The organism is Photorhabdus machadonis (assembly GCF_052657765.1).
Map to the genome: position 1 here is coordinate 115,343 of NZ_CP199761.1, position 461,373 is coordinate 576,715.

General features: G+C 44.6%; 404 protein-coding genes, 4 tRNA genes, 3 rRNA genes, 24 pseudogenes and 1 riboswitch (1 of these 436 running past the window's edge). Of the genes and pseudogenes, 235 read left to right on the forward strand and 200 right to left on the reverse strand.

The features are described from left to right. Genes ACUN2T_RS00610 through ACUN2T_RS00620 form a run of 3 tightly spaced genes read left to right on the forward strand, consistent with a single transcriptional unit; the run spans position 1 to position 5,493 of the window. Positions 1–909, forward strand: coding sequence for a DUF4194 domain-containing protein (locus tag ACUN2T_RS00610; protein ID WP_445495762.1), 909 nt, complete (start codon positions 1–3; stop codon positions 907–909). Beyond that, positions 902–4,300: an ATP-binding protein gene (locus ACUN2T_RS00615; RefSeq protein WP_445495763.1), complete on the forward strand. Its 3,399-nt coding sequence runs from the start codon at positions 902–904 to the stop codon at positions 4,298–4,300. Before ACUN2T_RS00610 ends, ACUN2T_RS00615 begins: the two co-directional genes overlap by 8 nt. Then, positions 4,297–5,493, forward strand: coding sequence for a DUF3322 domain-containing protein (locus ACUN2T_RS00620; protein WP_445495764.1), 1,197 nt, complete (start codon positions 4,297–4,299; stop codon positions 5,491–5,493). The genes ACUN2T_RS00615 and ACUN2T_RS00620 overlap by 4 nt, the downstream gene beginning before the upstream one ends. 36 nt (positions 5,494–5,529) lie before the next feature. On the opposite strand, the gene cynR is transcribed toward ACUN2T_RS00620, so the two are convergent. Then, complete coding sequence (gene cynR, locus ACUN2T_RS00625; protein WP_445495765.1) at positions 5,530–6,432, reverse strand: transcriptional regulator CynR; 903 nt, start codon at positions 6,430–6,432, stop codon at positions 5,530–5,532. Between the two features lie 291 nt (positions 6,433–6,723). Between cynR and cynS the strand changes: the two genes are divergently transcribed. Next, entirely contained in the window at positions 6,724–7,194 is a 471-nt protein-coding gene (gene cynS, locus ACUN2T_RS00630) for a cyanase (protein WP_445495766.1), read from the forward strand. Positions 7,195–7,275: 81 nt separating this feature from the next. Here the strand turns inward: cynS and ACUN2T_RS00635 are convergent, their stop codons facing one another. Then, entirely contained in the window at positions 7,276–7,668 is a 393-nt protein-coding gene (locus ACUN2T_RS00635; protein WP_445495767.1) for a hypothetical protein, read from the reverse strand. A gap of 9 nt (positions 7,669–7,677) precedes the next feature. Beyond that, the gene (locus tag ACUN2T_RS00640; RefSeq protein ID WP_445495768.1) at positions 7,678–7,878 is read right to left on the reverse strand and encodes a hypothetical protein; all 201 of its coding nucleotides are present in this window, start codon (positions 7,876–7,878) and stop codon (positions 7,678–7,680) included. Between the two features lie 45 nt (positions 7,879–7,923). Between ACUN2T_RS00640 and ACUN2T_RS00645 the strand changes: the two are divergent. The 6 genes and pseudogenes from ACUN2T_RS00645 to ACUN2T_RS00670 form a co-directional block, all read left to right on the forward strand. Then, positions 7,924–8,097: pseudogene (locus ACUN2T_RS00645) on the forward strand (IS982 family transposase); the annotation flags it as partial. Between the two features lie 501 nt (positions 8,098–8,598). After that, positions 8,599–9,768 carry an MFS transporter gene (locus ACUN2T_RS00650; RefSeq protein WP_445495769.1) on the forward strand — a complete coding sequence of 390 codons (1,170 nt, stop codon included), beginning with the start codon at positions 8,599–8,601 and terminating at the stop codon, positions 9,766–9,768. A 247-nt stretch (positions 9,769–10,015) separates the two neighbouring features. After that, positions 10,016–10,255: a hypothetical protein gene (locus ACUN2T_RS00655; RefSeq protein ID WP_445495770.1), complete on the forward strand. Its 240-nt coding sequence runs from the start codon at positions 10,016–10,018 to the stop codon at positions 10,253–10,255. Positions 10,256–10,488: 233 nt separating this feature from the next. Beyond that, a complete protein-coding gene (locus tag ACUN2T_RS00660; RefSeq protein WP_445495772.1) occupies positions 10,489–10,635 on the forward strand; it encodes a cupin domain-containing protein in 147 nt (48 codons plus the stop codon). A 37-nt stretch (positions 10,636–10,672) separates the two neighbouring features. Continuing rightward, positions 10,673–11,542, forward strand: coding sequence for a Gfo/Idh/MocA family protein (locus ACUN2T_RS00665; protein ID WP_445495773.1), 870 nt, complete (start codon positions 10,673–10,675; stop codon positions 11,540–11,542). A gap of 185 nt (positions 11,543–11,727) precedes the next feature. Then, positions 11,728–12,612, forward strand: a complete 885-nt coding sequence (locus ACUN2T_RS00670; RefSeq protein WP_445495774.1) for a sterol desaturase family protein — start codon at positions 11,728–11,730, stop codon at positions 12,610–12,612. 66 nt (positions 12,613–12,678) lie between these two features. Here ACUN2T_RS00670 and ACUN2T_RS00675 read toward each other — a convergent pair whose 3' ends face one another. After that, positions 12,679–12,921 carry a hypothetical protein gene (locus ACUN2T_RS00675; RefSeq protein ID WP_445495775.1) on the reverse strand — a complete coding sequence of 81 codons (243 nt, stop codon included), beginning with the start codon at positions 12,919–12,921 and terminating at the stop codon, positions 12,679–12,681. 247 nt (positions 12,922–13,168) lie between these two features. Here ACUN2T_RS00675 and ACUN2T_RS00680 point away from each other — a divergent pair, with 247 nt between their 5' ends. The 3 genes from ACUN2T_RS00680 (at position 13,169) to ACUN2T_RS00690 (ending at position 14,687) form a co-directional block, all read left to right on the forward strand. Further along, a complete protein-coding gene (locus ACUN2T_RS00680) occupies positions 13,169–13,495 on the forward strand; it encodes an AAA family ATPase (RefSeq protein ID WP_445495776.1) in 327 nt (108 codons plus the stop codon). 188 nt (positions 13,496–13,683) lie between these two features. After that, positions 13,684–14,412, forward strand: coding sequence for an ATP-binding protein (locus ACUN2T_RS00685; RefSeq protein ID WP_445495777.1), 729 nt, complete (start codon positions 13,684–13,686; stop codon positions 14,410–14,412). Between the two features lie 191 nt (positions 14,413–14,603). Continuing rightward, positions 14,604–14,687 carry a hypothetical protein gene (locus ACUN2T_RS00690; RefSeq protein WP_445497770.1) on the forward strand — a complete coding sequence of 28 codons (84 nt, stop codon included), beginning with the start codon at positions 14,604–14,606 and terminating at the stop codon, positions 14,685–14,687. A 331-nt stretch (positions 14,688–15,018) separates the two neighbouring features. Here the strand turns inward: ACUN2T_RS00690 and ACUN2T_RS00695 are convergent, their stop codons facing one another. Continuing rightward, positions 15,019–16,203, reverse strand: a complete 1,185-nt coding sequence (locus tag ACUN2T_RS00695) for an NAD(P)/FAD-dependent oxidoreductase (protein WP_445495778.1) — start codon at positions 16,201–16,203, stop codon at positions 15,019–15,021. A 299-nt stretch (positions 16,204–16,502) separates the two neighbouring features. On the opposite strand from ACUN2T_RS00695, the gene pitA reads away from it, so the two are divergent. Continuing rightward, positions 16,503–17,993 (forward strand): inorganic phosphate transporter PitA, encoded by a 1,491-nt coding sequence (gene pitA, locus ACUN2T_RS00700; protein ID WP_445495779.1) that lies wholly within the window; start codon positions 16,503–16,505, stop codon positions 17,991–17,993. 54 nt (positions 17,994–18,047) lie between these two features. Here pitA and uspB read toward each other — a convergent pair whose 3' ends face one another. Beyond that, positions 18,048–18,383, reverse strand: a complete 336-nt coding sequence (gene uspB, locus ACUN2T_RS00705; protein ID WP_350305834.1) for a universal stress protein UspB — start codon at positions 18,381–18,383, stop codon at positions 18,048–18,050. Between the two features lie 384 nt (positions 18,384–18,767). After that, positions 18,768–18,998 (reverse strand): annotated as a pseudogene (locus ACUN2T_RS00710) (IS1634 family transposase); the annotation flags it as partial. A 503-nt stretch (positions 18,999–19,501) separates the two neighbouring features. Here ACUN2T_RS00710 and uspA point away from each other — a divergent pair. Further along, complete coding sequence (gene uspA / locus ACUN2T_RS00715; RefSeq protein WP_445495780.1) at positions 19,502–19,933, forward strand: universal stress protein UspA; 432 nt, start codon at positions 19,502–19,504, stop codon at positions 19,931–19,933. A 259-nt stretch (positions 19,934–20,192) separates the two neighbouring features. Further along, a complete protein-coding gene (gdhA, locus tag ACUN2T_RS00720; protein WP_445495781.1) occupies positions 20,193–21,536 on the forward strand; it encodes an NADP-specific glutamate dehydrogenase in 1,344 nt (447 codons plus the stop codon). Between the two features lie 35 nt (positions 21,537–21,571). Here gdhA and rsmJ read toward each other — a convergent pair whose 3' ends face one another. Both rsmJ and prlC read right to left on the reverse strand, forming a co-directional pair. Beyond that, positions 21,572–22,324: a 16S rRNA (guanine(1516)-N(2))-methyltransferase RsmJ gene (gene rsmJ / locus ACUN2T_RS00725; protein WP_445497771.1), complete on the reverse strand. Its 753-nt coding sequence runs from the start codon at positions 22,322–22,324 to the stop codon at positions 21,572–21,574. Then, entirely contained in the window at positions 22,321–24,363 is a 2,043-nt protein-coding gene (gene prlC / locus ACUN2T_RS00730) for an oligopeptidase A (RefSeq protein ID WP_445495782.1), read from the reverse strand. Before prlC ends, rsmJ begins: the two co-directional genes overlap by 4 nt. Before the next feature lie 232 nt (positions 24,364–24,595). On the opposite strand from prlC, the gene ACUN2T_RS00735 reads away from it, so the two are divergent. The 6 genes from ACUN2T_RS00735 (at position 24,596) to ycaC (ending at position 27,619) form a co-directional block, all read left to right on the forward strand. Further along, positions 24,596–24,690, forward strand: a tRNA-Sec gene (locus tag ACUN2T_RS00735). A gap of 420 nt (positions 24,691–25,110) precedes the next feature. Continuing rightward, positions 25,111–26,148, forward strand: coding sequence for a hypothetical protein (locus tag ACUN2T_RS00740; protein WP_445495783.1), 1,038 nt, complete (start codon positions 25,111–25,113; stop codon positions 26,146–26,148). A 23-nt stretch (positions 26,149–26,171) separates the two neighbouring features. Beyond that, the gene (locus ACUN2T_RS00745; RefSeq protein WP_445495784.1) at positions 26,172–26,519 is read left to right on the forward strand and encodes a hypothetical protein; all 348 of its coding nucleotides are present in this window, start codon (positions 26,172–26,174) and stop codon (positions 26,517–26,519) included. 73 nt (positions 26,520–26,592) lie between these two features. Then, entirely contained in the window at positions 26,593–26,715 is a 123-nt protein-coding gene (locus ACUN2T_RS00750) for a hypothetical protein (RefSeq protein WP_445495785.1), read from the forward strand. A gap of 58 nt (positions 26,716–26,773) precedes the next feature. Further along, positions 26,774–26,911 (forward strand): TA system toxin CbtA family protein, encoded by a 138-nt coding sequence (locus ACUN2T_RS00755; protein ID WP_445495786.1) that lies wholly within the window; start codon positions 26,774–26,776, stop codon positions 26,909–26,911. Positions 26,912–27,013: 102 nt separating this feature from the next. Next, complete coding sequence (ycaC, locus tag ACUN2T_RS00760) at positions 27,014–27,619, forward strand: isochorismate family cysteine hydrolase YcaC (RefSeq protein ID WP_445495787.1); 606 nt, start codon at positions 27,014–27,016, stop codon at positions 27,617–27,619. A gap of 136 nt (positions 27,620–27,755) precedes the next feature. On the opposite strand, the gene ACUN2T_RS00765 is transcribed toward ycaC, so the two are convergent. Continuing rightward, positions 27,756–28,781, reverse strand: coding sequence for an IS630-like element ISPlu3 family transposase (locus tag ACUN2T_RS00765; protein ID WP_445493927.1), 1,026 nt, complete (start codon positions 28,779–28,781; stop codon positions 27,756–27,758). Positions 28,782–29,297: 516 nt separating this feature from the next. Between ACUN2T_RS00765 and ACUN2T_RS00770 the strand changes: the two genes are divergently transcribed. From ACUN2T_RS00770 to ACUN2T_RS00780, 3 genes and pseudogenes are all read left to right on the forward strand, one after another. Next, complete coding sequence (locus ACUN2T_RS00770) at positions 29,298–31,157, forward strand: DEAD/DEAH box helicase (protein WP_445495788.1); 1,860 nt, start codon at positions 29,298–29,300, stop codon at positions 31,155–31,157. Continuing rightward, on the forward strand, positions 31,154–31,579 hold the full coding sequence (locus tag ACUN2T_RS00775; RefSeq protein ID WP_445495789.1) for a hypothetical protein: 426 nt from the start codon (positions 31,154–31,156) through the stop codon (positions 31,577–31,579). Before ACUN2T_RS00770 ends, ACUN2T_RS00775 begins: the two co-directional genes overlap by 4 nt. 590 nt (positions 31,580–32,169) lie before the next feature. Next, positions 32,170–32,865 (forward strand): annotated as a pseudogene (locus ACUN2T_RS00780) (IS5 family transposase); the annotation flags it as partial. A gap of 172 nt (positions 32,866–33,037) precedes the next feature. Here the strand turns inward: ACUN2T_RS00780 and ACUN2T_RS00785 are convergent. From ACUN2T_RS00785 to ACUN2T_RS00805, 5 genes are all read right to left on the reverse strand, one after another. Next, positions 33,038–33,754, reverse strand: coding sequence for a M48 family metallopeptidase (locus tag ACUN2T_RS00785; RefSeq protein ID WP_445495790.1), 717 nt, complete (start codon positions 33,752–33,754; stop codon positions 33,038–33,040). Further along, complete coding sequence (locus ACUN2T_RS00790; protein WP_445495791.1) at positions 33,754–36,849, reverse strand: type I restriction endonuclease subunit R; 3,096 nt, start codon at positions 36,847–36,849, stop codon at positions 33,754–33,756. The genes ACUN2T_RS00785 and ACUN2T_RS00790 overlap by 1 nt, the downstream gene beginning before the upstream one ends. A gap of 178 nt (positions 36,850–37,027) precedes the next feature. After that, positions 37,028–38,392, reverse strand: coding sequence for a restriction endonuclease subunit S (locus ACUN2T_RS00795; protein ID WP_445495792.1), 1,365 nt, complete (start codon positions 38,390–38,392; stop codon positions 37,028–37,030). Continuing rightward, positions 38,389–40,803 (reverse strand): type I restriction-modification system subunit M, encoded by a 2,415-nt coding sequence (locus ACUN2T_RS00800; RefSeq protein WP_445495793.1) that lies wholly within the window; start codon positions 40,801–40,803, stop codon positions 38,389–38,391. The genes ACUN2T_RS00795 and ACUN2T_RS00800 overlap by 4 nt, the downstream gene beginning before the upstream one ends. A 416-nt stretch (positions 40,804–41,219) precedes the next feature. After that, on the reverse strand, positions 41,220–41,408 hold the full coding sequence (locus ACUN2T_RS00805; protein WP_350305989.1) for a hypothetical protein: 189 nt from the start codon (positions 41,406–41,408) through the stop codon (positions 41,220–41,222). A 72-nt stretch (positions 41,409–41,480) separates the two neighbouring features. Here ACUN2T_RS00805 and ACUN2T_RS00810 point away from each other — a divergent pair, with 72 nt between their 5' ends. The 9 genes from ACUN2T_RS00810 (at position 41,481) to ACUN2T_RS00850 (ending at position 52,841) form a co-directional block, all read left to right on the forward strand. Next, complete coding sequence (locus ACUN2T_RS00810) at positions 41,481–42,413, forward strand: alpha/beta hydrolase family protein (RefSeq protein WP_445495794.1); 933 nt, start codon at positions 41,481–41,483, stop codon at positions 42,411–42,413. A gap of 845 nt (positions 42,414–43,258) precedes the next feature. Beyond that, positions 43,259–43,561 carry a Cro/Cl family transcriptional regulator gene (locus ACUN2T_RS00815; protein WP_207627318.1) on the forward strand — a complete coding sequence of 101 codons (303 nt, stop codon included), beginning with the start codon at positions 43,259–43,261 and terminating at the stop codon, positions 43,559–43,561. A 700-nt stretch (positions 43,562–44,261) separates the two neighbouring features. Next, on the forward strand, positions 44,262–45,362 hold the full coding sequence (locus ACUN2T_RS00820; protein WP_445495795.1) for an amidinotransferase: 1,101 nt from the start codon (positions 44,262–44,264) through the stop codon (positions 45,360–45,362). A 10-nt stretch (positions 45,363–45,372) separates the two neighbouring features. Continuing rightward, the gene (locus ACUN2T_RS00825) at positions 45,373–46,329 is read left to right on the forward strand and encodes a fatty acid desaturase family protein (protein ID WP_445495796.1); all 957 of its coding nucleotides are present in this window, start codon (positions 45,373–45,375) and stop codon (positions 46,327–46,329) included. A 62-nt stretch (positions 46,330–46,391) separates the two neighbouring features. Beyond that, complete coding sequence (locus tag ACUN2T_RS00830; RefSeq protein WP_445495797.1) at positions 46,392–47,258, forward strand: 2OG-Fe(II)-dependent halogenase WelO5 family protein; 867 nt, start codon at positions 46,392–46,394, stop codon at positions 47,256–47,258. Positions 47,259–47,592: 334 nt separating this feature from the next. After that, entirely contained in the window at positions 47,593–48,474 is an 882-nt protein-coding gene (locus ACUN2T_RS00835) for a DMT family transporter (RefSeq protein ID WP_445495798.1), read from the forward strand. A 258-nt stretch (positions 48,475–48,732) separates the two neighbouring features. Further along, positions 48,733–50,328, forward strand: a complete 1,596-nt coding sequence (locus ACUN2T_RS00840) for a serine hydrolase domain-containing protein (RefSeq protein ID WP_445495799.1) — start codon at positions 48,733–48,735, stop codon at positions 50,326–50,328. A gap of 128 nt (positions 50,329–50,456) precedes the next feature. Then, a complete protein-coding gene (locus ACUN2T_RS00845) occupies positions 50,457–52,052 on the forward strand; it encodes a serine hydrolase domain-containing protein (protein WP_445497772.1) in 1,596 nt (531 codons plus the stop codon). A 609-nt stretch (positions 52,053–52,661) separates the two neighbouring features. Further along, positions 52,662–52,841 carry a hypothetical protein gene (locus tag ACUN2T_RS00850; RefSeq protein ID WP_445495800.1) on the forward strand — a complete coding sequence of 60 codons (180 nt, stop codon included), beginning with the start codon at positions 52,662–52,664 and terminating at the stop codon, positions 52,839–52,841. A 186-nt stretch (positions 52,842–53,027) separates the two neighbouring features. On the opposite strand, the gene uxuA is transcribed toward ACUN2T_RS00850, so the two are convergent. The 3 genes from uxuA to ACUN2T_RS00865 all read right to left on the reverse strand — a co-directional run bounded on the left by uxuA (position 53,028) and on the right by ACUN2T_RS00865 (position 56,162). Continuing rightward, on the reverse strand, positions 53,028–54,215 hold the full coding sequence (gene uxuA / locus ACUN2T_RS00855) for a mannonate dehydratase (RefSeq protein WP_445495801.1): 1,188 nt from the start codon (positions 54,213–54,215) through the stop codon (positions 53,028–53,030). A gap of 88 nt (positions 54,216–54,303) precedes the next feature. Then, positions 54,304–55,062, reverse strand: a complete 759-nt coding sequence (locus ACUN2T_RS00860; RefSeq protein WP_445497773.1) for an FCD domain-containing protein — start codon at positions 55,060–55,062, stop codon at positions 54,304–54,306. Between the two features lie 119 nt (positions 55,063–55,181). Then, the gene (locus ACUN2T_RS00865) at positions 55,182–56,162 is read right to left on the reverse strand and encodes a TRAP transporter substrate-binding protein (RefSeq protein ID WP_445495802.1); all 981 of its coding nucleotides are present in this window, start codon (positions 56,160–56,162) and stop codon (positions 55,182–55,184) included. Positions 56,163–56,460: 298 nt separating this feature from the next. Between ACUN2T_RS00865 and ACUN2T_RS00870 the strand changes: the two genes are divergently transcribed. From ACUN2T_RS00870 to ACUN2T_RS00905, 8 genes are all read left to right on the forward strand, one after another. Then, the gene (locus ACUN2T_RS00870) at positions 56,461–56,967 is read left to right on the forward strand and encodes a TRAP transporter small permease (RefSeq protein WP_445495803.1); all 507 of its coding nucleotides are present in this window, start codon (positions 56,461–56,463) and stop codon (positions 56,965–56,967) included. A gap of 27 nt (positions 56,968–56,994) precedes the next feature. Further along, positions 56,995–58,296, forward strand: a complete 1,302-nt coding sequence (locus ACUN2T_RS00875; RefSeq protein ID WP_445495804.1) for a TRAP transporter large permease — start codon at positions 56,995–56,997, stop codon at positions 58,294–58,296. A gap of 37 nt (positions 58,297–58,333) precedes the next feature. Beyond that, positions 58,334–59,791, forward strand: a complete 1,458-nt coding sequence (locus ACUN2T_RS00880; RefSeq protein ID WP_445495805.1) for a fructuronate reductase — start codon at positions 58,334–58,336, stop codon at positions 59,789–59,791. Between the two features lie 20 nt (positions 59,792–59,811). Continuing rightward, positions 59,812–61,236 (forward strand): glucuronate isomerase, encoded by a 1,425-nt coding sequence (gene uxaC / locus ACUN2T_RS00885; RefSeq protein WP_445495806.1) that lies wholly within the window; start codon positions 59,812–59,814, stop codon positions 61,234–61,236. Next, positions 61,233–62,177, forward strand: a complete 945-nt coding sequence (locus tag ACUN2T_RS00890; RefSeq protein ID WP_445495807.1) for a sugar kinase — start codon at positions 61,233–61,235, stop codon at positions 62,175–62,177. The genes uxaC and ACUN2T_RS00890 overlap by 4 nt, the downstream gene beginning before the upstream one ends. A gap of 17 nt (positions 62,178–62,194) precedes the next feature. Beyond that, positions 62,195–62,824 carry a bifunctional 4-hydroxy-2-oxoglutarate aldolase/2-dehydro-3-deoxy-phosphogluconate aldolase gene (locus ACUN2T_RS00895; protein ID WP_445495808.1) on the forward strand — a complete coding sequence of 210 codons (630 nt, stop codon included), beginning with the start codon at positions 62,195–62,197 and terminating at the stop codon, positions 62,822–62,824. Positions 62,825–62,937: 113 nt separating this feature from the next. Further along, positions 62,938–63,225: an AlbA family DNA-binding domain-containing protein gene (locus tag ACUN2T_RS00900; protein ID WP_445495809.1), complete on the forward strand. Its 288-nt coding sequence runs from the start codon at positions 62,938–62,940 to the stop codon at positions 63,223–63,225. Between the two features lie 23 nt (positions 63,226–63,248). Beyond that, complete coding sequence (locus ACUN2T_RS00905; RefSeq protein ID WP_445495810.1) at positions 63,249–64,355, forward strand: hypothetical protein; 1,107 nt, start codon at positions 63,249–63,251, stop codon at positions 64,353–64,355. A 444-nt stretch (positions 64,356–64,799) separates the two neighbouring features. Here ACUN2T_RS00905 and glpD read toward each other — a convergent pair whose 3' ends face one another. From glpD to gntX, 6 genes are all read right to left on the reverse strand, one after another. Further along, positions 64,800–66,293, reverse strand: a complete 1,494-nt coding sequence (gene glpD, locus ACUN2T_RS00910; protein ID WP_445495811.1) for a glycerol-3-phosphate dehydrogenase — start codon at positions 66,291–66,293, stop codon at positions 64,800–64,802. 241 nt (positions 66,294–66,534) lie between these two features. Continuing rightward, positions 66,535–67,293, reverse strand: coding sequence for a DeoR/GlpR family transcriptional regulator (locus tag ACUN2T_RS00915; RefSeq protein WP_445495812.1), 759 nt, complete (start codon positions 67,291–67,293; stop codon positions 66,535–66,537). Between the two features lie 18 nt (positions 67,294–67,311). After that, positions 67,312–68,166, reverse strand: coding sequence for a rhomboid family intramembrane serine protease GlpG (gene glpG / locus ACUN2T_RS00920; RefSeq protein WP_445495813.1), 855 nt, complete (start codon positions 68,164–68,166; stop codon positions 67,312–67,314). 9 nt (positions 68,167–68,175) lie between these two features. Beyond that, positions 68,176–68,514: a thiosulfate sulfurtransferase GlpE gene (gene glpE / locus ACUN2T_RS00925; protein ID WP_445495814.1), complete on the reverse strand. Its 339-nt coding sequence runs from the start codon at positions 68,512–68,514 to the stop codon at positions 68,176–68,178. 97 nt (positions 68,515–68,611) lie between these two features. After that, positions 68,612–69,187, reverse strand: coding sequence for a Fe-S biogenesis protein NfuA (gene nfuA / locus ACUN2T_RS00930; RefSeq protein WP_445495815.1), 576 nt, complete (start codon positions 69,185–69,187; stop codon positions 68,612–68,614). A 59-nt stretch (positions 69,188–69,246) separates the two neighbouring features. Next, entirely contained in the window at positions 69,247–69,930 is a 684-nt protein-coding gene (gene gntX / locus ACUN2T_RS00935; protein WP_445495816.1) for a DNA utilization protein GntX, read from the reverse strand. 39 nt (positions 69,931–69,969) lie between these two features. Here gntX and bioH point away from each other — a divergent pair, with 39 nt between their 5' ends. Continuing rightward, complete coding sequence (bioH, locus tag ACUN2T_RS00940) at positions 69,970–70,752, forward strand: pimeloyl-ACP methyl ester esterase BioH (RefSeq protein WP_445495817.1); 783 nt, start codon at positions 69,970–69,972, stop codon at positions 70,750–70,752. A 97-nt stretch (positions 70,753–70,849) separates the two neighbouring features. Here bioH and ACUN2T_RS00945 read toward each other — a convergent pair whose 3' ends face one another. Then, a complete protein-coding gene (locus tag ACUN2T_RS00945) occupies positions 70,850–71,155 on the reverse strand; it encodes a type II toxin-antitoxin system RelE/ParE family toxin (protein WP_445495818.1) in 306 nt (101 codons plus the stop codon). An 11-nt stretch (positions 71,156–71,166) separates the two neighbouring features. Then, a complete protein-coding gene (locus tag ACUN2T_RS00950) occupies positions 71,167–71,583 on the reverse strand; it encodes a hypothetical protein (RefSeq protein WP_445495819.1) in 417 nt (138 codons plus the stop codon). Between the two features lie 193 nt (positions 71,584–71,776). Between ACUN2T_RS00950 and ACUN2T_RS00955 the strand changes: the two genes are divergently transcribed. Continuing rightward, positions 71,777–72,061 carry a type II toxin-antitoxin system RelB/DinJ family antitoxin gene (locus tag ACUN2T_RS00955; protein ID WP_445495820.1) on the forward strand — a complete coding sequence of 95 codons (285 nt, stop codon included), beginning with the start codon at positions 71,777–71,779 and terminating at the stop codon, positions 72,059–72,061. A 58-nt stretch (positions 72,062–72,119) separates the two neighbouring features. Here the strand turns inward: ACUN2T_RS00955 and ACUN2T_RS00960 are convergent, their stop codons facing one another. From ACUN2T_RS00960 to ACUN2T_RS00975, 4 genes are all read right to left on the reverse strand, one after another. Then, complete coding sequence (locus ACUN2T_RS00960) at positions 72,120–72,359, reverse strand: FeoC-like transcriptional regulator (RefSeq protein ID WP_445495821.1); 240 nt, start codon at positions 72,357–72,359, stop codon at positions 72,120–72,122. Between the two features lie 9 nt (positions 72,360–72,368). Then, positions 72,369–74,681 (reverse strand): Fe(2+) transporter permease subunit FeoB, encoded by a 2,313-nt coding sequence (feoB, locus tag ACUN2T_RS00965; protein WP_445495823.1) that lies wholly within the window; start codon positions 74,679–74,681, stop codon positions 72,369–72,371. A 47-nt stretch (positions 74,682–74,728) separates the two neighbouring features. Continuing rightward, positions 74,729–74,962, reverse strand: coding sequence for a ferrous iron transporter A (gene feoA / locus ACUN2T_RS00970; protein WP_350305812.1), 234 nt, complete (start codon positions 74,960–74,962; stop codon positions 74,729–74,731). A gap of 269 nt (positions 74,963–75,231) precedes the next feature. After that, the gene (locus tag ACUN2T_RS00975; protein ID WP_445495824.1) at positions 75,232–77,556 is read right to left on the reverse strand and encodes a Tex family protein; all 2,325 of its coding nucleotides are present in this window, start codon (positions 77,554–77,556) and stop codon (positions 75,232–75,234) included. 251 nt (positions 77,557–77,807) lie between these two features. Between ACUN2T_RS00975 and ACUN2T_RS00980 the strand changes: the two genes are divergently transcribed. Beyond that, positions 77,808–77,978: a hypothetical protein gene (locus tag ACUN2T_RS00980; RefSeq protein WP_445495825.1), complete on the forward strand. Its 171-nt coding sequence runs from the start codon at positions 77,808–77,810 to the stop codon at positions 77,976–77,978. A gap of 499 nt (positions 77,979–78,477) precedes the next feature. On the opposite strand, the gene ACUN2T_RS00985 is transcribed toward ACUN2T_RS00980, so the two are convergent. The 4 genes from ACUN2T_RS00985 to ACUN2T_RS01000 all read right to left on the reverse strand — a co-directional run bounded on the left by ACUN2T_RS00985 (position 78,478) and on the right by ACUN2T_RS01000 (position 89,056). Continuing rightward, on the reverse strand, positions 78,478–79,527 hold the full coding sequence (locus tag ACUN2T_RS00985; RefSeq protein ID WP_445495826.1) for a 3-oxoacyl-[acyl-carrier-protein] synthase III C-terminal domain-containing protein: 1,050 nt from the start codon (positions 79,525–79,527) through the stop codon (positions 78,478–78,480). 383 nt (positions 79,528–79,910) lie between these two features. Continuing rightward, positions 79,911–80,384, reverse strand: a complete 474-nt coding sequence (gene greB / locus ACUN2T_RS00990; RefSeq protein WP_445495828.1) for a transcription elongation factor GreB — start codon at positions 80,382–80,384, stop codon at positions 79,911–79,913. Positions 80,385–80,672: 288 nt separating this feature from the next. Further along, entirely contained in the window at positions 80,673–81,833 is a 1,161-nt protein-coding gene (locus ACUN2T_RS00995; protein ID WP_445495829.1) for an FAD-dependent monooxygenase, read from the reverse strand. After that, positions 81,830–89,056, reverse strand: a complete 7,227-nt coding sequence (locus tag ACUN2T_RS01000; protein ID WP_445495831.1) for an amino acid adenylation domain-containing protein — start codon at positions 89,054–89,056, stop codon at positions 81,830–81,832. Before ACUN2T_RS01000 ends, ACUN2T_RS00995 begins: the two co-directional genes overlap by 4 nt. A 738-nt stretch (positions 89,057–89,794) precedes the next feature. Here ACUN2T_RS01000 and ACUN2T_RS01005 point away from each other — a divergent pair. The 12 genes from ACUN2T_RS01005 to ACUN2T_RS01060 all read left to right on the forward strand — a co-directional run bounded on the left by ACUN2T_RS01005 (position 89,795) and on the right by ACUN2T_RS01060 (position 99,566). Beyond that, positions 89,795–89,893, forward strand: coding sequence for a hypothetical protein (locus tag ACUN2T_RS01005; RefSeq protein WP_445495833.1), 99 nt, complete (start codon positions 89,795–89,797; stop codon positions 89,891–89,893). A gap of 140 nt (positions 89,894–90,033) precedes the next feature. Then, positions 90,034–90,753 carry an osmolarity response regulator transcription factor OmpR gene (gene ompR / locus ACUN2T_RS01010; protein WP_021323367.1) on the forward strand — a complete coding sequence of 240 codons (720 nt, stop codon included), beginning with the start codon at positions 90,034–90,036 and terminating at the stop codon, positions 90,751–90,753. Continuing rightward, positions 90,750–92,081 (forward strand): two-component system sensor histidine kinase EnvZ, encoded by a 1,332-nt coding sequence (gene envZ / locus ACUN2T_RS01015; protein WP_445495834.1) that lies wholly within the window; start codon positions 90,750–90,752, stop codon positions 92,079–92,081. The genes ompR and envZ overlap by 4 nt, the downstream gene beginning before the upstream one ends. A gap of 212 nt (positions 92,082–92,293) precedes the next feature. Continuing rightward, positions 92,294–93,334 carry a phosphate ABC transporter substrate-binding protein PstS gene (gene pstS / locus ACUN2T_RS01020; RefSeq protein WP_445495835.1) on the forward strand — a complete coding sequence of 347 codons (1,041 nt, stop codon included), beginning with the start codon at positions 92,294–92,296 and terminating at the stop codon, positions 93,332–93,334. Between the two features lie 97 nt (positions 93,335–93,431). Continuing rightward, entirely contained in the window at positions 93,432–94,388 is a 957-nt protein-coding gene (gene pstC / locus ACUN2T_RS01025; protein ID WP_445497774.1) for a phosphate ABC transporter permease PstC, read from the forward strand. Position 94,389: 1 nt separating this feature from the next. Beyond that, positions 94,390–95,274 carry a phosphate ABC transporter permease PstA gene (pstA, locus tag ACUN2T_RS01030; RefSeq protein ID WP_445495837.1) on the forward strand — a complete coding sequence of 295 codons (885 nt, stop codon included), beginning with the start codon at positions 94,390–94,392 and terminating at the stop codon, positions 95,272–95,274. Positions 95,275–95,306: 32 nt separating this feature from the next. Beyond that, the gene (gene pstB, locus ACUN2T_RS01035) at positions 95,307–96,077 is read left to right on the forward strand and encodes a phosphate ABC transporter ATP-binding protein PstB (RefSeq protein WP_445495839.1); all 771 of its coding nucleotides are present in this window, start codon (positions 95,307–95,309) and stop codon (positions 96,075–96,077) included. A gap of 14 nt (positions 96,078–96,091) precedes the next feature. Continuing rightward, positions 96,092–96,811: a phosphate signaling complex protein PhoU gene (gene phoU, locus ACUN2T_RS01040; RefSeq protein ID WP_445495840.1), complete on the forward strand. Its 720-nt coding sequence runs from the start codon at positions 96,092–96,094 to the stop codon at positions 96,809–96,811. 153 nt (positions 96,812–96,964) lie between these two features. After that, a complete protein-coding gene (locus ACUN2T_RS01045) occupies positions 96,965–97,801 on the forward strand; it encodes an ABC transporter substrate-binding protein (RefSeq protein ID WP_445495841.1) in 837 nt (278 codons plus the stop codon). 80 nt (positions 97,802–97,881) lie between these two features. Then, complete coding sequence (locus ACUN2T_RS01050; RefSeq protein WP_445495842.1) at positions 97,882–98,619, forward strand: amino acid ABC transporter permease; 738 nt, start codon at positions 97,882–97,884, stop codon at positions 98,617–98,619. Between the two features lies 1 nt (position 98,620). After that, entirely contained in the window at positions 98,621–99,364 is a 744-nt protein-coding gene (locus ACUN2T_RS01055) for an amino acid ABC transporter permease (RefSeq protein WP_445495843.1), read from the forward strand. Between the two features lie 67 nt (positions 99,365–99,431). After that, on the forward strand, positions 99,432–99,566 hold the full coding sequence (locus tag ACUN2T_RS01060) for a hypothetical protein (protein ID WP_445495845.1): 135 nt from the start codon (positions 99,432–99,434) through the stop codon (positions 99,564–99,566). A gap of 22 nt (positions 99,567–99,588) precedes the next feature. Here ACUN2T_RS01060 and ACUN2T_RS01065 read toward each other — a convergent pair. Both ACUN2T_RS01065 and ACUN2T_RS01070 read right to left on the reverse strand, forming a co-directional pair. Beyond that, positions 99,589–100,621, reverse strand: a pseudogene (locus ACUN2T_RS01065) (IS630 family transposase). After that, the gene (locus ACUN2T_RS01070; RefSeq protein ID WP_445495846.1) at positions 100,599–101,243 is read right to left on the reverse strand and encodes a hypothetical protein; all 645 of its coding nucleotides are present in this window, start codon (positions 101,241–101,243) and stop codon (positions 100,599–100,601) included. Before ACUN2T_RS01070 ends, ACUN2T_RS01065 begins: the two are co-directional and overlap by 23 nt. 307 nt (positions 101,244–101,550) lie before the next feature. Between ACUN2T_RS01070 and ACUN2T_RS01075 the strand changes: the two genes are divergently transcribed. Further along, positions 101,551–101,703: a hypothetical protein gene (locus ACUN2T_RS01075; RefSeq protein WP_445495848.1), complete on the forward strand. Its 153-nt coding sequence runs from the start codon at positions 101,551–101,553 to the stop codon at positions 101,701–101,703. 32 nt (positions 101,704–101,735) lie between these two features. Here ACUN2T_RS01075 and glnG read toward each other — a convergent pair whose 3' ends face one another. From glnG to glnA, 3 genes are all read right to left on the reverse strand, one after another. Next, positions 101,736–103,160 (reverse strand): nitrogen regulation protein NR(I), encoded by a 1,425-nt coding sequence (glnG, locus tag ACUN2T_RS01080; RefSeq protein ID WP_445495850.1) that lies wholly within the window; start codon positions 103,158–103,160, stop codon positions 101,736–101,738. A 9-nt stretch (positions 103,161–103,169) separates the two neighbouring features. Beyond that, a complete protein-coding gene (gene glnL, locus ACUN2T_RS01085) occupies positions 103,170–104,219 on the reverse strand; it encodes a nitrogen regulation protein NR(II) (RefSeq protein ID WP_445495851.1) in 1,050 nt (349 codons plus the stop codon). Positions 104,220–104,372: 153 nt separating this feature from the next. Then, entirely contained in the window at positions 104,373–105,782 is a 1,410-nt protein-coding gene (glnA, locus tag ACUN2T_RS01090; protein ID WP_445495852.1) for a glutamate--ammonia ligase, read from the reverse strand. Positions 105,783–106,208: 426 nt separating this feature from the next. Between glnA and typA the strand changes: the two genes are divergently transcribed. Then, a complete protein-coding gene (gene typA, locus ACUN2T_RS01095) occupies positions 106,209–108,047 on the forward strand; it encodes a ribosome-dependent GTPase TypA (RefSeq protein ID WP_445495853.1) in 1,839 nt (612 codons plus the stop codon). Between the two features lie 84 nt (positions 108,048–108,131). Here the strand turns inward: typA and ACUN2T_RS01100 are convergent, their stop codons facing one another. The 4 genes and pseudogenes from ACUN2T_RS01100 to ACUN2T_RS01115 form a co-directional block, all read right to left on the reverse strand. Next, positions 108,132–108,701, reverse strand: coding sequence for a disulfide bond formation protein B (locus ACUN2T_RS01100; RefSeq protein ID WP_445495854.1), 570 nt, complete (start codon positions 108,699–108,701; stop codon positions 108,132–108,134). A 14-nt stretch (positions 108,702–108,715) separates the two neighbouring features. Further along, positions 108,716–108,874: a DUF5993 family protein gene (locus ACUN2T_RS01105; RefSeq protein WP_445495855.1), complete on the reverse strand. Its 159-nt coding sequence runs from the start codon at positions 108,872–108,874 to the stop codon at positions 108,716–108,718. A 510-nt stretch (positions 108,875–109,384) separates the two neighbouring features. Then, a pseudogene (locus tag ACUN2T_RS01110) lies at positions 109,385–109,525 on the reverse strand (VapC toxin family PIN domain ribonuclease); the annotation flags it as partial. Positions 109,526–109,649: 124 nt separating this feature from the next. Beyond that, positions 109,650–111,104 (reverse strand): carbon starvation CstA family protein, encoded by a 1,455-nt coding sequence (locus ACUN2T_RS01115; protein ID WP_445495857.1) that lies wholly within the window; start codon positions 111,102–111,104, stop codon positions 109,650–109,652. A 155-nt stretch (positions 111,105–111,259) separates the two neighbouring features. Between ACUN2T_RS01115 and yihX the strand changes: the two genes are divergently transcribed. The 4 genes from yihX to ACUN2T_RS01135 all read left to right on the forward strand — a co-directional run bounded on the left by yihX (position 111,260) and on the right by ACUN2T_RS01135 (position 113,636). After that, a complete protein-coding gene (gene yihX / locus ACUN2T_RS01120; RefSeq protein WP_445495858.1) occupies positions 111,260–111,865 on the forward strand; it encodes a glucose-1-phosphatase in 606 nt (201 codons plus the stop codon). An 8-nt stretch (positions 111,866–111,873) separates the two neighbouring features. Next, positions 111,874–112,311: a D-aminoacyl-tRNA deacylase gene (gene dtd / locus ACUN2T_RS01125; protein WP_445495859.1), complete on the forward strand. Its 438-nt coding sequence runs from the start codon at positions 111,874–111,876 to the stop codon at positions 112,309–112,311. A gap of 72 nt (positions 112,312–112,383) precedes the next feature. Further along, positions 112,384–113,301 carry a fatty acid biosynthesis protein FabY gene (fabY, locus tag ACUN2T_RS01130; protein ID WP_445495860.1) on the forward strand — a complete coding sequence of 306 codons (918 nt, stop codon included), beginning with the start codon at positions 112,384–112,386 and terminating at the stop codon, positions 113,299–113,301. Positions 113,302–113,444: 143 nt separating this feature from the next. Next, positions 113,445–113,636, forward strand: coding sequence for a hypothetical protein (locus ACUN2T_RS01135; protein WP_445495861.1), 192 nt, complete (start codon positions 113,445–113,447; stop codon positions 113,634–113,636). 139 nt (positions 113,637–113,775) lie between these two features. Here ACUN2T_RS01135 and ACUN2T_RS01140 read toward each other — a convergent pair whose 3' ends face one another. Next, complete coding sequence (locus ACUN2T_RS01140) at positions 113,776–115,488, reverse strand: AsmA family protein (protein ID WP_445495862.1); 1,713 nt, start codon at positions 115,486–115,488, stop codon at positions 113,776–113,778. A gap of 574 nt (positions 115,489–116,062) precedes the next feature. Here ACUN2T_RS01140 and ACUN2T_RS01145 point away from each other — a divergent pair. After that, the gene (locus ACUN2T_RS01145) at positions 116,063–117,604 is read left to right on the forward strand and encodes a 4-hydroxyphenylacetate 3-hydroxylase family protein (RefSeq protein WP_445497775.1); all 1,542 of its coding nucleotides are present in this window, start codon (positions 116,063–116,065) and stop codon (positions 117,602–117,604) included. A gap of 89 nt (positions 117,605–117,693) precedes the next feature. Here the strand turns inward: ACUN2T_RS01145 and ACUN2T_RS01150 are convergent. Continuing rightward, a pseudogene (locus ACUN2T_RS01150) lies at positions 117,694–117,822 on the reverse strand (solute carrier family 23 protein); the annotation flags it as partial. 246 nt (positions 117,823–118,068) lie between these two features. On the opposite strand from ACUN2T_RS01150, the gene gltS reads away from it, so the two are divergent. The 4 genes from gltS (at position 118,069) to ACUN2T_RS01170 (ending at position 120,328) form a co-directional block, all read left to right on the forward strand. Continuing rightward, complete coding sequence (gltS, locus tag ACUN2T_RS01155) at positions 118,069–119,277, forward strand: sodium/glutamate symporter (RefSeq protein ID WP_445495863.1); 1,209 nt, start codon at positions 118,069–118,071, stop codon at positions 119,275–119,277. Between the two features lie 177 nt (positions 119,278–119,454). Then, entirely contained in the window at positions 119,455–119,733 is a 279-nt protein-coding gene (locus tag ACUN2T_RS01160) for a type II toxin-antitoxin system RelE/ParE family toxin (RefSeq protein ID WP_046974745.1), read from the forward strand. After that, on the forward strand, positions 119,733–120,032 hold the full coding sequence (locus tag ACUN2T_RS01165) for a HigA family addiction module antitoxin (protein ID WP_046974746.1): 300 nt from the start codon (positions 119,733–119,735) through the stop codon (positions 120,030–120,032). The genes ACUN2T_RS01160 and ACUN2T_RS01165 overlap by 1 nt, the downstream gene beginning before the upstream one ends. Before the next feature lie 38 nt (positions 120,033–120,070). Beyond that, on the forward strand, positions 120,071–120,328 hold the full coding sequence (locus tag ACUN2T_RS01170) for a hypothetical protein (RefSeq protein ID WP_445498001.1): 258 nt from the start codon (positions 120,071–120,073) through the stop codon (positions 120,326–120,328). Positions 120,329–120,355: 27 nt separating this feature from the next. On the opposite strand, the gene ACUN2T_RS01175 is transcribed toward ACUN2T_RS01170, so the two are convergent. Further along, positions 120,356–120,673: a HigA family addiction module antitoxin gene (locus ACUN2T_RS01175; protein ID WP_445495864.1), complete on the reverse strand. Its 318-nt coding sequence runs from the start codon at positions 120,671–120,673 to the stop codon at positions 120,356–120,358. A gap of 4 nt (positions 120,674–120,677) precedes the next feature. Further along, positions 120,678–120,974 (reverse strand): type II toxin-antitoxin system RelE/ParE family toxin, encoded by a 297-nt coding sequence (locus ACUN2T_RS01180; protein ID WP_445495865.1) that lies wholly within the window; start codon positions 120,972–120,974, stop codon positions 120,678–120,680. 201 nt (positions 120,975–121,175) lie between these two features. Here ACUN2T_RS01180 and ACUN2T_RS01185 point away from each other — a divergent pair, with 201 nt between their 5' ends. From ACUN2T_RS01185 to ACUN2T_RS01195, 3 genes are all read left to right on the forward strand, one after another. Next, positions 121,176–122,345, forward strand: coding sequence for an RNA-guided endonuclease InsQ/TnpB family protein (locus tag ACUN2T_RS01185; protein ID WP_445495866.1), 1,170 nt, complete (start codon positions 121,176–121,178; stop codon positions 122,343–122,345). A 338-nt stretch (positions 122,346–122,683) separates the two neighbouring features. Further along, complete coding sequence (locus ACUN2T_RS01190; RefSeq protein ID WP_118985207.1) at positions 122,684–122,938, forward strand: type II toxin-antitoxin system RelB/DinJ family antitoxin; 255 nt, start codon at positions 122,684–122,686, stop codon at positions 122,936–122,938. Continuing rightward, positions 122,928–123,209, forward strand: coding sequence for a type II toxin-antitoxin system RelE family toxin (locus ACUN2T_RS01195; protein ID WP_445495868.1), 282 nt, complete (start codon positions 122,928–122,930; stop codon positions 123,207–123,209). The genes ACUN2T_RS01190 and ACUN2T_RS01195 overlap by 11 nt, the downstream gene beginning before the upstream one ends. A gap of 18 nt (positions 123,210–123,227) precedes the next feature. Here the strand turns inward: ACUN2T_RS01195 and ACUN2T_RS01200 are convergent. The 7 genes and pseudogenes from ACUN2T_RS01200 to ACUN2T_RS01230 all read right to left on the reverse strand — a co-directional run. Continuing rightward, positions 123,228–123,447, reverse strand: a pseudogene (locus ACUN2T_RS01200) (ISAs1 family transposase); the annotation flags it as partial. A 158-nt stretch (positions 123,448–123,605) separates the two neighbouring features. After that, complete coding sequence (locus ACUN2T_RS01205; RefSeq protein WP_445497776.1) at positions 123,606–123,899, reverse strand: type II toxin-antitoxin system RelE/ParE family toxin; 294 nt, start codon at positions 123,897–123,899, stop codon at positions 123,606–123,608. A 2-nt stretch (positions 123,900–123,901) separates the two neighbouring features. Next, complete coding sequence (locus ACUN2T_RS01210; RefSeq protein ID WP_445495869.1) at positions 123,902–124,162, reverse strand: type II toxin-antitoxin system prevent-host-death family antitoxin; 261 nt, start codon at positions 124,160–124,162, stop codon at positions 123,902–123,904. Between the two features lie 115 nt (positions 124,163–124,277). Beyond that, positions 124,278–124,409, reverse strand: a complete 132-nt coding sequence (locus tag ACUN2T_RS01215) for a hypothetical protein (protein WP_445495870.1) — start codon at positions 124,407–124,409, stop codon at positions 124,278–124,280. A gap of 687 nt (positions 124,410–125,096) precedes the next feature. Then, positions 125,097–125,357 carry a hypothetical protein gene (locus tag ACUN2T_RS01220; protein WP_445495872.1) on the reverse strand — a complete coding sequence of 87 codons (261 nt, stop codon included), beginning with the start codon at positions 125,355–125,357 and terminating at the stop codon, positions 125,097–125,099. A gap of 199 nt (positions 125,358–125,556) precedes the next feature. Then, entirely contained in the window at positions 125,557–125,835 is a 279-nt protein-coding gene (locus ACUN2T_RS01225; protein ID WP_445495874.1) for a hypothetical protein, read from the reverse strand. A 689-nt stretch (positions 125,836–126,524) separates the two neighbouring features. Continuing rightward, positions 126,525–126,818 (reverse strand): annotated as a pseudogene (locus tag ACUN2T_RS01230) (ATP-dependent DNA helicase RecG); the annotation flags it as partial. On the opposite strand from ACUN2T_RS01230, the pseudogene ACUN2T_RS01235 reads away from it, so the two are divergent. The 3 genes and pseudogenes from ACUN2T_RS01235 to ACUN2T_RS01245 form a co-directional block, all read left to right on the forward strand. Beyond that, positions 126,819–127,052, forward strand: a pseudogene (locus tag ACUN2T_RS01235) (transposase); the annotation flags it as partial. It abuts the pseudogene before it with no gap. A 293-nt stretch (positions 127,053–127,345) separates the two neighbouring features. Further along, the gene (locus ACUN2T_RS01240; RefSeq protein ID WP_445495876.1) at positions 127,346–129,658 is read left to right on the forward strand and encodes an S-type pyocin domain-containing protein; all 2,313 of its coding nucleotides are present in this window, start codon (positions 127,346–127,348) and stop codon (positions 129,656–129,658) included. Between the two features lie 50 nt (positions 129,659–129,708). Continuing rightward, positions 129,709–130,221, forward strand: a complete 513-nt coding sequence (locus ACUN2T_RS01245) for a DUF6392 family protein (RefSeq protein WP_445495878.1) — start codon at positions 129,709–129,711, stop codon at positions 130,219–130,221. 214 nt (positions 130,222–130,435) lie between these two features. On the opposite strand, the gene recG is transcribed toward ACUN2T_RS01245, so the two are convergent. Continuing rightward, positions 130,436–132,517, reverse strand: coding sequence for an ATP-dependent DNA helicase RecG (gene recG / locus ACUN2T_RS01250; protein ID WP_445495880.1), 2,082 nt, complete (start codon positions 132,515–132,517; stop codon positions 130,436–130,438). Between the two features lie 441 nt (positions 132,518–132,958). Between recG and ACUN2T_RS01255 the strand changes: the two genes are divergently transcribed. From ACUN2T_RS01255 to ACUN2T_RS01310, 12 genes are all read left to right on the forward strand, one after another. Beyond that, on the forward strand, positions 132,959–133,525 hold the full coding sequence (locus ACUN2T_RS01255; protein WP_445495882.1) for a tyrosine-type DNA invertase: 567 nt from the start codon (positions 132,959–132,961) through the stop codon (positions 133,523–133,525). 427 nt (positions 133,526–133,952) lie between these two features. Further along, entirely contained in the window at positions 133,953–134,555 is a 603-nt protein-coding gene (locus ACUN2T_RS01260; protein ID WP_445495884.1) for a fimbrial protein, read from the forward strand. 125 nt (positions 134,556–134,680) lie between these two features. Then, positions 134,681–135,424, forward strand: a complete 744-nt coding sequence (locus tag ACUN2T_RS01265) for a fimbrial biogenesis chaperone (protein ID WP_445495885.1) — start codon at positions 134,681–134,683, stop codon at positions 135,422–135,424. After that, positions 135,408–136,034: a fimbrial protein gene (locus tag ACUN2T_RS01270; protein WP_445495886.1), complete on the forward strand. Its 627-nt coding sequence runs from the start codon at positions 135,408–135,410 to the stop codon at positions 136,032–136,034. Before ACUN2T_RS01265 ends, ACUN2T_RS01270 begins: the two co-directional genes overlap by 17 nt. A 67-nt stretch (positions 136,035–136,101) precedes the next feature. Continuing rightward, the gene (locus ACUN2T_RS01275; protein WP_445495888.1) at positions 136,102–136,776 is read left to right on the forward strand and encodes a fimbrial protein; all 675 of its coding nucleotides are present in this window, start codon (positions 136,102–136,104) and stop codon (positions 136,774–136,776) included. Positions 136,777–136,830: 54 nt separating this feature from the next. Beyond that, positions 136,831–137,505, forward strand: coding sequence for a hypothetical protein (locus ACUN2T_RS01280; protein WP_445495890.1), 675 nt, complete (start codon positions 136,831–136,833; stop codon positions 137,503–137,505). A 52-nt stretch (positions 137,506–137,557) separates the two neighbouring features. Continuing rightward, positions 137,558–138,292 carry a fimbrial biogenesis chaperone gene (locus ACUN2T_RS01285; protein WP_445495892.1) on the forward strand — a complete coding sequence of 245 codons (735 nt, stop codon included), beginning with the start codon at positions 137,558–137,560 and terminating at the stop codon, positions 138,290–138,292. A 67-nt stretch (positions 138,293–138,359) separates the two neighbouring features. Then, positions 138,360–139,121 (forward strand): fimbrial biogenesis chaperone, encoded by a 762-nt coding sequence (locus ACUN2T_RS01290; protein WP_445495894.1) that lies wholly within the window; start codon positions 138,360–138,362, stop codon positions 139,119–139,121. A gap of 84 nt (positions 139,122–139,205) precedes the next feature. Next, complete coding sequence (locus ACUN2T_RS01295) at positions 139,206–141,938, forward strand: fimbria/pilus outer membrane usher protein (protein WP_445495895.1); 2,733 nt, start codon at positions 139,206–139,208, stop codon at positions 141,936–141,938. Between the two features lie 167 nt (positions 141,939–142,105). Further along, positions 142,106–143,524, forward strand: coding sequence for a hypothetical protein (locus tag ACUN2T_RS01300; protein WP_445495897.1), 1,419 nt, complete (start codon positions 142,106–142,108; stop codon positions 143,522–143,524). A gap of 143 nt (positions 143,525–143,667) precedes the next feature. Next, a complete protein-coding gene (locus ACUN2T_RS01305) occupies positions 143,668–144,159 on the forward strand; it encodes a CaiF/GrlA family transcriptional regulator (RefSeq protein WP_054480509.1) in 492 nt (163 codons plus the stop codon). A gap of 32 nt (positions 144,160–144,191) precedes the next feature. Then, the gene (locus ACUN2T_RS01310; protein ID WP_445495898.1) at positions 144,192–144,665 is read left to right on the forward strand and encodes a hypothetical protein; all 474 of its coding nucleotides are present in this window, start codon (positions 144,192–144,194) and stop codon (positions 144,663–144,665) included. On the opposite strand, the gene spoT is transcribed toward ACUN2T_RS01310, so the two are convergent. The 6 genes from spoT to ACUN2T_RS01340 all read right to left on the reverse strand — a co-directional run bounded on the left by spoT (position 144,597) and on the right by ACUN2T_RS01340 (position 151,666). Then, complete coding sequence (gene spoT / locus ACUN2T_RS01315; RefSeq protein WP_445495899.1) at positions 144,597–146,714, reverse strand: bifunctional GTP diphosphokinase/guanosine-3',5'-bis pyrophosphate 3'-pyrophosphohydrolase; 2,118 nt, start codon at positions 146,712–146,714, stop codon at positions 144,597–144,599. The two genes, ACUN2T_RS01310 and spoT, sit on opposite strands and share 69 nt — an antisense overlap. Before the next feature lie 17 nt (positions 146,715–146,731). Further along, a complete protein-coding gene (gene rpoZ, locus ACUN2T_RS01320) occupies positions 146,732–147,007 on the reverse strand; it encodes a DNA-directed RNA polymerase subunit omega (RefSeq protein WP_011144672.1) in 276 nt (91 codons plus the stop codon). Between the two features lie 54 nt (positions 147,008–147,061). Then, the gene (gmk, locus tag ACUN2T_RS01325; protein ID WP_021326362.1) at positions 147,062–147,685 is read right to left on the reverse strand and encodes a guanylate kinase; all 624 of its coding nucleotides are present in this window, start codon (positions 147,683–147,685) and stop codon (positions 147,062–147,064) included. Positions 147,686–148,047: 362 nt separating this feature from the next. After that, complete coding sequence (locus ACUN2T_RS01330) at positions 148,048–148,842, reverse strand: hypothetical protein (RefSeq protein ID WP_445495900.1); 795 nt, start codon at positions 148,840–148,842, stop codon at positions 148,048–148,050. A gap of 1,497 nt (positions 148,843–150,339) precedes the next feature. Next, entirely contained in the window at positions 150,340–151,137 is a 798-nt protein-coding gene (locus ACUN2T_RS01335) for a hypothetical protein (protein ID WP_445495901.1), read from the reverse strand. 397 nt (positions 151,138–151,534) lie between these two features. Next, on the reverse strand, positions 151,535–151,666 hold the full coding sequence (locus tag ACUN2T_RS01340) for a hypothetical protein (RefSeq protein ID WP_445495903.1): 132 nt from the start codon (positions 151,664–151,666) through the stop codon (positions 151,535–151,537). 586 nt (positions 151,667–152,252) lie between these two features. Here ACUN2T_RS01340 and ACUN2T_RS01345 point away from each other — a divergent pair. Continuing rightward, on the forward strand, positions 152,253–153,191 hold the full coding sequence (locus ACUN2T_RS01345; protein ID WP_445495904.1) for an Rpn family recombination-promoting nuclease/putative transposase: 939 nt from the start codon (positions 152,253–152,255) through the stop codon (positions 153,189–153,191). A gap of 638 nt (positions 153,192–153,829) precedes the next feature. Here ACUN2T_RS01345 and ACUN2T_RS01350 read toward each other — a convergent pair. The 7 genes from ACUN2T_RS01350 to ACUN2T_RS01380 form a co-directional block, all read right to left on the reverse strand. Beyond that, complete coding sequence (locus ACUN2T_RS01350) at positions 153,830–153,994, reverse strand: hypothetical protein (RefSeq protein WP_445495906.1); 165 nt, start codon at positions 153,992–153,994, stop codon at positions 153,830–153,832. Between the two features lie 817 nt (positions 153,995–154,811). Then, the gene (locus ACUN2T_RS01355) at positions 154,812–155,090 is read right to left on the reverse strand and encodes a helix-turn-helix domain-containing protein (protein ID WP_214085184.1); all 279 of its coding nucleotides are present in this window, start codon (positions 155,088–155,090) and stop codon (positions 154,812–154,814) included. After that, entirely contained in the window at positions 155,087–155,407 is a 321-nt protein-coding gene (locus ACUN2T_RS01360) for a type II toxin-antitoxin system RelE/ParE family toxin (RefSeq protein WP_162120309.1), read from the reverse strand. Before ACUN2T_RS01360 ends, ACUN2T_RS01355 begins: the two co-directional genes overlap by 4 nt. Positions 155,408–156,037: 630 nt before the next feature. Beyond that, positions 156,038–156,310, reverse strand: a complete 273-nt coding sequence (locus tag ACUN2T_RS01365) for a type II toxin-antitoxin system RelE/ParE family toxin (protein ID WP_350306470.1) — start codon at positions 156,308–156,310, stop codon at positions 156,038–156,040. Continuing rightward, positions 156,310–156,750 (reverse strand): type II toxin-antitoxin system RelB family antitoxin, encoded by a 441-nt coding sequence (gene relB / locus ACUN2T_RS01370; RefSeq protein WP_054479526.1) that lies wholly within the window; start codon positions 156,748–156,750, stop codon positions 156,310–156,312. Before relB ends, ACUN2T_RS01365 begins: the two co-directional genes overlap by 1 nt. A gap of 551 nt (positions 156,751–157,301) precedes the next feature. Next, positions 157,302–157,625, reverse strand: a complete 324-nt coding sequence (locus ACUN2T_RS01375) for a CcdB family protein (protein WP_445495907.1) — start codon at positions 157,623–157,625, stop codon at positions 157,302–157,304. Next, positions 157,625–157,873, reverse strand: coding sequence for a type II toxin-antitoxin system CcdA family antitoxin (locus tag ACUN2T_RS01380; RefSeq protein WP_445495909.1), 249 nt, complete (start codon positions 157,871–157,873; stop codon positions 157,625–157,627). The genes ACUN2T_RS01375 and ACUN2T_RS01380 overlap by 1 nt, the downstream gene beginning before the upstream one ends. A 300-nt stretch (positions 157,874–158,173) precedes the next feature. Between ACUN2T_RS01380 and ligB the strand changes: the two genes are divergently transcribed. Then, entirely contained in the window at positions 158,174–159,910 is a 1,737-nt protein-coding gene (ligB, locus tag ACUN2T_RS01385) for an NAD-dependent DNA ligase LigB (RefSeq protein ID WP_445495911.1), read from the forward strand. On the opposite strand, the gene ACUN2T_RS01390 is transcribed toward ligB, so the two are convergent. Further along, positions 159,904–160,521, reverse strand: coding sequence for a trimeric intracellular cation channel family protein (locus ACUN2T_RS01390; protein WP_445495912.1), 618 nt, complete (start codon positions 160,519–160,521; stop codon positions 159,904–159,906). The two genes, ligB and ACUN2T_RS01390, sit on opposite strands and share 7 nt — an antisense overlap. Before the next feature lie 134 nt (positions 160,522–160,655). Between ACUN2T_RS01390 and ACUN2T_RS01395 the strand changes: the two genes are divergently transcribed. After that, complete coding sequence (locus ACUN2T_RS01395; RefSeq protein ID WP_445495913.1) at positions 160,656–161,945, forward strand: DUF3748 domain-containing protein; 1,290 nt, start codon at positions 160,656–160,658, stop codon at positions 161,943–161,945. A gap of 58 nt (positions 161,946–162,003) precedes the next feature. Here ACUN2T_RS01395 and ACUN2T_RS01400 read toward each other — a convergent pair whose 3' ends face one another. Continuing rightward, positions 162,004–162,324, reverse strand: a complete 321-nt coding sequence (locus tag ACUN2T_RS01400; protein WP_445495914.1) for a YceK/YidQ family lipoprotein — start codon at positions 162,322–162,324, stop codon at positions 162,004–162,006. A 654-nt stretch (positions 162,325–162,978) separates the two neighbouring features. On the opposite strand from ACUN2T_RS01400, the gene ACUN2T_RS01405 reads away from it, so the two are divergent. Further along, complete coding sequence (locus ACUN2T_RS01405) at positions 162,979–163,281, forward strand: type II toxin-antitoxin system HigB family toxin (protein WP_350306476.1); 303 nt, start codon at positions 162,979–162,981, stop codon at positions 163,279–163,281. A gap of 3 nt (positions 163,282–163,284) precedes the next feature. Further along, the gene (locus ACUN2T_RS01410) at positions 163,285–163,644 is read left to right on the forward strand and encodes a helix-turn-helix domain-containing protein (RefSeq protein WP_350306477.1); all 360 of its coding nucleotides are present in this window, start codon (positions 163,285–163,287) and stop codon (positions 163,642–163,644) included. A gap of 232 nt (positions 163,645–163,876) precedes the next feature. Here ACUN2T_RS01410 and ACUN2T_RS01415 read toward each other — a convergent pair whose 3' ends face one another. Together ACUN2T_RS01415 and ACUN2T_RS01420 are read right to left on the reverse strand one after the other, a co-directional pair. Beyond that, entirely contained in the window at positions 163,877–165,130 is a 1,254-nt protein-coding gene (locus tag ACUN2T_RS01415; protein ID WP_445495915.1) for a valine--pyruvate transaminase, read from the reverse strand. A 205-nt stretch (positions 165,131–165,335) separates the two neighbouring features. Continuing rightward, on the reverse strand, positions 165,336–165,893 hold the full coding sequence (locus ACUN2T_RS01420) for a DNA-3-methyladenine glycosylase I (RefSeq protein ID WP_445495916.1): 558 nt from the start codon (positions 165,891–165,893) through the stop codon (positions 165,336–165,338). A 195-nt stretch (positions 165,894–166,088) separates the two neighbouring features. Between ACUN2T_RS01420 and glyQ the strand changes: the two genes are divergently transcribed. The 3 genes from glyQ (at position 166,089) to ACUN2T_RS01435 (ending at position 169,605) form a co-directional block, all read left to right on the forward strand. Continuing rightward, positions 166,089–167,003, forward strand: coding sequence for a glycine--tRNA ligase subunit alpha (gene glyQ / locus ACUN2T_RS01425; protein WP_445495918.1), 915 nt, complete (start codon positions 166,089–166,091; stop codon positions 167,001–167,003). Positions 167,004–167,012: 9 nt separating this feature from the next. Beyond that, positions 167,013–169,082, forward strand: coding sequence for a glycine--tRNA ligase subunit beta (gene glyS, locus ACUN2T_RS01430; protein WP_445495919.1), 2,070 nt, complete (start codon positions 167,013–167,015; stop codon positions 169,080–169,082). Positions 169,083–169,528: 446 nt separating this feature from the next. Continuing rightward, a tRNA-Pro gene (locus ACUN2T_RS01435) sits at positions 169,529–169,605 on the forward strand. Between the two features lie 102 nt (positions 169,606–169,707). Here ACUN2T_RS01435 and ACUN2T_RS01440 read toward each other — a convergent pair. Genes ACUN2T_RS01440 through ACUN2T_RS01455 form a run of 4 tightly spaced genes read right to left on the reverse strand, consistent with a single transcriptional unit; the run spans position 169,708 to position 172,282 of the window. Next, a complete protein-coding gene (locus ACUN2T_RS01440) occupies positions 169,708–170,784 on the reverse strand; it encodes a methyltransferase domain-containing protein (protein ID WP_445495920.1) in 1,077 nt (358 codons plus the stop codon). Between the two features lie 16 nt (positions 170,785–170,800). Beyond that, positions 170,801–170,986 carry a hypothetical protein gene (locus ACUN2T_RS01445; RefSeq protein WP_445495921.1) on the reverse strand — a complete coding sequence of 62 codons (186 nt, stop codon included), beginning with the start codon at positions 170,984–170,986 and terminating at the stop codon, positions 170,801–170,803. 12 nt (positions 170,987–170,998) lie between these two features. Further along, complete coding sequence (locus ACUN2T_RS01450) at positions 170,999–171,892, reverse strand: permease (RefSeq protein ID WP_445495922.1); 894 nt, start codon at positions 171,890–171,892, stop codon at positions 170,999–171,001. Positions 171,893–171,949: 57 nt separating this feature from the next. Next, entirely contained in the window at positions 171,950–172,282 is a 333-nt protein-coding gene (locus ACUN2T_RS01455) for a PadR family transcriptional regulator (protein WP_350306485.1), read from the reverse strand. Positions 172,283–172,388: 106 nt separating this feature from the next. Between ACUN2T_RS01455 and ACUN2T_RS01460 the strand changes: the two are divergent. Continuing rightward, a pseudogene (locus ACUN2T_RS01460) lies at positions 172,389–172,703 on the forward strand (transposase); the annotation flags it as partial. On the opposite strand, the gene ACUN2T_RS01465 reads toward ACUN2T_RS01460, so the two are convergent. Next, positions 172,692–173,027: a tRNA-dependent cyclodipeptide synthase gene (locus ACUN2T_RS01465; protein WP_445495923.1), complete on the reverse strand. Its 336-nt coding sequence runs from the start codon at positions 173,025–173,027 to the stop codon at positions 172,692–172,694. The pseudogene ACUN2T_RS01460 and the gene ACUN2T_RS01465 overlap by 12 nt on opposite strands. Positions 173,028–173,279: 252 nt before the next feature. Here ACUN2T_RS01465 and ACUN2T_RS01470 point away from each other — a divergent pair, with 252 nt between their 5' ends. From ACUN2T_RS01470 to ACUN2T_RS01520, 11 genes are all read left to right on the forward strand, one after another. Next, on the forward strand, positions 173,280–174,221 hold the full coding sequence (locus ACUN2T_RS01470) for a cysteine synthase family protein (protein ID WP_445495925.1): 942 nt from the start codon (positions 173,280–173,282) through the stop codon (positions 174,219–174,221). 2 nt (positions 174,222–174,223) lie between these two features. Continuing rightward, the gene (locus ACUN2T_RS01475) at positions 174,224–174,787 is read left to right on the forward strand and encodes a phosphoribosyltransferase family protein (protein ID WP_445495926.1); all 564 of its coding nucleotides are present in this window, start codon (positions 174,224–174,226) and stop codon (positions 174,785–174,787) included. 102 nt (positions 174,788–174,889) lie between these two features. Beyond that, on the forward strand, positions 174,890–175,819 hold the full coding sequence (locus ACUN2T_RS01480; RefSeq protein WP_445495927.1) for an EamA family transporter: 930 nt from the start codon (positions 174,890–174,892) through the stop codon (positions 175,817–175,819). A gap of 1 nt (position 175,820) precedes the next feature. Beyond that, positions 175,821–177,068, forward strand: coding sequence for an ATP-grasp domain-containing protein (locus tag ACUN2T_RS01485; RefSeq protein WP_445495928.1), 1,248 nt, complete (start codon positions 175,821–175,823; stop codon positions 177,066–177,068). Positions 177,069–177,541: 473 nt separating this feature from the next. Next, complete coding sequence (gene dppA, locus ACUN2T_RS01490) at positions 177,542–179,152, forward strand: dipeptide ABC transporter periplasmic-binding protein DppA (protein ID WP_445495929.1); 1,611 nt, start codon at positions 177,542–177,544, stop codon at positions 179,150–179,152. 212 nt (positions 179,153–179,364) lie between these two features. Next, complete coding sequence (dppB, locus tag ACUN2T_RS01495; protein ID WP_445495930.1) at positions 179,365–180,384, forward strand: dipeptide ABC transporter permease DppB; 1,020 nt, start codon at positions 179,365–179,367, stop codon at positions 180,382–180,384. A gap of 10 nt (positions 180,385–180,394) precedes the next feature. Next, a complete protein-coding gene (dppC, locus tag ACUN2T_RS01500; protein ID WP_445495931.1) occupies positions 180,395–181,294 on the forward strand; it encodes a dipeptide ABC transporter permease DppC in 900 nt (299 codons plus the stop codon). 12 nt (positions 181,295–181,306) lie between these two features. Then, the gene (dppD, locus tag ACUN2T_RS01505) at positions 181,307–182,287 is read left to right on the forward strand and encodes a dipeptide ABC transporter ATP-binding protein (protein WP_445495932.1); all 981 of its coding nucleotides are present in this window, start codon (positions 181,307–181,309) and stop codon (positions 182,285–182,287) included. After that, positions 182,284–183,303 (forward strand): dipeptide ABC transporter ATP-binding subunit DppF, encoded by a 1,020-nt coding sequence (gene dppF / locus ACUN2T_RS01510; RefSeq protein ID WP_445495933.1) that lies wholly within the window; start codon positions 182,284–182,286, stop codon positions 183,301–183,303. Before dppD ends, dppF begins: the two co-directional genes overlap by 4 nt. A 235-nt stretch (positions 183,304–183,538) precedes the next feature. Further along, entirely contained in the window at positions 183,539–184,246 is a 708-nt protein-coding gene (locus tag ACUN2T_RS01515; RefSeq protein ID WP_445495934.1) for a HAMP domain-containing protein, read from the forward strand. A gap of 178 nt (positions 184,247–184,424) precedes the next feature. Next, positions 184,425–185,915: an insulinase family protein gene (locus ACUN2T_RS01520; protein ID WP_445495935.1), complete on the forward strand. Its 1,491-nt coding sequence runs from the start codon at positions 184,425–184,427 to the stop codon at positions 185,913–185,915. A gap of 191 nt (positions 185,916–186,106) precedes the next feature. On the opposite strand, the gene ACUN2T_RS01525 is transcribed toward ACUN2T_RS01520, so the two are convergent. From ACUN2T_RS01525 to ACUN2T_RS01625, 21 genes and pseudogenes are all read right to left on the reverse strand, one after another. After that, positions 186,107–186,997, reverse strand: coding sequence for a lysine exporter LysO family protein (locus tag ACUN2T_RS01525; RefSeq protein ID WP_445495936.1), 891 nt, complete (start codon positions 186,995–186,997; stop codon positions 186,107–186,109). 604 nt (positions 186,998–187,601) lie between these two features. Next, on the reverse strand, positions 187,602–187,808 hold the full coding sequence (locus ACUN2T_RS01530) for a 2-hydroxymuconate tautomerase family protein (protein ID WP_445495937.1): 207 nt from the start codon (positions 187,806–187,808) through the stop codon (positions 187,602–187,604). 54 nt (positions 187,809–187,862) lie between these two features. Then, positions 187,863–188,861: an inner membrane protein YhjD gene (gene yhjD, locus ACUN2T_RS01535; protein WP_445495938.1), complete on the reverse strand. Its 999-nt coding sequence runs from the start codon at positions 188,859–188,861 to the stop codon at positions 187,863–187,865. Between the two features lie 221 nt (positions 188,862–189,082). After that, positions 189,083–190,144: an NAD(P)/FAD-dependent oxidoreductase gene (locus ACUN2T_RS01540; protein WP_445495939.1), complete on the reverse strand. Its 1,062-nt coding sequence runs from the start codon at positions 190,142–190,144 to the stop codon at positions 189,083–189,085. 3 nt (positions 190,145–190,147) lie between these two features. Then, the gene (locus ACUN2T_RS01545; RefSeq protein ID WP_445495940.1) at positions 190,148–190,519 is read right to left on the reverse strand and encodes a cupin domain-containing protein; all 372 of its coding nucleotides are present in this window, start codon (positions 190,517–190,519) and stop codon (positions 190,148–190,150) included. After that, positions 190,516–191,556 carry an ABC transporter substrate-binding protein gene (locus tag ACUN2T_RS01550; protein ID WP_445495941.1) on the reverse strand — a complete coding sequence of 347 codons (1,041 nt, stop codon included), beginning with the start codon at positions 191,554–191,556 and terminating at the stop codon, positions 190,516–190,518. Before ACUN2T_RS01550 ends, ACUN2T_RS01545 begins: the two co-directional genes overlap by 4 nt. Beyond that, positions 191,537–191,941, reverse strand: coding sequence for a DUF3291 domain-containing protein (locus tag ACUN2T_RS01555; RefSeq protein ID WP_445495942.1), 405 nt, complete (start codon positions 191,939–191,941; stop codon positions 191,537–191,539). The genes ACUN2T_RS01550 and ACUN2T_RS01555 overlap by 20 nt, the downstream gene beginning before the upstream one ends. Next, a complete protein-coding gene (locus ACUN2T_RS01560) occupies positions 191,938–193,503 on the reverse strand; it encodes a class I tRNA ligase family protein (RefSeq protein WP_445495943.1) in 1,566 nt (521 codons plus the stop codon). The genes ACUN2T_RS01555 and ACUN2T_RS01560 overlap by 4 nt, the downstream gene beginning before the upstream one ends. 26 nt (positions 193,504–193,529) lie before the next feature. Continuing rightward, positions 193,530–193,928, reverse strand: coding sequence for a cupin domain-containing protein (locus ACUN2T_RS01565; RefSeq protein WP_445495944.1), 399 nt, complete (start codon positions 193,926–193,928; stop codon positions 193,530–193,532). Position 193,929: 1 nt separating this feature from the next. After that, entirely contained in the window at positions 193,930–195,243 is a 1,314-nt protein-coding gene (locus ACUN2T_RS01570) for a SidA/IucD/PvdA family monooxygenase (RefSeq protein WP_445495945.1), read from the reverse strand. Next, entirely contained in the window at positions 195,240–196,544 is a 1,305-nt protein-coding gene (gene ectB / locus ACUN2T_RS01575) for a diaminobutyrate--2-oxoglutarate transaminase (protein ID WP_036837733.1), read from the reverse strand. Before ectB ends, ACUN2T_RS01570 begins: the two co-directional genes overlap by 4 nt. 44 nt (positions 196,545–196,588) lie before the next feature. Next, positions 196,589–197,071 carry a GNAT family N-acetyltransferase gene (locus tag ACUN2T_RS01580; RefSeq protein ID WP_445495946.1) on the reverse strand — a complete coding sequence of 161 codons (483 nt, stop codon included), beginning with the start codon at positions 197,069–197,071 and terminating at the stop codon, positions 196,589–196,591. Between the two features lie 3 nt (positions 197,072–197,074). Then, positions 197,075–197,572, reverse strand: coding sequence for a hypothetical protein (locus ACUN2T_RS01585; protein ID WP_445495947.1), 498 nt, complete (start codon positions 197,570–197,572; stop codon positions 197,075–197,077). A 451-nt stretch (positions 197,573–198,023) separates the two neighbouring features. After that, positions 198,024–198,749 carry a hemagglutinin repeat-containing protein gene (locus ACUN2T_RS01590; protein ID WP_445497777.1) on the reverse strand — a complete coding sequence of 242 codons (726 nt, stop codon included), beginning with the start codon at positions 198,747–198,749 and terminating at the stop codon, positions 198,024–198,026. A 54-nt stretch (positions 198,750–198,803) separates the two neighbouring features. Next, a pseudogene (locus ACUN2T_RS01595) lies at positions 198,804–199,072 on the reverse strand (hemagglutinin repeat-containing protein); the annotation flags it as partial. Then, entirely contained in the window at positions 199,006–199,782 is a 777-nt protein-coding gene (locus ACUN2T_RS01600; RefSeq protein WP_445495948.1) for a ShlB/FhaC/HecB family hemolysin secretion/activation protein, read from the reverse strand. The gene ACUN2T_RS01600 and the pseudogene ACUN2T_RS01595, both read right to left, overlap by 67 nt. Beyond that, positions 199,749–200,282, reverse strand: coding sequence for a POTRA domain-containing protein (locus ACUN2T_RS01605; protein WP_445495949.1), 534 nt, complete (start codon positions 200,280–200,282; stop codon positions 199,749–199,751). Before ACUN2T_RS01605 ends, ACUN2T_RS01600 begins: the two co-directional genes overlap by 34 nt. Before the next feature lie 682 nt (positions 200,283–200,964). Then, positions 200,965–201,540 carry an AidA/PixA family protein gene (locus tag ACUN2T_RS01610; protein ID WP_445495950.1) on the reverse strand — a complete coding sequence of 192 codons (576 nt, stop codon included), beginning with the start codon at positions 201,538–201,540 and terminating at the stop codon, positions 200,965–200,967. Between the two features lie 36 nt (positions 201,541–201,576). Further along, positions 201,577–202,098 (reverse strand): AidA/PixA family protein, encoded by a 522-nt coding sequence (locus ACUN2T_RS01615; protein WP_445495951.1) that lies wholly within the window; start codon positions 202,096–202,098, stop codon positions 201,577–201,579. A 471-nt stretch (positions 202,099–202,569) separates the two neighbouring features. Continuing rightward, a complete protein-coding gene (locus ACUN2T_RS01620; RefSeq protein WP_445495952.1) occupies positions 202,570–203,190 on the reverse strand; it encodes an AidA/PixA family protein in 621 nt (206 codons plus the stop codon). A gap of 16 nt (positions 203,191–203,206) precedes the next feature. Beyond that, positions 203,207–203,728: an AidA/PixA family protein gene (locus ACUN2T_RS01625; protein ID WP_445495953.1), complete on the reverse strand. Its 522-nt coding sequence runs from the start codon at positions 203,726–203,728 to the stop codon at positions 203,207–203,209. A gap of 485 nt (positions 203,729–204,213) precedes the next feature. On the opposite strand from ACUN2T_RS01625, the gene ACUN2T_RS01630 reads away from it, so the two are divergent. After that, a complete protein-coding gene (locus ACUN2T_RS01630) occupies positions 204,214–204,702 on the forward strand; it encodes an autoinducer binding domain-containing protein (protein WP_445495954.1) in 489 nt (162 codons plus the stop codon). An 805-nt stretch (positions 204,703–205,507) separates the two neighbouring features. On the opposite strand, the gene ACUN2T_RS01635 is transcribed toward ACUN2T_RS01630, so the two are convergent. After that, on the reverse strand, positions 205,508–206,098 hold the full coding sequence (locus ACUN2T_RS01635) for an inclusion body family protein (protein WP_445495955.1): 591 nt from the start codon (positions 206,096–206,098) through the stop codon (positions 205,508–205,510). A 641-nt stretch (positions 206,099–206,739) separates the two neighbouring features. On the opposite strand from ACUN2T_RS01635, the gene ACUN2T_RS01640 reads away from it, so the two are divergent. Further along, entirely contained in the window at positions 206,740–207,468 is a 729-nt protein-coding gene (locus tag ACUN2T_RS01640; RefSeq protein ID WP_445495956.1) for a LuxR family transcriptional regulator, read from the forward strand. 463 nt (positions 207,469–207,931) lie between these two features. On the opposite strand, the pseudogene ACUN2T_RS01645 reads toward ACUN2T_RS01640, so the two are convergent. The 5 genes and pseudogenes from ACUN2T_RS01645 to yihI all read right to left on the reverse strand — a co-directional run bounded on the left by ACUN2T_RS01645 (position 207,932) and on the right by yihI (position 211,776). Then, a pseudogene (locus tag ACUN2T_RS01645) lies at positions 207,932–208,365 on the reverse strand (transposase). Between the two features lie 178 nt (positions 208,366–208,543). Continuing rightward, positions 208,544–209,602, reverse strand: a complete 1,059-nt coding sequence (ltaE, locus tag ACUN2T_RS01650; protein ID WP_445495957.1) for a low-specificity L-threonine aldolase — start codon at positions 209,600–209,602, stop codon at positions 208,544–208,546. Between the two features lie 94 nt (positions 209,603–209,696). Next, positions 209,697–211,070, reverse strand: coding sequence for an oxygen-independent coproporphyrinogen III oxidase (hemN, locus tag ACUN2T_RS01655; protein WP_445495958.1), 1,374 nt, complete (start codon positions 211,068–211,070; stop codon positions 209,697–209,699). Between the two features lie 2 nt (positions 211,071–211,072). Further along, the gene (locus ACUN2T_RS01660) at positions 211,073–211,252 is read right to left on the reverse strand and encodes a high mobility group protein Z (protein WP_445495960.1); all 180 of its coding nucleotides are present in this window, start codon (positions 211,250–211,252) and stop codon (positions 211,073–211,075) included. Between the two features lie 11 nt (positions 211,253–211,263). Beyond that, a complete protein-coding gene (yihI, locus tag ACUN2T_RS01665) occupies positions 211,264–211,776 on the reverse strand; it encodes a Der GTPase-activating protein YihI (protein ID WP_445495961.1) in 513 nt (170 codons plus the stop codon). 371 nt (positions 211,777–212,147) lie between these two features. On the opposite strand from yihI, the gene ACUN2T_RS01670 reads away from it, so the two are divergent. Beyond that, positions 212,148–213,611: an ArnT family glycosyltransferase gene (locus tag ACUN2T_RS01670; RefSeq protein ID WP_445495962.1), complete on the forward strand. Its 1,464-nt coding sequence runs from the start codon at positions 212,148–212,150 to the stop codon at positions 213,609–213,611. Between the two features lie 226 nt (positions 213,612–213,837). Continuing rightward, positions 213,838–214,870 (forward strand): annotated as a pseudogene (locus ACUN2T_RS01675) (IS630 family transposase). On the opposite strand, the gene ACUN2T_RS01680 reads toward ACUN2T_RS01675, so the two are convergent. The 12 genes and pseudogenes from ACUN2T_RS01680 to ACUN2T_RS01735 all read right to left on the reverse strand — a co-directional run bounded on the left by ACUN2T_RS01680 (position 214,867) and on the right by ACUN2T_RS01735 (position 226,801). Then, entirely contained in the window at positions 214,867–215,850 is a 984-nt protein-coding gene (locus ACUN2T_RS01680) for a baseplate J/gp47 family protein (protein ID WP_445497778.1), read from the reverse strand. The pseudogene ACUN2T_RS01675 and the gene ACUN2T_RS01680 overlap by 4 nt on opposite strands. Then, entirely contained in the window at positions 215,802–216,092 is a 291-nt protein-coding gene (locus ACUN2T_RS01685) for a hypothetical protein (RefSeq protein WP_445495963.1), read from the reverse strand. Before ACUN2T_RS01685 ends, ACUN2T_RS01680 begins: the two co-directional genes overlap by 49 nt. Next, entirely contained in the window at positions 216,092–216,448 is a 357-nt protein-coding gene (locus tag ACUN2T_RS01690; protein ID WP_445495964.1) for a hypothetical protein, read from the reverse strand. The genes ACUN2T_RS01685 and ACUN2T_RS01690 overlap by 1 nt, the downstream gene beginning before the upstream one ends. A gap of 71 nt (positions 216,449–216,519) precedes the next feature. Further along, positions 216,520–216,957, reverse strand: a complete 438-nt coding sequence (locus ACUN2T_RS01695) for a type II toxin-antitoxin system YafO family toxin (protein WP_445495965.1) — start codon at positions 216,955–216,957, stop codon at positions 216,520–216,522. 3 nt (positions 216,958–216,960) lie between these two features. Further along, a complete protein-coding gene (locus ACUN2T_RS01700; protein ID WP_445495966.1) occupies positions 216,961–217,521 on the reverse strand; it encodes a hypothetical protein in 561 nt (186 codons plus the stop codon). Between the two features lie 314 nt (positions 217,522–217,835). Next, positions 217,836–218,009, reverse strand: a complete 174-nt coding sequence (locus ACUN2T_RS01705) for a hypothetical protein (protein WP_445495967.1) — start codon at positions 218,007–218,009, stop codon at positions 217,836–217,838. Positions 218,010–219,263: 1,254 nt separating this feature from the next. Then, positions 219,264–219,749 (reverse strand): immunity 42 family protein, encoded by a 486-nt coding sequence (locus tag ACUN2T_RS01710; RefSeq protein ID WP_445495968.1) that lies wholly within the window; start codon positions 219,747–219,749, stop codon positions 219,264–219,266. Beyond that, positions 219,746–224,185: pseudogene (locus ACUN2T_RS01715) on the reverse strand (DUF637 domain-containing protein); the annotation flags it as partial. The gene ACUN2T_RS01710 and the pseudogene ACUN2T_RS01715, both read right to left, overlap by 4 nt. Before the next feature lie 3 nt (positions 224,186–224,188). Further along, positions 224,189–225,359, reverse strand: a protein-coding gene (locus ACUN2T_RS01720; protein WP_445495969.1) for an IS3 family transposase whose coding sequence is annotated in 2 segments (ribosomal slippage) — positions 224,189–225,098 and positions 225,097–225,359 — 1,173 coding nt in all. Because the reading frame shifts where the segments join, the coding sequence is not laid out codon by codon here. A gap of 155 nt (positions 225,360–225,514) precedes the next feature. Beyond that, positions 225,515–226,042: an SMI1/KNR4 family protein gene (locus ACUN2T_RS01725; RefSeq protein ID WP_445495970.1), complete on the reverse strand. Its 528-nt coding sequence runs from the start codon at positions 226,040–226,042 to the stop codon at positions 225,515–225,517. Between the two features lie 3 nt (positions 226,043–226,045). After that, the gene (locus ACUN2T_RS01730) at positions 226,046–226,222 is read right to left on the reverse strand and encodes a hypothetical protein (protein WP_445495971.1); all 177 of its coding nucleotides are present in this window, start codon (positions 226,220–226,222) and stop codon (positions 226,046–226,048) included. 105 nt (positions 226,223–226,327) lie between these two features. Next, positions 226,328–226,801 carry an SMI1/KNR4 family protein gene (locus ACUN2T_RS01735; RefSeq protein ID WP_445495972.1) on the reverse strand — a complete coding sequence of 158 codons (474 nt, stop codon included), beginning with the start codon at positions 226,799–226,801 and terminating at the stop codon, positions 226,328–226,330. A gap of 71 nt (positions 226,802–226,872) precedes the next feature. Here ACUN2T_RS01735 and ACUN2T_RS01740 point away from each other — a divergent pair. Then, a protein-coding gene (locus ACUN2T_RS01740) for an IS5 family transposase (protein WP_445497779.1) occupies positions 226,873–227,714 on the forward strand; the annotation gives its coding sequence in 2 pieces (ribosomal slippage) (positions 226,873–227,215 and positions 227,215–227,714; 843 coding nt in all). Here ACUN2T_RS01740 and ACUN2T_RS01745 read toward each other — a convergent pair. The 4 genes from ACUN2T_RS01745 to tnpA (ACUN2T_RS01760) all read right to left on the reverse strand — a co-directional run bounded on the left by ACUN2T_RS01745 (position 227,711) and on the right by tnpA (ACUN2T_RS01760) (position 230,595). Beyond that, positions 227,711–228,280, reverse strand: coding sequence for an RHS repeat-associated core domain-containing protein (locus tag ACUN2T_RS01745; RefSeq protein WP_445495973.1), 570 nt, complete (start codon positions 228,278–228,280; stop codon positions 227,711–227,713). The genes ACUN2T_RS01740 and ACUN2T_RS01745 overlap by 4 nt on opposite strands. Positions 228,281–228,394: 114 nt before the next feature. Continuing rightward, on the reverse strand, positions 228,395–229,900 hold the full coding sequence (tnpC, locus tag ACUN2T_RS01750; RefSeq protein ID WP_445495974.1) for an IS66 family transposase: 1,506 nt from the start codon (positions 229,898–229,900) through the stop codon (positions 228,395–228,397). 63 nt (positions 229,901–229,963) lie between these two features. Beyond that, on the reverse strand, positions 229,964–230,299 hold the full coding sequence (gene tnpB, locus ACUN2T_RS01755; protein ID WP_214089177.1) for an IS66 family insertion sequence element accessory protein TnpB: 336 nt from the start codon (positions 230,297–230,299) through the stop codon (positions 229,964–229,966). Continuing rightward, positions 230,293–230,595, reverse strand: coding sequence for an IS66 family insertion sequence element accessory protein TnpA (gene tnpA / locus ACUN2T_RS01760; protein WP_445495975.1), 303 nt, complete (start codon positions 230,593–230,595; stop codon positions 230,293–230,295). The genes tnpB (ACUN2T_RS01755) and tnpA (ACUN2T_RS01760) overlap by 7 nt, the downstream gene beginning before the upstream one ends. 352 nt (positions 230,596–230,947) lie before the next feature. Between tnpA (ACUN2T_RS01760) and ACUN2T_RS01765 the strand changes: the two genes are divergently transcribed. Continuing rightward, complete coding sequence (locus ACUN2T_RS01765; RefSeq protein ID WP_445497780.1) at positions 230,948–231,064, forward strand: DUF7706 family protein; 117 nt, start codon at positions 230,948–230,950, stop codon at positions 231,062–231,064. Between the two features lie 271 nt (positions 231,065–231,335). Here the strand turns inward: ACUN2T_RS01765 and ACUN2T_RS01770 are convergent, their stop codons facing one another. The 4 genes from ACUN2T_RS01770 to ACUN2T_RS01785 form a co-directional block, all read right to left on the reverse strand. Further along, a complete protein-coding gene (locus ACUN2T_RS01770; protein WP_011144744.1) occupies positions 231,336–231,656 on the reverse strand; it encodes a hypothetical protein in 321 nt (106 codons plus the stop codon). Then, a complete protein-coding gene (locus ACUN2T_RS01775; RefSeq protein ID WP_445495976.1) occupies positions 231,656–232,084 on the reverse strand; it encodes a hypothetical protein in 429 nt (142 codons plus the stop codon). The genes ACUN2T_RS01770 and ACUN2T_RS01775 overlap by 1 nt, the downstream gene beginning before the upstream one ends. Before the next feature lie 963 nt (positions 232,085–233,047). Beyond that, on the reverse strand, positions 233,048–234,082 hold the full coding sequence (gene xerC, locus ACUN2T_RS01780) for a site-specific tyrosine recombinase XerC (RefSeq protein ID WP_445497781.1): 1,035 nt from the start codon (positions 234,080–234,082) through the stop codon (positions 233,048–233,050). Positions 234,083–234,927: 845 nt separating this feature from the next. Beyond that, complete coding sequence (locus ACUN2T_RS01785; RefSeq protein WP_445494466.1) at positions 234,928–237,705, reverse strand: CHC2 zinc finger domain-containing protein; 2,778 nt, start codon at positions 237,703–237,705, stop codon at positions 234,928–234,930. Positions 237,706–237,826: 121 nt separating this feature from the next. Here ACUN2T_RS01785 and ACUN2T_RS01790 point away from each other — a divergent pair, with 121 nt between their 5' ends. From ACUN2T_RS01790 to ACUN2T_RS01800, 3 genes are all read left to right on the forward strand, one after another. Beyond that, positions 237,827–238,231 carry a helix-turn-helix domain-containing protein gene (locus tag ACUN2T_RS01790; RefSeq protein WP_242685670.1) on the forward strand — a complete coding sequence of 135 codons (405 nt, stop codon included), beginning with the start codon at positions 237,827–237,829 and terminating at the stop codon, positions 238,229–238,231. Between the two features lie 73 nt (positions 238,232–238,304). Next, on the forward strand, positions 238,305–238,625 hold the full coding sequence (locus ACUN2T_RS01795; RefSeq protein WP_445497782.1) for a SymE family type I addiction module toxin: 321 nt from the start codon (positions 238,305–238,307) through the stop codon (positions 238,623–238,625). Positions 238,626–238,639: 14 nt separating this feature from the next. Beyond that, entirely contained in the window at positions 238,640–238,837 is a 198-nt protein-coding gene (locus ACUN2T_RS01800; RefSeq protein ID WP_166291727.1) for a DUF7706 family protein, read from the forward strand. Positions 238,838–238,891: 54 nt separating this feature from the next. On the opposite strand, the gene ACUN2T_RS01805 is transcribed toward ACUN2T_RS01800, so the two are convergent. From ACUN2T_RS01805 to tnpA (ACUN2T_RS01825), 5 genes are all read right to left on the reverse strand, one after another. Then, positions 238,892–239,212, reverse strand: coding sequence for a DUF7716 domain-containing protein (locus ACUN2T_RS01805; protein WP_214086574.1), 321 nt, complete (start codon positions 239,210–239,212; stop codon positions 238,892–238,894). A 15-nt stretch (positions 239,213–239,227) separates the two neighbouring features. Further along, positions 239,228–241,102: an RHS repeat domain-containing protein gene (locus ACUN2T_RS01810; protein WP_445495977.1), complete on the reverse strand. Its 1,875-nt coding sequence runs from the start codon at positions 241,100–241,102 to the stop codon at positions 239,228–239,230. Between the two features lie 393 nt (positions 241,103–241,495). Then, positions 241,496–243,001, reverse strand: a complete 1,506-nt coding sequence (gene tnpC, locus ACUN2T_RS01815; protein ID WP_445495978.1) for an IS66 family transposase — start codon at positions 242,999–243,001, stop codon at positions 241,496–241,498. Positions 243,002–243,064: 63 nt separating this feature from the next. Continuing rightward, a complete protein-coding gene (gene tnpB, locus ACUN2T_RS01820; RefSeq protein WP_214089177.1) occupies positions 243,065–243,400 on the reverse strand; it encodes an IS66 family insertion sequence element accessory protein TnpB in 336 nt (111 codons plus the stop codon). Next, positions 243,394–243,696 (reverse strand): IS66 family insertion sequence element accessory protein TnpA, encoded by a 303-nt coding sequence (gene tnpA, locus ACUN2T_RS01825; RefSeq protein ID WP_445495975.1) that lies wholly within the window; start codon positions 243,694–243,696, stop codon positions 243,394–243,396. Before tnpA (ACUN2T_RS01825) ends, tnpB (ACUN2T_RS01820) begins: the two co-directional genes overlap by 7 nt. Before the next feature lie 226 nt (positions 243,697–243,922). Here tnpA (ACUN2T_RS01825) and ACUN2T_RS01830 point away from each other — a divergent pair, with 226 nt between their 5' ends. Both ACUN2T_RS01830 and ACUN2T_RS01835 read left to right on the forward strand, forming a co-directional pair. Further along, positions 243,923–244,246 carry a SymE family type I addiction module toxin gene (locus ACUN2T_RS01830; RefSeq protein ID WP_228940538.1) on the forward strand — a complete coding sequence of 108 codons (324 nt, stop codon included), beginning with the start codon at positions 243,923–243,925 and terminating at the stop codon, positions 244,244–244,246. Positions 244,247–244,259: 13 nt separating this feature from the next. Then, positions 244,260–244,457, forward strand: coding sequence for a DUF7706 family protein (locus ACUN2T_RS01835; RefSeq protein ID WP_445495979.1), 198 nt, complete (start codon positions 244,260–244,262; stop codon positions 244,455–244,457). Positions 244,458–244,504: 47 nt separating this feature from the next. Here ACUN2T_RS01835 and ACUN2T_RS01840 read toward each other — a convergent pair whose 3' ends face one another. The 6 genes and pseudogenes from ACUN2T_RS01840 to ACUN2T_RS01865 form a co-directional block, all read right to left on the reverse strand. Then, the gene (locus ACUN2T_RS01840; protein ID WP_445495980.1) at positions 244,505–245,170 is read right to left on the reverse strand and encodes a pentapeptide repeat-containing protein; all 666 of its coding nucleotides are present in this window, start codon (positions 245,168–245,170) and stop codon (positions 244,505–244,507) included. Positions 245,171–245,176: 6 nt separating this feature from the next. Continuing rightward, positions 245,177–249,619 (reverse strand): RHS repeat-associated core domain-containing protein, encoded by a 4,443-nt coding sequence (locus ACUN2T_RS01845; RefSeq protein WP_445495981.1) that lies wholly within the window; start codon positions 249,617–249,619, stop codon positions 245,177–245,179. 18 nt (positions 249,620–249,637) lie between these two features. Next, positions 249,638–250,060, reverse strand: a complete 423-nt coding sequence (locus ACUN2T_RS01850; RefSeq protein ID WP_445495983.1) for a DUF1795 domain-containing protein — start codon at positions 250,058–250,060, stop codon at positions 249,638–249,640. Between the two features lie 67 nt (positions 250,061–250,127). Next, positions 250,128–251,975 carry a type VI secretion system tip protein TssI/VgrG gene (tssI, locus tag ACUN2T_RS01855; RefSeq protein WP_445497783.1) on the reverse strand — a complete coding sequence of 616 codons (1,848 nt, stop codon included), beginning with the start codon at positions 251,973–251,975 and terminating at the stop codon, positions 250,128–250,130. A 61-nt stretch (positions 251,976–252,036) separates the two neighbouring features. Beyond that, positions 252,037–253,374: a VasL domain-containing protein gene (locus ACUN2T_RS01860; RefSeq protein WP_445495984.1), complete on the reverse strand. Its 1,338-nt coding sequence runs from the start codon at positions 253,372–253,374 to the stop codon at positions 252,037–252,039. Between the two features lie 48 nt (positions 253,375–253,422). Next, positions 253,423–254,322, reverse strand: a pseudogene (locus tag ACUN2T_RS01865) (type VI secretion IcmF C-terminal domain-containing protein); the annotation flags it as partial. A gap of 481 nt (positions 254,323–254,803) precedes the next feature. Here ACUN2T_RS01865 and ACUN2T_RS01870 point away from each other — a divergent pair. The 4 genes from ACUN2T_RS01870 (at position 254,804) to ACUN2T_RS01885 (ending at position 258,510) form a co-directional block, all read left to right on the forward strand. Next, positions 254,804–256,240 (forward strand): DNA cytosine methyltransferase, encoded by a 1,437-nt coding sequence (locus tag ACUN2T_RS01870; RefSeq protein WP_445495985.1) that lies wholly within the window; start codon positions 254,804–254,806, stop codon positions 256,238–256,240. 7 nt (positions 256,241–256,247) lie between these two features. Beyond that, positions 256,248–256,733: a very short patch repair endonuclease gene (locus ACUN2T_RS01875; protein WP_445495986.1), complete on the forward strand. Its 486-nt coding sequence runs from the start codon at positions 256,248–256,250 to the stop codon at positions 256,731–256,733. Between the two features lie 184 nt (positions 256,734–256,917). Continuing rightward, positions 256,918–258,237, forward strand: a complete 1,320-nt coding sequence (locus tag ACUN2T_RS01880; protein WP_445495987.1) for an MvaI/BcnI family restriction endonuclease — start codon at positions 256,918–256,920, stop codon at positions 258,235–258,237. Between the two features lie 156 nt (positions 258,238–258,393). Next, a complete protein-coding gene (locus ACUN2T_RS01885) occupies positions 258,394–258,510 on the forward strand; it encodes a DUF7706 family protein (RefSeq protein WP_445497780.1) in 117 nt (38 codons plus the stop codon). 475 nt (positions 258,511–258,985) lie between these two features. On the opposite strand, the gene ACUN2T_RS01890 is transcribed toward ACUN2T_RS01885, so the two are convergent. After that, on the reverse strand, positions 258,986–259,366 hold the full coding sequence (locus ACUN2T_RS01890; RefSeq protein WP_054481687.1) for an SMI1/KNR4 family protein: 381 nt from the start codon (positions 259,364–259,366) through the stop codon (positions 258,986–258,988). 21 nt (positions 259,367–259,387) lie between these two features. After that, on the reverse strand, positions 259,388–261,202 hold the full coding sequence (locus tag ACUN2T_RS01895) for an RHS repeat-associated core domain-containing protein (protein ID WP_445495988.1): 1,815 nt from the start codon (positions 261,200–261,202) through the stop codon (positions 259,388–259,390). A 133-nt stretch (positions 261,203–261,335) separates the two neighbouring features. Here ACUN2T_RS01895 and tnpA (ACUN2T_RS01900) point away from each other — a divergent pair, with 133 nt between their 5' ends. The 3 genes from tnpA (ACUN2T_RS01900) (at position 261,336) to tnpC (ACUN2T_RS01910) (ending at position 263,536) form a co-directional block, all read left to right on the forward strand. Continuing rightward, positions 261,336–261,638: an IS66 family insertion sequence element accessory protein TnpA gene (gene tnpA / locus ACUN2T_RS01900; RefSeq protein ID WP_445495989.1), complete on the forward strand. Its 303-nt coding sequence runs from the start codon at positions 261,336–261,338 to the stop codon at positions 261,636–261,638. Continuing rightward, complete coding sequence (gene tnpB / locus ACUN2T_RS01905; RefSeq protein ID WP_214089177.1) at positions 261,632–261,967, forward strand: IS66 family insertion sequence element accessory protein TnpB; 336 nt, start codon at positions 261,632–261,634, stop codon at positions 261,965–261,967. Before tnpA (ACUN2T_RS01900) ends, tnpB (ACUN2T_RS01905) begins: the two co-directional genes overlap by 7 nt. Positions 261,968–262,030: 63 nt before the next feature. Then, positions 262,031–263,536: an IS66 family transposase gene (gene tnpC / locus ACUN2T_RS01910; protein ID WP_445495990.1), complete on the forward strand. Its 1,506-nt coding sequence runs from the start codon at positions 262,031–262,033 to the stop codon at positions 263,534–263,536. A 209-nt stretch (positions 263,537–263,745) separates the two neighbouring features. Here tnpC (ACUN2T_RS01910) and ACUN2T_RS01915 read toward each other — a convergent pair whose 3' ends face one another. After that, positions 263,746–264,351: a hypothetical protein gene (locus ACUN2T_RS01915; protein ID WP_445495991.1), complete on the reverse strand. Its 606-nt coding sequence runs from the start codon at positions 264,349–264,351 to the stop codon at positions 263,746–263,748. A gap of 334 nt (positions 264,352–264,685) precedes the next feature. After that, positions 264,686–265,168 (reverse strand): annotated as a pseudogene (locus ACUN2T_RS01920) (RHS repeat-associated core domain-containing protein); the annotation flags it as partial. A 284-nt stretch (positions 265,169–265,452) separates the two neighbouring features. On the opposite strand from ACUN2T_RS01920, the gene ACUN2T_RS01925 reads away from it, so the two are divergent. Beyond that, positions 265,453–265,650, forward strand: a complete 198-nt coding sequence (locus ACUN2T_RS01925) for a DUF7706 family protein (protein WP_445495992.1) — start codon at positions 265,453–265,455, stop codon at positions 265,648–265,650. Positions 265,651–265,707: 57 nt separating this feature from the next. Here ACUN2T_RS01925 and ACUN2T_RS01930 read toward each other — a convergent pair whose 3' ends face one another. From ACUN2T_RS01930 to tssB, 21 genes and pseudogenes are all read right to left on the reverse strand, one after another. Further along, positions 265,708–265,992, reverse strand: coding sequence for an Imm53 family immunity protein (locus ACUN2T_RS01930; RefSeq protein ID WP_133814652.1), 285 nt, complete (start codon positions 265,990–265,992; stop codon positions 265,708–265,710). Then, positions 265,989–267,035: pseudogene (locus ACUN2T_RS01935) on the reverse strand (RHS repeat domain-containing protein); the annotation flags it as partial. The pseudogene ACUN2T_RS01935 and the gene ACUN2T_RS01930, both read right to left, overlap by 4 nt. Positions 267,036–267,137: 102 nt before the next feature. Beyond that, positions 267,138–267,368, reverse strand: a complete 231-nt coding sequence (locus tag ACUN2T_RS01940; protein WP_445495993.1) for a hypothetical protein — start codon at positions 267,366–267,368, stop codon at positions 267,138–267,140. A gap of 28 nt (positions 267,369–267,396) precedes the next feature. After that, a complete protein-coding gene (locus ACUN2T_RS01945) occupies positions 267,397–271,920 on the reverse strand; it encodes an RHS repeat-associated core domain-containing protein (protein WP_445495994.1) in 4,524 nt (1,507 codons plus the stop codon). Between the two features lie 15 nt (positions 271,921–271,935). Next, positions 271,936–272,385, reverse strand: a complete 450-nt coding sequence (locus ACUN2T_RS01950; RefSeq protein ID WP_445495995.1) for a DcrB-related protein — start codon at positions 272,383–272,385, stop codon at positions 271,936–271,938. A 48-nt stretch (positions 272,386–272,433) separates the two neighbouring features. Further along, positions 272,434–274,302, reverse strand: coding sequence for a type VI secretion system Vgr family protein (locus ACUN2T_RS01955; RefSeq protein ID WP_445497784.1), 1,869 nt, complete (start codon positions 274,300–274,302; stop codon positions 272,434–272,436). A 61-nt stretch (positions 274,303–274,363) separates the two neighbouring features. Then, entirely contained in the window at positions 274,364–275,701 is a 1,338-nt protein-coding gene (locus ACUN2T_RS01960; protein ID WP_445495984.1) for a VasL domain-containing protein, read from the reverse strand. Positions 275,702–275,749: 48 nt separating this feature from the next. After that, positions 275,750–279,295: a type VI secretion system membrane subunit TssM gene (tssM, locus tag ACUN2T_RS01965; RefSeq protein ID WP_445495996.1), complete on the reverse strand. Its 3,546-nt coding sequence runs from the start codon at positions 279,293–279,295 to the stop codon at positions 275,750–275,752. Beyond that, on the reverse strand, positions 279,292–280,719 hold the full coding sequence (tssA, locus tag ACUN2T_RS01970) for a type VI secretion system protein TssA (protein WP_445495997.1): 1,428 nt from the start codon (positions 280,717–280,719) through the stop codon (positions 279,292–279,294). Before tssA ends, tssM begins: the two co-directional genes overlap by 4 nt. 4 nt (positions 280,720–280,723) lie before the next feature. Beyond that, complete coding sequence (gene vasI / locus ACUN2T_RS01975; RefSeq protein ID WP_445495998.1) at positions 280,724–281,371, reverse strand: type VI secretion system-associated protein VasI; 648 nt, start codon at positions 281,369–281,371, stop codon at positions 280,724–280,726. Then, positions 281,368–282,168 carry a helix-turn-helix domain-containing protein gene (locus tag ACUN2T_RS01980; RefSeq protein WP_445495999.1) on the reverse strand — a complete coding sequence of 267 codons (801 nt, stop codon included), beginning with the start codon at positions 282,166–282,168 and terminating at the stop codon, positions 281,368–281,370. Before ACUN2T_RS01980 ends, vasI begins: the two co-directional genes overlap by 4 nt. Next, complete coding sequence (gene tssH, locus ACUN2T_RS01985; RefSeq protein WP_445496000.1) at positions 282,165–284,804, reverse strand: type VI secretion system ATPase TssH; 2,640 nt, start codon at positions 284,802–284,804, stop codon at positions 282,165–282,167. Before tssH ends, ACUN2T_RS01980 begins: the two co-directional genes overlap by 4 nt. A 10-nt stretch (positions 284,805–284,814) precedes the next feature. Next, positions 284,815–285,585, reverse strand: a complete 771-nt coding sequence (gene icmH / locus ACUN2T_RS01990) for a type IVB secretion system protein IcmH/DotU (RefSeq protein ID WP_445496001.1) — start codon at positions 285,583–285,585, stop codon at positions 284,815–284,817. Continuing rightward, positions 285,585–286,937 (reverse strand): type VI secretion system baseplate subunit TssK, encoded by a 1,353-nt coding sequence (gene tssK / locus ACUN2T_RS01995; RefSeq protein ID WP_445496002.1) that lies wholly within the window; start codon positions 286,935–286,937, stop codon positions 285,585–285,587. Before tssK ends, icmH begins: the two co-directional genes overlap by 1 nt. A gap of 2 nt (positions 286,938–286,939) precedes the next feature. Beyond that, complete coding sequence (gene tssJ, locus ACUN2T_RS02000) at positions 286,940–287,506, reverse strand: type VI secretion system lipoprotein TssJ (RefSeq protein WP_445496003.1); 567 nt, start codon at positions 287,504–287,506, stop codon at positions 286,940–286,942. Then, positions 287,506–288,792, reverse strand: a complete 1,287-nt coding sequence (gene tagH, locus ACUN2T_RS02005) for a type VI secretion system-associated FHA domain protein TagH (protein ID WP_445496004.1) — start codon at positions 288,790–288,792, stop codon at positions 287,506–287,508. The genes tssJ and tagH overlap by 1 nt, the downstream gene beginning before the upstream one ends. Positions 288,793–288,797: 5 nt before the next feature. Then, a complete protein-coding gene (tssG, locus tag ACUN2T_RS02010) occupies positions 288,798–289,847 on the reverse strand; it encodes a type VI secretion system baseplate subunit TssG (protein ID WP_445496005.1) in 1,050 nt (349 codons plus the stop codon). Beyond that, entirely contained in the window at positions 289,811–291,661 is a 1,851-nt protein-coding gene (tssF, locus tag ACUN2T_RS02015; protein WP_445496006.1) for a type VI secretion system baseplate subunit TssF, read from the reverse strand. Before tssF ends, tssG begins: the two co-directional genes overlap by 37 nt. Position 291,662: 1 nt before the next feature. Beyond that, positions 291,663–292,103 carry a type VI secretion system baseplate subunit TssE gene (gene tssE, locus ACUN2T_RS02020; protein WP_445496007.1) on the reverse strand — a complete coding sequence of 147 codons (441 nt, stop codon included), beginning with the start codon at positions 292,101–292,103 and terminating at the stop codon, positions 291,663–291,665. A gap of 6 nt (positions 292,104–292,109) precedes the next feature. Continuing rightward, positions 292,110–293,588 carry a type VI secretion system contractile sheath large subunit gene (gene tssC / locus ACUN2T_RS02025; RefSeq protein ID WP_445496008.1) on the reverse strand — a complete coding sequence of 493 codons (1,479 nt, stop codon included), beginning with the start codon at positions 293,586–293,588 and terminating at the stop codon, positions 292,110–292,112. Positions 293,589–293,611: 23 nt separating this feature from the next. Then, positions 293,612–294,109 carry a type VI secretion system contractile sheath small subunit gene (gene tssB / locus ACUN2T_RS02030; RefSeq protein ID WP_133814287.1) on the reverse strand — a complete coding sequence of 166 codons (498 nt, stop codon included), beginning with the start codon at positions 294,107–294,109 and terminating at the stop codon, positions 293,612–293,614. A gap of 924 nt (positions 294,110–295,033) precedes the next feature. On the opposite strand from tssB, the gene ACUN2T_RS02035 reads away from it, so the two are divergent. From ACUN2T_RS02035 to ACUN2T_RS02055, 5 genes are all read left to right on the forward strand, one after another. After that, on the forward strand, positions 295,034–295,552 hold the full coding sequence (locus tag ACUN2T_RS02035; protein ID WP_021323277.1) for an Hcp family type VI secretion system effector: 519 nt from the start codon (positions 295,034–295,036) through the stop codon (positions 295,550–295,552). Positions 295,553–296,195: 643 nt separating this feature from the next. Then, positions 296,196–297,038 carry a 23S rRNA (adenine(2030)-N(6))-methyltransferase RlmJ gene (locus tag ACUN2T_RS02040; protein WP_445496009.1) on the forward strand — a complete coding sequence of 281 codons (843 nt, stop codon included), beginning with the start codon at positions 296,196–296,198 and terminating at the stop codon, positions 297,036–297,038. A 111-nt stretch (positions 297,039–297,149) separates the two neighbouring features. Beyond that, positions 297,150–298,502 (forward strand): glutathione-disulfide reductase, encoded by a 1,353-nt coding sequence (gene gorA / locus ACUN2T_RS02045; protein ID WP_445496010.1) that lies wholly within the window; start codon positions 297,150–297,152, stop codon positions 298,500–298,502. Between the two features lie 482 nt (positions 298,503–298,984). Beyond that, complete coding sequence (locus ACUN2T_RS02050) at positions 298,985–300,376, forward strand: amidohydrolase family protein (protein WP_445496011.1); 1,392 nt, start codon at positions 298,985–298,987, stop codon at positions 300,374–300,376. Between the two features lie 252 nt (positions 300,377–300,628). Next, positions 300,629–301,603 (forward strand): Rpn family recombination-promoting nuclease/putative transposase, encoded by a 975-nt coding sequence (locus ACUN2T_RS02055; protein ID WP_445496012.1) that lies wholly within the window; start codon positions 300,629–300,631, stop codon positions 301,601–301,603. A 512-nt stretch (positions 301,604–302,115) separates the two neighbouring features. Here the strand turns inward: ACUN2T_RS02055 and mobB are convergent. Both mobB and mobA read right to left on the reverse strand, forming a co-directional pair. Beyond that, a complete protein-coding gene (gene mobB, locus ACUN2T_RS02060; protein ID WP_445496013.1) occupies positions 302,116–302,649 on the reverse strand; it encodes a molybdopterin-guanine dinucleotide biosynthesis protein MobB in 534 nt (177 codons plus the stop codon). Then, on the reverse strand, positions 302,646–303,236 hold the full coding sequence (mobA, locus tag ACUN2T_RS02065) for a molybdenum cofactor guanylyltransferase MobA (RefSeq protein WP_445496014.1): 591 nt from the start codon (positions 303,234–303,236) through the stop codon (positions 302,646–302,648). The genes mobB and mobA overlap by 4 nt, the downstream gene beginning before the upstream one ends. Positions 303,237–303,464: 228 nt before the next feature. Between mobA and ACUN2T_RS02070 the strand changes: the two are divergent. The 5 genes and pseudogenes from ACUN2T_RS02070 to ACUN2T_RS02090 form a co-directional block, all read left to right on the forward strand. Next, positions 303,465–303,656, forward strand: a pseudogene (locus ACUN2T_RS02070) (DUF1040 family protein); the annotation flags it as partial. Positions 303,657–303,725: 69 nt separating this feature from the next. Beyond that, positions 303,726–304,664: a serine/threonine protein kinase gene (locus ACUN2T_RS02075; protein WP_445497785.1), complete on the forward strand. Its 939-nt coding sequence runs from the start codon at positions 303,726–303,728 to the stop codon at positions 304,662–304,664. A 20-nt stretch (positions 304,665–304,684) separates the two neighbouring features. Then, entirely contained in the window at positions 304,685–305,308 is a 624-nt protein-coding gene (gene dsbA, locus ACUN2T_RS02080; protein WP_445496015.1) for a thiol:disulfide interchange protein DsbA, read from the forward strand. A gap of 378 nt (positions 305,309–305,686) precedes the next feature. After that, the gene (gene polA, locus ACUN2T_RS02085) at positions 305,687–308,476 is read left to right on the forward strand and encodes a DNA polymerase I (RefSeq protein ID WP_445496016.1); all 2,790 of its coding nucleotides are present in this window, start codon (positions 305,687–305,689) and stop codon (positions 308,474–308,476) included. Positions 308,477–309,100: 624 nt separating this feature from the next. Further along, positions 309,101–309,148: a hypothetical protein gene (locus ACUN2T_RS02090; protein WP_438361642.1), complete on the forward strand. Its 48-nt coding sequence runs from the start codon at positions 309,101–309,103 to the stop codon at positions 309,146–309,148. Positions 309,149–309,226: 78 nt separating this feature from the next. On the opposite strand, the gene yihA is transcribed toward ACUN2T_RS02090, so the two are convergent. Next, positions 309,227–309,859, reverse strand: a complete 633-nt coding sequence (yihA, locus tag ACUN2T_RS02095; RefSeq protein ID WP_445496017.1) for a ribosome biogenesis GTP-binding protein YihA/YsxC — start codon at positions 309,857–309,859, stop codon at positions 309,227–309,229. A gap of 306 nt (positions 309,860–310,165) precedes the next feature. Here yihA and ppiA point away from each other — a divergent pair, with 306 nt between their 5' ends. Then, positions 310,166–310,735 carry a peptidylprolyl isomerase A gene (ppiA, locus tag ACUN2T_RS02100; RefSeq protein WP_445496018.1) on the forward strand — a complete coding sequence of 190 codons (570 nt, stop codon included), beginning with the start codon at positions 310,166–310,168 and terminating at the stop codon, positions 310,733–310,735. A 22-nt stretch (positions 310,736–310,757) separates the two neighbouring features. Here ppiA and ACUN2T_RS02105 read toward each other — a convergent pair whose 3' ends face one another. After that, entirely contained in the window at positions 310,758–311,198 is a 441-nt protein-coding gene (locus ACUN2T_RS02105; protein ID WP_445496019.1) for a YcgJ family protein, read from the reverse strand. 245 nt (positions 311,199–311,443) lie between these two features. On the opposite strand from ACUN2T_RS02105, the gene ACUN2T_RS02110 reads away from it, so the two are divergent. Both ACUN2T_RS02110 and argD read left to right on the forward strand, forming a co-directional pair. Then, a complete protein-coding gene (locus tag ACUN2T_RS02110; RefSeq protein WP_445496020.1) occupies positions 311,444–312,019 on the forward strand; it encodes an aminodeoxychorismate synthase component II in 576 nt (191 codons plus the stop codon). 123 nt (positions 312,020–312,142) lie between these two features. Next, entirely contained in the window at positions 312,143–313,354 is a 1,212-nt protein-coding gene (gene argD, locus ACUN2T_RS02115; protein ID WP_445496021.1) for a bifunctional acetylornithine/succinyldiaminopimelate transaminase, read from the forward strand. Positions 313,355–313,402: 48 nt separating this feature from the next. On the opposite strand, the gene crp is transcribed toward argD, so the two are convergent. Beyond that, positions 313,403–314,035 (reverse strand): cAMP-activated global transcriptional regulator CRP, encoded by a 633-nt coding sequence (gene crp / locus ACUN2T_RS02120; protein WP_004240730.1) that lies wholly within the window; start codon positions 314,033–314,035, stop codon positions 313,403–313,405. A 321-nt stretch (positions 314,036–314,356) separates the two neighbouring features. Here crp and ACUN2T_RS02125 point away from each other — a divergent pair, with 321 nt between their 5' ends. After that, positions 314,357–314,764, forward strand: coding sequence for an OsmC family protein (locus ACUN2T_RS02125; protein WP_445496022.1), 408 nt, complete (start codon positions 314,357–314,359; stop codon positions 314,762–314,764). Between the two features lie 122 nt (positions 314,765–314,886). On the opposite strand, the gene ACUN2T_RS02130 is transcribed toward ACUN2T_RS02125, so the two are convergent. The 3 genes from ACUN2T_RS02130 to ACUN2T_RS02140 are packed head-to-tail and all read right to left on the reverse strand — an operon-like array spanning position 314,887 to position 316,972. Next, positions 314,887–315,756: a phosphoribulokinase gene (locus ACUN2T_RS02130; protein WP_445496023.1), complete on the reverse strand. Its 870-nt coding sequence runs from the start codon at positions 315,754–315,756 to the stop codon at positions 314,887–314,889. A 20-nt stretch (positions 315,757–315,776) separates the two neighbouring features. After that, positions 315,777–315,995 carry a YheU family protein gene (locus ACUN2T_RS02135; protein WP_445496024.1) on the reverse strand — a complete coding sequence of 73 codons (219 nt, stop codon included), beginning with the start codon at positions 315,993–315,995 and terminating at the stop codon, positions 315,777–315,779. Then, the gene (locus ACUN2T_RS02140) at positions 315,992–316,972 is read right to left on the reverse strand and encodes a hydrolase (RefSeq protein ID WP_445496025.1); all 981 of its coding nucleotides are present in this window, start codon (positions 316,970–316,972) and stop codon (positions 315,992–315,994) included. The genes ACUN2T_RS02135 and ACUN2T_RS02140 overlap by 4 nt, the downstream gene beginning before the upstream one ends. Before the next feature lie 103 nt (positions 316,973–317,075). On the opposite strand from ACUN2T_RS02140, the gene ACUN2T_RS02145 reads away from it, so the two are divergent. Both ACUN2T_RS02145 and tauA read left to right on the forward strand, forming a co-directional pair. After that, positions 317,076–317,684 (forward strand): LysE family translocator, encoded by a 609-nt coding sequence (locus ACUN2T_RS02145; protein WP_445496026.1) that lies wholly within the window; start codon positions 317,076–317,078, stop codon positions 317,682–317,684. Between the two features lie 52 nt (positions 317,685–317,736). Beyond that, positions 317,737–317,893 (forward strand): annotated as a pseudogene (tauA, locus tag ACUN2T_RS02150) (taurine ABC transporter substrate-binding protein); the annotation flags it as partial. Here the strand turns inward: tauA and murP are convergent. From murP to ACUN2T_RS02165, 3 genes are all read right to left on the reverse strand, one after another. After that, the gene (gene murP, locus ACUN2T_RS02155) at positions 317,892–319,343 is read right to left on the reverse strand and encodes a PTS N-acetylmuramic acid transporter subunit IIBC (RefSeq protein WP_445496027.1); all 1,452 of its coding nucleotides are present in this window, start codon (positions 319,341–319,343) and stop codon (positions 317,892–317,894) included. The pseudogene tauA and the gene murP overlap by 2 nt on opposite strands. Positions 319,344–319,374: 31 nt before the next feature. Beyond that, entirely contained in the window at positions 319,375–320,280 is a 906-nt protein-coding gene (gene murQ / locus ACUN2T_RS02160) for an N-acetylmuramic acid 6-phosphate etherase (protein ID WP_350306046.1), read from the reverse strand. 238 nt (positions 320,281–320,518) lie between these two features. Then, entirely contained in the window at positions 320,519–320,998 is a 480-nt protein-coding gene (locus tag ACUN2T_RS02165; protein WP_445496028.1) for an Hcp family type VI secretion system effector, read from the reverse strand. A gap of 267 nt (positions 320,999–321,265) precedes the next feature. On the opposite strand from ACUN2T_RS02165, the gene ACUN2T_RS02170 reads away from it, so the two are divergent. The 9 genes from ACUN2T_RS02170 (at position 321,266) to ACUN2T_RS02210 (ending at position 327,100) form a co-directional block, all read left to right on the forward strand. Continuing rightward, positions 321,266–321,472 carry a hypothetical protein gene (locus ACUN2T_RS02170; protein WP_445496029.1) on the forward strand — a complete coding sequence of 69 codons (207 nt, stop codon included), beginning with the start codon at positions 321,266–321,268 and terminating at the stop codon, positions 321,470–321,472. A 43-nt stretch (positions 321,473–321,515) separates the two neighbouring features. Further along, positions 321,516–322,385 (forward strand): hypothetical protein, encoded by an 870-nt coding sequence (locus ACUN2T_RS02175; protein WP_445496030.1) that lies wholly within the window; start codon positions 321,516–321,518, stop codon positions 322,383–322,385. Then, the gene (locus tag ACUN2T_RS02180; protein ID WP_445496032.1) at positions 322,375–322,776 is read left to right on the forward strand and encodes a DUF1240 domain-containing protein; all 402 of its coding nucleotides are present in this window, start codon (positions 322,375–322,377) and stop codon (positions 322,774–322,776) included. The genes ACUN2T_RS02175 and ACUN2T_RS02180 overlap by 11 nt, the downstream gene beginning before the upstream one ends. Positions 322,777–322,909: 133 nt before the next feature. Beyond that, the gene (locus tag ACUN2T_RS02185) at positions 322,910–323,194 is read left to right on the forward strand and encodes a DUF1240 domain-containing protein (protein WP_445497786.1); all 285 of its coding nucleotides are present in this window, start codon (positions 322,910–322,912) and stop codon (positions 323,192–323,194) included. A gap of 23 nt (positions 323,195–323,217) precedes the next feature. Next, on the forward strand, positions 323,218–323,427 hold the full coding sequence (locus ACUN2T_RS02190; RefSeq protein ID WP_445496033.1) for a hypothetical protein: 210 nt from the start codon (positions 323,218–323,220) through the stop codon (positions 323,425–323,427). A 271-nt stretch (positions 323,428–323,698) separates the two neighbouring features. Beyond that, positions 323,699–323,827, forward strand: coding sequence for a hypothetical protein (locus tag ACUN2T_RS02195; RefSeq protein ID WP_445496034.1), 129 nt, complete (start codon positions 323,699–323,701; stop codon positions 323,825–323,827). Between the two features lie 160 nt (positions 323,828–323,987). Further along, positions 323,988–324,707, forward strand: coding sequence for a hypothetical protein (locus ACUN2T_RS02200; protein ID WP_445496035.1), 720 nt, complete (start codon positions 323,988–323,990; stop codon positions 324,705–324,707). Between the two features lie 157 nt (positions 324,708–324,864). Then, positions 324,865–325,314 carry a DUF1240 domain-containing protein gene (locus ACUN2T_RS02205; RefSeq protein WP_445496036.1) on the forward strand — a complete coding sequence of 150 codons (450 nt, stop codon included), beginning with the start codon at positions 324,865–324,867 and terminating at the stop codon, positions 325,312–325,314. Between the two features lie 892 nt (positions 325,315–326,206). Beyond that, a complete protein-coding gene (locus ACUN2T_RS02210) occupies positions 326,207–327,100 on the forward strand; it encodes a LysR family transcriptional regulator (protein ID WP_445496038.1) in 894 nt (297 codons plus the stop codon). Positions 327,101–327,409: 309 nt separating this feature from the next. On the opposite strand, the gene ACUN2T_RS02215 is transcribed toward ACUN2T_RS02210, so the two are convergent. Then, a complete protein-coding gene (locus ACUN2T_RS02215) occupies positions 327,410–329,335 on the reverse strand; it encodes an ABC transporter ATP-binding protein (protein ID WP_445496039.1) in 1,926 nt (641 codons plus the stop codon). Positions 329,336–329,461: 126 nt separating this feature from the next. On the opposite strand from ACUN2T_RS02215, the gene kefG reads away from it, so the two are divergent. The 4 genes from kefG to slyD all read left to right on the forward strand — a co-directional run bounded on the left by kefG (position 329,462) and on the right by slyD (position 332,711). Beyond that, positions 329,462–330,013 (forward strand): glutathione-regulated potassium-efflux system ancillary protein KefG, encoded by a 552-nt coding sequence (gene kefG / locus ACUN2T_RS02220; protein WP_445496040.1) that lies wholly within the window; start codon positions 329,462–329,464, stop codon positions 330,011–330,013. Positions 330,014–330,015: 2 nt separating this feature from the next. Continuing rightward, entirely contained in the window at positions 330,016–331,860 is a 1,845-nt protein-coding gene (gene kefB / locus ACUN2T_RS02225; RefSeq protein ID WP_445496041.1) for a glutathione-regulated potassium-efflux system protein KefB, read from the forward strand. Continuing rightward, positions 331,844–332,047 (forward strand): YheV family putative zinc ribbon protein, encoded by a 204-nt coding sequence (locus ACUN2T_RS02230; protein ID WP_021322897.1) that lies wholly within the window; start codon positions 331,844–331,846, stop codon positions 332,045–332,047. The genes kefB and ACUN2T_RS02230 overlap by 17 nt, the downstream gene beginning before the upstream one ends. Positions 332,048–332,135: 88 nt before the next feature. Next, on the forward strand, positions 332,136–332,711 hold the full coding sequence (slyD, locus tag ACUN2T_RS02235) for a peptidylprolyl isomerase (RefSeq protein WP_445496042.1): 576 nt from the start codon (positions 332,136–332,138) through the stop codon (positions 332,709–332,711). A gap of 116 nt (positions 332,712–332,827) precedes the next feature. Here the strand turns inward: slyD and ACUN2T_RS02240 are convergent, their stop codons facing one another. Next, positions 332,828–333,046, reverse strand: a complete 219-nt coding sequence (locus ACUN2T_RS02240; protein ID WP_445496043.1) for a protein SlyX — start codon at positions 333,044–333,046, stop codon at positions 332,828–332,830. A 251-nt stretch (positions 333,047–333,297) separates the two neighbouring features. On the opposite strand from ACUN2T_RS02240, the gene fkpA reads away from it, so the two are divergent. The 21 genes from fkpA (at position 333,298) to ACUN2T_RS02345 (ending at position 356,120) form a co-directional block, all read left to right on the forward strand. Then, positions 333,298–334,062, forward strand: a complete 765-nt coding sequence (fkpA, locus tag ACUN2T_RS02245; protein WP_445496044.1) for an FKBP-type peptidyl-prolyl cis-trans isomerase — start codon at positions 333,298–333,300, stop codon at positions 334,060–334,062. Between the two features lie 285 nt (positions 334,063–334,347). Next, positions 334,348–335,073: a helix-turn-helix transcriptional regulator gene (locus ACUN2T_RS02250; protein WP_445496045.1), complete on the forward strand. Its 726-nt coding sequence runs from the start codon at positions 334,348–334,350 to the stop codon at positions 335,071–335,073. Then, positions 335,073–335,468, forward strand: coding sequence for a sulfurtransferase complex subunit TusD (gene tusD, locus ACUN2T_RS02255; protein WP_445496046.1), 396 nt, complete (start codon positions 335,073–335,075; stop codon positions 335,466–335,468). The genes ACUN2T_RS02250 and tusD overlap by 1 nt, the downstream gene beginning before the upstream one ends. 17 nt (positions 335,469–335,485) lie before the next feature. Further along, complete coding sequence (tusC, locus tag ACUN2T_RS02260; RefSeq protein WP_445496047.1) at positions 335,486–335,845, forward strand: sulfurtransferase complex subunit TusC; 360 nt, start codon at positions 335,486–335,488, stop codon at positions 335,843–335,845. Positions 335,846–335,865: 20 nt separating this feature from the next. Then, positions 335,866–336,153: a sulfurtransferase complex subunit TusB gene (gene tusB, locus ACUN2T_RS02265; protein ID WP_445496048.1), complete on the forward strand. Its 288-nt coding sequence runs from the start codon at positions 335,866–335,868 to the stop codon at positions 336,151–336,153. Positions 336,154–336,288: 135 nt separating this feature from the next. After that, entirely contained in the window at positions 336,289–336,663 is a 375-nt protein-coding gene (gene rpsL / locus ACUN2T_RS02270; protein WP_011144815.1) for a 30S ribosomal protein S12, read from the forward strand. 96 nt (positions 336,664–336,759) lie between these two features. Beyond that, positions 336,760–337,230, forward strand: a complete 471-nt coding sequence (gene rpsG / locus ACUN2T_RS02275) for a 30S ribosomal protein S7 (RefSeq protein ID WP_023044363.1) — start codon at positions 336,760–336,762, stop codon at positions 337,228–337,230. Positions 337,231–337,310: 80 nt separating this feature from the next. Next, on the forward strand, positions 337,311–339,419 hold the full coding sequence (gene fusA, locus ACUN2T_RS02280; protein ID WP_445496049.1) for an elongation factor G: 2,109 nt from the start codon (positions 337,311–337,313) through the stop codon (positions 339,417–339,419). A gap of 72 nt (positions 339,420–339,491) precedes the next feature. Further along, complete coding sequence (gene tuf / locus ACUN2T_RS02285) at positions 339,492–340,676, forward strand: elongation factor Tu (RefSeq protein WP_445495501.1); 1,185 nt, start codon at positions 339,492–339,494, stop codon at positions 340,674–340,676. A gap of 273 nt (positions 340,677–340,949) precedes the next feature. Next, positions 340,950–341,333 (forward strand): preprotein translocase subunit SecE, encoded by a 384-nt coding sequence (gene secE, locus ACUN2T_RS02290; RefSeq protein WP_445496050.1) that lies wholly within the window; start codon positions 340,950–340,952, stop codon positions 341,331–341,333. Between the two features lies 1 nt (position 341,334). Further along, positions 341,335–341,880 (forward strand): transcription termination/antitermination protein NusG, encoded by a 546-nt coding sequence (nusG, locus tag ACUN2T_RS02295; protein WP_011144820.1) that lies wholly within the window; start codon positions 341,335–341,337, stop codon positions 341,878–341,880. A 155-nt stretch (positions 341,881–342,035) separates the two neighbouring features. Next, entirely contained in the window at positions 342,036–342,464 is a 429-nt protein-coding gene (rplK, locus tag ACUN2T_RS02300; RefSeq protein ID WP_445496051.1) for a 50S ribosomal protein L11, read from the forward strand. Between the two features lie 3 nt (positions 342,465–342,467). After that, entirely contained in the window at positions 342,468–343,169 is a 702-nt protein-coding gene (gene rplA / locus ACUN2T_RS02305) for a 50S ribosomal protein L1 (protein WP_445496052.1), read from the forward strand. Positions 343,170–343,478: 309 nt separating this feature from the next. Then, positions 343,479–343,976: a 50S ribosomal protein L10 gene (gene rplJ / locus ACUN2T_RS02310; RefSeq protein ID WP_046974279.1), complete on the forward strand. Its 498-nt coding sequence runs from the start codon at positions 343,479–343,481 to the stop codon at positions 343,974–343,976. A 63-nt stretch (positions 343,977–344,039) separates the two neighbouring features. Beyond that, entirely contained in the window at positions 344,040–344,405 is a 366-nt protein-coding gene (gene rplL, locus ACUN2T_RS02315) for a 50S ribosomal protein L7/L12 (RefSeq protein ID WP_445496053.1), read from the forward strand. A gap of 339 nt (positions 344,406–344,744) precedes the next feature. Further along, positions 344,745–348,773, forward strand: coding sequence for a DNA-directed RNA polymerase subunit beta (gene rpoB, locus ACUN2T_RS02320; protein WP_445496054.1), 4,029 nt, complete (start codon positions 344,745–344,747; stop codon positions 348,771–348,773). A 132-nt stretch (positions 348,774–348,905) separates the two neighbouring features. Beyond that, positions 348,906–353,126: a DNA-directed RNA polymerase subunit beta' gene (gene rpoC, locus ACUN2T_RS02325; RefSeq protein WP_445496055.1), complete on the forward strand. Its 4,221-nt coding sequence runs from the start codon at positions 348,906–348,908 to the stop codon at positions 353,124–353,126. 431 nt (positions 353,127–353,557) lie between these two features. Further along, the gene (locus ACUN2T_RS02330; protein ID WP_445496056.1) at positions 353,558–353,899 is read left to right on the forward strand and encodes a type II toxin-antitoxin system RelE/ParE family toxin; all 342 of its coding nucleotides are present in this window, start codon (positions 353,558–353,560) and stop codon (positions 353,897–353,899) included. A gap of 189 nt (positions 353,900–354,088) precedes the next feature. Next, positions 354,089–354,388, forward strand: coding sequence for a helix-turn-helix domain-containing protein (locus ACUN2T_RS02335; protein ID WP_023043883.1), 300 nt, complete (start codon positions 354,089–354,091; stop codon positions 354,386–354,388). A 1,007-nt stretch (positions 354,389–355,395) separates the two neighbouring features. Continuing rightward, positions 355,396–355,689 carry a hypothetical protein gene (locus ACUN2T_RS02340; RefSeq protein WP_445496057.1) on the forward strand — a complete coding sequence of 98 codons (294 nt, stop codon included), beginning with the start codon at positions 355,396–355,398 and terminating at the stop codon, positions 355,687–355,689. 116 nt (positions 355,690–355,805) lie between these two features. Then, positions 355,806–356,120: a glycosyltransferase gene (locus tag ACUN2T_RS02345; protein WP_445496058.1), complete on the forward strand. Its 315-nt coding sequence runs from the start codon at positions 355,806–355,808 to the stop codon at positions 356,118–356,120. On the opposite strand, the gene ACUN2T_RS02350 is transcribed toward ACUN2T_RS02345, so the two are convergent. The 4 genes from ACUN2T_RS02350 to malK all read right to left on the reverse strand — a co-directional run bounded on the left by ACUN2T_RS02350 (position 356,094) and on the right by malK (position 361,546). Next, entirely contained in the window at positions 356,094–357,710 is a 1,617-nt protein-coding gene (locus ACUN2T_RS02350) for an IS1634-like element ISPlu4 family transposase (RefSeq protein WP_445496059.1), read from the reverse strand. The genes ACUN2T_RS02345 and ACUN2T_RS02350 overlap by 27 nt on opposite strands. Before the next feature lie 364 nt (positions 357,711–358,074). Beyond that, a complete protein-coding gene (gene malM, locus ACUN2T_RS02355) occupies positions 358,075–358,992 on the reverse strand; it encodes a maltose operon protein MalM (RefSeq protein WP_445496060.1) in 918 nt (305 codons plus the stop codon). 121 nt (positions 358,993–359,113) lie between these two features. After that, entirely contained in the window at positions 359,114–360,400 is a 1,287-nt protein-coding gene (locus ACUN2T_RS02360; RefSeq protein ID WP_445496061.1) for a maltoporin, read from the reverse strand. Positions 360,401–360,436: 36 nt separating this feature from the next. Further along, positions 360,437–361,546, reverse strand: a complete 1,110-nt coding sequence (gene malK / locus ACUN2T_RS02365; protein WP_445496062.1) for a maltose/maltodextrin ABC transporter ATP-binding protein MalK — start codon at positions 361,544–361,546, stop codon at positions 360,437–360,439. Positions 361,547–361,928: 382 nt separating this feature from the next. Here malK and malE point away from each other — a divergent pair, with 382 nt between their 5' ends. From malE to map, 4 genes are all read left to right on the forward strand, one after another. Continuing rightward, a complete protein-coding gene (gene malE, locus ACUN2T_RS02370; protein ID WP_445497787.1) occupies positions 361,929–363,128 on the forward strand; it encodes a maltose/maltodextrin ABC transporter substrate-binding protein MalE in 1,200 nt (399 codons plus the stop codon). Positions 363,129–363,252: 124 nt separating this feature from the next. Continuing rightward, a complete protein-coding gene (gene malF / locus ACUN2T_RS02375; protein ID WP_445496063.1) occupies positions 363,253–364,809 on the forward strand; it encodes a maltose ABC transporter permease MalF in 1,557 nt (518 codons plus the stop codon). Between the two features lie 12 nt (positions 364,810–364,821). Then, complete coding sequence (malG, locus tag ACUN2T_RS02380; protein WP_445496064.1) at positions 364,822–365,712, forward strand: maltose ABC transporter permease MalG; 891 nt, start codon at positions 364,822–364,824, stop codon at positions 365,710–365,712. Positions 365,713–366,008: 296 nt separating this feature from the next. Beyond that, positions 366,009–366,818: a type I methionyl aminopeptidase gene (gene map, locus ACUN2T_RS02385; protein ID WP_445496065.1), complete on the forward strand. Its 810-nt coding sequence runs from the start codon at positions 366,009–366,011 to the stop codon at positions 366,816–366,818. Between the two features lie 46 nt (positions 366,819–366,864). On the opposite strand, the gene ACUN2T_RS02390 is transcribed toward map, so the two are convergent. After that, entirely contained in the window at positions 366,865–368,880 is a 2,016-nt protein-coding gene (locus tag ACUN2T_RS02390) for an LTA synthase family protein (RefSeq protein ID WP_445496066.1), read from the reverse strand. Between the two features lie 1,120 nt (positions 368,881–370,000). On the opposite strand from ACUN2T_RS02390, the gene ACUN2T_RS02395 reads away from it, so the two are divergent. Both ACUN2T_RS02395 and ACUN2T_RS02400 read left to right on the forward strand, forming a co-directional pair. After that, positions 370,001–370,255 carry a type II toxin-antitoxin system Phd/YefM family antitoxin gene (locus tag ACUN2T_RS02395; protein WP_445496068.1) on the forward strand — a complete coding sequence of 85 codons (255 nt, stop codon included), beginning with the start codon at positions 370,001–370,003 and terminating at the stop codon, positions 370,253–370,255. Continuing rightward, positions 370,252–370,486: pseudogene (locus ACUN2T_RS02400) on the forward strand (Txe/YoeB family addiction module toxin). The gene ACUN2T_RS02395 and the pseudogene ACUN2T_RS02400 overlap by 4 nt, the downstream one beginning before the upstream one ends. Positions 370,487–370,714: 228 nt before the next feature. On the opposite strand, the gene malQ reads toward ACUN2T_RS02400, so the two are convergent. After that, a complete protein-coding gene (gene malQ / locus ACUN2T_RS02405; RefSeq protein ID WP_445496069.1) occupies positions 370,715–372,802 on the reverse strand; it encodes a 4-alpha-glucanotransferase in 2,088 nt (695 codons plus the stop codon). Between the two features lie 9 nt (positions 372,803–372,811). Further along, on the reverse strand, positions 372,812–375,217 hold the full coding sequence (malP, locus tag ACUN2T_RS02410; protein WP_445496070.1) for a maltodextrin phosphorylase: 2,406 nt from the start codon (positions 375,215–375,217) through the stop codon (positions 372,812–372,814). Between the two features lie 422 nt (positions 375,218–375,639). On the opposite strand from malP, the gene malT reads away from it, so the two are divergent. Then, complete coding sequence (gene malT / locus ACUN2T_RS02415; RefSeq protein ID WP_445496071.1) at positions 375,640–378,354, forward strand: HTH-type transcriptional regulator MalT; 2,715 nt, start codon at positions 375,640–375,642, stop codon at positions 378,352–378,354. A 64-nt stretch (positions 378,355–378,418) separates the two neighbouring features. Here the strand turns inward: malT and ACUN2T_RS02420 are convergent, their stop codons facing one another. After that, on the reverse strand, positions 378,419–379,615 hold the full coding sequence (locus ACUN2T_RS02420; RefSeq protein ID WP_445496072.1) for a multidrug effflux MFS transporter: 1,197 nt from the start codon (positions 379,613–379,615) through the stop codon (positions 378,419–378,421). Positions 379,616–380,532: 917 nt separating this feature from the next. Between ACUN2T_RS02420 and ACUN2T_RS02425 the strand changes: the two genes are divergently transcribed. Genes ACUN2T_RS02425 through ACUN2T_RS02445 form a run of 5 tightly spaced genes read left to right on the forward strand, consistent with a single transcriptional unit; the run spans position 380,533 to position 385,298 of the window. Continuing rightward, positions 380,533–381,783 (forward strand): class-III pyridoxal-phosphate-dependent aminotransferase, encoded by a 1,251-nt coding sequence (locus ACUN2T_RS02425; RefSeq protein ID WP_445497788.1) that lies wholly within the window; start codon positions 380,533–380,535, stop codon positions 381,781–381,783. Further along, positions 381,783–382,844 (forward strand): zinc-dependent alcohol dehydrogenase, encoded by a 1,062-nt coding sequence (locus ACUN2T_RS02430; RefSeq protein WP_445496073.1) that lies wholly within the window; start codon positions 381,783–381,785, stop codon positions 382,842–382,844. The genes ACUN2T_RS02425 and ACUN2T_RS02430 overlap by 1 nt, the downstream gene beginning before the upstream one ends. 13 nt (positions 382,845–382,857) lie before the next feature. Further along, complete coding sequence (locus ACUN2T_RS02435; protein WP_445496075.1) at positions 382,858–383,490, forward strand: HAD family hydrolase; 633 nt, start codon at positions 382,858–382,860, stop codon at positions 383,488–383,490. Positions 383,491–383,550: 60 nt separating this feature from the next. Further along, complete coding sequence (locus ACUN2T_RS02440; protein WP_445496076.1) at positions 383,551–384,702, forward strand: MFS transporter; 1,152 nt, start codon at positions 383,551–383,553, stop codon at positions 384,700–384,702. A gap of 14 nt (positions 384,703–384,716) precedes the next feature. Then, entirely contained in the window at positions 384,717–385,298 is a 582-nt protein-coding gene (locus tag ACUN2T_RS02445) for a DUF1349 domain-containing protein (RefSeq protein ID WP_445496077.1), read from the forward strand. Positions 385,299–385,391: 93 nt separating this feature from the next. On the opposite strand, the gene ACUN2T_RS02450 is transcribed toward ACUN2T_RS02445, so the two are convergent. The 8 genes and pseudogenes from ACUN2T_RS02450 to ACUN2T_RS02485 all read right to left on the reverse strand — a co-directional run bounded on the left by ACUN2T_RS02450 (position 385,392) and on the right by ACUN2T_RS02485 (position 392,984). Continuing rightward, entirely contained in the window at positions 385,392–385,868 is a 477-nt protein-coding gene (locus tag ACUN2T_RS02450) for a carbohydrate binding domain-containing protein (RefSeq protein WP_445496078.1), read from the reverse strand. A gap of 731 nt (positions 385,869–386,599) precedes the next feature. Beyond that, positions 386,600–387,739, reverse strand: coding sequence for a 2-iminoacetate synthase ThiH (gene thiH / locus ACUN2T_RS02455; protein ID WP_445496079.1), 1,140 nt, complete (start codon positions 387,737–387,739; stop codon positions 386,600–386,602). Beyond that, a complete protein-coding gene (locus ACUN2T_RS02460) occupies positions 387,739–388,506 on the reverse strand; it encodes a thiazole synthase (RefSeq protein ID WP_445496080.1) in 768 nt (255 codons plus the stop codon). Before ACUN2T_RS02460 ends, thiH begins: the two co-directional genes overlap by 1 nt. Before the next feature lies 1 nt (position 388,507). Continuing rightward, on the reverse strand, positions 388,508–388,708 hold the full coding sequence (thiS, locus tag ACUN2T_RS02465; RefSeq protein ID WP_445496081.1) for a sulfur carrier protein ThiS: 201 nt from the start codon (positions 388,706–388,708) through the stop codon (positions 388,508–388,510). Continuing rightward, positions 388,705–389,454 (reverse strand): HesA/MoeB/ThiF family protein, encoded by a 750-nt coding sequence (locus tag ACUN2T_RS02470; RefSeq protein WP_445496082.1) that lies wholly within the window; start codon positions 389,452–389,454, stop codon positions 388,705–388,707. Before ACUN2T_RS02470 ends, thiS begins: the two co-directional genes overlap by 4 nt. A gap of 22 nt (positions 389,455–389,476) precedes the next feature. Beyond that, the gene (gene thiE / locus ACUN2T_RS02475) at positions 389,477–390,115 is read right to left on the reverse strand and encodes a thiamine phosphate synthase (RefSeq protein WP_445496083.1); all 639 of its coding nucleotides are present in this window, start codon (positions 390,113–390,115) and stop codon (positions 389,477–389,479) included. Continuing rightward, positions 390,108–392,036 (reverse strand): phosphomethylpyrimidine synthase ThiC, encoded by a 1,929-nt coding sequence (thiC, locus tag ACUN2T_RS02480; RefSeq protein WP_445496084.1) that lies wholly within the window; start codon positions 392,034–392,036, stop codon positions 390,108–390,110. Before thiC ends, thiE begins: the two co-directional genes overlap by 8 nt. A gap of 108 nt (positions 392,037–392,144) precedes the next feature. Next, positions 392,145–392,270: riboswitch (TPP riboswitch) on the reverse strand. Between the two features lie 55 nt (positions 392,271–392,325). Beyond that, positions 392,326–392,984: pseudogene (locus tag ACUN2T_RS02485) on the reverse strand (HAD family hydrolase). A gap of 105 nt (positions 392,985–393,089) precedes the next feature. Here ACUN2T_RS02485 and nudC point away from each other — a divergent pair. The 6 genes from nudC (at position 393,090) to ACUN2T_RS02515 (ending at position 397,536) form a co-directional block, all read left to right on the forward strand. Beyond that, the gene (gene nudC / locus ACUN2T_RS02490) at positions 393,090–393,857 is read left to right on the forward strand and encodes an NAD(+) diphosphatase (protein ID WP_445497789.1); all 768 of its coding nucleotides are present in this window, start codon (positions 393,090–393,092) and stop codon (positions 393,855–393,857) included. Between the two features lie 107 nt (positions 393,858–393,964). Continuing rightward, positions 393,965–395,029, forward strand: coding sequence for a uroporphyrinogen decarboxylase (hemE, locus tag ACUN2T_RS02495; protein ID WP_445496085.1), 1,065 nt, complete (start codon positions 393,965–393,967; stop codon positions 395,027–395,029). A gap of 4 nt (positions 395,030–395,033) precedes the next feature. Next, entirely contained in the window at positions 395,034–395,702 is a 669-nt protein-coding gene (gene nfi / locus ACUN2T_RS02500; protein ID WP_445496086.1) for a deoxyribonuclease V, read from the forward strand. 77 nt (positions 395,703–395,779) lie between these two features. After that, a complete protein-coding gene (locus ACUN2T_RS02505) occupies positions 395,780–396,370 on the forward strand; it encodes a YjaG family protein (RefSeq protein WP_445496087.1) in 591 nt (196 codons plus the stop codon). Between the two features lie 186 nt (positions 396,371–396,556). Further along, positions 396,557–396,829: a nucleoid-associated protein HU-alpha gene (hupA, locus tag ACUN2T_RS02510; RefSeq protein ID WP_021322843.1), complete on the forward strand. Its 273-nt coding sequence runs from the start codon at positions 396,557–396,559 to the stop codon at positions 396,827–396,829. A gap of 65 nt (positions 396,830–396,894) precedes the next feature. Then, on the forward strand, positions 396,895–397,536 hold the full coding sequence (locus ACUN2T_RS02515; protein ID WP_445496088.1) for a DUF1481 domain-containing protein: 642 nt from the start codon (positions 396,895–396,897) through the stop codon (positions 397,534–397,536). An 18-nt stretch (positions 397,537–397,554) separates the two neighbouring features. On the opposite strand, the gene purD is transcribed toward ACUN2T_RS02515, so the two are convergent. Further along, on the reverse strand, positions 397,555–398,838 hold the full coding sequence (gene purD / locus ACUN2T_RS02520) for a phosphoribosylamine--glycine ligase (RefSeq protein ID WP_445496089.1): 1,284 nt from the start codon (positions 398,836–398,838) through the stop codon (positions 397,555–397,557). Positions 398,839–398,859: 21 nt separating this feature from the next. Beyond that, the gene (gene purH, locus ACUN2T_RS02525; protein WP_445496090.1) at positions 398,860–400,449 is read right to left on the reverse strand and encodes a bifunctional phosphoribosylaminoimidazolecarboxamide formyltransferase/IMP cyclohydrolase; all 1,590 of its coding nucleotides are present in this window, start codon (positions 400,447–400,449) and stop codon (positions 398,860–398,862) included. A gap of 584 nt (positions 400,450–401,033) precedes the next feature. Here purH and ACUN2T_RS02530 point away from each other — a divergent pair. From ACUN2T_RS02530 to ACUN2T_RS02575, 10 genes are all read left to right on the forward strand, one after another. Then, positions 401,034–402,578 (forward strand): 16S ribosomal RNA (locus ACUN2T_RS02530). Positions 402,579–402,647: 69 nt separating this feature from the next. Beyond that, positions 402,648–402,724: transfer RNA gene (locus ACUN2T_RS02535), tRNA-Ile, on the forward strand. Between the two features lie 103 nt (positions 402,725–402,827). Next, positions 402,828–402,903, forward strand: a tRNA-Ala gene (locus ACUN2T_RS02540). A gap of 165 nt (positions 402,904–403,068) precedes the next feature. Then, positions 403,069–405,979 (forward strand): 23S ribosomal RNA (locus ACUN2T_RS02545). Between the two features lie 121 nt (positions 405,980–406,100). Continuing rightward, positions 406,101–406,216 (forward strand): 5S ribosomal RNA (gene rrf / locus ACUN2T_RS02550). The 16S, 23S and 5S rRNA genes sit together here with 2 tRNA genes alongside, the layout of an rRNA operon. Before the next feature lie 1,105 nt (positions 406,217–407,321). Beyond that, positions 407,322–408,251: a homoserine O-succinyltransferase MetA gene (gene metA / locus ACUN2T_RS02555; RefSeq protein WP_445496091.1), complete on the forward strand. Its 930-nt coding sequence runs from the start codon at positions 407,322–407,324 to the stop codon at positions 408,249–408,251. Between the two features lie 285 nt (positions 408,252–408,536). Then, entirely contained in the window at positions 408,537–410,135 is a 1,599-nt protein-coding gene (gene aceB / locus ACUN2T_RS02560; protein ID WP_445496092.1) for a malate synthase A, read from the forward strand. 63 nt (positions 410,136–410,198) lie between these two features. Beyond that, positions 410,199–411,506 carry an isocitrate lyase gene (aceA, locus tag ACUN2T_RS02565; RefSeq protein ID WP_445496093.1) on the forward strand — a complete coding sequence of 436 codons (1,308 nt, stop codon included), beginning with the start codon at positions 410,199–410,201 and terminating at the stop codon, positions 411,504–411,506. Between the two features lie 62 nt (positions 411,507–411,568). Beyond that, the gene (aceK, locus tag ACUN2T_RS02570) at positions 411,569–413,341 is read left to right on the forward strand and encodes a bifunctional isocitrate dehydrogenase kinase/phosphatase (RefSeq protein ID WP_445496094.1); all 1,773 of its coding nucleotides are present in this window, start codon (positions 411,569–411,571) and stop codon (positions 413,339–413,341) included. Between the two features lie 434 nt (positions 413,342–413,775). Further along, entirely contained in the window at positions 413,776–414,333 is a 558-nt protein-coding gene (locus ACUN2T_RS02575) for a hypothetical protein (RefSeq protein ID WP_445496095.1), read from the forward strand. Positions 414,334–414,583: 250 nt separating this feature from the next. Here ACUN2T_RS02575 and iclR read toward each other — a convergent pair whose 3' ends face one another. Then, positions 414,584–415,414 carry a glyoxylate bypass operon transcriptional repressor IclR gene (gene iclR / locus ACUN2T_RS02580; protein WP_445496096.1) on the reverse strand — a complete coding sequence of 277 codons (831 nt, stop codon included), beginning with the start codon at positions 415,412–415,414 and terminating at the stop codon, positions 414,584–414,586. Between the two features lie 860 nt (positions 415,415–416,274). Between iclR and ACUN2T_RS02585 the strand changes: the two genes are divergently transcribed. From ACUN2T_RS02585 to ACUN2T_RS02610, 6 genes are all read left to right on the forward strand, one after another. Beyond that, entirely contained in the window at positions 416,275–417,111 is an 837-nt protein-coding gene (locus ACUN2T_RS02585; RefSeq protein WP_445496097.1) for an alpha/beta fold hydrolase, read from the forward strand. After that, positions 417,104–417,487: a hypothetical protein gene (locus tag ACUN2T_RS02590; RefSeq protein ID WP_445496098.1), complete on the forward strand. Its 384-nt coding sequence runs from the start codon at positions 417,104–417,106 to the stop codon at positions 417,485–417,487. The genes ACUN2T_RS02585 and ACUN2T_RS02590 overlap by 8 nt, the downstream gene beginning before the upstream one ends. Before the next feature lie 170 nt (positions 417,488–417,657). Then, the gene (locus ACUN2T_RS02595) at positions 417,658–418,554 is read left to right on the forward strand and encodes a hypothetical protein (protein WP_445496099.1); all 897 of its coding nucleotides are present in this window, start codon (positions 417,658–417,660) and stop codon (positions 418,552–418,554) included. Between the two features lie 50 nt (positions 418,555–418,604). After that, entirely contained in the window at positions 418,605–419,651 is a 1,047-nt protein-coding gene (locus ACUN2T_RS02600; protein ID WP_445496101.1) for an acyl-CoA dehydrogenase, read from the forward strand. A 92-nt stretch (positions 419,652–419,743) separates the two neighbouring features. Next, positions 419,744–422,311 (forward strand): aminotransferase class III-fold pyridoxal phosphate-dependent enzyme, encoded by a 2,568-nt coding sequence (locus ACUN2T_RS02605; RefSeq protein ID WP_445496103.1) that lies wholly within the window; start codon positions 419,744–419,746, stop codon positions 422,309–422,311. Beyond that, positions 422,295–423,332: a bifunctional lysylphosphatidylglycerol flippase/synthetase MprF gene (locus tag ACUN2T_RS02610; protein WP_445496104.1), complete on the forward strand. Its 1,038-nt coding sequence runs from the start codon at positions 422,295–422,297 to the stop codon at positions 423,330–423,332. Before ACUN2T_RS02605 ends, ACUN2T_RS02610 begins: the two co-directional genes overlap by 17 nt. A gap of 112 nt (positions 423,333–423,444) precedes the next feature. Here the strand turns inward: ACUN2T_RS02610 and ACUN2T_RS02615 are convergent, their stop codons facing one another. Together ACUN2T_RS02615 and lysC are read right to left on the reverse strand one after the other, a co-directional pair. After that, entirely contained in the window at positions 423,445–423,744 is a 300-nt protein-coding gene (locus ACUN2T_RS02615) for a hypothetical protein (protein WP_445496105.1), read from the reverse strand. Positions 423,745–424,117: 373 nt separating this feature from the next. Continuing rightward, positions 424,118–425,497 (reverse strand): lysine-sensitive aspartokinase 3, encoded by a 1,380-nt coding sequence (lysC, locus tag ACUN2T_RS02620; RefSeq protein ID WP_445496106.1) that lies wholly within the window; start codon positions 425,495–425,497, stop codon positions 424,118–424,120. A gap of 299 nt (positions 425,498–425,796) precedes the next feature. Between lysC and pgi the strand changes: the two genes are divergently transcribed. The 3 genes from pgi to ubiA all read left to right on the forward strand — a co-directional run bounded on the left by pgi (position 425,797) and on the right by ubiA (position 429,030). Continuing rightward, a complete protein-coding gene (pgi, locus tag ACUN2T_RS02625) occupies positions 425,797–427,443 on the forward strand; it encodes a glucose-6-phosphate isomerase (RefSeq protein ID WP_445496107.1) in 1,647 nt (548 codons plus the stop codon). Positions 427,444–427,632: 189 nt separating this feature from the next. After that, entirely contained in the window at positions 427,633–428,139 is a 507-nt protein-coding gene (gene ubiC, locus ACUN2T_RS02630; RefSeq protein ID WP_445496108.1) for a chorismate lyase, read from the forward strand. Between the two features lie 36 nt (positions 428,140–428,175). Next, positions 428,176–429,030, forward strand: a complete 855-nt coding sequence (gene ubiA / locus ACUN2T_RS02635) for a 4-hydroxybenzoate octaprenyltransferase (RefSeq protein ID WP_445496109.1) — start codon at positions 428,176–428,178, stop codon at positions 429,028–429,030. Positions 429,031–429,079: 49 nt separating this feature from the next. Here the strand turns inward: ubiA and plsB are convergent, their stop codons facing one another. After that, positions 429,080–431,536, reverse strand: a complete 2,457-nt coding sequence (plsB, locus tag ACUN2T_RS02640) for a glycerol-3-phosphate 1-O-acyltransferase PlsB (protein WP_445496110.1) — start codon at positions 431,534–431,536, stop codon at positions 429,080–429,082. A 129-nt stretch (positions 431,537–431,665) separates the two neighbouring features. On the opposite strand from plsB, the gene ACUN2T_RS02645 reads away from it, so the two are divergent. Together ACUN2T_RS02645 and lexA are read left to right on the forward strand one after the other, a co-directional pair. Continuing rightward, complete coding sequence (locus ACUN2T_RS02645; protein ID WP_445496111.1) at positions 431,666–432,037, forward strand: diacylglycerol kinase; 372 nt, start codon at positions 431,666–431,668, stop codon at positions 432,035–432,037. Between the two features lie 119 nt (positions 432,038–432,156). Then, on the forward strand, positions 432,157–432,762 hold the full coding sequence (gene lexA / locus ACUN2T_RS02650) for a transcriptional repressor LexA (protein ID WP_445496112.1): 606 nt from the start codon (positions 432,157–432,159) through the stop codon (positions 432,760–432,762). 136 nt (positions 432,763–432,898) lie between these two features. Here lexA and zur read toward each other — a convergent pair whose 3' ends face one another. Further along, complete coding sequence (gene zur, locus ACUN2T_RS02655; protein WP_445496113.1) at positions 432,899–433,408, reverse strand: zinc uptake transcriptional repressor Zur; 510 nt, start codon at positions 433,406–433,408, stop codon at positions 432,899–432,901. A 219-nt stretch (positions 433,409–433,627) separates the two neighbouring features. Between zur and ACUN2T_RS02660 the strand changes: the two genes are divergently transcribed. Next, a complete protein-coding gene (locus ACUN2T_RS02660; protein ID WP_445496114.1) occupies positions 433,628–434,770 on the forward strand; it encodes a DUF1266 domain-containing protein in 1,143 nt (380 codons plus the stop codon). 168 nt (positions 434,771–434,938) lie between these two features. On the opposite strand, the gene ACUN2T_RS02665 is transcribed toward ACUN2T_RS02660, so the two are convergent. Continuing rightward, a complete protein-coding gene (locus ACUN2T_RS02665) occupies positions 434,939–436,129 on the reverse strand; it encodes a lactate oxidase (protein WP_445496115.1) in 1,191 nt (396 codons plus the stop codon). Positions 436,130–436,530: 401 nt separating this feature from the next. Here ACUN2T_RS02665 and ACUN2T_RS02670 point away from each other — a divergent pair, with 401 nt between their 5' ends. The 3 genes and pseudogenes from ACUN2T_RS02670 (at position 436,531) to dusA (ending at position 440,121) form a co-directional block, all read left to right on the forward strand. Further along, positions 436,531–437,367, forward strand: coding sequence for a gp53-like domain-containing protein (locus tag ACUN2T_RS02670; RefSeq protein ID WP_445496116.1), 837 nt, complete (start codon positions 436,531–436,533; stop codon positions 437,365–437,367). Positions 437,368–437,471: 104 nt separating this feature from the next. Next, positions 437,472–438,065, forward strand: a pseudogene (locus ACUN2T_RS02675) (phage major capsid protein); the annotation flags it as partial. A 1,018-nt stretch (positions 438,066–439,083) separates the two neighbouring features. Then, a complete protein-coding gene (dusA, locus tag ACUN2T_RS02680) occupies positions 439,084–440,121 on the forward strand; it encodes a tRNA dihydrouridine(20/20a) synthase DusA (protein ID WP_445496117.1) in 1,038 nt (345 codons plus the stop codon). Between the two features lie 278 nt (positions 440,122–440,399). Here the strand turns inward: dusA and ACUN2T_RS02685 are convergent. Then, a pseudogene (locus ACUN2T_RS02685) lies at positions 440,400–441,242 on the reverse strand (serine-type D-Ala-D-Ala carboxypeptidase); the annotation flags it as partial. Here ACUN2T_RS02685 and ACUN2T_RS02690 point away from each other — a divergent pair. After that, positions 441,235–441,312, forward strand: a pseudogene (locus ACUN2T_RS02690) (winged helix-turn-helix domain-containing protein); the annotation flags it as partial. The pseudogenes ACUN2T_RS02685 and ACUN2T_RS02690 overlap by 8 nt on opposite strands. 275 nt (positions 441,313–441,587) lie before the next feature. On the opposite strand, the gene ACUN2T_RS02695 reads toward ACUN2T_RS02690, so the two are convergent. Then, positions 441,588–442,571: a quinone oxidoreductase gene (locus ACUN2T_RS02695; protein WP_445496118.1), complete on the reverse strand. Its 984-nt coding sequence runs from the start codon at positions 442,569–442,571 to the stop codon at positions 441,588–441,590. A gap of 158 nt (positions 442,572–442,729) precedes the next feature. Here ACUN2T_RS02695 and dnaB point away from each other — a divergent pair, with 158 nt between their 5' ends. The 8 genes from dnaB (at position 442,730) to ACUN2T_RS02735 (ending at position 451,583) form a co-directional block, all read left to right on the forward strand. Further along, positions 442,730–444,139, forward strand: coding sequence for a replicative DNA helicase (dnaB, locus tag ACUN2T_RS02700; RefSeq protein ID WP_445496119.1), 1,410 nt, complete (start codon positions 442,730–442,732; stop codon positions 444,137–444,139). Between the two features lie 37 nt (positions 444,140–444,176). Continuing rightward, positions 444,177–445,256: an alanine racemase gene (gene alr, locus ACUN2T_RS02705; protein WP_445496120.1), complete on the forward strand. Its 1,080-nt coding sequence runs from the start codon at positions 444,177–444,179 to the stop codon at positions 445,254–445,256. 53 nt (positions 445,257–445,309) lie between these two features. Further along, the gene (locus tag ACUN2T_RS02710) at positions 445,310–446,506 is read left to right on the forward strand and encodes an amino acid aminotransferase (RefSeq protein ID WP_445496121.1); all 1,197 of its coding nucleotides are present in this window, start codon (positions 445,310–445,312) and stop codon (positions 446,504–446,506) included. 202 nt (positions 446,507–446,708) lie between these two features. Continuing rightward, a complete protein-coding gene (locus tag ACUN2T_RS02715) occupies positions 446,709–447,809 on the forward strand; it encodes a colicin-like bacteriocin tRNase domain-containing protein (RefSeq protein ID WP_445496122.1) in 1,101 nt (366 codons plus the stop codon). Further along, entirely contained in the window at positions 447,794–448,375 is a 582-nt protein-coding gene (locus ACUN2T_RS02720; protein ID WP_445496123.1) for a colicin E5-related ribonuclease, read from the forward strand. The genes ACUN2T_RS02715 and ACUN2T_RS02720 overlap by 16 nt, the downstream gene beginning before the upstream one ends. 1 nt (position 448,376) lies before the next feature. Continuing rightward, the gene (locus ACUN2T_RS02725; protein ID WP_445496124.1) at positions 448,377–448,718 is read left to right on the forward strand and encodes a colicin immunity protein; all 342 of its coding nucleotides are present in this window, start codon (positions 448,377–448,379) and stop codon (positions 448,716–448,718) included. An 838-nt stretch (positions 448,719–449,556) separates the two neighbouring features. Continuing rightward, on the forward strand, positions 449,557–450,648 hold the full coding sequence (locus ACUN2T_RS02730; protein WP_445496125.1) for a PfkB family carbohydrate kinase: 1,092 nt from the start codon (positions 449,557–449,559) through the stop codon (positions 450,646–450,648). Beyond that, entirely contained in the window at positions 450,645–451,583 is a 939-nt protein-coding gene (locus tag ACUN2T_RS02735) for a pseudouridine-5'-phosphate glycosidase (protein WP_445496126.1), read from the forward strand. Before ACUN2T_RS02730 ends, ACUN2T_RS02735 begins: the two co-directional genes overlap by 4 nt. 62 nt (positions 451,584–451,645) lie before the next feature. Here ACUN2T_RS02735 and uvrA read toward each other — a convergent pair whose 3' ends face one another. After that, complete coding sequence (gene uvrA / locus ACUN2T_RS02740) at positions 451,646–454,480, reverse strand: excinuclease ABC subunit UvrA (RefSeq protein WP_445496128.1); 2,835 nt, start codon at positions 454,478–454,480, stop codon at positions 451,646–451,648. Between the two features lie 234 nt (positions 454,481–454,714). Here uvrA and ACUN2T_RS02745 point away from each other — a divergent pair, with 234 nt between their 5' ends. The 8 genes from ACUN2T_RS02745 to ACUN2T_RS02780 all read left to right on the forward strand — a co-directional run. After that, on the forward strand, positions 454,715–455,245 hold the full coding sequence (locus ACUN2T_RS02745) for a single-stranded DNA-binding protein (RefSeq protein WP_445496129.1): 531 nt from the start codon (positions 454,715–454,717) through the stop codon (positions 455,243–455,245). A gap of 594 nt (positions 455,246–455,839) precedes the next feature. Then, entirely contained in the window at positions 455,840–456,202 is a 363-nt protein-coding gene (locus tag ACUN2T_RS02750; RefSeq protein ID WP_445496130.1) for a hypothetical protein, read from the forward strand. Then, positions 456,195–457,028, forward strand: a complete 834-nt coding sequence (locus tag ACUN2T_RS02755; RefSeq protein ID WP_445496131.1) for a reverse transcriptase domain-containing protein — start codon at positions 456,195–456,197, stop codon at positions 457,026–457,028. The genes ACUN2T_RS02750 and ACUN2T_RS02755 overlap by 8 nt, the downstream gene beginning before the upstream one ends. Positions 457,029–457,201: 173 nt before the next feature. Then, positions 457,202–458,215: a tyrosine-type recombinase/integrase gene (locus ACUN2T_RS02760; protein ID WP_445496132.1), complete on the forward strand. Its 1,014-nt coding sequence runs from the start codon at positions 457,202–457,204 to the stop codon at positions 458,213–458,215. A gap of 91 nt (positions 458,216–458,306) precedes the next feature. After that, positions 458,307–458,435 (forward strand): integrase, encoded by a 129-nt coding sequence (locus ACUN2T_RS02765; RefSeq protein WP_445496133.1) that lies wholly within the window; start codon positions 458,307–458,309, stop codon positions 458,433–458,435. Further along, on the forward strand, positions 458,428–459,498 hold the full coding sequence (locus ACUN2T_RS02770) for a hypothetical protein (protein ID WP_445496134.1): 1,071 nt from the start codon (positions 458,428–458,430) through the stop codon (positions 459,496–459,498). Before ACUN2T_RS02765 ends, ACUN2T_RS02770 begins: the two co-directional genes overlap by 8 nt. After that, complete coding sequence (locus ACUN2T_RS02775) at positions 459,476–459,883, forward strand: hypothetical protein (RefSeq protein WP_445496135.1); 408 nt, start codon at positions 459,476–459,478, stop codon at positions 459,881–459,883. The genes ACUN2T_RS02770 and ACUN2T_RS02775 overlap by 23 nt, the downstream gene beginning before the upstream one ends. Positions 459,884–459,956: 73 nt before the next feature. Continuing rightward, positions 459,957–461,373, forward strand: the 5' portion of a protein-coding gene (locus ACUN2T_RS02780) for an integrase (RefSeq protein ID WP_445496136.1). 575 nt of this gene lie beyond the right edge of the window; the window shows 1,417 of its 1,992 coding nt (coding positions 1–1,417); the start codon lies at positions 459,957–459,959; the stop codon falls past the right edge of the window.

The following is a 461,373-nucleotide window of genomic DNA, read 5'->3' on the forward strand; positions in this document are numbered from 1 at the left end:
ATGCGTAAAGATAAAAAGTTGAATAAAGATAATGGTACCCCTGCAACCCTCGGGAAGTCTGATTCAGATCCTCAGAAAGAGCAGCAAACAGGGTTCTTCGATCAGTTGATAAAACATCATACTCAATCAGGGTATAACCCGCTTACAGGCACATCTGCTGTTGAATCTGATGTCGCCACCAATAAAAGCTCATCCGTTGAAGTTGATGATGTGTTAGTCAGTGATCACTCTGAAAGTTCAAATAGTGGTATGCCACCGGATGCGCGTCGGGTGCTGGTTAGCTTGCTGCGTCAGGGCGTTATCTTATCTTCGCAGAAAGCTAAGTTGTTTGAATCGCTTTGTCGATACCAATGTGCTGTACGCAAACATCTGTCAGAAGTCTATTTGAAGCTGGTTTTAGATGAGAAAGCGGGTGTCGCCTTTATAGCCGGTTTTCAAAATGCGGAAGATACCGAATCATTGGGTATAGATGATGAAGAGGTTGTCTCTCTGATTAGCCGAAGGACGCTCTCTTTATACGATACGCTGCTGCTGTTAGTGCTGCGCAAACACTACCAGGATCGGGAAACGTCAGGTGAGCAAAAGATTATCATTGATATCGAGCGTATAGAATCCCATCTGACACCGTTTTTACCGCTGACAAACAGTACTAAATCTGACCGAAGAAAACTCAAGGGGGCTCTTGAGAAAATGGTGACGAAAAAAATATTGAGTTCGGTGCGGGGAAGTGAGGATCGCTTCGAGATTACACCGGTGATCCGCTACGTAGTCAGTGCTGAATTTCTCGAAAGTATGCTGAATGAATACCTGAAAATGGCGGATGAGAAGGGTATTGAGCTAAATAAAAACGGCAGCAACGCTGTTGATTATCAAGACGAAGAGGAGGAAACAGGAGATGAACATGACTGATCACACTCTTTCGGCTGATTCATTATTTCATGTTGGTCAAATCAGATTAGCTGAACTTTCAGTTTATAACTGGGGGTCATTTAACGGCTTGCATACCGCATTGATCGATCCTATGGGAACTTTGGTCACTGGGGATAACGGCGCGGGAAAATCGACGTTTATTGATGGCCTTATGGCTTTGCTCCTTCCTGCCGGAAAGGCAACCTTTAATGTGGCTGCGGCGCAGGGTGATCGTTCTGACCGAACTTTACTTTCTTATATGCGTGGCAGTTTTGGATCTGCCCATGATGGCGCGGGTACGAGAGTCAGAAGTAAGCGTGAATCTGGGGTGGTCACTGGGCTTAGAGCGTTATATCAGGGTGATGATGGCTCAAAAATCACTCTTGCGGCACTTTTCTGGATCACTAAATCGACGAATGTGTTGGCGGATGTGACACGAGTTTATGTTGTTGCTAAAAGAGATCTGACTCTTAAGGAAATGCTTAATGCCTTTGGGGAAGGTAATGCCCGGGCATTCAAGCAATGGCTTCGTGATGACCCGGCGATTACGTGCTGTGATGATAATTTTTCCGATTATCAGGAGTTGTACCGAAAGCTTCTGTATATGGACAATAAAAACGCGCCTGCACTGTTGTCGCGGGCGTTGGGCCTGAAAAAAATTGATGATTTAACTGGGTTGATTCGTGAGTTGGTACTTGAACCGAGTACAGTCAAAGATGATGCCAAAAAGGTAGTGGAAGAGTTTGCTGATCTGGTGGCAATTCATAGTCAATTAGTGGATGCAAGAGCGCAACAGGTGCACTTATCTAGGTTACCTGAACTCAGCGCAATTATCGAAAAAACGACGAAAGAATTTGAGGAATTAACGGCCGAAAAAAACAGTCTCCCGGTCTACTTTGGGGAAATCTTCGCACAATTGTGGAGTGAGAAAATTGCCGATATTGAGGCTGAACTTGAAGCACTATCCCTCAAAATTAAGCAAGCGGAAGGGCAGAAAGTCGATGCGGATAAGCTGGTTGAACGAAGACATGAGGAATATCTTCAGTTTGGCGGGGATAAAATAGAGTCGCTTCGAAAGGAAATGGGTCATACCCAAGATCAATTGAATCGGGTGGTTCGTATTTCATCGCAATATCAAACTCATGCCAAAGATCTGGCTCTCCCTGTTGTCTTAGAGGAGCCTGTATTTCTCAAAAATCAATCCGAAGCATCAGCCAGGCTTGCCAGTATTCAGCGTGACGAAGAAGAGTATCAGGATAGGTTTGCCACCATCAGTGCCAAATTCAGTGAGTTGCAAGCAAATATCCATGATATCTCTCAGGAAATTCAGGAAATCGAGGCAAGGCCGGATTCTAATATTGATGTGAAATATCAGCAACTGCGGGATGAACTGGTTAACTCCTTAGAATTAAGTAAAGACCAATGTGTATTTATCGGTGAGCTGATCGACGTCGAAGATCATGAAAAGATATGGCAAGGCGCGATAGAGAGGGCGTTGGGCGGGTTACGAACAACACTGGCTGTGCCACACCATTGTTATTCGATGGTGACTCGTTGGTTAAACGCCCGGCATACGGGTTTACATGTACGCGTTCAAGTTGTGAATGATGCTGCGACTCACCTGGGTCAATCGGTGGAGTTTAAGCCTGATGGTTATCTAAGGAAATTGGTATGGCGCACTCACCCTTATCGGGAGTGGCTCAAGCATCACTTGCAGAGATTTGACCTGCAATGTGTTTCGAATACGGAAGAATTGGATCAAACCCCGTTTTCGATGACACAGCAGGGATTAATGCACATGGATAAGGGTCGCTTTGAGAAAAAAGATCAGCACCGGATAGATGATAGAAGACGCTGGTGTCTGGGCTTTTCAAACAAATCACGTTTAGCCATTCTTAATAACGATAAAAAAGATTTAGGCTTGAAACTGGAGGAAACCGGAAAAAAGGTGAGCCAGGCCCGTCAGGATTTGAATTCTGTTTCTGATCGTAAAATACTTTGGGAGAAGCTCCAAAGTTATCGCTGGGATGATATTAATGCTCCTTACTGGCATGAAAAGCTTTCTGATTTGCAGGCTGACCTTAAGGTGTTAGAACAGTCAGGCGGTGATCTTGATAAAGCCAGAGAACGTTGGGAATCGGCTAAAGAGCAATTGGCTCAAATTCAATCGGCATTAAATCAACTCAACTCTGATTCTGGTGGCGTTAAAAATACGCTGAGAAATGCACAAGAAGAGTGGAACAAAGCGCGGGCAAAAGCGGAGAAGGGATTACCTGATTCAGCCAGACAGTTACTTGCGATTCGGGTTGGCGTGCTTAATACAAACGATTTAAGCCGGATGGCTGAATTGGTGTCGAAAGTTGAAGAAGATTTGGATCGCCTATTAGATTCTAGCCGGAACAATAAAGACAGAGCGGAAAGATCAGCCATCAGCATTATGGTTTCGTTTAGGTCTAACGATAAATGGCAAGTCTTCACGGTTGACTGGCAAAGTGATATTGGCAGCTTACCTGATTATCTTAATCATTTACAGCAACTGGAAGAGGAAGGGCTTCCCAACCTTGTGGAGCAGTTTATTGAACGTTTGAATAAGCATGCAACGCAGTCGCTGGCGCGGATTAAAACTAAGCTTGAATCTGAACGGGAAGATATCCTTGAGCGGATTGACATTATTAACCGGGTCCTCAAGCGTACAGAGTTTCGATCAGGTACACATTTAAAGCTGGGTTCAAAGAGGGAGAAATTCCCGCATGTTAATGAGTTTGAACAGCATCTGCGTAAGGTGCTCAGTCAGGTAACCAGTGATGACCATGAAGCACGGTTTCGTCAGTTGGCTAAGGTAGTTGAGATCCTTGGGAAAGCGAGTGCGCCAGGCTCCTCAAATACATTGGAAAGTTTAAGGCTGCTTGATCCCCGTTATCAGATGTCATTTTATGCCGAAGAGCTGGATATCAATACGGGTGAGATCCGTGATGTATTGGAGTCATCCAGTGGAAAGTCTGGAGGAGAAAAGGAGTCATTCGCGGCGACTATTGTCGCGGCAAGTTTGGCCTACGTTTTAACGCCGGTTGGCTATGATCGGCCTGTTTACTGTACTGTTTTTCTGGATGAAGCATTCTCTAATACGGCCGAAACAGTCAGCCGGCGTGTGCTCCGGGTGTTTAGGGAATTGCATATTCACGTTAATTTGATTACGCCTTATAAAAACCTGAATTTGGCGAGAGAATCGGCCCGCTCGTTGCTCATTGCAGAAAGAGACCAGGAAAACCACGATAGCCATTTATGTGAAGTCACTTGGGAAGAAATTGACCGAAGAATAGGGGAAGAGAAGGAGAAAACGTTAGCTGCCGAGGCTTCTGGTTTAGGTATCGAACTTGAGAAACTGGTATGAAAAGAGAGCAGAATGGGGTGCGTTGGGGGTTATTACCGGCGCAGGTTAACAGCCTCATTAGGCAACGTGAGTGGGATAATCTTTCCTCACTAAAGGCCCGGTTACTGGGCATCAAAGCATTCCCTGTCCGTATTGGCTTAAAACCCCCCAGAGGCAGTTCTGCCATATCAGATGTGGTTCATTTTCAGCGGTTTGTTGATGCGTGGAAATCATTTCCTTATCAAGATCATGTGGAGTGGTCTTCCAAAAATTTCCGGGCGTTGTCTGAGCAGCGAATCCCGACTTTTGTTGTCATTGAATCGATGCAACATTTGATTCAATTTTTAGGGAATGATGCCCTTTCCCGCAGTAAGTTGTGGGAAAGAAATATGAAGCCATTCTTGCGGATTGATAAAGATCTCTATCCTGCATTGGTTAAATGTATAGATATTGTGGAAAAACTCTCTCTGAGAGATGCGGAATTATTGGCAAAGCTGCTCCCACAATTAAAGCAAGGCTTGGGGGAAGGGCAATATTTAAGAGCATTACCCCTCATTGGTATTGATACTAAGTTTCTTGAGAACCACCAAATCCTGATCGAAGAGCTGACCGATGTGATGCACAAAGGTGCCATTTCAGCATTTGGTGGTTTGACTGCTTGGTTGGGTTGTTTAACAAATCCCAAGGGCTGGTTAACCATCAGACCGCTTTGTCATACTGCGATGGCGGCGTTTGGTGGAATTCCGATACTTCAAATACCGGGTGAATTACTTAAACAGTACGAACTGCCAGCATCGAATATATTAGTCGTCGAAAACTTACAGTCTGGTTTGGCGTTACCCGACATGCCTGACACCGTAGCGGTAATAGGAGGAGGGAAAAACGTTGCCTGGATGGATGCGGCATGGTTGAGAGGCAAGTGTGTAGGGTATTGGGGAGATATTGATACCTGGGGCTTGTCTATTCTCAGTGACGCCAGAGACAAGTTTGTGGATATTAAATCCCTAATGATGGATGTTGAAACCGTTAAAGTTCATGAAGATAGAATGGTTCCTGAACCAAATCCAGTTGAATCCAATCCTTCATTGCTAAATGAAGATGAAGCAAGGTTGTTTAATGATCTCATCTCTGGCCGGTTCCAGTCTTCACGTTTAGAGCAGGAACGTCTTTCATCTGATTACATTAGAAACAAACTTATAGATTGGCTGTCCTAATTCGGAAGCCACCAAGCGCACGGTGTTTTCTGTTTATCAGAAATTATCACTTTCTTGGTGTACATCGAAACGGTGCGTGATCAGATTGGCAAACGCCTGACTTGCAGCGCTTCGATATGCGCCGCTGCGCCACAATAGCACCGCATTGCGCTGCGGCAATGGAGGTTGAATGGCAATGGAATAGAGCCCGGCCTGCTCGTGGGCTATGACATCAGGTAACAAAGTCGCGAGCCGTCCCCGGCGGACAATCTCTACGATTGCGCTGATTGAGTTAGCCTCAATTGCGATGCGCGGCGTGATCCCCTGTTTCTGGCAGTACAAATCAATATGGCTTCGCGTTGCAAAGTCTTTGCTTAATAGCACTAATCCTTCATGTTCCAGCATCTTCGCTGTCAATGATGTTTGTTGACCGATGAATCGATGCGATTGACCAATGATCAGGCTGAGTGTTTCGATGAACAATGGCTCGCTATCAATGTCAGGGGATCGTACCTCAGAGAACGCGATGCCGAGATCGAGCTGGTTCTCTGCTAAAGCTGCTTCTATCTGATCTTGCGTCATTTCCTTGATATTCAACGCAATTCCCGGATGGCATGCGTTGAAACGCTCTACCCAATGGCCGATGAAGTAAGTCGTGAAGGTGGGTGTCATTGCCAGCCTGAGCAACCCACGGCTTAAATCCTGTACATCGTGAATTGCACGCTGCCCAGCATCCAGATCTTGCAATGCACGGCGGGCATAACTTGTGTATACCTCGCCTGCGTCGGTGAGTCGTACACTCCTTCCCGATCGGTCGAATAACTGCACATGCAGTGATTCCTCAAGTTGCCTGATTTGTTGCGATAGGGTCGGCTGAGAGACGTGAAGTTCCTCTGCGGCGCGAGTGAAGTTCTGATGTTCGGCAACTGCCAGCAGATAACGAATGTGTCGTAGCAGCATGTTAATTAACTATTTGAAAGTAATATGGAAATAATGACAGGCCGATCGTTGAAACTATAGAAAAATTTGCTCATTTGTCACCTGTCAGCTGTCTTATCGGCCACGATGGAGTGAAGATTATAAGGGCTTCTCGAGCGTGTCAACTATTGGTAAATACTATAGAGATGATAGTAATCCGATCTTTGACGCTATAGATAAATTCGTTCATTCTTCATCCATCAGTATGTTTCTGCAACGCAATTCATGTTTCACCACGGCATTTAATAGCCGATTAATCCAAAGGAAATCATTATGACACAATCTCAATATTCCCAAACACCCCGCCAGATCCTTACCGATGCTATCATCGACGCCAAAACACGCAAGAATTTGACGTTTGAGGATATCGCACAAGGAACGGGCCTGAGTCTGGCATTCGTCACTGCTGCACTGCTCGGCCAGCATCCATTGCCTGCCGACGCGGCGAGAATAGTGGTTGACCGGCTTGAACTTGATGAGAATGCTTTCCTTCTGCTGCAAACTATCCCTGTGCGCGGTAGTATCCCCGGAGGTGTACCGACTGATCCGACTATTTATCGATTCTACGAAATGGTGCAAGTTTACGGTTCAACGTTAAAGGCGCTGGTCCATGAGCAGTTTGGTGATGGCATTATCAGTGCGATAGACTTCAAACTTGATATCAAAAAGGTTGATGACCCTAATGGCGGTTCCCGTGCTGTGATTACCCTCGACGGGAAGTATTTGCCGACCAAACCATTCTAAAGCGATTGTTGGCATCGGCAAGGGAGATAAGCTCTCTCCCTTGCCGTCTCACAGAATGAATATCCAATTGCTGCTTAAAGCTTATGGATTAGTAATTTCGGTTGTCGTATGAGATAGATAAGGAGCAGGATCAAATTTGCTATTGTGCTGTCTGAAGGTGTGAGCAAAATCAGGCCATATCAGTGTTAAACGCTTATTTCTTGAATCACGGTACCCGCTTGTACAATTATCTCCAACCCATACTGTGCCATTAATCTGCTCTTGTAATTCGGTTACATAACGATGTTGAGCTTCGGGAGAAACCTCAAGTACGCAGTTGTTATTTTTCTTGCTGTATTCAATAGCACCGAGAATATACTCTATTTGAGACTCAATCATATAAATCATTGAGTTATGAGTAAGCGTCGCATTCGGTCCGTTGATAATAAATAGGTTTGGAAAACCTGTAACAGTGGTTGATGCGAAAGCTTCCATACCCTGGGCCTAGTGATCAGCAAGGCTGAGGCCATCACGGCCATGAACCAGGTGGGAATAAAGTGGCTGGGTGGTTTGAAAACCAGTACAGAAGATCAACACATCAAGTGGATAACTGTTGCCGGCCGCTGAAACTGCATTTTGCCCATTGGCGGGCAGGAATGACAGGCGTGTTTGTTTGATGGGAGCGGTATGAGTCGAGAGGCTCACGTACCGTTCTGCGAGAGGCTGCGGGGGCAGTTCCCGCGGCCTACTCAACCGATTAATGGGCAATTAAAAACCGTTTCTCAAATAGAGCATTCTCGCCATCGAAGTATAAAAGGATTTATGTTGACCGTTTTAGGCGGTTTGATTGCTTATTGTCTTAAATGGAAGAAGCCATCACTGAAAGTTTTCTATTCGGAAGACGATTTTTCAGTGACGGCTTAAACAGAATTCGGGTTAATGTAGTAACTTTATGTTACTATTAATTAACTATATTAAATAAAAGCAAAAAAATTAATATAGGATATATCAAATACAGAAAATATGAGTATTATTGATTAATGTGTTGATATGTAATGCATTTATTAATTCTGAATGTAAATAAATGTGTACAATGAGATTAATGCGAGAAAAATCATTCAATATTTCATGTGGTATATGCATGTATTTAAATGGTTTTTCAAATATAAGAATAAGGAATATTGCGAAGTTAGAAAAACATGAGTTGGCTCACAATAATAAAATTTTTACTTTAACAGATAATTTACATGAAGGTATATTTTTTCTTATATTTAACCTCCCTCGCGGGAAATAGTTTAATGTCAACCTAAACTTTGAAATGAGTAATTATGGATTACCAACCATTGGCTGGATAATATATTTTTTTACAAGCTAAGGGTAGGTGTAAATATATGTTTATACCTATCCTAATCTGGGTGATAACCGATGAAAAAGTACATTAGTATAGGTGTAAATGAACTTGATACTTATCTTGATTATGCTATTTTAAGCATCATAGCTATATATAGTCTGCATTCTACGCCATCCGAAATGGGAATATTAGGTGCTTGCTTCGCTATTCCATTTCTGGTGGCAAGTGGATTATTTGGCAAGCTGTTTGACAACGGGAGTATATTAAAATGGAGGATGCTGCTGTTCTTTATTAATGGCATTGTCATGCCTTTTTTATCTGTAGCTGATCCAATTATATTTCTTTATGTAATTACATTAATCAAGACAACCTGTCGGTGTGGTATTAGAATATCAAATACAAAATTGAATGTAGATGATAATGAATCTCAAAGATTTTATGAAATTTATGGATATATTACTAACTTTAGCAGGATAGCCATTCCATTATTTGTTGTTTATTTAAACACGTACTATGGGTTATGGCTTGTCCTGTCATTATCAATGATATTTAACTTAGTCGGCATGCTGACATCATACTTTGATAATACTTTTCGGTCTGATGCAAATAAAGGTATAAATTCTACTGCCGTAGAACGTTTCTCACTTATACAGCAATTGAAAAGTAAACCGGACTTATATTTACTTGTTTCGGCCTATACTTTGTCAAACTTAGCCTTTTTTCTTAGCAATGATATGCTTGGTATCTTCTTCGAGAAGATTGGACAAAGTGAAAGTAGCATAGGCTACATAATTTCACTTCTCGGGATCGGTGGCATAGTAGGAACGAAAATTTCTGGTTGGTTACTTAAAAGATTGTCAGCCAAGAATCTCCTGTTATTTTCCATTATGGTTAACTTTGTGGTCTTTTGGGGGTTTGGTTTTTTAGACGCAAAAACAAATCATTATGCTACATACTATTTATTAATTTTCCTGGTTGGTACGGCTTCTGGTGTGACATTTTTCGCAATCAGATACGGCGTAAGAAATATTATTGGTTTTGAACATGTAGGGAAAGCTACAGGAGGTATACAGAAAATTTCATCTGTAGTAGCAATTTTGATGCCAATTATTGGGGGGTATACTGCAAAACTTATTTCTATAGAATTTACTTTCAAATTAACAAGTATCCTGCTTGCAGTGATATTCCTGTATTTTTTATTTAAAAAGTATAAATTAACTGAGAAGAGGAATATGTATGTATAATTCAAATAAGCTTAGCGATATAGATTTTATCAATGCAAAACATTATGATTTGTACCCAGGGCGGGATTCTACTTTGCGCAAAAATCATCCAGTTAGCAGATATTGATAATTTCTCACATTCAATACGATTTTATTGATAGGTTTTGATATCCTGGCTGTGTGTTTATTGAGCTTGTAGAGAATTGTTTTTATCCATAATAACCATATAAAAAATGTGAGATCCTGCCCTGCCCTGCCCTGCAATGCAATGCAGGATGAAGCAAGGCATGTTCAAATGGGAATTACATATTTCCGGGAGCTTATCAAGGCATCTTCGGCTAAAAAAGAAATGGTTAGAGATCATCTGACCACTTTTCAGAAAATACTGCATGTTAATAAAGATGGGATTAACTGGCTGTCAGATATCAGCTGCATCCCGGCTGATGAAATTGAAACCAGGATTAGAAACCGACATGATAACTTCATTAATAAAATAATGGAGGGATGATTCATGTTCAATGGCATTCACGTCATCGAAAATGCAATAACAGAACGAGAAATAGATATTATTTACAGATATTTAGCCATCTCGGAAAATCTGGGGCATTTAAAAGGGAATAATGACTCAACCAGCGCTCATATGTATTATGCCACGCCTTATTTTGAAGCCATGTTGAGTTATTATTGCGATTTAGTATCAGACATTGTAAATGAAGAAGTATATCCGAGTTATTCTTTTTTATGGAAAAAGGTGAATATCGCTGGCTGGCGGAAACCACTGAGCATTTCAGGATTTATAGTGGAAAAGCCACTTTTACCATTGAAGGTAAAAGGACGTTAGTACAACTTGGTGGTGAGATTATTGTTCCTAAAGGTTTAACTTTTTAAATCGAAGTAGCAGAACATTTAGATTACAGGTGCTTTTATGATTAATTTAGGAATCATTGGTACAGGATTAATGGCAAGAGTCATAGCCAAGAGTTGTGCTGATGTTGGTGTCAAAGTTTATTCTGTATTATCAAGAAGTAAAAATAATGCAGAATCATTTTATGAAGAATTTTGTAGCAGCAGGGGAAAAGGCTACACTGTGCCTGAGGCTTTTTTCGAAGATCCGGGATTGGATGCAGTCTATATTGCAACTCCTAGCTCAACAAAAGAGTTTTATATGAGACTATGTCTCAAATATAAAAAACATATTTTAATTGAAAAGACTTTGTCTTCATCCATATTTCTCTCGGAGTTTCTTGAGCTATCAAAAGAGAGAAATATTGTTTGGATGGATGCAACACACTTTGTGCATAATGAGTTATATAATTCATTACCGAAAGTAATAGATGAACATGTGGGCAAAATTGTCAGAATCGACTCAAGTTTTTTTTGGCCGAGCACTGATTATTCGCATATAAAATTTAATCCTCATCTTGAGGATAAAGGTGCCCTTGGTGATCTCGGCTGGTACCCTGTTCGTATGATTTTGTCGCTTATTGAAATAAAAGAGATATCTAAATTAGATTCATTTGTTTTGAAGAAAGAGACAGGAACCATTCTCGAATTTAACGCGATAGGTTTAACAAACTCGAATGTAACCTTCAGTATGGCTGCATCCTATCGCGGTTCTACATCCCGTCAGGAAGTAACAATATCTGGTGAAAAGGGCGAGATTAGCATTCAGGATTTTGTTATGCCATATTGTGGCTCCTTTGTCTATTGTAAGATGTTGCCGTTTTTGAGGGTAAAAATTGTATCGGGATTAAAGCCATTGGTTGATAAGGAATATAAAAAGATTATTCTTTAAAGAGTTACAACATCACAGAATGGTATATAACTTTGTTGATTTCATCAAAGGAAGTAAAGAAAAGTATAAACTTGATGAACTTCAGAAAAAGTCTTTAGACACTATAAGATTGATTGAAACCATCCAATGTCAATCAAGTTCGCTGCAAATTTAACTCTATAACTATTAAAATAAAAGGAAAAAGTATGGAGCATATCAGTAGTTATTTTGATTTTATATATCAGGATATTGCTAGCCCTTTCTTTAAAAGATTAACTGTATTCTTTGCACCGAGTCATGGACTGTTTATTGGTTATTTGTTTATGGCTTTTTTGATTGCTGTTTTGTTTTATGCCTATAAACATAAAACGGTAAATCCGTTAAAAGCTAGTAAAATGGTAATCAAAGCACACAAATTGACATCTAAATCATCAAAGGATGATTTTATTTTCTATTTTGTCGACAAGATAGTGTTTGGGTTTACATATTCCCTTATTTTATCGTCAGCTGTATTTTTTAAAGAAGGTACCATAAATCTCCTATCATTTATCGGTATTCCTTATTCTCATACTACTCCTAGTATAGCTCTCAGTCTGGTTTTAACTCTTGGAGCAATTATTGTTTTTGATTTTGCAGTTTTTTTTGAACATTTCCTTTCTCATAAGATCAGAATATTATGGGAATTTCATAAGATTCATCATATTGCTGAAAATCTGAACCCTTTGACTGCCTACAGATCGCACCTTGTGAATCAGGGATCTTTTATCTTAATAGCAAGTTTATTGACAGGAATATATGCAGGTGGAATATCTTATTTTTTTGATGCTCAACACGCGTATATTCTTTTTGCGGGACAAAACGTATTTATGTTTTTACTTCTTATGTTTGGTTTGAATTTGCAACATTCTATGGTTTACTTAAGATATCCTCCTTTTATCAGAGATATTTTTGTTAGCCCTGCATATCACCAGTTACATCATAGTAGTTCTGTTAAATACCACGACAAAAATTTTGGTTTCATTTTTTCATTTTTTCATTTTGGGATCGCTTATTCAAAACACAAACTATGCCTCCGGCAGATGAAGTGCTGACTTTTGGTATAACAGGTGAAAAATATGATAATTATTCTGGTGTGAAAAACATGTATGTAACTCCTTTTAAACGCGTTGCAGAACGACTGAAAAAAATGATTGCAGGTCTCCGGTATCAGTAAGACCCTGTTGCAGACACAGGATGTGTTGCAAACGGGGTAGAACTGGCAGATACGCACTTTTGTCAGGTTCGCTTGCAGAGATCATCAGAGGTTTGAGAGTCGTGTATTCTGTAAATATGATCTGTCGTGAGTCCCTAGGGTAAGTTTCATCAGCTCTTCCATGACGTTCACAATGCGATTGCTTCATACCATCAAACTCGGCCCGGTTTTTGCTACCGAATCTCAGGTGCCATTTTCTCAATATTGGTTGTTCAGAGGCTTCTCCTGATGCTCAGACGAGGGGCGATAAACACTCGAAAAGTTTTGATTGTTGTATAAGAACGTCATAAACCCACAAATAGACGGAGATTAAACCAGCAAATAGACGGTAGCATAACTAACAAATAGACGGGCCAATTTAAGCTTCATTCTCCACATTGCACAAAAAAACAGCTTTGAATAACACACTACACCCAAGATATATAGCACCACAGCTCAAGGTAACATTGGCTGATACGCTAGTGGTGTGCCTGCTCGGTCCTCGCCAGGTCGGCAAAACAACGTTGGCGAAAGCGCTAGAGCCTGGGCGGGCTTACCTAACTTTTGATGACAGCACTTTGCTTAACGCGGTTAAAGCTGATCCTACGGGATTTGTACAAAGCTTGCCAGAACGTGTCACACTGGATGAAGTACAGCGTGTGCCGGAAATCCTGCCTGCCTTAAAAGCAGCTATAGACATTCATCGCCAGCCGGGGCGATTCATACTAACCGGGTTCAGCTAATTTACTGTTGCTGCCTGGAGTACAGGAATCACTGGCAGGTCGTGTCGAGGTGACCTTTTTACAGCCACTTTCCGAACAAGAAAAGCAGCACAGTCTAACATCGTTACTCGAGCAGCTGATCACCAACAAAATTTCGCCTTCAATTAAAGGGGGAACAAAGTCTCATTGAAGGCGTTGCAGAAGCTGTGGTGCAAGGTGGTTATCCAGAGCCGAATACGCGCAGTGAAGTGCGGGTTCGTCAGTGGCATAAGCAGTACCTCAACGCTATTATCCAACGTGATGTGAAAGACATTGCAGTGATTCGAGATGAAGACGAATTACTGAAACTCATCAAGATCCTCGCATTGCGTACTGGTAATCTGTTGAACATCAGTGGACTAGCGAAAGATATAGGTCTTCAGCGAGAAACCGTTGACAAATACATCACCATTCTAGAGCGCTTGTTCTTGGTGAGATATTTACCGGCTTGGCATAAAAACCAAGCCAAACGTTTAATAAAAGCCCCTAAAGTTCATATTGTGGACTCGGGTCTGGCTTGTGCTTTAAACAATCTGAGAGTCGATGATTGGTATAACCTTAGTAATGACTTTGGTGCAGTACTTGAAAGCTTTGTGGTGCAACAATTGATTTGCCAATCAGGTTGGAGCGAACATGAACTGCACTTCTCCCACTATCGTGATAAAGATCAGGTTGAAGTTGATCTGGTTATTGAAGAGGGTCGAAGAATTTGGGGGGTTGAAGTTAAAAAAGCGGCCAGCATACAGCCGAAAGACGGAATAGGATTGACCAGATTAGCTTCATTGGCTGGCAGAGATTGGCAGGGGGGCATTTTACTTTACACAGGTAACAATTGCTTGCCAATTAGCCATATACCGAACACATTTGCAGTACCAATGAACGCGCTTTGGGGACGTTGATATCCGCTATGTCCTAAAAGACGCGTAACCTTACAGGTTTCATATCGTAGCTTCTGTTTCAACGGACGGCTTGACGGCCTCTTCCTCCACTGAAAGATAAACATCCTTCCTAAAGAGTGTCTTAATTCAGCTCAAACTCACTTCAAACCAGATGTCATTTATCCTGCACCCAAAAAGAATTAGCCGGTCAACTGGGTGTATCCCCCAGCCAGATCACTAAATGGAAAAAAGGTGAACATATGTCTCTGGATATGGAAAAAAACTCCGGGATGTAGCAATGATATGTGAACTGGATCCATCTGCTTTTCGTATAGGATGGTTATGTTATTAAACATAAACACCTAGTTCATCTGGCAGACTCCTAAAGCCGGGATGTTTTGCCAGATGTATAACGAGCGTATAAGACAGAATTTTAACTGAAGTAACAATCATTCTTAAGCGCACCTTTCGTTATGAAAGCATACTGAAAAATGATTTCGAAGAGAGCTATCCGGCTGCTATTCCCCTGATACTAAACCAGCATTGATATTGTTATGGATTCATCAATAGTTGATGAAAGACAAACTTTATGGTCTATGTACAAACTTTTTGGTTTCTGCACAAAAGTCACAATGCTTGCGCACATGCCCAGGCGGAACTCCATGCCCACTGGAAATTATAGCCACCAAGCCAGCCGGTGACGTCTACCACTTCACCGATAAAATAGAGTCCTTTTACCTGATTAGCTTCCATTGTTTTGGATGAAAGCTGATGAGTATCCACGCCGCCCATAGTCACCTCAGCAGTACGATAGCCTTCAGTCCCGTTGGGTTGTACTTGCCATGATTGGAGGTTTGTCATCAATTGTTCTTGCTGAACTGAGTTCAATTGCTTAAGAGAAACATCCGGGAGTTGACCGAGTGTTTGTAGACATTCTGTCAGCCTTTTCGGTAATAATTTTGCCAAGGTATTCTTTACGCTTTGGTTTGGGTGAGCACTCCGTTCTTGCTCCAGAAACGTTTCCAGATCACTATCTGGAAGTAAGTTAATACTCACAAACTCTCCCGGCTGCCAATAACTGGAAATTTGTAAGATTGCCGGGCCAGAAAGTCCCCGGTGGGTAAACAGGATATTTTCTTTGAATAGCGTGCCATTTTCAGCGGTGACAATGGCGGGAACGGACACACCGGAAAGCACATGAAGTTGCTCCAGTAGTGGTTTATGCAGAGTAAAAGGGACGAGAGCGGCGCGGGTTGGTAAGACTTTTAGACCAAACTGTTCTGCAATCCGATAACCAAAAGGGGTGGCACCAAGACCCGGCATAGATAACCCACCGGAAGCGATGATAAGTGAGCGTGTACTTACTTCCTTTCCGTTAACGGTGATAACGAAACCCAGCTCCTTTTTTTCTACGTGGTTAATTTCGCTGCGCAGACGAATAGTGACCTGACCGGTTTCACACTCTTTCAGTAACATATCAACTATCTGTTGGGCGGAACCATCACAGAAAAGCTGCCCCAGGGTTTTTTCGTGGTAAGCCATGCCATGGCGCTGAACCAGCTCAATAAAATCCCACTGTGTATAGCGGGCCAGGGCAGATTTGCAGAAATGGGGATTAGCGGAAAGATAAGTTGATGGCTCTGTGTACATATTAGTGAAGTTACAACGCCCCCCGCCGGACATCAAAATCTTACGCCCAGCTTTTTTACCATTGTCCAAAACCAGCACCCGTAAACCGCGTTGCCCGGCTTGAGCTGCGCAAAACAGACCGGCTGCACCGGCACCAACAATAACTACATCAAATCTTTCCACTGTCTCTCTCTTTATAACCGAATAATTTAGCGGGAACTTCCCTTAAAGTGTTGCATTTTTGATAATTTTGCGGAAAAAAGTCCCCGTATGACCTGAATTTGTCAGGTAAACTTATTTTTTGTCTTAAAATTGTCATTTTTTTAAAAGATGTGCAATTTTATGATATATAAGGAATATTCTTATTTCTTATTGTTATCTGGTTGTCATGAAATCAAAAAAAGTTCATATTTCACTTTCCCCGCTAGCATTTGTCACTGATAATGCGCCGCGTTCATGTCCAACTAACTGGCTTAACGTTTATGCTACATCTTTTTACTGGCCTGGATTTTCACACCAGCCTAATGTTAGTACTGGCACTGCTGTTTGTGCTGTTTTATGAAGCCATTAATGGCTTTCATGATACCGCGAATGCGGTAGCAACAGTTATTTATACCCGTGCTATGCGAGCACAGTTCGCAGTCGTCATGGCTGGGGTATTTAACTTTTTCGGTGTTCTTCTTGGTGGATTAAGTGTCGCCTACGCGATTGTACATTTACTCCCTACCGATCTTCTACTCAATGTCAGTTCTGCTCATGGTCTTGCCATGGTGTTTTCCATGCTGCTGGCTGCCATTGTTTGGAATCTTGGCACTTGGTATTTCGGCTTACCTGCATCCAGTTCTCATACCCTGATTGGTTCCATTATTGGTATCGGTTTAACCAATGCCATCGTGACTAATTCTTCTGTGGTTAATGCGCTGAATGTGCCGAAGATGATACAGATTTTTCTGTCGTTGATCCTCTCTCCTTTCATCGGGTTGATCATCTCTGGGGCAATCGTGTTTCTGCTGCGCCGTTACTGGAGTAGCACCAAGAAACGCAAACGTATTCATCTGACACCCGTTGAACGTGAAAAGAAAGATGGTAAGCGTAAGCCACCTTTCTGGACGCGTACTGCGCTGATTTTGTCTGCGGTAGGCGTCAGCTTCTCTCATGGGGCGAATGATGGTCAGAAAGGCATCGGTTTAATTATGCTGGTGCTGATCGGCGTAGCTCCGGCGGGATTTGTCGTAAACATGAATGCGAATGGTTATGACATTGCCCGTACTTACGATGCCGTTACTCACCTGCAACAATATTATCAGCAGCATGGTACCGCATTATCTCATGCTATTGAACTGACGCCACTGGTCGCTGTTGCTGAAGATGAACCGGAAGGGCGATTCCATTGTGATAGCACTCGCGCTGTGGTTGTTCTTAATCAGACAGAAAGCATATTGAAGGGCATTCAGAGCTACAGTGGGCTGAATCCTGAACAACGTAACAATATGCGTCGTATGTTGATGTGTATTGCCGATACTGCGGAATCTGTGGCGAAATTGCCAGAAACCAGTGCTGAAGATACCCGTTTCCTGAATAAATTGCGCAAAGACTTACTGCACACGGTTGAATATGCACCTGTCTGGATCATCATTGCGGTGGCACTGGCACTGTCTTTGGGAACTATGGTTGGCTGGCAACGCGTTGCAGTGACTATCGGTGAGAAGATTGGTAAGAAAGGTATGACTTACGCACAGGGTGTTTCAGCTCAGATGACTGCGGCTGTTTCAATCGGGGTGGCGAGTTATACCGGGATGCCGGTTTCGACTACACAAGTTCTTTCCTCTGCGGTAGCGGGGACGATGTTGGTTGATGGTGGTGGTGTTCAGGGTAAAACAATCAAGAACATCATGTTGGCCTGGATACTGACGTTACCGGTTTCAATCGGGTTATCCGGTATTTTCTACTGGTTCGCTTTGAAACTGATTTAATTGTTTTGACGAATAATTTGAAGGCGGTATGGGTTAACTATACCGCCTTTTGTTTTAATACCAAATCAACATAGAAATCAGACAAACAACAACTAATCCACTCAACGCGCTCGTCAGAATAAATTGCCTTCTCAGCCGCTCACAGCGAAGCACCACTGCTGGATCATGATGATCCAGGTAACGTTGCGAATTGATATAGTGCACAAGCCTTATCTGCTTATTAAGCTGTCCATGAGCAGTAAAAAAACCGTTACCGTCTACTGATTGATAAAGCAAGGGATCGGACTGGCGAAGAATAGACAACAATGCCCGCAGTGAAGAGAAGTAGCGCATCATATTCATAATGCAGACAAGACACAGCGCCCAAAACAGTGCAATTGAACTGAACATAATCCCCTCCTTAGAATGGTTAGCCAAAGCTGTCACAAAAGGAAAAAAATCAAGATTGCAGGCGGTGACGCCTTATATTTATTGTAGGAAAGATAGTCAGATAGTACAAAAAACCCTTCTTTGGAGCAAAGTTATTGTCTTTCTTTAGAGTGGCGGTTAAGTCGTAGTGATTGTAGTAATACCGACATTCCGCCCCTCATTCAGGAATAAACCGCTTTATATTGTGAGCCTAATAAACTCAAAAGCTCATGGTGGTAAGATTGCATTCCTGTCACCATTTTATGTTCCAGCGCCGCATAAACCATGAGACAACATGTCATCACCATTAAGAGGGCTTCTATCCGTTCCGGTTTTTCAGGAATTGAAAACCCTGCTCCACCTTTTGTTTTTCCTGAACGTCTGGTGCTCACGTTTTTCCGCCGCCGTGCTGTTCACCAATAGCCAGCGCTGAGGAACACCACCATATGATGATGTCACCCAGCAGCCTGAATAGCCCTCATTGATGGGACTGAATTGCTCATCGGTCACGTTCAGGAGATGCTGTTTAGCTTCTTTGATCGTCAAGGGAACCCGCGTAATAACTCGTTGTTTTTGCCGATGAAGTGACGCGATCGCCGTCAATCCAGCCCAATGCAATAACGCCTAAAATATGAGCAAGATCACCCTATTTTTAAATCAGGAATGCGGTGCAGAATGGCGGGTAATAGCCAGAAGCTTTAATCCTTTCATGCTCTCACCCTGCTTGTTGAAGGGGGAAAAATTAACACTATCATATAAGGATTTAATTAATTTTTTTAAAATTAGTAAAATCAGATGGATAAGTAATCATTTAGTGAATAAACACAGACTAATTGGAGATGTCCTGTTCCTGTTTGCGGGCCGTATCAGCGATACCTACCTCAGATTATTGGGATTCTACGTAAAAAACTCGATTTAAGCATGGAAGAACATGGATTGGGCAAGAAAGACCATAAACCGAGTCTGATTTTGTTCTCTATCAAGTGGAAGGAATAGCGATTGTGGTATATGTTGTTTGGTGAATGTTCTAGTAATAAACACAGGATAGTGGCAATTTGCCCTGCCAACTCATTAATCATCATTATGGAAGGAGTTCGCTTATGGCTTATAAACATATTCTTGTTGCAGTTGATTTATCTCCGGAAAGTCAGGTATTGGTACAAAAAGCTATTTCTATGGCAAAGCCGTACAGTGCCAAAGTTTCCTTGATTCATGTTGATGTTAACTATTCCGATCTCTACACCGGTTTAATTGATGTTAATCTCGGTGATATGCAGGAACGTATTACTGACGAGACGCGCAATGCGTTGAAAGAGCTCTCCGTAGGTACCGATTATGACGTTCAGGAAACCCTGAGTGGGAGCGGTGATCTGGCTCAGGTATTGGTTGATGCGATTAAGAAATATGACATAGATCTGGTTGTTTGTGGTCATCATCAGGATTTTTGGAGCAAACTGATGTCCTCTGCGCGTCAGCTGATTAATACTGTTCATGTTGATATGCTGATTGTTCCTCTGCGTGACAATGAATAACCATAAACTGAAAATTTATTCGATAAAATCGCCTGCTTATGCAGGCGTTTTTTTTGATGAAATGAGGTGTTGTTTGGTTTATTCCCGATGCAATCAAGAAATTTTTTTTACCTTTCTGCAAAAAAACTTCTTGAAAGATGAATATAGAACAGTGATATATTCAAAGGGCAAACACAACTTACCTCACATTTTCGACAAAAATAATAATTAGGAAATTGCTGAGGAGACATTACAACCAAAGTAGAAATAAGGAATAACTATGAGCTGTTTACTATCTTTGTCTTCATTTCTTGGATCGATTCAACTCAGGGATGAATATCAACCAGAATATCTTCAGGCTGTCCGGGAAGTATTCACCTCTCTTTGGCCGTTCCTTGAACAAAACCCGAAATACCGTGAACAAAGCTTGCTGGAGCGTATGGTAGAGCCGGAAAGGGTTATTCAGTTTCGAGTTTGCTGGGTAGATGATCAAGGTAAGGTTCAGGTGAACCGTGCATGGCGGGTGCAGTTTAATTCAGCCATTGGTCCGTATAAAGGTGGTATGCGTTTTCATCCATCGGTGAATCTCTCTATTCTGAAATTCCTTGGCTTTGAACAAACGTTGAAAAATGCGCTGACAACTTTACCGATGGGTGGCGGCAAAGGGGGCTCAGATTTTGATCCCAAAGGAAAAAGTCAGGGCGAAGTGATGCGTTTCTGTCAGGCGTTAATGACAGAATTGTATCGCCATCTGGGACCTGATACTGACGTTCCTGCGGGGGATATTGGTGTGGGTGGCCGTGAAGTGGCTTTTATGTCAGGTATGATGAAAAAGCTCTCTAATAACACGGCTTGTGTATTTACTGGCAAAGGTCTCTCTTTCGGCGGTAGTTTGATTCGCCCGGAAGCGACCGGTTATGGTCTGGTTTATTTCACCAATGCCATGTTGAAACGTCATGGTATGAGCTTTGATGGTATGCGGGTGTCGGTTTCCGGTGCCGGTAATGTTGCACAGTATACTATTGAGAAATGCATGGCACTGGGGGCGAAAGTGGTTACCGCTTCTGATTCCGGTGGCACAGTGGTTGATGAAGACGGTTTCACGCTGGAGAAACTGGCTCACCTTGAAGAGATTAAAAACCGGCACTATGGCCGGGTGGAAGGATATGCCAAAGAGCGGGGGCTGACTTTCCTGAAAGGGTTACAGCCCTGGTCTGTGCCGGTTGATATTGCTTTACCCTGTGCGACCCAGAACGAGTTGGATTTGGATGCGGCTAAGGTCCTTATCAAGAATGGTGTTAAAGCCGTGGCTGAAGGCGCTAATATGCCAGCAACCATTTCAGCGACTGAAGCCTTTATTGAAGCAGGCGTGTTATTCGCACCAGGTAAAGCAGCTAACGCGGGTGGCGTGGCAACATCTGGTTTGGAAATGGCGCAAAACGCAGCACGTTTGGGCTGGAAGGCTGAGAAAGTGGATGCACGTTTGCATCACATCATGCTGGATATTCATCACGCCTGTGTTGAGTATGGTGGCGAGAGCAAACAGACCAATTATGTTCAGGGTGCGAATATTGCCGGGTTTGTAAAAGTTGCTGACGCTATGCTCTCTCAGGGGATCCTGTAAATTAACGTGATCAGCCGCAATATGCGGCTGATGTTTTAACAAGGATAGATATCAAAACGGTGGTTTTTTGTGGTGATAGCCGCTGATGCAGCTACTCCAGCTAAAGGTTCTGCATAATCAGGTCGCTTTACCACGACACGGCGTTTTGCCAGAGCTCGTGCAGGGGATAGCAAATTATCAGCATCTTCATCAGCACCAACCAGAGATTGAAACACCCGCATCTCTTTCTTCACCAGTGCACTTTTTTGCTTATGTGGATACATAGGATCAAGATAAATCACATCGGGCTGCGGTGTCATATCGGTCAGCGCTGTGATGCTGGAGGCATGGAGCAATGTCATGCGTTCTCTTAGCCAGCCGCCGATTTCTTCATCCTGATAACCACGTTGAAGCCCATCATCCAGCAATGCTGCGACCACAGGATGGCGTTCCAGCATGCTTACATGACAACCCAGTGATGCCAGTACAAAGGCGTCACGTCCCAGACCTGCGGTAGCATCCACGATGGTGGGCAGATAATCTTTTTTGATCCCTACAGCTTTAGCAACCGCTTCACCTCGCCCGCCACCAAAGCGGCGGCGATGTGCCATTGTGCCTGATACAAAATCTACATAGATGCCGTCCAGTTTGGGCTCATCCCTTTTGCGGAGTTCGAGGTGTTGAGGCGTAAGAACCAATGCCATGACAGCGCTTTCGTCATGCACCAGTTGCCAGCGCTCTGCCAGTTGAGATAAGGCGCTGCGATCAGCGCCTTGTTCACAGATTAAACAGATACTCACCCTGATTATCCCTTGATACCAGAACTACGTAGCATGGCATCCAGTTTGGGTTCACGGCCACGGAAACGTTTGAACAGTTCCATGGGATCTTCGGAACCACCACGGGACAGAAGATTATCAAGGAAAGATTGCCCGGTTTCGCGGTTGAAAATGCCTTCTTCTTCGAAGCGTGAGAAGGCATCAGCTGCCAGCACTTCAGCCCACAGATAGCTATAGTAACCTGCGGCATAACCACCGGAGAAGATATGACTGAATGAGTGTGGGAAACGGCCCCATTTAGGTGAAGGTACTACGGAAACCAATTTCCTCACTTTCTTCAAGGTTTGCATGATCTGAGCACCTTTTGCCGGATCATATTCAACATGCAGGCGGAAATCGAACTGACCAAACTCAAGCTGACGTAGCATAGCCATTGCAGCTTGATAGTTTTTCGCTGCTAAAAGATTATCCAGCATAGATTGTGGCAGGGGCTCTTTAGTTTCATAGTGACCAGAAATAAATGCCAGTGCTTCTGGTTTCCAGCACCAATTTTCCATGAACTGGCTTGGCATCTCAACTGCATCCCATGGCACGCCATTAATACCGGAAACAGCAGCAGTGTCAATTTGGGTCAGCATCAGGTGCAGGCAGTGACCGAACTCGTGGAACAGCGTATTGACTTCACTGTGGGTGAACAGAGCTGGTTTACCACCAACAGGTTTGTTGAAGTTGCAGTTCAGATAAGCGACTGGCTTTTGCAACTCGCCGTTGGAATGGCGCATCTTGCTGATACATTCATCCATCCAGGCACCGCCCCGTTTATGTTCGCGCGCATAGAGATCCATATAGAAACTGCCGTGCAGCTCATTTTTGTCATCATATAGATCGAAGAAACGAACATCTGGGTGCCAGGTTTCGACATCATGACGCTCTTTGGCTGTAATGCCATAGATACGGCGAACAACTTCAAATAGCCCTTCAACAGCCCGTTGTTCAGGGAAATAAGGACGTAACTGTTCGTCATTAATAGAAAACTTATGCTGTTTTTGTTTCTCGGCATAATAAGCCATATCCCAAGCTTCCAGCTCGTGGGCGCAATGATGCCATTTCGCAAAACGTTTTAACTCATCTACTTCTTCTTCACCTTGTGGATGAGCGCGTTTTGTCAAATCGTTCAGAAAATCCAAAACTTCCTTAGGGGTTTTTGCCATTTTGGTTGCAAGGGATTGTTCAGCATAATTATTGAAGCCAAGCAATTGGGCCTGCTCATGACGTAATGCAAGGAGTTCAGCCATCACTCCGCTGTTATCCCATTTACCGGCATTTGGGCCTTGATCAGAAGCACGAGTTTGATAAGCGTGATAAATTTCCCGACGCAATTCACGGTCTTCTGCATAGGTAATAACCGGCTGATAACTTGGCGCTTCCAACGTCAGCAGCCAGCCTTTTTTTCCTCTCGCTTCTGCCTGAGCCTTAGCTGCGGCAATCGCACTTTCAGGCAGACCAGACAGATCTTCCACATCAGTCATTAACTTGGTCCAGCCCATAGTGGCATCAAGCACGTTATTGCTGAATTGAGAACTTAAATCTGACAAACGTGCACTAATCTCGCCATAACGTTTCTGTTTCGCCTCAGGCAGACCGATACCTGACAGTTTAAAATCGCGCAGTGAATTTTCGACAGCTTTGCGTTGAGGTTGAGAGAGTTTCTCAAACTCAGCACTCTCACGTAATGATTTATACGCTTGATACAGGCCCTTGTGTTGACCTAACCAGGTACTGAATTCAGACAGCAATGGCAAACTTTCTTCGTAGACTGCACGCAGCTCCGGACTGTTTTTAACCGAATTCAGATGATTGACTGGTGACCATGCACGTGACTGTTTATCATTTGCCTCAGCCAGTGGCTGACACAGATTGTCCCAGGTAAAAACGGTATGCTTGGCTAGGATTTTTTCGACAGTTTGGCGGTAATTTGCAATGACTTCTTTTACAGCAGGAACAACATGTTCTGGTTTAATAGAAGAAAATTTTGGTAAACCTGATGGAACGAGTAACGGATTAGTCATATAGGGTCCTGTTTGTGTTTGGGATACATGGCTGAATGAGCAGTGTATCGTAATAGGTATCGGCTAATAAGATGTAGGTAAAATTCGGCAAACTCAACGCGAATATCGAGTTTTTTAACAACAAAATTTAATACTTTTTAGGAAATTGATGAATTGTTTCCACGGATCGATTCAGAAGCCTTACAGCACGCGCTATAATCGGCATGTTTTCATAATTCTTTCGTATTGATATGGAAGATCATCGTCCCCGGTGGGGTGGCTGGACTTCAAATCCAGATGAGGCCGCCAGCGGTCTCTGGCAGGTTCGACTCCTGTGATCTTCCGCCAAGTTAAGCCCTTCGAAACTCCACAAATCCCTTATACTCTCTGATATTGCAACAGGTTATGCTCGCTCTATGTTAACGAATGCCGCCCGGAATCAACGCCAATCTGGGGGCATAAAATCTATGGTCACCCTCGTTTTTGCAATACTCATTTTGTGGCACAACAACTACTATAAGGCCAGTATCTGGGAAATGTAGATTGGATATCGTTAGATAATGACTGGATAGAATGTAATCATAGCGAACTGTAGTTTCTCTCATGGATAAATAGTCCTTCAGAGCTGGCAGCCGGAAGCCTCCAAAGGGAGCGGCTTTCTTTCCCGACTTTACATTGGGTAACGGTGCGCATTATTCACCGGATCACCGCTTGCACCTTTCCCTCACTGCCTTAAACTTTCCCCGTCTTTAGTACAAGGAAAATCACATGTCGCATTACTGGTGGAAGGATCTTCTCGATAGGAACAACATTTGGCAGGGGCTGGAACTGCATAGTCAGCTGGCTCCAGCTGACTATGCAGCGGTGGAAATGCGCAGCGGCCATCATGGCCGCATGGCACTGTATATTCGCGAGACGCCGCTATTCTGGGCCTCGATGTTAAACGATCATTCCGGCGTCTGGCTGGTGTTTAACGCAGATCATTTGAACCAGCACGCACTGTTGCCACCCGTGACTTCGCAAGAGGTGGAGTCGATTCAACGTACCGGGCCGCAAGCGTGGACCAGTGAATGGTGCCGCTATTTTGCCCGTCATCTACTGGCATCCTCCGTTCCGCTGTTGTCTGGCCACCGATGGTTGTTGCGTCCCATGTTACCCGTCGTGCCCGCTGCACCTTATTCCCTTGAACGACAGCTACTGGTTGAGCGCTGGTGTTTTCACGCGCCTGCCAGCGCTGGGAATATCGGCTGCGGCTGGGCACTGTACGGCGAAGATTTCCCCGATCTGATAACCCCTGAGCGCGTCTCGCTAGTGGACTGGTGGTGGGGCGGCAATCGGCTGCTCGGGCGATATTCTCTTCAACCGGAGACGGGGCGTCTGAAATGGTGGCGTAAAAAATGCCGGGAAGGCACGTTGCCGCCTGTTCTGCTCTGGTACATCGCCGGGCTAGCATCGTTTATCATCCTCGATGGTCACTACCGTTTGCAGGCGGCCATCGAAGAAGGGATCCCGCCGCAGTTCCTAGTGCTCAGCGAACTCAGTGAACGGACTTTCGTGCCGGATCCAGAGCATCAGGCTCGGGTGCTGCGGGCGTTAGAAGTGCAGCAGCACAATAACCCCGGCTGTAATATTGATGGCGTCAACCAGACGCTGATCAATTTGTATGACTCGCGCTATCTCTATGCCTCTGCCCATAGCCGCGCCGTGCTGGGCGATGGCGAATCTTGGGCGAGGGAAGTGAAGGACTATCTTTACAGACATCAGGCCGAGGACTTTCTGGAGAAGATCCTGCATCGGATCGCGTAATTCAGGGTAAGGAGGTAACGTTTATGCGTCATTTTTTCAGCGAGTACCGAGACACTATCCTCGCTTTTGTCGGCATCATTATCGCCAGCATTTCACTCGGTTTTGCTATCAGGCAGGGGAAGGCGGAGATCAGACATCATCATGTCTCTGTTGAGCCGCGAATAAATGCTTATTTCTCCAATGATGGTCGGAAAAAACAGTGGGGAATTTACGCCATCAACAATGGTATGGGAACGGCGTTTGTCACGAGGATTACCGTAACGGTAGACGGCAAACCGGTTGACGCTGTTGAGGATAATATCTTTGTCGGGGCAGTACAGGCGTTAGGGCTTAGTGCTAACTATTTTGTGATCGGTGCCGCGACCCAATGATTCTTTCAAAGTTGGGGAAGAGATCTTTCTGATCGAAGCGAGAGGCACGGAGACAAGCTGCGCGGATGATTTAATGCGCCTGCGACAGGCTGCACTGTACCCACACCGGCTGAACTTTGTGCTGGATACGGAATCCATCTACGGCGATAAGTTTCGTTATACCTATTCGCAGAATCGGCAAATACGGCGGGAGTAGCCCACACTATCAACGAGAACATTGACTCAGGAGAGACGCTTATTGATGCAATAAACTTTTGTTCAAGTACTACAACCTTGTATGGATTGATCGAAGGGGTTTCTCTGGGCAAGATCAGGGGCCTTGGTTAACTCCATTAGATGTATACAGAGCAAGTCCAGCCTTGGGACGAAACGTTCATAATCCAACCAATTAGCCTGCAAGGAAAAACATGCGGGGCATAATTGGGGGCACATATCAAAATCGCATAGAGAAATAATCAATAAATTCAAATAGAGTACTATTCACATGCGATCCTGTGATTGATAAAAATGATGCGGCTGTTCTGCTGGCTGACCACCAGACTGGATTACTTTCTCTGGTACGTGATATTGAGCCTGACAAGTTTAAGAATAACATTCTGGCATTAAGCGCTCTTGCTAAGTATTTCCACCTTCCTACAATTCTTACTACCAGCTTTGAAACCGGACCTAATGGCCCACTGATCCCTGAGCTAAAGGATCAGTTCCCTGATGCGCCTTACATTGCCAGACCTGGTCACATTAATGCTTGGGACAATAATGACTTTGTTAAGGCTGTAAAAACAACGAGTAAAAAGCAGCTTCTCATTGCAGGTGTTGTCACCGAAGTGTGTGTGGCATTTCCGGCATTGTCAGCTATTGATGAAGGATTTGAGGTTTTTGTCGTAACCGATGCATCAGGTACATTTAGTGAAATGACACGAAACGCAGCATGGCAGCGCATGTTACGAGCGAGGGCTCAACTGATGACTTGGTTTGCAGTTGCGTACGAGCTGCACCGTGACTGGCGAAATGATATTGAAGGATTAGGGAATCTTTTCTCCAATCATATCCCAGATTACTGTAACCTGATGATCAGTTTCAATCTTCTGGCAAAGGGGTAACAGCTGTGTCATGCAACAGGGAGGGTTAATCATATTGATGGATAATGTTCTATCCGGTTACAGCAATAATCCTGCCTTGCAGAGTCTCCGAGGAGATTACTGATTCTAATAACTAACAGAATATACCCAAGAAACTTCAAGATGCAGTTTTTAGCACCTGAAAATGGTCATTAATTCTAGACATCAGCGAGTCCGCTATATCCGGTAGCGTTGTGGTGAAAAATTTGAAGACTTTGTCTCGAAATTCATGTTTATCAGCGAAATAACGGTTATTTCGAACATGTTCATTCATGACCTTCCATAATCGCTCTATCGGGTTTAAATTTGGGCTATAGGGAGGAAGATAATGTAACTCAATATTGCTAACATAAGCCCACTCCTTCACAAGATGAGCTTTGTTGTAACCCGCCCCATCCACAATAAGATGAATTTTTTGATGATAGTCAGGATAAGACTTCCTTATTTCGTTGAAAAAACAGCAAATGTTGTAGTCATTGATGGTTTGATATTCCTGGAACACCGTACGACCAATGGCATTCAGGTTGAGCGCGCCCAATATATTCAGGCGAGTTCGGCTTCCTGTTGTCTTGACGGTTTTTTTCTCGCCTTTTCGCATCCAGCCATAACCGAGTTTGGTGCCTTGAGTCGGGTGAACAGCGTCAAGAAAAAGGATGGGTTCATCTTTCGCTGTGATTTTAAGATTTTCATAATATTCAATAAATTGTATCTGTTTTTCTGCCTCGAATTTATGAGGGACACCACAAGGTTTTTTATAAGAAAAACCCTGACGGTGTAGCCATTTATTCATGCCGGGAATGCTAAAGGTAATATTCCAGAGCTGAGCAACATAGGCCACGATTTCATGGGTGTGATGGAAAAGATGTTGAGATAAGTGGTTGATTAAAAAATCAGTTTGCTCTCGAGAAAGCAAACTATCAGACCCCCCATTATCAGATTTAAGTTTACCTTGATTAAGATAATCACTGATATGGCGGTCAACAGTGGTCTGATGGAGTCGCAATGCCTGGGCTATCATCACAGAACTCCACCCTTCAGAAGCCAGAAGGATCGCTTTTATTCTGTCTCGTACTTGGCCATCACGAGTGGTGTCGTGAAGACGTTCAAGTTTGATTTTTTGTTCTGATGTAATAAATATTTTCATAGCGAGGATAATGATCTCCATTTCGGATAAAATCAAGCATCTTCAATGATTACGGGTATATAGCTAAAGGACTTCTGTATAGTGGTCCTTTTTTGTTTTAAAGAGGAAGAGTGTGAATATGTAATGTCCTTATAATTACACTTTCACCTTATTAAATAATATACCCTTCATTTTTCAAGTTGCTGCTTTGTTGGCTGCTTTCACTTACCCCAATCACATAGTTATCTATGCTCCTGGGAATGCGCTCATTTGCCGCCGCGCTGCAACTTGAAATCTATTGGGTATAGAATTATTCAGAAAATTATATACTGTAAGATATTATTATGTTTTCATTGAAATATATAACGTAAATGAGATAATTAGAAAAAAAGATGAAAATTAATTTATTGAGCTGCTAAGTTATAATGTTTGTGATATTAATCACGATTTTTTCCATACTACATAGACTATTTTAAATGAATGTGTATTTAATAGTGGTTATATTTAAACGTAATTGTTGGAATAAAAGGAATATGTATGTCTTATTTTTTCGACACAGCGGTTAATATTGAGGGAAATAGGAAGTTGAGAATACCTCAAATTGAAGCATATATCAAAATTAGAGACTATTTTAGTCAGCCATATAATAAAGAAGCGTTAGTAGTGCTACCTACAGGTACAGGAAAAAGCGGTTTAATTTCTATTGCACCATATGGAGTATCAAATAAAAGAGTTCTTATCATAACTCCTGGGCTTGTTACTAAAGATAGTATACGAAAAACGCAAGAAGTGTTAGAGAATAATTTCTGGATAAATTGTGATGTTATATTTAGTAGTAAAGATATTCCTGTGGTGAATGAATATCTTCAAGATATAAGTGATGAGCATTTGTTTGCTAGTCATATTGTTTACTCTAATATACATCGAGTGTCAAGTAATCGTGAGACAAGTTTAATAAGCAGAGTTCCGCAGGATTTTTTTGATTTTATTATTATTGATGAAGCTCACCATGCCCCTGCACAGAGTTGGCGTGAGGTTTTAGGATATTTCCGCGAAGCTAAAATACTTCATGTTACAGGAACACCATATCGAGGTGATAATCAAGAAATTCCTGGAGAAAAAATACATGAAACTCCTCTTTCAGAAGTTATGAAAAATAAGTATGTAAAATGGTTAAGAAAAGAGACGGTTAATGCTCATGAGCTGTATTTTTCTATAAAAGAAAACGAGGAAGTTAAATTATCAAAGGAAGAAGTGTTAGCATTCAAAGATAAAGAGTGGATAGAGAAAAGTGTTGCTCTATCGGAGGAATGCTCAAAAGATGTTATTGAATATAGCATATCAAAATTAAATGAATTAAAAAAATTATCTAGCAAAGTACCACATAAAATATTAGCTGTAGGTTGTAGTATTTCTCACGCAGAAGACTTATATCATTGGTATAAAGAAAATGGATTAAATTCTATTATTGTTCATAGTGAAATGGCTTCTGATGAATTGCGTAGAGCTTTTAGAAATATTGAAAATCATCAATGTGATGTTGTAATCTCAGTTAATATGCTGATGGAGGGGTATGATCATAAATATTTAAGTATTCTGGCTATATTCAGACCATATAGAAGTCTTAATGCATTTGCACAAGTGGTTGGTAGAATATTACGTGCAATACCTGATGATGAAATAAAGGCCTTTGAAATTGATAATAATGGATTAGTAATATTCCACGAAGAAATTGGACTGAACACAATGTGGAATGCATTTCAAAAGGAAGTTGATAGAGCTAAAAGAAGAAGTATCCGAGAATATACATTCAGTGATAGGGAATATATTGAGAGAGAAAATTCATTAGCTAGTGTGAATAGTGAGGGTGTTTTTGTTAGTGATAAAGATTCGTATCTTGATGATATAGATTTTAATGAATTATTTGAGAGGAAGAGAGCAGAGATAAATGAGTCAGTATCTGAAAATATAAATAAAATTATTCAATCAGGAGTGAAAATACCTCCCGATGTACTTGAAAAATTGAAAGATTCTCTTGCGGAAGAAGAAACTCGGAAAGCTGCTAAAGTGATAGACCCTGAGTTGATAGGAAAGCGGCCTGCACAAGCAAGAAAAATGATGCGACAAATCTTAATGACTCGGGTACAGGATGAGGTTGCTAATCTTCTGGTTGAAAATGGTATTGATGAAAAAAATTCTGAACTCTATCATATTTTTAATCGCTATATTCCTAATCTGAAGACAACAGATGCTAATGATGGTATTGTTGTTCGCTTCATTAATAGCAAATTATCTAAGATATATGGGGTTGTTAGGGATCGAGATAATAAAACATTGCTAAAATCAATAGATGCAATATCGGGGATACTTGAAGAAGTTAAGAGGATGATACGATGAGCGACTCATTAAAAATAAACGAGATTATAGAAAGAATGGTAGCCTTTTGTTTAGTGAGAGGTGTTCAACCTGATGAGCTCATAACTGCTATTTTTGAGAGTGAATACGATAGTATTGAAACCATTAAGAAATTTAATGATATTCATATGATTATCACCTATAAAGAAAATATAGATAACGAAATGAATATTATTAAAATGAAATATGTATATAAAGAAAATAAACAATTACAGAGGGTAGAGCAAAAGATAAATTCGGGAGCTTATAAAGTTCAATGGGATAGAACGGAGAAACTAGAATCTATTATTAATGAGCTTATAGAGGCTATCGGGGCAGACAAGAGAATATTAGCAGATATTAAAGAAACAATTCCGGTTGAGTTCCTAAGTATTGTTTACCCTAAGCTAAAACTTGTTTGTTAAATATGCGCTAATGAGGATGGAAGGAGGATCCAAAAATTGTAATAAAAATGAAAGAAAACCCATTAATCGAGGGCAAAATATACTATTTATTTTCTTTTGCCAATGAGCGGCAGGTTTATAGGAACCTTTCATCATTCCGAAAACCACCATGATACCTTTATGTTAAAAAAACGCATTGTAACATCCGGTGATATTATCGGGTTTACTGAATAACGCCTTAAAATGGTAGACGGCTCAATCATCAAAAATCACCAAATAGGCTGAATTATACCAATCATAATATACTATTCATCTTTCAAGTTGCTGCTTTGTTGGCTGTTTTCACTTACCCAGTCACATCGTTATCTATGCTCCTGGGGATGCGTTCACTTGCCGCTACGCTGCAACTTGAAATCTATTGGGTATATATTGCCTCTGTTGTTATGGCGCACTGATGTAGAATTTGTCCATAGCTGCTTCTTAGATTGGGCAGAAATAGATCGCTGGTAATATTAAGTTGTAATACCTTAGGGAACCTCTAAAACTTTTCACCGCCACAAAACTGAGTAAAATGTAGGCACGGTACATCTCTGTAAGGTAGCGCCATCATGATACCGATTCGTTCCGCGTTAAAAAAAGACAAGCTGGCCGCTGAATATCACCGTCGAAAAATTGATGAATTAGGTGATCCGCTCCTTGTTCTTGATAAGTATGTTGATTTCTCTGCACTGGCAGATACCGTAGACCGTGTCGCGCCACGAACTATTTCTCCCAAAGGCGGGCGCCCACCCTTCCCGACTGAGGTGATGGTTTGCATCATTATCCTGAAACATTTCCATAATCTTTCCGATGAAAAGGTGGAATATCAATTACTTGACCGAATGCGCTGGCAACGTTTTTGTCGTCTGACCGATGTCATTAATATTCCAGACCGTAACACGATTTGGTGTTTTGAAAAACGGATTGGGCAAGCCAGTGCCAGTGCATTGTTTGAAGAAGCGAAGCATCAACTTTCGGCACAGGGATTCATTCCCAGAGGGGGACAAATCATTGATGCCACGTTGCTCCCCGTGCCTAAGCAGCACAATAAGAAGGAAGAGAATGAACAAATCCGTTAGGGTAAAACCCCGGATAACTGGACGGCAAACAAGCGATGTCAGAAAGATACCGACGCAACCTGGACGAAAAAGCACGGTAAAAGCTATTTTGGCTATAAACTCACCATTAATATCGATGCAAAATATAAAGTGATCCGTCACATCGCGACAGGAACGGCGGCTATCCATGATAGCCAATTTTGTGATGACGCTAAAGGCAACCTGCTATGATTTACAGCGTTTAACTTATTTTGGAAAATCCGGCATTCATGCCTTTTAATCCTTGAAAAAGTCAGAATGCATCACGTTCAATAAGGTCAATTTTATTACGGATGGGGAAAAAATTGATTTTGTTTTTTTGAGGGGTTTTTAGAGGTTCCCCTTAATATTCCCAACGATCAAAAGCCAGTGGCATATTATTGAGCAAATCCCGATGTTCACGCCAATTAGGTATTAGCCGATTCATATGAGCACGGAAATGATCGTTATGATGTCGCTCCAGAAGGTGTACTAGCTCATGCACCAAGATGTATTCAAGACACTCAGGCGGTTTCTTGGCCAACTCAAGGTTAAGCCAAATACGCTTGGTTTCTGTGTTACAGGTTCCCCATTTTGTTTTCATTTTTTTTACTCCCCAATTGGGAAGTGGAACCCCTACTCGTGGCACCCATTGTATTAACAGCTTTTCTATCCGAGTTTTGATTTCTCGACGGTAGAATTCAGACAACACTAACGTCTTTTTTTCTAAAGTGGTTCCTGGATTCACGTACATTAACATTTTGTTATTTCCAGCCATGTTAATTTCATGGCGGCCAATACGTTCCTGTACATTCAACCTGTATCGACGTCCCCAGAGATAGTGAGATTCACCGCTAACCATTTCCCGCTCGGATTGTCGGGGCTGGTTAAGAAAATGGCGTTGTTGCTTTTTAATCCAGGGTATCCGTGAAATCACCGCCATACGTATGGCGGTTTCTGTCATATGTTCAGGCGCGGATACGCGTACCCGTCCATCAGGAGGTAATACACTGATATGCAGATTTTTAATCGCTTTGCGATTTAACTGTAAATTGAACGGTCCAATCTGCATGGTTGGCATTAATGGTAATCCTTTTGTGCTTTAGCCAGCTCCATGATGCTAGGTATATCAACATCATAGCTGGCTGTTTCTTCGCGGACGGCATTGGCGATCTCGCGCTCTTTAAAACGATCCCCTACCCAATCTGCTTTTTTGGTGTAACGAATTGTGCTGTCGATTTTGGTTGCCAGAACTTCATCCTGACCAAAGTTATCGTAAAAGGTTCGCTTTGCTTGTGTATCCATTGAGGGAGGATAAGAAGCCCTGTTGCTCTGCCCCGGGCGAGCCACTTGTTGTGCAAGCTCTATGATGTATTGGAGGTATACTTTGTAATCAATGGCTTGTTGCCGACGTAGCGTGATCAGCTCGTTCAGCAATACCGACATTCTGTCGTAGTATTTGGGGTTAATCGCGTTTTCATCAACGATGGTTCTGCGCACGTTGTTCTCGATGGTTTCGGCCATCGACTCTTGATTGTGACGAATATCCTCAGGCAGCTCATCTAACGCATCAGCGCCTTTCTCAACAATAAGCTCAATCAGACTCAATTCTTCAAAGTCCATCAGTACCTTACTGTCATCTGCGCGAATATACATATCAAGCAGATGGCGCATAGCAGGTTCAAAGCGCTTCATATCTAGCAGATCACCACTGGCCAGTTTCACCTCACCACGCACTTTTTCGTAATGTGTCACCTCTGCCCGTATTTTCTCAATATCTGCGGCAGAGTAGCCGGCATCGGGCATTTCATTGGCAATATTGGCAAAGGCCCGAAGCAATCTGGCGACATTTTGGTACAGTGTCAGTCGTAATGCTTCCTTCTCGGTTAATTCGTCCTGATTAAGGACCGATTCACCGCAGAAATAATGGGTATAGTCTTGCGTATGGCGTGGCGCTTTCACCGGTTCGCACAGGCTTCGGACCATTTCCAGGGCATTTTCCAGATCAAGCCTTGCTTGCTCCAGTCGGTCCTTGAGCAATCCGGCCACATCCTCTTTATCATAGCCGTCAAAAGCCCCGGCGGTATAATCGGTGATAGCTTTATCCAGTGAGCGGAACAGGTCTTTGTAGTCGATGATATAGCCGTATTCTTTATCATCACCATCCAGACGGTTAACGCGACATATCGCCTGGAACAGGTTGTGATCGGTCATTTTTTTGTCAATATACAAATAAGTGGCTGGAGGTGCATCAAAACCGGTGAGCAGTTTATCCACCACGATCAGCAAACGCATTTGGCCGGGTTCATCAATAAAACGTTTTTTAACTTCCTTTTCAAACTCTTCAACCCGGCTGGCAGCTTCGTTCTCGCTTTGCTCGAAATAGTCAGCCAACATTTTGCGATAGATATCGTATTTAAAGAGTTTTTCTGTCAGGCCTGCGCCAGTTTCTTCGCCCTTGATACTGGATGGTGTCGGTTGAAAACTGGTGACAATGGCAACTTTCCCAGATAGATCGCTTCTGTTGAACATCTCATAAGCTTTGCAAGCTTGATAAACACTGGAACATACCAACAGGGCATTACCCCGGCCATCCATCAGTCTGGGACGCGTATCCATGTCCAGCAGAATATCGTTAACGATTTGCTCTAAGCGTGATTTGCTGGACAGAAGTTTCTGCATTGAACCCCATTTCTGCTTCAGTTGGGTTTTCGCCAGATTCGACAAACCACTGGTTTTGGCTTCGAACCAGTCATCGACTTTTTTCTGCGAGGTGATGTGCTGGTCGATATCCCGCGCTTCATAGCGCAGATCTAAAACCACTCCGTCGGCAACTGCCTCATCGAATTTATAGGTATGAATATAAGGTCCAAATACTTCCACTGACTTTTTTTTATCTTTTTTCATCAGTGGCGTACCGGTAAAACCGATAAACATGGAATCCGGAAGAATGGATTTCATCGCCTCGTGTAATTTGCCCGATTGGGTACGATGACATTCATCTACAAAAACAAATAGGTCACTCTTCGGGCGAAATTCTTTAGTGAGAGATTGTTTTAACTCGGCAATAAATGCTTCTGTTGCTGCATTATCTTCAGACTCACTGCTGCGGCCAAATTTATGCACCAGTGAGCAAACCAGCCAGGGATTAGGATGATTCAATGTAGCAATCAAGTCAGCGCCACTTTTGGTGCGATAGATCTCTTCTTCAACGCCGGTAAATACTTTTTCGATTTGTTCATCCAGCTCAGTACGATCGGTGATGATCAGTACCCTGGAGTCTTGCACGTTTTCCCGGATCCATTTAGCCAGCCAGACCATCGTCAGGCTTTTGCCTGATCCCTGGGTATGCCAGATAATGCCTCCTTCGCGCCGGGCAATGTGCTGTTTTGCTGACTGAATACCAAAATATTGATTGTGCCGGCAGGTTTTCTTCACCCCGGCATCAAACACAATAAAGTCGTGAATAATTTGCAGGAAACGTGATTTATTGCAGATACGACTTAAATGAAAATCCAACTTGGATGGGTAGGGATTTTCTATATCCTCTTTCCATTCAAGATAGTATTTCTCTGGTGTTTCAATGGTGCCGTAACGTAATCCCTGAGTGTCATTACCCGCCATAACGAGCTGCATAGTGGTAAAGAAATTGCGGATAAAATCTTTTTTCTGATTATCCAGGTTTTGGTGAATGCCCTCACTCAGATTTACCGAGGCACGCTTTAGCTCCAGCACACTCAGTGCGATACCGTTGACGTAAATCACGATATCCGGACGTTTTTTATTCTCTCCTTTGACGGAAACTTCTTCTGCAATGGCAAAATCATTGGCTTGCGGATTTTTCCAGTCAATAAGCCAGACAGTTTGATTTTGCTCTCCGGCACCTTCTTTATCTTTTACACCGTAACGCAGTAAGTGATGGACATCCTTATTGGCGTAATAAAGCTTCTTACCTTCGCCTAGGGCAGCAGCGATATCCAACTGACGGATGGTTTTGGTGATTAACGCATTACTGACACCACGTTTTTTTAGCCATTTGGTCAGCAGGCCAATATCAATATTTTTATTGTCATCTCTGTCCTGCCAATTCCCCAAATAGCGGTAACCAAGATCGCGCTGGAAAAAACCTATAAGCCGATCCTGTGTTGCCTTTTCACGCTGGCCTACCACTGACATACCGCTCTCCTTTACTTGTGTGTTTAATCCTTCATTAACTTGAAACTAACCTAGTAACGATAAAAATCAATGTTATTCGCCACGTTTAATGCGCGGTATAGGCGTATATCATCCTCCAGTGCAATGATCACGCCTTTTACTTGCTGATCGGCCTCTACCAGTTCATCTTTGACATAGCTTAATTCCTTTGTTGCGTTGGATTAACCAGACGTGTTTTACCCGTCAGCAGTTCCTGCATCATCCCCTGTTTAATCTGGCGGGTTTTGTCCAGACGTTGCCGCAAGGATTGAATTTCCTCGTCCATATCGGAAAGGGTGGTGGCGATGGCGGTTTGTTCTGTTTTATTAGGTAGTAAAAAGAGAATTGATTTGAGATCTGCTAATGAAAGACCTTTAACAGTGCTTCCACTTCCAAGCTCATCAATTAGATGTGAATTTATCTCAAACCAGAAATAAAGATATTTCGTTAATAGCTTTGAGGATGGAAAAATAGCCTTCAGATCCTGATTTATAGCTACATTTACTTCATATATAACGGTTTTACCTAAAGCCATTCTTGTAGAGGTAATTAATGTACCTTTTGGTATCAAATTTGACGAACTATTTTTTAATCCCTCGTTTGTAATTGACTCTTGGGCAGATAATGGATTGAAGGTAGAAAAATCCTTGACTGTCACCCAAGGAATACTATTTCCCCAGTAAGATGGGTTATTACGCCTCGGTGTACCACCACCTATTATTTTTTCTACTAAGTCACCTAATTGAACAGACTCCCAATCTTCAGGGATTTTTCCCAATTCACTGGTTTTATAGCTTTTAGCCGTACCATCTTCGCGCAAAGCAAATTGTGGCAAACGTGTTTTGCCGGTCAGCAATTGCTGCATAGTGGCGGTTTTGATGGCTTGTTTTTTGGCGATCAGTTTTTCCAGTTCATTGAGCAGGGTATCGACATCGGATAGCGCGTTGGCGATAGCGGTTTGTTCTTCTTTAGTCAGTGGACAAGGTATTTTATAGGCATGAATTGCAGAAAGAGGAACTCTGCGATGGCCGGCACTCCCTATCATTTCAGATTGTAAATCAAATCTAAATTTATTTTTAGTTGTAATATAATAGATAAATTTAGAATCAGACTTTTCATGAGCCCTTAAAACATGAAATTCCGTACTCCCATATCCTATTTCTTCCGTTATTTTATCAGAAATACACCCTTTTCCATTTTCGAAACATGGAGTAATTTTCGCGACAAGTACATCCCCTCGTTCAAAATAGGTGAGTCCAGTTTTTAATTGGGAATATGGAACAGTCCAATAATTAATTAACTGCGCATTTTCACTGACGTCTTGCATTCCTACAAATGATACAAGTTCATTTGCTTTGATTTCCTTTTTAGAAAATTGGGTTTCAAATAAATCTCCGAAATCAATGACTTTCCAATCCTCAGGAATCATCCCTATTTCTGTTTGTTTATAACCAACAGGAACACCCTGCTTCGGTGCGTTTTGCTCATTCATTTCCACAACCTGATCTTTATCTACCACTATCACCACGTCAGCCCCATTGTTTTGAGATGCTTGGCGACTTTACTACTTAGCGTCTCAATAGATTGTGTTAACTCTGGCAGCGGTTCGACATAGCGCTCTTCCAACTCTTTAACCCGGTTAGCCAACTGTTGGATAATATGCTCAATTTCGGCTTTGATATTGGTTTGCAGAGTTGACAGCCATTTATCTTGTACGACTAACATCTTGATTTCGTCGTCTGTCAGAGTGGGGTAACGCTTAACCACGGCAATATCAAGCTTGTCCTGTGCTTCTTTGAGCGCTTTTTTGGCATCGGCTTCCTGTTCAAACAGAGATTTAGCCTGTTTAAGCACCGCTTTTTCTTCTTGATCGTTGGTCACCTTCAAGCGAGTGGCAACGCTGGCTTTTGTCACTTTATCTTTCTCGTTCAGAGCATCATTCAGTAAGCCGTCATCACCGGAGTGCTCTTCGATAAAGCTTTCTAGTTCTTGTGCAGCGGTATCTATATCCGCTTGAAGTTGGTTGATGTGGTCTTGTTGTTGCTGGAAATAATGCGTGACGATCAACTCTGGTGGGATAAGCTCTGCTTTATATTTAATTTTATTGATAACCAAATCTGGGGTTTCCTTCAGCTTTTCACCTTTCTTCGTTATCAGTTCACGCAGCACTTTACCTGCACGCCAGCCATCCTGTATCAGCACATAGATATCGTCTTGCATGGTATCTGCCCAGTAGTCCATCAGAATCTGATAGACATTGTATTTGTCCAGCAGATCGGTATTGGCGTACTTTTCCAGCAGCACTTCAGAGGTTTCATCAATCAACTGCTTGGGATTATCGCCCTTGTGGATCTCCTGCAATGCAACTTGAGCGATCCAGGATTTGAAAGGCAGCAGGCTGCGGGCAGCGAAATCTTTAAACTCCTGATGTTCCAGAATGGTCGATTTGATCTTATTGGCCGCGATCAGCGCCTGACTATAGCCTTCGCGGGCATCACTAAACAAAGTAGCACGGATGCTTGGGAATACCTGCCAGTAGCGCTGTAGCGCATCAATATCACGGTTTGGTATTCCACCTTGCAGATGAGCACTGAGATCGTGCAAATCTTCTGGTTCGCTGGAGTCGATATAGCGTGGAATATTCAGGTTATAATCGTTATCAGCGATCTCGCTCAACGACACCATGCGGCTAAAACGTGGCAGTTCTCGCTGGTGATTGAAGACATCCACAATTTTGTGAATGTCCTGACTACGCAGACGGTTTTTGTTGCCATCCTTCATAAAGCCTTTGCTGGCATCAATCATAAAAATGCTTTTGCGACTGTGTGCATGCTCTTTATCAATCACGATGATACAAGCTGGGATGCCGGTACCGTAGAACAGATTGGCAGGCAGGCCAATAATGCCTTTGATATAGCCCTGTTTAAGCAGATTTTCACGGATACGCGCTTCCGCATTACCACGGAACAGCACGCCATGAGGCAGAATAACCGCGCCCTTACCAGTGCTTTTCAGACTTTTAATGATATGCAGTAAAAAGGTGTAGTCGCCGTTCTTCTCCGGTGGAATTCCCCAAGTAAAACGGTCAAATTCATCTTCCTTTGGGTTAATCCCACTGGTCCAATTTTTGTTGGAGAAAGGTGGATTAGCTACTGCAAAGTCAAAGGTCTTAAGTTTACCGTTGGCGTCTTTCCATTGTGGATCACTGATGGTGTTGCCCTTCCAGATTGTTGCGGTGGCATTGTCATGTAGAATCATGTTCATGCGCGCCAAAGCACTGGTCGCATTATCCATCTCCTGACCGAAGATCGACAATCCGCGGGGGGCTTCATCGCTGGCTTTTAACAATAGAGAACCGGAACCACAGGTGGGATCGTAGACCGTTGCATCTTGGGGCGTGTTGGCATTGATGCCAAGAACTTTGGCCAGAATACGCGAGACTTCTGCCGGAGTGTAAAATTGTCCTTTGCTTTTCCCTGATTCTGTCGCGAAGTGGCGCATCAGATATTCATAGGCATCGCCCAGTAGATCGTCGCCATCTGCGCGATTGGCTGAAAGGTCGAGACCTTCAAAAATCCCGATCAGCTTAGACAGGCGATCGATTATTTCCTTATCTTTGCCAAGCCGGTCTTCATCGTTGAAGTCCGCAACATCAATAACACCTTTCAGAGCATTTTCTTCGGCGAGTGCATTGATAATTTTATTAATCTTTTCGCCGATCTCTTTGTCGCCCTTCAGTGCCACCATATCGTCAAAGGAGGCTCCCTTAGGCACCACGATCATGCCATAGGGATTGCCTTTGTATTTGTCTGAGACATATTTCATGAACAAAAGGGTGAGCACATAGTCTTTGTACTGGCTGGCGTCCATACCACCACGCAGCTCGTCGCAGGAGGCCCAAAGGGAGGAATAGAGTTCAGACTTTTTGATTGCCATTGTTGTGTCCGTTAAATTCTTTTCGTTGCAGCTAGTTTGTATGCTTACAGTAACTCAGTTTTGAGGAATATAGTTTTTAAACACAAGGTTAAATTTCATATCTTACTGAATTATTTACCAAAGCTTTTGCAAAGGTCTACTCCTTTGCAAAAGCTTTGGTAGTAACATGCTTAAGCTCATTGGTGTATTAGCATTTGTAAGTGTATTTCTACGGTGTGTTGATTGCGAGGAGATTCTGCAAGGGGGAGTTTTGATGCCGTTATAGATTCCTTGTTCGCTCGTCTTGCACCTGATAACACAGGATTGACATCCTCCTGTCGCCATCATACTTTGCAGGCTGTGTGGACGGTGCTCCTCTTGAAGTTGTTAAGCAATATATTGAGCAGCAGAGCGAAATTTGCCAGCCATTTTTCTGCTTATTCCGCGGAAACCTTCTCATTTCGCTTGATTAGCCTCTGGATATTACGTCTTACTGCGACATCACCATGTAATGAACCGTTCAGGTAATTAAATCCTCGCAATAGGGCATAATTAATGGTCCACATATCAATACCTTTTATCGCCAGCAAATTGTGTGTTAATTGTTGAATATTCTGTTCACTCATTTTAAAAATTTTTCTGACAGGAACAATATTGCCAGTTTGTGGTCTTTAATATGTCAGCTAAAGGAGGTATTAATGAAAGCATATGGTTTTAATTTACGACAGAGAGTTCTGGCGTCTGTGCTGGTTTTTTTATGTTGTATAAGTTCTGTTTACTCAGATACGCATAAACGGTTTTTCCGCCATGATGGTAGTGAAATAACTTACTATCTCAAGCAACGAGGGGGAAAAAACTTATTGGTGCTGATACAAGGTTCTGATTGTAATAGTATCGCTAATAATAAATTTGTGAATGAGACATTCAGTGATATTTATCCGAATACTGATGTTTTAACTGTAGAGAAATATGGCATTAATGCCTCTCTCCCTTGGTCTGATGCGGTGGAGCGTTCGGATTGTCCTAAGGCTTATATAAGATCAGATACGCCAGAACAGCGGGTAAAAGATTATATTCAGATTATTGGTTATCTGAAGAATCAAGGTAAGTATAATAAAATCATTATCTTAGGTGGGAGTGAAGGGGCTATAGTCGCCAACTTAATTACATCACAAGTTAATTATATTGATAGAACGATTGCGCTGAATGGGGGGGGCCGATATTTCGCTGATGATGTTATTCATAGTATGAAGAGTGAGGTCCCACCAGAGCATATCAATGAGGCTATTAAGGGATTTAGAGAGTTCCAGAAAAAAATACGTACCGGTAATTATGTTGGTGAGTTGGAAATGAGTAATCATGGCGTTAATTGGTGGAAAGTCTCGCTCGGTATTAATCAATATAAAGTATTAAGTCAGACGAAAAGACCGATTTTGATTATTCAAACACTGAATGATCATTCTGTCAGTGTGAATGCAGCTATAGAAATGGAAGATCAATTAAAGAAAAATAATATTACCTTCTATCAATACCCGGGACTAAGCCATCGATTTAAAGATAGAGAGGATGTTTTGCAAGTTACGCCTATTGTTGAAGACATCAGAAGTTGGTTATCCAGAGCTTCTGGATAAGCGTTTTTGAGTTAAATGGCGTTAGTCATGCCGTTTTCCATGTTCGGGAAGCCAAACTAAGCTCAGTAATAAAGCGTGGTATAATTGATATTGATACCACGTTTTAATAATATTATCTTGGGATTGTATTCGTTGTTAATTCCATGTTTATTTTGAGTCAAAAAAACCATCTTACGACAGACAATTATATTTAATGAGGAAATTAAAATAGATATAAATAACAAAATAATAATTAATAGGCTGCAATCAATTTAATAATATAACAATCGCATGATCTTTATTTTATCTTCTTGTTATAATCACAGAATGAGATGTGGTATATAATATTGCCAATGAAACATCACATAATTAATTGGCCGCTTGTAATTTCCATAAAATATAATACTGAAATGTTATGAGCTATTTGTTGTTTTTGAGATGAATTTATCGACTTTCCCTTTTATATAGTAGGGGTAAATGTCGGTGTTATTTCTCATTGTTATTGATATCTGTCATTATGTTAGGTAGAGAAAATTACTGAAATAGTATATTCATTTCATAGTGAAATATATTTTTTATTTGTTTTTGGTAATAAAATGTTGATTTTAAATAATTAAATTTATTTTTGTATTTTATTGACAATACATTAATGGCATCTATAGTTATATGTATTAGATAAAGTGTTAATATGGCATCAAAAATGCTGTGTATATTATCTAAATGCTGGATAAATTCCTGATGGGCACTTATTTTCTAGTGAAAATGGTCACAATATTATGTTGCAAAAATGAATAGCTTATTGTCTGTATTCTAGAGTGATATAAGTTATTTATCAATTAGTTACATTAAATTTCGGAGTTTATATCATGATTAAGAAAGATATTCTGTTACATGAAGAATTACTTGTAGATGATGAACTTAAAGTGGGTAAAGTAGAGAAGGTCTGGATTGATATTCTGTCACCCAGTTCAGTTATCGTTAGCCTGAATATTTTAGGCGTGGTTGAAGATTTTCATCTATTACTGGTTGATGGTGAAAAAGATAAAGAGAAGGTTGTGTTGCTCTATTTGTCTCTTTTACGTGTTCTTCATGAAAAATTAGATGTAAAAGTAAAAATCGCAAAAAGTAAGCTGATGAAGCTGAAATATATAGTAGGTGTAGAGATTTAATAAGTATTGATTAAATATTTTAATGAGTGCGTGGAATCACAGGTTCTGTAGAATAATTTAATCTGGTTTGAAAGATATAATCAGATAGCGCTGGTTTTATCCAAATCATCAATATATTTTCTACTAAATGCACTTAGTCAAAGGCAGAATGGTAATATTATCGTTCTGCCTTTTTCTATTGGAATTCATCATTAGGGAATAAAATGATAATATCTCATAAAAGAATTTCACTTTATTTACCTATGGTAATATTTTATAATTAAATAATAATGTGGCAAACAATAGCATGTGCTCTATTTCACAGTGCTTAAATCTAATGCCTTTACAAATTTAAATGTCTATATATTATTGTTGGCAGGTAAATTTATGGCGTCATTTTGGGTTTATAAAAGCACGGTGGAACTATAATGTTGTTATCGTATATTATTACAGTGATTTAATATTTTATGATGAAAAATAAAATTTTTAACTGTACATTACCGTCTTTAATAAAAACATTATAATTTACTTCTGGGTTTATTAAACCTGAAAAAATTATAGTCATTTAATTTTTCAAACTGTAGGGATGCGTAGAGCCATCATATTACTCATATTTAAACTGAATTCTTTCTGAGAAGTCACCATTGATGGCGATAGGGTCGCAATTAATACAGTTGTTACAGTTTTAAGGCGACATAGTATTAAAATATCAGGAGACGACATGCTTGATTCAAATTTAATAGATCGTGATAGTGAAACTTCTTCCCCAGTTAATTCGTTTAACGAGTGGGATCCTCTTGAAGAGGTGATCGTCGGTGTTGTTGATGGCGCCAGATTCCCTTCCTGGCATATGTCTCTGGAGTCTGTACTACCAGAAAATCAAGTTGCTACTTTTCAACGACATGCTGGCCGGTCATTTCCACAAGAGCAAATTGAAGCGGCTTCTAGGGAATTAGAAGCGTTTGTTCATATTCTTGAAAGCGAAGGGGTAACAGTACGTCGGCCAGAACCTCAAGATCAATCTCTGGTGTTTGGTGCACCGGGCTGGAGCAGCACAGGGCTATATTGTGCCATGCCGCGTGATGTATTGTTGGTTATTGGTGATGATATTATTGAATGCCCGCTGGCGTGGCGTTCCCGTTATTTTGAAACGGCAGCATATAAAACCTTGCTTAAAGATTATTTTAAACGGGGCGCGAAATGGAGTTCTGGGCCAAAGCCACAGTTGATCGATGAACAATATAATTTCGAATGGGATCAGCCTAATGGCAAAGATCGTGTTCCCCTTGCGGTGACCGAGTTTGAACCTACATTTGATGCTGCGGATTTTATCCGGTGTGGGCGCGATATCATTGCGCAAAAAAGCCATGTTACGAATGAATTTGGTATTGAGTGGCTTCGTCGTCATTTAGGTGATGATTATCGTATTCATGTTTTTGAATTTAATGATGATAGTCCTATGCACATTGATGCCACATTTGTTCCTATGGCACCAGGGAAACTATTAATTAACCCGAAAAAGGTGTTAAAAGTTCCTGAGCTGTTTAAAGGATGGGATGTGCTGCATGCGCCTGAACCGGTTATTCCTGACAACCATCCTCTGTATATGACCAGTAAATGGATCAACATGAATATTCTGATGTTGGATGAGAAACGGGTGATTGTTGAAAAGCAGGATGAACCGATGATCGCGGCGATGAAACGTTGGGGCTTTACTCCGATTCCATGTAATTTCAGAAATTTTAACTCCTTCGGCGGTTCCTTCCATTGTGCAACAGTGGATGTAAGGCGGCGCGGAAGTTTACAGTCTTATCTTGACTAGGAGAGTAATTATGGCTATCTGGAAATATTCCGCTTGGGATGCAGTCATGTTTATATTAAGCATTTTGCATACGGTAGCCACGGTTACACTGGTCATGTATTGGGATCATTTCACTATTATGGGATGGTTGGTCAACATTGTGCTTCTTACATTGATGACAACTTACAACATAATAGTGATATCACATTTTTTCACCCATACTCCCTGGTTCGTTTCTCGTGTAATGAATATGTTGGTGTCGATACTGAATTCAATGAATATAGGGCAGTCTGTACAGTCTTATCACCTGTCCCATGTTCGTAATCACCACAAATATAATAACGATCGGGGAGTAAGTGAAAGCGGGCCTCTGGATACCTCTTCTACCTTTATAAATGGCAAAGAAATTGGGGAGCATACTACTCTTTGGAACTATTCTATCCTTGGCGCAGTATCTACCTTTTATAATAGTTTTGTTCGTATGTGCTGGTCTCTATTTATCTGGCACAAACCACTTAGTAAAGCTGATAATGGGTATGAAAAACTTCTTTCTAACGCCAGAACCAATAGAGTTAAAGAGTTATGGCAATTGAGGTTAGATAGATTGTTCCAGGCGGCGTGGATTATTATCTTATTCACTCTGTCTTGGAAATGGGCTTTATTTTGTTATTTACCCTCTCTCTATTTTGCCTTTGTTTTGGTTAATATTCAAAACTACTACGAACATTATGGTGCTCAGCCGGAGAACAGATTTGCAAACTCAGTGAGCTATTATGGGCGTATCTATAATTTATTCATGTTTAATGATGGCTATCATCAAGAGCATCATATCTCAGGCGGCACCCACTGGAAGCTGTTACCTAATTTACGCAGGAAATATTCAACCCAGCTTGCTGCGCAGAAGAGGATTATTAGTCCGGTACCTGCGATAGTAGGTTTTTTACATAGGCGTAGATCTCTGCTGCACAGATCTATAAAGCAAAAATAATCCCAGTTAATCACGATAGGTTTGATAGATAGCCCGACGAATTTACTATTGGGGAGTCTGTTATGATGCAAGAAAGAGCCGGTATTAGAGGAACAAAGCTGGCAGAATCAGAATTTATTGTATACGAAACGTCGAACGATATATCAATGGATGCAGTTTCTGACCTTTTGGATGGTCACCTTGCGGCTTGTCGAGTTCGTCATTTTCTTCCACCAGAACAAAGAAAGAGAATAATTGAAAATTTTTGGCGTTCTCCAGCTCGCACTCCCCGTTACGGCGAGGGTATTGATGGTGTCGAGGGGTATTTTATTGGGGCATCTCATATCGAAAAAGAGACCCGTCAATATATAGAAGAAGCAGAAAATTTTCGCCCGGCAATTAATGAGATGTTTCAGGATACGATCAATCCAATGGATCATTTCATTGAGCAAGTAACTCATTTTAGTGGTAATAACTCACAGGTAATGCGTCCTGCCACGTATCATGGTGCTGCTGCGGGAAATGCAAAAATTGTGTATTGGAATAACTTCGGTGAATTCCTTTTATTACCTCATGATGATCTTGCACAGTTGAGTGATCCACGCCAGAGTGATTTTGAGATCCAACAAATTAATCGTGTCATGGCGGTAAATTTTTACGCTGACGTTCCCCAAAATGGGGGACAATTAAAAGTATGGAATATTCAACCTGATGGTCAATCACGTCGTGCCCTTGGTTTAACTTACAGTGGTTTTCCATATCCATCGGAATTATTGGAAGATCATGCAAGTATGGTGATTAATATTGATGCGGGGGATTTGGTATTGCTGAATGGGAACTTAGTCCATGCGGTACTGAATGGTAATGCAGCCTCTTCACCGGAACGGCGTTTACTGGTGACCTGTTTTATGGGGTTACAGCAAAATGGTGATCTTATTTGGTGGACATAGACGTGTGCATAATGTTGAAAATTGTTCACAAATATTTGACCATAGCGGAATATGCATCTACATTTAAAAATGACTAATGTAATAATGTAAATGTTAGAAGATGAAGACTATGCCATTACTCGCATGCACACTGATGACGCTTACCAGGTTAGTATTAGCCGAAGCAAATGTGTGCATGCGTTTTACTTTCATTTCTCCTGCTGCTCCACCTCCTTTATTATCCATAACTGTGTAATATGTCGTCTCTGAGGGATGGTTAACATTCAACGTGTTGTCAGATTTTGCTGGCTGCGTTGGCTTGGGTACGTTAAATGTAAAACAGGTATGAATTCCTATGATTTCTAAAACTCAATGGATCTCTTATAGCTCGACCTTGCTTTTCGTCTTATTGTGGAGCAGTGGTGCGATTTTTTCTCGATGGGGACTTGATCACAGTACCGCATTTGCCATTTTGACGATGCGTTTTGCTATTGCGCTTATTTTCTTAATATTTTTGGGATTATTATTCAGACGTAATGCTCATTGTCTGCCTGTACAGGGGACACGTAAACAGATAGCTGGCACCGGTGTTTTGTTAATTGGCGGCTATTCTATTTGTTACTTTTTTGCTTTGGATCATGGGATCACGCCTGGTGTTCTGGCGACAGTGATGGGAATTCAGCCGATTATCACGCTGCTGGTAATTGAACGCCATTTTTCGGCTGTACGTTTAGCCGGTTTATTATTAGCGTTATTGGGCTTGATATTAGTGGTGTATCAAAGCCTGGTACTGTCCCGGTTTTCTTTTGCGGGTATTACTTTTGCCTTAGCCGCATTGGCTTGTATGAGTTCTGGCGCGATTTTACAGAAACGAATTCATCAAGATCCTTCCGTGGTTTTACCTCTGCAATATAGTGTTAGCCTGCTGCTTTGCTTACTGTTTGTTCCTTTCCAGCCTTTTGAATTTCAATTGGTGCCTGGCTTTATTATTTCATTATTATGGCTTGGGTTAGTGATTTCAGTTGTCGCTCAACTATTACTTTACCGGCTTATTCAGCGTGGTAATTTGGTGAATGTAACAAGTTTGTTTTATCTTGTTCCTGGTGTTACCGCCGTAATGGACTATTTATTTTTGGGTAATTCATTACCGGTGTTAAGTCTATTGGGTATGGCTGCTATCTTGTCAGGACTTATATTGGTCTTTCGTACAAAGAAAATATCTCTTTCTACTGAATAAAGTGGTGTCGCCGGGTTGCAATTAGCCCGGCAACAGCCATCTTCTTGACGCTATTATCAGTTCCAAAAATAATTGTCAGTATGAGTTTACTAATCTGGATGAGTGCCCGCCGTCACTTTGTATTGCTCCTTATATATTAAATGTTAATCATTGTCACTTGGATATTGCCTATTTCCGTCTTACAGTACTGCCCGCAGACGTAATCTAACAGACTGCATATATATGCTCTGTTTTTATAACCTTAAAATAAGGAGATTAATGATGAAACCGACTATGTCTACAGATAATATTAAGTTGTTTCTCAATAAAATAAATGAACTGGTTGATATTGAAAATAAAAAAAAGGGTGGTGCCCTCGCGGTTGCTGTTACCCACGGAAATGAAACAATTTATCAGCGCTATATTGGGCAAGCTGATATTGAACATGCAGTTGCTGCACATTCCAGAACTCAATTCTATTTGGCAAGCGCTTCAAAACAATTTACGGCTTTTTGCATTGTGTTGTTGGAAAAAGCGGGAAAGCTCTGTGTCAATGATAAGGTTAGACAATATTTGAGTTATTTACCCACAGATTTCTCTGACATTACCATTGCACAGCTTATCCACCATATCAGTGGATTACGGGATGAGCTTTTGCTTTATAATCTGGCGGGTAAAAATACAAACTTTGACCATCGGAGTATTGATTTAGCGAGGAAGCTAATTCAACGGCAACAAGTGCTTAACTTTACTCCGGGGGAATACCATCTGTATTGCAACACTGGCTATAATCTGCTGGGGGAAATAATCAAAGTGGTTTCAGGTAAATCACTGAGAGAATATGCCGAAGAAAATGTTTTTGCCCCATTAAAGATGGAAGATACCCGTATCTGTGATGATGCCTCTGAAATTATCTTTGATCGGGCGATGGGTTATGCCTATAAAGAAGAGTCGAACCAGTGGATAAGAGATGACCTCAACGATTCAGTGGCCGGTGCAGGAGCAGTTTATTCTACAGTGAATGATTTATGTCGCTGGATGAGAGCGTTTTATTCGCCATCTATTGTTCAGGATCTATTGCCTCAGTTATCCCGTACGCCACATTTAGCCAATGGCAATATTAGCAATTATGCTTACGGTCTTGTTATTGACCAACGTGAAGGACACAAGATAATACAACATAGTGGTAACTACGTTGGCTTCAGAGTTAATATTTACATGTTGCCTGATGCCAAATTGGGTATTGCTATCACTACCGCAACGAGTATTGATGTTGTTAAACTGGCTGATCAATGTCTTGATGTATTGTTTAATCCTGACGGGGCTAAACCAGAAAAACAACCTTGCCGGACCAGTAATGTTGATATTACCGGTATTTTTAGAGGGGTGAAACCCTATCCTTATATTATTACCAAAGAAGATTCATATTTATTGGATGATTTATTGAAAAAAAGCAACCCGATTATCTTTAACCATGATGGGACATTCCAAGAGGAAGGCGGTAAAGACCGATTCAGACCCATCATTAAAAATGATCGTGTGATAGCACTGGAACAGACTGATGAAGATAGAAATACTTTTTATTTAGAGAAGAAAATTGATGAAGGTGGTATCGATATTCAGCAGTTATTAGGGCGCTATTATAGCCACGAAACAGAGGCGATTCTTACTATCGCAGCTTCTGGCGATCAAATTTATATTGATGGAATTATCTATCCTGGGGAAAAAGAAGTCTTACAGCGAGTTTACGGGAATAATTATTTCTCTCCCCGCACTGAATTCGTTATTGATTTTGAATTAGATTCTAACACGAACAAATATCACCTTTTTATCAGTAATTCACGTTGCTGGAAGATAGAGTTTGTCCCGGTTTAATTAGTATTGTGAAAAATGAAATAGGAAATGAGAATGGTATTTTTATGGCAGGATAGTGTCGATATATTATCTACCAGACTGCATCTATATACCTTGGTTTGTATAACCTTAAAATAATGAAATTAATAATGGAATCGAATATATCTACAAATAATATTAAATTGCTTATCAATAAAATAAACGAACTAGTTGATATTGAAAATAAGAAAAAGGGTGGGGCCCTTGCTGTCGCTGTTACCCATGGAAATAAAACCATTTATGAACGCTATATTGGGAAAGCCAGCATTGAATATTCGGTTGCTGTACATCCCAGAACTAAATTCTATTTGGCGAGTACTTCAAAACAATTCACGGCTTTTTGTATTGCCTTGTTGGAAAAGGAAGGAAAGCTCTGTGTCAATGATAAAGTAGGACAATATTTAGATTATTTCCCTGCTGGTTTCTCTAATATTACCATCGCGCATCTTATTCATCATACCAGCGGGTTACGGGATGAGTTTTTGCTTTATAGTTTGGCAGGTAAAAACACAGATTTTGATCACCGCCGTATTGAGTTAGTGAGGAAACTAGCTCAACGGCAACAAGCGCTTAATTTTACTCCTGGGGAATATTTTCTATATAGTAACACTGGCTATAATTTGCTGGCGGAAATAGTCCGAGTGGTTTCAGGTAAATCGCTGAGAGAATATGCCGAAGAAAATATTTTCATCCCATTAAAGATGAAAGATACCTTTTTCTATGATGATATTACCGGGATTATCGTTGATCGGGCAATGGGCTACACTTATGACGAGAATTTGCATCAGTGGAAAAGAGATGATCTTAATGATGCAGTGGTAGGGGGTTCAGGACTTCATTCTACGGTGAATGATTTATGTCATTGGATGAGAGCGTTTTATTCTCCATCCATTGTTCAGGATCTATTACCTCGGTTATCCCGTATGCCAGATTTAATCAATGGTAACGGTAATAATTATGCTTACGGTTTTATTATTGACCAACGTGAGGGGCAAAATATAATACGACACGGTGGTAGTTATAGTGGTTTCAAATCAGAAGTTGGTATTTTGCTTGAAGCTAAATTAGGTATTATTGTGACCTCTGCAACGAATACTAATGCCTTTCAATTTATGCAACAGTGTATTGATGTATTGTTTAACTCTAATATGACGGAACCAGAAAAACAGCCTTGTTATACCGGTGATATTGATATCACCGGTATGTTCAAAGGGGTAGATCCCTATCCCTATATTATTACCAAGGAGGATTGCTATTTATTAGGTAATTTATTCGAAAAAGGTAATCCGATTATCTTCAATTCTGATGGCACATTCCAAGAGAAGAGGGGCGAATTTCGGTTCAGACCCATCATTGAAAATAATGATGTTATCGCATTGGAACAGATTGATGAAAATGGCAATTTTTTTTATTTGAAAAAGATGATTGGTAAAGGTGATATTGATATTCAGCGATTGTCAGGCCGCTATTATAGTCAAGAAACAGAAGCTATACTCACTATTGAAGCCTCCGGTGACAAGCTCTATATTGATGCGGTTGTTTTGCCGGGAAAAAAAGAAGTCTTACGATGGGTTTATGGGAATAGTTATTTTTCTCAGGCTACAGAGTTGATTATTGATTTTGAATTGGACTCTGATACGGATGAACCTCATCTTTATGTCAATAATTCACGTTGTTGGAAAATAGAATTTATCCGAGTTAAGTGATAGATATTTTTGTAAATAAAAAATAGGAGTTAAGTAAAGCGTTTGTCTGGCAGAACTGTAATATTTATGTTCTGCCTTTTTTACATGGCTACGATATTTTTGTTCCCGTCAGGTTGGTGCTGTATTAACGAAAGAGAAAAACATAATTTCAACTGGGGCTAATGATGTACCACAATTTGGCGGAGGATTATATTAGCCTGATTATGTAGAGGATTCAATTGAAGGTGTTGAAATTGTACTACATTTCCTTGTCATAACTGCGCAAAACATATCGTTGCCTGTGGCATAAAACGTGTTGTATATATTGAGCCTTATCCTAAAAGTAAAGCTTTTGATTTTCATCCTGATTCTATTGAGACTTCTGAAGAAGAGGTTTCTGATAATAAAGTGATTTTTGAGCTATTCGTAGAAGTTGGGCCTCGCTGTTTCTTTAACTTGTTCTCAATAAATCTAGGGATATAAAATAAAAAGAAAAGATAAGAATGGTAAGGTTGTTAAATGGCATAGAAAAGATGGAATGCTTAGAATGAGGATGCTATCATTATCTTATATAGAAAAAGAGACCGAATCAGCAGCTAACGTGGATAACTTAATGAAGGAGTTAAAAAAATGACTAATAGAGAAGAATTCTTTTCTTATTTAAGCGAAGCGAGTAAAATAGTTGAACAATGGCCAGAATGGAAGAAGGGTGGATTGAGAACTACTCGTAACCAGTATATATCCCGTAAAGATCATACTGCGTTGAAAACTAGAGGCTATGCGATTTTTGCTAAAAATAAATTGGGATAACTTATTCTTACTTATTGAAAAACAGAGAACTTGCCGAGAGTTTTTTGTTTGCCGCCGTTAGTAAATTAATTAAAATAATAAAGTAAAGTCTTATTCCAATAACCTGATAATAATCTTGATGTGAATAAATATAAAAAGTAACCCTTTTTAGGGTTACTAATAAATATAGTTAATTACTCAATCTTATTATTTTTCCTCAAAAAACGCCCGTTTTAAACCTAATTCCAGCCCGCGAAATTCGGCCAAACCTTTTAATCGGCCAATACAGGAATAACCGGGATTCGTCTGTTTTTTCAGGTCATCAATTATTTGGTGGCCGTGATCAGGACGCATTGGAATTAAACGGTTATCGCCGGCTGCTTTGCGGCGATATTCTTCACGCAGGATTTCCATAACCACATTATACATATCTACATCACCTGCCAGATGAACGGCTTCATGAAAAGTTTTACTGTTTTCTTCCCGTTGGGTAGAACGCAGGTGAGTAAAATAGATTCGATTGCCGTAGCGCTGAATTATCTCAACCAGATCATTATCACCACGAACACCGTAAGAGCCGGTGCACATTGTGATGCCGTTAGCCGGGCTTGGTTCAATGGTTGTCAGCCATTCAATATCTTCAATAGTGGACATGATACGTGGTAAGCCCAGAATAGGGCGAGGTGGGTCATCCGGGTGAATTGCCAGACGTAAACCCTGTGCTTCGCACACAGGAATAATCTGGTGCAGGAAATAAGCCAGATGCTCACGCAGTTTATCGCGGCTAATATCTTTGTAGCGATCCAATTGCGCCTGAAATTCTTCCAGTGTGTAGCCCTCTTCGGCACCCGGCAGGCCGGCAATGATATTAGCAGTGAGTTTATCAATATCAGCACCAGACATATTGTCGTAATAGATTTTTGCCTGAGCTTGTTCTTCAACAGTGTAATCAACTTCCGCGCCAGAGCGTTTGAGGATATGGATCTCAAATGCGGCAAAGGCAATTTGATCAAAACGCAGGGCTTTAGAACCATTAGGGAGGAGATACTCAAGATCGGTACGTGTCCAGTCCAACACTGGCATAAAATTATAACAGATGGTATTTATGCCGCATTCAGCCAGATTTTTCAGCGAAGTTTTGTAGTGATCAATCCATTGCTGATAGTGACCTGTCTGAGTTTTAATTTCTTCATGAATCGGTACACTTTCAACCACTGACCAGATAAGCCCTTTATTTTCGATTAGCGTTTTACGGGCCAAGATTTCATCTTTGTGCCAAACTTGTCCGTTAGGAATATGGTGTAATGCGGTGACGATACCCGTTGCACCAGCCTGACAAATATCATCTAAGGAAACAGGATCATTTGGGCCGAACCAACGCCAGGTTTGTTCCATTATTATTTACCTTTGCACAAATTCAGAATGAAAAATAGCCACCGGAATAACTGGATATAAAAACTTATTTATAAATTATCTTGCTGAATTAATTACGCTTCTTTGCTATTTGATAGGGATATGAATTAAACAGATAACCATCGAAATAGGGATCATCAATATCAGATAATTCCAGCAAACGTAATTTCACATTTTCTAGGTGTTGCCACATTGCCTGTTTGGCTGCCATCGGATCTTTCTTGATCATGGCGGCCAAAATGATCTGATGATCATGCAGCCATTCTTTACGGTAATCTTTGTCGGTGATTCGGCTATGGAGTTTCAGCCACATGGGATTATTTTCCCGCCATGCCCAGGATTGTTTAAGCAGCTCAACTAACATGCTGTTATGTGTCGCTTCCGCAATTGCCAGATGAAATTCTCTGTCACCGGATTCGTCTTCACCGGAAGCCAAATCTTCCGACTCTCTTTTCAATGCCTGGCGCATATTCGCAATGTCGTTGGGTGTGACTTGCATTGCGGCGAATTCAGCAATATTACTTTCCAGCAATTGGCGAGCCTGTAATAGTTCAAAAGGTCCTGCCGCGTTGACTGAGCATGAAGACAACGACCAGTGAGGGAGGTTGATAATATAAACCCCGGAACCTTTGCGAACTTCAATTAGGTTTTCCAGTTCGAGCATGATTAAGGCTTCACGTACAACTGTTCTGGAAACCCCTAATAAATCAGCAAGCTCTCGCTCTGGTGGTAAACGATCCCCGATACGATATTGCTGGTTGGCAATCATCTGCCTTAATGAAACGCCAACTTTCTGGTAAGGGCGTTTTGGCTCAAGTAAATGCTTCATTACATCACGACCATTAAGATAATTATTATTGTATTGCATAGATCATAGTCAAAAATAGGAATTGGTCAACCAAAAATGCCGCTTAAGGGTGAAGGCCATTTGACCTTCACCAAGGATGTTTATCTTACTGCACGAATGCGTTCTACCATACGGTAAAGCATTGGATCAGTTTTCTTGATGTCGTCGTACATAGGTTTGACGGCTTCTTCAAACGATTTTTTATCAACATCAACAAACTTGACCCCCATTTTTTCTGCGTTCTGCCGCTCCTTCGCTTCTGATTTTTCCCATAGCTTCGTCATGTATTCCGAAGAGTTGGCTGCCGCATCCATGAGAATTCTTTGTTGTGCTGATGACAGTTTATTTAGCGATTTATTAGAAATCACCAAGACATCAGGCACCATAGTGTGCTTATCCAGTGAGAAATACTTTGTAACTTCACTGTGACGGCTCAGGTTGAAAGAGGGAATATTGTTCTCTGCGGCATCCACGACACCCTGTTGCAGGGCGGTATACAGTTCGCCGTAAGCCAGCGGTGTTGGGTTTCCGCCCAGGTTTTTCACCATTGAAATGGCGGTTGGGCTAGGTTGTACCCGGATTTTCATGCCTTTTAAATCCGCGGGAGTGCGAATCGGTTTTTTGGCGTAAAAGCTGCGTGCACCAGCTTCATAATAGGTTATACCGACAAACCCGCTGTTTTTGCTGGAAGCGAGGATCTCTTTACCAATCTCTCCGTTTTTGATTTTTTCGTAGTGTGCTTTATCACGGAACAGATAAGGTAAATTAAAAGCAGAATAGGCCGGCGTAAAGGCTTCCAGTTCCGCAGCGTTAGATTTAACTAAATCCAGTGCCCCATTTTGCATCAGCTCCATCGATTCCCTCTGGCTGCCTAATTGTGCATCGGGATAGATCCGAATACGAACATCGCCATTCGTTTTTTGGCGAACTTCATCAGCAAACTGAGTCATTGCCCTGTGTACTGCGTGATCGCGGTTATGGTTATGACTGAGTTTTAATGTTGTCACTGCCATGACTTGTGATGCCCCCAAGGCGAACATCGCGCCGATGACAGTACATAAAACACGCTTAGAATTGTTCATTGTTCGTTCTCCAATTGCTGTAAATAGGTTACGGGCACAACTGAACTGACGGTCAAACCATAAGCACTACTTTGGTTTTCGTCAAAAAGTAAAAACCATTTGGTTGACCAAGATCTCAAAATAATCCGGTTTTTTGGTCAACCAATCAGTTTGTGATCCCGCTCACTGGATGTTTTTTTGACCTGGATCTTATAATCCGGGTGACGTAAAGTTCCTTTTACTTATTTTGGTCAGGCAGTTCTTCCCTATCTGGTCAACCAAACATGGCATCCGTAAAGGCTAATAAGGATAAAGCCCCATGAAAAACCTTGTGGATTGCATCAATAAAGGTTTGGCATTTTTTACCATCTGCCTTTCCACTTTTTTGGTGTTTTGTATCACATGGCAGGTAGTTTCCCGCTATGTGCTTGGTACGCCGAGTACGGTAACGGATGAGCTCGCCCGTTATCTGTTTATGTGGGTTGCCATGATTGGCGCGGCATATACCACAGGTCAACACCGTCACTTAGCTATCGACCTGTTAATGATGAAACTTAAGGGGACAGGTAAAAATATTGTGGGTTTGGTGATACAGGCGGCGATAGCGTTGTTTGCTGCGGTCGTACTGGTGTATGGCGGATCGGTATTGGCTATCTCAACGCTTGAAACCGGGCAAATTACACCGGCGTTAGGCCTACAGATGGGGTATGTCTACTTATGTCTGCCAATCAGCGGGGTGTTGATGATCTTCTATGTGTTGGCAGATATCGTTTCTCTGATTCAGAATTTTTCAGGTAAAGACTCCGGGGTTTCTGAAAGTCATTAACATCACCAGACAGAAGAGGTTGAGCTTATGGATTGGCAAGTGGTTTTAGCTTTGTTTGGTAGCTTTGCCGTGCTGTTAGCGCTTGGTATACCAGTATCCTTTGCGATTAGTTTGTCGTCATTACTGGCAATTATGATGACTCTGCCAATGGAAGCGGCAATTACCGTTGTCGCTCAGCGTATGGCTGTGGGTGTTGATAATTTCTCTTTACTGGCTATCCCGTTTTTTATTCTGGCGGGAAATATTATGAATCAGGGCGGTATCGCTGCCCGGTTGATTAATCTGGCAAAGGTCATTGGTGGTCGTTTGCCTGGCTCTCTGGTTCACGTCAATATTATGGCGAATATGTTTTTCGGGGCGATTTCCGGTTCAGCGGTGGCATCGGCTGCGGCAGTCGGCGGTACGATGGCGCCAATGCAGAAAAAAGAGGGTTATGAGCCGGAATATTCTGCTGCTGTCAACATTGCTTCTTGCCCTGCTGGTTTGTTGATCCCACCCAGTAATACCTTGATCGTTTACTCACTGGTTTCTGGTGGCACATCCATTGCCGCTCTGTTTTTAGCCGGTTATATTCCCGGTATTTTGATGGGGGTAACCCTGATGATTGTGGCGGCGATTATTGCCAGGCGGCGTAATTATCCAATATCGCCAAAGCCGACATGGAACGAGTTTTTTACCACCCTGGTTCGCGCCTTGCCTTCCCTGATGTTGGTTGTGGTCATTATGGGCGGTATCATTGCCGGTATTTTTACCGCGACAGAGGCTTCGGCGATTGCTGTGTTGTACAGCTTTGTGTTGGCTGTACTGATTTATCGTGAAGTCAGTATCACTAAACTGCCAAAAATCATTCTCGATTCTGCTGTGACCACTTCGATTGTTCTGCTGTTGATTGGAGCATCAATGGGAATGTCTTGGGCAATGGCGAATGCTGATCTGCCCTATCTGATCGCTAATGCATTGATGGCGATTTCTGAAAACCCGCTGGTTATTCTGCTAGTCATTAATATCATTCTGTTGTTGGTCGGGACCTTTATGGATATGACTCCGGCGATTCTGATTTTTACCCCGATTTTCCTGCCAGTGGCACAGAATATGGGGGTTGATCCGGTACACTTCGGTATCATTATGACGTTCAACTTGGCTATTGGTATCTGCACGCCGCCGGTAGGTAGTGCGCTGTTTGTTGGCTGCTCTATCGGTGAGGTCAGTATTAATAAGGTACTGAAACCGTTGGTGCCCATGTACTGCGCTTTGATTATTGCTCTGATGCTGGTGACCTTTATGCCACAACTGAGCTTGTGGTTGCCCCAGATGTTACTGAATTACTGATTATTCAGATAATCTGCGTCGTTAAAGGAATTATTCCATGATCCATAATATAGCCAACGGTGAAATCAGCCCTGTTGTTTCTTTTCCTGCCTATAATCGCCAGAAACTGGTTACCCGCATTGTTCATCTGGGATGTGGCGCTTTTCACCGGGCGCATCAGGCGGTTTTTACTCACCACATGCTGGAAAAAACCGGCAGTGATTGGGGGATTTGTGAAGTCAGTTTGTTCTCTGGTCAGACGCTGATTCAGCAACTTAAAGATCAAGATTGCTTGTGTACCATTGCGGAAACAGGGGCAGAACAAACTGAGCTGAAAATTATCGGCTCAATGATTGATGCTTTACACCCTGAGTTGGTTGGTCAGCAAGGTATTCTGGAAACTATGGCACAGCCGCAGGTGGCGATTATCTCGCTGACAATTACCGAGAAAGGCTATTGTACCGATGCCGCCAGTGGCAAATTGGATGTGAATAATGCGCTGATTCAACAGGATTTAGTTAATCCAACCGCGCCAAAATCGGCTATTGGATATATTGTTGAAGCGCTTCGCTTGCGTTATGAACGCGGCTTATCGCCGTTGGCAGTGATGTCCTGCGATAATGTCAGAGAGAATGGCAGAGTGACCCGTGAAGCGGTGATCGGTTTTGCTCGTTTACGAGATGAAAAACTGGCGCAGTGGATTGATCGGAATGTGACGTTCCCATGCACTATGGTTGACCGCATTGTTCCGGCGGCTACGCCAGAATTGCGGGAGGAAATAGCTGAACAATTGGGTGTTTATGACCCATGCGCAATTGCCTGTGAGCCTTTCCGCCAGTGGGTGATTGAAGATAATTTTGTGAGTGGCCGCCCAAATTGGGATGTGGCAGGAGCACAATTTGTTGAAGATGTGGCACCTTTTGAAACCATGAAATTGCGAATGCTCAACGGCAGCCACTCATTTTTGGCTTATCTGGGTTCTTTGGGAGGATATGCGCATATTGCTGACACAATGGTAGATCCTGATTACAGGCAAGCCGTTTTGGATCTGATGTTGAAGGAGCAGGCTCCAACTCTGACGATGCCGGCAGGAACGGATCTTTTCCAATATGCACACCTCCTTATTGAGCGTTTCAGTAACGCCAGACTTAAGCACCAGACCTGGCAGATAGCAATGGATGGCAGCCAAAAATTACCCCAACGTATGCTTGATTCTGTCACTTATCATCTGGCGAATGGCAGCGATTATTGGCATCTGGCCTTGGGTATTGCTGGCTGGATGCGTTATATCAGCGGTAAAGATGAGCAAGGCGAATGGATTGATGTACGTGATCCGTTGGTTGACCAATTTGACGCTATTTATCGGCAACATGGATTATCTGTTGGTGTGGTTCCCGCATTGTTGGCTGTTTTTGGTGGCTCATTGTCAGACAACCTGCATTTTGTTCGGGTAGTGAGTGACGCTTACCAACAATTATTAGACTACGGCGCACGTCGCGTTGTGGCGACACGCTGATCTGGGCGCAGGGACAAGACATGAAAAATTTTATGTGTGAAGATTTTCTTCTGAACAATGAAACCGCCCGTCAGCTATATCATGAATATGCCGCCGCTATGCCGATTTATGATTATCATTGCCATCTTAATCCGCGTGAAATTGCCGAAAATCGCCGGTTTGATAACCTCGGTCAGATTTGGCTGGAAGGGGATCACTATAAATGGCGGGCAATGCGTTCCGCAGGGGTTGATGAATCACTGATTACTGGCAAACAAACCCGTGATTATGAAAAATATCAGGCGTGGGTGAAAACGGTACCACTGACGTTGGGAAATCCGCTTTATCACTGGACGCATCTGGAATTACGCCGTCCGTTTGGTATCGCCGGGAAAGTGTTCGGGCCGGAAACTGCTGATGAAATCTGGCATCAATGCAATGAAAAGCTGGCGACATCGGAATTTTCAACTCGTGGCATTATGCGGCAAATGAATGTGCGTATGGTTGGAACGACGGATGATCCGGTGGATTCTCTGGAATATCACCGTCAAATTGCCGCAGATGACAATTTCGATATCGAAGTATTACCCAGTTGGCGTCCTGACCGCGTATTTAAAATCGAGTTGGCGGGTTTCACGGATTACATCAAACAGTTGGAGGCGGTGGCTGATGTGTCGATCTCTGCCTTTGCTGATGTGTTACACGCGCTGGAGCATCGTCTCGATCACTTTGCTGCGCAGGGTTGCCGGGCTGCTGATCACGGCATAGAGAATCTGCGCTATACAGCGGTTCCTGATGAAGCTGTATTGGATAGGATCCTGCAAAAACGGCTGACAGGCGATATGCTCTCTGAACTCGAAATTGTGCAGTACACAACGGCGGTTCTGGTGTGGCTTGGGCGTCAATATGCGGCCCGTGGTTGGGTGATGCAGATGCATATCGGCGCTATTCGTAACAACAATACCCGCATGTTTCGTCTGCTTGGTGTGGATAGTGGCTTTGATTCCATTGGTGATAGCAATATCGCCTGGCCGTTATCCCGCTTGCTGGATAGCATGGATGTGACAGGTGAATTGCCGAAAACAATTCTCTACTGCCTGAACCCTCGGGATAATGAAGTGATTGCCACGATGGCAGGTAACTTTCAGGGGGGCGGTATTGCCGGTAAAGTGCAGTTTGGTTCGGGCTGGTGGTTCAATGATCAGAAAGATGGCATGTTGCGCCAGCTTGAACAACTTTCCCAACTTGGGTTGCTGAGTCAGTTTGTCGGTATGTTGACCGATTCCCGTAGTTTTCTTTCATACACACGACATGAATACTTTCGTCGAATTCTTTGTAACTTGTTGGGGCAATGGGCAGAAAACGGAGAAATTCCTCATAACAGAGCAATGTTAGGGCAGATGGTCGAGAATATTTGCTTTAATAATGCCCGCCGTTATTTTGCCTTGCCGGGAGAAAACCAATGAAGCGGATTGCATTTCTTGGTGAATGTATGATTGAGCTTAATGGTGCGTCTTTCGGCACTATGCATCAGACTTTTGGTGGTGATGCGCTGAATAGTGCGGTTTACTTAGCACGGGCAAGTCAGCAAAAGATTGCTGTGAATTTTGTTACTGCGCTGGGAATGGACTCACTCAGCGAAGGTATGATCAAATGTTGGCAAAATGAGGGCATCCATACGCATCTGGTGTTGCGTGATCCTGCTCGTCAGCCAGGGTTGTATCTGATTCAGCTTGATGAGCAGGGAGAACGCACTTTTCTGTATTGGCGTAATGATTCCGCTGCTCGTTATATGGTTCGCCACCCTGATTTCTTTTCTGTTATTCAATCGTTGCAACAGATGGATGCTATTTATCTCAGTGGCATCAGCTTGGCTATCTTGCCTGCTGATGATCGTGAAATATTACTGAATCAATTGGCTGCACTGGCTGCGCAAGGAAAAACGGTGGTTTTCGACAGTAATTACCGTCCAGTATTATGGGAAAATGTGGCAGAAACCCAAGCCTGTTATCAGAAATTACTCTCTTTTACCTCATTAACATTGGTGACAGATGACGATGAAAGCAATTTGTGGGGGGATAAATCAGTGACAGAAATTATGATTCGCCTTAAACGGGCAGGGGTTAAAGAAGCGATTGTTAAAGTGGGTGCAGATGGTTGCTATTATCAGAATTTGGTGCAGGGTACGGCGATTGAGCCGATCCCAACCGAGCTGGTTGGCAACGTGGTCGATACCACGGCGGCGGGAGATGCGTTTAACGCCGGGTTTTTGGCTGGCTATCTGACAGATTACTCAGTGCAACAAGCGATAAAAATGGGGCATTGTCTTGCGGGTATCGTTATTCAGTATAAAGGGGCGATTATTCCAATCAGCGCCACTAAAACGATAACTGACAGTTTCTTTTAAGCGCAGGAGAAAAAACGATGAAACAAATGATTGAGCAGTTATGCCAGCTAAAAATTGTTCCTGTGATTGCGGTTGATCGTGCGGAAGATATTATTCCGCTGGGTAATGCACTGGTTGACAATGGTTTGCCGGTAGCTGAAATTACTTTTCGTTCCGTAGCGGCGGCAGAAGCGATTCGTCTGCTGAAAGAAGCTCGGCCGGATATGCTGATTGGTGCAGGAACTGTTCTGAATCGTGAGCAAGTGGTTGCTGCCAAGGAAGCGGGGGCGACTTTTATTGTTTCTCCGGGTTTTAATCCAAATACCGTTAAAGCCTGTCAGGAATTGAATATTCCGATTATTCCGGGTGTGAATAACCCAAGTGCGATTGAAGGTGCTATGGAGTTGGGGCTGAAACTGCTGAAATTCTTCCCAGCAGAACCTTCTGGTGGTTTGCCGATGATTAAAGCGATATTAGCCCCTTATACTGAACTCCAGGTTATGCCTACCGGAGGTATTGGGCTGAAAAATATCCGTGATTATCTTGCAGTACCGCGTATTGTGGCGTGTGGTGGTTCATGGATGGTCAGTAAAGCGCTGGTGGATAGCCAGAATTGGCAAGAAATTGGTCGTTTGACCCGTGAAGCGGTGGATTGGGTTAATGTTTAGTCACTAGGCGAGTGGCTAAACTGCCAACGATCTGCACCTCGGTTTTTTTCTCAGCTATTTGGTAAGCTTGGTAGATTAGAAACAGAATAGACGGGCAGTAAGGAAATAATTCGATGGGCGTAACCCTACAGGAAATACTCGATCTCCAGACATTGGTTGAAACCAGCGAAGTTGAATTCAAATTAGCCAATGGCAGAGATGGCAAAGGCGAATTGCCCCGCGATTTTTGGCCAAGTTATAGTGCTATGGCGAATAGCGGTGGAGGTTGGGTTATTTTTGGGGTGAAAGAAAAAAAAGGTAAATTCACGCCAGTTGGTGTTGAAAACGTAGAGAAAATAAAATCCGATTTATTTAATACCGTTAATAATCCATCCATGGTCAGCGTCAAGATGACACACTAATCCATATTGCGTTACGTGAAGCATTGGTTAATACATTAGTGCATGCAGATTTTACCGGCAGGGTGTCCATATTGGTTGTGAAACGACCTGATATGTTTGGCTTTCGTAATCCCGGATTAATGAGAGTACCGATTGAATTTGCAATTAAAGGTGGAGATAGCGACTGCCGGAACAGGATCATGCATCAAATGTTTTTGCTAATTGGTTTAGGAGAACGGGCCGGATCAGGGTTACCTAAAATATATAGTGGATGGTCTTCTGCCGACTGGCGTCGACCCAATTTACATGAGCGCCAGATACCAGAGCAAACCTTGTTGGAGTTACCTACTGCTAGCTTGATCCCTGAAAATATTTTAATGCAGTTGAGACTCAGGTTTGGAAGCGAATTTGAACAATTAGAAAATCTTGATCGAGTGATTTTAGCTACAGTTGCTGTAGAAGGGTGGATTAATCATCAACGGGCTTGTGAGCTAACAACTCTACACTCCCGGGAGGTTACTTTGTCTTTTCCTCGCCTTGAACGTAAGGGGCTTCTGGTTTCGTCTGGTGAAAAGCGCAACAAATCCTACACATTACCGGGTATGTCGTTACCAAATCCAGAAGAGATTTTTTCCTCTGGAACAATAAATAGTGTTAACAATGGATTGGACTTATCTCAAAAGGAGACTAGTTTGCCTCATAAGGAGCCCAACTTGCCTCATAAGGAGTCCAACTTGCCTCATAAGGAACCCAGCTTGCCTCATAAGGAGCCCAGCTTGTCTCATGCGGTTTCAAGTATTCAAATCACCCGGGACGAGTTAGGGCGCCTCATTCCTACTGCGTTTAGCCTGCCATTTATTGATAACTTAGAGCACATGACATCAGATTTAAGAGAAAAATTGCAAAAAATTGCAAAACCGGCCTATGAAAACCGACGATTAGAACCGGAACAAATGCAACTGATTATTACGGAACTTTGTTATTCTCACTATATTCGTATTGATGTGCTAAGTGTGCTACTTAATCGCTCCGCGAAAAATCTTAGACAACGACATATAAAGCCACTGCTTGATAAACAATATTTACTTATGGCATTTCCACAAACACCAAATCATCCTAATCAAGGGTACACCGCCAGAACGTCATCATAGAGGTAACACTTTTTGCTGAATTAGGTGGAGATTCTGTAAGGTACAGTCCTGCCTAAATAATATATACCCGTCATCTTTCAAGTTGCCTCTTTGTTGGCTGCACTCACTCACCCCGGTCACATCGTTATCTATGCTCCCGGGGATTCGCTCCCTTCCCGTCTGATGTCGGCGGGAGTACCCTTTGGAGGTAAAGATGGAGTGGAAATTCTTTTTTCAATAGATTATTAGTCTATCTTTGTTAATTTAATTATTACTATGAATTTTAATATTTAATAATAGAATTTCTATATTTTTTGTATTAATGGTTACTGGAATAATAAGTAATAAAATTATATTTATCCATCTGAGATATTTTTAGTTGCAATTTGGGTGAGCATAAATAGAGAACAAGAACAGGCGCAGTATATATTTTGCGCCTGAAGTTTACGTCAATTTAATTTTTGTTCACAATAGCTTCGCATTCTCTGCTAGCCATACTGCAATGTGCTGTTTCTGTTCTTCATTCAGCCACATACCCAATTTGGTACGGCGCCAAATTGCATCATCCAGTTCAACAACCCACTCATTGTTAACCAAATAACAAAGTTCTGCTTCATATAGACCTTGGCCGAAGAATTCACCCAGATCAGCTAGACTGTTGGCACCTTGCAGAATCAGTTCACTATTGCTGCCGTAAGTACGGGCATAGCGCACGGCAACGCCTTCCGGTAACCAGTTATAGCGTTTACGCAGTAAGCGGGCGTAACCGTCGCGATCGCAGCCTTCCAAGTCACCACCCGGTAATTGACCATTTTTGCTCCAGGCTTTTCCGGCATTTGGATAGTATTGCATCATCTTCTCCATTGCGTGTTCCGCCAGCTTACGGTAAGTGGTCAATTTACCGCCGAATATAGACAGCAATGGCGCTTTGCCCTGCTCATCATGAATATCGAGTGTGTAGTCACGGGTAATTGCCTGAGGTGAATCAGATTCGTCATCACACAGTGGGCGTACGCCGGAATAGGTCCAGACGATATCTTCACGGCTAATTTGCTTCTTAAAGTGATTGTTATAGACTTCCAACAGATAGTTTATCTCTTGATCGTCAATCTTCACCTCTTTTGGATCGCCGTTATATTCCACATCGGTTGTTCCGATAATGGAGAATTCATCCATCCAGGGAATCACAAATACAATACGATTATCTTCGTTTTGCAGAATATAAGCTTGCGGCTCATCATGCACTCTTGGTACTACAATATGGCTGCCTTTGATCAGACGAATACCATAAGGTGATTTCAGTTTCAGACCATCGTCAAAGAATTCTTTAACCCAAGGACCGGTGGCGTTAACCAGACCTTTTGCATGCCAGGTATGCGTTTTACCTGTTCGCAGATCTTCGGCTTCAACCATCCAGCCATCTTGTTCACGCCATGCACGGGTAACTTTTGTTCGGGTACGGACTTCTCCACCGTGTTTTTTGACTTCCTGAGCGTTAAGGACAACTAAACGGGCGTCATCAACCCAGCAGTCGGAATATTCAAAGCCGCGGACTAATTCTGGTTTTAGAACGGAATTAGCACCGAATTTTAGCCCTTTACTGCTCGGCAGGCTGACGCGTTTGCCTAAATTGTCATAAAGGAATAGACCAATGCGGATCATCCATGCCGGGCGTAGGTGTGGCTGGTGCGGCAGACGAAAACGCATCGGGAAAGCGATGTGTGGTGCGAGATTCAATAAAACTTCACGTTCTGCCAGCGCTTCGCTGACCAGACGGAATTCATAATGTTCCAGATAGCGCAGGCCACCGTGGATCAGTTTTGAACTGGCGGATGAAGTGGCTTTAGCTAAGTCTTGCGCTTCCAGCAGCAGAACAGAGAGTCCCCGGCCAGCGGCATCTGCCGCGATACCGGCGCCGTTGATCCCGCCGCCGATCACAATCAAGTCTTTGGTTTCCATGCATCCCCCTAAAATGTTCGAAACAGTTCTTTAATGTTCGTTTTCGCTCACAATTGTAATCAGAAATCCATAAATAGCCAACTATTTACGTAGAAAAAACATGTTCGCGTGATATAGGTAACAAATATTATCATTACCATATAATTCACATGGTATTAATTTGAATGCGATAAAGATGGGATGACGTGGAACGGGGAGGGGATGTTGGGGATAGCGTTATCCCCAAATAGAGAGAAAATTATCAGCAGATCTCAAGCTGAACGTTATGTTGTTCAATGACTTTCTGGATACTTGGAGGGGGGGAGTGGTCAGTAAATAAGTAATCAATGAGATTCATGTTACCCAGATTGACCATAGCGTTGCGACCAAATTTAGAATGGTCAGTCACCAGCATGACGCAACGGGAATTTTCGATAATCGCGCGTTTAATGCGTACTTCATGGTAATCAAACTCCAGCAGAGAGCCATCCATATCGATACCACTGATGCCGAGAATGCCGTAATCGAGCCGAAACTGGGAGATAAAATCCAGTGTAGCTTCACCGATAATCCCCCCGTCACGGGTACGAATCTCCCCACCCGCCAGGATTAAACGGAAGTCTTCCTTTGTCATCAAGAGGGTAGCTACATTGAGGTTGTTAGTGACAATCCGTAGATTTTTATGATTTAGCAGTGCGTGGGCGACGGCTTCGGGTGTCGTGCCAATATCAATAAACAGCGTTGCGCCATCCGGGATATGGCTGGCAACACGTTGGGCAATACGTGCTTTCTCTTCTGACCACATGATTTTGCGGTCATGATAAGCGGTATTGACTGAACTGGATGGCAATGCGGCACCGCCGTGATGTCGCTGTATTTTGTTTTTGTCTGCCAGGTCGTTCAAATCACGGCGGATAGTCTGGGGGCTGACATTAAAGTGTTCAACCAACTCTTCAGTACTGACATAGCCCTGAAGACGTACCAGCTCAACTATTGCATCATGCCGTTGAGTTTGTTTCACGATAGTCCCCTAATGTGCTTAAAAATGCCGGTTGTGAGTGTTATTTTTGAAGGTATGACGGTTATCCCACAGCGCCATCAGTAAGCCGATAATTAAACCGGAAAAATGGGCCGCGTTGGCAATAGCGAGTCCAAACGTGTCGAAGTAGCCAATCATCAGCCAGAGGATCGAAAAAGCCATCAAGCCGCGGGGAATGCCAATGCCGCGCTCAGGTGCACGTTCACCGGTAAACCAGACATAACTAATTAACGCGTAAACAACACCGGAAAGACCGCCAAAATGAGAGCCACTGAATAAGGATTGTCCCCAGCCACTGAAAACCGCAGAAACGATAGTGATAACAAACAGCTTGCTTGTACCAAGGCGCTTCTCTGTTTGTCCGCCAAGATACCACCACCACATTAGATTAAAGATGATATGCAATAGTGAGAAATGCAGTAAACCGTGAGTAACCCAACGCCATAGCTCCAGATGTTGACTGTTGTCAGGCCAGGCTAGCCAGGACATAACCTGATAATCCCCGGCGAATTGCATCCAGAGATAAACGGCGATATTCAGGATCAGAACTGTCATTGTTAATGGGCCAGCCTGACGACTCAAATATTGCCAATTCAGATTGTTATGGTATTTCAATGAGTGATTCACATTGCCGGATTGCCAACTGGCCGCCTGATAACGTTCGTTCAGTGGGTCACAAGTAAATTGTTCCAGCTCTTGTTGAACGATGGCGAGTTTAGTGTCATCTTCCAGCCACAGTTCTACGTGCTGCCCATCGTGACTCGGACGCATAGTCAGATGTACTTGATGGGTTGCCATATAATCAATAAAAGCTTGCGCCAGACGCGGGTTTGAAATAGCGATTACGTGGATCATGAGGTGTTGTTATGCCAGATTATGTAATAAGGAATCAACAGCTTGAGGATAGTCTCTCTGCCAGGCTTCAAAGCCGCCATTAATACTGTAAACCGCTTCAAAACCCATGTTCAGTAAATATTGAGCGGCGCTCTGGCTGCTGTGACCGTGGTAACACATGACCATGACCGGTTGCTCGAAATGGGTCTGCAACATAAATTCATTTAATGTGTCATTGGTTAAATGAAAGGCCCCAGAGGCATGACCGGCCCGGAAGCTCTGTGGATCGCGGATATCCACCATAATGGCGGATTTATCTTGCCAATGTTGATAAGCCTGCTCAGGGCTGATTGTTTGAAAATGTTCCATATATATTCTGAATTGCCCTTAGAACTTAGAGATTATTCCATTAGGTTATTTTGTAGTGACATTTTCCCGACGGTTACCCGAACGGGAAAGTCAGTTGTCAGTAATAAGAGTGTTCACCGCGTTGGTGTTCAGTCAAGTCTCTGACACCTTTTAATTCCGGGAACATGTTCAGCAACTCTTTTTCAATTCCTTCTTTCAGGGTGACATCGACCATTGAACAACCATTGCAGCCACCGCCGAACTGAAGGATAGCGAAGCCCTCATCAGTGATTTCCATCAGGCTGACGCGACCACCGTGACCCGCTAATTGTGGGTTAATTTGTGATTGTAAGACATATTCCACCCGTTCGATCAGGGGAGAATCATCAGAAACTTTACGCATTTTGGCGTTAGGGGCTTTTAATGTTAGCTGAGAACCAAGCTGATCGGTGACAAAATCAATTTCTGCTTCTTCAAGGAAGGGAGCGCTTAGTTCGTCAATGTAAGCTGACAGTTTATCAAATTTCAGTTCAGTATCTGTCGCTTCAACGGCATCCGGCGGGCAGTAAGACACGCCGCACTCAGCGGTAGGTGTTCCTGGATTGATGACAAATACGCGAATTTGTGTACCCGGTTCTTGGTTTGCCAGTAATTTGGCAAAATGAGCTTGCGCTGCTTCAGTAATATTAATCATATCATTTGCTCAATAGTTGACTGCTATAGTTGGTTATAATACGCCCATTCTCATCTTGACTACAAGGTTCGGCAAATTGCCCAGACCTGCACTGAGCGGGCGCCAGCACGAATTAACAAACGAGAAATTTCGGTCATCGTCGCACCGGTGGTAATCACATCATCAATTATGGCTATGTGTTGTCCTGTGACGGGGCCACAAAGCCGGAACGCTTTCCTGAGATTAGTTTTACGACGTGCCGCTGATAAATTTCTTTGTGGTAGTGTAGCACGCGTCCGTTGCAGAATGCTTTGCTGATAATCGCATTGTAGCCATTCTGATAGTTGCTTTGCGATTAATCCACCTTGATCAAATCCCCGTTTCCAGCGCCTGTGCCGATGCAGTGGCACACTGAGCAGCATATTGGGTTTATACCATCGTCCATCACGATAGCCTTGTTGCCAGTGCAGCAGAAACAGACGCGCCAGAACTGACGCGAGTTGTGGCGTGCTGTGATATTTATAGCGGCGAATCAGGCTGCTCAATGGTGGGCGATAATCGGTAATCGCGATCATTTGTTCCCAGAGCGGGGGGGTCTTGATACAGCGCCCACAAGGCAGTGAAGTTAATTCTGAAGGCAGTGCACAACGAGGGCACATATTTGTCAGACGTTTCAGCCGTTTGTTGCAAAAGCTGCATATTCCATGATGTGGAAACCAAAGAGGCTGACGGCATAGCCAACAGTACCCAACCATTGTTAGCATAGGTTTCTTCCTTGATGGCAAATAAAGTTGAGAATAACAATGGCTGATCTGTTTTGGCAGACTTCTGCGGGAGATTCGCGTGATCTTGTGTTGCTGCACGGATGGGGGCTGAATGCGGAAGTTTGGCGTTCCATTGAAATGCGATGTGTTCCGCATTTTCGTTTACATCTGGTGGATTTACCGGGTTATGGTCGCAGCCAGAAATACGGCCCGATGAGCCTTGATGAGATGGCGGATGAAGTCTGGCAGTATGCGCCTGAAAATGCGTTGTGGCTGGGTTGGTCGTTGGGTGGGTTGGTTGCCAGCCAGATTGCGCTTAACCATCAGCATAAGGTTGCCGGATTAATTACTGTGGCGTCTTCACCACATTTCAGTGCAGAAGGTGACTGGCCGGGGATTAAACCTGAGGTTTTGAGCGGTTTCGAACATCAGCTTAGTGAAGATTTCCAGCGCACAGTGGAGCGTTTTCTTGCTTTGCAGACATTGGGTACAGCCAGCGCCCGTCAGGATGCGCGGTTACTGAAATCCGTTGTATTGGCGCAGCCGATGCCTTCGGTTGAAGTGCTTAATGTTGGTTTGGAAATTTTGCGTACCGAAGATTTAAGAGAACCTTTGGCTGAACTTTCCATACCGTTCCTGCGTATTTACGGTTATCTGGATGGTTTGGTGCCAAGAAAAATGATCAGTATTCTTGATGAGAAATGGCCGCGTTCAGTGTCAGCGATGATGCGTCATGCCGCCCATGCGCCTTTTATTTCTCATCCTGATGAATTTGTTGAATTATTGATTGATTTTGTCAGAAAAGAATCGTTTTTAGGCTGATAATGTAACAAACTTATTATCGGCGTGGTTTGGAAGAGTAAAACGTCCGCCGCATGGATGCGGCGGTTCGATTTTACGGGTTGAGATTAACAGAGCGTTAATAAGAAGCAGCTAATTTTGGAAACTGCTGTTTCTGGTGTAGAACACGAAGTATTCTGATTACCCTTCCATCGAAATCGTAATAGATGTTAAAGGGAACGGATGTGAGTATGAAACATCTTCCCTGAATCCCTTCCTTACAGACGCCTGCAAGAGGGCTTGATATCAAAATATCCTCTACGGACTCAATAATTTCATCAGTTCTATCTGCTGAAATCGGGCTAAATTCATATAGATACTCAAAAATATCTTCCCGATCATTTAGAACATTAAGTTCCCAGACCAGAGATATATCATCTTCCATGGAGCATCTCCTTACATTTTTTCGTCTTCAATAACCAACTTAAAAATGACTCCTCCATCTTCATACAAGAGACTGTCTTCATCACACTCACGTTTGATTGGAAGAAGTGTTTGATCTTCTGTGAATCTCGCATGTCCTTTCTTAAGTGTGTAACGAACCAATCCAGTAGCTGCTCCTTTTTTTCCTGATATGGAAAATCCATTATCTCCATAAGGATTAATCATCCATAAATCTTCTTCTTGATCGTATAGAACATCGACTTTTCCGCCAATTGTTGTTTCAATTTTATCTAGAATGTCTGACGAAATCCTCACGGATAATTCTTGAGAATTTGTAGATTGTTTGTAGGTTTGTGAGACTACGATAGATGCGGATGATCCTCTTCGCGATGAGGCTTTGCTTTTTTGCAATTGACTTTTGAATGCCATAAATCCTCCATTTTGAGTATAAATTTTATCATAAAATTCTCTAATTACGATCTATATTTGTATATTAATTGATCTTATAATTTTGTGTGCTAACACGCTATAGAATCCAAATGTAATCTCCTGGAAATAGAAAAATAACTTTTTGTCATCACAATTGTGCTAACATCAGTGCATTCTTAGAAGGAGTTTTTTTATGGAATCCCGCATCCAATTCCGCATTAGCAATGAAACCAAAAGGCTGGCTCAACAATCAGCAGAGAGGAAAGGTGTAACACTCAGCGATGTCTGTAGGACATTTGTTGAAAGTCTTGCGGAAGGGCAACGCAAATTAGGTGAACATGAGCAGTGGTTAAAGGCAGAAGTAGATGCTGCTTTTGAAAAATTAGCGGCAGGCGAATCACAATTTTTGTCCCGTCAAGAAGCAAAATTGCGAATGGAAAAAAAGAAAGCCGCGATCAGAGCCAAACGAAACTCGTAAAATAGTGCATTTAAAACTGTCCTCAATCAATGCCGCAGGCAATTGCTATTACCAGTATCTAACGTACCTTGGCGATCCGATAAACCGCCGTATCACATTTCTGGGTTTCAGGGCATTGTTTGCAACTGCCACTCAGGCAAGCAGTTGCATCAACCTTTTCCAGTTTGCCCATCACGGTAAGCTGTTCAAGCATAGCGGCAATCATCTGTACGGACGCACAAAGCTGGCGGCTCAACAGCGTGGCATCTGCCCGTCCATTTAGAGCGACTGCGTTCCTTACTTGTAACAGGCTAATCATTTTTAATTCCTAGTGACAGTTTCCACTGGAGCAGTGGCAGCTATTTCCCGGGTTGTTGATTAACTTCATGGTCACGCGGCTGCGCGCCCGACGCAGGAAGCAGAACACCAGTGCGTTAAAGAGAACGACGGTCAGAATGATGATCAGGCTGCTTTGTGGATGCTGTGAGAAAGTCACCATCTGGTAGAACAGGGCTGAAATTGAATAAGCCACATTCAGTCCCCACAGAATGGAGAATGTCATCCAACCACGGCTTGTTTCACGCGCGATCGCGCCCATCACAGAAACACAAGGCACATATAACAGAACAAAGATCAGATAACTGTAAGCTGAAATAGCGGAGCCAAATTTTGTACTCATGATTCCCATAGAACCGCTATCCATCTCTCCGTCGCCTTTACTGGCTTCAATTGGGTTGGAGAGTACGCTCAAAGTGAAGGTGTCTTTCAGGCTTTCCCAGGTCTCACCAGCAGCATCTTTCAGTTCACCAAGCAGGCTGAACCCATCTGCATCAAATGGCTTATTTGTAATGCTTTCTGCGGTGTACAAGGTATTCAGTGTCCCGACAACCACTTCTTTTGCCATCGCACCGGTTATCAGTCCCACGGCGGCCTGCCAGTTATCTTCATGAACGCCAATTGGCTGTAGCAGTGGTGTAATAACTTTGCTGACCGAAGCCAGTGCTGATTCGTTGATGCTATCCACGGCTTTACCGGAGAAGGAGAAGCTGTTGAGTGCACCGATAAACATACTGGCGATAACAATGACTTTACCTGCACGGATAACAAAACCTTTCAGGCGTTGCCATGTTTGCAACAGCAGGGTTTTCAGATGTGGAATATGGTAAACCGGTAGCTCCATCACAAATGGTGAGGCTTCACCACGCATAATGGTGTATTTCAGCATCAGGCCAGTCAGGATAGCCACCACAATACCCAATATATAAAGGGAAAAAACTACGGTTGCACCATTTTTGCCAAAGAATGCAGCGGCAAAAACGGCAAAGATGGCCAGCCGTGCACCACAAGACATAAAGGGTGCCATCATAATCGTGATCAGGCGCTCACGCGGTGCATCCAGGGTTCTCGCACCCATAATTGAGGGTACGTTACAACCGAAGCCAACGATCAATGGGACAAAAGATTTGCCCGGTAGCCCCAGAACCTGCATCAGACGATCCATAACAAATGCCGCTCGTGCCATATAACCGGAGTCCTCAAGGAAAGAGAGGAACAAATACATCATACCGATTTGTGGTACCAGTGGCAGAACCGTGTTGATACCGCCGCCAATACCTTGCGCGAGAAAAATAGTCAGCCCTTCAGGAAAATGTAATGTATGACCAAGCCATTGAACGCCATGAATGAAAACAGCGATAGAACCTGCGTCGAAAATAGGCTGCAATGCACCACCGATATTAATCGCGAGTACGAACATTAAATACATCACAGCCAGAAAAATGGGCACACCCAACCAGCGATTGAGGATGATGTTATCAATTGCTTGGGTGAGTTTGTTTGGCATGGCTTTTTGGCTGTCGATCACGACCATGCATAATGTGTTGATGCTTTGATAGCGTGCATCGGCAATAACCAGTTCCGGTTCTTCGTATTGTTGTTGTTGCAGGCGTTCCTTGGATTCGGCCAGCGTTAATGTCGTAAGGCCGGAACGCTCCAGGCTGTAAATGTCCCCTTCAAGTATCTGAAGGGCTAACCAGCGGCGTTGTTGAGCATTAAAATCGTCTGAAATTGTACCAGATAGCTGATCAACTTCTTGCAACAAGCAATCAGGGTAGCGAATCAGTGACTGCGCAGAATTCTGTTTATGGCGGTCAATTGCTTGTTTTAGTTCATTGAGTCCGGTTGCGCGGGTTGAAACCATTGGAATGACTGGACAGCCAAGGTGCTTCTCCAATTCCGCAATATTGATTTGAATATGCTGGCTTTTAGCGATATCCAGCATATTCAGCGCAACAATGCATGGAATGCCTAATTCCAACAGTTGTAATGTTAGATAGAGATTTCGCTCAAGGTTAGAAGCGTCTACGACGTTAATTAGCATGTCAGCATCACCGCTCAGGATGTAGTGGCAGGCTATCTGCTCATCGAGTGATGTTTGTTCAGAAATCGTAGTCAGAGAGTAGGTTCCCGGCAGGTCAACCAGCTCAATTTTATGGTCTTCAGTGGTAAAACGGCCAACTTTGCGTTCTACCGTGACGCCTGCCCAGTTGCCTACACGTTGACGGGCACCAGTAAGTTGGTTAAATAATGTCGTTTTGCCGGCATTGGGGTTGCCGATTAAGCCAATAGTGAGTGCTTTCATGTTCTTGGTGCCAGATTAGGAGTAACAGTTTTATTGCTTGCAGTGGATTATGCATTGCATTGGACGTTGTCTAATGTGAGAAATTCCAAGTCTTTTTTTCTCAGAATCAGGTTAACTCTACGGGTCTCAATTTGTATCGGATCGCCTAAAGGCGCTAAACGGACAACATGAAAAGAGGAACCGGGCAACATGCCTAATGACAGCAATTTTTGCCGGTAAGCTGGGCTGATCTTGGGAGAAAAGCCAATAATCTTGTAACTGTGGTCTGGAAGAAGTTGCATATAACCTTCCGGGATGCGTGATAAGTAAAATAATCTCGAGAACCAGAGTCGTACTTAATATTATGTAAAGTACGATTTTTATCCTATGCATGTTAATTGCAAATAAGAATAATAACCAACATTAATTTCAATGTTGATCGTATTTTCAATAATTAATGTTCAATAAGTAACCGAGGTTGACAGGGGCAAGTGCATTTGGATTTTGTCTGACAGCCGAGATGAGATATGCACTGCCAGAGCAGTGCATATTGTTTGCGATGATAAGATTATCAGCGTTTTTTTCCGAATGCGGCGGCCAGTGCGTCACTCATGGCACTGTTTCCGGCTGGCGTTGAAGCGCGCGGAGGAGTTCGGTTTTTGTCATTGCGTTCAGGGCGGCGCTCAGTTTGAGGATGACTACTGCGGCGTGAGTGGGCTTCTCCCGGTTGTTCATCAAGCCGCATGGTCAGAGCGATACGCTTACGGTTCAGGTCAACTTCCAGCACTTTGATTTTGACGATATCGCCTGCTTTTACCACGGTGTGAGGATCTTCCACAAAGCGATCTGACAGCGAAGAGATATGCACCAGGCCATCTTGATGAACACCGATGTCGACAAATGCGCCGAAGTTAGTCACGTTAGTGACCGCACCTTCCAGTACCATCCCCGGACTCAGGTCATTCATCGTTTCCACCCCGTCAGCGAAGGTCGCGGTTTTAAACTCTGGGCGTGGGTCACGGCCAGGTTTTTCCAGCTCTTTCAGAATATCGGTGACGGTTGGAACACCAAATTGTTCGGTGGTGAAATCCTGAGGTTGCAATCCACGCAGTGAAGCAGGATTACCCATCAATTCCTGGAGTTTCTGTTCAGTGGCCGCCAAAATTTTTTCAACTACTGGATAAGCTTCCGGGTGAACAGTCGATGCATCCAGCGGGTTATCACCGTGATTGATACGCAGGAAGCCGGCACACTGTTCAAACGCTTTTGGCCCAAGGCGGCTGACTTTCAGTAATTGTGCGCGGTTATTGAAGCGGCCATTCTCATCGCGCCAATTTATGATGTTCTGGGCAATCATACGGGTCAGCCCGGCAACTCGGGTCAATAGAGGAACAGACGCGGTATTCAGATCCACGCCTACGGCGTTTACACAATCCTCAACTACTGCGTCCAGTTTTTTGGCAAGTTGGGTCTGGCTGACATCATGTTGATATTGACCTACGCCGATAGATTTCGGATCGATTTTCACTAATTCAGCCAGTGGATCTTGCAGGCGGCGAGCGATAGAGACTGCACCGCGCAGTGAAACGTCCAGGCCAGGAAATTCCTGTGCTGCCAGTTCTGATGCAGAATAAACAGATGCGCCCGCCTCGCTGACAATCACTTTTTGGCCTTTTATCTCCGGGAACTGTTTCTGGACATCGGCGAAGAAACGTTCTGTTTCGCGGGAAGCGGTACCGTTACCGATAGCGACCAGTTCCACCTGATGTTTGATACACAACGCGGCCACGCTTGCGGCGGCTTTGGCGGTTTGCCCGGTGTGCGGATAGATAGTGTCTGTGGCGATCAGTTTGCCAGTTGCATCAATGACGGCAACTTTAACACCGGTACGCAGACCGGGATCGAGCCCCATTGTTGCGCGCATACCTGCTGGTGCGGCCATCAACAGATCTTGCAGGTTACGGGCGAATACCTTGATAGCTTCATCTTCTGCTTTTTCACGTAACGTGCTCATCAATTCTGTTTCAAGATGCAGCAATACTTTGACACGCCAGGTCCAGTTTACGACGGCTTTGCGCCAGCTATCCGCCGGTGCATTGTTCAGGCGCAGATTAAGATGTTGGGTAATAATCTGTTCGCAGTAGCTCTCTTTGGGGGATTCATCAAACTGGGGATCAGCATTCAGAGAAAGTTGCAGCATGCCTTCATTACGACCACGGAACATGGCTAATGCGCGGTGAGAGGGGACCTGTGCGATAGGTTCATGGTAATCAAAATAGTCGCGGAATTTAGCACCTGCTTCTTCTTTTCCTGTGGCGACTTTGGCGACCAGATGGGCATTTTTCCATAAATAGTCACGAACTTTTGCCAATAATGCCGCATCTTCAGCGAAACGCTCCATCAGGATATAACGAGCGCCATCCAGAGCGGCTTTAGTATCGGCTATACCTTTATCGACATTAACAAAGATGGCGGCAACCTGCTCCGGTTCCTGTTGTGGATCTTGCCACAGAGAGCTTGCCAGAGGTTCAAGACCTGCTTCAATAGCGATTTGCCCACGGGTACGACGTTTCGGCTTGTATGGCAGATAAAGATCTTCTAGTTCTGTTTTGCTCTGGGTGCCATTAATTGCTTCGGCCAGTTCTGGTGTCAGCTTGCCTTGCTCGTCAATGGATTTAAGAATGGTTTGTCGGCGGTCTGACAGTTCACGCAGATAACCAAGGCGACTCTCAAGTTGGCGAAGTTGGGTGTCATCCAGACCGCCGGTGGCTTCTTTACGATATCGTGCAATAAAGGGGACAGTATTCCCTTCATCAAGCAGACTCATGGCTGAAAGGACTTGTTGTGGCTGGGCCTGTAGCTCACTGGCAATAATTCGGCTTAAAGATTCATTCATGTTGTGTTTTCTTCTGGTGGATAGGCTTCAAATATTCACAAAAACCCCTTTATACGTTCTGAGAGGAACAATTTCCAGTTCATGTCTGATCTTATTCTGACGGGTTACGATATAATTCAATGAATTTATTGTCGGCTACACTATAGCAACTGCGATTAAATCAAATTTTTTCATTAGATTTTTCGTGTAAAAAATTAGCTACATTCCCTGCGAAAGTGAGTTTGCTCCGGGCTTTTAAAACAGGAATATTGATGGAAAAGGCCGTGCTGGTATGTGAATCAGGCTGTTACCTCAACTGTAGCGCAATGGAACCGATTATTGTTACTTGCCCCGTTTCTGGCATTGGTGAGCATTTAGGGGGAAATAGTAAAGTTGCGGAATTTCTATATGCTGTTAATATAAAAATGGTTATTATATTTTAAATATGAAAGATGATATTGGTATATAATCAGAATAATTAACTGTTATTATTGAAAATAATGATTTATGAGACGTTTTCTGGATTTCTTTAATACTTTTGAATATATAGTTTTCTGTCGAAATTGGATTTTTTTAGAAGTTGGGTATAAATGACAAAGGATTTAAGGTTGATAAAATTAAACTGACTAAATAAATTTAAAATAATTCTGTGTTCAAAGTAATGTGATTGTTAATTAAGGTCAGAAGACTGCGTGGTCTTCTGACCTTATTAATGATATCCAGGCGAATAGCTACCCCAGGACAATGTAGACAGGAGTTTACTTATTGTATCTTTAATCTGATAGGTTTGTTTTTTTGCCATAAATGGCTCAGGATTTAACCTATCGTGCTAATGTTTCACTATGAATCAAACTGGAGTCATAATATCAATTAGTTTAAGTGGTATATTTCCGATTTCATGTACCTTGCTATTTGCTTTGGTCGGCGCAGTAGCGATACGTATTAAAATTTAAATGACATTGCCGCAAAAACCATTCCACCACTTCCTGCCCATCCCATACAGAATTGCTCTTTTTCCAATACACCTTGGTGAACAGCATCAATGATTCCAAAAGGAATAGATGCAGTAACAATGTTACCTGTTTTATGTCCAACATGATGCATTTTGTTATCAACATCGATCGACTGTCCAAATTCGTGCCACATTTTTGGTGAACCCGTGTGAATAAAGATCTTGTGAATATCATTCTTGGAAACTTGGTGCTTATTAAATACCCCTATTGTTCCTTCCCGGCCATATTCATGTAGTAGAGCTGCATATGAATTAAACCGACATTGTCCACCAAGAGGTGAAATGCGTTCAACATCAGAATCGTTACAGAACAGTTCCCAGTTTGGCAAGGAAATGGTAGATAGATCACCTAAATCTGGTCTGTTGATATAAGAAAACTTGAAATTATCCGGTGATTCATTACTCAATATGGTAACAGTTGTTGCTTCGCCTATCGTAAAACTTGGAAATTTATAAGCTAACTCGGATGAAGAAGACAAAGAAAAGTTCTCTGGGAAGATAGGCCCACCATCGGACATACCAAACTCCATATTAACAATAGCAGCATGGCGTATTTCACCCGCCTTCATTTTACTATTGATAATATCCATCGCTGTCACCCAGCCGTTACAGGCGTCTATGACATCGTAATTCCTGCAATTGAGTCCCAGCGCTTTTGCGATAAAAGTACTATTGGCCGGCTCAGTGAAGCCACGAGTGACACTGGGATAGATCAACAAATCGATTTCTGCTTTGCTTATATTAGCTTGTGCTAAAGCGCGATCGAATGTTGCTTCCATGAGTTGCATGGGTTTTTCACCCTCAGCTAGCCAATATCGGGTTTCTATACCACTTTTATTGAGTAATTTTCCGATTGATTTTAAGGTCTTGGATAAATCTCCTTGAAAGGTTTCTTTTGAATGTTGCTCAACTAAATTAACAATTTCCTCATTTGTAACAAGCCGTGATGGAAGTGATCCTGCTATGCCTGCTATTTTCATTACCGCATCCTCTAGATAAATATCTTAAAAATTCTGTTTTGCTAGTATTTTAGTAAAAAATGAAATTTAGTTTCTACTCTGTACAATACAGAGTTATATTAAAAATAATTAGAAATTATATTTTCACGAAATATAAACAAAGGGGTTACATATCAGTAAAGTTTATTGTGAATTTAATTTTTCTCCGTTGAGATAATTTGATTGCTTATATTTCTAACATAAGTCCGGCTCAAATCAAGGGTCGAATATTATTTTTTATTTCTTTATGTTCAGACTGTGTAAACTTTAAAATACATTCCGTATTTGTGATTTTTTATTTATATGCGTGATTATTATCGAGACTAAATAAAGTCTAATTGTGTCATGTTGAAACAGTATACAGACTATTTCATATATTCTATCTCATTCACGTACCATAAGACTTTTCCTGTTGGCGTATGAACGATTGCACTGTCTCCGACTTCTTTCTTCAATAAAGCCCGAGCCATTGGAGAATCGATCGATATGTAGTCTTTGCGACCAAAAATCTCATCGTACCCAACAATACGGAAGCGTTTACTCTCACCTTGATCATTTTCGATTTCTACCCATGCACCAAAGAACACACGGCCATCTTGTTGAGGGGAGTAATCAACACACCGTAGTTCTTCCAGACTCTTGGTCAGGTATCTGACTCTTCGATCAATTTCCCGTAGTCTCTTCTTGTTATATTGATAATCTGCGTTTTCGCTCCTGTCTCCGAGGCTTGCCGCCCAAGTGACTTTTTTAGTGACTTCCGGGCGTTCTTCACGCCATAGATAATCCAATTCTTCCTTTAGTTTGTTGTAGCCTTCGCGGGTTATAAGCTTAGTCTTCATTTTATGTTGTAGAGATAGTGAGTTTCATTGATAAATATCATTATAAGTTATTGTGGCAATTCTTATAAGGTAGGCTTTAAGAGTTGCAACCACCTACTCGTTCAGGTCATTTTCGACGATGAAAAGCTGGAAGTGAAGCGTCGCAGATTTACCGGCAACGCTTCCTCTAAAAGCACGATGACATCGGAATGTGTTTGATGATCCGGTAGGCATCTCAATAGTGGTCTGAATCTGTATCAGTATGCACTGGATTCGGTGACGTAGATTGAATTGCCATTTTATACTGTCTCAACTATCCAGGGTAAATATCAGGGAGCTTTTTATATTCTGTTTTAATGCGGACTCAGGTGCCAAGCGCAAGGCCAGATTTCGTTTCAGTCGAGGGAAAAAACGATCCTCCTGCTCAATATCACTCATCGATCTTGAGGCATTGACCATCGTTTCTGTTCTTGGGATACGTGTTTTTTCATAAAAACGCAATGCAGTTATAGGATCCGCTTTCTGCATGATAGCGTGCGCCAGAACAGCAGCATCCTCCATTGCCATTCCGGCACCTTGTCCTAAGCTAGCCAGCATCGGATGCGCGGCATCGCCTAATAATGTGATACGACCTTTTCCCCAATGTGGAGAAAAAGGACGATCCTGAGCGGGAACGGCGATAATGTCTGTCGAAGGCGTTTTTAAGATGATATCTGAGACAATATTTGGCCAGCCTTGGTAGAAACCTGCAATGTCTTGGTTGGAACCTTGCCATGCTCGCGCCTGTTTGTCTTTCATATTGGCTGTTCCCCACCAATAGACTTCTCCCCCGCCAATGTCAATTAAACCAATCCGTTTACCGGCCCCCCAATAATGCACGATATAACCTGGCGTAATTTGCTGATGCTGGTAACGAGTGATAGCCAGCCAGCAAATATAATCAGCAGTGCGAATAGGTTCTGAACCATGCATTAGAGTCCGCACAGTAGAATAAATGCCATCGGCACCGATGAGTATGTCTCCCTGGGCTTCACGGCCATCAGCAAACTTCACAGACACTCCAGTGGCAGATTGATTAATCTCAACCGCCTTGGCGGATACTTTGACTTCAATATCCGGCAACTGTTGCAGCAGGGCTTGCTGTAATGCTTGACGCGAAATACACACACTGGCAGCGCCATTTTCTGCGGAAACCTCTGCCAGAGGTAGTCGCCTTAATAAACGATCGCCCGCCGTACGTATTTCAAAGGTGTTGGCCGGGGTACCGAAGTGCTCCAAATTAAGATTGATGCCCAGGGCGTTAAGCGCAACTGAGGCATTAGACATCACTGATAACCCAGAACCACTGGTCCTCAGCTCCGGTGCTTGTTCATAGATCTCAACGGTGCAACCGATGTGTTGCAGAGCGACGGCAGTCGTCAACCCACCAATTCCTGCACCGATGATAATGACTTTCAAAGGTTCGTTCATTTTATGCTCTTAATTGATGTTGCGGTTAGAGAGGAGGAGATACGCATTTCATGCAAAATCACGTTTGCTACCTCGGCAACGTAGGGTTCTTCCATTATTGCCAGATGATCGCCAGGGACATCAATGACATTTAACTTACCTGTAGTTTTATTGCCCCAGCCATTTTTGGGATCACGATATTCACTGCGAACAGAGTCATGCATTGAACGTAATACGTTTGGTAAAGGCTGGGTCGCATGCAACAATGTCATATCAACATCGGCAATATTTTGAGTTGAATAATCCGCCGCCGCCTGCCAATTAGTCTTGTAGACTTCAAACAGTCGCTGCACCACAGCTCTTGAACTCGCTTGTGGAATGGCTCCGGTAGCGATGGCATGTTCGGTAATATGTTCAAAACGCCCCTGTAAGGTGGTGATGTTTTCAGGAACAATCTGTTCAGGTAACTCTGCCCCTTGGTTAAGCCATAGCAGTTCCCAGAAGAACCAATTCAACAAGGCATTATCATCTGTTTTCCTGCGTGATTGTGCATTCAGCGTCATCGTATCCAGTACAAATAGGTTAGCTGTCTTTTCGCCTGACTCTTTCAGTTGCCGGGCCATTTCAAAAGCGACAAAGCCGCCATATGACCAGCCGCCGAGTGAATAGGGTCCTTGTGGCTGTACCTGGCGAATAGCTTGAATATAATTAGCTGCCTGCTGCTGTACCGTGGCGAGAGGTGTTGATCCGGCGTCAACGCCATGAGCCTGCAATGCATAAAATGGCTGGTCAGCGGGAAAGTGCTGAACTAAACGCAGGTAAGACAGAACGTTACCACCCATAGGATGGACAAAGAATAGCGGGTGGCGTTTACCGGTGGTACGCATCGGCACCAGTGGGCTAAAGTGTGCTTGTGCATCACTGTGGCGAACCCGCAGCGCCAACTGAGCCATTGTTGGATCACTGACAAATACCGATAGCGGAATATTGACGCCAAAATGTTTTTCAACCAGTACCACCAAACGCATGGCTGTCAGAGAGGTTCCTCCCATATCAAACAGATTCTGATGTACAGAAATCGATGGGATCTTTAATAAATCGGCGGCCAGTTCGCATAATATGCGCTCATAACTATCGTCAGGTTTCTCATCATGACTGTCGATATGTTGCCGGGTGATAACGGTTTGGCTTAATTGACTGTCATCCCTTTTGCCACTCGGTGTTTTAGGCAGGGAATCCAACCATTCGATATGGCTGGGGATCATATATTGCGGCAGAGTGGCAAGCAGATGCTCAGATACCTTATCAACTATATTGTCACTCTTTTCTCCCACCAGAAATGCCACCAGAAAACGGTCATTGGTGTTAGGTTGCTGAACAACAACGGCAACGTCTTTAATGAATTTATCTGCACCTGGTGTACTGGCAATAGCGAGTTCCACTTCGGCCAGTTCGACCCGGTAGCCACGTACCTTAACTTGGGCGTCTTTACGTCCCAGGCACAATGTCACACCATGATTCAATTTGATGCCCAGATCGCCGGTACGATACCATTTCCCCGGAGAGTTTATGAGTGTAATAAAACGTTCAGCGCTCAATTCCGGTTGATTGTAATATCCCAAGGCTAATGAGGGGCCACTGACATAAATCTCACCACGTACTCCAGGTAAAACTTCCTGTAGCTTATCATTCAGGATCAATATGTTAGCATTGTTAATCGCGGTGCCGATAGGCGGCAATGCCGGGAAGGTTTCAGTATTACCGCTCATGGTAAATGAGGTAATAACGTGTGTTTCCGTTGGTCCGTACTGGTTTTCAAGGAGCCCATCTTCGAGTTTGCCAATGAACTTCCTGATTTCATCCGTAACGCGTAATTGCTCTCCTGATGAAATCACTACTTTTAGCTTTTCAGGGTAAATATTCAATGTATCCGCTGTTTCTGCCAATTGTTGCAGGGCAACATAAGGCAGATAAATACGCTCGATTTGGTGCTGATGAAGCAATCGGAGCAGGTTAGCTGGATCTTTGCGCTGCTCATCACTGACAAGATGTAATGTTCCGCCTGAAGCTAATGTGGAGAAAATTTCCTGGAACGAAACATCAAAACTCAGGGGTGCATATTGCAGTGTCGATGATGCCCGGATTCCACTGGCTGTTGTGTTTTGCCATTTCACTAAATTAGCCAGACTTCGATGCGGCATGGCAACGCCTTTTGGTATACCGGTAGAGCCGGAAGTGAAGAGTAAATAGGCTATCTGCTCAGGCGCAATAGTAACGGCAGTAGGTTGTATTAATGAGTCTGGCCCTTGAAGCAGCTCATTCACATCAATGAATAGAGTAGAGGAAAGTCGAGGGCTTGCTGGCTGCTGTTCTGTATTGGTAATAATGATCAATGGCTTTACTTGCTCAATCATCGCTTCAATACGTTGGGCTGGATAACTTAAATCCAACGGCAAACAGATCCCCCCTGCACGTAATACACCGATCAATGTTGCAATCAATTCCGGTGAACGCGCCAGAGCAATCCCGATTGACGTTTCTGCGCGAACGCCCCGCTTTACTAAAGCATTAGCGATAAGTGCCGATTTATGCCAAAGTTCATCAAATTGCCATTTTTCATTACCATATTTTAGCGCGATTGCCGACTTATGCTGGCTGACAGCCCAACTGATCGCATCAATAACCGATGTGAAAGTTGAAGAAGGGGTAATAGTCTGAGTGGGTATTTTGGGTATGGTGCTAAGTGCGGCTTTTTCGTCACTCCGGTTGACAATATTTCTGAGAATAGTTAAGTAGGCATCAATAAACATATCCGCCTGAACCGATGAGAACACTGTACCATCAAAGTCACAGCGTAATACGTTACGGCCGGTAGCAAAATCCGTCATAACGTTGACCAGGATTTCAAAGTTGGTTTCTTCCCAAGGCGTGAATGAAATCAAACGCAAATCGGGGGAATTAAAGACTTCTGCTAGCGCATGGAAATAGACATAGTTAAAAGCCGTGCTGATTTTTGCTCCATCACCCGCAGCTTGCTGGATAGCATTCAGAGGGTATTTTCTATGTGGTGAATGACGTTGCTCTGTGATAAAGACGTCATTGACACATTCTATCCAGGTTTTACCTGTTGCTGAAAAACGAACCGGTAATGTATTAAGGAATAACCCCAATAAATATTCTGAGTTTTGTACCTCAGGCCGACTATGAGTGATTAAGCCTGTTGCAATTTCATCCTGTTCGGCAAATAAGGCAATTGTGGCGCAATGCGCCGCGAAAAATACGGATTTAGTTGATACACATTTTTGTTGTACCCAGTCTTTTAGTCGTTCTTCTATATCATCCGGTATTGATACTGATTTCGATATCAAAACTTCATCAGATGGAACATCATAGAGTCTATAACCTGTGACCTGTGTTCGAGATAATTCGGAAAGTTCATGCTGCCAATAGATTTTGTCCTCCACGGATGTCAATGATAGTAACTCATTCCGCACAGACAATGCGGGTGACGGCAGATGGATATCAGTAATACCCTTTCCATCACTATCAATATAGTGATGCAGTAATTCGCGTATCAGATTAGCCACACTGCTGCCATCTAGGATTGCATGGTGAAAACTCAGAATGAGTTCAAGCGCTTCTGCTGTTTTAAATAATCTGATGCTAAATAGTGGTGCACGATTGAAGAGATAATGATGGCGTGTCTGCTGATACATATATTGGATAATTTGATATTCAGCGCGGACAATATCAATAGTACTGAGATCAGTAATTGCAACGACTGAATCAATATCAATAGATTCATATTCATTCACAATTTGCAGAGGTTCTTTAAAGTCAGCCAGATTAAAGTGTGAACGTAGGGCTGGGTGCCTTTGAATCAATATCGCCGCACTTTTCCGGAAGTGGTTGGGTTCCCACTTAGCTTGAAGGGTATAGCGGAAAACATCTTTGTACTTTGCTGAATCATTAGCCTGCTGGCTATGATAGATCAAACCCAATTGTAGCTGTGTCGTCGGATAGGCATCCACAAAACCAGATAATCTGGCCTTTTCAGCTTCATCAATCAGGGCAAATGGCAACAGATCCAACGTGTCTGCGATAGGTTGTGAGAGTTCAACTTGATGGCTCAACTCAGAAATGGTCAGGTATTGCGTCAATTGCGACAGAGTGACTTTGATGCCTGCTTTTTCAGCTTCGGAACGGATTTTCAGCATCAGGATTGAGTCACCACCGATAGCGTAAAAACTATCCTTGATGCCAACATTGCTGATGTTCAGAACGCTTTGCCATATTTTAACCAGGGTTTTTTCAAGTTCGGTTGAGGGCATATGTGCCGCCTCAAGAACGTTATCCTGCATTAGCTGACTCAGCGCATTGCGATCCGCTTTACCATTCGGTGTCAGGGGAATAAAGGGTACAGCAATAAATTTTGCGGGTACCATAAATTCAGGTAAGGAGTCTAACAGGCGGTCACGTAGCGTATCCGCAGTATAATTTTTACTGGCGACATAATAGGCGCAAAGATAGGTGCCACGTTGTTCATCATGCTCAGCAAGGACTTCTACACTGGTCATGCCCGACATTCTCTCCAGCGTGTTCTGGATTTCGCCCAGCTCGATCCTGTTTCCACGGATTTTCACCTGATTATCAATACGTCCAAGATATTCGATGCTGCCATCAGGCAGCCATCTGGTCAGGTCCCCGGTGCGGTACCAACGCTCAGTTGTTAAACCGGGTATGTCACGGATAAACTTCTCATCAGTTAATTCAGGCTTGTTAAGATATCCACGAGCCAGGCCTACGCCACCAATTTGTAATTCCCCTGCTACACCCATCGGTTGCCGGGTGTTGTGGAGCGACATAATACGCAGCGCGGTATTATTGATAGGATAACCAATTGGCACTCGGGTAATGTCTTCTGTTGAATCAGGACAGATCTCATAATAGGAAACATCAACTGTTGCTTCGGTGGGCCCGTATAGATTAACTAATAGCGGCGCGTCGTTGCCAAACTGTGTAAAGATCTTCTTAAATTGATTTACCCGGGCGGGGGATAATGTTTCGCCGCTGGTGAAAATTCTGCGTAGGCTGCCGATTTGGCGGATCAACTCAGGTTGCATTTCCAGTACATTAAGGAAAGGAAGCAGCATCGAAGGAACAAAGTGCACTGTCGTTACATTGTGTTCTTTAATCGCTTTAATGATCTCTAGAGGATCTTTTTGTGCTCCGGGTGGCAGCAAAGCGACAGCGGCACCAGTCATTGACCACCAGAAGAGTTCCCATATGGAAACGTCAAATGAGATGGGGGTTTTTTGCAAAATAACATCGGTTTCATTTAACGGATATTTTTCCTGCATCCATTCCAGCCGGTTAACAACGGATCTGTGTTCAATCATCACACCTTTCGGCCACCCGGTGGAACCTGAGGTATAAATGATATAAGCCAATGAATTGGGGGCAGAACGGTTAAGTAACGGTAATGTTGCGGTATCAGATGTATACCGGCTGTTTAGCACTCGATAGTGTTCAGCAAGTGTTTCATTGATTGGGTGTTCTGTCAGAATGACGGAAACGCCGCTGTCTTGCAGAATATACTCTATTCTTTCAGCGGGATAAGAAATATCAATGGGCAGGTAAGTTGCCCCCACTTTCAGAGTGGCAAAAATGGAAGCCAGCATTTCCTCGCTACGTTCCATCATAACGGCAACAACATCACCGGATTGCACTCCATGCCCGACCAGCATGGATGCGATATTATCGGTATGAGCCTGTAATTGTTGATAGCTCCAGGATTGTGACGTGTGTTGTGCCGACTTAATGGCAATGGCCCCAGGATGTAAAGCAGCCTGTTTTTCAAATAAGGTAGAAATGGTTTCGCGATCAGAGAAAGGGACATTCGGTCCCTGTTCAAAGGCTTGCAGTTGTTGTTGCTCCGCTGTCGGAGAGATATCAATATGTGAAACGCAACTGTCCGGTGCAGTGATGATTTGTAAAATTATCTGTGAGAGTGATGCGGTAAACTGTTCAAATGAATAGTCAGTATTGAAAACATCAGTGGCACCCCAAAAATTGATAGCGACATCATTGTTATCACCATAGGTAATCATATGAATGGCTAAAACATCTGCTTCATGACCATTGGCATAAGCATTTGAATAATATTCGATTTTTTCGAGCGCAGGAATTTTCTGTAACTGAAGATAGGAAACCGTGACATCAAATAGCTGGCGGGAAATATTACCGGCCCTATTGCGTGTTTTTATCAGTTGGCTCAGAGGAACATGTTCATATCGTTTCAGAAATTTAATTTTTTTCTTAATTTGCTGTGCTAATTCCCGCAAACTCATCGCGGAGTCAACGGTCACGGAAATTGGCAGCGTATTGGCCCATTCACCAATAATACGGATATTACGTTGCTGACGGTTAAATAGCGGGATGCCGATAGTGATATGAGAATTGTTATGTATCCGTGCTAATAAAAGAGCAAGTGCTGTGGTCATAACAATAAGAGGGGACATTCCAGTTGCTAATGTACTTTCAACCTGAGAACGGGTTAATGTCATCTGTTGTTTTATAAATTGGATATTTTCGGTTGACTTCTTACGGGTAAATAAAATGGGTTCAACCTCCTCAATAGTTTTCGCCAGCGCAGAGACTTCATTCACTATGGAATGGTGTTTTAGATGTTCTAGCGACTGGGTAATAGCTGCCAGATACTCTTTTTGAGTGTTAACATATTCTGGGACAGGTTCCGAACTTTGATATTGCTGGAGGATTTTTGTGCTGAATAAATTCATCCCCCAGCCATCGCAAACAATATGATGGGTACGTAATAAAAGGGCAACATAATTAGCTTGGTTCGGGGTAACAATGGCGACTTCTAACAGAGGAACACCGGTTAAACTGAATACTTTAGCCGGCCATGCCGAAATAAACTCTTCAGCAGTTTGAGATTGTGATTGTAAATATTCGTTGTTGATTATCTCGACTTTAACCTCAGCCATACAATGATTGATACGCTGGGTTAATAACTCATTTTCTTCTAAAATTTGTATTTTGCCGATGATTTCCTGATTAAGAACATTATTTGCCGCCATAACGAGCTTATCAAGATTAATATCCCCGGAAAAGTACCGTATTTGTGCCAAAGTGTATTGAGCGCTTTGTGGGTTGCGCTGATTTTCAAAAAAGATATCTTGTTGATATGGAGTAAGAGATATTACTTTTTGTAATTGTTTCATATCGTAACCCTTGAAGACGAAAAGGAACACTCTATGTCATTGCGATTATGTCGACTTTTCATTGTCAAGCAAAAAAATGACATAACTAGTTGATTTATTATAAAAATAATCATATTTTTGATTCTAATTGTGTGATCCCTGTATTATTTTCCATATTTATTGGTAATAGACATAATTTATCATCTACGACATAAAGTATAAATTATATTTAAGTTTTTTAACCATTAAAGAGTAAAGTTTTCGCTGCGAAAATTGTGAGTTAATAAATCCTGCCCATTTTGCAAGGTTAGTGCATGAACTACATTGGGGGACAAGATCATCGTTGTTCCTTTAGCCATTGCCGACGAAAAAGTGAGTAGCCATTCAGTTGTCTGGGTTAATTTATTTGTATCAGCGTTGAAGAAGTGTATTGGTTGCATGACAGAAAATGTGACGCACTTCCTGCTTTACTGATAATGAAAAACAGGTCAGAGGGTTCAATCGGAGAAAAAGCGAACTAAATTGTTTATTATAGTCAGAAAAGATTAAAAGAAACTTATCCGGGTAGTTTTTTGTCCAAACATTGGGATGTATTGAAAATGGTCGATCTAGAGCTTCGTCGGGAAGGAAAGGTTCATGCTGGCGCGTGGATCTGATGGGAAGATGATATGAAGCGGAAAGTATTGTTCGTTTAGCCTGTCTGATGAATTTGATGCAGTTAGCGGGTGGATTTCGGTTAATTCCCCGGTAGCCAGGATATTGATGAGTAAACCAGCCGGTGACGAAATTATCATAAAAAATCGATGTATAACAGCTAGTTATAAGATTTTGGCACTCAGTGGCTTACCATTGAATTAATCATTCAGATTAATAACGTATGAAAATAAGTCCCATAAGAAATTATCTTAAAATATATATATCTGGTTTCTATCTTTGGTTTAATCTTCTTCATAATGATAAATTTAGCAAAGCATGTAGTATTTATTTGGAGTTCAATAATGCAAGAAGGTAACAAAATCCTTGTGGTGGATGATGACATGCGTTTACGAACGTTATTAGAGCGTTATCTGACAGAGCAAGGTTTTCAGGTACGTAGTGCTGCTAATGCGGAGCAGATGGACCGCTTATTGACACGGGAATCCGTTAGCTTAATTGTATTGGATTTAATGTTACCTGGAGAAGATGGGCTTTCTGTTTGCCAAAGACTGAGAAAACAAAATAATCCGGTGCCGATTATTATGGTGACAGCCAGAGGGGAAGAAGTAGACCGCATTGTTGGGTTGGAGATTGGCGCTGATGATTATATTCCTAAGCCATTTAATCCTCGTGAGTTATTGGCACGTATCCGGGCGGTATTACGTCGTCAGGCAAATAAATTACTGGGCATACCCGCTGAGGATGATGCAATTATTAATTTTGGTAAATTCAGTCTTAATCTGAGTACCCGGGAAATGTTTCAGGGAGACGAACATATGGTACTGACCAGTGGTGAGTTTGCCATATTGAAAGTGCTGGTTTCTTATCCTGGTGTACCGCTGTCCCGTAATAAGCTGATGGGTTTAGCCCTCGGCCGGGAATACAGCACTATGAAGCGATCTATTGATGTTTTGGTTTCACGTCTGCGCCGTGTGATTGAAGAAGATCCTGCACACCCGCGCTATATCCAGACCATCTGGGGGCTGGGTTATGTCTTTGTGCCTGATGGAAGCCGTGTATGAAGCGATTACGATTTTCCCCTCGCAGCACTTTTACCCGTACTTTATTCCTGGTCATGGCTATGCTGTTTATCAGTCTGGTAACCAGTTACCTGGTTGTTGTGAATTTCGTTATCATGCCAAGCTTACAGCAGTTCAATAAAGTGTTAGCGTATGAAGTTCGGACTTTAATGGCTGAAAGATTGAAGCTGGAGGACGGATCTTTTCTGGTGATCTCACCGGTAGTGCGCCGGGAGATTTATCAGGAATTGGGTATGACGCTGTATTCTGAGTCTGACGCGGAGATACAAGGTTTACGCTGGGCCAGGCATTATGATTTCCTAAGTGAGAAGATGAGTCAATACCTGGGTGGCAAAGCGGATCTGCGTCTGGAGATAAACAAAGAGAGCCCTATACTTTGGCTTAATTCTTATTTGGCCCCCGATATTTGGGTCAGGGTTCCTCTGACTGAGATCGAACAAAATCAATTCTCACCCATTTTCCGTTATACACTGGCCATTTTATTACTGACGTTTGGTTGTATCTGGCTTTATATCCGTTTTCAGAATCGGCCCTTGCTGGAAATGGAGTATGCTGCCAGACAGACAGGTAAAGGTATTATGATGCCCACAGTGCGGGAAGCGGGGTCGCAGGAAGTTCGCGCTTCTATTCGTGCATTTAACCAAATGTCCGCAGGAATAAAGTTATTGGAAAGTGACCGGACGATATTAATTGCCGGGGTAAGTCATGATTTGCGTACTCCACTGACACGTATCCGCTTGGCAACAGAAATGATGAGCAAGGAAGATGCTTATTTGTCTGAATCTATCAATAAAGATATTGAAGAATGTAATGCCATTATTGCGCAATTTATTGATTATCTCCGTACCGGGCAGGAAATGCCAATGGAATTCTGTGAGCTTAATTCTATTCTTAAAGAGGTTATTTCCGCAGAGAATGGCTATGAGCAGGACATTGAAAATAATCTGTCTCTTCCCCCAATAACCGTTAACGCGAACCCGATTTCCATTAAACGGGCATTGGCTAATATGCTGGTTAATGCCAATCGTTATGGTAATGGCTGGATTAAAGTCAGTAGTGGTCAGACTGATGAGTTTGCCTGGTTTCAGGTAGAGGACGATGGCGCAGGAATTAAGCCGGAAGATTTGCCGCAGTTATTTCAGCCATTTGTTCGGGGTGAAAGGGCACGCAGTAACAGTGGGACGGGGTTAGGTCTGGCGATTGTTCAGCGGATTATTGATGCTCATGACGGGAAAATTGAAATTGGTACCAGCGCCAGAGGGGGGCTATCTATTCGTGCCTGTATTCCTGTTGTGGAAGATAATTTTTAATGGCCTGATGATAATCTCCAGCTTTAATTTCATGGACTGTGGAGATGACAGTTTTATGTCAGCATCAGGCTGAGTTTGCATTGTACTGTCATAAAAGTGTCATAATTAAGACATTTTGCTGTAACTAAATTGACCTATTTTCCCTTCTGCACCTTTTTTAATCTGACGAACACATTTCTTTGTTGATTTTCAATATCCCGTTAGGAGGGGTTATGAAACTGATGCGTATCACCGTAGCCGGCATAATGGCAGCGACATTTTCTGTGACAACCTTGTCTGTATTCGCTGCTTCCAGCTTGACGGGGGCGGGTGCGACATTTCCCGCCCCGGTGTATGCCAAGTGGGCAGATTCTTATCAAAAAGAGACTGGTAATAAAGTCAATTATCAAGGCATCGGTTCTTCCGGTGGTGTAAAACAAATTCTGGCAAATACCGTTGATTTCGGTGCTTCCGATGCGCCCTTATCTGATGAAAAATTAGCGGCTGATGGCTTGTTCCAATTCCCGACGGTCATCGGTGGAGTCGTACTGGCGGTGAATATTCCTGGCATTAAATCCGGTGAACTCACACTGGATGGTAAAACGTTGGGTGATATTTATTTAGGTAAAGTGAAAAAGTGGAATGATCCGGCGATTACTAAATTGAATCCGGGGGTAATACTGCCGGAACAGGATATTGCGGTCGTGCGTCGTGCGGATGGCTCCGGCACCTCTTTTGTGTTTACCCGTTATCTCTCTAAAGTGAATAGCGAGTGGAAAGCAAAAGTTGGTGCAGGTTCCACGGTAAGTTGGCCTGCTGGGCTAGGGGGTAAAGGCAATGATGGCATTGCCGCATTCGTTCAGCGTCTGACGGGTTCCATTGGTTATGTTGAATATGCCTACGCTAAACAGAATCATTTGGCTTATACCAAACTGGTCTCTGCTGATGGCAATGTTGTCAGCCCGACAGAAGAGAGTTTCAGTGCCGCAGCGAAGAATGCGGAATGGCACCAAACGTTTGCGCAGGATTTGACACACCAGCAAGGTGAAAATGCATGGCCGATTACTTCCACCACCTTTATTCTGGTTCACAAACAGCAAAAAGACGCCGCCAAAGGGGCAGAAATACTGAAATTCTTTGACTGGGCTTACGAGAAAGGCAGTAAACAAGCGAATGATCTGGATTATGCAACCCTGCCAAAAGAAGTGGTTGAGCAAGTTCGTGCAGCCTGGAAAACCCATGTGAGGGATAGCAGTGGTAAAATTCTGTATTAAATCGTGTTGATGGCAACGGTTTGAAGTATCGATTAAATTTGTAGTTTTGATTTCTCCCCCGCTAAAGGGGGAGTTAACCCGGATGAGAATAAGCTCTATGGCCGAACAGAAAACGGCAATAAAAGCACCCAGTAAAAACGGCGATATTATTTTCAGCGCATTGGTTCGGCTAGCGGCGCTGATGACTTTGTTTTTGCTGGGGGGCATCATTATCTCGTTGATTATTGCCTCCTGGCCCAGTATCCAGCAGTTCGGCATCTCTTTCCTCTGGCATAAAGAGTGGGATGCCCCGGCAGAACAATTTGGTGCATTGGTGCCTATTTACGGTACATTGGTCACTTCGTTAATTGCTTTGATCATTGCGGTGCCTGTCAGTTTCGGGGTTGCACTGTTCCTGACGGAACTGGCGCCTAACTGGCTGAAACGCCCGCTTGGTGTCGCAATTGAGTTGCTGGCTGCAATTCCAAGTATTGTCTATGGCATGTGGGGGTTGTTTGTGTTTGCCCCTCTGTTTGCTACCTATTTTCAGCAGCCGGTCGGCAATGTCCTTTCCGGTATGCCAATTGTGGGTGAACTGTTCTCCGGTCCTGCCTTTGGCATCGGCATTCTGGCGGCAGGTGTCATTCTCGCTATCATGATTATCCCTTATATCGCCTCGGTTATGCGTGATGTGTTCGAACAAACACCGGTCATGATGAAAGAATCCGCTTATGGTATCGGTTGTACTACTTGGGAAGTTATCTGGCACATTGTATTGCCTTACACCCGCAATGGCGTGATTGGTGGTGTCATGCTGGGCCTTGGCCGTGCGCTGGGGGAGACAATGGCAGTGACTTTTATCATCGGTAATACTTACCAGCTCGACAGTTTCTCACTGTTTATGCCGGGCAACAGTATTACTTCTGCGCTGGCGAACGAATTCGCTGAAGCTGAATCTGGCTTACATACCTCAGCATTGATGGAGCTTGGCCTGGTTCTGTTTGTGATCACCTTTATTGTGCTGGCATTGTCAAAATTAATGATCATGCGTCTGGCGAAGAATGAGGGGCGTTGATATGGCAACAATGGATGGGCAAAAGCCTATTAATGCAAATGCACGCAGCCGTAAGCAGGCATGGCGCCGTCAGAAAAACCGCCTCGCTCTGCTGTTATCAATGGCAACCATGTTGTTTGGTTTGTTCTGGCTGGTGTGGATTCTGTTCTCCACCGTCACCAAAGGCCTCGATGGTATGTCGCTGGCGTTGTTCACAGAAATGACACCGCCACCGAATACGGAAGGTGGTGGTCTGGCAAATGCCATTGTGGGTAGTGGGTTGTTGATTTTATGGGCGACGATTACCGGCACTCCGTTGGGGATCATGGCGGGTATCTATCTGGCCGAATATGGCCGCCGTTCATGGTTGGCCGAGGTGATCCGCTTTATCAACGATATCTTGCTGTCAGCGCCTTCTATTGTCGTCGGCTTGTTTGTTTACACTGTCGTTGTAACGAAAATGCAGCACTTTTCCGGTTGGGCAGGGGTGATTGCCTTAGCGTTGTTGCAAGTGCCGATTGTCATCAGAACCACTGAGAACATGCTGAAACTGGTTCCTGATAGCTTACGTGAAGCAGCCTATGCCTTGGGAACGCCTAAATGGAAGATGATTTCGGCCATCACGCTGAAAGCCTCGGTATCCGGCATTATCACCGGTGTATTGTTGGCAATTGCCCGAATTGCTGGGGAAACAGCGCCGTTGCTGTTCACCTCTCTTTCAAATCAGTTTTGGAGTACTGATTTGAGTCAGCCAATTGCCAACTTGCCGGTCACTATTTTTAAATTTGCGATGAGTCCATTTTCTGAATGGCAGCAACTGGCGTGGGCAGGCGTATTATTGATAACCCTGTGTGTATTGCTGATTAACATTGTAGCGCGTGTGCTGTTTGCCAAGAAAAAGCACTGACTGATATTTTCAACAGAGAGAAGTAAATGAACATGGCTAATGATATCGCTGGCAGTAAAATTCAGGTCCGTGATCTGAACTTTTATTACGGCAAATTTCACGCGCTGAAAAACATTACGTTGAATATTGCAAAGAACAAAGTAACGGCTTTTATCGGTCCGTCTGGCTGTGGTAAGTCTACGTTATTACGGACTTTCAATAAAATGTATGAATTGTATGGTGACCAGCGGGCAGAGGGAGAAATTTTGCTGGATGGCAATAATATCCTGACTGACAAACAGGATGTGGCGTTGCTGCGTGCCAAAGTGGGAATGGTATTCCAGAAACCGACCCCCTTTCCGATGTCTATTTATGACAATATTGCTTTTGGTGTCCGCCTGTTTGAGAAACTCTCAAGAGCAGAAATGGATGAACGCGTTCAGTGGGCTTTGACCAAAGCCGCATTGTGGAATGAAACCAGGGATAAATTGCATCAGAGTGGATACAGTTTATCTGGTGGTCAGCAGCAGCGTTTATGTATTGCCCGCGGAATTGCGATCCGCCCGGACGTTCTATTATTGGATGAGCCTTGCTCCGCACTTGACCCGATTTCTACCGGTCGTATTGAGGAACTGATTAGCGAATTGAAATCTGAATATACCGTGGTGATTGTGACTCACAATATGCAGCAGGCCGCGCGTTGTTCAGATCATACTGCGTTTATGTACCTTGGTGAATTGATTGAATTCAGTGACACAGACACATTGTTTACCACACCAAAAATGAAACAAACTGAAGACTATATTACCGGTCGTTATGGTTGATTACGGGGCATAACATGGACAATCTGAATCTCAATAAACATATTTCTGGTCAGTTTAATGCTGAACTGGAACATATCCGTACTGAACTGATGGTGATGGGCGGGCTGGTGGAGGAACAGCTCTCCAAAGCGATTACCTCGATGCATAATCAGGATGCGGAGCTGGCGCGTGAAGTGATTAAGGATGATCATAAAGTCAATATGATGGAAGTCGCTATTGATGAAGCATGTGTTCGCATTATTGCCAAGCGCCAGCCGACGGCCAGTGATCTGCGGCTGATTATGTCAATCTCGAAAACCATTGCTGAACTGGAAAGAATCGGAGATGTGGCAAAGAAAATTTGCCAGACGGCACTTGAGAAATTTTCACATCAGCATCAGCCACTGTTGGTGAGTCTGGAATCGCTTGGCCACCATACCATCCAGATGCTGCATGATGTTTTAGATGCTTTTGCCCGCATGGATCTGGAAGACGCTATTCGTATCTATCACGAAGATAAAAAGGTGGATAAAGAGTATGAAAGCATTGTCCGCCAACTAATGACTTATATGATGGAAGATCCCAGAACCATCCCAAGTGTGCTGACAGTTCTGCTCTGCGCGCGTTCGATTGAACGGATTGGTGACCGTTGCCAAAACATCTGTGAATTTATTTTCTACTATGTCAAAGGACAGGATTTTCGGCATGTAGGTGGTGATGAATTGGAAAAGTTGCTGACTAAAGATAACAAGTAACTCGCTGACAATGCTGGCATTTTCCGCCAGCATTGTTTTAGCTTATAATTCTTAATAGTTATAAATATAGTTTTTTATATTATTTCCTGCACTATAGTGAAATTGATAGCTTGTGATGATTAATCAACATTTAATTACCGTCAGGAGTTTTCAATGAAATCCCGCATTCTCGTCACGGCGTTGCTGGCTGGGTTAGCACTGGTTACTGGTGTTGCGAAGGCCGATAAACTGGATGATATTAAAAAAGCCGGCACAGTGCGGATCGCTGTTTTTGACAGTAACCCCCCGTTTGGTTTTATTGACCCGCAAACCAAAAAACTGGCGGGTTATGATGTGGATATCGCAAACGCGATTGCAAATGACCTTGGTGTTAAACTGGAACTGCGTCCGACTAACCCGGCAAACCGTTTACCCCTGTTGGCATCAAAGAAAATTGATCTGATTGCCGCCAACTTTACAGTAACGGATGAGCGTGCTAAACAAGTCGATTTTTCAATCCCTTATTTTGCCACTGGGCAAAAATTTATTGCCCGTAAAGGCGTTCTGAAATCCCCTGATGACATTAAAAACTTACGTATCGGTGCTGATAAGGGAACAGTACAGGAAATCACTCTGCGTGAACATTATCCGACAGCAAAAGTGATCTCTTATGACGATACGCCTCTGGCATTTGCTGCGCTGCGTAACGGCAATGTACAAGCAATCACTCAGGATGACGCTAAATTGGTCGGTCTGCTGGCTAACGTACCAGCGGCACAAAAAGCGGAGTTTGAGATCTCTCCTTTCAGCATCACCCGTGAATATCAGGCTGTGGCGGCGGCAAAAGGGGAAGAACGCTTAGTTGAAGCGGTGAACCAAACGCTGCTGAAATTGGAAAAAGAGGGTGAAGCAGAGAAAATTTATAACCGTTGGTTTGGCCCGGAGACTAAATCGTCTCAGCCGCGAGGTGACTTTAAGTTTGCGCCTTTGGAGCAGCAAGCTAAGTCCTGATGAGTGACAAACCTTGGTAATCAGCCCCGCGCCTTGTGTTGCGGGGTTTTATTATTGGTAATGTTTGGTAATCGTAAGATATGTTTGAGTTATTTGTTACAGAACACGTGCTTGCTCCCCAATACCTGGCGTGGCTTTGGCAGGGTTTCCTGATGACGTTATGGATATCTGCCTGTACCGTTGCGGCTTCCACGTTGCTGGGTTTTTTACTGGCTGCTGCTCGTGACAGCCAACTAAAAATTCTCCGTTGGCCGGTAACGGCTTACACCACCTTGTTTCGCAATACGCCTCTGCTGGTGCAACTGTTTTTCTGGTACTTTGCATCAGGACAAATACTGCCGCAAGAGGTGATGTTCTGGCTGAATACACCTCATGAAATCAGTCTGTTAGGTCTATCATTGGCGTGGCCTTCGTTCGAATTTCTGGCTGGATTTATCGGTTTGACCCTCTATTCGGCCCCATTTGTTGCGGAAGAATTACGGGCAGGTATTCAGGGTGTAGGACGTGGGCAGAAATATGCGGCTCATGCACTGGGGCTGACCGGTTGGCAAGCAATGCGTTATATCGTACTGCCGCAGGCGTTGAAGATAGCAATGCCGCCATTACTGGGACAGTATATGAATATTGTGAAAAACTCGTCGCTGACAATGGCGATTGGTGTGGCTGAACTGTCATATGCTTCCCGTCAGGTGGAGACTGAAACACTGAGAACGTTTGAAGCATTCGGTGTTGCGACGGTGTTGTATATCGCCACGATTGCGGTCATGGAAGGCTGGGGACAATGGCGTCAACAACAAGCTATCGCAAGAGGACATTAAAATGGATTTTTCAGTCATTGCAGAAAACTGGCGCTACCTACTGTTAGGAACCTTCCCTGATGGCCCCCTTGAAGGGGCGGTGTTGACATTGGCTATCAGCCTGATGGCTGGTGTGATTTCTATTGTATTGGGTACAGTTGCAGGTGTTGCTTTGGCAATGCTGAAAGGCTTTTGGGTTAACCTGTTAGCCGCAGTATTGGGCTTTTTCCGTGCAATTCCCGTCATTATGCTGATTTTCTGGACTTACTTCCTGTTGCCTGTGATGCTTGGCATGGAAATTCCTGAAATCACTACAGTGGTTTGTGCTCTGGCGTTGATCACCTCTGCTTATCTGGCTCATGGGGTGAAAGCGGGAATTATTGCGATTGGTGCGGGCCAGTGGCAGGCAGGGTTATCATTAGGTTTCAACCGTTGGCAGGTACTTTGGTACATTGTTTTGCCACAGGCATTACGCATGATGGTACCTTCCTTTATTAATCAGTGGATCGCTCTGATAAAAGACACTTCTCTGGCCTATATTGTTGGCGTGGCAGAACTTTCATTCCTGGCAACTCAGGTGAATAACCGCAGTATGGTTTATCCGACAGAGGTCTTTTTATTTGTCGCGTTGATTTATTTTGTGATGTGTCTGACGCTGGAATTGACAGCAAACTATATTGTTCGCCGTTTTTCTCTGCAACGCAGGAAAATATCTGTTTTCCGTTTTTGGCGGAAAGAAAAATTAATTTTGGCTCCCCAATATTAATTCTTTCTTTATTCAATGAGTTGTATTTTTGGCATAATCTCCCTATTTTAATTATAGGGGGATTTTAATGTTAATTTATTTTTCTGGTTTTATACCCGTTATCTTTCAAGTTGCCTCTTTATTGGCTGCACTCACTCACCCCGGCCACATCGTTATCTATGCTCCCGGGGATTCGCTCCCTTGCCGCCGCGCTGCATCTTGAAATCCATAGGGTATATACCCGCTTAACTTGAAGATGCAGGATTCAGAACCTGGAAATTGTCATTAATACGGCACGACAGGTTCCCGGCAAGTTCCGGTAATATTTCCGTAAAAAAGCGATGTATTGCCTGCCTGAACAAGGCCGTCGAGGCGAAATAAGGGTTATTTCTGACCTGTTCATTCATCACCTTCCACAGCCTTTCTATCGGGTTCAGATCCGGGCTGTATGGCGGTAAGTAATGAAGGTCGATATTCATCACATAAGCCCAGTCTTTCACCAGCTTACTCCGGTGGTAACCGGCTCCGTCAAGGATAATATGAACCTTCTGACTGACCGGATAGGTTTCACGCAGGGCAATGAAGAACTCGGCGATGTGATAACTGTCGATACGGTCATACTCGCGTACCCCTGTTTTACTGATATCGGCCAGATTCAGGGCGCCCATCAGGTTCAGACGGGTACGACTTCCCGTGGTTTTCACCGCCGTTTTCTAGCCTTTACGCATCCAGCCATAAGCCAGTTTCGTTCCCTGCGTGGGATGGACGCCATCAATGAACAGGATGGGCTCATGGTCTCCGGCTTCCTGCTTCAGTTTCCCGTAGGCTTCCATAAAGGCCCGTTGCTGTTCCGCGTTGAACTTGTGTGGCACGCCGGTCGGTTTTTTATAACTGAAGCCATTGTGGTGCAGCCATTTATTCATGCCGGGAATGGTGTAACGGATATCCCACTCTTCTTTGACAAGGCGGATAGCAGCCTGTGTGGTGGGCAGAAGATTCGCGGTCAGATAAGCCGATAAATGCCTGAGTCTGGGTTTCGCTGAGAGGGCTCTGAGAGCCGCCATTTTTGGGCTTGAGTTTGCGGTGATTAAGGTAATCGCTGATATGACGATTAACGGTCGTTTCATGAAGACGCAGGGCCTGAGCGATCATCACTGAACTCCAGCCCTCAGAGGCCAGCAGAACCGCTTTGATGCGATCACATTCCCTCTTATCACGGCAGGTGTGATGGAGGTGTTCAAGTTCGGCTTTTTGTTCATCGGTAATGAATATTTTCATGATTGATACCCTGAGTCTCATTTGGGGGAAAATCAAGCAGTTTCAATGAGCACGGGTATATACGAGTACCATCACTGATTGGCCTCGTACCATCACCAACCCAAATTTTACCCAACCGATCAGCTTCTTCACGACTTCCATTTCCTATACTAAAGTTAACCTTGCCATTGTCCCCTTTAATCGCTGCTGCTAGCCTTGAATCCTGCGAAGCAATATTGTGCAAATTTTGTTTTGCCAAGTCATGTTTCAATTTTGGATAAGTTGCCGAGTTATATGCAGAGATTTCATCACTGACTTTATTAATCAGTTTAGACGCTTTTCCGACATCCCCGTTCTTCAGTGCTTTCTCAGCCGTTTTGATAGTCTTCCCAGCGGTGTCACCTGCACCAGGAATAATAGCTATCGCGGCGACCAGATAATCTAATGCACTCTCAGCCTCGACAAAGCCTTTAATATCCCCGATAACCGGCACGAAGTCAGTACCAACGCTGATAATTTCCCCGGCTTGTTTACACGCCTCCGGTGACTGCTGACAAAAGGCTTTCTTTTTCTCCTCATAAGCTTTGATTGTTGAAGTAAAAATATCACCTTTATTACGGTGACCAAAATTACTGTGCCACATCAATAGCCGGATGAAGGGGATAGACGGCGGTCAGGTAAATTAAAAGATAACTCGTGGCCCTGACCACCGGGTTGTTGCGTTGATCCATCGTACTTTCTCTTTCCTCTTAAGTTAATCTGGCTTCGGTGATGAAACGGTCATCTTTCCATAGGAAATATTGATAACTTTATAGTGACATAAAAAAACTATTCTAGTGTAGTATTAATTTCCCGTCTGAATGGATGGTGCAAAATATGATCATGGTAGGGTTGTTTAAGCCTGATAATGGGGAATGCGATATATTAAATGCTGGAAAGTGGTGATAGGGATGGAAATATTCTATTCAACCTATGCGGTCGATTTGGTGATCGACGCTTTGATCTCCGATACGCGAAAAGCTTTAACAACTGAGAACCTATTAGCCGATTTTGGGCATGGGTCAGCAAATGCTCGTGAATTTATAGCCCTGTCTCAACCATAAAATCCGGATGTCCATCAAAAGCTACTCTCTCCTTACTCCAACCCCAATTCTTTTAGTTTCCGTGTAATGGTATTTCGTCCCCAACCCAACAGGCGTGCAGCATCCTGCTTATGTCCTTGGGTATGTTTAAGCGCACAGTTAAGTAAAGTACGTTCCAGCAATGGTAAGGCGTCAGATAGCAGATCCTGCTGACCCTTTTCCAACGCATTTGTTGCCCAGTGAGCGAGTAGCTGCGGCCAGTTTTCCGGTATTGTTGTTGCCAATGTTGTCATGCTGGTTTCAGGGTGATGGGCTTCAAATAGTTCAGGCGGCAAATCTTGTACCAATACTTCCTGACTTGCCGCCATCACCGTCAGCCAGCGGCAGATGTTTTCCAACTGGCGAACATTGCCCGGCCAAGGTAAGCGCATTAAAGCAATTTCTGCGTCAGGGTGGAGAATTTTTGCTTCTACGCCCAGCTCTTTGGCCGTTTGTTGCAGGAAATGGCGGGTCAGGCGAGGGAGATCCTCCACTCGGTCGCGCAGGGGAGGTAACTGCATACGAATAACATTCAGGCGATGATACAGATCTTCACGGAATTGGCCTTTTTCTACCAGTCGTTCAAGATCCTGGTGGGTTGCAGCTATAATCCGTACATCCACTTTCACGGGGGCATAGCCGCCAACCCGGTAAAACTGGCCTTCAGCCAATACCCGTAACAGGCGGGTCTGAATGTCCAATGGCATATCGCCAATTTCATCAAGAAATAGCGAACCGCGATTGGCCTGTTCAAATCGTCCATGACGTACTTGATTGGCACCGGTAAACGCCCCTTTCTCATGACCAAACAGCTCTGATTCAATCAGATCTTTGGGAATCGCTGCCATGTTAAGTGCAATAAATGGCTCATTGGCTCTTGGGCTGTGGCGGTGCAGGGCATGGGCCACCAGCTCTTTCCCGGTACCGGATTCGCCATTAATCAACACACTGATCGAAGAGCGGGAAAGGCGGCCAATAATGCGGTAAACATCTTGCATAGCAGGCGCTTCACCTATCATGTCGGAAACCGATGTAACGACCTGTGGATTTTTAGCGGGTTGATTCTGTTCGCGGGAGTGGCTAAGTGCGCGTTCCAGCAGTGCAACAGCTTCATCAATATCAAAGGGTTTTGGTAAATAATCAAAAGCGCCTTGTTGATAGGCACTGACTGCGGCATCCAGATCAGAATGGGCTGTCATGATAATAACCGGCAGCAACGGATGACTCTGCTTGATATTGTTCAGCAGGTGCAAGCCGTTCATTCCCGGCATACGAATATCAGAAATCAGGACATCCGGTGTGTTTTGGGTCAGCGCGGTTAGTACACTGTCAGCGTCTGCGAAACTGATGCATTCCATCCCCGCGCTACTGAGCGCCCGTTCAAGTACCCAGCGGATTGAGTTGTCATCATCAACGATCCAGATTTTTCCTCGTTGCATAGCTATCCTCTATTTCTTGATCGGTAAGTAGATAGAAAATTCTGTGTGCCCCGGCCAACTGGTAAATTCTATTTTACCGGAATGCTGATCTATTAAATTGCGGGCAATGGATAGACCAAGACCGGTTCCGCCTTCATGGGCACTGACCATCGGGTAAAATAGTGTGTCCTGAATTTGTGGCGGGATACCTGGCCCGTTATCTTCCACATCTATTCTGGCAGCCAGACGATAGCGCTTACCATGCAGGGTGATTTGGAATGCGGTCCGGGTACGCAGGGTAATGGTGCCACCCTGTGTGCCCAGAGCCTGCAAGGCGTTACGGGTGATGTTCAGCAGCACCTGCTCAATCTGATCCGGGTAGTGGGCCAGTTCTGGCAGGCTGGGATCGTAATCCTTTGTTAGTGTGACGTTATCCGGCATCTCCAGCGAGACTAATTGATAGACCCGTTCAGCAACATAATGAATGCTTTGTTGAATTTGTTCGCCCGGATGTTGTGGGCCAAGTAATCTGTCTACCAGATGACGCAACCGGTCCGCCTGTTCAATAATCACTTGGGTGTATTCCTGCAAAGCAGGATCAGGCAGGGCTCTTGAAAGTAATTGTGCGGCTCCCCTCAGCCCGCCGAGGGGATTTTTGATTTCATGTGCCAGCCCCCGAACCAATTCCCGTGCCGCTATCTGCTGAGCTTGTTGTACCTGCTCTTGGCTTAACCGGCGTTGACTATCCATAGGCGCCAGTTCCAGCAAAATGAACTGCCCGGAAATGGGTTGGGCACTGAGCGACATAATATGAGAGCGGTTATTAACCACTAACGTCACTTCGTTGTCAGTAAAACTCTGACCGCTGACTAAACTGGCGTGCATCAGTTCTGTATCCAGTGAAAAGTAACTGAACAGCACTGGAAGAGGTGTACCTAATAGTTTACGGGCACTCTGAGCTAATAGTTGCAGCGCTGCATGGTTGGCATAGCGGATCACGAGATCGGTATCCAGCACCAGTACGCTGTTAATCAACGAGTTTAATATTTGTCCGGTATCGGGTAGATTTTCCGTTTTCATCCACACTTCCTGCACCTTTTTGGTGCACTGTATCATATTCGAGCGTAAAACCCAGTCAAAGCCTGAGCTCAGGGAGCAGGAAAAAGGCCCATCCGAAGATGGGCTAAAGGTTTCACGGCAACAAAAAATGATCAGCAGGAATGGCGCTGCTCATTACACACTGTAATACAGTTCAAACTCCAGTGGATGTGGTGTCAGGCGGACACGCTCCATTTCACTGTTTTTCAATTCAATATAAGCATCAATGGCGTCATCGGTGAATACGCCACCACGGGTCAGGAATTCGCGGTCAGTATCTAATGCTGCCAGTGCTTCATCCAGAGAAGAAGCGACAGTTGGGATCTCTTTGGCTTCTTCCGGTGGCAGGTCATACAGATTTTTATCCATCGCATCACCCGGATGGATTTTGTTGATGATACCGTCAAGGCCAGCCATCAACTGAGCGGCAAATGCCAAATAAGGGTTAGCTGCCGGGTCAGGGAAGCGGACTTCAATACGGCGGGCTTTGGTGCTGGCGACAACCGGAATACGGATGGATGCGGAACGGTTACGGGCAGAATAGGCCAGCATAACCGGTGCTTCATAGCCCGGAACCAGACGTTTATAAGAGTTGGTTGTCGGGTTGGTAAATGCGTTCAGTGCTCGGGCATGTTTGATAATGCCGCCAATGTAGAACAGCGCCAGTTCGGACAACCCCCCGTACTTGTCACCGGCAAACAGGTTGGTTCCGTTTTTAGACAGGGACATATGACAGTGCATACCGGAGCCATTATCACCAACCAGTGGTTTTGGCATAAAAGTGGCGGTTTTGCCAAAATTGTGCGCCACATTATGTACGACGTATTTGTAAATCTGGGTTTCGTCAGCCTTTTTGGTCATCGTGTTGAAACGAGTCGCTATTTCATTTTGACCGGCAGTGCCAACTTCATGATGGTGAGCTTCCACAACCAGTCCCATTGCTTCCATCGTTAGGCACATGGCTGAGCGTAAATCTTGAGAAGAATCAACCGGAGGTAGCGGGGCGTAACCGCCTTTTGCCGCAGGTCGGTGGCCTTTGTTACCGCCTTCGTATTGAGTTCCAGAGTTCCATGCTGCTTCAATATCATCAATATGGTAGTAGGAACCGGACATAGAACTGCCGAAGCGTATGTCGTCAAACAGGAAAAACTCAGGTTCAGGCCCACACAGGACGGTATCTGCAATGCCGCTTGAGCGCAAAAAATCTTCAGCGCGTTTGCAGATGGAGCGTGGATCACGTTCATAGCCTTGCATCGTGCCGGGTTCCAGAATGTCACAACGGAGGATCAGAGTGGCATCATCAAAGAATGGATCAAGCATCGCTGTACTTGAGTCTGGCATCAGCACCATGTCGGATTCGTTAATACCTTTCCAACCGTGAATTGAAGAACCGTCGAACATTTTGCCATCTTCAAAGAAGTCTGCATTAACCTGATGAGCAGGAATGGTCATATGTTGTTCTTTGCCTTTGGTATCAGTGAAACGCAAATCAATAAACTTCACCTGATGCTCTTCAATCATGGTTAAAACATGTTCAGCGGACATACTCGGTTTCTCCTGGTTTGTGTCGGTCTTGGTAAAATGGTTTTAGATTAAGACGTAAAGAAAACACCGTTACATTGTTTTACCTTAACAAGGCTATTTACGCGTTTGCAAACTTGTCGTTGTAAAAAAACAATCTTATTAGATGAAAAAACAATTGCGAAAAGCGTGCCAACTTTCTGACACCTTGCAATATACTGTGTTATGGATATCCCTATGATGGGATGCCTTAATATTCAGGAAAATTGCACTGTATTGGTGCGATTATGTTACTATCCTGCACCTTGTCGGTGCATTTTTATCAATAGTGCATCTTTTATAGGCGTGAAAGGGATCACAATTCCATTGGTATCAAGTTGTTAAGAACAGATTCTTGTGATCCTGTTTAGTCCCTCGACCAATGTGTGTACAATAGCGCGCTATTTCTAAATGCCTGAGGCAAAGTTTGTGATCGAAAAATTGCGTAATATCGCCATTATCGCGCATGTTGACCATGGTAAAACGACCTTGGTTGACAAGCTGCTGCAACAATCCGGTACTTTCGGTGACCGTGCGACAGCGACAGAACGTGTGATGGACTCCAATGATCTGGAGAAAGAGCGTGGAATTACTATCCTCGCAAAAAATACCGCCATTAAATGGAATGACTACCGGATTAATATCGTAGACACTCCGGGACATGCCGATTTCGGCGGTGAAGTAGAACGTGTTATGTCTATGGTTGACAGTGTACTGTTGCTGGTCGATGCCATGGATGGGCCTATGCCTCAGACCCGTTTTGTAACGCAGAAAGCGTTCGCTCATGGTTTAAAACCTATTGTCGTTATCAACAAAGTTGACCGTCCTGGCGCACGTCCTGATTGGGTTGTTGATCAGGTGTTTGATCTGTTTGTAAATCTGGGTGCGACTGACGAACAGCTGGATTTCCCAATTATCTATGCATCTGCACTGATGGGCATTGCCGGTACTGAGCATACTGATATGGCCGAAGATATGACTCCGTTGTATCAGGCGATTGTCGATCATGTAGAGCCACCGAAAGTTGACCTTAATGGTTCATTCCAGATGCAGATTTCTCAGCTGGACTACAACAACTATGTTGGTGTTATCGGTATTGGTCGTATCAAGCGCGGTACGGTTAAACCAAACCAGAACGTCACTATTATTGATAGTGAAGGTAAAACCCGGAACGGCAAAGTTGGTAAAGTTCTGGGCCACCTGGGTCTGGAGCGTATTGAGAGTGAGCAAGCGGAAGCGGGTGACATCGTTGCGATTACCGGTTTGGGTGAACTGAATATTTCCGATACCCTGTGTGACATCAGTGTTGTTGAAGCTCTGCCACCATTGGCTGTTGATGAGCCGACGGTAAGCATGTTCTTCTGTGTTAATACCTCTCCTTTCTGTGGCCGTGAAGGCAAATATGTCACTTCACGTCAGATCCTTGAGCGTCTGAAGAAAGAGCTGGTTCACAACGTCGCATTGCGTGTAGACGAAACCGAAGATCCAGATGCATTCTGTGTTTCTGGCCGTGGTGAACTGCACTTATCTGTTCTGATTGAGAACATGCGCCGTGAAGGTTTTGAACTGGCGGTATCCCGTCCGAAAGTTATCTTCCGTGAGATCGATGGCCGCAAACAAGAGCCATTCGAGCAGGTGACTCTGGATATTGAAGAGCAGCATCAGGGTAATGTGATGCAGGCGTTGGGTGAGCGTAAAGCTGATCTGCGTGATATGTTGCCAGACGGTAAAGGCCGTGTGCGCCTTGATTACATCATTCCAAGCCGTGGTTTGATTGGTTTCCGGACTGAGTTCCTGACTATGACCTCGGGTACTGGCCTGTTGTATGCAACATTTAGCCACTATGATGATATTCGTGCGGGTGAAATCGGTCGCCGTCAGAACGGTGTGATGATTTCTAATGGTCAGGGTAAAGCGGTTGCTTATGCGCTTTACAGCTTGCAGGATCGTGGTAAGTTGTTCCTCGGTCATGGTGCGGAAGTGTATGAAGGCCAGGTGATCGGCATTCACTCCCGTTCTAATGACTTGACAGTGAACTGCCTGACAGGTAAGAAACTGACAAACGTCCGTGCGTCTGGTACTGACGAAGCGACAACCTTGTCTCCACATATTAAGAAAACCTTGGAGCAGGCTCTGGAGTTTATTGATGATGATGAGCTGGTAGAAGTGACTCCTGTGTCAATTCGCCTGCGTAAACGCCATCTGACAGAAAACGACCGTCGTCGTGCACATCGCAGTAAAGAGGCGTAATCTTTCCTGCCATGCAAATGCTTAGGGCACCAATGGTGCCCTGAGTTTTTTTGGATTTATTTATTCAGTTAAATATATCTGAGATTATTTACCCAGCAATTGATAATACGTTGGGTTGTCATCACATTGCCCGCCGCCACACTCCAAAATGGTAGAGATCAAATTTGCTGTAATTAATACGACAAATATTCCAATAATAATCTGACCGAAAACAGACTGGCTTTCCTTTTCTTCGGTCGTTTTTTCCAGACTTTTCAATATCAGCATGACTGATATGGCGATAATAGCGATAACTGAGGAGATGAGAGCCCAAGTATAAAAATGTATACCAAAAAGTGCAGAACCATAACCGATATCGCCGGGTGTTATGTGTAAAAACACTTGTCGGATTGCAATAATTCCGGTCACGATACTGCCGATAAGCGCGATGCCATAGTGTGCGCTTTTTATACCAAAACGGAGATTAAACAGGAAACCAAATCCTATCATGATCATGCCTGTTCGCTGTAGCAAACATAATGGGCAAGGGAGTTCGGAAAGGACCAGTTGATAATAGAAGGCAACAGTAAGTGCGGCACTAATACCAAATAACCCAATGATGTTGAATATCATGCCGTAGTTGATCGTCTGTTTTGTTGCTAATACCTGATTCATCAAATTGTCTCCTGTTAAAAAGATAGATTCAGCGAATCAGTCGCATGATGAAGAAACCAGGCTATGGTTGTCACCAAGAGGAGACCCCATAGGGCATAGCTAGTTTTATTCTTTCCAACCACGGTGGTTATGACCGCAAATAATGCGAGTAAAAATGGTAAAAACATGTACATGGTTCACTCTCCTATAATTCTAAAAACATTCAAAACCTTGACCTGAGTAGTATCGCCTTCTTCAGGGAAGGAATTCATAATTCAAGCTTGATGTTGCTTGCTTCGATATAAGCGATCAATCATCCAAAGAGCTGTTGACCATAAAAAAACACTATTGGTGCCATTATTGAAGTCAACTATCTGTAACAACCTGTATTTGAAAATGCATAAACCTACATTTATCGCATTTTTCGACATGGATGCGGCTAAAGCGAAGTGCTGGTATTCGAATGGTGTATGGCTCAACCCCTATTCATACCGTGCTGCAAATAATAATTGTAGTCAATTTTTATTATATTTGCCATCACCCAGAATAATGTGTGTAATTTCATTTGGCGGAGCCATTTCTGCTTTAAGTTTAGCTGTTTTTATTTAACAGTTAAACAGGCAATGATTATGGGAGGTGAATTGCATCCCGCTTTAAGATTCGCCCATTTATTCTCATTACTGATGGGTTTGTCTTTAAACGGTTCAATCTATCCAATTTTCTACAATTAACCCATCTACGCAGTTGAATTCCTTTTCATTGGTAGTGACTACAATGAGTCCTGAACTTCTGGCGTGGCTTGCAATATGTAAGTCATTAATACCTATTGGAGTGCCTTTTTTCTCTTGAGAAGGCTGAAATACGAGGGGGAGGTTGGCTTTTAATATACCTTGTGGCGAATACTTGATAACGGGAATGAAAACCCCTCAACGTTTTACCGCGAGGGGCTGCTATTACTATTTAATATTTTTACTCATTTAATGCTTCGGTTTCTATATCATCAGAAGCTGATTTAGCGCGGACTTTCGCAAAGAAGACAAGCGTGACAATCACCATTGCCGCTAGGCCGATAATGACGGAGATATTCCAATCCAGGGCAAAACCTTCTGGCGCGAATGCCAGATAGGTGAAGCATACTGCGGTCATAAACATAGCCGGCAGGGTGGTGATCCAGTGGAATTTATCGCGGCGCAGCAGCCACGCTGATGCAGCCCACAACATAACCATTGCTGTCGTTTGGTTCGCCCAACCAAAGTAGCGCCAGATGATATTAAAATCGGTTTTGGTAATTAGATAACCGACAACAAACATGGGCACACTTAATAACAGGCGCTTGGTCATTTCTTGCTGAGAAATATTCAGGAATTCAGCAATGATCAGGCGGGCAGACCGGAATGCCGTATCGCCGGAAGTAATTGGCAGAATCACCACACCAAGGATAGCCAGAATACCGCCAACAGTGCCTAACAGCGAAGTAGAAACTTCATGAACCACCAGCGATGCAGTACCCTGATCAATCACCGCCTGTAGTGCGTCAGTGTCTTCATAGAAGCTCAGACCCAGCGTACACCAGATCAGCGCGATAATACCTTCACCAATCATTGCACCATAGAACACAAAGCGGCCATTTTTCTCATTCTGCATGCAACGCGCCATCAGCGGGGACTGAGTAGCGTGGAAACCAGAAATCGCGCCACAGGCAATCGTGACGAACAACAATGGCCAAACCGGCAGGTCTTTCGGGTTAAAGTTAGTGGTGAAATCTAATCCTTGTGAGTAGAAAGGTTTATCGCTCATAGCCAAACCAACCATGAGTGCGACAGACATAAACAGCAATAACGCGCCAAATAGCGGGTAGAGGCGACCGATGATTTTATCAATAGGGACCAGTGTCGCGAGAATATAGTAAGCAAAGATAACGCCAACCCAGATAGCAATGCTGTCCCAGCCGATAGCCTCTTTTAGTAAGTTGTTCAGTAAGCCTGCCGGACTCAGAACAAATACCACACCCACCAGCATCAGCAGAATGACAGCAAAGATATTCATGAAATGCTTCATGGCCTTGCCCAGTTCATTACCGACGATGACGGGTACTGATGCTCCCTGTGCGCGAACACTGAGCATACCGGAGAAATAATCGTGTACTGCGCCGGCAAAGATACAACCGAATACAATCCACAGCATGGCAAGTGGGCCATAGAGGGCACCAAGAATCGGGCCGAAAATAGGGCCGACACCGGCAATATTAAGTAACTGAATTAACCAAACTTTTGGTGTGGACATTGCAACATAGTCAACACCATCTGCCATAGAAAGCGCGGGGGTTTTTCTTTCTGGTCGAATGGTGAATATCTTTTCAACAATCTTGCCGTATATGAAATACCCTGCCAGAAGAAGCCCAATACAAAGAAGGAACCACAACATAAAATAACACCTTACTCTACTTTTTTGATCTGGAGACTACTTTATCGTTTCATAAGAAAAATACCGTGAAGTAATTCGCTTTTTACTTTCCCGTACTGTTTTCTAATTAGAAATACGATTAAAGTAAAAAGTCATTAATTAACCAGGAGGTGGTCATGCTATATATCTTCGATATGGGTAATGTGATTATTGATATTGATTTTAAAAGAGTTTTAGCTGTCTGGAGTAATTTGAGCGGCACACCTCTTGCGACGTTGACGAAAAGTTTCTCTATGGGAGAAACGTTTGAAAAACATGAGCGTGGTCAAATTACTGATCTGGAGTTCGCTGATACTTTATGTCAGGAAATGAATATTTCACTCAGTTTTGAGCAGTTTGCTGCCGGGTGGCATGCTATTTTTATTGATATTCGGCCGGAAGTCATTCAGATAATGAATAAATTACGTGAAGCAGGGCATCGGGTTGTGGTGTTATCCAATACAAACCGTCTGCACCTGGATTATTGGCCGCATAATTACCCGGAAATTGCGGCATCGGCTGATGACCTCTATCTGTCCCAAGATTTGTCAATGCGTAAACCTGAACCTGATATTTTCAAATATGTTCTTAAGAAAGAAGGTTTTTCACCGGTTCAGGCAGTATTTTTTGATGATGTGTTGGAAAATGTGGCGGCAGCCGGTACGTTAGGAATAGAGAGTGTTCATGTTATTGACCGGCAGACAGTCCCCGATTATTTCAAGACAATCGGTTTTAATATTTAAGGAAAAATATGATTGCGTTAATCCAGCGGGTAACACAGGCAAGTGTTGTTGTTGAGGACGAAACTGTTGGGGCGATTGGTCACGGTTTGCTGGTATTGCTGGGTGTTGAAAAAGACGATGATCAACAAAAAACAAAACGGTTATGTGAGAAAGTGATAGGGTATCGGATATTCAGTGATGAGCAGGACAAAATGAATCTGAATGTCCAACAGGTTGGTGGCAGTTTACTGGTTGTTTCCCAGTTTACCTTGGCTGCTGATACTCAAAAGGGAATGCGCCCTGGTTTTTCTGGCGGCGCAAGTCCGGATAAGGCTGATGAATTATATCGCTATTTTGTTGAACGATGCCGCCAAAGTGGTGTAAAAACAGAAATCGGGCGGTTTGCTGCCGATATGAAAGTCAGTCTGACAAACGATGGCCCCGTCACTTTCTGGTTGCAGGTATAGCCACGAAAAGCAGCCAGTAACGCGCAATTACCCCCGATTACATATCATGATCAAAAGAAAGGGGCAGTTTCTATGTATCATCTGCGAGTACCTGAAACAGAACAAGAACTGGAAGCATATTATCGATTTCGTTGGGAAATGTTGCGTAAGCCATTGCATCTGCCTGTAGGCTCTGAGAAAGATGGTTATGACACCATAGCTCATCACCAGATGGTTGTGGATGAGAAAGGTAACCCGGTGGCGGTAGGGCGTTTATATATCAACGCGGATAGTGAAGGCGCCATCCGTTTTCTAGCAGTACATCCCCATGTGCAGGGCAAAGGATTGGGAAAACTGATCGCAATGGCCTTGGAATCCGTTGCCCGTCAGGAAGGTGTGAAACGGGTGGTATGCAGCGCCCGTGAGTACGCGGTAGATTTTTTCAGTAAACTGGGTTTTGAAAATCGCGGGCCAATTACCAGCCCGCAAACAACACCAGTTCGCCATTTTCTGATGATCAAACCTGTTGCGACACTTGATGATATTCTTCACCGGCCGGATTGGTGTAATGAATTGCAAAAAGCCTGGTACAGACATATTCCCCTCAGTGAGAAAATGGGGGTGCGGATTTCTCAATATACCGGTCAGAGCTTTATTACCACGATGCCGGAAGCAGGGAATCAAAATCCTCACCAAACTCTCTTTGCAGGTAGTTTGTTCTCACTGGCAACACTGACTGGCTGGGGATTGATTTGGTTGTTGTTACAAGAACGCCAATTGGGGGGCGATATTATTCTGGCTGATGCTGATATCCGTTACAAAAAGCCTGTTATTGGCAGGCCAAAATCTGTTGCGGATCTTAAAAATATGAGTGGCGATTTGGCTCGCCTTGCTCAGGGCAGCAAAGCGAGAGTGAAGCTGGAAGTGACTGTTAGCGGTGATCATGGGCTAGGTGCCGTGTTTACCGGCACCTATATGGTGCTGCCAAATGCTTACACGGCGATAGCTTAGGTTTACAGTGGCATCAAATATGCCACTGGTGGTATTTAGCACTATAGGATACAGATTTTGTGTGTTTATTAATCTGACAATCTTGGTTTGTGTCCACAATAGTCCTACGATAAGGGAGCAAACAGTCATAAGAGGGGGATATTATGAATGCGGCCATATTAAAAGTTCGTGTTCCTGAAGAACTAAAAAATGCGGTAGCGAGAGCTGCTCAGGATAACAGTTTGGATATGTCTAGTTTTGTCCGTCTGGTATTAACCAGAACGACAAAGGAACGCTACATTCCTAATGCCACAACGCAGGCGGCGATCCATATCATGGAAAGCCGGATCTTCTGATCTTCTATTGATTTATAAGAGAACTGAGCAAGAGGTTTTCTTATATCGGGTTGGAAGTCATGCAAAACTATTTAAGCTGTGATCGTATCCCAAATAGCCCAATTTTTGGGCTATTTGGTGTTGTTGGGTGTTGACACGGCTATTGCTTAATAACTGAACAGGTTTCACAGTTTATTGTAGATATCTGTCCTTTATCGATGGTTTGAGTTTCTTTGCCTGATTGTTTATCGGTAGCATCAAGTATGCCACTGAGGGAATTTTTTACGTTGTCAGCAGAAAGATCTCCTTGTATCCGCAAAGTGAAATTGCCTTTGCCCTGTAATTTCAATGGAACCCAGCCCCATTGATGCAAAATAGCTAAATCTGCATCCATGCCCTGAAAATTTAAAGTGAATGACTTCTGTGTTTGTTGATCTACTGTGCCTTTAATTTTCAGTAACCCATCATCAACAGAGGCATCTAATTGGTCGAGGATGAGTTTATTTCCCTCTGTGTGTAATTTAAGATAAGGGCGGTTTAATTCAACTTTGTTGAATGTTGCGCTGGTGGCGTTCAGATTTGAAGATCCGCTCCAAATCCCCCATCTTCCTTCTTTCAGTAATTCCACATTATGGACATAACCATTAAGAGCGGTGAGTTGGAATGGAAAATCGGGATTGATATCAATCAACAGGCTGTTATTAATCGTCATCTCGTTAATGGAAAATCCAGATATCCATTTAGGCAATGATTCTTTCAGTAACTGATGCCAGTTTTGTGGCAAGGTATAAGTTAAACCAGCCACCGTTGCATTTGCGATTTTGAACTGCTTTGTTTGGTGGTTCCATTGCGCTTTGATGTGGAATAATCCCTTTTCCCAGCGGGCGGTAAGATTGGCAATATTAAGCTCATTTTGAGCAATAAGAAGGTGACCAATTGTGTCGGTGACATGAAGATCATTAAGCGTAGTGTCCATGACGTTGAAATCAATCATGCCTTCTTTCCCTTGCCAATTCCCGTTAACCAAACCGATATTTTTTACTGTGGCATCCAGATAGTTAGCAGACCATTCTTTACCTTCCAACTTGGCATTAGTGAGACTCAGATTGTTAATGTTCACTGCGGGTAATTTACTGACTTTCCGCAATAATTCTTCAAGTGTCATTGAAGTCTGCCAGCGAATATCACTGATAAGTAAATTATCCCACTGCCAGCTCCCATCGGGTAGACGTTGCCCGTTACCAGATACCGAACCGTGTGCCAATGTTGCACCAAATGAATTGATAATCAGTGTATTCTGTTGGCTATTCCCTTGCATAATGACCTTTTCAAGAGAAATATCATTTAAGTTCAGCTTATCGGCACTGAACTGAAATTTCCCACTCCCTGCCAATTCATCTGATTGAGGGGTCCAGGGAGTGATGCCACCTGTAATATTTTTCCCTTGGATCTGCCCGTTTGCATTTTCTGACTGAATAGACATTTGATTGAGTTGCAGGATATTGGCGCTAAAAGGTAAGGATTTTTGCTGGCCTTTTAGCGCTAATTGGCCTTGTTGCAATAACAGACGGTGGAAATGACGCGGAGAAGTGAGTTGCTGCCAACTGAAATCGAATGCCGCAACCTGAGCCTTTAAGGTGAAGGAGTGTTGTTTATTATCGCTAAGGGCGATATTGGTGAATGTCAGAGTGCCGGGTTGTGACCAGTGATGTTCGATATTGCCAATCTGAACCTGATAATCACTGTGATTACTGAGCCATTGACTCAATTGGTGAGTGCCCCAGTTTGTCTGAATAACGACGTAAAGAGTGACTACTGTCAGTATTAACAGCAATAACAGAGTAACCAGCAATTTTCCTAACCATCTCATCATCAGGCTCCAATTTAATCAGCTTATAACTTCCTTTTATGCCGTAATTTTTGTGTTCACTCAAGAGGTGGTGAATAAAAGTTATGAACGAGGAGAAATTATTATTTGTAACGCTTGCATAATTGAACGATAAAACCAAAATACCAATAAATAACTATATTAGTTGTAAATTCTAATAATTTCATGTGATGAGATAAGTAAAAAATAAAGAGTGATTAGTGCTGCTTTATTGTTTTAGAATAACTTTTAGATATTGATCTTTGCTTGTTTTTATTTGTGCCTTTCATGATAAGTTATTTTTTATTAAGGTGTTGTGGACCTTGCATGAATTTGTTAATAATTATATTGTGTAATTAATGCAATTATTAAATCTATATTTTATCTCATGGAATATAGCCAATAACATCAGAATGAATTAATGTGTTAATGGATGGTTATAAGTGGAATAATGATTTTTTTTCGTAATTACTTCTATTCCTTTCTCAGTTTGACTGATGATTGAAATAAGACTTCATCGTTTACTTTCACCCATCTTCCAGCAAATAAATAACGTAAGGAATCTATTATGTCAGAAAGCATGAAACAAAAATCGTCGAATGCAAGCAGTATCCGCATGACCAGCCCACTTACTGGAAAGGAATTTCTGGATGGGCTAAACGATGGTCGGGAAGTCTGGGCTTATGGTGAACGTATCCACGATGTTGCTCGCCATCCTGCTTTTCAAAATCCAGCCCGCGCTGTTGCGAAACTCTACGACGCTTTGCATGATCCCGTTCATCGTGACGTACTGACTACGGCTACAGATACGGGTAGTTGTGGTGTAACCCATCCCTTTTTCCGTGTACCGCACTCACAGCAGGATCTCATTGCGGATCGTGATGCTATCGCCGCGTGGGCTCGTATGAATTATGGTTGGTTGGGTAGAAGCCCTGACTATAAGGCGGCGTTTCTTACCTCACTAGGCGTAAACCCAGAATTTTATGGTGAGTTTGCTGATAATGCAAAAAGCTGGTATGCCCGCTCACAGGAAAAAGTGTTTTACTGGAATCACTCAATTATTAACCCGCCGATAGATCGCCATCTACCTCCTGATGAAATTGGTGATGTTTGTATTCATGTTGAAAAAGAGTGCGATGATGGATTAATTGTCAGCGGCGCTAAAGTCGTTGCCACGGGGTCGGCGATTAGTCACTACAACTTTATTGGTCATTATGGCTTACCGATAAAGAAACGGGAATTTGCGTTGGTTTGTACCTTACCGATGAATGCGCCAGGACTGAAATTAATTTGTCGTCCCTCTTACGCACTGGCGGCTGATAAAATAGGCAGCCCTTTTGATTACCCGCTCTCTTCCCGATTTGATGAGAACGATACGATTATTATTATGGATAAAGTAAAGGTTCCTTGGGAGAACGTATTTATCTATGGCGATGTAGATAGAGTCTCGTTATTTTTTGCTGAATCCGGTTATTTCCATCGGGCTATGCTGCATGGTGTGACCCGGTTGGCGGTTAAACTTGATTTTCTTTGTGGATTAATTATTAAGGGGGTTGAAGCCACGGGTACGAAGGATTTTCGTGGCGTACAAACACGGGTTGGTGAGGTCTTGGCATGGCGTAATATGTTTTGGGCGCTCAGTGATGCGATGATTAAATCTCCGGAGTCCTGGGGTAAGGATGCCCTATTACCTCGATACGAGTATGGAATGGCGTATCGTTGGTTTATGACGCTGGGTTACCCGCGGGTAAAAGAAATTATTGAACAGGATTTAGGGAGTGCCTTAATTTATGTTAACTCTCATGCCAGCGATTTTTCCAACCCAGAGCTGTCTCCCTATCTTGATAAATACGTGCGTGGTTCTAATGGTTACAGCGCAGTTGAGCGGGTCAAGCTCATGAAACTGATTTGGGACTCGATCGGTACCGAATTCGCTGGCAGGCATGAATTATACGAGCGCAATTACTCTGGCAACCATGAGACCGTCAGAATAGATGTGTTATTGGCCGCCCAATCGTCGGGTTTAGTGGATCAATGTAAGGGATTTGCTGAACAGTGTATGAGTGAATACGGTCTTGATGGTTGGATCGGTGACGATTTTATTTGGCCTTCCAGCCGCTAGGCTAAACCATAATCACGCACAACTTTGATTTTATGTGCGTGATTATTAAGTTGATTATCTGCTCTGGAATTTTTCAGTGTCAGACCATCCATAATCCGCTGTGTATCGTGAGCAGGTAGCTTCAGCGCCTGACAGATTAAAATTGCTGGCGTGATGACCGCGACAAACATTGCCAATAAATGCTGACAAGCAGCAAACAGAGTTTGTGGCAGTGGTGGGCATGATGTGAAATTCCGGGCCGACAAAAAACGCATTTTAATCATCTACTGTGCAAAAGCAATCGTTTGCGTAAAAATTCTGTTCGTTGCTATGATTCGCTCTGGTCACATTTTTATATGTTTTAACTTGTGTTTGTTGCAGATTTTTTTTCTAATCCAGCGTTGCCTGCTTTTGGCGTTTTCTAAAGGATGAGTATAACGTCGTAATAACTTACATAATTTTAACAATATAGCTGGGGTACATAGATGTATCATCTTGATGTTTATGGCACGCTCGTTGCGTCCGCATTAGTACTATTACTTGGGCGTAAACTTGTACAATCAGTTCCATTTCTTGAAAAATACACCATTCCTGAGCCGGTCGCCGGTGGCCTGTTAGTGGCTCTGATTCTTTTAGTTGTTAAACAAACAATAGGTTGGGAAATCAGCTTTGATTTGTCTCTTAAAGACCCTTTGATGTTAACTTTCTTCGCCACTATCGGTTTGAATGCCAATCTTGCCAGCCTGAGAGCAGGTGGTAAGGTCCTTTTAACGTTTGTCTTCATCGTTGTTGGCTTGTTGCTGGTTCAGAACACGGTGGGTATCGCCTTGGCTAAACTGTTAGGTTTGGACCCATTAATGGGCTTATTGGCGGGGTCTGTTACGTTATCTGGTGGTCATGGTACGGGGGCCGCTTGGGGTAAACTGTTTAGTGAGCGTTACGGTTTTGAAAATGCAACAGAAGTGGCAATGGCCTGTGCGACTTTCGGTTTGGTGCTGGGTGGCTTGATTGGTGGTCCGGTTGCCCGTTTTCTGGTGAGAAATACCGCAACTCCAGGCTTGAGGTCAGATGATACGGAAGTGCCAACCGCATTTGAGAAGCCTTATACCGGTCGGATGATCACTGCGTTGGTCATGTTGGAAACAATCGCATTGATCGCTATCTGTTTGATGGCAGGTAATTTTATTTCTGAGCTTATGCAAGGTACATGGTTTGAATTACCGACATTCGTCTGTGTGTTGTTTATCGGGGTTATCCTCAGTAACAGCTTGTCGGCGTTAGGTTTTTACCGGGTATTTGACCGGGCGGTTTCTGTCTTAGGTAACGTGAGTCTTTCGTTGTTTCTGGCAATGGCGTTGATGAGCCTGAAATTGTGGCAGATGGCATCTCTGGCATTGCCGATGCTGATCATTCTCACCATCCAAGCCATCGTCATGGCGTTGTATGCAATTTTTGTCACCTATCGTGTGATGGGGAAAAACTATGACGCTGCGGTTTTGGCGGCGGGTCACTGTGGTTTCGGCTTAGGGGCGACACCGACTGCTATTGCGAACATGCAGGCGATTACCGATCGCTTCGGCCCATCTCATGTGGCGTTTCTGGTGGTACCGATGGTCGGCGCGTTCTTTATCGATATCGTTAACGCGATTGTGATTAAACTCTATCTGCTGTTACCGATGTTCCCGGCGGTGTAGGGGTAAATTACAAGATACTGCGCCAGCTATTCAGTTGGTGCAGTATTGTGATTGTGTTTCAGCCTTTCCAATTCCTTATCTATGATGTACCTGAATTGGTTTACTCTGACATGGAGTTGTTCCGTAAGGAACACTTTGTTACATTGTTCCTTGTGGCGCAACGAGGAGCGGTAAGGAATGATAAAGAGTTTCAGACATAAGGGGCTGCGCCAGTTTTTTGAAAAAGGTGTTTCTGTTGGAATTAACCCTCAGCATGTAAACAAACTCCGTCAACGACTTGCTGTTATTAACGATGCAGAAGATGTAGGGGAAATCAATTTTCCTGGATACAACTTACATCCTTTGACGGGAGATAGGAGAGGGCAGTGGGCAATTACTGTTTCTGGGAACTGGCGTATTACATTCGAATTTATCGACGGTGATGCGTATATCGTTAACTATGAGGATTATCACTAATGAAAATGTTCAATCCCCCTCACCCAGGCGAAATTATTGCTGATTCTTTGGAAGAGCTAGGCTTGGGAATTCGTGATCTTGCGCGGGCATTAAATGTTGCTCCGTCTACGGCTCAACGTTTAGTTTCGTGTAAAGCGGCAGTCACGCCAGAAATGGCGGTAAAGTTATCTAAAGTACTTGGTAGTTCTCCACGGTTGTGGTTGAAACTGCAAGAATCTTATAGCCTTGATAAAGCAGAAAAGACGGTTGATATTTCTAAATTGACCCCGTTATTTAAACCGCATGTGTCTCATGTCTAATATTTAGACATATATATGCAGGGGTTATTACCTAATCGATGGTCGGCGCGTTCTTTATCGATATCGTTGACGCGATTGTGATTAAGCTCTATCTGCTGTTACCGATCTGCTGTTACCGATCTGCTGTTACCGATGTTCCCGGCGGTGTAGGGGTAAATTACAAGATACTGCGCCAGCTATTCAGTTGGTGCAGTAGTATTGTGATTGTGTCGCGTCTGTTTCCAGAAGAGGAATCGCTACCAAGCCGTGGGCAATTTTCGCTACATTGGCAGGTAGGATTGCTACACCAAGGTTAGCGGAAACAAAGCAAATCATATTCGCAACTAGGCGGCCACCAAGGGCCGCGCATGTTGCAGCTTGTCAGCCAAAACCTCATTATGCTGAGCCAGCCACATGTCATTGATGAACTGGAGGTTAAGCCAAAACTCCGGTGTGGTTCCCAAAACCTTTGCCAGTAAAAAGGCAGTTTCCGCAGTCACTCCACGGCGACCACCGCACAGCTCATTGACAGTCTTCCGGCCTACGCCCATAGCTTTTGCCAGTTCGCCTTGGGTGATACCCAAGGGTTCTAGAAATTCTTCTTTGAGCATAGCGCCTACACTGGTAGGTTGATGAGCGGGAATTTTTAGTGTTTCAATCATAGTTTCACCTCTTACCTGTATGTATGGGGTCCAGATAGAGCCCGTTAGCTTCGCCTGTATCCCATTGGAATATCAGGCGATATTGCTTGTTAACGCGGATCGAACACCAGTCCTTTCGATTGCCTTCCAGATGTTCAAACCTGTTACCCGGTGGCACCCTTAAATCTTTTTCGCCTTTAGCGACATGGATAATATCGAGTTTACGCTTTAAAGCACTTTCAATTGTGCTGGGTATGTTGGGTGACTTTTCACCGCGAAAGTAATAATCATCCAACCACTGATCCCTGAACGTCTTAATCATGGTTAATGGTATCCTGCATCGATACATGTTACAATTGATTTTTAGCAAAAACCGCCGTAAACCCTTGCCCAGTGCGGGCGGGGATATAAGGCGAAAAGCCCAAAGGGCTTTAGGTCTGGCTACTCCAACGTATCCTGACTGAATTGATATCTGCCTGTAAAACAGGCTAAAATGAATGCACTTTATCAATGAGCGCTGAATATGTTAAGAGCGACCAAAGTCCGCATCTACCCCACACCCGAACAGGCCGGGTATCTTAATGGCCAGTTCGGTGCGGTCCGTTTTGCGTACAACAAGGCGCTGCACATCAAAAAGCATGCTTACAAACGTCACGGTGTGAGTTTAAATCCACGCAAAGACCTCAAGCCGCTCCTGGCGGTCGCGAAGAAATCCCGCAAGTACGCGTGGCTCAAGGCATATGACGCTATCGCGTTACAGCAGGCGGTGCTCAATCTGCATACTGCGTTTGATAATTTCTTCAATCCGAAGTTGCGCGCCCAATTTCCCACGTTCAAACGCAAACAGGGCAAGCAATCCAGCTATCACTGTGTTGGGATGAAAGTGCTGGAGGGTGCGGTGAAGATCCCGAAATTGTCGCCGATAAAGGCGCGCATACACCGAGAAATTGAAGGGGAAGTGAAGAGCATTACGCTATCCCGAACCCCTACGGGAAAATATTACGCCGCTATCCTGTGTGACGATGGCAAAGATGCGCCGGAAAAACCGGGCGTTATCACCCGCGTGACCGGTTGCGATATGGGTTTGTCCCACTATCTTATCGAGTCGACCGGGGAGAAGGTCGATAACCCCCGTCACCTTATCAACGCCACCCGTAACCTGCGTCGTAAACAGAAATCGCTGTCCCGCAAACAAAAGGGCAGCGCTAACCGCGGCAAGGCCCGATTACGTCTGGCGGCAGTCCATGAGCGGGTAGCCCATGCCCGCGCCGATTTTCAACACAAACTCTCTCGAACAATGGTTGACGAAAACCAAGCGATCATTGTTGAGACGCTAAAATCGGCCAACATGATGAAGAATCACCGCATTGCCCGCGCTATCGGGGATGCGGGCTGGCATGGTTTCATCAAGAAACTGGAATACAAAGCCGTAGCGGCGGGCGTCCATCTGGTCAAACTGGATCAGTGGTTCGCCAGCTCGAAAACCTGTCATTGCTGCGGTCACAAAATGCCGGATATGCCGCTGCATAAGCGGATCTGGCAATGCCCTTTCTGTCGAGTCGAACATGACCGCGATATCAATGCGGCGATCAACATCCAGGGCAAGGGCATAACAGTATTACAGGCGGCGGGACTCGTCGTTTCTGCCCACGGAGGCCTGCGTAAATCCGTTGCACCAACGGTTGCGGCCTGAGAAGTGGGAAGCCTCGCCGTTTTTTACGGCGGGGAGCAGTCACCGATCACTGCGCTTGGCCTGTTTGGGATTCGTCCCGATATGTTTTCAATCATGCATTACCATAATGTGTGCGTTCAGGTAACCAATGTTCAATTTATGTTCTTTCCCAACGCTTATTTTCGCTCTCAAAATGGTCTCTGGTATGAGCCTATGGCGGGATTCCACTTTGTTTACCCTGCCATGTGGTAATTCATCTACCAGCGATTCTATACTCCACTTATAGCAAAAAATTTTTATTGCATTACAAATGTCATGCAATAGAATGCAATACAAATGTCATTACAGGAGATAACGTTATGAGTACTATTCAGATCAGAGTTGATGAAGAACTTAAAAAAAGTGCGTATCAGACATTTGAGAAACTGAACTTATCGCCATCCGATGCGCTGCGTCTCTTTCTGCGCTATGTTGTAGAGAATGAAAAGCTGCCGTTCGCTGAAGTTTCCGTTATGGTGGCAGATCATGATGAAGATGCAGACATCTTAGCAGTGGTACGTGACCGTCTTAAAAATCCCGCTAGACGTATCAGGGTAAACCTTGATGATATTTAATATCGACTTCGACGAACGAGCCCTGAAAGAGTGGTACAAACTGGATCAAAGCATACGCGACCAGTTTAAAAAGAAGTTACGGAAGTTACAGAACAATCCCTATATTGAGTCAGCTAGATTACATGGTGATCTGGCTGGTTGCTTTAAAATTAAGCTCCGCTCTTCAGGCTTTCGTCTAGTTTACCAAGTGATAGAAGAAGAGATCGTAATATGGGTGATCGCTGTTGGTAAACGGGAAGATGCGAAAACTTATGAGATAGCTTGTAAATGAATTATATAATAAATATACCACAATGAAATTGTTCCAACGCTGGGTGATAAGATTGAGGGTTTCTGTCTGACAATGCAGAGCATCCAGCGTGATGGTATTCAAATAAAGTAAAACAATTCAATGAGTTGCCTAGTTTCTGGCTCTTCTTTACCTTTGCTTTTGTCGCCTGTTGGTATAACGCGATCCCCGAACTGGCATCATAGGTACTGATGACATGAAGTGCTTGAGTCAGCGTACCTGCGGCGAAAATACATGAGTTCAACGAAAAGGTGATGCGCTTCTACTTGAGCAAAGATGCTTCTGAGATGATGGCGTTCCTTCAAGCATCTGATAAAAAAGTTTAGCAGCTTATTTTATTGCGAATTAAATAAAGTGCCCCATGTTTTATGCTCTTCATTATAGAAGGTTATGTGGATCTTGCGTCTGATGCAACACCGCCAATACTTCAATACCCGTCGGAACTTCCCAGTAGTAAATGATGTGGCTCTCTACGGGGAAACTCAGCACACTAAAATAAAGATCCTCACTGCGATCACGACCGGGGGATGGGTGACGATCAAGAATTTTCGTCATAGTCACACGTAACGAAGTTGAATAAGCTTCCGCAACATTCGCCCCCCATCGGCGTATGGAATAGAGTTTTATTGCACGAATATGCTCTCTGGCTTTCTTCGTAAACTGGACACTTATCCCTAAGCCTTACCCTCAAGTTCATCAACCGTCAACGGTGCAAATACATTATCAATACTATGCAATTCGCCACGATCAGCTTGTGTAATAGATTCAGCCAGAACGGCTTTTAAATTCTGTAACTTGAGTTGTACGAACTGATCATACTCTTCAGGAGAGATAACCACGGCCACATGCTTACTAATTTCCACAGGCTCACGCTGAACTTTCATAATCAGATCACCAAACTGGTTCTTAGCCAGTTGTGCGGGAATAATTTCCATACATTACCTACCGTCTAAAATGGTTCGAATAGCTATTATGGTTAAAAGTGCATGGAGCTACCAGTAATCAAAATAGCCAACCGCCAACCTTTTGGATGGTCCAGGTTTACAACCCCTACACTGAAACCTTATTTTGAAATTGATCTAAAGCACGGGCTTCATCTACCACCTCAGCGGTCAAATACACATTTGTACTACGTTTACCGGATTGTTTTCGTTCTACGGTTGAGACGCATTGTCTTTTCATCAGATACCTCATTTATGCGCATAAAACTATAGCAGATAGTGAGCATCATCAAGGGGTGCTAAGCTGAAACCGCATAGTAAATATGATTAGTTAATCTATTAAGTATTATTTTGTTATTGCCAGTCATTAACCAATAGCCGAGAAAAATATAATAATTCAACCTATAAAAAATCAAAATAACTCACTTTTTTATAAATAGAAAATATATTGTGCGCCTTTTGGTGATTTTTATTCTTTGCTTTACGATTAATGCTTAGTAAATGAATTTACATGTTTACGTATTAATAAGAATAGCCATAAAGATGTACATCTTTATTAAATTATTCTGCTCAAACCTCATAATTTTAATTTTTACTATTTATCGATAAAAATAATATAAAACTAACTACCAAAAAATCAATTTAGTATTAACCTAAAGTTATAAGTCGATAACTTTTTTCTATTATCTGACACATCAAATATTGGAACTAAACACCTGGTCTGGAAACGCTGACAGAAGAAGTTGATAAAACAACTGATTAATTATAAAGAGGCTGTAAATATCTTTATCAATCAAGAAGAAAAAAGCATTAGGGGCGAAAGTAGCAGACCGTTGAATATAAATAGTTCAGGAATGGAGATTCCATTCCTGATTATGGTGATTTAATTTTGTCTAACACTCAATTAAATCGGATGACAAATTCTCATTTATTTCTCTTGATGATATATATTAGTGCCGCTATCTTGTACATAATCATCAAAGATAATAATAAAACTGTTATGAGAAGCAGAATATGATTTTTCAATACCTCTCTGTATTACTGACAATATAAAACCATGCGTATCGGATAGATCCCACACCTTGACATCTTCACAATCAAGAGCTAAATATTCCTCTCTACCATCATCTCCATATTTATTAACCGAAACTTTAACCGGTTCAGTTGAGAGATTTTTAACATAAATCATAAATTCTCCACTATGTCAATAATTGATATTTGCATTTGATTCAATGGCATACGAACGTAAATTAAATTAAGAAAACTAAATAAGGTTTCATAATTCCGCTACACATGGTTTTATTCAACTCATTGTTATACATAGGGTTGTTGGTGGATAAGGTGTAGCGCCATTTTGGAAAGTTATTTAGTGCAATAATAAAATTTTTTTAGATAGATGGTATAAAATATAAATAACTTATCTGTTCGCCGTTATTTTCAACCTTGTCACTATAAATAATTATGTAGCCATTTGATCTTATTGAATATAACAATTTATCATTATCCTTGAATACTACTGACATTAAAAAACCGCGCTCATCTGATCTACTCCATTGAACCACCTCCCCTGGATGAATATCAACATATTCGTCATTGCCTTCTTCACTACTCCATTTACTCATTGCAACTTTAACTACGTCATCTGAAATATTTTTGGCATAAATCATATTAAGCTCTCCATTATATCAATGTAGATTTATTTAGCTTTAATTTAAAAACACCCTAATATGTACCATAATGAAATATAAGTATAGATGAAGAAAAACCAACAAAACTACTATTTGCGTGACCTCCATCAAAGTTTTATACTTCGAAAAGAAAATATTTAAAATTACATTCATTGGTGAAATAGCAATATTTACTATCTAAACTTGGCAACTCAATATTACATTGATGTAAATATAATAATTGTCATTATATATATTAATGACAATTTCATATCATAGATTTACATCTATTCCCATTTTAACCTTTGAGTATAATGTTGCGCTAATACCGCACACGCCATCAACTGAATTTGATGAAAAATAGCGGAACCGCCTGTTACCCTAGTTAGCAGATAAAAGACTTCGGATAGTGACACGTCGTATCAATTAATCCGAGGTATTAGATTCGATTTTTTTAAGAAAATAATAAAAAACCATTTATATTTTCTGGGGATATATTTTAACGCTGGTACTAATTCAGGAATAATTGTAGTGGTGTTTTCCATTCCTTTGGCAATAATACATTATCAATTTAATAGAATAATTAAAAGAAAGCTCTATAGCAGAGCATCTTAATTATTGCCTAAAACCAGATATCCGTATTTTTAGCAGCGCTGAGAAGCGAAAAGCCCGCTCCGATATATTCTCAATCACGCATTACTATAATGTGCCCGTTCCGGTAACCAGCGTTCAATTAAGGCGCGAGCATGTTCAGGATAGTGCTGGTGGATATGCCGGGCAATACGCTGTACTTCCGGCAACATTCCCTGATCTCTCAACAAATCAGCCACCTTAAATTCCGCATTCCCTGTTTGACGCGTCCCCAACAATTCACCGGGGCCACGAATTTCCAGATCTTTCTGTGCGATAACAAACCCGTCATTACTGTCCCAGAGCACTTGCAGGCGTATTCTGGCGGTACTGCTTAGCGGCGTTTTGTAAAGAAAACCCAAATTGACTTTGCTCACTCTTACTCGCCTTGGGAAAGAGGGATAAATGAGAATATCAATGGATTAATCAGACAATACTTTCCAAAAGAAACTGATTTTAATGAAGTCTCTGATCAGGGAATAAATTTTGTGGTAAACCGATCAAATCATTGTCCCCGAAAAACACGGGGTGGGAAAACACCGTGTGAATTATTTAAGGGAATACGAACATGTTTACTTCTAGATTAACGATGTTGCACTTATTAAGTGAATATACCAATTACATTAATCAATGATTCAGCTCAATCACCACATCCACAAAGTCAAAATAATAATATAATTGTATTAAATACAATACATTATTAATTAGTTATTAATTTCAAATAAAACAATTAAAATCATAAATAAGAACGGTAATTATTAATTTATCTATTTAATTCTGGCCGTTTCTAACACGTAGAAAACGTTTTTTGTTAACACAGCTAAGTATATGAATACGTTTTTGTAACTATTTTTATCAATAAAAACAATGGAATAGAAAAATGGAAGATAGCATGACAGTCACAGCAAATGGCGGTGGTTGGAATTATGGAGGACCAGAAGGTAATGGAAACCAACGTGATGGTGGTGGAAATAGCAGACATGTTGATCCACGTGCGCAGGTTTTAGTATCACCATATTCTGTTCATCCTCTGACACTTGAGTTAATTAACAACAAGTGGGGATTTACGTTTAATACCACAGAAGTGCAGAACGAAGTCAGGGAGGCATTAAGGAAAGCGATTGAGAGTCTCAATGATACTAAAACTAAAACGCTTGATACCCTCAATGATATCAGAACTAAAGCAGCTCCTTATACAACGAGTGTCAGCAATTTTGCAGTTAGGGCTGCGCCTTATTTAGGAAGATTGGCAACTACATTTGGCGCATTGTATCCGACGACAATGGGGGATGCCACACTCTCTACTCATGACCCAGATGGCTGGGCCGCTGCGATAGCACAAAGTCGTTTTGAAAAGAACCAACGTTCGGCATTGATGGTGATGAAAGCTACAATGGTTACTAAATCTCCGTTGAACACAACTGCCTTAGCTTCTATAACGAACGTGCCGGTCGAAGTTCAGGTTAAAGATATTATTAATAACGATCAAAAACGACAGCTGGCAATTACTAGGACCATTAATAAAACAGTTAATGTTCCGGTTGTTAAGGCGGAAAAAGTTTCAAACTTTAGTCACGGCATTTATACAGCAAAAATTATTCCTGATGCACCACCTGTCCATATCAAAATGGACACATCAAAAATAAAACAACCCCGTGATAGAGGGTTTGGTGGATTCGGTAAAAAAAATAAAGTTAATGAAAATGCTCCTATAGAAAGTTATTTGCCCGTATCTGGGTTAAACACGCATGACGCGATTGTTTATTTTGAGGATGGAAAGCATGAGCCGATTTATGTCTCCATGACCAAAATTCTGACAAAACAACAAGAACGAAAGCAGATTGAAGAAACTTTAAAACGTGAGCAAGAATGGAAAGCAAAGCACCCTGCTGAAACCGCTATTGCTGAATATTTCGAAGCTGGTCAAGAGCTAGACGTTATTAATATTGATTATCAGGAAAAACAAAAACCGCTTAATCAGCTTTTAAATTCACCAGAAGGTAGGACATTAAGCGATCCTGTAAAATATCCGTTGGTATATGAGCAAACGAAAAAACAATTAGAGTTTACGAAAGGTGAGATAAAAGTTAATGATAAGGATTTAATTAATATTTTATTACAACAAGGGAAGAAAGCTTATTTTAACGAAATAGTAAGAAGAGAACGTGAAAAGTCTCATCCTGGACTTGGTATCCTTATGATATCAGCTCTTTATGAGCGACTAGGAATACGTTTATATGATGCACATCAAAAAATCGAACAAACCAAACAAGAACTAACCCCCATAGTGGAAAGCCGCAATAAGGCGGAAAATAAGAAAAAAAGTGCTGAACAAAAACTTTATAATTCCGGATTGCTAACTCGAAAAGGACTGGAAAATATTGCCGATAAAAATGGCACAATATCGGTTCCTGTACGTTACCGTTTTGTGAATGATCCTGCATCGGGTGAATTAACACATGGGGCGTATCATACTACAAAGGAAAATGGTCTGGATCAGGTTCCTGTGCGTTACATGCATTATAACGCTCAGTTAAACCGCTATGAATTCTCGATTGATGACGATGCAAACAAACCGTCAATTCTATGGACGCCAGCTGATCCAGGTTTTCGGTTTCCGAATCATACGGGATATCATATTCCGCTGGATATTCCAAGTACGCCTCTGGTTACGCCAATTCCAGAACCGATAGGAATAAATATTGAAATTTATCCGATGCCAGAACCAAGGGGCCTGAAAGATTATATCTTGGTAACTCCAATTCCAGGCATTCCTGCGATTTATGTTTATTTCAAGAGACCTGCTGTAAAATTCTTGGAAGTGGAATCGTATGATGATTTTCAGGGCAGACCTAGGGACGGATATCATGCCGATCATATACCTTCGGCAGCAGCGGTGAAATTGCATTTAAAACGCAAAAATCCTGATATGGACTTGAATGAATTAGAAAAACGTTCTAAACAAGTGGCCGCTATTATCATTCCTACTGATGTTCATCGTAAAATAAGTGAAACTTATGGAGGAAGAAACAAAGCTAAAATGGAAGAAGATTCACTGGATTTGGAAAAAGCAGTGGATAGGAATTTTGATGTTATAAAAGGTGATCTCAAAAAATACGGCGCGACAGAAGAGAAATTGGAGGCCGCCCGTAATAAAATTCATGAAATTAATAGAAAATTTGGATTATATTAAAATAATGCCGTGTTAAAATAAAGCTACGTTAGAGTGGAGGTTATATAAAAATGTGCACAAAAAAAGATATAGAACCATTGCTGTTCGATTTAAGAAATGTTGATTATAAACCAGTAAATTACGAATATTTGGTTAAAAATGGACAATTGTCTCGCGATATAGAGCCAAGTAGTCTCTCGGATGATGATTACGTTTCATATCATCTGGTTGATGAAGGTATTTACCTAGCTTTTCGGCAAGAAGACATGGCTTTTTTTCATATGGCATTATTTATTATTGATGACGATAATACCCTCCATTCTTTCGAATGCTCATCTGGAGATATTATTTTTAAACCTGGAATGTCCCGAAAAGATATGCATGAGGAATATGGACAACCAAAAAAATCTATACCACCTAAAATAATCATGAATGAATATTATGGATGGATGGACTGTTATGATATTTCGCAGACTGAAATGAAATTTCGTTATGATTCAAGTGAAAAACTTAAAACAGTAAGTTTTACAAGGTTAGTATATGATAAATATTCCGGTAAAACAGAATGGTCAATGTTTGTGTAATAAATTAATTTTGTTTTAGTTGTCGGTTTAAAAAGCAATTTTTATAGTGGGATCGCGGTCCCACTTTTTAGCTTGTCCATAAATAATATATTGCCAATTCAATAGAATAATTAAGAAAGCTCTATAGCAGAGCATCTTAATAATTGGATAAAACCAGATATCCGTATTTTTAGCAGCGCTGAGAAGCGAAAAGCCCGCTCCGATATATTCTCAATCACGCATTACTATAATGTGCCCGTTCCGGTAACCAGCGTTCAATTAAGGCGCGAGCATGTTCAGGATAGTGCTGGTGGATATGCCGGGCAATACGCTGTACTTCCGGCAACATTCCCTGATCTCTCAACAAATCAGCCACCTTAAATTCCGCATTCCCTGTTTGACGCGTCCCCAACAATTCACCGGGGCCACGAATTTCCAGATCTTTCTGTGCGATAACAAACCCATCATTACTGTCTCTAAGCACTTGCAGGCGTATTCTGGCGGTACTGCTCAGCGGCGTTTTGTAAAGTAGAACACAATGAGAGGCGATAGCCCCGCGGCCAACTCGTCCGCGCAATTGATGAAGTTGCGCCAAGCCGAGCCGTTCCGGGTTATCAATGATCATCAAACTGGCATTCGGCACATCCACACCCACTTCAATAACCGTTGTTGCAACCAGAAGCTGTAGTTCTCCACGCTTAAAAGCTTCCATCACTTGCTGCTTTTCTGCGGCTTTCATTCGGCCATGTACCAACCCAACTTTTAATTCCGGCAAGGCGAGCGTTAATTCTTCACTGGTGACTTGCGCAGCCTGAGCTTCCAGCACATCGGAATCTTCAATCAGTGTACAGACCCAATAGGCTTGCCTGTTTTCATCAAGGCAGGCATTTTTGATCCGTTTGATAATCTCTTCACGGCGTGTATCCGGGATCGCAACCGTTGTGACCGGTGTTCTCCCCGGTGGCAGTTCATCAATAACAGAAGTATCGAGATCCGCGTAGGCGGTCATTGCCAGAGTCCGGGGAATCGGTGTTGCCGTCATAATCAATTGGTGCGGATGAAAACCCTGTTCGCGCCCCTTTTCCCACAAAGCCAGACGTTGATGCACCCCAAATCGATGTTGCTCATCAATAATCACCAGCGCCAGACCGGAAAATTTCACCTGTTCCTGAAACATGGCATGTGTACCAACAATCATGGCGACCTGCCCGCTGGCAATGGCTTCCTGTTGTTTCTGACGTGCTTTCCCCTTTTGCTTGCCAGCCAGCCAGCCGACCTGAATACCCAACGGTTCCAGCCATTGCCGAAATGTATTTGCGTGTTGTTCTGCCAGTAGCTCAGTTGGCGCCATTAAGGCGACCTGCTTACCATGCGCAATAACCCGCAATGCAGCCAATGCGGCAACCAGCGTTTTTCCTGAACCAACATCTCCCTGAATCAGCCGCATCATGGGAACATTTTTTGCTAGATCTTGCTCAATTTCCGCTGCAACCCGTTGTTGCGCGTTAGTTGGAGAAAATGGCAGGCGGTTGAGGAACTGCTGTTTTAACTTGTTTTCAGTCGGCAGCGATTGAGCGTGATGGCGTTGTGCACCCGCTCTAACTGCTAACATACTCAAATGATGCGCCAGAAGTTCTTCTAGGATCAGACGGCGCTGGGCTGGATGTTTGCCGGTTTCTAGATCAGCCAGCGCAATATCTGGCGGTGGACGGTGCAGGGTATGTAATGCTTGTGGCAGGCTGATCATCGAACGGCTAAGCTCTTCCGGCAGGAGTTCGTTGATCGCACAGGTATCAAGCAATTCCAGCACCTGATCAATCAGCTTGCGGAGAGCTGCCTGACGAACACCTTCTGTTGTCGGATAAATAGGCGTTAATGTTTCTTGAAGTTGCACATTCCCGGCATAATTCTGGATTTTATACTCAGGATGGATAATTTCCGCGCCATGACTCCCTTTTCTGATTTCACCGTAGGCAACAACTTGTTTCCCTTTGACCAGATTATTTTTCATTGCCGCAGAGAAGTGAAAAAAGCGCAGTGTAAGCACCCCGGTGCCATCACTGATTTGGCAGGTCATCATCCGGCGGCGGCCAAAAACAACATTGGTATGGAGGATTTCACCGGTGACTGTGGCATGGATACCCGGCAAAAGATCATTAATCGTATAAAGGCGTGTTTGGTCTTCATAACGAAGCGGGAAGTGCAATAGCAGATCCTGCAAATTAATCAGCCCCATTTTTGCCAGTTTAGCTGCCTGACTTGCCCCGACGCCATGCAGGGATGTTAAAGGGATAGCATCAAGCAGTTGGCCTTTCATACGATTTTTTTCTCCATTGATTGTGTGGCAGTCCATCCTGTTTTACCGGGCACGATTGGGCCTGATTCATTATCCATAATAATACAGACGGGTTTAACGTAATCAACGGAATATTCCCCCCAATAACGGGTTGAAAATTATACTGATATGCCGTGGTGAGCTCCTGTAACAGTCAAGGTCATATATTCTTGTATATCAACTAAATTCAACAGCGTGATCTCATAGTGATAAAAAAATAATCAAAAAAAGGTGTTTAAATTCTACCTCTCATCTGTATAACCCTCTGTAGCCCCAGTGAACAATATGCCATTTGGGCAAATTAATGGTGTGTATTTTATCCCCGGGTCTTGTCTGTTCTTGGTTTGCCTCTCGGCATTGGGGACGGGCCTGTCAGGGGATAATAGCTGGGTTGTGCTATCAATATATTTGGGAGAAATAATCATGGGCCAAAGAAAATATCTGACGCAGTCAGAAGTGGAAAGCCTGTTGGAAATGGCGAAAGTCGGCGCTAATCCAGAGCGGAACTACTGTTTGGTGTACATGAGTTTTATCCACGGCTTTCGCGTTAGCGAAGCCAGACATTTACGGTTATCTGATATGGAGTTGAAAGAGCGATGCCTGTATATCCGGCGGCTAAAAGGAGGGTTTTGTACTAACCATCCTCTGTTGCTCCGTGAGGTCCGGGCGATTAAGGCATGGCTCAAAGTGCGCAAAACTTTTTTGGGGGCAGATAGTGATTGGTTGTTCTTGTCACGTTCTGGGAAGCCGCTTACGCGTCAGCGGATTTACCAGATTGTTAGTCGATTAGGGCAATTGGCGAATATTGCTGTCGTTCCGCATCCGCATATGTTGCGCCATGCTTGCGGCTTTGCCCTTGCAGACCGGGGAGTGGATACCCGGCTGATACAAGATTACCTTGGACATAAGAACATTCGTCATACTGTACGTTATACAGCGAGTAATGCTGAACGTTTTCAAGGAGTTTGGGGTGTGAAAGCTAAACGTTGATCGTTACATTTAGGACCATTTTGACAATTGAGACACACTAGCCATAGAACTATACTGAAAATTTTCTAATAAAAAAAGATACAGAATTGTATATCTTTGTAAAGCATTATGTATCTACCACAATTGCACCAAAATAACTCAACTTGTCTGCTTTTAACACACGCCAATCCCAATCTCTCAGGTCCCTTGCTTGAAATTGTTGATCTTATTTTTCGGTCTAAGCAACAAAATATCCTTAAATTTTTATTATTGCCGTTAAGTTGTTTCGGTAATGCTGTATTTTCACACTAAAATACCAAAGTGTGTCTCAATTGTCAAAATGGTCCTAAATGACAATTTTATGTACAGCTGAGTGTTGCTGATAATCAGCAAATGGCATGTAAAGTTAAGTTTGATTTTTGTTCGATAATTAAGTGGAATTAATGAAATGAAAAAGATATCAAAGATAAGCGTCGTGGCGGCGTTGGTTTTGGGGGCAGCTTCGGCTGCTAATGCGGCGAATAATACCATAGTAAATGTTACCGGTATGATTGTGGCTGCAACATGTGATGTTACCAACCCTGGTTCAAATGGGTCGGTGGATACGGGGAACCATAAAAACACAGATTTTGACGCCGCAGGTACGAAATTTCCAGGCACAGGAATTTTAAAATTTATAAAGGACAGTGAAAGGCATTTCACTATTGGTCTTAGTAACTGCTCTAAAGAAAATACAGATACAGGTAAAGTTAAGTTGTATGTGACAGGTCAAACCTTGCAGAAATCAGGGGGTTATCTCTTTAACAAAGAGACTAATGAATCGGCAGGTATAGTACTACTAAATTCTCTAGAAAATAATGTATTCACGCCTATTAAAAGTGAAAGCACGGTTCCTATGATCGTTTCTACTGTGAAAAAAGACAACAAAGAGGAACCTGATATGACGAATAGTCATGCAGAATTTGTTGTATATATAGCCACAACGGGCGAAGGTGTTCCTGAACACCAGAAGATTAATGCCCCCATCACCTTCTCCTATGCGTATAACTGACTTTTATGTGGCTTTAGCCTGAGGAGCATCTCCTCGGGCTTCTTTGGTGAAAAGTCTCAGATGACTAATGATGCCTTTATTAGGCAACTATTGGCTGACCGAGCCAAAAATATGAGAAAGAAAAAATGATCAGTAAACTCCGACTTTCCAACATCATAGTAAAAGGCTTGGTATTGAGCGCGTTTTTGTACGCGTCACAGAGTCTGGCTGAAGGCGGGTTTGGCATCAATGCTACACGTATTATTTTCTTACAAGATAAAACCGAAACAACAGTCTCAGTACGCAATACAACAACCAATATCCCTTACCTAGTGACAACTAAAATTACTCGCACCGTTGATGGCAACGGTAAAGCACCCTTTTACGTCTCTCCTCCTTTATTCCGTTTGGACCCTAAGGGAACCAATGTCCTGCGCATCTTAGGTGATACCAGCAAATTGCCAACCGACCGGGAAAGTGTCTTTTATTTTAATGCTTCTGCTATTCCCGGTAGTAATAATCCTCCGGGCCAGCGTTTTGAAAGCGCCAAGATTGGCGGCGGGATAACTTATGCCATCGGCAACACCATCAAACTATTTTATCGGCCAACGGGGTTAGTGGGTACGCCAGAGCAGGCATACAAAGCGCTGCGCTTTACCCATGCTGCCGGGGGCATTCAAGTCAGTAACAATTCGCCTTATCACATCAGCTTTACCCAGATCAAAGTTGATGGGGCGCCAGTGAAGTTTTCTGAAAGTCATCCGCAGATGCTGGCGCCTTTTAGTACCCACGTTTATCCCGCTCAGAATAGTCAGAATAAAAAGAAAGTGGAATGGGCAGTGATCAACGATCTCGGTGGAGGAGATAATTTCGATGGCACAATCCAATAAAACCGGTATCTCAATGGTTCTGTATGTACGCAGGTACCTGAGTTACATCGGCATGGCGGGGGTTTTGTGGCTTTTTTCTGCTCCTTTGTGGGCGAAGAATTCTGTCTCTGCCAAGTTTAAGGCCACAATTACCCAAGGGACGTGTGATATCTCTGCGAGCGACAGCAATATCGAACTAGGTACTGTGCAATTTAAAGACGTGGTATCAGGCAAAATCAACAAGGAAGCCTATCTGACGTTGAAAAATTGCACTGCTGTGGTCAATAAAGACAGTATTACTCCCACAATCACCGTTACCGGCGATCACGTTGATACGGATGAAACACTGTTTCGTAATCGTGGTACAGAAAGTACAGCTTCAACGGCGGAAATGGGCATTACTGTGCAATTGAAGACGCTCAATGGCGGGGAGTGGTCCTCGTATTTGAAGAATGGTGTCCCATTTCACTTGGCTAATAAAGGCACAATCATAAATGACCACGCCCCTTCTGTTTCTGTGCCGGTCAAGTTTTCACTGATGTGTGCTCAAGTCGCCGGTGAACTGGCAGCTGATTGCAAAAAGACAGGCAAAATCAGCGCAACGATGACATTTACGTTTGATTATCGCTGATGTTATCGGCATTGCAGTGCGATATCCGTTAACAGAAAAGTCATAGAATTAATTTGAGGCAAGTACGATGTTTGGGACAGTGACAGGACAAGAAAAAAATAGGCTGAATGACCCGTTGGCCTGTCTGACCAAGGGCAGATATGCGGTAATGCGCTGCTTCTGCTGTTCTATATTGGTTCTATTGTTTCTGGCGGTCAGTGGGGCGGCTGAGGGGCGGCGTCTCCCCACACAAACGAGTGGAGTGGATGTGGAGCTTCATGCTGAGATTATTCCAGATCCTTGTGATATGGAGATAAGCAGCGGAGGTACGTTGGATTTCGGTTCGTTGTCGGCAGCAAGCTTTGCAAAGCCAGGGGATATATTAAGCCCTCATAAGCTTCAATTGAAGTTGACTAATTGTGGCTATCCGAATGCCAATACTTTCAGTGATCCCGAGATATCTGTGGAAGGTACTACCATCAACAACGAACCCAAAATGTTCCGTGATTCTGATAGTTCTGAGGGATTTGGATTTGTTCTCATGTATTCAGTGTCGGATGATGGAGACGACGAGATTGATTGGGATGATTTAATAACCGCTGGCAGGAGTGCATCGCTAAACAATGATCTTAGTATTGAAATTGAAGACCAGCAGGCGGAAGTTCCTATAGTGGTAGCGATCGCTAGGGAGCGGCAGGGTGATGGTGTTATTCGACCGGGTCAATTACATGCGAGTGTCACTTTTACATTTACCTATCGGTGAGGGCAGTTTGTCACGGAGGATATAAAGTGGGAAACGAGTGAGAAGGGGAGTTGGATGAAAATGAATAATAAAAAACGTATGAACAGTTGTTTAATAGGCTATCGCAATCGGACAAAGTCTTTGTTACTCGTCATGATAATGGTCGGGTTGAGTGCCAATCTGGTTCTGCCGGTGCAAGCTCAAACTGGACCTTACGAGACAACTGCTAATTTTTCATTGACCGGTTTTCTGTTGCCCCCGACTTGTGTGCTGTCAGTGAATGGCATGTCCGGTGGCACATATTCTATAAATTACGAAAAACCTTACAGGGCCAGTCAGTTCAAGGATGGTGCATCTCTGGAAGAAACGAGAAGAACGTTAAAATTCACTCTGTCGGGTTGTAATCATGCCCCTCTCAAAGGGGACGGTTCTCAAATTAGAAAGCAACCGACTCTGTTCGTATCGGGTGAGAAGGACACTGATAGTAACAATCCTTACCTTTTTTGGTCGTCAGTTTCTGACGCTAAGTGGGTGGGAATGTTGCTGAGCAAAGAGGGGGGCGTTAACCCGGGATTAGTCGAGGTGAAGTCTGGCATGGAGGAACCGGTACGCTTCGATTTTGAACCGAACCTTGATAATAACGATGGTCAATCCATGACATTTTCGGTGGTTATGGCCGGTGATAAAGGGCATAGAGTGGTCGGAGGAGGTCTATATGTCTCTATACATTTTGAGTTTGAGTATTCGTGATAACTAAATTCAGGTACGCCTGATAAATGTTGCCGGAAGTGAAGTGGAAGGTATGAATATAAAAGCGTGGATAATGGGATTATTGGGGCTATGGGCAATGATGGCGTTACCGGTTCATGCCGGTCTGATGTTAGGACAGACACGGCTGGTTTATCATCAAAGTGACAAAGTACAAAGTATCTCGTTGCAGAATTCGGGTGATAGCGCGTATCTGATACAAGCGGCAGTGACCTCTTGGGATGATATCAAGGCTCGGTCATCGGCGTTTACTGTGCTGCCCCCCTTATTTCGTCTAGAGGGTAACAGCGCGAATGTGATGCGCGTTATCCGTACCGGTGGTGATTTCCCGGCTGATCGTGAGTCACTGTTTCGTCTTCGCATCAATGCGATTCCTGCGGGGGTAGCTCCCCGTGAGTCTGATGGGCAACAGGATAAGGTTGATGCATCCTTGTCTATCTCGCTAGGTATGAACATTAAATTTATTTACCGGCCAGATAATCTACCGATGACACCGAAACAGGCGTATTCCCGGCTGACGTTTAGGCGAACCAGCAATACCGTCGTGGTGGTTAATCCGACGCCGTATTACCAAACATTTTCCTGGCTGAACCTGGCTGGTGAAAGCATAAACCTGAATAAAGCGCCATCCATGTTAGCGCCTTTTGGTCAGGTGACTTATTCCCTGACCGGCTTGGCAGGTAAAGCGGCTGATAAGGTGACGTGGGCGATGATGACCGATTTCGGGGGAGAAAGTAAGCCGCAGAACGGTGTATTGCAGAGCCACTAAGCAATGTTTTGGACTGAGTAATATTTTGGGGATGAAGAACACTACATGGCATGAATGGGATACTTCAATGAAACAGATATATACAGCTGTGTTGTGTACTTTGTTAACGATCTTGCCTGTATCGCGACTGAAAGCAGAACCGCAGGGGATGTTTATCGATGAGCCGCGTGTGATCTATCTTGGGTCATCCAGCAACGGTGTTATGTCGACTTTCAGTAATAACAGTGACGACAACTACCTTATTCAGTCAATGGTACGGGAAATGGACCCAAAGAGTGGTTTACCGACAGCGGTTAATGCGCCGTTTATCGTGATTCCTCCTCTGGGCAAGGTGAATGCGCACAGTAGTCAAGTACTGAAAATCCTTCGTACTGGTGGGGACTTTCCAAAAGATCGCGAGTCGGTGTTCTTTCTGAATGTGCGTCTGTTGCCTTCCGAGAAGGAAAATTCTGTGCCAAATAACCTTGTCCAGATGAAAGTGATCATGACTCTGGCAGTGAAGTTGTTCTATCGTCCGAAAGGATTACCAAAAGAGGGGGTTGCTGGAGCAGTGAAGCAGTTACAGGTATCGGTCAAGGAAGATACTGTGACTCTAACGAATCCGTCGCCGTTCTGGGTAACGTTGCAGGCTCTGAAGGTGAATTCGTTTGCTGTGCCTGCTGGGAGTTTGTTCAGTATGGTGCCGCCATTGAGTCAGCAGAGCTGGTCACTGCCATCGGGTAAAGCACTACCGGGTAGTCATGTCACAGTATTGTGGCGAGCTATCGATGAATTTGGTTTAAATACCGATGAAGAGAGCCGGTCCGTTGTTGTCTCTGGCCGCCGCTAGCTAATAGTGAGTGGCGTTGCAGATATCAACAGAAGATAGGTGAGCAACGGACCTAGTATTAAATAATAGAGATGGCAATTAAGAATGAAAGTAATAATTCCGGCAATAAGCCGTCGTTCAGAACGTCCGTCTATTTGTCGTATAAGTCCGGGCATTTCCACCGCTATGTCCTTGTCAAAATGCGGAATAGAATTGTGCCTTTCACCGGTTTTTTACCGGATGATGTTGGTATTACTGGCGGGTTGGCATACTCAGGTAACAGCGCGTGACTATTTTGATCCTTCTTTATTGGAGTTTGGTCAAAGTTCAGGGCAGACGGTGGATTTATCACAGTTTGAAACTGCTGGTGGTCAGGCGCCGGGAACTTACCGAGTTGACATCTACATTAATAGTACTTTCTTTGATTCACGTGATGTTACGTTCCAGCATAATGGGGCTGATAGTAACGCGCTGGTTCCTGTACTTACCCCAAATTTATTGGAGGCTGCGGGTGTCAATGTGGGTAGTATACCGGCATTAAAAGCATTGCCGCCGGATAAACCAATGGGTAGTCCATTAAGCAAATTCATTCCTCAGGCCACGGCTCATCTGAATTTTTCTCAGATGAAGTTGAGCTTGAGTGTTCCCCAGATAGCGATGAAACCTTTGGAGAATGGTTTGGTTGATCCAAAGTTGTGGCAAGAGGGGATTCCGGCTTTTTTATTGAATTACAATATTAATGGCAATCAGAACCGACGCTCACAATCTGGCAATAAACAGACGAGTCAGAGTCTGTTCGGTAGCTTTAATTCTGGGTTGAATTTGGGGGCCTGGCGTCTGCGTAATACTGCCACCTATTCTTATAGTACTCAGACTTATAATTGGTATGACTCATTTAATGGTCCAGCGAAGAAAACGACGCAATCCCAACAAAGTTGGAATTTTTTACAAACCTATTTGCAGCGTGATGTAGTGATGTTACGCAGTGATCTGACGATAGGGGATACCTCGACTGGCAACGTAGCGGGTCAGGTATTTGATGGTTTTCCTTATCGGGGTATTGGGCTTGCCTCCAGTGACGCAATGATGCCTGGCAGGCAGAGTGGTTTTGCACCGATTATCAGCGGGATAGCTAAATCCAATGCACAGATTACGGTGACGCAGAATGGAAGCGTGATTTACCAAACCAACGTCGCGCCAGGCCCATTTCGTATCACAGATCTGGTCGGCAGCAGTACCGCAGGCGACTTACAGGTAACGATAACTGAGGCGGATGGTACCCACCATGGGTTCAGTCAAGCCTATTCTAGTTTGCCCATGATGCTGCGGCAGGGGCAATTTAAGTACGAAGTGGCAGCCGGGCGCTATCGTGCGGGGGGATACAACAATCGTAAGCCGGTGTTTGGCATGGCCTCGATGATTTACGGTTTGCCTGGCAACGTCACATTATACGGTGGGGGGTTGGTGGCGCAATCGTACCAGTCTGCGGCGCTGGGGGCTGGGTTTTCCCTTGGTATGATGGGGGCGTTATCTGCGGATGTCACGACGGCTCGAACTCGGTTGCAAAATGCGACTAACTTCCTGCGCGGGGAGTCTTACCGTGCTAAATATTCGAAAAGTATGCTGACCACTGGCACGACAGTGGATTTAACCGCGTACCGCTATTCCACCCGTAATTATCTGAGTTTCTCGGATGCGAATATCCAAGGCTACAGTGTTTGGGGAGAACTTCCCTATTGGATGTCTGAACGGCGGCGTAGCAGTTGGCAAACGAGACTAAGCCAGTCATTGCCCGGTAATTATTCCTTGTGGCTCAGTGGTCGGCGGGATAACTACTGGGGCAGCTCTAAAACCAATACCACGCTGTCGATGGGGTTGAATGGTTCTTTCTACCGTGTGGGTTGGGGGCTTAATTACAGCATTGATCGCATGCGAGGTAATGGTGATTGGCCTGAGAACCGGCAAATTTCGTTGAACGTGAATGTTCCTCTGAGCTTATTTGGTTCCTATGCGGCCCTGAATAATGCGTATGCTAATTATAATTTTTTCCGTGATAGTTCTGGGCGTAGCAATAGCCAGCTAGGGTTAGGTGGTTCCGTACTGGATGACAATAGTCTGTCCTGGAGCGTATCACAAAGCCAGGCTAATCAAGGGCAAGGAAACAGTGGCTCCGTGTCGATGGGATACAATGGCGCTTTCGGGCAGGCGAACTTGGGATACAACTACGATTCACAGGGGGGGCGTAGTGTGAACTATGGGTTTAACGGAGGATTGGTTGCTCATCAGCATGGCGTCACCTTGGCATCGCGTATTGGTGATGCTGCTGTGTTAGTGCGAACCGCGGGGGTTGAAGGTGTGCGTGTGATGAACTCCAGCTCGGTTACTACTGATCGCTGGGGGTATGCGGTTATGCCATATGCCAGGACATACAGCCGTAACAGTATTAGCTTAGACCCGTCATCGTTGCCTGAAGGGGCGAATATGGAGCAAGGCAGCAAGAACGTATTTCCGACGAAGGGGGCTGTTGTGATAGTGGATTACCCCATACGTATTGGGCAGCAATTGCTGATGAATCTCACCTATCACGGTAAACCTGTACCGTTTGGGGCAATGGCGGGGCTGAAAGGGGAGGCAGATACAAATCTGGCGGCGATAGTGGGAGATGGTGGGCAAGTGTACCTGAGTGGTATGCCGTCTAAGGGGGTACTGAAAGTGAAGTGGAGTAATACACCGGATAGCCAGTGCGAGGTGGCATTTGACTTGGGAGCGCCTCCGATAAAGAAGAAAGGCGATAAGAGTTGGAGTCCAATGAGGCAACTGAACGAAACCTGCCGTTAAAAAGGGATGCTGTATGTGGTGACAATCTGCACGGGCAATCCAATGCAGAAAACCAAAAGAAGAGGAATCCCCTGAGAGGTGGACGTATTTCGGCTGAGACGGGGTGATGGCAACGAATGAGAAGTTCTAACAGGACAATTGGGGAGTAATCCTTGGTTGGGTATCGCATGAATATGAATAAAATGTTTATTAACAGGATAATGCAGGCTGTTGGTCGGATGGTAGCTTATCGTTGCCAGCGGCCGACATGGGCAGGCGTAATATGCCTATCTGTGGGCATCTTTTCTTCCTCCTCGGTACTTGCTACACAAGTAGAATACTGGAACGCAGCGGCAGTTAGTGATGCGCTTGGGCCTAGGCAAGCAGTGCCGTGGAATCGCTCTGTCATCACTTATCCAGCATCGGGGAAAGCAAACTTAGGCGCAAATATTGTGTTTCCCAATGTATCATCAATGTTGTGGCAAGGAGATGACCCCAAAATAACGATGGAGAACGCTAAGTTTCGGCTCGTATCTAAGGGGAAAATCTTTGACGCTTTGCAAGTTAGCTCGGGTACATACAACTGTAAAATTAAAGCTAGCTTTAAGGATAATCGTCCGGGAACAGCGGAAAAGCGCTTTTCGCTGGATATGATGAATAATTCGGGTCTTAATCAAACTGAATACGAATCTCTTGAGGTAAACAATGGCGATACCAAGATTGATGAAGATGTAAAAAATGCGGCGTTGCAAGATTTCAAATTCGATGCTTCTTGTAGCGGGGACAACTTTTCATGGCAGCGACATCCCGACCAGAAGATCAAATTCGACACGAGTCCTAATGGTGATCTTGTAGGATTTCAGGTTAAGACCTCACGTGAGAACGATTTTGTGGTTTGGCAACGACCACTAGGTAGTCTCCCTGAGATTAAAGACCCTACAGTAATATTGCAGCCGCCAGAGTGTGTTATTCCGGCGGACTATAATTATGGCTACACATTTGACTTTGGTGAGGTTCAGCCAGTAGACGACCCCCCGGGAAGCGGTCACTTCAACCCCGTCAAACTCAAGGATATGAGCTGGCGTATAATGAAAGTTTCCTGCACTGTCACCGAAGGAGAAAATACAGGCGGCACGGTAATTGTGGTGGCATCTTCCCAATATATAATGCCAGGTACTCAGAATCAAATGTTGCGGGTGATACATAATGCAGAGGAGGATAATAAAGAGATTAATAATGAAGCGTTGGGGGTAAAGCTTGCGCTGTCTAGCGTAGCAGTCCAGGGACCTTCTCAGAGTGGTCCGGTTAGTTTCAGTGCTGATCCTAAATTTAGTTGTGGGGGGAATATTGTTGTGGGTAAAGGTAATACAACGCAGTCAATGAATAAGCAAATAACATTTGCCGACGGTAATAATAGTAAAGATGCAGGAACGGGTGGTTTTGTGTGCCTTCAAGTAGAGAACCCTGCACCATCTACACCACCTACACAACAGACTACGACTTTTCGCTTCTCTTTCACTGGAAGCGTCTGGCAACTCCGGAGATTGAAGCGTTCGGATTATGGTGCTTTCCAGACGAATTTTGACATGACGGTGGTAAGGCCATAGCGCCTGCGACGAGCGTTATTTTTACACAAATCATTAAATATGGTGGGCGGATTAGCCTATAGGTATTTCATTTCAGATAAATCACAGTATTTCATTTCTCATGTGGTAACAGGAAAACCAGTTAGTCACCGGGGGAGAGTAAAATGACAATCAATGTTAATGATTCAATGCTGCTTCAGATAAGCGGCAGTCAGACCGATTTGCTTGGAAGTCAGACTATTACGGGTAAACAAAGTAATCATGGGGATTTTCGTCTGCCTGCCTGCTTGTCTCATTTGAATGATACACCGTTGTACATGGCGGTCGCGTATTGGGGATTATTGAAGGGACGCGGATTTACCAAAAGTGAAATCAGCCAGGTGTTCCGAGTGACGGAACGCCGGGCAACAGATGTAATGAATTATATCTACAATGAGCGACGTGATGTGATTGCCTGTGAAAAAGTCTTCTTTCGTGAGAAGCAGGGAAGCCGTCGGCTGATGCTGATTGTTACGGCAGTCGTTGAACCTATGCCCCAGAAGGGTCAGGCGCCGGTAACGAAAACGGTGAAATCGACGCGCTCCCGGACATCATCACAAGCTAATCACATGCGCACTTGGTTTTTGCAGCGGGCTTGTGTTCCGTTTATCTCCTGAGTCGTATCACACATGTGGCTGTTTGGTGGGACATGATGGAAGATGAGCTTTTATCGATTGCGTGTGTGATGCCTTATGGGATGCTGATAAGTCGGGTAGTACTGGTTATCGGTATTGTATTGCTGATTGTCTGTGGATTTTTATTGGGCAACAAAATTCGCTACTCGCTGTATCCCCGTCTGCTGTTAGCGTATTGGTGCCGAACATGGATTTTGCCACTGTTGTTTATCGCTATCGGGTTGGTATTGATGTTTGGTGTGGGGGAAGAGGGTTGGTTAGATCGCATACTGGATGAGGTTGATTCAGCATTGATTGGTCTGTTCTTTGATAACCGGGATGACGTGCGGCTGGTGCCGTCATTGCCGGTAGTGTCTTGTGGGTCGGCTGTGGATAGCGCGGTTGGCTGTTCACCTGCTGATTTGCACGGGCTATCCGGTTTAGTTTCTGTTACGGCTGACTCGCATCACATCCGGCATAATTCGGATTTTGCGCATAATATTCGCTAACTGAATACGATCTTTGGTGGTCAGCCGGATAAAAGCGCAGTAAACACGACCATCTTTCTCTTCTGTATTCATACCTTGAATACTGGAATTGGCGGCGTTAATGGCGGCAGTCAGATTCGCCAAAGCCCCTTGGTGGTTAAACATATCCACTTTTATTTCGGCGGTGAAATCGTTATTGATCTCTTTATCCCATTCAACGGCCATAAATTTTTCGGGCTCTTTCTGATAGCCTCGAATATTACGGCAGGATTCATGGTGGATAACCAACCCTTTGCCGGGGCTGATATGGGCGATAATTGGGTCTCCGGGAATGGGGCGGCAGCATTTGGCGAAAGTAATAAGCACACCGTCAGCGCCTTTGATGGGCAATTTACGTGCTCTGTTGTTATGGCTACTGGTGCTTGTGGTATTTTCCTGTGCGCCTAACAGGTTGCGGGCGACGACGATACTCATGGTATTGCCAAGCCCGATTTCAGCCAGTAGATCATCTATTGTTGAGAGTTTCATTCTCGTCAACTCTTTAGTGATATTTTCCTGTGGAATATCAACAAGTTTTTTCCCATTACCTAACGCGTGATTTAACAGGCGGCGGCCCAGCCCAATGGAGTCTTCCCGCTTAAGGTTTTTCAGCAACTGGCGGATTTTAGCGCGGGCTTTTGAACTGACGACAAAGTTCAGCCAGGCCGCATTTGGACGAGCGCCCGGTGCGGTGATAATTTCAACGGTTTGGCCGCTGGCAAGCGATTGAGACAGTGGATATGGCTGACGATCCACTCGCGAACCCACGCAGGCGTGACCAATATCGGTGTGTACGGCGTAAGCAAAGTCAACTGGGGTGGCACCGGCGGGTAATTCCACAATGCGCCCTTTCGGGGTAAAAACGTAAATCTCATCAGGAAACAGATCAGATTTAACGCTTTCGATAAATTCAAAAGAGCTGCCGGCACTTTGCTGTAGCTCCAGCAAACTTTGCATCCAGCGTTGAGCGCGAACTTGCGCGGCGGTACCGGATTCACCTTGTTCTTTGTAAGCCCAGTGTGCTGCGACGCCCATTTCAGCCATTTGATCCATATCTTCGGTGCGGATCTGGACTTCAACTGGCACCCCATGAGGGCCAATCAGGGAAGTGTGCAAGGATTGATAGCCGTTGGCCTTAGGAATAGCAATGTAATCTTTGACTCTGCCCGGGCGGGGTTTATACAGGCTGTGCATCTGCCCCAAAACCCGATAGCAGATATCAACATTATTAACAATGACCCGAAATGCATAGATATCCATAATAGAATGGAAACGTTGCTCTTTGAGGTGCATTTTCCGGTAGATAGAATAGAGATGTTTTTCCCTGCCACTGACTTTGCACTCAATATTGGCTTCAGCCAGCCTGCCTGCAATTTCAGACAAAATTTTCTGGATCATCTCCTTACGGTTACCACGGGCCGCTTTTACCACCTCTTTGATAACCCGATAGCGGTTAGGGTGAAGGGCCTCAAACCCTAATTCCTCTAACTCCGTTTTCAGATGATGAATCCCCAGACGGTGGGCTAAGGGGCTGTAGATCTCTAACGTTTCCCGGGCGATACGACGGCGTTTATCTGGACGTAACGCCCCGAGAGTACGCATATTATGGGTACGGTCTGCCAGTTTGATCAAAATGACGCGGATATCTTGCACCATCGCCATGATCATTTTGCGGAAGTTTTCTGCTTGTGCCTCTTTTTTATCGCGGAAATTCAGCTTATCAAGCTTGGAAACCCCCTCAACTAACCCAGCGACCACAGGGCCAAAAGGTTGTGCGATATCCTGAAAGGTGGCGGGTGTGTCTTCAATAACATCATGCAACAAAGCGGCCATCAGTGTCTCATGGTCGAGACGCATTTCGGACAGAATACAGGCAACCGCGACAGGGTGCGTAATGTAGGGTTCACCACTGGTACGGGTTTGCCCTTCATGGGCATCCCGTGCAACAGAATAAGCCTGCTTGAGGAGTTCAATTTGACTCCCAGGCAGGTATTTTTGGATAAGCAGATTCAGGCTTTCGAACAGATACAAGGCAGACCTACCGTAGATTAACGACGACTTTCCGCGATAGCGGAAACCGCCTGCATTTCTGCTGCTTCCTGTTCTTGTTGTTCCTGGCGCTCACGGACATCCAGGATTTTACCGTTAATCAGACCCTCTTCTACTTCACGTAGAGCGATAACGGTCACTTTATCGTTCTCTTCAGCAACCAGCGGGTCTTTACCGCCTGTTTGCAGTTGACGTGCTCGACGAGCAGCGACCAACACCAGGTCAAAACGGTTACCAATTTTTTCTACAGCGTCTTGAACAGTTACGCGTGCCATATGTGTGCGACTCCACAGGTAAAGAAATGACTGGGCATAATACTGAAATTGGGTTCAGTCTGCCAATAATTTGCTGATTAAAGCATCATGCCGTTGTGCCTGGCGCTCCCGATGCAGGCGTTCTGAACGGATAATGGTGTGCAGATCGGCCAATGCAGTATTGAAATCGTCATTAACGATTAAATAATCATACTCGTTATAGTGAACCATTTCTGCAACAGCCTGCTCCATGCGTTTTTCAATAATGTCTTCACTGTCCTGACCCCGACCGCGCAGACGGCGGCAAAGCTCTTCTTTTGACGGTGGCAGGATAAAAATACTGCGGGCAGAGGGCATTTGTTTGCGGATCTGCTGCGCGCCTTGCCAATCGATATCAAGAAAGACATCAACGCCACTGGTCAGGGTTTCTTCAATCACTTTCTGGGATGTACCGTAATAATTACCGAAAACACGGGCGTGTTCCAGAAATTCGTGATTATCGATCATTTGGCAAAAGGCTTCTTCAGTGATAAAGAAATAGTGTTCACCATGATTTTCACCGGGACGCATTGCGCGCGTGGTATGGGAAACAGAAACCTGAGTATCGTACAAAGGTTGTGTTTTTAATAAAGCCTGAATCAGGCTTGATTTACCCGCCCCGCTTGGCGCAGAGACAATATATAATGTGCCTTGGATCATGATGATATCTTGGTTGATTGGATAACAATGTATACCCTTTATCTTCCAGGTTGCTGCTTTCACTTACTGCTGCGCTGCAACTTGAAATCTATTGGGGATAAATAAAAGCAGAATAAAATTCTTGTAACAGTATACACGTACCTGCTCATACGTGTCGCGTTACCGATGCATTTCCGCAGAAATTTTCTGGGGGAAAGTTGGCGAGTGGATATTTTTGTATCGCCGCTTGTTTGGTTTTACCCGTCGGAATTTATAGGCTGAATATCTAACACGCCCTATTCAACCGGGGATTGTTCCCCGGCTGTCTTGTTAAAGATGACCATTTGTCGCCATCACCCCTCCCGGGTAAATTACCTTTACGCTTAGGGGGTCACTTGCTGCTGGTTATCATTGTTTTCTGCGTGAGATTGCACTGTAGCTGGATCTTTAAAATTGGGATTTAAACCACCTGGTGGACTCCAGAAAGCAACGTTATAGATATAATATTTGGGATCTTTGCTGTCTTGCATTTCAATTGACGGCACCCCATTCTTCCAGTCACTTTCGAATTTGACTTTCTCTTCAGGTTTCCGCTGCCATGAAAAACCCGTTCCCTTACAGGATACAGTGTAATACAGATCTACTAGTTTGGACTCCATCACGTTACTATCCCCTTTGAACCAGTGGATATCCTTATTTACAACGACGGCATCTGTAAAAAGTGTTGACTTGGCCTTTCCTGGTGCCTTGTCTTTGCGGTAGGCCGTCATCTCACAGGTGTACTTTCCTGTAACGACGTGTGGAACAACGAAGAGATGGTTTTGCGCTCTAACCCAAAGCATAAGATCTTTTAACACGGTGGGATACTCTGTTTTTGGAAACTCAACATTGACCTTTGATGGAAAAACACCTATTAAGTTTTTTGTCCCTTTTGGCGGATAACGAACTGGCTTACCGTTATTGTTTTCCCCATCCAATATCGGCTGGCCGAGGGCAATAATGGCTAGCTGGGGAACCCAGTCTATGACTTCAGCTCTATATGCAAGAACCGGGGTAGAGAAAAGCGCACTTACAGATAAGCCCACTCCCACCACCCATATCGGCCACCGGCGACAATGTGCCGTTATCCGGCCAATATCCTGTTTCACCCCGCTGATGGATGTGTTGCCAGCATTCATTAAATATTCAGATGGGGATGATCCCCCGATTGTTAGGTTAAAAATTTTCATTCTCTGTGATAACCCTGTCCCGGCCAGATTGTATTGGCCTTTTAAGGGTCCTCCTTTTTCAGATGATTATTTTCTGCATCGGATCGCCCGTGCAGGCCGTTATTACACTTACCTGCCTTAATGGCAGGTTTCGTTCAATTGCCTCACATCACTTTCAAGATCCAAGATGATGGCATATTGCTTAAGGTATATTTGCCTGCCATCTTCCGTTATTGCTGCCAGATTTATCAGCAATTACTGGCCGTACACATGGATCATCCAACATGACTATTGTCCATTGCGTTTGAGGCCGGAGGGAAGACTATCCCGGATAATGAGTCTTATCCCAAAAACTTAGGGAGTTGCGTATAGAATACGGGTATTGCTACGAGAGCTATTACCTTTTCCAGAATAGGATCTCGGTATTGCCTTTATACCCTTCATCTTTCAAGTTGCTGCTTTGTTGGCTGCGTTCACTTGCCGCCGCGCTGCAAATTGAAATCTATTGGGTATATAAGGTTATCGTTAATATCCATGCCAGGGGAGAAAATGTCATTTTGATTCATATTACTCACCTAAATTAAGGTTATATCGGATTTACCTTTTACCTACAGGGGAGCCTATACCATAAAAATTATCCCTTGCGGGTTAAGCTGATTTTTTACTGTGACTAATAAGACATAGATAATACTAGCAGCTCTCTTTGAAAAAGGATAATAGAAAAAAGTTATCAACTGATAACTTCTGGTTAACACTAAATCTGATTGTGGGTAGTGGGTCTTAGATTATTTTCCACAAATAAATTAAAAGAGTGATAACAATGCGGTTTGAACCGAAGAATTTAGAGCGGATATACATCTTTATGACTATTATTACGTGAATGAGTAACTTGATTTGCTAATAATTAATGGCAAAGTAGGAAGTAAGGTGTTGTTAGGGTTTTGTCGTCATTCTTGTGTTATGTGGTTTATAACAGATCAGTTATTTTAAGGGTTTTAATATTTATTTTCCAAACTGTTTAGTAGGGTTATTTTATTTTGATATTTATTTGAAAGTTAATTTTGATAATAACGTCGGGAGTACGCAATGAGATTTAAAATGAATATTCGATAGGCTGAGTTAGTATATTTTATCCCGTCATTGATTAGTGGTTCGTGATAACAATGTATACCCTTCATCTTTCAGGTTGTTGCTTTCACTTACTGCTGTGCTGTAACTTGAAATCTATTGAGTATAAATAAAGCAGAATAAAATTCTTGTAACAGTATACACGTACCTGCTCATACGTGTCGCGTTACCGATGCATTTCCACAGAAATTTTCTGGGGGAAAGTTGGCTAGTGGATATTTCGGAATTTATAGGCTGAATGTCTAACACGCCCTATTCAACCGGGGATTGTTCCCCGGCTGCCTTGTTAAAGATGACCATTTGTTGCCATCACCCCTCCCGGGTAAATTACCTTTACGCTTAGGGGGTCACTTGCTGCTGGTTATCATTGTTTTCTGCGTGAGATTGCAGCACTAAGGCTGGATCTTTAAAATTGGGATTTAAACCATCTGGCGGACTCCAGAAAACAACGTTATAGATATAATGGCGGGGATCTTTGCAGTCTCGCATTTCAATTGACGGCACCCCATTCTTCCAGTCACTTTCGAATTTGACTTTCTCTTCAGGTTTCCGCTGCCATGAAAAACCCGTACCCTTACAGGTTACAGTGTAATACAGATCCCTTAATTTGGACTCCATCACGTTACTATCCCCTGTGAACCGGTGGAGATCCCTATTTACAACGACGGCATCTGTAAAAAGTGTTGCCTTGGCTGTTCCTGGTCTCCTGTCTTTGCGGTAGGCCGTCATCTCACAGGTGTACTGTCCTGTAACGACGTGCGGAACAACGAAGAGACGGTTTTGCGCTCTAACCCAAAGCATAAGATCTTTTAACACGGTGGGATAATCTGTTAATGGAAACTCAATATTGAACCCTGATGGAAAAACACCTATTAAGTTTCTTGTCCCTTTTCGCGGATAACGAACTGGCTTACCGTTATTGTTTTCCCCATCCAATATCGGCTGGCCGAGGGCAATAATGGCTAGCTGGGGATTCCAGTCTATGATTTCAGCTGTATATGCAAGAACCGATGTAGAGAAAAGCGCACTTACAGATAAGCTCACTCCCCCCACCCATATCGGCCACCGGCGACAATGTGCCGTTATCCGGCCAATATCCTGTTTCACTCCGCTGATGAATGTGTTGCCAGCATTCATTAAATATTCAGATGGGGATGATCCCCCGATTGTTAGGTTAAAAATTTTCATTGATTGCTATAATCCCGTCCCGGTCAGATTACATCTACCTTTCAGAGATTTTCCTTATTTCCAGTTATTATTTTCTGCATCGGTTATCCCGTGCAGATCGTTGCTACACAGTTTCGTTCATCTAAGAGTGTTACCCCTTTAGTACCGTGGTTGGCGAGGGCATCCAGACACTGGAGCTTTGGATATTGGCATCCGGGACACTCAGGTAGTTGAGTGGAATAGCGATATATTGTTAATTCCACTCGCTATTACACCCGTGTTAATCACGATTCTTAAAAAACAGCGCTTAATGGGTGAATTAATCGTATTCGATATCTTTTTTAGTATCCTCAGGTTTACTGTCTCCCTAGGCGGCTATGCTGCCATTCTGCAATAATATGGCGGTTGATCGACCATTAGATACAGTAAAGATATTATTGATAGGGTTATTTTCTCTGAATAGCCAGCGTTGATTTATAAAACTATCGTTGTGACTCATATTACTCTCCTAATTAGGTTATATCCGATTATTTCATATTTACCTTTACCCACAGGGAGTTGATGCCATAAAACTTATCCCTTGCGGTGTAAGCTGACTTTTTATTGCTATGAAGACATAAATAAGGATAGCAATATTTTTTAAAAAAGATAATAGAAAAAATTTATCAACTGATAACTTCTGGTTAACACTAAATCTGATTGTGGGTAGTGGGTCTTAGATTATTTTCCACAAATAAATTAAAAGAGTAATAATAATGAGGTTTGAGCAGAATAATTTAGAGCGAATATACATCTTTATGACTATTTATTACGTTAACGAGTAACTTAATTTACTAATAATTAATCGTAAAGTAGGAAGTAAGGCGTTGTTAGGGTTTTGTCGTAATTCTTGTGTTATGTGATTTATAAAAAATCAGTTATTTTAAGGGTTTTAATATTTAACCTGAACTTCGCTTAAGAAAGGAAATAAAAGTATCTGAGATACGATCAACATTTTTGTCAAAGAAAATTTAAGACATCTCAGTCAGCTCGGTTTCTTGCTTAATATTCCTTCAATATAAAAGAAAGTATGCTACCATTCACCGATGAAGAAAAAAAATACATCAACGCCACATGACGCTGTTTTTAAACAGTTTTTAAGTCATATCGATACGGCCAGAGACTTCCTGGAGATTCATTTGCCTGCGACATTACGGGCAGTTTGTGATCTGGATACACTGCGGTTGGAATCAGGATCGTTTATTGAAGACAATCTGCGGGCGCATTATTCCGACATTTTGTATTCATTGAAAACGGCGCAGGGTGAAGGTTATGTGTATTGCGTGATCGAACACCAGAGTTCCCCGGACAAAATGATGGCATTTCGGTTATTACGTTACGGGATTTCAGCCATGCAACGGCATCTGGAGCAGGGACATGAAAAATTGCCGCTGGTCATTCCGGTGTTGTTTTATCACGGGAAAATACAGCCGTATCCCTGGAGTACCAATTGGCTCGACTGCTTCGATGATCCGGCCCTGGCGAAGGAAATCTATTCCGGTCCTTTCCCGCTGGTAGATGTGACGGTCATCTCCGATGATGAAATCCTGACGCACAAACGGGTCGCGTTATTGGAAATGGTGCAAAAACATATCCGGCAGCGAGATATGGCAGAGTTACTGCAAGAGTTGGTCATACTGCTGACGTATGATTACTATACGGATGAACAGCTAAAAAGCGTGCTAAACTACTTATTACAGGCGGGAGATACTGCCGATCCAGAGGGTTTTATCCGGCGACTGGCAGAACAGTCCCCGAGGTATGAGGAGGTACTGATGACAATAGCGCAGAAACTGGAGCAGAAGGGGCACCAGAAAGGGTTTATTGAAGGACGGCAGGAAGGACTCCAAGAAGGATTGAATAAAGGCGAAAAACGGGGGATCCTGAAAATCGCGTGTGCGATGATCGACATGGGTATCGACCGTGAAACGATAATGAAAACGACCGGGTTGAGTCAGAACGAACTTGAGCAAATACGCCACTAACTCGTGCTGAGAGTTCTTAATCAGTATTCAATGATTCATGTTAAAAGAGGATCTTACGGTGACTGTCAGAACAGTCACCGAAGTGCGAGTATCGATCGTGAAACAGTGATGAAAATCACCGGACTAAGCTTGAACAAATGCCTGACAAACTTACTATTGATACGTTATCGGCATAAAAATGCTTGAGTCAATGCACGAAACGCATAGAAGCGGCGCATTTACATTCCAAGCGATAAGACCGAGTCTGAATCTACGTGCTTCTGAAATCTCTGTTCTTAAGCAGAGCTGAGGTTATTTATTTTCCAAACTGTTTAGTGGAGTTATTGTCTTTTCATCTTTATTTGGACGGTTATTTTAGTAATAACAGCGGGAGGGGTGCCGATATTTCAAATGGAATAAACGACAGGCTGAACTGAGGTATATGGCTCAGCCTTGGTTTTAGTGTTTTTTTAATGATTCATAATAACAATGGGTTAATCATCATATTCACTATGTACTATATTATCGTTACCAACATCCCAGGCTAATATCTGACCATTCTGTCGTAAGACTGCGAAAGATTTACCTGTTGTACTTATTCTGACAATGTCCTGTAATTGAGCAATTTCGGGTGGGATATTTCTGACATCATCATCTCCCTAAGCGATCACTCTGCCATTTGGTAATAACATGGCAGTTGCCTCTTTAGTAGAGGCGATGGGCGTATTATTATCAGCGTCACTATTCCTGTTTGGTTGCCAATATTGTTTTATAGGATTATCGTTGGTATCCATATTTGGTGAGAAATCGTTATTTTGACTCATATTATTCTCCTAATGAAGGTTATATAGAATTTATCTTTTACCCACAGGGAGTCTATGTCATGAAATCTATCCCTTGTGGGTTAAGCTGCATTTCTACTGATATGAAGAACGTTGTCTATTCTTTAAATATAATAGGAAAAATAATTAATACCTAATGACAAGTCTATTTTTTAATCCGGCTTCAATTGTTTTTCTACCAAATAAGTGACAAAAACTACAATTTTTAATTTTGATTAGAAGAACTTAGCGGAAATATAAATAACATTCCAAAATAGTGCTATACCTTGTACAACGTATAATCCTATGTATAGTAAGGGTCGAAGACCATGTGTGTATCAGAATTATGAAACCTTATTTATATCATTATAGTTGCTAATAATATGTAAATGTATAAATTAATTTACTAATGATTAATCACAAAGCTGGAAATGAATAATTATTAATATTTTTGTCGTAATATTTGTTCTATATAATTTATAAAAAGTCCGTTATTTTTGGGTAGTGTTTTCTTTTCAAACTATTTCGTGAAGTTATTGCCTTTTGATGTTTATTTGAAAGTTGATTTTGATAATAACATCGGGAGTGCGCAATGAGATTTCAAATGAATATTCGATAGGCTGAGTTATTATATTTTATTCCGTCATTGATTAGTGGTTTGTAATAACAAAATAGTACTTAATAGATTGACTAACCGTATCGCTATGCACTTTGGTATTGAAGCTTACCCAGCTAACCCTTCGGTTGTTCACCCGCAAGGCTATTACAAAAGAAAACAAATATGAAAAACACCCGAAGATGCTTTTCTATATTGCTTGGATTAAATTGTTTTGAAGCCAAAATGCAGTGCACAATTGCAAGCTCTGGCGTAGTTCAATAGTGTTTTAAGTGTTGGGTTTCCATTTCCTTTTTCAAGCCTGGAAATATTCGCTTCTTTCGTTCCCATCCGCTGTGCAACTTGATTTTGAGTTAAACCAGCAGCACGCCGCATGCGTAATAGAGTATTAATTAACTCGAATTCTGGTTCTAGCGCATCATACTCAGCTTTTACATCTGGGTTAGCTAATGCTTGGGATTTTAGAGACTTTAAGCTACTCATTTTGTAACCTCTTTCATTCGTTCATAAGCGAGATCAAGATCCTTTTTAGATATCTTCTGGTTTTTCTTAATAAACGCATGAAGGACAATGATATTTGAACCTTGTAGATAGCAAAACAATCCGCGTCCTAGACCTTCTTGCGCTTTGGCGCGAATCTCGAATAGACCTTTTCCCATTGACTTAGTGTGTGGCTCTCCAAGATTAGCGCCATGTTCTTCAATGAGCTCAAGCAGTTTTAGCATGCGAGCCTGAATTCTGGGTGGCATATTGAGGATTGCATCCTCGACGCCATCATAGAGTTCAATGTTCCAGTTCATATTCAATATTGCCCTTAATCTTATCTTATGTGATAAGTTTGTAAGTTGTCAAGACTCTGTTTTCGATGAAAACCACTGGTGGCGGAGATTATTGATAGCAGCACTGAACCAAGTATTAAATACATCAGGTTTTCACCATGATATCCGCTCTATGCAGTATATGAAAAAGTTCGTTATCTTGGGATTTCAGGAAGTTATTCCTTCGAACCGCTTCGCAAAGTTATTATTTCTGTCTTGGACAGCCTCTCTTTATCCTCTATTTTGTTGTTATGCATGGATAGCCAGGGAGCAACGGATGCTTAATTTATTGATATTAATTCTGTTCATTATTTTCAGTACATTGATAATTGCGGCTGAGACATTGAATACAGAGAAAAATTGCCCTGATTGAGCGGGTATTTTTTACATGATGACATATTCAGGCGCTATGATCGTTCTAGCGCCAGCTCGCAGCTAGATGGATATACCCGTTATCTTTCAAGTTGCCTCTTTGTTGGCTGCACTCGCTCACCCCGGTCACAGAGTTATCTATGCTCCCGGGGATTCGCTCCCTTGCCGTCTCGATGCATCTTGAAATCCATAGGGTATATATCAGAAACAAGGTAAGAAAAATTTTATCACCGTGAATAGCTAGGGCCATTGCCGGGCGGTATGTAACACTCTGAGTACCTGTAAAAGGTTTCTCCGAACCTGGTAGATCATCACGTAATGGGGATGAACGACAGCCTCCCGTGTCCCTTTTACCCTACCAGGTTTATACATATTGGGATGTTGGCAGGCCATTTCTGCCGTTACTTCAAATTCATTATCCAGTTCAATTGCAGCCAGCGGATTATCCAGCGCGATATATTCCATAATAGCCTCACGATCAGCCAAAGCCATTGGCTTCCATTCCAGCTCCATTATATCTCCTTACGTAGGGCCGCTTTTTTGGCTGCAAACCGTGCTTTAACTTCCTCATGAGGAACACTGGGGTGGGGATCATCGATAGCTGCCTGAACTTGCTGACGGAACCATGCATCATAGGCAGCAGCCTTATGCGCCCGTTTCAGGGCTTCTGCACGGTCTGGACGGGCCGTTTTCGTTGGTGTACCCAGATTATAATTGGCTGCATCTACATTGAACTGTGCAATGCCTATGTCTTTAAGATAAGTGACAAGGGTTTCCAGTCGTTTAAACAGGCGTACTTGGCGACTGCGCTGGGCAATCAGAGGACGCTCCACCGCGCCATATTTCACCATCAGAGTCCATCCATCGTTATGGCCTACCACATGTACCGAGTTAACAGCGCCGGCTTCAACCAGCCGATTTAGTGTGGAATGATCGATTGTTTCTGTGACCATAAATGCTCTCCTGAGTTATTTATATGCAAGTATACCCGTTATCTTTCAAGTTGCCTTTTTGTTGGCTGCATTCACTCACCCCGGTCACAGAGTTATCTATGCTCCCGGGGATTCGCTCCCTTGCCGCCGCGATCCATCTTGAAATCCATAGGGTATATTTAGAGTAGCATATGCATTTAATTATTAATTGCAATGCAACAAATAGTTAAATGAATTAGGTTTTCACTGTGATATCCACTCTACGCAGTATATAAAAAAGTTCGTTATCTTGGGATTTCAGAAAGTTATTCCTTCGAACTGCTTCGCAAAGTTATTATCTCAGCCTTGGACAGCCTCTCTTTATCCTCTATTTTGCTGTTATGCATGGATAGCCAAGGAGCAACGGATGCTTAATTTATTGATATTAATCCTGTTCATTATTTTCAGTACATTGATAATTGCGGCTGAAACATTGAATACAGAGAAAAATTGCCCTGATTGAGCGGGTATTTTTTACATTCTCCGCACGAAGGGGTCTGACGGTTCTGGTTATCTTTCTTCTCTTTGCGGGTTCAGGTGTTCGTTATGATGGCATCGAGGGCTGAGATAATTTCATTTCTGGATGAGGCTACGTTGCATACAAAATCTGATTTGTTGATTTTTTTTGCATCCAGAAACGTTATTGCCGGTGTAAGTATATAATAACTGTTGTTATTAATGACCACCTGAGGGGTGATTCTTTTCTGGTTGAGGCTAATGTCATTCTTAGATACCAGAGGAACAATCATCCTTGTTGTTAAATCATCAAAATAATCATTCTGGATAATAAGGTAAAACGGCCAAAGCCTGTTTGTTTTGGCCGATGGATTACGATACACATCAAATTGCTGTGGCATTACAGGCTCCCGAAAAATTCATCGTCTGTAAGCATTCCAGCTTTCGCCATGAATATGTTCATAGCCTGCATATCTTCTTTCTCTTTCTCTCTCTCATCCTGTTTAGCTTTTATAGCCTGCGCCAGAAGGATATCTAGTGTTGCTGAGAGATTCATGTCCATACTACGGGCTTTATCGACTAGTGAAGCCGTCAGGTACACGTTGGTGCTTCTTTTGGTGTTGTTACGGGGAGAGGTAACGATATTCATGGTGTTTACTCCTATGCGCAAAGGTATGCGCATAAGTATGATGGGTAACGGAAAAACAATCAAGTATCCTGCTTCTTGAAAGTCTTAGAATTTAATTATTAATTGCAATGCAATAAATCGTTAAATGAATCAGGTTTTCACCATGATTATCTGTCTGTGCAGTATATAAAAAAGTTCGTTATCTTGGGATTTCAGGAAGTTATTCCTTCGAACCGCTTCGCAAAGTTATTATTTCTGTCTTGGACAGCCTCTCTTTATCCTCTATTTTGCTGTTATGCATGGATAGCCAGGGAGCAACGGATGCTTAATTTATTGATATTGATTCTGTTCATTGTTTTCAGTACACCGGTAGTTGCGGCTGAGATATTGAAGACAGAGAAAGATTGTCCTGCATGGTCACAGGACAAATTACAACGTGAAACTAAAAGCTTGATGCAACAGATGGCTCGATGGGATCAACTCTATCGTCAGAAAGGGATCAGTGAGATCGATGATGAAGTTTATGATCAATTAATGGCGGAGCTAATTCATTGGCAACTCTGTTTGAAACAAGCACCTCATTCGGATTTTCCTGTGGCAGTTATTACGGATAATAAGCTTGTTCATCCAGTTGCTCATACCGGATTAAGCAAATTGAAAGACGAACGGGAAATTAACCGATGGTTGTACGGTAGGTTACCTGTTTGGTTGCAGCCAAAGATTGATGGCGTGGCGGTAACACTGGTTTATCAGAACGGGAAATTAGTTTCATTAATTAGCCGGGGTAATGGTTCCGCAGGCGTGAATTGGACAGCGAAAAGTCAACATATTCCTGATATTCCTCAGAATATAGAAAATTCGCCATCTGATATGGTGTTGCAAGGAGAGCTTTTTCTGCATAAAGAGGCGCATAGACAGCAGTTATCTGGCAGTGATGGCGCTCGTAGTCGGGTCGCTGGTCTGATGATGCGGAAAGAGCATGTGCCAGAATTAAAGCAAGTAGGTGTGTTTATCTGGAGCTGGCCGGATGGTCCTGCCGAGATGGAAGATAAATTGAGAAAACTAGCGGATATGGGTTTTCCATTAGCGCTTCGCTATAGCCATGAAATAGAAAGACCAGAACAGGTCCAGAAACTGCGGATGCATTATTTTGAACAACCTATGCCTTTTGCTACAGACGGTATCGTGCTGAAACAGGGCATTGAACCTAAAGGAAACCAGTGGCGGTCTGGATCTAACAGTTGGGCTGTGGCATGGAAACACCCTTTGCGCCATCAGGTCACACTCGTCAGGGACGTGAGTTTTACTATTGGCAGAACGGGCAAAATCTCAGTGGTGCTTGGGCTGGATAAGGTAAAACTGGATGACCGACAAGTCAGCCGAGTTAATATTGGTTCAGTCCGTCGTTGGCAACAGTTGGATGTGTTACCGGGGGATCGGGTGACTCTTACACTAGCCGGTCATGGTATCCCGAAATTAGATCAAGTGGTGTGGCGGAGTAAAGAGCGTCAGGATATTCAGCCACCGGATAAGCAGCGTTATCATGCGCTGAGTTGCCTGACGTTAACGGTGGGTTGTGAACAACAGTTTAATGCACGACTGAAATGGCTTGGTGAAAATCTGCACATGACAGGTGTCAGTAGCGGTAGTTGGACAATTTTGACTGAACAGAAATTAGTCACTGATTTAACCGGTTGGTTAACACTTTCAGTTCAACAAATTGCGGCCTTACCGGGAATCGGAGATAAACGAGCACAGGCTATTTATTCACAATTCAGCAAGGCAAAAAATCAGCCTTTTTCTTATTGGATGAAAGGTATTGGGGTGCCTTATATGGCTAAGCTGTCTGACGATGTTGATCACTGGCAGCAACTGGAGCAGAAATTAGCCGGAGCACAGTTAAAACAACAGCTCACTGCCGGGCAATTGAAAAAATTGTCTGATTTTATCAATGACGCGCAGATTAAAATGATTGCAGATAAACTGTCAGTGGCAGGGATAACGGGGTTTGACCGGGAAAACGGGGTTGTGGTTAACCCCGTTGATATGGTTCAGTGATCGGAGTGCTCATAATTAAAGACAGGTAATCCAAGACGGTAGCGAATAGCAACCAATCTTGCTGTCAAACCTGCGATCAGGGTAATCAGAACAATGCCGTTTGGCGGTAACGGGGTGTGCTGTAAGCCAATATATAACCAGGCAGCGGTAAAGGAGACACCGGCATAAATCTCTTTCTGGAAAACTAACGGAATGGTGTTACACAACATATCGCGTAACACACCACCGAAAACGCCGGTGATAACCGCCGCAATGGAGGCGATTATTGGGCCATAGTTCATGTCCAGCGCAATCTGCGCACCAATAATGGAGAAGACAATCAGGCCAATGGCATCCAGGATAAGAAATAGACGGCGTAAATGTTTCATCATGGGGGCAGTCCAGGTGGTTATCACGGCTGCGCAGGCGACGGTCACGATATATTCAGGGTGTTTGACCCAACCAAGAGGGTAATGTCCCAGAAGTATGTCCCGAACGGAACCACCGCCAATGGCAGTCACGGAAGCAATAATGATCACGCCAAACATATCCATCTTACGGCGGCCTGCGGCTAAAGCTCCAGTCATCGCTTCAGCGGTAATCCCAATAATATAAAGAACACTCAGTAACATAGATTATTCGATGTGTGCAGCATAAAAAGGTAAGGGTAATGTCGAAATGGTAAAGTCTCGACTGAAATTTTTTCTCTTTATCCATTTTGGATTAGTAATAGTTATTCGAAGAAAACTGATATAAGGATAATAAAGTGTTCTTTCAGGAACGACAAATCACGTTTGGCAATCGCAACCACCAGCTTACCAATACCAATATTTGGACGCCAGACAGTCAATGGTTAGCTTATGATGTTCGTCCTCATGGTGCTTCGTTTACCGGTTTAACGATAGAAAAAATTCATGTACAGAGTGGCAAAATAGATATTATCTATCAGGCGAAGCAGGGTGCTCATGTGGGTGTAGTGACCGTCAGCCCAACAGAACCTGTCCGGTATGTTTTTATTCACGGGCCAGAATGCCCGGATGAGCAATGGCATTATGATTTTCATCACCGGCGAGGGGTGATTGTCAGTGAGGATTTATCCGGAAAAGCAGTCACTCTGGATGCCATGGATATTACCGCCCCTTATACGGCGGGAGCGTTGCGTGGCGGCAGTCATGTTCATGTGTTCAGCCCGGAGGGTAATCGTCTGAGTTTTACTTATAACGACCATGTTATGCATGAGCTTGATCCAGCGCTGGATTTACGCAATATCGCCGTGGCGGTGCCCCTCAAATCAGTGGTGCCGCCTAAACACCATCCTCGTGAACATGATGGTAGCTATTTCTCCGTTGTGGTCAGTAGTACCACTTTTCAGCCGGAGCCGGGCAGTGATGATATTAACCGCGCCTATGAAGAAGGTTGGGTAGGCCAGGCAGGATATCGTAAAGCGGATGGCAATTGGCAGCGTTGGGCTCTGGCATTTATTGGCGATACCATTTCTGCAACAGGGGAAAAACTACCGGAAGTCTATGTCGTTGATTTACCTGAACAGGATGTTGATTATGCAATAGCAGGGGAAAAACCACTGGAAGGTACGGAAACAACGTTACCGGCACCGCCTGCCGGTGTAATGCAGCGTCGTTTGACATTTACCGGTCACAAACGCTGGCCGGGGGTGGTGAATAACCCACGTCATTGGCTACGGGTTTCATCGGGTGGTGAGCAGATTGGTTTTCTGATGAAAGATGATAATGGCATTGTGCAATTGTGGACAATATCGCCAAATGGTGGAGAACCTCGTCAAATCACTAGGGGAAATTGTGGCATTCAATCCGCTTTTAGTTGGGAGGGTAGTGGTCGGTTTGTCGCTTTTATTTGTGATAACAGCGTGATGCTGTGTGATGTGCAAAATGGGCAGATGCGGCGATTGACTGAACGTACTGAACAGGCACCTTCTGCGGATGCGGTTGTGATTTCACCGGATAGTCACCATATTGCATTTAGGCGTGAAGTTGATGGTTATATGCAAATTTTCCTGGTGGAAACAGGAATCAAATAAATATATTTGCCGCCAGTTTGCTATTTACTGGTGGCAATCAATAAACCGGAACGAATTATTAGTTGGTTTTGATCTGGTGTTGTGCTTTTTCTATTTTTTCAATTCGTTCTTTTGGTGAACTTGCTGATTGATCCTCATCGGATTTTATATAGTCATAAGGTAATAAAATGGTATCTAGCAGGGCAGAAAAAGGCAGGTCAATCGCTAATAGTGGCTTCATTATCCAGCCAGTGTCGTTATCTTTCAGCATTTCAATATTCGTTTTTGCGCCGGAATAATAACCATAGTTAGGCCCTGAATGGGTCATAATGCTCGTGCACCCGCTGGTTAACAGCCATCCTAATGTGACGCAAAATAGAATTAATTTATTACTCTTCATTGGTTCTATTGATCTCGTATGGTCAAACAGCCGGAATATTTCACTCTTGCGTTGGTTTGTTGGGTGGTTTTTATTCCCCTAAGTTCCTTAGCTAAGAGCCTTTACGTCATCACTATAATCACGCCACGCAACATTGACCATAGCACTGATACCAAAAAGTAGTGAATTTTTTATGTAACACTACTTTTCTCTGTTCTTCTGATTAATTAAGGAATGATACAAATCATCATAATGATTTAAGTGGTCTATATCTTAAATGTTTTTTAAGTATAAAATTGATTTGGCTTTTATATATCCGTCATGTTATTTCAAGAAGTCCTCTCTTTCCCCATATTACAACAATCCCTTATAATTTGTGGGTTAAACCACATAACGACGGTTCAGTTTCTGACAGAATCAGTGAGTAATAGGTTAGGTATTGGTGGTTCTTTTTTGGGCTTTATAGGTGAAAGACCTAAAAGTGCTGCCAGAAGGCCAGGCAGGTATTATGTGACAGTATCGCCGTGCCGCCGTCAACATGCACTGCGGGATTAACGCCCAAATATAGTAATATGGAACGAGTGGTTTTCTGGTAGGTTCTTCTTGCTAAGAGATTTATCCCATAATGGGACTTTTTCTTGCCTTAAGCCTCGTATTGGGACTATCATATTCCACATGAAGATAATCTCTGTTTCGACACTGAAAGCGTTTTGGGAATCATACCCCAACGCCGAGCAACCACTTAGAGCCTGGGTTGATGAAGCTAAAAAAGCCAGTTGGAAAACCCCGGGGGAGATTAAATCGCAATACCGCAACGCGAGTATTCTAAAAAATAATCGCGTGGTATTTAATATCAAAGGTAACGACTATCGCTTAATTGTTTCTATTTTTTATCCGATTGGCTGGTTGTATGTGAAATTTGTTGGAACACATCAGCAATATGATGCGATAGACGCCAACACAATTGAGCCGGAGTAAGCTATGAATATTAAACCTATCAGAACAGAACAGGATTATAAGGAAGCTTTAAAAGCCGTTTCTCCATTGTTTGATAATCAGCCTGAAATTGGATCTCCCGAGTTTGATTATATGGAAGTCATGGTTTTGCTGATTGAGGCTTACGAGACTGAACACTTCCCGATTGACCCGCCAAACCCTATTGAGGCTATAAAATTCCGTATGGATCAGATGGGCCTCACAGCGAAAGATCTTGAACCAGCAATAGGTCGGGTTAATCGTGTTTATGAAATATTAAACGGTAAGCGCAATCTAACACTACCAATGATTCGGAAACTGAATAAGCAATTTGGCATATCGGCTGAAAGTCTCATTAATGCATAATGCACTCTTGCATTAGCCATCAGTAAACGCACAAAAACCGGCCTATTCAAGCTATTAGATTTAAAACTTTCTGATTAAATAGAGACTGCTTAAGGAGAGTGGGGTAGACAAGGAATGTTTTTTTCTCTTCTTATGCACCACGTATTCTACAAATTCTGATAATAATCATGTAAAAGTCCTCGTTGTCTTTTGGCTCCCGCATTTTCATGCAGGAGCTTTTTTATTGCTGGTTTCAGGCGACTTTTTGATGTGCCAGTTCAATCTCTTCCGCCAGAATCGCAATTCCTTTTTCGATACTTTCCGGATCAGGAACGTAGTTCATGCGCATACATTCGTGAGCATGTGGCCAGTTTTGTTCCAGTCCTGGGAAGAAATAGTGACCTGGAACCATCAGTACACCGCGCTTTTTCAGCCTGTGGTAAAGCGTTTCTGTTGTTATCGGCAGGTTTTTAAACCATAGCCACAGAAAAATGGCACCCTCTGGTTTATGGATCAGACAAAGTTCCGCCGGCAGATAACGACGGATAATATGAATGACGTCTTGAACCCGTTGTTGATAGAACGGGCGGATAACTTCCTGTGACAGGCGAAGAAGGTCATTGCGGCGGATCATTTCCAGTGCCATTGCTGGCCCAATGCCGCCCGGTGCGAGGCTGATGATGCCATTCATGTTACTGACGGCATTGATGATTTTATCGTTAGCAATAATGATCCCGCAGCGGGAGCCGGGCAGCCCTAATTTGGATAAGCTCATGCACAGAATAATATTGGGATTCCACAATGGCGTGGCTTCGCTGAAAATAATGCCTGGGAAGGGTACACCGTAAGCATTATCAATTAGCAGCGGAATGTGGTGGTGTTGAGCGAGATAATCCAGCCGCTGCAATTCTTCGTCAGTGATGACGTTGCCGGTTGGGTTGGTTGGGCGAGAAACACAGATCAGGCCAATCTCGTCGGTAATATTGAGATGGTCAAAATCAACACGGTATTTGAACTGACCTGCTGGCAATAATTCAATATTGGGTTTATTGGCAACAAATAAGCCTTCATCCAGCCCTGAGTCGGAATAGCCAATATATTCTGGTGCCAGTGGAAATAGCACCTTACGGGTAGAACCATCTTCACTGCGCCCGGCCAGCAGGTTAAACAGATAGAAAAATGCGCTCTGGCTGCCATTGGTCAGGGCAATATTTTGTGTACCAATTTCCCAGCCAAGTTTTTCGCGCAGCATCTCTGCCAATGCTCGAATTAGCGTATCTTTACCCTGAGGACCATCATAGTTGCATAGTGTTTCCGTGAGTTGGCCGCTTGCGACCATTTCCGTGAGTAATTGCTGAAAATAGTCATCCATTTCCGGGATATGTGCCGGATTACCACCGCCCAGCATAATTGCCCCGGGTGTCCTCAACCCTTGATTAAGGTCATTCATCAGGCGGGTTATACCTGCGTCTTGTGTAAACTTGTTACCGAATTGAGAAAAAATCATAGCTGTGTTCGTTGTCGGTGTGTTATTTAAATTAGAAAGAATAACACCATACCCTTCGCATTATCGGGGTGCAATCTGGAAAATTATGACTATTGATTATTTAATATTGCATTTAATTTAACATTTAAAATAAAGAGCTAAATGTTTGGTTAATATCCAGCTTTATTATTGGCATTAATCTTGGGGCTATTGTAATTCACTGAATTTATTTTCTACATAAACAGTCAGTTATATGGTCATTGACCAAGCCTGTCGCCTGCATAAATGCATAGCAAGTGGTACTGCCGATAAATTTGAACCCTCTTTTTTTCAGGGCTTGTGATAACTCATCTGAAAGATCTGTTGTTACCGGCACCTCTGTGATGGTTTTCCACTGATTAATAATCGGTTTGTTATCAACAAAACGCCAGATAAAGGTGCTGAATTCCTCACCCTGTTGTTGCATTTTAAGATATGCCCGCGCATTGTTGATAATGGCGTTAATTTTGGCGCGATTGCGGACAATAGCGGGATCAAGCATCAGCTGTGCCACATCATTTTCATCCATGACGGCAATTTTTACCGGATCAAACTGATGAAAACATTGGCGATAGCCTTCGCGTTTTTTCAGGATAGTCAGCCATGACAGCCCGGATTGCTGGCCTTCCAGACAAATCATTTCAAACAGCTTCTGGCTATCTTTTTGTGGTTTTCCCCATTCATTGTCATGGTAAGCCAGATATTCAGGATCAGAGGTCACCCAATTACAGCGTGTTAGTTCCATGATGATTATTTCCGATGTTAATGGTTAATAATTGACTGTACTTTAACTGTATATACATACAAGTAAAATAGCCAGATTAAGATTTTTTTATTTCAGGGTGGAATTGAGAGCGAATTCAGGGCTGTATATCTTAAGGTCAAAGGGTATACTGACCAGCTTCCTTTCAAATTCATATGTATCGCGTGCGGATCCAACATGCAAAAGTTTGATACCAAGACCTTTCAGGGGCTGATCCTGACATTACAGGATTATTGGGCGCGCCAGGGCTGCACCATTGTCCAACCACTGGACATGGAAGTCGGCGCGGGTACTTCTCATCCAATTACTTGCCTGCGTGCACTTGGCCCGGAGCCAATTGCTGCGGCTTATGTGCAACCTTCCCGTCGTCCGACGGATGGTCGATACGGTGAAAACCCGAATCGCTTACAACATTACTATCAGTTTCAGGTCATTATTAAGCCGTCACCAGACAATATTCAGGAATTATATCTGGGTTCCCTGAAAGAGTTGGGGTTGGACCCGACGGTTCACGATATCCGTTTTGTTGAAGATAACTGGGAAAACCCGACATTGGGTGCCTGGGGCTTGGGCTGGGAAGTGTGGCTTAACGGCATGGAAGTGACTCAGTTCACTTACTTCCAGCAGGTCGGTGGCCTTGAGTGTAAGCCGGTAACCGGCGAGATTACTTACGGTCTTGAGCGTCTGGCGATGTATATCCAGGGCGTGGACAGTGTTTATGATCTGGTTTGGTGCGATGGCCCACTGGGTAGAACCACTTATGGTGATATTTATCATCAGAATGAAGTAGAACAATCTACTTATAACTTTGAGTATGCAGATGTCGATTTCCTGTTTAGTTGCTTCGAGCAATATGAAAAAGAAGCTCAGGCGCTGCTGGCGCTGGAAACGCCGCTGCCTCTGCCGGCTTATGAACGTATTCTCAAAGCGGGGCATACATTCAATTTGTTGGATGCCCGTAAAGCTATCTCGGTGACTGAACGTCAGCGCTATATCTTGCGTATCCGCACCCTGACCAAAGCTGTTGCAGAAGCGTATTATGCCTCCCGCGAGGCGTTGGGCTTCCCTATGTGTAAAAAGAATCAGAACTAAGAGGCTGTCATGACTCAACAGACTTTCCTGGTGGAAATCGGCACAGAAGAGTTGCCGCCGAAGGCTCTTCGTTCACTGGCTGAAGCATTTGCAGCTCATTTTGCGGCAGAACTGGATAACGCTAATTTGGCTCATGGTGAAGTGAGCTGGTTTGCCTCTCCGCGTCGTCTGGCGCTGAAAGTCGCCAACTTGGATGAAGCGCAGGCTGACCGTGAAGTGGAAAAACGTGGCCCGGCGATTGCTCAGGCATTTGATGCGGAAGGTAAACCGACAAAAGCGGCTGAAGGTTGGGCTCGTGGTTGTGGTATTACGGCTTCTCAGGCTGAACGTTTGGTGACGGATAAAGGCGAATGGTTACTGTACCGTGCGCTGGTTAAGGGTTGCAGTGTTAAAGTGTTGCTGGCGGATATGGTCAGCCATGCTCTGAGTAAGTTGCCGATACCTAAATTAATGCGTTGGAGCGATAGAGAGACTCAGTTTGTTCGCCCGGTGCATACCGTTGCAATGTTGTTCGGTAATGAACTGATTGAAGGTGACATTCTGGGCATCAAATCCGCGCGTGTCATTCGTGGTCATCGTTTTATGGGTGAGCCTGAATTCACGCTTGACAATGCGGAACAGTATCCGGCGATTTTGCAGCAACGCGGTAAAGTGATCGCGGATTATGAAACCCGTAAGGCGCTCATCAAGCAGGATGTGGAACAAGCCGCTGTTCAACTGGGTGGCATTGCAGATGTTAGTGACAGCCTGTTGGACGAAGTTACTTCACTGGTTGAATGGCCGGTTGTGCTGACGGCGAAATTTGAAGAGAAATTCCTCGAAGTGCCAGCAGAAGCGTTGGTTTATACCATGAAAGGGGACCAGAAATACTTCCCGGTTTATGACAATGCCGGCAAGTTGATGGCGAACTTTATTTTTGTCACCAACATTGATTCTTCTGATCCACAGCAAATCATTTCTGGTAACGAAAAAGTGGTTCGTCCGCGTTTGGCTGATGCGGAATTCTTCTTTAAGACGGATCGTAAACAGCGTCTGGAAGATAACCTACCTCGATTAGAAACAGTTCTATTCCAGAAACAGCTTGGTACTTTGCGTGATAAAACGGATCGTATTCAGGCGCTGGCTGGCTGGATTGCAGAGAAGATCGGCGCTGATGTTGATCATGCTACCCGTGCTGGCCTGTTGTCTAAATGTGACCTGATGACCAACATGGTATTTGAGTTTACCGATACGCAGGGTGTGATGGGGATGCATTACGCCCGCCATGACGGTGAAGCGGAAGAGGTTGCTCTGGCACTGAATGAGCAATATCAACCGCGTTTTGCCGGTGATGAGTTGCCTTCTTCCGGCGTTTCTTGTGCGTTAGCCATTGCGGACAAAATGGATACTCTGGCGGGTATTTTTGGCATTGGTCAGCATCCAAAAGGCGATAAAGACCCGTTTGCGCTGCGTCGTGCTGCGCTGGGTGCTTTGCGTATTATCGTTGAGAAAAAACTGCCGCTGGATTTGCAGGCACTGACAGAAGAAGCGGTTCGTCTGTATGGTGACAAGCTGACGAATACCAAAGTTATCGATGAAGTAGTGGAGTTTATGCTTGGTCGTTTCCGTGCCTGGTATCAGGAGCAGGGTTACAGCATTGATACCATTCAGGCTGTATTGGCGCGTCGTCCAACGCAACCCGCTGATTTCGATGCCCGTGTTAAAGCCGTCACTCATTTCCGTACATTGGAAGCCGCCGCAGCGTTGGCTGCGGCGAATAAGCGTGTTTCTAACATTTTGGCTAAGTCTGAAGAAACACTGAATGAAAAAGTGAGTGCCTCTGTACTGAAAGCGCCTGAAGAGGTGAGGTTGGCAACGCATCTGTTGGTTTTACAGGATAAGCTGGCACCTTTGTTTGCTGAGGGGCACTATCAGGAAGCGTTGGTTGAATTGGCTTCTCTGCGTGAAGTTGTCGATGCTTTCTTTGACAATGTCATGGTGATGGATGAAGACCAGCAGGTGCGCGTGAATCGCTTAACCTTGTTAAGTGAATTGCGTGAGTTATTCCTGAAAGTTGCGGATATTTCGTTACTGCAATAATAACCTGAAATAGTCAATTCCGGCTGTTGTGAGATGCAATGGCTGGAACTTAACACCTCTAATAAATTGACTGCCGAAACTTTGGCTAAGAGTGCTCGTGGTGAATGGAAGGAATTTCGTGATGCTCACATTGAGCCTGATTGATTATTGATTTACAAAGTAGTTGGTGATGTCGTTAGTTTTGAATGAACAGGAAGACATTCTGACTTATTTGATGAATAAACCTTTCTAGGGGTACTGGGTAGCAGGTTAAAATAACTTAGTCACGAAAAAGAAAGTCCAGATTTAGCTACAACATTATTTTTTACCTAATTGACGTATTTCTGTGAAATCCGTGAGAAAGTACGGCATAACGGCATTCACGCTGTTTTTATCAGCAACTAACCTATGATTATCGAAAAGGTATTGACGGCCTACAACGAGCGCAGTAAGATGCGGCTCGTTTTCGGCGAGTAGCGCAGCTTGGTAGCGCAACTGGTTTGGGACCAGTGGGTCGGAGGTTCGAATCCTCTCTCGCCGACCAGATAATAGTTTGGGGATGTTCAAGTAGCTCCGCGAACTTAAAGAAATTAGGAAAGCCTTACAGTTGTTGCTGTAAGGCTTTTTGCTATTCGGTAGCATTCATTCAACAGCCACAGTTGTTTGGGGCATCGGTTTGCATAACTTTAGTATCAGCATCAAATTGCTTCGACTTTCCACTGTTGAAAAGACCATAGTGTTTCTTCCCGTCACCCATTAAATCAAAAAGTGTATGGTAACGACTTTTGGTGGTCATATCGGCGGTATTGCGGCATACGGGGACCGCTCTGCCTGTCTCAAAAATATGTTCTCGATCAAGCACAAACAGATCCGGTGCATCCGGTAAATTGCCTTTGTAAATGGCAATTTGACCATAATCCTCACAACGGTCTTCCAAATCTAATTTGAACAGCTTCAGCGTCATTGAATACAGTTTTGCACCGCCTAGCTTTGTTTCGATCTCTTCATTGTTTATGGACTTTAAATGGCTATGGGTTATACGGACATCATTAAAGCCGGTTGTTCTTGCTAGCCGTATAAAATCCTCAAAATACAGAACGTCACCGATACATTCACCAACAACTTGTGGATCATCTTTCAGTGATTGGTCCAGTCTTCTATCTGAAAAAATATCAGAAAAGTAGATTTCGCCGCCAGGTTTGAGTAAGCGAGCCATACCAGCCAGCACATTTGCCTTAGATATAGACAGATTGATGACACAGTTTGAGACGATAACGTCGATACTGGCAGGTGGTAAATCTAGTTCCTCCAGTGATTCGATATGCCCTTGTTGAAAATGAACATTGGTGGATGGGTAGCCAAAGATCTGACGATGATAGTCGACAAAGCTCTGGGCAAACTTGATTTGTGCTGCTGTTGCATCAATACCAATGACTTTACCCTCAGCGCCTACGAGATGAGACAGAATAAAGCAATCCTGCCCACTACCACATCCTAAATCCAGCACTGTGGTTCCTTCCAGTAAGGGAGGGAAAGGGGCACCGCAACCGTAAAAACGCATCTGTACATCAGGATGGATAAGCTTAAGAATTTCTTTGATTCTGTCTGGAGGGGGGGCGTTCATAGAACATATATTCGTAGCGAGATCCTGTTTGTTGGACAGTGTTTCGCCATAATAGTGTTGTATGTCTTTAATCCGTTGTTTAAGCAATTGTTCGTTCATCTTTTTCTTCCTTAAACTAAACATTCTTGGGTGCTTGGTTTTCTTCTTTAGCACCTTTGGTATTTTTCTTACAGCAATCAGAGTTTTTTTCCTTTGAAATATCTTGAGCTTCCTCAGTCACCTCTTCAATCCGCATTGCACAACATGCGGAAGTTTCCTGTTTACCGAATAAACGGGCAATAAACCCTTTCTTCTCAGACATAACGGTCTCCTTTCAGGCAAATAATAGATTAGCGATATACCCTACCCCGATCGCAACACAGAAAATGGTCAGGACAAAAACCGCCACTAAACGGGGACGGAAAATGGTATTGAGCAGAATAACTTCTGGAATGCTCGCCCCTGCGCCAGCAATAATCAGTGCTGCGACAGCGCCTATACTCATCCCTTGAGATTGCAATGCTAAACCGATAGGGATCAATGTTTCTGCACGAATATAGAGTGGGATGCCTACAGCTGCTGCAACGGGAATGGTGAATGGATTATCGGCTCCGGCAATATTGGCAATCCATTCTCCCGGTACTACACCGTAGATTAAGGAACCGATACCTGCACCGATAAGTAAATAGGGCAGGGAAGTTTTAAACAGACTGAATGCAGCATGACTGGCGCGGTAGAGGCGAGACTTTAAATCCGTTACTTCCAGAGAGTGGTTATCACCGACTACACGCACTTTTTTGACATCTCGTTCTAAACCAAAGAACTGCCAGATTGCCCCCACTGCGACAGAGAGAATAAAAGCAGAAGCGCCATAAAATAGTGTGAATTTCCAACCAAGCAATGTCACCAGCAAACCCAGAATAACTGGATTGAGTATTGGTGAAGAGACAAGGAAAGACATAGTGGCACCAAATGGTGCACCTGCATTAAGCAGACTGACGGTAACTGGAATGGTTGAGCAGGAGCAAAATGGTGTTACTGCCCCTAATCCTGCGCCAACGAGATTGCCACGCAAACTACGCCCGGTAAGCAGGCGCTGCACTGTGCTGGCTGGTATGTACTCCTGCATCATTGCGACAATGAAACTCACAACTAAAAACAGAACGATCAACTCGGTACTTATGATGGTAAAAAATTTAAGTGTTTCAGCAAGAGAGTTTAGATTCATTATATATTCCTGATCAATGCATAGATGAGTAATGTATATAGTTAAAAAAAACCGTCATTACTGACGATTGATATGTGCAACGACTTCCATCCAAGCTTCTACAGCGACAGCGAAGGCTTCACGCCCTTTATCTGTTAATGTGTAGACTTTACGTCCACGACCTGCAACTGTTTCGTTGTGCACGGTTACATACCCACCTTGCTCAAATTCGCGTAGCACTGGATAAATTGTACCTTCAGTGGGTGCGCAGCAGCCTTGGGTTGAACACTCAACTTCACGGGCAATTTCGTAGCCATGCATAGGCCGTTGTTGTAGGACACTGAGAATAAAAAACTTGGATAAACTCATCTTAATGATGCCATTCCAATACATTCGATCAGTGTAGTCCACTGCTGTTCTCCCAGCAGTCGTAGGGGTTTTTTTAGATTTGTTCATAACGTCATCATATGCATTGAGCATCAAGGTGTCAATATATAAGCTATTTCCTGATTATTTCAATGGTTTCCTGAAACGGCGCGGCAAAGCGGTGCTGGCAGACAAAGGGGACTCGAGTAGAAAGCTTCGCGGTTATCTGCGTAAATTGAAGATCAAGAGCGTAATTCCTTATAAAATCAATGAAAAAGGCTGTTCTGATGGTCGTACGCAATTTGATGAACCGGCTTATCGTAACCGCAATGTTGTCGAACGCTGTTTCGGTTTTCTGAAAGGAAATCGGCGTATTGCAACCCGTTACGAAAAAACCGCCCGACACTATTTGTCCATGGTGAAATTAGGCTGTATTCGACTCTTTTACAGGCGGTTAAATAATTAAGGGACGCAGCCTAGAATCCTCAGTTCCACTAGCGGCTAAAAGGCGTGAAGCTTCACGTTCACAAGGTAACAATATGTCGATTTGTCGGAAATAATGACTTGACCACTGAATAAGGTCTACAACATAGTCCTTTGAAAAACGCGAGTTAAAGGGGCTTATTCCTATTAGCGCATGGTCACCTCTCTGGATAATTTGGTCACAACGAGAGGTTTCACCTTGAACAGTAAATGATGTTGAATTCTCTTTTAACAACGCTGAATGAGTTGATAATGCTTGATTGTTCGTTTCTTTAAAATATTTTCTTCTAGCAGATAATATTTCCATTTCTTGCTTACCTGTGATCCTTGTGGCGAAATTATATTCATGCTAATAATAGCGTAATAATAAAATAACATCAAATTACTATCAATGATGTTTAATATTTTTGTTGTTATAATTACTGTGTTAATTTTATGATAAATAAGACTTAATTTCCCCACTTGAAAAATATATCTCATTTATTGAATTGCTTGTTTAAAAAAACATAATAATAGTGTATGAATATGATCTTCTATAAATATGAGCTGGAATATAAATGTGAAATTAAGTGATATAGGTAATACAACTTTACTCGAGATTGATAAATTTAAAATAAACGGTAATAGAGTATTTTCGAAGTGTGAATATCGGAACCCGACAGGAAGTCACAAAGACAGAACGTTTTTACACATTGTTAATACTCTTGAGAAGGAAGGTAAAATACAGCAAGGCATGACGCTGATTGACTGTTCGACAGGGAATGGCGGGGCCGCATTAGCATGGATAGGAAGAGAGAAAGGGTATAAGGTAAAAATATTCATGCCTGAAGGGATGACAGATGAGCGTAAAGAGCAAATAAGGTTTTATGGTGCAGAGATTTATGAGACGCCGAAGGAATTATTTCTGAATGGAGCAGTTTCAGCAGCAAAAGATTATGCCGAAGACAAAGATGATGTTTTTTTCCTTGACCAATCAGGCACAACGCTAAATAAGGAAGCCTGGTATGTCTGTGGAGAGGAAATCATTAAAGAATTAAAAGAGAATAATATTGTTCCTGATTATTTTATTTGCTCAATAGGGACAGGCGGTACTTTCTCAGGGATTGCTGAAGTTTTAAAACGAGAATATAGCAATATAAAAACAATTGGCATTGAAGTCAGCAGTTCTGCACCGCTATATGCAATGAGGAAAGGCATTCATTTTGAACATCATCATCATAATCTGATGGGGCTTGGTGCGGGTGTACTATCGGTTAATACTGTTCCGGAGTTAGTTGATGAAGTGCATACAGTCGAAGGGGATGAAGCCTGGAATAGAATGAAACAGTTTATATTAACGGATGATCTTGGTATAGGTCCTACGTGTGGTGCCAATTTATTGGTGTGTGAAAGAATGCTGCAAAAATTACATAATAAAGTATTGATCACTTTATTCTTTGACAGTGCCTGGAAATATCAAAGTCGTTGGAATGGTGTTTACCCTGAATATAAGGAAGATTGAGAATGTTATTAAAAGACGTTTATGAGAATGCAAGGGTTGTTAATTCGGGTAAAGTTTTGACAACGGTTAATGAGTTTACGGATCAGCTACCTGCGTTGAGGCCTGAGGTTTTGATAGAAGTTGCTCATAAAATAATTCAATTAATGGATTTTAAAGTAGATAAAATTGTCACAGAAGAAGATAAAGGCGCTCCATTGGCCACCGCCGTTTCTCTCTTTACAGGGATACCATTGGCAATGGCCAGATGGTATCCCTATTGTTTAGATGAGCTGAATAATAATATTGTGCAGATTAGTTCCGAATATTTTGAAGGAAAAATGTATCTCAATGGTATTGAACCAGGTGATCAGGTCGCGATTATTGATGATACGTTAAGTACCGGTGGCGCGGTTATATCCCTTATAGAAGCAGTACAACGGAGTGGTGGTGAGGTTAAAGATGTCATCTGTGCGGTAGAGAAAATCCAGAATAATGGCAAAGTGAAAGTGAAAGATAAAACGGGCATAGAAGTGAAAACGATTATGAAAATTTATCTTGAGCATGAAAAAGTTACAGTTATTGAGTAAAATAAATATGAAAACAACTGTCATTAAAGATAAATTTGAAATAATAAAAGACATTCAGAGTAAACAGTTTAATTTTTGGAGAAATAAATCAATAGGTGATATATGTCTTCATATAATGGTGTAATATATGGGGTTGTTTTTTGTCTCATAAGTGCCGTATTTGATGTGTTTGTTGCGTATTTAACGCAATCGATAAACTCGGCTATTGTTATTTTTTATTGTTTTATATCATCCACTTTTTTGTTCATGACTATAAGTGTCTTTAAGGGGGTTGATGAATTAATCTTAAAGGTTCGTAAGAACACATTATTGGTGTTAATTGTTAATATCTCAGTTTTATTAAATTGGGGAGGATTAATAATTTCACTTCGTTTTCTTGAGCCTGCTATAGTTGGTGTGGCTTCAGTGGCTTGTGGTCCGGCAATAACTATCCTTCTCTCGTCTTTAATGGATAAAGATGAGGCGAAAACGGAAAAACTGGAAGTTGTCATATCTTGGTTGGTTTTGATTGGGGTAGGCGTTATGTTGGTAAATTCATTTCTGGGGAATAGTGGTTTATCATCAACTTCAACCCAGGATAGAATTATCGGCATTGTCAGTGTGATACTCAGTGCTGTGGGAACCGTATTATACACTATTTTTTCTAAGAAATTATTCAGGGAAAAATGGAAAACGTATGAGATATTGTCTGTTCGAAATGTTTTAATGGTTATACTTTCTTTCTGTTATATTTCTCTATCCGATGTTCCTTTTGGTCTGAATATCGAAATGATGCTTCCGATGTTTATTCTGGTGATTATTGGGCATTTACTTCCAATCTATCTTGTACAGAAAACAATTAATGCGATTAAGCCACTTCATGTCTCTTTATTACTATTGTTAATACCCGTCTTTGTGATTTGTTTTCAATATGTTGATTCGCGTATCGCTTTTTCTGTTGAGAGTCTGATCGCAGTTCTGGTTATCGTTTCTTTGTTAACTATTCTTGGTGTGAGTAAAATAAAAAAGACGAAAGGGTATAGTGAGGGATAAAATGAAAAAGGTTGCTATTGTCGATGGTTTTTCTGCCGGTAAATTTATGGCTAAAGAGCTCTATGATAAGGGGTGTTATCTCTTGCATATAGCCTCGAAATCAGATTTACACAGTTATTATTATAAAGGATTCGATTATTCAATCTATAAAGAGCATTATGTTTATTATAATATAGTTGATACAGTGAATTTCCTTAAAGAACAAGGTGTTGAATTTATTATTGCAGGGAGTGAAAGTGGGGTTTCTCTTGCGGATAAGCTTAATAGCCATTTTGAATTAAACTATAAGAATGATTTTATTAAAACATCTGCAAGACGCAATAAGTATGAGATGATTGACACGCTGAGAAAATATGGAATTCCGGCGGCAGAACAAGGTAAATTCTCAGATTGGCATACTGCGGAGCAATGGATTAGAACTTTTAGTAATTTTCCTGTCGTACTTAAACCATTAGAAAGTGCGGGTTCTGATGGTGTTTATATTTGCGAAAATGAGCGTTCCGCCAAGGAGGCTTTTTATAAAATATTGGGGAAGTCTAATAAACTTAATCTCTGTAATAATCATGTCCTAATACAGGAGTTTCTGAAAGGAACAGAATATGTTGTTAATATGGTGTCTCTTAATAGCAATCCATTGGTTACGGAAGTAGTAAAATATAAAAAGCGCAGGCTTGATACAGGTAGCATAATCTATGATATCGATGACATTATCGATTCTTCCTATCCAGAATATAATGTTTTAGTCGAATATACCAAAAAAGTTGTACTTACTTTAGGTATATTTAATGGTCCCAGCCATGCTGAAGTGATGTTGACACCTGATGGCCCAAAATTGGTTGAAATTGCTGCGAGAATGGATGGAATATTGCGACCTGCGATAGCCAAATTAACAACAGGTTTAGGGCAAATTAGTGCTTCTGCTATGTCTATTGTCGAACCGGAAAATTTTAATAAGGCTATACAAATAGAAGATTATATCCTGATTAATCATTCCTATAATGTATGTTTGATTAACCATCGTCTTGGTATATTTACCGTAAATTCTTTTATGGAAGAATTAAAGAAATTACCTTCTTTCTGTGAAGTTGTTTTTTATGTTGATGAAGGTGATGAGATTGAAGTAACTAAAGATGTTTTTAGCCAACCTGGAACAGTTTATTTAGTTCATCATGATAAAGACATAATCAAACAAGATTACGAAAAAATCAGGAAAATTGAGGAATCTGGTGGGTATCTGAAAAATATTTAATGGCTGTGGATATATTTATTAATCGGCTACACTTTTCAACGGCTATGCTCGATTATGGCATGGCCGCTGACGGGAAAAGGAATATTTTTCTGGTGTCGATCTTATTCAGCACACAGCATTTTATGCCATCTATCCTCTTTTCTATCATAACAATCGTTTATTAATTAATCGCATGGTTGAAAATATCGCATATCGATTAATAGTTATTCATTCTGCAACCATGGCTTTTTTATGGTCTTTTGGGCTACAAAACGTGCATTGCGTCATGTTTTTGTACTAATCATGTTAATAATTGGTTTTTTTTGTGTTTTCCTGATGTTTATGACAGCTGTTGAGATCTTATTGACGCAGGGGACAACAGTTGCTTAATTGATAATCCGAAAAATAATAAACAAAGCCCAAACAGTGCTGTTCCTGGCAGAAAATGCAGGTTCTTGCTGTACACAACAACATCACAAATGGAGTGCAAGAGAATGACAACTTCCTCTAGAAAAACAGGGTTATTAAAGCTGGGGATCAGCTTGATTGCATTAGCAGTAACCGCCAGCGTTCAGGCAAAAACATTGGTTTACTGTTCTGAAGGTTCACCAGAAGGATTTAACCCGCAATTGTTCACTACTGGCACCACTTATGATGCCAGCTCGGTACCACTGTTTAACCGTTTGGTTGAGTTCAAAGCCGGTACGACTGAAATCATACCTGGGTTGGCAGAAACGTGGGACGTCAGTGATGATGGTAAAACCTATACTTTTCATCTGAGAAAAGGCGTTAAATGGCACTCTAACAAAGAGTTCAAACCCAGCCGTGATTTTAATGCTGATGATGTGCTCTATTCTTTTATGCGTCAGAAAGATACAAACCATCCATACTATAAAGTCTCAGGCGGCAGCTATGAGTATTTTACGGGTATGGGGATGAGTGAGATGATCGATAAGGTTGTTAAAGTAGACGATTATACTGTCCGGTTTGAACTGAGTCGCCCAGAAGCCCCATTCCTGGCTGATATAGGGATGGACTTCGCCTCTATTCTGTCTGCGGAATATGCGGATAAAATGATGAAAGCAGGCACGCCGCAGAATGTAGACCTGAATCCAATTGGTACGGGTCCATTCCAGTTGCTGCAATATCAGAAAGATTCCCGCATTCTGTATAAAGCGTTCAACGAATATTGGGGAGGTAAACCGAAAGTTGACCGCTTGGTTTTCTCTATTACCCCTGATGCTTCTGTTCGTTATGCAAAACTACAGAAAAATGAATGTCAGATCATGCCATATCCAAATCCGGCTGATATTGCCCGTATGAAGCAGGATAAAAACATCGTTATGATGGAACAGCCCGGCTTAAATGTTGGTTATATTTCTTTCAATGTCACCAAAAAACCACTGGATAACGTTAAAGTTCGCCAGGCGCTGACAATGTCTGTCAATAAAGACGCTATTGTTGAGGCGGTTTATCAGGGTGCGGGCCAGAAAGCGAAAAATCTGATCCCGCCGACGATATGGAGTTACAACGATAGCATTAAAGACTACCCATACGATCCGGAAAAAGCGAAGCAGTTACTGAAAGAAGTCGGGTTGGGAAATGGTTTTACTATCGATCTGTGGGCAATGCCGGTACAGCGTCCGTATAACCCAAATGCCCGTCGTATGGCTGAAATGGTTCAGGCTGACTGGGCGAAAATTGGTGTTAAGGCCAAGATTGTCAGTTACGAATGGGGTGAATATCTGAAACGGGCTAGAGATGGCGAGCACCAGGCTATGATGATGGGTTGGACCGGTGACAATGGTGATCCGGATAACTTCTTCGCAACTTTGTTTAGTTGTGCCGCCAAAGAACGAGGCTCTAACTACTCTAAATGGTGCTATAAGCCGTTTGAGGACATTATTCAGCCGGCGCGTGTGGCTTCGGATCATGCCAAACGTATTGAGCTTTATAAACAAGCACAGGTTATGATGCATGAGCAGGTTCCGGCATTGATCATTGCTCATTCCATTGTTTATGAACCCATCCGCAAAGAAGTTAAAGGTTATGTGGTTGAGCCATTGGGTAATAAACATCGCTTCGATAACGTGTCTCTCGAATAATCCTGCTTTTACTCGGTTGTGATATGCCATCTCCCTAATTTTTTAGCGGAGATGGTAGTTTTTCCCAGCCAGTCATCGCTGGAAGAAAGCTAACAAGAAAAGTAGAGGCAAGAAATTATTGAGTTGTGAGCCAAAGGGGGAAAGTCCTCCCTCTTATCAAGCCAAACGGCCTGAGAGCTGTAACCGGCATTTAAAAAAAGGGAGTTCGGGATATGTTGCAGTTCATACTCCGACGTCTGGGGCTAGTTATCCCAACGTTTATTGGCATTACTTTGCTGACTTTTGCTTTTGTCCATATGATCCCCGGCGATCCGGTGACCATTATGGCCGGGGAACGTGGAATATCGGCTGAACGCTATGCGCAGTTAATGGCGGAAATGGGGCTGGATAAGCCACTCTGGCAGCAATACTTTCATTATGTAAGTAATGTGTTACATGGTGATCTTGGTGTCTCCATGAAAAGCCGTATCCCTGTGTGGGAAGAATTTGTTCCCCGTTTCCAAGCAACCTTGGAACTGGGGATATGCGCCATGCTGTTTGCGATTGCCGTCGGTATTCCCGTTGGCGTACTGGCGGCGGTAAAGCGTGGATCGGTTTTTGACCATACTGCGATAGGTCTTTCCCTGACCGGATACTCTATGCCGATCTTCTGGTGGGGAATTATGTTGATCATGCTGGTTTCTGTTCAGTTAGATCTGACACCGGTATCCGGGAGGGTAGGCGACAGTGTTTTCCTTGATGATAGCTACCCGCTGACGGGCTTTATGCTGATTGATACCCTGTTCTGGGGTGAAGAAGGTAATTTCAAAGATGCTGTGATGCATATAATTTTACCTGCCATTGTCTTGGGGACAATTCCATTGGCGGTGATTGTCCGTATGACCCGCTCTTCTATGTTGGAAGTATTGGGTGAAGATTATATCCGTACTGCCCGCGCCAAAGGCTTGAGCCGCATTCGTGTGATTGTGGTTCATGCATTGCGCAATGCGCTGCTGCCGGTTGTGACTGTCATCGGCTTACAGGTGGGTATCATGCTGGCGGGGGCGATTCTGACTGAAACCATTTTCTCCTGGCCGGGGCTTGGACGCTGGCTGATCGATGCCCTTCAACGCCGGGATTATCCGGTGGTTCAGGGAGGGGTATTGCTGGTGGCGATCATGATTATCCTGGTTAACCTAGTGGTTGATTTGCTGTACGGCGTTGTTAACCCGCGTATCCGTCATAAGAAATAGGGAGCGTATTATGTCTCAAGTGACTGAGCCTGCAAATAATGTGCCTAAGATTATGACGCCGATGCAGGAGTTCTGGTATTACTTTAAGCGCAATAAAGGGGCGGTTGCTGGCCTGGTTTATATTGTGCTGATGTTATTGATTGCTTTGTTAGCGGGGGTACTCGCGCCGCATGGTGCGGCGGAGCAGTTCCGTGGTTCCTTGCTGACTCCGCCGGTATGGCAGACAGGGGGAAGCTGGCAGTTTATTCTTGGCACTGATGATGTCGGTCGTGATTTACTTTCTCGTCTGATGTATGGCGCCCGGCTTTCATTGCTAGTGGGATGTCTGGTTGTGGTGTTATCCCTGTTAATGGGGGTTGTACTGGGGGTGCTGGCCGGTTATTTCGGTGGCGTGGTGGATATTATCATCATGCGTATCGTTGATATTATGTTGGCATTGCCAAGCCTGCTGTTAGCGTTGGTGTTGGTGGCGATATTTGGGCCGTCAATTGTCAATGCTTCTCTGGCGTTGACCTTTGTGGCTTTGCCCCATTACATCCGTTTAACTCGTGCTGCGGTGCTGGTGGAGGTTAACCGTGATTATGTCACGGCTTCACAAGTGGCTGGGGCGGGTTCCATGCGCCAGATGTTTATCAATATCCTGCCTAACTGTCTGGCACCGTTGATTGTGCAGGCTTCTTTAGGTTTTTCCAATGCCATTCTCGATATGGCTGCTTTGGGTTTTCTGGGGATGGGCGCGCAGCCACCCACGGCGGAATGGGGAACAATGCTGTCTGATGTATTGCAGTTTGCACAAAGTGCCTGGTGGGTGGTGACTTTCCCAGGTTTGGCAATTCTGCTGACAGTGTTGGCGTTTAACCTGATGGGTGACGGTTTGCGTGATGCACTTGATCCTAAACTCAAGCAGTAGTGAGGTAGCGAAATGGCATTGTTAAATGTAGAAAAATTATCGGTTCACTTCGGTGAAGAAGATGCGCCATTCCGTGCTGTTGACCGCATCAGCTACCGTGTTGAACAGGGTCAGGTTGTCGGGATTGTTGGAGAATCCGGTTCCGGCAAGTCAGTCAGTTCATTGGCAGTCATGGGGTTGGTTGATTATCCGGGCCGGGTGATGGCAGACAAACTGGAATTTAACCAGCGTGATCTGACCAAAATCTCGGAGAAAGAGCGCCGTCAACTGGTTGGTGCAGAAATGGCAATGATCTTCCAGGATCCGATGACCAGCCTGAATCCCTGTTATACCGTTGGGTATCAGATCATGGAGGCGCTGAAGGTGCATCAGGGTGGCAATCGTCGCACTCGCCACCAGCGGGCGATTGATCTATTGACATTGGTTGGTATTCCTGATCCTGCATCGCGTCTGGATATTTATCCGCATCAGTTGTCCGGTGGTATGAGCCAACGGGTGATGATCGCAATGGCAATTGCTTGCCGGCCAAAATTGCTTATTGCTGATGAACCGACAACGGCTTTGGATGTCACCATTCAAGCGCAGGTTATTGAACTGTTGCTGGAGCTGCAACAACGGGAAAATATGGCGCTGGTCTTAATCACTCATGATCTGGCATTAGTCGCGGAAGCGGCCCATCATATTATCGTGATGTATGCCGGGCAGGTGGTGGAATCCGGTAAGGCATCGGAAATCTTCTGTGCGCCACGTCATCCGTATACTCAGGCGCTGCTCAGGGCATTACCTGAATTTGCCACTGATAAATCCCGTCTTGCCTCTTTACCGGGCGTTGTGCCGGGGAAATATGACCGGCCTATTGGTTGCCTGATGCATCCGCGTTGCCCATATGCAAATGACCATTGCCGCCAGATGGAACCGGAATTACGAACGGTAGGGGAACGTCAGGTGAAATGCCATACACCGCTGGATGATGCGGGGAGGCCGACAATATGAGTGAATATGTTTATCCGGCGCAGGAGACATCAACGGCGCCGTTATTAAAAGCGACAGAACTGAAAAAATATTATTCGATCAAAGGGGGATTATTCTCACCGGCTCGTACTGTAAAAGCGTTGGATGGTATCTCTTTCGAACTGGAGAAAGGCAAAACGTTGGCAGTTGTGGGTGAATCGGGGTGTGGTAAATCCACATTGGGGCGATTGCTGACAATGATAGAAAAGCCAACTGACGGGGAACTTTATTATCAGGGGCAGGATTTGCTGGTGCCAAATAGAGATGCTGAAAAGCTGCGCCGCCAGAAAATCCAGATTGTGTTTCAAAATCCTTATGGTTCACTCAATCCGCGTAAGAAAGTTGGGCAGATCTTAGAAGAACCTTTGCTGATCAATACCAAATTGAGTGCACATGAGCGTAAAGAGAAAGTATTGCAGATGATGGCGAAAGTGGGACTGAAAACCGAACACTACAGCCGTTATCCGCATATGTTTTCCGGTGGTCAGCGCCAGCGAATCGCGATTGCCCGTGGCCTGATGTTGGACCCGGATGTGTTGATCGCAGATGAGCCGGTTTCTGCGCTGGATGTCTCGGTGCGGGCACAGGTGTTGAACCTGATGATGGATTTGCAGCAGGATTTGGGGTTGTCTTATGTGTTTATTTCCCATGATTTGTCTGTGGTTGAGCATATCGCTGATGAAGTGATGGTGATGTACCTTGGCCGCTGTGTGGAGAAAGGCAGTAAGGAGATGATCTTCAGTAACCCACGTCATCCGTATACACAGGCGCTATTATCAGCAACGCCAAGGCTGAACCCTGAATTACGCCGTGAACGGATAAAATTGACAGGTGAATTGCCAAGCCCGATGAATCCACCACCCGGTTGTGCGTTTGCAGCCCGTTGTCGTCGGGCATTTAGCGCCTGTACTCAGCTTCAGCCAAAATTGAATCAATATGGTGAGCAACTGATTGCTTGTTTTGCCGTTGATCAGGATGAAAATGTTGCTGTGGAGTAATGACTTGGCAATCATGTATTAAAACATCTTTGGTGATAATGGGTTAGCCATTATCACCATTTAAATATTGGTTTTTGTCTCTCACCGTCACAGATCGCCACTAAAGGTAATTATTTCAGAAAAATAACGACTTGGATAAGTGAAACAGGATTGTTAGCGATAAAATCAAGTATACTCAATTCCATTGATCACATGTTATAACTGCGATATCTCACAGGCATTGGTTTGAGTGAAAATGAAATTGCGCGTCAAACGTTCGTTAACCATTAAACAGATGGCCGCAGTGACCGGCGTCACGCTGGTGACCATTGCTATTTTTATTACTATTCAATTGTGTCATCTTATACAGCAACGTAAAGATGATTATATCAGTCAGCTTAATAATGCGGCAGTTCAGGTACAGGCACCTTTAACCGAAGCGTTGCTCAGTTCCGATCTCAGTAAAGCAAAAGAGTTACTGATAGGGCTACGCACCGCCGGTATTTTAGGGCGGGCAGATGTGGTGTTACCGGAGGATATCCGGGTGATACGATTGAGCTTTGCCACCCATCGTCCAATTCCCGAATTGGCTGAACGTATTTTTGGGATCCCTGTGGAAGTGAGTATTCCTCTCCATGCTTATGGTTCAGCGCCAATAGACGCTAAGCCGCTGGGGCATTTGATTTTACAGGTGGATTCTAATCGGGTATATCGTTTTGCTATTAATGCGTTGGCACTGATGTTGACGACGTATTTATTGTTAGCACTTATTCTGACTGTGTCGATAAGCTGGTGTATCAACCGGATTATTGTGCACCCATTGCGTAACGTTGCACGGGATCTTAATCGCGATCAACCACCAGAACCCATGACTTGCCCGAAAGGCCACAAGGATGATGAACTGGGTCTGCTGATCAGGGGATATAATCGTCAATTTGATAAACATAAACCTCCGTCATCATGAAACCATCCGAGGCGGTTTGAGGTCTAACCCTCAGTTATAATTCTGACAGGATTTCACCTGCTAAAATTCAGGTTTTTGCTTTTTCTGCCGTTGTTATTGGTCGAAGGGAACATATTCTGTCATCACTGGTTAAACCGCCGCAGACTAAAACCAAGGATAGACATCTATAGGGGTTCACATGCAGGGTACGAAAATTCGTTATTTTATTGGTGGGATAATGCTGGCCGTTGCAGGCCAGGCGCAGGCAGAAGTTTTGCAACCTGACCCTGCCTGGAAACAAGGCAAACTGGAAAATGGTTTTAACTGGCAAATCTTGCAGACGCCACAACGTCCTAACGACAGAATACAGTTGCGCCTTGTAGTGAAAACAGGTTCGCTGGCGGAGAAAACGCAGCAAGCGGGTTATACCTGGTTGATTCCGAAAGTCGCGTTATTCAGCAGCAAAAGTTTGTCTTCCGCTAAACTGGAACAACTATGGGACAGTGCCGTCGATCCTAAATACCCACTGCCTCCTGCTATTGTTTCATATGATTTCACGCTTTATAGCCTGAGTTTGCCGCATAATCGTCCTGAACTGTTAAAAAGTGCGTTGAGTTGGCTGGCTGACACGGCGGGCAAAACGGTATTTACGCCAGAGACACTACAACATGCCATGAAAATGTCGGGTACATCGGTAGCGACCTATCCGCCCGATATACAGGATCCGGTGTGGCGCAGACGTTTGCAAGGTTCAACGCTGTTGGGGCATGATCCGGCACAGGCTACCGCTCAACCTGTCGATTTGGATAAACTTAAGCAATTTTACCGGCAATGGTATACCCCTGACATGATGACGTTGTATATCGCGGGCCACGTGGATAGTCGTACTTTACCGGAAAATATCAATCAGGCATTTTCATCATTGAAAGGTAAGCGTCATACTCCGGCAACGGTCGCGGCGTTGTTACCGATGAAACCGGATACGATAGGGATGATCAGTGACAAAAATAAAGAAGATACTTTATCCTTGATTTGGGATCTCAACTGGCAGCCGATGAATGATTCACATGTGTTGAGCCACTATTGGATCAGTGATATTACCCGTGAGGCACTTTATCGTTACCTGCAACTTGGGCTGGAGAGAAGAAATGATAAAGCGCTGAAACTGGGGCTGGATTGCAAAGTTCAGTATCAGCGTGCGAGTTGTGCTCTGAATCTCAACACGTCGGCAGGTAATTTAAAACCCGCGATGGAATATCTGGCTGCTGAATTGGTAACACTACGTGATAAAGGATTGCCAAAGGCACAGTTTGATGAGCTGTATGCGCAGAAACAGGCCCAACTCAGCCAGTTGTTTGCCATGTATGCCCATACCAGCACGGATATTCTGATTAATCAGCGTCTTTTGTCCCAACAAAGTAATGTGGTGGATATTGCTCCTGAACAGTATCAGCGCTTGAGGCAAGCCTTTCTGGCTTCTTTGACACCTGAAATGCTTAACCATGAACTAAATCAGATCCTTTCGCAGGAGGTTGCGTTTGTTCTGATTCAGCCAAAAGGGGAAGAAGAGATGGATGTGAACCAGTTAAGAAATAGCTTTAATCAGATAATGTTGCCTGCGCCGCATAAGATTGATCCTCCGGCACAACCGCCGGAATCCAAACCCAAACCGGAAGCAAAGGCTTCTTGAAAAGTATAGAAAATAGGTATAGAAAACCGCACTGGCGCTCGTCCCTGTTCCCCCAGCGACGGGCGTGAGTGAGTGCAGCCAACAAAGAGGCAACGTGAAAGATAACGGGTATATATCTTTCCTACAGGATAAATATGGTTATAGCACGCTCTTCTGCTTAAAATAAGGAGAAGAGCGGAGAGCTAAAAAAGTCAAACTAATCCAACAAATACTGATATAAATAATGGCGCTAACAACGTTAGTACAAATCCACTTGCGATTGCATATTTAATATCTTCACTAGTGCAATTTTCTTTAATAAATGGTAAAGCTGAGTCTAATGCCGCCGCACCAGATATCCCTATTGCACCTTGAGGATAACTTTTCCCAAGAAAATAAAGGAAGAATATACTAAATATTTCTCTAAATAGATCAGTCATGAAAGACAAAGATCCATAATGAGGATTTGTCATTGATGTCACCATAGGTCCAGATAATGAAAACCACCCGTATCCACTAGATATTAACATAGACTCACTGATAGAATAGTCAGTTAACATAGAAAATATCAGCGCACCAATAACAGTACCCGCGATAGTGAAAATAGGGATTTTAATGTGATTAATTTTTATATCCTTAAAGCTAAAATTAACCAAATCTAACCCTACAAATAATATCAACGTATATAACGCATAATTACTCGATATATTGTGTTCTGCCAAGGATAAATTAGTAAGCTTATAAACTAAAACACCTAAGCAGAAAAACATTATAGCTTTAAAACACCCAATAAATGGATCTAAGAATGATTGTTTACCTTTTTTTTCAATCTGGCAAAATTTTCTTTTAAATAATATCAAGAATGTTGATATTGATATTAAAGAAGATAACACTAAGGATTCAATTATAATTGATGTTCCCAGGTTACTATTTATGAAAATTTCACCTAATTCAATTCCCATCATGAAAAGTAGAATCATAACTATCATAGTTATGCTTCCTACTAATTTTGCCTTGATATTTTCCTTGATTAATTTACCAAGAAAAAAACCTAGAGCCAGTAAAAAACAGATAATAAGAATTGAAGTAATTGATTCCTTCATTATATATCCTGTTTAGTTATTGATAAATCTATGATGATCATGCTTTTTTCTTTCTCTGAATACTCCAGATTTAGTTGATAATGGGAGAAGCCTACGGATTTCAAGTTATTATTAACCATTTTATTAAAAAAATTTATGATTTATTGTAATGTGATGATATCAAAAATGAATATTATTTCTATAATTATTTTAACTTCGAACTAACAAGTACATAACTAAAAATAAAACAAGAAACGGGAAAAAATCGCTCAAAACTTAGTAGATTTACTAATGTTTTTTTGATTTTTGTAACTAAATCAGTCACAAAAATAAAGGATTACATCACGTAGGATAAAAGTTAGCGGATCCTTTTAATCTTGTGTTTCATGCAGGCATAACCGGTAAATGTCGGTCAATACTGGTGAGAGTCAATGGTGGCTTTTTAACGATAGGATACAGAAGGAGTAAGCACATCCCGGAAAAACTTCTGACATAATGAATCGGCAGACATAGAGTTATCTCATTGAGTTATTGGCATAATCAATAAAATCACAAAACTCTATGCCTGTCTCGTTTTATGGGAATACCTCAGCGGAAATACCGCCTTTATCATACTAAAGTTGGGCTATTTTTTAGCTGCGGCTCTAAGTTCAGTCACATTCTTACCGCCAACTCCCCAGTTATCCGTTTCGACTTCATCGATAATAACAAAGGTTGTTGCAGGATTTTTGCCCAATACATCGACAAGTAACTGGGTAGTTCCTTCAATTAATTGCTTCTTTTGCTCTGCTGTAGCACCTTCACGGGTAATTCTGATATTTACAAACGGCATAAACAGCTCCTTTTCAACGGTTATTATTGGCAGATTGGCTCTGCCAGTGCACATTTATTCGGTATTTTTTTTATCTTGATGATGATCCGCTGTGGCTATCCAGGCAGCGCAGAACAGCGTTAAACGGGCAAAGAGATAGAAAAATGTCATCAGGCCGATAACAGAACCAAAAGCCGCGCCGGAAGGGGAGCTGGCGAGGCGAGGCAACGTCATGGTCATAATATATTTGATAACTTCAAAACCTATAGCTGCTATCAGTGTCCCTTTCAACAACGCTTTGCGTGCGGGCTGGTGGCGGGGTAATACCCAGAATAGCCACAGGAAAAGCAGATAGTTGGCTGAAATAGAAATTGTCAGGCCAATCAGGAACCAGGATGGACGCAGCCACTCAATGCCATCTAACCCTAATATCTTAACGATGGTTGTCTGAGCGGAGCCGGCGATAGAGGTCAGTGACAGCGTGATCACCAGAGCTAATAACAGCCCAATCAAAGAAATAACATCACGGATATATTTAGAATAGATTTTATCGTTCTCTTCCTGATTCCGTACCCAGACAGGGTGAAACTGGGCAAGAATTGCCTGGCGTAAATTACTTACCCAGTTCACACCGGAATAAAGAGCAATAGCCAAACCGGTTAATCCCACGGTAGTCCGCTGTTTAATCGCAGTATCGACACTATTTTTCAGCGTATTGGCCAGTGTCGCATCACTAATACTGTTTGCAATACCATTGATTAGCTTTGCCAGTAAATCAGGATTAGAAGCCAGGATAAAACCCGCAATGGCGAAAGAGAGCATCAGAATGGGGATAAGCGATAAGAACGAAAAATAGGTTATCGCCGCCCCAAACTGATTACCCATCCGATCATTAAAGCGCAGCGTTGCCCGGATAAAGTGAGCGATGATAGGAATATTACGGATATAATCTCCTGCCCTGACGGTCAGAGAAATCGCTTTTTTACCGTGATGAATGCCTTTCTCCAAAGGTGTTCTGGATAACCTTTCCGGCTGATGTTCTGTTATTTCCTGTCTTTCTACATCCTTTGGCATGAATAGCCTCAACAATTACCTTGAATAAACATGAGTGATCTCATCATGCCACTTTAAGATGATTATTAACAATTCAACATACCCAGGTAATTAAGTATGCAAATGTTAAATGAAGACTTTTTCAAGGCTGGGGTTTTGCAGGCCAGATTTGTCATGGAGGTACAGATAACGGATAGAAGTTAATTTACTGATTTACCTGAATTGTTCTTAATACAATGGGACTAAATGCATAGGCGTTCAGCTAACTGTTGACTGAATTCACGTGCAGCCCAGGGAATATATTTGGCACCCCTTCCGGAGAAACCGCTGAAGATTGCAATATCGCGATCAGGCAGACACTGCATTTCTGGCAGATAGTTGGCGGTGTAGCCATCATATCCATTTCGCCCGTCTACGACGGTGCTCTGACAGAGAAGGAGTTGATTTGCTAACTGGTGATGACGTGCATTCGCCTGTTCTGGCTGCCAGTGAAGCTGGTCGGGATCTGATGCATCATACTGCGTAGCTCCACCCACAAAGAAAAAAGAGGAAGATTCAGGGCGCAGGTAGCCTCCTGAATTTTCATCAATAACACACTGCTCCGGTGCATCGGATTGCATACTTTGTAGACAACTGAGCGGAATAGTTCGACTGAAGATCTGACTCTCCGGGTACAGTTGCGGCGTGTGAGCTCCGGTTGCAATCACTGCCAGCCTGGCCGGAAGTCTTGTACCTACTCCGGTGATCACTTCAACTCCGCCCGGCACTTCCCGCACCGCTTTAACGGGTGAGCCTTCGAGAATTTCTACACCATGAAAACGCGCTTTATCGACGAAAATATGCGCCGCTTGACGAGGATTAACATACCCACCAAGCGGCTCCCACAACGCAATGCGCCCGTTGGAAAAGCAGTGATGTTGTAGAGCAGGAAAGCGGCAGGCAGATTCGGCTTCACTTAGCATATGAATAGGGTACTCATCGGAAGAAAACTCGGCAATCCGCTCACGAGCCAGTGCCTGATGTTCGGCTTTTAGCAGGTAAACCAGGCCACAGCGGGTAAAGACATCGGGATGCGTTACTGCGATCTCGCTCCATACCTTAATGCCTTGGATACTCTTTGTCATCAGAGCATACAGTGGATCATAGACGCGTATGATCCCCCGTGAATGTGCTGTTGCTCCTCCGGCGCCGGGCACTGTCGCTTCCAGCAGCAAAATTTTAAGTGGTAATTGACTGCACCAGGATGCCAATGCACTACCAGCCAGTCCTCCCCCAACGATAATGAGGTCCCATTGTGAAGCCATGTCTCACCCTCTGTTTTGGATACTGTTGCCCCCAAGAGGGCCAAAAAAAATCACCCATGTTCTGAAATCGCTGCTGAACGATTCAAAGCGATGATCAACATAAGCGGGAACAAATAGAAAATCTCCAGCCGAGAAATTGACATAGGTTTCACCCCGACGGAAAACACCATGACCGGAACTGACGATATAAATTTCGTCCCTGTCATGCGGTGTTTGAGTATCCACTCCGACAGGAGAAAAGAGTTCAACGGAGAGCTGCCCCCTTTCAAACAGCACGGCAAAAGGCTGTGGCAGGCAAGGAAGGAAAGTCGCTGTTTCAGACTCATTGATATGTAAAATATCGTCAGGAATATTTGTATCGGATACTACACTCATCTTGCATTGCTCCCGGTACTCAAAATAGGCAGATCGTTCTTTGAAATCAGTCCCCATTTTAGTCCCTGTAACTCCCCTTGTGGCGAAAGGGTCAATTCACCATAAGGGGTTTGCCAGCGTTGCTGACGCAAATGCGCTATTAATGCTTCTCCTTGCAGATGTGGATTGTGTCGCCAGCTGTCACATAGCGCCCGAATAGCCAGATAACTCGTAAAGAAATAAGCTCCCGGTTGTCTCCCCGATAGCGCGAAAGCCCTGCTAAGTAGCTGAGATTGAGTATGATCCAGCATATTTCCGCCATAATTAATGAGAAAAGGCACGGCAATATTTGGATGTGTCAACTGTCGTATTGCTGGGCCATATGCATCATCCGACAAAATGACTTTTGCCACCGGAGAAAAGGCATATCGCTGCATTAACCCAAAGGAAAACGCTTGACTGCCCAACAGATAGACGACACTACTTTGTAAAGCCAACTGTATTATCTTTTCATCACCGATAGCAGGCGAAGCAGACAGATAAACGTTAGCCGTGATACTCATAGTCGCCAGCGCGGCATTCAGCTGATCGGCAAGACGTTCTCCATAATTATGCTGTTGCGCCAGGATCAACACCCGCTCGTCAACGGAGCAGCCTGCGATAAGACACCGTAACTGTTCATCATCATGGCCAAAAAAACGCAGCGTATTTCGCTTTTGGCGACATAACTCAGGATGGGAACTTCCAGGCGCGATAAAAGGCAGTTCGCTGGCTTCATAGAGAGGGCTGGCCGCTAATGCGGTAATACTGCTGAAATGTCCCACTACCGCATGACTGCCAGCCGAAATGGCTTCCCGTGCCGCCTTTTCCGCTTGCTTGGCCTCACGCCCATCATCGAAGTAACGCAGCCTGACAGTTATCCCGGCGTCGCTGACCGCTAGCCGGGCTGCCATCAATAAATCCTGTAGATTGGGACCATCACTTTCACTGAGTGAAAGCTGGTGGCAATGATGGTCACCATGAAGACAGTTGGTACGGTTAATCCATTCTGGTAACATCTCTGTTTTCCTGGTTCACTCCGCTGCATAATACGTAAGGTTCATTCTGAGCATCAAACGGCTGCTTGAAGGTAAATGCATAGGGTGTAACGCCATAATCGTGTAAATGCTCAAGCCGGTAACATGCCTCACGCCAGCATGGTTGATGATGTTCAGATACCCACCAGACGACGTAGATAGGCCAGTTTTGTTTGCCGAACCAGTCTTTCTGGTAGTTTGTCATCCAGACAATATCTTCCACCGGTTTGGCCCGGTCGATAAAGCCTTTCGACTTTTCTGCTTCAAGAAAAACATCGGGGGTGCGATCGTCAAACTCCTGAACCTGTATATCGCCATATGGAGAACGAAGTATGGAAAAGGTCATCAGGCAAGTTTTGGAAGTCATACACTTTTAACCTCTTTGCTACTGATACAGGGAGAAAAAAATGACGAAGGTAAATCGCACAGATGAAGGAAGTCTGTCGTATTCAGTGTCATCTGGTCTATTGCCGTTAACCGATGGAATAATTTTTCACTGCTCTGTGGCATTAAAGGCCAGGCAGCTTGCGAGAAACATTGCAGTAACCAGCCAACCCCCCGTAATGACTCTGCATCATGATATTGAGATAATGTCATCTCAATAAATTTCATCAGATGTAATAAGTCTTCCGCGGCTTGTCGCAAATGAAAACGTTCTAGGGTATAGCTGGCTAAAATCCGCTGACGGGCAGATTCACCAATTTGGCGCCATGTTGCTGACAGCGGCGGTAATGGCGTAACGCAGGTTGCCACTTTTTGATTCCATGCTGCGGTAATGCTTAGCCAACTTTTTTCCAGAGAGTTCTCAAGCACCCTCATCATATCCGCTTCATTAAAGTTGGCTTTTTCAAAACCGGGGGTATTAAACGCTGCATAAAAGCGAATGGCATCCACACTACAACGTTGCGCCAAGTCAGATGCCCACACGAGATGATTGTTGCTGGTAGAGAACTTGGCGTGATCGAGATTATAGAACTCATTAATCATCGTTGCCCAAGGCAGCCAACGTCCGTTATCGATTTGCGACAGCATGGCGACATGTACCACTGCGTAAAAATAGGAGTTATCAAAACCAAAGAAATTAACGGGTACAGGAACATCATTTAACTGTGGATCCCGCTCAATAGCCCGTTGATAACTGTACAACAACTCCGCCATAACTTCCGGCCAGGCATTGATCACCTGACCAGGGAAATCAGCATGGGCCATAGAGATACCCCAATTTCCCGGCATAGTGACCGGAAAATCCGGCAGAATCTTAGACAGAGCATCTTCTGCAAGCCATTGGTAGCGCTGACGAAATCGCTTGTTTTGCTGATAGAATTGCGTAATCGGCTGGCGGAAACGCTCCAGTTCGAGTACTAATACCTCTGAGTGGCGAATCGTCACCTCGGTTGACCCGCTGTTTGTCACACGCGGCGTAATAATGGTTTCAGCATTCGTCAAATTACCACAGGCTTCACAGATGCCACATTTACAGGCGGCTAAACAGACTGGACAGTAACCTGAAATACCCGCTTCATCGTGCCAGATTTGTTCTTTCTCACTGTAAAAGAATGGAAAGTGTTTTTTAACTAAAACACCACGCTGATAAAGCTGATGGAAAAGATTCCGCACCCAAGTTACGGCTTCCTCTTCCGGTAAAAAATAATCAGCTACATCAATATGATAGAGTTTAAGTGTTTTAATAATATCATCAGTCCAGTAACGATACAGCGCTTCCGGATCGCGTTGCTGACGTTCCGCCGTCACGCGTACATAAGATTGATTAATATCGCTGTAACAGGTCACAAAGCTGTGCTGGCCTTGCAAACGTGCTGCCCGGGCAAATACATCACCCGCCAGAAACGGACCACTCATGTGCCCAACATGTAGCCCGCCGTTAGGTGTTGGAGGCGGTAATGTGATAATAAAACTGGTTGGCGTCATTTTGGCTGCCTTAATTTGATCATCATTTAAAAAACGGAATCAGAGCTACCGCTCATATCCCAGTAAATATCTAACATCACAAATGGGATCTTTTCTGAACGGTTGCGTAACTGATGTTCTGAAAAACGCGGCAAATAAACCACATCGCCATAGGATATGATGGCCGTCTCCCCGTCGATGAATAACTCAGCTTCACCACTGATAACAATAAATGTCTCTTCTTCGTCATGTGAATGCCGATCAACATCTTTACCGGGCTCAATCATTACCCAGATACAGCCAAATTCAGTCAGTGGTCGTTGTGTGTTAACTTTTCCTTTCCAGGGAAATAACCGCCGGAGTTTGCAGTTATATTCATCGGTATACTGGATATCTGCTTTACGGCGGATCAGGGTTTCAATTTTGCGGTTAGTGACTTCTGACATATTATTCACCCATGCTGTGGTTTCTGTACTTGGTTGTCAGAAAATGCTCGATTTTCTCTGCTATTAACCAGGAGCGAATTGAAAGCAAACTGAATGAACCTGCGTCACCAAAACCATGAGTTGATTCACATAAGCCGTTAAGAAAAAAAGGCGATAACGGTTTATCATTGCTTTCTAAACAATAATCCCGCGTTACATGCAGGGATCCATCTTCCCGGCGCTTAAAATGGTCAGCTACATTGGAAAGTAGTGGATGATTACGCTCCTGATTTTCCTCACTGCCCATATTTTTGAAGCCGGTGGCAAGAATGACGCCATCAACTTGTAATTTCCTGACTCTGCCAGAGATTTTATTTTTATAATAAATTTCTATGCCCGACTTATTCTCTGTAACCTGGGAAATATCGGTCATATTGTGCAGCGCAATATGTTCTCGCCCGTCCAGCTTCTGTTCGTAAAGTTTTACATAAAGCATTTTGATCACATCGTGATCTGCGGAGCTGTAATTACTGCGCCACAATTCTCGAGTGAGCGCTTTTTGCTGCTCAATATTGAGCTGATAAAACTCATCAACAAACTCAGGAAAATAGATATGTTCAGTAAAAGGGCTGACATCTTTGAGCTGATAAGAGTAGCCTCGGAAAATATTATGTATTCGCAGATGTGGATAACGGGAGGAAAGATCCAATATTAATTCTATGGCACTTTGGCTATTACCAATCACTGCAACAGATGTTAAATGACTTTCTACTTGCCATTGCGACAGTGCTGAAGTCACGCGGGTAAAATGAACGATCCTCGATGAGTGACACTGCTCGAATTGTGGTGGAATATAGGGTGTCCTTCCTGGCCCGAAAGAAACCACTTTCGCAAGCAAGCTTCTTCCGAGGCTGGTTTCAATCCGGTATCGATCGGAAAAGGTACTGTCCAGCGTAATGATGATGACTGTCTCTCCATAGCTCACCCAGCGATCAAAATGACGTGCTACCCAGCGTACATAGCGCGCATAATCTTTCCTTAAAGCAAACTCCAACCCGAGATTGAGATACTCAAACAAGCGGTTTTCACTTTTCAGATAGCTAAGAAAGCCGTAGGGACTGATGGGGTTACGCGGCGTGACAAAGTCGCGCAACGGGTTGTGCTGTATATCCGAGCCAGCCAGTAGCATTTCAGGTTGCCAGTCCGGTGCGGTGTTACTTTCCAGAAATAACACCGAATCTGTGGTTTGTTTTTCTTCTAATGACACGGCAAGGGAAATATTACCCGGCCCAAACCCTATGCCGATCACATCGAATTCTTCAATAATATTACTCACAGGCTCACCTTCTTGATGGGTAACGTTGTTTCAGCATGCCTTAATGACTGAATAATATTTCGTGTAGCCGCAATGATTCGCTCTGCCCCTTCTTGTAATCTTTCATCTTCGATGGTTAAAGGCGGCATACACTTAACGACCTCGTTTTGTGGTCCACAGGTTTCAATCAGAAGTTTTCTTTCGAAAAGAGAGCGACTAATTTTTTTAGCCAGAACTGAAGCGGTAAATTTAATTCCTACCATCAATCCCTTGCCTACAATGGAGAATGGTGTGTCCAGATCTTGTAGTTCGGACTGGAAAATAGTTTTCAGAAACTGCTCTTTTCTCTTTATCTGCTGCGAAAAGCTCGCGTCTCCCCAGTATTTCTTCAGAGCTACGGTTGCCGTGGTCATGGCGAGATTATTGCCCCGGAAGGTGCCGTTGTGTTCACCTGGGTACCATTTATCGAGATCTGGAGAGATAAGGTTGATTGACATGGGTAATCCAGAACCGCTGATCGATTTTGAAATGCAGACAATATCCGGAGTAATGCCAGCCTCTTCAAAGCTGAAAAAGTTTCCTGTCCGGCCACAGCCAGCCTGGATATCATCAATGATAAGCAGAGATCCAATTTCCCGGGCCAATGTGGTAAGCCCTTGTAGCCAGGCTACGGAGGCGCAGTTGAGTCCTCCTTCACCTTGAACACATTCCAGGATGAATGCGGCGGGCAGATCAATACCATTGCCAGGCTTACACAACATATCTCTAATGAAACTTAATTGCTGACCAACATCTGTGACGGAAAATTGATCGTAAGGCAGTCGTAATACTCCCGGTATTTGCAGACCAGTAGATTGCCGCTTGGCAGGATTTGCTGTGATGGAAAGCGAGCCTAAAGACATGCCGTGGTAACCGCCAGAAAAACAGGCGATAGTGTGTCGTCCAGTGACCTTACGTGCCAGTTTCAGTGCGGCTTCAATCGCATTGGTTCCTGTCGGTCCGGTAAACTGAACTTTATATCGCAGATGGCGTGGCGCCAAAATATATTCGTGTAAAGTGGTAAGAAAGGTTTCCTTGGCTTCAGTATGCATATCCAGCCCCTGAAGAATGCCATTTTCACTTAAATAATGTATTGCCGCTTCAATCATGGAGGGATCATTATGTCCATAATTGACAGATCCCGCTCCGGCAAGAAAGTCTAAATATTCATTACCCTGTTTATCAAATAGTAAGGCATTTTTACCTCGCGAAAAAATAGAGGGAAAATTCCGGCAATAACTTCTGACCTCAGATTCTATGTTTTCAAAAACAGAAAGGTTCATAAGTAACCTCTATTATATAAATGTTGCCCGGAAAAAGCAGAATATTAACGACATTCAATTTGATAATGATACCAACTGGTTCTACTATCCGAGAGGCTGTCATATAACTGTTGAGCGGTAATATTATTTTTCTGAGTTGTCCAGTCTAGGGAAAAGAATTTCCCTTGCTGTTTTGCCCATTGCAGTGCATGTAAAATAAGGCTTTTTCCTACTCCTCTTCCACGATAATCTGGAATAACATATAAATCATTTAATAATGCATTTTCAACCGCATTAACACTGGAGAAAATATAATAAATTGTCGAAAATCCTATAGCATCATCCTGTTCATTCAAACAAAGATATTGTCGGCCTTTTTCTTTATTATGGATAAATTGAGAAAAGAATAGTCTATTCTTTTCCTCATCAGGTTCACTGACACCATAGAACCTTTGATAATCTGCCACCAGTTTCAATAGACTGGAAAAATTCTTCTCATCCACAGGTACTATTTTCCACGGTGTTTTTAAATTAGATAGTTGTGTCATAGATTATTCCTCTTGTTGTAATTGTTGTTTCATTTTCTCTTCCTGCTTTTTCTCTATCTTTAAACCGATAAATGAAATGACTACCACGCTGATAATTGCGATAAGTGAGTAGATGGAGAGTGCCAGACGACTATCAAAATGCGCAGCGCCAAAGTGGATACCCAGCGCATTCATGACATTCACTGCGTATTCAATAACGTCTTTGACCTCTTTTTCTGAAGGATGAATAAAAAGTTCTTCCGAATAAACAATTGCACCACTTGACAATGTTTGTTTTTTGTACAGAGATGTATTGGTGATGTAGTGTGTTTTATTCAAACTCACGCTATCGACGACATACTCTTTCCCTTTGATAAAGTTATCTTTATTGTAGGAGGCCACATAAACTGTCGGTATATTTGCACTGATTATAATGCAAATACTTGAAAATACTCGCGAATAAAATTCACCAGCGAGATATTGCCCGCTGGAATAGGGGTCAACAATCGCAACAGTTTTCATGGGATACTCCGTCGATATTTACTAAAATTCATCCAAGCATAAAACATATACAAAGTAAATAGGCTTATTGCATTAAGAGAACAAAACTATATATTTTGTGACTTATGTAGATAAAGTCTATTCTTTTCCGCTTAATTGATGGTACGGATATAATATCAACCATTGAAATAATAAATCAGCGTTTATACATCAGGAAAAAAATATAGGGAAGCGGCGATAATGATTTAACTGTCCGAATAATATTAATGCCTATGGTTATATCTTCACTGTCAATATCTACTATTACAATGGGGCCTGATTGGATTGCTCAGATATAAACGGATGGGAAATATAACTTATGAAGGCTTACCTTGCTCATCTGGTAAAAATAATATTGGACATGAGATATAAACAGTAACAAAAAGATCCTTCATTTGAAGGATCTTTCATGAATAAATTAACCAATAACAAATTAATGAGATTTACGGTTAATTATTTCGCCATTAATTGTACCGTTTTCAGTTTCATTACTATAGGTTTTCACCAAAGGTATTTTACCGGACAGTACACCGTCCTGGACTTCCTTAATAATTCCGCCAACAGAATCAGGCAATACTAAACTGCCGCCTTTGCTATTGTCATAGCCTGTGACAGATTGTTGTTCCACATTTTGGGTGTTAAGAGTGACATTACCTTGTGCACTACCAATCTGACCACCAATCAGATGTGTATTTCCTTTTACATCCAGATTAACGCTCTGATTACCGGAAATTACCGATTGTTCACTGACAGTTTCCCGATCTTTAATATCGACATTACTTTTGAATTTACCTGTAACACCATTAATCCCTTTAATATTATTAAGGCTATTAAATGCAGAGGCTAGTCTTTCTTGTAATCCTTTCTGCCGTGGTTCTTCTGTTGTGTTTTTCGATGGATCATCTTTCGACACATCGTCTTTAGAGGTTTCATCTTGAGGTGTATTACCTTTAGTTGCCTCATCTTTGGGGATGTCATCACTTTTGACTTTAGATTCTTTCGTGTAATTAATACCGGCATCAACACCGACATTTAACCCATGCTCAGTATCTTTCCGGCTTTCAACACGCAAGTCACCGCCAATACTGCCTTTTACCTGATCAGCATCTATCCGTGCTCCGCTTACTGTTGTGTCACCGCCACTGCCTTTCAGGTTCACTTCCCAACTATCGTTATTAATCCGATCCTGAGCAGATACCAGTTCGATATTTCCTTGTTTGGCATTCAGATCGATCTGCTTACCTGTCACTTCAGTGCCTTTTAGCGTCAGGTTATTGCCTGCACTCAGATTGACGCCTTGCTTACCGCCAATCTCACTTACCTGAGCTGTGGTGCTGTTTTCGTCGTGCTGTTGGTGGCGTTATCAAAACGGATATTACCTTTAGCATCTACACTGGCTTTGCTGGCGCCGGCATTCAGGGATGTACCCTGATATTCGGCATCCCGCTCGACATGGATATTAATGTCATCTGTTGCGGTAATTTGGCTGGTGACTGCTTCGGTTGTGGAAGTATGGCTGCTTTGTGTGTCGCCTTTGCCTTTACCGTTAGGGTGATTAAACCGGTGGGGATTATGTGTAAATGATTGACTCCGAGTTCAAACACACTCAGCGTCTGGCTGCTGACGTCGATCTTGGCGTCATTGATGTAATTGATGTAATTCTTGTAAATAAGCTGCCCGCTGACGGTATTAATCTGAGACTGATTGCGATAGAAGGCAAAATCAGAACGCATCCCTATTTGCTGAGTATTCCCATAAATTTTTACGGTGTTGGTTTGCAAATGGGGATGAGTGGCATATTGGGAATAACTGCCAAATCCACTGAATATTGCTGCGCCGTAGGATACGGAATAGAGAAGGGTAGCCGCGCGGCTGTAGCGATTGGCTGGGCTATCCAACGTACTACTGGCATTTAGGCTGATAAAATCGGATAAGCCGAATGGACTATCAAAACTGGCATTGGTGCGAGTTAGCCATTTTCCGGTACTTTTCTGCCCATAATTATCGGTGATGATATTCAGCAACCAAGGTTTACTGTGCTGATTATGCAGTTTAACGACTGAGCCGCCATTAACTGTCCCCGGTAAAATATCCAGCGTGGTTTTATTGGACTGTAACCGGTTAGTCTGATCTAAACCTTGATCAAGTTGCGTGATATTTAGAGGCTGTTTTTCCAGACCGGGAAATAACATACTGCTGTTAACCCAACGATCGCCCCCTCGATTTTCTCAATAAACCCTTCAATAACATTTATCCCTAACTCTCCGTCGGCATCGGGAGCAATAAACTGAATACGGGCGGTGACATAGCCTTTACTGATATACAACTTCGTCAGCTCATGGCTGAGTCGGTTGATATCATGACTACTGATACACTCCGGGGATAAAGCGCTGAGAGTATTTAACTTCCGAACAGAAAGAAGCGAGATCCCTTTCAGATAAACACCTGTTAACCGCAGACATTGCTTGGATTCTGGCAATACCGGCGCAGGCGTTGATTCAGGGACAGTGTTAGCCTGCTGTTTTAATTGCTGATATCGGCGTTGTTCTATCAGTTGGTTAATTTCCCGGGAACTATCTTGCAACGTTCTCCTGGCCTCAGTCATCGGCAGATTATCATTTAACTCTGCTGGTGAAGCGGTTATTGGAAAGGAAATAGTACACAATATTAAAATAGATATTATTTTTATCATACATTCACCGATAAGGATGATATTTTATTCCATAAAACAAAAATATGGGGTTTTAGCCTGATAGGTAATTGTATGCGTATTGGCTAACTTATTCGTTATTAAAGCATACTCCTGGTTATATCATGCTCTGATTAATGAGTGGCGTTTCTGTTACATCTCGATTTTCTATTAGAAATTTCAATTAATTGGTTATTGGGATAATAATGAGTTAATAAGAGTACTTATTTTATTGTTTATTAATGAATTAACTTAAGTGGAATGAGTAACAGGAGGTGATTTTGACGGATAATAGAATAATTATATTAGGAATATCTTTAAATAAATATGGCATTAAGTCAAATAAGTAATGATAAGATAAATTCCTATTCGATGTTGTTTAATTTAAAAAATGATAGTGTCTAATGTGATAGTTTTTATAAGTGATTTTTTATAGAAATGAATAATAGAAGGGATAGCGCTTAAATCTTAAATAGAATAATTGTTGTAATATTGTTAACCCAGTCACATAGTTATCTATGCTCTTGGGGATGCGTTCACTTGCCGCTGCGCTGCAAATTGAAATCTATTGGGTATAGGTGAAATTGATAAAACGGACAATACTGGAAAATTATTAAAATAATTTTCCAGTACAAGGTTATCTTATCTAAATACTTTTCTATTGGCTACATAGGTTATATTTAAATTAATTAATGATACTAATTACAGTATTGTCTGTAGTGTAATAACAATAACCAACTAATCCACTCTCCGGATCGTCTTTTGTTTTCGCTCTATTATAGATAGCTATATACCATGTGTACTCAACGTTACCTGCACCGGTTAGTGTAGATTGTTGATAGACATTGTTATCGCTTTCGGGTATAGGGGTATATGGTGTATTTTTTATTCCTTCTGAGGTTTCCATATTAGGCACCATAACCATAGACGTTTCTGGTAGTAATTCTGGGGCAGTAATCAGTGTTGGGGGTGCTTTTGTCTCCATCTTATATAAAAATGCTTGATGGTCAAATTGGGCAGATAGGCTTGAAGATCTCCATCTAACTATATCACCAATTCTACCTGTAAGTATAAGTTTATCTGAGGCATTCTGGTTTATGGAGTATATTTGATGTTGAGTGGTAATATAATAAAAATATTTCCCATTAACTTGAGTTGGATTATTTCTATATGGGCTTAATGTCTTATTGTCATCGGACATGTCCGATAAGATAGATTCTACATCAACAGCGACAAGAATATCAATAGTATTGTTGTTCATGATTTTTTCTCCATTGTTCGATATTTTTATGTACTATTAACCCTTAACGATAATGAAAGGATCATGATCAATATATCCTATAAGATTTGCTCCTTGGTATATAGACATATTCCAAAGATAATTTTCACTTCTATCAAATGTATCTTTAGTTGGAGCGATAGCTTCTGATTGATGATAATAGCTTGTTACCATATGACAGTTATTTGGGTCGTCGCTATCCGTATATGGAACATTAATGGGACTAATAAAAAGTTCTGGCTGGCTTATATTAACACTTACTTCTCCGCCTGACATTGTTTGTAAAAGTACTGCGTAGTAATATTGTTGTGTTAAAGATATTGGTCTCCATCTGATAGAATCACCGCTATTAACTGTTATTATCATTTCCCCTGTAGCATTATCTGTAGGGGCATAATATGTACCTTTAGCTTTACTTCTAACTATATAGTACATGTATTTATTATCTACCTGAATGGAATGGTCAGGAGACAGGTGATAGTTGTTAACGATAGATTCTGCATCTACACAAACAAGAATATCTACGATATTATTACTCATTTCTATGCCCCTTCGTTAAAAGTGCTAGATTGCTAATATTAGGTCGTTAAATAACTATTTATATAATTAATCATTAATGCTCAAAAAGCTACTAGTATAATTGATAGTTTATAAAATAAAACTACTGATATATTTATCAATGTCTTTCTTAAATATATTAAAATCTTACCTTTAGCTCTTTTTAAGTGTGAATGCTGTTGAATTATTTTATAGGTTGTTTCGATTTATTCTATAAATTTATATTGTTTTTTAAATCAATGAATCATTGATAAATAACAAAATCATATATAGATTCAGTACAGATATTTTAAGTAACAATAAGACTTTTTTACTATACAGAGTTAGATATATTAAGGTGTATTTTTTATTATAATTAATTTGGTACATACGAACTTGAGATTAACGAATTTAAATCCAATGTCGGGTTTATTATTCGCTTTATTTTATTGCAACTAGATTCAATAAAAATATTCAGTCAGTTGAACTACTAATCGTAACAGTAAGCGGCAGGCCATTTAAACCCTGTAGGCTTTCTTTGCTTGATAGACCATGAGAACAATAACCAATAAGTTTCGATCTATTATAAATAGCCAGATACAATGCATAATAAGAAAATCCTGTGTTAAGTAAAGTGGATTCCTGATAAGAAATATGCTCCTTTTGATAGGTAATAGATGGGGTTATGCTATTTTTTTGTGGAATGGGAATATCAGTGACCTCTTTAATAAGGTTTACAGGAAAAGAAATATTATTCTCACCAGTTATTTTTTTCATATCGTATAAAAGTACTTGGTATGCAGATTGGGCAGATAAGCTCGAAGCTCGCCATCTAACTATGTCGCCAATGTTTCCTGTAACTTTAAGGTTACCTATATTATTATAGGTTTTCTGTTGACTTGTCATATAATAAAAATATCTACCATCACGTACGGTTGGTTTTTTGTAGTCTTGGCTAAAACTTAATTCCGATGTTTGGATATCTTGTATGATAAGTTCTACATCAACAACGATAAAAATATCAATTATTTCAATTGATTGATTGTTATTATTCTTGGGGGTTTTAAGGTTATTTGAACTATATATATTATTCATTATGTTATCCTAATAATCATATAGGGAATGTTATTTTCCCTATTTCTAAAGGGATATGTTTAATATATCCCTTTAGCTCTTTTTGTTGATATATAGCCATTAACCAAGAATATGTTCCCCCGCCTGATCCAATAGCCACTGATTGAAAAAAACTTTTCTTTTTTAATTCTTTTTCTATATCTAGTCTATCACTATTATTTACAATATAACCAGAGTTTATTTCACTTTGATCTAATTTTGGATTTGTTATAATATTGTTGATAATTGTTCCTGTCATCTTATATAAAATCGCTGCATACTCAAATTGTTGTGATAGAGATATTGCTCTCCATCTAATATTGTCACCAATATAAGATTTTATTTCCATTTTTCCATTAGTGTTATTTTCAGGAATATAGATATTGCCAAAATTAGTAATATAGTAAAATAATTCATCGTTTATTAGAGTAGGATTTTCAGGATCTTGGCTTAAAAAAGGATATTTTTTAATAATAGATCTGGCATCTACACAAACAAGAATATCTACAATATTACTCATTCCTATGCTCCTTCACTGAACTAAGATGCTTGAAGAGTTAGTTATCACCTAATAATTGACCATTAAGGTTGAAATTTCTACTGGTATAAATCATAGTTTATATAAGAAAGTTACTGATATGGTTTAGAGGCTGGCTTAGTGCATGAAATAAATTTGGGAATGTACCGGTGATTAATTATTTAAAAAAGAAAAAATATTTATTCTAGATTAATATATTAAAATAATAGATTAAATTGCTTTAAAAGCAGTGCAATATGCTTTTCAGATAGCTATGAGATATGTGCATATGTTGTTTGGATCGATGATAAAAATTTCAACCATATTGATATAGTTCTTCTGATTAATGGATAAAACATAGTTGGTTATCCAATTCTTCGATTTTTTATCACAATAAATAAAAATTTTACTTATCAAATAAAGTTTCTTCTACTATGATAAATATTGAGGTTCACTATCAATACTCTGAATTTATAAGAGGGAATTGAATGAATATTCACCGACCGTATATTTCACCCTATAAATTTCATGAATTAGATGTAGATGTTCACTTTGTAGCTGAAATTTGTGAACTTATTGATAAAATTTCAGGATTTAGTTTGTTTTCTCTTGTATTAAAAACTCGTTTCCCGGTATCTGGCCGAGAAGTGCATTTTTTTGATAATTATCACGAATCTTGGAGGGCGCTTTATATAGAAAAAAGGTATTGGATGATTGATCCTGTTCTACACTTCCGGCCTGTACCGCCTGTTTTTTCAAGAACGTGGGACTTAGATTTTTTTTCGGAATCCAATGGAAACGAACTTTGGTATATGACGCAGGAACATGGGTTTCGGTCTGGGATTACATTTGGGCTTCCAGCATTTTCGGGAACTTATGGAATATTCTCCGTTGCAGGAAAAGATGGACCCATTGATAGCGATACAATGTATAAATGTAGTGGGGAGATTCTAAAGGTATCAATTAGAAATTTTTAGATTCTTATATTTTTCACTTTATAAAATAATCTATATATTATTACCACAATCATATCGATAGTGGTTATAGATAACGACCTGAATGGATTAAAGAGTGAGTTTTAATAAAGATTTGGAGGCTTCATCATTGTTGGCTTTATTTTCACAATTGTGAATAGGGATCAGGCATGATTCTATCTGACAAAATTGAAATGATATTTTTTTAAAATTGGAAAACACATTCAATCAAATACTCTTCTCCTTTGGCAGAATTGTAATGTCACAGTTCTGCTTGTTCTTTGCTTAATGTTTGGTAATAGATTCAAGATCCAATAAAGGGAAAACGTAAAATTCTGCTCTAAAGTGCTTATCGGAAACAAAAAATTTCGCCAGATAATCTATCGTGCTATTTATTAAATAATACTTCAACAACACTCATTTGGAGTCATTCTGTCTGTGCAGAGAAAATAGAAAATTGCGTTTACGAAAAACTTGTGATGATAAAATCTCTAATGAAGTATTGTAAAGGAATAAAAAACTGTTTATTCTCAGAATAATGATGTTGTACTTACTACTCGAAACCGAATTTCATTATTATATACCCGTTATCTTTCAAGTTGCCTCTTTGTTGGCTGCACTCGCTCACCCCGGTCACATAGTTCGCTATGCTCCCGGCGATTCACTCCCTTGCTGTCGCGATGCATCTTGAAATCTATTGGGTATATGAGGTGATATTAATTATAGATATTTAGGTGTAATTGATAAAATAAAATACTGGAAAATTATTTTAATAATTTTCCAGTAGGAAATGAAAGTATACAAATACTTAGCTATTAGTTACTTCAATATATGGATCGTATCGATAATAACCCAGGAGTTTTGTACCGTCATAAGCGGCAAAAAACCATGTATATCGTTCTACACCTGGCTTATGAGCCGTTGCTTGAAAATAACTATCTCGAGATTCAACAAAAATTGGCTTAGGTTCATCCTCTCCTGCATTAACTCCTGAAGGGATCATTGGTGTTTTTTTACCTGTTGGGTTCTGTGACCATATTTGTGATGGGACAGAGATGATATCATCTTCTGAATTAAGCTTTTTAAATTTATACAATATAATAGAATAGTCGAAATTATTAGATACAGTTGTAGCCCTCCATCTAATATTTGCATTAATAGGAACAATTATACGAGCACCAGATGAACCACTCACGGTCATTCCAAACGCAGGAGTATAACTCACTATATATACATGCGCCTTGATTATTGTTGGATCTTTCGGATCCAGAGAATTTTTAATCTGGTTAGTACGAATAAGTTCAATAATTGAATCAACATCAATAACAAAGGTAACATCGGCTGTAACAGAGTTCCTGGCTGTAACAATATTATTTTTATCTTGAATTACTTCACTCATTATAATACCTCTTTATATACTTAAATTATCTATTGGAAATTTCACTTATTAGTCGAATCTGCCGTACATTATTATTTTAATAAATTTCTTTTTTTTTAATGATTAACTATTAAAGCAGAAACATCCACTGGTATAAATCATAGTTTATACGGAAAAATCACTCATATATTTACCAGGGGTTGATTTATATAGTTAACTATTTAAGTTAACTTATTGTTACAAAAGATAAAATACAAGAATTTTAGATTGGTATATTGAGTGATTGATTATATTGTAAATGGTTTAATATACTCCATATGGATATATACCCTTCATCTTTCAAGTTGCTGCTTTGTTGGCGGCTTTCACTTACCCCAGTCACATCGTTATCTATGCGCCTGGGGATATGTTCACTTGCCGCCGCGCTGCAACTTGAAATCTATTGGGTATATTATATTTCTATATATTGTTTTATCTGATTATTAAAATTTAAATCATATTGATATAGTTTATTTTGTTTACGAATAGTACATTGTGACTTATCAAATACCTTGCTTTTGTATAGCAGTAAACGATTATTTTATTTATTAAATTGAAGTTTTTCTACTATAATTAATGCTGGGATTTACTATCAATATTCTTAATTTTCAAGAGGACATTGAATGAATATTTATAGAACATATACCTTACCCTATAAATTTCATGAATTAGATATAGATGCTCATTTTGTGGCTGAAATTTGTGAAATTATTAATAAAATATCGGGGTTTAGCTTGTTCTCTCTTGTCTTAAAGGCTCGATTTCCTATATCTAACCGTGAAGTGTATTTTTTTGATAACTATCATGAATCTTGGAGAAACGTTTATATAGAAAAAAAGTATTGGATGATTGATCCCATTCTGAATTTTCGGCCTGTTCCACCTTCTTTTTCAAAAGTATGGGATTTAGATTTTTTTTCAGAATCTAATGGACAAGAACTTTGGTATGTGAATCAGAAACATGGGTTTCGTTCTGGGATCACATTTGGGCTTCCTGCATTTTCAGGAACTTACGGAATATTTTCTGTTGCGGGGAAAGACGGGTATATTGATAACGAGACAATGTATAAATGCAGTGGAGAAATTTTAGGGGTATATATTAGGATAATAAGATATTTGACATCAAACGCAAAATATTTGCAATCGTTCTATATAGATGAAACTTCATTTTCAAATAGAGAATTACAAATATTAAGGTATACCGCAGATGGGATGATATCCAGTGAAATTGCAGAAACCATCTGTGTAACTAAAGGTACCGTTGATTTTCACCTAATGAATATCGTTAAGAAACTGGGCTGTAGAAATAAATTTCAGGCAATAGCTAAAGCTGTATTACTGGGCTACATATAATTAATATCAATTAAAACTATTAGATATTTGTATTTTTTACTTTGTAAATTAATCTGAATTATTAATGTTATTATCCAAATGGATTGATAGGCGAATTTGAACAAAAAATTACTTATTACCTCCGTATCTTCATTGGTACTATTGTAAATAGGAGTTGGAAATATTTTCTCTGACGAGATAAAAATGATATTTATTAAAAATTTAAAAACAGCTTCAACCAAACGTACTTCTCCTTGGGCAGAATTGCAATATTACGTTCTGCCTGTTCTCTGCTTAATATATGTATAATTCTGAAGTTGTTAGTGACTGTTTAAGTCATTGTAATGTGCCTGTTAATCCAATAAAGGGTGAACGTTAGACTTTATTCTAAAATTTTTATCGACGATAGGCGACTTCCCCAGATAATACGTAGGGTTATTCATTAAACAATACCCGTTAAAGTCATTATATTGGAGATAAGAGCCTATCCCAATAGGGTTTTATTCCAAACGATAATCCCGCATGCAAAATGTAACATCGCTTCATAGTTTTCGACCTTCTTTTCCCATCGGGTCAATATCCGACGAAAGCGATTCATCCAGCTATGAGTTCTCTCGACAACCCATCTTTGCGCTTTAAAGCCCGTATTTTGCCAGGCATCTGATCCTTCCTTGCGAGACTGGATGTGTGGCGCGTAACGCCGACTTTGTCGATAGCTTTTCAGCCATTCAGCATCATAGCATTCAGGGTGTTCCATTGGCAGCCCGTTCTGAGCACAAAGAAGATGGCATCCATCGCGGCGCGGTTATCAACACGTTTGCGATGTGTCCCTGGCGGATGCTGAGTTTTATGTTTGGGGATAAGTAGCCTCATTTTTTCCCAAAGTTCATCACTGAGCCGCCATTTGTTGTTTGTCATACTCTATACCTTTCGAAATTATTCATTATAGAATATGACAATTCCTTTTGGGATAGGTTCTTATTTTCTTATATTAATCAAGAGAACTCTATTAATGACAATAGTATTCCTTCATGCATAAATAGAGCCAAATTTGATAAATGGCGCTCAAAATACTGTACAAACCATTCAAAAAATTTTAACCATAAATAGCACGAGTTTCCGTCACATGCTCACGCTTATCAGATCCAGCAACAGTAAGAAATTCACGCCACAACGTAATCAATCGCTCAAGATCAGCACGGGAAACATCAAGGTGCGTCACTAAGCGGGTGACAGAATCTACGCTCAGAATCACACCTCGTTCTTTCATCCAAGGCCCCAACTGCGCAGCTTCGTGCGCAGGTATGCGTAAAAATACCATATTAGTCTGTGCCCCAGACGCCAAAACGTCCACACCCAGCGCACTCAATTGTTCAGCCAGCCACTGGGCATTATCATGGTCCTCACGTAACCGTTGAACATTATGCTGCAAGGCATAACGCGCTGCGGCAGCTAATATTCCGGTCTGACGCATTCCTCCCCCAGTCATTTTGCGCCAACGCCGTGCCTGCCTGATGTATTCTGCATCACCACACAGTAAAGAACCCACTGGCGCTCCCAACCCCTTGGACAGACAGATGGTCAGAGTATCGCAATACTGAGAGAGAGTACTCAGTGGCACATCTAACGCCACAGCCGCATTGAAAATACGCGCCCCATCAATGTGCAATGCCAAGCCTTTCTCCTGCGTAAAAACGCTGGCCTGTTGCAAATATGCCAGCGGTAACACATTACCACCGTGTGTATTTTCTATGCTGAGTAAACGGGTTCGGGCGAAGTGAGCATCATCCGGCTTAATAACACTCGCAACAATATCCAGAGGCAATGTGCCATCAGCCGCCATATCAATCGGTTGCGGCTGTATACCGCCCAATACGGCAGCACCACCCGCTTCATAGAGGTAGTTATGCGCTTTCTGACCCACAATATATTCATCACCTCGCTGGCAATGGGTGAGCAACGCCACCAAATTAGCTTGCGTACCAGTAGGTAGAAACAGCGCAGCTTCTTTACCCGCCAGTACAGCGCCTTCGTGTTCAAGCTGGTTAACATTAGGATCGTCGCCATAAACATCATCGCCCACCTCCGCTAATGCCATGACCTTACGCATAGCCTCGCTGGGTTGGGTAACCGTATCACTACGTAAATCAATCATAGGTGGCTCCTGTATATTATTTTGAAAAATTATTTTGCTTAAATAACCAGAGGATAATCTTTTTTATATCCGATAATGCCATTTGGTTGAATAATCAAATCACTCTCGAAAATTGTCGCTGGCGGACCTGCTGGCGCAGGTAAATATCAAAGCACATACAGATGTTACGGATAAGCAACCGGCCCCGTGGTGTTACCTGGATCTGTTTTTCATCCATTTCCACCAGCCCATCTTCAACCAATGGTGCCAATAATTGCAAATCTTCCGCGAAATACTGGGTAAAACTCAGATTATATTGTTGCTCAATATCAGCAAAATTTAGCCGGAAATGACAGATCAGAACCTTAATCACATCACGACGGATACAATCATCCTGAGATAGGGTTAAACCACGCCACAGGGCATGCCCCTGTTTTTCGACCTGCGCATAGTAGGTTTTTAACTCTTTCTGGTTCTGAGAATAACTATCGCCCAACATGCTGATAGCAGAAACGCCTATTCCCAGAAGATCACACGCTTCCTGAGTGGTATAACCCTGAAAATTGCGGTGTAACTTCCCTTCCCTCTGAGCTACCGCCAGTTCATCATCCGGACGCGCAAAATGGTCCATGCCAATAAACTGGTAACCATTTCCCGTCAGTGTTGCGATGGTTTCCTGCAAAATATCTAACTTTTGTTCGGCACTTGGTAAATCATGCTCTTTAATTTTACGCTGGGCGGCAAACAAATTCGGCAAATGAGCGTAATTGAAAACACTCATTCTGTCCGGTGATAACGCTAATACGCGTTTCAAAGTGAAAGCAAAACTTTCAGGTGTCTGTTTCGGCAAGCCATAAATCAGGTCAATACTGGTGGAATTGAAACCGGTTTCACGGGCACGTGCTACCAGTGCAAAGATAACCTCTTCATCTTGTTCACGATTAACCAAGTGCTGTACTTCTTTATTAAAATCCTGCACTCCCATGCTCAAACGGTTAAAACCTTCACTGCGCAGGTGATTAATCACATCCCGTTCAATTTCACGCGGATCGATTTCAATAGAAATTTCAGCATCCGGCAAAAAATTAAAATGGTGACGCAACATTCCCATCAATTTACTGATTTGGTTTTTATCAAGATAGGTTGGCGTCCCACCGCCCCAATGCATCTGGCTAACGTTACGGCCAGAAAACAGTTTCGAACGCTCACAAATTTCACGCTCAAGCAGTTGCAAATATTCATCTGCTTTATGCTTCTGGCGAGTCACCAATTTATTGCAACCACAGAAATAACAGAGTTTATGGCAAAATGGGATATGGACGTAGAGAGAAAGCGATCGTTCAGGGTAACAAGCAGCCGACTGCATAAATGCTGCATTATTATACTGTTGATGGAATTCCAGCGCCGTAGGGTATGACGTATAACGGGGGCCGGAGTAATTGTATTTCTGGATCAAAGGCAGATCCCAAACTATGTCTTGCTGAGACATTCTCATTCCTTCCGATGTTCCGGTCTACCAAAACGCAACGCTTGCCAGTGTTTGATGTGTTGCGCCGTGGTGACTCTGCGCAGCCGGATTTTACGCCGCGACAATCGCCATAGTTTACCCAATAACCACAGCAGATAACATACTAACAGTGTGGTTATCAGGATTAATCCGCCTTTGATCATGGAGGATTAAATTAATTGCCTTTCAGCAGTTGCATAATGTCATCTGGCTTCTCTTCTTCGTCTTCTTCCTCACCTAGCTCAATCCCCAGTTCTTCCATCAGGACATCAATGCGATCCAGTGTGGTGTCAACATAGACATTATCTTCTTCAGACAGTTTTTCGCCATTTTCCAGTCGCTCCAACAATGCATCCAAACGATCATCGTTTTCCAACATTGCCAGCTCTTCCTGTGGCGACAGGCGTGGCTTTGTCTCAGCTTTAGCTTTGGCTGCCACGGGTTTCATCGGTGTCTCTCCGACAATCAGTGGAACAAGCACTTTACTGCCAAGACGTGGATCATGCGGCTTCCTGCCTGCTTGATGTTTGTCGCTGTTTTGTTCCTTATGACGGCTACCTGCCGGATTACCACTGTGCTTTTTCTGGCGCTTACGCTCACGCCCTTCCGCATTCAATTCTTCGCGGTTTTTTCTTTTCTGTTTACCAGCAGATGCTTTTGCCGGTGCTTTTTTCTTTAACTGGTTCATAGCCCGTTACTCAGTTTGGTTTATCAGGGTATTGCTGCGGCGGAATCTAGCAGAAACCTCACGTATAGAAAAGCGCCACAGATAATTCTTTCTCTGTGACTTGCTCCCACCACTAAGTCACCAGTGACTCAAGTGGGAGCTTCTTATGACCTTTATTAGCCACAGCTAATAGCCAGACCACTGGGCTGTTGGCTATCCATTCTCCCCTAATCCTAAAAGTTCGCTTCACTTTCAATGAGAATTTAGGGGGAAGAATGCCGCAATGTTGTTAAAAACCTAAAAATCTAGCTAAAGTCCTTTATTATTCATGATTGGTTTAACCATCAACGAATATTCTATTAATCTTGGCTTTCAATAAGTGATGAATTGATATGCTTTTTTCTGATACTTCTTCCTACAAACCCGTCTATTTATGGGTAATTGGTTATGCTTTGTTATGGATTATCGTGAGTTATTCATTTGACCCAACTGTCCCCTATGATGCCGTCGAAGCATTGAACTGGGGTAAAAACGGAGAATGGGGCTCACCTAAAAATCCGTGGCTGGTAGGCGCAATGATGCTGCCTGCTATCCATATAAGCGGTATTTCATTAAGTTTTTACTGGTACTTCATACACTTTGTCGCTATCGCTATTGGTATGCTGGGTGTATGGCATCTGGCGTTCCGACTGACAGGGAAAAAAGAGCTGGCATGGCTCGCCATGCTAACATTGAACCTATCTGGTATTATCAACTTTGATATTATCCCTTACAACGATAATTATCTACTGATTATGCTATGGCCGTGGACGATGCTGTTCTTTCTGCGGGCAGTGTATGACAACCCATACTGGTGGATAGCATTTGCACTCAGTTCCGGGCTGGCAACGATGGGGAAATATTCCTCTCTGGCATTGGTCGGCTCAGTTTTTCTACTGACTCTGTTTGTACCCAGAGTTCGTCAGTGTTACCGCCAACCGGCTCTTTATATCGCCCTGGTTATCTGGTTTATGCTGGTACTGCCTAACGTTTGGTGGCTGTGGAACAATGATTTTGCTGCTTTCAAATGGGTAGATTCACAGATTGATCGCGGTTTTAATCTGCACACTACCAGATCGTTATTATCCGTGTTTTATCCACTGATTATTGTTGGCATCATTATCTACACTCTTGGGGGCCGTATTGGCTGGCCAAAAGAGCAACTGGCCCGACTGGCAAACATGGTTATTCTGTTACCGTTACTGATTATCTATTGCTGGTTCTCATTCAATGAAGGCGGAAGAATGACTGAATGGTTACAACCCTTTATGTCTGTTTCATCAGCGCTGTTGGTCAGTTCCATTACCCGTTTTCCACAAAAATCATTACTCAGCACCCTGCGAGGGTTGATTGTCGTCGCGGTATTGATCTTGACGGGATATATGTCGGTTATGATTGCCAATGTCCGTGGTGCCGGCCATGAATTTGAAGGTATCAAAGATTTTTCCTGGCAACTGGAGCAACGCTGGCATCAACTCTATTCAACACCACTTCATTATGTCGGTGGCGAATACTTGCATCATTGGCTAACTTTCTACGCGCCAAGTCAACCAGAAACGATCCAACCCTGGACGCAGGAAGGACAAGCACCCAATATCTATAACCGCCATGTCAAAGCAAGCGATATTGTACGCGACGGCGCTATTTTGATCGGCGGAAAGGGAAAAACCTGTGAGCAGGAAGATTTTCACCATGTTCTGCAAGACTGGCCGAAGCTGAAAATAAAGAGTACTGAGGAGTTTCTTTTCCAGCCTGAACCTGAAACGCAACCAATACTGATCTGCGTAGGTTTTGTGTCACCGGAAAAATATCAGTAGTTTTCTCTGAAATTTGAAAGCCCGTTTCACGGGCTTTCAAACTGTTGACAAACCCCATGTTTTAACATGACATTGTTTTTTATTATTTTCATATAACCACTTGCTTATTTAACTAAATGATTTCATTATTAATTATATTTCCAAATGAAAATATATTTCAATAATATATACCCGTGCTCATTGAAACTGCTTGATTTTCCCCCAAATGAGACTCAGGGTATCAGTCATGAAAATATTCATTACCGATGAACAAAAAGCCGAGCTTGAACACCTCCATCACACCTGCCGTGATAAGAGGGAGTGTGATCGCATCAAAGCGGTTCTGCTGGCCTCTGAAGGCTGGAGTTCAGTGATGATCGCTCAGGCCCTGCGTCTTCATGAAACGACCGTTAATCGTCATATCAGCGATTACCTTAATCACCGCAAACTCAAGCCCAAAAATGGCGGCTCTCAGAGCCCTCTCAGCGAAACCCAGACTCAGGCATTTATCGGCTTATCTGACCGCGAATCTTCTGCCCACCACACAGGCTGTTATCCGCCTTGTCAAAGAAGAGTGGGATATCCGTTACACCATTCCCGGCATGAATAAATGGCTGCACCACAATGGCTTCAGTTATAAAAAACCGACCGGCGTGCCACACAAGTTCAACGCGGAACAGCAACGGGCCTTTATGGAAGCCTACGGGAAACTGAAGCAGGAAGCTGGAGACCATGAGCCCATCCTGTTCATTGATGGCGTCCATCCCACGCAGGGAACGAAACTGGCTTATGGCTGGATGCGCAAAGGCCAGAAAACGGCGGTGAAAACCACGGGAAGCCGTACTCGTCTGAACCTGATGGGCGCCCTGAATCTGGCCGATATCAGTAAAACGGTGATACGCGAGTATGACCGTATCGACAGTTATCACATCGCCGAGTTCTTCATTGCCCTGCGTGAAACCTATCCGGTCAGTCAGAAGGTTCATATTATCCTTGACGGAGCCGGTTACCACCGGAGTAAGCTGGTGAAAGACTGGGCTTATGTGATGAATATCGACCTTCATTACTTACCGCCATACAGCCCGGATCTGAACCCGATAGAAAGGCTGTGGAAGGTGATGAATGAACAGGTCAGAAATAACCCTTATTTCGCCTCGACGGCCTTGTTCAGGCAGGCAATACATCGCTTTTTTACGGAAATATTACCGGAACTTGCCGGGAGCCTGTCGTGCCGTATTAATGACAACTTCCAGGTTTTGAATCCTGCATCTTCAAGTTAAGCGGGTATATTATCAACGTCAAACCTTGGGATTTCATCAATACCAAAACTAATTGATGTTGAATAAGTAATACCATCACGGCTGAGCGTAATATTGTAAATATCAACACTCGATGTATCTATGTTATAAACGCCTGAATAATATCTACCAGCAAATAATGTAGATGCTATTCTTGCTCGGGTTCCACCATCTTCTCCGTTAAATGCTTGCGCTATAGCTGACTTAACCTGTGTTTCTATATCAGCAGGAAGGTAATCGCTATTAGCAAGTGAGACGTCAACATAGACACGAATAGGCGCTGGTATCACATATTTAATTTCATATTCGGGGTAAGGCTGAACATAGTTTTCATCATCCACAATTATGTGAGTTGTATTTCCGTTCGTAGGAATACCTGGCGGCTTTTTCTTCCAGATTGCTCTAACAACATCCTCAGTTTTTCCCCCATACACAGCACTATAAATAGAGTTCGGCGCTATTCTGTATTTTGATACCCCAACCGTTTTTACTACCGAAGTATCATTTGAAATAACGTATGCGTCTGCCACGCCATTTACTTCTGATACTGCCGCATAAATGGCATGTAATGAGTTTGTCGCATTTTTAGCAACAGATTGTTTACGACGATACTCAAAATTAGCGCGGGTTTCCTCATCTGCGCCAAGTACGCCAGCACTCGCATTACTGATACCAGACCAGCCGGGCACCGAGCTATAAATCGTGTTCAAGTCATCAATTTGGCACGCTAATAGCCCTGTTGTTGAGTTTTGGAAAACAACATCAACAGAGCCGCTGTCAGGGATCTTAGCCTCTGTTATTGAATGATAAAGATACCCTTTTTTATCTTGAGCAATACTACCAATTGGAATAACAGTATTAATTAACCCAGTGCATGTTGCCGTTACCGTTGTTCCCGATGCTGGAATTCGATCTAAAAAATAAATTCGCCAATAGCATCTTGAAAACGTCCGGTTGCATATTCCGGGTTAATTTGATTGACGATAGCAAGTAACTGATCGTTCTTGTCAGCAATGATAGCCGCATCACTCATGGCTATTTGACCTTGCGGTGTTGTTAAGCTCGTACTCATTGCACCACCCATTGCTGTAGCCAAATCATTTAGCCGCCCATTTAAAATATCAACCTCGTCGGGCACAGTTAGACTCGTCTTTGTAAAGGTTATACCTGGAACACTTGTTGTCAGCACTAAAGAATTAGTCATCAGAAATTTACCACCATTGATTGATTGTTCGAGTCCGTTATTGCCATCATGCCCGCAGAAGTTCTCTCCTTCCCATTTATAACTTTACAAGTGGCAGACTGAACATAAGGTAACTTCATTGCTTCTTGTTGCATTTTGCTGTTGATTAGCTGAGTTCCTGGCCAATGTCCCAAAATTCGCTGGTAATAAGGAATACCCAATGTTGTGTCATACCAGCATTCACCCAGATATGTACTACAGGCACAGGCGACATCCTGCGCTACAGAATAGGGATTATCAGTAATGGCGATATTTCCAGAATCATCTAACGTTAAATCCCATGACTCGGTATCAAGCAGAAGTGAACGAGCTTGCATTTTCGAACCCTATAGAAATAAAAAAACCGCAATTAAGCGGCCAGATATGAAAAAACCTGTACTGGACGGGTTTAGTTATTATCTCTGAAATCCTGAGCTATTCTTGCCAGGTAACTCATTATCTTGGGATTTATAGCTTTTCCATGAGCATCAGGATGCATTATCGCCAATAAGGAATATTTGTTTTCTTCCAAGAGACCTTGAACATATACTAGACAAGCATCATTTTCTGGGCTATTTGATTTACACGTTCTATAATACTGAACCCTATTTGTGGGGAATGAATCAGGCGGAAAGCAAAGATGAATATGCATCATACATGATTTATATGCTGCTTCTGGCTGAGTGTAAGCAACATCCCTACCAAAATAATCAGGGACTTCTCCGGTTTCTTTATAGTGTTTAAAATCTTGCAGAATAGCCTGTTCAAGATCTGGATGCTTTAGGAAGACGTCATCAAAAAAATCTTTCCTTGTATACTCATTTATTGATACATCCACTTGTTCCATTTATCACCCAGTAAATGAAAAATTCCCAGACTCAATCTTTTTGGTTGTATAGGCAGCCAATTCTGATAGAGCAGCTTTATTTATATCGCTTTTATAAATCTTAGGCAAAGTAAATAATTGACGAGAAAAATCATTAAGACGAGTTATCTCAAATCTGGCCTTTGCTATAGATATCAGATACATCCTCATTTCTTGTTTTTCTTCATCGGGTCGATCTTGCTTCAACATAGCTTTGAGCCCCTGCTCAAATCCTCTCATTGTGGTTTCGCAAGCCTTATTAATTTCTATATCGTTTTGAAGCAAAATACCACGAATTTGACTTTCATCAAGGCTTAGGAGATTTAAATAATATTGGTTAATTTCATTAGCTAATGAATCAACAATCTCTCTTCTTTCTTGATATTGAGTTTTCAAATCATCCAGACTACAGATAGTTTCACCTACTTTAAAGCTAAGCATACTACAACCGTCCCTCGAATCCACATAACCAGCAGAGAATGAAGGAACTGACAGCACTCCTCCGAATAAAACCACTGCTAAACAATTCCTTAGTGATAGATTCATGACGTTCTACCTTATCAAATAGTTTATTATAGTGAGTCACAAACAGTCATAATGTGTCACTATGTATCATATTAAACCACTATTCTGAACCTTACAACCACGCAGTAAATGACAATTAGCCACCTATGTAAGCCTTATTCCAGAAGATAACGAACGTTAAAAGCAAGATTTAGAAAAATAGCATCACATTGACATTATTTTGTCATGAGTGTCATACGTCTGATGAAAATACGCAACAATATTGTACTGTAAGCCGAAGATGACTTTATACACCAACACGACTGGGGATTTATAGGTTCTTGAACCGTTCGATTCTATATTTTTCCCGCTGCTTTTAACGCGTTGTAGCTAGGAAGATAACGTTTTGGATTAACGATACATAGCTGCTGAAAAACGGATGAAATCCCTTCCCCCTGCGACAACATTGCTTCATCATGATTCTCATAGTAATACCGGATAATATTCATTACTTGTTTCTCTTTTAGCATCAATTTTTTTCCTTGATTTACAGCATCTTCCTTTTGAGCTTTATATACCGGGCTTTCAGTCGAGTAACTTCCTGTTTGTGACAGGACCTCTTCTGCGAGGGTGAACGGATCTATATAACCTCAGCTTCGTTTAAATTTTGTTTTATCTAGCAAAAACTTTGATCGTGCCTCAGGCACTAAGTTCCCTTCTTAAGCAAACCTCAGGTTAATTAATCTATTTAACATGCTTATTTCCCTTTTTTTACTGGGTATATAATCATTAATAAGTCCAATTGTTTTTTACCGATATTTTTATAATTGAAAAGTTTTAAACTGTTATTAAAGTCCATTTTTTAATCGATGCAATAAGGTTTTAGCCGTTGTTTTTACTGCTTTTACATTTGCTTTTTATTAAGTTTAATCATTATGGTATATTGTATTTTACGTATAATCAACGTTGATTATACTTGATTTTATCTTTGCTGACACTGTTTTACTGGCAGTTATGAGCAGTTTTTATAAATCATAATCCTTTATTTTATCTTCATAAATCAACCTGTAAATAGTCTGATGGTATAAAGATACTCTTTTATGTTTTTTCGGATAATCAACCTCTTTTTTAAGCGTTTAAATCCTGCCAGATTAACCGTTTTATCCATTTATTATAAAGAAACGACTAAAAATCACATTTATATCAGGTTTTTAAGATAATGTTCTTTTTCTCGCTGGTTTATTTTCAACTCGCTGCTAATGGTGATAGTTAATGGACTTCGATTAAACTTAATTAACATCCTTTTAAAAAGTTGCACTTATAGTTAAAGTCGTCAATGTCATCTTTTGCAGAGTAAACACTCTGTTCATCATATATTTTGCTGGTTTTTTGTGTATTTTCTTTAATTTGGTACCCAAAATCCGGTTGTTTTAGAAATTCATTCATATTACCAACAGTACCTTTATTCGGTTGATAAGGTTGGTATCTTTAATCCTAACTCTGTATCAGTCTGATGGATAAAAAAGATTAAATGTTGTTTAATTGGTAATTAAATAAATAGCTTTTCATAATACCGATACAGTTGGTCTATTTGATTAATGTCCGAGTAGTGCAAGTCTGATGCTTGATAGGCAGCATTAACTTATCGCTCTGCTATGCATAGCGCACAGCCCTTGCTACACAAAGCGTTGTACGGAGTGGAGCACTATTTTGGAAAGTTATTTATTGATAGGAAGTTAAAATAATCCCAGCCGTAGCTGACTGGGATTAGAACTTTACCTATGTTACTGGTCACTAGTCGATATTTTAGTTAACGGACATTGTGACATTTTTTGAATTACAGAATGAACTGTACCGGCAGGTAATAAAGTCTCTTTTATTGTATTCCCATCATCAACACTCCAAATTAGGCGATCATTTTGGCTTGTTTTCATAAAGTAAATATAATAGCCATTATCCCCCATTGCAGTACAAGTCATATCAAACAAGCTATCAATAAGATCTTCTCCTTCTCCTGTAAAATAACTTTCTGCATTTCTGTATAAGGTAATAGGATCGAAGGGAATATCATTACATGCCAACTCATCTATTTTCATATTTGAGTAAAAGCCAATTGTTGTTCTTAATTCGAAAACATCAACAAGGTCAAATAATTTATTTCCTTCTAAATAGAAAGAAAATACTCCATTTTTCCAAAAGCTATCTGGAGAGTTCCATGACTCAACAATGTCAAATTGAAGAGAAAAGTAAAATGGATCACCATAAATCACTTTAGTTTCACTCCTAGTTTTTTCTGAATATCACTTGGCACCTGCTTGCTTGTTAAGGAATTGTTAATATCTCCGGAGCTGCCATTCCAATGATATTCTCCGTTAGTTCCTTCGAATCGGTGAACGTTACCGTTCTTGTCTACTGAGAACCGAACCTCTTTATTGTTATAGTTTTTTGAGCTTGGTATAGAGTTTTCAAAAAGAATTAAAGAGTCTCTAGGTTCTATTCCTGCATTTTTGCGATTTCCATCACCTCCGGGAGTATGTTTAGGATTTGATTTGTAAGTTAGCCCATTAGAAGCGACTATTGGCTCCGGTACCGGTATTGCGCTTCTTCGGTGTTTCCCAACAATCGAAGCAACTGAAACCTGACTACCAATAGCACCACCAATACCGGCAGATTCTACCGCTTCTTTGGCTATTAATGCACCTTTTTCCCAGGCAGGCAGTGAGTTATATAACAGCCCTAAATCGTTTTGGTTTTCGGTGGTCACAAACTGGTTGAGACGATGGGTACCTTCTTCCGACAAGCCAAACATCCATCTCAGGCCACTAATGGCATCGGCTGTTTTTATCCCACCTTCCATTTCGGCTTGGTAGGTCAGTGTGCATAACCCACCGCTCCCGGCACAGTCAGACAACATTTCTGCCCGTTGCGCGGCGCTCAGTTCTCCGTATTTATTCCAGATGGCTTCGGTAGCGGTGCCTTGCTTATTGGCCTCTTGAAGTTCTCTGGTTAGATTGTAAACATTCATGGAATGCAGGTGATTGAAGAGGATCACGATTTCCCCAGCATTAGCACCGCTGTTAGCGCCTTCTGTGCTATTGGTTGCGATTGCCCCGGCAACGCCGCCGATAATTTTACCGCCAGCCTGAATGCTCATTGGGTCGCTGAAAGTTTTATCCAGTGTTATCGCTGCCAGTTCCGCTGCCAATGCACCCACCGCAGCTCCTTTTGCATTACCGCCACCTATCTCGGCCGCCAGAGCAGATACAGCAGCATGGCTGATCGCCTTGGCGGGTAAACCTAATATTTGGCCGTTTTTCCCAATTAAATTGGCCCCTTCCGCATTAATCTGACTACCAATATTAGACAGCAAAGCCGTGGTGAAATTGTCTTTAAAGCTGCCGCCATTAATCGTTGTTCCCAGACTGGCACCGATAATGGACTGGCCTGCGACCCGTTGAGCCACTTTGCTCCAGTCATGATTGCTCAGTTGGGGTAAGGTGGCTTTTGTCGCATTATCCCATCCCATCACCGTGTCAAAGCCCGCCAGTGCGCCGCCCATTGCCATGGACGTGAAAGTGGATTTAACCGTGTCGCTGCTGCCCATCGCCTTTAAGGTTTTGGATAAGTCACCCTGATTATCAATCAGGGCGACCGCCGCCTGAGAGGCCAGCGCCGCCATGCCGGAAGCCGTCGCGCCGTAAGCCATTGAACTCACGGTAGCGGCGGTGCTGGCGGTCGCCCCCGCTGAACCTGCCGTGCCTGCGGCTGACCCGGCCACCGAAGCCGTTATGCCTGCGCCTGCTGTCACAGCAGCCACCGCAATCGCTATCACCGCTGAAGCCACCGGATTCAAATGTTGGCTCTTATAATCCCAGCGGTCATACGCGTCTTTGACTAAGTTCCATTGCACATCCTGACGTTCATTGAGCCCTTTCAGCCAGGCGGTTTCCGGGGTATTGCCAAAGACGGAGACAACATTTTGTAACGACTGACCGTTTTTGGCTTTAATATCCGCGTTGATCCCGTTGGCTGCTTCTACGGTGAGTTTTCCACCGAGATGAATAGCGGGAAGCACCCATCTATTTTCGGTGTAACCTTTATCTGTTTGCCTGATGTAGAACCCTTTGGAATGGGTAATCGTTTGCGCAAAGGTGCTGTTTTTTACCGCTTTAAAATTAACCTGACCGCGAGTACTGGTCAGTTTGGCATTTTGATGGGTGGAAATTTTACTGGCTTCATAGGTGCTGTCATCCTGGCTTAACAGGTTAATATCACCGCCGGCGGTAAATTCAGTCACTTTGTTCGTGACATCATGACGGGTGCGTGTGGTGGTTTTCTTTTTGCCATACCACCTGCGTGTAGTTTCTGTTTTCTCATAGTGACTGGATTCTTCCATCGCCTGAGCGTACAGATAACCGCCTTGTGCCGCGATATCCATCGCCCCTTTAGCAGCCAGTTTGGTGGACTGGAAAAGAATACTGCCGGTTGAGATAACCGTGAGTATGCCGCCACTGGTCAGTTCAGTGCCCTGCTGAGTCACGGATTCGGTGAATTCCCTGTGACCTTCCCGGTAGGTGTGGTTCTGAACCGGTTCAAAACGCATATTGCCGCCGGAGGAGAGGGTGACATCACCATCAGAAGTCAATTGAGCGCCCACGGTGGTGAGAGTCCCATTTGCTGCTATCGTCAGTTTTTTATCACTCCGGATTTGAGCAATAATATGTCGGTCATCTTTGTTGTTATCATTAGCCGGGTTAATTACAGCATAAGCCAGGGAAGGTAATGTGATATTTCTTCCGGCGGATAGTAATGTATTACCGTTAGCCTGTATCTGAACCGCTTTCCCATTAATATCCCCGCCACTCATTATACTGATATTATTCTTTGCGGTGATTTTGCTGCTGAGTTCTGTTGAGTCTAGCGGCAGGATATGATCTTGACAGGTTAATTATGCGGAGCTCAAATCAATATCTTTTGCTGCGCTTAAATAAATATCTTTCCCCGAAGAGATATCTGAGCCTTTAGCGGAAATAGTATTTCCAGCATGGATTGTCAGTGATTCAAGGGCATTTAACACCCCTGATATGGGTGCGTTATGCCTGTTTGCTGTCTTTAATTTTGCAAAATTATAGGTGTCCGCATGGTTTTCTACGGTCACATTATTACTTGCTATCAGAGCGATATTTTTACTCGGTTGTAAATAGACGTTTTGTAACAGGAGATTTTTACCCGAGTGGATAGTTAAATTATTAACAGCATCCAGTTTATTGGATACAGGATGATCATGGGTACTGTGTTGGCGCCAAAGATAACCGAATTGATCACCATTATGAAATAGAATATCTCCATGACGGCTAATAGCGGTGATATCCTTTCCTTTTATATCACTTTGCCAGATATTGATATTATTGACGGCAGCCATAGATAAATTATTGGCTGTCGAAAGTATTGAATTTTTAAGGGTAATATCGTTTTCAGAAATGATGTTTAAATCATTAGCCGCGTTGATTTTATCTTTGAGGGTGATTTCTCCACTGTGTAATAAGATACTTTTAGCCGACAGTATTTCCGGCAGTTTTTCACTATTGGCGGGAAGCTCATAATAGAAATCTGAACTGGGCGGCGATTTACGTGGGTAGTCAGTATCAATATTAATGCTGTCGCTAAAGTCAGCGATAAGATTACCTTTTGCGATGATACTTGCCCGTTCAAGAATAAGGTTGTCTTTTTTTATATCGTATTTTACTTCACCCGGCGGTAAAATATGATAACTTTTATCATCCCATGGGTGATATGTGTTGATTTTTTCCAGGAGCTTATTAGACGAGAGTTTATAAATACCGGAAGGGGTATTCAGTGAATCGGTGATAGAGACATAAGTGTCCTGAGGGAAGTATTCAAACAGATTAAAATACCCTGATGCCTCTTCCAATATTCTGCTTGTATTTAAAAGTTTTTTCCCCGTCAGGAAAATATCTTTTTCAGCTTCAATTTTGCTCAATTCCTGATTTGATAATATCTCACTGTTAATATAAATATTTCCACCCGATGTGAGGACACTGGGTTGCATACTTTTTAAATTATGTCCATGTTTATGTTGTGCTTCGAGGATGTTGAAATTTTTATCTGCCGGGTTAGGAGCGACTTCTCTTTTTTCAAAAAAATAGAGACTGCGGGCATTATTCAGCTCATGAGTCCTGACAACCAAATCGCCCTTTACAGTTTTTATCGTCGCCGATCTGTTCTCAACTAATTGACCTTTATTCCCCTGCGCATCTTTCTGTATCCACAGATTATCGCTGGCTTGCAGTAAAGCTTTATCACCGGTATTCCGCACGGTGTCACCGAATACCCGCATATCCCGGCCGGCGGTTACGCTGCCTTTATTCTCCAGCGTGGTGTTTGCCAGGGTAATATCCCGCTCTGCTTGCACGGTAATATTCGGGGCAATATCAGTTTCTTTGCCGATAATATTGAAGTCGGTTTTAGCCTTGGCATTGCCTAATTCAATTTTGCCATTAACGTTTAAAGTAATCTCACGCTGGTCGCTAACCATCTCTTTCAAATTAACCCCAACGCCATCCTCAGTGGCGACAAGCCGGATTTTATTGGCATACATGCCGCCTAATACTTTGGTATCAATGGCTAATTGCGGTTTAGCGCCTTCTCCGGTGAGCGGGTTAACCGTGCCGTCTTTTAAGTGTAGCGGTCAAGAAATACTGGACACATTTTTAGCCTCTTCCCACTGTTTTTCGTATTCAGTCGGTGAAATGCCTCCGTTAAAACTATGTGGGCGAGGGTGATTGTAATAACCGCCCAAATATTGAGTGATATCCCGTATTGCATCATGGATATCCAGATAGCCTTCCGGAGTGACCCATTCACTCTTCAGACTGCGAAAGACCCTTTCCATTGGGGAGTTATCTAAACAATTGCCGCGTCGGCTCATGCTCTGGATAATTTTGTTTCGCCACAATAAACGACGGAACTTATTGCTGCTGTATTGGCTTCCTTGCTCTGAATGGAATATCAGGCCCCCCTTAATATGACGGGTTTCGAGTGCATTGCTCAATGCCCTGCACACTAATTCGGCATCCGGTGAAACCGATATCGCCATGCCGACAACACGGCGGGAAAATAAATCTATCACGGTCGCCAGATAGCACCAGCCATCACGAATTCGAATATACGTAATATCACCGCACCACTGAGTATTCGGCGCGTTGGGCGAAAACTGTTGCTTTAACCGATTGGGGGAGGCCGGAGCTTCTTTCCCTGCCGGGCGATAGCGATGTGCCCCCGGCTGGCGGCTTTGTAACCCACATTCCTGCATCAGACGCCGGGCCAGCCAACGTCCAACCGGTCTCCCTTCATTTGTCAGCAGATGGCTCAATGTGCGGCTGCCTGTCGCCCCCCGACTTTGGTTATACAGTTCACGAACCCGGATGCGCAACAGCACACGTTCCGTGTCAACAGGCCGTTGTCGCCAGTCATAATAGGCACTGCGTGACACCTGAAGACTCTGACATAATTCCGTAACCGGCCATCGGGTGCTCAGCCGTGTGATCAACTCATAGCGCCACGGCGCATCTCGCTCATCAGCACGGCCGCCTGCTTTAGGATTTTTTTTCCATTTCAAGGCGTTTCACCTGTTTCTCTAATGCCTGTATCTGGCGTTGTTCGGGCGTCAGTGCCTTGTCAACAGGCGTAATTCCCTGCATTTCAGCCTGGTATTGGCGAACCCATTTTCCCAGAGTGCTGGCATCAATCCCCAGTGAACGAGCGACCTTAACAACCCGCTGCTGATGGAGAACAACCTGTTGAACCGCTTCCAGCTTAAATTCAGCGGAATAGTGGCGTTTGGTGGGTTTCAATTTCATCGTTACACCTCATTGTCATGTTAATAACATGAGCAGGCTTTTGAAGTGTCCGAGATCCTTATACCACTACAAGTCCGCGTTGGCTTACCGTGGGTATGCGCCACGGTAGATCATCAGAAGGCCGGAAGATCTCGAAAGATCTTTCCGGCTTATTTTTAAATGCTACTAAATTCTATATTTTTAGAAGGAAAACCATCAGGGAATGACATGCATTTGACGTTTCTTGATAAAACACCTTCTAAAAAATCAATGAAATTTTCTTGCCTATATTCAACTTCTGGAGCCCTTGCCGCAATAATAGCGACATTCCATAAGTCACTATTATCTGACGATACAACCCAAAATATATAATCGCCGTTATCTGTAACTCCCATAGGAAGCAATCCATTAATATCAGGATAAAGAATAAACGGATAATAATCTGGATCAGATTCAACAAGGGACTGAAAATCTTCAATAATCCATTCTTTTTTCCTAAAAAAATTTAAATCATCATCTTCGCTAAATGGGTTAAATATAGTGATAAAATCAGCAATCCTACCTGTTTCATATTGGGTTATAAAATCAATATAGTCCTTAGGAAAAGAATACTGTTCATCTATTAACGGCCACGTTTTACCTTCACCATTTTCATTAGGATGAACAGGTAAGGGCAATAGATTCTTTAAGCTCTCTATACTCATTATTTATATTCCTGGAGGGTTAAGAACGGTGACATATTCAAAGAAGCCCCCTGAACCTTCGGCTTTCATTGTAATACCTGCTGGTATTCTGGATGGTCCCTTATAAATAGGAATAGAACTCATTTCAACAACTTCTCCTTGTTCTAAGGCTTTTCTTATTCTACCTTCGACTCCACTCATGACCGGACTCTTACAGTCGGCATTGGCTTACCGTGGGTATTCACCAAGATAGATCATAAGAAGACCGGAAGATCTCGAAGGATCTTCCGGTTTTGATTCGAATCATTATTGAGTTAAAACATCTAAATCAAAATGTTCTGGTTGGAAACCTCTGCTAACAACAAATTCAAAAAAATCCTCTTTTATTGATTCAATGCTTCCATCCCCTGATGAATCAAAAAAATATACTTCATTTTTATATTGAGTCTTCTCTTTTAAAAAACCGTAATAACCACCAGTTTCATCATCACTAAAAGCAATAAAACCTTGTGGCATTGAGACCATTTCATATTCTTTATTCTTAACAGGTAAATACCACTCACTATTAGGATTAAGAGAGTAAATATTCACGAATGCAAAATACCCGGTATTATAATTCTTTGAAAAATAAACATATTCATCTGGTAAAGTTCCTCCTACAAGCAACTCTACTTGTTCTATATCCTCCTTACTTGCCAAATATTCATCTCCTGATAAAAACCAATTTGGTTTGATGCTTTTTACATAATTAACAACTCGTGAGAATTCATGTGTATTCATGTTAGGCTGTGTCCCTTAATGTAAATTGATAGTACTATCATCTAAACTGTTTTCAATATGGGAAAAAGATGATGGCACGTTACGACATTCCTGATGACGCATGGGTAGTGATAGAACCTTGTTTACCTCCGGTCCATTCAGAGCGGGCAGGACGTCCACATGTTGAACACCGCCGTGTGATGAATGGAATGTTCTGGGTCTTGTGCTCTGGGGCACCGTGGCGTGATTTACCTGAACGCTATGGTTCTTGGAAAACGGTCTATAACCGATTTAATCGCTGGTCAAAATCGGGCATTATCAACAAGATATTTAATCGGTTACTGTCCATTCTGGATGAAAAAGGCTCGATTGACTGGGCTGAAATTTGCCTGGATGGCAGCAATATTCGCGCGAGTAAAGATGCGGCAGGCGCGAAAAAAAACATCCCGATATCACTGACGATCATGCGCTGGGTCGCTCACGCGGTGGTTATGGCACCAAAATCCACCTGGCAACCGACGGAAAGGGTTTTCCCCTCAACCTGATGTTGACCGCTGGGCAAGCTCATGAAAGTCAATCCGCCATCCCTTTGCTCGACGGCATTGGTATACAACGCAAAAATGGTTTCCTGAAACGGCGCGGCAAAGCGGTGCTGGCAGACAAAGGGGACTCGAGTAGAAAGCTTCGCGGTTATCTGCGTAAATTGAAGATCAAGAGCGTAATTCCTTATAAAATCAATGAAAAAGGCTGTTCTGATGGTCGTACGCAATTTGATGAACCGGCTTATCGTAACCGCAATGTTGTCGAACGCTGTTTCGGTTTTCTGAAAGGAAATCGGCGTATTGCAACCCGTTACGAAAAAACCGCCCGACACTATTTGTCCATGGTGAAATTAGGCTGTATTCGACTCTTTTACAGGCGGTTAAATAATTAAGGGACGCAGCCTAATATATGCCCTGCATCATCATCGTTATTACCTAGCGATCTTGCATATTTACGAGATGATGCATTCGTAACTGAGCCTGTTCCTAGAACATTTGGGGTTACAGTTGTTCTTGCTGAGCGTAACCGCCCATTTTTATCAACTTTAACTGTTGGACATTGTGCTAGGCCGAACGGATCAACCCATCCGGTCGGATTTTGCACATAGCTATAGGTATTCTCACCACCCCAGAGGCCGGTTGGATCGGGACTGAGATAATACGCCGCTTCCGGCAAATAATAACGGAACCGGTTATAACATAAACCACTTTCTTCATCAAAAAGTTGCCCGGCAAACCGGAGGCCCGGATCCAGCTGCGGGTTCTCATCCTGCTCCGCCAGACGCAGCCCGTACAGCGACTGTTTCGGCTGCCGCCACACCCGCTTGCCTGCCGGGTCAAACAGCGCCAGCGGCTCACCGGTCGGGGCGCTCACCGCATACTGGGTTTCAATCGCCCCCACCACCAGGTCCACCCGGTTGTCCAGATTGAGGGTAAACTGCTGCGTCTGCTGGGCCATCAGTGCCCAGCCGTCAAACACCAGATGGCGGATGATTTTCAGCTGGCCATGCTGGTATTCGGTAATGTTCCGGTGAACTCACCTTGCGTTGTCAGATAACAACAAAATGGGATGTTAACGGAAGGGATTCTCAGGCCAGGGCAGCAGCTCATTCAACCGACTGTTCGGCCAGACAGGCAGCCGACTGAGGACATCACGTAACCAGACCCAGGGCTCATGTCCGTTGGCTTTGGCCGTTTCCAGCAGGCTCATTATCATGGCCGCCCGTTGCCCCGCGGCCAGTGAACCCGCAAAAAGCCAGTTCTTTCGGCCGAGCGCCACACCCCGGACCGCATTCTCCGCCCGGTTGTTGTCTATCGGCACCCGCCCGTCATCCAGATAACACACCAGCGCCGGCCAGCGCTTCAGCGTGTAATCTATCGCTTTGCGTAACCCGGAGTTGGGTGCCGTTTGGGCCTGAGTCGTCTGCAACCAGGACCGGAACTCATTCAGCCACGGCCGGGCATAACGCTGTCGCCACTGACGCCGTTTATCCGGCAGCCGGTGTTTGATTTTTCGCTCCAGCTTGTACAGGTCACGAATGCCATCCAGCGCCTGTTTCGCCACCGGACTTTGGCTCGCTTTGTATTGGTCAAAGAATTTGCGGCGGGCGTGAGCCCAGCAACCCGCTTCGGTGATATCCGCCCGGGCATGCAGCGCGTTGTAACCGGCATAGTCATCCGTCACCAACGTGCCGCCCGACCAGTCTTTCAGCAGGCTCTGGGCATAACGGCCGCTGCGGCCGGGATGCAGCTCATAGTACACCACTGCCGGCGAGGTATCGGGGCCGGTGACAGACGTCCACAGGTAAGCTCGCCGGGTCTGGCCTTTTCCCGGGGCCAGTATCGGCAACGGGGTCTCATCGGCATGCAGCACCGGGGACGTCAGCAGCGTCTGCTTCAGGGCATCGGCCAGCGGTTGCAACGCCACAGCCACCTGCCCCACCCAGTCCGACAGGGTGCTGCGGGCCAGGGTTACACCGCTGCGGGCATAGATTTGCTGCTGACGGTAGAGCGGCAGGTGGTCACGATATTTAGCGACCACCACCTGAGCCAGCAACCCCGGCTCCGGAAGGCCCTTTTCAATAAGATGGGCGGGCTGGGCTTTAGCATGAATTCGCTGGCAGGCCGCACAGCTGTACTGCGGACAGACATAACGCCGGACGATAAACGTGGCCGGACAGTATTCCAGTCGCTCACTGATTTCATCACGCAAAAAGCGCAGGGCATGACCGCAATCCGGGCAGCTCTCCGTCTCCGGCACCAGCCGGATATCTTCACGGGGTAATGTCGCCGGCAAAGGCTGACGTTTAGGCTGGGCCGGGGGCGCGTTTTCCTTGATATGCAGGCGTGACAGCCGGGTTTCCAGCACCGCGATATCGGTATCGGCATCTTCCTCAAACTGACAGCGTTTGGGACCGGCAGGCAGGGTTTCGCTGTGCGCGCCAAAACGCCAGCGTTGCGCCTGTTTCAGGGCCTCTTCCAGCTGGCGAATATAATCACCTTGTTGCTGAAGCAGCGCCAGTGCCCGCAGGCGGAACTGGCCGGGGTCATCCAGCGCGATTAAGTCATTGAGCGTCATGCCGACAGTGTACCGGATAATTCCCCGTCGTTATCCGGTAAAAGTGTGACCGGGGTAGCGGAATTAGCTTCGCCAGCCGGACAGGTCATCTCCCTCGACTTGTTGCCAGTGAATGCCGCGGATGAGCCAGTCAAACTGGGCGGGCGTCATCACCCAGCTGCGCTCGCCCTGCTTCGGCCAGACAAAATGGGCCCGGTGCAGACGGCGGGTACACAGCCAGACGCCGTGTCGGTCCCAGCGCAACACCTTGAGACGGGAGCGGGCCTTGTTGCAGAAAACAAAAGCGGCCTCGTCCTGCCAGCGCAAATTCAGTCCCTCCAGGTGCCGGGTCAGGGCATCAATGCCCCGGCGCATGTCGACGGGCTCTCGCACCAGAAAGAGCTGTTGCGGTTTCAGCATCGGGCCAGTACCCGCATCACGTCAGGCAACAGCGTCAATGGACAGGCGATGGCATAGCCGTCTGGGGTATACAGGGTAACGGTGCGCGCGTCGTCAGGCTGGAGTGAAACTGGCAAGAGGGCGGGCAGTGTCTGGCTGAGAGGTTGGCGTATTTTGTGACTGTCGGCAATCCAGTCGCGAAAAGCGGAAAAACTCAGCTGATGCTGTTCGCAATACTGTTTTCGGGTCAGGTCACTGTGGCGCCATTGGGTCACATGTTGCTGTTTTTGTTCCGGGGTATATCGGCTACGGCTCATGGTGTCAGTCTCCAGGTGAAGATAAGGAAGCAGTAGCGTGCATGGGCCGGAGAGGAAGAACAAGGTGAGATGACCGGACGTTTACTATCAGGAAGGGGTGTCTAAAGTTAAGAAAAGAAATCAGTTCAGGATAAAGTGGAAAGATGTATTAAGTATTTATGACAAAACCGAAAACTTAGATTTAAATAAAGGTTAATTAAAATGAACTTCTGTTCAGGAGGGAAAATACGTTCGGCATGACGATAATATTCCTTACTTTTGTTCGGCAAGATGAGTTCACCGGACTCTTACTTTACAGGACATTCAGTTAACTCACCTTGAAGCGCTGGCCTTAGCCCAACTGGTTAAGCGGCTGAGCTGGTCTGAGATACGGGCCTGTGCGATTGATGACACGGAAGCCTGGGTTATCAAGGCTGCGATAGGGCGGCTCCAGTCGGCACTGGCGTATCACGGGTATTCGCCACGGTAAGAAAGAAACCAGCCGGAAGCGATTCCGGCTTTTTGCTGTTTTAGAGAGAAAACAGAATAAAATAGTAAAAATATATATTATGTATATATTTACTATTAATCTTATATTTTTCTATATTATTCCTTTGTTTACCTTCTTATTTATTTTATATTTTTGTGATTTTAATTTATATATTTAATATATAAGACCGACCCTGTAAAATATTTATTTAAGCATAAAAATAACAAAGCCGAAAGATCACGGGGATCTTTCCGGCTTTGTTAATTATTAACTACCACTTATATGGATACGCATGATTTGATAAGATTTGCTGCTTAATTCCCTCATCAAGAGGACTATTTTCATGTTTTTCTAAATATTCGACTCTTTTGATTACAAAATTCTTATCTGCTTCTAGAAATTTTGAAAAAACTTTATCCCAATCATCCTTATAACCATACATATTCAACATTTTTTCCAATGCTGAATTTATCAAAGGACTACTTGAATATATCAATGTTCCAGGATCTTCACATTCAAACTTTATGTAAAGGATCAGCTTGATTATTGCATTCACCTCTTCCCTTGCTAATTGAATAGATTCGTGCTTCATTATTTTCCTCCGCACTTTCTGATTTTAACTTGATTATCAGTGAGTTTGAGTCTCGTATCATAATCAAGATGTTCTAATATGGCATATGGGTTTTTACCGGCATACAGAATATTATTCAATTTCAACTTTCCTTCATGAGTATATTCTAATCTAGAAGGTGAGCGGATATTTCCTCTTTCCCCTGGATCTATTTTGAAAATAATCGCATAGTCTCCTCGTCCTATATGATTGGGGTTGTTTATCAATAAATCTCTCATTACATCTTTTGGAGACATTAGTACATCCGTTATATAAACTTTTCCACTGACGTTTGGATGAAGAACACCGCTCTTCATAATGCCGTCAAAACCCGCTTTATTTGTATAGTGAATAAATACATTTTCACCAGCAAGCCCTAGAGGGTCAATAAATTTCGTGGGATTTTGCACATAGCGATAGGTATTCTCACCACCCCAGAGGCCCGTTGGATCTTAGGGACTATCCCGACGCCATCATACGGCTGAGCGGACCTTTCCCCCTGATTTAGCCGCCTTTTTCTTCGCCGGCTTTTCCCACCCTGTTAAAGAACATATCAACTCGCCCCGACGGGCACTTTCCCGATGTTAGCGCATTTTTTCCCCGACGTCAGCGCCGGGTTTCGGCCCGCTTTGCCTGCCAGAACCGGGTTTTATCAGGAACCCGTGGCGGCGGTGCAGCTTGTCTGCGCCGCTGACGCGGGTTGGCCGGGTGCGGGCTGGCGAAGCCCGCTTATCGACGGGGTTCAGCGGGGAGCCCCCGCCCGCGGGGGCGGACGGGGCGGAGATGGCGAGTACGGGAACGAGCAAGGAGCTTGCGACTGCGAGCCGGACGCAGCCAGTGCAGCAGGGTTGGGTGGGGGCAATAAACCGCGGCCAGCTTGCTGGCCTGCCTTCAGGGCCGTTGACCTTGACGGCCTGACCGGCAACGGCTTAAGGCAGATGTTAACACCGGAGCCGCCAGGGAGGGCGGCGACTGCGGCGGTGGGATTTTGCACTGCGGCTGACAGCGGAAGGCGTCCGCCTTGCGCGCCTTTGGGGCTGAGAGGCCCCACCCGGCGGCCAGCCGCGCACCGGGGCTGAGGTAACCGCGCAGCGCCCTTGGGTGGGCGGCGCCGACATAATGTACCATTAAGCGTTGTGGGCCGTTCAGGCCCATTTCGCTTAATGCCACATTATGTTGAATGGGGGTTGACCGGCAACTGTGTTGACAGAGAACACTTGAGTTGAGGGCCGGGCGGCCACCATTTACCGCCGGCACTCCGAAGGTGGGCAGGCAGTCTGTGCGCAGGGAGGCGCGCAGTCTGCCTTTCACTGCACCCCACGCGCTCACCGGGAACCGGCTAACCTTAAAGACGGTCCGGCAACGCAGCGCGTTCAGACCGGCTTCGGGCTGTCCGGCTGGTCGCTATTCGCCTGCTTGTCGTCTGGCAGCGTGGCCTGCTTTGACTGCCGTTCTGCCGGGTGGGTCTGCTCATGCACTTCCTTTAAGTGACCGATAGCCACCCGGGTATAGATTTGGGTGGTTTCCAGCTTCTCATGCCCCAGTATCGCCTGGATATGCCGGGTGTCCGCGCCGTTCTCCAGCATCTGGGTTGCCATTGAGTGGCGGAACAGATGACAGGCCCCCGGTTTAGCCAGTTGCGCCTGTTTACGGATGCTGTCGGCGGCTATCCAGGTTAACGTGCCTCTGGCCAGTCCCCGGCCTTTCCTGGTGATAAACAGGTGACCGCTGTCCTCCCGCCGCGTTAACTCGGGCCGGACGCTGAGCCAGCGACTTAACCAGTGCAGCGCCTGTTCGCCGATGGGCACCACCCGGTCTTTACCGCCTTTACCCTGTCTGACCAGCACCACCCCGCGCCCGAAGTCCACCTCGCTTAACAGCAGGTTGGCTACTTCCATCCGCCGGATACCGGTACTCCACAGTACTTCAAGGATAGCCCGGTTTCTCAGCCCGGTTGGGGTGTTGATATCCGTTGCGGCTAATACCGTGTGGGTTTCGTCTTCATTCATTACCTGTGCCGGCAGCCGTTTTTCTTCCTTCGGCAACACCAGACTGTCCACCGGGTTATACAGGATATGGTGACGTTGCAGCAGCCAGCGGAACCACTGGCGTAAGACACTCAGGCGGTCCCGCTGACTGCCCGGGGTGTAGGGCTGGCCGTCCGCTTTACGGTGGCTCCTCAGCCAGCGCTGGTAACTTTCCAGCAATGGCAGGCTGACCTGCGGTGCGGTCATCACCCCACGCGCTTCGCACCAGTTGATGAACGGCAACAGCCGTTCTTCATAGGACTCCTGAGTCCGTTCGCTTAACCCCTGTCCCTGCACGGCGTCCAGCCAGGCGGCCAGATGCTGGCGTAAGGTGGCGAAGCGGGCCGGTATGGCGTCGGGTTGACCGTGGGTCTCCGTCACCGAGGGACGTTTTTTTCTGTCTGGCGAGGCCAGTGTTGCCGCCGGGCTGGTTGGGATAGCGTGCTGTTGCTGCAACCAGTCGAACCACAGGCGTAAGGCGCGCAGGCGTCGGCGCTGACTGTCCGGCGGGTAGGGCTGACCGTTGGCTTTGCGGTACCGGGCCAGATGCTGCTGCCAGTTTTCCAGTAACGGTTCGGTGACCTGAGCCGCAGATATTACGCCCTGTTCCTCACACCAGTTGACGAACGGTGACAGCCGTTCATGACGGGCGGACTGGCTCTTTTGACTCGCCCCCTGCAACAGCAGGTTATCCAGATACGCGTCCAGATGCTGGCGCAGGGTCAGCGGGCGGGGGTTGGATTGATGTTTAACGGGTGATGACATGATGGGATTTCCTGTAGGGAACAGCGGTTAATGGTTATCGGTGTGTGATGCATCACTACGGTACGATGGCTTGATTGTTAAGTGGCCGGAACAGTCCTTTTCTGCCTGCCCCAACTTGCGGACCGTTCCACCCAGTATTGCTGCGGTCTGGCGTCCATTTCCCGGCCTCCAGCTTGGGCCCCACTTGACCCCAACTTGAGGGCAACTTGCGGTTCAGTCAGTCCAACTTACGTCGGTCGTATTCCGGGTTTTCGGGTTCGATGATGAGCTGGCAGTACGATACGACGACTTTTTCTTATTATTGCCGGAACAGTGTTTTTCAACCTTCTCCAACTTGCGAGCCATTCCGCCCAGTATTGTTGCGGCCTGAAGTCGGTTTTCCGACCTCCAACTTGGACCCAACTTGACCCCAACTTAGGGGCAACTTGCGGTTCAGTCAGTCCAACTTGCGTGAGTCATATTCAGGGTTTTACCGGTTTTTCCGGCGCTGTCAGGTCAATCAGGCCGCACAGGTGGGCTTCTTCTGCGTTGTCGCCGTTCCACAGCAGTTCATACTGCAACAGATGGCCGCGGCTGCCGCCGTGGACTAACAGGTATTCCATGTCGGCCAGTCGCTGACAATGGACTTTTAACTGGTTATCGCTCCATTGGGTGTAACTGCGGATATCCCGGCGGGTAAAGCGGACCGCGTTCATCGGGCGTTGCTGCGCTGTCGCCGTCTCTTTCACCATCGCTTGTATCAACAGTAACAGTTTTCGGGTCTGGGGTGACATTTCATCCAGCGTGCGGCCTAATATCTCGTGGGCCAGCCGGTTCGCCAGGCGGATATCTTCTTTGGTGACTTCGATATATTCAAGCCGTTTGCCCCGGTGTTCCGCGGTCTTCACCTCGCGCTGGTGCTGATGCAGCAGGGCGATACTTTGTATCAGGGTGAGATATTTCATGTGGTCGCGTCGGGTGCGGGTTTTATCGCTCATGAACGTTAACTGTGAGGCATAAGGGTTAACCACATTGAGCGGGCGTAGCAGCCGCTGGGCGTTCTGATGCAGCTCGGTGATATACGCCTTTTCATTCTCTGCCAGTAAGCCTTCGAGGGTCTGCTTATGGCGCTGCAAGGCGTGGATAGCTTCGGTCTGTTCCCGCGATTCGTTCACCGTCAGCACCAGACAGCGGTTTAACAGCTCTTCATCGACATCTATTGCGGTGGTGGTGAGCATCAGCATCACCGGCCCTTTCACCGTGTACTGTTTGGTGACCAGATTCCCGCTGGCATCGTCTTTACCGGTGCTGGCAATGGTCAGTTCGCCGTCGCTTTGCAACAGCTTAAGCGCATAGGCGGCCTGCCGCACCCCTTCTTCTTCGGCTATCGCCAGTATCTTGTGTTGCAGGTTGGTTTCCCCCAGATAGAACAGACTCTGGCCGGTCATGGCGCTGTATTGCAGCCGTTCTTCTTCCGGTATCAGATTGAGGACCGCATCCATCAGTGAGCTTTTCCCGGCAGCGCTGCTGCTCTGTATCAGCACGGCCAGCGGACGGTCCAGCTTGCGACTGACGGCGGCTAAGTAACCGGCCAGCAGGTTAGTGGATTCGCCCACCACGCCACAGGCGGCTAAATCAGCGGTGATGCGCTCACTCAGTTTCGGGTCTTGCAGCAGGGCCAGCGCCGCGGCCCGCTGGTCCCCGCTCAGTTCGGGAACCGGTGGGGTTTCGGTTTGCTCACCGACGCCGGCCTGTTGACACTGTTCCAGTACCAGCAACACCTGCCCCAGCGCCCGGCGCAGGTCACCTTCGGCCAGCCCGAGTTCGGTGGCGGCCAGTCGCGCATACCCGCCCCGGCTGCGGGCGCTCATCATGTCCACGCTGTCGGCGAACATCACGCCGCTGTCAGTATCAACGACCTGAACATTCACTTTCATCACCGCCGCCCCGGCTTTCACCTGTGACAGGCCCCGGATACCCCACTGTTGTGTGCCCAGCGTCAGGGATATCTCGCCGTTAGCGCCGGTTTCCCAGACCACATTCGGCATCGACGGCAACGCGGCTATACCGGCGGCTAATGCGCTGACCATTTCCGGCACCGGAACCGGCTGATGTTTAGCCAGTGCGGCCCGCTCTGTTGCGGTGGTGGCCTGTATCTCTGCCGCCTCCTGCATCGGCACGGCACTGTCCAGCAACAACCCGAAGGCCCGTTCTGGTTCGGCGACCTGACACAGATAGCCGTTGGCATCCATGCCCTCGGGGAACACCACCCGGAACACGGTGATACCGGTGGCAGTCAGTTCGGCGGCCAGTTTCACCGCGGCATCATTCCCGGCGGGGTCATTATCGAAGGCAATCAGCACCTGCCTGACCTGATGCTGTTTCAGGGCCTGCCAGTGGTCGGGAGTAAACCCGTTCACCCCGTAGGCGGCGGTGACATTACGGTAACCGGCTACCCAGAATGACATCGCATCGATTAATGATTCACACAGGATAAGCGAGGCTGACGCGGCTATGGCCGGTTCATTCCAGACCCCGCTATGCGCCCCGGGCAGATACAGATGCCACGGGGTGTTTTTGCGCAGGTCGTCACCGATTTTACGGCCATAGATTTCGCGTATCTGGCCGTGCATATCGATAACCGGTATCACTAATGACCCTCTGAAGTGTTCATGCCCGTTGTCCCGCAGGATACCCGCCGCCATTAACCGGACCCGGATAGCGGACCCGGCCTTGTATTTACTGGCGGGCAGCCGGTAACCCAGGGTGCGGTTGGCAAAGCCCGGTTTAAAACAGGCGACTAATTCCGGGTGATTTAACCGGCGTTTTGCCAGATAAGCCAGGGCTTCGGGGGCGTTCAGCAACGTGTGGTGGTAGAACTCAACCACCCGGTTGAGCAGCGCCTGCCGTCCGGCTTCGTTTTCGGCCAGCACGGCGGGTTCATCCGGCTGGACCAGCGGGGCCATTGCCGGATTTTCGCCCAGTTCCCCGCGCAGGCATTCCACGGCATGGCGCAGGCTTAAGCCTTCGGTTTTCATCACCCAGTCCAGTACTGAGCCGCCGGCATCACAGCCAAAACAGTGATAGAGATTTTTTGCCGGAGAGATAACCATTGACGGGGTTTTCTCCTGATGGAACGGGCACAGCAGTACGTAATCTTTGCCGCGTTTAAAGAGCTGTCGCCCCTGTTGCTCCACCACGGCGACTAAGGAGACGGCGGCTTTCAGGTGCTGTAATTCTGCGTCGGGTATCCGTGCCATGTTGTTGACTCCTAAATCCTGTCAAGATTTAAATTGACTCTTAATTGGATTTATTTATAATCCTTTTAGGAGTTACTTGCAACCCCTAATTCAGACAAGCCCTTACACTAACGGAGTCACTATGCAAACAGAGTTTTTGATTATGCAAAATGCTGAACTCCGCAAAGAGTTTGGGGTACGTCTCAAGGCGCTACGTAAGCAGAAGGGATGGCCTCAGAAAGAACTGGCTGGGAAAGTTGAGATCCGTTTTCAACAACTGAACAAGTACGAAAGCGGACTTAACATACCTCCCGCTGAGATGATGGTTAAGCTGGCTGATGTGTTAGGGGTCACGGTGGATTATCTGCTGACAGGCAATCCTGTTGAAGATTCACCGCTGGCTAACTCCCGGTTATTTCGACGCTTTCAGGTTCTGGAACGACTGGCACAGGAAGATCAGGAAACGGTTATCAAGATCATTGATGCCATGATCGCCAAGCAGCGCATGGAGTCTGCGTTACTGTCTGTTGATGAACCGGAGGGATAAAAATAGCGCGGCGCTGATGTGTTGAGACCACACCAACGCCGCTCACCACAAGCAACTAAGAAGGAGTTGAATGATGGCTAAGGCGCATTCTAAAGCAGAAGCGGCGATAAATAAAGCTGTGAAAACAGAACGTTATTACACGGTGGGCTATGTGCCGAACGGGAACAGGGTTAGCAACGCCACCCCGGCGATACATCTTAAGGGGCAGTGGCTGAGACAGGCGGGATTTAATACTGGCGGCCAGATTACGGTGAAGGTGATGGACGGTTGTCTGGTGCTGATCCCTGACAGTGAAGCCACGCAACAGCAGCATCAACAGTACCAGCGGCAGCAGAGCCAGCTCAATGAGATTAAGCAACAGATGCGGGCGCTGATAACTGGTTTTGTGGGTTAAGGGGAGAGCATGAGATGACGATAGCCATTGAACATTTACAGGACATTCAGTTAACCCACATTGAAGCGCTGGCCCTGGCCCAACTGGTTAAGCGGCTGTGCTGGGCGGAGATACGGGCCTGTGCGGTGAATGACGAGGAAGCGTATCAGATCAAAGATGCGATTTCTAAGCTTCAATCTGCGTTGGCTTACCGTGGGTATTCACCAAGATAGATCATCAGAAGGCCGGAAGATCTCAAGGATCTTTCCGGCTCATATCTCATATAATTAAAACTCCATAAAAGCATCATTTTCAAAATAAAAAATAAATGCCTTCAATAGATCATTAAGAGATGGATTGTCTAACTGGGCCTTAGTATTAGCTACTACTTCTTCAATTGTTCCTCCATCTAAAACTTCAATCCACCCGTTTTCTTTTACCTGTTTAGGTAAATAATCATCAGAATCAGGTGGAAAATCAGCACTACTCAGAGAAAAAATTCCTTCTGTTTCTAACGTCCAACTATTTTGATCTGGAGGTAAGCAAAACCACTCGCTGGAATTATTTTCTGGGGTCGATAATACATCAGCAATAGAAACTAACTTCATAAACTACCTCATTATTTATAGTCCACCACATTTTCCACTACCCAACTTTTTAAATCCTCCTTCCTGATTTGGATGAAGGCTTTTCTGTACAGCGCCAGGCGCTTGATGTTGAGATCTTGGAATAAGTTCTATCTTAGTTGGATTTTGAGCATTATGGTGCCATGAATGATTAGGCGGGCTAGTACGTTCAAATCCACCTTTTGGACCTGGCTGTACATGCGCTACAACTTCAGGCGGTAACGCTTTAGCTAAACGTGGATCTTTTTGTATTACTTCATACAGTTGTTTATTTGCATTATTAAAATGCTTAGGTCTGCTACTTGAATGTAAATCTGTGGGGATATCTGTTTGATACCACACACTATAATTTGGACTGGATAAAGGTCTACCAGAAGCATCAAAGCCAGTTAAGCCTAATGGGTCGATCCACGACACCGGGTTATGCACGTACGCATACAGGTTCAGACCCCCTGCTAATCCAATCGGATCGGGACTGAGATAACATGCCGCTTCCGGCAAATAATACCGGAACCGGTTATAACATAAACCACTTTCTTCATCAAAAAGTTGCCCGGCGAATCGCAGGCCCGGATCCAGCTGCGGGTTCTCATCCTGCTCCGCCAGACGCAGCCCGTACAGCGACTGTTTCGGCTGCCGCCACACCCGTTGCCCGGCCGGGTCGAACAGCGCCAGCGGCTCACCGGTCGGGGCGCTCACCGCATACTGGGTCTCAATCGCCCCCACCACCAGGCCCACCCGGTTGTCCAGATTGAGGGTAAACGCCTGCGTCTGCTGGGCCATCAGTGCCCAGCCGTCAAACACCAGATGGCGGATGATTTTCAGCCGGCCATGCTGGTATTCGCGGATTTCCGCCGGCACATCCCCGTCCCATAAATACGTGGTCAGCTTACCGGTCTGGATACAGCGTTTTTCGGTGCGCCGCCCGAAGGCGTCATAACGATATTCCCACCGGCGGCCGTCCGGGGTGAGGAGGCCGGTCAGCTGGTTCTGGCTGTTCCAGCGGTATTTGGTCACCGCCAGCCGGTAACCCTCGGCTAAAAACTGTTTCTCCTGCACGCGGCCGGCCAGGTCGTAGACAAACCGGTGCGAGCCCACCCAGTTCAGGCGGTGGCCCTCCTGGTAGAGGGTTTCCCCCATAATCTCCTGCGCCCCGTCAAACCGCCGTGACGGATAACCAGTGACATCATACTGATAATGCTCGCGCAGGCTCCTTTCATCACTCACCGAGACCACCTGGCCGTTGCCGTTGAGGATATAGTGCAACTGCTGCGCATCGTCACGGGCCGCCGTCAGGTTCAGGGCCGCATCGTATTCATACTGTCTGGCCAGACTGGCATAGGCGGGGTCGGGCATCTCCGCCAGGTCAGCCGGGCGGAAGAAGTGCGGGTTACGCCCCGCCCGCTGCGCGGTCAGTAATCCCATCAGGTTATACTGCTGACGCACAATGAAGCCGCTTTCGGTGTAACGGCCGGTGTCCCGCCCCGCCTCATCCCGTTCCACCGTCAGGGGCGGCTGACTGTCTAAGGTCAGCCCGGTCAGCTCCCCGGCCCGGTTAACCTGTACCTGACTCTGCCAGTGCCCGGGGTGGGTCTGTCCGGTGAAGCGGGCGGGCCCTGCAACCGGGTCGGTTTCGCCGGTGAGCAGCTGGCGTCCGGCGGTGCGGTTATCCGGGTAGTGACGCAGAATTTCCCCGTATGGCTGGATTTCCCGCACTATCCGGTCCTGGTCGTCATATTCAAAATGCAGGGTGTTGTCCGGGGATTCTACCGTCAACAATTTCCCCATGACATCGTAATGATAACGGGTCGTACCTTCTGGAGTATCCAGCGCGGTCAGTCTCTGAACGGCATCATAGGTGTAGCGGGTCACGGTCTCTTCCCCGTCCCGCTTTTCAATGCAATTTCCGGACAGGTCATAGCGATAGTGCCAGCGGGTGCCGGCATAATCCTGCTCGGTGATAACCCGGCCTTCCGCATCCAGCGTGTAGCGGTAGGTTTCCCCCATCGGGTTAATCACCTGCGTCAGTTGCAGGGTATCGGCATCATAGCGGTACTGCCAGCGATGGCCTTCGCCGTCCCGCCGGGCGACTGGCAGGTCAAACGGGCCGTATTCCACCTGCCAGGCCACCCCGCGCGCGTCGGTCCAGCGTGTCAGGTTCCCGTGGCGGTCATGCTCAGTATGCTCCAGGTGGTTGTCGGGCCGGTCAGTGGTAATGTTCCGGTGAACTCACCTTGCGTTGTCAGATAACAACAAAATGGGATGTTAACGGAAGGGATTCTCAGGCCAGGGCAGCAGCTCATTCAACCGACTGTTCGGCCAGACAGGCAGCCGACTGAGGACATCACGTAACCAGACCCAGGGCTCATGTCCGTTGGCTTTGGCCGTTTCCAGCAGGCTCATTATCATGGCCGCCCGTTGCCCCGCGGCCAGTGAACCCGCAAAAAGCCAGTTCTTTCGGCCGAGCGCCACACCCCGGACCGCATTCTCCGCCCGGTTGTTGTCTATCGGCACCCGCCCGTCATCCAGATAACACACCAGCGCCGGCCAGCGCTTCAGCGTGTAATCTATCGCTTTGCGTAACCCGGAGTTGGGTGCCGTTTGGGCCTGAGTCGTCTGCAACCAGGACCGGAACTCATTCAGCCACGGCCGGGCATAACGCTGTCGCCACTGACGCCGTTTATCCGGCAGCCGGTGTTTGATTTTTCGCTCCAGCTTGTACAGGTCACGAATGCCATCCAGCGCCTGTTTCGCCACCGGACTTTGGCTCGCTTTGTATTGGTCAAAGAATTTGCGGCGGGCGTGAGCCCGGCAACCCGCTTCGGTGATATCCGCCCGGGCATGCAGCGCGTTGTAACCGGCATAGTCATCCGTCACCAACGTGCCGCCCGACCAGTCTTTCAGCAGGCTCTGGGCATAACGGCCGCTGCGGCCGGGATGCAGCTCATAGTACACCACTGCCGGCGAGGTATCGGGGCCGGTGACAGACGTCCACAGGTAAGCTCGCCGGGTCTGGCCTTTTCCCGGGGCCAGTATCGGCAACGGGGTCTCATCGGCATGCAGCACCGGGGACGTCAGCAGCGTCTGCTTCAGGGCATCGGCCAGCGGTTGCAACGCCACAGCCACCTGCCCCACCCAGTCCGACAGGGTGCTGCGGGCCAGGGTTACACCGCTGCGGGCATAGATTTGCTGCTGACGGTAGAGCGGCAGGTGGTCACGATATTTAGCGACCACCACCTGAGCCAGCAACCCCGGCTCCGGAAGGCCCTTTTCAATAAGATGGGCGGGCTGGGCTTTAGCATGAATTCGCTGGCAGGCCGCACAGCTGTACTGCGGACAGACATAACGCCGGACGATAAACGTGGCCGGACAGTATTCCAGTCGCTCACTGATTTCATCACGCAAAAAGCGCAGGGCATGACCGCAATCCGGGCAGCTCTCCGTCTCCGGCGCCAGCCGGATATCTTCACGGGGTAAAGTCGCCGGCAAAGGCTGACGTTTAGGCTGGGCCGGGGGCGCGTTTTCCTTGATATGCAGGCGTGACAGCCGGGTTTCCAGCACCGCGATATCGGTATCGGCATCTTCCTCAAACTGACAGCGTTTGGGACCGGCAGGCAGGGTTTCGCTGTGCGCGCCAAAACGCCAGCGTTGCGCCTGTTTCAGGGCCTCTTCCAGCTGGCGAATATAATCACCTTGTTGCTGAAGCAGCGCCAGTGCCCGCAGGCGGAACTGGCCGGGGTCATCCAGCGCGATTAAGTCATTGAGCGTCATGCCGACAGTGTACCGGATAATTCCCCGTCGTTATCCGGTAAAAGTGTGACCGGGGTAGCGGAATTAGCTTCGCCAGCCGGACAGGTCATCTCCCTCGACTTGTTGCCAGTGAATGCCGCGGATGAGCCAGTCAAACTGGGCGGGCGTCATCACCCAGCTGCGCTCGCCCTGCTTCGGCCAGACAAAATGGGCCCGGTGCAGACGGCGGGTACACAGCCAGACGCCGTGTCGGTCCCAGCGCAACACCTTGAGACGGGAGCGGGCCTTGTTGCAGAAAACAAAAGCGGCCTCGTCCTGCCAGCGCAAATTCAGTCCCTCCAGGTGCCGGGTCAGGGCATCAATGCCCCGGCGCATGTCGACGGGCTCTCGCACCAGAAAGAGCTGTTGCGGTTTCAGCATCGGGCCAGTACCCGCATCACGTCAGGCAACAGCGTCAATGGACAGGCGATGGCATAGCCGTCTGGGGTATACAGGGTAACGGTGCGCGCGTCGTCAGGCTGGAGTGAAACTGGCAAGAGGGCGGGCAGTGTCTGGCTGAGAGGTTGGCGTATTTTGTGACTGTCGGCAATCCAGTCGCGAAAAGCGGAAAAACTCAGCTGATGCTGTTCGCAATACTGTTTTCGGGTCAGGTCACTGTGGCGCCATTGGGTCACATGTTGCTGTTTTTGTTCCGGGGTATATCGGCTACGGCTCATGGTGTCAGTCTCCAGGTGAAGATAAGGAAGCAGTAGCGTGCATGGGCCGGAGAGGAAGAACAAGGTGAGATGACCGGACGTTTACGTACTTGACAGCTTTGTCAAGAAAGCAATGGTTGAACAGGCAATGGGATTTAACAGCACTAAGCGTTGAGATAGCGCGGCAGACGGTGAGTTCGCACCTCACGTCTGCCGCTTACCACAGCAACTAATAGGAGTAGTCACTATGGCTAAGGCGCATTCTAAAGCAGAAGCGGCAGTAAATAAAGCTGTGAAAACAGAACGTTATTACACGGTGGGTTATGTGCCGAACGGGAATAAGGTCAACAACGCCACACCGGCGATACATCTTAAAGGGCAGTGGCTGAGACAGGCGGGGTTTAATACTGGCGGCCAGATTACGGTGAAGGTGATGGATGGCTGTCTGGTGCTTATTCCTGACAGTGAAGCCACACAACACTATCAGCAGCAATACCAGCGGCAGCAAAGCCAACTTAATGAGATTAAGCTGCGGATGAGGGAGATGCTGGCTGAATACAACGCGGGCTAAGGGAGAGGATAAAATGAAAGTGGTGATTGAGCATTTGCAGGACATTCAGTTAACCCACATTGAAGCGCTGGCCTTGGCCCAACTGGCTAAGCGGCTGAACTGGGCGGAGATACGCGCCTGTGCCGTGAATGACGAGGAAGCGTATCAGATTAAGGATGCGATTTCTAAGCTTCAATCCGCTCTGGCTTACCGTGGGTATGCGCCACGGTAGATCACAAGAAGGCCGGAAGATCTCGAAGGATCTTTCCGGTTTTTTATTTAAGAGAATTTTATTTTTTCTGCCAAGGAACAACTTGCTAATTGAGAATCAGATGGTCTCGTACTAATAAACGTACTTCCTGAAAAATTACTTCCTGAAAATTTTGTCTCATCAAAAGAACATGACTCAAAAAAACAAGAATAAAAATTAGCTTTTGAAAGATTTGCTTTATTAAAATTACAATTAATAAATTTTTTTCCTCGAACTAAGACATCCTTTAATTTACTGTTTGTGAAATCACAACCTTCAAAGCAAGCGTTTATCCTGCATGCATTGAATGAAGCGCCTTGGAAATTACAACAAATAAACTTTTCTGATAAATTTGCTGGTAAATCAGCCTCTATGAAATCACATCTTTCGAAGAGTAAATTACTAAATCCAGTCAATCCCCTCGAAAATCCGTATCCTTCTGTTTTTTCACTAATTGCCTGAGAAAAAGAAAAATCAATTTCTACGACATATTGATATTTCAATGGCTCTCTGAATGGAAAACCTCGAAAGTCTGCTTTACCTAATTCTGTCAATCCAAAAGGCTGAATCAACCATCTAACATTAGGCTGTTCTTTATCTTTCCAATTCTCTTTTTTAAGGCCATTGTTAATCTGAAAATCAAGTTCTGCTGACCAGCGTTCTCTAAGATCCTTTTTCAACTTTCTACTCATCATAACACCTCAATAAAGAATATTAATCAACCAATCAGTCACACCATTAACATTATATTTACTTATCTTAGGTGCTTGACCAGGTGTTGTTATATCAAATACAGCTACCTTACCATTAGGTAATTCAATATGATAATCTGGCCTCAATTTGCCCCACCAAGCTCCTGTCTTATTCCTTACAATACCGTCAAGATACCTATTGTTTGCAGTTAATTTGTCCGTTATCTGCTGAATAGCATTCCCTTTAGATACATTTTTTAACCACTGAGGTATGTGGGGGTTATTTGCCCATTTTTGATGTATTTTTCCCCATGGAGTATTCATATGTCCCCCACGATTAAGGAGACGGTTTGCCCTTTGAACTGCTGTATTTAATTCAGCAGCAGCGCGGTCTACTGCTTGATGCCCTCCTAATCCTTTACCGCCAGAGCCTGCACCACACGCTACTAACCCGAATGGGTCGATCCATCCCGTCGGATTATGCACATACCCATAGGTATTCTCGCCACCCCAGAGGCCCGTTGGATCGGTACAGAGATAACACCCTCCTTCCGACAAATAATAACGGTGCCGATTGTAGCAAAGCCCTGATTCTTCATCAAAAAGTTGCCCGGCGAATCGCAGGCCCGGATCCAGCTGCGGGTTCTCATCCTGCTCCGCCAGACGCAGCCCGTACAGCGACTGTTTCGGCTGCCGCCACACCCGCTTGCCTGCCGGGTCGAACAGCGCCAGCGGCTCACCGGTCGGGGCGCTCACCGCATACTGGGTCTCAATCGCCCCCACCACCAGGCCCACCCGGTTGTCCCGATTGAGGGTAAACTGCTGCGTCTGCTGGGCCATCAGTGCCCAGCCGTCAAACACCAGATGGCGGATGATTTTCAGCCGGCCATGCTGGTATTCGCGGATTTCCGCCGGCACATCCCCGTCCCATAAATACGTGGTCAGCTTACCGGTCTGGATACAGCGTTTTTCGGTGCGCCGCCCGAAGGCGTCATAACGATATTCCCACCGGCGGCCGTCCGGGGTGAGGAGGCCGGTCAGCTGGTTCTGGCTGTTCCAGCGGTATTTGGTCACCGCCAGCCGGTAACCCTCGGCTAAAAACTGTTTCTCCTGCACGCGGCCGGCCAGGTCGTAGACAAACCGGTGCGAGCCCACCCAGTTCAGGCGGTGGCCCTCCTGGTAGAGGGTTTCCCCCATAATCTCCTGCGCCCCGTCAAACCGCCGTGACGGATAACCAGTGACATCATACTGATAATGCTCGCGCAGGCTCCTTTCATCACTCACCGAGACCACCTGGCCGTTGCCGTTGAGGATATAGTGCAACTGCTGCGCATCGTCACGGGCCGCCGTCAGGTTCAGGGCCGCATCGTATTCATACTGTCTGGCCAGACTGGCATAGGCGGGGTCGGGCATCTCCGCCAGGTCAGCCGGGCGGAAGAAGTGCGGGTTACGCCCCGCCCGTTGCGCGGTCAGTAATCCCATCAGGTTATACTGCTGACGCACAATGAAGCCGCTTTCGGTGTAACGGCCGGTGTCCCGCCCCGCCTCATCCCGTTCCACCGTCAGGGGCGGCTGACTGTCTAAGGTCAGCCCGGTCAGCTCCCCGGCCCGGTTAACCTGTACCTGACTCTGCCAGTGCCCGGGGTGGGTCTGTCCGGTGAAGCGGGCGGGCCCTGCAACCGGGTCGGTTTCGCCGGTGAACAGCTGGCGTCCGGCGGTGCGGTTATCCGGGTAGTGACGCAGAATTTCCCCGTATGGCTGGATTTCCCGCACTATCCGGTCCTGGTCGTCATATTCAAAATGCAGGGTGTTGTCCGGGGATTCTACCGTCAACAATTTCCCCATGACATCGTAATGATAACGGGTCGTACCTTCTGGAGTATCCAGCGCGGTCAGTCTCTGAACGGCATCATAGGTGTAGCGGGTCACGGTCTCTTCCCCGTCCCGCTTTTCAATGCAATTTCCGGACAGGTCATAGCGATAGTGCCAGCGGGTGCCGGCATAATCCTGCTCCGTGATAACCCGGCCTTCCGCATCCAGCGTGTAGCGGTAGGTTTCCCCCATCGGGTTAATCACCTGCGTCAGTTGCAGGGTATCGGCATCATAGCGGTACTGCCAGCGATGGCCTTCGCCGTCCCGCCGGGCGACCGGCAGGTCAAACGGGCCGTATTCCACCTGCCAGGCCACCCCGCGCGCGTCGGTCCAGCGTGTCAGGTTCCCGTGGCGGTCATGCTCAGTATTCTCCAGGTGGTTGTCGGGCCGGTCAGTGACTGCCACCCGGTGATGGCGGTTATAACGCCAGCGCCACAGCGCGCCGGCGGCGGTCAGGCTGCGCAGCCGGTCCTGGCTGTCATAGCCCAGGCTGACGGTGCGGTGCTCCTCGTCAAACAGCCTGACCAGCCGCTGATGGTCATCATATTCCCGGGTGCGGCAGTTGCCGTCGGTGTCTTCTTCGGTGGTCACCAGCCCGAAGGCATTGCGGGTCAGGGTGGTTTTCCGGCCATCCGGGGCAATAAATCCGGATGGCTGGCCGCGGTCATCATACAGTGGCAGCCAGGTCCGTTGCAGCGGGTCGGTGATGCCGGTCAGGCGCAGGTCGGTATCATAACTGTACTGCCAGCGGGCCCCGGCCGCATCGGTGAAGGCGGTCACCCGGCCCGTCTCCGCCAGATAAGTCAGGGTCCGGGTTTCCCCCTGCGGTAACACCTGCCGGACCAGATTGCCCCAGTCATCATAGTCATTGCGGGTCACACTGCCGCAGGGCGTGTGGATTTCCGTGACCAACAGCTGGTCGTTGTAATGCCAGGTGGTGGTGTGCCCCTGCGGGGTGGTGGAGCGGGTGAGACCCGGCGCATAATCCAGATGCACCGGGTAGAAACCGCCGGCCCCGACACTGTCAGTACAGCGCCCCTGTTTATCGTAGCGGTAATCCACCCAGGTCTGGTCACCGTCAGACCAGCGGCTTATCAGGCCCTGCGCGTTGTATTCATAGTACAGGTGAAAATGCTGGGTGCTGTCGGCTTCGGCCAGCCGGCCATCCGCATGGTAGTGATAGCGGGCCATCACTTCCTGTAACCCGTCATCGGTACGCAGGATGTCAGTGAGCTGCCCGTTCAGGTTATATCGCAGTGTCAGGAGCGGCCCGTCACTGTGACTGACCTGAATCAACTGAGATTGCCCGTTGTAGAGAAACCGCAGCCGGTTGTTATAGACGTCCCGGTGTTCGGTCAGCAGCCAGCGTCGGGGCTCCTCAGCGGAACCCGGCGCGGGCAGGGCAAAATACTTGCGGACCGGGGAATCCCGGTGGCGGAGGATATAGCCCTGTTCGCCGCGGCTCAGGGTGAAATCCGGGTGGTCCGGGCTGGTGCTGTGCGTATACGCGGGCGGCAGGGCAAAGTAAAGCGAGGCCCCGTCGGCGGTGCGGATTTCAATCCGGTCGCCGGTCGTGAGGGCGCATTCGGAGAAGCTGTCGGTCCAGCCGGGCCCCAGTAAGCCCTGTTCCCCGGGGGCCCAGCTGCGCAGAAACACCAGCGGCAGGGTCTGGCCGAGGGTGATATCGGTGCGCTGGTCGAAGAGCTGGCCGGTGGTGACGTCAATCGGGTCACCGGTGAAGAACTTTTTGGTGCTTTCCCGGTAACGTTTCACCCCCCGGGTTTCTTTAAAGGCGGTTCTGGCGCAGCAAAAGGTTTTACCGGATACGATTTTCCCGACGTGCCGGGCCCCGGCTTTTGCCCCGTTCAGCACGGCCAGCCGGCCGGTTTTTGTGAACAGTTTACCGAGGCCCTTAATGGCTCCCCGGGAGGGCGGCACCAGAAATTCAACCGCCATCAGCAGGGCCCGCTGCCAGGCGGAGAATTCTTCGGCAACGGCTAAGTAGGTGCCCTGTCCGGAGCCGATGAACACGGTTTTGGCCCCGGCTTTGATGGTGGCGCCACAGACCAGTTTGTCATCCACCCGGGCGGCCGGGGAGCCGTTGATAAACACGGTTTCACTGCCCTGGGCAATCAGCGGCGGTGCCGGGTGTTTCGTGCAGCCCGCAGTATCGGTGGTGGCCCGGGCCGCCGGTTTGCCTTCAATAAACACATCCGGGGAGCCGGTCAGCAGTGCGCCGCTGGGCGGGCCGATGCTGTCCACCATGTTTGTGACTGCCGAACTGGCGGCACTGATGACCGTCCCCAGCGCCAGCGTCCCGGCCGTGCCGAGCGCAATCACGGCAACGGTGGCTAATCCGCCGGTCCCCACGATGACTGCCGCGGCCACGGCAAATACTGCCGCGCTTATCAGGGCACCGGCAATCGCCCCGGCCAGCGCCCCGAGGAAGCTGGCATGTTTAATCGGGTCGCCTTTGCGGGCTGCGGCCGGGCCGGAAGCGCCCGGTGGGGGCGCCCCCGGGGCGGTATGTAACGCGCCAGCCCGGGCAATCCGGGTGACGATGTCATCACCAAGTGACATGCTGAACCTCCTGTCAAATCATCCGGCGGCCTGGAAGCTGTCGATAACCGTCAGCAGTGCCTCGCGCTGACCGTCCGCAAAGGGGGCGGGGGAGGTCAGGTTGAAGGTCAGCAGCCGTGTGCCGCGGATTTGCAGCACCACGGTCTGGTACATGTCGCCTTCCGGGCTTGTCCACTGGTAATCCAGCCGGCGGGCGGGTTGCTGGCTGAGGGTGATTGCGCTGCGCTGGTGCTCCTGATAACCGGGCAGATGAGTGCAAAACTGTGCCAGGGTCTGTTCATAGTAAGCGTGGTAATCCAGGCCGGCGGGAACCGGGGTGCGGCTGACCACCAGATTAATGCCGCTGTCATCCGGCAGGACGAAGACATGCAGGGATTCATCCCGCCAGTTGGCGGGGAGAGTCAGGGTGCCTTCATTCATCTGATATGGTGTGTTTTCCATGTTTTTTTCCCGTTAATTGTTATTGATTGAAATCATGTCCTGAAAGGTGTTCGTGGGTGAATACCGGTCAGTTCACATTGACCTGTTTACCGTTAATGGTGATATTGGCACCCTGAATGCGGATATTGCCGGCACTGTCGATAGTGATGCTGCCCCCGGCAGTCGCCATTTCGATACCGCCGGCCCGGGAGTGTATCTGGATGTTATTTTTGACGTTCAGCCGGCTGTCTTTTTCGACAGTGATTTGATGCAGGCCGGTGATGGCACTGACTTCGTTGCCTGTCACCTCTTTATGACGGTCATGTCTGACTGACAGTATCTGGTCATTGCCGATGCTTTCGGTGTGGTTGTGCATGACCCGGGTTTCGCGGTCATTGAGCACCACGGTGTTCATATCGCGCTGCGCATGCAAAGCCAGTTCTTCACTGCCTTTGGCATCCTCAAAGCGCAGTTCGTTATAGCCTTCGCCCTTGTGGGTTTTCGAGCGGAAGGCCATCTGGGTTTTGCTGCCTGGCAGGGTGCCGGGCGGGAGGTTGCTGGCGTGATAGGTGCGGCCGGTGACAATCGGCTGGTCCGGGTCACCGTCGAGAAAGTCCACCACCACTTCCTGACCGATACGCGGGATAGCCAGCATGCCCCAGCCCTGGCCGGCCCACGGCTGGGTCACCCGTATCCAGCAGGAGCTGTGGTCATCACTCCGGCCGTCACGGTCCCACAGGAATTGCAGGCGGATACGGCCGTATGAGTCGCAGAAGATTTCTTCCCCGGCCGGGCCGACGACTTTGGCAATCTGCGGGCCGTCCATCACCGGTTTGCGCCCCGGCCTCGGACGCCAGTGCTGATGCGCGGGGATAAAGGTGAACTGGTTGCTCATGACGGTGCCGGCCTCGCCGCCAGCCTGTTCCAGCGCCTGCGGCTGGCTGCCGTTGTGGGAGACGCTGACCAGCTGCCAGAGCTGGTTGAGGTCATCGCGGGGATGGTCAGTGAGGGTGAAGAGGACCCCCGGCAGCATGGCGGCGTGGTTACTGTCCCCGTGGCCGGTCAGGGCGTCATTGCGCAGGGCTTCGAGCCGGTAGCGGGTGAAATCGGCACCGTGCTGCTCGTCTTTGAAGCGGCCGGGGAAATCGAAGTGTTCATAGCCGGTGTGCTGGAGGTTTTGTTCCTGCATATGGTGGCGAAACTCGGCGGCCCAGACCGGGTTTTTAAAGGTGTAGTCTTTGAGCTCGACGGAGGCCGGGCGGACCTGCGCCTGCCGGGTCAGGGTGGTGACGCACAGCTGCGACGCGTCGGCCGCTTCACCGGGGTGATAGGGCAGGACCGGGCCTGTGGCGAGGGCGCCTGCCACGTCGGCGAACACCAGGGTATTTTTGCTGCCGGTGAATTCAAAGAAGTAAAACAGGCCTTCTTCGGCGGTCAGCCGGTGCAGAAAGTCAAAGTCGGTTTCCCGGTACTGGACGCAGAATTCCCGCTCCGGGTGCGGATGGCGCAGGCGGAACACCACATCGCGGACGCCGCTCTCTTTGAGCAGGGTGGTGAGGATGGTTTTGATATCCTGCCGCTGAAAAATCCGTGAATTCTGGCGCAGGGTGGTGCGCCACATATCGGGGCGGAGGGTCATCTCATAGCGGGTCTGATGTTTACCGGTGTTGCCCTGCACAAAGCGGGCGACCATGCCGGTGACGGTGCGTTCGATGTTGCCGGCGCGCAGGATGGAGAGGGTGGCGCGGTTATCGAGGACTGCGGCGAAATCAATGGCCGGGTCGGCGCTGGCTAAACTGACGTTCAGGCTGAAAGGGGTGGAGAGGGCTTCATTGAGCGAAAAGCCGGCGACGACAAAGGTGTGGGGCGGCAGGCCGGCGGCGGTGAGGGTGAACTGCAACCCGCCGGCGGGTTGCGCCGTCATCCGGTCAGCCATGTGCCGGGCCAGTCCGGCTGTTTTTTTCTGAAATGACATATTAAGGGTTCCTTTTCTGACGTTACGGGTGGTCTTTCCCGGGGGGAGTGGTCAGCCCGGCGTCTTTTTGCAGTGCATAGTAGCGGCTGAGCAGGGCGTTAAAGCGGTCATCGGTCTTTTTTCTCAGCGCGGGGGAAACGGGGTGTCCCTGTTCGACTGCGGCGGAGAACTGGCGCAGCAGCTCTTCCAGTGGCACCTCGCGGTCGTGGCTGGTCTGAATCTGGTAAATCGCCGTTTTCAGGTAGGAGAGGGTGAAGCTGCCCCGGTTGCGCTCCTGCGCCAGGATGCTGTCGGCTAATTGCCGGAGCTGATGGCGGGTCTGGTGCCAGCTGCCGGGTAGCGGGGCATTCTCCAGCCGGATGGCCTGTAACTGTTGCCAGCGGGCGGTTTCGCGCTGCTGTTCGCGGTCCTGCGGCCAGGTCTTTTGTGCCAGGGCGGTCAGCTGGTCGGCATGTTGCAGTCCCGCCAGCGGTGAGGCGTCTGCTAACCGGGTCAGCTGCTGTTCATAGGTGTGCAGGTCAGGCTGGTACAGCCAGGCCAGTCGTGCGCCGTCCGGTGTGCCGGTCAGGGCCGTGAGCTGGTGTTGCAGCGGCCGGTAAAGTCCCAGCCAGCTGCCGGTCAGGACAAATGCGCCCAGCAGTACACCCAGTCCGAAGCCCTGTAAGGCACTCATCCGGGGCGGCGGCTCCGGGAAACGGACCTGGACTTTGGGCTGCTGGCTGTCGTAGCCGGGGTTGTAGCCGGTTTCCGGTTCAGCCGGCTCCGGCTCTGTATTGGCCAGGTAGACCAGCGGCGGCATCTGGACAGGTTTGGCCGCCGGTGTGGGCAGGATACGGGTATTTTCCAGTTTTTTCGCGGTGTTCTGGAAAAACCACAGCAGGTTTTCGACTTTGGGCAGGCGTTTCAATTCGGACTGCTGGAGCCGGTCGACTATCAGCTGTAAGGCCCGTTCTGCCCGGTAAATCAGGCGCAGGTCGCGGGCGGTGTAGTCGTGCTGGCGCAGGGCGTTACCGCTGCGGGTGTTAAACCAGTCGAGCATGTCGGTGCGGACCGCGGGCTGTGGCGGCCACAGCGCATCCCACTGGCTGACCATCACCCCGGCCAGTAACTCACAGCCTTCGGTAAAGCCGGCCAGGCCGCTCAGCTGCATCCGGGCCAGGGTGTAGTAAATCGCGCTCTGTAAATCGACGCCGTGGGTGCGAAACAGCGTCAGGGCCAGGGATTCAATCAGCGGCCAGTTGACGGCCGGCTGAGACGGGTGGTTAATTTTGTTGATTTCTTCGCGTATTGCCGTGAACGCTGGCAGGTGCATCGGGTTCCCGCCGGCACGGATAATCAGGTTTTCAGGGTGTTCACGCATGGCAGTTTATCCTTGCCTGCCGCCGCCGGCGCGGGGCAGGTTTTTTTATTAATAGAGGGTGTCAGGCAGGGTGAACTGGCTGAACAGGCCGCCGGCAAACGGGTTGTCGGATTCATCCACGTAGATACGGTAGGTCATGTCCCCCCCGTCCACGCTGAACAGCACATCAAAGGAATCCTGACGTACGCTGGTCAGTTTGCCGCTGTTAATCAGCCGCAGTTGTGCCCACGGACCGGTGAAGCGGATGGCGCGTGGGGATTTGCCGCTGACGTCCGGTATCAGGGTGAGCTGACTTTCCACCCCGGCGCGCATGGAGTTCGGCCAGATTAAGTGCACGATGCTGCCACGGCCGTGGGCATAATCGAGTAACTGTCCGTCAAGGTTAAGCAGGCTGCGGCGTTTGTTGCCGGTCAGGCTGAGGGGTTCAATGGCAAACTGGGCGCCCAGGCCGTTTTGCGGGGTGAAGAAGGTGTCGCGGATACGGTTAGCCAGGGTCAGCTGTTTCAGGACATCAGGGCGGATAAGCGGTTCACCGTCAGTGCCGTAGATTAAGTTGTTCTCGACAAACGGTTTGAGGTTCTGCTGATAGAAGGCATCCAGTGTGCCGCCCGGGCGGAAGAAGCGGTCGAACTCACTGAGCGGCACATCCTGGGTGGCTTCCGGGTTGAACGGATAGCGGCCGGCCAGGTAGGTCTGGTACTGTCTGACGACGTTTTCGCTCCATTCGACTTCGAGCGAGCTGACTGCGGCCATCATGACCACCCGCCACGCCTGTTCAGCCAGTTCACCGACCCAGCGGTTTAACGGTTCCGGCAGGGTTTTCGCCAGCTGCTGCACTTCGAAGATGGGGTCGCTGTTGTTCTGTTCCAGTCGCAGCTGGACGGCTTTCAGGGCGGCTTTACCCGGTACCGGGGCGTTCTGAATCGCCAGCAGGTAGCGGTGCAGCCCCTGTATCTGGCGGGTGAAACTGAACAGCGGGCTGCGCTGGTTGAATCTGGTCGGTAAGAAAGCCGTCCGGGTCAATGATGACCGCTTTTTCCCCCAGCCAGCAGCTCCATTGCCAGTATTAGTTCAGCGGGATTGTTGCTGTGTTGCAATTTGAGAAATGTTGAATGTTATCTGCCCGCCGTTATCAGTTTTGATGGTCAGGGTGTGGCCTGTCATCAGTCGTTTAAATCCTTCAATTTCATACTATTGGATAAGAAATTTGGTAACTTACTGATATTTGGTTATTTGAATAATATTTTTATTTTGGATCGAAGATGATGGATTGGGTATTTCGTCTGAAATGGTGTCTTAATTCTATTAAAATGGTCAGATTGAATTACTGGGTAAAGTAAATAACTGTATAAATATCCACAAAGTTCTTTCATCTGGGTCAATTGAGTGATAATGTGTCACTAAATAAAACATTTTATGGATAAAAAAAATGAAAGAATTTTTTTCATATGCCCAAGATCTTCATGAAAAATCAAAATTATTTCAGCAGCAAAAGTTGGCGGAAGATAAAAAGCTGATGGGGAGACTTTTTGAGTCTTATGATCAAAAAACTATTGCAGAACTTTTGCGCAAAGTAAGTTATAACGACTGGACCCGTGAAACCTTAAATCGCTGGTTTAACGGAAAATCAGTCCAAAAATTGTTAACAGAAGTTGAAGTTGCTATGCTCCAAAAAATGCTCCCTGAACCACCTAAAAATCATCTTCAATACGATTTCCGTTTCATTGATCTTTTTGCAGGGATTGGCGGAATTCGAAAAGGTTTTGAAGAAATTGGTGGTCAGTGTGTTTTTACCAGCGAATGGAACAAAGATGCTGTTCGTACCTATAAAGCAAACTGGTATTGTGATCCAGAGTACCATAAATTTAATTCTGATATTCGTGAAATAACATTAAGTGAAAACCCAGAAATAGATGAAAAAGAAGCTTATAAAAATATTGATAAAGAAATTCCAGATCATGATGTTCTTTTGGCTGGTTTTCCATGTCAGCCATTCTCATTAGCAGGTGTTTCGAAAAAGAATTCTCTTGGTCGTGCTCATGGGTTTGAGTGTGATACACAGGGAACTCTTTTTTTTGATGTGGCTAGAATTATTACAGCTAAAAAACCTGCTATTTTTCTTCTGGAAAACGTTAAAAACTTAAAAAGTCATGATAAAGGGAAGACATTCCGTATTATCATGGATACATTGAATGAGTTGGGATATGCTGTTGCTGATGCGGATATCATGGGGCCGAATGATCCAAAAATTATTGATGGAAAATATTTTTTGCCTCAGCATAGGGAACGGATTGTGTTAGTTGGTTTTCGTAAAGATCTGAATATTCATCAAGGATTTACACTTAAGGAAATTAGTCGATATTTCCCGGAAGAACGACCAGCACTTGCGGATTTACTTGAACCAGAAGTTGATAGTAAATATATTCTTACCCCTCATCTTTGGAAATATTTATATAATTATGCCAAAAAGCATCAAGCTAAAGGAAATGGTTTTGGATTTGGCCTTATAGATCCCAATAATAAGAATTGCGTCACTCGCACACTTTCTGCTCGTTACCATAAAGATGGATCAGAAATACTTATTGACCGGGGATGGAATAAAGAGCTTGGGGAACAGGATTTTGATAATCCAGATAATCAGAAAAATCGCCCACGTCGTTTAACACCGAAAGAATGCGCACGGCTAATGGGGTTTGAGTCTCCTCAGGGAGGAGCATTTCATATTCCGGTCTCAGATACACAAGCTTATCGACAGTTTGGAAACTCAGTTGTTGTGCCTGTATTTACAGCTATTGCTAAATTATTAGCTCCTTATATAGCGGAAGCAGTGGAACAACAGCAGACAAACAAAGATCAGGCGGCATAAATAAATTATGGCTGATGTTCACAATCCATCTACTCGCAGTAAAAATATGAGAGCGATCCGTAACTGTGATACAGCCATAGAAAAAAAACTGGTTAAAATTCTTCATAATCTTGGGGTAATTTATAGAATGCAGGTAAGTGATCTTCCAGGTAAGCCTGATTTCGTTATTGATGAGTATCAGGCTATTTTATTCGTACATGGTTGTTTCTGGCATGGGCATAATTGCCATCTTTTCAAAACGCCAGCTACCCGTACTGAATTCTGGTTAGATAAAATTGGAAAAAATATTAAAAGAGATCAGTGTGTTATGAATTTTCTTTCAGATAACCGTTGGAAAATATTAGTTGTCTGGGAATGCACTTTAAGAGGACGTTTGAAACTGACAGACAATGAGTTATCAGAAAGGATTGAAGAGTGGTTATGTGTAAGTGAAACTCATGCGGAAATTGATACCGTGGGGATACATAAAGTATTTTTGCAGAAAAATAAATAGTTTTTTAAATTAAAAGTGTTTTTTAACTCTTTTTTGTAAGATATCGTTACATTACATACTAAGGCTCCTCCACCTATAAGTTTCATTTTGATTAAAAAATGACCTGTCCTTCTGTGCAGCATTCTATTTTTACTTTAATAGAGTTAATCTATAGAAAGATTGTAACTAATAGATGGAGCAGGAAATGGCTAATGAACTGATAAATATAGAAAAAATATCATTTATCATGAAAGGTTTAGGAGCTAAGAAAATTATAGTTAAACCACTTTCAAACAATGACAACTCTAAGCAACAGATATATTTAGGATCTGATTTTACTGTCATACAAGGTATTCCTATTGGTGAACTGAAGAGTGCTGGTATGTCAAAAAAAGGTGCAATATTTAAGGCTGCATTAAATTTATTTTGGATAAATGCTGACGGCTATAAAGAGCAGGCATATGGGTCTCAAATTATTTTATATCCTAAATATCCAGAAATTCGTCTGTCGGGAATTATAAAAAGTTGTTCGATAGCTCCATCTCATTTAATGCAACCACCAACAAAAGAAGAAAGGATAAATAGATATGATAAGAGCCGTTATTTAATTTTTGGTATATGTGAAGACATTATTCTTGCTTATATGAGTTCTTGGGAAGATACTCTTTCTATTGAGCTCAGAAAATTAATTGATAAGAATATAATAAATCCTGTTTTCTCCGTTTTTTATGAATATTATTCTAATATTAAAGATAGCCGTATTGATCTTATAGCTCGTCTTAAAGAAATTTATTCTTATGGTTTTATTAAATCGCAAAGATTAGATAAAAATGGCAATGTAATTGAATATAGAGCAAGAAATGGGGCTGGTTTTACTTTAGAAAGTTTATTTGGAATTATACCAAATGGCAGATCTGGTCCTGATTTTTCTGGTTGGGAATTAAAAGCACATTCAGGAAGCGTCGTAACTTTAATGACTCCAGAACCAAATAAAGGAGAATATATAGAAAATCTACATAAATTTATGAGTGATTATGCATCCTCTAAGAAAGAGGATAGAGTTGATTTTGCCAGTATACATAAAATCGGATTGTTAAATGAAAAGACGAAGCTGACTTTATATCTTGAAGGATATGATTTTGATAAGAAAGAAATTATAGATCCTGATGGTGGATTAGTACTTAGGAGTACAAGCGGTAATATTGCTGCTGTTTGGAATTTCGGAAAATTATTAGACCACTGGAAACGGAAACATACTAAAACATGTTTTGTTTCGTATGAAATGAAATATGCTGACTTCCCATACTATAAATTTGGTCCCCAAATTGTATTAGCTACAGGTGCTAATCTTACTAAATTTATAAATGCGCTTGAATCAAGTAAAATATATTATGATCCAGGTGTTAATATAAAATATCAGGAAGGGGTGTCTAAAGTTAAGAAAAGAAATCAGTTCAGGATAAAGTGGAAAGATGTATTAAGTATTTATGACAAAACCGAAAACTTAGATTTAAATAAAGGTTAATTAAAATGAACTTCTGTTCAGGAGGGAAAATACGTTCGGCATGACGATAATATTCCTTACTTTTGTTCGGCAAGATGAGTTCACCGGACTCTTACTTTACAGGACATTCAGTTAACTCACCTTGAAGCGCTGGCCTTAGCCCAACTGGTTAAGCGGCTGAGCTGGTCTGAGATACGGGCCTGTGCGATTGATGACACGGAAGCCTGGGTTATCAAGGCTGCGATAGGGCGGCTCCAGTCGGCACTGGCGTATCACGGGTATTCGCCACGGTAAGAAAGAAACCAGCCGGAAGCGATTCCGGCTTTTTGCTGTTTTAGAGAGAAAACAGAATAAAATAGTAAAAATATATATTATGTATATATTTACTATTAATCTTATATTTTTCTATATTATTCCTTTGTTTACCTTCTTATTTATTTTATATTTTTGTGATTTTAATTTATATATTTAATATATAAGACCGACCCTGTAAAATATTTATTTAAGCATAAAAATAACAAAGCCGGAAAGATTATGGATGGCTGTTTGGCGCTGATCCCTGGCAGCGACGATACTCGCAACATTAAGCAACAGTCCTGCGCCAGCAAGACCAGCTCAGAGAGATCAAGCTCCGAATGAGGGAGCTGATTTGGAAGTATTAAGGCAGGATATTGAGTTAATTTTCTCATATTTATCGATTAAAATTCTATTTATATAAATATTCAGCCAAGATAGTCCTAACTCATTATCTTGGCTGACTTTTAGATATTTATATTCCTAAACTATAAATATCATTTGCTTCTTTGTCCGCTTCCTTATCCATTTCTACGGTACCTAAAGCTCCCAAGTCTAGGCTATAAATAATATCACTTTCCTTATTTTTTTCTGCATATATAAAGTAACCAAGATCACCATCTTGACCGATTAAAAAATAATTTGGTTCAGCCTCTTGAATGTTATATGTTTTATTTCTTTCAATAACATATTCACAATTATAAACATATATATTTTCTTGATCTTTGCCGGTTATTTCAATATAAGGTTCATTTTGAATCTTCTCGGATAAAAACTTTCTATAAAAATTAGGCAATTTAATATTCAATTCTTTTTCAATAGAATTTAATTTTTCTAAAATATCTTCTTTCTTCATAAAATTTTCCTCTTAATAAATCTAGATATCAAAAAATGGATTGTTTTTATTAGCGCCTCTAAGCTTATCAAAATATTTATAAGCATCGCCAAGGGCTTTTCTTGCTTGAGCTTGAGGTACGCCAGCATCAATCATCTCTCTATAACTTGTATGAAACTCCTCTTTTAATGTCTTGTCCCATCCTCCAGGCATCGCCCTTCTTGTCCTTTGTGCTGCACTGATTTGAGCATGAGGCATCCCAGAAGTTGAATGTAATAATGTGGCGGGCGCTGAATTTCTTCTATAACCCTTTATGCGTTTTTTAGCCCAATGATCTTGTATTGGGTGATGACTCTGTACAAGATTATCAGCTTTAGTATTACTGTGACCTAGTGCTCTATTAACGCCCGGAGATAAATTGCCATGCAAGTCTACATCACCGGCTTTATATCCGTGAGGGTTTTTACATTCTAATCCGAATGGGTCAATCCATCCGGTGGGATTTTTGACATATGCATACGGATTTTCACCACCCCAGAGGCCCGTAGGATCAGGGCTGAGGTAGCACGTCGCTTCCGGCAAATAATACCGGAACCGGTTATAACATAAACCACTTTCCTCATCAAAAAGTTGCCCGGCGAATCGCAGGCCCGGATCCAGCTGCGGGTTCTCATCCTGCTCCGCCAGACGCAGCCCGTACAGCGACTGTTTCGGCTGCCGCCACACCCGTTGCCCGGCCGGGTCGAACAGCGCCAGCGGCTCACCGGTCGGGGCGCTCACCGCATACTGGGTCTCAATCGCCCCCACCACCAGGCCCACCCGGTTGTCCAGATTGAGGGTAAACGCCTGCGTCTGCTGGGCCATCAGTGCCCAGCCGTCAAACACCAGATGGCGGATGATTTTCAGCCGGCCATGCTGGTATTCGCGGATTTCCGCCGGCACATCCCCGTCCCATAAATACGTGGTCAGCTTACCGGTCTGGATACAGCGTTTTTCGGTGCGCCGCCCGAAGGCGTCATAACGATATTCCCACCGGCGGCCGTCCGGGGTGAGGAGGCCGGTCAGCTGGTTCTGGCTGTTCCAGCGGTATTTGGTCACCGCCAGCCGGTAACCCTCGGCTAAAAACTGTTTCTCCTGCACGCGGCCGGCCAGGTCGTAGACAAACCGGTGCGAGCCCACCCAGTTCAGGCGGTGGCCCTCCTGGTAGAGGGTTTCCCCCATAATCTCCTGCGTCCCGTCAAACCGCCGTGACGGATAACCGGTGACATCATACTGATAATGCTCGCGCAGGCTCCTTTCATCACTCACCGAGACCACCTGGCCGTTGCCGTTGAGGATATAGTGCAACTGCTGCGCATCGTCACGGGCCGCCGTCAGGTTCAGGGCCGCATCGTATTCATACTGTCTGGCCAGACTGGCATAGGCGGGGTCGGGCATCTCCGCCAGGTCAGCCGGGCGGAAGAAGTGCGGGTTACGCCCCGCCCGTTGCGCGGTCAGTAATCCCATCAGGTTATACTGCTGACGCACAATGAAGCCGCTTTCGGTGTAACGGCCGGTGTCCCGCCCCGCCTCATCCCGTTCCACCGTCAGGGGCGGCTGACTGTCTAAGGTCAGCCCGGTCAGCTCCCCGGCCCGGTTAACCTGCACCTGACTCTGCCAGTGTCCGGGCTGAGTCTGTCCGGTGAAGCGGGCGGGCCCTGCAACCGGGTCCGTTTCGCCCGTCAGCAGCTGCCGCCCGACGGTGTGGTTATCTGGGTAGTGACGCCGAATTTCCCCGTATGGCTGGATTTCCCGCACTATCCGGTCCTGTTCGTCATATTCAAAATGCAGGGTGTTGTCCGGGGATTCTACCGTCAACAATTTCCCCATGACATCGTAATGATAACGGGTCGTACCTTCTGGAGTGTAAACGTCCGGTCATCTCACCTTGTTCTTCCTCTCCGGCCCATGCACGCTACCGCTTCCCTATCTTCATTTGGAGACTGACACCATGAACCGTAGTCGATATACCCCGGAGCAAAAACAACACCATGTGACCCAATGGCGCCACAGTGACCTGACTCGAAAACAGTATTGCGAACAGCATCAGCTGAGTTTTTCCTCTTTCCGCGACTGGATTGCCGACAGTCACAAAATGCGCCAACCTCTCAGCCAGACACTGCCCGCCCTCTTGCCTGTTTCACTCCAGCCTGACGACACGCGCACCGTCACCCTGCATACCCCAGACGGCTATGCCATCGCCTGTCCATTGACGCTGCTGCCTGACGTGATGCGGGTACTGGCCCGATGCTGAAACCGCAACAGCTCTTTCTGGTGCGAGAGCCTGTCGACATGCGCCGGGGCATTGATGCCCTGACCCGGCACCTGGAGGGACTGAATTTGCGCTGGCAGGACGAGGCCGCTTTTGTTTTCTGCAACAAGGCCCGCTCCCGTCTCAAGGTGTTGCGCTGGGACCGACACGGCGTCTGGCTGTGTACCCGCCGTCTGCACCGGGCCCATTTTGTCTGGCCGAAGCAGGGCGAGCGCAGCTGGGTGATGACGCCCGCCCAGTTTGACTGGCTCATCCGCGGCATTCACTGGCAACAAGTCGAGGGAGATGACCTGTCCGGCTGGCGAAGCTAATTCCGCTACCCCGGTCACACTTTTACCGGATAACGACGGGGAATTATCCGGTACACTGTCTGCATGACGCTCAATGACTTAATCGCGCTGGATGACCCCGGCCAGTTCCGCCTGCGGGCACTGGCGCTGCTTCAGCAACAAGGTGATTATATTCGCCAGCTGGAAGAGGCCCTGAAACAGGCGCAACGCTGGCGTTTTGGCGCGCACAGCGAAACCCTGCCTGCCGGTCCCAAACGCTGTCAGTTTGAGGAAGATGCCGATACCGATATCGCGGTGCTGGAAACCCGGCTGTCACGCCTGCATATCAAGGAAAACGCGCCCCCGGCCCAGCCTAAACGTCAGCCTTTGCCGGCGACATTACCCCGTGAAGATATCCGGCTGGTGCCGGAGACGGAGAGCTGCCCGGATTGCGGTCATGCCCTGCGCTTTTTGCGTGATGAAATCAGTGAGCGACTGGAATACTGTCCGGCCACGTTTATCGTCCGGCGTTATGTCTGTCCGCAGTACAGCTGTGCGGCCTGCCAGCGAATTCATGCTAAAGCCCAGCCCGCCCATCTTATTGAAAAGGGCCTTCCGGAGCCGGGGTTGCTGGCTCAGGTGGTGGTCGCTAAATATCGTGACCACCTGCCGCTCTACCGTCAGCAGCAAATCTATGCCCGCAGCGGTGTAACCCTGGCCCGCAGCACCCTGTCGGACTGGGTGGGGCAGGTGGCTGTGGCGTTGCAACCGCTGGCCGATGCCCTGAAGCAGACGCTGCTGACGTCCCCGGTGCTGCATGCCGATGAGACCCCGTTGCCGATACTGGCCCCGGGAAAAGGCCAGACCCGGCGAGCTTACCTGTGGACGTCTGTCACCGGCCCCGATACCTCGCCGGCAGTGGTGTACTATGAGCTGCATCCCGGCCGCAGCGGCCGTTATGCCCAGAGCCTGCTGAAAGACTGGTCGGGCGGCACGTTGGTGACGGATGACTATGCCGGTTACAACGCGCTGCATGCCCGGGCGGATATCACCGAAGCGGGTTGCCGGGCTCACGCCCGCCGCAAATTCTTTGACCAATACAAAGCGAGCCAAAGTCCGGTGGCGAAACAGGCGCTGGATGGCATTCGTGACCTGTACAAGCTGGAGCGAAAAATCAAACACCGGCTGCCGGATAAACGGCGTCAGTGGCGACAGCGTTATGCCCGGCCGTGGCTGAATGAGTTCCGGTCCTGGTTGCAGACGACTCAGGCCCAAACGGCACCCAACTCCGGGTTACGCAAAGCGATAGATTACACGCTGAAGCGCTGGCCGGCGCTGGTGTGTTATCTGGATGACGGGCGGGTGCCGATAGACAACAACCGGGCGGAGAATGCGGTCCGGGGTGTGGCGCTCGGCCGAAAGAACTGGCTTTTTGCGGGTTCACTGGCCGCGGGGCAACGGGCGGCCATGATAATGAGCCTGCTGGAAACGGCCAAAGCCAACGGACATGAGCCCTGGGTCTGGTTACGTGATGTCCTCAGTCGGCTGCCTGTCTGGCCGAACAGTCGGTTGAATGAGCTGCTGCCCTGGCCTGAGAATCCCTTCCGTTAACATCCCATTTTGTTGTTATCTGACAACGCAAGGTGAGTTCACCGGAACATTACTTTCTATTTCCTGCCTTACTTCATTAGAATAAATATTATGATTACTGCTGTGGAAAACTTTCATTCCTTTTCCTACATCTGCTTTCATGGCGGATTCACTGCGCGGAAAAAAGCCGGAAGATCTCGAAAGATCTTTCCGGCTTCTACATTATATAATTACCACGCCTTAAGAAGATTGAATGAATCAAGCTCTACAAATAATACTTTTTCTTTTTCAAAAAGCAGTACTATTTCATCCCATAGCTCAGGTTTAAAGACAATTAATGTTTTACCTGATTCAGGCATATAAAAATCACTAATAATAAAACCACAGTCACGTCTTATTAATTCATTAACCTTTTCAGAGCGATACAAATTATCTTTATATAGTTCTAAAAGAACAGGGTTTAAAGGTAAAGAAATAGGAGGCAAACCTTTTTTCTCTCTAAATTTATTTTTTAATATAATATGACTGTAATTATAAACCTCGCTCATTATTTTTTCATTTTCACTGTTTTCCCCATAAAAATATATTCCATCTTTATTAATGTTTTCACGTTTCTTCAATGAATTGATTGTAGAGTCAAAAAAGTACAACTCATTGAATATATTTGATATTATTTTCTGGGATATATCAGTAAGAAAACCATAAGGTCCATAACCGTTCTGAGTAACATTGTATTGATAGCAAATACAATATGGTTCAACGATTAATTTATTTACGTCAGTAAAAACATTTGCCCATTCAGGGAAAGGATATTTAATTAATTTTTCTATATACATATATATGGTCACCTTATTACCATACAAAAATATGCTCAACTCCCTTCGGATCTACTGCATGTATATGCCCTCCGGAGTGATGTTCTGGAATACCAGGTTGTCCAGCATCAGGATGGCCGTCCGGATGTTCAAACCAACTGTTTTTGCCATTGGGATTGCGGCGACCTAATTTTTTACCACCTTCGGCTTTCATTTTACCCCAATTATCCCCACGGCTACTTGCATTCAACTCATCAATTCCAATATCTTGACCGCCTCTTGAATTTCTAGGAACTTGCGCATGTTTTTTGGCTTGACGGATAGCATCATTCCTGCTTTTTGCCTTGACAGCATTACATCCGGCTAACCCGAATGGGTCAATCCAGTTTACCGGATCATGGACATAGCTGTACGGGTTAAATCCACCTGCTAATCCAATTGGGTCTGGCGATAAGTACTGTCCCGTTTCCCTGTCGTAATAACGGTGCCGATTATAAAATAACCCGCTTTCCTCATCCTCATACTGCCCACAAAACCGCAGATGACACGTCAGGTTGCGCTCGTCATTGCGCGTCAGTACCCGCCAGCACTCCGCTTCGCCCCAGGTCAGCAGCCGGCCCGCCCATATCAGTTCCCCGTCCTCGGTCAGGATTTCCCGCACCGTCCCCTGATGGTCACTGACCACATAGTGCAGGGTGCCTTTCTCATACCGTGCCGACGGCGTCAGCGCCCCCGGCTCATACAGCCAGTGAATGCTCCGCTCATAAGCCACTGTCCCGTCCGCAAGAACCGGCGTCTCTTCTATCAGCTGGTCGCCGCTCCACAGGTAATCGTAACCGATAATTGCGGTCGGTTTCACCGCCTGACCGGCGTTGTCCCCTTCTTTTCGCTTACTGATCCGCCGCCCGAAAGCGTCATAACCGTAACGCCAGCGCACCCCTTCCGGACTGATGAATCCGGTCAGTCGCTGTTGCCCTGGCCTGATAATCTCTTTAGTTAACATCCCATTTTGTTGTTATCTGACAACGCGAGGTGAGTTCACCGGAACATTACGCTGCGGGAGATTAAGCAGCAGATGCGGGCGCTGATAACCGGTTTTGTGGGTTAAGAGGAGAGCATGAGATGACGATAGCCATTGAACATTTGCAGGACATTCAGTTAACTCACATTGAAGCACTGGCCTTGGCCCAACTGGTTAAGCGGCTGAACTGGGCGGAGATACGCGCCTGTGCCGTGAATGACGAGGAAGCGTATCAGATTAAGGATGCGATTTCTAAGCTTCAATCCGCTCTGGCTTACCGTGGGTATTCATCAAGATAGATCATCAGAAAGCCGGAAGATCTCGAAAGATCTTTCCGGCTTTAATTAATTATATTTCTACACTTTATCAAGCCATTGTGCTGCATATTTCAGTATTGTCTCTAAATTTGCAATACCTCCATATCCTTTAAATTCTCTTTCACTTGCCTTTATATTTACCCAATCGGCATCAGTGTTATTTACAATAATATTTAATGGGTTTTTCCCATTTTCTCCTGATATATTAACCTTCCAACCAGGATTATCTAATGTACTGATATCAAAGCCATATTCATGTTCCCACATTCCATCGCATTTAGATTGATACCAGTTTTGAAGGTGTTCAATGATATTATCATTCATTTTAATATCCCTTGTTTTTTAGCTAGTTCTCTAGCTGTACGTATATCTTGCTTCGTAGCAGGTCTGGCTACTTCCTGCTTTTTCAAAGGAAAGCGTTTTCCATTAGGAGCTATATTTATTGGTGAAGTTTGAACATGTGGAGTTGGTATATCCGTTTGGGTTATTTTATCAAAATGCGCTCTACCTCTTAAATCTATATGCCCCATAGTCGTTGGAGTTGAGAATGTCACTGTATTTTTATTAAGTTGATTAGCTAACTCCTCTGCCATTTCTTGAGCATTTTTAGGCTTATTACCAACATCTTGGCAATTTTTACCGGCTAACCCGAGCGGATCAATCCAGTTCGCCGGATTATGGACATAGCTGTACGGGTTAAATCCACCACTAAGATTCAGCGGGTCCGGCGAGAGGTACTGTCCCGTTTCCCTGTCGTAATAACGGTGCCGATTATAAAATAACCCGCTTTCCTCATCCTCATACTGCCCACAAAACCGCAGATGACACGTCAGGTTGCGCTCATCATTGCGCGTCAGTACCCGCCAGCACTCCGCTTCGCCCCAGGTCAGCAGCCGGCCCGCCCATATCAGTTCCCCGTCCTCTGTCAGGATTTCCCGCACCGTTCCCTGATGGTCACTCACCACATAGTATAGCTGACCTTTTTCATACCGGGCCGAAGAGGTCAGGGCGCCCGGCTCATACAGCCAGTGAATGCTCTGTTCATACCCGACAGTGCCATCCGCATATACCGGCGTCTCTTCAATCAGTTGCTCGCCGCTCCACAGGTAATCATAGCCGATTATTGCGGTCGGTTTTACCGGTGGTCCGGCGGCGTCCGTCTCCTGTCGTTTGCCAATCCGTCGCCCGAAGGCATCATAACAATAACGCCAGCGCACCGCTTCCGGGCTGATAAAGTCGGTCAGCCGGTCGTGCGCATCTCAGCGATAGCGCCAGGTCCGCGGCCAGTAACCCCGTCGCTGTTCGGTTTTCTCTGTTCGCCGCCCGTTCTCATCGTAGTGATAAGTGCAGGCCCCGTGCTGAATCACCGCAAGAGTGGATATTCGCCACGATAGATATCATAAGAAGGCCGGAAGATCTCGAAGGAACTTTCCGGCTTTATTTATTATTTAATGCAACGTAAAACTAAATTATTGCTTTTTTATTGATGTAATTATTACATCTGGTTTCTTGTTTTTTTTACTTTTAATAAAATCACTAAGGTGCTCATGACCAAATTTATCGCCATTAAGTTCAATTAGAGAAATAGAGTTATTTATGAATAAAACTAATTCCTTAAGTTCATCAACAGATGCTTGAAATGTGATTTCATTCAAGCTAACCAAGTCACTATCTTCTGACTCATAACCATATATTTTCATGTTATACCCTATACTATTAACTAAGATATTAATCTGGTGGCGTCCATCCATGATCACGGAGCCATTCAATCGCTTTTTTACTGGGATTTGGAATACCTCGATGAGCGTCATGGACACCGCCACTTTGGTTGGATGAAGTTCCATCTTTATAGTGGACATGTGGTTCTTGACCTGGAATATGTCCTTTATCTACCCTTTCGATATCTCTTGGAGCTTGACCTCTCTCGACTTGTTTTTGCATAGCTCCAGGCGTAGATGGTTTAGAGCCATATAGTTGTTGCCATTCTTTTTGACGAGCTTTTATACTATCAGGATGCCAAGGATCACCTTTCAATGCTGGAGATGGTTTCTTTATCCCAGGACATCCAGTTAACCCCAGAGGATCAATCCAATTGACCGGATCATGGACATAGCTGTACGGGTTAAATCCACCACTAAGATTCAGCGGGTCCGGCGATAAGTACTGTCCCGTTTCACTGTCATAATAACGGTGTCGGTTGTAAAAAAGCCCGCTTTCGTCGTCTTCGTACTGCCCACAAAACCGCAGATGACACGTCAGGTTGCGCTCGTCATTGCGCGTCAGTACCCGCCAGCACTCCGCTTCGCCCCAGGTCAGCAGCCGGCCCGCCCATATCAGTTCCCCGTCCTCGGTCAGGATTTCCCGCACCGTCCCCTGGTGGTCACTGACCACATAGTGCAGGGTGCCTTTCTCATACCGTGCCGACGGCGTCAGCGCCCCCGGCTCATACAGCCAGTGAATGCTCCGCTCATAAGCCACTGTCCCGTCCGCAAGAACCGGCGTCTCTTCTATCAGCTGGTCGCCGCTCCACAGGTAATCGTAACCGATAATTGCGGTCGGTTTCACCGCCTGACCGGCGTTGTCCCCTTCTTTTCGCTTACTGATCCGCCGCCCGAAAGCGTCATAACCGTAACGCCAGCGCACCCCTTCCGGACTGATGAATCCGGTCAGTCGCTGTTGCCCGTCCCAGCGGTAACGCCAGGTCCGGGGCCGATGGCCGTACCGGCGCTCCGTTTTTTCCACCCGGCACCCGTTCTCATCATAGCGATAGGTGTTAGCGCCGTGCTGAACCACCCGCCCGGCCTGCTGCTCCTGATACGTCTGCCGCACGTCGTCGCTGAGCCGCGCCGGCACCCGCTTGTGGTAATGCCTATTCTGACCGGCATCATACACAAACTGTTCGTCGCACGCGGTCGGACCACCAAACTGCGCCGTCACCACCTGGTCGTTCGCATTGTAGCCGTAACGGGTCTCCGCCCAGTGAGTGTCCTCAATACAGGCGACATTGTGCGCCGGATTGTAATGCCAGCGGCGGGTCACCGCACTGCCCGATGGTGGATAATGCGGGTCCGCTTCGTGCCGTGTCTGTTTAAACAGCCCTGGGCGGCGCCCGGCCGTCTGATGGGCCAGCAGCCCGACCGGGGTGTAAGCCTGTGACTGGATAAAACCGGCGCCGCTTTCCCGCCCGGTTTCCCGTCCCAGCGGGTCATGCTGTATGTGCAGCGGGGCGTGGCCGTCAAGCTGCCACTGCGTCAGCTGGCCGCGCAGGCCGTAATCCCAGCGCAGGGCCGGCAGGTTATCCGCCTGTTGGCTGACCGGTAAACCGCTCAGGGCGTCCCACTGATGATGCACGGTCCGGCCGTTAAGGGTTTCCGTGGTGATATTGCCGGACGTGTCGTATTCAAATGCCACCACGGCGTCCGGGTTGACGGCGCGGATAAGCCGGCCTTTGTTGTCATAGCCGTATTCCGTGACTGCAACCAGCTGACACTGTGTTTCGTCTTCCTGCCAGACTTCCTGCCGGGTGAGGTGGTCTTCCGGGGTATAGCACCAGCGCAGCAGCTGATTATCCGGGTAACGGGCCAGTATTCTGCGCCCGGCCTTATCATACTGATACTGGATAGTCCGTCCGGTAAAGTCGGTTTCCCCGGTAATCCGCCCGGCCAGGTCGCGGGTGTAACGGTAAGTTTCCCCGGTCGCGTTGGTCACAGCGGTCAGTCGGGTCAGTCTGTCGTAGGCAAACGTCAGGGTGGTGTTATCCGGGCGGGTGACGCGGCTCAGTAAGTCAAACGCCTCATAGGCATAACGGGTGACCCGGCCTTCCCCGTCGGTCAGTGCCGAAACCCGCCGCTCACTGTCATAGTCCAGGGTCTGACGGCCCCCGTCCGGCAGGTGGATTTCACAGACACTGCCCGCCGGGCTGGCATGAAAGGGGCTGTGATGATAGCGGGTCTGCTGATGCAGGGCATCGGTTACCGTCAGTAACCGGCCCAGGCCGTCAGTGTCAAACCGGGTGACGGTGCCGTCCGGGGCCTCAATTTCACTTAACTGCTGTTGTTCATAGCCGTAGCGCCAGGTGCGGCCGTCCGGCAGGGTATGGCGGAGGATTTCACCTCGTGGGCCGTAACGGGTCTCTTCAATCCGGCCCTGCGGGTCGGTGACTGCGTCCAGACTGCCCCGGTCGTTATAGTGAAGTCGCCAGGTATCGCCGTCCGGTTGTGCCACCGCGGTCAGCTGACCGTATTCATCGTAGTGGTAAGTGGTGCTGTCCCCCTGGGGGTTCGTGGAGAGGGTCAGTTCCCCGTACAGGTTGTATTCACAGTGGACCGTGCGGCCTGACGGGTCAGTTTGTGAGACCGGGCGACTGAAATCCCACTCAGTCAGGGTGTCGTGACCGAGCGGGTTAACTTCCCGGGTGACCAGCCCGTCCGCATTGTATTCGTAACGGGTACAGCCGCCTTCGGCGTCGAAATACCGGGTGACGCGGTTTTCGTCATCATACGCAAAGCGGTCCTGCCAGTAGCCCTGCGGGGTGGTTGTGGCGGTTACCCGGCCCGCTTTATCATAGTGAACGGTGACATCGGTTTGGTCGGTGTCATGCCAGCGGGTCATGTTCCCCTGCGGACTGTATTCATGCCACAAATGGTTAAACTGAAACGACGCGCATTCGGCCAGGTAACCCTGACTGTCATAGCGGCAGGTGACCAGCCGCTGGTGCTGGCCCTGATGTCGCCAGTCAATCGCCGTGAGCTGAGACAGTTGAGTCTGAGACGCGGGTTCATAGTGCAGCACCAGTTCAGCCCCGCCGGGCTGCACGATATCCGCCAGCCGCCCGGCGTCATCGTAACGAAAGACCGTCCGGTTGCCGTGGCGGTCCGCTATCGCCGACAGGCCGCGTTTATCCGCCTGGGCCGGCACTGGCGCAAAGCTCAGGGTGTGCTGGGTGCGGCGGTTAAACAGGTGCAGTTCGCCATTTAACTGGCCGTACAGCAGATAATGACCGGCGTGCAGGTTGACCGAAAAGACGTTTTCGGCCGGGGTGTGGAAGGTGTAAATCACCCCCTCGCCGTCGGTGAAATGGGTCTCTTCGCCGTCCCGTCTCAGGTGCTGTGACCAGTCGTCCGCCCATTTGGGGCCAAAGAGGCCGGAAAAATTGGCGGTTGAGCGGTACACCCGGTTCAGGGTCAGCGGCAATAACCCCGGCAGGGCGAGCACCGGCCAGAGCTGTAAGAAATCCCCGGTCGCCACATCCACCGGTTCACCGGCTTTGCTACAGAACTGGCTGTTGCAGCCTGTTTTTTTCACCGACGGGGTGGGCTCTTGATGGGGGTTGCCTTTTTTCCCTCTGGGCAGGGGGATTAATCCGGCCAGTGCCACCGCCCAGCGTAACTCTGTGTCGCTGCTTTCCATGATGTCATACACCCCCTGCGTCTCCTGGGTAATGGCAATGGAGGCGGCGGCGCTGTTGATATTGGCGTCACAGGTGGTGCGGTGACCCAGCCGGGCAATTGGTTTGCCGTTGGCAAACACGGATTTAGCGCCTTCGGCAATCACCCCCGGGCCGGGGTGGTCGCTGCACACAATGTTATCCCCGACCCGGGCCACCGGTTTGCCTTCAAAAAAGACATCCGGCGAGCCTTCAATAATCGTGCCTTTATTTTCGCCGTATTGCCCGATAGCGGCACCGATACCGGCTACCATGCCACCGACAAAGCCGCCGGCTAATCCTGCCGCCGCGCCGGCCACCACGGCCAGGGCCAGCCCGCCGGTCGCCAGGGTTAACGCCCCGACGGCGACCACCGCCACGGCACCCAGCAGAATGCCGCCCAGCGCGCCCCATAAGCCGGCTTTTTTATTCTGGTGGGCAATCGCATCCCCGAGCCGGGCCGGCGCATGGCCTTCGGTTGCTACCGTCTGCATGCCCAGGAAATTGGCTATCTGATGACCCATTTTATCGCCGGCATAGCTGCCGGCATAAGCCCCCACGGTGCCGGCGGCCAGGCCTGCGGCAAAGGGCGCCGCTGCCCCGGTCGCCACGGCATAGGCACCGGCGGCCCCCATAGAGACCTGGCTGAACGCATCGCTTTCCAGAAATTCCAGGGCCTTATCCGAATGTGAGGTTGTCTTTGCGGTCCGGGGCGGCGGGGCGGATTTAACCGGTGCCTCTGTGCCGGCGGCGGTTTTCCGGGGTGATGCGGCGGGGGGACGGCGGGCCGCACCGGCCCCCACCCAGACATGTTGTAATAGGCTCATTGCGGCTCCCTGAGGTTATTGTTTATCACCCGGACGGGGCTGAAACGAGGTTATCATGGCGTGCATCTGCGCGCGCTGAATCTCAGTCATCCTGCCGGAGCAGGTGCCGGTAAAAATCAGCACCTGTTCCGGCAGGTGAAGCAGCAGCATCAGCTGATGCAGAGTGCCGTGCGGGGAGTCCCAGGTGAACTCCGAGGTCACGGTTTCGCGGCCCTCCAGCTGGCCGTTTTCCTGTGAAATGAGCTGATAGTTTTTCAGCTGCTGACTGAGTGCGGTGATTTCCCGTTCGGCAAACGGGATAAAGTCGAGTCCCCAGGGCAGGGTATCGCGGGAGAGGGTGAAACTGCTGCCGTTTTTGTCATTGGGACTGCTGAGTACCAGCATACTGACATCCTGCCAGTCGTGGGGTACTTTGACCGAGCCGGCATTGAAGTGAAACGGGACTAAAGAAGTTTTCTGGGTCATTGGGTTGTCCTGGTGAGTGTTTAGGTTTTTTGCCGGCGTCCGGGTGATTTAATTCAGGCCAATTTTTGTGCCATTAATCAACACCCCGCCCGGGTTGAGTTCAATCACGGAGCCGCCGAAGGTGATTTTGATATTCTCTTTGGTCATGACCATTTTTCCCGCGCCGACCGTCAGCGTAATAGTGTCACTGGCTTCGTACAGCTGGGTTCCGTCTCCGGCTTTGCCTGCTTTGGCCCTGACCTGCACCTGATTGGCTTCGGTGCTGCGCATCAGACAGATAGCTTCGGTGAGATTACCCTGTTCAAGGGTGGTTTTTTCATCACCGGTCTTCACCGTGACCTGGCGGTTACCGGTTTCCACGACCAGGGTCTGGTCGTGTTTCACCACGGTGTTCATATCGCGCTGCGCATGCAAAGCCAGTTCTTCACTGCCCCGGGCATCCTCAAAGCGCAGTTCGTTGTAACCGTCGCCCTTGTGGGTTTTCGAGCGGAAGGCCATCTGGGTTTTGCTGCCTGGCAGGGTGCCGGGCGGGAGGTTGCTGGCGTGATAGGTGCGGCCGGTGACAATCGGCTGGTCCGGGTCACCGTCGAGAAAGTCCACCACCACTTCCTGACCGATACGCGGGATAGCCAGCATGCCCCAGCCCTGGCCGGCCCACGGCTGGGTTACCCGTATCCAGCAGGAGCTGTGGTCATCACTCTGGCCGTCACGGTCCCACAGGAATTGCAGGCGGATACGGCCGTATGAGTCGCAGAAGATTTCTTCGCCGGCCGGGCCGACGACTTTGGCAATCTGCGGGCCGTCCATCACCGGTTTGCGCGCCGGCCTCGGACGCCAGTGCTGATGCGCGGGGATAAAGGTGAACTGGTTGCTCATGACGGTGCCGGCCTCGCCGCCGGCCTGTTCCAGCGCCTGCGGCTGGCTGCCGTTGTGGGAGACGCTGACCAGCTGCCAGAGCTGGTTGAGGTCATCGCGGGGATGGTCAGTGAGGGTGAAGAGGACCCCCGGCAGCATGGCGGCGTGGTTACTGTCCCCGTGGCCGGTCAGGGCGTCATTGCGCAGGGCTTCGAGCCGGTAGCGGGTGAAATCGGCACCGTGCTGCTCGTCTTTGAAGCGGCCGGGGAAATCGAAGTGTTCATAGCCGGTGTGCTGGAGGTTTTGTTCCTGCATATGGTGGCGAAACTCGGCGGCCCAGACCGGGTTTTTAAAGGTGTAGTCTTTGAGCTCGACGGAGGCCGGGCGGACCTGCGCCTGCCGGGTCAGGGTGGTGACGCACAGCTGCGACGCGTCGGCCGCTTCACCGGGGTGATAGGGCAGGACCGGGCCTGTGGCGAGGGCGCCTGCCACGTCGGCGAACACCAGGGTATTTTTGCTGCCGGTGAATTCAAAGAAGTAAAACAGGCCTTCTTCGGCGGTCAGCCGGTGCAGAAAGTCAAAGTCGGTTTCCCGGTACTGGACGCAGAATTCCCGCTCCGGGTGCGGATGGCGCAGGCGGAACACCACATCGCGGACGCCGCTCTCTTTGAGCAGGGTGGTGAGGATGGTTTTGATATCCTGCCGCTGAAAAATCCGTGAATTCTGGCGCAGGGTGGTGCGCCACATATCGGGGCGGAGGGTCATCTCATAGCGGGTCTGATGTTTACCGGTGTTGCCCTGCACAAAGCGGGCGACCATGCCGGTGACGGTGCGTTCGATGTTGCCGGCGCGCAGGATGGTGAGGGTGGCGCGGTTATCGAGGACCGCGGCGAAATCAATGGCCGGGTCGGCGCTGGCTAAACTGACGTTCAGGCTGAAAGGGGTGGAGAGGGCTTCATTGAGTGAAAAGCCGGCGACGACAAAGGTGTGGGGCGGCAGGCCGGCGGCGGTGAGGGTGAACTGCAACCCGCCGGCGGGTTGCGCCGTCATCCGGTCAGCCATGTGCCGGGCCAGTCCGGCTGTTTTTTTCTGAAATGACATATTAAGGGTTCCTTTTCTGACGTTACGGGTGGTCTTTCCCGGGGGGAGTGGTCAGCCCGGCGTCTTTTTGCAGTGCATAGTAGCGGCTGAGCAGGGCGTTAAAGCGGTCATCGGTCTTTTTTCTCAGCGCGGGGGAAACGGGGTGTCCCTGTTCGACTGCGGCGGAGAACTGGCGCAGCAGCTCTTCCAGTGGCACCTCGCGGTCGTGGCTGGTCTGAATCTGGTAAATCGCCGTTTTCAGGTAGGAGAGGGTGAAGCTGCCCCGGTTGCGCTCCTGCGCCAGGATGCTGTCGGCTAATTGCCGGAGCTGATGGCGGGTCTGGTGCCAGCTGCCGGGTAGCGGGGCATTCTCCAGCCGGATGGCCTGTAACTGTTGCCAGCGGGCGGTTTCGCGCTGCTGTTCGCGGTCCTGCGGCCAGGTCTTTTGTGCCAGGGCGGTCAGCTGGTCGGCATGTTGCAGTCCCGCCAGCGGTGAGGCGTCTGCTAACCGGGTCAGCTGCTGTTCATAGGTGTGCAGGTCAGGCTGGTACAGCCAGGCCAGTCGTGCGCCGTCCGGTGTGCCGGTCAGGGCCGTGAGCTGGTGTTGCAGCGGCCGGTAAAGTCCCAGCCAGCTGCCGGTCAGGACAAATGCGCCCAGCAGTACACCCAGTCCGAAGCCCTGTAAGGCACTCATCCGGGGCGGCGGCTCCGGGAAACGGACCTGGACTTTGGGCTGCTGGCTGTCGTAGCCGGGGTTGTAGCCGGTTTCCGGTTCAGCCGGCTCCGGCTCTGTATTGGCCAGGTAGACCAGCGGCGGCATCTGGACAGGTTTGGCCGCCGGTGTGGGCAGGATACGGGTATTTTCCAGTTTTTTCGCGGTGTTCTGGAAAAACCACAGCAGGTTTTCGACTTTGGGCAGGCGTTTCAATTCGGACTGCTGGAGCCGGTCGACTATCAGCTGTAAGGCCCGTTCTGCCCGGTAAATCAGGCGCAGGTCGCGGGCGGTGTAGTCGTGCTGGCGCAGGGCGTTACCGCTGCGGGTGTTAAACCAGTCGAGCATGTCGGTGCGGACCGCGGGCTGTGGCGGCCACAGCGCATCCCACTGGCTGACCATCACCCCGGCCAGTAACTCACAGCCTTCGGTAAAGCCGGCCAGGCCGCTCAGCTGCATCCGGGCCAGGGTGTAGTAAATCGCGCTCTGTAAATCGACGCCGTGGGTGCGAAACAGCGTCAGGGCCAGGGATTCAATCAGCGGCCAGTTGACGGCTGGCTGAGACGGGTGGTTAATTTTGTTGATTTCTTCGCGTATTGCCGTGAACGCTGGCAGGTGCATCGGGTTCCCGCCGGCACGGATAATCAGGTTTTCAGGGTGTTCACGCATGGCAGTTTATCCTTGCCTGCCGCCGCCGGCGCGGGGCAGGTTTTTTTATTAATAGAGGGTGTCAGGCAGGGTGAACTGGCTGAACAGGCCGCCGGCAAACGGGTTGTCGGATTCATCCACGTAGATACGGTAGGTCATGTCCCCCCCGTCCACGCTGAACAGCACATCAAAGGAATCCTGACGTACGCTGGTCAGTTTGCCGCTGTTAATCAGCCGCAGTTGTGCCCACGGACCGGTGAAGCGGATGGCGCGTGGGGATTTGCCGCTGACGTCCGGTATCAGGGTGAGCTGACTTTCCACCCCGGCGCGCATGGAGTTCGGCCAGATTAAGTGCACGATGCTGCCACGGCCGTGGGCATAATCGAGTAACTGTCCGTCAAGGTTAAGCAGGCTGCGGCGTTTGTTGCCGGTCAGGCTGAGGGGTTCAATGGCAAACTGGGCGCCCAGGCCGTTTTGCGGGGTGAAGAAGGTGTCGCGGATACGGTTAGCCAGGGTCAGCTGTTTCAGGACATCAGGGCGGATAAGCGGTTCACCGTCAGTGCCGTAGATTAAGTTGTTCTCGACAAACGGTTTGAGGTTCTGCTGATAGAAGGCATCCAGTGTGCCGCCCGGGCGGAAGAAGCGGTCGAACTCACTGAGCGGCACATCCTGGGTGGCTTCCGGGTTGAACGGATAGCGGCCGGCCAGGTAGGTCTGGTACTGTCTGACGACGTTTTCGCTCCATTCGACTTCGAGCGAGCTGACTGCAGCCATCATGACCACCCGCCACGCCTGTTCAGCCAGTTCACCGACCCAGCGGTTTAACGGTTCCGGCAGGGTTTTCGCCAGCTGCTGCACTTCGAAGATGGGGTCGCTGTTGTTCTGTTCCAGTCGCAGCTGGACGGCTTTCAGGGCGGCTTTACCCGGTACCGGGGCGTTCTGAATCGCCAGCAGGTAGCGGTGCAGCGCAGTCAGTTTCTGATAAACCCCCTGTAGGGTGCTGTTTTTATCCTCATATTCCACCAGCACGGCGGTTTCGGGGGCGAATTCCCGGTTGATGCGCACCAGCAGGCGATAATCCGGTGTGTCGCGTAACTGCTGTTGCTCTTTGGCCGGCAAGGTCGTATTCATCACCGGCAGGCGGGTGTTGTCGCTGAGGATTTGCAACGCGCGGCTGAGGGGCTGTTCCCCGCTGATAACCTGCTCAATGGCGCTGATGGCCTGCGGGATATCGGTAAAATGCCGGATATCCAGGTTGTTCATGGCCCCGCGCCAGGTGGCGGTGTAGTCCCCCAGGTACTGTTCGGTGATTTGGCGCTGGATTTCTTTCCGGTCAGTCTCGCTGTACTGCACGTTGTGCGACAGATTCAGCACCCAGCTGTCCATCACGGTGAGGTCAATCAGCTGGTCGTCCTGTTTGACGAAGTAGTTGTTCAGGCCGCTCATCGTCAGGAACTGCGGGATAATCAGCTGCTTGTCATTGTTGGCGATAAAGATGCTGTCAAAGCTGGAGCCAATCTGGTCACGCAGGTTAAGAGGCGGCGGCAGTGAGTCCTGGGCTTTGATGCGCAGGTTCTGGTACACCCGCTGGTAAATGGAGAGCTGGCTCAGTTCTTTCTGGGCGTTTATCATCGGCAGTTTGTAAGGGGCAAAGCTGCTGATAGCCGTCGGGTTATCCGCCTCGCGTGCCGCCCGCCAGTCGGTGTGGTCCAGGGCATAGTCGAGGTGGGTGAGCAACTGTTCCTGTACCTGACGCTGGCCGTTAAACACCTGACTCCAGCGTTCGCGCATGTATTGTTCTACCAGTGACTTGTTGCGGCCACTGCGGTCTTCCAGCATCCGCATGATGCGAAGGACTTCGAGTTTCTCTTCACTGCCTTTGGTCGCCTGGTTCAGGTCATCCAGCAGGCCATTCATCAGGGCGGGCAGGAAGCGCTGGGACAGCAGTTGCAGGTAGGTGTTTTCAACATACGGACCGACATCAGAGCCCTGGTACAGCCCCATATCCGCGAGCAGCCCTTTCTGATGGTAATCCCCGTAGGCCAGGGTCGCTTCCCGGATAGGGTTCAGCAGGGGCAACTGTAGGTTTCCGTTGCGGTCTTCCCCTTTTGGCGGGGGAATGGACAGGAAGGTTTTGGCCTGTGCCAGCACTTCTTCACCGGCCCGGTAGTTCTTTTGATAGTTATCGTGCCAGCCTGCCCACAGCGCCAGGGCGACTACGGCGCCGGTGGTGGAGAAGGTCAGGAGTTTGCGGCGGTTACGGCTTAACCACAGGCGGTTTTCTGCGGCCAGATTGGGCTCGGCCAGCAACACGTCTTCAAACAGCGAGCGGGTGAAGTAGGGGGCGGTATCGGCCACTGGCCAGGTCGGAAAGGCCTGGGGCCCCAGGTGATACTGCACGGCGGCAGACTGGGTAAAGATGTCATCCATCTGGCCGATTTGTCTGGAGGAGGTGAGATAAACGCCGCGCAGTCCGGGCTGTGCCGGGCCGCCATTGTAGAGCATGCCCTCCAGCAACTGAATCAGGTAACTGTGCAGCCCCTGTATCTGGCGGGTGAAGCTGAACAGCGGGCTGCGTTGGCCGATATCCACCTTGTTGAGCATCATGTCCGGCATCGCGGCATTGAGCTGTTGCATCCACTGGTGCCAGAACTGCGCCAGTTCAGTACGCCAGCTCTGTTCATCATGCGCATTCAGGCTGAAGGTGACGCCCAGTATCTGGGTGCGTTGCGGTTTGTCCAGTGACTGAAATGCCGCACTGAAGCCATGCAGCAGATCCAGTTTGGTCAGTACCAGATAGAAGGGCAGGTGGTTGTGCAGGGTTAACCGCAGATCTTGCAGACGCAGATGGAGCGCGGCGATATACCGTTCGCGCTGCTCTTTGTTGTCGGTCAGTAAACGCTGGGTATCCACCGTCAGGATAATGCCGTTGAGGGGCTGGCGCTGACGGTTTTCGGTCAGCCAGGTGAGCAGGGATTGCCACAGGCGGGCGGGCAGCTGGGGCCTGCTGGTATCGGACGGGGATATCTGGTCGATAAGGAAGCCGTCCGGGTCAATGATGACCGCTTTTTCCCCCAGCCAGCAGCGCAGGTGCAGGGGGTGAACCTCTTCCCCCTGATGGCTGTCAGGAAGGGCAATGTCAGTCAGTTTGTAGCCTTCTTGGATCAGTGCGGTTTTGCCGCTGCCGGTGTTGCCCAGCATCAGGTACCAGGGGCGCTGGTAGAGGTAATTCCAGGTGCCGAGGTGGCGCTGCAACTGCGCTTTCCAGTGATTAAGGTAGCTGTCCTGATGAGTAATGTCGGCCAGTACCGGATCGATCTCCCGCAACTCCACATCCAGCTTGAGTTTTTCGAGCTGACGCAGACGGCGCCAGATTTTGGTCCCGATAAAGCCCAGTGCCAGCAGCAGAATAATGACGGTTGCCAGCCAGCGGGCGGAGAGATTTTCCAGCGGGTGGGTTTGTCTGAACTGCCAGCCGGGTCCCCACCACCATATCCAGATGAGGGCAATACAGGGCAGGAGGGCCAGTATCAGCGAGGCGGTGGCTTTGAGCGGCGGCAGGCGCGGCATCGCCGGTTTTTTAATATTTTTCAGAAGAAGAGAGAGCCAGTTCATGGGTTAACGCTCCTGTTTGTCATCGTATCCTTTGAGGCGGCGGTCATTGCGGCTTTTTCTGCCAGTCCCGCCAGCAGGCCGGGCTCCCAATGGGTGAGTAACAGGTGCTGTCCTGCCTGTAACAGGTGCCGGTAATGTTGTTGTGCCAGGGCGGTCATGCCCGCCTGTTCAAGCAGTTGTGCCGTGAGCAACTGCCCATAGAATTGATCCCGGGGTTCGGTCAGTTGCTGCTGGTGCTGTTCTGCCGCGTGGAGTGCGGCCTCCAGTCCGTGTTGCCGGAAACAGTGCCAGACCGCTTCCTGCTCCTGTGTTGTGCTGCCGCTGGCGGCCGTCGTCTCCGGCGGTTGCAGCCAGCTCAGGGTTGAGGATGAGATAAGCGGACTCATATCGGAAAAATACAGGGTCTGTAGAACCGGCAGGCGTTCAAGAAATGCTTTCAGTTCGTCACGGATGGCCCCGGTGACGGCGGTATAGCCGAGTTTTTCGGCAGCTTGAGCCGCGATAGCGTGGCCGTCAAGCCAGTAAGGGGCGAGGGTCAGGCTCTGTTCTATCTGCCGCAGCAAAGCGTTATCGGCTGTGGGCAGTTTTGCCAGATAATCTGCGGTCCGGTCGGCAGCAGCAGGCGCGAGTGGGGTTTTGCCTTCATTGCTGGCCATCGGGGCGGTGGTCAGTGTGTGCCAGATGGCATAACGGCGCAGACGGTAACCGGTGGCGGTATCGGGCTGGCGTTCGCACAGGAGATCAGCGACGGTGAGTAAGGTTTGTTTCCAGGCTTTTTCACTGGAGCTGTCTATCGCGACATTCGGTGCCGGTGTCTGCGCTGAGGTGCCCGCAGGTTGTGCGGCGGTTTCTGCTGATTCAACCGGGGCGGCGGTGGGTTTTGGCGCGGGTTTGCGGGCATAGCGGGCGCGCAGCTGGTCTATCTCTTTAGCCAGTGCGGGTTCATCGGTATGCCAGCATTGCGCCAGATGCGCCAGTGCGCCTTGTGCCTCTTCGCGCTGAGTCTCATCAGCCTGTTCGCAGAAGCCGGTCTGAGCAGAATCAAAACGTTTGATGACCTGCTGTGCCAAGCGACGTTTGAGCAGGGGTTTTTGCGGCCAGGCGGTCTGCCAGTAATGCCGAATGTAACCGGCCAGCAGCTCCATTGCCAGTATCAGTTCAGCGGGGTTGCTGCTGTGTTGCAGTGTGCGCAGTAAATGAACCATCAGCCTGAAATCTTTGCTTTTTTCGCTGAACAGTTGCAGCGCCTGACGCTGGATCTCTTCAATATTGAGGGTGGAATGGGCCAGTGATCCCAGCTTAACCATTTCCCCGTCAATATATTCCCAGGCGGGTTCGTTTTCATCGAGTTCCCTGCCAGTCAGTTCATCCGATAGAGGGGTCAGCAGGAGTCCCTGCCAGTCAAATTGTTTCCTGATATCCATGGGATCACCAACGACAGGCGGTGCGTAAAGGTTTCACCGCCTGTTCCAGTTGAGAAATGTTGAATGTTATCTGACTGCCGCTGTCAGTTTTGATGGTCAGGGTGTGGCCTGTCATCAGCCGTTTAAGTTGTTCAATGCCGGGTAGCCCACGGCTGGATTCCAGCAGGTAGCCGTTTTCGCGCAAGAACCAGTCGGCGCTGAATTGGGTTATGTCAGTTGAAATCATCACCGTGCCACTGTCTTGTGGTTTAGCTAAGGCGACCTGTATCCGGGTGATATTATCGATACAACTCAGCATCAGTACCGGGCGTGGTGGCAGAGCACCGATCGCGGGTGTGGTGAGTATGACGCGGGTCGGTATTCCCGTGGATTGGGTCGTGATAAAACCGGTTGAATGGTCAGTTCGTTTCATTTCTTGTTCCATTGCCTGTCTCCAAGCCGGGCCGGTTTTTTCTAATGGTATAACGGTAATGTTATCCACTTTATCCAATAGACGGTCATAGCAATCGAGTCTGATCAGCGGTGAAGGTTCTGAACGGCATTGCAGCAAGGCCGATTGTGGCGGTTCTGTTGTGGTTTCCTGAGCGGGCTGAATATCGGCTGTGCCCGTCAGGGATGCGATTAATGAACTGACAAGTAACCAGAAACTCATAATTTACACCTGTATTTCGCCAGTTTGTAAGTCAGTGTACGGGGAGCAATTCCCAGGCTTTCAGCAATCTGTTTGGTGTTGTTGCCATAGATATGCTGGCGTTGTATCAGTACCGCAGATTCAAACTCTTCGATTGCCTGAGGCAGGTTGTCAATTTTGCTGTAATCGTGAGAGACGCTGGCCGATATTTTGTTTTCTGCTGTGGTGCTCAATGAAGCCAATAATTCATCAAGCTGTTTTTCTTTTTGGCGCTGAGTCTGAAAGACTTGGCGGATCTGGCGCAGTTGTTCACGCAGTTGTTCTAATTCTTGTAATCTTTTCAGCCGGTGCTGCATGACATAGCAGTAGATGTAAAACATGTTGCTATCGTCGGCAAAGCGACTGACATCTTCGGCAAAAATAGCAATGACACCACACGCTTGTCCGTTGCAGTTAAACAGCGGGATGGCATGCAGACCACAGCGATGGGGAAGCTCTTCTACAAAGGTGCGAAAGTTTTGATTGTCTACTCGTACTCCTTGATTGAGTGATTCCCAGGTTGTGGGGGTGCCTTTGTACAGGATTTGTACCAACGGGTGGTTGATATCGCCAATATTGACATCCAGTTGTAGAGCGCTTATTTGGTTTGGCGCTGGCAGTCGGTAGCATTCAAGGCAGTTTTCATTCACGTTAAGCAGAGAAACCAGCAAGGCGTCAAAACGCTGGCGTTGGTGATTCACCTGAAGAAAGTGGTGAACCAACTGCTCAATAGAGTCATTTTCCAATAACGCTAATGCGCTTTTCAGCCGTTGTTTCATGGTATCTCCTTAACCACCGCGTTGAATTCATGTGCATCAACGGTCAGTTGGATGGTATTGATCTGTTTTCCTAAAGCCATTTTCTGTAGCAGCAGCAAGGATAGTGGCGGCAATAAAGCGCCATCAATGATCGATTCCAGCATACGTGCACCGTTTTCAGCTCGGGTTGCCCGTTGCAGTATCTCTTCAATAACGTCGTCACTGATGGTGACTTCGGCATTGAAACGTTGACGTAATAGGTTATCGAGGCGGACCAGTTTGCCTTGGATAATGGTTTTCAGGGTGTCGTATCCCAACGGTAGATAAGGCACCACTTCCATTCGCGCCAGTAGTGCCGGTTTGAAGAAAGCCGCCAGTTCAGGGTAGAGTAGGTCGTTCATTTCTTCCGGTTTATCAGCGTTATCGACGATGGTTTGATAGCCCAAGTTGGAGGTCAGGAAGAAGGCAACGTTTTTGCAATCAATCACCCGGCCTTCACCATCGGCCAGTTCACCTTTGTCGAATGCCTGATAGAACAGGTTCAGTACGTCAGGGTGGGCTTTTTCCACTTCATCAAGCAGGACAACGGAGTAAGGTTTTTGGCGAATAGCTTCGGTGAGCACGCCACCTTCACCATACCCTACATAGCCCGGAGGTGAGCCAATCAGGCGGGAAACGGTGTGTTTTTCTTGAAATTCGGACATATTGATGGTGGTCAGGTATTGACGGCCACCGAACATTAATTCTGCAATTTGTAAAACGGTTTCCGTTTTACCAACACCGCTTGGCCCTACTAGCAGGAAAGCTCCCAGTGGGCGACCCGGGCGGCGCAGGTCGGCTCTGGCAGTCAACAGATGTTGATGCAGGCATTTGATGGCGAGATCTTGCCCTTTGATGCTTTGTCCCAGATGGATTGGCAGTTCAGTGACAACAGAGAGTTCACTTTGTGAAAGACGATTAAGTGGGACGCCAGTCCATTCAGCGATAACCGCCGCAATTTGGTTTTTATTCACATGAGGAGAAACCAGGGTTTGTTGTTGCTGTAACTGCTCCAGCTGTTGATTAAGTTCAGCCAGTTTGGTAATCAGCTCTTCGGTTGTTACCTCTGAAGATGTTGAGTTCTCTTCTGTTTCATCGGTTATTTCATCCGTTAACAGCTGACGCCGCAGTTCAATAACTTGTTGAACCAGTTGCTGTTGTTGCTGCCAACGGGTTTCCAGTTCAGCCAGTTTTTCTGTTGTCTCTTGCTGTTGCTGACTCAGTTCATCCAGTCTGTCAGTATGTTGGTTCAGCCCCATCCGTTGTTCCCTTGCCAGCATATCCGATTCCATATGCTGTTGGTGGAGTTGGTTTTTCAGTGCGGAAATCTGACGTGGGGGTGTTGTCAGGTTGATGGCAACACGTGCACATGCGGTATCCAGTACATCAATCGCTTTGTCTGGTAACTGGCGACCAGAGAGGTAACGGTCACTTAATACCGCAGAGGTTTTCAGCGCTTCGTCATCGATCAATACGCCATGAGCCTGTTCATAGATTGCCCGCAGGCCACGCATAATAATAGTGGCTTCTTCTGCTGTCGGTTCGGCTACTTTGACCAGTTGGAAACGGCGGGAGAGGGCCGCGTCTTTTTCGAAATATTTTTTGTATTCTCCCCAAGTGGTTGCGGCGATAGTTTTCAATTCACCACGCGCTAGGGCGGGTTTCAGCAAGTTGGAGATATCCAGCCCGCCCTGTTGATTGCCTGCGCCAATCAGTGTGTGGGCTTCATCAATGAACAGAATAATGGGTACAGATGACTGGCTGATTTCACTTATGATGCCTTTGAATCGTTTTTCAAATTCACCTTTTACCGCTGCTCCCGCCTGTAGTGCGCCCAGATCTAGCGTCATCAGTTCACTGTTGCGCAATTTTTCCGGTACCTGGTTGTCGATAATGCGCAAAGCTAACCCTTCAATCAGTGCGCTTTTACCCACGCCCGCTTCACCGACCACAATGGGGTTATTTTTACGGCGACGGCAGAGAATATCGATCATCAGGTCGATTTCGGTGTCACGGCACAGAACCGGATCGAGTTTTCCCTGACGGGCTTGTTCTGTCATATTCTGAGTAAAACGGGCGAGCAGACTGTCACTGTTGGCGGTGGTTTTGCCTTGTCCGTTTTTATCGTTCTCCACAACAGGTTGTTCGGCAGAGCCAGCAGTCCATTGTGTGAAATTCTGACGTAGCAATTCGCGGTTTATTCCCGACAGAAGACGCGCAGATTGCGGTGTCAGGTAGCGTGATGGGCTGAACAGTAATGTCATGAGCATGACACCGCTGCGTAATTCTTGATGCTGCATTTCGGTTGATGCTAGCAGCCAACTATCCTGTAACCATTCCACCAACATCGGGGAGAAGTTGGGGTAGGCTTGAACCATCGTTTGATGGTGAAGGATCATTTGATCAAGCTGTTCTTTCAGCAAGTCACTGTCTACCTCGGCTTGGCTGAAGATCGCTCTGACATCACTGAGAGGTGTGTTGATCATTTGCAGCAGTAGCTGAGAGACAGTGATCTCAGGTTGCTGCTGGCTGACACACTGTGCTGCCGCCGTTTCCAGAGCGTGCCGGGTCATCGGATTTAAGCGGTTAACTAATGTGGGTAGATCAATCTGGATCATCGGTTCTTTCCTAGCTCAGTAAATTATTTAGCTGTTGTAAGATGTTCTCGGTCTGGCTGTGCAGCCGGACAGCATAGAAGCCATATATCACGGCGAGCAGTGCAGTGCCGCTCCAGAACAGGTGTTTGATGGTCAGACGTTTACCTAGTCGGTAGCGGCCATCACGCTCGTTAGCGTTACTGTGCAGAATGGTTGCTGGCGCTTCGCCCCGCAGTGTGTGCAGTTGTTGGTGTAACCGGCGGAATAAATGTTCAAAATCATCACCTTTCTGCGAAGCCACTTTGTAGCGACCACGGTAGCCAAGGCAGAAGCAGAGATAGATAAACTCCAGCAGATGTTGATAGCGCTTAGGTTCACCCATTAAACGCTCCAGTAACTGAAAGACTTTTTCACCGCCCCAGGTTTCATTGTGAAATCTCACCAGCAGTGATTGTTGCAACCACTCATTTTTGCTGTTCCAGCCATGTCCCAGTGCGGTTTCGTCAATGAAGGTACAGAGCATGTAGCGGAAAGAGACAATCGCGCCCGGTTCATAACCTTTAGTTTGCAGAAATTGTTCGATTGCCTGAATATCGGTTACAACCTGTTGGTAAAGTTGGTCCGGCAGCGGCTGATCACCCATGTCTTTCATGCGCATTACCATACCGAGTAGCGGCGTGGCGGCATCAATCATTGGATTCAGGCTTTCTCCGCGCAGCGGTAGCTGATACTGACGATGCAATACAGTATCAGTGACTTCCGGCGTTAGAACCGGGTTGTCATTCATGGCTTCGGGTTTCATTAGTCACTCCCATTGCTGACTGCCCAGAATTGCATGTCTAATCCAGGGAAGTCCCCCGAGACATGGAAGGCAATGGTGGTGCCTTTCAGAATCTCTTGCCACGCCGAACCTTGTTGATCAAAGCGGAAATAGGTGTAGCCAGCGTGATAAGGCAACTGACGTGGAGCAGCGGAAAGAGCTTCTATAGAAACGCCTGGCAACTGGACGCTGACCATATCGCGAATTTTTTCCTGTGATGTGACTTTGATTTGCTGAACAAACTGTCGGCGTAACTGCTCCTGTGGCATTTGTGCGCGGACGGCCAGAATGAAATCTGCTTTGTGCAACAGATCAGGGTCATGGATAGTCGCCACCCTGAAGCCATTTGCTTGAATCTGTAGTGGTAAGGAAACGGCTCGTGGTGTCAGGACGACACCCATTTCCTGGCGCATGTGGTGCATGATGTTCAGGAATGTTTCGGTAAGATCGTTATGATCGTAGTTTGGCATACTGTCGATCAGACGAGATTTATTCGTAAATGTTCTTAATTCAGCCCAAGTCTGGAGGACTTGAGTAAAAAAATCTTGTGGATGGAGAATGGGTTGTTTGGCGTAATGGGCAAACCATGGGTGGGTTCGGTTAATTAATTGGAGCATCATAAATTCAGACACATCAGCGACGCCTTGTTGACCGGGCAGACCAATCCTCTTTGCAAGGGATTGAGCCCGTTCCGCCAACGCTCCTCCTATTTCATTCATATAGCGTTTCAATAGTGGGGACACCTTAACGGCAGTACAGGTCGGGATGAAGTCCTTATCAAGAGTGATGACTCCATCCGTAAGCCTCTCTTTGATCCGGCATAGCGGCAACAAGGAGAACGCGCTGAGATCCTCTGAGCCCTGTTTCAAAACCGGTGTCAGTTGTGCCAGCATGAGCTGGCTGATATCACCACCATCTGTGTGCAGGTCTCGGACATCAGCCATATGTTCACGGTAGCGTACAGCCCCTGCTTGATTGGATTCCGAATGGGAAATTTCATTGAGGGTATCGTTGGTCATGGGTAGCGTCAGGTAGATATTTTTGCTGTCTGTCCCGCTAATATCGACTATATCAAGCGGTTGGGGAATAGCATCCTGGTGCGGAATAGAGAATATGGTACCATCCGGCATGATACCGCTGGCCTCAATGATACCGATACGCCCCAGAGCGAGAAGATCTTGGTCGATAGTTAAGGAACTGAAGCCGTAATAGTGGTTGATAAAGGTTGCCAAGCGGCTGTGAGCCAGATAGTCATTATGTTTTTGTTGCTGCTGAAAGTGTTGTGGCTTGATAAATAATCCTTCGCGCCAAATCACCCGATTTTTACCTGACATAATTATTGCTCCTCTTTTCTAAGTTCAACTTCGTTCGCTCTGATGTGCACCAAGATGTGGTATTGCTGCCCTGTGTCTTTGACTTTGATCACTTTTTTCCATTCGGATTGATTGATATCGGCATAACGAACGATGACGCCGATGTAACGGCTATTTTTTTCCAGTGGGATGACTGGCAACGGTTTGTATTGCCCCGGCAATAAGGTGTAATCCTGATGGTCGATGTAATTTTTCCCCAGCGCTTTATCCAGTTTGTCGCTCTCAAGTTGATCATAATCAGCGGCAAGCAGACGGGAATCTTCACTGAGATAGATCAGATGCATTTCAACCGGCGTGGGTTCGCCATTTTTGTTGGGATTGATATCAGGCTCTGCCAGCAAAGTGATCGCTGCGGTGGAAGGTAAATCCGCAGGTTGACCGACAGGGGTCGATGGGTCCCAGACAACTTGTCCGACTTTCTTCGTCGCCTGCCATGCACTGCTGCAACCGCTTAACATCAGCGCTGCCAGCAATACAAACCATAAGGTATGATTACTGAACCATGAGGTATTACCGCCGGAGCGTTTCATTACTGGCTATCCTCTAAACCCTGACGTAGAGCGCGGTCATAAGCCTGTTCATAGACTTCACTAAACAGTTTTTCGAATCCTTGCTGGCGGCTGGAAGCCAGTTCACGGTAGTAGCTGGTGTACATTTCCCACGCCCAGGTTGCGTCTCTCTCCTGCGTTTCATTACTGCGACGGTATTGGGCGAAGCGGTTGAGCAGGTGCTCCGGTGAGAAAGCATCCAGCATGGTGTTTAATGCGGCAGTGATCGCGATCCGGTTAGCTTGATAGTGCAGTTGCAGGTTGTGCAGACTTTCAGCGACAGCGGATGGCGCAGAGAGATGTACCGGGCTTTTTTGATCCGCGAACATCACCTGCATGGTGGTGTCGTAATCCATATTGAGCCGCAGTGGGTTATCTTCGATAGGACGTAGTTGCTTGTCACGCAGACCATGTTGTGCACTTTGTAATGCCAGTAAACCTTCAATCGCCGCTTTCATGGTTTTACCCATTTCTTCCAGAAAGTCGTTAGCCTGTTGGCTGTTATGCAAAGGTAAGTGTGTGCTTAACCCTCGCATCAATGGTGTGATAGCGACATGCTGCTGTTCCATGTCCTGATATTGTTCACTTAAAGGTGAAGAGATACTCGGTAAATCAACAAAATCCCGATCCATAGCATTGCCTCTGTTGTCTGAGAGGGGAGAGAAGAATAATGGGGTGTTGTAATGGCCTTGTTGCAGGCTCTGGTTTATTTCATTACTCACTGGGGTTTGGTCCAGTGTGGTCAGATTTTCGCTGTCGAGAACCTTAAGTGGGTCATGGCTGAAATCGTGGTTAATCGTTGGTGCTAAAGAATGATGATCGGTGTAAGTGGTATCCTGGGCAGGATCTTTTTCCATCATGGCATCCAGTGGATTGCTATAGCTAGAGACAAGCGATTCCGGTGATACCATCATTGGATCAATCCGATCTGCGTCGGAAAAACTGATATGGCTTTTGATCACCAATTTGCCGACAGTAATTTCATCCCCTTGTTGCAATCGGATGAAGCCGGTACCCGAGGTTAGTGGTGACTGATTCACAAACAGAGGCCCGGCGATCATTTGCAGACAAAATGCGCCATCACGCCACTGAATAGTAAATTGTGATGGATTGATATTGCCTTTCTGATCCTGAATAGACCAAAGATGGCTTTCGCTGTTGCCGACTGTGCCGCCTTGAGTGGAGAACAGGCAGCTGGCAGATTTGCCGCTTTCCAGTTGATCGCTGTTGATCACGCGTAATGAAAGGGTTGGCTGTTGTTTTTCCATCGTCTTTATCCACTAACTGAAATTGTGATAAAGGGTTTCTTTTCCGGCTCGCCGAGAAAGCTGGTCCACCCTAGGTTATTGTTTTGTTTCGTACCAAGCACCATGCCGCCTGCCTGGTTTTCGGCCAGCCCAAGACGCAGATCCCAAGCCAATTGATCTCGCAGGACAAAGCAGATAAACATCACCAGCGGCAGGAAATTTTTTCCGTCCGGTAAAAATGACAGGAAGTGTTCACGGGATAGATCATTGATACATATCATAAATTTACTGTTGTAGCCTTTCACCCATGAACCGATGGTGAAGTTTTCGCCCAGTATGGACATTTTCACATTTTTCTCACCGTCAGCTTTCTGCTTTTGACCCAAGCGGTTTTGCTGTGATAAGGGAATAGTGACTTTCCTTAATTGCCAGCCATGCACAGTAACATCCTGTAGATCAAAGCAGTGTGAAATCAGGCTGCATATCACTTCCGGCGATCTGCTCGGACTGGCTAGCATCCCGGCATAGGCCAGCATCTTGCTGTGATTGATGTTCAAATCAGTACGATTCACATCACTGCCAAGTCCTACCAGAGAGAACATGCGCTGAGAAAAATCGTCCATTCCGTTCTTGTCAAAACAGATGTAATAACGATATTTCCGCCAGATTTGATAAAGCATGACGACTGAGCGGTGATTGAAAATATTTAGAAAATTAGTCAGTCGGTTTTCGCCTTGAGCCTCCTCCCATGCCAGTGAATCAAGGTAGTAACCAGGCATCGGCGACTGGCTACCATGTAATCCAAGAAAAGAGACTTCTACCTGAAAACGGCCTTGCTCGGTACGTTTCACAGAGACAACATCTCTGGTGGGGAAAGCCAGGCTGGCACTGGATCTGAAACTGATTGATTCCCGGTCTGGGCGATCGGTTTGCCCTGTTTTTTCCCACGCTACCGCCAATTGGTTGAGTAATTCAACCAATTGATAAAAGTTGTATTTTGATACATCCAGTACTCGATTTTCTGTCGAGTTTTTACCTGTTACATCAACGCGTGTTGACCTATTTGTACCGGCCATTGATAACATTCCTGATTATCTAAATTGATCACTTTCAGCATGTGGAAGGAATTAATGCTGGCATATAATGCAAGGAAACGTGACAGTATGGTGCCGAACATATAGAGCTCGCCTTCAGAGCTAAAAGCCTGTTGTCGGATATATAATGTTGATTCTGAACCACGTACAGGAAGCCCTTTAAACAGGCGATCTATTGGTTTCGTTTCGATCCGTTCAATCGCGTTCAGCCGTTTTTGTGATGACCGTGATGACTGCCTATTATGTATGCTGGGGAGATCGTAGGTATTCAGGACCTGTTTCAGGGAGTCCTTATTCAGTAATGTCATATAGTTCAGTGACATATTGGAAATGAGTGACCAGTGATATTTGCCGCTCATCAATGGATAAAGTGGAACAGATGGGCGGGTTATATTACGAAATGACGCAAATGACGGGCTGCCCAATGAAGCGTAATTAATGTCACCTACCCGTAGTTGCAGTGGCAATTCGCGGTTGGTGCAGGTCAATTTGACAGAAACATTTTCATGTCTTTCCAGTTTCAGTAGCTGTGATGCATCGCCACGTACGAAAGAGAGATAGTGCTCAAGCCCTTTGCGGAAAGGGGATTCTTTGACCTTGATACGGAAATAGCGGGTGTTGAGTTCGCTTTCATGCTCGATTTGATGATGAAAACTTTCAAATGGTACATAGCTCCGCTCACTACCGCGCGTGAAGTCGGGTTTACCATCTGGACCAAGCAGATTGCTTTCCACTTTATCAATGGAAAAAATGTCGTAGCGATCAGGATGGCTATAGCTGGCTTTTAATGGATATTCCGCCTGGCTACCATCCAATTGAATAGCTTCGCTATCCATTGGGAAGAGATTAATTGCCGGCACACAATGCAGCCGGAAAGTATCCTGACGGATTTTCACTTCCGGGGGAAGTGCTTCTGAGAAATAGAGATTCAGCGTGAAATCACTGGCTTTAAGATCCGCCGGTAACTTGGGGAAACCAGTGATATCAAAAAACAGAAACCCTTCAGAAAAGCAGAAGTATTCCTGCAAGATGCGATAACCCATATAGGAGTTTTTCGGGTAAGGCAACAGAGCGTCTTCCCGGTTAAAACCAACCGGAACGACATCAAAATCCGGCAATGAAATGGTGGTATTGCCTACGATAAGTTTTGCGTCTTCAAGGTAGTAACTGAGCCAAAAATAGAGCTGTGTACTGCTGTAATTATCGCCGCTCAGATAAAAACGCAGCTTATCAAGTTGCAGCTCTTGTAAGCTGAGTTCTGTCTTTGAGGTAAAGTTCAGACCAATAACACCTTGCTCATTGCTGTTATTGACGGAAATGTCCCTGATCGACATTGGAAACAGCCAGACATCACGGCATAAAGTGAAAGTACAGCGGTTGTTTTTGTCTGATTTATTTGGGTCGCTACTGCTTGAAAAAATATTTTTATCGTCTCCGTCATCATCATCATTTGCGAGCTGGCAACTCTGGATTTGAGTGCCGCGCTTAACCTGTGTGGCTTGTGTGACGGTGCTTTCATCGGGCGTGTACTGGATAATGGTCATGCTGGGTGTTGGCCGCAGATAATTTGGCCATAGCATGTGCAGTAACCCGTGAGTCAGTTCGGGGAACTGATCATCAATTTTTGCCCGTAAGTTACCGGCAAGAAACGCAAATCCTTCCAATAGACGCTCAACATCCGGGTCAGAGCCTTGTTCAGACAGAAATGAAGCGAGGTGAGGATGTTCAATTGCAGCTTGTTTCCCCAATTGTCTCAGGTAATCCAATTCCTCTCTGAAGTATTTTTCAAGTGACATTTTATTGAGTCCGCTCTAAGCAATAACGCCGGTTGTTATCCAGTTGAATGTTAAATTCAACAGCATCATTAATATCATCCAGGGAGACCTGGGCACTGATGTGAAAACTCAACAGCAGCGGGTCACTATCATCGTGGATTGCACTGACAGAGACTGACGATATTCTTGGTTCATAATTTCTAATGCAATGCTCTATTGCCTGTTCAATACTTTGCTTAAAGTCAGTTGCGGTGGTTGTGGCGTCATTGAGATCAATAACGCCAAGATCTACCGCACTCTGACAAGCCCCCGGATGGGTATTGAGAACATTATTCAGGTGCCGTCTGATGGAGTTGAGTAGCTCACGCATTCTTGACTGGCGGGAAGAACCAGAGTTCTTCCCCTGAATACGCTCAAACAAGCTGGCAGAACCTTCTCTATTCCAACTGTACAGCGCAGCCATGACTAATTATTCCTTATCCAAACGCCCTACTAGTGACAACTCAAAGCTGGCTCCCATGTATTTGAAATGAGGGCGAACTTGCATTGCCACCTGATACCAGCCAGGATCGCCTTCCACATCCAAAACCTGAATTTGGGCGGAACGCAGTGGGCGACGGCTGCGGACATCTGTTGGTGGGTTTTCCTGATCGGCGATGTACTGTTTCAACCAGATGTTCAGTTCACGCTCCAGATCCTGACGCTCTTTCCAGGAACCAATCTGCTCGCGCTGCAACACTTTGATGTAGTGTGCAAGGCGGTTGATGATGAACATATAGGGCAGTTGAGTACCCAGTTTGTAGTTGGTTTCAGCCATTTTCCCTTCGCGGGTATTCGGGAATACTTTTGGCTTCTGAACTGAGTTGGCAGAGAAGAATGCGGCGTTATCACTGCCTTTACGCATTGTCAGGGTGATAAAACCTTCTTCAGCCAATTCGAATTCACGGCGATCGGTAACCAGAACTTCTGTTGGGATTTTGGCCTGGATTTGTCCCATTGCTTCGAACAGGTGAACGGGTAGATCGCTGACAGTACCACCGCTTTGCGGGCCGATAATGTTCGGGCACCAGCGATATTTGGCGAAGCTGTCAGTCAGGCAGGATGCCAGAAGATACGCGGTGTTACCCCACAGGAAATGTTCGTGATCTTTGCTGACATCTTCCTGATAGTTAAAGTTTTTAATTGGGTTTTCAATAGTTGAATATGGCAGACGCAGCAGGAATCGTGGTGTTGTCAAGCCGAGATAACGTGAATCTTCAGATTCGCGCAGAGCACGCCATTTGGTGTGAGCCGGGCCTTCAAAGACGGATTTCAGATCTTTGATTGCTGGCAGTTCTGTAAAGCTGCTGATGCCAAAGAAATCAGGCGCGACAGAGGAGAGGAATGGCGCGTGAGCCATCGCACCAACCGCGCTGACGTATTGCATCAGTTTGATATCGGGTGAGCTATTGCTAAACGCATAGTTACCGATGACTGCGGCAACCGGTTCACCACCAAATTGACCATAACCTGTTGAGTAAACATGCTTGTATAAGCCTGACTGGATAATTTCTGGCGAGAATTCAAAATCTTCCAGTAATTCTTCTTTGGTAGCATGAATGATGTTGATTTTGATGTTTTCACGAAAATCTGTGCGATCAACCAACAATTTCAGTGAACGCCATGATGATTCCAGCTCCTGGAACTCTTTGGCGTGCATGATTTCATCGACTTGAGTGCTCAGTGTTTTATCAAGTTCAACGATCATTCTGTCAACGACGAGCTTGTTGATAGGTTCTTCGTTAGAACCTGTATCCAAGATGCTGCTGATAAAAGCCGCAACACCTTGTTTTGCTATATGGTAGCCGTCATTTTCCGGCGTCATTCTTGCCTGAGACATAATCTCGTCAAGCAAAGAGGTGGTAGACCCTGGGGCTAATGTTGTACTGCTCTCTTCATGCAAGGACATGTTAAAAACTCCTTTTCAGTCAATTACTTTTGATTGACGATTTCAAGTTCTTTTAGAAGTTGTTCGCGGACTTTTTCATCACCCAGTAATTCTTGTAAACGGGTGCGGAACGCCGGAATATTTCCTAACGGCCCTTTGAGTGCGACAAGTGCTTCACGCAGTTCCAAAAGTTTATTTAATTCAGGAACTTTCTTTGCTACGTTATCGGGTGAAAAATCGTTTAGTGATTTTATTTCCAGGTTAATTGGCAGATCATCTCCACTATCATCATTGAGACGATTAGGGACACTAAACGTGAGATTGATGTTTGCTTCATTCATCACGGAATTAAAATTATTTTTGTGCACAGAAACAGCTTGACGTTCTTCAATTGGTGTATCTTCTTTCGTCCCTTTGATATCACCGACAATAAGTAAATTAAGTGGTAATTCAATTTCAGCTACCTGATCACCGGTATTAGGAACGTATTTGATATTAATCCTTTCCTTCGGTGCTACACTGCCTGGGCTATTTTTACTCATGTTAAAATCCTTCGGGTAATACAATTAGGCAATTAGGAATTATTGATAACAATATGATGAGAGAGTTGCCTCTGATACCTACCTATATGTGACGGATAACATAAAATCCCTTCCTGGTTTAAAGAAACGGAGGATTCGCTGCATTGAGTTGGGTAGTCAGTCGACTTGTATGAGTATTATAGATAAATACGGATTCAGAATATTCTTACTCATCGAGCAATAGCATCAATATAGACAGCTCTGCAAAGTAGAGTGTCGCATTTTGTTTTTTTATTGTAAAGATAAAACATAGATAGATATACCCCGCTATTCAGCCTTTTGATGATTTTATTATGTTTGGCAGTAATTTACGCCTTGATGTTTTCTTTACTATTTTTTCTGTAAAATCCCTCTATGTAGTAAGATTAGCAGCTATTTTTCGAGGTATTTATAAATTTTTTGTTTAATTTTGTAACAAAGTGTTTCTAAGTGTATTTTTTGTTTTAATTTTAGAGTTAGTTTCATATTGAAAATATTATCATGATTATTAATAAGGTGATGGGGATCAGATTTTTTGATCTATTTTTTATTTTCCAATTGCCCAAGAAATAAATTTACTTGACATTAATAAATTCATTATATTTCAATATTGTATATGTATTTCTCATTGGGCTGAATTATATTACCTAGTCTTATATTCTTAAAATTTACCTATGTAAGAATGATAATATTGTAAAAGTTGCCATTATAATATTTTGATTCGTTGATGATGAATGAACTATTTTGTAATTGAGATTTTATTTTGAAATGAGCTCGTTGGTATTTATTATTCATTTTAGCGTTCGATGCATTCGCAAGTGATTTCTTTCGAGATGAAATAGTTACTATCGAAATTAATGTGAACGCTACTTTGAATATCGATACAATTTTTTAAAGGATATTTTCATGCCAACTCCATGTTATATTTCCATCACTGGAAAAACCCAAGGTAATATTACTGCTGGTTCATTCACTGCTGAATCAGTGGGTAATATTTATGTTCAGGGGCACGAAGATGAAATGCTGGTTCAGGCATTTGATCATGTAGTTACCGTACCAACTGATCCTCAATCAGGTCAGCCTTCTGGTCAGCGTGCTCATAAACCATTCCGTTTTACAGTTGCATTAAATAAATCGGTTCCATTGCTTTATAACGCATTGGCTTCTGGTGAAATGCTGACGAATGTGGAATTGAAATGGTACCGCACTTCTGTTGAAGGGAAACAAGAGCATTTCTTCACAACTCAGTTGGAAGATGCCACGATTATCGACATTGATTGCAAAATGCCGCATTGTCAGGATTCAACAAAATCTGAATTTACTCAGTTGGTTCGTGTTTCTCTGTCTTATCGTAAGATTAACTGGGAACATACAACCGCAGGGACTTCTGGCGCAGATGATTGGCGCGCACCTATTGTTGCCTGATAGGTAATATAATCATTCAGCCAATGGAATACTTTTTCATTGGCTGAAAAACTTAGTTGTTTTATTAAAATTGAAGATTATGAATAGCCACCTTCAATTTGTTTCAGTTTATTTTTTCTTTTCTCCTTTCATTATTTCATCTATTTTTTACACGTACTGTTTAACGATATTACTAACTACTTCCGATGACACTCAGCCATTTTCTTGCTTTTCTTTTAGCCATTTTCTTGGTTGTAGCGGATGTTAATGTTTCTCAGTACCGATGTTAAACGGGTGATTTGATAAATATCACTATAGAATATTATATATTCCGGTGATTGTTTAGTGACTTGTTTTTTAATTTCACAACTTCTGCTTGTTTATGTTGTGTAAGAATTTCTTATGATTGGTAGTGAGAAGGCAGGTAGTATCGCGTTCTTAAATATCATATTTGGTCCTGATAGAATGTTTTACTTACCCTAAATTTTCATGAATATGACAAGATTGATCTTCTGGGGTTGGTATTCAGGATCCTGCCATTTTTATCGCTAATGGGGCTATAATGGTGTCTTACCATCTGTCCCACCTACTGGGATGGGTTTTTAGTTGTCAGGTATTCCATACTGGCAAGTAATCTATTCTCTGCTCTGGGATCTAAAACCTAATGTTAAGTTATCGTCACAGCTTTCACGCCGGTAATCATGCCGATGTATTGAAACATACTGTACAAAGCCTGATCATTGAATCTCTTAAAGAAAAGGAAAAACCTTTTCTTTATTTGGATACTCATGCTGGTGCTGGCCGCTATCAACTCAGTGGTGAACGCGCTGAACGTACTGGTGAATATCTGGAGGGGATTGCCCGCGTCTGGCAGCGTGAGGATTTACCACAAGAATTGAAAGCTTATATGAGTGCAGTCACTGCACTGAATCAGAGTAGTAATTTACGTTATTACCCGGGATCGCCTTTAATTGCCCGCCATTTGTTGCGGCAGGATGATAGGTTCAATCTGACTGAACTGCATTCGAGTGACTATCCTTTATTACGTAATGAATTCTCCCGTGATAACCGCTCTAGGGTTGTGCGTGAAGATGGCTATCAGCAATTAAGATCACAATTGCCACCACAGAGTCGCCGTGGATTTATCCTTATTGATCCGCCTTATGAGCTGAAATCTGATTATCAGGCGGTTGTTCAGGCCATTCAGGAAGGTTATAAGCGTTTTGCCACAGGTGTTTATGCGTTGTGGTATCCGGTGGTATTACGTCAGCAGATCAAACGGCTGGTTAGAGATCTGGAAGCAACCGGCATTCGCCGCATTTTGCAAATTGAGCTGGCTGTCCGGCCTGATAGCGATCAACGAGGGATGACTGCCTCTGGCATGATCGTAATTAATCCCCCTTGGAAGCTGGAACAGCAGATGAAATCGGTGTTGCCGTGGTTACATAAGGTTCTGGTGCCGGAAGGAACAGGCCACATATTGGTTAAATGGATTGCATCAGAATAACTTTCAACAATGGCAGTGAGAGCCAGAACCATCACAACTGATTGATACTTTTTGCCATAATAGGCTTTCGGGTATTAACCCCTTAAACTGATTTAGATGGAAACGACTCAAATGAGTAAACATTACAACTATATAGCAATTGGTGGTGGCAGTGGTGGCATTGCATCAATTAATCGTGCGGCTATGTATGGACAGAAATGCGCCCTGATTGAGGCTAAAGCACTGGGAGGAACTTGCGTTAATGTGGGATGTGTGCCGAAAAAGGTGATGTGGCATGCGGCGCAAATTGCTGAGTCTATCCACCAGTACGGGCCGGATTACGGCTTTGATACCACCGTCAACCGCTTTGATTGGAAGACGCTGATTGCCAGTCGTACTGCTTATATTGATCGTATCCATCAATCTTATGAACGTGGTTTGGGTAATAATCAAGTTGATGTGATCCAAGGTTTCGCTCGTTTTGTTGATGAACATACTGTTGAAGTAAATGGCGAGAAAATCACCGCAGATCATATTTTGATTGCGACGGGTGGGCGCCCTGTACGTCCTGATGTACCAGGAGCGGAATATGGTATTGATTCTGATGGTTTTTTCGAGCTGAAGGCGATGCCAACGCGGGTTGCGGTTGTTGGTGCGGGCTATATTGCGGTGGAAATCGCTGGTGTATTGCATGCACTTGGCAGTGAAACCCATCTGTTTGTGCGCCAACATGCACCGTTGCGCTCTTTTGATCCGATGATTGTTGAAACGTTATTGGAAATTATCAGTACCGAAGGACCCACTTTACATACTGAATCTGTGCCGAAAGCAGTGATTAAAAATGTGGATGGTAGCCTGACTTTGCAACTGCAAAATGGCAAAGAACAAACCGTTGATACCTTGATCTGGGCTATTGGCCGTGAGCCGGCAACGGATAATTTGAATCTGTCTGTAACCGGTGTTGAGCTGAACGAAAAAGGCTACATCAAGGTTGATAAGTACCAAAATACCAATGTGAAAAGTATTTATGCAGTAGGTGATAACACTGGTGCGGTGGAATTAACCCCTGTTGCGGTTGCCGCAGGTCGTCGTTTGTCCGAGCGCTTGTTTAATAATAAGCCGGAAGAATATCTGGATTACACTAATATTCCAACTGTCGTATTCAGCCATCCGCCGATTGGTACTGTAGGTCTGACTGAACCTCAGGCAAAAGAGCAATTTGGTGAGGATCAGGTGAAAACTTATCAATCTTCTTTCACTGCGATGTATACCGCTGTCACTCAACATCGTCAGCCGTGCCGGATGAAACTGGTGTGTGTTGGGCCAGAAGAGAAGATTGTCGGCATTCACGGTATTGGCTTTGGAATGGATGAAATGCTGCAAGGTTTCGCTGTTGCGTTGAAGATGGGAGCAACTAAGAAAGATTTTGATAACACGGTTGCAATTCATCCAACAGCGGCAGAAGAGTTTGTAACGATGCGGTAATGGTATGTCGATATACCTTTCCTACTCGGAAAATACGTTTAAAGGCCGGTTTTATCCGCAATGCTGATCAGTAAAGGATCGGTTGACCAATCCTTTTGATGAAGCAAAATCGGAAATCAGTAAGTGATTTCCGATTTTTTATATGTTTCTAAGACCTGCTATCCAGTTAATCGCAAAGCAGTTCCTCTTAAGTGAACTGTATTGGGGATTAGAAAATTCTATCAAACTATTGGGATAAGCTGATGTAAATTTAGAAGTCGCCTTTAGGAAATCTCAGCAAAACTGTTATGAAATCTATCCCTTCTATGACTTATCTGGCTTTCTATAATTTCTACAGAACAATTTTCTGAGAGTAAGTTGTGATAATGCGATGATGTTGTTGAAAATCTTCTTATATATGCTCTAAATACTGGGGAATATTCCTCAGAAAGCTAGATTTAACTGGCTTTTTTTAAGGTGGATCAAATAAAAGGGGATTGAATGTGGAAAAACTTCAACAACAAAGCCGTAGGGCTTTTCTCCGTCAAACGGGTAAGCTCACCACCGTTTGTGCGGCGATTTCCCTGACGGGGGGGATCGCACAGGCGGTGCCGTCAACTGTCGGAGCCGAAGTATCACAGATGCAGACTACTCTTACTGATTGTCATTACTACCTAATTGATGTGCTGTTGGAAGAGGGATTTGAATATGACGGTGATACGGTGATCGGCACCCGTACTGCACTATATACGTTGGAAATTAAAGATGGCAGGATCATTGCCATCCATGCTTCCGGTACGCCGCTTGACACGGATCAGCCATGCTATCAGGCACAGGAGCAGTTGCTGTTACCCGCCTTCCGCGATATGCACATCCATTTGGATAAAACTTTTTACAGTGGCCCGTGGCAGGCACCGAGGCCGCGCCAGGGTAAAACCATCATGGATATGATTGCCCTGGAGCAGACTCTGATCCCCAAACTGCTACCCACTTCTCAGCAGCGGGCAGCGAGCCTGATTGCCCTGTTGCAATCTAAAGGCAGTACGGTGGCACGCAGCCATTGCAATATTGATCCGGTTAGTGGTCTGAAAAGCCTGGAACATTTACAGTATGCTTTGGAAAATCACCGTGATGATTTCACTTGTGAAATCGTTGCCTTCCCGCAGCACGGTTTGCTGCATTCCAAAGTGGAAGGGCTGATGCGCGAGGCGATACAGATGGGCGTGCAATACGTTGGCGGTCTGGACCCGACTAACGTGGATGCTGCGATGGAAAAATCACTGGATACTATGTTCCAGATCGCGCTCGATAATAACGCGGGTGTGGATATTCATCTGCATGAGATCAGCCCGGAGGGCGTTGCTGCTATCAATTACATGATTGATACGGTGGAGAAAACACCCGCCTTGCGAGGCAAGGTCACTATCAGCCACGCTTTCGCCCTGACCACGTTGGACGAGGGTGCATTGGCAGAAACCGCTTCCTGTTTAGCGGAGCAGCAAATCACTATCGCCTCCACAGTACCTATCGGTAGCCTGATGATGCCATTACCGCAGCTCAGAGCCAAAGGAGTGTTCATTATGACCGGTACTGACAGTGTGATTGATCACTGGTCGCCATTCGGTACTGGTGACATGTTGGAGAAGGCTAATTTGTATGCGCAATTGTACTGTGGTTCCGATGAGTTTCATCTTTCCCGCTCTATGGCTATTGCTACAGGCGGTGTGTTGCCGCTTAACGACCAAGGCCAGCGTATTTGGCCTCAAGTGGGCGATAAAGCTGACTTTGTCTTGGTAGCAGCGAGTTGTTCTGCTGAGGCGGTGGCACGTCTGCCTGCTCGTCAGGCAACGTTCCGTCAGGGGCGTCTGGTGGCTGGTACTGTAGCCAAGGTTTGATTCAGAAAAAAGTACTGTCAGTCATTTCCTCATTAATGACTGTTTTTGGTTTTCTGCCCTTGTCTGAGTGTGCCTTAATGCACCTGATTGTGGGCAGAAACCGTACTTAACCTGAACTGCGTTTAAGAAGGAAATTAAAGTGTCTGAGATACGATCAACGTTTTTGTCAAAGAAAATTCAAGACATCGCAGTCTGCTTGGTTTCTTGCTTAATATTCCTTCAATATAAAATAAAGTATGTTACCATTCGCCGATGAAGAGAAAAAATACACCAACACCACATGACGCTGTTTTTAAACAGTTTTTAAGTCATATTGATACGGCCAGAGATTTCCTGGAGATACATTTGCCTGCTAAATTACGGGCAGTTTGTGATCTGGATACACTGCGGTTGGAATCAGGGTCATTTATAGAAGACAATCTGCGTGCGCATTATTCCGACATTTTGTATTCATTGAAAACGGCGCGAGGTGAAGGTTACGTGTATTGCGTGATTGAACACCAGAGTTCCCCGGACAAGATGATGGCATTCCGGCTAATGCGCTACAGTATTTCAGCCATGCAACGACATCTGGAGCAGGGACATGAAAAATTGCCGCTGGTCATTCCGGTGCTATTCTATCACGGGAAAGTACAGCCGTATCCCTGGAGTACCAATTGGTTCGACTGCTTCGATGATCCGGCCTTGGCGAAGGAAATCTATTCCGGTTCCTTCCCGCTGGTCGATGTGACGGTCATTCCTGATGATGAGATCCTGACGCACAAACGGGTCGCGCTACTGGAAATGGTGCAAAAGCATATCCGTCAGCGAGATATGGCGGAGCTGCTGCAAGAGTTGGTCATACTGCTGACGTATGATTACTATACAGATGAACAGTTAAAAAGCGTGCTAAACTACTTATTACAGGCGGGAGATACCGCCGATCCAGAGGGTTTTATCCGGCGACTGGCAGAACAGTCCCCGAGGTATGAGGAGGTACTGATGACAATAGCGCAAAGATTGGAACATAAAGCCCGTCAGGAAGGGCGTCAGGAAGGGCGTCAGGAAGGGCGTCAGGAAGGGCGTCAGGAAGGGCGTCAGGAAGGGCGTCAGGAAGGACGTCAGGAAGGGCGCCAAGAGGCAACTTTAAAGATTGCTCATGCATTGCTGAACAGCGGAATCGATCGTGAAACGGTGATGAAAACTACCGGTCTGAGCCAAAACGAACTTGAGCAAATACGCCACTAACTCATGTTGAGAGTGCTTAGCCAGCACTAACAATTCTTGTTAAAAGAGGATGTTACGGTGACTGTCAAAACAATCACCGGAGTCTGAGAATCGACCGTGAACGGTGATGAAAATCACCGGGCTGAGCCAGAGTGAGCTTGAACAAATGTCCGACAAACTTACTGGCTGATACGTTATCGGCATAAAAATGCTTGAGTCAATGCACGAAATGCATAATAGAAGCAGCACATTTACATGCCAAGCGATAAGAGCGAGTCTGAATCTACGTGCCATTTCTTAAGCAGAGCTGAGGTTACTTAAACTCGTCATGTTAAACCGTTCTATAATGCAACCAGTTGCCTGTTTAAGAACTTTGTAAGGTGTTTTTCCACTGGTTTTTGAGGAGCGAGGGAGAAATACCATTGCTTCTATCCGCTTTATGCTTGATCACGAAGATATGTTTGGCCTAAAAATAGATGTATTAAGTTTGATCGTGATGCAATGAAAAGAATCAGGCGGTGTTATTGATGAATTTATCCAGCGTGGGAATGCGGCTGATTTTGCAACCATTCCACAATAAAATCAGCCACCTGTTCAGGCTGATTGATACTGAGTTGTGGCAAAGTGGTCGCCAATATTTCATCACTGGCAACAGCAATCACATATTTATCAAGAAGATCGCTTAATGGGCGGTTAAGAATGCAGCGGTATAGCGCAATCTTATTGATTGGTTCACTCTTAAAGCCCTCGACGAGAATCAGATCCAGTGAATCTGGATCAAAGCGACTGGCAAGATAGCTCAAATCTAATTCCTGTGAATCTGGCGTTTCTGTCATTAATGCCCAGCGTTGTTGGCTGGCGACCAGTGTTTGCTCTGCGCCAGCTTTGCGCAGTTCATAACTGTCTTTGCCCGGTTTATCTACATCCATATCGTGATGAGTGTGCTTTATCAGACCAATCCGGATTTGCCGTTGACGCAATAATGGAATCACTTTTTTGAGAAGCGTGGTTTTTCCTGTACCGCTATATGCTGTGATGCCAAGTAGTGGAAGAGGTTTTGTACTCATTTTCTGGTCTCCTGCATATATTCCCAATTCCGGCAATCTTCTGGTGTGTTCAGATTGGCAAAAGCAACGGGATTATCGTCAAACTGAACGGCTATTGCACCAATCTTATGCATAAACAGCATCAGTTTGCGATCACCATCAGCCAGATAATTTTCCAATTGACAGAACAGACTACAGTGCAGCAGAGCGAGAGTAGGGTGAGCACGATTGCCATCATCTGCATAGGCTGCTAATGCCTGCTGTTTGCCTTGCCATAAACGAGTGACTAAATCAGGGGGGAAGTCAGGTACATCACAAGGAACAAACACAATCCAATCGTGACTGGCTGATTTTAGGGTTGCCAGCATTCCAGACAGTGGCCCAGAGAAATCTGGTGTTAAATCAGGAACAACTTGATCACAACTTTGTCGGTAAATATCCAGATTACGGTTGGCATTGATGATTAATTCATCTACTTGTGGCAGTAGCTTATTCGCAATATGCTGGTACAGCGGTATCTTATGTAAGAGAATTAGCCCCTTATCATGGCCGCCCATGCGGGTAGCACGGCCTCCTGCGAGGATCGCACCGCTTATTTTTGGTTGCATAATGTTCAATCTATCAACTAAGACGGTTATTGCCTGCTAATGTAACCTTTTTGAGTTTGGTTATTTGGGCTTCACCAAACGTTTTTCATATAAGATCACCGGATAACTCGCTGATAAAATAATAATCTTTACGCTTATTGACAGAGCAATTCTTTCTCTGTGTGGCTATCCCTGTTAATTTGTATAGGCTTTTGTTTATAAGGAATTTGGTATGAAATATCATCGGCTGAATTTTTGCAGAAGTTGGCGAAAGAAGCGGGCTTTTTCGGTGAGTTATCTAAGTTGACCGATGATATTTTGATTTATCACTTAAAAATGCGTGATGCTGAGGCAACAGGAGAAATTCCGGGGCTGAAAAAGGATCACGAAGCAGATTTTGAAACTGCGTTATTGTGCGCCCGTGGCGTTATTACAGATTAATCAAGAGAATAGAATGTGCTAACAGACCAGTCTGCTTTTAATTTCCGGGAATTAACACCGGATTTGATTATGGATGCATTGGTGCAGACCGGATTATACATAGATTCTGGGCTGACAGAATTAAACAGTTATGAGAACCGTGTTTATCAGTTTACAGATGAAGATCGTAAACGTTATGTCGTGAAATTTTATCGTCCACAGCGTTGGGATCGGCAACAGATTCAGGAAGAGCATGATTTTTCTCTGGCGTTGCAACAGGCTGATTTGCCGGTGGCCGCGCCTCTGGTGTTTGATCAGCAAACTTTACTGACTTTTAAGGATTTCTTTTTTGCCGTTTTCCCGAGTATCGGGGGCCGCCAATATGAATCCGATAATCTCTTTCAGCTAGAAGATGTGGGTCGCTTGCTAGGTAGAATTCATCAGGTTGGTTGTCGGCAAAAATTCACCTCTCGCCCAACTATCGGGTTAAATGAGTATTTGCACCAGCCGCGACAGTTTTTGGCTGCATGTGAGTTAATTCCTCCAGTACAGAAAGTGCAATTTTTGGCTGTATTGGATGATCTGATCAACGCCGTAGAATCAAATTGGCGCGACGATTGGCAAATATTGAGGCTTCATGGTGACTGCCACCCAGGTAATATCCTGTGGCGTGACGAAGCCTGGTTTGTTGATCTTGATGATGCGCGTAGTGGTCCGGCAGTTCAGGACTTATGGATGTTGCTTCATGGTTCCCGTCAAGAACGGTTATTACAGTTGGATACTCTGTTGGAAGCCTATGGTGAGTTTACGGATTTTGACTCTGGGGAGTTGTCATTAATAGAACCATTGCGTGCTATGAGGATGGTCTATTATTTGTCATGGGTTGCCCGACGTTGGCAGGATCCTGCTTTTCCCAGAGCGTTTCCCTGGATGACAGATGCTGATTTTTGGTTAAAACAGACGTCACTTTTTGCTGGGCAGATTAAGCTGTTACAAGAACCACCTTTGCAGCTTAACCCAATCTATTAATGTTTATCATGGAGATATTTATGAAAAAGTTTTGGTTAGCTTTAGTCGGAATGGTGATGGCATTTTATGCCTCTGCTGCTAGTTTTACCGAAGGAACACAGTATGTTGAACTGAAATCACCTGTGGCAAATCAACCACAGGTGCTGGAATTCTTCTCGTTCTATTGCCCTCATTGCTATCAGTTTGAAGAGAGTTTTAAAGTTCCGCAGACGGTGAAACAGAATTTACCGGAAGGAACGAATTTTGTTCGTTATCATGTGGAGTTTCTGGGGCCATTGGGTAAAGATTTGACTGTGGCCTGGGCAGCGGCAATGGCGATGGGTGTGGAAGATAAAGTGACTCCGCTGCTGTTTGAGGGCCTTCAGAAAACACAGACTATTAATACCCCGGCCGATATTCGCAATACCTTTATCAAAGCTGGAGTAACCGGTGAAGATTATGATGCTGCCATGAACAGTTTTGTTGTGAAATCTTTAGTTGTTAAGCAGCAAAAAGCTGCTCAGGACTTGCAACTGCGTGGTGTACCAGCAATGTTTGTTAATGGCAAATATATGGTGAGAAATAATGGCATTGATGCAACTTCTGCTGATACCTATGCGAAATCATATTCAGATGTTGTTAACTTCCTGTTAAAGCAGAAGTAAGGTTGGCTACTGAAATAGAATAACATGAGCATGTGCCGGAGTGAGAAGCTTTGGCACAATGCGTACCAGAAAGAATTTTGTGTAAGACAGACTCCGGTTATATCCACAACTCTGTGATCTATAAGGTAATATGACAGTTTAATGACTAGGATTATAAGTCATTGATTTTTACCCGCCGTTGATAAATTTTTTTTATCAACGGTCTATGCTGGAATGAAACTCGTAATATCTATGCACAAAGTTATCCACAGAATTTATAGCAAAGTGTGAATATCTGGATCTGGCTTCAGCAAAGAAAATTCACACAAAATTCGTTTCCTGCTTCTTGCTGTGGCATCCTATTCCTATTACACCCGTAACAGATAATGAAGAAGACTTATGGCTCAGATAGCAGACAATCCCCTGATTTTGGTTGATGGTTCCTCATACCTTTATCGTGCTTATCATGCTTTTCCTCCGCTGACCAACAGCGCTGGAGAACCGACTGGAGCCATGTATGGCGTATTGAATATGCTGCGCAGCTTGGTAATGCAGTACAAACCGAGCCATGTGGCGGTAGTCTTCGATGCTAAAGGTAAAACTTTCCGTGATGAATTGTTTGCTGAGTATAAGTCTCATCGTCCTCCTATGCCGGATGACCTGCGTGCGCAGATAGAGCCGTTACATCAGATGGTAGAAGCTATGGGGTTGCCGTTGCTGGTGGTTTCGGGAGTAGAAGCCGATGATGTTATCGGGACTCTGGCGTTACAGGCGGAAAAGGAGGGGCGTGCGGTACTGATCAGCACGGGTGATAAAGATATGGCGCAATTGGTAACGCCAAATATCACACTTATCAATACAATGAATAACACCATTCTGGGGCCGGAAGAAGTGGTTGAGAAGTATGGCGTGTCGCCAAATCTGATCATTGATTTTCTGGCACTGATGGGCGACTCTTCAGATAATATTCCTGGCGTGCCTGGAGTAGGGGAGAAAACGGCACTGGGATTGCTGCAAGGAATTGGCGGCATGGACGATATTTTTGCCAATCTGGATAAAATTGCGGGGTTGAGTTTCCGTGGCGCAAAAACGCTGGCGGATAAGATGGAGCAACATAAAGATGTGGCTTATCTCTCCTATAAATTGGCAACGATTAAAACAGATGTTGAGTTGGATAAAACCGGTGTTGCTTTGTCAGTCAAAGAGCTTGATACAGAGAAACTGTATGAATTGTTCTCGCGTTATGAATTTAAACGCTGGTTGAGTGATCTGGCAAATGGTGATTGGTTGGTTGCTAAGGGCAAAAAACCGATATCCAAGGGTAATGATGAATCATCTCCAACTGAAGATAAATCTGTTTCGGCAACGCTTTCTTCTGATAATTATCAGACTATTCTCGATCAGAAAAGCTTCGATGAATGGATTGAGAAGCTGAAAAAATCGCCGGTTTTTGCTTTTGATACTGAAACTGACAGCCTTGATACTCTGACAGCTAACCTGGTGGGGATGTCATTTGCGGTGACTGCCGGAGAAGCAGCTTATCTACCTCTGGGGCATGATTATCTGGATGCGCCAGAGCAGCTTGACCGAGATACGGTACTGGCGGCATTAAAACCGCTGCTTGAAGATAGTAATTTGCTGAAGATTGGTCAAAATATTAAGTTCGATCGTGGTGTGCTGGCTCGCTATGGCATTGAACTGCAAGGCATTGCTTACGATACCATGTTGGAATCTTACGTGCTTAATAGCGTTGCAGGCATGGGGCGGCATGATATGGATAGTTTGGCTGAACGTCATTTGAATCATAAGACCACGACTTTTGAAGAGATCGCGGGTAAAGGCAAAAATCAGCTTACTTTTAATCAGGTTCCCGTGGAACAGGCTGCAATGTATGCCGCAGAAGATGCAGATGTCACTTTGTTGCTGCATCAGGTTATGTGGCCGCAACTGGAGAAAGCCCCGGCGCTGGGAAAAGTGTTCCTGAAAACAGAAATGCCGCTGGTAATGGTGCTTTCCCGCATGGAGCGCACAGGAGTATTGATTGATGCAAATATTCTGGCTGAACATTCAAAAGAGATCACTGCCCGTCTGAATGAACTGGAAAAAGAGGCACATGAATTGGCAGGTGAGGTTTTTAATTTGGCTTCACCAAAACAGCTACAGGCGATATTATTTGAAAAATTGCAGCTGCCGGTCGTGAAAAAGACGCCGGGTGGTGCGCCCTCCACCAATGAAGAAGTGCTGGAAGAGTTGGCGGATAACCATGCATTGCCGAAAGTGATCTTAGAGCATCGTGGCTTGGCAAAATTGAAATCCACTTACACAGATAAACTGCCGCAGATGGTCCATCCGTTGACTAAACGGGTTCATACTTCCTATCACCAGGCGGTAACAGCAACCGGGCGTCTCTCTTCGCGTGATCCTAATTTGCAAAATATTCCTGTCCGTAATGAAGAGGGCCGCCGCATTCGTCAGGCATTCGTGGCACCTGAAGGTTACCGGATTATGGCTGCTGACTACTCTCAGATTGAGTTGCGGATTATGGCCCATTTGTCTCAGGATCAAGGGCTGTTGAAAGCTTTTTCTGAAGGGCAAGACATTCACCGGGCAACGGCGGCGGAAGTCTTTGGTTTGTCGCTGGAGCAGGTAACCAGTGAGCAGCGCCGTAGTGCTAAGGCAATTAACTTTGGTTTGATCTACGGTATGAGTGCATTTGGCCTTTCCCGTCAATTGGGCATTCCACGTGGTGAAGCTCAACGTTATATGGATCTCTATTTTGAGCGCTATCCGGGCGTATTGGCGTATATGGAGCGGACCCGTAAGCAGGCGGAAGAGCAGGGTTATGTTGAAACGCTGGACGGCCGTCGTCTTTATCTGCCAGATATCAAATCTCGCAATGCCATGCGCCGTAAAGCAGCCGAGCGTGAAGCTATTAACGCGCCAATGCAGGGAACTGCGGCGGATATCATCAAAAAAGCAATGATTGCGGTGGATGATTGGATTATTAACGAAGAACCGAAAGTTCGCATGATTATGCAGGTTCACGATGAGCTGGTATTCGAAATCCATGAGTCACAACTTGAATATGCAGAACAGAAAATTCGTGAATTGATGGAGAAGAGTATGGTGCTTGATGTTCCGTTGAAAGTAGATGTGGGTATCGGTGACAACTGGGATCAGGCGCACTGATATGCCAGCTTAATAAGCGATAGGTTGAGCTGAGATATTTGGTTCAGCCTTTTTTAATCTGTTCAGTGTCCAATGGCCCTGTTAATCATAGTCACTATGTGCTCTGGTATCCCCGCCTTCCCAAGCGATGACATAGCGGTTGCTCCGGCACTTGATACCAAGGTGCTATTATTGCTGTCATAGGCATTTTTTCTCTATCTTAAGGCTGACGAAGCATGGTTATGTTGATTCATTTATTCTCCTGATCAGGCCATATTGAATTGACTGTTTTCCATAGGGAATTTGTGCCGAAAAATCCCACTATAATGGGCGGTTTGGCAGGATTTTTAATTTCACTGGATAATATTAGTAGTGAATTCAGTGTTGGTGTAGCAGAGAAAAGTGATCAAATAGTTGTGTGGTTCTGTTTTGCTGTAAAGAAGATACTAATAATGTAATGGTTTTTGTATTGTTCGAGTATATTAGATCTAGATCGCATAAATATGTAATTAAACTACACTTGGTGGCGATAAAACAATCAAAATCTTAAGCTGAATCGAGATAATCATTGAAAATAAATTACAAAAGGGCTTTTTCTGAGAAATAAAATAAGGTAGAGTTACTGGCGTAGGGTACAGAGGTAAGATGTTCTATCTTTCAGACCTTTTACTTCACGTAATCGGATTTAGCTGAATATTAGCTGCCCCAGTCAGTTTTGACTGGGGCATTTTTTTCGCCTGAATTTAATGTGTGGGAATAATAACAGTGCTATTAGCTATTGTTTTCAATTTGAACGGTTGGTTGGCTGAACCATATGTCCAGTTTTTGTTGTAATTTATCGATCCCGATTTTTTTTAGGGCGGAGAAATATTCCACCTGAATATCTCCATTGAGGGCGGCTAATTCTTCACGTACTTTATTCAACTGGCTTTTACGGGCACCAGATGCCAGTTTATCGGCTTTAGTTAGCAACACAATAACCGGTACATGCATTGCCACTGCCCATTGGATCATCTGTTGATCAAGATCTTTCAGTGGATGACGGATATCCATCAGCACGACCAGCCCAATCAGGTTCTCACGTTTTTGCAGATATTCACCCAATGCTTTCTGCCATTTACGCTTTATCTCTTCTGGTACTTCGGCATAACCATAGCCGGGTAAGTCAACTAGGTGAATTCCTTCTTCTACTTCGAATAAATTGATGAGTTGTGTTCGCCCTGGCGTTTTGCTGGTACGGGCGAGGCTTTTCTGTTTCGTCAGGGCATTTAACGCGCTGGATTTACCTGCGTTTGAACGACCGGCAAACGCGACTTCAATGCCCAGTTCTTGAGGTAGATGGCGAATATCAGGTGCGCTCGTGATAAAACGGGTCATATGATAGTTGTGGTTTTTGATGGTCAAAATGATTATCTCCCTGAGAAATGCACTGAATATATGCCAAAGGAGATTATACCGGTAGCCACTGTTGGTTGACAGGATTAAAAATAATGACATATTTCTGATGGGTTAAGCCAAATTTGCTATTTTGCCGTCAATTATTGCCTTATTTGTGAAATAAAATCTGATCTATTGTGAGAGGATAAATTTTTATCCAAGGCATCAACCGATTGATATCGTAAATGTAAGTAAATATTGAGCACTATGCTGAGGAGATTATTAGAATTGATTTCAGCTTGTGTTGTTGACCTTAATATATAGGAATCCAGAATGTTTAAACGTATTTTAGTGACGCTTGTAACTGCATGTTCTCTGAGCGCAATGGCACCTTTGGCTCTGGCTGTGGGTGAAACCCATGTGAAGCTGACGACAACAGAGGGTAATATTGAACTGGAATTAAATAGCCAGAAAGCGCCGATTACAACCAAAAACTTTATTGAATACGTCAATGAGGGTTATTATAACAACACAATTTTTCATCGGGTGATCCCGGGATTTATGGTTCAGGGGGGCGGTTTTACCAAAGACTTGCAGCAGAAAGCGACTAAAGAATCCATTAAAAATGAAGCGGATAATGGGCTGCGTAATTTACGCGGAACGATTTCTATGGCGCGTACTGCTGATAAAGACAGTGCGACTAGCCAATTTTTTATCAACGTAGCAGATAATGCTTTCCTTGATCATGGTCAGCGTGACTTTGGCTATGCAGTATTTGGTAAGGTCGTAAAAGGTATGGATGTTGTAGATAAAATTTCTCAAGTAAAAACTGAAAATGTTGGTCCTTATCAGAATGTGCCGGTGAAACCCGTGGTGATCCTGTCTGCTAAGATTGTTCCTTAACTTCTTTCTGAGACATTAATGATCAACTGCGATTATGGCAGTTTTTGGTCTCTTGGGGCGTTTTCATCTGATGAATAATCGGGCCTTCGTTTGAATGAAGGCCCGTTTTACAGTTATTCATACATTTTCTTGGTGAATTCTTTATTTCTTCGGTTCGTGGATAATATCTGTCTTTGTAGCATTTTTTCTCTTTACTCTCGCAGTGAACACCATTACTCAAAGTGTAGGATGAAAGGTCAACATCTTTCCCATCACCAATTATTTCTTTCAGGCGCTCCGATACTTTTTTCCCTAAATATCTTTCGGTGAGTTTTAGCGATAAGCCTTGCTGATCAGCGCAGTATGCTCCTTTTTTATCACAAATAACCCCTTGTACCGGAAAGAAAATATTTGCAGATTTAGTTATAGCCAGCGTGGGGAAGGACAGCAAAAAAAGAGATGCTATAGCCAGTTTTGTCTTCATAACAATTACCTTACTTATTGAATATCAAAATAGAGCCTATGTTTTGTAGCGGTATCAGAGTACGTTGATTGAGGAAAAAGTAATCATTGATTTTGTTACACTATGCTACAAGTGCTTATGTGCTATGATAGCCGCCCCGTTGTCGTTAGGCCGTTTTACCTGAAATCATGTTGTTCATGATAAAACAAGTTGCAGGATTGGCAGGACAACAAATACAGCGATAAAAATGGGTAGGATAGACTCCTATGTTATTAATAATAGATAACTATGATTCTTTTACGTATAACTTATATCAATATTTTTGTGAATTAGGAACAGATGTTTTAGTCAAGCGCAATGATGAATTACAGCTTGAAGATATTGAGCGATTGGCACCTACACATCTGGTTATTTCCCCAGGCCCTTGTACCCCAAATGAAGCAGGAATTTCTCTGGTTGCGATTTCTCATTTTTCGGATAAATTGCCGATTCTGGGTGTTTGTCTTGGGCATCAGGCAATTGGGCAGGCATTCGGGGCCAGTGTGGTAAAAGCCAGGGAAGTGATGCATGGGAAAACTTCTGCCATTCATCATAATCAGCAAGGTGTGTTCAAAGGACTAAACCGGCCATTAACGGTTACCCGTTACCATTCATTGGTGATTGCTGCAGAGACTTTACCCGCCGTTTTTGAAGTCACTGCATGGAGTCAGCATAACGGCAATGTAGATGAGATTATGGGAATTCGTCATCGTACTCTGCCCCTGGAAGGTGTGCAGTTCCATCCTGAAAGTATTCTCAGTGAACAAGGGCACCAGCTACTGAGTAACTTTCTTAGATATTAACCCGATACCAATAATTTCTTCATTTATTCATCTTTTTCATTTGCCCATCTTTGATTTTTTATGCATATTAAATGATTATATTTTCATTTTTGAATGGCGTATATATAAAAAACGGGTGGGAAAATGATGGAGCATGCTGGAGTAAACAGAAATACATACGATCAAGTCATGTTGCCAATTTATTCACCGGCCCAGTTTATACCGGTGAAAGGGCAAGGCAGTCGTGTATGGGATCAGCAAGGGAAAGAATATATTGATTTTGCCGGTGGTATTGCTGTTATGGCTTTGGGGCATTGTCACCCTGCATTAGTGGATGTTTTAACGCAGCAAGGGGAGAAACTTTGGCATATCAGTAATATTTTCACCAGTGAACCAGCTTTGATACTCGCGCAGAAACTGATTGATGCAACTTTTGCGGAGCGGGTATTTTTTGCCAACTCGGGAGCGGAAGCGAATGAAGCCGCATTTAAGCTGGCGCGTCACTATGCTATTACCCGTTACCATCCATATAAAACCAAAATCATCGCATTCCATCAGGGTTTTCATGGTCGTACTCTGTTTACTGTCTCTGTTGGTGGTCAACCAAAATACGCTGATGGTTTTGGGCCAAAACCCGCAGATATTATTCATGTGCCTTTTAATGACTTAAATGCAGTAAAGGCGGTCATGGATGATCATACTTGCGCTGTTGTATTAGAACCTGTTCAGGGTGAAGGGGGAGTCACGCCGGCGACACCCGCATTTATTCATGGGTTGCGTGAACTTTGCGATAAGCATCAGGTACTGCTGGTATTTGATGAAGTACAAAGTGGGATGGGACGTACCGGTAAGTTATTTTCTTATATGTATTATGATGTTGTGCCGGACATTATCACCACAGCGAAAGCATTGGGAAGTGGTTTCCCTGTTAGCGCTATGCTGACTACGGCGAATATCGCTTCGGCGATGGCACCGGGGACTCACGGCACAACTTATGGTGGTAATCCGCTGGCTTGCGCGGTTGCAAATGCCGCTTTTGACATTATCAATACGCCAGAGGTCTTGAATGGTGTTGAAAAACGGCATCATTTGATTGTGAATTTTCTGAACGATATCAATCAAAAATATTCGATATTTGGTGAAATCCGTGGCAAGGGATTGCTGATTGGTGCGGAACTAAAAGCGCAGTATCAGGGAAAATCTAAAGAGATCCTGCAACTGGCGGCTGAAAATGGTCTGATGTTATTGAGTGCTGGTAGTGATGTACTGCGTTTCACGCCTTCGCTGATTATCAGTGAAGAGGAGATAGCCCAAGGGATGGAACGGCTGGAGAAGGCAATTAGCCAGTTGGTGTAACAAGGATAAGAGAAATCAGCGCAGTATCATGCGCTGATTAATCCGGAATTAACGTGTACCGTAAACAACAATTGTTTTGCCGTGTGCGGAGATCAGGTTTTGATCTTCCAGCATTTTCAGAATACGGCCAACCGTTTCACGGGAACAGCCAACAATCTGGCCAATTTCCTGACGAGTGATTTTGATTTGCATCCCGTCAGGGTGAGTCATTGCATCGGGTTGTTTCGCCAGATTCAGTAAAGTCTGAGCAATCCGGCCGGTCACATCCAGGAAAGCCAGGTTACCGACTTTCTCAGAAGTTGTTTGCAAACGGCTTGCCATTTGGGCAGATAAACGCATTAAAATATCCGGGTTTACCTGAATCAGTTGACGGAATTTTTTATAGGAAATTTCCGCTACTTCACAGGCGCTTTTGGCCCGTACCCAGGCTGTACGCTCTTGTCCTTCTTCAAATAATCCAAGTTCGCCAATGAAATCTCCCTGGTTTAAATAGGAGAGGATCATCTCTTTGCCTTCTTCATCTTTAATCAAAACTGCAACAGAACCTTTTACGATGTAGTAAAGCGTCTCTGCTTTTTCGCCTTGATGAATAAGCGTGCTTTTGGATGGATATTTATGAATATGGCAGTGTGACAAAAACCATTCAAGAGTGGGGTCTGTTTGTGGCTTGCCGAGAACCATTCGCTTCATCCTCTGTTGTTATCGCTGCCTAAATAACACGAGAACCTAAAAGTTTCTCGTCAGGCTGGCATATAAAGACACTAGCTTAACATATTAGTTTGCTGAAAAACCGACAGGTGAGGGTTTTATATAGGTTATCTGAAATTTGAAACTTGAGTATTGATCTTAACCCACATATACCTGGACCTGCTTCTGTTTTTAACACAGGAAAAGGTTTCTGTCTTGTCTTGTATTGTTTCAGCACAATAAACTGCTCATTAGATTGCCAGTTTAATACTGAAAGAGTAGGCTTTGATGCAAAAAATGACTTAAGAGGTACTTATGCAAGCGCGGGTAAAATGGGTTGAAGGGTTGTCTCTTTTGGGGGAGTCGTCTTCGGGCCATCAGATCATGATGGATGGAAATGCTGGTGATAAGGCACCAAGCCCAATGGAAATGGTATTAATGGCAGTGGGTGGTTGCAGCACGATTGATGTTATTTCTATTTTACAGAAAGGCAGATATGACCTAAAAGATTGTGAAGTGAAATTAACCTCCCGCCGTCGTGAAGAGGCACCACGCTTGTTTACTTCTATTAATCTGCATTTTATTGTTACCGGCAAGGATTTAACAGAGAAAGCGGTTGAACGTGCCGTCACGCTTTCTGCTGAGAAATATTGTTCTGTTTCGTTGATGTTGGGGAAATCAGTTGAGCTTACCCACAGCTTTGAAATTAAAGAGACAGATTAAGATATTATTTCCTGATTGAAAAATAACGACAGGTAACTAATATCAGTTACCTGTTTTTTTAACTGAATAATATAAGAAGTGGATTCAAACACTGGGTTTTCTAGATTTATCCCAGGTTTTGATCAACAAATTTTTTCCCCTTCCAGTAATCGCTGTACCAATGGTGTCATAATTAATTCCATGGCCAGTCCCATTTTTCCGCCGGGAACCACGATGGTATTAATACTTGAAACGAATGAGCCCTGTAACATGGATAACAAATACGGGAAATCAATTTGAGTCAGATCACGGAAACGGATGACGATAAAACTTTCATCCAGAGAAGGAATGGCTTTGGCTGAAAATGGATTGGACGTATCAACAGTCGGGACGCGCTGGAAATTTATATGTGTCCGGGAAAATTGGGGGGTAATGTAGTTAATATAATCATCCATAGAACGAACAACGGAATCCATCACGGCTTCCTGTGAGTGTCCCCGTTCTCCGGTATCGCGGATAAGTTTCTGTATCCATTCAAGGTTGACAATCGGCACCACCCCCACCAGCAGATCGACATGACTGGCAACATTATGTTGTGGTGTTACCACGCCACCGTGCAGGCCTTCATAAAACAGCACATCGGTCTGCTTTGGTAAGGTTTCCCACGGAGTAAATGTACCGGGGAGCTGGTTGTAAGGCACTGCGTCATCATAGGTGTGAAGGTACTTACGGCAGCGGCCTTCACCGGTCTCACCATAGTCAATCATGGTTTTCTCCAGCATGCCAAAATCATTGGCTTCTGGCCCAAAATAACTGATATGTCTGCCTTGCTCTTTGGCTTTACGGATTGCTGCGTCCATTTCAGGGCGGGTATAACGGTGGAAACTGTCTCCTTCTATCTGTGCTGCGCTGATGTTAAGTTGCTGGAAAATCTTACGGAAAGCTAAACTGGTTGTTGTTGTTCCGGCACCGCTGGAGCCGGTAATCGCAATAATTGGATGTTTGGCGGACATAAGCAGTAAACTCCATAGTGTTAAGAATGGAACATTTCTTTTGGCATAATATTGATGCTCTCATGCAGTTCAGACCACACCAGCATAACATCCCCCTGTTCCAACTGACGACGTATGTCAGCGACTTTCTGCTCAAGGGATTTTTCATCTTCGCCGTAGTCAGTGCCTTCCCGCAGGATAAAACTCTCTATCAAATTTAGCAGAGTTTCTGGTTCCAGTTGTTGCCATGGAATAATCATCGTTGTTGCTCCGGATAAGATGACAGCCAGCTTGGAATACGTTGTTCCAGCCACATTTGTGGTTTCTTCAGTGAACCACTGACAAAGCCGACATGTCCACCGTATTCTGTTAATTGGTATTCAATATTTTTGGGTAGTGTTTTGAGGTCGGGAACGACTTCCGGTGTCATAAAAGGATCGTCTTTTGCATGAATAATCAACAGTGGCACAGTAATGTCAGGCAGGCGTGGCAGAGCGCTGCACTGGCGGTAGTAGTCCGCTGCATCTTTAAAACAGTGGATTTTTGCGGTCACAATTTCATCAAATTCTCGAATATGCTTCAATCCTTTTACCTGAGACAGATTGATAGGTAGCGAACCCGGGTAGCGGAGCAATTTGCGGGTAACATTACGTTTTAGATTGTTAAGCAAATAGCGCTCGTAAACCTGAGAAAATCCTTTTTCTATCCGGCTGGAACAGGCTTCTAACATCAGAGGGGCAGAAACAATGACTGCTGCATTGAGCTGGGCCTGCGTTTTTTCTTCTGCCAGATAGCAGGCCAGCATATTACCGCCGACTGAATAACCCACGGCTGAGGTTGGTATATCACCGTAGGTCTGTTTTAACCAGTTCAGAAAATAACGGGCATCGCTTGTTTCGCCAGAATGATAGAGACGTTTTTGGCGGTTCGGTTCACCACTGCATCCACGGAAATGCATGACAACGCCAAGCCAGCCTTTTTTCTGACAAGTATGAAGCAAACCGTGAGCATAAGGGCTATGGAAACTGCCTTCCAGACCATGAAACAGGATTAGCCGTGGCTTATGTGCTGCGGTTGCTGGATCTTCACTCCATGCCAGGTCAACAAAATCGTTATCTGGCAGATTAAGTCGTTGCCAGTAGGGTTGCAGTTCAGGATACCGCCGCACCAGACGCGGGAGCAATGTTTGCAAATGCGGATTACTGGCTCCGGTTAGAGGACGAAAGATATCGGACATAATGGTTTCGAGTTAAATTGATTAGTTATCTTGTATGGTGAATAACATACTGATATTTTCTGTGAAAGGGAAACGCCATTATTCAGGATGAAAGGAACCATTCATGACAGCAAGCCTGATTTTTTCATTAACAACTTTTTTGTTTATTTCTGCTATTACCCCAGGTCCAAACAATATGTTACTGACCTCATCGGGTGCAAACTTTGGTTTTATCCGTTCTTTGGGATTGATATTTGGGATTCTTCTGGGAATGCAGACGATTTTATATCTGTCCGCTTTCGGTGTGGCGGCATTACTGCTGGTTTATCCTACTATTCACACGATAATGAAAATAGCGGGTAGTCTCTATTTACTGTGGTTAGCATGGAAAACGGCAACAGCCAGTTACCGGCGTCTGGATACCCAAGGTGGCGTTGTCATCAAGCCGGTGCGTTGGTATCAGGGTTGGTTATTACAGTTCCTGAATCCGAAAGCCTGGCTGATGGGGTTGGGATCGGTTGGCAGTTACAGTATTGCAGGTGAACAGTATCTCTATTCCATCATCATTATTAGTGTCGCAACGATATTGATAAGTTTTTTGAGTAGTATCGTGTGGACTGGTTTTGGTTCGTTGATTGGAACATTACTTCGTAGTCGCAATGCCTGGTTTATTTTCAATATTATGATGGGAATATTAACAGCAACCTGTGTGCCATTGATCTGGATTGGATAATTTAATTCGTTAATTTAATTTTGGTTATAAAGAATATTTATTCATTCTTTAAGTGACGATTGCTTATCAAACTTCGCCAGAGCCGGCAAAAGTCGTCCAGTATCATGGTGATTTTGTCCGGCAATTTGGTGCTGATGTTCAATGGCGCAAATTTGACAGTGGTTCTGCTGTGGGCGCTGACTTCCCGTGATATGCAAATCGGTAATATCAAGTTAAATCGACATTTTTATTGCCGAACAGCAGAGTCAGGACAAAACCACTGATATAAGCAACCACCAATCCCGCGGCATAAACTGCCATCCCGATAAAAATACCGCTGTTGGAGGTCATTAGTGGTAGTGCGACTAATCCAGATGGCCCAAAAACCGTATTCAGCCCAACAGGTAATCCCAAATAAGCCACTAAGCCGATAAAGAAACCACCGGCAGCACCTCCCAGACAAGCAGTGATAAAAGGTTTGATGCGTGGCAAGGTTACCCCGTAAATCAAGGGTTCACCGATACCGAGAAAGCCTGGAATAATGGCACCTTTTATTTGAGTACGCAGCAGAGAATCCTTATTCGCTTTGACATACAGCGCCAGTGCTGCACCAACTTGCCCGCCTCCAGCCATAGCAAGGATTGGGAACAGAGAGTTAAAGCCTTGTGCGTCCATTAACGCGAAATAGACCGGAACAAACCCCTGATGTACACCAAACATAACGGCGAGCAGAAACAGCCCTGCCAATATCGCTGTACCAAAAGGATTGCCGTTAAGATTAAGGAATAACCATGACATGCCGCTAAACAGATAGCTTCCCAACGGCATGATAATAATAAAGGCGATTGCTCCCATGATCAGCAGGGTAATCGCTGAAGTGAGGATCATATCCAGATTGTCTGGAATGATCTTACGAACCTGTCGTTCTACCCATGCTCCCAGAATAGCGGCGAGCAGAACGCCGATAATATTGCCGCGTGGATCGATACTGTAACCAAAGAAAGTGGAGATACCGGAGTAGAAACCGCTGGTGGCATCCGGGTTATAACCCAGTACAAACAGCGAGGCGATAATTGCGCCGTTTATACCTAATCCACCAAAGGCTTTTTGCGCGTTATAACCAACCAGGATACTCAAAAAGCTGAACATTCCTTTACTGAATACTTTCATATAACCGATGATTTCAACCAATACAGTATTAGGATGTTCAACGCCCTGAATGGCGATCTGTTCAAGTAAAGTGGCAAAGCCCAGCAGTAAACCAACGGCAATAAAGCCGGGGATCAGCGGTGTAAAAATAGTGGCGAATTTCGTCAGAAATTTATGTACTGCGCTGACCTGTTTCTCTTTAAGCTGCTTTTTATTGGCGGAGGCTATATGGGTTAAATCAGTGTCGCTTTGTGCTGGTTGTTCTACATGAACAGAAGAATCCAGCAATTGATTCATTATTTCAGCCGCAGCCTGGGCTTTTCCCGGTCCAAGGACAATCTGCAACTGGTTATCACTTTCAATAATACCCAGCACATTGGGGATCTGTTTCAGTGTGGCTTTATCCACCTGAGTATTATCATGCAGTGTCAGTCGCAGGCGGGTCATACAGTTACCACATTGAGCCACATTACCCGCATTGCCGATAGCTGTAAGGATCTGAACAATTATTGCCTGATTAATTTTAGCCATCTTATTTATTCCTGTTCAGAAGAAGAAACGATTACCGAACTGTTGAGATTGCCGGGCGAATAAAACCGTGATTCTTTTCCAGTAAAGCCTTTGCTTGTTGAGCATCTATCTCTGCCAGAATCATCACAATGGCTGTTTTGCAATGTCCATCACATGCAGCCAGTGCCTGTTCAGCTTGTATGCGGTTGCATTCTGTGGCGGCTATAACGATATTTTTCTGCCTTTCAACCAGTTTGGCATTTGTCGCTTCTACGTCCACCATCAGGTTGCCATACACTTTTCCTGTGCGGATCATGGCACCGGTAGTGAGCATATTGAGGATCAGCTTTTGTGCTGTACCTGCTTTCATACGTGATGAACCAGTGACGATTTCTGGCCCAACGACAGGTGTTATGGCAATATCGGCTGCTTGTGTCATCGGACTGTCAGGATTACAACTGATACAGGCGACGGTGGCTCCCACTGATTTCGCATACTCCATGGCACCTAGAACGTAAGGTGTACGGCCACTGGCGGCAATACCAACCAGTACATCTTTAGAGTTAAAGTTTAGCGCTTGAAGATCATTTGTGCCTAATTGCCGGTTATCTTCTGCATTTTCAACGGCCCTCAAGATGGCTTGATGCCCTCCTGCAATCAAGCCAACCACTTGCTCCGGTCTGGAGCCATAAGTGGGTGGGCATTCACTGGCATCCAGGATCCCTAACCGGCCAGATGTACCGGCACCAATATAGATTAAACGGCCTCCCTGACGGAAAGCTTCGGCAATTTTATCTACCGTTGCAGCAATTTGCGGCAAAGTTTGCTCTACCGCCAGTGCGACTTTTTTGTCTTCATCATTAATGACCTTTAGCATCTCAAGGGTAGGCAGAGTGTCAATGCAGGCACTGGCTGGGTTGCGGCTTTCTGTCACCATATTGTTGAGATTGATTTTCATATTACTTTCCTAACGGAATACTTTTAAAATGATAAATAATTATTTACTCTTCTTTGTCATAAAGCGCAAATTTGATCGGTATTTCGATAAAAGCGATGGCTTTGTTAAGTGAATGTATTTTATCGGTTATAGAACAAAGTGCTGTGAATAGGTTTGAGAAAATTTTTGTTTTTCATATATTAAGTGAGAAACGTCAATACTAAGCATATGTAATATATATGCTTAGCTTGGCTTGTTTTCAATAAATTCTGTCATCCCAAATGCTATAGGCTGATGTGCCTGCCGTTACGTGATTCCAGGAGATGGATTTATATTTCAGGAGGACTTTTTCATACGGCATCATTTCATTATTGTTTATCGAATGCGGATAGGTACAAGAAACGTCAACAATGCTCGCTTCTGTTAATTTGACCTCATAGAAAAGTTCTAACTGTCCAGCGGTGTTTGTTCTATAAAAGAGAAAAACCGCATGCAATAGTTCGTTTGAAGAGATTGCCATTGATAATAATGGAGATGATTTATCTATTGGCTTAATGAACTGCAATGGGTGATGATCTACATTTTGTTCGCGAGTGATCATGTGACTTAAACTCAATACCTGTATTTGATCTTCGTGCCCCTTTTGATATCGGTTGCCTATAGAGTCCAGCGTTGAACAACCAGCAGAAATTAAACCTTGTTGCTTACCGTTTAGCGACAAATAAATTATATGTGACATAAACAATTACCATATGAGTTCTTTGTTTAAATTACCTAAGCTGTGTGCTTAGTGGCGGAATTGTAACCTTAACATTAAAATATAGAAAAATTAATAGTTCAATATCGAATTTTTTCCATAAGTATCTAACAATTTATTTACTTAAGAAATAATCTTTTTATTTGAAGCACTACTCTTTACAAACGCTTTGCTATTATATAATTGATGTGGTTACTTTCTATATAATGGTGTTATACTCTAATTTTAATTGTGAATGGGTTTAGTCGTATGGACGATAAAGATAGAGAACAGTTATTACAACAACTCAATGATGCGTTAGAGAATAGCTCGTTAGTTTCAGAGGAGAAACTGGCATTGATGATGATGCTATGTTTTCAGCTGTTATCGTCAATTGAAGCTGATCTAATTAATATGAGAGTTTCGGATGGTCGTACTCTTTCCCTCAAATTGGAAATGCCATCCGCTAAACACTAATGTGACGGTTCTTGATTTTAAGAATATTGGAGGAAGTTTCACGATGACATATAAAAAATACAATCCTTCTTTGGAGGGGTATATGGGGGATTTCCTAAGAGGCAATGTTGGGGTTGATCAATTAAAACCTCAGCATGAGTTCTTTGATGCGATTGGTCTTGAGAAGCAGTTAAGAGAGAATACAACGTATATTGCACTGTTGTCATTAGAAGAAGCGAAAAGTGCTTTGCAGGATATTGTCTCTCCAAAACCTAAAAGTCCATTTATGAAGAAGGTGTTCTCAGTTGCCGATCCAATAGCGTCATATGCAGGTAATATACATGATGCTTTTGACTTTACAAATGTAGTAAGAGAATTTAAACAATTAGGGATTATAGCGACAGAGTATGTTGGTAAATATGGTAAAAAATATATTAAAATATCAGGCTATGCTGGGGTTAGAAAAATCATCACTGCATCAAGATACAGTGCTTCTAATATGAAGATGATATCTATGGGGATTGGACAACAAGGAATAAATAGTGGCATAGTTAAGGGAATGAAATTCTGTATATTATTTTCTCTGGCTTATCGGACTGTTGAATATATCTTTAAGGATGAATACACGCTGGCTGACTTCTTAGGGAATATTGCTGTAGATCTGGCTAAAACAGCAGTGGCAGCCTTTGCTTCTTGGGTGACGGGGGTTGCTCTTTCGTTTGTATTGGTAACAGGCGCCAGCATAATTGTTGTAGCTGGTGCAATGTTTATTGCAGGTATTTTAACGGTATATGTACTTAATGCTTTAGATAAAAAATTTAAAATTAGTAAGACTGTAGTTAATTTAATAAAAAAAGAGATGAAGAGAAAAATAAGAACTCCAGAAGCTAATTTCAACCAATTTCTTCATAATTGGGGATGTTATGGAAAATAAGAAAAAGGTTATACCAGTAATCTGTGCTATTGCTATTTTAATTTTAGCGTCAACGGGTTTATTTTTGACAGGGGGGAATTTAATCTCTTTAGTTAAAATGGATGAGGAAATAACATTTTCAGCTAGTGTTTTTATTATATTTTTTTCTTTTCCTTTTCTTTCGTATCTTATGGTTTTATCTATTATTGTTAATATAACTAGCCGTTATCCTAAACGTCATGATGCCTATATTAAATATTTGTCTGTGATAGCTTTTTCTTCGATTTTTTTAAGTTTTCCCATATCTTTCTATGTAGATTATAAATTAAAAAGTGAGCACTATTTGGTGTGTGAAAGAATATCCTGGATGTCACCAAATACCTATGTAAAAAATATCAAGCTATGTGATTAATGTGAGAGATAGGATCGTGGATAATAAAAGAAAAATAATGAATATAATTGGGGTGATTTTTATATTGTCTTTGATGTCTTTTGGGGTGTTTGTTGTTGTTGATAGTCTATATTCATTGATTACAATGGCTGAGATGATCTTTTTCTCCAATGGAATAATAATTGCGTTTTTTTTCTTCCCATTGATTTTTTATTTTTTAAGTTTTATTATTTATTTTAATTTGACAGCGCGTACTCCAAAGTATCACGATATCTGTGTTAATTGTCTTGGTATGATAGCTATTGTTGCATTTTTCTTGAGTTTTCCTACCGCTTTTTATGTGAATTATAAACTAAAGAGTGAGAATTATTTGATATGCCCAAAGATATCATGGTCGTCACCGAATAAATATGTAAAAGATATTAAGCTATGTAATTAACCTGAGTTCAGATTAATTAATATATGAGTAAAAAACTTTTTAGTAAGGAATGGTTAAAGGATCTTTTTTTAATATGGTTTAAAGATCTTTTGTGGGAGGTCATTCCTTTTGGGATTATTGTTATTTGGGTATTTGTAGCTAATATCTTTTTTCCAGATATATGGTTTAGTTTAACTTTGGTTGGTATTTTTATTGTTTTTGTTGCTATGTGGTTTATTGGTAAGCATTACTAAGCATTACTAAGCATAATGAGTTTTTTGTTTAAATTACCTAAGCTGTGTGCTTAGGTGGTGGAAGTATAACCTTAACATTAAAATATAAAAAAACTAATAGTTTAATATCGGATTTTTTTTATAAAAATTTATAACACTTTGTTTACTCACCTTATAAGGGATAATTTGAAACACTACTCTTTACAAACGCTTTACCATTATATAATTGATGTGGTTACTTTCTATATAATGGTGTTATACTCTAATTTTAATTGTGAATGGGTTTAGTCGTATGGACGATAAAGATAGAGAACAGTTATTACAACAACTCAATGATGCGTTAGAGAATAGCTCGTTAGTTTTCAGAGGAGAAACTGGCATTGATGATGATGCTATGTTTTCAGCTGTTATCGTCAATTGAAGTTGATCTAATTAATATGAGAGTTTCGGATGGTCGTACTCTTTCACTCAAATTGGAAACGCCATCCGCTAAACACTAGTGTGACGGTTCTTGATTTTAAGAATATTGGAGGAAGTTTCACGATGACATATAAAAATACAATCCTTCTTTGGAGGGGTATATGGGGGATTTCCTAAGAGGCAATGTTGGGGTTGATCAATTAAAACCTCAGCATGAGTTCTTTGATGCGATTGGTCTTGAGAAGCAGTTAAGAGAGAATACAACGTATATTGCACTGTTGTCATTAGAAGAAGCGAAAAGTGCTTTGCAGGATATTGTCTCTCCAAAACCTAAAAGTCCATTTATGAAGAAGGTGTTCTCAGTTGCCGATCCAATAGCGTCATATGCAGGTAATATACATGATGCTTTTGACTTTACAAATGTAGTAAGAGAATTTAAACAATTAGGGATTATAGCGACAGAGTATGTTGGTAAATATGGTAAAAAATATATTAAAATATCAGGCTATGCCGGGGTTAGAAAAATCATCACTGCATCAAGATACAGCGCTTCTAATATGAAGATGATATCTATGGGGATTGGACAACAAGGAATAAATAGTGGCATAGTTAAGGGAATGAAATTCTGTATATTATTTTCTCTGGCTTATCGGACTGTTGAATATATCTTTAAGGATGAATACACGCTGGCTGACTTCTTAGGGAATATTGCTGTAGATCTGGCTAAGACGGCAGTGGCAGCCTTTGCTTCTTGGACTATAGGAACTGTTCTTTCATCTTTTTTTGTGGCAGGCGCCAGTATCATTGTTGTAGCTGGTATCGTTGTTTTGGCAGGTTTAGCTGCTGCTATTGCACTCAATTACCTAAATAAGGTTTCATAATTCCGCTACACATGGTTTTATTCAACTCATTGTTATACATAGGGTTGTTGGTGGATAAGGTGTAGCGCCATTTTGGAAAGTTATTTAGATAGAAAATATCAAATAAGCGAAAAAGTTATTAAATTGATAAAAGAAGTGTATAACAGAGAAAGAGCCCATGAAGCTGATTTTAATAGTTTTCTTCATGATTGGGAGCGATATAGTTGTGGATAATAAAAGAAAAATAGTGCATATTATTTTGGCGATTCTTATATTGTCTTTGATGTGTTTTGCTATGTTCATCGCAAGTAAAAGCTTATTTTCATTGATTACAATGGCTGATGAAATTACATTTTCAGGAAAAATGGTAATTATGTTTGTTTCCTTCCCTTTAGGTTGTTATGCTTCTATTTTTCCTATTTATTTTCTTTTAACATCGCGTATACCAAAATATCACGATGCCTATATGAAATGTTTTGGTATGATGTTTTTGGTTTCAGTTTTTTTGAGTTTTCCAATCTCTTTCTATGTGGACTATAAACTGAAGAGTGAGAACTATTTGGTATGCGAAAGAATATCTTGGATGTCTGATAATACCTATGTAAAAGATATTAAGCTATGTAATTAACCTGAGTTCGGATTAATTAATGTATGAGTAAAAAACTTTTTAGTAAGGAATGGTTCAAAGATCTTTTTTTATATGGATTAAAGATATTTTGTGGAACACAATTCCTTTTATCTTGATTATCGCTTGGTCAGCTATGACCGCAGCCTGTTTTCCAGATATATGGGGGCGATTAACATTATTGGGTATTGCTGTTGTTACGGCTTTTGTTTTTTGGTGTATTAGTAAGAGGAGATAAATATATTTATATATGTTTAGCTTGTTTTATTGCAATAACTAATTAATTAGCATTTTAGCATGGGTGTGAGATCAGGAAATTTTTAGTAAGAAATGGTTTAAGGCGCTTTTTTAATATGGTTTAAGGATCTTTTATGGGAGTTAATTATTTTTTTGGATTATTGTTATTTTGGCATTAATTTAATCAAAAAAGAAATGGAGAGAAAACCAAGAATGTCAGGGGTTAATCTCAATCAATTTATTCAAACTGGGGTGTTATGGTAAATAAGAAAATATTATACATATAACCGGCTATCTTGTTCTTTTTATTTAAAAATAGCATACGTCAGGTAAATTGCACTATCCTGTATAGCAGAAATTACATATCACAGGGTGCCTGGTAATTGATATAGGAAAATTCTTAAAAATGAAAAAAATTATCATTTTCTAATGCGTTTTATTTAATTGGATTACTTACTTGTTTATCTAGAAAACATGCGTAAATCGTTGTGGTAAATGTCGTGATATATATAATCGCCGATTTTTTAGAATAAATTAATTGATCATCTTATAGTTGTTGTTTAATCTTTGTTTAATTAATTTAAGCATAAAGAATTTAGTTCATTGATGAAATAGTAACTCAAAGAAAGTACATAAGATAAACCTGAGTGGTGAAAATGTGGATATACGTAATCTAAAAGCTTTTATCGTGTTAGCTGAAACACTTAATTATCATAAGGCTTCTAAAATATTACATATTTCACAACCTGCGTTGACAAAGAAAATTAATGCACTGGAAGCATTATTTGGCGCGCTGCTTTTTTCTAGAGGTCCAAATGGGACCAAATTGACTGATTTTGGACAGAAAACACTAGAGAATGCTCAGAAATTACTGGGGCATTTTGAGCAGTTTCAGATTCAGGTTCATCATGATTTGCAAGACGATTCACCAAATTATCTTTATGTGAGTTCTTGTTTTCCTATTTATGATTCTGGGAAAATGAAAGAGCAGCTTTTTTTAGGTAAACAGGAAAAAACGGTGCTTGTGCTAATTACAGGTTTGCCATTCGAGCAGCAAATGAGTCTGTTAAATTCTGGTTTATTACATATTGCTATTGTTCCTTTGCCGTTAATTTCATCACTTATGCCTAAGCGGATTTTTACTGAAAAACTCGTTTATCTTTTTAAAAAAGGCAGTGATTGGACTCAGAATTTTGCTGAATTCAATGCTGAAATAGCATCTTTATATCATCTTAGTGATACTGATGAGAATGATATGCCGATTGATTTTACCGATGGTATCAACACATTTTCTATTTATGATAATAATAGTATGAACTTAATGTTAAAGACCAATGATATCATGATAATGATTGAATTGATCGTTAAATGTAATGGCTTTTCTTTAGTTCCGCAGAAAGTGGTTCGTACAATTCCATCACAATATTTTGATTCACTCGGAATTTTAGAAACTGATATGGAGATTGATTTTGGTATCTTATGGAGTCCAGTTATAGGCTGTGATTTAATAAATGCAGTAGAGCTATTTTCTTCATTAATTGATAATATGTGAATCAGAAAACAGGTATTATTGTTTTTAATGTTGAATTAAATAACGTTTCATAATTATGCTATATGTGGTCTTATTCAACTCATTGTTATACATAGAATTATGAGAGGTATAAGGTGTGGTGCTATTTTGGAGTCTTATTTAATAGAGTGGCATGTTATTCTTGTAATGGTTTTTGTATATAAATGAAATTTTAGATAAAAATAAATTCCACCATAACTATTTTAATAAATTTTTTCGGTATGAATATTATTAAAAATAAAGCGGATTGTTTTCTCCGCTTTATTTTTTTAATATAATTTATGAAAGTATTTACCCTTCAAATTCTTGCGCCATTTGCTCAAGTTGTTCCTGAATTTCCATCCACTCTAATTCAATTTCTTCCAGTTTTGATTTGGTCTGATTTTGTTTTTGCAGATATTCAGTCAATTCGGTTTTACGGCTATTATCATAGACAGCGCTGTCTGACAGCTGTTTTTCTAATACGGTCAGTTCGTTACCCAGTTTATCCATCTGTTTTTCCAGATGGGTAAGCTGCTTGCGCAATGGCTGCGTTTGGTTACGGAAGTCAGCTTGACGTCGTTTTTGATCTTTTCTTTCCTGAGCACTTTGACCGGAAGGTTCTTTTTCCTTATCGTTGCTCTCACGTGATTGCTGATTTTGTTGACGCTGCTGATCTGTCAGCCATTGTTGATAATCTTCCAAATCGCCATTGAAAGATTCTACCCGGCCATCGTGAACCAGATACAGCTCATCGGTTGTTGAACGCAGTAGATGCCTATCATGGGAAACCACAACCAATGCACCATCAAAATCGATCAGCGCTTCTGTCAGGGCCTGACGCATATCCAGGTCGAGGTGGTTTGTTGGCTCATCAAGTAACAGTAGATTAGGGCGTTGCCAAACTATCAATGCTAAAACTAGACGTGCTTTTTCTCCCCCAGAGAAACGTCCGCTTGGGTCAGTGACTTGATCACCTTTGAAACCAAACCCCCCCAGATAATCCCTGAGTTGCTGTTCTCTTTCCTGTGGCGCCAGGCGCGCTATATGCTGTAATGGTGATTCATCAGCACGCAGATATTCCAACTGATGCTGGGCGAAATATCCCAGTTTAATCCCTTTGGCTAATTCCATATCCCCACTCTGGGATTGCAGCTCACCAGCCAGTAATTTGATCAACGTGGATTTACCTGCGCCATTTCGGCCAAGCAGGCCAATGCGGGAGCCGGGAACCAAATTCAGCTTGATGGAACCTAAAACCGTTCGCTCACCATAGCCTGCGCTGACTTTTTCCATTTTCAGTAGTGGATTTGGCAGACTTTCCGGTTTACGGAAACTGAAATGGAACGGGTTATCAACATGGGCAGGTGCTATCAACTCCATCCGCTCCAGCATCTTGATACGGCTCTGAGCTTGTTTGGCTTTACTGGCTTTGGCCCGGAAACGGTCAATATAACTTTGCAGATGTGTCACTTTCTCCTGCTGACTTTTATAGAGCGCTTGTTGTTGTGCCAGTTTGGTCGCGCGCTGGCGTTCGAAAGAGGAGTAGTTGCCACTGTATTCAAACAGGGATTGTTGTTCGAGATGGAGGATCTTATCGGCAATCGGATCCAGAAAATCCCGGTCATGGGAGATGAGGACTAATGTACCAGGGTAGTTTTTCAGCCATTTTTCCAGCCAGATCACCGCATCCAGATCAAGGTGGTTGGTTGGTTCGTCAAGCAACAACAAATCAGAACGGCAGAGCAAGGATTGGGCCAGATTGAGGCGCATACGCCATCCACCGGAAAACGCACGTACTGGTTGATCCAGTTGATCCTGAGAAAAGCCTAGACCGTGAAGTAAACTTGATGCTCTTGAACGGATGGTCCAGGCTTGAATCGTATCCAGTTGGTTGTGTAGATGAGCGATCAAATTACCGTCATTTTTTTCATTGGCTAATTGTAGTTGCCGTTCCAGTTGACGGAATTCACGATCACCATCAATGACATATTCCAGAGCAGGTATTTCCAGTGCCGGCGTTTCTTGATTCACCCAAGCCAGAGCCCAGTTAGCGGGAAAAGTGAATGTTCCTGCTTCAGCCTGAAGTTCATTTTTTAATAGTGCAAGTAAGGTAGATTTGCCACAACCATTTTTTCCTACCAGACCAACTTTTTGTCCGGGATTGATAGTGGCGCTGGCATTATCCAGCAAGACACGGGTTCCGCGACGAATTTGTAATGAAGAGAAAACAATCATAGGTGTCGTTTGTATAGAGTATGTTAAATTATTAGATGTAATGGGACGATAAGTGCCCTGATTTTATCACTTTGTATGCATGGTAACGGAAAATACGTGTCCTGACACGTTCTTGAGGAGGGAACGATGTTACAGCCGCCTAAAGTCCTGCTGCTGTATGCCCATCCTGAACCACAGGATTCAGTAGCAAATCGCGTTTTGTTGCAACCTGTGCTGGATTTAGAGCATGTTACGGTTCACGACTTATATAGAGCTTATCCAGATTTTTTTATTGATGTTCACCATGAGCAACAACTGCTGCGTGAACATCAGGTGGTTGTTTTTCAACATCCACTCTATACCTACGGTTGTCCAGCTTTATTAAAGGAGTGGATGGACCGCGTGCTGACGCGGGGGTTTGCCAGTGGTACCACTGGGTTGGCATTACAGGGGAAATATTGGCGTTCAGTGATCACCACCGGAGAGCCGGAAGGCGCTTTCCGGGCTGATGGCTATAACTTCTATCCGATGGAAGAGATTCTTCGCCCTTTTGAACTGACCGCATCCATGTGCCGTATGCATTGGTTATCACCGATAATTATTTATTGGGCACGTCGTCAAAAACCTGAACTTCTTGCCATCCATGCTAATGCTTATCGTGAGTGGCTCAAATCGCCATTATCATTAGGAGGGCTATAGCTATGGAGCATTCAGCGCAACTCAGCGCCGGGGTATTATTTTTATTTGCGGCGGTAGTGGCAGTGCCGATCGCACAGAAATTCAGGATTGGGGCAGTATTAGGTTATTTGTTAGCCGGGATTGTCCTTGGCCCGTGGGGGTTAAGCTTTATCAGAGATGTTGATGATATTCTTCATTTCTCTGAGCTGGGGATCGTTTTTCTGATGTTTATCATCGGCCTTGAACTTAACCCTTCTAAACTCTGGCAACTCAGGCGATCGATTTTTGGTGTCGGTGCGGCTCAGGTTATTCTCACCGCGGGTGTGCTGGCCGGGCTGTTATATCTGACAGATTTTTCGTGGCAGGCGGCGGTTATCGGTGGTATCGGGATGGCGATGTCCTCAACAGCAATGGCTCTGCAACTGATGAAAGAGAAGGGCATGAACCGTAATGAAGGCGGGCAGCTGGGTTTCTCTGTTTTGCTGTTTCAGGATATGGCTGTGATCCCGGCTTTGGCGTTGATCCCGCTTCTGGCCGGTGAAACAGCATCCAGTGACTGGTATCGGATAGCATTAAAAATCGCTGCCTTTGCCGTTATGTTGTTGGGTGGCCGGTATCTGTTACGTCCGTTGTTTCGTTTGGTCGTCAGAGCTGGAGTACGTGAGGTGTTTACTGCGGCGGCATTATTAGTGGTGCTCAGTTCGGCGCTGTTTATGGAAGCGTTGGGTTTTTCTATGGCTTTGGGAACCTTTATCGCCGGGGTATTGCTGGCAGATAGTGAATATCGCCATGAACTGGAAATATCCATAGAACCGTTCAAGGGGTTACTGTTAGGACTGTTTTTTATTTCAGTAGGTATGTCCCTGAATCTGGGCGTGCTACTGATACATTTGTCTGATGTGTTACTGGGTGTACTGGCTTTGGTCATTGTGAAAGGCGTTGTTCTTTATCTTATCGCATGGACTGCTGGTTTACGGGGTTCATCCTGCTTGCAATTTTCCGGCGTTCTCAGCCAGGGCGGAGAATTTGCTTTTGTTCTGTTTTCTGCTGCACTGGGCCAGAATGTACTCAATAGCGGGCAGATGGCTTTATTGTTGGTTGTAGTGACGATATCAATGATGACAACGCCGCTTGTGATGCAATTGATAGATGCCATTTTGGCCCGCCGTTATAATGCCTCGGATGAGACGGAAGAACAGCCATTTGTGGAAGATGACGACCCACAGGTGATTTTAGTTGGTTTTGGCCGGTTTGGGCAGGTAATAGGCCGTCTTCTGATGGTGAATAAAATCCACATCACAGTGCTGGAGCGTGATGTCAGTGTTGTTAGTACCATGCGGCGTTATGGCTACAAAGTTTATTATGGTGATGCGGTTGAATTGGAATTGCTTCGTGCGGCAGGGGCGGATAAAGCCAAAGCGATTGTTATTACCTGTAATGAGCCGGAAGATACCATGATGATCGTTCATTTATGCCAAAAACATTTCCCGAATCTGCATATTATGGCGCGGGCCAGAGGGCGTCTGGAAGCGCATGAATTGCTACAGAATGGCGTAGAAAATTTCACCCGCGAAACTTTCTCTAGTGCATTGGAGTTGGGCCGTAAGACGTTAGTCGGATTGGGAATGCATCCACATAAGGCTTATCGTGCAAAACATCATTTTCAGCGGTTGGATATGCGGATGCTGAGAGAATTGATGCCACAGCTACAGGGTGATGTGGCTCACATATCCCGTATAAAAGAGGCGCGGCGGGAGCTGGAAGAGTTGTTTGATCGGGAAATGCTGAATGAGCGCCTCCAACCGGATGGTTGGAATGAACACGAACATATGAATAGTAGCGGAGCAAACAATGACAGTAAGCCGTAAAAGATTTATTGCTGGTGCTGTCTGCCCTGAATGTCACTCTCAGGATACGCTGGCAATGTGGCGGGAAGATCAGGTGGATGTGGTGGAATGTGTCCATTGTGGTCATCAACAACGCCAAACTGATGAGAAAGTGGCCTCTCATGTGAGAAAACAGGAGCAGGTTATTGGTATTTTTACACCACAGTAATTGTGTGAATTTTAATGCGGGTGGGTACAGAGGCTTAGAATTCCGCTACAATTGGTAAAAATTTTTAGGTCTACGGGTAGGAGATGTCATGAAAGTAGCAAAAGACTTGGTAGTCAGCTTGGCTTATCAAGTAAGAACAGAAGAGGGTGTTTTAGTTGATGAGTCACCGATGAGTGCGCCGTTGGACTATCTGCATGGCCGTGGTTCATTGATCAGTGGTTTGGAAAAAGCGCTGGAAGGCCGTGAGGCTGGTGAGAATTTTGATGTCAGCGTACAGGCTGATGATGCCTATGGTCAGTATGATGACAATTTGGTTCAGCGTGTGCCAAAAGATGTCTTTGTTGGTGTTGATGAATTGGAGGTTGGCATGCGTTTCCTGGCTGACACCGATATGGGACCCGTACCTGTAGAAATCACTGCGGTTGAAGATGAGCACGTTGTGGTTGATGGTAACCATATGCTGGCTGGTCAGAATCTGAAATTCAATGTTGAAGTTATTGCTATCCGCGAAGCGACCGAAGAAGAGCTGGCTCATGGTCATGTTCACGGCGCGCATGGTCACGAACATGGCGAAGGTGGTTGCTGTGGTGGTCACGGCCATGACGATGGTCACCACCACCACAGTGAAGGGAACGGATGCTGCGGTGGCGGTAGCTGCCATTGATAGATTAAAGCGGATTATCAGGCTTTAATCTTAAAAAAGCGGGGCAAGCTTGGGAGAGTCGGTTTCTCTTACTTGCCCTGTGTATTGTGACTGGTTGTTTTTTTACTTAGTCAAAATCAGTAATGAGGTGGTGGCGTTTCTTCAGATTGTGAAGCGACCATTGAGGGTTGAGTGGCTTTCAATCGTTCTGTCATCAACCGCAAATGCTCTCTTAATTTAGCCATCTCCATTTGCTGTTCAGTAACCACCTCATTCAGCTCTTCGATAGTGATTTCCTGAAAGGCAACTCGGCTTTCCACATGCTCAAGCCGTTGCTCAAATTCTGACAGTTCCATGATTTCCTCCCGTTTCAGGTTGTATATGACCTGTGTTAGATGCTTCATATTCATTAAGAGTAACCTATTATGCCCAAAATATTCTGTGAAATACGGTTGTTATGAAACCTCTTTTCATTCATGTTGTCTCAACAGCTTTGGGGCACTAAAAAGCAGCAAATATTGTGTTGTGCTCCTGTAGAAAGTTATAGTGACTTGATTGCATAACTTTTGCTGACGGTAAATATCCCCCAAAGCTATTGGAGAAACAGATGAAATCATTGTTTAAAGTTACCCTGCTTGCTACCACATTGGCGATGGCTTTCGGCGCCCCTCAGGCGTTGGCCGCTAAAGCGGATGGTCAGAGCAGTACAGAATTGAACAGCGCATTTAAAACAGAAGATCAGCAAAATGCTTATGCTCTGGGCGCATCTTTAGGGCGTTATATGGAAAACACCCTGAAAGAGCAGAAATCTTTGGGTATCCCATTGGATAAAAATCAATTGTTGGCGGGTGTGCAGGATGCTTTTAATAATAAGAGCAAACTGAATGACAGCGAAATTGAAAATACTCTGCGTGCATTTGAAGGCAAAGTGAAGTCTGCGGCTGAAGCTAAGATGGAAAAAGAAGCCAGCGATAATGAAGCTAAGGGCGCTAAATATCGTGAAGCATTCGCCAAGGAAAAAGGTGTCGTTAAGAGTAAAACCGGCCTTTTGTATAAAGTAGAAAAGGAAGGGAGTGGTAAAAAGCCTGCGGCAAGTGACACTGTCGTCGTAAACTATAAGGGGGCATTGATTGACGGCAAAGAGTTCGACAGTTCATATAAGCGTAATGAACCACTTTCTATTCGTCTGGACGGCGTTATCCCTGGCTGGACAGAAGGTCTGCAAAATGTGAAAAAAGGCGGAAAAATCAAACTGGTTATTCCACCAGAGCTGGCCTATGGTAAAGCTGGTGTTCCAGGTATTCCTGCAAACTCTACGTTAGTGTTTGATATTGAGCTGCTGGATGTGAAAGCGGATACCAAAGCTAAGTAATCTATTCGCTAAATATCTTTGATGAATATAGATAAAACCGTTGGTAGAAATTCTGTCAACGGTTTTTTGTTACTGAAAGCTGTGATAGAGGCCAAATGTCTGAACAGCTATGGCTTGACGATAATGTCATGTGGTTTTAACGTCAATATTTGATGTGAATGGAAAGATCTTTGACTGAGATCTCTGTTAAGCTGCGATAGTTGAATTTTCACAAGAAATTTTTATACGTTTATCACGTTGTGTTTTTAGCAAGACGTTGTCTGCGTTTGAAGGATGGTGTATTTAATGTCTAACCCGTTATTATCTGGTGATATCAATGATATCGATTTATTGGAAAACCAACCGTTTACTGAAACGGATCACGAAATTTTAAAATCTTATGAAGCCTCGGTTGATGGCTTGGCTATGCTAATTGGTGGGCATTGCGAGATTGTCCTTCATTCACTGGAAGATCTTAAATGTTCAGCTGTCAGAATAGCTAATGGAGAACATACAGGTCGTAAAATAGGTTCACCTATCACTGATCTTGCTCTGCGTATGTTACATGACATTACAGATGAAGACTGTAGTGCATCCAAGGCCTATTTTACCCGGGCAAAAAGCGGTTCATTGATGAAGTCAGTCACTATTGCGATCCGCAATCGGAATCGCAGAGTGATCGGCCTCTTGTGTATTAATATGAATCTTGATGTCCCTTTCTCTGAAATAATTCAGACATTTATTCCAGAGGAAACCCATGACGTTGCATCAACAAATGTAAACTTTGCATCATCCGTGGATGATTTGGTGGCACAAACGCTGGAATACACTATCGAAGAAGTTAATATTGATCGCAATGTATCTAATAATGCTAAGAACAGGCAGGTGGTTCTGAATCTCTATGAGAAAGGCATTTTTGATATTAAAGACGCAATTAATCAAGTTGCCGAGCGCTTAAATATTTCTAAGCATACTGTTTACCTCTATATTCGCCAGTTTAAAAATGGGGAATGTTTAGGGCCTGATCGGTAATGTCTTCGTTGTCTTATTGTCTGCTGGTAACGGGGCCTGCGTATGGTACCCAGCAAGCCAGCAGTGCTTACCAATTCGCGCAAACTTTGATTGCGATGGGACATAAACTGGATACCGTATTTTTTTATCGGGAAGGGGTTTATAACGGTAATCAATTGACCGCACCAGCCAGTGATGAGTTTAATTTGGTTAACGCGTGGCAGATGATGGCAACAGAGCATCGGTTTGGTATGCATATTTGTATTGCCGCCGCTCTTCGCCGTGGCGTCCTTGATGCGCCGCAGGCGAATGAATTGAATCTACCTGTTGCAAACCTGGCGGAAGGGTTTGAATTAAGTGGATTGGGAACGCTTGCTGAAGCCATGCTGACTTGCGATCGTGTGGTGCAATTCTGAGAGGCAAAGAGGCAAAAATGAAAAGAATTGCTTTTGTCTTTACAAAAGCACCTCATGGTGACTCTGGTGGCAGAGAAGGTCTGGATGCATTATTGGCAACCTCGGCATTAACAGAAGAGATTGGTGTATTTTTCATTTCTGATGGTGTGCTGCAACTCCTGCCGAATCAGCAACCTGACAGGATCCTCGCCAGAAACTATATCGCTACGTTTAAGGTCTTGCCTTTGTATGATATTGAAAAATATTATTTGTGCCAGGAAGACCTTATCATGCGTGGGTTAAGCTCAGTCCGCAATTGTATTCTGGATGCGGAAGTGATACCCGCAAAAGTTATTCGTGAAAAATTGGCTGACTATGATGTGGTGCTGACATTCTGAGCGATTGGAAGGACGATGATATGCTATATACTGTTGGCCGATCCCCCTATCAATGTGATTTCAATGTGATATTCAATCTGCTTGCCAGTGGCGATGACGTACTGTTTATTCAGGATGGTGTACTGGCAGGCATTGATGGTAATTGCTATCTTCCGGCTTTAGTTAGTCATGGCGTTACATTGTATGTTCTGAAAGAAGATATTGAGGCGCGGGGATTGGCCGGTCGGATTTCAGACAAAGTGCAAGTTATCGACTATACTGACTTTGTTAACCTGACGGTAAAACACCATCAACAATTCGCCTGGTAGGTCAGAGAAAATGTATATTTCTTGACACCCTGGCGAGTCAGCCATAAAATTCCGCGTCCTCGTGTTTTGCCGTCAGGGCAGACAAGAGATTTTATCCGTGTTTACGAAGCAAAAAAACCAGGAGTTTTTTTAATAATGGCAACTATTAACCAGCTGGTGCGCAAACCCCGCAGCATGAAGGTTGCAAAAAGCAACGTTCCTGCTCTGGAAGCTTGCCCACAGAAGCGTGGCGTATGTACTCGCGTATATACCACCACCCCTAAAAAACCAAACTCCGCACTGCGTAAAGTATGTCGTGTGCGTTTGACTAACGGTTACGAAGTTTCTTCCTACATCGGTGGTGAAGGCCACAACTTGCAGGAACACTCCGTAATTCTGATCCGTGGCGGTCGTGTTAAAGACTTGCCAGGTGTGCGTTACCACACTGTTCGCGGTGCACTGGACTGTTCCGGTGTTAAAGACCGTAAACAAGGTCGTTCTAAGTACGGTGTGAAGAAGCCAAAGGCTTAATGGTTCTCCGTTAAGTAAGGCCAAACATTTTCACTTTAATGTCAAAATAAACTCGTAGAGTTTTGGACAACCCTGAATTCGAAACGGAGTATTTCCATGCCACGTCGTCGTGTAATTGGTCAGCGTAAAATTTTGCCAGATCCAAAGTTCGGATCTGAATTACTGGCCAAATTTGTCAATATCCTGATGGTAGATGGTAAAAAATCTACTGCGGAAGCAATTGTATATAGTGCGCTTGAGACCCTGGCTCAGCGTTCTGGTAAAGAACATCTGGAAGCGTTTGAACTTGCACTGGATAACGTGCGTCCAACCGTGGAAGTTAAATCCCGCCGTGTTGGTGGTTCTACTTATCAGGTTCCAGTTGAAGTTCGTCCGGTTCGTCGTAATGCTCTGGCAATGCGCTGGATCGTTGAAGCTGCTCGTAAACGCGGTGATAAGTCTATGGCCCTGCGCCTGGCGAACGAACTATCTGACGCAGCCGAGAATAAAGGCTCTGCTGTTAAGAAACGTGAAGACGTTCACCGTATGGCAGAAGCTAACAAGGCGTTCGCACACTACCGTTGGTAATTCCATTGTAGTGATGATGCCCTGGGTGGCAGCTCTGCCACCCAGATTTAAATTGAACGTCCTAGGAATAGAGGAATCAAATGGCTCGTACAACACCCATTGCACGCTACCGTAACATCGGTATCAGTGCACACATCGACGCCGGTAAAACCACCACTACCGAACGTATTCTGTTCTACACTGGTGTAAACCATAAGATCGGTGAAGTTCATGATGGCGCTGCTACTATGGACTGGATGGAACAGGAGCAGGAGCGTGGTATTACCATCACCTCCGCCGCAACAACTGCTTTCTGGTCAGGTATGGCTAAGCAGTTTGATGCGCACCGTATCAATATCATCGACACCCCAGGCCACGTTGACTTCACTATCGAAGTAGAACGTTCTATGCGTGTCCTTGACGGTGCGGTCATGGTTTACTGTGCGGTTGGTGGTGTTCAGCCACAGTCTGAAACCGTATGGCGTCAGGCGAATAAATATAAAGTTCCACGTATCGCGTTCGTTAACAAAATGGACCGTATGGGAGCGAATTTCTTACGCGTTGTTGAGCAGATCAAAAGCCGTTTGGCTGCAAATCCAGTTCCTCTGCAATTGGCAATTGGTGCAGAAGATGTTTTCACCGGTGTTGTTGACTTGGTGAAAATGAAAGCTATCAACTGGAACGAGGAAGATCAGGGAACTACCTTCACTTATGAAGATATTCCAGCTGATATGCAGGATCTGGCTGAAGAATGGCGTAACAACCTGGTTGAAGCCGCTGCGGAAGCATCAGAAGAGCTGATGGAAAAATACCTCGGTGGTGAAGAGCTGACTGAAGAAGAGATCAAAGCGGGTCTGCGTCATCGTGTTATGACTAACGAAATCATCCTGGTTACCTGTGGTTCTGCATTTAAGAACAAAGGTGTTCAGGCAATGCTGGATGCCGTTATTGAGTACCTGCCGGCACCAGTTGACGTTGAATCCATTAAAGGTCTTCTGCCAGATGGTAAAGATACTCCGGCAGAGCGTCATTCTGATGATAACGAACCGTTCTCGGCACTGGCGTTTAAAATTGCTACTGACCCATTCGTTGGTAACTTGACCTTCTTCCGTGTCTACTCTGGCGTGGTTAATTCCGGTGATACCGTTCTTAACCCAGTGAAAGACAGAAAAGAGCGTTTTGGCCGTATCGTTCAGATGCATGCTAACAAGCGTGAAGAAATTAAAGAAGTTCGCGCAGGCGACATTGCAGCTGCGATCGGTCTGAAAGACGTGACTACTGGTGATACTCTGTGTGATATCAGTTCTCCAATCATTCTGGAGCGTATGGAATTCCCAGAGCCGGTAATCTCTGTTGCGATTGAGCCAAAAACTAAAGTCGACCAGGAAAAAATGGGTATCGCTTTAGGTCGGCTGGCTCAGGAAGACCCATCATTCCGTGTGTCTACTGATGAAGAATCCGGCCAGACTATTATCGCGGGCATGGGTGAGCTTCACCTAGACGTTTTGGTTGACCGTATGCGCCGTGAGTTCAAAGTTGAAGCGAACGTCGGTAAACCTCAGGTTGCTTACCGTGAAACCATCCGTACTACTGTTGAACAAGAAGGTAAATTTGTTCGTCAGTCTGGTGGTCGTGGTCAGTTTGGTCACGTATGGCTGCGTATTGAGCCAATGGAAGCAGGTGGCCCAGGCTACCAATTCGCTAACGAAATCGTTGGTGGTGTTATTCCTAAAGAATATATCCCTGCTGTAGACAAGGGTATTCAGGAACAAATGAAGAATGGTGTTCTGGCCGGTTACCCGATTGTTGACGTTAAAGTAGCCGTGTTCGATGGTTCTTACCACGAAGTTGACTCCTCTGAAATGGCGTTCAAAATCGCAGGTTCTATGGGCTTCAAAGAAGGCTTCATGAAAGCGAAACCAGTTCTGCTGGAACCTATCATGAAAGTTGAAGTTGAAACTCCAGAAGACTACATGGGTGACGTTATCGGAGACCTGAACCGTCGCCGTGGTATGATCGACGGTATGGAAGATCTTGCTACCGGTAAAATCGTACGTGCTCAGGTACCATTATCTGAAATGTTTGGTTATGCTACTGACTTGCGTTCTCAGACCCAAGGTCGTGCTTCTTACTCCATGGAGTTCCTGAAGTACAATGAAGCGCCGAGCAACGTCGCTCAGGCTATTATCGAAGCTCGTAAAGCTAAATAAGCTTTTCGGGTTTAATATCTAGATTTAGCTCCCTCCCCATATAACGAGGGAGCGATATTAAGGAATAGAGTCGTGTCTAAAGAAAAATTTGAACGTAAAAAACCGCACGTTAACGTTGGTACTATCGGCCACGTTGACCATGGTAAAACTACCCTGACTGCTGCCATCACTACTGTATTGGCTAAAACCTACGGTGGTAACGCTCGCGCATTCGACCAGATCGATAACGCGCCAGAAGAAAAAGCGCGTGGTATCACCATCTCTACTTCTCACGTAGAATACGATACGCCAAGCCGTCACTATGCGCATGTTGACTGCCCAGGCCACGCCGACTACGTGAAAAACATGATCACCGGTGCTGCCCAGATGGACGGCGCGATCCTGGTAGTTGCAGCAACTGACGGTCCAATGCCACAAACTCGTGAGCACATCCTGTTAGGCCGTCAGGTAGGCGTTCCTTACATCATCGTGTTCCTGAACAAATGTGACATGGTAGACGACGAAGAGCTGCTGGAACTGGTTGAGATGGAAGTGCGTGAGCTGCTGTCTCAGTACGACTTCCCAGGCGACGACACGCCAGTTATCCGTGGTTCTGCTCTGAAAGCACTGGAAGGTGAGGCAGAGTGGGAAGCCAAAATCATCGAACTGGCAGAGGCCCTGGATAGCTACATTCCAGAGCCAGAGCGTGCTATTGACCAGCCATTCCTGCTGCCAATCGAAGACGTATTCTCTATTTCAGGCCGTGGTACTGTCGTTACCGGTCGTGTAGAGCGCGGTATCGTTAAAGTGGGTGAAGAAGTTGAAATCGTGGGGATTAAAGACACCACGAAAACAACTTGTACCGGCGTAGAAATGTTCCGCAAACTGCTGGACGAAGGCCGTGCGGGTGAGAACGTGGGTGTTCTGTTGCGTGGTACCAAACGTGACGAAATCGAACGTGGTCAGGTATTGGCAAAACCCGGTTCAATCAAGCCACACACCACTTTCGAATCAGAAGTTTATATTCTGAGCAAAGACGAAGGCGGCCGTCATACTCCGTTCTTCAAAGGCTACCGTCCACAGTTCTACTTCCGTACAACTGACGTAACCGGGACTATCGAACTGCCAGAAGGCGTGGAAATGGTGATGCCAGGTGATAACATTCAGATGATCGTTACCCTGATTGCACCAATCGCGATGGACCAGGGTCTGCGCTTCGCAATCCGTGAAGGTGGCCGTACAGTAGGTGCTGGTGTTGTTGCTAAAGTTATCGCATAATTTTTTGATGTGATTACTCTAAAAGGGCATCAACTGATGCCCTTTTTGTACGTTGTTTTATAAGAACCTATCTCATCAATAGTTGTTTTTAATTATTGGTGAGATAGGCTCTGATACAACGAATTGGCTATATATCTCTCAGATATACAATGTCATACTGAATTATGGCGCCAAGTCAGATACAATCACTCAAATTTTTTGGTTCGGTCTGATTTGTTTTGCTCTTGCGAGGCAAGCTGGCTATCTATTTAAATCATAGTTACAGGTTGGTTTATGAGTGCGAATAGCGATGCTCAAGAAAGCAGGCGCGGTCTTGAGATAATGAAATGGCTATTAGTGGCAGCTTTATTAACGGCTGCTATCGTTGGTAACTACCTTTATCGGGAGTATAGCCTTCCTTTGCGCGCGATAGCGGTTGTTGTTATTGTTGCTCTTGCGGGAGCGGTTGCGCTCTGGACAGCGAAAGGTAAAACCACACTGGCTTTTGCTCGTGAAGCCCGTGTTGAAATGCGCAAAGTTATTTGGCCAACTCGCCAGGAGACGTTGCACACAACTTTGATTGTGGCGGCAGTGACTGCATTGATGTCTTTGATCCTCTGGGGTCTTGACGGCATCCTGGTGCGTTTAGTTTCATTTATTACAGGCCTGAGGTTCTAAGATGTCAGATTCCCCAAAAAAACGTTGGTATGTCATACAGGCATTCTCCGGGTTTGAAGGTCGTGTTGCACAATCTTTACGTGAACATATCAAACTACATGATATGGAAGATTCTTTTGGCGAAGTGATGGTGCCAACAGAGGAAGTTGTTGAGATTCGTAGCGGCCAGCGTCGCAAAAGTGAACGCAAATTCTTCCCTGGGTATGTGCTGGTACAAATGATTATGAACGATGCAACATGGCATCTTGTTCGCAGCGTACCACGTGTCATGGGTTTTATCGGTGGCACATCTGACCGCCCGGCACCAATCAGTGATAAAGAAGTTGATGCAATTATGAATCGTCTTCAGCAGGTTGGTGATAAACCGCGGCCAAAAACATTGTTCGAACCAGGCGAAATGGTCCGTGTCAGCGATGGCCCATTTGCAGACTTCAATGGTGTTGTGGAAGAAGTCGACTACGAGAAAAGCCGCCTGAAGGTATCGGTTTCTATCTTTGGTCGTGCAACCCCCGTTGAGCTGGATTTCAGTCAGGTAGAGAAAGCTTAATTTTTAGGCATGTCTTTTGCCGGCTTGCAATAGGCGTGAAATTAGCATACAATTTCGCGCCTTTTGTTTTTAGTGGCTTGGCCTGAAAAGGCGGGGCTGAAATAACAGGGGAGCCTTTTAAATAGGCGATATCACCCACATAGAGGAAATTATCAATGGCTAAGAAAGTACAAGCCTATGTCAAGTTGCAGGTTGCAGCTGGTATGGCTAACCCAAGCCCTCCAGTAGGTCCTGCTCTGGGTCAGCAGGGTGTTAACATCATGGAATTCTGTAAGGCGTTCAATGCTAAAACTGATAGCATTGAAAAAGGTCTGCCGATTCCGGTTGTGATCACTGTGTATTCTGATCGTTCTTTCACTTTCGTGACTAAAACCCCACCGGCAGCTGTTCTGCTGAAAAAAGCAGCGGGCATTAAATCAGGTTCCGGCAAACCGAATAAAGAGAAAGTTGGTAAAGTAACCAGCGCTCAAGTTCGTGAAATTGCTGAAACTAAAGCTGCGGATATGACGGGTGCTAGTGTTGACGCAATGATGCTTTCAATCGAAGGTACTGCTCGTTCCATGGGCCTGGTAGTGGAGGATTAATCGATGACTAAACTGACCAAGCGCATGCGCACAATCCGTGAAAAAGTTGATGCAACTAAACAGTATGACATTAACGAAGCTGTTGTTCTTCTGAAAGAGCTGGCAACTGCTAAATTTGTAGAAAGCGTTGACGTTGCTGTTAATCTCGGCATTGACGCTCGTAAATCTGATCAGAACGTACGTGGTGCAACAGTATTGCCTCACGGTACTGGTCGTTCCGTTCGCGTAGCTGTATTTACCCAGGGTGCAAACGCTGAAGCTGCTAAAGCGGCTGGCGCTGAACTGGTAGGTATGGAAGACCTGGCTGAACAGGTTAAAAAAGGCGAAATGAACTTTGACGTTGTTATTGCATCTCCAGATGCAATGCGCGTTGTTGGCCAATTAGGTCAAATCCTCGGTCCACGTGGTCTGATGCCAAACCCTAAAGTGGGTACTGTCACTCCTAACGTTGCTGAAGCTGTTCAGAATGCTAAAGCGGGCCAGGTTCGTTACCGTAACGATAAAAACGGCATTATTCACACCACCATCGGTAAAGTTAACTTCGATGCTGACAAACTGAAAGAAAACCTAGAAGCTCTGTTGGTTGCACTGAAAAAAGCAAAACCATCTTCTGCTAAGGGTGTTTTCATTAAGAAAGTTAGCTTGTCCACGACTATGGGCGCAGGTGTAGCGATTGACCAGTCTGGTCTGAGCGCTTCAGTTTAATTTGAACTGAGTGTGATTACCGCTTTACCTTGGCGTCAGATTTGTCTAGAATTTGGCGCCTTATGTTTGGTTGGTAGATTACTTATTGGCTAAACAAACAATTTTCGGTTGGAGCTTGGCCTAATCCAAGCCCCGTCCAAGACCGCAGGTGTAAGTGATTACTTAATATCCCTGCGTAGACGGTGACAGAACCAAATGAAATTCATTTCTGGATTCTGCTCACCGTGTTTTAGAGCTCAGACACCTTGTTGGTGTTATGAGTGATGTGAGTTCCGGGTTTTTCCCGGTTAATCCAGGAGCAAGAAGCTAATGGCACTAAATCTTCAAGACAAACAAGCGATTGTTGCTGAAGTCAGCGAAGTAGCCAAAGGCGCGCTGTCTGCGGTGGTTGCGGATTCCCGTGGCGTTACTGTAGGTAAAATGACTGAACTGCGTAAAGCAGGTCGCGAAGCTGGCGTTTATATCCGTGTCGTTCGTAACACACTGATCCGCCGTGCTGTGGAAGGTACTGCCTATGAGTGCCTGAAAGAAGCGTTTATTGGTCCAACCTTGATTGCTTTCTCTAACGAACATCCGGGCGCAGCTGCTCGTTTGTTCAAAGAGTTCGCGAAAGCGAATCCAGCATTCGAGATTAAAGCAGCAGCCTTTGAAGGTGAGTTTATTTCCGCGGCCAATATTGACCGTCTGGCAACACTCCCAACTTACGAAGAAGCAATCGCACGCCTGATGTCAACCATGAAAGAAGCCGTTGCAGGCAAACTGGTTCGTACACTGGCAGCGTTACGCGAGCAGAGAGAAGCAGTTTAATTGCCAATTTCCTTCGTTGCTTTTTAACGTATAAATTATTTCTGAATTTTAGGAACACTTGTTATGTCTATCAATAAAGAACAAATTCTGGACGCAGTTGCAACAATGTCCGTCATGGATGTTGTTGAACTGATCACTGCAATGGAAGACAAATTCGGCGTTTCTGCTGCTGCGGCTGTAGCTGTAGTTGCCGGTGCTGCTGAAGCTGTTGAAGAGCAAACCGAGTTTGACGTTGTTCTGTCTTCTATCGGCGGTAACAAAGTTGCCGTTATCAAGGCAGTACGTGGCGCAACTGGCTTGGGTCTGAAAGAAGCAAAAGACCTGGTTGAAAGCGCTCCAGCAGTACTGAAAGAAGCTATCAGCAAAGATGATGCTGAAGCACTGAAAAAATCTCTGGAAGAAGCAGGCGCTTCTGTTGAGATCAAGTAAGTTTAGCTTTAAGTTAGCAGCCTGACTTGAAAGGCTGACGGCTGGTGATTAAAAAATCACCAGCCTTTTTGCGCTGTAGGGTATTAGTAGCATTTCCACTGTTTGGCTACTAATTAACCCCCAAATGCTTTTTCCTATTGACGACTTAATATACTGCGTTCTCAGCTACGATCCACTCGGGTAGCTCGGTAGTAAGGTAGCGCAATGAAATGATTTAAGAGTAATAGCAATGAGTATTACAGAAAATAATTCAATTTTCTGTTCGAAAAAACAGTGTCGTAAAGAGCTGTCCTTTAGGGCGGACAGAGTGGGTCACTGATCAGCGAGCTGAGGAACCCTATGGTTTACTCCTATACCGAGAAAAAACGTATTCGTAAGGATTTTGGTAAGCGTCCACAAGTTTTGGATGTACCTTATCTCCTTTCTATCCAACTTGACTCGTTCCAGAAGTTTATCGAGCAAGATCCAGAAGGCCAGAATGGTTTAGAAGCGGCATTCCGTTCTGTATTCCCAATCCAGAGCTACAGTGGCAGTTCGGAGCTGCAATACGTTAGCTACCGTCTTGGTGAGCCAGTGTTTGATGTTAAAGAGTGCCAGATTCGTGGTGTCACTTATTCTGCACCTCTGCGCGTTAAACTGCGTCTGGTCATCTATGAACGTGAAGCACCGGAAGGCACAGTCAAAGACATCAAAGAACAAGAAGTCTACATGGGTGAAATTCCACTCATGACTGACAACGGTACTTTTGTTATCAATGGTACTGAGAGGGTTATTGTCTCCCAGTTACATCGTAGTCCTGGTGTATTCTTTGACAGCGATAAGGGTAAAACTCATTCATCCGGTAAGGTGCTGTATAACGCGCGTATTATCCCTTACCGTGGTTCTTGGTTAGATTTCGAATTCGATCCAAAAGATAACCTGTTTGTGCGTATTGACCGTCGCCGTAAATTGCCGGCAACCATTATTCTGCGCGCAATGGATTACAGCACTGAAAACATCCTGAACCTGTTCTTCAGTAAGACTGTTTTCGAAATTCGTGACAACAAACTACAGATGACACTGGTGCCAGAGCGTCTGCGTGGTGAAACGGCTTCTTTTGATATTGAAGCAAACGGCAAAGTTTATGTTGAAAAAGGCCGTCGTATTACCGCACGTCATATCCGCCAGTTAGAAAAAGACGAAGTGAACCGCATTGAGGTTCCGGTTGAATATATCGCGGGTAAAGTTGTTGCAAGAGATTACATTGATGTCAATACAGGTGAAATTATCTGTGCGGCTAACATGGAACTCTCTTTGGATCTGTTGGCCCGTTTGAGCCAATCTGGTCATAAATCTATCGAAACCCTGTTTACCAACGATTTGGATCACGGTGCATATATCTCTGAGACTCTTCGCGTTGACCCAACCAATGATCGTTTAAGCGCTTTGGTTGAGATTTATCGCATGATGCGTCCTGGTGAACCACCAACCCGTGAAGCAGCAGAAAATCTGTTTGAAAATCTGTTCTTCTCAGAAGATCGTTATGATCTTTCTGCGGTTGGCCGCATGAAATTCAACCGTTCACTGAGCCGTGAAGAAGTTGAAGGCTCCGGTATTCTGAGCAAAAATGACATCATTGATGTTATGAAGAAACTCATTGATATCCGTAACGGTAAAGGCGAAGTCGACGATATTGACCACTTAGGTAACCGTCGTATCCGCTCCGTGGGTGAAATGGCAGAAAACCAGTTCCGTGTTGGTCTGGTACGTGTTGAACGTGCGGTTAAAGAGCGTTTATCTCTGGGTGATCTGGATACTCTGATGCCTCAGGATATGATCAACGCCAAGCCGATTTCGGCCGCGGTGAAAGAATTCTTTGGTTCCAGCCAGCTGTCTCAGTTTATGGACCAAAACAACCCGCTTTCTGAAATCACTCATAAACGCCGTATTTCTGCGTTAGGCCCAGGTGGCTTGACCCGTGAGCGTGCGGGCTTCGAAGTGCGTGACGTACATCCAACTCACTATGGCCGTGTATGTCCAATTGAAACCCCGGAAGGTCCGAACATCGGTCTGATTAACTCATTGTCTGTTTATGCGCAGACTAACGAGTATGGTTTCCTTGAAACCCCATACCGTCTGGTTCGTGATGGTGTTGTCACTGATGAAATTCATTACTTGTCTGCGATTGAAGAAGGTAACTTCGTTATCGCACAGGCAAACACCGTATTGGACGATGAAGGTCACTTCGTTGAAGATCTGATAACCTGCCGTAATTATGGCGAATCCAGCTTATTCAACCGTGAACAGGTTGAATATATGGACGTTTCCACTCAACAGGTGGTTTCCGTCGGTGCTTCCCTGATCCCATTCTTGGAACACGATGACGCAAACCGCGCATTGATGGGTGCAAACATGCAACGTCAGGCTGTTCCTACACTGCGCGCTGATAAGCCGTTGGTAGGGACAGGTATGGAACGTGCTGTAGCGGTTGACTCAGGTGTCACTTCCGTTGCTAAACGTGGCGGCGTGGTTCAGTACGTTGATGCATCCCGTATCGTTATCAAAGTAAATGAAGACGAAATGTATTCGGGTGAAGCAGGTATTGATATCTATAACCTGACTAAATACACCCGTTCTAACCAGAACACCTGTATTAACCAAATGCCATGTGTTTCTCTGGGCGAACCAGTAGAACGTGGTGACGTACTGGCCGACGGTCCATCCACTGACTTGGGTGAATTGGCGCTGGGTCAGAACATGCGCGTAGCATTCATGCCGTGGAATGGTTATAACTTCGAGGACTCCATCTTAGTTTCTGAGCGTGTTGTCCAGGAAGATCGCTTTACAACTATTCACATCCAGGAACTGGCTTGTGTGTCTCGTGATACCAAATTAGGGCCTGAAGAGATCACCGCTGACATTCCTAACGTGGGTGAAGCCGCACTCTCTAAACTGGATGAATCCGGTATTGTTTATATTGGCGCAGAAGTTACTGGCGGTGACATTCTGGTTGGTAAAGTGACACCTAAAGGTGAAACTCAACTGACGCCAGAAGAAAAACTGCTGCGTGCTATCTTTGGTGAGAAAGCGTCTGATGTTAAAGACTCTTCTCTGCGCGTACCAAATGGCGTATCCGGTACGGTTATCGACGTACAGGTATTTACCCGCGACGGCGTTGAAAAAGATAAACGTGCTCTGGAAATCGAAGAGATGCAGCTGCGTCAGGCTAAGAAAGACCTGACAGAAGAGTTGCGGATCTTTGAAGCTGGCTTGTTTGCTCGTATCCGTTCTGTCCTGATTTCTGGCGGCATCGAAGCTGAGAAATTGGATAAGCTGCCTCGTGAGCGTTGGTTAGAACTGGGCTTGGCTGATGAAGAAAAACAGAATCAGTTGGAACAGTTGGCTGAACAGTATGACGAACTGAAAACTGAGTTCGAGAAAAAACTGGACGCTAAACGTCGTAAGATCACTCAGGGCGATGACTTAGCACCGGGTGTGCTGAAAATCGTTAAAGTTTATCTGGCGGTTAAGCGTCAGATTCAGCCTGGTGATAAGATGGCGGGCCGCCATGGTAACAAGGGTGTTATCTCCAAGATCAACCCGATCGAAGATATGCCTTACGATGAAAACGGCACTCCGGTAGATATCGTACTGAACCCGCTGGGCGTCCCATCACGTATGAACATTGGTCAGATCCTGGAAACTCACTTGGGCATGGCTGCGAAAGGTATTGGTGACAAGATCAACGCAATGCTGAAGCAGCAGCAGGAAGTTGCCAAACTGCGTGAATTTATCCAGAAAGCTTATGACCTGGGTGATGAAACCCGTCAGAAAGTTGATCTGAATACTTTCTCTGATGAAGAAGTTCTTCGTCTGGCAGAAAACCTGAAAAAAGGTATGCCAATTGCGACACCAGTGTTTGATGGTGCGAAAGAGAAAGAAATTAAAGAACTGCTGAAACTGGGTGACTTGCCAACTTCTGGGCAAATTACCCTGTTTGACGGTCGTACTGGTGAGCAATTCGAACGTCAGGTTACCGTTGGCTACATGTATATGCTGAAACTGAACCACCTGGTGGATGACAAAATGCATGCTCGTTCAACCGGTTCGTACAGCCTGGTTACTCAGCAACCGCTGGGTGGTAAGGCGCAGTTCGGTGGTCAACGCTTCGGTGAGATGGAAGTGTGGGCATTGGAAGCATATGGTGCCGCGTACACCTTGCAGGAAATGCTCACCGTCAAGTCCGACGATGTTAACGGCCGTACCAAGATGTATAAAAACATCGTGGATGGCAACCACCAGATGGAACCAGGAATGCCGGAATCCTTCAACGTATTGTTGAAAGAGATCCGCTCTCTGGGTATTAACATCGAGCTGGAAGACGAGTAAACCGTATTCCCGCTGGTATTCTGCCCTGAATGGATATGACGGGCAGTTTACCAGCCAGTGGTTGCACTGGTCATAGGGGAGAGTGGCATGGGCCGCTCTCCTGACAGGTCTAACTCCGACAGGAGCCATTTCGTGAAAGACTTATTGAAGTTTCTGAAAGCGCAAACTAAGACCGAAGAGTTTGATGCGATCAAAATTGCTCTGGCCTCACCAGATATGATCCGTTCGTGGTCATTCGGTGAAGTGAAAAAGCCGGAAACTATTAACTACCGTACGTTCAAACCTGAGCGTGACGGCCTTTTCTGTGCCCGTATTTTTGGACCGGTAAAAGACTATGAGTGCTTGTGTGGTAAATACAAGCGCTTAAAACACCGTGGTGTGATTTGTGAGAAGTGTGGCGTAGAAGTTACCCAGACTAAAGTTCGTCGCGAGCGTATGGGTCACATCGAACTGGCTTCTCCAACGGCACACATCTGGTTCCTGAAATCATTGCCATCCCGCATCGGTTTGTTGCTGGATATGCCACTGCGTGATATTGAGCGCGTACTGTACTTCGAATCCTATGTGGTTGTAGAAGGCGGTATGACCAGCCTGGAACGCAGTCAAATCCTGACAGAAGAACAATACCTGGATGCACTGGAAGAGTTCGGTGATGAATTCGATGCGAAGATGGGCGCGGAAGCTATCCAGTCTTTGCTGAAAAATCTCGATCTGGAAAATGAGTGTGAAACTCTGCGTGAAGAGTTAAATGAAACTAACTCTGAAACTAAACGTAAGAAGTTGACCAAGCGTATAAAGCTGTTGGAAGCATTTATTCAGTCCGGTAACAAACCAGAATGGATGGTTCTGACCGTTCTGCCAGTTCTGCCGCCTGATTTGCGTCCACTGGTTCCATTGGATGGTGGCCGTTTTGCAACATCGGATCTGAACGATCTGTATCGTCGTGTTATTAACCGTAACAACCGTTTGAAACGCCTGCTGGATCTGGCTGCACCGGATATCATCGTTCGCAACGAAAAACGTATGTTGCAGGAAGCGGTTGATGCCCTGTTAGATAACGGTCGTCGCGGTCGAGCAATTACCGGTTCTAACAAACGTCCTCTGAAATCCTTGGCTGACATGATCAAGGGTAAACAAGGTCGTTTCCGTCAGAACCTGCTGGGTAAACGTGTTGACTACTCAGGCCGTTCTGTCATCACCGTGGGCCCTTACCTGCGTCTGCATCAGTGTGGTCTGCCTAAGAAGATGGCGCTGGAACTGTTCAAGCCATTCATCTATGGCAAGCTGGAACTGCGTGGTTTAGCGACTACGATTAAAGCAGCCAAAAAGATGGTTGAGCGTGAAGAGGCGGTGGTATGGGATATCCTGGATGAAGTGATTCGTGAACACCCGGTTCTGCTGAACCGTGCACCAACACTTCACCGTTTGGGTATTCAGGCATTCGAACCGGTTCTGATCGAAGGTAAAGCGATTCAGTTGCACCCACTGGTGTGTGCGGCATATAACGCCGACTTCGACGGTGACCAGATGGCTGTTCACGTACCGCTGACACTGGAAGCTCAGTTAGAAGCGCGTGCATTGATGATGTCTACTAACAACATCCTGTCTCCTGCGAGTGGTGAGCCAATCATCGTGCCATCTCAGGACGTTGTTCTGGGTCTGTATTACATGACCCGTGACTGTGTTAACGCTAAAGGCGAAGGCATGGTGCTGACCGGGCCTAAAGAAGCAGAACGCGTATACCGCGCAGGTCTGGCTTCTCTGCATGCCCGTGTTAAAGTGCGTATCTCAGAAGAAGTGAGAGATGGCGAGGGTAATGTCACCACCAGCACGGGTCTGGTTGATACTACCATTGGTCGTGCAATCCTGTGGATGATCGTCCCAAGAGGTCTGCCTTACTCTCTGGTTAACCAACCACTGGGTAAAAAAGCGATCTCCAGAATGCTCAACACTTGTTACCGTGTGATGGGCCTGAAGCCAACCGTTATCTTCGCTGACCAGATCATGTACACCGGTTTTGCCTACGCTGCACGTTCAGGTGCATCTGTTGGTATTGATGACATGGTTATCCCAGAGAAAAAAGCGGGGATCATTACGGAAGCAGAAGCAGAAGTTGCTGAAATTCAGGAACAGTTCCAGTCTGGTTTGGTAACAGCTGGCGAACGTTATAACAAGGTTATCGATATCTGGGCCGCCGCAAACGAGCGTGTTGCTAAGGCAATGATGGAAAACCTGTCCACTGAGACAGTCATTAACCGTAACGGTGAAGAGGAGCAACAAGTCTCCTTCAACAGCATCTTTATGATGGCTGACTCCGGTGCGCGTGGTTCTGCCGCTCAGATCCGTCAGTTGGCGGGAATGCGTGGCCTGATGGCTAAACCAGATGGTTCCATTATCGAAACGCCAATCACCGCGAACTTCCGTGAAGGCTTGAACGTACTCCAGTACTTCATCTCAACCCACGGTGCTCGTAAAGGTTTGGCGGATACCGCACTGAAAACGGCGAACTCTGGTTATCTGACCCGTCGTCTGGTTGACGTTGCACAGGATCTGGTTGTTACAGAAGACGACTGTGGTACGCACGAAGGTATTCTGATGACGCCGGTTATTGAAGGTGGTGATGTTAAAGAGCCACTGCGTGAGCGTGTACTGGGTCGTGTAACGGCAGAAGATGTTCTGAAGCCGGGTACTGCTGACATTCTGGTTCCACGTAACACCCTGCTGAACGAAAAATGGTGTGATCTGTTAGAAGAGAGTTCAGTTGACAGCATTAAAGTCCGTTCCGTTGTAAGTTGTGAAACTGACTTTGGTGTTTGTGCGAACTGTTATGGCCGTGATCTTGCCCGCGGACACATCATCAATAAAGGTGAAGCTGTTGGTGTTATTGCGGCGCAGTCCATCGGTGAGCCGGGCACACAGCTGACGATGCGTACATTCCACATCGGTGGTGCGGCATCTCGTGCGGCAGCGGAATCCAGCATTCAGGTTCGTAACAAAGGTAGCCTGAAACTGTTTAACGCGAAATCTGTTACCAACTCCGTAGGTAAGCTGGTGATTACTTCCCGTAACACCGAACTGTGCCTGATCGACGAATTTGGCCGTACTAAAGAAAGTTATAAAGTGCCTTACGGTGCGGTACTGGGTAAAGGTGATGGCGAAGCAGTTAACGGCGGCGAAACCGTTGCTAACTGGGATCCACATACCATGCCAGTTGTCAGTGAAGTATCCGGTATCATCCGTTTTGCTGACATGGTAGATGGTCAGACCATTACCCGTCAGACGGATGAGCTGACGGGCCTGTCTTCACTGGTTGTTCTGGATAGTGCAGAGCGTACCGGTAGTGGTAAAGACTTGCGTCCGGCACTGAAAATCGTTGATGCCAAGGGTGACGATGTATTGATCCCAGGTACTGATATGCCTGCTCAATATTTCCTGCCAGGCAAAGCAATTGTTCAGTTAGACGATGGGGTCAGCATCTCTGCGGGTGATACGTTAGCGCGTATTCCTCAGGAATCCGGCGGTACGAAAGATATTACCGGTGGTCTGCCACGCGTAGCCGACCTGTTCGAAGCACGTCGTCCGAAAGAGCCTGCAATTCTGGCCGAAGTCAGTGGTATTGTCTCCTTTGGTAAAGAAACCAAAGGTAAACGCCGTCTGGTTATCTCCCCATTAGATGGTGGTGATGCTTACGAAGAGATGATCCCTAAATGGCGTCAGCTCAACGTATTCGAAGGTGAGGTTGTTGAGCGCGGTGATGTGATCTCCGATGGTCCAGAGTCTCCACATGACATCTTGCGTTTGCGTGGTGTTCATGCGGTTACCCGTTACATCACCAACGAAGTTCAGGAAGTTTACCGTCTGCAAGGGGTTAAGATTAACGATAAACACATTGAGGTTATCGTTCGTCAGATGTTGCGTAAAGCAACCATCGAAAGTGCCGGTAGTTCCGAATTCCTGGAAGGCGAACAGGTTGAATATGCCCGCGTTAAGGTGGCAAACCGTAAGCTGGAACAGGAGGGTAAAGTCCCTGCAATTTATGGACGTGATCTGTTGGGTATCACCAAAGCATCTTTGGCGACTGAATCCTTCATCTCTGCGGCTTCGTTCCAGGAAACGACCCGCGTGCTGACAGAAGCGGCGGTTGCGGGTAAACGTGATGAACTGCGTGGCTTGAAAGAGAACGTCATCGTAGGTCGTCTGATCCCAGCGGGTACGGGTTATGCTTACCATCAGGATCGTATGCGTCGTCGTCAGTTGAATGAGCCTTCTGAAGCACCACAAGTGAGTGTAGATGAAGCAACTGCGAACCTGGCAGAACTGTTGAATGCCGGTTTTGGTGGCGATAAGAAGTAATTCTTAGAACACGCTAGCTAATTAGATGCCCTCCTCAAAGGAGGGCATTTCAACTTTTTGATAACGTGCCAATTTTTTACTTGGCGCTCTGTTTTAATCGAATTCCATTCACCAAATGGAACTTGCCGCCACGTTAAGAATCCTCCCCTCGAATTTTTCTTTCCGAAAAGAGTTCACTTGCAGACTTTGTTCCTTACAATCATCTGGTGTGTACAGTCAATGCTGGCACCCAGCTATACAATGTAGGAACAGATACGCTGAGATTTCTTACTATATCCTTCCTATATTGCACTGTTAATTAAGTGTTTTTTAAATGAAATCGTACTTGTTCTACAGAGACTAGTGATAAGTTAAATTTAGGGTGAGGGATTGCAATTATAGCTAGTAGGCTATATGTTGGTTTTGTAGTTTACAAACTATGATAAATGAATATGTGGAAAGTTATCACAACAGAAGTGTTTGATGCTTGGTATAACGAACAGAGTGAAGAGTTACAGGATGATATTCTGGCTATGCTGAAAATTTTGAGAGAGTACGGCCCGCAATTAGGCAGACCTTATGTTGATACGCTGTATGACTCTAAATTTCCCAATATGAAAGAGTTACGTATCCAGCATGCCGGAAATCCTGTATGGGCATTCTTCGCTTTTGATCCATGTCGGAATGTCATTGTCCTTTGCGCTGGCAATAAAACCGGACTGAATGAAAAACGGTTCTATAAGGACATGATCAAACTTGCTGATGCTGAGTTTAAGAAGCATCTTAAGAACTAACTAAACTAAATAACTTTCCAAAATAGTGCTCCACTTCGTACAACGCTTTGTGTAGCAAGGGTTGTGCGCTATGCATAGCAGAGCGATAAGTTAGTGCTGCCTATCAAGCATCAGACTTGCACTACTCGGACATTAATCAAATAGACCAACTGTATCGGTATTATGAAAAGCTATTTAGAGAACTGAAATATGGCTACACTTGATGAATTGCTTGAAAAACGCAGCCCTGAAAGCCGCCGTAGGATTGCTAAAAAAGTTGATGAAATGAAACGGGAGATAGGGCTTTATCAGATCCGCGAGGCTCTCGATGTTTCACAAACTGAGCTGGCAACTGCACTTGGAGTCAAGCAACCGACTATTGCTAAAATAGAACAGCCTGGTAATAACCCTAAACTTTCAACATTGAAACGCTACGTTGCAGCGTTAGGTGGAGAGTTGAGCCTTGATGTTCAACTTCCTGATGGTAAACGTATCGTAGTCCATATTTGACCCTTAAATATTATGGCGTTGTTTCAGTAAAAGAGGCAGAGCTCGTCGTTCTGCCTGCTGAGGTTCATGTCAGACTTGTTAAGTATGAACGCGATAGCCAATGAAGTGGGAATCTTCGTGTTCAATCGGGTGGGGAATAGTCTTTGGTACCGGCAAAATCACCTTGGCTATGTAAGGGATATTATTCGGTATGCAGAAATAGCTCATCGTATTTAATTCAGGGGGCTAGTCAATATAATTATTTCATTTAAAGTCCCATCACATAGAATTTATGAAAGATTATTCTCTTTAAAGTCCCTATTTTTATCCGTATTCTTACATGATTGATGAAGACTTAAATTTAATTTTTCAGGATAAATAATCTCGGTTTTTTCTGCTGTGGATCTTTAAATTATGATACAGGTCATAAAATACAATATTTCATGATTCATATATTCACAAATGAATATAAACTGAAAATGAGCAGCAATTGTCACCAATATAAAATAATGGAGAATGGAGTAAAACTGAACTATGAAGATATAACGGAAGGGAATTATATCCTAATAAATAATTTTTATAAGCGTGATATAGGGAGCTTGGATTATTTTATTTGGAAAAATCTGAAAGAAAGGAAATATAATCTTTCTAGTGAGATAAGCGCATTTTTTTATAAAAGAAACGATATATGCTTGTCAATTCTTATAACAAGGAAGTGTGCATTCACTCTTAAACACAGACGAGTATCCATTAATATGCTTAGCGATTTTGGGACAGATGAAAGTGTGAAATCACGCACTTTGATAATAGAAAGCGCTAAACAAACACATAGTAATGATGTAAGAATAATGATTGTAGATTTCTGGTGGCCGGACGTTTTTTTAATAATAAATATCATGCCGTTGATGATTTGATGAATATTAGAAAGGAACATCGATTTTTATTTGAATCTATTCCAGAAGAGCCATTTCGTTTAGATATATCATCAACAGAAATAAGGTTAATGAACAAAGAATAGGAGATGGGACATGAGTAAAGAAGATAATAAAAAATTGCTGGGTAGAAAAATTAATTTAGATTCAACATATTTAACCAAAGAGATTAAGAGAAGATTAAAGCAAGCTTCATTTATATTTAATCCTAGCCAGAAAACTTTAAATTGTCAGTTAACTAGTTCACAAATTAAATTATTTTCTGAAATATGTATGTTCTTGGAACAGGACGATAACTTAGATATTCTTTCCTCTTGTATACACAGGGCAGGATCTCACATTTTTTATATGGTTATTATGGATAAAAACAATCCTCTACAAGCTCAATAAACACACAGCCAGGATATCAAAACCTATCAATAAAATCGTATTGAATGTGAGAAATTATCAATATCTGCTAACTATTTTTAGCACTTTCACAGTTACATGGTCATTGGGAATTACATATGATAGGTTCTGGTGAGGATTATTTAAAAGGATTATCTTCACAACTTAATATAAATAACAATATTATTTGGCACGGTTGGAAAGAGCAGCCGTGGGAATTTGTGATGGATAACATAAAAGAAGTATCCGTTCTTATTTTAACATCAAAATATGAAGGTTTTGGCATGGTATTAGCGGAAGCAATATCTTATGGTATCTATTGTATAAGTTCAGATTGTCAATGTGGCCCGAACGATATTATCAATGATTTAAACGGTGAGCTTTATAACCTTCATTCCGCACCTAATTCAGGAATAAACCGCTTTATATTGTGAGCCTAATAAACTCAAAAGCTCATGGTGGTAAGATTGCATTCCTGTCACCATTTTATGTTCTTGAAATTCAAAGGTGCTGATCCCTTCAAAGGCCAGAAACACCCAACGCGCGGTGGGGGATTGTGTCGGTTTGTTCTTCATATCGGGGAAAAACGGCACACTTTGTTTCAATTCATGGCGAATTTTATGTTCCAGCGCCGCATAAACCATGAGACAACATGTCATCACCATTAACAGCGCTTCTATCCGCTCTGGTTTTTTCAGGAAAATAGCAGACGTCAGGAATTCCGGACTTTTCAGGAAGCGAAAACCCCGTTCCACCTTTTGTTGTGCCTTATAATTAGCCAGTAACGCCGCCATATCAAGCCGTCCTTCATCCCGTTCATTGGTCGCTAAAATAAACCTCCCGACCCGCAATCTGGCCTGCTTCACCTTGTCTAACCGGGTATAAACCTGACCAGCTAATTGATAATGAACCGATTTGGGGTGTTGATGCTTGCCGGGTTTCCCGCGCCCCGCATAGACGGTAATCGCCTGAATTTCCGGCGAGGCGATGCCGATAAACTGGCATTGAGACTCAAAATCATGCAGTGCCTGTAAGGCATCTTCCCGGCAGGCAAAGGATTTTTTGCCCAGTTTGTCGAACTGTTTAGACTCGTTTTCTGTTTCCCTGAGTGTGTTTTTCCGGAAAGTCTGGTTTTCACGTTTTTCTGCCGCCGTACTGTTCACCAGTAACCAACGCTGAGGAACGCCGCCATACGATGACGTCACCCAGCAGCCTGAATAGCCCTCACTGATGGGGCTGAATTGCTCCGCTGTCACGTTCAGGAGAGACTGTTTAGCTTCCTTGATCGTCAGGGGAACACGCGTAATAAATCGTTGTTTTTGCTGATGAAGCGAAGCGATCGCGGCTTCAGTATAAAGGGCAGCATCGGCCACAAAGTAGCGGCTGTTTTGTGCCGCTTTCAGACATTGAATATGGGTTTTGATCGTCTGGGCAAAGGCTTTGGCATCATTCGTATTCCCGCTCATAGCCTGCATATAGACAGGGATGCCTGCCTGATTTTCGCAAATCAGTTCAAGGACAACCTGGTTCAGTTCAGGCCGGTGATCCCGGCTATAACCCGGCACCAGTGCAATGCGTTTTGTGTCATCTCCCAACGCGCTGTCATAGTCACCATCGACATGAAAACTCGTGATATCCAAATGAACGGAATCGGGCTTCAGCCCCAATTTATCAACCACTTGCTCAGCAAGCACCTGATAAACTTCCGACACCCCCGCTTCATATAAGGCATCCAGTGTACGGCCGAGCACATCATCATTAAGGTGTTCAGCTTCAATATCAGCGCCAATTAAACGCGCAATCGGCTTATGTTGAAAAAAGCCGGAAAACATGTGCAATGTCCGGCTGTGAAACCCCAGCCCGTTAAGGATCATCGCCAGAAAAGCGTCGCCGTGAGAGACGGTATGCGATGAATATTTTGGGATAATGGCATCAATCATGCGGGGTAAACCGGCTTCATGACAAAAAGCGGCGATAAGGCCAAGATGATCGAGACGTTTAATGGCAGGTATGGGTGTGGACATATTCGCTTTCCGGCAAATAAAAGTAATAGATCAAAATTAGCGATTACCGTCAACCCCACCGATGTCATCAATACAAAAAACCTGTGTAAGATCACATTATTTTTAAATCAGAAATACGGTGCGGAATGACGGTTATAAATCAGGCAATGTTCTTGCATTGTCTAAAAAATTACAACTCATTATTGATGAATGTAAAATAAGAGATCATCATGCAATAAAAAATTCTATTGCCTTTCTTTACGAAGATAATTTCCTGTTAAGAATCATGAAAGCTTTATCACGCCAAGCCATAAGTATCCGAAAATATCATAAGAGTTAAACCTGATGCCCTCCTTTTCGGAGAGCATTTGTTTTGTAAAATAGTTTATCTCTTGTTTTTGATACTGTTAATAAACGTTTCTCGTGCAGTTGAAGATCCCAGGCGTTCTGCTTCATCAAGCAGATTCAGCGCCTTATCAATATTGCCGTTATTAATTTCTTTTTTAATTGCATCACTGAAATAACGTTCTGTGTCGCTCAGGACAGGTTTGGTTTTCAGTGGCGTGCGCTGTGTTGCGGTAGCTGGTGTTGACCCAACAACGACTGGCTCCGGTGCCGGGCTTGATAATACCTGACCAATAGTGATGTTGCCGGCATTTTGTTCTGATTTCACTTTCAGCTTCAACGTACCGGTTTCTGTATGGCGGGCAACGGGATCTGGAATGGCAGGAACGGCGTTGCCGACGCCTTGAGCATAAGCTTTGGCTGGATCAATCATTTGTGTCGATTTTTGCAAATCGGTACGAGTGGTGTAGACCAGCACATAAATCTGCTGTTGCCCCAATGCTGGCGTCAGCTTTAATGTACCTTCCAGCCGATCTGTGGACATAACCCCCGGACGTTCATACGGAAAATAGTCACTTGGATAAAATGCAGCGGGGTGTAATCCCTGATCAAGCACCAAAACATTCGGTGCGTAAACTTGTTTATCTTGCACTAAACTGCTCAACATAATGTCCAGTGAGCCCCGGTTTGCCGGAATTGCGAACGCAGCTATCGGCCCTTGGATATTTCCTTCATTAAGGTGCTGGGATTTGGCATTGAGAATAATGGTTTGCGTATTGCTGGTGTGAATCGGCTGCCAGTTCAGTTTTTGCAGTGTTGCTGTTGAGAGGGAAGGTGCAACAGCATCCTGTGTCGTGGTTGCCTTAGTTGTTGTAGTGATAGGTGTAGCATAGCTTATCAGAGGAGCCGCGCTACAGAGTAAGGCACTAAGACAAAATGAGAGCAGTGTAATTTTCATTTTTTACCCTTGTCCGGTTAAAAAAAGAGACTGATACCCACGGGCAAAAGGCATATCAGTCCAAGGGGCTAAAAGTAACTAAATAATCTTGCTGATCTGAAACCAGCAGTTTTTAATGGCATTACCACCAGGCTTCGAATTGTGCACCAAAGGTGAATTCATCATCGTTGCCACGGCTGAATTTATGCGTTGCTGTATCACGGTAGGCCATGCCATCGATGTAGCCGTCGTTTTTATTCGCATTACCCCATTTTTCATCCCACTTGGCATAGGTGACGAATAGGCGGATAGCTGGGCGGGACCAGATGCTGTCGCCCGCCTGCCATTGTTGGGCTAGGGTGATTTTGTATTGATCGTTAGTGTCATTGGTACGTTGAGATTTGACATTATCATAGCCAATATCCATCAGGGTACTCATCGTTGGTGTCCATTTATACATTGGACGCACACCAACCGTATACCATGTGTTGCCGTTGTTGTTATCACGGTCAGTATCCTGATACATCGCTACATACATGAGATCCCATTTTTCTGCGAGATTAATGGCACCATGATTCAGGATGCGTAGCATATGGCCGTCATTGTTTATGCTGGCGCCTTCAGAGTGACCACTGTTGGAGGAGGTCATGGAATCTGTCGCGTACTGTACGACAAATTTGTTGAAGCCTCCGGACACACTTTGTGTATGTTCTGCGGTAAACATGAAACCATCTTTGGATGCATTTCGGTCAAGAAGGTAGCCGTCTCGCGCGTTGGCGCGGCCGTAGTCAAAACCAAGTTCCAGACTACCGCCTGGGTTAACTTCTAAGCCAGATAGACGTATGTCGTAGACATCGTTAGACGTGGGAATTTCATGGTTCCGACCGGCAATCCAGCCATGAGAACCGCCAGATTCGGTGTTGCGGGTGACGGCCAGAGAGAGCTTGCTATGGCCCAGATCGATATCTTGCACACCCGCACCCGGACCGGAGATATCCCAGTAGTAAAAGTCGATCATATGCACGTCATGACGCTGGTAGAAACGTTTACCAGCCCACAGCGTAGAACCTGGCAACCAGTCGATGATGTTCTTCGCCTGGACATTCACTTCACGGAAAGCGGGATTGGTAGATTCCCAGTCACTTTGCTGCGCTACGGAATAGGCTACGTTGGTATCGAAGTAGAAACGCTTATCACCGTCTTTCCATAGCTCCTGACCCAGCTTAAGTTCAGCATAGGTTTCACATTCATTACCTAAACGGTATTTGCTCTGCGCACCGGTGCTTTGGAAACACTGTTGCTCGCCACCGCTGCCGGCCCAGCCAATACCGGAACGGGCATAGCCGTGGAATTCTACGGCTGACGCCTGCATGGACAGTAATCCAGCCATAACTGTTAATGATATAGGTAATATACGCATTGATTTCATCAATTATTCTCCTGTCGTTTTTTAATTAGCTCAGGCTCAAACACCGGGTTCTTTATGCAAACGCTGGCATGCTGTTCCGTCTTCCCGGAATAAATGGCAGCGGTGGGGAGGTAATCCGATGGTGAAGGAGGCCCCTTCTTCCACCAGCACAACATCAGGCTGGCGATAAACCAGATTTTGATGAATAGCCGGGATTTCAATGTGAACCTGGGTTTCATTCCCCAGTTGTTCAACAACCTGAACTCTGCCTTCCAGTGTGATATCTGCGATATCACTCGGAAGGAGGTGTTCTGGGCGTATTCCCAGAGATACATTGCTGCCTACTTTTACCCCTCTGCTTTCTACGGGCAACCAGATTTGCTGGCGATTGGGCAGCGTAATTTGCACCTGATCGACGGCGGTGGCCGTGACTTTAACTGGCAGGAAATTCATTTTGGGTGAACCAATAAAGCTGGCAACAAAACGATTAACGGGATAGTGGTAAAGCGCCAGTGGTTTGCCGATCTGGGCGACATCTCCGCCATCCAGTACCACGATTCTGTCGGCCAGCGTCATTGCTTCAACTTGATCGTGGGTGACATAAATCATCGTACGTTGCAGACGTTTGTGCAGGCGTGAAATTTCAATGCGCATTTGGACGCGCAGTGCGGCGTCCAGATTGGAAAGTGGTTCATCCAATAGAAAAACATTCGGTTCGGCTACCAGAGTACGGCCAATGGCGACACGCTGGCGTTGCCCACCTGATAGTGCTTTAGGGCGACGATCAAGCAGATGAGCGAGTTGAAGCATCTCCGCAACTTGCTTCACGCGCTGCTGAATGTCACTTTTTTTGGCACCGGCCAGCTTCATACCAAATGACATATTGTCTGCAACAGACAGGTGGGGGTACAGTGCATAGGACTGAAAAACCATCCCAACGCCACGCTTGGCTGGTGGTACATCGTTTATACGTATATTGTTGATCAGCAAATCACCAGAAGTAATATCTTCCAGACCTGCAATCATCCTAAGTAGTGTCGATTTTCCACATCCTGATGGACCGACAAAAACCACGAATTCTCCTTCCTGTATCTCAAGGCTGATGTTCTTAGAAATAATAGTTTCACCATAAGCTTTAGATACATTACGTAGTGTGACGCTCGACATGTGTTCCCCCGGACTATCACCGCAATCCACGGTGAAAAATGATAAGCCAGAGTGTGTTTAAGATAGCGGGTGAGTAAATCCTCCATGCCCAAGTTTTTTATGGGGGAGGAGTCAGGAGGATGAGATAAGAGTTGTTGAGGTGATTAGGTATGATCTACTGGATAAAGTGTGATCTTTACTGCAAAAAAAGGTGTCTCTTTTTGTGGGTAACAACACGGTTTCTCTGTTTTTGTAATGCAGATCACACCCATCTCAGTTGGGGCGTAGAGTAAGGGAGGATGAGTATTTTTACTGTCGGTTGCACACTAGCTTCGTACGCTCCGCCAATGTAACAACATAGTTCACCCTGAACCTATTCAAACTATAAGTAAAGGACGGAATGATGACAAAAACAAACCTGAAAATAGGCGCCCGTACCCTAGCGCTTTCTGTTTTAGCCACTCTTGTGCTTTCTGCCTCTGCTTTCGCAAAAATTGAGGAAGGTAAGCTGGTTATCTGGATCAACGGCGACAAAGGCTACAATGGCCTGGCACAAGTTGGTGAGAAGTTTGAAAAAGATACGGGTGTCAATGTTACGGTTGAGCATCCAAACAAGTTTGAAGAGAAGTATTCACAAGTTGCAGCAAACGGTGATGGGCCGGATATTATTTTCTGGGCACATGACCGCTTTGGCGGCTACGCCCAGTCTGGTTTGGTGGCGGAAATCACGCCGGATCAGAACTTCAAGGACAAGTTATTTCCATTCACTTGGGATGCTGTGCGCTACGACGGTAAACTGGTTGGTTATCCTATCGCTGTTGAAGCTCTCTCTCTTATCTACAATAAAGACTTGGTGAAGACCCCACCAAAAACTTGGGAAGAGATACCAGCTCTGGATAAGGAACTGAAGAGCAAAGGCAAAAGCGCCATTATGTTTAATCTGCAAGAGCCCTATTTCTCCTGGCCGCTCATTGCTGCGGACGGAGGGTATGCTTTCAAGATGGAAAATGGCGCATACGATGTGAAAAACGCCGGAGTGAATAATGCCGGTTCCAAGGCGGGGCTGAATTTCATTATAGATTTAGTGAAAAATAAGCATTTGAACGCAGATGCTGACTATTCCATTGCCGAAGCCGCGTTCAACAAAGGTGAAACGGCGATGACCATTAACGGTCCGTGGACGTGGTCCAACATCGATAAAAATAACATAAATTACGGCGTGGCGTTGTTGCCGACCTTTAAAGGTCATCCGTCTAAGCCGTTTGTTGGTGTATTGACAGCAGGTATTAATGCCGCCAGCCCGAATAAAGAGTTAGCGAAGGAGTTCTTGGAAAACTATTTGCTGACCAACGACGGCTTGGAGATGGTGAATAAGGATAAACCGTTGGGAGCTGTGGCGCTGAAATCCTATCAGGATATTCTGGCCAAGGACCCACGTATTGCTGCCACGATGGAAAATGCTCAAAAAGGCGAAATCATGCCGAATGTCTCACAAATGAGCAGTTTTTGGTATGCCATGCGCAGCGCTGTGGTTAATGCGTTGACCGGCCGTCAGACCGTTGATGCTGCATTAAGTGATGCAGAAGCCCGTATAACCAAATAACCTGTGGGAACTCTTCTCCCGAGAAGGGTGTCTCTTTCCTGCAACCAGTAAGGATGCCTGTTTGCAGGAAGATTGATTACGCTATCCGCAAAGCTGTTACGTCGTAGTAAAAAGGAAGAGCATTATGTCAGCGACGCTCGAAAAAACATCATGGTGGCAGTATTCTGCTCTGAAATGGTTTGCAGTGAGCCTGTGTATACTCTTTACCGGTTATCTGGTGGTATTGATGTACTCACAGGGCGAGTATCTATTCGCGATACTGACACTGGTATTGTTAGGAATGGGGACTTACGTTTTTGCCAACCGCAATACTTATGCCTGGCGTTATGTCTATCCGGGTATAGCCGGGATGGGATTGTTTGTACTGTTTCCGCTTATTTGCACCATCGCCATCGCTTTTACCAACTATAGCGGTACCAATCAACTGACTTTTGAACGTGCACAATCGGTCCTGATGAGCCGCCAGTATCAATCAGGGCAAGCATTCACTTTTAAGCTCTACCCAAAATCGGACTTGTGGGTTTTGGCACTGAGTGCACCGGGCCAAACTAAGCAACTGGTATCAGAGCCATTTTCTCTGTCAGTAACAAAAGAGACTACGTTACATTTGCACGAGCAGGACAGTATTCAGAACGGTGAAGCGGCGACATTGCGCATTATCACCCAGAATCGACAGGCGCTGAACCAGTTAGTTGCTGTTTTACCGGATGGTAACTGGCTGAGAATGAGTTCACTACGTCAATTCGCTGGTGTGAATCCTCAATACTCGCTTGGGGAAGATGGTAAGACCCTTACCGACAATCAAACAGGGACGCTTTATCGCCCCAATACGGATACCGGTTTCTATCAGTCTGTCAATGCTGAAGGAAAATGGGGCAATGAGACTTTGACGCCAGGATTTACTGTTGCCATCGGTTGGAAAAATTTTCTGCGGGTGATACAGGATGAAGGTATTCAGAAACCGTTCCTTGCTATTTTCGTTTGGACGGTTGTCTTTTCTCTGTTCACTGTGGTGCTGACAGTAGCTGTTGGTATGGTTCTGGCTTGCATTGTGCAGTGGGAAGCGCTGAAAGGCCGTGGTATTTATCGCATGTTACTCATTCTGCCTTATGCAGTGCCATCATTTATTTCCATTTTGATTTTTAAAGGATTGTTTAATCAGAGTTTCGGCGAGATTAATCTGTTGCTTAACGGCCTGTTTGGTATTAAACCGGCTTGGTTTGCCGATCCGACGATGGCCCGAACCATGCTGATTATAGTGAATACCTGGCTTGGGTATCCCTACATAATGATTCTCTGCATGGGATTGTTAAAAGCAATACCAGACGATCTGTATGAAGCATCGGCAATGGATGGGGCGGGGTCGTTTCAGAATTTTTTCAAGATTACTTTCCCATTATTGATTAAGCCATTAACGCCGCTGATGATTGCAAGTTTTTCTTTTAATTTCAACAATTTTGTTCTAATTCAGTTGTTAACCAATGGCAGGCCGGATCGCATTGGTACCACGACGCCAGCAGGCTATACCGATTTATTAGTGAACTATACCTACCGTATTGCTTTCGATGGTGGTAGTGGTCAGGATTTTGGTTTGGCGGCGGCAATTGCCACAGTGATCTTTTTGCTGATTGGTGCATTGGCGATTACTAATCTGAAAACTACCCGTATTAAATTTGACTAAGGAAGGAATGCAATGGCAATGGTTCAACCCAAATCACAGAAATGGCGTTTGTTGGCGACACATTTATTGATGTTAACCTTTATTGCCATGATCTTATTCCCTCTACTGATGGTTATTACTATCTCCCTGCGGCCGGGGAACTTTGCTACGGGGAGTTTGATCCCGGAAAGTATCTCCTGGGAACATTGGAAATTGGCACTGGGTTACAGTGTGGTATCACCGGATGGCCGTGTTACACCACCACCTTTCCCGGTTATGCTATGGCTCTGGAACTCTGTTAAGGTGGCCTTTATTACCGCTGTAGGTATCGTTACCTTATCAACGACTTGTGCTTATGCTTTTGCCCGTATGTATTTTCGCGGTAAAAGTACTTTACTGAAAGGCATGCTCATTTTTCAGATGTTCCCGGCGGTACTTTTCTTGGTGGCGCTGTATGCTTTGTTTGATCGATTAGGGGAATATGTACCGTTTATCGGCCTTAATACCCACGGTGGTGTGATTTTTGCTTACTTGGGTGGCATTGCGTTGCATGTCTGGACGATTAAAGGTTATTTCGAAACCATTGATGGTTCCTTGGAAGAGGCTGCTGCGCTTGATGGCGCGACACCGTGGCAAGCTTTCCGTATGGTGCTGCTACCGCTTTCGGTACCGATTCTGGCAGTGGTATTCATTCTTTCCTTCATTGGTGTGATTACGGAAGTGCCTGTTGCCTCACTGCTTTTGCGAGATGTGAACAATTACACTTTGGCGGTGGGCATGCAGCAGTACCTTAATCCACAGAACTATCTTTGGGGTGATTTTGCCGCCGCCGCTGTGCTTTCTGCGCTCCCTATAACCATTGTCTTCCTAGTTGCCCAGCGTTGGTTGGTCAGTGGTTTGACCGCAGGAGGAGTAAAAGGCTGATTATGGTACTGAATAATGTAATGTCAGATCGTGAAATTAAATATTAAACGATAACGTTGATATTGAGATGTATGTAATATGTGGTTTATACCCTATAGATTTCAAGATGCATCGCGGCGGCAAGGGAGCGAATCCCCGAGAGCATAGATAACGATGTGGCCGGGGTGAGTGAGCGCAGCCAACAAAGAGGCAACTTGAAAGATAACGGATATATATGTGTTTTATATATAAACCACATAATGAGATAGTTCGACAGCAACTCAAAAAAGAAAATGTATCATTGTCTGGAGTGTATAGTGAATAACATTTATATAAAAACTCCCTCCGAAGTAGATTTAATGAGGCAATCGGGTAAGCTGCTTGCACAAGTTTTTGAGATGCTTGATCTATTTATTAAACCCGGAGTTACCACGATGGATATTAATGATAAGGCTGAAGACTTTATTATTAATGTCTTAGGGGCCCGTCCTGCGAGTAAGGGGCAATATGGCTATCAATACGTTCTGAATACTTCAATAAATGAAGTTGTTTGTCATGGTATTCCTAATAGAAATTACAAAGTGAGAAGCAGTGATATTGTTAACGTAGATATCACATTAGAAAAAAACGGTTTTATTGCTGATTCAAGTAAAATGTATGTTTTTTCAGAAGCTTCGTTGCTAGCAAAAAAACTGGTAAAAACGACTTATGATGCCATGTGGGAAGGTATTAAAACGGTAAAGCCAGGTGCACATTTAGGTAATGTGGGCTATGCAATCGAGAAACATGCTGAACGGGCAGGTTATAGTGTTGTGCGCGAATATTGTGGTCATGGCATTGGGAGAAAAATGCACGAAGAACCACAGGTTTTGCATTATGGCCGCCGTGATACAGGCTTAATTTTGCAAGAGGGTATGACTTTTACTATTGAGCCCATGATTAACCAAGGGTCGGCGAAGATAAAAATGAAGAAAGATGGTTGGACAGTCGTGACCCGAGATAGAAAACTGTCCGCTCAATGGGAGCATACAATTTTGGTTACAAATAATGGGTATGAAGTTCTCACACTGAGAAATGAGGAGTTAGCTGTTGCTACCCCTCTGTCTGGTACGAACCGTTCTTTGTGAATACCTTTAATTTGTGGGTATTAAAGGGAAGTCACAGAAATATCTGTTACTGCTGGTGGTGAACCTGACGGTTTAACTGCCATGACAGTAAATCAGTAAATATCTTCCAACGATGAAACTGTTTAGTCTGCTCTGCTGTCATTGGCTGTGGTTCACCTAATAATAATCCCGTTTGGTTTGCCCATGGTCGAAATTCACCTTTGCCTATCATAATATAGGCACCTTGCGGTGTAATAGTCACTTCTGGGTTATATCCCTGACACCAGATAGGGTCCAGATGTTCCGTCAGCAAATTACAGCCAGTACGGTAATAAGTCGTATTTGATAAGCTTAAATGATAGAGCGTGGGCCAGATATCTTTATGACTGCCGACTCTGGCCGCATCAAAAGTCGTGTTATAACGATAATCAGGCGGCACGTAGAGATAAAGTGGTACGCCGTGACCCATTGCCAGTTCATGGGCATCTGGATAACTGATACCCCGCATATTATGGTCACCGGTTGCTGCAATAATAGTATGGGAAGCCAGTGACTGAGATTTTACCCAACTGATAAACTGTCCTAACTGATCGTTGGTATAACGCAGAGTATGGAAGACCTCCTGTAACTCATCACCACTAGCCAGATGGCTTAGGCGTTGTTTCTCTGCATCGTTTAGCTTAATGTCGGTTTTCTGATAGCCTTTTGGTGACTTATACGGTGGGTGATGGGTAGTGGACAACGACAAAATCAGAACATGTTCTCCGTTCTTCTCTGCTTGAGCTAGGCGTTCTTCAATATAACGGAACATAAACTCGTCAGGTACACCCCAAGTACCGAATTTGGCTTCCGGGTAGCGTTTTTTCAGCCCATTCTGATCGATAAATTCACTGACGCCCAGATTTGGTAGGAACTGATTTAAGTTACGCCATGCTCCGTTACCTGATGTGACGAAGATAATCTTGTAACCATTTGTCAGATAGGGCTTAAACATATTGCTGGTGAAATCGAGATTTTGGGCCGTGGATTGGCTGATTGCGCTGTTTGGGCTACGGACCAAGAAGCGGCTTAAACTGTCAATGGTGCCGTCCCCTTCAGAAACAAAACGTTCAAAACGCCAGTCGTTCTGCCAGTGCTGCCGTAGGGCACCAAAAACATCCAGGTTTGGGCGATCCAGGCTTTGTAGGTGATAGCCCATGCTTTCCATCACGTTAAATATTACATGGGGTGGTTTTTTCTGAGCGACTGGATTGTCGGCGGTTTTAGCCATGAATGGCGACAGACTAGCCGGCGTTGGATTATCCAGAAATTGGCTTAATAGCTTGCTACCTTGTTCATCCGTTGCTTCTAGGAAGTCGCTATTTTTGTAATGATCATTAAAGGCCCAGTTCAATGCCATTGGACCATTAGGTGTCAGCATATTAAGTATTTTAACTTCTGAAACTTGTGTATTGGACTGACGCAGTGGAAAGGTCCCTATGGAGCCGCGCATTCCAACGAAGCAGATAGCCAAAATAGCCAGTGTCGCTACAACAGAAACCGGTAGGCTGGTTTTGCGCACTGTACGTAAGGTAAGGTGGCGTTGCCAGCGGAGACAAAGCCAGAAAACGAAAGCGGTGAACAGAACTAAGCAGAGTAAGCCACGGATAATGGGATAGTCACTCCACAGGGTATGCAATACGGCTTTCGTATCATCTTCCACTAAACCGAAGATGAAAATATCGATCGACCGTTCATAAGTGGCATAGTAATAAATATTGCCTACAGTTAAAGCCCCAACCAGTGTATTGAGTATTGCAGCCAGCCACGGATAGAAACGCTGCCATATGCTGAAACTGTTTTTGTTAATGGCAAATAAGCTGGCAATCAGCAGACAGGGAACAAATAGCAGACTGGCAATACGGATATCGAACAGCCCGCCAATCCAGAACATTCGTTCTACATCTTGAATGGCGTCAGCAAGGAGCTGATGGCTGCCATAAGTGAGGAGAAGATAGATTCTTCCCACCATTTGTATTGATACAGCCAGTAGCCAGGGAAGTAAAAGAGCGATAAAAGCCTGTTTAAATCTGGGAAACCACATAGTGCCTTCTTAATTAGAATGGATTAGTAAGATTAATCCGGTATTTTATGGGTAAAGATCCTAGCTTATTCAGCAAATGATTGCCTGTCCTATGTTAGCAAAAATCGCCGTAAACCCTCGACAAGGCTGACGGGGATATAAAGCGAAAAGTCCGAAGGACTTTTAGGTTGCTGACAAAACCAGTTTAAAAATAGGTTTTCGCATCATCGAAAATTTCAGATAGTGTGTTGTCGGTTGAGCAGTTTTTTCTTGTCTAATAACGGCTTATTGCATCAACGATGATAAAAGGTCTGGCAGATTAATCAGCCAGAAAAGTGATAACAGTTGGACAGGTATTTAAGCGTTAACAGAGCGCGAAAATAGTTTAGATTAAAGGCATAAAAAGAGGCATAGTTTAAATCAAATCGCAGACCAAACTGATTAAAGCAGTGCAAATCAAGTTTAATCTGGCGTATTAAGGGGTTGCAGTTTTGCATAATAAATCGCAAAATAATAACATAGCAAGTAACCCAATTTATATTCTGTTAAATCATTAATTTAAGAGATTTTTTATGATTGATTATTTAATTGATTTATGAAAAAGTTTATTGTCAGTTGAAAACGTTATTAAAGTCAGCTCCTTTGGAAAAATAAATTTTCTGATTAAGTTATTCATATTCTTATTTATCTTTTTTTTCCGGCGAGATGAAGATGAGCATTAATAAAGTTTTTGTTTTCACTGATAGTTTTATGATGGGTAGGTTTTAAACTGTTATTAAAAGTCATTTTTTTAACTTTTGATTTTAATCGGTATAAGGTTTTATACCCTATGGATTTCAAGATGCATCGCGGCGGCAAGGGAGCGAATCCCTGGGAGCATAGATAACGATGTGACCGGGGTGAGTGAGAGCAGCCAACAAAGAGGCAACTTGAAAGATGACGGGTATAACCATTACTTTTACCCTTTTTGGCGCCTAAGGGGAGGATTCCACTTTATTTATAATTTATCCAGATAGGGTTCGCTTCTAAAATGAGGAACTAACCAGCCCTGATGGTATACAGAAATATTGTTAGCGCAACGCTTGCGTACTTAATATCTGTACAAGTACAGTTATGGGTACAACATTGTGAGGTAATGACTATGAATACGATGAGTTATTCAGCATTCCAGGCTAACTTAGCCAGAACCTTGGATAAAGTGAATGATGACCACAAGCCCGTTATGATCACTCGCCAGAACGGTAAACCAGCGGTCGTTATTAGCCTGGAAGATTTTCAGTCTTACGAAGAGACGGCCTACTTGATGACCAGTCCCAAAAATGCTGCTCGCTTGAACCAAGCTATCGCGGAAGTGGAGGCCGGTAAAACTGTTGAGAAAGGATTATTGGAAGAATGATTTTATCTTGGGCGGAAATGGCATGGGAGGATTATCTGCATTGGCAACAAACTGATAAAAGAATCCTAAAGCGCGTAAATACGCTAATTAAAGAGGTTAAATGACAGCCTTTTGGCACTGAAACATAATTGGTCGGGATATTGGTCCAGGCGGATTGATCGAGAACATCGCCTAGTTTACAAGGTGACAGACGAAACAATCGTTATTGTTCAATGCCGTTATCACTACTAATAAAACCTTATTGATGCTCCTTGCTGTGCGACATCAGAAAATGTCTTTTCTTAACGTCTGTTTTATTTATTGTATTGGTGAAAATTCAGCGGTGATAATCAAGGAGCTAAAAATCAGCAGCCTGAAAGATGGTTTACATTATAAACCATCCTCGAAAATTATAATTTCATTAAGTTATCAAGTAGGGAAAGATAGCGCTTTCAGAGGGGGAACCCGGTGTTACGGTGTTCAGCCCTCGGCCTCCCCTGCTTTTTTACGACATGTATTCAAATCATTCAGTAATTGGTTTACATGATCATCACTGAACATCGTTTCCAGTGAGGTATTCAATTTACGTCGCCAGTTAGGATATTCCATTACCGTACCTGGAATATTGACGGGTTTATCCATATCCAGCCAGTCTTCGGGTTGCAGTCCCAGCAGTGCGCAGGTGCTGTGGGCAATATAGCGATGTAACCCTTGGTTTATCTCGGGTGACATTGCCACCTCTTTTGCCGTGTGGCCGATATGTTCCGGAATACAGCTGTAGCGATGCAATCCCTCTAATAATTCTTGTTTGCTTGCCTGACGTTCGGTATATAACCTTTGAAGAAGATCTTTATCAGGATATAGCCCGAGTGATTCCCCAAGTGTCAAATCAGCACTTTGCCAGAATCCGCGCAAAGTAGGCAAATCATGGGTGGTTATCGTTGCCATTGCTTGTACTGGGTAATCATCCGATGCACGGACTTCCCCTTGTTCATTGCGCTCAAAATAGAGCACTTTATAAGAATAGACGCCGTTATTGCGCAGTTTATCTACGATAGCTTCCGGAACGATACCCAAATCTTCACCAATGACCAGGCAGCGATGGCGTTGACTTTCCAGTGCCAGAATTGCCAGCAGATCATCAACCGGATAATGTACATATGCCCCTTTGTCGGCGGTTTCGCCATAGGGGATCCACCAGAGCCTGAGCATCGACATAACGTGGTCAATGCGTAGGGCACCGCAATAGGTCATATTTGTGCGTAGCAGCTCAATGAATGGTTGGTAAGCCTGGGTTTGTAAAACATGAGGATTCATTGGTGGCAGGCCCCAGTTTTGACCCAGTGGCCCCAGAGCATCCGGTGGCGCTCCCACGGATGCTTTGGTGCAGTAGACAGCCCGGTTGCACCAGGTTTCCGATCCTCCTTCGGCTACGCCAACGGCTAAATCTCGGTAAAGCCCAATCGGCATTTCACTGGTTTGACTTTGTGCAAAGCAGTCTGCAAGTTGAGTATGGGCCAGCCACTGTAGCCAGAGGAAGAATCCCACTTCCTGTTGGTGAGATTGGCAAAATGTTTGTACGGCTTCGCCGTGTGGATTGCTATATTCTTCCGGCCATACAGGCCAACCCCAACAGGTACTATTTTTAGCGTATAGCAGACAGTGCAGAGCGTCATAGACGGCTTGATAGTAGAGGCATTCACCACCTTGAATGACAAATTGGCGAAAAGAGACTTGTTGAGAGTCAGTTTCTGAACGGGTATTGAACTGTTGATATGCCAAACGCAGTGCTGCCATTTTCAACGCCATAACTGTGGTGTAATCCACCCATTTTGTGCTGCGGGCATGTTGTAACATGCGCCGAGTTGTCTGAGTTTGCCACCACATCTGCGCTTCTTCACTGTGTTTGAAATCTTCAATCTGATTAACATCAATGTAAATCACATTGAGCCAGTTGCGTGAAGAGGGGCTATAGGGACTGGCGCTTTCTGGCATAGCTGGATGCAGCGCATGCAATGGATTCAATCCGATAAAGGAACCCCCGTGTGCCGCTATCTCTTTCAGCATGTATTTCAGATCGCCAAAATCTCCGATTCCCCAATTGTTTTCTGAACGTAGAGTATAGAGTTGCACACAGGCACCCCAAAGTTTTTCCCCTTTTAACAGCGCATTTGGCTCATAGCAGCGTTTGGGCGCGACTATAATTTGCATAGACCAGCATTGGCTACTTTGTGTCAGAGTAAGATGATGGTATCCCAGCGCAAGGGTATCAGGAAAAGTCAGTTGATGGCTGCCATATCCCTGAAATTCCTCTCCTTGTTCCGTCCGAATCTGCCATTGGTAGTCCCTTTCGTCTTCCAGGGTGATGGTGAAGCGCTGTCCTTGAGTAAAAACTTTTACCGTTGGTACGGGGGAAACCGGCTCGCTGGCCGGTTTATTTACATTTATGGCATCTAACAGGCGGTGTCTGGTTTCCGCTGGAATCGCCTGTGGTTTTCCATAAGCATTAATATAGCTGGCAACAATGCCAGCCTCGGTCGCTAAATGATCGAGGCTCTTACCCTCCATGATTTTTCCTTATCTCTTTGCTTGCCAGATACGTTGTTGATAATCCCGGATTGTCCGGTCAGAGCTGAACATGCCCATTCGGGCGGTATTCAGAATGGCGCTGCGTGTCCAGCCTTGAGTATCACGGTACAAGGCATCGATCCGCTTATGGGCATCGCAATAGGAGGCAAAATCAGCCAGTACCAGATAAGGGTCTCCACCTTCAATCAAGCTGTGCAGCAACATGTCAAATGCCCGCTTATCACTGTCGCTGAATTCGCCGCTGGCCAGTGCCTTGAGTATGTTGTCCAGATGTTTATCTTCCTTGAGTAACGTCAATGGATCATAACCGGCAGCTTTCAAAGCTTTCACTTCTTCGACGGTGTGTCCGAAGATGAAAATGTTGTCGTCTCCCACTTGCTCGGCAATTTCGACATTCGCTCCGTCTAATGTGCCGATAGTCAGTGCGCCATTCAGTGCGAGCTTCATGTTTCCTGTACCGGAAGCTTCTTTACCGGCAGTGGAGATTTGTTCTGAAACATCGGCAGCTGGGATCATGAGCTCTGCGACAGAAACTTTGTAATCGGGGATAAAAGCGATCTTGATGCGATCACGAACGATAGGATCATTATTGATCTTTTCGGCGGCCTGATTGATTGCAGAGATAATGTTTTTTGCCAGATAGTAGCCTGGTGCTGCTTTCGCACCAAACAAGAATACGCGTGGAACGATATCCAACGCTGGATTTTCCTGAATTTGTTTATAAAGCGATAGGATATGCAGCAGGTTCAGGTGCTGACGTTTATATTCGTGCAAGCGTTTAATGTGTACATCGAAAATGGCGTTTGGATCCAGCTTAAGTCCCATTACTTTATTCACATAATTGGACAGGAGGATCTTGTTGCCCTGTTTGACCGCCCGATACTCTTCGCAGAAAGCAGCATCATCTGCATAAGGCTCAAGCACGTTAAGTGCATCAAGATCGTTAATCCATTCACGGTTAAGTGTCCGGTCAATCAACCCTGACAGGGCCGGGTTACATTGTTTGATCCAGCGACGTGGTGTAACACCGTTCGTCACATTATGGAATTTGTTCGGCCACAGTTGGTGATATTCTGGGAAAAGATCCTGAACAATCAGCTCTGAGTGCAGCGCCGCTACCCCGTTCACGGCAAAGCCGGCGACGACGCAAAGATTTGCCATCCGCACCTGATGGTTATAATGTACCGCCAATTTTTCCCATACGGCTTGATCGCCTGGCCAGGTTTTCTCCACCAGATTTTTGAAACGGCGGTTAATTTCTCGAATGATGTTGTAATGGCGTGGCAGCAGGTGGCTTACTAGGTGTTCATCCCAGCGTTCTAGCCCTTCCGGCATCAGCGTGTGGTTAGTGTAGGCGAAAGTATGGCTGGTTATCTCCCATGCTGCTTCCCAGCTCATTTGGTATTTATCCAGCAGAATGCGCATCATTTCGGGAATGGCAATCGCTGGATGGGTATCGTTAAGCTGAATAACCTCATACTTCGGCAAATCTTCTATTTTGCGTCCCGCCAGATGATGGCGACGCAGGATATCTGCCACAGAACAGGCACACTGGAAATATTGTTGCATCAGGCGCAGGCGTTTGCCTTCCTGATGATTATCATTCGGATAGAGAACTTTCGTCAGCTTATCTGCCTCAACACCTTGCTGTTCTGCTGTCAGGAACTGTCCATCGTTGAATTTATCGAGATCAAATGGTTCAGCATGTGTTGCTTGCCACAGGCGCAGTGGCTGGGTAACACCGTTGTGATATCCAATAACCGGTAGATCCCAGGCTTCCCCAATTAATGTAAATTCAGGTGCCCAAGTTTCGCGCCCATCATCTGTCATTAAGACTTCGCCACCAAAATTAACTTCAACATCCAACTGAGCATTGTGGCGGAACCAGGGATAGGATTCACGTCCCCAATTGTCCGGTTTTTCAATTTGTTGTCCCTGATTAAAAGATTGGCGGAACAAGCCATATTGATAATTTAGGCCATAGCCGGTTGCTGATTGACCAACGGTTGCCATAGAGTCGAGAAAACAGGCGGCAAGCCGCCCGAGGCCGCCGTTGCCTAAAGCAGGGTCCGTTTCTTGCTCCAGTAGATCGCTAAGAATGATATTTTCTTCTGCCAAGAAAGTCTGAACGTCTTCGTACCAGCCAAGGTTAAGCAGATTGTTTGCAGTCAAACGGCCAATCAGAAACTCCATAGAGATATAGTTCACATGGCGTTGTTGGTCGGAAGGAACAGTGATCTCAGGACATGAGGGCAATAGCTCTGACAGGGCCGCACTGACGGCTTGCCACCACTGATGCTGAGTCATTTCTTGGGCTGATCCGAGGCCAAAGCGCTGCCATTGACGCGTCAGCGCAGCTTGAAACTGGGCTTTATCTAATCTGGTCTGTTGCATGGAGTCTTCATCCTGTAGCTGAAAAAGGAAAATTTAGACGTTATGCTGAATGCTCTTAGAATCTAAAACATCATCCTGGAGAGGTATTAGTCAGGGTGGAGTAAAAGGGCGTAGCCGATTATCCTATTTGCCTTAATTTTTGATCTGTGTGAATTCATTTTTTTCCTGGAGATTGATGGAATGGTTTGCGGTCGGTTTCCATAATTTATCGATGGAAAATGGAATTTGCTGTTCAAGAATGTGATAGGGTGCGCAACTTAATAATGAGGTTCGTAAACAGGTTTGCAAAGGCTGTGTATTTCACTAAATTTGATTGGGCTTATTAATGACATTATTACGGGCCGTGATATAAATTATCTAATAACATCACATAGGGTTCCGGCGTAGGTTTTATTTATCGCTTCTTATGGGCACGGAAATCAATGCTTATCCCATCAAAACTGAGTCGTCCTGTTCGTCTGAATAATACGGTTTGGCGTAAACGCCTGTTGATTAGACTGAATGAGTCGTCTAACTATCGTCTTGTTCTGGTAACCAGCCCTGCTGGTTACGGCAAAACCACATTGGTATCTCAATGGGCGGCCGGGCAAGATAATCTGGGATGGTATTCTCTGGATGAAAGCGACAATCAGCCGGAGCGTTTTGCCAGCTATCTTATCGCGGCGTTGCAGCAGGCCACACAAGGGCACTGTGCCAAAAGTGAAGTGTTGGCCCAAAAACACCAATATGCCAATTTACCCGCGCTCTTTGCTCAACTGTTTATTGAACTCAATGAATGGCGCCGACCGATTTTCCTGGTGATTGATGATTATCACTTGATTATGAATAACATTATTCATGAGGCTATGCGGTTTTTCCTGCGTCACCAGCCTGAGAATCTGACTTTAACCATTTTATCACGCAATTTGCCTTCTCTTGGGGTTGCCAATCTGCGTGTGCGTGAGCAATTGTTGGAAATCGATAGCCAGCAACTGGCTTTTGATCATCAGGAAACCCAGCAATTTTTTGACAAGCGTTTGACCTCATCGCTTGATGCCGACGATTGTAAACGTCTGTGTAACGAAGTGGCTGGCTGGGCAACGGCGCTTCAACTGATTGCGCTTTCAGCGCGGCAGTCGTGTGATGCTGCTGAACTGTCGGCTAAACGCTTATCGGGCATTAACGCCAGCCATCTTTCCGACTATTTAGTGGATGAGGTATTGAATCAGGTGGACAAATCGACCCGTGAGTTTTTGTTGCGCAGCTCTATTTTGCGCTCCATGAATGATGGTTTGATCGTTCGTCTTACCGGCGAAGAGAATGGTCAACAGCGTCTTGAAGAAATCGAGCGCCAGGGGCTGTTTATCCAGCGTATGGATGATTCTGGCGAATGGTTCCGCTTTCATCCACTTTTTGCCTCATTTTTACGTCAACGCTGTCAGTGGGAAATGGCGTTGCAATTGCCTGAATTGCATCGCGCTGCCGCAGAAGGCTGGTTGGTTCAAGGGTATCCGGGTGAGGCTATTCATCATGCTTTAGCGGTGGGCGATACCGCCATGTTACGTGATATTTTATTGCAGTATGCCTGGTCGTTGTTTAACCACAGTGAACTATCTCTGCTGGAAGAATGTATGAATGCGCTGCCTTATGAACAATTGTTGGAGAGTCCACGCCTGGTACTGCTTCAGGCTTGGCTGGCTCAGAGTCAGCATCGCTATTCAGAGGTAAATACACTGTTGAGCCAGGCAGAACAGGCACTGCAACAGAAACAAATTGCTATTGAACCGGATTTACTGGCTGAGTTTGACGCTTTACGGGCTCAAGTCGCTATGAACAGTGGTAAGCCGGAGATGGCTGATAAGCTGGCGAAGAAAGCTTTGGCGGCACTGTTGCCTCAAAATGAATACAGTCGTATTGCCGCAACTTCAGTGGAAGGTGAAGTATTGCATTGTAAAGGCGAGCTGGCTGATGCATTGACGCGGATGCAACAAACCGAGCAGCTTGCGCGCCGTTTCCAGGTTCATCACTATGCGTTATGGGCATTGTTGCAGCAAAGCGAGATTTTGCTGGCCCAAGGGTATTTGCAGACCGCCTATGAAATGCAGAACAAGGCATTTGAATTGATCCGTGAACAGCATCTGGAGCAGCTTCCAATGCATGAGTTCCTTTTGCGCATCCGCTCACAGCTTTTGTGGTGCTGGTCCCGTCTTGATGAAGCAGAAGAGGCCGCGCGTCGTGGCTTGGAGGTGTTGTCTAACTTTCAACCTCAGCAGCAGTTGCAGTGCCTGACACAGTTGGCTAAATGTTCTTTGACCAGGGGAGATATTGATAATGCCCGCCGTTATTTGGCCCGTTGTGAAAACTTATTGAATCATGGGCAATATCACAGAGACTGGCGAACCAATACTGACAAACTGAGAGTCATCATTTGGCAAAATATGGAAGAGAAAAGTGCGGCTGTTCGATGGTTGGCACAGACCGAGCGACCAGATAGTGTCGATAACCATTTTAATCAGGGCCAGTGGCGTAGTATCGCCCGCGCTCAGATCCTTCTCGGCCTGTATGATGAGGCGGAATCTATTTTGGATATGCTGAATCAACATGCGAGAGAACTGCAACTAATAAGCGATCTGAACCGTAATCTACTATTGTGTAACTTGCTTTACTGGCATGTTGGACGTAAAAGTGACGCGCAGAATGCGCTTATCGAAGCATTGGCTTTGGCTAACCGCACTGGGTTTATCAGCCATTTTGTGATTGAAGGTGAGTTGATGGCCCAGCAGCTACGTCAGCTTATCCAGCTCAATACTTTGTCTGAACTGGAGTTACACCGGGCACAGCGCATTTTACGTGATATCAACCGTCAGCATCGTCATAAGTTCGCCCATTTTGATGAAAGTTTTGTCACACAGTTGCTGACACATCCTGATGTTCCTGAGCTTATTCGCAATAGTCCACTGACACAGCGTGAGTGGCAGGTGCTGGGGCTGATTTATTCAGGCTACAGCAACGATCAGATTGCCGCCGAGTTGGATGTGGCGACGACAACCATTAAGACCCATATCCGGAATTTGTATCAGAAGCTGGGGATTGTGAATCGCCAGGAGGCGATTCAGCAGGCACAACAATTGATGCAGATGATGGGGTTAGGTGTGTGACTTCCGCTGCGCAAAGCCATTGTTCTGATCAGTGATACTGAACAATGGCTTTGCGTGACAGATTTTAAGATTTTAGCGAGACAATCCGCCCTTTCAGGCTGCGACTAAGTAAGTGTGCTGACAAGGTTAGCGCGGTACCCAGTAACATCACCAGCATCAATGATTGTTTGGGCGGAAATGGTAATGCCATAGCGCCCAGTGAGATAATGGAACCAACAGCCATCTGGACGAATCCTATCAGTGCGGAAGCGACACCTGCTTCTTCAGAATAAGGTTCCAGAGCATAACTGGTTGCGGGCCCCATAACAAACGCCAGACCTGCACAAGCGAAAGCAACCGGCAACATATAACTTAGCCAGTGTTGGCTGGCTACGTTTGGTAGCAGATGCATTCCTGAGAACAGAGATAGGCAGCCTAGTGCCATCAGAATTACCCCTAACAGCAAGCAGAAAGGGCGGCCTGTTCGATGAAGGAGTTTATTAGCGATCAGGAAGGAGATCATAGTCCAGAACCCGTTGCCACCAAAAATCAATGAAAATGCTAGTGGTGAGATATGGCCTTCGGTCATTAGTACAGTTGGTGCGAATGAAACATAAGTAATCATTATTGCCATGATGCCGGCATTAACCAGTGCAAAATGTGTAAACCGGGCATTGCTGAGAATCTGATAATACTGTTTCAGCGGTAATCCATGAATGGGTTTAGTGTTTGCGGGGCGCGTTTCTGGCAGCCAAATGGCAATGATAAGCAGCACAATAACGGAGTAGCAGACCAAAAACCAGAATGGTGCCCGCCAGTTAAACATTTCAGCCAAAAGACCACCGAGCAACGGCGCGAGAGCCGGAACAATATTCAGTGTACTGTTAAGAAAACCGTAGGCTTTAGCTGCCTCGTCACCATTCAGGCGATCGCGTACACTGCTGATGCAGACGACACTGGTACAGCAGACAGCACATCCTTGAATGATCCGCGCCGCGACAAAAATCTCGGAATGGGTTGAAAGTGCTGCGATCACAGAACCAATGATATACAAAATGATCCCCATTAAGGCAACCGGTCGACGGCCAAATTTGTCTACCAATGGTCCGGCGATTAATTGTCCTAGTCCCATGATTAGCAGAAATAAGGAAATAGTCGACTGAATGACCTCATTATTAACCTGAAAATCTTCAGCAATGGCGGGAATCGTAGGTAAAAATAGATCGATACCTAGTGGTCCGAAAAGCACCAAACTAAGTAGCAGAAAAATGTAATTTCGCATATTTATTCTTTTAGTATTTCAACAAATTGTGGTGGTTTTGTTAGTAAATCGGCACAGTGGCATTGAGTTTCCAGCATGATTAAAGATTTTGTGTACGCTAGAAATCCTACTGGCAGATTATTTCAAACTGGCGATAGGCTTATTTAATATTGTGCACAACTGAACTCTTTACTGCTTTTTCAAACTTGAACTTTATACGAGCGGCTTAACTGTGTAAACCGGCCAGGCTGTTTCAGCACCTTTTTGAAGAATTTTATCAGAAAACGCTTCGTACACTGCATTGAAAGATAACGGGTATATATCCAATGGATATCTCTTTTCCCTTAAATATAGGCACGATGGTATAACGCTGTAGTACCGGTATATTTCTCACCTTGCGTAGTAAGAACTGGAGTTTGAATATATTGACTGTCTGTAAGGTGTATCAGACTGTTAACAGCCGCTATTCTAAGGCGCTCTATTTGAAATTATTTCATCTATAAATAGTTACTTTATTTTTTTATTTCTTTGGGAACTCATTTTCAATAAAAAAGTATATCGTTTCTGACAAATCAGAAATATTCAAGGATCTTTTAGTGCATCCTGTAACCTGTCAGAAGATAGATAGCCACCGGCCATACAAATGTCCTCATCGTTTGCGATTAAGTCGTAAGGTGGAAAATTTTCGGCGCAGTTTTACAGGGGCTTAAACCGAATTTCTTACCATTAATCATATGAACCAGCAGTTCTGCATATAATTAACAATGCATTCAAAACAATAATGTATTTTATATAAAATACATTAAATTTTTAAATGTTATTTTGGATTTTTGTGAGTTTTTGTTGATAAAAATTAATTTTTGGTAAATATTCTCTTACCTGTTAAGTATTATTGTGCTTTCTTATAGTTATAAATGGTTAATTAAGGTAATAAAATGATGGAAAATGGCAAACGATTTGAAGATATGCTTTCTCGCTTTGTTGGTAATGGTCCTTATTTAGAAATAGATGGTGAAAAGTATATTGATGCAGCCTCGGGAACATTTAACCTTCCACTGGGGTACACTAATCGTAGAATATCAGAAAAATTAAAACAGCAGATCGACAGATGTACACACCTGAGTTCAGCTTATACCCATGAAATGTCGCAATATATTCTGAATAAATTGGTTAAACATACCCCCGAAGGAATTAATAGAATGTGGTTGCGGGATGTTTCCGGATCTGGGGCGGTTGAATGCGCCATCCGTATTGCACAAAAAGCAACAGGGCGGTCAGGGGTTATCTCTTTCTTTCTTGCTCATCATGGTCAGTCTTTAGCGACAGCACAAATTTCTGGTAATGCTTTTAGAATTAAAGACTTCCATGTCAATATTGATGGTTCTTTAAAAGTGCCGACTCCTGCCAGCGTCATGTCTGAATTGGAACCGAACGCAGAACCAAATCAGTATTTTGATTTGGAGCAATTTATTCAATTGGGCTCAAATGACAATATTGCCTGCCTAATCATTGAGCCTATTCAAGGAAATGGTGGAAATATCGTTTTCCCTGTTGATTTTTACCGTAAGATTAGAGATATCTGCCATAAACATGACATTATCATTATCGCAGATGAGGTGCAGACAGGGTTTGGACGCACAGGAACATTCTTCGCATCAACCGGTTACGCCAAAGAATTAGAACCAGATATTATTGTTTTCGCTAAAGGCGCTGGTGGCATAGGTATTCCTACTGGTGGTGTATTGATGCGTAGTTCATTGGATGTATTAGAGTCTTTCGAACATTCCAGCACATCAGGTGCTAATCCTCTTTCACTCACAGCTCTCAACGAAATTATCGATATTATTGAAGATGAACATGTTCTGGAGAATGTGCAGAGTAACGAAGCTTATTTGTGTAATGGCTTATTAGCATTACAGCGTAAATATCCAGGAATTACGGGTGTCAGAGGTGTCGGTTACATGTTTGGTTTTGATACGCCATCACCGGAATTTGCTGCAAAAGCGATTGCAACTGCGAACAGTCATAATTTGATCATCCGGGGCTCTCGTTATGGGAAAGGCCGTGCACTCAAAGTTCGTCCGCCATTAATTTGCACTAAGGAACATTTAAGTGAGATTTTACATAAATTGGATCTGACTTTTGCTGATCTGACTTTAGATATGCTGGACAACAAGGAGGTAGCATAATGAAAGCACTTAAATTTAATCAGGTATGGGATGTTCAAATCCGGGATGTTGAACCGTTACATTGTGTTGAGTCAGATGATGTTGTGGTTGATATTGCGGTTTGTGGTGTCTGTGGTACGGATGTTGGGATTGTCACGGGTTCTTACCCTGTTGCGATTCCGGGGACGACTCTCGGTCATGAAACGACGGGGGTTGTCACTCAAATAGGAAGAAGTGTTACGCGTTTTAACGTGGGTGACCGCGTGGTGATCAACCCAACTTATTCCTGTGGGCACTGTCGGATGTGCCAGACAGGAAGCCCAAATCATTGTGAAAAGAAATTGGGAACCGAAGCTGGGGTTTCCTATGACGGAGCATTTGCTGAACAGTATCTGGCTAAAGAGAGCTCACTGATAAAACTGGATGATCATGTCAGCATGGAAGAGGCATCACTGACCGAGCCGTTGAGTTGTACATTGACCGGTGTCGATAAGCTGGGTATCACTCATACTAATATCCGTGCAGCAGTGGCTGGCGCAGGTCCAATGGGTATGCTCTACATTTGGGCTTTACATGCCAGAGGCGTCAAGGCTTTCATGGTCGAGAAAAACGAGAGCCGTGTTCAGTTTGCCAGAGAAAATCTGCCGCCGGAATGTGAATTGTATACTGATTTTGATGAGGCGTTGACGCAGAAATATGGCGATAAATCGGCATTGATCGATCTCTGTGTGGATACTACTGGACAATTAACAGAATACATTTTCGAACATCTGGCTCCTGGTGGAAAATTGCTGAATGTTGCGCTTAAAGATAAACATGCCAGCCTTGATATTCTTAAAATCGCCGATAAGAGTCTTTCAGTCATTGGGTCTATTGATTCTCTGAATAACAGCTTTGAACGTGCTTATACCATGATCCGTGATGGTATTATCCCAGTGGGTCGTCTGGTCAGTCAGGTCTTTGATTTTAATGATTACTTGCAGGCTTTTCTCACGGTGGGTTGTGATATTGCGGGCAAAACCCAAAAACCGCTCTGTACCCCAAATTGTAAGGTGCTGATCCGTATTTCCGATCTGAAGTAATGGAGTTTTTCACATGGATAGATTTAATGTGATTTTTGATATTGATGGGGTCATTGTCGATAGTGAGCAACTGCACTTTGATGTTCTTTGTGATTTGGCCCCTGACTACACACATCATGTAAAACCGCAGCAACTTATCGGCCTGAGTTTGAAAGAAACGCTGGATTATATTGGGGTTCCAGCTCAACAGCAGCAAGAGATCACGGCTAAAATTGTCTCTGTTTACAAAGATAAGCTGTCTCAAAGTTACCTTCGCCCAGGGATTGCCAGGCTGATAGAGGCTTTACAACAGCACTGCATCCCTTTTGGTTTTGTCTCTACTGCGCCGCGTGAAGTGTGTTTGGCTAATATTGGATTATTGGGATTGAGCGAAAGCCCAGCGTTGATCTCCGGCGACGATGTTGTAAGAACGAAACCGAATCCCGATCCCTATCTTGCCATGTTGGAATTGAAGTCTATGGATGTTCATCAAACATTGGTAATTGAAGATACAGATTTGGGGATTACAGCGGCAGTACAGGCAGGTATTCCCTATGTGTATGCCTGGCCTCATGCGTTATCTGTTGCAGAACAGTATCAACAGGCAACCCGTATTATCGGAGTGCTGACAGATATTCCGCAATTTTCCAAGATTAATTTTGCATAAGTTAATGCCCTCCGTGAGTCATATCGGAGGGCGTTTTTATTTATATAGAAGGAGTATGAGTTGTCTGATCTGAATATGGTCTCTTTGGTAAAACAACCCATCATGGCGACGCGCGTCGCTTTTTTTATTGCTGGCTTTAGTCTTGCAAGTTGGGCTCCCCTCATTCCTTTAGTGAAAGAACGGCTACAACTTGATAATGGCGCGATGGGGCTACTGATGCTGGCATTCGGTATTGGTTCTTTCATTATGATGCCGATGGCAGGCATGTTGGCCGCACGTTTTGGATGCCGGCAAATTTTCACTTTATGCGCCTTGTTGGTGCTGGTTATGTTGCCAGGCCTTAGCGTATTACCTACACCGTTGACACTGGCCTGCGCTTTATTTGTTTTTGGTGCAGGTATTGGTGCAATGGATGTTGTAGTAAATATCCACGCGGTTATGGTCGAAAAAATGGCTCAACGGCCAATCATGTCTGGTTTTCACGCGTTATTCAGTTTAGGGGGAATAGCGGGTGCAGGCTCGGTCAGTGCATTATTGTCTCTAGGAATATCACCCCTTCAGGCGATGTCAATGGCGGTGTTACTGATTGTGCTACTGCTATTACCGGCATGGAGTGGGTTGTTGAACGAAGCAGAATCGGGCAATACACCATTTTTTGCTGTGCCCCATGGCATCGTGATTTTGTTGGGTTTTCTCTGTTTTGTTGCCTATATCATGGAAGGATCAATGCTGGATTGGAGCGGTATATTATTAACCAGCGTCCATAATATCAGTAGTCATCAGGCAGGTATCGGTTATACCTTGTTTGCTATTGCTATGACATCGGGCCGTTTTCTCGGTGATAAGATCATTGCCCATTATGGACACAGACGGGTTTTTATCAGCAGTTCTTTATTGGCTACTTCTGGGTTTATTCTTATTTACTCGGCATCAACCGCAATGGTGCTAGGGCTCTCTTTCCTAATGATCGGAGCTGGATTATCCAATATAGCGCCAATGCTTTTTACCGCTTCTGGTCAACAGAAAATTATGCCTGATTCTCTGGCCGTTGCTGCGGTTTCTACAATGGGATATTCAGGGATTTTGTTGGGACCTGCAATTATTGGCGGATTAGCGCATATTGTGACATTACACGGTGCTTTTGCTTGTATTGCTTTACTCTCTATCTCCTTACTTGCAGGATATAAATTGATTAATTCAAGCGGAAGATAATAGAAGGAATTCCTATGGGCTTGTCGCAATATCATTGGCTTAATGAACCATCTGATTGGCAATGTGGCAGTGATTGGCTTAATGTCATCACAGAGCATAAGACCGATTTTTGGCAACAAACATGGTACGGTTTTGAACGTCATAATGGTCATGTTTTTGGGCGTTATATTGAGGATGATTTCACTTTTCAACTCTGTATTGAAGGTTGTTTTGAACATTTATACGATCAAGCCGGAGTCATGCTATTAGTCGATGAAAAACATTGGCTGAAAGGAGGAATTGAATATTCTGATGGTCATGCCACGATTGGTAGTGTGCTGACACGTAATCATTCTGATTGGTCTATGGGCGTATTTCCTGGTGATTCTGGTAAATTCTGGTTACGTTTGACTCGTGAAGAGGGATATTTAAGACTGCAATATTCCACTGATGGTTTACGGTGGCCATTGTTGAGATTGTCTCCTTTTTTTGAAGATAAACAGCCTGTCTTTGTTGGTGCAATGTGTTGTTCTCCAGAACGGCACGGATTACAGGTGCGGTTTTCTGATTTCAAATTGACACCGCCAATAAAAAAACCATTGCATGATTTAAGCTAGATGAGGTTATTTTCGGAGAATTATCTCTACTGAGGCAGGTGTTAAAACACCCGGAGTCATGTGCTTCGGGTGTTATATATCAAGGCCAGATGCTTAAACCCTTTCTAAAACAAAACCGGTAAAGTCAGCGGTTTCTCTGTCTGGTCGATGACCAACTTGGTCTTTCAATAAATAAACGCGTAAAAGTCCCTCTTGATCTGTACTTAATTCTACCGAACCCGTTGTAAAATCGGTGTTGTTTACAGCAAAAGAGTTGGGGCCATCGGTGCGACTCTGTAAACCAAAATAAGCTGATGAGGCCCATTCTGCTGATACGCGCGCTGTACCTGTTAGTTTATATTTAGTATTAGGTTCTAATCCTTCGATAATTTGATCAATGACGCCAGAACCGGTAACGCTTTGGATTCTGATAAAGTGAACGCCATTTTCAGATAAGATTTCTACTGATTCAGGGGCTGGGATTCTCCAGCCGTTATATCCCTCTTCGAATGAGCCGTTTATCAGTTCTTTATGAGAGTTTTTCTTGTTATCAGAATAATCTTCATTATTCAGGATTTCTTGTACGTTCATATAGTAGTCCTTTTTAAATAGATAGAAATAAATTTAATTTCTTTCAGCGCTTTGTTTTTCGGGTGGGCACTTTATCAATAATGGGATAATACTCAATTGTATTTTTTGTTGGTGGTGAGTTGTAATTTGTATAAATTAATAAGGAATAAATAGTATGGAATTTAAATATATACAGAAAATATAGTATTTTCTACTTATTCGATATAGGTATAAGCTGGATTTTTATATTTTTATTTCTGTGAGGAATATCTGTATATGCCAGAAAAAAACATGCGTAAAATGGCCCTATTGCAATAGAGTATTGAAATGAATTTTTAATGTTGGTTGGATTGATTAGAGATAAAGTCTTTAATTTTATATTCAGAATGATTTTTTTAATGGAAATTATTTTTCAGGTGATAATGATGATGAATAATATAATGTAGTGGATTGTTATGTGGTTTTTTATAATGTTCGATCTGTATGGGAATAATAGAGGTAAATTAGATTTATATTTTAATTTTAAAAAGTAAGGGTTGCCATTTATTTTTTCGCTGAAATTTAGGTATTTTTATAATCGGAAGTTATTTTTTATTCTCAGTTTAATTTTATTGAGTTTGGTTTTTACTGCGAATATTATTTTCGAATGTATTGGGTTATATTACTGTCTGGTATTAGTACCAGACAGTTTTTTATATTAAATCTTATTTCGTGTAATGATTGCCTGTTAAAGGTTCTTACCTAAAATAGAATTATCGACCTAAATAACTATCCCAATCTTTCCAGACAGGTTGTAACCCAGCTTTAATTAATGCGTCTGCGACCTGATAAACGGAACGGTTATCATGCGGAATAAATTGCTCCAATTCTTCATGGCTAGTATCTGCGTAACCACCGGGTTGAGTTTTCGAACCGGCACTGACATTGTTGATTGCCAGTGGGATGACGTGATCGCGGAAGAATGGGGATTCACGAGTAGAAATAGAAAGTTCTACATCTGGAGCAAATAGACGAAAAGCACAAATGAGTTGTACCAGTTCTGCTTCACTCATTAGCGATGCAGGTTCAATCCCTCCGGTACAAGGCCGCAAACGGGGAAATGAAATTGAGTAGCGGCTCTGCCAGTATGTGTGTTGCAGAAAGGATAGATGTTCAGCCACCATATAGCAATCTGTCCGCCAATGACTAGAGAGGCCAATCAGTGCCCCTAAACCGATTTTATCGATTTTTGCCCGGCCAAGGCGATCCGGTGTTTCTAGTCGCCAGTGAAAATCTTGTTTCTTACCCCGTAGATGATGCAGCCGATAAGTTGGCTCATGATAGGTTTCTTGATAAACCATTACACCATCTAACCCCAGAGTTTTTAATTCTGAGTACTCTTCTTGTGTCATGGGTTGGACTTCCATCATTATTGAGCTGAAATGCTCGCGGATAAGTGGTAGATAACGGCGGAAATAAGCCATACCTACCTTGCCTTGATGTTCTCCAGTGACTAATAGCACACTGTCAAAACCCAGCGCTTTAATTGCCTGGCATTCCGCAATAATTTCATCATTATTCAATGTCTTGCGTTTAATGTGGTTACTCATTGAGAATCCACAATAGGTGCAATCATTGGCACACAAATTCGAGAGATAAAGCGGAATATAAAAACCAACGGTATTACCGAAGCGTTGACGAGTCAGTTTCTGTGCTCGTTGTGCCAGCGGTTCTATATAGGGTTTCGCTGCTGGCGAGAGCAACGCCATCAAATCATCCAAGTTTAATTTGTTGTTGCTCAATGCCCGTTCGACATCCTGCGAAGTTTTGCTGTTAATACGAAGGGTAATGTCATCCCAACCCAGTTGCTGCCAGTGATAACCAAAACTGTTGTTCAAAAGATGATTAGACATTAGAACGTTCCCAGAAAATCAGTCAATGGGCTGGATGCAACAGCATGTTTTTTTGGACTTACCAGACCAGCCTGATGGGATAATTCACCTGCTTCAATCGCCATTCTGAATGCCTGTGCCATTTTTACTGGGTTATGCGCGACGGCAATAGCGGTATTAACTAATACGGCATCAGCCCCTAGTTCAATCGCTTCCAGTGCATGGCTTGGTGCGCCAATGCCCGCATCGACAACCACTGGCACCTGTGCTTGCTCAATAATAATTTGCAGGAAATCCCGGGTTAGCAGCCCTTGATTAGAGCCAATCGGCGCGCCCAAAGGCATGACTGCCGCGCAGCCCACTTCTTCCAGACGTTTACACAAAACAGGATCCGCACTGCAATAAGGCAGAACGACAAATCCGTCTTTGACCAGCATTTCAGCGCCTTTGAGCGTTTCGACCGGATCAGGCAGCAAGTATTTCACATCAGGATGGATCTCCAGTTTGATCCAGTTGGTTGCCAATGCTTCACGGGCCAGACGGGCTGCGAACAGAGCCTCTTCTGCGGTTTTGGCTCCAGAAGTATTTGGCAGCAATTTGACGCCAAGTTTTTGTAATGGCACCAGAATAGCGTCATTACCTCCTTGCAAATCAATGCGTTTCATCGCCATCGTGACAAGCTGACTGCCAGAGGCCGCTATAGCCTGAATCATTAAATCTGAACGAGCGAATTTGCCTGTACCAGTAAACAAACGGGAATCAAAAGTAGTATCCGCGATCTTTAACATATCAACCTCCGGCAATAGCCTGAAACAAAAGGATATTGTCCCCGTTATTAACTTGGTGCGTACTCCAGTTCGAACGCGGAATAATGGTTTGATTAATGGCCAATGCAGTTCCCGGTTGCGTTCGTTCAAGTTGTTCCAGTAATTGTTGTAGAACCAGAGGCGCGGTAAGCTCCATCAGCTGGTCATTTATAGTAATTTTCATGCCATATCTCCGCAGATTGGGCATTGCTGCGATTGACTGAGCTGTAGCGTGCTCCAGCTTTGCTGCTTACCATCAAACAGCCGAAGTTTGCCGCTCAACGGAGAGGGAAGCCCGGTTAACATTTTAATGGCCTCCAATGCTTGCAATGTGCCGATGACGCCGACTACCGGACCTAATACACCCGCAGTTCGGCAATTTCGCTGTGGTTCTTCCTGATCAGGGTAGAGGCAGGTATAGCAGCCGTGAGAATAAGGGGGCTCAAGCACCATAAGCTGACCGCTGAACCCAATGGCACTGCCGCTGATTAAGGGTTTTCGCGTGGCGACACAAGCCGCATTGATAGCGTGGCGGGTTGCCATGTTGTCACAGCAATCAAGAACCAGATCGACCTGTTTTACGGTTTTTTTCAGCGATTCCACGTCTTGACGTTTATTAAGAACAGTTATTTTTACCAGTGGATTCAGTGCATTGAGTTGATTAGCTGCAAGTTCAGCTTTTGCCGAAGGGATATCCTCAGTGCGGTAAAGGATTTGCCGTTGTAAATTGGAGATGTGCAATTGGTCATCATCAGCGAGATAAATTGTTCCCACACCGGCCCCGGCCAGATAGAGGGAGGCAGGAGCGCCTAGCCCTCCCAGTCCGACAATCAATACGCGGCTGGATTTCAGTTTTTCCTGCCCTTCCGGGCCAATATCTTCGAGTAACAGTTGTCGGCTGTAACGCATAAATTCTTGATCATTCAGCATAAGAACCTCTCTATCCCTTCAACTAAATGCCTTCAACCAGATGAAGCAACCGCGCGGTTGCCTGACGCCAATCCTTTGCTTTGGTAATCGCACTGACCAGTGCCACACTGCCAACTCCCGTAGCAATAACATCCGGTATACGTTCGAGAGAGATGCCTCCAATAGCGACAGTAGGGTAATCCGGTGTGTTTTCTACCTGTTGTTTTAGTGCTTCGAGCCCTTGCGGAGAAGAGGGCATTGCTTTGGTAGTCGTCGGGAAAATATGGCCGAGGGCGATATAAGATGGATGTAAAGATTTTGCCCATGCCAATTCTTGTTCATCGTGGGTGGAAATACCTAACCGCAATCCGGCTTCCTGGATTGCATTCAGATCGGCATTATCTACATCCTCTTGTCCCAGATGAACACCGTAAGCGCCATGTTTGATTGCCAGTCGCCAGTAATCGTTAATAAATAAACGGGTGTTATATTGATGGCCGAGCGTGATGGCTTGCTTAATCTCTCTCTCGACTTGATCTTCTGGCAGGTTTTTGATTCGTAACTGGATAGTGGTAATTCCTGCCTTTAACAGGCGGGAAATCCATTCCAGTGAATCCACGACCGGATACAGCCCCAATCTGTGTTCAGTCGGGGCAAATGGGGCATTAGGCAGATTACTCATGAGAGACTCCCTCCGCACTGTGATATAGCTCGCTACCGCGGGCGCGGAATTCTTCTGACATCTGTTCCATGCTGGCGGCATAATCGCGTACTTCCTGAGAGATCTTCATCGAGCAGAATTTAGGCCCGCACATAGAACAGAAATGCGCAATTTTGCCGGAGGCTTGTGGCAGCGTTTCATCGTGATAGGCACGTGCGGTGCCTGGATCAAGCGCCAGATTAAACTGATCTTCCCAACGGAATTCAAAACGTGCTTTAGACATCGCGTTATCGCGGATTTGCGCCCCGGGATGACCTTTGGCGAGATCGGCGGCATGAGCAGCAATTTTGTAGGTAATTAGCCCTTGCTTAACATCATCTTTGTTTGGCAAGCCGAGGTGCTCTTTTGGCGTTACATAACAGAGCATGGCGCAGCCAAACCAGCCGATCATGGCAGCACCAATACCGGAAGTGAAATGGTCATAACCGGGTGCAATATCTGTTGTTAGTGGGCCAAGGGTATAGAAAGGGGCTTCGTGACAATGTTCCAATTCCTCTGTCATATTACGGCGGATCATCTGCATAGGAATATGACCGGGGCCTTCGATCATCACCTGAACATCATATTCCCAGGCAATTTTAGTCAGTTCACCTAATGTGTGCAGTTCTGCAAACTGCGCTTCATCATTGGCATCTTGAATAGAGCCGGGTCGTAAACCGTCTCCCAGTGATAGAGAAACATCATAAGCAGCGCAGAGTTCACAAATTTCACGGAAATGTTGGTAGAGGAAGCTTTCTTGATGATGAGATAGACACCATTTCGCCATGATTGAACCCCCGCGGGAAACAATTCCGGTGAGGCGTTTGGCTGTCATCGGTATATAGCGCAGTAATACACCAGCATGAATGGTGAAGTAATCCACCCCTTGTTCAGCTTGTTCCAGCAAGGTATCACGGAACATTTCCCAGGTGAGGTTTTCCGCTACGCCATTAACTTTTTCCAGAGCCTGATAAATGGGGACTGTACCGATAGGAATCGGGCTATTACGCAAGATCCATTCGCGGGTTTCGTGGATATAACGGCCAGTGGAGAGATCCATTACCGTATCCGCTCCCCAACGGGTAGACCAGATTAACTTTTCTACTTCTTCCTCAATAGAAGAGGTGACTGAAGAGTTACCGATATTAGCATTAACCTTCACCAGAAAATTACGACCAATAATCATGGGTTCTGATTCAGGATGATTGATATTGGCAGGAATAATCGCCCGGCCAGCAGCGACCTCCTGACGGACAAATTCTGGTGTGATATTTTCTGGCAACTGAGCACCGAAGCCTTGCCCGGCATGTTGTTGGCGTAGTACATCGCCGTGGATACGTTCACGCCCCATATTTTCCCGTAGTGCGATAAACTCCATTTCCGGTGTGATGATGCCTTTACGGGCATAGTGCAATTGAGTCACGCGTTTGCCTTTACCGGCTTTTAATGGATGAGGGCGGTTATTAAAACGTAAATGATCGAGACCAGCATCCGCCAGACGTTGCTGAGTAAAATCAGAGCTGAGGGCAGTAACGGGTTCTGTATCTTGACGTTCGTCGATCCATTGCTGGCGCAGTTTAGTTAACCCAACATGCACATTCAGCATGGAATCAGGATCGCCATAAGCGCCGGAAGTATCGTAAACAGGGATAGCTTCGTTTTCCTCATATTGCGGTTCTTCGTTTGTTCCACCGATCAAAGTAGGTGATAACTGAATTTCCCGCATTGGGACTTGGATATCGTCACGTGAACCTTGGAGATAAATTCGTCGTGAATTAGGGAACGCGACGCCTTGAATAGAATTAATAAATTCCTGAGCGGCATCGCGTTGAGCTTTACGTGGGCGTGCTGGGCTGGGTTTTGGTGAAATATCGGTTGCAGGGATAACAATATTATTAGACATAGCAAATTCCTAACCGTGTTATTGGGAAAATTGCTTGTCTGGAGCTCGCAGGGAGTAATGATTGGTGGCTGGATAGACTCTTGGTAAGAAAACTGAGTTATCCGACAGCGCTTGATTACTCTTGTTCCCTTCGCGGGTCTTAACCCGATCAGGTTCCGCGGATCCCGAATTAACGGTCTCAGCCTGTGTATGCTGCGATAAAACAGCTTACGCTAGGCACTCCGACAAGAAAGTAAACAGTAGTATAGAAGGGATTATGAAAACTACAACTCTTACTGATTGAAAATATTTACAATGACCAGGTTAATTGTTGCCAGCCTTGTTGTTGTGCTTCGGCTTTTAAACGTGTATCGGCATTGATAGTAATTACCTCATCGGCAAATTGACACATTGGTAGATCATTAATTGAATCACTGTAAAAACGGATAATTTCAGGATAACTATTTTGTTGTTCCAGCCACTGTTTGATCCGTTTGACTTTACCTTCACGAAAAGTCGCAATACCGTCTATTTGGCCGGTATAACAGCCATTTTCCATCACCATATCAATGCCTAGTGCAGTGTGAATATTTAATTCGGTAGCAATCTTTTTCACAATAAAAGAGACAGTGGCTGAGATAATAATGACCGGAATTTGTTGCTGTTGATACTCTGCAACTAGCGCTTTGGCTTGTGGATAAAATCGAGGTCTGATTTTTTCTTTAACAAACTCAACCAAAGATCAACTTGTTCTTGTGAAACTTGATGCAGTGTTTGCAGGCTAAATGCCAGATAATGACTCATATCCAGTGAACCGGCGCTGTAATCAGCCATCATTTTTTTATCTGCTTCAATAAAACTTGGATCAGTAATGATGCTTTTTTCCCATAGAAACTCTGTCCATATAGCGCTGGAATCACCGGAGATTAAGGTGTCATCCAGATCAAATACTGCAAGCAGTTGTGACATGGTATTGTGTTCCTTATGATAAACAGTAACAAAAATACTCTTTTTTTGACTAAAAAGCGTATGATTTATACAGATATTTGTAATAAATAAGATGCCATAATGATGATGCAGCAACAAGTAACAGGTATAGAACGAGGCTGGTGGATTGTCAGCGATGAGAATCGTATTTGGCTCCCAAAAGGTGAATTACCTTTTGGAATAGCGACTCAATGGTTACTGCAAGGAAAAATAGCATTGCCTATCGGTGAATGGCAGGGCGAGAAAGTTTGGCTTATTCGTCAAGAAATGTCTTCCGATATGGTTTCGCTACGGCAAATTGCTTCAAATGATCACGGATTGTTTCAATTAGCTGGCCGGGGAGTACAGCTAGCAGAGTTTTATCGTTCCCATCAATATTGTGGTTATTGTGGCAATGAAATGAACCACAGTGTCAGTGAATGGGCTTGTCTGTGTAACCATTGTCATGAGCGTTATTATCCGCAGATTGCGCCTTGTATTATTGTCGGTATTCGTCGTGATGATCAGATTTTACTGGCTCAGCATCAGCGCCATCGTGGTGGCATATATACAGTGCTTGCTGGGTTTGTTGAAGTAGGTGAAACACTTGAAGAAGCTGTATCCCGAGAAGTCATGGAAGAGAGTAATATTAAAATCCGCAACTTACGCTATGTGGCTTCTCAACCATGGCCTTTCCCGCATTCACTGATGATGGCATTTCTGGCTGATTATGATAGCGGTGAGATCCGCCATGATCCGAAAGAATTGATCAGTGCAAATTGGTACCGTTATGATCAACTACCATTAATTCCACCGCATAATACTATTGCCCGTCGGTTGATTGAAGATACAGTTGGTCTGTGCCGAAATGCATAATATACAGTTTGGCGCAATTAACGGGAGAGATCTATCTGTCATGTTACAATGGTGTCTAATCATTGCAGTCAGATAATATTGCGGCCAATCAATAAACGGAGCCTGTCATGAATGAGTTGAAAAACGACCGCTATTTGCGAGCCTTACTACGCCAACCCGTTGATGTTACACCTGTATGGATGATGCGTCAGGCGGGCCGCTACTTGCCTGAGTATAAAGTTACTCGTGCTGAAGCAGGTGATTTTATTGCTTTATGTAAAAACACTGAACTTGCCTGCGAAGTCACTTTGCAACCTTTGCGACGTTATCCGCTGGATGCGGCAATTCTCTTCTCTGATATTCTCACTATTCCTGATGCAATGGGGTTGGGACTCTATTTTGAGGCAGGTGAAGGCCCGTGTTTTAAATTCCCTATTTTAAGTCGTGCTGATGTGGAAAAACTGCCGGTTCCTGATCCTGAAATGGAACTGGGTTATGTGATGGATGCAGTGCGTACAATCCGTAAGGCTCTGGCGGGTCAGGTTCCTTTGATTGGCTTTTCCGGTAGCCCGTGGACACTGGCGACTTATATGGTGGAAGGCGGTAGTAGTAAGGCATTCACTAAAATCAAAAAAATGATGTATGCCGAACCCGCCGTCATGCACTTATTGCTGGATAAACTGGCAGACAGCGTTACCCTTTACCTTAATGCCCAGATTAAAGCGGGTGCTCAGTCCGTGATGATTTTCGATACTTGGGGAGGCGTGCTGACAGGTCGGGATTATCGCGAGTTTTCCCTGCGTTATATGCACAAAATTGTTGATGGCCTGATCCGTGAAAATGAAGGCCGCCGTGTGCCAGTAACATTGTTTACCAAAGGTGGCGGGCAATGGCTGGAAGCAATGACTGAAACGGGTTGTGATGCCTTGGGTTTGGACTGGACGACAGATATTGCTGATGCGCGCCGTCGTGTGGGGAATAAAGTGGCTTTGCAGGGCAATATGGATCCATCTATGTTATACGCCGCTCCAGAGCGGATTAAGCAGGAAGTTTCGACAATTTTGCAAGGTTTTGGTGTGGGTTCTGGTCATGTTTTTAACCTTGGTCATGGTATCCATCAAGATGTACCGCCGGAACATGCTGGTGTATTTGTTGAAGCGGTACATAAACTTTCAGCTAAATATCATCAGTAAAAATATGATTAACACGAAAGCATTACGTCAGGAACAAATAGAAAAGGCTCAACAAGTCATTCGTCATGATGATTTTTCCTCACCAAAATTGATTGCTGGTGCTGATGTGGGCTTTGAACAGCAAGGAACGGTTACCCGTGCCGCTATCGCTGTTCTCTCTTATCCTGCCCTTGAACTGGTGGAGTATCAGATAGCCCGAATTGAAACTACGCTTCCTTATATCCCTGGTTTACTCTCTTTCCGTGAATACCCTGCATTGATGGCTGCCTGGCAATTGCTGAAACACACACCTGACCTGGTCATGGTGGACGGCCATGGTATCGCTCATCCACGTCGTTTAGGTGTTGCCAGCCATTTTGGTTTATTGGCGCATGTACCTACGATTGGTGTGGCAAAACGTCGTTTATGTGGTGAAAGTGAACCATTGAATGAGCAACCCGGCAGTTATCAGCCTTTGATTGATAAAGAGGAGCAGATTGGTTGGGTATGGCGCAGTAAAAAACGTTGTAATCCATTGTATATTTCTACAGGACACAGAATCAGTCTTGATAGTGCATTGCTATGGGTAGAGCGTTGTGTGAGAGGTTATCGTCTACCTGAAACTACCCGTTGGGCGGATGGTATCGCCTCAAATAGGGCGTTTTTTGAACAAATGATGCAGAAAAATCCTTAAATTCGGTGTAAGCGTGTGGATCTTCTTGAATTTCAGGTAAACTGCGAAGCAAATTATGCATTAATGAGTAAGAACTAATGTTACGAAACCCGATACATTTACGGCTGGAAAAACTTGAAAGCTGGCAGCATCTGACTTTCATGGCGAGTTTATGCGAACGGATGTATCCAAATTACCAGATGTTCTGTCGTCAGACAGCGTTCGCGGAACCTGCACTTTACCGCCGTATTCTGGATTTGGTGTGGGAAACATTAGTGGTAAAAGATGCCAAGGTTAATTTTGATAATCAGCTGGAAAAGTTGGAACAGATCATTCCGTCAGCCGATGATTATGATATTTACGGTGTGTACCCGGCAATTGATGCGTGTATTGCATTAGGGGAAATGCTCCATGCCCGTCTGAGTGGTGAGAGATTGGAGCATACAATTGCTGTGAGTGAAATTTCAATTCGCACTGTTGCTATGCTTGAAATGACCCACGCTGGGAAAGAAATGACCGATGAAGAATTAAAAGTTTCACCTGCCATTGAACAAGAGTGGGACATTCAATGGGAAATTTATCGCTTATTGGCCGGCTGTGAAGAGCGGGATATTGAGTTGATTAAAGGATTGAAAGCTGACCTTCGGGAGTCAGGAATTAGCAACATTGGCATAAATTTAACGCAGTAAAGTGAAAAAACGTGATTTAATGCTTTAAATGCCATGTTCAAAGGCTTCACTTTTGCCCCCACTCTGTTCTACATTTGGGGGGCGAAAAGAAGTGGCTATCGGTGCGTGTATGCAGGGGTGCTGTCATTCGGCATATCCGTCGCACTCGATGCTTTGCAAACGATAAACACACTGTAAGGATAATCTATGAATAAGACTGAATTAGTTGATGCAATCGCAGAAAGCGCAGATCTGACCAAAGCTCAGGCGAAAGCTGCTCTGGAATCAACTTTGAATGCAATTACTGAATCCCTGAAAGAAGGTGATTCAGTACAGCTGGTGGGCTTTGGTACTTTCAAAGTTAACCATCGCGCAGAGCGTACTGGCCGTAACCCTCAAACCGGTAAAGAAATTACAATCGCTGCGGCGAACGTACCTGCTTTCTCTGCTGGCAAGGCACTGAAAGACGCAGTTAAATAATTTCATTGCAAAAAAGAAAAGATAGAAGGGGTGTTTATCCCCTTTTGTTGGTTCGTCAGGGGCTGATGACACTAGGATTCGTCTTCGCGCTCAGCGCCTGTACCAATCAACCCAAAGAACCTTCTTTTAGTGCAAGTGGATTCATCGCAGATGATGGCGTTGTCCGCTTGTGGCGCCTCAACGATCAAAATAGTCAGCCTCTGGTTCTAATGAGTGTTTACAGTCCTTATCGTAATGGCAATACCATCGTGACTTTTTATGAATATAAACAGGGCGATTTACGTCAAATTCGTCGTGAAATCCTGAATGATGAAAAGCCATTGGCTGAACAACTTCGTTTAGATAAATCCGGTGATGTGATTTTTATGCAAAAGCAGTCAAAAACGCGGCGTGAACCCCTTTCCAGTGATGATATTGTTCGTATGCAGTTTGACGCTAAACGGGCTCTTGAATTAAGTGATGCGCTGATCGTGGGAAATGTGCGTTTGATGCAAGGGCACTGGCATAACGGCAAAGTCACTACTTGTGCGGGTGACACGATTGCCGTCGAGTTTGAACCTTACGCGAGGTCATGGCTTGAACAGCGCGAAAAAAGAAGCTACGGTCAATTAACCATTGCTTGGTTGGAAGCTTCGGCTGGCCGCGAATTACTGCTGGTAGCTAATAACGACTTCTGTCGTTGGGAACCGACGAAGGACAGCCTCTGACCTCCGTCAGTTTTGTGATTATTTCAGCCGGTTAATTGCCCGGTATCCAATATCCTTGCGGTAAAAACAGCCACTCCATTCAATCTCTTCTGCTTGCTGGTAACTGTTTTTCTGTGCGTCGGCAATGGTTTTTCCCAAAGCGGTAACACACAGAACACGCCCACCTGCGGTAATAACATCACCGTCTTTCAGCGCTGTACCTGCATGAAAAACCTTGATGCTTTCATTTTCTTGTTGGGGCAAGCCATGAATAATGTCCCCTTTGTGATAATTGGCAGGATATCCGCCAGCAGCCAGCACTACACCCAGAGCAGGGCGTTCGTCCCAATCAGACGTTTTACCTGCAAGCTCGCCTTTTGCACCGGCCAGACAAAGTTCAACTAAATCGGAACGCATACGCATCATGATTGGTTGAGTTTCCGGATCACCAAAGCGACAGTTAAATTCAATCACTTTCGGTTCGCCATGCTGGTTGATCATCAACCCGGCATAAAGAAAACCGGTATAGACATGACCTTCAGCAGCCATACCATTAACCGTAGGATAAATAATTTCTTCTATAATACGCTGGTGGATTGCATCGGTGACGACCGGTGCGGGTGAATAGGCCCCCATCCCCCCAGTGTTCGGACCCGTGTCACCGTCACCTACGCGCTTGTGATCCTGGCTGGTTGCCATAGGAACAACATTCTTGCCATCGACCATAACGATAAAACTAGCTTCTTCGCCAGTTAAAAACTCTTCAATAACAATCCGATGACCTGCATCACCAAATGCATTTCCGGCCAGCATATCTTTTATGGCGGACTGGGCTTCTTCCAGTGTCATAGCAACAATCACACCTTTACCCGCAGCCAACCCGTCAGCTTTTATGACAATAGGAGCGCCGACTTTATCCAGATAGGCGAGCGCCGGTTCGATTTCTGTAAAATTCTGATAAGTTGCGGTTGGGATCTGATGGCGTGCCAGAAAATCTTTGGTGAATGTTTTTGAGCCTTCTAGTTGAGCGGCTGCTTGAGTTGGACCAAAGATAGTCAACCCTGCTTTTTGGAATGCATCGACAATACCAATGACCAATGGCGCTTCAGGGCCAACGATAGTCAGCCCGATATTATGGCTTTGCGCAAATGCTAATAGGCTATTGATATCTGTCGCTGAGATATCAATATTTTCCAGATTGCTCTCCAGAGCGGTTCCTGCATTGCCTGGAGCAACATAGACTTTATCAGCCAAAGGAGACTGAGCTGCTTTCCATGCCAGAGCGTGCTCGCGTCCACCGCTACCAATAATTAAAATATTCATTCAATTCACTCCTACTATTGATTAGTGGCGGAAATGGCGCATGCCAGTAAAAATCATGGCGAGACTGTGTTCATCAGCCGCTGCAATGATTTCGTTATCACGGATAGAACCGCCTGGTTGGATAACACAGCTTACGCCGACAGCCGCTGCTGCATCAATGCCGTCACGGAATGGGAAAAATGCGTCAGAAGCCATTGCACACCCCTGAACCTCCAAACCTTCGTCGGCGGCTTTAATTCCAGCAATTTTTGCAGAACAGACGCGGCTCATTTGGCCTGCACCGATACCAATAGTCATATCATTTTTTGCATAAACAATTGCATTTGATTTGACAAACTTAGCGATTTTCCAACAGAACAGGGCATCTTTCATTTCTTGTTCCGTAGGTTGACGTTTGGAAACTACACGTAAGCTGTCTGTGGTTACCATACCAAGATCGCGATCTTGTACTAGCAGGCCGCCATTAACACGTTTGAAATCAAGACCAGCAACGCGGGTTTCCCATTTGCCACTGACCAGAACACGGACATTTTGCTTGGTAGCCAAAATGGGTAATGCATCTTCATTTATTGAAGGGGCGATAATTACCTCAACGAATTGGCGATCGATAATGGCTTGTGCAGTTTTAGTATCAAGTTCGCGGTTGAACGCGATAATACCGCCGAAAGCTGAGGTAGGGTCTGTTTTGAATGCACGATCATAGGCTTCGTGAATATCTTTACCTACTGCTACGCCGCATGGATTAGCGTGCTTAACGATAACACATGCAGGCTCTGAGAATTCCTTAACACATTCCAAAGCTGCATCTGTATCTGCAATATTATTATAGGAAAGCGCCTTACCTTGTAATTGAGTTGCCGTTGCGATAGACGCTTCAGAGATATTCTCTTCTATATAGAAAGCGGCGTCCTGATGGCTGTTCTCGCCGTAACGCATATCTTGCTTTTTAGTGAAATTCAGATTCAGGGTACGAGGGAAACGTCCTGATGGTTGAGTGGTGTCACCGTAATAAGGCGGAACCCGTTTGCCAAAATAGTTAGCGATCATGCTGTCATAAGCAGCGGTGTGTTCAAATGCCTTAATTGCTAAATCGAAACGGGTCGATTGTGTCAGTGAACCTTGATTGTTACCCATCTCTTCAATGATTTTTTCATAATCATTACTATTAACTACGATCGCAACATCTTTATGGTTCTTAGCCGCAGAGCGAACCATTGTTGGTCCGCCGATATCAATGTTTTCAACAGCATCTTCCAAAGTGCAATCTGGTTTAGCAACAGTTTGTGCGAATGGATATAGATTCACAACTACCATATCAATTGGTGAGATTTGGTATTGCTCCATGATCTCATCATCTTGCTCGCGGCGACCAAGGATTCCGCCATGTACTTTAGGATGCAGGGTCTTAACGCGTCCATCCATCATTTCAGGAAAGCCGGTGTAATCTGAAACTTCAGTAACCTTCAGACCAGAGTCAGCCAGTAAACGGGCTGTGCCGCCAGTAGAAAGTAATTCAACACCGCGTTGAGATAAGGCTTTTGCAAATTCAACAATCCCTGATTTATCGGAAACACTAAGCAGGGCACGACGGATTGGACGAAGCTGTTGCATTGGTTTGATCCCTTGGATTTTATAAGGCAATAACATGTTATTGGGAAGAACCTACTATTATCAGGACATGAAAAATGGGCACTGCAATAACATTTCAGAACAGTCAGCTAAAATCACGTAATGATTTTAGCCACCGAATTGTAACGAAAACGTTTGCGTGATGCTCGATAAATTTTAACCCAACTAACCATTTGTGGATAAGTCTGTTGGTAAATGAGTATAAAGTGGGATTTTGCTGTGGAATTAATCAAACGATCAATTTTCTTTAAAATAATTATTGCCAGCGCCGAAGAACTCCCTATAATGCGCCACCACTGACCGACACAACGCTGACAAAACGTGTGAGGCCAGGCAGAGTAAAGTGAATAAGCGCTTGACTCTGCGGGCGAAAAGCGTAATATACGCAGCCCGGCTGAACGAGAATATCAATTTTTATTTCAGCCTGCTCTTTAACAATTAATCAGACAATCTGTGTGGGCACTCACAAGACCGTATCACAAAAAAATACGTTTTAAAGTCTTGAAGAGTGAACAACAGTGAATTCATTACGAATGAACAGTCAGTTTCTTTGAGCATCAAGCTTTTAATAGAAGAGTTTGATCATGGCTCAGATTGAACGCTGGCGGCAGGCCTAACACATGCAAGTCGAGCGGTAACAGGAAAGTGCGTGCACTTTCGCTGACGAGCGGCGGACGGGTGAGTAATGTCTGGGGATCTGCCCGAGGGCGGGGGATAACCACTGGAAACGGTGGCTAATACCGCATAATGTCGCGAGACCAAAGTGGGGGACCTGAAAAGGCCTCACGCCCACGGATGAACCCAGATGGGATTAGCTAGTCGGTAGGGTAATGGCCTACCGAGGCGACGATCCCTAGCTGGTCTGAGAGGATGACCAGCCACACTGGGACTGAGACACGGCCCAGACTCCTACGGGAGGCAGCAGTGGGGAATATTGCACAATGGGCGCAAGCCTGATGCAGCCATGCCGCGTGTATGAAGAAGGCCTTCGGGTTGTAAAGTACTTTCAGCGGGGAGGAAGGGTATAACCTGAACAGGGTTGTATTTTGACGTTACCCGCAGAAGAAGCACCGGCTAACTCCGTGCCAGCAGCCGCGGTAATACGGAGGGTGCAAGCGTTAATCGGAATGACTGGGCGTAAAGCGCACGCAGGCGGTCAATTAAGTTAGATGTGAAATCCCCGGGCTTAACCTGGGAACGGCATCTAAGACTGGTTGACTGGAGTCTCGTAGAGGGGGGTAGAATTCCATGTGTAGCGGTGAAATGCGTAGAGATGTGGAGGAATACCGGTGGCGAAGGCGGCCCCCTGGACGAAGACTGACGCTCAGGTGCGAAAGCGTGGGGAGCAAACAGGATTAGATACCCTGGTAGTCCACGCTGTAAACGATGTCGATTTGGAGGTTGTTCCCTAGAGGAGTGGCTTCCGGAGCTAACGCGTTAAATCGACCGCCTGGGGAGTACGGCCGCAAGGTTAAAACTCAAATGAATTGACGGGGGCCCGCACAAGCGGTGGAGCATGTGGTTTAATTCGATGCAACGCGAAGAACCTTACCTACTCTTGACATCCTCAGAATTTGCTGGAGACAGCGAAGTGCCTTAGGGAACTGAGAGACAGGTGCTGCATGGCTGTCGTCAGCTCGTGTTGTGAAATGTTGGGTTAAGTCCCGCAACGAGCGCAACCCTTATCCTTTGTTGCCAGCGCGTGATGGCGGGAACTCAAAGGAGACTGCCGGTGATAAACCGGAGGAAGGTGGGGATGACGTCAAGTCATCATGGCCCTTACGAGTAGGGCTACACACGTGCTACAATGGCGGATACAAAGTGAAGCGAGCTTGCGAGAGTGAGCGGAACACATAAAGTCTGTCGTAGTCCGGATTGGAGTCTGCAACTCGACTCCATGAAGTCGGAATCGCTAGTAATCGTAGATCAGAATGCTACGGTGAATACGTTCCCGGGCCTTGTACACACCGCCCGTCACACCATGGGAGTGGGTTGCAAAAGAAGTCGGTAGCTTAACCTAAGGGAGGGCGCTGACCACTTTGTGATTCATGACTGGGGTGAAGTCGTAACAAGGTAACCGTAGGGGAACCTGCGGTTGGATCACCTCCTTACCTGAGATGCAGTTGAGTGCAGTGCTCACACAGATTGTCTGATGAAAGAACAGAGTAAATTATCGTAACAGGCTTGTAGCTCAGGTGGTTAGAGCGCACCCCTGATAAGGGTGAGGTCGGTGGTTCAAGTCCACTCAGGCCTACCAAATTGACTTGTCCTGGTATTTTTCGAACGCGGCGTGGCTGGCGTTGAACTGTCCGGCGGTTAAGTGAGTTGGTGAGGGTAAACCGGCGATAACGAATTTGTATGGGGCTATAGCTCAGCTGGGAGAGCGCCTGCCTTGCACGCAGGAGGTCAGCGGTTCGATCCCGCTTAGCTCCACCATACTAAAATAATAGTTCAGAGTATATTGGCGACAGTATGCTGTGAATTATTTTGCTCTTTAACAATCTGGAACAAGCTGAAAATTGAATACAGTCAATAATCTCCCCGAGGGGTTATTGATGAGTCTCTCAACAATCTGCAAGCCGAGACAGTTTCGGGTTGTGAGGTTAAGCGACTAAGCGTACACGGTGGATGCCTAGGCAGTCAGAGGCGATGAAGGACGTGCTAATCTGCGAAAAGCGTCGGTAAGCTGATATGAAGCGTAATAACCGGCGATGTCCGAATGGGGAAACCCAGTGCAATCCGTTGCACTATCGCTTGATGAATTCATAGTCAAGCGAGGCGAACCGGGGGAACTGAAACATCTCAGTACCCCGAGGAAAAGAAATCAACCGAGATTCCCCCAGTAGCGGCGAGCGAACGGGGAGCAGCCCAGAGTCTGCATCAGTGAAGGGGTGAGTGGAAGCGTCTGGAAAGTCGCACAGTAAAGGGTGAAAGTCCCGTACACTAAACCCTCTTCACTGTGAGCTCAACGAGTAGGGCGGGACACGTGGTATCCTGTCTGAATATGGGGGGACCATCCTCCAAGGCTAAATACTCCTGACTGACCGATAGTGAACCAGTACCGTGAGGGAAAGGCGAAAAGAACCCCGGCGAGGGGAGTGAAACAGAACCTGAAACCGTGTACGTACAAGCAGTGGGAGCCTTCATTTATGGGGGTGACTGCGTACCTTTTGTATAATGGGTCAGCGACTTATATTCTGTAGCAAGGTTAACCGTTTAGGGGAGCCGCAGGGAAACCGAGTCTTAACTGGGCGCATGAGTTGCAGGGTATAGACCCGAAACCCGGTGATCTAGCCATGGGCAGGTTGAAGGTTGGGTAACACTAACTGGAGGACCGAACCGACTAATGTTGAAAAATTAGCGGATGACTTGTGGCTGGGGGTGAAAGGCCAATCAAACCGGGAGATAGCTGGTTCTCCCCGAAAGCTATTTAGGTAGCGCCTCGTGAATTCATCTTCGGGGGTAGAGCACTGTTTCGGCTAGGGGGCCATCCCGGCTTACCAACCCGATGCAAACTGCGAATACCGAAGAATGGTATCACGGGAGACACACGGCGGGTGCTAACGTCCGTCGTGAAGAGGGAAACAACCCAGACCGCCAGCTAAGGTCCCAAAGTCATGGTTAAGTGGGAAACGAGGTGGGAAGGCTCAGACAGCCAGGATGTTGGCTTAGAAGCAGCCATCATTTAAAGAAAGCGTAATAGCTCACTGGTCGAGTCGGCCTGCGCGGAAGATGTAACGGGGCTAAACCATGCACCGAAGCTGCGGCAGCGACACTAAGGTGTCGTTGGGTAGGGGAGCGTTCTGTAAGCCGTCGAAGGTGTGCTGTGAAGCGCGCTGGAGGTATCAGAAGTGCGAATGCTGACATAAGTAACGATAAAGCGGGTGAAAAACCCGCTCGCCGGAAGACCAAGGGTTCCTGTCCAACGTTAATCGGGGCAGGGTGAGTCGACCCCTAAGGCGAGGCTGAAAAGCGTAGTCGATGGGAAACAGGTTAATATTCCTGTACTGAATGTGACTGCGAAGGGGGGACGGAGAAGGCTAGGCCATCCGGGCGACGGTTGTCCCGGTTTAAGCGTGCAGGTGGGCAGGACAGGCAAATCCGTTCTGCTGTAACACTGAGGCGTGATGACGAACCGCTACGGCGGTGAAGTGGTTGATGCCCGGCTTCCAGGAAAAGCCTCTAAGCATCAGGTGACATTGAATCGTACCCCAAACCGACACAGGTGGTCAGGTAGAGAATACTCAGGCGCTTGAGAGAACTCGGGTGAAGGAACTAGGCAAAATGGTGCCGTAACTTCGGGAGAAGGCACGCTGGCAGCAGGTGAAGGAAGAAACATCCGGAGCCGAAGCCAGTCGCAGAGACCAGCTGGCTGCAACTGTTTATTAAAAACACAGCACTGTGCAAACACGAAAGTGGACGTATACGGTGTGACGCCTGCCCGGTGCTGGAAGGTTAATTGATGGGGTTAGCGCGTAAGCGCGACGCTCTTGATAGAAGCCCCAGTAAACGGCGGCCGTAACTATAACGGTCCTAAGGTAGCGAAATTCCTTGTCGGGTAAGTTCCGACCTGCACGAATGGCGTAATGATGGCCAGGCTGTCTCCACCCGAGACTCAGTGAAATTGAACTCGCTGTGAAGATGCAGTGTACCCGCGGCAAGACGGAAAGACCCCGTGAACCTTTACTATAGCTTGACACTGAACATGGAGCCTTGATGTGTAGGATAGGTGGGAGGCCAGGAAGTGTGGACGCCAGTCTGCATGGAGCCATCCTTGAAATACCACCCTTGAATGTTCGATGTTCTCACCCAGTTCCGTGATCCGGAACGGGGACAGTGTCTGGTGGGTAGTTTGACTGGGGCGGTCTCCTCCCAAAGCGTAACGGAGGAGCACGAAGGTTGGCTAATCACGGTCGGACATCGTGAGGTTAGTGCAAAGGCATAAGCCAGCTTGACTGCGAGAGTGACAGCTCGAGCAGGTACGAAAGTAGGTCTTAGTGATCCGGTGGTTCTGAATGGAAGGGCCATCGCTCAACGGATAAAAGGTACTCCGGGGATAACAGGCTGATACCGCCCAAGAGTTCATATCGACGGCGGTGTTTGGCACCTCGATGTCGGCTCATCACATCCTGGGGCTGAAGTCGGTCCCAAGGGTATGGCTGTTCGCCATTTAAAGTGGTACGCGAGCTGGGTTTAGAACGTCGTGAGACAGTTCGGTCCCTATCTGCCGTGGGCGTTGGAAGATTGAAAGGGGCTGCTCCTAGTACGAGAGGACCGGAGTGGACGCACCGCTGGTGTACGGGTTGTCATGCCAATGGCATAGCCCGGTAGCTAAGTGCGGCAGAGATAACCGCTGAAAGCATCTAAGCGGGAAACTTGCCTTGAGATGAGTCTTCCCTTGACTTTAAGGTCACGGAAGGAACGTTTGAGACGAAGACGTGGATAGGCTGGGTGTGTAAGTGCAGCGATGCATTGAGCTGACCAGTACTAATGAACCGAGCGGCTTAACCTTACAACACCGAAGGTGTTTTGGTGAGAGAGACGAAAAGAATTTTAGCTTGTTGACCGGATTGGTTCTGATGGTGGTGCGAGCTGTTAAAGGCGGGTATCACGGTTGGAATGGAATGAATTTGCCTGGCGGCGATAGCGCGGTGGTCCCACCTGACCCCATGCCGAACTCAGCAGTGAAACGCCGTAGCGCCGATGGTAGTGTGGGGTCTCCCCATGTGAGAGTAGGGAACTGCCAGGCTTTGCATTAAGCGAACCCCCTCAGCGTAAGCTGGGGGTTTTTGCGTTTTGGGGGATGCTGTTATTGACAGACTGGCCTATTGACCGGCTTCATTCGATGTGCATTTTCTTGAAGAAACCAGGGCGCGATTTTACATTTTTAGAATGAATATTTTATTTAAAAATAAATCACATGTAATTAAAAAAACAGACTGAATGGTTATTAAAGACTATTCCCCGTCCATAAGGTTTACGAGAAATCCTGAGCAGGTTTTATCGGTCATCATCCTTTATTTTGTCTTAATAAATCAGCAATTAATCAGCAATTAAATAGCTTGATGATTTAAAAATACGCCTTCCTTTTTTTTCGGATAATCCCCCTCCCCCTTTTTTCATGGCTTAAATCCGGCCAAATTAACCGTTTTATCCCTTTTTTATTGTGTTATTTTTGGGTTTTTTCGTAAAATAGCCGATGAGAAAATACTTAAACCCCCCTCTGTTCGGAAAATATTCTTTTGCGCGCAGATTTCTTTTCAACTTTCTATTAATGGTTAATGATTTTCGATTAAATAGCATTAATTTTCCTTCTGAAAATCTGTATTTATTGCGTTAAATCGGCTCTGGATATAAAAGCTTTAATGCCGCTGTATTCGCGCGTTTAAATGATTATGGTAGATTAGGTAAATGTAAAATAAGTGGAGTATAGAATCGCTGATAAATAAATTAAATAAGTCTTTTAAACTGATAGAAAGAAAATGAGTCACGATATTCTAAGTTCAGCTTGTTATGATGGGAGTCTTTTCATATATTCATAGAGCTAGCTTATTGAGCGGGTTGTTGGCAGATTATAATGAGTTTGAATATCTGTCTCAGAGAAATTTATATGTATTTCAATCCGTTTTTAAGTAAATTTACCTTATTATATTTTTATATAAAAATGAAATTTAAATTATTTCTTGTTTGAAATATTAAAAATTTATTAACTATTATCATGTTGGACATCGTAGTATGGACAAAATGAAATAATTTCAGCTTACTTGTAAAGCCTCGACATTCAGCTAATACTTAGTTAAATTTAGCTATCTAGAAGTCTAAACGTATAAACGGATAAAAATCGAGGTTATAGCATGCCAATTTGTATACCGGATGAATTACCTGCTGTGAATTTCTTACGAGACGAAAATGTGTTCGTGATGACATCTACCCGCGCAGATATTCAAAATATACGTCCGCTAAAGGTATTGCTGCTTAACCTGATGCCAAAGAAGATTGAGACAGAAAATCAATTTTTACGATTGCTATCCAACACACCTTTACAGGTAGATATTCAGTTACTCAGAGTAGATAACCGGAAGTGTAGAAATACGCCTATTGAGCATTTGAATAACTTTTATTGTGATTTCGAGCAGATAAAACACCAAAATTTTGATGGTTTAATTGTCACTGGGGCTCCATTGGGGTTAGTTGAATTTGGAGATGTGGCATATTGGGGACAAATCGAAAGAATAATTAGTTGGGCAAAAGAGCATGTAACTTCTACTCTATTTATCTGTTGGGCGGTACAAGCGGCTTTGAATATTTTGTATGGTTTGCCGAAGTTTACCAGAGAAGTAAAATTATCAGGCGTTTACTATCATACTACTCTGGATCCTCTGGCACTATTGACTCGAGGATTTGATGAATCCTTTTTTGCTCCCCATTCCCGCTATGCGGACTTTCCTGAGCAGGTTATTCGTCAACATACCGATCTGGATATTCTTTCCAGCTCTGAGGATGCCGGCGTGTATTTACTGGCGAGCAAAGATAAACGCATGGTGTTTATAACGGGCCATCCTGAATATGATGCCGGAACACTGGCTGGTGAATATTTACGTGATTTAGCGGCAGATTTGGATCCAAAGATCCCAGTAAATTATTTCCCAGATAATGATCCAGAAAGAAAACCATTGGCATCATGGCGCAGCCACGGGCATTTATTGTTCTCTAACTGGTTGAATTACTATGTGTATCAGATTACCCCATATGATCTTACCTACATGAATCCAACACTGGATTAATATCTTCATAAATGGCTGAATTTCAGCCATTCCACCACCCGGATTTTTTTCTGATCTTCTGTCAATACCGCACTTTTTGTAGTTTATCTTAAATAACAAAAACTTAACAAAATGATTGTATAATTTATGGAATCAATTTCTCTAATTATACATGAGTAATTTGTCATTTAATTCATTGTTTTTTCTTGAATAAAAATAAATTTATTTAAAAATGGAAATCGTTTTTGATTTATTTTAAATATCGATTACTCTTATTCAAGTGTGTTTTAAAATGAGGATGAGTGAATGACGCAGCAAACTTTAGCGACTGAATTATCGTTTTTTAAGCGATTTGGAGCGGCAGAGCAGGAGATTTTGACGCCTGAAGCGGTAGATTTTCTGGCAAATCTGGTTGTTCAGTTTACTGATATAAGGAAAAAACTATTAGCGGATCGGGATATTTGGCAGAAGAAAATTGATGGCGGCGAATTGCCTGATTTTATTTCGGAAACCAGTTCCATTCGAGAAAGTGAATGGGGAATTCAAAATATTCCAACCGATCTCCGTGACCGCAGAGTAGAAATCACTGGACCAGTAGAACGGAAAATGGTTATCAACGCTTTGAATGCAAATGTAAAAGTTTTCATGGCCGATTTCGAAGATTCCTTAGCACCGGCTTGGGATAAGGTTATTGAGGGGCAAATCAATTTACGCGATGCTGTTAATGGCACAATTTCTTACGTTAATGAGCAGGGGAAACAATACCAGTTACGATCAGATCCTGCTGTTTTGATCGCACGGGTAAGGGGGCTTCATTTACCGGAAAAACATGTTCTCTATCAGGATGAACCCATTGCCGGCGGATTGTTTGATTTCGCGCTCTATTTTTACCACAACTATAAGCAATTACTGGCAAAAGGGAGTGGCCCTTATTTCTATTTACCCAAAATTCAGTCTTACCACGAAGCGCTTTGGTGGAGTGATGTATTCAGTTTTGCAGAAGATCGCTTTGATTTGCCGAGAGGTACAATCAAAGCAACTGTATTGATTGAAACTTTGCCCGCTGTATTTCAGATGGATGAGATTCTTTACCATCTTCGTCACCATATCGTTGGTCTTAACTGTGGTCGCTGGGATTACATTTTCAGCTATATCAAGACACTGAAAAATCATGGTGATCGGGTTTTACCTGATCGTCAATCTGTCACGATGGATCAACCTTTCCTGAGTGCTTATTCCCGTTTACTGATTAAAACCTGTCATAAACGTGGAGCATTTGCGATGGGGGGAATGGCCGCCTTTATTCCAAGCAAAGATTCTGAACACAACAAATGGGTGTTAGATAAAGTCCGGGCGGATAAAGCGTTGGAAGCGTGTAATGGTCATGATGGTACATGGATTGCTCATCCAGGTCTTGCCGATACGGTAATGGAGATTTTCGATAAGGCATTGGGAGAACAGCAAAATCAGTTAGCTATTTCCCGCAGGGAAGATGCGCCTATTACGGCTGTGCAATTGCTGGAGCCTTGTCCCGGAGAGCGTACTGAAGAAGGGATGCGAGCCAATATTCGCGTAGCGGTTCAATACATTGAAGCCTGGATTTCAGGAAATGGGTGCGTGCCTATCTATGGCTTGATGGAGGATGCTGCGACAGCAGAAATTTCTCGGACATCCATTTGGCAATGGATTCATCATGAAAAATCATTATCCAATGGTAAAAAAGTGACAAAAAGTTTGTTCAGGAAAATGTTGGAAGAGGAAATGGAGGTCATTAAGCAAGAAGTTGGAGAAACACGTTTCAGCCAAGGGCGATTTAACGATGCGGCCAAGTTGATGGAGCGTATTACGACTCAGGACGAGCTAATAGATTTCCTGACACTGCCGGGATATCAATTGCTCGACTAAGCAACGAATAATAATAAATCACCATTATCCGATTAATTTAATAAAGAGTAGGAAGTAGAAGTCATGACAATCTCCAAAACTCAACAAATTGCTCAACTGGAACAGGAATGGAAAAGTGCTCGCTGGAATGGAATTATTCGCACATACAGTGCGGAAGATGTGATCAAATTGCGCGGTTCGGTTAATCCCGAACATACATTGGCACAGCTTGGCGCTAAAAAACTGTGGGAATTGCTGCATGGCAAAGCAAAGAAAGGTTATGTGAACTCATTGGGTGCATTGACCGGCGGACAGGCATTACAGCAGGCAAAAGCGGGTATTGAGGCGATTTATCTTTCTGGCTGGCAGGTTGCGGCTGATGCTAACACCGCATCCAGTATGTATCCTGATCAATCCCTCTATCCGGTGGATTCGGTTCCAGCGGTGGTAAAACGTATTAACAACAGTTTCCGCCGTGCAGATCAGATTCAGTGGGCAAATGGCATTGGTACTGATAGCCCGGAATATACCGATTATTTTCTGCCAATTGTGGCAGATGCGGAAGCAGGATTTGGTGGTGTTCTGAATGCGTTTGAATTGATGAAAGCCATGATTGAGGCTGGCGCTGCGGCTGTTCACTTTGAAGATCAACTTGCCGCCGTGAAAAAATGTGGTCATATGGGCGGTAAAGTTCTGGTTCCGACACAAGAGGCTATTCAAAAATTGGTTGCTGCGCGCCTGGCCGCGGATGTTTCTGGCGTGCCGACACTGCTCATTGCCCGTACAGATGCCGATGCAGCTGATTTGCTGACTTCTGATTGTGACGCTTATGACAGTGAATTTATTACTGGCGAACGGACTTATGAAGGATTTTTCCGTACCAAAGCAGGTATCGATCAGGCGATTAGTCGTGGCTTGGCTTATGCGCCGTATGCTGACTTGGTGTGGTGTGAGACATCAACACCGGATATCGAAATGGCTCGCAGTTTTGCTGAGGCGATTCACGCCAAATATCCCGGTAAATTATTGGCTTACAACTGTTCTCCGTCGTTCAATTGGAAAAAGAATTTGGATGATAAGACCATTGCGCGTTTCCAGGCTGAACTGTCAGCAATGGGCTATAAATTCCAATTTATTACTCTGGCGGGTATCCACAGTATGTGGTTCAACATGTTCGACTTGGCACACGCTTACGCGCAGGGCGAAGGTATGAAACATTATGTGGAGAAGGTGCAGGAAAGAGAGTTTTCATCCATTGAGCGTGGTTATACTTTCTCTTCCCATCAGCAGGAAGTGGGTACAGGCTATTTCGATAAAGTGACCACGATTATTCAGGGTGGGACATCATCGGTCACTGCATTGACTGGTTCTACGGAAGAGCAGCAGTTCTGATTGCTGTGTTTCTTATTCTATTCAGCCTGCTTATTGCAGGCTGAATATATTGAGGAGTTGCGATGGGGATAGATTCAGCACATCTGATAGCACAAACGATTTTACAAGGATTCGATGCACAGTATGGTCGCTTTTTAGAGGTGACTTCAGGTGCACAGCAACGCTTTGAACAGGCTGACTGGCGCGCCGTTCAGCAAGCGATGAAAAAGCGTATTAATCTTTATGATCACCATGTTGGGTTGGTCGTTGAGCAGCTAAAATGTATACATGGTGCTTTCGGGTATGATGAAGAGTACATTGCCGAAGTGAAGGTGGTTTATACCAGTTTATTACCGGATTATCCCCGGTTTGAAATTGCCGAAAGTTTTTTTAATTCTGTTTATTGCCGTCTGTTTGAGCATCGTAACCTGACGCCGGATAAGTTATTTATTTTTACCTCCCAGCCAGCTCGCAGATTTCGGGATATTCCCCGGCCGTTATCCCGTGACTTTTTCCCTAATGGCAATCTTGCTTCAATGCTACGGACAATATTTAATGATCTGCCGCTGCGTTTGCACTGGGAAGATCTGGAGAGGGATATTCGTTACATCACGGATTATCTGCAACGAACATTTCCAGTTGGGGAATTATTACAGGCGACATTTCAGATAGCGAATGAACTGTTTTATCGTAACAAAGCCGCCTGGCTAGTGGGTAAAATCCGCATTGAAAATCAGGTTTATCCTTTCTTATTGCCAATCCATCATAACGAATCCGGTGGGATTTTTATTGATACTTGTTTGACTGATCAGGCTGATGCCAGCATCGTATTTGGTTTCGCCCGCTCCTATTTTATGGTTTATGCGCCTTTGCCGGCGGCTTTGGTTGAGTGGCTGAGAGAAATTTTGCCGGCCAAATCGACTTCTGAGCTTTATATGGCAATTGGTTGTCAGAAGCATGGTAAGACAGAATATTACCGGGAATATCTGGCATTCATTACCTTCTCTAAAGAGCAATTTATGATTGCTCCTGGTGTTAAGGGGATGGTGATGTTGGTGTTTACTTCCCCTTCACTTGATAGAGTCTTCAAGGTTATTAAAGATAAATTTGCGCCACAGAAAGAGGTGACGCAGGATCGGGTGCAGGAGTGTTACCGTCTGGTCAAAGAGCATGACCGTGTGGGGAGAATGGCTGACACACAGGAATTCGAAAATTTCGTTATTGATAAGGTCCGTATCAGTTCTGAACTAATGGCTGAGTTGCAGAAAGAAATACCGGAAAAACTGGAAGATTTGGGGGATAAGATCCTTATTAAGCATCTGTATATGGAACGCCGGATGACACCGTTGAATATCTATATGGAACAGGTGGATGAACAGAAACTGAAAGATACGATTGAAGAATATGGCAATGCGATTAAACAACTTGCGGCGGCGGATATTTTCCCCGGAGATATGTTGTTCAAAAACTTTGGTGTGACACGGCATGGGCGTGTGGTGTTCTACGACTATGATGAAATCTGTTATATGACGGAAGTTAACTTCCGCGATATACCGCCGCCGCGTTATCCAGAAGATGAATTTGCCAGTGAACCTTGGTACAGCGTGGCACCAAATGATGTTTTTCCTGAGGAATTCCGGCATTTTCTTTGTACTGACAGTCGTATTCGCCGTTATTTTGAAGAGATGCATAGTAATTTATTCAAAGCTGATTACTGGCGGGCACTACAGGAACGAATTAAAAGTGGTCATGTGGAAGATGTATTTGCGTATCGCCGTAAACAACGGTTTAGCCAGCGAATTGAGATTAATGATGCGGAAACCCGTTGTGCTGTTGCCTCCAAAGATTCAGTGTGATTTTTACTTATGGCAGTTGCTATTGGCAACTGCTGTTTTCATCAACTATTAGTCAAATATGTTGCTCATCAATAGCTAATATTATTCTCCTCATTAAATTATTTCTCTGAATGAGATATAAATCAATTCCATTTCATTTTCCTTGTGCGATATATGCGTGTCCAGAATAAAAATAAATTTTAAATTCAATAGAATATATAGAGTTGTTATTAAATTGATATCATCAGGTTTTAAATTAAAAACCACAGATTTAATGATTGTATTAAGAAATAAAAATATATCTTATAATTTTTTATATGATCTATAATTTCACTGGGTTTAGAAAATATATTTTTTGTTACAGCTAATGACTAAAAAATAATGAATATTTTTGAGTCTTAATTGAAATCATTAAAATTTTATATCACTTAATGAAATTATTTAAGGAGTTAATAATGGCTAGTGTAATTCTGTATGGCGATAAGATTCATATTAGAAATAACTATCTTGGAAATGGTGGATACTTGGATGTTAATGGTTATGCAAATGTGCCGGGAGCCAAATATAACGTATACACGGCTACTTCGCCGACACGCGGTCCGGGTACGGGTTCATGGCAAATTCTGTCTGCGAGCGGAAAAGGTATGGGAACAGAGGTTTACAGTGGTGATACGGTATTCCTGATGAACCTTTACCAGAATAATGGGGGATACCTTGATATTAATGGTTATGCTCCGTCACCTGAAATTTATAATGTTTATACGGCAGATCAAACAGCACGTCCGGTTGGGACACGGACGTGGTATATTTTTTCAGATACCACAAGTGAATATGATGGTAAAGTTCGTGAGGGCGATATCATCCGTTTCCTTAATGGCTATAATAATGTACATGGAGGGTTTCTCGATACCTGTTTTCCTGCTAACATTCCTGGTGAATTATATAAGGTATATACCTCAATTCTTTCTAATCGAGGTAATGGAACAGGCACTTGGAGTTTATCAAAAGCATGATGCTAATCGGTTAATGCTCTAGTAACCAAGCCTTTTCTATATAAGAATCCGGGAATAGTATTATTTTCGGATTCTTTATATTATTTCTCGGTGATACTGTTTCCAGATTCGTTGAATAATTTCGTTATTATTCTGTTATATTACCGATAATGTTTTCAGGGATATTATAAATTAAGTTGAATTTATTGGACTGAAAAGTCAGGGCACAACAAAACCAATGCCCTGTGAAGGCTATGATTATCGGGAAAAATTAACGAATTCCGCCATATTCTTTACTGATCTCTTTTGCTGCACGGATAACCAAGGCGCCAAGTTCAGTGACGCGATCATCGGTGATCCGAGATACCGGGCCGGAAATAGAAATAGCGGCAAAGGCTTCGTGATGTTCATCATAAATACAGGCGGCAATACAGCGCAGACCCAAAGCATGTTCTTCATCATCGAATGAATACCCTTGTTTGCGTGCTTGTTCCAGATTTTCTTTTAAACCTGAAGGGGTTGTCTTGGTATGTTGCGTGTAAGCATGAAGCCCTTTTTTATGCAGTAACTGAACCAGTTGGTTATCTAATAGCGTTGAAAGGAATGCCTTTCCTGCCCCAGAAGCGTGCATGGGTAACTTGCCACCGATAGGTGCGGACATTCTCATCAGAGCATTACACTGCACTTGGTCGACAATAACCGCCTCATATTCACTGTGATCAAGAATAGCCAGATTGACGGTTTCACCGGAATCTTCCATCAGGCGGCGAAGGATAGGGTGAATAAGTGCCAATAGATTGCGGCTCTGCAAGAAACTGCTGCCGACAATAAAAGTATGTGAACCGATAACCCACAACCCTAAATCGCCAATCTGGCGGACAAAACCGTGCTGTTGCAGGGTCGTTAGAAGGCGGTGAGTGGTGGAGTTGGGTAATCCGGCTTGTTGTGCTAAATCAGTTAGCGCGATACCACCGGGAGACTCGGAAATAGATTCCAAAAGATTAAGCCCCCGACTTAATGACTGTACTTGCCCGTTAGCAGCGGCATTATTCGTCGTAATCTTAGTCCGTTTTGTTTTTTTACTGGTAACGGCAGTGCTCATCGAAATACCCTCTGAATAATAAGATGGAATTCATTTTCATTTCTTATTATGGACGATAAACCCCAAAAACACTCATCCGATGTGTGGAGAATGCTACCTGTCATTGAGATCTGAAAAAATTTATCATGGAGGCTAACGTGACTGGTTCAGCGTGATTCAACGTACTCCGTGTAGCTCCGGTTTCTGTGCGCTGTCCGTGTTCACTATTTATTATAAAAACGGTTTGCAACAATAACGCTGAATAGAATGGTGCTGAGTCCTATAAAATTAATGGCTATCATTAAAGCTAGCCATAAAAATAAGATATTAGAATAGCTGGTTAATTTCATGAATTAAAGAGTAGGGAAATGTATAATTTATGATATTTAATAATGTTATTGTGTAAATATTATCAAGAGATAATGTAAGTAATTAATAGTTTGTTTTAGTGAAAATATAATATTAAATTTATTGTGTAAAGATAATGTCCAGAAATTATTTCTGGATATATTGTTTAATTGGAACATGAATAAAGTTAATTTTTTTATGTATTTTATCAATTAAGATCATTTGTCTTCATTATTAACTGTTTATTTTTCTATATATAGTTATTTTTCGCTGAAAAAGTTAGTTATATATATTTAATATATTCAGGATTGGTATTGTTATTAGTTGGTAATTAATTATATTAATGTCTTAATGATATGATTTATATTTGAAATTAAATTATTCATGGGGTGTAAAATAATTATTCCAGCAAATAATTTGGAAAATAAGATATGTTTCTTGATTTATCGAGGGCCTGTTACTAAGAAAGTATAAGGGGCTTTTTATTAGTTAATAATAAATTTAAAAACCATCAATAGCCCAAAGAGGTAGATATGAACAATAATATTGCAGATAATAGTTTTAACGTGGCTGGCAATTTTCTCTGTAATTATAAGGTTTATCAGGGAGATAGTAATAGCAGGGTTATTGTATTGTTACCGGCTATTGGTGTGGAAATCAGGAAATATGAAACGCTGATACAACAACTGGTAAAAGAGGGTTTTCAGGTTGTGACTGCTGATATGCCAGGTTATGGAGACAACCAACCTAAACCCTGCCGGAAGAATGATTATAACTATTCCGATCTACTGCGGGATTATCTTCCGGCAATGTTGGACAAAGCTGTCCAATTAAATAGCAAGGAAATTCCTATTGTTTTTGGTCACAGCCTTGGAGGGCATATTGCGACGCTTTTTGCCTGCTCAACTGACCGGCCTTTTTCTCTGTTTTGTGTGGCAACCGGGAGCGTGTGGTATAAGAATTGGCAGGGAATGGGGAGGATACAGATGATAAAGGCTGCTGTTATTTTTAACATTTTGACTGCGTTATATGGTTATCTCCCTGGGAAAAAGATTGGTTTTGGTATAAGAGAAGCTAAGGGGTTGATGCGTGATTGGTCTAGGACTGTCTGGACAGGGGATTATGGTCATGTCAGTGCTTATAAGGGTAAAAGGAATAAGAATTTATCCAAAGCAGTTTATATTTGTTTCAAAGAAGATAATTGGGCACCGTTAAAATCCACTCAATCATTAGCAAGTCTTATACCTCACGCAAAAGTGAGTGAAATAACCTTGGGTCTCAAAGGGAATCCTCATAGTGTCTGGATTAAACAGCCAGAAGACATTATTGCAATCATGAAGAGAGAAATGGTGGAGAATAGAAATGATTAATACATTGAAAATTCTGCGTTGGGAATTTCTGGGGTTGTTTTTCATCAGTTTATTTCTGACCTGGCAGCTTGAGAGTTATATCAATTGGTGGCAATTTATTGTGTTATTTTTTCTGATTGATATTATCGGCTATTACCCCGGGCGGATCTGGAGCTTGCTGAATAAGAAAGAGGTTCCTCCACCTGTTTTTTATATTGTTTATAATACTTGCCACAATTTATTCACGCTTAGTATGATTACTTTGCTCTGGCTCTGGTTATTTCAGGATAATTACAGTGTTATTGCGTTATTTGTCCATATTTGCTTGGATCGGGGCGTACTGGGAAATTTTCCTAAATTATCTATTAATGTATTTAAGCAGCCAACTGTTCATTAAAATGAAACATTATATACCCGTTATCTTTCAAGTTGTCTCTTTGTTGGCTGCGCTCACTCACCCCGGTCACATAGTTATCTATGCTCTCGGGGATTCGCTCCCTTGCCGCCGCGATGCATCTTGAAATCCATAGGGTATAGAGAGACTCCATCTAAATAGGAGCTTATATCATGAGTTTAATTAAACAGGCATCGGAAATAGAAATGCAGGCAAAGGATTGGGGATTGGGTGAATGGTTTACTGAACAGGTAGCGGTTGAAAAAAGACAAAAAACCAATTATGCCAATGATCCTAAACTAGCCTATTTACCGGGTGATTTGCGGGAGTCTCTGATCAGGGAGCTTTCTTTCAAATCGATTTCAGAATATGAAGCGACTAAAGCATTGCTGCTGCTTGCAGATAAGGCACCTGACAATATCAACTTTGATTATATGCTGACCCAGATATTTGACGAAGGTAGACATGCCAAATTATTCAGGGAACATCTGGTTAGAATAGGTTTCGCGGATATCGACAATGTAGCCGGAAAAATGGAAAGCCTCTTACGGGGAAAAATGACCCATATGCTGGAGACATTGAGAACCTATTTTGACAAGTGGGTGGTATTGAAAAATGACTATATCGCCGGTGTGCTGATCATTACTGTTGTTCTGGAAGGTGTGCTGGCACCAACTTCAGAACTCAGCGAGATCAAATGGCGTCCTTTTGATATTGCTGCCGCTGAGACTCAGGCCAGAGCTAACGCCGATGAATTAAGGCATCTGACTGTGTGTGCAAACATTGTCAAAATGGCGCTCGAAAATGACAGCTCGCTAAAGCAACCGGCTCTTGAGTGTATAGAAGAAGGATTGGCGTTATGGAATCAGGTCTCTGTTGATGACCTGTTTGTGGAGCGCGAAATGTTCTATCAACGGGGTATGCAGAGCAATTTGCGCTTTATTGAAGGCTATGAGTTGGTGCCTGGGATGTTGTTGTCCGATTCTACAGTGGAATCTCGCCTTGAGCTGTCTCATTCTCTGGTGGAGCAGATGCAACAATCCCGCCTTGAGTACATGGGCTTAGTGTAGATATCAGGCTTATTCAGTGGGTTGTTTGAATAAGCAAAGGAGAGTTGAAAATGACAGATATTGTTGAAGATCTCAGGAAAAATAGCGGGAAATATCAGCATTTGACGCCTGATAGGTTGAAAAGATTGTTGCTGAATTCTGGGGCCGCTTCACAATGCCTACGTTTGGTGGCTCAATCCAGCCCCGAGGGGCTGGATCAGGTGGGTAAGACTGTTCGTGAAGTCTCTTCATGGCTTCCCTCTGTCGGTATTGCCTTAACCATGCATAATCATATTGTACTGGCTTGCAGTAAGTTTCCCGATATATTCGAAGATAACAACACATTATTGAATGAAGTGATGGCGTCAAAAGCGTTGGTTGCTTCTGCTTTTGCAGAAGGATTGCCTGGAGCGAATATTTTTATGCCATCACTTAAAATGCATTCTAAAGGAGGAAAACTATTTGTTAATGGTTCGAAGAAACCCTGTTCTCTGTCTTCGATTGCTGATTATTACGTATTATCGGTCTGCGACACAGATAATGACAATGAAATGAGAGTCGCGTTGGTTTCTAAATCGGTGCAGAGTATTAAGGTTATTCCTTTCTGGCGACTGGGGATTTTTACTGAAAGCGATAATCAAGAAGTGAAATTTTTGGATACTGAAGTTTCCTCAGAACGTCTTTCTCATTATAAGGGGATTGAGCAGCAAACAATTCTTTCCTACGGTTTATCACTATTTAATTATTTTGCCGCTAATACTTACTCTGGCGTTTTGGATGGGCTTGCTCGTTTTATTCCTGAGAAAGTCGCAGAACAGCAGTCGATTAAATACACCCTGACCCAAGCTGATTATAAGATTAATGTTATTCTTGATCAGATGCTGATGATAGCTTTTTATGCTAGTCAGGATGAAAATGCCGTCTATAAGATCCTCGCGTTACGTTATACCTTGGAAAAGATCCTTGAAGAGACCGCCAATTTCATCTTCCGATGTTGCGGTGGGATTAAGGTGATGACAACACCAGAAATTATGAGTTTCTATTCCGTTATACAGTTATTCAAATTTCATCCTATGGGGGAATTTCAGATGATTAACCAAATAATGCAGCAAGATTAATGGCTTTTTAGATCACCTATTTATAACTCAAGAATTTTCCCATGCTGTTTACAGCATGACTTTGTGCACCTAAAAAAAAGAGAGAGAGAACTATGTTTGTTAATCAATATCGTGAGAGTTTATTAAACTCTGTGGGCCTTGAACTGGATATTAAGTCTGCTGAAAATAACCGGCTAACATTATCGGATGGCCGGGTTGTTAAAGACTTTTTGGCTCAATATGGTGCATTACCATTTGGGCATAATCCTGATTTCGCTATCACCGAAGTCAGCAAGTTCATTGAAAATAAAGAACCTATCTTTTTTCAGCCCAATATTCACAAAAAGGTACGGTTATTGGCTGAAATGCTGGCAGAGCAAATAGATAAGGAAAAATATACCCACTGTACTTTTACTAACAGTGGTGCTGAGACGGTAGAAGCGGCGATTAAGTTTGCACGCTTGGTAACGGGCAGAAAAAGTATTTTAAGTTTGAATCGCAGTTTCCACGGTAAAACCTACTCGGCATTATCCGCTACAGGCTCAAATCGGTTTAAAGCTGATTTCATTTACGATGATAAGCTGTATGAACATGTTGATAGCGAAAACTTGGATGAAATAAAAACAAAGCTGGAAAGTCGGGAATTTGCCGCATTTATCATTGAGCCGGTACAGGGAGAAGGTGGAATGAAAGTGATTCCATCGGATACGCTCTCCAGTATTTTGCAACTGTGTAAGGCTAATGGCACGTTATCAGTATTTGATGAAGTTCAGACTGGCATTGGCAGATTGGGGGCATTCTGTGCGGCCACGCTTTACTCCCTGAAACCGGATGTGATCCTGTTTTCTAAGGCGTTGGGTGCGGGTATCTCGCCTATTGGTGCAATGTTGTATTCAGATGAACTTTATGTTTCCGAGTTCGACAAGAAACACAGCTCCACGTTTGCCAATAATGTTCTGGCAGCGACGATGGGGATTGCGGTCATCCAGCATCTGACGAAAGATGATGGTAAGGCGTTAATGCATGTTCAGGAAGTCAGCAGTTATGTTGATCAATGTCTTGAACAATTGTCTGCTAAATACCCGGCGCTTTTTTACTGGCAAGGTGCCGGCTTGATGCGTGGTCTTGAAATACAGGACAGTAAAGCTGTTTCCAACATATTTATCAATTTTAGCCAACGAAGCGGTGGTCTGGCTTACATTATTTGTAGTTTCTTATTGAAACACTATGGCATTTTCACCATGCCATTAATGTCCCGTCCTTGTTCTGTACGTTTTGAACCGCCGCTTAACATTGCCAAAGAAGATATTAAGGCATTTTTCATGGCTTTTGACGAGGTCTGTAAACTGGTCCAGAATGGGCGATATGACATTCTGTTTTCACACTTGATAGACCTATCTGTTGCGGATCTCCCGCCACCGTCGGTCAGTTATCCAATCTCAAGAAACAGCCATGTTGCTCAGATTAAAGCGCCTGTACCGCAATTGATTGAGGGGAAGAAATTCGCTTTCCTGATTCATACGACTTCGGTCAATGAGCTTGCGCATTCCTATTGTCTGTCAATAAAGGAGAATTACACACCGGAGCAACAGAAACAGCTCGGTAACTGGATCACGGAAGTTTCCGCGATTGATTTCAATCCTGATATCGCGGTTGAGTTTGGCGTCGAAAGTCCAACGGCATATGCTAACGGTATGCTTCTTTTCTCACCTATCAGTCCCGAAGATATGATGGCATTGTCGGTAAGAGAACGGACGGTGTTAATGAAGGAATATCTTGATATAGCAGAGAAAAATGGTGCTGAAATAGTCGGATTAGGCGCTTATACATCGGTGATTACTGATGGGGGTAACAGCGTGGTGAATAATCGGCAGGGCCGGATAGTGACTAACGGCAACTCTCTGACGGCGATGGCGGTGGTTGAGGGGATTCGCTCAATGTTGGCTGAAAATGGGTCCCAGCAAACGTTGGCGGTAGTGGGTGCCAGAGGTTCTGTCGGCCGGCTTTCCGTTACTGGTTTAGCCCATAACTTTGGCCGGATTATTCTGGTTAGCCGCCCGAATAAAGCACGCATTTTGCTTTCTGAACTGACTAAGGCACTTCTCTCCACGGTGTTAAAAACTCACGATATTATCCAACCGGATTCTGTCATGGATAAGATGAGAAAATGGATTTTTAAACAAAATCCCGGTGTTACCGATGCCCGTGTATTGCATCAGCAAGCCCTTGAGGTTATTGACACCTTTGGTTTGGAAGCGATAGAGAGTTATGAACAATCTTTGAGTCAGGCTGACTTTATCGTCTCAGCAACCAGTGAAGGCAAGCCTTTCTTGAATACGCATTACTTGAAAGATTCCGCCATTGTTTTTGATGCGGCCAGACCATTCGATTTCATTCGTGATGGTAACCATCACGTTTATGAAGGTGGTTTGGTCTATCAGCCTGAGAAAGTCACTTACAGCGATTGCAATTTGATCGATGTTCCAGCGGGGGTCAATTTGGCTTGCTTGTCGGAAACTATTGCTGTGGCGCTTGAGCAGGTAAGTGTTCATCAAAGCATCGGTAAGTCTATTGATTACAATGACGCATTGGCTATCCGGGATATCGCAAGGAAACATGGGTTTATCCCGGTCCAGTATGCTCCGAAGAATCAAGGTGAACGTTATGAGTATGTTGCCTGATGTTCCCCAGGTTATTACCACCCGGAACGCTCATGATGTTCTTGACAACAGTCATCTTAGAAAGGTGCTCTGCTATGCAAAGCACCCGTTGAGTAGCCTGTTGTTCAATAGTGAAACACAGTGGTTTACGAATCAGAAGGGAGCGATTGGTTTCTTCCAAGACAAAAACTTGCATATGTGTGTTGGTGGTATCTTGGCACCTGACGAGGAACGCGCGGCACTTTTGCAGTTATTTCTCAATTTCATCAGAGAAAAACGGGCTTTCCCAGTTTTTCTGCACGGTGATGAGAGTGACTTTGTGTTGTTGAAGAACAATGGCTTTTCTGTGAACCAGCTTGGGGCCAGTTATTCACTGAACCTTAATGGATATAGCATGACAGGCAAGCGGTTTCAGCAGCTTAGAAATAAAATCAGCAAATCCAGAAGGGCAGGAATTTCTGTTCGTGAGATAAGCTCGCCAGAGGAATATTATCGGCTGAAACCACAACTAGAACAGATTAATCAGCTTTGGTTGAAAGAAAAACATGCTAAGGCCCTGAAAAAACTGGTGATTGATTTCAACACCGTAGAAGTGAATTCAGGTGAGCACAGAGTCTATATTGCAACTCGGGGAGAACAGATTCAGGCATATATCGTCTATAGTTACACTTGGGGGGAGACATCGGGGTGGTTTCATAATCTATCCCGAAAGAAACCGGACATACCCGACGGCACTATGCAGTTTATTAATGAAACCGCGATTAATGACTTCCTGGAAGAGGGGACAGTTTCCTACCTTCATTTAGGTTTCACCCCATTGGTGGAGTTTGGTGAGGAGAGGAACTTCAATGATTCGGCAATCTTTCATAAAGTTGCCAAATGGTTGTCATCAAAAGGCGGCATTGTTTATCCTGCCGCTTCGCAACGTCAATATAAAATGAGCTGGCGGCCGTCGTTAATTGAACCGGAATATATCGCTTTCCCCAAGGGAAAGGCCATGAAAGCATTATGGTCAACATTGCGGACGACCAATAGTATTTGATGTTATAAGAAGTTTTCTTTTAATGTTGGGTAACAGGTGATCAATGAGGGGGCTAAAATACCGAGCTGATCACCTGTCATGGTTAATGGTTATTTTTATATTGGTCTATTTTCTATGATGAAATTATTTTCACTGAGCGTATATATCTAAAGTTATTTTTCTCTTCATAAGTTATTGTTACCTTATTTTTTTGCTGAAATGAAGATAGTAACGTGTTATATATTATGGATAAACCAATATTCATGTTCACGTCCAGATTCCAATCTAAATAAAATTTAGATTGTTGGTCATTATTTTGTTTAACTTTAATTTCTGTATTATTGGGATAGGGGTTTCCTGTTCCTGATTCTAACGATAATATTATTCCTGTGGCGTTTTTATATGGGGGAGTTAATTCTATATTTTCTTTCATTTTTTATTCCTGTTTTTAACTTGTTTTTTATGATGTATAAGGTAATTTTAATTTATCTTAGTAGGAGGAGGGTTCCAATGTTAAATATTGAAATAAGGAAGAGTTATTTTATTTTTGGAATGTAAATTTATAAGAGATCAATATAAATGTAATAATAATATTATCTTGTGTTTTATTATCAGCTGTTGGGTGATAGGATAAATGGAAAAATTAACATAAAATAACCAAGTAAATCATCTTGTTTTTTCTCACTTAAAATTGACTTGAATTATTACCGACCCACTTTAGACGATATTTATTGATTTTTTAACATAATATGCCCCCTCAGTCTTTTGGCTGAGAGGGATATCAAGGTCTACGAAACTATATTCACTCACTCAAATAAACACTGATGAAGCGTTTGAACAATGTGCTCTGCATCGTTGCCTTGGACAAGCAGGCATAGGTTATGGTTGCTGGCACCGTGACTGATCATACGGAGATTGAATCTTTCCAGCGCACTAAAAACCTGTTTTCCTAATCCACTGGTTTGAGAAAGTTGATTACCAATAATCGCTACCAGTGCCAAATCTTCTTCCACATCAACCCTGCACAGCGTTGAAAGCTCAGTCATCAGTGCATTGGTCAGCAAATTGCCATTTGTGCTGGTGGAACCGGTAGTGTCAAGTGTTAATGCCACATTCACCTCAGACGTCGTGATCAGATCCACAGAGATGTTATGACGTGACAGGATGGTAAATATTTCAGCCAAAAATCCCTGTGCGTGTAGCATTTTCAGACTGTGCAATGTCAGTAATGTTTGTTGCCGGCGCAGGGTGATAGCCCGGAACCGGGGTGGTGTTTCTATCGTATCGCAAACCAGCGTACCGCCGGCCTGGGGATTTTTACTGGAGCCAACAAATACCGGAATACCACAGCGAATAGCCGGTAACAGTGTTGCCGGGTGCAGGATTTTAGCGCCAAATGTTGCCATTTCCGCCGCTTCATCAAAGGCAATTTTATCAATTCGTTGAGCCGCTGAAACCGTCCGCGGATCTGTGGTGTAAATTCCTGGGACATCTGTCCAGATATCAACACGTTTCAGATTCAGGGTTTCCCCCAACAGTGCCGCAGTATAGTCACTGCCACCACGTCCCAGCGTGGTGGTACGGCCTTTCTCTTCACGACCAATGAAACCTTGAGTGACAATCAGGGTATTTTTCAGATGAGGTAAGAGATGTTTAGTTGCGAGTATTCGAAGCTGTGTGTTGTTTGGTTCTGCACGACCAAAATGATCATCGGTACGCATAATTTTGCGAATATCAAACCATTCGGCATTGGTACCACGCTGGCGAAGCAACTCGGTAAACAGCAGCGTGGACATCAGCTCTCCGTGGCTGACTAATTCATCTGTCAGTTCATCCGACGTTGCCAGCGATGCAGTTTCAGAAAGTGCTTTAATATTTTCCAGCAGACGGTTGATTTCCCGGTGAATAGCATCAGATATGTGCAAACGATCAGCAATCGTATATTGAATGGTGTGGATCTGTTTCAGATAGTCAGCCCGTTTATCTGCATCGCAGCCTTCCGCCAGTGCGATTAATAGGTTAGTCATACCCGCAGAAGCAGACAACACAACAACACGTACTTCTTTATTTGCCAGTACGATATCTGCACTGTTATTCATGGCATCGAAATTTGCCACGCTGGTACCACCAAATTTTGCGACGACATACCCGCCAGTTTCCGGGAATAGGGATGAAACAGAACTCATTGCGATAACCTTAATGTTGACTGGATAGTCTTTTAGAAATATCGGGTTAACCGGTTTGAGTCAACGTAGTGAGGGGTTATATCAATATCTTTCATGATGATAGGAGAATCATAAAAGATATTGAGGATGGTAGAGAAGAATAACTATTTTTTATGCACCTTAGCAAATAGAGCTAGAAAAACTTCATTGTTTTGACCAATATCAGCGATTAAAGGAAGGGAGGCTCCAATCATAGAATTACAGGTTACAATCTTTCTTTACCTCCAATTATTTACAGTCAGTTGATAGAGAGCATAGCCATGAAAAATATCAATCCTAGTCAAACCTCAGCCTGGAAAGCATTAGAACAACATTTTACGCAGATAAAGGATATTCACATACGTGAGTTGTTTGGACAGGACAAAGAGCGTTTTGCTAAGTTCTCCGTAACGTTTGATGACCAGATCCTGATGGATTTTTCAAAAAACCGCATCACAACCGAGACATTGGAAAAGTTACAGGTGCTGGCGAAAGAGACAGATGTTGCCGGCGCTATTCGTAGCATGTTCTCCGGTGAGAAAATTAACCGTACGGAAGAGCGCGCTGTACTGCATATTGCTTTGCGTAACCGTAGCAATGCCCCGATTATTGTTGATGGGGAAGATGTTATGCAACAGGTCAACGCTGTGCTGGCAAAAATGAAAAATTTCAGTGAGCGGGTGATTAACGGTGAGTGGAAAGGTTATACCGGTAAGGTGATGACTGATGTTGTGAATATCGGCATCGGTGGCTCAGATCTCGGCCCTTATATGGTGACCGAAGCGCTGAAACCTTATAAAAATCATCTGAATATGCATTTTGTTTCTAATGTTGATGGGACTCATATCGCGGAGACCCTGAACACGCTTAACCCGGAAACAACGTTGTTCCTGATTGCTTCCAAGACGTTTACTACTCAGGAAACAATGACCAATGCTCACTCTGCCCGTGATTGGTTTCTGAAAACTGCTGGTGATGAAGCACATGTTGCGAAGCATTTTGCCGCGCTCTCCACCAATGAGCAAGACGTTAAGAAATTCGGTATTGATACCCAAAATATGTTTGAATTCTGGAATTGGGTAGGGGGCCGTTATTCATTATGGTCAGCGATTGGTTTGTCTATTGCGCTCTCTATTGGGTTTGATAATTTTGAACAACTGCTCAGTGGTGCACACGCAATGGATAGGCATTTTGCCCATACCCAGTTTGAGCAGAATATCCCCGTATTACTGGCGCTGATTGGCATCTGGTACAACAATTTCTTTGGCGCGGAAACAGAAGCGATTCTGCCATATGATCAATACATGCATCGTTTTGCAGCATACTTTCAGCAGGGCAATATGGAATCCAACGGTAAATATATTGACCGCAATGGTCATCCGGTGGATTACCAAACCGGTCCGATCATCTGGGGAGAGCCTGGAACCAATGGTCAGCACGCTTTCTATCAACTTATTCATCAGGGCACTAAACTGATCCCTTGCGATTTTATTGCTCCGGCGATCAGCCATAACCCATTGAGTGACCATCACAACAAATTGTTATCCAACTTCTTCGCTCAGACAGAAGCGTTGGCATTTGGTAAAACCCGTGGACAAGTGGATGCTGAATTTGCCGCCAGTGGTAAAACTGCGGTTGAAGTCGGGCATGTTGCACCATTTAAAGTGTTTGAAGGAAACCGTCCGACGAATTCCATTTTGTTGCGTGAAATTACTCCATTCAGTTTGGGGGCGTTGATTGCCATGTATGAGCACAAAATATTTGTACAAGGGGTGATTCTCAACATCTTCACCTTTGACCAATGGGGAGTTGAGCTGGGTAAGCAACTGGCTAATCGTATTTTGCCAGAACTCGAGAATGGTGAAGAGGTTGCCGATCACGATAGCTCGACAAATGGGTTGATTAACCGCTTTAAAGCATGGCGTTAATCACTTGTTCTGAATCAGGGAGTTAAATTTATATGAGCGAATTGTGTTGATCGTAATTCGCTCATTTTTGGCAAGTATTATTGACAGAATTTGTCATAACTTTTTATTCTGTATACCTACAACGTGGTATCCTCAGTGCCCATCAATTGTACGACCGGATAAAAGAAATTTGTCCTAATGGAAACTCGCATGTTAACTGACTCGATCTTAACGACGGTGCCTATTCAGTGGGTTTCGGTGGATTCATCCGGCTTGCCTGATGAGATTTCAGACTGGCTGATGGAGTTGGGGTCAATGACCCGCCGTTTTGAACAATACTGTGACCATGTTCATGTTGTACCATTCAGAGAGTCTTTTATCACAGTGGAAGAACTTTCCGATGAAAGTGAGCATTTGCTAACTTGTCAGAGGTACTGGCTGCGAGAAGTCGTATTATATGGTGATAATATCCCCTGGTTATTGGGAAGAACGTTAATTCCTGAAGCAACATTAACCGGCCCTGATGAAAGTCTGGTTGATTTAGGAACAGTCCCGCTTGGGCGATATCTTTTTAGTAGCAATAAATTAACACGGGATTATATTCATGTAGGGCAACAGGGGAAACGCTGGGCAAGGCGATCATTGCTGAGATTATCAAGCAAGCCATTATTATTAACGGAAGTCTTCTTGCCTGAATCACCTGTATACAAAAAATAAAATTTAAACAAGGGGGAAACAGAAGTGGCGGGAAGTATGGCGCAAAGTAAATGGCAGGCCTATTGCCGTTTAGTGCGTATTGACAGACCCATAGGTTCGTTATTGTTGTTATGGCCGACATTTTGGGCTTTATGGATTGCCGGGAAAGGTATTCCGGATATGCACATATTGTGGGTCTTTACTGCCGGTGTGTTTCTGATGCGTGCAGCAGGGTGTGTGATTAATGATTTTGCTGACAGAAAATTTGATGGTTATGTCGAACGCACAAAAGCACGTCCCCTGCCCAGTGGTGCTATCAGTGAGAAAGAGAGTAAGATCCTGTTTGTTGTACTGGCGCTGATTTCTTTCGGGTTGGTTCTGGCGCTGAATAAGATGGCTATCTGGTTGTCAGTCGCTGGGTTAGCTTTGGCTTGGTTTTATCCCTTTGTTAAACGGTTCAGTCATCTTCCTCAGTTTGTATTGGGCGCGGCTTATGGCTGGTCTATCCCAATGGGATTCGCTGCGGTTAGTGAGTCCTTACCACTAGAATGCTGGCTATTGTTTCTGGTTAATATCTTGTGGTCGGTTATTTATGATACACAGTATGCCATGGTCGATCGTAACGATGATCTGAAAATTGGTGTTAAGTCTACTGCTATTCTGTTTGGTCGTTTCGATAAGCTGATTATTGGGTTACTGCAACTTGCTATGTTGCTGGTTTTACTGCTGGTGGGTTATATGATGAATCTGGGTGGCATCTATTATTGGTCATTGTTGCTTGCCGGTGCCTTATTTATTTATCAGCAGAAACTGATTGCAGGTCGGGAAAGAGAGCTTTGCTTCCAAGCATTCCTCAATAATAACTATGTTGGTGTGGTATTATTTTTGGGTATCTTCTTCAGTTACGTTTGATATATGGGGTGATAATGGGGAAAACCCATTATCACCCGGATGTTAAAAATTATGCTTCTTGAGTTGTCTCTTCTGCATCGTTGTGTTCAGCTGGCAAACTGACACTCTCGATAGTCAGACGGATTTCAGGTGACATCAGTTCACTCAATACCTGATACAGCTCCTGAGTATTTGCTGTAATCACATCACCACGATCACTGATATATCCTTCTTCACGCAGTGTATTTACCGATGTGGTGAATACCGCCTTATCGAAGAATTCAGGTGCGTTAATGCCATGTAATACCGACAGACGTTGTGCCAACATACGGCTCTCTTTTTCCAGCGCACCCCGGCTGATTTCCGGGTTGGCATTCAGTAAAGAGAGGGTGATGGCATAACGTTGCAGGGTTTCGCGGACACCGGCTGCCAGCAATTGCAATGGGCGAATACGTGCTGGATTCAATACCAGCATACCTTGTTCTTTGTTACAGATAAGGCTCTGGCGAGTAAGCTCATTAACCAGGATATTAACCACTTCTCGCAGATCTGCTTTGTTGTAACGTATAAACAGTTCTGCTTTGAGCAGAGGATAAATGATTTCTACCTGGCTGAGTAACGCTTCACGGCTGATACGGCGATGATCAATAACGATGCAGGCAATCAATGATGGCAGTACCAATAAATGCTGGATATTGTTGCGGTAGTAGGTCATCAGAACCGCACGCTCACGCGGCAGGATAATGATGTCGCCCATACTGTCTTTGTCTACCTCGAACTTATCCATTTGCAGAGCGTGCTCTAACAACTCTTCTGCGGTTTTCTTTGGCACAGTAACATCGGTTGTATAAGGCGCGTTGTGCATGAGTTGTATATAACAATCCAGTTGCTCAAGCAGTTGCTCGCGAGTAAGCGCTCGCTGACGTGATGACAGTAGGGCGGTTGAACACAGGTTGATTGCGTTAGCAGCTGCGGCATTGTTGATGTTCACCATAATTTTCCCGGCCAGCTTACTGACTGTTGGGTTAACCCATTCAGGACGGTGAAACTCTATTGGATCAATAGAATCACGCCAGTCAGGAACATGGTGATTAAGATATTGGATCAACGGGATAGGTTCACCAAAGTTTACATAGCCTTGCCCCAGATTACGAAGCTTACGCAAACCGCGTATCATCTGGAAAAAGCTCTCTTTCTCTTTGGTTGCTCCCCGCAGCTCTTTGGCATAGGTGGCAACTTCCATCACATGTTCGTAACCGATATAAATTGGCACGATAGTGATTGGGCGTGATTCACCTCTCAACATTGCTTGTAACGTCATGGTCAGTGTACCCGTTTTGGGATCGAGCAAACGACCTGTCCGGGAACGACCACCTTCCATAAAGTATTCAACAGAATAGCCGCGTGCAAATAACTCACCCAGATATTCACGGAATATCGTGGCATAGAGTTTATTACCTTTAAAAGTGCGGCGGATAAAAAATGCACCAAGGCGGCGGAATATCGGCCCTGCTGGCCAGAAATTCAGGTTGATGCCTGCGGCGATATGGGGCGGTACCAAACCCTGATGATAAATCACATAGGAGAGCAGCAGATAATCCATATGACTACGGTGGCAGGGCGCATAAACCAGTTCGTGACCATCCTGTGCCAGACGACGAATGCGTTCAGCATTGTGGACATTGATCCCCTGATACAGACGGTTCCAGGTCCAACCAAGTACACGATCTGACAGCCGTACTGTTTCATAAGAGAAATTCGCTGCAATCTCTTCCATCATGTTAACGGCATTCTGCTGCGCTTTCTCATGGGCGATTTTCTTGCTGCGGGCCTCATCAATAACGGCCTTTTCTATTGCTTTTGAAGCCAGTAGCTTGTTAAACAGCTCCTGACGAACAGGCAGACGCGGACCCACTGCCGCCAGGCGTTGGCGTGAATAGTGCATTCGTGCCACGCGAGCCAGCTTGTGAGCAATTGTCTTGTCTGTGCCATGCTCCGTTGCCATATAACGCAGAGATACTGTGTTTGAAAAACGCACAAAACTGTCCCGGCCCAGCCAGAGAATGGCGAAGAATTTCTGGATACCATTAAGTAGCCGTAGATGTGGGGTGCTGTGTCCTTCACGTCCGGGTGAGCGACCAAACATGACAGAAACTGGCAGCATTTGAATATCCAAGTTTGGATTATTACGGTGCAGATCCAGATACGCATGGAAAATTTTTACGGATTCCTGCTTTGGTGCGCAATAGCGGAATACGCGTGGGCCATTATCGATAAATACATAGCCCGGAAGCTCAGTATCACCTATCTCCAGTGAGTTTAAAGGGTCTGGCAGATCCTGCTCAAGACATTGCTGACGTAATGTCAGTAAGTCTGCTTTGGAGTGATACGGCAATACGTACAGAATAGGGCGTGTCGTATCGAGCCGTAATTCGGTAATGGGATCTGTAGGAATAAGTTTGCTCTTTACCAGTATTTTTAGTGGTAAATTCAATAATTTATAATATATTTTACGCCAACCTGACATAAATAAACTTGAAGCCTCTTGTTAGCAATACGTCGCAAGCATACCAGAAACAGGTGTTGAGATCTGTTATGTTAAGACGATATAAAAGTTAAAAGTGGCAAATAACCTTACATTTGGTATGAATAATTTATGGCAAATCAATCCAAGGGACTGACCCGTATCATCAAAGCAACCGGATATTCGATGAAAGGTCTCAGGGCTGCGTGGCAAAATGAAGCGGCTTTCCGGCAGGAAATAATTGTGGCGATATTAGCGGTGATTGTTGCATTTTATCTGAATATCAGCGCAATTGAACGCATTTTACTGATTGGTTCAGTAATGTTGGTGGTGATTGTAGAGATTCTGAACAGTGCTATTGAAGCTGTTGTTGATCGTATTGGCAGTGAATTCCATGAGTTGTCCGGCCGGGCGAAAGATATGGGATCGGCGGCGGTCTTTCTGACGATGCTGCTGTCGTTAATTGTCTGGAGTACCGTTCTCTGGCGCTATTTTGTGACCTGATTTAGTTTAATAATGCGTCATTATACTATAATGGGCTGATTTTCTACCCTGGCAGGTTCCCAATCGTTATTTACCTGTATATACTCACAGTTTGACTGTATAAACACACAGGGGGCGGAATGAAAGCACTTACCGTAAGGCAGCAGCAGGTTTATGACCTGGTGCGTGACCACATTTCGCAAACGGGTATGCCGCCAACGCGTGCTGAAATTGCAGCACGTCTTGGTTTTCGTTCGCCTAATGCGGCTGAAGAGCATTTAAAAGCATTGGCTCGCAAAGGGGTGATAGAGATTGTTGCCGGGGCATCCAGGGGTATCCGTTTGCTGCTAGAAGACTCTGGTTTGCCGTTGATTGGCCGTGTAGCCGCAGGTGAACCACTGTTGGCGCAGGAGCACATTGAAAGTCATTATCGGATAGATCCCGCACTGTTTAAGCCCAGTGCGGATTTCCTGTTGAGAGTCAGCGGTATGTCCATGAAAGATATTGGGATTATGGATGGTGATCTGTTGGCTGTGCATAAAACACAGGATGTCCGTAATGGGCAGGTTATTGTTGCTCGTATTGAAGATGAAGTGACTGTAAAACGTTTTAAACAGACTGGAAATAAAGTTGAATTGTCGGCAGAAAACCCTGAGTTTAAGCCAATTGTGGTGGATTTGCGTGAACGAAGCCTGACAATTGAAGGATTAGCCGTTGGGGTGATTCGTAACAGTGATAAGTTTTGATAGTAAAATATCGAATCGTTGTTTTTTGGTGATTGTCAAAGAGTTGCAATATTCTGGCAGAATCATGTTATTGGGTTTATCAGTATGATTATCTTGAACGTGATTCTGCGGTTGCCTGTTGCTATTTACAGGTTCTCTACTTCTTTTTTACCTCAATACTGTGGTCGTGCTGGCATTCATCCCGTTCAGTACAGGATTCAATCTCTGCACAAGAAGAACATAAACCATGCGCTTCAATGACGGTATGGCGTAAGCTGAATCCGGCGGTTTTTGCTAACTGTTGAATAGCGGATTCAACGGTTCCACCATCTCGTTCTGTAACAGAACCGCAGCGGTCGCAAATAAACATTGCTGAGGTGTGGCTTGGTTGTTCAATATGGTGGCACAGCACATAACTGTTGGTAGACTCTATTTTATGAATAAATCCCTGTTCTAGCAGAAATTCCAGTGCCCGGTATATTGTTGGTGGTTTAGCCTGTGGTTCTGCTTCCCGCAATAAATCCAGTAAATCATAAGCACTGATTGCGCCGGGTTGTTCTGAAATCAGACGCAAAACTTCAAGCCGCTGTGGCGTAAAGCGAACTCCCCGTGTCAGGCAAATAGCTTCGGCTTGTTCCAGTAACTTTTTTTGGTTAATCAGTTTCATTGCGCCCCTTACAGCCAGCATGATAACAATATTGGGATGTTATCATGTTTCTGCGATAGAAAATATTCTCCAGAAAAGTTCATTGTGCTTGTCCCCTGATGGAGTTAATTTGGTTAAATTGATACTTAGCAGCAAAAATAATGTTTTCCTGATGTTTGTGATAATACAGATAAGAATTATCATATATGGTAGGTAATTTGTGAAAAGGAATCATTTGTGATGAAAGAACTTTTACAAAATCAGCCTCATTATAGGCAGTTCCCTGCTAAAGGCTATCAGGTAATAAAGAATATTATCTGTGAAAAAAGAAATTTACCTTTTCTGAGTTCATTATATGCGGTGATTAATATTTTATTTGTAATTGCAGTCTGTATGGGGATTATATTATCTGTGGCAATTGTATTATTTATAATAGGTAATGTATCTGTCCCTGATACAGACTATTCACTTTTGGCACAAGTAGTCAGTGTAGCATTATTTGTAATAATGTTACTCTCAGTTATTATTTATCGTATTGCTAAACGTCCTGAATGGGAACAACGGCATTATTACCAACAAGCAGGTTTATCTTTTTTACCGGAAGAAAAGCGTCAGGTATTGCGGTTAAATATTGTGAGTGACTATTGGCTGGGCTTTTGGAGTGAAACTCTGGAGCATTACCCTTTGCAGTCACGGGTTGCTCATGATAACTATCGTTACTGCCTGCTCCCATTATCACCTACTCAGGAACATCAATCTCAACTATACAGTGACTGGGGAATTATTGATGAAGAAGGTTATATGAAAATGTTAACTGGTTTGTGGAGTGGGGCGCATTCAAAATATTTTGCTGTTGATGCTGCTCTTAGTGATGGCAAAATGTTTAAAGTTCTTGCCAAATTAGTTGAAGTAACACCTGACTCTATTCGTAAATGTTCTCAAATTGTAAATGGGCGTCCACCTGCATTGGTGTGGGGATTTGATTTGTGGCTTGCAATTGTTTTAAGCCGTAATTGTTTTTGTGCTGGTTATATCAGTGAAGAAATGGCATGGAAAAATATGCTGAAAACTGCTAATTATATTTATGAAATCTTTGGCAGCTTTGATGAGTTTCATACCAACTTCCGGTTGGGTAATGCCTATTGGAGTAATGATTTTGATAAGACGAAAGAGCGGCTGGATCAGTTTAATTATTATAAATTATATTGTGACTGGCCAATTGCCAGCCTGCCGTGGCCTGAGCCAAAAGGTGTTATGATGGAACGGCAAATGATGACAGGTTTTTCTGCATTAATAGACGATGTTTTACGCAGCAGAATGGAAGAACAACAACGTGATGAAATTGATATTGCCGAGCCATCAGCGTCTCGTATACTTCATTAATATTTATATGAAATATTTCCCCTTGAAGAATACTTCAGGGGAAAAGTGAGAATTCTATTTTACCGGTTAAATTATAAAAACCACCGTGGTTAATAGAATTAACCCCGTTTCCTTAAATCACCTATTTCAAATGAAACGGGGCTGATATTTACGTCATCAGTTAATGAGTTAAATTAAACTGATAAACTTTCTCTCAATATCTTTAATAGCTGCGCATCCCGCCAGCTTCATGCTAAGTTTCAGCTCATCTTTAAGCAGGTTTAAAACGGAAGTTACGCCTGGTGCCCCGCCTAATGCCAGTCCATATAAAATGGGTCTGCCGATAGCGACAGCTTTGGCACCTAATGCAAGAGCTTTAAACACATGAATACCGCGACGGATACCACCATCTAAATAGATCGGAATATGATGCCCAATGGCTTCAACAATGCCTGGTAATGACTTGATTGCTGCCGGGACAGTATCTAATTGCCGGCCACCGTGGTTAGAAACTTGAATAGCTGCCGCTCCGTGGTTAACACATTCTTTAGCATTTTCGGCGGATTGAATACCTTTTACGATGATAGGAAGACCTGATTCTTTGGCGAGAAATTCCAGATCCTTAAAATCAAGATCCCGCTTAAATAGCGCTGTAATCTCTGATAATGGTGCACCGGCGGTAGCGCCAGGAATATTAGGAAATGGAAGTGAACGTGGGTAGGTAAATTTATTGCGTCTATCGGTTTCCCTATTACCACTCCACTCTAAATCAACCGTAAATACGATAGCGGTCGCACCCATAGCTTTAGCCCGGCGTATTAGTTCACGGTTCATACCCATATCTTTGGTAAAATAGATTTGGAACCATTTGGGGCCGTTACTCACTTTTGCTATCTCTTCGAAAGATGAATTAGACAGAGTTTGTGCAGTAAACAAGGCACCGGCAGCGGCAGCGCCTCGCGCTGTTCCCAATTCAGCAGAGATATGAGCCAGTCCGTGTGCTGCCATCGGTGGAACGAAAATAGGTATATCCACTTTACTGCCGAGTAATTCGGTTGTTGTGTCAGGTTCTTTTATCCCCGCGAGATAGCGGGGAATAATTTGGTAATCGTCAAAGGCTCTGGTATTTTCACGTAGCGTCCATTCATCACCTGAACCACCGCTAATATAGCCAAATTGAGGGGCAGGAATCAGTTTACGTGCTTCTTCTTCCAAATCATAAAGACTAATAATATCAAGGGCTTTTTCTGCGCTACCTGTTTTAAAAGCTCCTTGCAGTTTTGTGTTAACAGTTGCAGCATTAGCTGAAGATACCGTAGATAGGATACCGGCAGCAGCAAGACTTAATCCTCCAACCATGACGTCTCTTCTTGATGGCATACAATTCTCCCTTACTTAAAGTAGGCTTATAAATATTGACAATAGAATTTGTCCACATATATAAGAATAGACAAATTCTGGATAATTCAAGCTAATAAATACTCAAGCATGTTTTTATGAGCTGACAAAGCTTGTTGGACTCGGTGATTTTTTTGTGAGAGGTTCATCTAAAAACTCAAAATTTGGTTTCAGGTGTTGATCTATTATTTCAATTAACTATACGAAAATAGTTAATTACTATAAGTTATAAAAAATTTTCATCGTTCTTTATCAGAAAGAGACCATTATTGAAATGCAATATCAAAATGATATTCGATAACAGGAAAGATGTTTTATTTTAATATCTATTAACTCAAAATCTTATTTAATGAAAACATTGGTTTTTTCCTTAAGGAGGAATTATGAGTAATAAAAATGAATTTAAAGCTTTTTCTGCTAGCCAGGATGCTAATGTTATTTCTCAAGGAGAATATGAAGAAAGTCGGGATCTGGAGACTGGGATGTCACCAAATACTATTTCCATTGATTTATTAAATAAGGTATTGCGTCAATCGTCAACCATATCATCGGTAGTCGCTAATTTTATCTCTACACAATGTAGTGATGATGTTTTGGATGATGGCGATATAGATAAACTCACCATCCAGTTAAATACAGCTTTGGAGAAAAAAGCTTTAACGGAGATTCCAAGTACTTCATTAACACAAAAAGGTGTTATTCAACTTACAGATGTACTTGGCGATAGTAATACATTGGCAGTCACGCAAAAGCTTGCCCAGGAAATAATAACTTTGTTAAGTGAAAATATTAATAGCAGAGTACCCAATATCCGGCAAGTTAATGGTAAGGCATTATCTGAGAATATTTATCTGGATGCCGTGGATATTGGGGTATACACAAAAGAAGAAGTAGACAATCAAGTTAATGCCAAAGGTAATAGGAATTCTGCCAGTAAAGAAATTAATGGTTGGTGGAGATGTGGAGATGCAGGCGTTATTTACCAATGGGGGCGTACTGGGGTCATTGATGCTGGTCATATAGAGCGTATTCAATTGCCAATTAGTTTTTACAATACGCATTACGTTGTCAATATTAATGCTATTCAAAGTAAAATGGGTTTTATGGGAGCATCTGTTGGTTATGTAAATGTAATTAATAATTCATTTTTCGATTTGTTAAATTCTTGGGTGAATGCTAAATGGGATAGCCCATTCTTTTGGATAGCGATAGGATATTAATTATGTATTATTACAGTGCAAAAACAAATGCTTTCTACCCTGTCTTATTATTTTTTATAGTGTTAAAAATCATTTATTAAAAAATAAATTAACTATAAAACACCATGAAAAAACGACTCGAATTACGTCAGCAAAAAGCCGATTTAACCCATCAAATGCGCTCACTGCTCACCAAAGCGGAAGACGAAAAGCGTTCTCTGAATGCTGAGGAAGCCAAATAATTTGACGAGCTGCGCAATTATATTCTGACTGGCGAAACTCGTTCCCTGCCTATGGGCGTGCCCTTAGACGGTGGTTATACCGTTATCCCGGAACTGAACAAGCAGATCATGCAGCAATTGGCGGACGAATCCGTCATGCGCCAGATTTGTACGATTAAAACCACTCGCAGCAACGAGTATAAGCAGCTTGTTTCAGTCGGTGGTGCAGCGGTAGCCCACGGGGAAGAAGGCAAAGCACGCGGTGAGACAACGACACCGAAGATGGAAGAAGTCAGCATTAAGCTGTTCCCTATCTACGCTTACCCCAAGACTACCCAAGAGATTATCGATTTTAGCGATGTGGATATCTTAGGCTGGCTGACCGCCGAGATTGCCGATACGTTTGTGGATACCGAAGAAACGGATCTTGTGAGCGGTGATGGCAGCAAAAAAGCAAAAGGCTTCCTGTCTTATCCCCGCGATACCCAGGCCGACAAGGTACACACCGATAAGTCTCTGGGCGGTGGGCTGGTGGAATCCAATGCAATTCATCGCGAAAGGAACCGCAGCTGTCCATGATAGCCCGTTTTTTGAAGCCGTTTTGGATCGGTCAAATACAAGTCGGGACATTGATTTGCAACGTTTGGTTTATTTTGGAAAATTCGGCATTCATGCCTTTTAATTCCGGTATGTGATGAAAAAGCGATGAGTTTACTTTTTCCCCTGAAAAAGCAAGAAAAAGTCATACACAATAAGGTCATTTATTGGTGAGTGCAAAATTGATCTTATTTTTTGTATTGAGAGTTTTTAGAGGTTCCCTATAGAAGGACAATGTGTAATCAAATTGAGGGAGAAGATAGGAACAATCAGGTAACCTCGAAAGGGTAGAGGAGATAAAATGTTGCCCGGTCATTGTATGCGTTTGCAAAAGCGTTCAAATGAAACCAGTACACTGAACTAATTGAAGGCGTTGATGTTGAATGACGTAAAGTCTATCGCTGCGTATAAGGAAGCCGACAAAGAATTGGAACGGATACAGATATTGTTTAGATATGCGTGAACGTTCTGGCATGTCTCAGACTGAGCTGGCAGAGAAAATCGGTATCAAACCATTCAGATATCAATAGGCCTTGAAAAAAATCCTCTTGGCGCAAGTATGAAGATTTTGGAACGTTATGCAGCAGCGTGTGGTGCGGTTATTAACTTCAACGTTCAATATCAGTAAAAGGAATGGGACTTTGGTCCCGTTTATCCCTTAAAGCTGAAATAATGACACTAAAAAGTAGTAAACGTACTCCGCGCTTTCCCCAAAATATTCCTGATAGCAAATGTACGGTTCTACCTTAAATCACCTGCGATATTTCTTAACGTCAATTGTCAACGATACCTAATATTGTCATCAGTACGGGGACGTTTCTCTATGCTATAGTAGGCCATAATCTAATATCATTCTCCGCTTTATATCCCCCTATTTATGGGATGCTGAGAATGCCAAAATAATCTAAAAAGTATAGCAATGCACCAAAGTAAAGAAATTAAAAAAACTTTTAAATTCAGCGAGAAAGATAAAGAAACGGTCAAATATAATCCTAACCGTTTCTCCGTCGCCCCGATGTTGGACTGGACAGATCGTCACTGCCGTTATTTCCATCGTTTATTAAGTCAGCAAACGCTGTTATATACCGAAATGGTGACAACCGGGGCGATTATTCATGGTAAAGGCGATTATCTGGCATACAGCGAGCAAGAACATCCGATAGCATTACAACTGGGTGGCAGTGAGCCGCAGGCGTTGGCGAATTGTGCGAAGATTGCACAGGAACGTGGCTATGATGAAATTAATCTAAATGTTGGTTGTCCTTCTGACCGGGTACAAAACGGTCGTTTTGGTGCTTGTCTGATGGGGGACGCTGAACGGGTCGCTGATTGCGTTAAAGCCATGCAGGATGTGGTAAATGTGCCAGTGACAGTTAAAACCCGTATCGGTATTGATGAACAGGACAGTTACCAATTCCTGTGTGATTTTATTGATATTGTTGTGCAACGCAGTGGTTGCAATATATTTACCATTCATGCCCGTAAAGCATGGCTTTCTGGTTTGAGCCCAAAAGAGAACCGTGAGATTCCACCGTTGGATTACCCACGAGTTTATCAATTGAAAAAGGATTTTCCTCAATTAACGATTGCTATTAATGGCGGTATTAAATCGCTGGAAGAAGCGAAACAGCATCTACAATATGTAGATGGCATTATGATTGGGCGTGAGGCTTATCAGAACCCGTCTATTCTGGCACAGGTTGATCATGAATTATTTGATGCTTCAATGCCGGTGGTTGATACCGTTGCGGTGGTCAAAGCACTTTATCCTTATGTAGAGCAAGAACTGTCAAAAGGAACATCTCTGGGGCATATTACCCGCCATATTTTAGGTATTTTTCAAGGGATTCCGGGGGCACGTCAGTGGCGTCGTCATCTTAGTGAGAATGCACACAAACCGGGCGCAGATATTTCTGTTATACAACAGGCGTTAGCTATGGTGACTGAGCGGATGTAATACCCGCTCATTTTACTGTTAAGGGCACAGTCATCTATGAGAATTGAGTACTAAAATACTTATGGATATCGTGTGATTTTTTACTGTGCTTTAATCTGTTTGCAGATTAGCTTTCTATTATCGCAAGAAAAGGGATCGATCTCATACCGGGCTTTACATATGTGATTAAATATCAAACAATAGGCTTGATGTATTTAAGATAATGATGATCTTAAATAGCCATCGAAAAAATTTTAAGCTAAGAAACGTAATGCATTGACGTAAATTCAAAAAGCGCATTAGCTATTTATGGAGCAAGAAAAGCAAATGCCAGACCATTGATATATTTTCATCAAGACGAAATCCCACATACGGCTAATGAATCCACCTTCTTCAATCGTTTCCATTACAATAAGTGGTCTTTCCTCGATGGTCTTATTGCCAATCTTAAAAATTATGGTGCCGACTACCTGGTCTTTCTTTATTGGGGCAGTAATCTGAGGAGCATTAAGAATATAGCTGGTTTTTAATTTTTTAAGTTGGTCACGAGGTATGGTAATAGAATCTTGTTTACCCGCATTGAGTTTGACTTCTTTTTTATTTCCAAACCATATACGTTGAGTAATAACAGTATCGTCAGATTTAATAGGTGTCACTGTTTCAAAGAAGCGAAATCCCCATGTCAGAAGTTTTTCTGATTCCTGGAAACGAACAGAATCGGTCTTTGCTCCCAGAATAACAGAAATTAAGCGCATATTACCCAAGGTTGCTGATGCAACTAAGTTATAACCGGCACCAGAGGTAGTTCCGGTTTTCATGCCATCTATATTGAGGTCGCTGTTCCATAATAATCGGTTACGATTGTATTGACGAATCTTATTAAATGTGAACTCTTTCTCTTTATGAATTGCATATTCATCCGGGACATCATGAATGAGGGCGCGCGCTAACAATGCCATGTCTCGTGCTGTACTAAATTGCCCAGGAGCATCTAAACCATGCACTGTTTTAAACGTTGTATTGTTAAGCCCGATTTTTTGTCCATAGCCGTTCATAAGATTTATGAACGCGTCCTGACTGCCAGCTATATAATCAGCTAATGCGACACAGGCGTCATTACCGGATTGAATAATAATTCCTTTTAGCATTCCCGGCATGAATAAATGGCTACACCGTCAGGGTTTTTCTTATAAAAAACCTTGCGGCGTCCCTTTAATAATTTGATTTTTATTTTAAATATGCTGTTGGTGGATTGTCATGGATGACAATAATGCAGCGATGAGAAAAAAATATCATGGAGAGATTTATTCTCCTATGCGACTGATTCATCAGGCTGATAGCCTTTAAATATATTTGGTCAAAGGATAATAGCGCCTCAATCTTATCGTTACTTACCTATCTGAGGTGTGATACCCCTACCAGGAGGGGTATTGTTCTGTTTTATCTTTCATATATTCAGCTAGCATTGCCTTCCGGTCTAATTACCGTTAAGGGATCAGTAAACTTGATCCTTGCGTTGCCCGACTTTCCAGAATCTGATGTGCCCTTGTCGCTTCACTTAGCGGGAACTTCTGATTTTCTGGTACGTCCACATTAATTTTGCCGCTGGCAATCAGATCAAATAATTCTTGACTTGCCTCATCCAACTCTTCGCGCGTTGAAATATAGCCGGCGATAGAAGGGCGGGTAACAAACAGTGAGCCTTTCTGATTTAAAATCCCCAAATCGACACCGGTAACTGGCCCAGATGCATTGCCAAAACTGACCATCAAGCCGTGGCGTTTCAGGCAATCCAGTGAGCGCAGCCAGGTCGATTTACCAACAGAATCATAAACTACACCGACTTTTTCACCGTTGGTGATTGCATAAATTCGTTCGACAATATTTTCACGGTTATAGTTAATAACCTGCCATGCACCGGCATCTTTAGCGCGTTGTACTTTCTCTTCAGAGCCGACTGTTCCAATCAGTTTTGCACCCAAAGTTTTTGCCCATTGGCAGGCAATTAGCCCAACGCCACCTGCGGCGGCATGAAACAAAAAGGGTTCGCCTGACTGGATTTTATAGGTACGGCGTAGAAGATAGTAGACTGTCAGCCCTTTTAGAAAAGAAGCGGCAGCTTGCTCGAAGGAGATGGCATCCGGCAGAACAGCGACTTTACTTTCCGGGACATTATGCACCTCACTGTAAGCGCCTAAAGTGGATTGTGCATAAACTACACGGTCACCCACTTTTATGGACGTTACAGCGGAGCCTACTTTGCTAACTACGCCTGCGGCCTCAATACCCAGGCCGCTTGGCAGGTGTGCCGGTGGATATAGCCCGCTACGGATATAAGTATCAATATAGTTGATTCCAATAGCTCTATTTTCTACCTGTACTTCATCTTTAGCAGGTGCTGCGGGTGTGAATTCACAATATTTAAGGACTTCAGGGCCGCCGGTGGCGGAAAATTCAATATGCTTTGCCATGACTCAACCTCGTAAATATAGGGAGAATGTTTGCACGTAGTAGTTGAACTGATTTAAGGTGCCAGAAATAATTACATTCTATATTGTAATTACTCAAGGCACTTCATAGCGTATACTCTGTGCTGTTGTAAATTTATCAGTGGATTATTGCGGGATTCATGGCGGGAAAAAAATCAACTCACAACAAAATGGCTGAACCAAAAGATCGCCAAATGGAAGGGCTGAAGCTTCCGCCACACTCTTTGGAAGCGGAGCAATCCGTGTTAGGTGGTTTAATGCTGGATAACGAGCGTTGGGATAATGTTTCCGAACGAGTCACCAGCAATGATTTTTTCAGCCGTCCACACCGACGTATTTTTTCTGAAATGCAGCGGTTGCTGGAGATGGGCAACCCCATTGACCTGATTACGTTATCTGAATCTCTTGAGCAGAGTGGGGATCTGAATAATGTAGGCGGTTTTGCTTATCTGGCCGAATTATCCAAAAATACGCCAAGTGCAGCTAACATTAATGCTTATGCGGATATTGTCCGCGAACGTGCTGTTGTCCGCGATATGATAGCGGTAGCAAATGAAATTGCGGATGCGGGTTACGATCCTCAGGGACGGAGCAGCGAAGAATTATTGGATCTTGCTGAATCGCGAGTATTCCAGATCGCAGAAAACCGTGCCAGTAAAGATGAAGGGCCGAAAGGGATAGAACGGATCCTGGAGGAAACTGTCGAGCGGATTGAGCAACTCTATCAGCGTCCTCATGATGGCGTAACCGGTGTTTCTACCGGTTATCAGGATCTGGATAAGAAAACCGCAGGGTTACAAAAATCAGATCTGATCATCGTAGCTGCTCGCCCTTCTATGGGTAAAACCACTTTTGCCATGAACCTGTGTGAAAACGCAGCCATGATGCAGGACAAACCTGTTCTGATCTTCAGTCTTGAGATGCCCGGCAACCAGATCATGATGCGTATGCTGGCATCCCTTTCACGGGTGGATCAAACCCGTATCCGTACAGGCCAGCTTGATGATGAGGATTGGGCGCGGATCTCCAGTACGATGGGGATATTGCTGGAAAAACGCAATATGTATATTGATGACTCTTCCGGCCTGACGCCGACCGAAGTGCGTTCCCGTGCCCGGCGTGTTTTCCGTGAAAATGGCGGATTGAGCCTCATTATGATCGACTACCTGCAATTAATGCGGGTTCCGTCTTTATCTGATAATCGTACTTTGGAAATTGCAGAAATTTCCCGTTCACTCAAAGCGTTGGCTAAAGAACTTCAGGTGCCAGTAGTTGCACTTTCTCAGCTCAACCGTAGCCTTGAACAACGGGCAGATAAGCGTCCGGTTAACTCTGATTTACGTGAATCCGGCTCTATTGAGCAGGATGCCGATCTGATTATGTTTATCTATCGTGACGAGGTTTACCATGAGGGCAGCGACATGAAAGGTGTGGCTGAAATCATTCTTGGTAAGCAGCGTAACGGTCCAATCGGTACAGTTCGCCTGACGTTTAATGGTCAGTGGTCACGGTTTGATAACTACGCCGGGCCGAGTTATGACGATGAATGAGTATTAACACCAGAGAATTAATCAATAAAGGAATAAAATGAAAGCGGCAACCGCAGTTATTGACCGCCGCGCTCTGCGACATAACCTGCAACGGGTAAGGGCTCTCGCCCCTAAAAGCAATCTTATTGCAGTTGTGAAAGCAAACGCTTATGGCCACGGTTTACTGGAGACAGCACATACGCTGGAAGACGCCGATTGTTTCGGTGTAGCGCGAATTGGTGAGGCACTGACGTTACGCCATGGTGGTATCGTCAAACCGATTCTGTTATTGGAAGGATTCTTTGATGCGGCTGACCTGCCTGTACTGGTCGCCAACCATATTGAGACGGTGGTGCACAGCGTTGAGCAATTGGAAGCACTGGAGCAGGCTGAATTATCTTATCCGATAAAAGTGTGGATGAAGCTGGATAGCGGAATGCACCGTCTTGGTGTTCGGCCAGAAGATGCGGACGCTTTCTATGAACGGTTAAGTCGCTGCCAAAATGTGCGGCAGCCAGTCAATATTGTCAGCCATTTCAGCAGGGCTGATGAACCCACCGTAGACACAACCCGCCAGCAGATAGCCTGTTTTCAGGCTTTCTGTGCTAACAAACCGGGAGAAAAGTCTATTGATGCGTCGGGGGGGATCCTGTTGTGGCCGGAAGCCCATCAGAACTGGGTACGCCCTGGGATTATGATGTATGGTGTATCGCCATTGCCTGATAAAACGGCGGCGGATTTTAATCTGATCCCAGCGATGACATTAAAATCGAGCTTGATTGCGGTTCGTAAACATAAAGCTGGTGAATCAGTCGGTTATGGTGGAACTTGGGTCAGTGAACGGGATACTTGGCTTGGTGTTGTGGCTATCGGTTATGGTGATGGCTATCCGCGCAGTGCTCCCTCAGGAACGCCAATCTGTGTTAATGGTCGTGAAGTGCCGATTGTTGGCCGTGTTTCAATGGATATGATATCTATTGATTTGGGGCCGGATGCGACAGATAAAGTTGGTGATGAAGTGGTTCTCTGGGGGGATGTTCTGCCAGTGGAACGGGTTGCTGAATGCACGGGCATCATTACTTATGAGCTGGTGACTAAGCTCACTTCCAGAGTTGCAATGGAATATCTGGACGAATAATGCTATAGGCTATATTGTTTGTTGAATAACTGATTGACAAGGAGTATAGCCTGATGTTCCAGAATGTTGATGCTTATGCCGGTGATCCTATCCTTTCGCTGGCTGAAGAATTTAAAAAAGATCCTCGTGCGGAAAAAATTAATCTGAGCATTGGGCTGTATTACGATGAGCAGGGTGTGACTCCGCAATTACAGGCTGTGGCTACCGCCGAAGAGCAACTTCGTGCGTTGTCACAGACTGCCTCTCTTTATTTGCCAATGGAAGGGCTGCAATCATATCGTCTTGCTGTTCAGGAACTGCTATTTGGTAAAGATCATCCCATGTTGCAACAACAGCGGGTGGCGACAATTCAAACGCTAGGGGGTTCTGGCGGTCTGAAAATCGGCGCTGATTTTCTGCATCGGTATTTCCCTGATTCAGAAGTGTGGTGCAGTGATCCAACCTGGGAAAATCACGCGGCTATTTTTACGGGTGCTGGTGTGAAGGTGAACTATTACCCTTATTTTGATGAACAGACCAAAGGGGTAAAATTCAGTGAAATGCTGGAAACGTTCAGAAAATTGCCGGCAAAAAGCATAGTTTTGATGCATCCTTGTTGCCATAACCCAACGGGATCGGATCTGACAGATGATCAATGGGATCAGGTTGTTCAGATTGTTGAAGAAAGGGAGCTACTGCCATTTCTTGATATTGCGTATCAGGGGCTTGCGGATGGCATGGAAGCAGATGCTTATGCCATTCGCGTTATGGCGACAGTCGGTTTGCCTTTCCTGGTGAGCAACTCTTTCTCCAAGATATTTTCTATGTATGGTGAACGCGTTGGTGGCTTGTCTGTTGTTTGTGATGATGCACAGACGAAAGATCGCGTGTTTGGACAATTGAAGGTGGGTGTGCGCCGTATTTATTCTAGCCCACCGAATTTTGGTGCACAGGTTGTGGCTAAGGTTTTGACTGATCCGGATTTAAAAGCACAGTGGTTGGTGGAGGTTGAACATATGCGCCTGCGTATCTTGGAAATGCGCACGGTGCTGGTGGATGCCCTGAAAACCGCATTGCCAGAGAAAAATTTTGATCACTTGCTGAAACAGCGCGGCATGTTCAGTTATACCGGCTTTAGTCAGCAGCAAGTGGATCGCCTGCGCAAAGAGTTTGCTGTTTATCTGGTCGGTAATGGCCGTGTCTGCATGGCTGGGGTTAATTACCATAACGTTGAACGTATTGCTCAGACATTTGCAGCGGTAAATAAGTAATAAATTTTAATGTAAATGATTTGCTATTGATGATAACGATGGGCAGATTCGTAAAATAGCAGTACATCCCTCTTTAGAAGCGCACTATGTATGGTGCGCTTTTTTCTCTCTCGTATTTAACTCAATCCATTGAATTATAATGTTTTTATTGCGGTTTTTCGTCCTGTAATTATTAGTCAAACTAGTAACGAGTCATGACACAATGACTGTGACATCAGGCGGCAAGTCTGATCGAGGATGGGGAGGTGGCAGTGGAAACTCAGGAGATCATGAACGGGTTGACCGTACAGGAAAAAATGAAGGGGTGAATCTATCCTTATTTCCAGAGGCGCAGGCATCGGCAGCTATCGGCGCTCAACCGATGAACATTTCTGTCATTGATGGGCTGTGGGGATTGACATTATTTCGAAAACAGATAGCCAGTGCTGTGAGTTCGACATTAACCCGATTGGGCAGTGTTGCATTAGACGCCGCACCTTATGTGGGACGTTTTGCTGGTGTGGCAGTAGGAGCTATGTGGCCTGGTGAATTGGGAATACCTGAAGATGAAAAGTTTAAAGCAGAACGGCAGAGGATGATTATTCAGGCAATACAAGCCAGTCAGGTCACAAAAACGCCTGTATCTCAGTTAGCCACAATGTCCAGCGTGGTTACTGATATTCAAGTACAGGATGTCATTGAGAAAGATAAGCAGACATTGGCAATTGCTAGAACGCCAGCTAGAACTGTGAGTGTTCCTGTGGTTAAAGCGGTAAAAACTAAACGGCAGAATGTCTTCACCGCAAAAGTTGTTCCGAGTATGCCTCCAGTGCATATCAGAATAAGTGATCCTCCAAGAAGAAATATATTTATTAGTAGAAAAGAGGTAACACCAGTAGCTGATGTGCCGGTTAAACCATATACACCAGCACCGGTTAAAAATACAGTGGATGCTATCGTCCATTTTCCAGCGGGGTCAAATGCAGAACCAGTGTATGTTTCGGTGATGACAGTATTGAGTACGGCGGAAGCTAAAAAACAGGTGGCAGAGGCGAAGCAGCAACAAGAAAAGTGGGAGAAAGCACATCCTGTTGAAGCAGCGGAGCGGCGGCTCTATGAAGCAGAACAAGTATTCAAACCGCTTGATAAAATTTATCAGGAAAAGCTAAAGGTATTAAATCAGGTAAAAAATACGCCGGAAGGTAAAGCGCTGGCAGATCCTGTAAAAAATCCTCTTGTTTATACAAAGGATATTGAGATAGATGGGAAGAAACTTAAAGTAGAGATAAAAACGGATAACAAAAAAGTTTGGATATTCTTTTAAAAGAAGGCGTAAAAGCATACGTGCTTGCTATGACGCGTTCAGATTTTGAGAAATTGCAGGGTATTAAAGATCCTAAAGAAGCTCAAGTACAAACGAGTGCAGCGCTTTTAAAAGCGATATACTATGAACGTTTTGGTCGTCGGTTGTTAGACGCTTGGAAGGAAATAAATCCAGCGCAAAATGAATTTAACATTGCAATGGAAAACCGTAAAAAAGCGGAACAGGCAAAAAGTGAGGCAGAAAAGAACCTGGATAAGGTAAAAAAAAAGAATAAATCTAAAAACTTAGTTATTGATGATAAAATACGTGATCAGATATCTAGTCGTGGATGGACTGAAAAAGATATTAAAGATGTTGTTGCAAAAGGACCAACTGGAGAATCAACAGATAATCGTCGACCTAATAAAACGTCAGATAAATTAGGACGGAATGATACAGCGACAGTATATGGTACTCCTCCAAATGGATATATAGTAGTAAATGATAGAACGGGAGAAGTTACTCAGATAGCTGATACAACGGACTCTGGTTGGAATGCTGATAGTCGAATTAAGTGGAGTAAATAAAATGAGTATATCTATAGATAAGTTACGTGTTTATACTAATCCTAATGAATTTTTTACCTTAGGTGGAAGCGTGATAATGAAGTTAACATCTCAAGCAGCGATCGGAGTCTGTGAAATTGCTACTAATAAGAATTTAGTAATTTCATGTATTGAAGGTTTTATTTGGCATCGTAACATCGGAAAATTTGAAGCTAGGTTAGATGCTATTTGGGACGGATTAATGAACCCAGAAAGTGATTTAGAGAAGGTGAAAAAAAATAATAAAGAAGCTATAGAAAACATCCGGGAAGATGAAAAAAGTGGACATGATGTATTTATTATTACTATAGCTAAAAAGCGATAAATTACTAGATTATAGCTACCTTTTTTGAATTGTTCCCAAGATGTCAGGTAAGAATCAGGGATTAATAAGGGCTGAGATCTATATTGAGTAGGGCTGGGTCCTTTGAAGTTAGGTTTGATCTTGTTGTAATTTTAAATTAGATATTAATTTTATTTGGCAAATTGTTCGTCCTGATATTTATAAGGAAAATAATATTTAAGGTCATTATATAAATCTATTGATTAAATAACGCTTCATAATTCTGCTACACATGGACTTTCTCAACCCATTGTTATACATAGAATTATAAGTGGTATAAGATGTAGCACTATTTTGGAAACTTATTTAACTACTATGAATGCATAATTCACGTAGGTAGAAAATAATTCATTTTGTAAATATACAGATATAAATTACTATGGAAGTCATGTTAATCAAGGTATCGGTAATATTAATCAGTTTGCCAAAAATACTACCATTTGAGTATGATCTAGCTTTCGCTATTTATTGTGAAACAGATCAATTTTTCATGAAACCTGTTTCAGGTGGTGAAAAATAATTCTCACTATTTCAAGGTATATCCAAACATTTGTTAGCTTTCAATAAGGGTTTACTTAGTGCTTTGTTTTATTGAATTTATTTCTAGCATAAAACACCGGTTGATTATTAATATACAGCAAAAAGGAGTTTTCAACAGGATTTAACTTGATGGTTATCACATAAAATAGGGCTGATAATCCAGTCATTGGCTCTTACGATCGTTCTTCCAACTTCGTTGTAAAATAAAAAATCCCGCTTTACTGTTTTGTATTCAACACATAAAACAAACGTATGTTTAAAAACAAACAAGTGCCTAAAAATGACGAACCGGGAAAAACAAATATTGCAACTTCTGAGACGAGATCCATTAATTCCACAGCAGGAAATTGCCGATATTTTAGGTATAAGTCGCTCCGGTGTTGCTGGTCATATTATGAATTTAATGAATAAGGGATATATAAAAGGGAAAGGTTATATTTTATCTGATCATAATTATGTGGTGGCAGTTGGTTCTATTAATATGGATGTTTACGGTTATGCATCGGATAAACTTATTTATCAGGATTCTAACCCAGGGAAAATAAAATGTACCCCTGGTGGTGTAGGCAGAAATATTGCTCAAAATATCGCGTTATTAGGTAAAGAATGTCATCTTATTTCTGTTGTTGGCGATGATTTCTATGGTAGCACTTTACTGGATCAGGCCAGATGCGCAGGTGTTAATATTGACTACTGCTATAAGCTTTATGGTGAAAATACCTCGACATATGTCTCCTTATTAGATGACGGTGGTGAGATGTTGGTTGCCATCAATGACATGCATATTTTGGAAAAATTGACGCCATCGTTGTTAGCGAATCATTATGATCTTATTCAACATGCAGGCGTACTGGTTATTGATTGCAATTTATCCGAAGAAGCTTTGGTTTGGCTGTTGACTAATGTCGGAACAGTGCCGGTATTTGTGGATACAGTATCCGCATTTAAAGCACCTAAGATTAAAAACTGGCTTTCCTATATCCACACCTTAAAACCTAATTGTCTGGAGGCGGAAGCGCTTAGTGGAATGAAAATTACCCAACCTACCGATGTTCCGGCAGTGGCACGGTGGTTTCACGATCAAGGTGTGCAACGTTTAGTGCTGAGTATGGGTGTAGAAGGTGTTTACTTTAGTGAAAGTGATGGTATGGCGGGTTGGTCACATCCTATCAGTGTTAAGGTTATTAATGTTACGGGCGCTGGCGATGCGATGATGGCCGGGCTGGTGAACTGTTGGCTGGAAAATATGACGCTGGCAGAGAGTGTTCGTTTTGCTCAAGGGTGTTCTGCTCTTACATTATCTTGTGAATTTACCAATAATCCAAATCTATCGACTGGCAATGTCCGAAAACTATTGGAATTACCATCATGAAAAATCACGCTATTGAAAATGAATATCTGGATGTTTCCCCGGAAGTTGCAGAAGCTTTAGCGGATAACCAACCTGTCGTAGCGTTGGAATCTACGATTATTGCTCAAGGGATGCCTTATCCGCAAAATGTAGAAATTGCGCTACAGGTTGAGCAGAAAATCAGGGAAAATGGCGCTATTCCCGCAACGATAGCCGTTATCAATGGACGCATGAAAGCCGGTTTGTCGCATGAAGAAATAGAACTTTTGGGCAGTGAAGGCTACAAGGTTACTAAAGTCAGTCGTCGTGATTTACCATTTGTGGTAGCTGCCGGAAAAAATGGGGCGACCACCGTTGCTTCCACCATGATTATTGCGGAGATGGTGGGGATTAAAATTTTCGCTACCGGTGGCATTGGCGGGGTGCATCGTGGAGCAGAGCATACTTTTGATATTTCGGCCGATTTACAGGAGTTGGCGAAAACCAGTGTTGCGGTAGTCTGTGCGGGTGCTAAATCCATTCTGGATCTTGGTCTGACAACAGAATACCTTGAAACTCATGGTGTACCGTTAATTGGTTATCAGACCCACTCTTTGCCGGCATTTTTCTGCCGTACCAGTCCATTTTCTGTCAATATTCGCGTGGATTCTCCAGAACAGATAGCTCAGGTAATGGCGATAAAATGGGATACCGGATTACAGGGGGGATTAGTGATTGCTAACCCGATCCCTGAGCCGTATGCCATGTCGGAAACGGAGATTAATGCCGCTATCGAACAGGCGGTGCGTGAATCCATTGAGCACGGCGTGAGTGGAAAGGAATGTACGCCGTTTTTGTTGGCTCGAGTGGTCGAGTTGACCGGAGGCGATAGTCTGTCTGCCAATATTCAATTGATACTTAATAACGCTGAACTAGCGGCAAAAATTGCTTGTTGTTATTGGGAAAACCGTAGGTGAAATGAGTTTCGGAAAGTTACTGGCAGAAAACAACGGGGCTCAACTGAGCCCCTATTTGTGAATTAGGTTTTTTTCTTCAATATCGGTTTCAGGAAACGCGCAGTATGTGATTGCTCACATTCGGATACCTCTTCTGGGGTGCCTGAGATCAGAATTTCGCCGCCACCGCTTCCTCCTTCTGGGCCAAGATCCACGATCCAGTCAGCGGTTTTAATCACATCAAGATTATGCTCAATAACCACAATGGTATTTCCTTGATCGCGTAATTGATGCAAAACCGCCAATAATTGCTGAATATCAGCAAAATGCAGACCCGTTGTTGGTTCATCAAGAATATATAACGTCTGCCCCGTTCCACGTTTGGAGAGTTCGCGCGCCAGTTTTACCCGTTGTGCTTCACCACCTGATAACGTCGTTGCTGATTGCCCCAGACGGATATAAGAAAGACCGACATCTATCAGTGTTTGCAGTTTGCGGGCCAGAGCAGGAACAGCATCAAAGAATTCACGGGCTTCTTCGATCGTCATATTCAGCACTTCATTAATATTTTTGCCTTTATATTTTACTTCCAATGTTTCACGGTTATAACGCTTACCTTTACACTGATCGCAAGGGACATAAATATCAGGCAGAAAGTGCATTTCTACCTTAATGACGCCATCACCCTGGCAAGCTTCACAGCGTCCACCTTTAACGTTAAAACTGAATCGTCCGGGTGTATAACCACGGGTGCGGGATTCAGGTACGCCTGCAAACAACTCACGGACTGGCGTGAATACACCGGTGTAAGTTGCGGGGTTAGAGCGGGGAGTTCGGCCGATCGGACTCTGGTCAATATCAATCACTTTATCGAAATGCTCTAGTCCTTGAATATCAATATAAGGAGCCGGATTGATATTGGTCGCGCCATTTAATTGGCGTTGTGCAATGGGGAACAGCGTATCATTTATTAGCGTCGATTTACCGGAGCCAGAGACCCCGGTAATACAAGTGAATAATCCGACCGGCAGGCTGAACGTTACATTTTTCAGGTTATTCCCTTTTGCGCCAATCAGCTTCAGTACCTTTTTCGGATCAGCCGGAATACGTTGCTCTGGGATTGCAATTTCCCGTTCACCACTCAGGAATTTACCTGTCAGTGAATCTTTGCTAATCATGATATCTTTAACTGTACCTTCCGCGACGATTTCGCCACCGTGCACACCAGCACCAGGGCCGATATCAATAACATGGTCGGCAGCGCGGATGGCATCCTCATCATGCTCAACGACAATCACAGTATTCCCCAGATTGCGCAAGTGGATCAGCGTTTCCAGCAGGCGTTCATTATCCCGCTGATGTAACCCGATAGACGGTTCATCCAGTACATACATTACGCCTACCAAACCTGCACCAATCTGGCTGGCAAGACGGATACGCTGAGCCTCGCCACCGGACAGTGTCTCGGCGGAACGGGAGAGCGTCAAATAATTCAGACCAACATTAACCAGAAATTTCAGGCGGTCATGGATCTCTTTCAGTACTTTTTCGGCAATTTGTGCACGCTGACCGCTGAGCTTGATATTTTGGAAGAAGTCCATTGCATGGCCGATGCTGAAATCTGAGATTTCCGGCAAGGTTGTATTCTCAATAAATACATAACGGGCTTCTTTGCGTAAACGAGTTCCGTGACAGGAAATACATGAGCGGTTACTGATATATTTCGCCAGTTCCTCACGAACGGCGGTAGATTCTGTCTCTTTATAACGGCGTTCCATATTATGCAGTACACCCTCAAATGGGTGGTTGCGTACCGTGGTATCGCCACGGTCATTGGTGTATTTAAATTCAATGGATTGTTTACCGGAACCGTATAACACCACTTTCTGAATATTGGCGCTTAGGGAGTTGAAAGGTGCTTCAATATCGAATTTATAATGGCTTGCCAGTGAACACAGCATCTGAAAATAGTAGAAATTACGGCGATCCCAGCCCCGAATTGCCCCCCCTGCCAGAGAGATATCACCATTCTGGATGACTCTGTCAGGATCAAAAAATTGTTGAATGCCTAAACCATCACAAGTTGGGCAGGCACCGGCTGGGTTGTTAAAAGAAAACAGGCGAGGTTCCAGCTCACTCATGCTATAGCCACATGCAGGGCACGCGAAGTTAGCGGAGAAAATCAGTTCTTCAGCTTTATTGTCATCCATCTCGGCGACAATGGCTGTGCCACCTGAAAGCTCCAGCGCTGTTTCAAAAGATTCAGCCAGACGTTGAGCCAGATCGGTGCGAACTTTAAAGCGATCAATGACCACTTCAATGGTGTGTTTCTTCTGTAATTCCAGTTTTGGCGGATCGGACAGATCACAGACTTCACCATCAATGCGTGCGCGGATGTACCCTTGTGCTGCCAGATTGTCCAGCAACTTCGTGTGTTCCCCTTTGCGCTCTTTGACGATCGGTGCTAGCAACATCAGGCGATTCCCTTCCGGCAGTGCCAGAACATTATCTACCATCTGGCTGACAGTCTGTGCCGTGAGTGGAACATCGTGATCAGGACAACGTGGTTCACCTACACGGGCAAACAGCAAACGCAGATAATCATGAATTTCGGTAATTGTTCCCACGGTGGAACGTGGGTTATGGGAAGTGGATTTTTGTTCAATGGAAATAGCCGGGGATAGCCCTTCAATATGATCAACATCGGGTTTTTCCATCAGTGACAGAAACTGGCGCGCATAAGCTGAAAGCGATTCAACATAACGACGCTGCCCTTCTGCATACAGAGTATCGAATGCTAGAGAAGATTTACCTGAGCCGGACAAACCCGTGATAACTATCAGCTTGTCTCGGGGAATTATCAGATTGATATTTTTGAGATTATGGGTGCGTGCGCCCCGAACTTCGATGTTATCCATGAACCATTTCCCAGATTATTCGTACGTGCATAACTAATAATAAGTGCGTTATTATTACACAGAGTTGACTGATTAGATATACAGTGGTCAAGTGAAATACTGTAATCAGTACAGTATAAAGTACGGTGAGCTTCGCAAAGTCAGTTCTAATGTGGCTACGTTTCATTTTTAGCGTCGCATGTTAAACTGCTTTGCTTATAATTGTAGAAATTCATTTCATCAGGAGTATTCCCAATGGCCAGCAGAGGCATAAACAAAGTTATTTTAATCGGCAACCTGGGGCAGGACCCAGAAGTCCGCTATATGCCAAATGGTGGCGCAGTTACCAACATTACTCTGGCGACGTCTGAAAGCTGGCGCGATAAACAGACCGGTGAGATGAAAGATAAGACTGAATGGCACCGGGTTGTTTTGTTCGGTAAACTGGCAGAAGTCGCGGGTGAATACCTGCGTAAAGGTTCACAGGTTTATATCGAAGGCGCTCTGCAAACCCGTAAATGGCAGGATCAGAACGGCCAGGATCGTTACACCACTGAAGTGGTAGTAAACATGGGTGGTACCATGCAAATGCTGGGTGGGCGTGCGAGCGGCCTCCAGGATAACCAATCGCAAGGCGGTAGCTGGGGACAGCCACAGCAGCCACAATCACAACCACAACAATCTCAGCAGTTCAGCGGCGGTGGTGCGCCTTCCCGCCCGGCTCAGTCCCTTGCTCCACAAGGCAATGAACCACCGATGGATTTTGATGATGACATTCCGTTCTAAAAAATACCATAGATGTTTTTGTAAAATTTTAATCTCTAAGCCCCGAATTACGGGGCTTTTCTTTGTGTGCCGGGCATGCTCAGCAGCTCGGGGGTGAAAGTCCCCTGTCCAGCCTGATGGTGGCGAAGGACTAGTGAAACGCAAGGGCGTCGTTGCGAGGCGGGGTCTGAAGGAAGCGTGAAGCAAAACTATGACCTGACGAACAGAAATCAGATATGAGGCCAATCCGGCTGGCAGAGCGAGCAAAGGGTCGCAAAAGCCATAACCATCAAGAGCCGGGGTGGTAAATCTGGCAGGTGTGTAGTGAAAGCGGCTGAGCTTACCCCGGGAGGCCTGTCCGGCGTCCTAAATTCAGGACTGAGTGCACCGTAAGGTGCGCTGACCGGCGGACAGGAGTCAGCAGAGGGCATAGTAGGACGTTACGTCTGAAGGCCCGAACGGTAATGAGTGACGAGTATCACGGAGGTTCTGAAAGGTCATGCAGCAGAAAACGCATCGCGGCCCTGAAACCCGCAGACGGGGTGAAGCCCCGAACGCCGGTTCACAGGGGGCTGAAACCGTGCAGACACCAACGACCAGAGAAAGTCCTGGCTGATGGAAGCCATCTGTGAACCAGTCAATCTCAGGTATGCCCTGAAGAGAGTGAAAGCCAATAAAGGTGCGTCCGGCGTCGACGGCATGAACGTAAGCGAACTGGCGGGCTACCTGAAACACCCCTGGCCGGAACTGAAAGCGCAACTACTGTCAGGCAGTTACCGCGCATCCCCTGTGAGAAGAGTGGCCATCCCAAAACCCGGCGGCGGCGAACGCCTGCTGGGTATCCCGACGGTGGTGGACCGCTTCATCCAGCAGGCGGTGATGCAGGTGTTGCAGGCGCAGTGGGACCCGTCGTTCAGCGCATCAGGCAGTGAAACGGGCTCAGGGATAGATCGAGTCGGGTTACAACTGGGTGGTTGACCTCGATCTGGAGAAGTTCTTCGATCGGGTTAATCACGGTGTATTGATGAGCCGGATAGCGAAGCGGGTGTCGGATAAACGGGTACTGTCACTTATCCGTGAGTTCCTGAATGCAGGCGTGATGGAAGCGGGTATGGTAAGGCCGGTGACAGAAGGGACGCCGCAGGGCGGCCCGCTGTCGCCGCTGTTATCGAATCTGCTGCTGGACGACTTCGACAAGGAACTGGAGAAACGCGGCCTGAAGTTCGTACGTTACGCAGACGACAGTAATATCTACGTGAAAAGCGAACGGGCAGGCAACCGGGTGATGGCGGGAGTGACGCACTGGCTGAGCCGTAAACTGAAGCTGAAGGTCAACGCGAAGAAGAGCGCGGTAGCGCATCCGGAAACGCGTAAGTTCCTGGGTTACAGCTACAGAAGGGGCAGAAAGGTCTGGTGTGTGGTGTCGCCGGAGTCGGTGAAACGGTTCAAAATGCGGATAAGGGAGCTGACGGGACGTAACACGGGCCGAAGTCTGGAACAGCTAATCCAGCCGTTAAAGCGTTATCTGACGGGGTGGAAAAGTTACTACAAACTGAACCAGTGGCCGTCCCTATTGTGCAATCTAAACGGGTGGATAAGGCGCAGACTGCGAAGCATCCTCTGGAAACAGTGGAGAACGGGCAGAAAGCGTTACAAAGAGCTGCGCAGCCGGGGAGTAAGCAAAAATCTCGCGGCGCAGACGGCGGGGAGTGATCATAAAGAGTGGCGGATAAGTTGTAGGCCGGCGCTGAATATAGCACTCCCCAATATGCTGTTTACCAGACTGGGCCTGCCGGAGTTATAGGCAGGCGACGATCAACATAACCGAACCGCCGTATACGGACCCGTATGTACGGTGGTGTGGGAGGAGGCTGGTCGTGAGATCAGCCCCTATCCCGATTTTAGAGTTGCAAATTTCTGCTTGAGAAGTTTTTGGTTATCAGCTACGTTTAGAAAACGTAAAGAATGGTGACCAATATGATCAGATTAGTGACCAGGCATATTGTGAGTGAAACGGGAGAGAGGCTGAAGCTTCTTGTCGATGGTCCTTCAGGTGTCCCGTTGTTTTACCCCAACTTGTACAACACTTCTCAAATCCGTGGGGCCTCTAAATCTGTAGCTACCATTCAAAGTTACATAACTTCAATGAAAGTCCTTTATTCTTGGGCTGCTGAGTATTCGGTCGATATTGAAAAGCGATGGAAGAGAGGGGAATGGCTTAAAACTTGGGAGGTTGATTCTTTAAGGGATTATTGTTCTTTGCCATTGAGATCTCCTTCGGAGCTGCAAGAGAAAGTTGTAAATATAAGACAAGGTCGTCCAGTTATTTCTGCAAGTGTTAATTCACCAACCAAATACGTTCGCATGACTTTCATCGCAGATTATCTGCGATGGTTCGCTGACATGCTAACTAAAACTTCCAGTAAGAATTTAAAGATTGAAATAGAGGCGATGTATAAAAGTATCAAGTCTCATCGCCCCAAGATGAAAGGGAGGTCAGTTATCTCTCGAGAAGACAAGGGGCTTGATTCTGACTTATTGCAGGAAGTAATGAAAGTATTGAAACTTGGGCATGATAATAATCCTTATCAAGGTTACTCCTTACAAGTGCGTAATGCTGCAATCATAGCATTGCTACATTATTTAGGCATTCGCAGAGGTGAGTTACTTAATCTAAGAATTGATGATATAAATTTTGTCACCAATGAGGTTAGGATTGTCAGGCGTGCCGATAGCTCCAAAGATCATCGCGTTTACCAGCCTTTAGTAAAAACAGAAGAGCGTATCTTACCAATAAGTAGCAGGTTGGCCGAGATATTGAGTGAATATGTTATAAGGTACCGTTCAGCTTTTCCTTTTGCTCGTAAACACCCTTATTTATTTGTGACACACAAGAAGGGACCCTATCAAGGTGACCCTCTTTCCAATAGTGGTTTTGGAAAGGTGATGTATAGCAGACAAATTTTCACCTATTCACGCGCACGCCTTTAGGCATAGTTGGAACTATAGTTTTTCAAAGGCATTAGATCAGGCTGAAAATAAGCATAGTCCAGAGAAAGAAGAGCAAATGAGGTCTTATCTAATGGGCTGGAAAGAAACCTCAGGTACAGCAGCCATATATAACAGACGGCATATAAAAGAAAAAGCTAAAGAAGTAATTTTGGACTTTCAACGTAGCATTAGGGCTTTAGGAGCTGATTCTGATGATTAACTCTGAAAAAATCAATGTTAAATATGAGAGGGCGATATTTATTTCTCGTGATGGTAGAGAGTTTAATATAAATGATAATTCTTGGAAGCTAAATAAGAACGTTATGGTTGCCGTTAAATGGATTTCGAGATTGAAATCAATTGTAGAGTTACCGTTAAAGACTGTGCTAGCGCGGTGCGCTGAGGAATACGCGGCGGAAACAGTAACAGGGCTAAATAATCAGGCGAGGCGGTATTTTAATCTCACGGGAGATCGTGAGTTTCTGGTTGATTCACTAATTTGGTACCGCACGACTTTATCGCGTGATAAGGAGCAAAATCTATCCCAAATAAGAATGCTCGTGCGAAATTGGATTGGATGGGGGTATCCAGGGATATCTCAAGAAGTTCATGATTTTTTAGATGGTCTACGGCTAAGAGGAATGGAGAAAGGAAAAGCGATAAAGAGGTTAGACCCTAAGAATGGGCCGTTAACTGAAATTGAAATGAGTGCACTCATTGACGCAATGTTACAAGCATATATTTCTAATAAAATAAATCTTTCGGATTACACGCTGTCGGCAACGCTTGTTTATACCGGTAGAAGACCAATACAAATTACAAGCATGAAGATCAAAGACATCTGTTCGCGTAAAGTTGGTGAAATTGACGAATACTGGATAAATTTCCCAAGAGCTAAACAAAGATTTTCAAAGTGGCGAACAGAGTTTAACGTTTACCCAATTAACGAGGAGCTTTGGAGACTCTTAACTCAGCATATACTAAACGTATCAAGCAAGGTCGCTAAATTAGTTAAGTTCGAATTATCCGCTCAAGTAATACAAGAACTACCAATATTCCCAGACTTTTCTGCAATACGTGAGTACAAAGACAATAAATCATTTATTGCTGCGTTGGATAGTGATGCTCTGCATGTTGAACGGGATTTTTGTAATGAAGTAATGAAAAAGATGACGGTTCTTCTTGATGTTTATTCGGAACGTACAGGACAAAGGCTAAATCTCTCTACTCGGAGATTTAGATACACGCTCGGAAGTAATATTGCTCGCGAGGGGAAAGGGTGAACTTATTATCGCTGAAGCACTGGATCATTCTGATACGCAGAATGTTGGTGTATATGTGAAGAATTTACCTGATGTAGTAGAGCGTATAGATAAGGCAGTTGCTCTACAGTTGGCACCATTAGCGCAGGCGTTTCAGGGTGTATTAGTCGATTCAGAGGCTGATGCTGAGCGTGGTTGCGACCAGAGTAGCCGAATAGGGAATGCCGACGTAAATGTAGGTAATTGTGGAAGCTATGGTTTTTGTGGAGCGATGGCACCAATAGCCTGTTACATATGTAAACATTTTCAGCCATGGGTAGATGGGCCGCATGAAGTTATTCTGGATGAGTTGATCGAGAAGCGCGATGAAGTGTTGCAAAAATTGCCTCTTCGAATGACAGATTAATACTAGCTGTCGCACAAGTTATTCGAAGGTGCAATGCAAAAAAAATTGAGCGATTACGCTTGGAGGGATGCTAATGGCGGAGATTTTCCATTTTCAGCCCAAGGTTGAATTGGATGCCGAGGCTAATGTGAATGAATTTATACGGAGATGCCGTGATGATTTAACTGTATTCGGAAAAAACCTTAATTGGGATAGCTGGAATTGGAAAGGTGTGGTCAACTACACGAAAGTAGGTGCGCCAGGCCGAGGCGTTAAGCCAGAGCATCTGCTTGATGAAAAAATTCAGAGTTTTGCGAAAGCTTATATTCGCTACCAGCAAGGGCATAATCCGACAAAGAATATTCAAGAGATAAAAGCGATTCGGTGTATTGAGCCTGCACTAGTCAAAACTAAAGGTGTCGCAGATATTACCAAACTAGACGTGTTAGTTCTCGATGAGGCAGCAGTGGTCGCCAGAGAGCAATATGGTAGTTCTGGCTATCATGCTGGAGCGCATCTGGAGAGGCTCGCTAAGTTTCTGTCTGACAAAGGAATGGTTGCATCAAAAGTCAATTGGAAGAACCCTATCCCTCGATATATGGATCGAAATAGAACCGGTGAAAAGGGTCAGGCCCACAGGGAAAAGAAACTCCCTAAAGACTATCACCTGGGCTATATGGCTGAAATGTTTGCAAATGACTTTTCTGATCCGCGTGACCGTTTCACGACCTCAATGTTTGCATTAGGTATGTGTGCTCCTGGGAGAGTATCAGAATTTCAGGACTTATCAGTTGATTGTATTCATGAAGAAAATGATAGAAAAGGAGTGCTTAGACTAGGACTACGTTTTTATGCGGGAAAAGGTTATGGTACGGATATAAAATGGGTCAGTACACCGTTTGTTTCGATTGCTAAAGAGGCAATTAAGCGACTTAGGGATCTTTCTATTGAAGGCTTGAAGCTCGCCAAATGGTTGGAGACTCACCCTGATGAATTTTATCGACATCAGCAATGTCCAAATGTCGGTGAAGATGAACCATTAACAGCCATACAAATATGTCAGGCTATGGGATGGGTGGTCCAGGAAGGTCGATCCGCTATGTCTGTAGCGTTCAATCCGTGTAAAAAAGAAATATTGTCAATTCGACAGAGTAAGGGAGACATTACTCTTAGAGACCTTAACCAGATTGTGCATTCCAATCTACCTGTTGGTTGGCCTTGGAAAAATAAAGAACGTGGTGTGAAGTATTCTGAGGCATTATTGTGTTTAAGGAAGAATGAATTTCACGGTAATAGAGGCGTTTCACCTGTAATGCTTTGGACACCAGACAACTCTGCTTTTACTTATGACCTCGGCCCCAGAAAAGGCACTGATCAGAGAAGTATTTGGGTGCGTCATGGCTACAAAAACCCAGATAGTTCAGAGATAAAACTAACCTCGCATCAGCTGAGGCATTTGTTAAATACGGTAGCCCAGCGAGGAGACCTCGGGCAATTCGATCTAGCGATGT

Coding starts and splice junctions, on each gene's coding strand:
- ACUN2T_RS02250 (WP_445496045.1), top strand. CDS start 334,348: ATGTCTAACCCGTTATTATCTGGTGATATCAATGATATCGATTTATTG.
- argD (WP_445496021.1), top strand. CDS start 312,143: ATGATGGAGCATGCTGGAGTAAACAGAAATACATACGATCAAGTCATG.
- cynS (WP_445495766.1), top strand. CDS start 6,724: ATGACACAATCTCAATATTCCCAAACACCCCGCCAGATCCTTACCGAT.
- dppA (WP_445495929.1), top strand. CDS start 177,542: ATGACAACTTCCTCTAGAAAAACAGGGTTATTAAAGCTGGGGATCAGC.
- icmH (WP_445496001.1), bottom strand. CDS start 285,585: ATGAAACCCGAAGCCATGAATGACAACCCGGTTCTAACGCCGGAAGTC.
- ACUN2T_RS01140 (WP_445495862.1), bottom strand. CDS start 115,488: ATGATGAGATGGTTAGGAAAATTGCTGGTTACTCTGTTATTGCTGTTA.
- gmk (WP_021326362.1), bottom strand. CDS start 147,685: ATGATCCAAGGCACATTATATATTGTCTCTGCGCCAAGCGGGGCGGGT.
- nfi (WP_445496086.1), top strand. CDS start 395,034: ATGATTAACACGAAAGCATTACGTCAGGAACAAATAGAAAAGGCTCAA.
- ACUN2T_RS02345 (WP_445496058.1), top strand. CDS start 355,806: ATGATAGGTTCTGGTGAGGATTATTTAAAAGGATTATCTTCACAACTT.
- ligB (WP_445495911.1), top strand. CDS start 158,174: ATGCTTAATTTATTGATATTGATTCTGTTCATTGTTTTCAGTACACCG.
- recG (WP_445495880.1), bottom strand. CDS start 132,517: ATGAAAGGCCAACTGCTTGATGCTATCCCTTTAACATCCCTGCATGGC.
- ACUN2T_RS01555 (WP_445495942.1), bottom strand. CDS start 191,941: ATGACTTCCAAAACTTGCCTGATGACCTTTTCCATACTTCGTTCTCCA.
- ACUN2T_RS02195 (WP_445496034.1), top strand. CDS start 323,699: ATGGACGATAAAGATAGAGAACAGTTATTACAACAACTCAATGATGCG.
- tssK (WP_445496002.1), bottom strand. CDS start 286,937: ATGTCAGGTAAAAATCGGGTGATTTGGCGCGAAGGATTATTTATCAAG.
- ACUN2T_RS01390 (WP_445495912.1), bottom strand. CDS start 160,521: ATGTTACTGAGTGTTCTTTATATTATTGGGATTACCGCTGAAGCGATG.
- fusA (WP_445496049.1), top strand. CDS start 337,311: ATGGCTCGTACAACACCCATTGCACGCTACCGTAACATCGGTATCAGT.
- ACUN2T_RS01345 (WP_445495904.1), top strand. CDS start 152,253: ATGAAGAAAAAAAATACATCAACGCCACATGACGCTGTTTTTAAACAG.
- ACUN2T_RS02730 (WP_445496125.1), top strand. CDS start 449,557: ATGACGAACCGGGAAAAACAAATATTGCAACTTCTGAGACGAGATCCA.
- tnpC (WP_445495978.1), bottom strand. CDS start 243,001: ATGACGCTCAATGACTTAATCGCGCTGGATGACCCCGGCCAGTTCCGC.
- ACUN2T_RS01560 (WP_445495943.1), bottom strand. CDS start 193,503: ATGACGCCAACCAGTTTTATTATCACATTACCGCCTCCAACACCTAAC.
- ACUN2T_RS02130 (WP_445496023.1), bottom strand. CDS start 315,756: ATGTCCGCCAAACATCCAATTATTGCGATTACCGGCTCCAGCGGTGCC.
- ACUN2T_RS01270 (WP_445495886.1), top strand. CDS start 135,408: ATGGCACAATCCAATAAAACCGGTATCTCAATGGTTCTGTATGTACGC.
- ACUN2T_RS02170 (WP_445496029.1), top strand. CDS start 321,266: ATGGACGATAAAGATAGAGAACAGTTATTACAACAACTCAATGATGCG.
- ubiA (WP_445496109.1), top strand. CDS start 428,176: ATGGCGCAAAGTAAATGGCAGGCCTATTGCCGTTTAGTGCGTATTGAC.
- ACUN2T_RS02105 (WP_445496019.1), bottom strand. CDS start 311,198: ATGAAGACAAAACTGGCTATAGCATCTCTTTTTTTGCTGTCCTTCCCC.
- ACUN2T_RS00805 (WP_350305989.1), bottom strand. CDS start 41,408: ATGAGTGAACAGAATATTCAACAATTAACACACAATTTGCTGGCGATA.
- ACUN2T_RS01215 (WP_445495870.1), bottom strand. CDS start 124,409: ATGAAAAGACAATGCGTCTCAACCGTAGAACGAAAACAATCCGGTAAA.
- ACUN2T_RS01670 (WP_445495962.1), top strand. CDS start 212,148: ATGCTTTTTTCTGATACTTCTTCCTACAAACCCGTCTATTTATGGGTA.
- ACUN2T_RS01925 (WP_445495992.1), top strand. CDS start 265,453: ATGACGATAGCCATTGAACATTTGCAGGACATTCAGTTAACTCACATT.
- ACUN2T_RS02360 (WP_445496061.1), bottom strand. CDS start 360,400: ATGAAATCAATGCGTATATTACCTATATCATTAACAGTTATGGCTGGA.
- dusA (WP_445496117.1), top strand. CDS start 439,084: ATGCACCAAAGTAAAGAAATTAAAAAAACTTTTAAATTCAGCGAGAAA.
- ACUN2T_RS00880 (WP_445495805.1), top strand. CDS start 58,334: ATGATCCATAATATAGCCAACGGTGAAATCAGCCCTGTTGTTTCTTTT.
- tssH (WP_445496000.1), bottom strand. CDS start 284,804: ATGATCCAGATTGATCTACCCACATTAGTTAACCGCTTAAATCCGATG.
- glnG (WP_445495850.1), bottom strand. CDS start 103,160: ATGCAACGAGGAAAAATCTGGATCGTTGATGATGACAACTCAATCCGC.
- ACUN2T_RS01530 (WP_445495937.1), bottom strand. CDS start 187,808: ATGCCGTTTGTAAATATCAGAATTACCCGTGAAGGTGCTACAGCAGAG.
- ACUN2T_RS01695 (WP_445495965.1), bottom strand. CDS start 216,957: ATGGAACAAGTGGATGTATCAATAAATGAGTATACAAGGAAAGATTTT.
- ACUN2T_RS00850 (WP_445495800.1), top strand. CDS start 52,662: ATGACTAATAGAGAAGAATTCTTTTCTTATTTAAGCGAAGCGAGTAAA.
- ACUN2T_RS00620 (WP_445495764.1), top strand. CDS start 4,297: ATGAAAAGAGAGCAGAATGGGGTGCGTTGGGGGTTATTACCGGCGCAG.
- ACUN2T_RS01260 (WP_445495884.1), top strand. CDS start 133,953: ATGAAAAAGATATCAAAGATAAGCGTCGTGGCGGCGTTGGTTTTGGGG.
- ACUN2T_RS02470 (WP_445496082.1), bottom strand. CDS start 389,454: ATGCTGAATGATCAAGAATTTATGCGTTACAGCCGACAACTGTTACTC.
- ACUN2T_RS00995 (WP_445495829.1), bottom strand. CDS start 81,833: ATGAACGAACCTTTGAAAGTCATTATCATCGGTGCAGGAATTGGTGGG.
- rplA (WP_445496052.1), top strand. CDS start 342,468: ATGACTAAACTGACCAAGCGCATGCGCACAATCCGTGAAAAAGTTGAT.
- ACUN2T_RS02585 (WP_445496097.1), top strand. CDS start 416,275: ATGAACAATAATATTGCAGATAATAGTTTTAACGTGGCTGGCAATTTT.
- thiE (WP_445496083.1), bottom strand. CDS start 390,115: ATGAGTAATCTGCCTAATGCCCCATTTGCCCCGACTGAACACAGATTG.
- pgi (WP_445496107.1), top strand. CDS start 425,797: ATGAAAAATATCAATCCTAGTCAAACCTCAGCCTGGAAAGCATTAGAA.
- yhjD (WP_445495938.1), bottom strand. CDS start 188,861: ATGCCAAAGGATGTAGAAAGACAGGAAATAACAGAACATCAGCCGGAA.
- ACUN2T_RS01365 (WP_350306470.1), bottom strand. CDS start 156,310: ATGGAGCTGGAATGGAAGCCAATGGCTTTGGCTGATCGTGAGGCTATT.
- ACUN2T_RS00945 (WP_445495818.1), bottom strand. CDS start 71,155: ATGGAAGATGATATATCTCTGGTCTGGGAACTTAATGTTCTAAATGAT.
- ACUN2T_RS00825 (WP_445495796.1), top strand. CDS start 45,373: ATGGCTATCTGGAAATATTCCGCTTGGGATGCAGTCATGTTTATATTA.
- gdhA (WP_445495781.1), top strand. CDS start 20,193: ATGAGCTGTTTACTATCTTTGTCTTCATTTCTTGGATCGATTCAACTC.
- ACUN2T_RS02425 (WP_445497788.1), top strand. CDS start 380,533: ATGGAAAATGGCAAACGATTTGAAGATATGCTTTCTCGCTTTGTTGGT.
- ACUN2T_RS01945 (WP_445495994.1), bottom strand. CDS start 271,920: ATGAGCCTATTACAACATGTCTGGGTGGGGGCCGGTGCGGCCCGCCGT.
- ACUN2T_RS00875 (WP_445495804.1), top strand. CDS start 56,995: ATGGATTGGCAAGTGGTTTTAGCTTTGTTTGGTAGCTTTGCCGTGCTG.
- ACUN2T_RS01880 (WP_445495987.1), top strand. CDS start 256,918: ATGGCTAATGAACTGATAAATATAGAAAAAATATCATTTATCATGAAA.
- zur (WP_445496113.1), bottom strand. CDS start 433,408: ATGAAACTGATTAACCAAAAAAAGTTACTGGAACAAGCCGAAGCTATT.
- ACUN2T_RS01445 (WP_445495921.1), bottom strand. CDS start 170,986: ATGTCTGAGAAGAAAGGGTTTATTGCCCGTTTATTCGGTAAACAGGAA.
- ACUN2T_RS02335 (WP_023043883.1), top strand. CDS start 354,089: ATGGCTACACTTGATGAATTGCTTGAAAAACGCAGCCCTGAAAGCCGC.
- ACUN2T_RS01550 (WP_445495941.1), bottom strand. CDS start 191,556: ATGTTACCAGAATGGATTAACCGTACCAACTGTCTTCATGGTGACCAT.
- ACUN2T_RS01360 (WP_162120309.1), bottom strand. CDS start 155,407: ATGAACTGGAACATTGAACTCTATGATGGCGTCGAGGATGCAATCCTC.
- ACUN2T_RS02665 (WP_445496115.1), bottom strand. CDS start 436,129: ATGCCATCAAGAAGAGACGTCATGGTTGGAGGATTAAGTCTTGCTGCT.
- ACUN2T_RS02725 (WP_445496124.1), top strand. CDS start 448,377: ATGAGTATATCTATAGATAAGTTACGTGTTTATACTAATCCTAATGAA.
- ACUN2T_RS01835 (WP_445495979.1), top strand. CDS start 244,260: ATGAAAGTGGTGATTGAGCATTTGCAGGACATTCAGTTAACCCACATT.
- ACUN2T_RS01540 (WP_445495939.1), bottom strand. CDS start 190,144: ATGGCTTCACAATGGGACCTCATTATCGTTGGGGGAGGACTGGCTGGT.
- dppC (WP_445495931.1), top strand. CDS start 180,395: ATGTCTCAAGTGACTGAGCCTGCAAATAATGTGCCTAAGATTATGACG.
- ACUN2T_RS00950 (WP_445495819.1), bottom strand. CDS start 71,583: ATGGCATTCAAAAGTCAATTGCAAAAAAGCAAAGCCTCATCGCGAAGA.
- ACUN2T_RS02745 (WP_445496129.1), top strand. CDS start 454,715: ATGGCCAGCAGAGGCATAAACAAAGTTATTTTAATCGGCAACCTGGGG.
- ACUN2T_RS00975 (WP_445495824.1), bottom strand. CDS start 77,556: ATGAATGAATCTTTAAGCCGAATTATTGCCAGTGAGCTACAGGCCCAG.
- ACUN2T_RS01295 (WP_445495895.1), top strand. CDS start 139,206: ATGAAAGTAATAATTCCGGCAATAAGCCGTCGTTCAGAACGTCCGTCT.
- ACUN2T_RS00800 (WP_445495793.1), bottom strand. CDS start 40,803: ATGGCAATCAAAAAGTCTGAACTCTATTCCTCCCTTTGGGCCTCCTGC.
- slyD (WP_445496042.1), top strand. CDS start 332,136: ATGAAAGTAGCAAAAGACTTGGTAGTCAGCTTGGCTTATCAAGTAAGA.
- ACUN2T_RS00665 (WP_445495773.1), top strand. CDS start 10,673: ATGATTAATTTAGGAATCATTGGTACAGGATTAATGGCAAGAGTCATA.
- thiS (WP_445496081.1), bottom strand. CDS start 388,708: ATGAAAATTACTATAAATGACCAGCTGATGGAGCTTACCGCGCCTCTG.
- dnaB (WP_445496119.1), top strand. CDS start 442,730: ATGGCGGGAAAAAAATCAACTCACAACAAAATGGCTGAACCAAAAGAT.
- ACUN2T_RS01630 (WP_445495954.1), top strand. CDS start 204,214: ATGAATATTCACCGACCGTATATTTCACCCTATAAATTTCATGAATTA.
- ectB (WP_036837733.1), bottom strand. CDS start 196,544: ATGAACCTTTCTGTTTTTGAAAACATAGAATCTGAGGTCAGAAGTTAT.
- ACUN2T_RS01580 (WP_445495946.1), bottom strand. CDS start 197,071: ATGACACAACTATCTAATTTAAAAACACCGTGGAAAATAGTACCTGTG.
- ACUN2T_RS01830 (WP_228940538.1), top strand. CDS start 243,923: ATGGCTAAGGCGCATTCTAAAGCAGAAGCGGCAGTAAATAAAGCTGTG.
- tssE (WP_445496007.1), bottom strand. CDS start 292,103: ATGGCTGCGCTGTACAGTTGGAATAGAGAAGGTTCTGCCAGCTTGTTT.
- ACUN2T_RS01245 (WP_445495878.1), top strand. CDS start 129,709: ATGTGCACAAAAAAAGATATAGAACCATTGCTGTTCGATTTAAGAAAT.
- purH (WP_445496090.1), bottom strand. CDS start 400,449: ATGCAACAGCTTCGTCCAATCCGTCGTGCCCTGCTTAGTGTTTCCGAT.
- typA (WP_445495853.1), top strand. CDS start 106,209: ATGCCTGAGGCAAAGTTTGTGATCGAAAAATTGCGTAATATCGCCATT.
- ACUN2T_RS01465 (WP_445495923.1), bottom strand. CDS start 173,027: ATGGAAATATTATCTGCTAGAAGAAAATATTTTAAAGAAACGAACAAT.
- ACUN2T_RS01485 (WP_445495928.1), top strand. CDS start 175,821: ATGAAAAAGGTTGCTATTGTCGATGGTTTTTCTGCCGGTAAATTTATG.
- yihI (WP_445495961.1), bottom strand. CDS start 211,776: ATGAACCAGTTAAAGAAAAAAGCACCGGCAAAAGCATCTGCTGGTAAA.
- ACUN2T_RS02055 (WP_445496012.1), top strand. CDS start 300,629: ATGAAGAGAAAAAATACACCAACACCACATGACGCTGTTTTTAAACAG.
- ACUN2T_RS01290 (WP_445495894.1), top strand. CDS start 138,360: ATGAAACAGATATATACAGCTGTGTTGTGTACTTTGTTAACGATCTTG.
- rpoZ (WP_011144672.1), bottom strand. CDS start 147,007: ATGGCACGCGTAACTGTTCAAGACGCTGTAGAAAAAATTGGTAACCGT.
- ltaE (WP_445495957.1), bottom strand. CDS start 209,602: ATGATTGATTTACGTAGTGATACGGTTACCCAACCCAGCGAGGCTATG.
- ACUN2T_RS01875 (WP_445495986.1), top strand. CDS start 256,248: ATGGCTGATGTTCACAATCCATCTACTCGCAGTAAAAATATGAGAGCG.
- ACUN2T_RS01405 (WP_350306476.1), top strand. CDS start 162,979: ATGAAGATAATCTCTGTTTCGACACTGAAAGCGTTTTGGGAATCATAC.
- lexA (WP_445496112.1), top strand. CDS start 432,157: ATGAAAGCACTTACCGTAAGGCAGCAGCAGGTTTATGACCTGGTGCGT.
- ACUN2T_RS01635 (WP_445495955.1), bottom strand. CDS start 206,098: ATGAGTGAAGTAATTCAAGATAAAAATAATATTGTTACAGCCAGGAAC.
- ACUN2T_RS00845 (WP_445497772.1), top strand. CDS start 50,457: ATGGAATCGAATATATCTACAAATAATATTAAATTGCTTATCAATAAA.
- ACUN2T_RS02205 (WP_445496036.1), top strand. CDS start 324,865: ATGAAGCTGATTTTAATAGTTTTCTTCATGATTGGGAGCGATATAGTT.
- ACUN2T_RS01745 (WP_445495973.1), bottom strand. CDS start 228,280: ATGGCCCAGCAGACGCAGCAGTTTACCCTCAATCTGGACAACCGGGTG.
- glnA (WP_445495852.1), bottom strand. CDS start 105,782: ATGTCCGCTGAACATGTTTTAACCATGATTGAAGAGCATCAGGTGAAG.
- tssI (WP_445497783.1), bottom strand. CDS start 251,975: ATGGCTGACCGGATGACGGCGCAACCCGCCGGCGGGTTGCAGTTCACC.
- ACUN2T_RS01625 (WP_445495953.1), bottom strand. CDS start 203,728: ATGAGTAATATTGTAGATATTCTTGTTTGTGTAGATGCCAGATCTATT.
- ACUN2T_RS01770 (WP_011144744.1), bottom strand. CDS start 231,656: ATGAAGCACGAATCTATTCAATTAGCAAGGGAAGAGGTGAATGCAATA.
- glpE (WP_445495814.1), bottom strand. CDS start 68,514: ATGGAACATTTTCAAACAATCAGCCCTGAGCAGGCTTATCAACATTGG.
- tssB (WP_133814287.1), bottom strand. CDS start 294,109: ATGAGTAAAAATAGCCCAGGCAGTGTAGCACCGAAGGAAAGGATTAAT.
- ACUN2T_RS01400 (WP_445495914.1), bottom strand. CDS start 162,324: ATGAAGAGTAATAAATTAATTCTATTTTGCGTCACATTAGGATGGCTG.
- malP (WP_445496070.1), bottom strand. CDS start 375,217: ATGCAACAGACCAGATTAGATAAAGCCCAGTTTCAAGCTGCGCTGACG.
- ACUN2T_RS02575 (WP_445496095.1), top strand. CDS start 413,776: ATGGCTAGTGTAATTCTGTATGGCGATAAGATTCATATTAGAAATAAC.
- ACUN2T_RS01190 (WP_118985207.1), top strand. CDS start 122,684: ATGAGTACTATTCAGATCAGAGTTGATGAAGAACTTAAAAAAAGTGCG.
- hemE (WP_445496085.1), top strand. CDS start 393,965: ATGAATGAGTTGAAAAACGACCGCTATTTGCGAGCCTTACTACGCCAA.
- ACUN2T_RS02350 (WP_445496059.1), bottom strand. CDS start 357,710: ATGTCCACACCCATACCTGCCATTAAACGTCTCGATCATCTTGGCCTT.
- ACUN2T_RS01705 (WP_445495967.1), bottom strand. CDS start 218,009: ATGCTAAAAGAGAAACAAGTAATGAATATTATCCGGTATTACTATGAG.
- envZ (WP_445495834.1), top strand. CDS start 90,750: ATGAAGCGATTACGATTTTCCCCTCGCAGCACTTTTACCCGTACTTTA.
- mobB (WP_445496013.1), bottom strand. CDS start 302,649: ATGAGTACAAAACCTCTTCCACTACTTGGCATCACAGCATATAGCGGT.
- ACUN2T_RS01440 (WP_445495920.1), bottom strand. CDS start 170,784: ATGAACGAACAATTGCTTAAACAACGGATTAAAGACATACAACACTAT.
- ACUN2T_RS00870 (WP_445495803.1), top strand. CDS start 56,461: ATGAAAAACCTTGTGGATTGCATCAATAAAGGTTTGGCATTTTTTACC.
- plsB (WP_445496110.1), bottom strand. CDS start 431,536: ATGTCAGGTTGGCGTAAAATATATTATAAATTATTGAATTTACCACTA.
- ACUN2T_RS02760 (WP_445496132.1), top strand. CDS start 457,202: ATGATCAGATTAGTGACCAGGCATATTGTGAGTGAAACGGGAGAGAGG.
- ACUN2T_RS00650 (WP_445495769.1), top strand. CDS start 8,599: ATGAAAAAGTACATTAGTATAGGTGTAAATGAACTTGATACTTATCTT.
- ACUN2T_RS02340 (WP_445496057.1), top strand. CDS start 355,396: ATGAGTAAAGAAGATAATAAAAAATTGCTGGGTAGAAAAATTAATTTA.
- glpG (WP_445495813.1), bottom strand. CDS start 68,166: ATGATCCACGTAATCGCTATTTCAAACCCGCGTCTGGCGCAAGCTTTT.
- ACUN2T_RS01265 (WP_445495885.1), top strand. CDS start 134,681: ATGATCAGTAAACTCCGACTTTCCAACATCATAGTAAAAGGCTTGGTA.
- ACUN2T_RS01170 (WP_445498001.1), top strand. CDS start 120,071: ATGGTCGGCGCGTTCTTTATCGATATCGTTGACGCGATTGTGATTAAG.
- tnpB (WP_214089177.1), top strand. CDS start 261,632: ATGCTGAAACCGCAACAGCTCTTTCTGGTGCGAGAGCCTGTCGACATG.
- ACUN2T_RS01000 (WP_445495831.1), bottom strand. CDS start 89,056: ATGAAACAATTACAAAAAGTAATATCTCTTACTCCATATCAACAAGAT.
- ACUN2T_RS01375 (WP_445495907.1), bottom strand. CDS start 157,625: ATGCCACAGCAATTTGATGTGTATCGTAATCCATCGGCCAAAACAAAC.
- glyQ (WP_445495918.1), top strand. CDS start 166,089: ATGCAAAAGTTTGATACCAAGACCTTTCAGGGGCTGATCCTGACATTA.
- tssM (WP_445495996.1), bottom strand. CDS start 279,295: ATGAACTGGCTCTCTCTTCTTCTGAAAAATATTAAAAAACCGGCGATG.
- phoU (WP_445495840.1), top strand. CDS start 96,092: ATGGACAATCTGAATCTCAATAAACATATTTCTGGTCAGTTTAATGCT.
- ACUN2T_RS01950 (WP_445495995.1), bottom strand. CDS start 272,385: ATGACCCAGAAAACTTCTTTAGTCCCGTTTCACTTCAATGCCGGCTCG.
- ACUN2T_RS02330 (WP_445496056.1), top strand. CDS start 353,558: ATGTGGAAAGTTATCACAACAGAAGTGTTTGATGCTTGGTATAACGAA.
- ACUN2T_RS01520 (WP_445495935.1), top strand. CDS start 184,425: ATGCAGGGTACGAAAATTCGTTATTTTATTGGTGGGATAATGCTGGCC.
- ACUN2T_RS00740 (WP_445495783.1), top strand. CDS start 25,111: ATGTCGCATTACTGGTGGAAGGATCTTCTCGATAGGAACAACATTTGG.
- ACUN2T_RS02735 (WP_445496126.1), top strand. CDS start 450,645: ATGAAAAATCACGCTATTGAAAATGAATATCTGGATGTTTCCCCGGAA.
- ACUN2T_RS00770 (WP_445495788.1), top strand. CDS start 29,298: ATGTCTTATTTTTTCGACACAGCGGTTAATATTGAGGGAAATAGGAAG.
- ACUN2T_RS01415 (WP_445495915.1), bottom strand. CDS start 165,130: ATGATTTTTTCTCAATTCGGTAACAAGTTTACACAAGACGCAGGTATA.
- ACUN2T_RS01180 (WP_445495865.1), bottom strand. CDS start 120,974: ATGATTAAGACGTTCAGGGATCAGTGGTTGGATGATTATTACTTTCGC.
- ACUN2T_RS01420 (WP_445495916.1), bottom strand. CDS start 165,893: ATGGAACTAACACGCTGTAATTGGGTGACCTCTGATCCTGAATATCTG.
- ACUN2T_RS01870 (WP_445495985.1), top strand. CDS start 254,804: ATGAAAGAATTTTTTTCATATGCCCAAGATCTTCATGAAAAATCAAAA.
- metA (WP_445496091.1), top strand. CDS start 407,322: ATGCCAATTTGTATACCGGATGAATTACCTGCTGTGAATTTCTTACGA.
- ACUN2T_RS01960 (WP_445495984.1), bottom strand. CDS start 275,701: ATGCGTGAACACCCTGAAAACCTGATTATCCGTGCCGGCGGGAACCCG.
- alr (WP_445496120.1), top strand. CDS start 444,177: ATGAAAGCGGCAACCGCAGTTATTGACCGCCGCGCTCTGCGACATAAC.
- aceB (WP_445496092.1), top strand. CDS start 408,537: ATGACGCAGCAAACTTTAGCGACTGAATTATCGTTTTTTAAGCGATTT.
- ACUN2T_RS01305 (WP_054480509.1), top strand. CDS start 143,668: ATGACAATCAATGTTAATGATTCAATGCTGCTTCAGATAAGCGGCAGT.
- ACUN2T_RS02710 (WP_445496121.1), top strand. CDS start 445,310: ATGTTCCAGAATGTTGATGCTTATGCCGGTGATCCTATCCTTTCGCTG.
- ACUN2T_RS01045 (WP_445495841.1), top strand. CDS start 96,965: ATGAAATCCCGCATTCTCGTCACGGCGTTGCTGGCTGGGTTAGCACTG.
- ACUN2T_RS01940 (WP_445495993.1), bottom strand. CDS start 267,368: ATGAAAATATATGGTTATGAGTCAGAAGATAGTGACTTGGTTAGCTTG.
- tssC (WP_445496008.1), bottom strand. CDS start 293,588: ATGTCCTTGCATGAAGAGAGCAGTACAACATTAGCCCCAGGGTCTACC.
- tusB (WP_445496048.1), top strand. CDS start 335,866: ATGCTATATACTGTTGGCCGATCCCCCTATCAATGTGATTTCAATGTG.
- uxaC (WP_445495806.1), top strand. CDS start 59,812: ATGAAAAATTTTATGTGTGAAGATTTTCTTCTGAACAATGAAACCGCC.
- ACUN2T_RS01795 (WP_445497782.1), top strand. CDS start 238,305: ATGGCTAAGGCGCATTCTAAAGCAGAAGCGGCGATAAATAAAGCTGTG.
- tssJ (WP_445496003.1), bottom strand. CDS start 287,506: ATGAAACGCTCCGGCGGTAATACCTCATGGTTCAGTAATCATACCTTA.
- ACUN2T_RS02165 (WP_445496028.1), bottom strand. CDS start 320,998: ATGTCACATATAATTTATTTGTCGCTAAACGGTAAGCAACAAGGTTTA.
- ACUN2T_RS02600 (WP_445496101.1), top strand. CDS start 418,605: ATGACAGATATTGTTGAAGATCTCAGGAAAAATAGCGGGAAATATCAG.
- feoB (WP_445495823.1), bottom strand. CDS start 74,681: ATGAAAGCACTCACTATTGGCTTAATCGGCAACCCCAATGCCGGCAAA.
- ACUN2T_RS00985 (WP_445495826.1), bottom strand. CDS start 79,527: ATGAAAATAGCAGGCATAGCAGGATCACTTCCATCACGGCTTGTTACA.
- ACUN2T_RS02595 (WP_445496099.1), top strand. CDS start 417,658: ATGAGTTTAATTAAACAGGCATCGGAAATAGAAATGCAGGCAAAGGAT.
- nfuA (WP_445495815.1), bottom strand. CDS start 69,187: ATGATTAATATTACTGAAGCAGCGCAAGCTCATTTTGCCAAATTACTG.
- ACUN2T_RS02590 (WP_445496098.1), top strand. CDS start 417,104: ATGATTAATACATTGAAAATTCTGCGTTGGGAATTTCTGGGGTTGTTT.
- mobA (WP_445496014.1), bottom strand. CDS start 303,236: ATGCAACCAAAAATAAGCGGTGCGATCCTCGCAGGAGGCCGTGCTACC.
- ACUN2T_RS02040 (WP_445496009.1), top strand. CDS start 296,196: ATGTTAAGTTATCGTCACAGCTTTCACGCCGGTAATCATGCCGATGTA.
- ACUN2T_RS02460 (WP_445496080.1), bottom strand. CDS start 388,506: ATGTTAAAGATCGCGGATACTACTTTTGATTCCCGTTTGTTTACTGGT.
- ACUN2T_RS02660 (WP_445496114.1), top strand. CDS start 433,628: ATGAAAGAACTTTTACAAAATCAGCCTCATTATAGGCAGTTCCCTGCT.
- ACUN2T_RS02615 (WP_445496105.1), bottom strand. CDS start 423,744: ATGAAAGAAAATATAGAATTAACTCCCCCATATAAAAACGCCACAGGA.
- malF (WP_445496063.1), top strand. CDS start 363,253: ATGTCAGCGACGCTCGAAAAAACATCATGGTGGCAGTATTCTGCTCTG.
- ACUN2T_RS00895 (WP_445495808.1), top strand. CDS start 62,195: ATGAAACAAATGATTGAGCAGTTATGCCAGCTAAAAATTGTTCCTGTG.
- dppF (WP_445495933.1), top strand. CDS start 182,284: ATGAGTGAATATGTTTATCCGGCGCAGGAGACATCAACGGCGCCGTTA.
- ACUN2T_RS02110 (WP_445496020.1), top strand. CDS start 311,444: ATGTTATTAATAATAGATAACTATGATTCTTTTACGTATAACTTATAT.
- ACUN2T_RS00865 (WP_445495802.1), bottom strand. CDS start 56,162: ATGAACAATTCTAAGCGTGTTTTATGTACTGTCATCGGCGCGATGTTC.
- ACUN2T_RS01340 (WP_445495903.1), bottom strand. CDS start 151,666: ATGAGTCACAACGATAGTTTTATAAATCAACGCTGGCTATTCAGAGAA.
- ACUN2T_RS02605 (WP_445496103.1), top strand. CDS start 419,744: ATGTTTGTTAATCAATATCGTGAGAGTTTATTAAACTCTGTGGGCCTT.
- ACUN2T_RS01225 (WP_445495874.1), bottom strand. CDS start 125,835: ATGATTTATGCCAAAAATATTTCAGATGACGTAGTTAAAGTTGCAATG.
- tusD (WP_445496046.1), top strand. CDS start 335,073: ATGTCTTCGTTGTCTTATTGTCTGCTGGTAACGGGGCCTGCGTATGGT.
- tusC (WP_445496047.1), top strand. CDS start 335,486: ATGAAAAGAATTGCTTTTGTCTTTACAAAAGCACCTCATGGTGACTCT.
- ACUN2T_RS01310 (WP_445495898.1), top strand. CDS start 144,192: ATGATGGAAGATGAGCTTTTATCGATTGCGTGTGTGATGCCTTATGGG.
- lysC (WP_445496106.1), bottom strand. CDS start 425,497: ATGAGTTCTGTTTCATCCCTATTCCCGGAAACTGGCGGGTATGTCGTC.
- ACUN2T_RS01790 (WP_242685670.1), top strand. CDS start 237,827: ATGCAAACAGAGTTTTTGATTATGCAAAATGCTGAACTCCGCAAAGAG.
- ACUN2T_RS00745 (WP_445495784.1), top strand. CDS start 26,172: ATGCGTCATTTTTTCAGCGAGTACCGAGACACTATCCTCGCTTTTGTC.
- thiH (WP_445496079.1), bottom strand. CDS start 387,739: ATGTCTAATCATCTTTTGAACAACAGTTTTGGTTATCACTGGCAGCAA.
- rpsG (WP_023044363.1), top strand. CDS start 336,760: ATGCCACGTCGTCGTGTAATTGGTCAGCGTAAAATTTTGCCAGATCCA.
- prlC (WP_445495782.1), bottom strand. CDS start 24,363: ATGACTAATCCGTTACTCGTTCCATCAGGTTTACCAAAATTTTCTTCT.
- ACUN2T_RS00660 (WP_445495772.1), top strand. CDS start 10,489: ATGGAAAAAGGTGAATATCGCTGGCTGGCGGAAACCACTGAGCATTTC.
- ACUN2T_RS00675 (WP_445495775.1), bottom strand. CDS start 12,921: ATGAAGCAATCGCATTGTGAACGTCATGGAAGAGCTGATGAAACTTAC.
- bioH (WP_445495817.1), top strand. CDS start 69,970: ATGGCTGATCTGTTTTGGCAGACTTCTGCGGGAGATTCGCGTGATCTT.
- pstC (WP_445497774.1), top strand. CDS start 93,432: ATGGCCGAACAGAAAACGGCAATAAAAGCACCCAGTAAAAACGGCGAT.
- ACUN2T_RS02430 (WP_445496073.1), top strand. CDS start 381,783: ATGAAAGCACTTAAATTTAATCAGGTATGGGATGTTCAAATCCGGGAT.
- ACUN2T_RS01700 (WP_445495966.1), bottom strand. CDS start 217,521: ATGAATCTATCACTAAGGAATTGTTTAGCAGTGGTTTTATTCGGAGGA.
- ppiA (WP_445496018.1), top strand. CDS start 310,166: ATGTTTAAACGTATTTTAGTGACGCTTGTAACTGCATGTTCTCTGAGC.
- malE (WP_445497787.1), top strand. CDS start 361,929: ATGACAAAAACAAACCTGAAAATAGGCGCCCGTACCCTAGCGCTTTCT.
- ACUN2T_RS01075 (WP_445495848.1), top strand. CDS start 101,551: ATGGAAATATTCTATTCAACCTATGCGGTCGATTTGGTGATCGACGCT.
- ACUN2T_RS02215 (WP_445496039.1), bottom strand. CDS start 329,335: ATGATTGTTTTCTCTTCATTACAAATTCGTCGCGGAACCCGTGTCTTG.
- ACUN2T_RS02695 (WP_445496118.1), bottom strand. CDS start 442,571: ATGGCAAAGCATATTGAATTTTCCGCCACCGGCGGCCCTGAAGTCCTT.
- ACUN2T_RS01845 (WP_445495981.1), bottom strand. CDS start 249,619: ATGTCACTTGGTGATGACATCGTCACCCGGATTGCCCGGGCTGGCGCG.
- malT (WP_445496071.1), top strand. CDS start 375,640: ATGCTTATCCCATCAAAACTGAGTCGTCCTGTTCGTCTGAATAATACG.
- ACUN2T_RS02645 (WP_445496111.1), top strand. CDS start 431,666: ATGGCAAATCAATCCAAGGGACTGACCCGTATCATCAAAGCAACCGGA.
- ACUN2T_RS02445 (WP_445496077.1), top strand. CDS start 384,717: ATGGGCTTGTCGCAATATCATTGGCTTAATGAACCATCTGATTGGCAA.
- tssG (WP_445496005.1), bottom strand. CDS start 289,847: ATGGCCGGTACAAATAGGTCAACACGCGTTGATGTAACAGGTAAAAAC.
- dtd (WP_445495859.1), top strand. CDS start 111,874: ATGATTGCGTTAATCCAGCGGGTAACACAGGCAAGTGTTGTTGTTGAG.
- ACUN2T_RS01930 (WP_133814652.1), bottom strand. CDS start 265,992: ATGAATGATAATATCATTGAACACCTTCAAAACTGGTATCAATCTAAA.
- ACUN2T_RS02185 (WP_445497786.1), top strand. CDS start 322,910: ATGATCTTTTTCTCCAATGGAATAATAATTGCGTTTTTTTTCTTCCCA.
- glnL (WP_445495851.1), bottom strand. CDS start 104,219: ATGAAAACGGAAAATCTACCCGATACCGGACAAATATTAAACTCGTTG.
- ACUN2T_RS01050 (WP_445495842.1), top strand. CDS start 97,882: ATGTTTGAGTTATTTGTTACAGAACACGTGCTTGCTCCCCAATACCTG.
- ACUN2T_RS02135 (WP_445496024.1), bottom strand. CDS start 315,995: ATGATTATTCCATGGCAACAACTGGAACCAGAAACTCTGCTAAATTTG.
- nudC (WP_445497789.1), top strand. CDS start 393,090: ATGCAGCAACAAGTAACAGGTATAGAACGAGGCTGGTGGATTGTCAGC.
- kefB (WP_445496041.1), top strand. CDS start 330,016: ATGGAGCATTCAGCGCAACTCAGCGCCGGGGTATTATTTTTATTTGCG.
- thiC (WP_445496084.1), bottom strand. CDS start 392,036: ATGTCTAATAATATTGTTATCCCTGCAACCGATATTTCACCAAAACCC.
- ACUN2T_RS01115 (WP_445495857.1), bottom strand. CDS start 111,104: ATGTTGTGGTTCCTTCTTTGTATTGGGCTTCTTCTGGCAGGGTATTTC.
- tnpB (WP_214089177.1), bottom strand. CDS start 230,299: ATGCTGAAACCGCAACAGCTCTTTCTGGTGCGAGAGCCCGTCGACATG.
- nusG (WP_011144820.1), top strand. CDS start 341,335: ATGTCAGATTCCCCAAAAAAACGTTGGTATGTCATACAGGCATTCTCC.
- tagH (WP_445496004.1), bottom strand. CDS start 288,792: ATGGAAAAACAACAGCCAACCCTTTCATTACGCGTGATCAACAGCGAT.
- ACUN2T_RS01735 (WP_445495972.1), bottom strand. CDS start 226,801: ATGAATACACATGAATTCTCACGAGTTGTTAATTATGTAAAAAGCATC.
- ACUN2T_RS02230 (WP_021322897.1), top strand. CDS start 331,844: ATGACAGTAAGCCGTAAAAGATTTATTGCTGGTGCTGTCTGCCCTGAA.
- ACUN2T_RS00960 (WP_445495821.1), bottom strand. CDS start 72,359: ATGATTAGCCTGTTACAAGTAAGGAACGCAGTCGCTCTAAATGGACGG.
- fabY (WP_445495860.1), top strand. CDS start 112,384: ATGTATCATCTGCGAGTACCTGAAACAGAACAAGAACTGGAAGCATAT.
- feoA (WP_350305812.1), bottom strand. CDS start 74,962: ATGCAACTTCTTCCAGACCACAGTTACAAGATTATTGGCTTTTCTCCC.
- ACUN2T_RS01145 (WP_445497775.1), top strand. CDS start 116,063: ATGAAACAAAAATCGTCGAATGCAAGCAGTATCCGCATGACCAGCCCA.
- ACUN2T_RS01730 (WP_445495971.1), bottom strand. CDS start 226,222: ATGAGTGGAGTCGAAGGTAGAATAAGAAAAGCCTTAGAACAAGGAGAA.
- fkpA (WP_445496044.1), top strand. CDS start 333,298: ATGAAATCATTGTTTAAAGTTACCCTGCTTGCTACCACATTGGCGATG.
- murP (WP_445496027.1), bottom strand. CDS start 319,343: ATGGCTAAAATTAATCAGGCAATAATTGTTCAGATCCTTACAGCTATC.
- ACUN2T_RS02505 (WP_445496087.1), top strand. CDS start 395,780: ATGTTACGAAACCCGATACATTTACGGCTGGAAAAACTTGAAAGCTGG.
- ACUN2T_RS02075 (WP_445497785.1), top strand. CDS start 303,726: ATGGATGCATTGGTGCAGACCGGATTATACATAGATTCTGGGCTGACA.
- ACUN2T_RS01060 (WP_445495845.1), top strand. CDS start 99,432: ATGTTAATTTATTTTTCTGGTTTTATACCCGTTATCTTTCAAGTTGCC.
- malG (WP_445496064.1), top strand. CDS start 364,822: ATGGCAATGGTTCAACCCAAATCACAGAAATGGCGTTTGTTGGCGACA.
- ACUN2T_RS00790 (WP_445495791.1), bottom strand. CDS start 36,849: ATGTCAGTGGTAGGCCAGCGTGAAAAGGCAACACAGGATCGGCTTATA.
- ACUN2T_RS02200 (WP_445496035.1), top strand. CDS start 323,988: ATGGGGGATTTCCTAAGAGGCAATGTTGGGGTTGATCAATTAAAACCT.
- ACUN2T_RS00815 (WP_207627318.1), top strand. CDS start 43,259: ATGATTAAGAAAGATATTCTGTTACATGAAGAATTACTTGTAGATGAT.
- dsbA (WP_445496015.1), top strand. CDS start 304,685: ATGAAAAAGTTTTGGTTAGCTTTAGTCGGAATGGTGATGGCATTTTAT.
- ACUN2T_RS01450 (WP_445495922.1), bottom strand. CDS start 171,892: ATGAATCTAAACTCTCTTGCTGAAACACTTAAATTTTTTACCATCATA.
- gltS (WP_445495863.1), top strand. CDS start 118,069: ATGTATCATCTTGATGTTTATGGCACGCTCGTTGCGTCCGCATTAGTA.
- ACUN2T_RS00635 (WP_445495767.1), bottom strand. CDS start 7,668: ATGGAAGCTTTCGCATCAACCACTGTTACAGGTTTTCCAAACCTATTT.
- ACUN2T_RS01915 (WP_445495991.1), bottom strand. CDS start 264,351: ATGTATATAGAAAAATTAATTAAATATCCTTTCCCTGAATGGGCAAAT.
- ACUN2T_RS01285 (WP_445495892.1), top strand. CDS start 137,558: ATGAATATAAAAGCGTGGATAATGGGATTATTGGGGCTATGGGCAATG.
- pstB (WP_445495839.1), top strand. CDS start 95,307: ATGGCTAATGATATCGCTGGCAGTAAAATTCAGGTCCGTGATCTGAAC.
- dppB (WP_445495930.1), top strand. CDS start 179,365: ATGTTGCAGTTCATACTCCGACGTCTGGGGCTAGTTATCCCAACGTTT.
- ACUN2T_RS00860 (WP_445497773.1), bottom strand. CDS start 55,062: ATGAAGCATTTACTTGAGCCAAAACGCCCTTACCAGAAAGTTGGCGTT.
- ACUN2T_RS00655 (WP_445495770.1), top strand. CDS start 10,016: ATGCAGGATGAAGCAAGGCATGTTCAAATGGGAATTACATATTTCCGG.
- ACUN2T_RS02240 (WP_445496043.1), bottom strand. CDS start 333,046: ATGGAACTGTCAGAATTTGAGCAACGGCTTGAGCATGTGGAAAGCCGA.
- ACUN2T_RS01165 (WP_046974746.1), top strand. CDS start 119,733: ATGAAAATGTTCAATCCCCCTCACCCAGGCGAAATTATTGCTGATTCT.
- ACUN2T_RS02125 (WP_445496022.1), top strand. CDS start 314,357: ATGCAAGCGCGGGTAAAATGGGTTGAAGGGTTGTCTCTTTTGGGGGAG.
- crp (WP_004240730.1), bottom strand. CDS start 314,035: ATGGTTCTCGGCAAGCCACAAACAGACCCCACTCTTGAATGGTTTTTG.
- tnpC (WP_445495990.1), top strand. CDS start 262,031: ATGACGCTCAATGACTTAATCGCGCTGGATGACCCCGGCCAGTTCCGC.
- ACUN2T_RS00810 (WP_445495794.1), top strand. CDS start 41,481: ATGAAAGCATATGGTTTTAATTTACGACAGAGAGTTCTGGCGTCTGTG.
- ACUN2T_RS02770 (WP_445496134.1), top strand. CDS start 458,428: ATGATTAACTCTGAAAAAATCAATGTTAAATATGAGAGGGCGATATTT.
- ACUN2T_RS02450 (WP_445496078.1), bottom strand. CDS start 385,868: ATGAACGTACAAGAAATCCTGAATAATGAAGATTATTCTGATAACAAG.
- ACUN2T_RS01890 (WP_054481687.1), bottom strand. CDS start 259,366: ATGAAGAAAGAAGATATTTTAGAAAAATTAAATTCTATTGAAAAAGAA.
- ACUN2T_RS01585 (WP_445495947.1), bottom strand. CDS start 197,572: ATGAAAACTGTTGCGATTGTTGACCCCTATTCCAGCGGGCAATATCTC.
- malK (WP_445496062.1), bottom strand. CDS start 361,546: ATGTCGAGCGTCACACTACGTAATGTATCTAAAGCTTATGGTGAAACT.
- ACUN2T_RS00750 (WP_445495785.1), top strand. CDS start 26,593: ATGCGCCTGCGACAGGCTGCACTGTACCCACACCGGCTGAACTTTGTG.
- ACUN2T_RS01220 (WP_445495872.1), bottom strand. CDS start 125,357: ATGATTTATGTTAAAAATCTCTCAACTGAACCGGTTAAAGTTTCGGTT.
- relB (WP_054479526.1), bottom strand. CDS start 156,750: ATGGTCACAGAAACAATCGATCATTCCACACTAAATCGGCTGGTTGAA.
- tnpA (WP_445495975.1), bottom strand. CDS start 230,595: ATGAGCCGTAGCCGATATACCCCGGAACAAAAACAGCAACATGTGACC.
- ACUN2T_RS02670 (WP_445496116.1), top strand. CDS start 436,531: ATGAGTAATAAAAATGAATTTAAAGCTTTTTCTGCTAGCCAGGATGCT.
- pstA (WP_445495837.1), top strand. CDS start 94,390: ATGGCAACAATGGATGGGCAAAAGCCTATTAATGCAAATGCACGCAGC.
- ACUN2T_RS01605 (WP_445495949.1), bottom strand. CDS start 200,282: ATGATAAAAATAATATCTATTTTAATATTGTGTACTATTTCCTTTCCA.
- tssF (WP_445496006.1), bottom strand. CDS start 291,661: ATGTCACTTGAAAAATACTTCAGAGAGGAATTGGATTACCTGAGACAA.
- ACUN2T_RS02610 (WP_445496104.1), top strand. CDS start 422,295: ATGAGTATGTTGCCTGATGTTCCCCAGGTTATTACCACCCGGAACGCT.
- tnpA (WP_445495975.1), bottom strand. CDS start 243,696: ATGAGCCGTAGCCGATATACCCCGGAACAAAAACAGCAACATGTGACC.
- cynR (WP_445495765.1), bottom strand. CDS start 6,432: ATGCTGCTACGACACATTCGTTATCTGCTGGCAGTTGCCGAACATCAG.
- ACUN2T_RS01195 (WP_445495868.1), top strand. CDS start 122,928: ATGATATTTAATATCGACTTCGACGAACGAGCCCTGAAAGAGTGGTAC.
- uspB (WP_350305834.1), bottom strand. CDS start 18,383: ATGTTCAGTTCAATTGCACTGTTTTGGGCGCTGTGTCTTGTCTGCATT.
- ACUN2T_RS01545 (WP_445495940.1), bottom strand. CDS start 190,519: ATGAGTGTAGTATCCGATACAAATATTCCTGACGATATTTTACATATC.
- ACUN2T_RS02190 (WP_445496033.1), top strand. CDS start 323,218: ATGAGTAAAAAACTTTTTAGTAAGGAATGGTTAAAGGATCTTTTTTTA.
- ACUN2T_RS00785 (WP_445495790.1), bottom strand. CDS start 33,754: ATGCCAACCATGCAGATTGGACCGTTCAATTTACAGTTAAATCGCAAA.
- gorA (WP_445496010.1), top strand. CDS start 297,150: ATGAGTAAACATTACAACTATATAGCAATTGGTGGTGGCAGTGGTGGC.
- tnpB (WP_214089177.1), bottom strand. CDS start 243,400: ATGCTGAAACCGCAACAGCTCTTTCTGGTGCGAGAGCCCGTCGACATG.
- ACUN2T_RS01275 (WP_445495888.1), top strand. CDS start 136,102: ATGTTTGGGACAGTGACAGGACAAGAAAAAAATAGGCTGAATGACCCG.
- ACUN2T_RS00840 (WP_445495799.1), top strand. CDS start 48,733: ATGATGAAACCGACTATGTCTACAGATAATATTAAGTTGTTTCTCAAT.
- rpsL (WP_011144815.1), top strand. CDS start 336,289: ATGGCAACTATTAACCAGCTGGTGCGCAAACCCCGCAGCATGAAGGTT.
- malM (WP_445496060.1), bottom strand. CDS start 358,992: ATGAAAATTACACTGCTCTCATTTTGTCTTAGTGCCTTACTCTGTAGC.
- ACUN2T_RS00830 (WP_445495797.1), top strand. CDS start 46,392: ATGATGCAAGAAAGAGCCGGTATTAGAGGAACAAAGCTGGCAGAATCA.
- ACUN2T_RS02420 (WP_445496072.1), bottom strand. CDS start 379,615: ATGCGAAATTACATTTTTCTGCTACTTAGTTTGGTGCTTTTCGGACCA.
- murQ (WP_350306046.1), bottom strand. CDS start 320,280: ATGAAAATCAATCTCAACAATATGGTGACAGAAAGCCGCAACCCAGCC.
- ACUN2T_RS00820 (WP_445495795.1), top strand. CDS start 44,262: ATGCTTGATTCAAATTTAATAGATCGTGATAGTGAAACTTCTTCCCCA.
- ACUN2T_RS01840 (WP_445495980.1), bottom strand. CDS start 245,170: ATGATGAGTAGAAAGTTGAAAAAGGATCTTAGAGAACGCTGGTCAGCA.
- ACUN2T_RS01350 (WP_445495906.1), bottom strand. CDS start 153,994: ATGAGTCAAAATAACGATTTCTCACCAAATATGGATACCAACGATAAT.
- ACUN2T_RS01055 (WP_445495843.1), top strand. CDS start 98,621: ATGGATTTTTCAGTCATTGCAGAAAACTGGCGCTACCTACTGTTAGGA.
- glpD (WP_445495811.1), bottom strand. CDS start 66,293: ATGGAAACCAAAGACTTGATTGTGATCGGCGGCGGGATCAACGGCGCC.
- ACUN2T_RS01335 (WP_445495901.1), bottom strand. CDS start 151,137: ATGAATGCTGGCAACACATTCATCAGCGGAGTGAAACAGGATATTGGC.
- ACUN2T_RS01070 (WP_445495846.1), bottom strand. CDS start 101,243: ATGTGGCACAGTAATTTTGGTCACCGTAATAAAGGTGATATTTTTACT.
- gntX (WP_445495816.1), bottom strand. CDS start 69,930: ATGCTAACAATGGTTGGGTACTGTTGGCTATGCCGTCAGCCTCTTTGG.
- purD (WP_445496089.1), bottom strand. CDS start 398,838: ATGAATATTTTAATTATTGGTAGCGGTGGACGCGAGCACGCTCTGGCA.
- pstS (WP_445495835.1), top strand. CDS start 92,294: ATGAAACTGATGCGTATCACCGTAGCCGGCATAATGGCAGCGACATTT.
- ACUN2T_RS00775 (WP_445495789.1), top strand. CDS start 31,154: ATGAGCGACTCATTAAAAATAAACGAGATTATAGAAAGAATGGTAGCC.
- uxuA (WP_445495801.1), bottom strand. CDS start 54,215: ATGGAACAAACCTGGCGTTGGTTCGGCCCAAATGATCCTGTTTCCTTA.
- ACUN2T_RS01660 (WP_445495960.1), bottom strand. CDS start 211,252: ATGATCAAAGGCGGATTAATCCTGATAACCACACTGTTAGTATGTTAT.
- ACUN2T_RS00955 (WP_445495820.1), top strand. CDS start 71,777: ATGGAATCCCGCATCCAATTCCGCATTAGCAATGAAACCAAAAGGCTG.
- vasI (WP_445495998.1), bottom strand. CDS start 281,371: ATGAGTTTCTGGTTACTTGTCAGTTCATTAATCGCATCCCTGACGGGC.
- ACUN2T_RS02035 (WP_021323277.1), top strand. CDS start 295,034: ATGCCAACTCCATGTTATATTTCCATCACTGGAAAAACCCAAGGTAAT.
- ACUN2T_RS01565 (WP_445495944.1), bottom strand. CDS start 193,928: ATGTCAGAAGTCACTAACCGCAAAATTGAAACCCTGATCCGCCGTAAA.
- ACUN2T_RS02715 (WP_445496122.1), top strand. CDS start 446,709: ATGACTGTGACATCAGGCGGCAAGTCTGATCGAGGATGGGGAGGTGGC.
- uvrA (WP_445496128.1), bottom strand. CDS start 454,480: ATGGATAACATCGAAGTTCGGGGCGCACGCACCCATAATCTCAAAAAT.
- ACUN2T_RS00980 (WP_445495825.1), top strand. CDS start 77,808: ATGGAAAAGGCCGTGCTGGTATGTGAATCAGGCTGTTACCTCAACTGT.
- dppD (WP_445495932.1), top strand. CDS start 181,307: ATGGCATTGTTAAATGTAGAAAAATTATCGGTTCACTTCGGTGAAGAA.
- tnpC (WP_445495974.1), bottom strand. CDS start 229,900: ATGACGCTCAATGACTTAATCGCGCTGGATGACCCCGGCCAGTTCCGC.
- ACUN2T_RS00615 (WP_445495763.1), top strand. CDS start 902: ATGACTGATCACACTCTTTCGGCTGATTCATTATTTCATGTTGGTCAA.
- ACUN2T_RS02515 (WP_445496088.1), top strand. CDS start 396,895: ATGACACTAGGATTCGTCTTCGCGCTCAGCGCCTGTACCAATCAACCC.
- ACUN2T_RS01160 (WP_046974745.1), top strand. CDS start 119,455: ATGATAAAGAGTTTCAGACATAAGGGGCTGCGCCAGTTTTTTGAAAAA.
- ubiC (WP_445496108.1), top strand. CDS start 427,633: ATGTTAACTGACTCGATCTTAACGACGGTGCCTATTCAGTGGGTTTCG.
- ACUN2T_RS01615 (WP_445495951.1), bottom strand. CDS start 202,098: ATGAGTAATAATATCGTAGATATTCTTGTTTGTGTAGATGCAGAATCT.
- ACUN2T_RS02750 (WP_445496130.1), top strand. CDS start 455,840: ATGGAAGCCATCTGTGAACCAGTCAATCTCAGGTATGCCCTGAAGAGA.
- ACUN2T_RS01600 (WP_445495948.1), bottom strand. CDS start 199,782: ATGTTATTTCCCGGTCTGGAAAAACAGCCTCTAAATATCACGCAACTT.
- ACUN2T_RS02175 (WP_445496030.1), top strand. CDS start 321,516: ATGACATATAAAAAATACAATCCTTCTTTGGAGGGGTATATGGGGGAT.
- rplL (WP_445496053.1), top strand. CDS start 344,040: ATGTCTATCAATAAAGAACAAATTCTGGACGCAGTTGCAACAATGTCC.
- ACUN2T_RS01280 (WP_445495890.1), top strand. CDS start 136,831: ATGAAAATGAATAATAAAAAACGTATGAACAGTTGTTTAATAGGCTAT.
- ACUN2T_RS01210 (WP_445495869.1), bottom strand. CDS start 124,162: ATGGAAATTATTCCCGCACAACTGGCTAAGAACCAGTTTGGTGATCTG.
- ompR (WP_021323367.1), top strand. CDS start 90,034: ATGCAAGAAGGTAACAAAATCCTTGTGGTGGATGATGACATGCGTTTA.
- ACUN2T_RS02395 (WP_445496068.1), top strand. CDS start 370,001: ATGAATACGATGAGTTATTCAGCATTCCAGGCTAACTTAGCCAGAACC.
- ACUN2T_RS01640 (WP_445495956.1), top strand. CDS start 206,740: ATGAATATTTATAGAACATATACCTTACCCTATAAATTTCATGAATTA.
- malQ (WP_445496069.1), bottom strand. CDS start 372,802: ATGGAGGGTAAGAGCCTCGATCATTTAGCGACCGAGGCTGGCATTGTT.
- ACUN2T_RS02390 (WP_445496066.1), bottom strand. CDS start 368,880: ATGTGGTTTCCCAGATTTAAACAGGCTTTTATCGCTCTTTTACTTCCC.
- ACUN2T_RS01240 (WP_445495876.1), top strand. CDS start 127,346: ATGGAAGATAGCATGACAGTCACAGCAAATGGCGGTGGTTGGAATTAT.
- ACUN2T_RS01100 (WP_445495854.1), bottom strand. CDS start 108,701: ATGAATCAGGTATTAGCAACAAAACAGACGATCAACTACGGCATGATA.
- ACUN2T_RS01185 (WP_445495866.1), top strand. CDS start 121,176: ATGTTAAGAGCGACCAAAGTCCGCATCTACCCCACACCCGAACAGGCC.
- kefG (WP_445496040.1), top strand. CDS start 329,462: ATGTTACAGCCGCCTAAAGTCCTGCTGCTGTATGCCCATCCTGAACCA.
- ACUN2T_RS00670 (WP_445495774.1), top strand. CDS start 11,728: ATGGAGCATATCAGTAGTTATTTTGATTTTATATATCAGGATATTGCT.
- ACUN2T_RS01105 (WP_445495855.1), bottom strand. CDS start 108,874: ATGTACATGTTTTTACCATTTTTACTCGCATTATTTGCGGTCATAACC.
- ACUN2T_RS01805 (WP_214086574.1), bottom strand. CDS start 239,212: ATGAAGTTAGTTTCTATTGCTGATGTATTATCGACCCCAGAAAATAAT.
- ACUN2T_RS01380 (WP_445495909.1), bottom strand. CDS start 157,873: ATGAATATCGTTACCTCTCCCCGTAACAACACCAAAAGAAGCACCAAC.
- ACUN2T_RS01175 (WP_445495864.1), bottom strand. CDS start 120,673: ATGATTGAAACACTAAAAATTCCCGCTCATCAACCTACCAGTGTAGGC.
- ACUN2T_RS01955 (WP_445497784.1), bottom strand. CDS start 274,302: ATGGCTGACCGGATGACGGCGCAACCCGCCGGCGGGTTGCAGTTCACC.
- ACUN2T_RS01850 (WP_445495983.1), bottom strand. CDS start 250,060: ATGGAAAACACACCATATCAGATGAATGAAGGCACCCTGACTCTCCCC.
- hupA (WP_021322843.1), top strand. CDS start 396,557: ATGAATAAGACTGAATTAGTTGATGCAATCGCAGAAAGCGCAGATCTG.
- ACUN2T_RS01135 (WP_445495861.1), top strand. CDS start 113,445: ATGAATGCGGCCATATTAAAAGTTCGTGTTCCTGAAGAACTAAAAAAT.
- ACUN2T_RS01860 (WP_445495984.1), bottom strand. CDS start 253,374: ATGCGTGAACACCCTGAAAACCTGATTATCCGTGCCGGCGGGAACCCG.
- ACUN2T_RS01300 (WP_445495897.1), top strand. CDS start 142,106: ATGAATATGAATAAAATGTTTATTAACAGGATAATGCAGGCTGTTGGT.
- ACUN2T_RS00890 (WP_445495807.1), top strand. CDS start 61,233: ATGAAGCGGATTGCATTTCTTGGTGAATGTATGATTGAGCTTAATGGT.
- uspA (WP_445495780.1), top strand. CDS start 19,502: ATGGCTTATAAACATATTCTTGTTGCAGTTGATTTATCTCCGGAAAGT.
- aceK (WP_445496094.1), top strand. CDS start 411,569: ATGGGGATAGATTCAGCACATCTGATAGCACAAACGATTTTACAAGGA.
- ACUN2T_RS01725 (WP_445495970.1), bottom strand. CDS start 226,042: ATGAGTATAGAGAGCTTAAAGAATCTATTGCCCTTACCTGTTCATCCT.
- tssA (WP_445495997.1), bottom strand. CDS start 280,719: ATGGATATCAGGAAACAATTTGACTGGCAGGGACTCCTGCTGACCCCT.
- iclR (WP_445496096.1), bottom strand. CDS start 415,414: ATGAGCACTGCCGTTACCAGTAAAAAAACAAAACGGACTAAGATTACG.
- glyS (WP_445495919.1), top strand. CDS start 167,013: ATGACTCAACAGACTTTCCTGGTGGAAATCGGCACAGAAGAGTTGCCG.
- ACUN2T_RS00765 (WP_445493927.1), bottom strand. CDS start 28,781: ATGAAAATATTTATTACATCAGAACAAAAAATCAAACTTGAACGTCTT.
- ACUN2T_RS01410 (WP_350306477.1), top strand. CDS start 163,285: ATGAATATTAAACCTATCAGAACAGAACAGGATTATAAGGAAGCTTTA.
- rplJ (WP_046974279.1), top strand. CDS start 343,479: ATGGCACTAAATCTTCAAGACAAACAAGCGATTGTTGCTGAAGTCAGC.
- ACUN2T_RS01475 (WP_445495926.1), top strand. CDS start 174,224: ATGTTATTAAAAGACGTTTATGAGAATGCAAGGGTTGTTAATTCGGGT.
- aceA (WP_445496093.1), top strand. CDS start 410,199: ATGACAATCTCCAAAACTCAACAAATTGCTCAACTGGAACAGGAATGG.
- tnpA (WP_445495989.1), top strand. CDS start 261,336: ATGAACCGTAGTCGATATACCCCGGAGCAAAAACAACACCATGTGACC.
- ACUN2T_RS01480 (WP_445495927.1), top strand. CDS start 174,890: ATGTCTTCATATAATGGTGTAATATATGGGGTTGTTTTTTGTCTCATA.
- ACUN2T_RS00610 (WP_445495762.1), top strand. CDS start 1: ATGCGTAAAGATAAAAAGTTGAATAAAGATAATGGTACCCCTGCAACC.
- ACUN2T_RS01355 (WP_214085184.1), bottom strand. CDS start 155,090: ATGAGTAGCTTAAAGTCTCTAAAATCCCAAGCATTAGCTAACCCAGAT.
- ACUN2T_RS01980 (WP_445495999.1), bottom strand. CDS start 282,168: ATGAAACAACGGCTGAAAAGCGCATTAGCGTTATTGGAAAATGACTCT.
- ACUN2T_RS01330 (WP_445495900.1), bottom strand. CDS start 148,842: ATGAATGCTGGCAACACATCCATCAGCGGGGTGAAACAGGATATTGGC.
- ACUN2T_RS02765 (WP_445496133.1), top strand. CDS start 458,307: ATGGGCTGGAAAGAAACCTCAGGTACAGCAGCCATATATAACAGACGG.
- hemN (WP_445495958.1), bottom strand. CDS start 211,070: ATGTCTCAGCAAGACATAGTTTGGGATCTGCCTTTGATCCAGAAATAC.
- ACUN2T_RS02140 (WP_445496025.1), bottom strand. CDS start 316,972: ATGTCCGATATCTTTCGTCCTCTAACCGGAGCCAGTAATCCGCATTTG.
- greB (WP_445495828.1), bottom strand. CDS start 80,384: ATGAAGACTAAGCTTATAACCCGCGAAGGCTACAACAAACTAAAGGAA.
- ACUN2T_RS01515 (WP_445495934.1), top strand. CDS start 183,539: ATGAAATTGCGCGTCAAACGTTCGTTAACCATTAAACAGATGGCCGCA.
- ACUN2T_RS00900 (WP_445495809.1), top strand. CDS start 62,938: ATGGGCGTAACCCTACAGGAAATACTCGATCTCCAGACATTGGTTGAA.
- ACUN2T_RS01620 (WP_445495952.1), bottom strand. CDS start 203,190: ATGAATAATATATATAGTTCAAATAACCTTAAAACCCCCAAGAATAAT.
- ACUN2T_RS02145 (WP_445496026.1), top strand. CDS start 317,076: ATGACAGCAAGCCTGATTTTTTCATTAACAACTTTTTTGTTTATTTCT.
- ACUN2T_RS00835 (WP_445495798.1), top strand. CDS start 47,593: ATGATTTCTAAAACTCAATGGATCTCTTATAGCTCGACCTTGCTTTTC.
- ACUN2T_RS02180 (WP_445496032.1), top strand. CDS start 322,375: ATGGAAAATAAGAAAAAGGTTATACCAGTAATCTGTGCTATTGCTATT.
- ACUN2T_RS01785 (WP_445494466.1), bottom strand. CDS start 237,705: ATGGCACGGATACCCGACGCAGAATTACAGCACCTGAAAGCCGCCGTC.
- rplK (WP_445496051.1), top strand. CDS start 342,036: ATGGCTAAGAAAGTACAAGCCTATGTCAAGTTGCAGGTTGCAGCTGGT.
- rpoB (WP_445496054.1), top strand. CDS start 344,745: ATGGTTTACTCCTATACCGAGAAAAAACGTATTCGTAAGGATTTTGGT.
- polA (WP_445496016.1), top strand. CDS start 305,687: ATGGCTCAGATAGCAGACAATCCCCTGATTTTGGTTGATGGTTCCTCA.
- pitA (WP_445495779.1), top strand. CDS start 16,503: ATGCTACATCTTTTTACTGGCCTGGATTTTCACACCAGCCTAATGTTA.
- ACUN2T_RS01800 (WP_166291727.1), top strand. CDS start 238,640: ATGACGATAGCCATTGAACATTTACAGGACATTCAGTTAACCCACATT.
- ACUN2T_RS01525 (WP_445495936.1), bottom strand. CDS start 186,997: ATGAAGGAATCAATTACTTCAATTCTTATTATCTGTTTTTTACTGGCT.
- ACUN2T_RS01255 (WP_445495882.1), top strand. CDS start 132,959: ATGGGCCAAAGAAAATATCTGACGCAGTCAGAAGTGGAAAGCCTGTTG.
- yihX (WP_445495858.1), top strand. CDS start 111,260: ATGCTATATATCTTCGATATGGGTAATGTGATTATTGATATTGATTTT.
- ACUN2T_RS01685 (WP_445495963.1), bottom strand. CDS start 216,092: ATGACTAATTCTTTAGTGCTGACAACAAGTGTTCCAGGTATAACCTTT.
- ACUN2T_RS02435 (WP_445496075.1), top strand. CDS start 382,858: ATGGATAGATTTAATGTGATTTTTGATATTGATGGGGTCATTGTCGAT.
- ACUN2T_RS01610 (WP_445495950.1), bottom strand. CDS start 201,540: ATGAACAACAATACTATTGATATTCTTGTCGCTGTTGATGTAGAATCT.
- ACUN2T_RS01690 (WP_445495964.1), bottom strand. CDS start 216,448: ATGCAAGCTCGTTCACTTCTGCTTGATACCGAGTCATGGGATTTAACG.
- secE (WP_445496050.1), top strand. CDS start 340,950: ATGAGTGCGAATAGCGATGCTCAAGAAAGCAGGCGCGGTCTTGAGATA.